The organism is Stenotrophomonas maltophilia group sp. vghtpe118, from assembly GCF_052605195.1.
The window spans coordinates 3112501-3569822 of the sequence record NZ_CP199672.1 but is presented as its reverse complement, the minus strand read 5'-3'; the positions used below and the strand labels follow the sequence as shown (position 1 = coordinate 3569822).

Sequence of the window (457322 nt, the reverse complement as noted above, 5' to 3'; positions counted from 1 at the left end):
AGGGTCGAGCTTGGCGGCTTCGTCGAAGAAGTGGCGGGCCTCGTCATGCTTGCCCAGCACCCACAGCACCTCGCCGACATGGGCGGCAATCTCCGGGTCCTTGGCCAGGGTCCAGGCCCGGCGCAGCTGCACCAGCGCTTCGTCCTTGCGGCCCAGGCGATACAGCACCCAGCCATAGCTGTCGACGATAGCGGCGTTGTCCGGCTCGGCGACGCGGGCGCGGTCGATCAGCTCCAGCGCCTCCTGCAGGCGCCCGGTACGGTCAGCCAGGGTGTAGCCCAAGGCGTTCAGGGCCGGCACGTTTTCCGGGTCGGTCACCAGGATCTTGCGCAGGTCGGCCTCGGCGCGCGGAATATCGTCCCGACGCTCCCAGGTGAGCGCGCGGGCGTACAGCAGGCCATTGTCATCCGGGTAGGCGGCCAGGCCGCGGGCAAGCGCATCCAGTTCGCCAGCACTGTCATCGCCGCGCTGGCGCAGCTCGGCCTCCAGTAGATACGCGTCACGGCGCACATCATCGTCGACCACCGCGTCGGACTGGATCGCGTGCACCTCATCCAGTGCCTGCGGCAGCCGTCCGGCCAGCGCCTGGGCGTTTGCCGCACGCAGGCGCGCCTCGCTCAGCTCATCACCGCCGGGCACACTGTGGTACCACTGCACCGCCTCGGGATAGCGCTTCAGGTATTCGGCGATCTTGCCCAGCAACAGGCGCTGCGCGGGGTCCGGCTTGGCCGCCTGCCGCGACAGTTCGTTGTAGAGGTTGGACAGCGCCGCCTTGTCGCCCTGCTTGGCCAACAGTGAAGCGCGCATGCCCCAGGTCTGCACATCCTGCGGGCCGAATGCCAGTACGCGCTCGGCCGCAGCCGGTTGCCCCAGGCTGTCGTAGGCGATGGCCACCGCATTGCGCAGCTCGGGGTCCTGCCGGGTCTTCGGCTCGACGTCGTGCAGCAGCGACAAGGCCTTGTCGGTCTCGCCGGCCTGCTGCAGCTGGCTGGCACGCAGCAACGCTACGCGCGGTTCTTCGGGGAAGCGCCTGACCACTTCATCGATCATGCGACGCGCCAGGTCGGGCTTGTCCATGCGCAGGGCGAGGCGGCCGAACTCCTGCCAGGCCTCGATCTTCGGCGGAATCGCATTGGCATCGACCAGCTCGCCGAGCACCTGCGCCGGCACCGCCGGGTCGCGGCCACCGCCGATCAGCGCGGCCAGGGCGAACTTCCAGCCGCGCTCGTCGGGGTCGGCCAGCAGCGCCTGCAATTCAGTGCGGGCGGCCTTCACATCACCCTGGCGCATGGCCAGCGCACCGGCGGCGCTGCGCATGGTCAACGAACGCGGGGCGCGCTGCTGCCACAGGGCCAGGCCCTTGGCGGCGCTGGCGTCATCGTTGGCAAGCATGGAGATACGGGTCGCGCGCTCGGCCAGGCCAGCATCGCCGTCAGTCTGCTGCGCGGCCTGCAGGTACCAGCGCGCGGCCTCGGCCAGCTTGCCGGCCTGCAGGGCGAACTCACCGGCCATCACCGGCTCCAGCGCCAGTTCCCCGGTGGCCGCGGCCCGCACGGGGGCCTTGGGCGGCACCGCCGCCAGGGCCTGCGCGCAGGCCAGGGACAGCAGCAGAACACTGGGGATGCGAATCAATGCGGGCATCGTCGGCATCGGGGCCTTAAAATGTCGTCCAATGGCCAGCAGCTTATCGCAAGCAACTGAACAATGACCCTGTGGGTGCTCGGACTGAATCACCAGACCGCACCGGTGGAGCTGCGCGAGCGCGCGGCCTTCGCCGGTGAGGCGTTGCCGCGTGCGCTGGGCTCGCTGCGCGATACCCCGCAGATCGCCGAGGCGGTCCTGCTGTCCACCTGCAACCGCACCGAGCTGTACGCCGTGGCCGAGTCGGCACAGGCGCTGGACCAGTGGCTGCGCAGCCAGGCCGGTGACCTGCAGGGTTATCTGTACCAGCATGCCGATGCCGAGGCTGTGCGCCACCTGTTCCGGGTCGCCACCGGGCTGGACTCGATGGTGCTGGGCGAACCGCAGATCCTCGGCCAGGTGAAGGACGCCTGGTCGACCGCGCGCGACCATGGCCTGCTCGGCCAGCGCCTGGACCGCCTGTTCCAGCAGACCTTCTCGGTGGCCAAGCGGGCGCGCACCGATACCCAGGTCGGTGCCAACCCGGTATCGGTGGCGTCGGCGGCGGTGCGCCTGGCGCAGAACGCGTTCGCCCGGCTGGACGACTCCACTGTGCTGCTGGTTGGTGCCGGCGAGACCATCGAGCTGGCTGCACGGCACCTGAGCGAAGGCAAGGTGCGGCGGCTGCTGATCGCCAACCGCACCCTGGCCCACGCGCAGGAACTGGCCAGCCGCCATGGCGGCGTGGCCCTGCCGCTGACCGAACTGGACCGTCACCTGGGCGAGGCCGACGTGGTGTTCTCGGCCACCGCCGCGCGCGAGCCGGTGATCCATCGCGAGATGGTGGCCAAGGCCCTGCGTGCACGCCGGCACAAGCCGATGCTGCTGTTCGACCTGGCCGTTCCGCGCGACATCGAAGCCGAGGTCGGCACGCTCAACGATGCCTTCCTCTACACCGTCGATGACCTGGAGCGCGCGGTGGAAGACAACCGCCGTGGCCGCCGCGAGGCCGCCGCCGAAGCCGAGGCGATCATCGACCTGCAGGTATCGCGTTACGTCGAGACCCAGCAGGCCAGTGCCCATCAGGCGCCTTTGCGGCAGCTGCGTGCGTTCGGCGAGGCCACCCGCGCCGAGTTGCTGGAGCGCGCACGCCAGCAGCTGGCCAACGGCAAGCCCGCCGACGAAGTGCTGGAACTGCTGGCCCACGGCCTGACCAACCGCCTGCTGCATCCGCCGACCGCCGCACTGCGCGCCGCCGCGCTGAGTGGCGATGCCGACCTGACCCGCGCCGCCGAGCGCCTGTTCCCGGCCACGCCGGGCTACCACCACCCACCCGTGAGACCCGATGACGCCGACCCTGCGCCGTAAGCTGGAAGCGCTGGCCGAGCGCCGCGAAGAACTGGAACGCCTGCTCGCCGAACCCGACGTGGTCGCCGACAACACCCGTTTCCGCGACCTTTCGCGCGAATTCGCCCAACTTGAACCGGTCGCCACTGCACTGGCCGATGAAGCCCGTGCCAAGGCCGACCTGGCCGCCGCCGAAGGCATGCGCGCCGACCCCGACCTGCGCGAGCTGGCCGACGAGGAAATCGCCGCCGCGCAGGCGCGCCTGCAGGAACTGGAGCAGGAGCTTGCGCTGCTGCTGGTGCCGCGTGACCCGCGCGACGAAGGCAACCTGTTCCTGGAAGTGCGCGCCGGCACCGGCGGCGACGAAGCCGCGATCTTCGCCGGCGACCTGTTCCGCATGTACGCCCGCTATGCCGAGCGCCAGGGCTGGAAGGTCGAGATCGAATCGGACAACCCCGGCGAGCATGGCGGCTACAAGGAAGTGGTGGCGCGTGTGGTCGGCCGTGGTGCGTTCTCGCGCCTGAAGTTCGAATCGGGCACGCATCGCGTGCAGCGCGTGCCGGCCACCGAATCGCAGGGCCGTATCCATACCTCGGCCGCGACCGTGGCGATCATTCCCGAGGCCGACGAAGTCGATGACATCGTCATCAACCCGGCCGACCTGAAGGTGGATACGTTCCGCTCGTCCGGCGCCGGTGGCCAGCACGTCAACAAGACCGAGTCCGCGATCCGCATCACCCACGTGCCGACCGGCGTGGTGGTGGAGTGCCAGACCGAGCGCAGCCAGCACGCCAACCGCGACAAGGCGATGAAGCGCCTGAAGGCGCAGCTGCTCGATGCCGAGCGCCAGCGCCAGGACGCGGCACAGGCCGAGTCGCGGCGCCTGCAGGTCGGCAGCGGCGATCGCAGCCAGCGCATCCGCACCTACAACTTCCCGCAGGGCCGGATCACCGACCACCGCGTGGAAGGCCTGACGTTGTACGACCTGCCCAACATCCTGGCCGGTGACCTCGACCCGCTGCTGCAGCGGCTCAGCCACGAACACCAGGTCGACGCCCTGGCCCAGCTGTCGGCGGGCTGAGCACGATGACGGCCTGGCAGCAGCGGCAGCACCTGCAGCAGGCGATCGCACGCCAGCCCGGCGACTTCGTCGCCTGGGTGATGCTGGCCGATCTGGAACTGGAAGCCGGCGACATCGCTGCCGGCGAGCAGGCCGCACGACGTGCCCTGCAGCTGCGCCCCAACCACCCCGAAGCGCTGGCGCGGCTGGGGCGCGTGGCGTGGATGGCCGGCGCGCACGCCGACGCGGCGAAGCTGCTCGGCCAGGCCTCGGCATTGGCCCCGCAGCACCCGGGCATCGCGTTGTGGCTGGGCCACGCGCTGGAAGATGCCGATGATGCCGAAGGCGCAGCAGCGGCCTATCGCCGCGCGCACGCGCTGATGCCGGGCGAACCCTACATCGCCGCCCAGCGCCTGGCCTGGCAGCGCCGCCTGTGCGACTGGCAGGACGTGGACACGCTGGCTGCGCAGGTGCGCAACGCGCTCGCCGCGGGTCAGGGTGCAGTGGAACCCTTCGCCTTCCTCAGTGAAGACGTAAGCGCTGCGGAGCAGTTGGCCTGTGCGCGCGCACGCGCCGCGGTCGTTGCGTCGGCGGTGCGCCCCCTTCCTGCAGTGAAGGTTCGCGAGCACGGCGCGTTGCGCGTCGGCTTCCTCTCCAATGGCTTCGGCGCCCATCCCACCGGGCTGCTGACCGTGGCCCTGCTCGAACACCTGCGCCATGACCCGGCGTTGCAACTGCACCTGTTCGCGCTGAACCGCGCCGATGGCAGCCGCATCCGCGAACGCCTGCAGGCCGCCACCCGCCTGCATGACGTGGCCGCACTGCGGCATGCCGACATCGCGGCCCGCATCCGTGCACAGGGCATCGACCTGCTGTTCGACCTGCGCGGCTGGGGGGGCGGCGGCACGCCCGAAGTGCTGGCCATGCGCCCGGCCCCGTTGCAGCTGAACTGGCTGGCCTACCCCGGCACATCAGGTGCGCGCTGGCTGGATGCCGTGGTCGCCGACGAATTCGTGCTGCCGGCATCGCTGGAACCTCACTTCAGCGAACGCGTCCTGCGCCTGCCACGTGCCTTCCAGCCCTCGGACAACACCCGCGTACTGGAACCGGCACCGTCCCGCGCCGAGTGCGGGCTGCCCGAACACGGCGTGGTGTTCTGCTGCTTCAACAACAGCTACAAGCTCAACCCGCGCAGCATGGGCCGCGCCTTCGCGGTGCTGCAGGCCGTGCCCGGCAGCGTGCTGTGGCTGCTGTCCGGGCCCGGCAAGGCCGACGCCCGCCTGCGTGCGGCCGCGCAGGCCGCAGCCCTGGACCCGGCGCGCCTGGTGTTCATGGCCAAGCTGCCGCATCCGCAGTACCTGGCCCGCTATCAGCTGGCCGACCTGTTCCTCGACACGCATCCGTACAACGCGCACACCACCGCCTCCGATGCGCTATGGGCCGGCTGCCCGGTGCTGACCTGCCCGGGTGATACCTTCGCCGCGCGCGTGGCCGGCAGCCTCAACCATCATCTGGGTCTTTCGCGGATGAACGTTGCCGACGATGCGGCGTTCATCGCCACTGCCAGCGCGCTGGGCAACAAGCCGGCGGCGCTGGCAGCGTTGCGTGCCGAACTGGCGCAGGCACGCGAAGACAGTGGTGTATTCGACATGGCAGGTTTTGCCCAGGACCTTTCCGCCCTGCTGCAGACGCTGGCGGGCGAGCAGGGCTGGCGCGGCGTCGACACCCCCTGAGCAACCGCTGCGTTACGCTCCGGCTTCCTCCCCGCGTGGCGTGACGATGGCCAAGCTCAAGCGCAAGGACTACGACAAACTGCTGCTGCCGCTGCAGCTGGAACTGACTGCAATGGCGCGCTGGGTTCAGTACAGCGGGCAACGCCTGCTGGTGCTGTTCGAAGGCCGCGATACAGCCGGCAAGGGCGGTGCGATCCAGGCCATCAGCCAGCATCTCAACCCGCGCCAATGCCGGGTGGTGGCGCTGCCCAAGCCCACCGACCGTGAAGCCACGCAGTGGTACTTCCAGCGTTACGCCGCGCATCTTCCCGCCGCCGGCGAGATCGTGCTGATGGACCGCAGCTGGTACAACCGTGCCGGTGTTGAACGGGTGATGGGTTATTGCAGCGAAACCGAGTACCAGCAGTTCCTGCGCCAGGCGCCGGTGTTCGAACAGCTGCTGGTGGACGACGGCATCCTGCTGTTCAAGTACTGGTTGTGCGTGGACCAGGAGCAGCAGGAAAAGCGCTTCGCCGAACGCCATCTCGATCCGCTGAAGGGCTGGAAACTCTCACCGGTCGACCTGAAATCGCGCAGCAAGTACAGCGCGTACACCGAGGCCCGCGAGGCGATGCTGCGCGCGACGCATCGCGAGGCGGCGCCGTGGACGCTGGTGGATTTCAACGACCAGCGGCTGGGCCGGCTGACCCTGGTGCGAAACCTGCTGGACCGGTTGCCGGACACGCGGGTGGACGCACCGTTGCCGGAGCTGCCGAAGCTGAAGGGCAAGCTGCATCGCGAGCACTTCGATGTGCTGAAGCCGATCGAGGATTTCCCGGTGGAGGATTAGGGTGGGTCGGCAGGGCCTGCGGCCCTGCACCCGCGGTAGTGCCGGCCGCAGGCCGGCAACAGCAACAGCAACACCCCGCACTCCGGCATCGCCCCACCTCTGACAGATTCCGGCGATCTGGTAGATCCACGCCATGCGTGGATGAATCTCCATTGAAATCGAACATTTCGACAATGGAACGAAGAGCATCCACGCATGGCGTGGATCTACGTGTCGACCAAGGTCGACACCCACCAAGAGCAGGCCATCCCATTCCGACAGATCGCGGAGAACTGTCAAAGGCGGGGTGGGTCCGGTTGCGGGGGCGTGAGCCGCATGGATGCGGCGACCGAGCCTACAGGGACGTATTTACGGCGTCCCCCGCAACCGGACCCACCCCGCCTCCCCACAGGAAACCCTCTTGGGCTGTTGCTGTTGCTGTTGCTTCTGCTGGGGTTGCCGGCCAGCGGCCGGCACTACCGCGGGTGCAGGGCGCAGCCCTGCCGATACCCAACCTACTTGGCAGCAGCGATCTGCTTTTCGATGTCGGCGGCGGTCACCGGGCCAAGGAACGTGTGCGCCAGCTTGCCTTGCGGATCGATGAGATGCGTCAGCGGCAGACCACGTGGCGTGGCGAAGTCGGCCGGCGGATCGAACGGGTCCACGATCACGATCGGATAGGTCACCGGATGCTTGGCCAGGAACGACTGCATCTCCGGCACTTCGATGTCCTCGTAGGCCAAGCCGACCACTTCGATGTTGCTGCGCATCGCATGCAGGGCCGACAGCTCGGGCATCTCCTTGCGGCACGGCGCGCACCAGGTGGCCCAGAAGTTCACCACCACCCACTTGCCGCGATGCGCGGCCAGGTCGTAGTCGCTGCCATCCACCGCCTTCATCTTCAGCGTCGGGAACTCGGCGGTGGTGCGCTCGGCCGGGGTTTCCTCGACCGGTGCCGGCGTGCTCGGCGTCGGTGCCTGCGCCGGTGGCTGGCTGCTGGCCGGTGCCGGCTCCTGGGCCGGTTTGCAGGCCGCCAGGGCCAGCAGCAGGGTCAACGGGAGCAGCAGCGGCAACGACGTCTTGCGGGTCATGGGGTGTCTCCAGAGTCGGTATAGATATCACTGACCTTGCGCTTCAGGCGTTCGCGCAGGGGCAGTCGCAGGTCATCCAGCGCTGCCAAGGCGGCACGGCCCAGGCTGTCGTCGCGATACGGCAGGTGCTGCTCGGCTACCGGGATGCGCAGCTGGGTGCATTCGTACAGATCGGCCAGGCTGACCTGGTCCAGGTCGCGCGACAGCAGCCACTCGCCGCGCTCATCGCGGCGCAGCAGGTCGATCTCCTGCAGGTTGCAGATCAGGTCCTGCAGCAGTGAATCGGTCAGCATCGGCTCCAGCCGCAGGATCTCGTCATCGGCCAGGCCTTTGCCCTTGGCCCGCGCATGCTGGAAGCGGCCAAGCAGGCGCAGCAGCCCATAGAACTCGTACCCCTGCGGCAGGCGCAGCTCGACCGGCTGGTAGCGGAAGGCGGCCATCGAGGAGGCCAGCGACGCACCCAGCAGCACCGCCACCCAGCACAGGTAGATCCACAGCAGCAGGATCGGCACGAAGGCGACCGTGCCATACAGCTTCTGGTAGGACTGGAAGCTGCCCAGATACGCGCCGATGCCCCACTTCACCAGCTCCAGGATGACCGCCGCCAGGATCGCGCCGGGCACGGCATGCCGCCATTTCACGGTGTGGTGCGGTACCACACGGAACATCAGCGTGATGCAAACGAACTCGATCAGGATCGGTGCCAGCCGCAGCGCCAGTTCGGCCAACCAACGGCCCTCCTGGGTACCGAACAACGGCATCGCGAACACCCTCGCCGATACTGCCAGCGACGCGGCGGCAAGCATCGCGCCCAGGGTCAGCACGGTCCAGTAGACCAGGAAGCGGGTCAGCTTGGGCCGGCTCGAGCCGACCCGCCAGATCTGGTTGAAGGTCTCTTCCACGCTGTTGAGCGTGATCAGCAGTGAGGCGACCAGTGCGATGAAGCCGGCGGCGGTCAGCTGGCCGGCACTGGCCGAAAACTGCCGCAGGTAACCCTCGGCCGCGCGCGCAGCGGAGGGCACGAAGTTGGAGAAGACGTAGTCGCTGAGCTGGTCGCTCCAGCGGTCGAAAACGGGGAAGGCCGAGAGCACGCCGAACACCACGATGGCCAGCGGTACCAGCGCGAACACCGTGGTGTACGCCAGTGCCGCCGCTGCCTGGAACAGGCGGTCGTCGAGGAAGCGATGCCACAGGAAGCGGCCGAAACTGATGGCCCGTGCGCGATCCCGCGCGCGCTCCATCCACAGGTTGAGCGTATCCAAAGGTTCCATCGGTGGAAGGGTACCCGATGCGGAATGCTCGCAGGATAGCCATACTGGTGGCCACACGACGAGGAGAAGCGGGCACGATGGGCGAGATTCTGGTGCTGTATTACAGCCGGGGCGGTTCGGTGGCACGGCTGGCGCGCCAGATCGCGCGGGGCATCGGCGAAGTGCCGGGCATGACCGCGCGCCTGCGCACGGTGCCGCCGGTGGCCGCAGTGACCCAGACCGCGCAGCCGCCGGTACCCGACGATGGCGCCCCCTATGTAAGCGTGCAGGACCTGGTCGAATGCCAGGGCCTGCTGCTCGGCAGCCCGACCCGCTTCGGCAACATGGCCGCGCCGGTGAAGCATTTCCTGGATGGGCTGGGCGCCGAATGGGTCAATGGCACCCTCTCCGGCAAGCCGGCCGGCGTGTTCACGTCCACCGCATCCATGCATGGCGGGCAGGAATCGACCCTGCTGTCGATGCAGGTGCCGCTGCTGCACCATGGCTGCGTGATCGTCGGCATCCCGTTCACCGAACCGGCGCTGAGCCATACCACCAGTGGCGGCACACCCTATGGCGCCAGCCACGTAGCCGGTGCCGCCGACGACCCGCAGCCGACCGACGACGAAGCCGTGCTGGCGCGCGCGCTGGGGCGCCGGGTGGCCGGCATCGCGCAGCGGTTGGCCCGATGAGCGCCGCGCCGCGCACGGTCCTGCTGCTGGCCCTGATGGGGCTGGCCGCGCTGTTCGCGGGCTGGTTCATCAATGACAAGCACTGGCTGGCGACCCAGCTGGTGTTCACCGCGCCGCCGCTGGCGCTGGCCATCGCCGTGCGCCTGGGCTGGCGCAAGGCCGGATTCTGGGCCTCGGTACTGGCGCTGGGCTGGTTCAGCCACGGCGTGATGAGCGCCTGGAGCCACCCGGAAACGCGCTGGCTGGCGCTGATCGAGATCGCGCTGGCCCTCCTGGTGATCTTCAGCGCCAGCCTGCCCGGCCTGCGCGCCCGCTTCGGCAAGCAACGCTGACGCTGCGCCCGCTGGGTCGTATCATCTGCATTCCTGGCCCCGCGCCGCAGTACCTGTCCTGGTTTCGCGCATGCACATGATGGAAGAGCTCCTGGTCGTCACCACCGGTGGCACGATCGACAAGATCTACTTCGACGACAAGTCGGACTACCAGATCGGCGATCCGCAGATCGGCATGATCCTGCGCGAGCTGGGCGTGACGTTCCGCTTCAACGTGATTCCGATCCTGCGCAAGGATTCGCTGCACATCAACGATGAGGACCGCGAACTGATCCGCGCCACCATCGCCGCGCAGCCGACCCGGCACGTCCTGGTGACCCACGGCACCGACTCGATGGTGCAGACCGGCAAGGTGCTGGCGACAATCCCCGACAAGACCATCGTGATGACCGGCGCACTGAGCCCGGCACGCTTCCGCGGCTCGGATGCCGAGTTCAACATCGGCTGTGCGATCGGTGCGGTGCAGTCGCTGCCGAGCGGCGTGTACATCGCGATGAACGGGCGGATCTTCGACCCGCAGCACGTGCGCAAGAACGTGGCCGCGAACCGCTTCGAGTCGGTCTGAGGAACCGCGCGCCGACCAAGCTCGGCACCTGCCAGAGCGCTGCGCTTGTAGTGCCGAGCCATGCTCGGCAACCGCGTGCCAGCGCGGCACAACGGTCCGCAGCCAGAGCAGCCGAGCATGGGCTCGGCCCCACAGAAGCAAGAACGCCCCGGCCGAAGCCAGGGCGTGCCCTTGGAGAGGGACTTGGGCTCAGTACTGGGCGTTGAGGGTCACGCCCGAGAAGGTGCTGTAGGCCTTCACCCGCACATACCACGTGCCAGCGGCAGGGCTGTTGATGGTGCAGGTCTCGCTGTTGCCACTCAGGTACGGACGGCAGGTGTAGCTGGTATCGGTCGGGGCACTGCCCTGGCGCACGTACAGGTCGGCATCGCCGCTGCCGCCACTGATCGTCACGCGCAGCTGGATGCTACCGGCCGGAACGGCGACGGTGTAGTTCAGCTCGGCACCGGTCGCAGCGCCCAGGCCGGTCACCGGCACGTTGTTCTGCAGCACGTTGCCACCCGGGTTCGGGTTGCCACCGCCGTTGATCGCCGCATCCACGGCCGCGTTGGCGTCGACGATGCCGGCGCCGCAGCCACCGGAGCAGGCGCCCGGCAGCGGGCGTGCAGTGCTCTTGATGATGCTTTCGACCTGCGCCGGACTCAGTGCGCTCGGCGCCACCGACTGCATCAGCGCAACCACGCCGGCCACATGCGGCGCCGCCATCGAGGTGCCGTTGTACGACGCGTAGCTGGCGCTGCCCGGCGTGGTGGTACCGGTGTTGAGGGTGGACAGGATGCTCTGGCCCGGGCCGGAAATGTCGATGCCGGCACCGTAGTTGGAGAAGCTGGCACGCGCACCGGCCGAGGTCGTGGCCGCCACCGCGATCACGTTCGCGCAGTTGGCCGGCACCGACGAGGACACGTTGGTGTTGCTGTTGCCGGCGGCGACCACCACGGTGGTACCACGGCTGACCGCGCCGTTGATGGCGTTCTGGTAGGTGGCCGAGCAGGTGCCGCCACCACCCAGCGACATGTTGATGACCTCGGCCGGGTTGGCGTTGGCCGGCACGCCACTGACGGTGCCGCCAGAGGCCCACACGATCGCGTCGGCGATGTCGGAGGTGTAACCGCCGCACTTGCCCAGCACGCGCACCGGGACGACCTTGGCATTGAACGCAGTACCGGCCACGCCGGTGCTGTTGTTGGTCACCGCCGCCACGGTGCCGGCGACGTGGGTACCGTGCCAGCTGGAGTTGGAGGCCGGGATGCCCGAGCCGCACTCGTTGGCGCCGTACCAGTCGCCCTCGTCATTCGGGTTGTTGTCGCGGCCACCGCCATCGCGCGCCATCGCGGCATCGCTGATGAAGTCATAGCCAGGCAGGATGTTGGCGTTGAGATCGGGATGGTTGGTGATGCCGGTATCGATCACGGCCACCACCACGCCGGTGCCGGTGGCCTTGTCCCAGGCCGGCCGCACGTTGATCGACGCGTTGGAGGTACCGAAGCCCCACTGTTCGCTGAAGCGGGTGTCATTCGGGGTCAGCGTCGCACGCATGATCTGGTCGACTTCGACGTATTCCACGTTCGGGTCGGCGGCGAGCTTGCGCATCAGCAGCTCGGATTCGGCCTGGTCAAGCGGGCGATCGGTCTTGACCAGGGTCGGGCCAACGGCCAGCTTGCGGACCTCCTGCAGGCCCAGCGCGCGGCCCTGGCTGCTGGCCAGGCCGGCGGCGGCAGTCTTCAGAGAAGAGGCCAGTGCCGTGGTGTTGGCCACCGGCGCACTGCCGTCGCGGTACTTCACGATGAAGCGCTGGTGCGTCGGCGCGGACTGCAGGCCGCTGAGCTGGACGTCACCGGCCAGCGCAGGCGTGGCCAGCAGCAGCGATGACAGAACGGACGCACCAAGGACCACCCACACTCGACGCACACGCGGTTGCGTTACCTGGGACATCGTATTTCCCTTTCTTGTGGTGTGAATGCCGGAATCGGCAGAAGCACCGGCCCGAACCCTGGGCTGGCTTGCGTTGGCGAGGTTCGAAGTCCGATGAGTCAGCGGATCCCCCTAACGATCCGCCGTACATATGACGCTAATGGCCGAAACCGGACACCACAAGATTTTCAGCGTCTTTTCAGCAAGATGAAATGTTAGTTCTGAGACTTTTTGGGTCGAGGGTTTGTGAAGGTGAAGGAACTTTCTCGTGTCCTGCACAGACCTGACTGGGTCGTCACGTGTCCTGGAATGACTTTGCCGACATCGGCGTCCACCGATCCGGGGCAGATCCCTTTCTCACGCGGAAAGGGATCTGACCCCTTGGCTCGAAACGCAGAAAGCCCGTCGCGGGGACGGGCTTTCCAGAAGCGCAGCCGGGCGCGGGCCCGGCTCTACGATTCGATGTGGGCGATCAGCCCAGCTTGACCAGCCAGTTGTGGCGGTCCGGCAGGCGGCCGTACTGGATATCGGTCAGTTCCTTGCGCAGCGACATGGTCACTTCGCCGGCCGGCGCGTTGATGTCGCCCACCGAGAAGCCCTCGCCCTTCAGCTGGCCGATCGGGGTGACCACCGCGGCGGTGCCACAGGCAAACACTTCGCTGATCGCACCGGAGGCGACGCCGTCCTTCCACTCGTCGATGCTGACCTTGCGCTCTTCGACCTTCATGCCACGGTCGCGGGCCAGCTGCAGGATGCTCTCGCGGGTGATGCCCTCGAGGATGCTGCCCGACAGTTCCGGGGTGACCAGCGTGCCGTCCTTGTAGACCAGGAACACGTTCATGCCGCCCAGTTCTTCCAGGTACTTGCCTTCGACCGGGTCGAGGAACAGTACCTGCGAGCAGCCCTGCGCCTGCGCCTTCTGCTGCGGGAGCAGCGAGGCAGCGTAGTTGCCACCGCACTTGGCGGCACCGGTGCCGCCCTTGGCCGCACGCGCGTACTCGGTGGACAGCCAGATCGACACCGGGGCAACACCCTTGGCGAAGTACGGGCCGGCCGGGCTGGCGATGACGTAGTAGCCGGCCTTGTGCGCGCCGCGCACGCCGAGGAAGGCCTCGTCGCCGATCATGAACGGGCGGAAATACAGGCTCGACTCATCGGCCGAAGGCACCCAGTCACTGTCGACGGCGATCAGCTGCTTCAGCGATTCGACGAAGATCTCCACCGGCAGTTCCGGCAACGCCAGGCGCTGCGCCGAACGCTGCAGGCGACGGCCGTTGGCATCCGGGCGGAAGGTCCAGATCGAACCGTCGGCGTGGCGGTAGGCCTTGATGCCTTCGAAGATTTCCTGGCCGTAATGCAGCACGGCGGCGGCCGGGTCCAGCTGCAGCGGGCCGTAGGCGCGCACGTTGGCATTGTGCCAGCCGGCATCCTTGTCCCAGCGCACTTCCACCATGTGATCGGTGAAGTGCAGGCCGAAGCCCGGCTTCTCCAGGATCTTGGCGCGCTCTTCAGCGCTGCGCGGGTGGTCCGAACGGGTGACGGCGAAGCTGGGGATGGACTGGGACACCGGAGGATTCCTGTTCTGGTTGCGGGTAGTGCCAGGCCCGCGTCACTGCGGGCCCTGGGTCAAAGCATGCCGGTCTCTAGCCGGGCCGCCTCGGACATCATGTGCTGGTTCCACGGCGGGTCGAACACCAGGTCGACGTCGGCCTCGGCCACCGTCGGGATCATTTCAAGCTTGCTGCGCACGTCGTCGACCAGGATCTCGCCCATGCCGCAGCCCGGGGCGGTCAGGGTCATCTTCACGTCGATCTCGCGCTTGCCCTCATCCAGGTGCTTGATCTCGACTTCATAGACCAGGCCCAGTTCCACGATGTTGACCGGAATTTCCGGATCGAAGCAGGTGCGCAGCTGCTGCCACACCAGCTGCTCCACCTGTTCATCGGTGGCGTCGGCCGGCAACTCGAGCGGCGCCGGTGCCTCCTTGCCGATGGCATCGCCGTCCTTGCCGGCGATGCGGAACAGGTTGCCCTCGACGAACACCGAATAACTGCCGCCCAGCGCCTGGGTGATGTACCCATAGCTGCCGGCAGGCAGGGTCACGGTGTCGCCCTGCGGGACCATCACGGCCTCGCAATCGCGTTCGAAGTGGACAGGTTCGCTGCTACGGGAATACATGGGGACCGATATGGGGCCGTGGCCGAGGCCACGCAAGACGGCATTCTAGCCCAGCCGCCCCCGCACCGCCGGTGCACTGCGGCAAACCACAGTATCCTGTGGGTGATCTTCTGGGAGCTTCGATGTCCTCCAATGCCGCGCGTGCCAGGACCGTGACCTGGCTCTGGCCCCTCATGCTGCTGCTGGGCCTGTTTGTCGCTCCCCTCGCCTGGATGGTCCTGGCGCTGATGACCGGCCGGCAGGTCGGCTGGATGGCGGTGCTGGCCGCCCTGGAACTGGTGTTCATGCTGCGCCTGGGCACGCTGGGCCCAGGCCGGCTGCGCGTCGCCCTGGTCGTGCTCGGCACCCTGCTGGTGGCCGCCGTGGCCAACTGGGCCATCGCCAGCGCCTGGATGGGCGGCTCGATCGGACTGGACCTGTGGGATGCCACCACGCGGATGGGCCCGCACCTGGCCTGGACCCTGATCAGCCTGGCCAACGGCGCGGTGGAATGGCTGTGGCTGGCCGTGGCCGTGGCCGTAGGTGCCTGGCTGGCGCGCTGAGCGCGTAGAGATTCTTGGATTCGGTAGTGCCGGCCGCTGGCCGGCAAAGGCGTGCGGACCAGGGACCGCACCTACCCGCTGCAGCCACCACGCGCGGATGGGGTAGTGCCGGCCGCTGGCCGGCAAGGGGGGCAGAGCCCTTTCCTGCGGAAAGGGATCCGACCCCGGTCCTCAACTCAATGCCCGCCGTCGAGCGCCTTCAGTTCACTCACCAGCGAGGCCGCCGCTTCGGCGCCGTCGCCATAGAGCATGCGGGTGTTGTCGGCGTAGAACAGCGCATTCTCGATGCCGGCAAAACCGGTGCCCTTGCCACGCTTGATCACCACCACGTTGCGCGCGTTGACCACGTCCAGCACCGGCATGCCGTAGATCGGGCTGGCCGGGTCGGTCCGCGCCACCGGATTGACCACGTCGTTGGCACCGATCACCAGCACCACGTCGGTATTGGCGAACTCGGGGTTGATGTCGTCCATGTCGGCGATCAGATCGTAGGGCACGCCGGCCTCGGCCAGCAGCACGTTCATGTGCCCGGGCATGCGCCCGGCCACCGGGTGGATCGCGAACTTCACTTTCACGCCACGCTGGCCCAGCCGCTGCGCCAGTTCCCAGATCTTGTGCTGGGCCTGCGCCACCGCCATGCCGTAGCCGGGCACGATCACCACGCGCTCGGCAAAGGCCATCATCGCCGCGACGTCCGACGCTTCGATGGGCTTCTGCGCGCCGGTGATCGCCTGTGCCTCGCCTCCGGCACCGCCGCCGAAGTTGGAGAACAGCACGTTGCGGATCGGCCGGTTCATCGCCTTGGCCATCAACCGGGTCAGCAGAATGCCGGCCGCGCCGACCATCATGCCGGCGATGATCAGCGCCTCATTGCCCAGCACATAACCTTCGAAGGACACCGCCAGGCCGGTGAATGCGTTGTACAGCGAGATCACCACCGGCATGTCGGCGCCACCGATCGGCAACGTCATCAGCACGCCCAGTGCCAGCGCCAGCACGAAGAAGGCGACGATTGCCGAGGTGTTTAGCGTGCTGGCCGCGATGATCGCCAGCACCGCCACCGCCAGTGCCACCATCAGGTTCATCAGCTGCTGGCCGGGCCAGGTCACGCGCTTGTCCAGGCGTCCGTCCAGTTTGGCCCAGGCGATCACCGAACCGGACAGCGAGACCGCACCGATCGCCGCGCCGACCACCGCCAGCAGCAGCACCATGCCCGAGGGCTGGCGCGCGGCCAGGTCGGCCAGCGCCTGCTCGCTCCAATGGCGGGTATCGCGGTTGGCAAGGAAGGCATAGCGCAGCAGTTCCACCGCACCGATCGCCGCCGCCGAGCCACCGCCCATGCCGTTGTACAACGCCACCATCTGCGGCATGTCGGTGATGGCCACCTTGCCGGCCGACCACCAGGCCAGGCCCGCGCCCAGCAGCAGTGCGACCAGGATCAGCGGCACGTTGTGCAGTTCAGGCAGGAAGAAGGTCGCCACCGTGGCCAGCAGCATGCCCAGCCCGGCCCAGCGGATGCCGCTGCGCGCGGTCAGCGGCGAAGCCATGCGCTGCAGACCCAGCAGGAACAGCGTGGCGGCGACGAGGTAGCTGGCCTTGACCAGCCAGTCGAGCAGTTCGACGGTGCTGATGTTCAAGCCTGTGGCTCCTTCGGTTCGTCCCTGCCGCCCTTGGGCGCGCTCGGCTTGAACATCTCCAGCATGCGCGCAGTGACCACGTAGCCACCGGCGGCATTGCCGGCACCGAGCACCACGGCAAGGAAGCCCAGCGCCTTTTCCAGCGGCGTCTGCGCGTGCCCCAGCACCACCATCGCGCCGATCAGCACGATGCCGTGGATGAAGTTGGAACCCGACATCAGCGGGGTATGCAGGATCACCGGCACCCGCGAAATGATCACGTGGCCGGCGATGGCCGCCAGCATGAAGATGTACAGCGCTACGAACCCGTCACTCACTGGCAACGCTCCCGCTCTGTCTTCGTCGGCCCATCATAACCACGGGCTGAACCCGGCGCGCACCCGGCGTCAACCGCGGCGACGCTCACGCGTTGTCGATGGTGAGCCCGAGCGAGGAACCGTACCCTGTGCTGGTGAGCAGCCCCGTCCCCCCGAGCGCCGACACCGATGCCCTGCCGGCATCGCTGGAGGCGTTCCTGGCCAGCGTCGGCCCGCGCGCGTTCCGTTTCGCCGAGGCCGGCCTGCGCCAGCGCGAAGACGCCATGGACGCGGTGCAGGACGCGCTGATGCGCATGCTGGACTACGCAGACAAGCCAGCGGCCGAATGGGCGCCCCTGTTCTGGAGCATCCTGCGCCGCCGTGTGATCGACCTGCAGCGCCGGCGCCGTTTCCGCCTGCCGTTCTGGCGCGACAACCAGGACGCCGACGGAGTCGGGATCGACTGGGCCGACCCCGGCCCGGACCCGGCGCAGGCGCACGAACAGCGCCAGCAGTACCAGCAACTGGTGCAGGCGCTGCGTACCCTGCCCGCACGCCAGCGCGAGGCCTTCACCCTGCGCGTGCTGCAGGACCTGGACGGGGCCACCACCGCCCGCGCCATGGGCTGCAGCGAAGGCGCGGTAAAAACCCATCTGGCACGCGCCCGGCAGGCGCTGCAGGACTACCTGGAGACCCACCCGTGAACCGCTCCCTGCCTTCCGATGACACCCTGCGCGACCTGCACGCGCAGTCGCTGCAGGCGCTGTCGCCGGCCACGCTGGCACGGCTGCGCCTGGCGCGCCACGGCGCCAGCGCGGCCCGTCACGGGCGCTGGCGCTGGTGGCTGGCCAGCGCCTGTTCTCTGGTGGTGGCGCTGGGGGTCGGCCTGCAGTTCAGCGGCCACAGCCCCCTGTCGCCCGCCGTGCCGGCACCGGTGCTGGCCTCGATGGAAGACAACAGCGTGCTGTACGACGAAAATCCCGATCTGTACCTGTGGCTGGGCGATACCGACCTGGCGATGGAGTGAATCATGTCCCGACTGCACACCCTGCCCCTGCTGATGACCCTGTTGCTGCTGCCGGCCCTCCCGGCGCTGGCGCAGAGCGCCGCGCCCGCCCCTGCGGCGCGCCCTGCGCCGGCCACGCCGCTGCCGGCCTGGGAACAGTTGAGCGAAGCGCAGCGGGAATCGCTGCTGGCGCCACTGCGCGACCGCTGGAACAGCGCCGATGCCGGCCAGCGCCAGCGGATGCTCTCGCATGGCCAGCGCTGGCAGACGATGAGCCCGGAGGAGCGCGACAAGGCCCGCCGTGGCCTGCGCCGCTTCGAGCACATGAGCCCGGAACAGCGTGAGCAGGCCCGGGCCCTGTTCGGTCAGATGCGGGATCTGCCGCCCGCGCAGCGCGACGCACTGCGCGAGCGCTGGTCGCAGATGACGCCGGAGCAACGCAAGGACTGGGTGCGGGAGAACCCGCCGCCGGCGAAGCCGCGGTAAAGGCAACGTTCAACCCTTTGTGGAGCCGAGCCCACGCTCTGCTGCTCTATCGCGCCTGCGCAAGCCGAGCATGGGCTCGGCTCTACAGGAGGCAATGAGGTTCACCCCTGCCAGCGTGTCTTCGCCAGCAGCTCGTCGTCCCAGTCGAACCCGAGCTGGCCTTCGCGCACAAACAGCGCAACGAAGTTGAGCAGGTTGCGCGCATACATCTCGCTGGCCTGGGTCGCGCCGCGGCTGGCCAGGCCCAGCGGACCGTCGATGGTCACGCCCTGGTGTTCGATGCACTGCCCCGGCAGGGTCAGTGCGCAGTTGCCGCCACTTTCCGCCGCCAGATCAACAATGACGCTGCCGGTGGCCATGCCTTCCACCATCGCGGCGGTCACGATGGTCGGTGCCGGGCGGCCCGGTACCGCAGCCGTGCAGATCACCACGTCCACACTGCGCAGGTGGTCGGCCAGCCGACGCTGCTGCTCGGCGCGCTCGTCATCGGTCAGCGCCCGCGCATAGCCTCCCTCGCCCGCCGCGCTGACCCCGAGGTCGAGGAAGCGTGCACCCAGTGACTGGATCTGCTCGCGGGTTTCCGGGCGCACGTCGAAGCCTTCCACCTGTGCACCGAGGCGGCGCGCGGTGGCGATGGCCTGCAGGCCCGCCACGCCGGCACCGATCACCAGCACCTTGGCCGGCCGCACGGTGCCGGCAGCAGTGGTCAGCATCGGGAAGAAGCGCGGCGCGCGTTCGGCGGCGATCAGCGCCGCCTTGTAGCCGGCCATGCCGGCCTGCGAACTGAGTACATCCATCGCCTGCGCACGGGTGGTGCGCGGCAGCTGCTGCAGCGGGAACAGCTGCAGGCGGTCGCCAGCGGCCAATGCCGCAAGCGCCGGATCACTGGCCGGGGCCAGCAGGCCGACCACGCTGGCGCCGGGCTTGAGCTGTTCCAGCACCGCCGCAGGGGGGGCCTGCACGCACAGCAGGATATCGATCTCGGCCCAGCGGCCCGCGTCGAAGACGCGTGCACCGGCATCGTCATAGGCGGCGTCGGTGAAACCAGCGGCCAAACCCGCGCCCGCCTCATACCAGACGGCAATGCCCAAGGCCCCGAGCCTGCGCGCGGTCTCCGGCGTCAGTGCCACGCGCCGTTCGCCCGGCGCGGTCTCCTTGATCCCCAGCAACGCCACGGCCATGCAGATCCCCGCTGATCGGTGAGTTTCCCGATCCTAGCAGGCGGCACCCGCTCAGTGCAGCGTGGCGCTGCCCGGGTCGAGGCGATCGATCACGCCCTGCATGGCGCTGTCGAAGGCGCCATCATCAACGTGGGCACGCAGGCGACCCAGCCGCATCATCACCGCCAGCTCTTCAGGCGAGGCCACGCAGAAGCGCACGCCGCGACGGTTGACGAACAGCAGGCGCGAGGAAATCGGGCTGACCCAGGACAGCTTGCCCGCCTGCACCTTGCCATCCTTGTCGATGAAGTCCAGCCAGTTGCCGATTTCCATGCGGCGGAAGCGGTCGGCATCGGCGTTGTCGAAATCGTCGGCGTCAATCTGCCCGCCAAGCTCAACCGCCGGCGATTCAGCCACTGGCGGCGCCGGCAAGGCAACCTGCGGCAGCTCCGGCAGCGCACGCTGCAGTTCCGGCCGCGATTCGGCGATGCCCTGCAGGGTGTCATGCAGGGCATCAATGGCGGCGGTGGCCGCATCGCCGTGCACGCCGACGCTGGCAAACACCTTGGCCAGCACCGGCTGCCAGGCCTGCAGCCACGGCTTGCCGACGATCTGGCGGCGGGCCTCGGCCACTTCCTCAAGCAGGCCATCGCCAAGGCTCAATGCCTCGGCCACCGACGCGCCTTCTTCTCCCTCGCGCAGCAGCGCCAGGGTCAGATGATGCTGCCACGGCTGGCGCAGGAACTCGGCAATGGCCGGCGGCAGCGTGGCGTCACCGATGCGGCGGTCCAGTTCCGCACCGGCCCGGCTGCGGGCCATCTCCAGCTTTTCCTGGCCGCGCTGCGTTTCTGCGGCACGGCGCTCGGCGATTTCCACCCGGCGACGATGCTGCACCAGGAACTCGCGGAATTCCTCTTCCAGGGTCAGGAAGATCGCCAGGTTCTCGTTGAACTCGGCCACCAGGCGCTCGATGATCTCTTCGACCTTGGCCATCAGCATGCGCTCGGCCTGGCTCTCGCCGGTGTTGCCCTCGCAGGCCTCGGCCAGCGAGTTGAGCAGCTTGCGCGCCGGGTGGGTCTTCTGCACGAACATGCGGCGGTCGAGCATGGCGACCTTGACGAAAGGCACCACCAGGCGGCCGATCAGTTCGCGCGAGCGGCCTTCCAGTTCGCGCTCGTCCAGCATCACGTCGAACAGCATGCCGACCAGGTCGATGGCGTCCTCATCCTGCGGGTCCAGCCGGGTCTGGCCCGGATCGACGCCAAGCTGGGTAGCGCTGGACAGCACTTCGCTCTTCAGGCGCTGCGCCAGCGATTCGCCGTCCTCGCCGATGGCCGCGCGCAGGGTGGCGCTGGGCGTGGCCTGCAGCAGCGACAGCACCGACATCATTTCGCGCTGGCTGAGCGGGCGCTGCTGGCCAACCGCCACCTGCGCCGCAGACGTGGCATCCTCACGCACGTGGCGGGTCTGCTGCAGCAGTTCGTGCAGCGCTTCCAGCAGCATGCCCTGCTGGCCAGCGTAGGCCTCGCCGGTGGCGCCGTCATCGCCGCCCAGGTGCTGCTGCATATGCCCGCGGCGCTCGGACCAGCGGGCGGCGAAGCGCTGCGCCCAGGCCGGTGCGGCCTGCTCGTCATCGCTGAACCCCGGATCGACGCCCACGCCGTGGCGATGCTCGACCAGGTCATCCAGCATCCCGGCCATGCGCGGATCCGGTGCCGGCGGTTGTGGGCGCTGCGGAGCCCCCATCTGCGACATCACGCCGGCTGCGGCCAGCTGCTCGTCCAGCTTCTCGTAGATGCGACCGACTGGTGCACGCAGGTCGCGCTCGCACAGCTTGATCAGCACCAGATGCACTTCCGGGGCCAGTTCACAGCCGGCAAAGGCCTCGTGGATGGCCACGCCCAGGTGTTCGGGGCTGATCGGATTGTGGTCGGCGTCCAGTTCCGCGCCGCCGATCAACCGGCCCAGGCGGCGATCCAGCCGCGCCAGCACCGGCTTGAAGTCACGCAGCAACACAGTGGCGAAATTGCGCACCGCCAACCGGGATTCCAGCACATGCTCGGCCAGCAGGCTGAGCCCATCCTCGGCCGGCCCGGACAGGGTCGCCTCGGCTGACAGCGGCTCACCAGCCTCCAATGCGGCCCAGGCCTGCTGCAGGTGGCCTGCGAAAGCGGCCGCGATGTCCTCACGGCGCCGGCGCAGTTCGCGCATCGCGTCCAGGAACAGCAACTGCGACGAGCCGGCATTGCCGGCGCGGTCGAACAGGGCATCGTCGAAACGCGCCAGTGCCGCCCCGAAGGCCTGGCACAGCGCGGGCAGGACCATGTCCCGGGCACGCTGGAGCTGGGCCGGGTCACGGCCCGGCGATCCCATCGGTGTGGGCACGCTCATCATTCGGGAAGGCTCCCCACCTTCTCTGGTACGACAGACAGCATGGACATCGCGGCTTCCGGCACACCCCATGTACCGGAACGTCGATGGTAGGCCGGCCAGCCCGTCACGGACAGTGAAACAGTCCTCACTTCAAACCTCATGACCGGCGGCCCGGCAAGACAGATATCGTAAGCCGTGCAAGGCCCACGAGGCGAGGGGAAGCGGCTGTCCGTTTCCCGCCAGTGGCATGATGTTCATCACAGTTTGGTATTCAAGGGCCGGACGCGACACAAACGGCGTCATTGACCACCCCGACTATAATCAAACGCCCGTGATGACCGGTTCAGACTCCATGCCCGATCCTGCTGCCCTGCTCGCCCTGGATGCCCGCCGCTCGGTGCCCTCGCGGCAACTGGGCGAGCCCGGGCCGGACCCGGCCACCCTGCAGCGGATGCTGGCCTCGGCGGTGCGCGTGCCCGACCACGGCAAGCGCGTGCCGTTCCGCTTCCTGAAAATCGCAGGCGATGCACGTCACACTCTGGGCGAGTTCCTGGCTGAACGCAGCCGCCAGCGCGACCCACATGCGGGCGAGGCCGTGTTCGAGAAGGACCGCCAGCGTTTCAGCCACGCACCGCTGGTGATCGTGGTGGTGGCCAGCCCGCGGCCGGACCCGAAGGTGCCCGAACAGGAACAGCTGATGACCGCCGGCTGCGTCTGTTTCGCCCTGCTGCAGGCCGCGCAGGCGCTGGGTTTCGGCGCACAGTGGCTGACCGCCTGGATGGCCTTCGATCCAGCCGTGCAGGCCCACCTGGGCCTGGTCGACGGCGAACGCATCGCCGGCTTCATCCACATCGGTACGCCCAAGGCCGACGTACCCGAGCGCGAGCGCCCCGACCCGGCGGCCCTGCTGCGCGACTGGACGCCCCCGGCATGACCCTGCCGGCCGCCCCGCCGTCGCTGTACCTGGTTGATGCCAGCATCTACGTGTTCCGTGCCTGGCATTCACTGCCAGACCAGTTCCAGGACGCACAGGGCTGGCCCACCAATGCGGTGCACGGCTTCGCCCGCTTCCTGCTGGACCTGCTCGAGCGCGAGCGCCCGCGGCACATCGCCATCGCCTTCGACGAAGCGCTCGACAGCGGTTTCCGCCACCGGCTGTATCCGGCCTACAAGGCCAACCGCGAGCCGGCACCGGAGGCGCTCAAGCGCCAGTTCGTGCACTGCAAGGCGCTGTGCGCGGCGCTGGGCCTTGCGGTCCTGGCCCACCACGACTACGAGGCCGACGACCTGATCGGCAGCGCCCTGCACGTACACCGGGGCAGCCATCGCGGGGTGATCATCTCCGCCGACAAGGACCTGTCGCAGCTGCTGGTCGACCATGACGAGCAGTGGGACTACGCCCGCAACCAGCGCTGGAACGTGGCCGGGGTGAAGGCGCGGCACGGCGTGCACGCGCACCAGATCGCCGACTACCTGGCGCTGTGTGGCGATGCGGTGGACAACATTCCCGGTGTCAGTGGCGTCGGCAGCAAATCGGCCGCCGTGCTGCTGGCCCATTTCGGCAGCATGGATGCGCTGTTCGAACGACTGGACGAAGTGCCGTTCCTGCGCCTGCGTGGCGCTGCACAGATGGCAGTGCGGCTGCGCGAGCAGCGCGAGCACGCCCAGCTCTGGCGCCAGCTGACCACCATCGCGCTGGACGCGCCGTTGGAGGGCAGCCAGCCCGGACTGCTGCGCCAATCGGCCGATCCAGAGCTGCTCGGTGGCCTGTGCCAGACCCTGCGCTTCGGCCCGATGACCCGCCGCCGGCTGTTCGACGCCGCCGGCGTGGCCGATCCTCTTCCCTCCCACAGCGAGCCCGCATGAGCCAGCGCAATACCGAAGCCCCGCGCGTCGTCTACGAAGGCAAGTACCAGCGCATGCTGGTGCGCGGTACCTGGGAGTACAGCGAACGCACCCATGCCGGTGGCCTGGCCGCGATCATCATCGCCGTCACCCCGGAGGACAAGGTGCTGTTCGTCGAACAGTTCCGTGTACCGCTGCAGGCGCCCACCATCGAAATGCCGGCCGGCCTGGTCGGCGACATCCACGCCGGCGAATCGATCGAAGTCTCGGCGGTGCGTGAACTGGAAGAAGAAACAGGTTGGACCGCCGATCACGCCGAAGTGCTGATGATCGGCCCGACGTCTTCCGGCGCCAGCAGCGAGAAGATCGCCTTCGTGCGCGCCACCGGCCTGCGCCGCATCGGCGAAGGGGGCGGTGATGACAGCGAGGACATCACCGTGCACGAGATTCCACGCAATGAGGCTGCAGCGTGGCTGGTGCAGAAGATGGGCGAAGGCTACGAGCTGGACGCCAAGCTCTGGGCCGGGCTGTGGATGATCGAGCACCACCTGGACGGGCGCCCGCGTGGCTGACGCTGACCTGCACAGGCTGCCTGCGTTGCTCGGCGCCGACGACCCGGCGATCTACACGATCCACCGGGCGCAGGGCGTCTCGCCCTACCTCCTGCTGGCCGACCACGCCGGCCAGCAGGTGCCGCGTGCGCTGACCGGGCTCGGCCTGCCCCAGGCCGAGCTGGACCGCCATATCGGCTGGGACATCGGCATCGCCGGCACCACCCGTGCACTGGCCGAACGGCTCGATGCCTGGGCGATCGAACAGACGTACTCGCGGCTGCTGATCGACTGCAACCGCCCACTGGCCTCACCGACGCTGATTCCGGAGGTGAGCGACCACACCGTGGTGCCGGGCAATGCCGGGCTGTCGGCGGCGCAGCGCCAGCAGCGCATCGATGCGATCCACGCGCCGTACCATGCACGCATCGAGACCGAGCTTGATGCGCGCCGTGATGCCGGCCAGCCCACCCTGCTGGTGATGATGCACAGCTTCACCCCCGTGATGAACGGCACGCAGCGGCCCTGGCACGCCGGCGTGCTGTACCACCAGGACATGCGTTTTGCCCATGCCCTGCTGCAGGCATTGCGCGAAGAAGGCGACCTGGTGGTGGGGGACAACGAACCGTATTCGGTCAGCAGTACCAGCGACTACGCGGTGCCGGTGCATGGCGAAGGCCGCGGGCTGGTGCACGTGGAACTGGAGATCCGCCAGGACCTCATTGCCGATATGGCAGGGCAGCAGGCGTGGGCCGAGCGGTTGGCGCGGATCTTCAGCGCGCTGCAACCGGAGTTGCTGGCGCTGGGTTGAACGCGCGTGGTTCCATCCCGTATCGGTAGTGCCGGCCGCTGGCCGGCAACCTCAGTGATCCAACCACCCCGAGGTTGCCGGCCAGCGGCCGGCACTACCACAGGCGCGGCACATCCGCCCACGGCAGCGCCTTCAATCATGCCTCGTTGGCCGGGCAGACGGTGGCGGCCGATTCGGCCGGTGCCGGGCGCAGGCCCAGCGCGATCACCACGCCGAACAGTGAAAACAAGGCGGCACCGTATTCGGCGCGCACCAGCCCGGCCAGTGCACTCGGCGAACCGGCTGTACCGGCATCGGCATTGGCCACCATCACCAGCACGGCCAGGCCCAGCGCACCACCGATCTGCTGCGCGGTCGCCGCCATGCCAGATGCAACACCCTGCTGTGCGGACGGCACGCCCTGCCCGGCCACGATCCACATCGAGGTCCAGGTCATGCCCTGGCCGATGCTCAGCACTACCACGCCCGGCAGCAGCGGCCAGAAGTTCGCGCCGTGCGGCAGCGTCGCGGCCACCCAGGCGATACCGATGGCGCCGGCCAGCTGCCCGATCACCAGCACCTTGCGCGCGCTCCAGCGCTGCAGCGTCCACTCGGCCAGCTGGATGCCGACCGTGCACACCGCAGTGGCGGGCAGGAACGCCAGGCCGGCCTGCAGCGGGCTCCAGCCGTAGCCGTCCTGGAAGTACAGCGCCATGAAGTAGTACTGCACCCCATAGCTGCTCATGAAGGCGAAGGTCAGGCCCAGTGCCGCGCGCAGTCCGGGCAGCCGCAGCAACGCGAACTGCATCAGCGGATCGCGGCTGCGCTGTTCGATCTGCACGAACGCCACCAGCAGCAGCACCGACAGCAGCAGGCAGCCCAGCGTGGCCGGCGCAGTCCAGCCCCACTCCGGCCCTTGCACGAGGGTAGTGACCAGCAGGCTGCCGCCGGCAGTGACGGTGATGCAGCCGGCCAGATCGAACGAGCGGCCCTGCGCACGCGGGCCATCGGCCGGCAACCACGCACCCGCAGTCACCGCGCAGGTGGTGGCCAGCGGCACGATCACCGCCAGCACCGCCGGCCAGCCGAACGCCTGGGTCAGCACGCCACCGAGCAGCGTGCCCAGCGCCAGGCCCACCGCGCTGGCCATGCTCCAGATCGCAAGTGCACGGTTGCGCACCGGACCTTCCGCATACAACGTGTTGATCAGCGCCAGCGTGGCAGGGAACAGCAATGCCGCGCCGATGCCCTGCGCCGCACGCGCGATGATCAGCAGGGTGGCGTTCGGCGCCAGCGCGCCGAGCAGCGATGCCAGTGCGAACAGCAGCATGCCCAGCCGGTAGAAGCGGCGGCGGCCGATCAGGTCGGCGGCACGCCCGCCCAGCAGCAGGCTGCCGCCAAAGGCCACGGTGTAGGCACTGACCACCCATTGCAGCTGCTGTGCGTTGATCTCCAGCGCGCGCCCCATGTCATGCAGGGCGACGAAGATGATGGTGGCGTCCAGGGCGATGATCAGCTGGGCGGTGGCCAGCAGGGCCAGCGCCCAGCGCGGGTACTTGAGGGGAGGCATCGACGCTCCGGTGCTGTGGGGGAGCGCAGTCTCATTGATGCAGAGCCATCAATAAACCCCTTTCCGGCCATATCTGTCATGATTTTCAGCATGAATGGAACCTCGATGGACCTCAATGCCGTGCGCATGCTGGTGCAGGTGGCCGAAGCACGCAGTTTCACCGTCGCCGCCGGGCAGCTGGGCCTGAGCCAGTCAGGCCTGTCGCGCGCGATCAGTCGGCTGGAGGCCACGCTGGGGGTGAAGCTGCTGCAGCGAAACACCCGCAACGTGGCACTGACCCCGGATGGTCGCCAGTTCGTCGATCAGGTCGCGCCCCTGCTGTGCGGTCTCGAAGACGCCGAACGCCAGTTGGCCGACCGTCCGTGCACGCCCTCGGGCACCCTGAAGATCAGTGCGCCCTCGATGTTCGGGCGCAAGGTGCTGGTACCGCTGCTGGGGCCGATGCTGCAGCAGCACCCACAACTGCAGGTGGAAGCCGTGCTCAACGACCGCCTGGTCGATCTGGTCGAGGAAGGCTTCGATGCCGCGCTGCGCACCGGCGTCATTGCCGACCAGCGCATCGTCGCGCGGCCACTGCGGCCGCTGCGCTGGGTGACGGTGGCCAGCCCGGACTACCTCGACCGCTGTGGCGCGCCCGACGATGTGGCCGCCTTGCGGGATCATGCCTGCCTGGCGGTGCGCAACCTGCGCAGTGGCCGGCTGGTGGACTGGCAGTTCCTGCAGGACGGCCAGCTTCACGACTTCACGCCACCGGCGCGGATGGTGTTCGACAGCGGCGATCCGCTGGTGGAAGCGGCCATCGCCGGTATCGGCATCGTGCAGGTGATGGATTTCGCGGTGGCCGATGCGTTGGCCGACGGCCGCCTGCAGCGCGTACTGCAGCCGTTTGAGGGCCGCAGCCGCGCGCTGTCACTGATCTACCCGCCGTCGCGCCAGCATTCGCCGAAACTGCAGGTACTGGCCGACGCGTTGCTGGCTGGGGACTGGTAGCGCCGACCGCTGGCCGGCGCCTGCAAATCCAGACGTTTCACGTGTGGACTGCGGTAGATCCACGCCATGCGTGGATGGGGTTGGCAGCGTCGGGCCATGCCCGGCGCTACCGGTGCGGCGTTGCCGGCCAGCGGCCGGCACTACCGGTCAGGCGAAGCTATCGGTGGCGCGCACCAGCGCGTCCACGTTCTCGGCCTCGAACGCCGAGTGGCCCGAGGCCGGGGTGATTTCCAGCTTCGCCTTCGGCCACACCTTGGTCAGATCCCAGGCATTGGCCAGCGGGCAGACGACGTCGTAGCGGCCGTGCACGATCACGCCCGGGATGTCGGCGATGCGGTGCGCGTCGCGCAGCAGCTGGTCTTCCACTTCGAAGAAGCCGCCGTTGACGAAGTAGTGGTTCTCGATGCGGGCAAACGCCAGCGCGAAATGCGGGTCTTCGTGGCTGTTGATGAAGTCATCATCCACATGCAGGAAGCTGGTCGCGCCTTCCCACACCGCCCACGCCTTGGCCGCTTCCAGGCGGGTGGTTTCGTCGTCGCTGGTCAGGCGGCGGTGGAAGGCCGAGATCAGGTCATGACGCTCCACCGACGGGATCGGCTTGAGGTAGTGCTCCCACGCATCCGGGAACAGGCGGTTGGCGCCTTCCTGGTAGAACCATTCCAGCTCCCAGCGACGCAGCATGAAGATGCCGCGCAGGACCAGTTCGGTCACGCGCTGCGGGTGGGTTTCGGCATAGGCCAGGGCCAGGGTCGAGCCCCAGCTGCCACCGAACACCTGCCAGCGATCGACCTTCAGGTGCTCGCGCAGCTTCTCGATATCGGCGACGAGGTCCCAGGTGGTGTTGTCCACCAGATCCGCGTGCGGGGTGGAACGGCCAGCACCGCGCTGGTCGAACAGGATGATGCGGTACTTGGATGGGTCGTGGAACTGGCGCATCTTGTCGCTGCAGCCGCCACCCGGGCCACCATGCAGCATCACCACCGGCTTGCCTTCCGGGTTGCCGCACTGTTCGAAGTACAGCGTGTGGCGGTCGTCGACCTTCAGGGTGCCGACGTCGTAGGGGGTGATGGCGGGGTACAGCGTACGCATGCTTGCAGCTCCAGGGTGATGCCCTGCCGGGGCAGGAGAACCTCCATTCTAGGCCGGACGCCGGCCCAGGGTGATGCGGTCGCGCTGCTCCAGGTCCTGCACGGTCTGCACCTCGGCAAATCCCGCCGCCTCGAACAGTGCCCGGATCGCGGCGCCCTGGTCCCAACCGTGCTCGATCAGCAACCAACCGCCGGGCCGCAGGTGGGCCTGGCCACCCTCGACGATGCGGCGGATGTCATCCAGGCCGTCCATGCCCGAGGCCAGCGCGGTAGACGGTTCGAAGCGCAGGTCGCCCTGTTCCAGGTGCGGGTCGTTGCTGGCGATGTACGGCGGATTGCTGGCGATCAGGTCGAAGCGCACGCCCTGCAGCGGCCCATACCAGTCGTGCCCGCCCTCGGCGAAACGGACGTTGTCCAGTTCATGGCGGGCGGCATTGCGCGCGGCCACGGCCAGCGCGCCCGGGCTGGCATCGGTGGCCAGCACCTGTGCCCGGGGCCGTTCGCTGGCCAGTGCCAGTGCGATCGCACCGCTGCCGGTACCGAGGTCGGCCAGCTGCAACGCCTGGTCCGGCGGCAGTCGCTCCAGCGCCAACTCGACCAGCAGCTCGGTTTCCGGGCGCGGGATCAGCGTGGCCGGGTCGACCTCCAGGTCCAGCGTCCAGAAACCGCGGCGCCCGGTCAGGTAGGCAACCGGCTCACCGGCCACACGGCGGGCCAGCAAGGCTTCGAAGGCGGCCTGGTCATTGGCGGCCAGCGGATCGGTGGCATGGGCGAACAGCCAGCTGCGCGGGCGCTGCAGTACATGCAGCAGCAGCAGTTCGGCTTCGTGGCGGGCGTCGACACCGCCCAAGCGGGCACTGGCGTCGGCTACGACCTGACGCAGAGTGGGTTCGGGTTGGAAAGACATGTCTCAATTGTAGAGCCGAGCCGATGCTCGGCTGCTGCTGGAACAGCCGAGCATCGGCTCGGCTCTACAGATCCACCTTCGAGCATGGCTCGACGCTACAAAAAAGCTGGAATCCGTTCAGGTTTCGCCAGAGGGTATAAGGAGGGGCTATCAGCCCTCTTCTCACATCCCGGGCGATTTTCCTTGCCACACAAGCAGTTACAGGATAGGAGCGGCACGGTTCAGTGCCTACTCATGGCAATTTGATAGACTCCATCTATCAAATAGATGCAATCAATGGATTGTTCTTATCGCGAGCGAATGGGTAACCTAGCTCCTGTCGATTCACCCACTCCCCTTCACCAGAGGAAAAATGATGTCCCTCATCAATACCCAGATCCAGCCGTTCGAAGCCAACGCCTACCACAACGGCGAGTTCATCAAGGTTTCCGACGCCAGCCTGAAGGGCCAGTGGTCCGTCCTGATCTTCATGCCGGCCGCCTTCACCTTCAACTGCCCGACCGAGATCGAAGACGCGGCCGACCACTACGCCGAGTTCAAGAAGGCCGGCGCCGAGGTCTACATCGTCACCACCGACACCCACTTCTCGCACAAGGTGTGGCACGAAACCTCGCCGGCCGTCGGCAAGGCCCAGTTCCCGCTGGTCGGCGACCCGACCCACCAGCTGACCAACGCCTTCGGCGTGCACATTCCGGAAGAAGGCCTGGCCCTGCGCGGCACCTTCATCATCAACCCGGAAGGCGTGATCAAGACCCTGGAGATCCACTCCAACGAGATCGCCCGTGACGTGTCCGAGACCCTGCGCAAGCTGAAGGCTGCCCAGTTCACCGCCGCCAACCCGAACCAGGTCTGCCCGGCCAAGTGGAAGGAAGGCGAGAAGACCCTGACCCCGTCGCTGGACCTGGTCGGCAAGATCTAAGGCAGTACCGGCCTGCCGTGGCCCCACGCCACGGCGCGCCCTTCATCCCCGTGCCGGTCCCCCCGCCGGCGTGGGGGTGAACCCAAGACAGCCAACGCGCGCCAGCTTTGGCCAGCCAGCCCCTTCCACGGTCGCTGTCTTGGGTTCACCCCTACCCCCTGCTGGTCCGCTACCTTCTACAGCGGTGCCACGCCCCCTGTTTGCCTGAAGCCAGGAGATGACCCGATGTTGGACGCCAACCTGCAGTCGCAGCTGAAGACCTATCTGGAGCGCGTGACCCGCCCGATCCAGATCACCGCGCACGCCGACGACGGCGCCAAGTCGCAGGAAATGCTGGAACTGCTGCAGACCCTGGAAAGCCTGTCGGACAAGATCACGCTGCAGGTCCTGCGCGATGGCCAGGGCCGCGTGCCGTCCTTCGACCTGGGCACGCCGGGCCAGGACATCCACCTGACCTTCGCCGGCCTGCCGATGGGCCACGAGTTCACCTCGCTGGTGCTCGCCCTGCTGCAGGTCGGCGGCCACCCGTCCAAGGCCACCGCCGAGCTGATCGAGCAGGTGCAGAACCTGGAAGGCGAGTACAGGTTCGAAACCTACTTCTCGCTGTCCTGCCAGAACTGCCCGGACGTGGTGCAGGCGCTGAACCTGGCCGCGGTGCTCAACCCGCGCATCCAGCACGTGGCCATCGATGGCGCCCTGTTCCAGGACGAAGTCGAGAAGCGCGAGATCATGTCGGTGCCGACCGTGTACCTCAACGGTGAAGTGTTCGACCAGGGCCGCATGACCCTGGAGCAGATCGTGGCCAAGCTGGACACCAATGCCAGCAAGCGCGATGCCGAGAAGATCGCCGCCAAGGACGCCTTCGACGTGCTGGTGGTGGGCGGTGGCCCGGCCGGTGCTGCAGCGGCGATCTACGCCGCGCGCAAGGGCATCCGTACCGGCATCGCCGCCGAGCGTTTCGGTGGCCAGGTGCTGGACACGATGGCCATCGAGAACTTCATCTCGGTGAAGGAGACCGAAGGCCCGAAGCTGGCCACGGCGCTGGAGCAGCACGTGCGCGAGTACGAGGTGGACATCATGAACCTGCAGCGCGCCAGTGCGCTGGTGCCGGCCGGCGAAGACGGCCTGGTGCAGGTGCAGCTGGAGAACGGCGCGGTGCTGAAGTCGCGTTCGGTGATCCTGTCCACCGGCGCGCGCTGGCGGCAGATGAACGTGCCGGGCGAGGACCAGTACCGCAACAAGGGCGTGGCCTACTGCCCGCACTGCGATGGTCCACTGTTCAAGGGCAAGCGCGTGGCGGTGATCGGCGGCGGCAACTCCGGTGTGGAAGCGGCCATCGACCTGGCCGGCATCGTGTCGCATGTAACCCTGCTGGAGTTCGATTCCAGCCTGCGTGCCGACGAAGTGCTGCAGAAGAAGCTGCGCAGCCTGGGCAACGTCACCGTGCTGACCAGCGCACAGACCACCGAAGTGCTCGGCGACGGCAGCAAGGTCACCGGCCTGGTCTACAAGGACCGCATCGGCGGCGATGCCCACCGCGTCGAGCTGGAAGGCATCTTCGTGCAGATCGGCCTGCTGCCCAACACCGAGTGGCTGAAGGATGTGGTGGCGCTGTCGCCGCGCGGCGAGATCGTCATCGACGACCGCGGCCAGACCAACCTGCCGGGTGTGTTTGCTGCTGGCGATTGCACGACGGTGCCCTACAAGCAGATCATCATCGCCATGGGCGCCGGCTCGACCGCCGCACTGAGTGCGTTCGACCACCTGATCCGCTCGTCGGTGAGCAACAGCAGCGGTGCCGTTGCTGAAGCGGCCTGATCCACCGTTCCCAGATCACCGGGAACATTGTCTGCCTGTCGGGTAACCACGCCGTCAGCCGGTCCGTTACCCCTGGGGTGTAAGGATGAACCTACGTGATCTGAAGTACCTGGTAGCCCTGGCCGACCACAAGCATTTCGGCCGGGCTGCCGCGTCCTGCTTTGTCAGCCAGCCGACGTTGTCCACGCAGATCCGCAAGCTGGAGGAAGAGCTCGGCCTGCCGCTGGTGGAACGCGCACCGCGCAAGGTGATGCTGACCCCGGCCGGCCAGGAAGCAGCCGCACGGGCGCGGGTGATCGTGTCCGAAGTGGAACAGCTGAAGGAAGCGGCGCGACGCAGCCGCGATCCGGAAGCCGGTACGGTGCGCCTGGGGATCTTCCCGACCCTCGGCCCGTACCTGCTGCCGCATGTGATCCCGCGCATCCGCGAGCGCTTCCCGGAGCTGGAACTGCTGCTGGTCGAGGAAAAGAGCGATGTGCTGCTGGACCGCCTGCGCGAAGGCAAGCTCGACGCTGCATTGCTGGCGCTGCCGGTGATCGACGAACAGCTGCATGCCGAGTTCCTGTTCGAGGAACCGTTCCTGCTGGCCGTCTCCGGTCGCCACCCGCTGGCACGTCGCGAGCACCTGGACGTGCAGGAACTGGCCACGCAGAAGCTGCTGCTGCTGGAGGACGGCCATTGCCTGCGCGACCAGGCGCTGGAAGTCTGCCGCCTGTTCGGCGCCAACGAGAAGTCCGAGTTCCGCGCCACCAGCCTGGAAACGCTGCGGCAGATGGTCGCCGCCGACGTCGGCATCACCCTGCTGCCGAGTCTGTCGGTGCAGCCGCCAGTGCCGCGCTCGAACAACATCCGCCTGCTCGACTTCACCGGCGAAGGCCGTCCCAGCCGCCGCATCGCCATGATCTGGCGCCGCAGCTCGGCCATGAACGACTTCCTGATGGACCTGGCCGACCAGTTCAAGCGCCTGCCGCAGGCGCTGTTCACGCTGGAGGCGCTCGATGCCGGCAGCGATGCACCGGCCCTGCCCGGCCCGGCGCTGAACGGCTGAACCCCTGCAGCACCGGCCCGGAATCGGCAGGAGTCGATTCCGGCCGCATTTGTCCCCACAATACAGACAGGCGGCGCCAGCAGGTGCCGCCTTTTGCATGGCTTTCAACCAAGGAGCGTCACCATGAACACCGCCAGCGGCCTGCCGCCGTCGATCACCGTTTCTACCTTCGACATGGACCGCCTGGACGCCATGCTCGAATCTCCCGCGCTGAGCCAGACGCCTGCCGCGCTCGCGCTTGCTGAAGAACTCAACCGGGCCACCGTGCTGGCACCGGACCAGATTCCCGAAGGCATCGTCATGATGCATTCGCGCGTGGAGTGCGAAGATGAAGTGTCGGGCGAAAAGCACGTCCTGACCCTGGTCTTCCCCCGCGAAGCCAACGTCGATGAAGGCAAGGTTTCCGTGCTGGCCCCGGTCGGCAGTGCCCTGCTCGGCCTTTCGATCGGCCAGAGCATCGACTGGACCGCGCCCGGCGGCCGCAAGCTGCGCCTGCGCGTGACCGCGGTCCACAACGACCGCCCCTGATTACCGCTGCGCACCGCGCGCGATTCGATCCCCCTGTCCCAGGAGCCGTAATGAGTACCCCGTCCAAACTGTCCCAGCTGCGCGAACTGTCCGTGGTTGTTGCCGATACCGGTGACTACGAGGCGATCAAGCGCCTGCAGCCGGTGGACTGCACCACCAACCCGACCCTGGTGAAGAAGGCGCTGGACCTGCCGGTCTACGCCGAGCTGATCGAACGCGAACTGGCCTGGGGCCGCCAGCAGACGGGCGACCGCGAAGCCGTGGTGCACGCCGTGGCCGACCGCCTGACCATCGGCGTCGGCGCGCTGCTGAGCACGCTGGTGCCGGGCCGGGTGTCCACCGAGGTGGATGCCGACCTGGCTCACGACACCGCTGCCACCGTGGCCAAGGCCCGCCAGTTCATCCAGATGTACGCCGACGCCGGCGTGCCGCGCGAGAAGATCCTGATCAAGATCGCCGCGACCTGGGAAGGCGTGGAAGCCGCGCGCATCCTGCAGGCCGAGGGCATCGACTGCAACCTGACGCTGATCTTCAACCCGACCCAGGCGCTGGCCTGCAGCGAAGCCGGGGCGTTCCTGATCTCGCCGTTCGTCGGCCGCATCCTGGACTGGTACGTGGCCAACGGCCAGGCCCCGGCCACCATCGATGAAGACCCGGGCGTGAAGTTCGTGCGCGGCGTGTATGCCGAATTCAAGCGTCGCGGTTCGCCGACGGTGGTGATGGGCGCCTCGTTCCGTTCGACCGCGCAGATCGAAGCGCTGGCCGGCTGCGACCGCCTGACGATTTCGCCGGACCTGCTGGAAAAGCTGGACGCCGACCACGGCGAGCTGCCGCGCAAGCTGGTGGCCGGCGCCGCCGATGGCACGGCGGTGACACCGATCGATGCGGCGAAGTTCGCGGCGGATCTGGCGGCCGATCCGATGGCGACCGAGAAGCTGGCGACCGGCATCGATGCGTTTGCCAAGGATCTGGAAGCGCTGCGCGAGCGGATCCGCGCGGCACTGTGAGGATTCCGGCCAACGGCTGAGCCCCTCGTGGCGGGGGGCTCAGAGCAAAAGCCGTGCTGGGTCGGGCGGGTTGGGTTCGCGGGAGACGCCGTGAATCCATCCCTGGAGGCTTGGCCGCCGCTTGCTCGTGTGCGCTGTCCTGCGCACACGGCAAGACCGGGGTTGGGCGTCCTGCCCAACCCGCCCGAGGCATGCCTCGGGCCCATGCGGCTCACGCCCCTGCACGGCCTACCCACCACGCCTTCGACAGTTTCCTGCGGCCGCCCGCCACGGAAGAAGGAAAGAAGAGCAACAGCGGGTCGCGCGCTTCGCTTGCTTGGAGCGGAGCATGGCTCCGCTCTACAGAAAGCACTGCAGGATCAAACAAAAAGGACGCGGCAAACGCCGCGTCCTTTTTGTTTTTCTTCAGTTCGTCAGTAACCCATGCTCTTGCCCACCGTCACCGGGAAACTGTCGAAGGTGGGACGGGGGCGGCTGGCAGGACCGTTGGCGCCATGGATGGCGCCATCGAGCCCCCATGGACGGGTTTACGGCGTGTCCTGCCAGCCGCCCCCGTCCCGCCCAACCATCAGCAACCCAGAGCCGCTTTGGCTGTTGATGTTGATGTTGACGTTGCCCGCCGCAGGCGGACCACCGCGCGTCAGCGCGGCGCCTCCACATCCACCCCGATCGGGCAGCTCACGCCGGTGCCGCCGATGCCGCAGTAGCCGTTCGGATTCTTCGCCAGGTACTGCTGGTGGTAGTCCTCGGCGTAGTAGTACGCCGGTGCCGGGTACACGATCTCGGTGGTGATCGGGCCGTAGCCGGCCGCAGCCAGCTGCGCCTGGTAGGCCTCGCGGCTGGCCAGCGCGGCCTTGTACTGGGCCTCGTCGGTGGCATGGATCGCCGAGCGGTACTGGGTGCCGGTGTCGTTGCCCTGACGCATGCCCTGGGTTGGATCGTGGCTTTCCCAGAACAGCTGCAGCAGCCGCTCCAGGCTCACCACCGCCGGGTCGAACACCACCTGTACCACTTCGGTGTGGCCGGTCAGGCCCGAGCAGACCTCTTCATAGGTCGGGTTCGGCGTGATGCCGCCTGCATAGCCGACCGACGTGCTGTACACGCCCGGCTCGGTCCAGAACTTGCGCTCGGCGCCCCAGAAACAGCCCAGCGCAAAGCGGATCTGCTGCAGGCCGGCGAAACGGTCCTTCAGCGGATGGCTGTTCACGAAGTGCTGGTTGCTGTGCAGCGGCAGTGGTTGGTCACGCCCCGGTAGCGCCTCTTCCGGGCGCGGCAGGCGCTGCTTGAAGGCGCCGATGCCGAGGATGCCCTGGCCAATTCCCAACATGATGCGCTCCTACGCCGGAAGGCCGGCAATGTCGTCTGCATCGGAAATGGGGTCGGACGGGGCCTGGCCCAAGTCCAGCGCCGCTACGATGTCCTCGGCCTGCGGCCGCGCCGCATCGGGGATGCCGACCCGCAACACGCCAAACAGCGGCAGCTCGCCCATCCCGCCCAGCAACTGCTCTCCGAACACGAACGCGGGGATACCGGCGTCTTCCAGGGCGTGCTTGACCAGATGGGCGTCGAACAGGTTGTCGGCCTTGTACACGATGTGCATGTGGCGGCTCCTCGGGGCAAGGGTCCAGCATACGCCTGGGGGCTGAATGGTGGAGAGGGCGGGACCCGAGAGTTGCCGGCCAGCGGCCGGCACTACCGGAAGACGCCGGGTATTGCCGGCCGCTGGCCGGCAACCCCGGCAGTTCTGCCCGGTACGCGCTAGACTGTTGGTCTTTCTGCCTTTCTTTTCGCCGACTCATGTCCGAGCACACCCCTGCCAGCCCCGAGACCCCCGCCGACAGCCACGAGAAGCGCGATTTCATCCGCCAGATCGTGCGCGAGGACCTGGCCAGCGGAAAGCACCAGGCGATCAAGACCCGCTTCCCGCCGGAGCCGAACGGCTACCTGCACATCGGTCATGCCAAGTCGATCTGCCTGAACTTCGGCATCGCCGGCGAGTTCAGCGGCGTCTGCAACCTGCGCTTCGACGACACCAACCCGGCCAAGGAAGATCCGGAATACGTGGCCGCGATCCAGGACGACGTGCGCTGGCTGGGCTTTGAGTGGAACGAGCTGCGCCATGCTTCGGACTACTTCCAGGCCTATTACCTGGCCGCCGAGAAGCTGATCGAACAGGGCAAGGCCTATGTCTGCGACCTGTCGGCCGAAGAAGTGCGCGCCTACCGCGGCACCCTGACCGAGCCGGGCCGTCCGTCGCCATGGCGCGACCGCAGCGTCGAGGAAAACCTCGACCTGTTCCGCCGCATGCGCGCCGGTGAATTCCCGGATGGCGCGCGCACCCTGCGCGCGAAGATCGACATGGCCAGCGGCAACATCAACCTGCGCGATCCTGCGCTGTACCGCATCAAGCACGTCGAGCACCAGAACACCGGCAACGCGTGGCCAATCTACCCGATGTACGACTTCGCCCATGCGCTGGGTGATTCGATCGAGGGCATCACCCACTCGCTGTGCACGCTGGAATTCGAAGACCACCGCCCGCTGTACGACTGGTGCGTGGACAACGTCGATTTCGCCCATGACGACGCGCTGACCCAGCCGCTGGTCGATGCCGGGCTGCCACGCGAAGCGGCCAAGCCGCGCCAGATCGAGTTCTCGCGCCTGAACATCAACTACACGGTGATGAGCAAGCGCAAGCTGATGGCGCTGGTCACCGAACAGCTGGTGGACGGCTGGGAAGACCCGCGCATGCCGACCCTGCAGGGCCTGCGCCGCCGTGGCTACACCCCGGCCGCGATGCGCCTGTTCGCCGAGCGCGTGGGCATCAGCAAGCAGAATTCGCTGATCGACTTCAGCGTGCTGGAAGGCGCACTGCGCGAGGACCTCGACAGCGCCGCACCACGCCGCATGGCGGTGGTCGATCCGGTCAAGCTGGTGCTGACCAACCTTCCGGAAGGCCACGAAGAACTGCTGACCTTCAGCAACCACCCGAAGGACGAGAGCTTCGGCAGCCGCGAAGTTCCGTTCGCCCGCGAAGTGTGGATCGATCGCGAGGACTTCGCCGAAGTGCCGCCGAAGGGCTGGAAGCGCCTGGTGCCGGGCGGCGAAGTGCGCCTGCGTGGCGCCGGCATCATCCGCTGCGACGAAGTGATCAAGGATGCCGACGGCACCATCATCGAACTGCGCGGCTGGCTCGATCCGGAATCGCGTCCGGGCATGGAAGGCGCCAACCGCAAGGTCAAGGGCACCATCCACTGGGTCAGCGCCGTGCACGGCGTGCCGGCCGAGATCCGCCTGTACGACCGCCTGTTCTCGGTGCCGAACCCGGATGACGAATCGGAAGGCAAGACCTACCGCGACTACCTGAACCCGGAGTCGCGCCGTACCGTCACCGGCTATGTCGAGCCGGCCGCAGCCAGCGCCGCACCGGAGCAGTCGTTCCAGTTCGAGCGCACCGGCTATTTCGTCGCCGACCGCCGCGATCACACCGAAGCCAAGCCGGTGTTCAACCGCAGCGTGACCCTGCGCGACACCTGGTCGGCCTGAGGACCTGCGCGGGCGCCGGGATGGCGCCCGCACACTTCCGACGATGATCACCGCCCTGTCCGCCCTGCTCTGGTTCATCTCGCAGCATCCGCTGCTGACGTTCTTTGCAGCAATGGTGTTGGCCGGGCTGGTCTCGTGGTGGCGGCGTTCGCCGGTCTACGCCATCGTGGTGTTTCCGCTGGCGATGCTCAACATCTTCCTCGGCAGCTTCCTCAACGCCACTTTCCTCAATGCGGTCGGCGAGCGCGGTGAAGCCGTGATCGTGAAGGCCGAGGAAACCAATTCCACGCTCAACGAACAGTACATCTGGCGTTACGAAGCGGTGTTGCGCACCGCCAAGGGCCGCGACGTGGAGGTGGTGTTCCATACCAACACCGCCTCGCTGTGGCCGCTGGAGAACGCCATCCGTATCCCTGCGCAGGACCAGCCGTTCGTCGTGAAGTACACGCCGGGCTTCCCACGCAACTTCGTCATCCTCACCAACGAATCGCCGCACGGCATCGCGCAAGCCCGTGCCAGCGCGCGCGAGCGGGTGGAGGTGGCGGCGCGCAAGCTGCACTTCAGCCCGGGCAATGCCGGTTTCCGCGCGGACTATCGCCGCGAGCTGGAAAGCTGGCTGCGCGACCACGGCAACGACCCGCAGCAGCAGTCCGACGCGCAGCGCTATCGCGCCGAACTTGACGCGCTCGACCGCTAGCACCAGGCCCGGCCTGGATGCTCCACCCGATCCATCCACAGGCCCGACATGACCACGACGTCCACCGCCCTCCTCCCACTGCTGCAGCAGGCGCTGCAGGACGCCAGCGTCGCCAGCCGCATCGACGGCAACGCGCTGCTGCTGGACAGCGGACTGCGCCTGACCCCGCATGCGATGGCCGCACACGCGCGCGACAACGGCGGCTGGCAGACCTCCACCGTCATCGAAAGCCAGCATCCGCTGCTGTTCGCTGACGGCCTGTTCGAGTACCAGCACGCCAACGGTACCGATGAACAGGCATCGCTGCTGGCCGGCTTCCAGGCCTGGGCACGGGTGGACCTGGTGACCCTGCAGACCGCGATCGGCGCCGAAGACGCACAGGGCCTGCCGATGATGGGCCTGACCTATCCGGCCGGCGATGACGGCCAGGAACACGAACGCACCGTGGTGCTGGGTCCGCTGGCGCATTACCGCGAGCACGAGGTGGACGCCAGCACCTGCAGCGAGGACGACCATGGGTCCTGTCCGTGCTGCCTGTTCACCAGGAGCATGGACGCCTTCGACGAACTGCTGAAAGCGCGCCCGTTCCTGGCCATCCGCCTGTTCGCCTCGCGCGATGCCGATGGCCTGTGCGAGGCCGATTGCCGGGTCAATGGCCACGACTTCGCCGCTGCCCTGCCATTGCTGCGCGCGTATGCCGCCAGCTGGCCGCAGGCCGGGCTGGAGTTCCGCAAGCAGTACGTGGTGATCCGCACCGGCTCGCCCGGCTGACCCACCGCCACACCCGATACAGGCCGGTGCGGCTACACTGCGCGCCGGTTTCCCAAGCAACCGCATTTTCTTCCATCCCTACGAGGCACCCCCGCGATGCTGTACGCGCAAGTCCACCTGACCCTTCCCGCCTGGATCCACGACCAGATCGACCTGGATCGTCGATATCCGGGCGATGAGGCCAAGGTCGCGCTGGCGATCGAGCTGTCGCGGTTGAACGTCGAGCACGCCAGTGGCGGCCCGTTCGGCGCCGTGGTGTTCGGCCCGGATGACAAGGTGATCGCCGCCGGCGTGAACCGGGTGATGCCGCACGCCACTTCGCTGGCGCATGCCGAGAACATGGCCTACATGCTGGCCCAGCAGCGCCTGCAGACCCCGCGCCTGAACGCGGTGCTGTCGCCGGTCACCCTGGCCACCAGTTCGCAGCCATGCTGCCAGTGCTACGGCGCCACCGTATGGGCGGGCATCGACCGCCTGCTGATCGGTGCCAGTGCAGCCGACGTCGAAGAACTGACCCCGTTCGACGAAGGCCCGCTGCCGGCCGACTGGGTCGGCGAGCTCAACAAGCGTGGCATCGAAGTGGTGCAGGGCCTGAACCGCGACGCCGCGCGCAGCGTGCTGCGTGCCTATGGGGAAAGCGATGGCGCCCGTTACTGAAACCGGCATCGGCCTGCTGTGCCTGTGCCGGCAGGGTTTCGAGCCCGAGCTGGCAGGCGAACTGCAGTTCCGTGCCGGCGAAGCCGGTTTCGCCGGTTATGCGCGCACCCAGCGCAATGACGGCTACGTGCTGTTCATGTGCGACGAGGCCGCGGCGCTGGCACCGCGCCTGCGCTGGCGCGAACTGATCTTCGCGCGGCAGAAGCTGGTTGTGCTCGCTGAGCTGCCACAGCTGGATCCGGCCGACCGCATCACGCCGATGCTGGAGGTGCTGGCCGATGCGCCGCGCTTCGGCGACCTGTGGGTGGAGCATCCCGATTCCGACGCTGGCAAGCCGTTGTCCGGGCTGGCGCGTGCCTTCTGCAACGCGCTGCGCCCGGCGCTGCGCAAGGCCGGCAAGCTCAGCGACAAGCCGAACACCCGCCTGCCGCGCCTGCATGTGGTGTTCGTCGATGGTACCCACGCCTTCGTCTGCGTGGCCGACCCGGCCGACAGCGCGCCGTGGGCACTGGGCATTCCGCGCCTGAAGCTGCTGCCCGAAGCGCCTTCGCGTTCGGCGCTGAAGCTGGACGAAGCGCTGCTGACCCTGCTGACGCCGGAAGAACGCGAGACGCTGGCCAAGCCCGGCATGCGCGCGGCCGACCTTGGCGCCGCCCCAGGTGGCTGGACCTGGGTGCTCACCCGGCAGCACATGCACGTGCTGAGCATCGACAATGGCCCGCTGCGCCAGTACGTGCTGGACACCGGCCTGGTCGAGCACCTGCGCGCCGATGGCTTCCACTGGCATCCGGAACAACCGTTGGACTGGATGGTCTGCGACATGGTCGAGCAGCCGCGCCGCGTCGCCGAACGCATGGCCACCTGGTTCCGCGAGGGCTGGTGCAGGCATGCGATCTTCAATCTGAAGCTGCCGATGAAGAAGCGCTGGGACGAGACCCGGCTGTGCCTGGACCTGTTCCAGGACCAGGCCGGCAAGCCGCTGGTGGTGCGCGCCAAGCAGCTCTATCACGATCGTGAAGAGATCACCGTGCTGGCCTCGCCGCTGCGCTGATCCGTCATCGGCGGCACAGGTTGCCGGGAGTACGCTCCCGGTACCCTCTGGCAAGGAGCCTGTCATGAACCTTCCCCGTTCCGCCGTGCTGGTGGCCACCCTGCTGGCTTCGGTACCGGCGATGGCCCAGCATGGTCCGTCCACCCCTGCGCAGAGCCAGCCGCTGGGCCCGACCGGCGGCGCCATCCGTCAGCAGCCCCTGGATGCCGGCCGCGTCACCGGCAGCGTCGATATTCCGCAGCCGGCCGGCGAGGCACAGGTGACCGTGCGCTCGCTGGAACCCAGCAGCGTGGTTGGCCAGTACCGCATCCGCTTCAGCGACCTTGACGTGAATGGCGACGGTTTCATCAGCCGCGAGGAAGCACAGGCCAACCCGGCGCTGGCCGATGAGTTCAATGCGTTGGACGTGAAGCGTCGCGGCAAGCTGGATCGTGCAGACCTGGCCGGTTGGCTGGTGGATTGAAAAAGGGGACGGAGGGGATTAAGTCGTATGTGCACATACGACTTAATCCCCTCCGTCCCCTTTTTTGATCACCGACGGCGCGCGCACGATCCGCTATCGGTAGGTGCCAAAGCGGCGTCCCGTGGTTGGTAACACGCCAGCGACGCCCGTCGCGTCGTGCGGTCTGAATTCCGGTCAGACGCCGGCGGCGCGCTTCCAGAACGCCTGCACCAGCGGCGGCCATCGGCCGACGCAGCCCAGCGCACGGCCCCGGGCCAGGGTCAGGTGCATTTCGTCGTTGGAGAACAGGCGGTTGATCGCATCGAAGCTGTAGGCGGCGATGTGGTTGTCGCTCCGCCGTTCACGTGCCCAGCGCTGCAGGCGCTGCGGCGACAGCCGCGGTTGGCCGCGGCGCTCTGCCGAGGGTGCCAGCCACTGCTGCAGGGCGGCGACATCACGCAGCCCCAGGTTCACGCCCTGCCCGGCCAGCGGATGCACCACATGCGCCGCGTCACCCAACGCCAGCACACGACCGGCCACGTAGTGACGGGCCAGCTGGCGGCGCAGCGGGAATGCCGCACGCGATGAGGCCAACCGCAGCTCACCCAGGCGTGCCGCGAAGGCGCGGGTCAGTTCGCGGTTGAAGCTGTCCTCGTCCAGCGCCAGAACACGCGCCGCCTCGTCCTCGGGCAGGGTCCAGACGATCGAGCTGCGGCGTTCGGCCACCGGCAACAACGCCAGCGGCCCGCTTGGCAGAAAGCGCTGCCAGGCCGTGGCCTGGTTGGGAAGATCGCTGTCCACGTAGGCCACCACGCCACGCTGGTGGTAGTCATGGCGTTCCACCTCGATCCCGGCCAGCTGGCGGAGGGTCGATTCGGCGCCGTCGGCGGCCACCGCCAACGCCGCTTCCAGGCGACGCCCGTCATCCAGGCGCAGGCGCACGCCGTCCTCGTCCTGCTCCAGCGCGTCCACCCGTGCCGGGCAGTGCAGCTGCACACCCGCCGCCGGCAGCGCCGACCACAGGCGGTCCTGCAGCAGCCCGTTCTCGACGATGTAGCCCAGTTCGCGACGGCCGAAGCGATCGGCGTCGAACAGCAGATCCTCGCCACCGGCAGCGTCCCACACCTGCATGCGCCGGTAGGGCCATGCACGGGCCTGCGCGATCGCCGGCCACACACCAAGACGATTCAGCAGCTGTACGTTGTCGGCAGCGAAGGCGAACACGCGCAGGTCCGGCTGTGCGGCCTGCCACGGCGCCGGTTCGCGACCTTCCACCAGCGCCACCGACAGGCCAGCATCAGCCAGCGCCAGCGCACACGCGGCACCGACCACGCCACCGCCGATGATGGCCACATCAAGACGCGCGCGCCGGCTCATGCCGCTTCTCCACGGCACAGCCGCGGCACCTCGCCGCGGAAGCCCATCGCACCACCGACCAGCATCGATTGCACCGAGGCGCGCTGCGCGGCCACCAGGCCGAGGCTGCGCAGCGGCCGCATCAACGGCGCCGGATTGCTGGTCAGGCGCGCAAGCCCGCCGGAGAACGCCACCGTCTGCCGGCGGTCCTCTTCGCGGCGCGCGACATAGGCCTGCAGCAGTGCATCGCTGCCGGCATCCTCATGCGCATCCTCCAGCAGTTCAGCCAGGGTCAGCGCATCGCGCAGGCCCAGGTTGAAGCCCTGCGCCCCCAGCGGATGGATGGTCTGCGCGGCATTGCCGAGCAGCACCGCGCGCTCTCCGGCCAACGCGCGCGCCAGCACCTGGATGAGCGGATAAGCACTGCGCGGGCCGGATTCGAGCAGCCGGCCGGCGCGCCAGCCGATCGCGTTCTGCAGGCGTTGCAGCCAAGCCGCATCGTCCAGCGCCATCACCGCATCGGCCTGGTCGCGCGCAACACCGTGCACGGTGCCGAAGTGGCGATCACCACGCGGCAGCAGGGCGGTCGGGCCGGTATCGGTGAAGCGCTCCCAGGCGGTGCCGTCCGGCGCGCGCTGGCTGCGCACGCGGGCCACGAACAGGGTCTGCTGGAAATCATGGCGGTCGACCTCGATGCCGAGCGCGCCGCGCACGCCACTGGTCGTGCCATCGGCCCCCACCACCAGCCGGGCCTGCAGCACGCGTTCGCCGGTCTCGTCGGCCACCCGCACCTGGCGGTAGCCATCGACCACCTCGCCCAGGCCCAGGAAGCGCATGGGCCGGTAGCGCCGCAGCCGCGGCAGCTCCTGCAGGCGCGCTTCCAGCGCCTGGCCGAAGTCCCGCGCCACCACCACCTGGCCGAACCACGGCCGGTCGTAGTCGGAAGCCTCCAGCTGCACGCGGCCGAAATCGCCGGCGCGGCTGACGTGGATGCGGCGGATCGGGCCCGGCGCCATCGCCAGCTTCTGCATGACACCCAGCGCGGTCAGCGCATTGACCGTGGCAGCGGCAAAACTGAGGTTGCGCTGGTCGAATACCGCCGGCAGCTCGCCGGCCGGGCTGGCCTCGAGCAGGCCCACATCGCGGCCCAGGCGGTCCAGGGCGATGGCCAGGCTGGCACCGACCAGGCCACCACCGACGATCAGCACGTCATGTCGTTCACTCATGATGTTCATGATACGCGCTCGCCCTGCCCGAACACCCAACATCACCCGACCTGCGCCAACCGGCGCGGCGGGCTAGAATGAAACCTGAATCCGCTCCGGGCCCGCTGCCATGTCCGCCACCGCCAACCGCGCCTTCGTCCTGTCCGTCCTTGTGCTGTTGCTGGCGGCGACCCGGGTCAACCACTTCGCGGCGATCCCCGATGCCTCCTGGGCGGTGTTCTTCATCGGTGGCTTCTACCTGGCCACGTGGACACGCTGGGCGTTTCCGCTGTTGATGGTGTTCGCCGTGCTGGTGGACTGGATCGTGATCCGCAGCAGCGGCCTGGATTTCTGGCAGCACTACTGCGTGTCGCCGGGTTACTGGCTGCTGCTGCCGGCATACTTCTCGCTGTGGGCCGGCGGCATGCTGCTGGGCCGCAACTACCAGGGCGCACGCTGGCCGGTGCTGGCCAAGGGTACGCTGCTGCTGGTGGCCTCGGTGGCGGTCTGCCACCTGCTGGCGCAGGGCGGTTTCTACTGGACCACCCGCAACGTGGCCGAGCCGACGCTGGCCGGCTGGGCGCAGAACTACGCACAATGGTTCGGCCCCTACCTGCGCACCACCGCGATCTACGTGGCGCTGGCGGCGGCATTGCAGCTGGCCGTGGAGCAGGTACTGAAGCTCCAGCAGGCCCGCCGCGACATCCGGCACTGAGCCGCGCCATGGGTCATCGCCTCTCGCGCATCTATACCCGCACCGGCGACGACGGCAGTACCGGCCTCGGCGACGGCCAGCGCGTCGGCAAGGACGACGCCCGGGTGGCGTCCTACGGCACCGTCGATGAAGCCAACGCTGCGCTTGGCCTGCTGCTTGCCACCGCGCTGCCCGAGGATGTCCGCGCGCTGGTGGTGCATCTGCAGCACCAACTGTTCGACCTGGGTGCCGAGCTGTGCATCCCCGGCCACGCCGCCATCCACGCCGCCGATGTCTCGGCACTGGAACAGCAGCTGGACCACTACAACGCCAACCTGCCGATGTTGAAGGAGTTCATCCTGCCGGCCGGTGGCGAGGCCGCCGCACGCTGCCACCTGGCCCGCACCATCGTCCGCCGCGCCGAGCGCGAGACGGTCACCCTGGCCCGCCACGAAGCCGTGCGCAGCGAGGCGTTGCAGTACCTCAACCGGCTGTCGGACCTGTTGTTCGTGCTGGCCCGCGTACTGGCCCGCGCCGACGGCCATGGCGAAGCGCTGTGGCAGCCACAGCAGCGCCAGCGCTGAGTCGGCACGATGCTGGTCTTCACCCATCCGTCCTGCCTGCTGCATGACCCCGGCCCTGGCCATCCGGAGTGCCCGCAACGCCTGCAGCATGTGCTCGATGCCCTGCACACCGCGTTCCCCGGCCAGCTGGACTGGCGCGAGGCGCCGCCGGCCAAGTTCGGCGAACTGACCCGGGTCCACGACAGCGTCCTGCTCGACTTCGTGCTGCAGCCGCAGACCGCGCCGCTGCGCCAGCTGGACATGGACACCTGGACCTCGCCGGGCTCGGCCAGTGCCGCCGTGCACGCCGCCGGCGCCGGGGTGGCGGCGGTCGATGCAGTGATGCTGGGCGAGGACCCGCTGGCGTTCTGCGCGGTGCGGCCCCCGGGCCACCACGCTACCAGCAGCACGGCGATGGGCTTCTGCCTGCTCAACAACATCGCCATCGCCGCCGCCTATGCCCGTGACCGCCATGGGCTGGAGCGGATCGCGGTGGTCGATTTCGATGTCCACCATGGCAACGGCACCCAGGACATCTTCCAGCACGACGCCCGGGTCTCCTACTACAGCACCCACCAGGCCGGGCTGTTCCCCAATTCGGGCCTGCGCCGCGACCGCGGTGCCGGCAACCTGATGAACATCCTGCTGCCCCCCGGCAGTGGCGGTTTCCGCTTCCGCAACGTGTGGGCCGACGAGATGCTGCCGGCCATCGACGACTTCCGCCCGCAGCTGCTGCTGATCTCGGCCGGCTTCGATGCCCACCTGCGCGACCCGCAGGCCGACCTGATGCTGGAAACCGACGATTTCGCCTGGATCACCCGGGAACTGCATGCGCTGGCGCGCCGCCATGCGGCCGGCCGGGTGGTCTCGATGCTGGAAGGCGGCTATGACCTGCAGGCCCTTGCCGAGTGCAGCGTGGCCCATGTCCGGGCCCTGCTGCTGCCCCCTCCCGGCAGCGTCTCCGGATGAACCCGAGCCGGCAGGCTCCCGCGTCCTTCATTGCCCCTATGCAAGGGATGGGGCAAGCTACCGTCCGTTTTCGCCCGAATCCGAACCGCGTGCGCCGAGCCCTCCGCCTGCTTCCCCTGCCTCTGAGCATCGCCATCTGCCTGCCGGCAATGGCCGATGAAAAGCCGCTCAACTGGGGCCTGTGCCCGGCTACCGACGTGATTCCCGCGTTCACCGATGCCCCCACCCCGGTCCCGGGGCAGGACAAGGCCGCCGCCAGCGCTGCGCGCGAGCAGCAGCCGACCGACATCGAGGGTGACCAGCTGCTGGGCACGACCACCGTGCCGCAGTACGAAGGCAACGTGGCCCTGCGCCGCGGCGACCAGTTCGTCGGCACCGACAAGCTCAGCTTCGATACCGAGAGCGGCAACTACATCGCCGACGGCAATGTCCGCTACCAGGACTCCTCGATCCGCATGGTCGCCAAGCGCGCCGAGGGCAACCAGGAAAGCGACACCCACAAGATCACCGACATCAAGTACCAGCTGGTGTCGCGCCGCGGCAACGGCGATGCCGAGTCGGTCGACCTGCAGGGCGCGGTCGGCCAGATGCACCGCTCCACCTACACCACCTGCGACCCGTCACAGCCGGTGTGGAAACTGTCGGCGCCGCAGATCGAAGTGGACAACGACGAGGGCTTCGGCACCGCCCGCAACGCCGTGCTGCGGATCGGCAAGGTACCGGTGCTGTGGGCGCCGTACTTCAAGTTCCCGATCGACGACCGCCGCAAGACCGGCCTGCTGTTCCCGCAGCTGGGCATGTCCGGGCGCAACGGATTCGACTACGCACAGCCGATCTACTTCAACCTGGCGCCGAACTACGACGATACGTTGACCCCGCGCTACATGAGCCGGCGCGGCCTGATGCTCGACAACGAGTTCCGCTATCTCTACAACGGCGGCCGCGGTGAACTGCTGACCGCGTTCATGCCCAACGACAAGCTGCGCGACCGCGACCGCGGCCGGGTGATGTTCAGCGGTTACCACAACGTGGATAGCCACTGGCAAGCCCGTGCGAACCTGGCCTGGGTCAGCGACGAGCGCTATGTCGAGGACTTCGCCAACCGCCTGGTCGGGGTGACTGCCTCGAACCTGCAGAGCACCGTGGGCCTGTACGGCACCGGCCGGAACTGGACGGCCGGCATCATGGCCGACCGCTGGCAGCTGACCGACTACACGCTCAATGAAAGCGCGCTGCCGTACAACCGCCAGCCGCGCCTGTACCTCAACTGGGACAAGCCGGTCCTGCCGTGGCTGGAAACCGGCATCTATGCCGAAGCCGTGCGCTTCACCCACGACGACATCAACTTCAAGTACGGCGCCGATGCCGGTGAGGACCTGCAGTACACGCGCAACGGCCAGACCCAACGCATGTACGGCGGCTCGCGCCTGGACGTGAAGCCGTACGTGTCGTTCCCGATCAGTGGCGCGGCCTGGTACGTCACCCCGACCCTGGCCTACCGCTACACCGGCTACGACTTGGACCAGGGCCTGGCTGACAGCGTCCGCCGCAACGTGCTGGCCTCGCAGGGGATCGACCCGAACACCGCCACGCCGGAACAGCTGCGAGGCAACACCTCGCCCAGCCGCAGCCTGCCGATCGGCAGCATCGACGCCGGCCTGTTCTTCGATCGCGAGACCACGATCGGCGGCAAGTCATTCCTGCATACGCTGGAACCGCGTCTGTTCTACCTGCGCACGCCGTACCGCAACCAGGACGAGCTGCCGATCTTCGACACCCGTGACTTCACCTTCAGCTGGGGCCAACTGTTCCGCGACTCGCGCTACACCGGCGCCGACCGCCAGAACGATGCCAACCAGCTGACCCTGGCACTGGGCACCCGCTTCATCGACCAGACCACCGGCAAGGAACGCTTCTCGGCTGCCATCGGCCAGATCCAGTATTTCGACGAGTCGCGGGTGACCGTCACTCCGGGCGGCGCGCCGGTGGAAAAGGGCAAGTCGGCGTGGATCGCCGACGGCAACTACATGATCAACGACCGCTGGACCCTGGGTGCCACCTACCAGTGGGACCCGAAGTACAAGCGCGAGGATCTGGCCAGCGTCCGTGCCCGCTACCTGATGCCCAACGATGGCGTGATCAATCTCAGCTACCGCTACCGCATCAACTCGGGCGCCCCGGCCACCGCCAACAAGCACGACCGTACCCTGCTGGAACAGGCCGACCTGTCGTTCCTGTACCCGCTGAATGCGCGCTGGAGCCTGGTCGGTCGCTACTACTACTCGCTGCAGGACAAGGAACCGCTGGAAATCATCGCCGGCGTCCAGTGGGACAGCTGCTGCCTGGCCGTGCGTGCGGTCGCCCGCCGTTACGTCCGCAACCGCGAAGGCGAGATGAACAACGCCATCCAGCTGGAGTTCGTGCTCAAGGGCCTGAGCTCCCTGGGGCAGGACACGGACCGTACCCTGCGCCGTGCTATCCTCGGCTACAACCGCGACGACCTCTATCTCGTGCCGCCGAGCAACACCGGGGCGACCCGGGATGACTACGATCCGAACCTGATCCCATGACCAAGCGCTTCCCCGTTCTTCTCGCCTCGCTGCTGGCGGTGTCCAGCGTGTCCGCCCCCCTGCAGGTGCTTGCCCAGGAGGCGCAGCCGCTTGACCGCATCGCTGCCGTCGTCGATGAGGACGTGATCCTGCAGAGCGAGCTCCAGCGTGCGATCGCCAACATCAAGGCGCAGTACGCTGGCCGCGAAAACCAGCTTCCGCCGGAAGACGTGCTCAGCCGCCAGGTGCTCGAACGCCTGGTGCTGGTCAAGCTGCAGGTGGCCCGCGCCCAGGGCAGCGGGATCCGTGTCAGCGACCAGGAGCTGAACCAGGCGATGAACGCCATTGCCCAGCAGAACGGTTCGAACCTGGACGCGCTGCGCCAGCGCCTGGCCCATGACGGTATCGATTTCAACGATTTCCGTGCGTCGGTGCGTGACGAGATCACCGTGCAGCGCCTGCGCCAGAGCTTCGCGCAGAGCCGCATCAGCGTCAGCGAGGGTGAAGTCGACGCCGCGCTGAAGCAGCAGGCCGCGGTAGGCAACCAGTACCACCTGGCGCACATCCTGATCGCCCTGCCCGACGGTGCCAACGCCGACCAGATCGCCACCGGCCAGAAGAAGGCCGATGGCGTGAAGGCCCTGCTGGACAAGGGCGAGCTGGACTTCAACGCGGCGGCCGTGCGCTATTCGGACAGCCCGAACGCACTGGAAGGCGGCGATCTGGGCTGGCGCAGCCTGGATGAAATCCCGCAGGCCTTTGCCCAGTTGATGGAAAAGATGAAGCCGGGCGAGGTGGTCGGCCCGATCCGCGGCCCGAGCGGCTTCCAGCTGCTGAAGCTGGTGGAAGTGCGTGACAGCAGTTCCGCCGCCGGTGAGCAGACGGTCACCGAGTACCACGGCCGCCACATCCTGGTCCGCGTGGACGACAACCAGACCGATGCCGCTGCCAAGGCCAAGATCGATACCCTGCGCGCCCGCATTGCTGGCGGCGCCGACTTCCAGACCGTTGCCAGGGAGTCTTCCGAGGACAACAACAGCAAGGGCCAGGGCGGTGATCTCGGCTGGTTCCCGGCTGACGCGTTCGGTCCGGCCTTCGGCCAGCAGGTGAGTGGCCTGCAGGATGGTGGGGTCAGCCAGCCGTTCCGCACCGACGCCGGTTGGCACATCGTGCAGCGCGTGGCGACCCGCCAGACCGACGTGACCACCGACAACCAGCGTGCCCAGGTCCGCGAGACCATCGGCCGTCGGAAGCTGGAAGACGAGTACAACCGCTTCCTGCAGGAACTGCGTGGCGAAGCCTACGTCAGTTTCCGCAGCGGCGACCGCGCGGAAAACACCGCCACTCCGCCGCAGTCCTGACCGATGCGCCCCGAGCTCGCTCTGGTACCGGGCGAGCCCGCCGGGATCGGCCCGGAGCTGTGTGTCCGCCTCGTCCAGCAGCCGCGTGAAGATTGCCGGCTGCTGGCCTTCGCCGACCCGGACACCCTGCGCGCGGCCGCGGCCGCGCTGAACCTGCCCCTGCAACTGCTGCCCGAGGACGCCGAAGCACGCGTCCCGGGCGATCTGCGCCTGCGCGCCGTCCGCAACGCGGCGCCCAGCCACTTCGGCCAGGCCGATCCGGCCAATGCGAGCGCGGTCATCGGTGCCCTGCTCGGCGCCGGCCAGGCCTGCCTGTCCGGTGAGCTGCACGGTGTGGTGACCGGCCCGGTACACAAGGCGGTCATCAACGAAGGCGGCATTGCCTACAGTGGTACCACTGAACTGCTGGCCGACCAGGCCGGAGTGAAGGTGGTGATGATGCTGGCCAATCACATTGTCCGCGTGGCCCTGGCCACCACCCACCTGCCGCTGCGCGAGGTGGCCGATGCGATCACCGCGCCCGGCCTGGAACACACCCTGCGTACGGTGCATGCCGCGCTGCGCCGCGAGTTCGGCCTGCCTGCGCCGCGCATCGCGGTGCTCGGGCTGAACCCGCATGCCGGCGAAGACGGCCATCTGGGACGCGAGGAACTGGACCTGGTCATCCCCCTGCTGCAGCGCCTGCGCGCGGAGGGCATGGACCTGGTCGGCCCGCTGCCGGCCGACACCGCCTTCCTGCCGGCCAAGCTGGCCGGCTTCGACACCGTGCTGGCGATGTACCACGACCAGGGCCTGCCGGTGCTGAAGTATTCCGGCTTCGAGCAGGCGGTGAACCTGACTCTGGGCCTGCCCTACCCCCGCGTGGCGGTCGACCATGGCACCGCGCTGGACCTGGCCGGCCGCGGCATCGCCGATCCTTCCAGCCTGCAGGCGGCAACGACGCTGTGTGCGCAGCTGGCGCGGCAACGTACACTGAGCGCATGAATTCCCCGCATTCCCCCTCCGGCCCGGTGTTCACCGCACCGGCCAAGAAGCAGCTTGGCCAGCATTTCCTGGCCGATCGCCACTACATCGACAAGATCGTGATGGCGGTCAATCCGAAAGATGGTGACCGCCTGGTTGAAATTGGTCCAGGCCAGGGCGCCATCACCCTGCCGCTGCTGCGCGTGCACCCGAAGCTGACGGTGATCGAGTTCGACCGCGACCTGATCGCGCCGCTGACCGCCGCCGCCGAGCCGCTGGGCGAGCTGACCATCGTCCACCGCGACGTGCTGCGCGTGGACTTCACCGAACTGGCCGATGGCCAGCCGATCCGCCTGGTCGGCAACCTGCCCTACAACATCTCCTCGCCGATCCTGTTCCATGCGCTGGAGCATGCCGCGGTGATCCGCGATATGCACTTCATGCTGCAGAAGGAAGTGGTCGACCGCATGGCGGCTGGCCCCGGAAGCAAGGTGTATGGCCGCCTCAGCGTGATGCTGCAGGCCTACTGCCAGGTGACCTCGCTGTTCGTGGTGCCGCCGGGCGCGTTCCGGCCGCCGCCGAAGGTCGATTCCGCCGTGGTGCGGCTGGTGCCGCGTGACCCGGCCTCGATCAGCATCAACGACCACACGCGCTTCGCCGAGGTGGTCAAGGCCGCCTTCGGGCAGCGCCGCAAGACGCTGCGCAATGCCCTGAACAATGTAGTGTCCGCCGAGCAGTTCATCGCTGCCGGCGTGCGTCCCGATGCCCGCGCCGAACAGCTGGACGTGGCCGAATTCATCGCTTTGGCCAATGCCTCCTGATTACACTGCCGGTATGGAAGACGCTGACGTATATGCCATCTCCGTCGAAGTTGCGCCGCGCTTCCTCGACGATCAATCCGCACCGGAAGACGGTCGCTTTGCGTTCGCCTACACGATCCGCATCCACAACCAGGGGCGGGTCGCCGCACGCCTGGTCGCACGCCACTGGCGCATCACCGATGCCAATGGCCGTGTCGAGCATGTCGATGGGGACGGGGTGATCGGCGAGCAGCCGCGGCTGCGCCCCGGTGAAGACTTCCGTTACACGTCCGGTGTCATGCTGGGAACCGATCACGGGACCATGCAGGGGCACTACGACATGGTCGCCGACGATGGCACCGAATTTGCCGCGCCGGTCGCACCGTTCGTGCTGGCCGTGCCGCGTACCCTGCACTGACACGGAGGCCGAACGATGAGTGTGTGGGCGATCGGCGACCTGCAGGGCTGCTACGACGTTACCCAGCGGTTGCTGGAGAAGATCCGCTTCGACCCGGCGCAGGACACCCTGTGGTTCTGCGGCGACCTGGTCAACCGTGGTGGCCAGTCGCTGGAGACGCTGCGGCTGGTGCATTCGCTGCGCTATCACAGCGTGGTGGTGCTGGGCAACCATGATCTTTCGCTGCTGGCCGTCGGTGCACGCACCGAAGAGGAGCAGCGCAAGGTCAACCCGGACCTGCTGCGCATCGTGCAGGCCGAGGACCGCGACGAACTGCTGGACTGGCTGCGCCTGCAGAAGCTGGTGCATGTGGATCGCGAGCTGGGCTGGCTGATGGTGCACGCCGGCCTGGCGCCGAAGTGGACCACGCAGATGGCAGAGAAGCACGCTGCCGAAGTCGAGGTGCAGCTGCACGGCGCCGGCTACCGCAAGCTGTTCCGCAACATGTACGGCGACAAGCCAAGTTGGGCGCCGAACCTGTCCGGCTACGACCGTTCGCGCGCGATCATCAACGTGCTCACCCGCATGCGCTACTGCACCCCGCGCGGGCGCATCGGCATCGAGGACAAGGGCACCCCCGGCACGCAGGAACAGGGACTCTACCCCTGGTTCGAAGTACCGGGCCGGGTCGAGCGCGACCTCAAGATCGTCTGCGGCCACTGGTCGGCGCTGGGCCTGACCATCACCCAGGGCGTGCACGCCATCGACACCGGCGCAGTCTGGGGCGGCAAGCTGACCGCGATCCAGCTCGATACTGACGAGCTGCGCGTGGTGCAGGTGCCGGGCCGCGATGTACCGGCACCCGTACCCCACGCCCGCCCACCGGCGCGACCGGCGCACGAGCGCCCCTCCACTGCGGTGCAGGGCAAGGAACCGGGCGGCGGCAACGCCGCTGCTGCCAACCCGGGCAACCGTGGTCCGCGCCGTCGTCGCCGTCGAGGTGGTGGCGGTGGGGGCTCCGGTGGACCTCACAACAACGGCGCCGCGCCGCAGGCATGACGCGACGCGGCTGGGCACCATGGAGGGTGCTGCTGCTGACGCTAGCCCTGGCCAGCGGCTGCCAGCCTGCTTCGGCCCCGGCTCCCACCGGCGGCGGAAACGCCGTCCCCGCGCGTTCGCAGGCACAGGCGCCTTCGCCGCCACTGGTGGCTGCAGCGCGCGCGCAGATCGGCGTCACCACCCGTTACGATCCCGCCTACCAGGTCCTGTCCTATCCTGGCGGCGACGTCCCGCTTGATCGCGGCGTGTGCACCGACGTGGTGGTGCGCGCCCTGCGCAGCCAGGGCCTGGACCTGCAGGCGCGCGTGCATGAAGACATGCGCGGCAACTTCAGCGCGTATCCCGCGATCTGGGGCCTGTCACGGCCGGACCGCAACATTGATCATCGACGTGTGCCGAACCTGATGCGCTGGTTCGAACGGCAGGGCTGGCAGCAACCGATCACCGCCCTCGCCACCGACTATGCGGCCGGTGACATCGTGGCCTGGAAGCTCAACGGCAACGGTCTGCTGCATGTCGGCATCGTCTCCGACCGGAGGCTGGCCAATGGCACACCGCTGGTGCTGCACAACATCGCACGCGGCACGCGTGAAGAGAACCTGCTGTTCCAGCACGCGATCATCGGGCACTACCGGATGCCGTAGGCCCCTGTAGTGCTGGGCCATGCTCGGCTACGGGAGGGGTCAGGCAACAGCAGCCGAGCATGGCTCGGCTCTACAGGAAACCATCCTCAGCGGCGCACGTAATGCACGAAGCGGAACGCATAGGCGTGGCGGTCATCGGCCGGGTGCGGCTCGCTGCTCACTTCCCGCCAGTCCTGCACGTCCACCTCGGGGAAATGGGTATCCGCGGGGACTTCGGCATCCACCCAGGTCAGGTACAGGTCGCTGGCCTGGTCAAGCAGCTGACGGAAGATCTCGCCGCCGCCGATGATGCACAGCTCGCTGGCGCCCTCGCCTTCGGCAATCGCCTTCGCCTCGTCCAGCGACGCCACCGCGCGCATGCCCGCGAACGGCACCTGGCCGCTGCGGGTCAGCACCAGGTTGGTCCGCCCCGGCAGTACGCGGCCGATCGACTCGGCCGTCTTGCGCCCCATCAGGATCGGCTTGCCCAGGGTGAGCGCCTTGAAGTGCTTGAAATCATCCGGCAGATGCCAGGGCATCGCATTGCCCTGGCCGATGCCACGGTTGCGGTCCAGCGCCACGATCATCGAGAGCTTCATGGCACTCACACCGCCACCGGCGCCTTGATCGCCGGGTGCGGGTCATAGCCATCGATGCGGATGTCGTCGAACCGGAAGCCGAACAGGTCGGTCACCTCCGGGTTCAACCACAGCTTCGGCAGCGCGCGCGGTTCACGCGAAAGCTGCTCGCGCGCCTGCTCGAAGTGGTTCGAATACAGGTGCGCGTCGCCCAGCGTATGCACGAAGTCGCCCACCCCCAGGCCGGTGGCCTGCGCCACCATGTGGGTCAGCAGCGCATAGCTGGCGATGTTGAACGGCACGCCGAGGAAGATGTCGCCGCTGCGCTGGTACAGCTGGCAGCTGAGCTTGCCGTCCACCACGTAGAACTGGAACAGGTTGTGGCACGGCATCAGCGCCATCTGCGAAAGCTCGCCCACGTTCCAGGCGCTGACCACCAGCCGGCGCGAATCGGGGTTGCGCTTGATCTCGTCCACCAGCCACTGCATCTGGTCGATCTCGCGGCCATCGGCGGTGGCCCAGCTGCGCCACTGCCTGCCGTAGACCGGGCCGAGGTCGCCGTTCTCGTCGGCCCACTCGTCCCAGATGCGTACCTGGTTGTCTTTCAGGTAGCCGATGTTGGTATCGCCCTTCAGGAACCACAGCAGCTCGTGGATGATCGAGCGCAGGTGCAGTTTCTTGGTGGTGACCAGTGGGAAGCCGTCGGCCAGATTGAAACGCATCTGCCAGCCGAACACGCTGCGGGTACCGGTGCCGGTACGGTCGCTCTTCTCGGCGCCGTGCTCGAGCACGTGCGAGAGCAGGTCCAGGTAAGCCTTCATGCCTTGCCCTCGGCAGCCACCGGCAGCTGCGGCTGCAGTACCGGCGCGCGGCGCGACATTACCAGTAGCACCAGGCCGAAAGCGATCAGCGGTAGGCTGAGGATCTGGCCACGGGTCAGCCAGTCGAAGGCCACATAGACGCCGTTGTCGGGCATGCGTACGAATTCGACGGCGAAGCGGAACAGGCCGTACATCAGCGCGAACAGGCCGCCGACCAGGTAACGGTGGCGCGGCTTGGCCGACACCGTCCACAGCACCACGAACATCACCAGGCCTTCCAGGAACGCTTCATACAGCTGCGAGGGATGGCGGGCGAACTGGTTCAGCGCGCCGGTGGCGAACTGCGCCTGCAGGGTCGCGTGGTCCAACTGGTTCAGCGGCGCCGGCAGGCCCGACGGGAACACCACGCCCCACGTGCCGTCGGTGTACTTGCCCCACAGCTCGGCGCCGATGAAGTTGCCGATGCGACCAAAACCCAGGCCCAGCGGTACCAGCGGCGCCATGAAATCCATGGTGTCGAAGAAGTGCAGCGCGTGCTTGCGCGACCACCACCAGCAGGCACCCAGCACGCCCAGCAGGCCGCCATGGAAGCTCATGCCGCCGTCCCACACCTTGAACAGCAGCAGCGGGTTGTGCAGGAAATCCCCCAGCGCGTAGAACAGCATGTAGCCGATGCGGCCGCCCAGCACCACGCCGAGCATGGCGTAGAACAACAGGTCGGAGAAGCCGTTGGCATCGACGCCCGGCAGGCGCCCGGCGGCGATGCGCGTGCGGCCCAGCAGCCAGGCCGCAGTGAAGCCGAGCAGGTACATGATGCCGTACCAGTGCACCTTGATCGGCCCCAGCGAGAGGGCGATGGGGTCGATGTCGTGGAAATAGATCATGGAAGGTGCCTTGCGGTTGAACGCCTATTCTCGGGCCAGTGCCGCCCCGGCTCAACCAAGGAGCTGGGGCGAGTTCGGCAACGCGTCATCGTTCGACCGGGTCGAGGCCGGGAAGTGCCCTTCGATCAGGCTGGAGACCTCGTCGATGGCATCCTGCAGCGCTTCCACCGGATTGGAACCACGCAGGCCCTCGCGCAGATGGGTGCAGACCCGCTGCCACTGCGCCGGGCTGACCCGGCCATGCAGGCCGCGGTCGGCGACGATCTCGATGGCATGGTCGGCCAGCAGCAGGTAGATCAGCACGCCGTTGTTGTGGGCGGTGTCCCAGGTGCGCAGGCGTGCGAAGGCATGCTCGGCGGCCTGCCTCGGGGTGACCTTGTGCCACAACGCGGCCAGCGGCAGATCAGCCTCCACCGCAAACATCACCTGACCGCCGTGGCGCTGCTCACCGGCCGCGATGGCCTCGGTGATCGCCTGCAGCGTGGCTGGCGGGAACGCGCGACGTACCGACGGCGAACATACATGACGGAACAGACGTTGGATCATCACCAGCCTCCCGAAGCGCCACCGCCACCGGAACGGCCACCGCCGCCGCCCCAGCCGCCACCACCGCCGAATCCACCACCACCGCCGAAGCCGCCTCCCCCGCCCCAGCTGCCACCGCCCCAGCCACCACCGCCGGCAAAGCGCCCCGGATGACCGGACAGCATCGCCACGATCAGGCCGACCACGCCGGCCAGGCCACTGGCCAGCAGGGTGGAGGTGAACAGGAACGCCGCCAGCGCCGCACCGGCACCGCCGAGCAGGCCGCGCAGCGGTCGCGGCACGCGCGCGAACACGCCGCGCAGGATGCTGCCGGCGAACACACCGATGAACAGCGCCAGGAACCAGGTATCGCCGCCGCCACCCGGCTCGCGCCCACGATGACCACTGACCGGTGCCGGCAGCGTTTCGCCATCGATCAGCTTGACCAGCACGGCGGTGGCATCGGTGATGCCCCCGGCGTAGTCGCCGGCGCGGAAACGCGGCACCAGGTATTCCTGGATGACCCGGTTGGCGATGGCATCGGGAATCGCGCCTTCAAGACCGTAACCCGGCTCGATCCGCACGCGCCGGTCGTCCTTGGCCACCACCAGCAGCACGCCGTCATCCACGCCCTTGCGGCCGATCTGCCACTGGTCGAAGACCCGCGTGGTGTACTGCGCGATGTCCTCCGGCTGGGTGGTGGGTACCACCAGCACCTGCAGCTGGCTGCCCTTGCGCTGTTGCAGGTCCAGCGCCTGCTGCACCAGTGCCTGCTTCTGCGCAGCCTCCAGCGTGCCGGTGGTGTCGACCACGGGCGAATCCAGCGCCGGAATCGGCGCCAGCTGCTGAGCCTGTGCCGCCAGCGGGAGCCACAGCAGCAGGGCCAGCAGCGCAGTGGCCAGGCGCATCGGTCAGTGGCCCGGCTGCGTTGCCGGCTGCTGCTGCGGCGCGTTGCCGAAATCGACCGCCGGCGCGTTGGAGATCTGCGCTTCGTTGTCCACCGTGAAGTTCGGCTTGGTCTTGTAGCCGAAGATCTTGGCGGTGATCACCTGCGGGAACGAGCGGATGTAGGTATTGTAGTCCTGCACCTGCTGGATGTAGCGGCCGCGGGCAACGGTGATGCGGTTCTCGGTGCCTTCCAGCTGGGCCTGCAGGTCGCGGAAGTTCTGGTCGGACTTCAGCACCGGATAGTTCTCGGTCACCACCAGCAGCCGCGACAGCGCGCTGCCGAGTTCACCCTGGGCCTGCTGGAACTGCTTGAGCGAGGCTTCGTCATCGGCGTTGACGTTGATCTGGCCGACACGCGAGCGGGCGTTGGTGACTTCGGTCAGCACGCGCTCTTCCTGGCTGGCGAAACCTTTGACGGTCTGCACCAGGTTGGGCACCAGGTCGGCGCGGCGCTTGTACTGGTTGAGCACTTCGGACCAGCTGGCCTTGACCGCCTCGTCCTTCTGCTGGATGGCGTTGTAGCCGCAGCCGGACAACAGGGAGGCCAGCAGCATCAGGGGCAGGACACGGGTGAACAGGCGCATGGCGGAGGTTCCGGGTGGGCTTGGCGCCGAGCATGCCATGGTTTGGGTGAAAGACCGGCCATCGGGCGCCGCCCCCTCCGCGGTGTGGTCCAGCCAGCTCGGGGTGGGCCGGGTGGGTGGATCGGCTGGGGGCCGCTGCAAGTACGTCCATGTAAGCTGTCGCCGCATCCATGCGGCTCACGCCCCCAGCCGACCCACCCTCCCGGCCACGGACAATTTCCTGCGCACCGCGGGAAGATCAAAAGAAAAATCAAAAGCAAAAGCCGGTTCTTCAGGCATTCGGGTCGACCAAGGTCGACACCTACCAGAGCGGAACGCCGTTACGACAGATCGCGGGAATCTGTCGAAGGCGGGGTGGGTCCGGTTGAGGGGGCGTGAGCCGCATGGATGCGGCGACCGAGCTTACATGGACATACTTGCAGCGTCCCCCTCAACCGGACCCACCCCGCCAACCCACGGAATGCAGGCTTTTGCCGTTGACGTTGACGTTGATTCGGCGGGTGCAGGGCTGCAAGCCCTGCCGGAAACCCTCCGCCCTCAGCAGGCCTCAGCCACCGCAGTGCGGCTACGCCCCAGCCATGCCAGCAGCAGGCCCGACGCGGCCAGCAGGCCACCGGCCACCGGAATGGCGGCGTAGCCCAGGCCCAAGCTGATCACCGCACCACCCAGCGCCGCACCCACCGCATTGCCCAGGTTGAATGCACCCACGTTGATCGACGACGCCAGGCCCGGCGCCTCGCTGGCCACCTGCATCACCCGGATCTGCAGCGGCGGCACGAGGGCGAAGGTCGCCGCACCGAACAGCAGTACACCCAGCGCCGCGGTGGCGTGGCTCATGAAGGCCAGCGGCAGCACGAACATCAGCACCGCCAGGGCAGCCAGCAGGATACGGGTGGCGCCATCGAGCGACCAGTCAGCCATGCGTCCACCGATGCCGTTGCCGAGGGTGAAGCCGATGCCGATCAGGGCCAGCGACACCGCGATGAAGGCATTGGAGGCGCCGGTCAACTCGGTCAGCACCGGTGCGACGTAGGTGTACAGCGTGAACATCGCACCCGCACCAAGCACGGTGGTGGCCATGGCCAGCAGCACCTGCGGCTGCAGGATCGCCTTCAGTTCGCGGCGCACGTCCGGGCGCGGTCCCGGCGCGGACGCCGGCAGCGCAAAACCCAACGCAGTGATCGCGATCAGGCCCAACGCCGCAGTACCGGCGAAGGACAGGCGCCAGCCCAGCTGCTGGCCGACCCAGGTCGCCAGCGGCACGCCACCGATGTTGGCAATGGTCAGGCCCATGAACATGGTGGCCACGGCAGCAGCCTGCTTTTCCTTCGGCACCAGGCTGGCGGCGACCACCGCACCGATGCCGAAGAAGGCACCGTGGTTGAGGCTGGTGACCAGGCGCGACAGCAGCAGCAGCCCGTAGTTCGGCGCCAGCGCGGACAGCAGGTTGCCGACCACGAAGATCGACATCAGCAGCATCAGCGCGGTGCGCTTGCCGAAACGCCCCATCAGCAGGGTCATCACCGGCGCGCCCAGCATCACGCCGACGGCATAGGCGGTGATCAGCATGCCCGCAGTGGGGATGCCAACGCCGACGCCGTCGGCGATGACCGGCAAAAGGCCCATCGGGGCAAACTCGGTGGTTCCGATGGCGAAGGCGCCAACGGCAAGCGCCAGCAAGGCGGCTCTGGAATTCATGGGGGGGTCCTGGGGGCGGGAATCGGGAGTGCGTAGCCTGCGCGCTTTGCTGCGCCGGATTAAGCCTCGCCCCGGGAAAACACTGTTGATCCTCGTTCACAAGTGGAGGCCGGAACGCAGCCACAAGTGCAAAAACCGCGGTTCCGGTGTTGAGCCGAGCCCATGCTCGGCTGCTTCCTGCCGGTCAGCCGAGCACGGGCTCGGCTCTACAAGGCAGAACGAAGAACCCCCGGCGTTGGCCGGGGGTTCGGGGTCATGCGCTTACCAGTCGCCGGCACCCGGCACGTGGTGCTCGCGGGCGCGGCGGCGCATCAGCAGGTTCAGCCACTCCACCAGCACCGAGAAGCCCATCGCGGCGTAGATGTAGGGCTTGGGAATGTGCACGTCCAGGCCATCCAGGATCAGCACCGCACCGATCAGCAGGATGAAGGCCAGCGCCAGCATCTTCACGGTCGGGTTGGCGTCGATGAAGCGGCCCAGCGGGTTGGCGGCCAGCAGCATCACCGCCACCGACAGCAGGATCGCGGCGACCATCACCGGCACGTGGTCAGCGATGCCGACCGCGGTGATCACCGAGTCCAGCGAGAACACGATGTCGATGACCGCGATCTGCGCGATCACGTAGCCGAACACGGCCGAGGTCTTGGTCGTGCTCGGATCTTCATCCTCGCCACCGGTGATCATTTCCTTGATCTCCATCCAACCCTTGATGATCAGGAACAGGCCACCAACGATCAGCACCAGATCGCGGATGGAAATGCCCATGCCGGCCACGGTGAACAGGTTCGCCTGCATGTGCGCCAGGTACGCCAGCGATACCAGCAGGCCGATACGGGTGATACAGGCCACCGCGATGCCGAGCCGACGCGCGAACGGGCGGCGGTGCTCTGGCAGCTTGCTGACGGCGATGGAGATGAACACCAGGTTGTCGATGCCGAGCACGATTTCCAGCGCGCTCAGCGTGAACAGGGTCAACCAGACATTCGGATCGGCAAGAAACTCAAGGGACATGGGAAGTCTTCAACAAGGGGGAATGAGGGATCAGCCGTATTTGCCGGCCATTGCATGCGGGACCACGACCAGCGCCCAGCACAGCAACACGTTCATCATCAGCACGAACACCGCCGCCGAGCCCATGTCCTTGGCGCGGCCGGCCAGCTCATGGATCTCGCTGCCGTAACGTTCGATCACCGCTTCGATGGCCGAGTTGGCCAGCTCCATCGCCAGCACCAGCAGCATCGAGCCGATCAGCAGCGCGCGTTCGACCGGCGTCTGGCCCAGCCAGATCGCGATCGGCGTCAGCAGGATCAGCAGGTAGACCTCAAGCCGGAACGAGGACTCGTACAGCCAGGCAGCGCGCAGGCCCTGCCAGGACCAGCGGGCGGCCTGGAAGATACGGCGCGGGCCGCGCGGCAGGTGGCCGAACTGATCAGCCACGGGTGGAATATCCAGCAACGGGGACGCGGCGCAGCGACCGCTCAGACGCACGGCAGGGAATCATGGGTGCACAGGAATAGGCAGATGGCGGCCATTTTGCCACAAGGCCGCCAACCGCAGCCCGCGCCGGCCCGCTGAACGGCCTGCCAGGGGCAAGCAACGGCCCGGGCATGCTCCTATGATGGATGCCCCCTTGCCTGCTGGAGCGCCTGATGTCCCGTCGCCGTACCTGCCTGCTGATGCTGGGCCTGCTGACTGCCGCACCGCTGGCCCAGGCGCTGAGCCCGGCCAAGTCGCCGCGGGTGCCCGAACAGGTCTCCAACGTGGCCTGGGCCGGCGACATGGCCCGCTTCGCCGGCGCCGACCAGTCCAACCCGCCGCCGCGCGGTGGCATCGAGTTCATCGGCAGCTCCTCGATCCGCTTCTGGGAGAGCCTGGCCACCGACTTCCCTGGCCAGCCAGTGTTCAACCGCGGCTTCGGCGGCTCTGAAGTGCGCGACAGCACCTGGTACGCCGACCGCATCGTGGTGCCCTACGCGCCCTGCAAGGTGTTCTTCTATGCGGGCGACAACGACCTCAACAGTGGCCGCAGCCCAGTGCAGGTGCGCGACGACGTGGTTGCCTTCGTGCAGCGCGTGCATCGCGACCTGCCGAAGACCAGGGTGGAGTACCTGTCGATCAAGCCGAGCCCGTCGCGCGCGCACCTGCTGCCGGCGATCAACGAGGCCAACACGCTGATCAAGGCCGCGCTGGCCAAGCTGCCCAATACCGGCTTCACCGACATCTACACGCCGATGCTCGGCGCCGATGGTCAGCCGGACGCGACGCTGTTCCGCGAGGACATGCTGCACATGACCCCGGCCGGCTATGCGATCTGGACCAGGGCGCTGGCGCCGAAGGTCAACTGCAACTGAGCAACCCCATCCACGCATGGCGTGGATCTACTGCGGATCGCGGGAAACTGTCGAAGGCGGGGCGGTGTGGGTTTGCAGGACCGTTGGCGCCATGGATGGCGCCATCGAGCCCCCATGGACGGGTTTACGGCGTGTCCTGCAAACCCATACCGCCCCGCCATTCCACGGAATGCCCGCTTTTGATGTTGATGTTGCCTCGGCGGGTGCCGGGCGCAGCCCGGCAAAATCCCTCTACCGGAAGATCACCGTGGCCTCGGTGCCCTTGCCCGGCTCGCTGGCCAAGCTGACCTTCCAGCCGAAGCGGTCGCACAGCCGGCGCACGATCGACAGGCCCAGGCCGGTGCCCTGCGGGCGGCTCGGCTCGGCGCGGTAGAACGGTTCAAACGCGCGCGACAGCGCCTCGGCGGACATGCCGATGCCGGTATCGCGCACCACCACCCGGTCATTGAGCACGTGCACGTCGATACGCCCTTCGTCGGTGTAGCTGCAGGCATTGCGCACCAGGTTGCTGACCACCACCTGCAGCACCCGCGGCGGTGCGTGCAGCTGTACCGGGCCTTCGCCGTGCAGGTGCACCGATACGGGCCGGTTGCCCAGCAGCTCGTTGGCGTTGTCCACCTCGTAGCGAACGATGTCGTTGACGTCGAACAGCTCGATCTGCGGTTCGACATCGGCCTCGCGGGCCAGGATCAGGAACGCGTCGATCACCGCTTCCATGTCACGGCCTGCACGCTGGATGCGCTGCAGGCTGCGGCGCAGGCGCGGCTGCAGGGTTTCATCGCCCAGGGCCATGTCGCTGGCCACGCGGATGACGGTCAACGGCGTGCGCAGCTCATGGCTGGCATCACGGGTGAAGTTGCGCTCGCGCGCCACGTGCGCGCTGACCCGGTTGGCCAGTGAATGCAGTGCGGCCGCCAGCTGGCGGGTCTCGCCCTGCATGTCCGCCGGCAGCTTGTTCGGCTCCAGATCGGCCGCTTCGGGGTGGCCCGGGTCCCAGCGCGAGACGCGCCGCGCCAGCCAGTTCACCGGCGACACCAGTCGTTTGGAGGCACGGTAGGTGACCCAGCTGGCGCCATACACCGCCAACAGGGTCAGCAGCACCGGCACGATGCCGAACCAGAACGCCAGCATCTCCGCGCGCGAGCGCAGGAACACCAGGTACAGGCGACCGGCAGGGCGCACGTCGACCAGCACCAGCTGGTCGTCCTGGGGCAGCTCGTGGAAGCCAGGCTCCAGGGTGCGCAGGTTGGCCGGCAATGACAGTGCCGACTGCCCGCTTTCCAGCAGGTAGCCGCGGATGTTGTGGGTGTTGGGCGGCGGCTGCACCGGCGACGCCTCGTGCAGCGTCCAGTAATAGGCCGCTTCCTCGCGCAGGGCGGCGCCGACCAGGCTGTGCTTGATCACCAGCGAGACCAGCCAGGCACCGAGCAGGATGCCCAGGCTGGCCAGGACTGCCTGCAGGATGAAGGCGATACGGATCTTGCGCGGCAGGCCGTGCGGCATTGCGGGGTCCCGGTCAGAGCGCTGCGATTATAGGCAGCGCACTGCGCCGTAGTCGTGCACGGACGCTGACCGGCGGCAACGCCGGCCGGTCATCCGTGCCCGGTGCGGGGTCGTTGCCCGGCCGGGCCTGATGCTGCACAGGCCGGGCCCCGATCAGGCCATCGGCTGGGCAATATCGGCAATGCGGTAGCCGGCGCTCTGCACGGTGTGCAGCAGCGGACGGTCGAACGGCTTGTCGATGATCTTGCGCAGGTTGTACAGATGGCTGCGCAGGGTGTCCGAATCCGGCAGGCCATTGCCCCAGATCTCGCGTTCGATCTCCTGGCGGGTGACCACGCGCGGCGATTCGCGCATCAGGATGGTCAGCAGGCGCAGGCCGATCGGCGACAGCTGCAGCTCGGTGCCGGCACGGGTAGCCCGCATGCTGACCGGATCGAGGACCAGGTCGGCGACCTTCAGCACCTCCGAACCGACCTGGCGGCGTTCGCGACGGATCAGCGCGCGCAGGCGGGCTTCCAGCTCCTGGATCGCGAACGGCTTGGTCAGGTAGTCATCGGCGCCGAAGCCGAGGCCGGTGAGCTTGTCGTCCAGCGTGTCGCGTGCCGTGAGCATCAGCACCGGGGTGGACTTGCGCGCATCGTTGCGCAGGCGACGGCACACTTCGATGCCGTCCAGGCGCGGCAACATGAGATCGAGCACCACGACGTCATAGCTGTTCTCCGCCGCGAGGCGGTAGCCATCCAGGCCGTCCTGTGCATAGTCGACTTCGAAGCCGCGACCTTCCAGGTATTCCCCGATCATCTCGGAGATGTTGCGGTTGTCTTCGACCACCAGCACCAAGCCGGAGGTCTCCTTCGTCTGACGCATGTGATTCCCTCTAACTTCAGCTTTGTGAAACATGCCGGATCGACGGTGGACGCGATGTGAAGTTCCGTCAAGAGGTACACAAACGGTTCAGAGCAGCGGCCTGAGCAGCGGCCAGACGTTGTCCAGCACCTTCGGCTGCGCCTGCGCCGTGGGGTGCAGGCCGTCGGCCTGCATCATGCCCGGCTGCAGGGCGACGCCCTCCAGCAGGAACGGCAGCAGCGGCACCTTGTACTGCGTGGCCAGCGCCTTGTAGGCCGCGGCCAGGCGCTGGCGGTAGGCCGGTCCGTAGTTGGGGGGCACGTCGATGCCCAGCAGCAGCACCTTGGCGCCGGCCTTCTGGCTGGCCTGCACCATTTTTCCCAGGTTGCCCTGCACCTGCGCCGGAGTCAGCCCGCGCAGCGCGTCATTGCCGCCCAGCGCGATCACCACCACGGTCGGCTTCTCCCTGGCCAGCAGGCCCGGCAGGCGGGTCAGCGCGCCGGCGGTGGTTTCCCCGCTCATGCTGGCGTTGACGATGCGCGCCGGGGTTTTCGACTGCTGCCTGACCCGCTGTTGCAGCAAGCTGACCCAGCCGGCGTCGGCAGGGATATTGTGGGCGGCACTGAGGCTGTCGCCGAGCACCAGCACGGTGCCGGCCGGACCTTTGGCACAGGCCAGCCCCGGCAACAGCAGGAACCCTAGCAGCAGCACCATCATCGCGCCGGCTCGCCGGCTCCATCCCGTCTTGCGCATTGGAGTCTCCTCATCGACAGCCTGTCCCCCCGCAGCGCGCCCGTCGCCATCGCCGTCGACCAGGTCGGCAAATCCGTGCAGGGCCCGGAGGGTGAAGTCCACATACTGGACAACATCACCCTGACCGTCCATGAAGGCACCAGCGCGGCCATCGTCGGCGCCTCCGGTTCGGGCAAGACCACCCTGCTCGGCCTGCTGGCCGGGCTGGACCTGCCCAGCCGCGGCCGCATTGCGCTGTCGGGCCAGGACCTGGGCGGCCTCGATGAAGAGGCGCGGGCCCAGCTGCGCGCGCGCGAGGTCGGCTTCGTGTTCCAGAGCTTCCATCTGCTGCCGGCGCTGACCGCCGCCGAGAACGTCGCGTTGCCACTGGAGCTGGCCGGGCGCGAGGATCGCGCGCGGATCGACGAAGTGTTGGCCCAGGTCGGCCTCTCCCATCGTGCCCGCCACTACCCGCGCCAGCTGTCCGGTGGCGAGCAGCAGCGCGTGGCACTGGCGCGAGCCTTCGTCACCCGCCCGCGCATCCTGTTCGCCGACGAACCGACGGGATCGCTGGACCATGCCACCGGCCAGCACGTCAGCGACCTGCTGTTCGAACTCAACGCCGGCAGCGGCACCACCCTGGTACTGGTCACCCACGACCTGCGCCTGGCGCAGCGTTGCCAGTACATCCACCGCATCGATGACGGCCGCCTGCTGCCGGTCGAGCGTGGGGCACAGGCATGAACGTGCTGCGCCACGCGTGGCGCGCATTGCGCCGCGAGGCGCTGGCCGGCGACCTGCTGACGGTGTTCGCCGCACTGGTGCTGGGCGTGGCGGTGATGACCGCGGTGGGCACGCTGGTGAACCGGGTCAACCTGGCGCTGACCGGCAGCGCGGCGGAAATGCTCGGTGGCGATCTCGGCATCGCTGGGCGTGATGACCCGCCGCAGGCATTCGCCGACGAGGCACAACGGCGTGGACTGGCCTACACCCGCATCGCCAGCTTCGGCAGCGTGCTGTTCCATGGCGAGGCCAGCCAGATGGCGAGCATCAAGGCGGTTCAGGCGGGCTATCCACTGCGCGGCACGCTGCGGGTACGGGCCACGCCCGGCGGGGCGCTGATCGCAGACGCCGGCATGCCGCCCAAGGGCCAGGCCTATGCCGACCCACGCCTGCTGCAGGGGCTCGGGCTGAAGGCCGGCGATGATCTCGAGTTCGGCGCCGGCACGCTGCGCATCGCCGGCATCATCGAGGCCGAGCCCGACACCGGTGGCGACCTGCTGACGCTCTCCCCCACCCTGCTGGTCAACCGCGCCGACGTGGACGGCACGGGACTGCTCGGCCCGGGCAGCCGCATCAACTACCGGCTGATGTTCGCCGGACCAGCCGATCAGGTTGCCGCGCTGCGCCAGTGGTTGCTGCCGCAGGTGAAAGGCCTGCGCCTGCTGAGCGTGGATGACACCCAGCGCGGCGTGCGCCAGGCCTTCGACCTGGCCGGCCGCTTCCTCGGCCTGAGCGCGCTGCTGGCGGTACTGCTGGCCGGCGTGGCCACGGCGCTGGCGGCCAACCGCTTCGCCCTGCGCCGCATCGACCAGGTGGCGATCCTGCGCTGCCTGGGTGCGCGCCAGCGCGACATCCTGCTGGGCCTGGCACTGCAGCTGCTGATGCTGGCGGTGCCGGCCTGTGCGCTCGGCATCGGCCTGGGCATGGCCGCGCAGGAAGGCCTGGTGCAGGTACTGGGCAGCCTGGTGCCGCAGCGCCTGCCGTTGCCCGAGGCGATGCCTGCGCTGACCGGCGCCGGCATCGGCCTGCTGCTGCTGTTCGGCTTCGGCCTGCCGCCGCTGCTGCGCCTGCGTGGGGTGCCGCCGATGCGCGTGCTCAACCGTTCCTTCGCCGCCCTGCCGCCGGCGTCACTGCTGGCCTATGTGGCAGCGCTGGCGGCCAGCCTGCTGCTGGCGGTACAAGTCACCGGCGACCTGAAGCTGGCGCTGTGGGTGCTGGGCGGCCTGGCCGCGCTGGCGCTGGCGGCCGGTGCGGTCGGCTTCGTGCTGCTGCAGCTGCTGCGCGGCCTGCAGCACCGCCTGCATGGCAACTGGCGGCTGGGCCTGGCCGCGCTGACCCGGCGCCGCCTGCTCGCGGTGATGCAGCTGGTCGGGCTGTCGCTGTCGCTGTGCGCGTTGCTGCTGCTGGCAGTGACCGGCCCCGGCCTGCTGCAGCAATGGCGCGAGCGACTGCCTGCGGATACGCCGAATTACTTCCTGATCAACATCCAGCCCGAGCAGCGCGACAGTGTGCTGGCCGCATTGCGTGGACTGGGCGCCGGCGACGCCAGCATCGAACCGATGGCGACCGGCCGCCTGATCGCGATCAACGGCAAGCCGCCGCTGCGCGTAGACCGCGAGCCAGGACAGGACGGGCAACCGGCCCAAGGCGGCCAGCGCGATGACGATGACGAGAACCGGCCACTGAATTTCAGCTGGCGCAGCACCTTCCCGCCGGCCAATACGCTGGTCAATGGCACGTTCTGGAAAGCCGACAGCACCGCGCCGGAAGCTTCGGTGGAAATCGGCTGGGCCAAGCGTTACGGCGTGTACCCGGGCGATCGCATCACCATTGCAGTGGGCGAGCAGGAACGCGAGTTCGCCGTCACCAGCGTGCGCAAGGCGGACTGGAACACCTTCCGGCCGAACTTCTTCGTGTTGCTGAACCCGAATGCGGTGGGCGACACCCCGCACAACCTGCTGTCGGCCTTCCATCTGCCGGCCGGCAAGGCGGCGGGCCTGGGCGAACTGGTACGCGCGCAGCCGAACCTGTCGCTACTGGACGTGGATGCGGTGATCTCGCAGGTGCGCGATGTGATGGAGCGGGTGGCGCAGGCGGTGCAGCTGGTGATGGTGTTCAGCCTGCTGGCTGGTGTGCTGGTGCTGCTGGCCGCGCTGCAGGCCACCGCCGGCGAGCGTCGCTACGACAGCGCGGTGCTGCGCACGCTGGGCGCGACCCGGCGCCAGCTGCGCGGCGCGGTACTGGTGGAGTTCGGCGCGCTGGGCACGCTGGCGGCGATGCTGGCAGTGGGCGCGGCCGCTGCGATCGGCGTGGCGGTCTCGCAGAAGGTGTTCGAGCTTCCATTGCTGCCGCCGTGGCCGGGGCTGCTGATCGGCGGCGTAGTCGGCATCGGCTTGAGCCTGTTGGCGGGTTGGTGGGGTACGCGGGCGATCCTGCATACGCCGCCGGCACTGGCGTTGCGTGAGGCCTGAGGCGGTTGCGCCTCCGGATGGCGTGCCGAGCAAGCCCGGCCCCACCGGCAGCCGGTGGATGCGGTGCCGGGTACGCCCGGCACCCATCTCCATCGCGGCGATCAGCCTTCCTTGGGCGCCTTTTCCACGTACTTGGCGAAGACCTCGTCGATCTGCGTGTCCTTCACCTGCTTGCCGGACTGGATCGCTTCGGCTTGGGTGAACAGCGGAATGATCATCGCCATGCCATCGAGCTTGGTCTTCAGGTGCACGCCCGGGGCCTGACCGAGGAAGCCGTCCCAGCGCTGGCGCACCTTGGCCCAGTAGCCTGCAGTGGCTTTCCAATAGGCGCGGGCAGGGGTGAAGTCGACCTCGGTTGTCTTGACGTAGTCGTTGAAGCCGAACTCGCGGGCGATCTCCACCTGGCTGCCGTCGGCGTTGCGCTGCACCTTGGTGTTGAACTGCTCGTGGGTCCAGCCATTGGGCGTGAGCGTGTGGCGGTTGACCACGGCCAGCGCGTTGTAGTCGCTGCGCTTGGTGTACTCACGACGCGGCAACGGGCGCCAGCTCAGGTCGCTGGTCCAGCTCGGCACGTTGTTGGTGTACGTCCATTTGCCGGTGCCACAGTAGCGCGGTGCATCGCTCACTTCATACACGCACTGGGTCCAGGCGCCCTGGTTCACCGCTGCGGGAATGCGGCGTACCTGCCAGGTCTGATCGGCGCTGAACTCGAAACGGCTGGGCGCTTCGTAGACCCAGTCCTGGCGCCAGTGCTTGGTGATGTGGCCGCTCTTCTCATCGAGCAACAGGTGCTGCAGCACGATGCGCTGCGGGGTGTCCTCGACCACGATGACCACTTCGCTGCCGCCGCTGCGCATCGCCGGCGCACGCTCGTAGCCGGGCTTGAGCAGCACGGTCTCGTCGAACGCGAAGTCGACGGTGTACTCGCCCTGCATGGCCAGGATGCTGTCGTGGTCGCGGGCGATGTCGGAGGGCTGCGCGCTGGCCACGCCGCTGGCAGCGAGCAGCAGCATGACGCTGGCTGTCTGGAACTTCATCGGGTCTTCCTTCGGGGTTGCAGGTTCGTTGAGAGGCCGTCCAGGGCCGTCGGGCGTTCCATCAGGAAAGGATCACAGGCGGATCAGCGGCAGGTCGCCGGGGATACGCGGTGCCGGCCGGCGCGCGGCGTCGGCGCAGCAGCAATCGTCGATCGCCAGCTCGCCTTCGGCTCCTTCCAATCGCGCGATGCGACGCGCGGTGGCCGCGCCCAGCGAGGACAGGGTCGACAGGCTGGCCGCCAGGGTGCGGCCCTCGTCCGCGGCATGCAGGCGCAGCGTGCACAGGCGCCAGCGCTGGCCACCGAGGTGCCCGGCCAGGCGACGCCACAGGCGTTCGCTCACACTGCCATCGCGGTCGTGCTGCGGGCCCGGCGGCAACGCCGCGACCAACCGGTCCCAGGCCAGGAAATCGCTGTCGGGCAGCAGGTACAGGCGCCACACGCAGCGGCCGCGGGCATCAAGGAAACACAGGCTTTCGCGTATGCCCTCGCTGTCCACGCTCTGGCAGGCGTGCACGCGCACCGCCTGGCGCCAGCCCCCCAGCTCGTTGCCGTCGGCGTGGTACAGGCACAACACAGTGCCGAGCGTGGCCAGCTGTGCCGGGGTCGGCCAGGCCGCGCTGCCCTGCACGGCGATGGCGTCATTCCTGCGTGCGGACAAGGCTCGGCTCATGGGGTCACCAGGAAACGGCAAGGCTGGCGGAAAGAGTGCGGCCCGGGCTGGTGTAGCGATCCAGCACGCGGCTGGTCGGCGACAGCGTCGAACCCACATTGGACCAATCGATGTAGCGCTTGTCGCCCAGGTTGAACACGCCGACGTTGAAGGTCGCGCCCGGGGCGAAGTTCCAGTGCGCCATCAGGTCGGCCACGCCGTAGCCGGCCGGGCGATACACCGTCGCTGCAGTGACGCGGTCCTTGCGCTTGACGAAGGTACCGGCCAGTTCGACGCCCCAGGCGTCGGTGTCGTACATCAGGCCGACGGTGCTGCGCAGCGGGTCGACCGAATCCAGCGGCGTGTCCTCGGTCTTGTTGTCACCGCGCGACCAGGCCACCGAGCTGCGCAGCGCCCAACCCTGGAGCGCCGGGTTGATCTGGCCGAAGTCAACGCCAGCCTTCAGTTCAGCACCGTAGATGCGCGCATCGGCGATGTTGCGCGACTGGAACACCATCAGGCCCTGCGCGTTGGTACCGACCAGCGACTGCGACTCGATGAAGTCCTTGTACTCGTTGTAGTAGCCGCTGACACTGACGTAGGCGGCCGGTGACAGGAAGCGCAGGCCCAGCTCCAGGCCGTCGCTGGTTTCCGGCTTCAGGTCCGGATTGGGGATGGCGGTGTAACCGAAGGCGAAGTTGGTGAAGCCCAGGTTGACGTCGTTGTACGGCGGCGAACGGAAACCATGCGAGTAGCCGGCGAACAGCGACCATTCGTCGGTGAAGCGATAGACCATGCCCAGCTTCGGCGAGACGCTGGTCTTGGTCAGCCTGGCCACCGCAACGCCGGGATTGTCGTCGGCGAAGATGCTGTCCACTTCCGGCTTCAGCTCGTAGCGATCCACGCGCACGCCCGGCACCAGCGACAGCTTGCCGCCCGCCATGCGCATTTCATCCTGCGCATACAGGCCCAGCTCGGTGGTCTTGCTGATCGGGAAATCGCGTACCGGGAAGGCGTCAGGCAGGATGGTAGTGCTGGTCTGGCCATTGGCCAGAACCTGATAGCCATCGCGCTTCTGGCGGATCTCGGTACGCGCGCCTTCGAAGCCGTAGGTGAGCGCATGTTCGACACTGCCGGTGCTGAACGCCTTGTTGAACTGCGCCTGCAAGCCGTAAACGCGCTGGTCGAAATTGAACTCGCGGTGGCGGCGGCTGCGGTTGGCGCGGTCTTCGTCGGTGACCTGGTTGGTCTCGCTGTGCTGGGTATACAGCTGCCAATGCAGGCTGTCGGCGAAGCCCTTGTCCAGCGCATCCATTTCATGGGCGAACGACACGCGGGTGCGGTTCTGCGTGTCGCGCGCTTTCATGCCGGTGGTGGTGGTACGGTCGATCGAGGACAGCACGTTGGTATCGGTGGTGTCTTCGTTGCCTTCCACGGTCAGGCGGAAGCGCTGGTCCTCGCTCGGTGCATAGACCAGCTTGGCCAGGCCACTGCGACCGTCGCGGTCCTGCGGGTTGGGCGCGGTCCGGGTGTTGTCGAGGCTGCGCACATCGCCCTTGTTGCCGGTTTCCTGGCCCTGGCGATGGTTGATGTTGATCATGCCGCTCCAGTGTTCGCCGCCGAACGCGCCGGTCACGCCGCCGAGCAGGCCCTTCCACTCACCGTCGTAGCCGAACTTCAGGCCGACGTAGCTGTCCTTGCCATCCTTCAGGTAGTCGGCCGGATCCTTGGTGACGAAGGCCACTACACCCCCGAGCGCGTCGGAACCGTACAGCGAACTGGCCGGGCCACGCACGATCTCCACGCGCTTGAGCGTGTCCAGATCGGTGAAGTTGCGGTTGGCGTTGGAGAACGAGCCGATGTTGAAGCTGGTGGGCATGGCGATGCCATCGGTCTGCACGCGCACGCGGTTGCCGTCCAGGCCACGGATGCGGATGCTGCCAAGGCCGAAGCGCGCGGCGCTGCGGCTGACCGACAGGCCCGGCTCGTAGCGCAGCAGATCCTTGATGTCCTGCACCAGGTGCCGGTCCATCTGCTCGCGGTCGATGACATCGACGGTGGCCGCCACGTCACTCACTGCCCGCTCGGTGCGGGTGGCGGTGACCTGCACGCGGTCGAAGTCGCGCGCATCGGGCGCGGCGGTGGCCGCGGCGGCAGCATGGGCGGACAGGGGGAGGGCCATCCAGACGGCGAGGCAAAGGGCGGTAGGGCGGGTCATCGGGTTCGTTCGGTCAGGCAGGGGAACCCCCGGTTACCGGCACACCCGGGAGGTGCACGCGGTAGACCGAGGGGGAGAGAGCGGGCGCGGACGGGTCGCCCACCCTGCCGGCGCTGCCGGCAGGAGGGAGGGAGGCGGGCGACCAGGCCGCGGTTACTTGGTCAGGATCAGCTTGTCGTTGCTGGTGTGCCGCAGGCGGTAGAAGCGGTCGCCGTGCTGGATCAGGATTTCACGACGGCCCTTGAGCAGGGCTTCGCTGTCGATGACCTCTTCCGGCGGAACGACACGGACCGGACGATCGCGGAGGGTCAGCGTTTCGGGGCGCAGCAGTACAGGTTGAGCATTCATGAGCATCTGGACTCGTGCGAGGGACGAGTCAAATGATAATGATTCTCAGTTGACAATCAACAACCATTCTCAATTTGATTGATGGGATTAATGATCGAATTCTGGGATTCGATAGATCATGTCAATCAAATCGCGACTCTACCGAGGCACGAGCCCGAGCCGGCCCGACCGAGGCCCAGGCCCGGTCGGCCCCGGGGTTCAGGCGAAGGCGGCTTCGACCTGCGCCCAGCCAGCCGCATCGACCTGCTCCAGCACCTCCAGCGCCTGCAGGTTCTGCAGCAGCTGGCTGACCCGGCTGGCGCCGAGGATCACGCTGGAGACGTTCGGATTGCGCAGGCACCAGGCAATCGCCAGCGTGGCCGGGGCGTGGCCCAGCTCACGCGCTGCTTCGCTGAAGCGGCGCACCTGGGCCAGGCGGGCCTCGGAGTCGTCACCCAGCACCAGCGCCTGCAGCCATTCCATGCCCTCGCGGCCCAGCCGCGCATCGGCCGGAATGCCCTGGTCGTACTTGCCGGTCAGCAGGCCCGAGGCCAGCGGCGAGAAGATGGTGGTGCCCAGGCCGGCACTGGCATACAGCGGCGCATACTCGACCTCGACGCGTTCGCGGTGCAGCAGGTTGTACTGCGGCTGCTCCATCGACGGGCCCTGCAGGTTGCGTGCTTCGGCGATGTCCAGCGCCTGCTGGATCTGCACCGCCGACCACTCCGAGGTCCCCCAGTAGAGGATCTTGCCCTGCCGCACCAGCGTATCCATGGCATGCACGGTCTCGGCGATCGGCGCGTCCGGATCCGGGCGATGGCAGTAATAAAGGTCCAGGTAGTCCACCCGCAGGCGCTTGAGCGCGGCATGGCAGGCGTCGGTCACATGCTTGCGCGACAGGCCGCGCTGGGTTGGCCGTGGGTCCCTGGCGCTGCCGAAGAACACCTTGCTGGAGACACAGATGCCGTCGCGCGGCAGGCGCAGGTCGGCGATCACATCGCCCATCACCTGTTCGGCGCGGCCGTTGGCATAGCCCTCGGCGTTGTCGAAGAAGTTGACGCCGTGGTCCCAGGCGGCAGCCACCAGGTTGCGGGCCTCGTCGCGTGGGATCTGGTCACCGAAGGTCACCCAGGCGCCGAAGGACAGGGCGGAAATCGGCAGGCCGGTGGAGCCCAGGCGGCGGTATTGCATGCGAATCTCCTGCTGCGGGCCCGCATCCGGGCCGGGATCGAGCCCCATTCTACCTGCCGCCGCCGGCCGCAAGCCCTTGCCGTTGCTGGCCTGATCGGTACCGATGGGCGCGCGCACGCTGCTTTTTCTTGCCCCGGCCCCTGCCCTGCACTAGGCTTCCCGTTTTTCGCGACGCCCCAGGGGAGTCACTCACATGGTCGAAGGTTTGGGCAGGATCGGCTTCGGCCTGTTCGGGTTGGCGGTGCTGATCGGCATCACCTGGTTGTTCTCCAACAACAAGCGTGCGGTTGACTGGAAGCTGGTTGCCACCGGTATCACCCTGCAGATCGCCTTCGCGGCGCTGGTGATCCTGGTGCCGGGCGGGCGCGACGTGTTCGATGCGCTGGGCAAGGGCTTCGTCAAGGTCCTGAGCTTCGTCAACGAGGGTTCGGGCTTCATCTTCGGCTCGTTGATGGACACCAAGAACTACGGCTTCATCTTCGCCTTCCAAGTGCTGCCGACCATCATCTTCTTCTCGGCGCTGATGGGGGTCATGTACCACCTCAACGTCATGCAGGCGATCGTGCGCGTGATGGCCTGGTCGATCACCAAGGTGATGCGCGTGTCCGGCGCGGAAACCACCAGCGTCTGCGCCAGCGTCTTCATCGGCCAGACCGAGGCGCCGCTGACCGTGCGCCCGTACATCGCCAGGATGACCCAGTCCGAGCTGCTGACCATGATGATCGGCGGCATGGCCCACATCGCCGGCGGCGTGCTGGCGGCCTACGTGGGCATGCTCGGCGGCGGCGACCCGGTGCAGCAGGCCTTCTACGCCAAGCACCTGCTGGCGGCGAGCATCATGGCCGCACCGGCCACCCTGGTCGTGGCCAAGCTGCTGATTCCGGAAACGGGCACCCCGCTGACCCGCGGCACGGTGAAGATGGAAGTCGAGAAGACCTCCAGCAACATCATCGACGCGGCCGCTGCCGGTGCCGGTGACGGCCTGAAGCTGGCGCTGAACATCGGCGCGATGCTGCTGGCCTTCATCGCCCTGATCGCGCTGCTGAACGCCCCGCTGACCTGGATCGGCGATGTGACCGGCCTGGCCGCTGCCATCGGCAAGCCGACCAACCTGTCGACCATCTTCGGTTACGTGCTGGCCCCGATTGCCTGGGTGATCGGTACCCCGTGGGCTGATGCCACCACCGTCGGTTCGCTGATCGGCCAGAAGGTCGTGATCAACGAGTTCGTGGCCTACACCGAGCTGTCGCAGATCGTGAACGGCCAGGTGGCGGGCGTGAGCCTGTCCGACGAAGGTCGCCTGATCGCCACCTACGCGCTGTGCGGCTTTGCCAACTTCAGCTCGATCGCGATCCAGATCGGCGGCATCGGCGGCCTGGCGCCGGAACGTCGCCACGATCTGGCCAAGTTCGGCCTGCGCGCGGTGTTGGGCGGTACCATTGCCACCTTCATGACGGCGACCATCGCCGGCGTGCTGACGCACTTCAGTTGAACCCCTGGTTGAGAAAAGATTTCCTATGAGCAGCAGTGTCGTTGTCGTCGGTTCCTTCAATGTCGATCACGTGTGGCGGTGCGAGTCGCTGCCGGCACCGGGTGCGACCATTGCCGGCCGCTACAGCACCGGCCCCGGTGGCAAGGGCTTCAACCAGGCGGTCGCGGCCTGCCGCGCCGGCGCCGACACGCACTTCGTGTGCGCGCTGGGCGATGACGCCGGCGGCGCCACCGCACGCGAACTGGCCGCGCAGGATGGCTTCGGCCTGATTGCCGAAGCCAGCAGCGAGCCGACCGGCACTGCGGGCATCTACGTGGACGCGCGTGGCCGCAACACCATCGTGATCGGCCCGGGCGCCAACGCCGCGCTGAGCACCGACTTCCTGCAACAGCAGCAGGCATTGCTCACCAGCGCCAAGGTGGTGCTGGTGCAGCTGGAATCGCCGGTGCAGACCATTGAAGCGGCGCTGGCCACGGCCCGCGAGGCCGGTGTCACCACCGTGCTCAACACCGCACCGGCCGACGCGCCCTCGACCATCGGCCTGCTCAAGCTGGCCGATGTGATCACCCCGAACGAGACCGAGTTCGCCGCGCTGCTCGGCCGCCATGTCGGTGAGCGCGTGGATGCCAACGATGTCGCCGCGCTGGATGGCGCCAGCCTGCATGCGCTGTGCCGCAAGCTGGTCGGCAACGGTACCGTGGTGGTGACCCTGGGTTCGGTGGGCGTGTTCGTCTCGCATGCCGACGAGAACCTGCGCGGCGATAGCCAGCCGTACTACCGCGTCGGCGCCGAGCAGGTGCAGGCCATCGACACCACCGGTGCCGGTGATGCCTTCAACGGTGCGCTGGCCGCGTCGCTGGCGCAGGTGGCCGACGCCCCGTTCGCCCGCCACGTGCGCTTTGCCAACCAGTTCGCCGGTCGCTCGACCGAGAAGGAAGGCGCTGCAGCGGCAATGCCGCGCTTCACCCCGGCCGACGCCGAAGCCAAGTAATTCCACGCCACGCGTGGATGACAAGGCCCGGGTGTACAGGCACCTGGGCCTTTCTTTTGCCCATTGCCCAGCCCCTGCGACCGCCTGTCGCATTGCCCACATCCTGCCCCTCGCTCACGATCCGCGCAGCTTCCTTGCACGGGCAGGACATGGACGGATTCCCCTGGTTGCTGGTCGCGGCCGCAGGCAGTGCCGCTGCGGCGCTGCTGCATATCGGCTGCATCGCCTTCGGCGCCGCGTGGTACAGATACTTCGGTGCCGGCCAGCGCGTGGTCCGGCTCGCGCATGCGGGGCACTGGTGGCCACCGCTGATGACCGCCGGCATCACTGCCTTGCTGGTGGCCTGGACCCTGTACGCACTGGCCGCCGCGGGCTGGCATTCGCCACTGCCGGCCAGTCGCCTGGTCCTGCCCGCCATCGCTGCCTTGCTGCTGCTGCGCGCCGCGATGGGCTTCGGCCTGGCGCTGTTCCGGCCGGGGTACAACGGCCGGCGCTTCTGGGTGGTCAGTTCGCTGGCCTGCCTGGGCCTGGGGCTGGCCTTCGCCCTGGGTACCCGCCAGGCCTGGCAGAGCCTGGGTTAGCCACCTACCATCGCCCGCCCTTGGGGGCGGCGGAAGCAACCGTCAAGCATCTGCTGATGCCGGTACGGCATGAGGTCGGTGCCGATCGGCCTGAACCCGGGGCCCGCCGACACCGCCCAGGCCGCGCCCGCGCTCTACAATGGGCGCATGCAGATCGGCCCGTACACCATTGCCCCCAACGTCGTGCTGGCGCCCATGGCCGGCGTCACCGACAAGCCCTTCCGCCTGCTGTGCAAACGGCTGGGCGCGGGACTGGCCGCCTCGGAAATGACCATCAGCGACCCGCGCTTCTGGAACACGCGCAAGTCGATCCACCGCATGGACCATGACGGCGAACCGGCACCGATCAGCGTACAGATCGCCGGCACCGAGCCGCAGCAGCTGGCCGAAGCCGCGCGCTACAACGTCGACCACGGCGCGCAGATCATCGACATCAACATGGGCTGCCCGGCCAAGAAGGTGTGCAACGCCTGGGCCGGCTCGGCGCTGATGCGCGACGAGCAGCTGGTGGCGCGCATCCTCGAAGCCGTGGTCAACGCGGTGGACGTGCCGGTCACCCTGAAGATCCGCACCGGTTGGGACTGTGACCACCGCAATGGGCCGGTGATCGCGCGCATCGCCGAGGACAGCGGCATCGCCGCGCTGGCCGTGCACGGCCGCACCCGCGACCAGCATTACACCGGCCAGGCCGAATACAGCACCATTGCCGAGATCAAGGCCGCGCTGCGCATTCCGGTGATCGCCAATGGCGATATCGATTCGCCGCAGAAGGCCGCCTACGTGCTGCAGCAGACCGGCGTGGATGCGGTGATGATCGGCCGCTCGGCGCAGGGCCGGCCGTGGATCTTCCGCGAAGTGGCGCATTACCTGGCCACCGGGCAGGAACTGCCGCCGCCATCGCTGGCCGAAGTGCGCGACATCCTGCTCGGCCACCTGCATGCGCTGCACGCGTTCTACGGTGAACCGCAGGGCGTGCGCATCGCGCGCAAGCACCTGGGCTGGTATGCCAGGGACCGGCCGGAGAACGCCGCCTTCCGTGCGGTGGTCAACCGTGCCGAAGACCCGCAGAGCCAGATCGCGCTGACCACCGAGTACTTCGACCGCCTGATTGCCGGGGAACCGGCGCTGCCTTCGGCGGCCTGACCGCACTGCCGCGTCACAACGTCGAGCCTGCTCGACCGAATTGAACTCCCAGAGCCCGCCTCCATGACCCCGCCGATCTCCTCTCCGACCTACCTGCACGGGTTTTCCGGCACCGAACAGCAGCGCCTGATGACCCAGGCGCGCCTGCTGGAATCGAGCATCTTCGGCCAGATCGACTACAGCGGTGCACGGCGCCTGCTGGAAGTCGGCAGCGGCGTCGGTGCGCAGACCGAGATCCTGCTGCGCCGCTTCCCCGAGCTGCACGTGACCGGCGTGGACCTGAGCGAAACGCAGCTGGCCACGGCGCGCGAGAACCTGGCGCGCACGCCGTGGTGCAGCGACCGCTACACCCTGCAGCAGGCCGATGCCGGCGAACTGCCGTTCGAGGCCCGCAGCTTCGATGCGGCGTTCCTGTGCTGGGTGCTGGAACACGTCCCCTCCCCTGCCCGCGTGCTGAGCGAAGTGCGCCGCGTGCTGGCACCGGGTTCGCCGGTCTACATCACCGAAGTGATGAATGCCTCGTTCCTGCTCGACCCGTACTCGCCGCACATCTGGCGCTACTGGATGGCCTTCAACGACTTCCAGTACGACCACGGCGGCGACCCGTTCGTCGGCGCCAAGCTGGGCAACCTGCTGCTAGCGGGCGGCTTCCGCGACGTGCATACCGAGATCAAGACCATCCACCTGGACAACCGCGAACCGGCGCGTCGCAAGACCATGATCGCGTTCTGGGAGCAGCTGCTGCTGTCGGCGGCCGACCAGCTGCTGCAGGCCGGCTCGGTGGACGAGGACACCGTGGAAGGCATGCGCCGCGAGTTCCGCCTGGTGCAGAACGACCCGAATGCGGTGTTCTTCTACTCGTTCGTGCAGGGCCGCGCGACGGTGTATTGAGCCGACGCGGCACTAATGCTCCCGCATCCACGCATGGCGTGGATCTACTCAACGGCGCCGGCTGCGGGCGCTGATCGACGCAGTGGAGCCACGCCATGCGTGGCTGCCACCGCCGATGTCCCGCCATCCACGCAGGGCGTGGATCTACTCAACGGCACCGGCTGCGGGCGCTGATCGACGCAGTAGAGCCACGCCATGCGTGGCTGCCACCGCCGATGTCCCGCCATCCACGCAGGGCGTGGATCTACTCAACGGCACCGGCTGCGGGCGCTGATCGACGCAGTAGAGCCACGCCATGCGTGGCTGCCACCGCCGATGTCCCTTCATCCGCGCATGGCGTGGATCTACTCAACGGCACCGGCTGCGGGCGCTGATCGACGCAGTAGAGCCACGCCATGCGTGGCTGCCACCGCCGATGTCCCTTCATCCGCGCATGGCGTGGATCTACTCAACGGCACCGGCTGCGGGCGCTGATCGACGCAGTAGAGCCACGCCATGCGTGGCTGCCACCGCCGATGTCCCTTCATCCACGCATGGCGTGGATCTACTCAACGGCGCCGGCTGCGGGTGCTGATCGACGCAGTAGAGCCACGCCATGCGTGGCTGCCAACGCCGATGTCCCTTCATCCACGCATGGCGTGGATCTACTCAACGGCACCGGCTGCGGGCGCTGATCGACGCAGTGGAGCCACGCCATGCGTGGCTGCCACCGCCGATGTCCCGCCATCCACGCAGGGCGTGGATCTACTCGGGCGCATGCCAGATCCGCTGCCACATCGCGGCCAGCCGGCGACCTGCGTCGGCGCGCGCGGCCGGGCTGCTGTAATCCACTCGCACCTGCTCGGGCGTTATCGGCCGCCACTGCCCGTCGGCCTGCTCAGCCACCACGAAGTTGAAGGTGTAGTCCGGCTCCAGCCCCATGCGCAGGTCACTCAGCACCAGCCGGCCGTCCGCGACCTGTGCACGCATGAAACCGCGGTTGAACCATTGCAGCTGCTGCACCGCCGGGATGGCCCGCGCTTCGCGCAAGGCCTGCACGTTGGACGGATGGCCTTCGAACCGCATCGGCCCATGGTCGGCCACCAGTGAGCGATCACCCACCACGTAGCCATTGGGCGTCATCGCCACCACCCGCCACAGCAGGGTGTTGAACGGCATCGGCACCGAGAAGCGCGGCGCATCGCCCAGGCCCATCGCGGCCAGGCTCCGCTGCGCGGCCCGATCGACCTGCGCCTTGGCGATCAGCCCCCAGCCCAGGTAGCCACTGCTGAGCAGCAACGCCGCGCCCAGCACCTTGCCCGCCCAGGGCCGCGCACGACCGAACCAGGCCAGCACGCAGCCCAGCAGCAGCCACACCGTGTAGCCGGGGTCGATGATGAAGACGCTGGAGCCCATGGTTGGGTGTGGCCGCAGCGGCCACCACAACTGGGTACCGTAGACGGTGAACGCATCCAGCACGGGATGGGTAACCAGCGCCAGCTGGATCGCCCAGAACCAGCGCAGCGGTGACTGCGCGACGCGGCCGTTGCCGAAGCGCTTGAACAACCACCAGATCAGTGCGGCCACCCAGGGCAGCACCAGCAGCGAATGGCTGAAGCTGCGGTGTTCGGTCATGTTCGCCACCGGGTCGGCCGCAGTGAAGCCAAGCCACAGGGCGTCGAGGTCCGGCAAGGTGCCGAGCGCGGCACCGGCCAGCAGGGCCGCGCGGCGATGGCCGGGCGGAGCGATGGCAGCGGCGACGGCGCCGCCGAGTACGATCTGGGTCAATGAATCCATGGGCCGATGCTAGCGGCTTGCGCGCGGTGTATGTAGAGCCGAGCCCATGCTCGGCTGCTCTTCGTTGCGCGTAACGGCAGCCGAGCATGGACTCGGCTCTACAGCGGGACAGACGCGGGCTATGCCGCCTGCGACAACCGCGCGCCGGGCAGTTCCAGCAGAGTCTGGCCGCTATGGTCGAGCAGGCGCAGCGCGCCGTCGTGGTCTTCGGCCAGTGCGGTCAGGCTCTCCACCCAGTCGCCATCGTTGGCATAGACCAGGCCATCGCGTTCGACCAGCGCGGCGCGGTGGATATGCCCGCAGACGATGCCGTCCAGGTCCCGTCGGCGCACGTCGTCCAGCCCGGCCTGCACGAAACGCTCGATGTAGCGTTCAGCGGCGCCACTGCGCTTCTTCAGGAACTCCGACAGCGACCAGTAGCGCATGCCCAGCCGCCGCCGCACTGCATTCAAGGCCTGGTTGCCGGTGAGGATGCGGTAATACAGCCAGTCGCCGAATTTTTCCTGCAGGCCACCGAAGTGGGTCACGCCGTCATACTCGTCGCCGTGCGCGACCAGCAGCCGGCGGCCATCGGCGGTCACGTGGATGGCGCGGCGGCGCACCTGCATCGCCGGCAGCATCAGACCGCAGACCTGGCGCAGCGAAGCGTCGTGGTTGCCCGGAATGTAGATGATCTCGGTGCCGGCACGGCGCAGCGCGTGCAGCGCCTGGATGACCTCGCTGTGCGACTGCCGCCAGGTGGCACGGCGGTGCGCCATCCACCACAGGTCGATGATGTCGCCCACCAGGTACAGCCGTTCGCAGCGCAGCTGCGAGAGGAATCGCGCCAGCTCGGTGGCATGGCAATGGCGCGAGCCCAGGTGCACATCGGAGACGAACACCGCGCGCCGGTTCGGCGACAGGTTCGCCAGCGTGCTCATGCCGGCGTCCCCGCGTCGCGCAGGTAACGTTTGCGCTTGTTCGGCCGGACCGCGCACAGGTCCACCTCGATCAAGCCGTCGATCGAATCGCTGAAGTCCGGGTCCACCCCGAAGGCGAGGAAGCGCGCGCCGCCCGGTTCGCACAGATCGGTGTACTGGCGATACAGCGTGGGTACGCCGGTACCGAGTGCAGCCAGGTTGGCCTTCAGCACGTCGAACGCGGCGCCTGCATCCAGCTCACCGAAACTGGGCGGTGCGGCGAAGTACTGGAACGGCCGGTTCGATTCGGCCATGCCGGCGGTGCCGCTGTAATAACGCTGGTAGTACGCCACCAGCTGCTCGCGCGCATCGCGCGGCAAGGCCGCACTGATCGACACCGCGCCGAACAGGTAGCGGATCCCCGGCCGGCACTGCAGGTAGGCACCGATGCCCTGCCACAGGTAGTCCAGGCTGCGGCTGCCCCAGTAATCGGGCACCACGAAGCTGCGGCCCAGTTCCAGGCCCTCGGCGATGTGGGTGATGGCATCGTCGGAATAGCGGAACAGCGACGCGCTGTAGAGCCCGGACAGGCCGTGCCGGGCCAACGCGTGGGCACCACGCATGATCCGGTACGCGCCAGCAATGCGCTGCGCGGCGGCGTCCCAGATCACGATGTGCTCGTACTGCGGGTCGTAGTTGTCGAGGTCACGGCTGCGGCCGGTGCCCTCACCCACCTGGCGGAAGGTCAGTTCGCGCAGGCGGCCCAGTTCCAGCAGCAGTGGCGAATCGGCAGTGCAGGTGGCCAGCAGGATCTGCTTGCCGTCGGCGGTCTGGCCCAGCTGGGTGGCAGCAGCGATGCCAGCGGCGACCTGCGAAGGTGGCACCGGGGCGGCCAGCGGCTCAGGGCCCGCGCAGGCAGCGGCATTGCCGGCCGCGCCATTGCGGCCCAGCGCATAGAGTGCGCGACGTACCGCCAGCAGTTGGGCACCCGGGTCGCCGCCGTCGCCCAGCCGCATCGGCTCGCCGATGCTCAGCCGCAGCGGGCGGCCACGACGGGTGAACATCTCGCGTGCCAGCAACGCGGTACCGGCCGGCTTGAACAGGGTCGAGGCGCCATAGAACAGCGCCGAGTTGCGCGCTTCCACCCGCACTGGCAGCACCGGTGCACCGGCCGCGCGGGCAAAACGGACGAATCCGCGCTGCCAGCGGCCATCGCGGATGCCGCGCAGCGAGAGGCGCGATACCTCGCCGGCCGGGAACACGATCACGCACTGCTCGGCGGCCAGCGCCTGCTCCACCGCATGCAGGCTGCCGCGCTGCGCCTTGCCGCCCAGGATGCGCACCGGCAACAGCAGATCCTGCAGCGGCGCGATCGCCCCCAGCAGGTCGTTGGCCACGATCCGCACATCGCGGCGGATACGGCCGACTGCGTCCAGCAAGGCCAGTGCGTCCAGCGCCCCGGAAGGGTGGTTGGCGACAATCAGCAGGCGGCCGGTGGCCGGAATCTTCGCCAGCGCGGCCGGATCCACCTGGTACTGGCCGCCGATGAACTCCAGGCCGGCGGCGACGAAACCGAAGCCGCGCAGGCCTGAGCTGCGCTGCAGGAAGGCTTCGATCTGGTCCAGGCGCGACCAGCGGCCGACGCTGCGCAGCAGCGGCCGTGCCAGCTGGCCACGGCGGCCATGGAACCAATCGGGGAAACGTTGCTGGAGACGCTGTTCGAGTTCCTGCATGGCGGATCCACTGATGCCCGGCGGCCGGATTGGCCGACAGCCTGCGCCCGGCAGGCGGCAGCCAGATGGCGGTTTCGGGGCAGAACGATGACGGCCGGCCCCCTTGACGGCCGAGTCGCGCCCTGCGCGGTCGGGGGTTGGGCAGCCCCGTCTGTTGTTGTCGCGCGGGTGGAACACTGGGCCTCGAGGCTGGCCCCCAATCCCGTCATGACGGCCCCTGCCGGGCCTACGCGGGCTTAACCACCGGCAACCGGTACCGGTTCACAATGCACAGGCGGCGCACCCCGTGTATCATGCGCGCCCATCTTTCCATCCGAATCAAGGGATATTACGCCTGATGTCCAGCTATCTCTTCACCTCCGAGTCGGTCTCCGAAGGCCATCCGGACAAGGTTGCCGACCAGATCTCCGATGCGGTGCTGGACGCGATCCTGACCCAGGACCAGCGCGCCCGCGTGGCCTGCGAGACCATGGTCAAGACCGGCGTTGCCATCGTGGCCGGTGAAATCACCACCAGCGCCTGGATCGACCTGGAAGCGCTGACCCGCAAGGTCATCACGGACATCGGTTACGACAGCTCCGACGTCGGCTTCGACGGCGCCACCTGCGGCGTGCTGAACCTGATCGGCAAGCAGTCGCCGCACATCGCCCAGGGCGTGGACCGCAAGAAGCCGGAAGAAATGGGCGCTGGCGACCAGGGCCTGATGTTCGGCTATGCCACCAACGAGACCGACAGCTACATGCCGGCCGCGATCCACCTGTCGCACCGCCTGGTCGAGCAGCAGGCCAAGATCCGCAAGAAGAAGAACTCGCCGCTGTCGTGGCTGCGCCCGGACGCCAAGAGCCAGGTCACCCTGCGCTATGAAAACGGCGTGGTCTCGGCCATCGACGCCGTGGTCCTGTCGACCCAGCACGCCCCGGGCATCAAGCAGAAGGACCTCATCGAGGCCGTCCGCGAAGAGATCATCAAGCCGGTGCTGCCGGCCAAGTGGCTGCACAAGGGCACCAAGTTCCACATCAACCCGACCGGCAAGTTCGAGATCGGCGGCCCGGTGGGCGACTGCGGCCTGACCGGCCGCAAGATCATCGTCGACACCTACGGCGGCTGGGCCCGTCACGGTGGTGGCGCGTTCTCCGGCAAGGACCCGTCCAAGGTCGACCGTTCGGCCGCCTACGCGGCCCGCTACGTCGCCAAGAACGTGGTTGCTGCCGGCCTGGCCGACCGTTGCGAAGTGCAGGTCTCCTACGCCATCGGCGTGGCTGAGCCGACCTCGATCTCGGTCACCACCTTCGGCACCGGCAAGATCAGCGACGACAAGATCGAGAAGCTGATCCGCAAGCACTTCGACCTGCGCCCGTACGGCATCATCAAGATGCTGGACCTGATCCACCCGATGTACCAGCAGACCGCGGCCTATGGCCACTTCGGCCGCAAGCCGAAGGAGTTCAGCTACCTCAACGGCGAAGGCGAGACCGTCAACGCCACGGCCTTCTCCTGGGAGAAGACCGACCGCGCCGCCGCCCTGCGCGCCGATGCGAAGCTGAAGTAAGCAACACGAAGGGCCGCTCACGCGGCCCTTCTGCTTCTGGTAGAGCCGGCCGCTGGCCGGCTTTTTCATGGCCTCCGGAAACAACCGCGTGGTTGCCGGCCAGCGGCCGGCACGACCGGTTGCCGATACAATCGCCGCATGTCGACCGAACTGAAAACCCACCAGCTGTCCATGACGGTGCTGATGTCGCCGGAGATGGCCAATTTCTCCGGCAAGGTCCATGGTGGCGCCATCCTGCGCCTGCTTGACCAGGTGGCCTACGCCTGCGCCAGCCGCTATGCCGGCAGCTACGTGGTCACCCTGTCGGTGGACCAGGTGATGTTCCGCCAGCCCATCGCGGTCGGCGAGCTGGTCACCTTCCTGGCCTCGGTGAACTACACCGGCACCTCATCGATGGAGATCGGCATCAAGGTGGTGGCCGAGGACATCCTCAAGCGCAGCGTGCGCCACGCCAACAGCTGCTTCTTCACGATGGTCGCAGTGGATGAAGAAGGCCGGCCGACGCCTGTCCCGCCCTTGCAGCCGGCAACGTCCGACGAAAAGCGCCGCCAGGCCGCAGCACAGATCCGCCGCCAGCTGCGCCAGGAAATGGAACAGCGCCACCTGGAACTGCTGGCGTCGAACCCGCCGTCGCCGGAGGAATGAGGTAGTGCCGGCCGCTGGCCGGCAACCTCGCGCGTGCTGCCAAACATCATGAGGTTGCCGGCCAGCGGCCGGCACTACCAACGCCAGGTCACCCTGTGTTCTGCACGCCCTGCGAAACGCCGTTCACGCACGCCACCAGCGCGCGCAGCAGATCGTCATCCTCGCGCCCGCTGGCCCGCCAGCGCTGCAGCAGATCCACCTGCAGCACGCTGATCGGATCGACGTAGGGATTGCGCAGGCGGATCGACAGCGCCAGCCGCGCGTCGTGGTCCAGCAGCGTCTTCTGGTCCATCAACGCCAGCAGCCAGCGTCGGGTGAGCTCCAGTTCGCGCTGCACCTGCGGGAAGAAGCGCCCGTGCAGTTCACCCGACAACAGCGAGAACTGCTGGGCGATGGTGATATCGCCCTTGGACAGCACCATCGCGATGTCGTCCAGGAAGGTACGGAAGAACGGCCAGTCCCGCGCCATATCGCGCAGGGTCTGTTCGTGGCCGGCATCGACCGCGGCCTGCAGGCCACTGCCCACGCCGTACCAGCCGGGAATCACCGCACGCGCCTGGCTCCAGGCGAACACCCAGGGAATCGCACGCAGGTTGCCCAGCGCTGCGTCCTGGCCGAGCCGGCGCGACGGCCGCGAACCCAGCGTCATCCGCTCGATCACGTCGATCGGCGTGGCGGTACGGAAGTAATCCATGAAACCGGGCTGGCCGACGAACGCGCGATACACCTCGCTGCTGGCCGCAGCCACCGCATCCATCACCGGCCGCCACGCGTCCTCGCGCGGCTCGGCGGCACGCGGACGCAGGCTGGCGCGCAGCACTGCACCGGTGGCCTGCTCCAGCGAGCGCAGGGCCAGCGCGCGGATGCCGTACTTGCGATGGATCACCTCGCCCTGCTCGGTCACCCGCAGGCGGCCATCGATGCTGCCGCGTGGCGACGCATCCACGGCGTGGGTGGTCTTGCCACCACCACGGCTGATCGAGCCGCCCCGGCCATGGAAGAAGGTCAGGCGGATGCCGGCCTCGGCCGCCACCTCCAGCAGTTCCACCTGCGCGCGCTGCAGGCCCCAACGCGAAGCAGCAATGCCACCATCCTTGCTGCTGTCCGAATAGCCCAGCATCACCATCTGCACGTCGTCGCGTGCCTGCAGGTGCGCGCGGTACACCGGATCCTCCAGCAGGTCGCGCAGCGTGGCGGTACCGCGCTTGAGGTCATCCACCGTCTCGAACAGCGGCGCGATATCCAGCGGTACTGACCCGTTCTCTTCCACCAGGCCGCCACGCCGCGCCAGCGCCAGCACCGCCAGCACGTCGCTGCGGTCGTGCGCCATCGAGATGATGTAACTGCCCAGTGCATCGCCGCCATGCCGCGCACGGGCATCGGCCAATGCAGCGAACACGGCGTCGAGCCTCCGGTTGCCGTCGTCGTCGCCTTCCGGCAACGGCACCTCACCGCTGGCATGCGGTGCCAGCAGGCGCGCACGGCCCGATGCATCCAGGCCCTCCCACGCCGGGTCGCCGCCCAGCACCGCCGCCAGCGCGCGCGCATGCACGCTCGATTCCTGGCGCACGTCCAACCGCGCCAGATGGAAGCCGAACGTCTTCACCCGCCACAGCAGGCGTTGTACGGCGAAGCCACCGGCATGCTCGCCGCGGTTCGCGCGCAGGCTGTCGAGGATCAGCTGCAGGTCGTCGATCAGTTCATCCGGGCCGGCGTAAGCGCCCTCGCCGTCTTCCAGCGTGGCCTGCAGGCGCGCGCGCATGCGATCGTTGAGCAGGCGGTAGGGCATGTCGGCATGGCGCGGGCGCGACTGTACCTGCGGCAGCAGCTGCTGGTAGTGCGCCACGCGCGCCTGCAGCGCATCGCTCACGCCCACCCGCTCGGTGGACTGGCTGAGCAGGCTGGCCAGCTGCAGCAGTTCCTTCTGGTAGCGCGCCAGTACCGCCTGCCGCTGCGCATCCAGCGTACTGCGGATGGTGTGGGCATCCACGTTCGGGTTGCCGTCCATGTCCCCGCCCACCCACGTACCGAAGCGCAGCAGGCGCGGCAGTGGCAGTTCTTCACCATAGGTATCGCGCAGCGCCTGCTGCAGCGATTCGTACAGCACCGGAATCACGCGGTACAGCACCTGCACCAGATAGAAGCCGACGTGCTCGCGCTCGTCATCGACGGTGGGCCGCACCGGCGAGGAATCAGTGGTCTGCCACGACGCGGTCAGCGCCATGCGGAAGCGCGCAGCATCGGCGGCCGCTTCCCCCGGCGTGCGCTGGCCGTCGAGGTTGTCGACCAGGCTGGCCACCATCAGCTGCTCTTTCTCCAGCAGCGCACGGCGCACCGCTTCGGTCGGGTGCGCGGTAAACACCGGTTCGATGTCGATGCGCGGCAGCCACTGCGCCAGCTCGTCCAGGCCCACGCCCTGCGCCTTCAGGTGCTGCAGCGCATCCTGCAGGCCGTCAGGCTGCGCCCCTGCGGTACCGGCACGCTGGTAGTCACGGCGGCGGCGGATGCGATGCACGCGCTCGGCAATGTTGACCACTTGGAAGTAGGTGCTGAAGGCCCGCACCATGGTCTCGGCCTGCTGCGGCGTGCGCCCGGCCAGCCCTTCGGCCAGCTCCGACAGCGGTGCCTGGTTCTCGCGGCGGGCGATGGCGCGGGTGCGCACGTCCTCGACCTCGTCGAGGAAGGCCGCCGATACCTGCTCGACCAGAAGGTCACCGACCAGTGCGCCGAGCCGGCGCACGTCATCGCGAAGCGGAAGATCGGGAGAAGCAAACTCGATGCTGCTGCGGTACTCGTTCATCGGCGACGCACAGGCCTCGGTCAACGGATCCAGACCCCAAGCCTAAACCAGAACGGGCAGCGTGCTGCGACGCAAAAATGGTTTCATCTGCACGTATCCATGACGCACGCAGCCGAGCATGAGCTCGGCTCTACAAGCGTCGTGGCGCGTGACACCGTGTAGCGCCCGAGCCCATGCTCGGGCGGCGCCGCAGCCGCACAGGCGGCCCCTGTTACAGGGGCCGCCCTCATGCAGGTATCAGCGCTTCTTCTTCGCCTTGCCCTGCTCGGCCGGGCCGATGGTCTGCTCCAGCCAGCGCTCGCTCTCGGCCAGCATGGTCATGATCGATTCGCGTGCGCGGTAGGCATGCGATTCGTTGGGCAGCATCACCAGCCGCGCGGTGCCACCCAGGCCCTTCACCGCGGCGAACATGCGCTCGCTCTGGATCGGGAACGTGCCGGAGTTGTTGTCGTCCACGCCGTGGATGAACAGGATCGGATCCTTGATCCTGTCGGCGTAATTGAACGGCGCCATCTTCTGGTAGACGTCCTGCGCCTGCCAGTAGTTGCGTTCCTCGGCCTGGAAACCGAACGGGGTGAGCGTGCGGTTGTAGGCACCGCTGCGCGCGATGCCGGCCTTGAACAGGCGGGTGTGCGCCAGCAGGTTGGCGGTCATGAACGCACCGTAGGAATGGCCGCCGATGGCGATGTGCTCGCGATCGGTCACACCACGCCGCACCACTTCATCCACCGCCGCCTGCGCATTGGCCACCAGCTGTTCGATGTAGGTGTCGTTGGGTTCCTTGTCGCCCTCGCCAATGATCGGCATCGACGGGCTGGCCAGCACCACATAGCCCTTGGCCAGGAACGCCTGCGGGCCCCAGTAGCTGACCGCATTGAAGCGATACGGCGAATCGGTCACCTGGCTGGCCGCCGCCGCGCTCTTGAACTCGCCCGGGTAGGCCCACATCAGCAGCGGGCGCGGGCCGTCGCGCTTGGGGTCGTAGCCCGGCGGCAGCAGCAGTGTCGCGGTCAGGTCGACCCCATCCTTGCGCTTGTAGCGGATCTGCTCCTTCTGCACGCCCTTCAGCTGCGGCAGCGGATGGGCGAAACGGGTCAGCGCGCGCGGTGCGGCACGGGCATCGGCCAGCGACTGCACGTAGAAGTTGGCCGGTTCGTCCGGGCTCTCGCGGCTCAGCAGCAGCGAATTGCCCTGGTTGTCCAGCAATGCCACCGGCAGCGAATAGCTCGGCGCCTGCGAATGGAACAGGCGCGTCGCCTTGCCCGTGGCGATGTCGAAGCGGTCCACAAACGGGCGGTCGCCCTCCGGCGAAGCACCGACGCCGGCCAGGTACAGGCTGCTGCCATCCGGGCTGGTCTGCAGCAGCGAGCGACCACGTTCATCGCTGGCCAGCAGCGGCCGCCCCGGATCGGCGTAACGGTCCTGCGCGTCACGATCCCACAGCAGGCGCGGCTCGACACCGGCGTTGTCCGGGGCGATCAGCCAAGTCTTGGTCCTGCGGGTCTTCCACCACGACTCGGTCAGCAGGGCCAGGTCGCCACGGCCCCAGTTGATGCCGCTCAGGCGGCTGCCAAGCTGGGCCAGGGTGACCGGCGGCTTGTCGAACGGCGCGGCCTGCATCAGCACCGCATCGCGCACCTTGGCCTCCCGGTTCGGATCACCACCGTCCTGCGCTTCGGCCCAGACCAGGGTGGCATCGGCATCACCGCGCCAGCTGATGTCGCGCACGCCGGTCACTTCGGCATCGTTGCCGGTCGGCAGGCCTTCCACCAGCGGGCGCACCGCCACGGTATGCACCAGCTTGCCGGTGGCCCGGTCGATTACTTCAATGCGGCGCGGAAAACTGCTTACCGGCACCACGTAGGAGTACGGACGCTGCACCGGCTGGCGCAGCACGAAGCGGCCGTCAGGCGACACCGAGAAGCCCATGAAGATGCCGGCCGCACCGATCGCGCGGGTACTGCCATCCAGGCCGACTTCCATCGGCTGGGTAGTAGCGTAGTAATCGAACTGGCGAGCGTCGGCTTCGTTCTTCAGCAGGTCCTGGTAGGTGCGGATCGACACCACGCCGCCGCCCTGGCTGGTCTGCTGCACGGCAGGGCCGGTCGGGACGCCGTCGGCGGCCGGGGCTGGCCCCAGGTTGGCCGGGCGGGTGAACACCACCAGCCCGCGGCTGTCCGGCAGCCATTGGTAGCCGCTGCCGATCACCGTGTTCAGGCCGGCAACCAGGCGACGGGCACTGCCACCGGCCACATCCACCAGCCACAGTTCATTGGCGCCACTGGCGGCATCGACCTGGTTGAACGCCAGCCACTTCTGGTCCGGCGACCACATCACACTGGCGATCGACAGCGTGGCCGGCAGGCCACTGATCTGCCGCTCCTTGCCGTCGGCAACGTTCATCAGCCACAGCTTCTCGCCGAAGCTGAAGCGGCTGTCGGAGAACGTGCGCGGGTTGATGCGCAGGCCGGCCAGCTTCAATTCCGGCTGCGCCACCACCTGGATCGACGGCAGCGACGGCATCTGCATCATCGCGGCCACGTCGCGGCGCGGCGACAGGAACAGCGACGGCGCGCGCGGGGCATCGACCACTGCCTGCAGTGCGGCCGATGGCAGTTCGTAGCCGTTGACACCCTGCGCCTGCGCGGCAACGGGCTGCGAAGCGGCCGCCCAGGCCAGCGGGGCCACCGCCAGCAGCCCCATCGACAGGACCAGGCCGGTCCAGCGCCGTGTGCGGCGCGCGTGCATGCTCATCGTTCCACCTGTGTGATGCGTGAAAACACCGACCTTAACAGGCCGTGCACGTGGCCCCATCTGCCGATGGTTGGGTCATGCCGATGTCACGCTGGGGCCGCGATATAATGGGGGTTCTCCCCTGCCGAGGGGCGCTGCGACCGGATCCCACGAGGCCCGGCCAGGCTCGGTAAGGTGGCTTTGTAACAACGGCGCCCGGCTAGATGCGAGCATCCGCTCGCCCACAACCGGAGCACACGAATGAACGCTGTTGCCAAGACCTTCTCCACCGAAGGTGATTACAAGATCCGCGATATCACGCTGGCCGACTGGGGCCGCAAGGAACTGGACATCGCCGAGCACGAAATGCCGGGCCTGATGTCGATCCGCCGCAAGTACCAGGCCGAACTGCCGCTGAAGGGCGTGCGCGTGACCGGCTCGCTGCACATGACCATCCAGACCGCGGTGCTGATCGAGACCCTGAAGGACATCGGCGCCGATGTGCGCTGGGCCTCGTGCAACATCTTCTCGACCCAGGACCACGCGGCTGCCGCCATCGCCGCCACCGGCACCCCGGTGTTCGCCTGGAAGGGCGAGACCCTGGAAGAGTACTGGGACTGCACCCTGGACGCGCTGACCTTCACCCTGGCCGACGGCACCCTGACCGGCCCGGAACTGGTGGTCGACGACGGCGGTGACGTGACCCTGCTGATCCACAAGGGCTACGAACTGGAAAACGGCAGCGACTGGGTCAACACCCCCTCTGCCTCGCACGAAGAACAGGTCATCAAGAACCTGCTCAAGCGCGTGGCCAAGGAGCGCCCGGGTTACTGGGGCCGCGTGGTGAAGGACTGGAAGGGCGTCTCCGAAGAGACCACCACCGGTGTGCACCGCCTGTACCAGCTGGCGCAGGCCGGCACCCTGCTGATCCCGGCGATCAACGTCAACGACTCGGTCACCAAGAGCAAGTTCGACAACCTGTACGGCTGCCGCGAGTCGCTGGCCGACGGCCTGAAGCGCGCGATGGACGTGATGCTGGCCGGCAAGGTGGCCGTGGTCTGCGGCTACGGCGACGTCGGCAAGGGCTGCGCGGCCTCGCTGCGTGCCTACGGCGCGCGCGTGATCGTCACCGAGATCGACCCGATCTGCGCGCTGCAGGCGGCGATGGAAGGCTATGAAGTCAACACCATCGAGTCGACCCTGGGCCGTGCCGACCTGTATGTCACCACCACCGGCAACCGCGACATCATCCGCATCGAGCACCTGAGCGCGATGAAGGACCAGGCCATCGTCTGCAACATCGGCCACTTCGACAACGAGATCCAGGTCGATGCACTGGTGTCCTACCCGGGCATCAAGCATGTCAACATCAAGCCGCAGGTGGACAAGTACATCTTCCCGAACGGCAACGCGATCTTCCTGCTGGCCGAAGGCCGCCTGGTGAACCTGGGCTGCGCCACCGGCCACCCGAGCTTCGTGATGTCCAACAGCTTCGCCAACCAGACCCTGGCACAGATCGACCTGTGGGCGAACAAGGACAGCTACGAGAAGAAGGTCTACCTGCTGCCGAAGAAGCTGGACGAAGAAGTGGCCCGCCTGCACCTGGAAAAGATCGGCGTGAAGCTGACCACCCTGAGCCAGGAACAGGCCGACTACATCGGCGTGCCGGTGGAAGGCCCGTTCAAGCCGGACCACTACCGCTACTGATGCCTGCGGGGTACCGGCCAGCGGCCGGCACTACCGGCGTACGCGGGGTCGGATCCCTTTCCGCATGAAAGGGCTCTGACCCCGGCAACGGATGCAGACAGGACGGGCGCCTTCGGGCGCCCGTTCTGCGTTGCGGCACCCGGCAACCGATCCGCGCACCCTGTCACGGAGCACTAAGAAGCCGCTTGCTAGGCTTTACGCCCGCGTGGGCTGCCAACGGCAGGCCATGCGCCGGGACGCAGACACCAAAGGACAGGACATGCCGCGCAACCGTGAACGACTGAACCGGGCCATGAAGCCCCTGATGCCCCTGTGCTGGGTGGCCCTGCTGGCCGCCTGCACCCCACCTGCCGGCGAAGCCGGCGCTACGGCTCCGGCTGCGGCCAGCGGACAGGCCAGCCCCGCAGGCAAGGCCGCCGACGCGCCCGCCACGGTCGCCGACACGAGCGCTGGCTGCGCCGATGCAGCGTCGCCGGCACAGACCCTGGTCTGCAAGGACCCGACCCTGACCGGCCTGGATGCGGACGTGGGCAAGGCGGTCACTGCCGCACAGGCCACGCTCGATGCAGCAGGGCAGAGCAAGCTGCACGCCGAACAGCAGCGCTGGCAGGAGCACACCCGCGACCTGTGCACCGATGCGCAGTGCCTGCAGCAGGTGTACGCCGATCGCCTCAAGGTGCTGTCCGCCACGCGTGACGGCCTGGTCGACCAGGATGCATGCGAAGCCCCTGACGGCCAGCAGCAATGCGTGGACCTGCTGGTGCTGCGCGATCCCAACAGCCAGCTGGCGAACTTCAACACGCTGCTGGGTGAGAACGGCCAGGAAGGCCGCCTGCTGGGCTGCACGGCCGCCACGAACATGGGCGGCGGCCCCAACGCCCTGCTCGCAGCCAACTGCACCCAGGAAACCTCCGCCGGCAGGCGCAACGTGCAGCTGTGCAGCAACCAGATGGTTGGCCAGTTCGCCCTCGAACCGGCGCCGGCTGCTTACGGCACCCAGGCCATCCGCCAGCTGCTCGGCTTCACCCAGCAGCACTGCGCCGGCTGACAATCGCCGGGCACGCCCGGCGCTTTACCCTCATTGAAGGACGATGACCATGGCAACGGATTCCACCCTTACGCGCGAACAGCTGTCCACGCTGTTCCTCAACACCGAGCTGGGCGGCAACACCCGCCACCTGGACCACTTCTCATACGCACAGAAAGGCGCAAGCACCTATTCGTTCGGGCTGGTGCAGTTCGATGTCGGCGGCAATCCGCAGGCCAGGCGCTTCCTGCGCGACAACGGCTTCACCGATGGCGACATCGCACTGTTGTCCCAGCAGGGCGGATTGAGCACCCAGCAGCTGGCGGCGCTCGACGCCAAGTTGCAGGCCATTCCGCAGGCCAGGATGGACGAGCTCACCAACGCCAAGCTGGACAGCGCCATCGAGCGTGTCGATCAGGCCATCGCCAAGGTACGTGCAACCAATCCGGCCGCGGCCGATGCCATCGCCGCCAACCCGGAGTTGCAGCTGGCCATGGCGGACTATGACAACCAGTTCGGCAGCATGGGCCCGCAGTTCATCAGCTATCTGGCCGGCAATGCGGAAACGCTGCAGGGCGGCACCGTCCAGGCCGGCAATCCGCCGACGCGCGGCGACGTGCAGAACTTCGTCGATGCCACCAAGTACGGCATCCAGTCGCAGGCCGCCGTAGCCAGCCGCGATGAGCGCTTCGACCGGGCCATGGTCCAGATCGGCATCACCCCCACCCATGCTCCCTCGCACGGGTCACCGGGCACGCCTGCGGGCAACGGCGTGCTGGTCAACGGCAGCAAGGGCGATGAGGTGCAGGCCATGCAGCAGAAGCTGTCCGACCTGGGCTACCTGGGCAAGGACGGCAAGCCGCTGGTGGCCGATGGCGATTTCGGCCCCGGCACCGTGGAAGCGGTCAAGCAGTTCCAGCGGGATCACCACCTCACCGTAGACGGCAAGGCTGGCGGCGCGACCCTGGGGGCGCTGGAGGTGGCCACGCAGCAGCGTGCACAGGCGGCCGAGCCGACCATGGCCACCCCGGGCCACGCCGACAACCCGCGTTACCAGCAGGTCGTGGAAAAGCTGGAAGCACTGGAAGAACAGCGGCGCCAGGGCGGCCTGTCGCCGCTGTTCAATGACCGCAGCCAGCTCGAGAACGCCGCAGGCCAGGTGGCTTACGAGTCAAAGTTGGCCGGCATGAGCCAGGTCGATACCGTGCTGGCGCGGCCGGACAACCAGGGCGTGTTCGCGGTGCAGGGCCAGCTCGGCGATCCCGCCATGCACCGCACCTACGTCGACCTGTCGCGGGCGGTGAACCAGAACCTGCAGGACAGCACGCGGCAGAGCCAGGCGCTGGACAACGAGCTGTCACAGCGGCAGACCCAGGAACAGATACAGACGCAGCAATCGATGTCGCGCTGATCCCGCGTCGCCGGGCTGGATCTACATGCGCTGCCGGTCGTCGTGCAGCGCACGCTGGCACCGTGCGGCGAAGTCGCGCCGCCAGGCCTCCAGATCGAAGCCTTCGCGCTGCTGGAAGGAAACCGTCTCGCTGCTCAACACGTAGCAGCGGTTCTGGCTCATGCGCAGTGCCGCCAGCGTATCTCCCGCATCCCAGCACTGATCGATGCACGCCTGCATCCGCGCATAGTCCGCGTTGGTCTTGGCGCCGCCGAAGGCGAACCCCATCTGCTGCGCCATTGCCAGCACAGGATCGCCGGCGGCATCGGTGGCCCGCAGCATGCGCAGCACGCCAGGCTCGGGAATGCCGAAAGCCCAGTTGGCCAGGATCGCCGCACGTGCCGCCGCCACGGCCGCCGCGTGCTGGCCCCGGCGCATCTGCTGCCCTGCCAGCATGGCCCACGCGCGCGGCAGTTCCGGAAAGCGCCTGCAGGCATCCTCCAGCAACGCGATTGCCTGGGCCGGTTCGGCAGCCTGTACATGCCGCTGCGCACGCTCGATCAAGGGCAACGGCGATCCCGCATCCGGTACCGCGTGCTCACGCGGCTCGCAGCCGTCATCGTCGTCCTGTTCCGCGCCACCGGCATCCAGCCATTGCGCGAAGACATCCAGCGAGGAATGGCGGAAGACCATCCGCCCCTCGTCATGGAACATTTCGCAGACCACGGGCGGCTCAGCCTCCCGACCCAGCGGCCAGTACAGACCGAACTGATCACCGTTGCCCAGTGCACCTTCGGCGATCGGCCAGAAGCCCTGCGGTGGGTACGGGCCCGCGCACGGTTCGCTATCCAGAGTCAGGTCATGAAGCAGGGGCGGTGCGCGCATGATGAGAGTCCAGACGGTGTACAGCGCGCATTATCGCAGGGGCCCACCAGTAGCCTCGGTCAAGGCAGGTTATTCCCTGCGCGCTACGATGCGCGCATGACCCCCGCCATCAATCTGCTCAAGCGCGAGAACATCGCCCACAGCGTGCGCAGCTACGTGCACGATGCCCATGCCGCCTCCTATGGTGGCGAAGCCGTGGAAAAGCTCGGCCTGGACCCGGCACAGGTGTTCAAGACCCTGCTGGCCAGTACCGACACCCACGAACTGCTGGTGGCCATCGTGCCGGTCGCCGGCCAGCTGGACCTGAAGGCGCTGGCCGAAGCTGCCCGCTGCAGGAAATGCGAGATGGCCGCCGCTGACGCCGCACAGCGTGCGACCGGCTATCTGGTCGGTGGCATCAGCCCGCTGGGCCAGAAAAAGCGCCTTCGCACCTTTCTTGATTCCAGTGCGGAATCCCTGCACACGCTGCATGTCAGCGCCGGCCGTCGTGGCCTGGAAGTGGAACTGGCACCGGGCGATCTGCTGCAGCTCACCGGCGGACACTTCGCCGCCATCGGCAAGGCGCGCTGATGCGCTGGCCCTGGTCTGCGGCGCCAGCCCCCATGCTCAACAATGCCCACGCCCAGGCGCTGCTGCAGGACCTGCTGTCAGGCGACGGCGGGCGCATCACCGACGCCGCGCGTACGCTCGCCCGGCTGTTCGATGCGGCGCCGCTGGACGCGCTGGCACCGCACGTGACGTTGATCGAGCAGCGCAGCGCAGGCATAGCGCTGGGCGGCATGCTGGTCAGCAACCAGGCGCACCTGAAGGCGGCGCTGCAGCGGCTGCGTTTCTGGCGCGCGGGCACCGGCTGCCTGTGTGCGCTCAACCCCGGCTACCCGTTCTTCGATCCCCGTCGGCTGATCGAACACGGGCAGATGCAGCTGCTGTCGCTCGACGCAGCGGAGGATGGCTGGGGCAACTGCCATAGCGTCGCCTGCACCCGCTGCGGCCAACACTGGCAGGCGATCGACCGCGAGTATCACTACCCCTGGTGGGAGTGGAAAACCGTCGAACGATGAAGCAGCCACGCATGGCGTGGCTCTACTGGCCTGTCCTTCCCCTACGGCCGCCAATTGGCGTTGTTCTCCCAGAATTCCACCGCACGCCGGTACGCCTCGCGGTCCAGCGGCACGCCGGAGCCGCCCTCTTCCACGCCCAGCGCATTGCGCATCATCGTGATCGGGGCCATCGGCACCTCGTCCGGCTCAGCGGTGTAGATGCAGCCGACGATGCCCCAATCAGCCTCGATCGGCGAGCCTTCCTTCGCAAGCTGCTCCGCGCTGTACAGGATGACGACCAGATAGTTGGCGCGCGGCGATTCCACGCCTTCGAACCAGCGCACCAGTACCGGCAGTTCCTCCCGGTTGCGCGCCTCGTAACCACTGCGCAGCAGATGGCGGTTGGCCTCGGTGATCGGCACCGTCAGGCACCGGGTGCTGGTCCAGTTCTCATAGACGAACAGTTTGCAGAAGGGGGCATAACCTTGCAGGACCTTCATCGGTTCATGGGCATTGAGGTACGCCTCGAACTGTTCGGCAGTGCAGTCCTGGATGGTGTTGCCGCGCGGCATGCGCGGGAACAGGCGGGGACGGGCGAAATCGGTAAGAACGATGGACATGGTGTGGCGCGATCTAGGAATCCGCCGCACAGGGTAACCGCTGGCAGCACCTGCACGGCCTTACGCTCGCGGCGCCTGCACACAGAATCACTGAACATCCATCTTGATGAAGCGATATACTGATCCCCACCCGCCGCCGCCGCCCGTGCCATGACTGCCATCAGCTTCGAGTTCTATCCGCCCAAGACCGACGAACAGCGCAGCCAGCTGGATCGTGCCGCAGCCAAGCTGAAGGACTACGGTCCCGAGTACGTGTCCTGTACCTTCGGCGCTGGTGGCTCGACCCTGAGCTATACCTCCGAGACCGTGCGCCACCTCAACCAGCACCATGGCTTCGAGGCCGCACCGCACCTGTCCTGTGTCGGCGGCACCCGCCAGGAAATCCGCGAACTGCTCAAGCTGTACCGCGCCATCGGCTGCCATCGCCTGGTGGCGCTGCGCGGCGACCTGCCCTCCGGCATGGGGTTTCCCGGCGACATGCGCTACGCCGCCGAGCTGATCGAGTTCATCCGCGCCGAACATGGCGATGCGTTCCGCATCGAAGTGGGCGCCTACCCTGAGACCCATCCACAGGCCTCCGATGCACTGGCCGACCTCAAGCACTTCAAGGCCAAGATCGATGCCGGCGCGGACGCGGCGATCACCCAGTATTTCTACAACCCGGATGCGTACTTCCACTTCGTCGATGCCGTGCGCCGGCTCGGCGTGCAGGTACCCATCACGCCAGGCATCATGCCGATCGCCAACTTCAGCCAGCTGCGCCGTTTCTCCGAGCAGTGCGGTGCGGAAATCCCGCGCTGGATCAGCCGCAAGATGCAGGCCTATGGCGATGACGCCGAATCGGTGCGGGCGTTCGGTACCGAAGTGGTGGCCAGGCTGTGCCAGCGCCTGGTCGAGGGCGGCGCGCCGGGCCTGCACTTCTACACCCTGAACCTGGCCAGGCCGACCACGTCGGTGCTGAAGCTGCTGCAGGGCTGAAAGCACGCCATGCCACCACGATCGGCGCTACCCTGCGTCGATGAACCGGCTTTCCTTCCTGCTGTTGCTGCTGTCATTGTGCTCGGCGTCGAGCGTGGTCCATGCGCAGTCCCCACGCTTGAACCGCTGCACTGATGCACGGGGGCAGAGCGTGTACACCGACCGCCCCTGCGACAGTGTCGGCGCCCGATCGCGATTGCCACCGCCCGCGCCCACCGGCAGCACCCTGTCGCGCGACACCCTGGGGGCGCGCTGCCCACGTCGCCTGAGCGAGCTGGTGGACGCACTGCGCGTCGGCATCCTCAGCAACGATGTGAACCGGTTGTCGTCGCTGTACCTGTGGGGCGCAGTCTCCGATGCCGGTGCGCAGCGCATCCTCGGTCAACTGGAATCGCTGGCGCGGCGGCCCCTGGTAGACGTGGTACCGGTGTATCCCTCGCAGGCGCTGCCGCAATCGCAGGATGAGGATCAGGCCCCTGCGGCGCAGGGATCCGACCCGGAGCCGCCGACCGTGCGGCATCCGGTCGGCCTGCGCCTGGAACAGACGCTGCCCGGCAGCGTGTCGCGCGCTTCGACGGTGCTGGGGTTGCGGCGGCAATACGGGTGTTTCTGGATCACGTTGTGACCGGACGGGTCGGATCCCTTTCCAGCGGAAAGGGCTCCGACCCCGGATTGCCGCGATGGGGTCAGAGCCCCGCTGCGCAGGGATCGAACCGCGCATGCCGGCTCACGCCGGCCACAGCCCACCAATCGCAGCGATACCCTGCCCACCATGGCGACGGGCTTCGGCGATATGGCCGGCGGCCATCCCACCCAACGCGTAGATCGGCAGTGACACCTGCGCGCGCAGCGCGGCGAAGGCTTCCCAGCCCAGCGGCACCGCATCGGGATGGCTGGCCGTGGCCTGCACCGGGCCGAGCACCGCGAAGTCGCAGCCCAGCCGCTGCGCCGCCTGCAGCTGCTCCAGGTCGTGGCAGGACGCGGCGACAAGCTGCCCTTCCGGCAAGGGCCGTTCCTGCAGGTCCTGCAGCTGCTCGCTGCCCAGGTGCACCCCCACGCCCAGTGCACGTGCCAGCGCCACATCGCGATTGAGCAGCCACTGCACGCCGCGACGATGCGCGCGCACGGCCTGTTCGATCATCGCCTGCCGTTGCGGGTGTTCCGGTGGCAGGCGCAGCTGGATGCGCTGCTGGCCCGCCGCGACCGCGCGCTGCAGGCAGTCATGCCAGTGCTGTACGCCGCTGGCATCGTCAGCCGGCGCCGGCGTGATCAGGTAGCGGTCCGGTTGGCGCAGTGCGGCCACCACCGGCAGGTCGGCCGGCGGCATCGAATAGCGTCCCAGCTTGTCCTGCGCCACCCAGGTTATGGCCTGGCCCTCCCGCCCACGCGGTGTCCCCTTCCAGCTGCGCACGTGGCGCACCTCCAGGGTCAGATACTTGTCCGGATAGCGCTGCGGCACGTCCATCAGCCACTCGCCGACATCGGCCTCGATGCCCAGTTCCTCGCGCAGCTCGCGCACCAGCGCCTGTTCAGAGGTCTCGCCGGATTCGCGCTTGCCGCCGGGGAACTCCCACAGGCCGGCCATGTCGCGGTTCTCGGTACGGCGGTTGAGCAGCACGCGGCCACGGGCGTCGGTGATGACGGCGGCCACGACGTGGATCGATCGGGTGGGGGAAGGCATGGAGGAAGCATGCCCAGAACAGGGCGGCCGGCGCAATCACGGATCCGGTGCAGCTCCCCCGCAACAAACGAAAAGCCCCGCTTTCGCGGGGCTCTTCGGGATCAGCTCAGCTGGCCGTGGCAGTGCTTGTACTTCTTGCCACTGCCGCACGGGCACGGATCATTGCGGCCGATCTTCGGCTCGTCGCGCTGCAGCGTGGCCACACCCTGCTGGGCGGCCTGCACCTGCGCGGCTTCCTCGTCGGCACTGTAGCCGCCCGCATCCTGGTGCTGGAACTGCGACTGGCTCAGGCGAGCCTGCGCCTGCTGGCGCTCGGCGGCCTCCAGGGCCTGCACTTCCTCGTCGCTGCGGATACGCACGCGGGCCAACAGGGTCACCACCTCGCGCTTGACGTTCTCCAGCATGTCCGAGAACAGCTCGAAGGCTTCCTTCTTGTATTCCTGCTTGGGCTGCTTCTGCGCGTAACCACGCAGGTAGATGCCCTGGCGCAGGTAATCCATGCGCGCCAGGTGCTCCTTCCAGCTCTGGTCCAGCACGGTCAGCATCACGTGCTTCTCCAGCGCGCGCATGGTCTCTTCGCCCAGGCTGGCTTCCTTCTCGGCGAAGTGCTGGTTGACGCGCTCCTGGACCTTGCTGGCGATGGCCTCGGCATCCAGTTCCTCATGCTGCTTGACCAGGTCGGTCAGCGACATCTGCAGGCCGAAGTCCGACTCCAGGGTCGCTTCCAGGCCACGCAGGTCCCACTGCTCGTCGATCGAGTTCGGCGGCACGAAGCGCGCAACGATGTCGAAGATCACGTCGTCACGGATGCCGTCGACGTTGTCCTTCACCGATTCGGCGTCCAGCAGCTCATCGCGCTGGGCGTAGATCACCTTGCGCTGATCATTGTTGACGTCGTCGAAGTCCAGCAGGTTCTTGCGGATGTCGAAATTGTGGGCTTCGACCTTGCGCTGCGCCTTTTCGATCTGGCGGCTGACCAGGCGGTCCTCGATGACGTCGTCTTCCTTCATGCCCATCATGCGCATGGCCTTCTGCACCCAGTCGGAGGCGAAGATGCGCATCAGGTTGTCTTCCAGCGACAGGTAGAAGCGGGACGAACCCGGGTCACCCTGGCGGCCCGAACGGCCACGCAGCTGGTTGTCGATACGACGCGATTCGTGGCGCTCGGTGCCGACGATGTGCAGGCCGCCGGCCGCCTTTACTGCCTCGTGGCGCTTCTGCCATTCGGCCTTGACCGCCGCCTTCTGCTCGTCGGTCGCGTCCTCGCCCAGGGCGTGGATCTCGGCTTCCAGCGAACCGCCCAGCACGATGTCGGTACCACGGCCGGCCATGTTGGTGGCGATGGTCACCGCGCCCGGACGGCCGGCGTTGGCGACGATGGTGGCTTCGCGGTCATGCTGCTTGGCGTTGAGCACTTCGTGCTTCACGCCGGCCTTGCTCAGGTGCTCGGACAGCATTTCCGAGGTTTCGATCGAGGTGGTACCCACCAGCACCGGCTGGCCGCGCTTGGCGCACTCTTCGATGTCGGCCAGCACCGCATTGAACTTGCCCTTGCGGTTGAGGAACACCTGGTCCGGACTGTCCTTGCGGATGGTCGGGCGGTTGGTCGGGATCACCACCACTTCCAGGCCATAGATGCTCTGGAACTCGAACGCTTCGGTATCGGCCGTACCGGTCATGCCGGACAGCTTCTTGTACATGCGGAACAGGTTCTGGAAGGTGATGCTCGCCAGCGTCTGGTTCTCGCGCTGCACCGGCACGCCTTCCTTCGCTTCCACCGCCTGGTGCAGGCCATCGGACCAGCGGCGGCCGGCCAGGGTACGGCCGGTGAACTCGTCGACGATGACCACTTCGCCATCGCGCACGATGTAGTCCACGTCGCGCTGATAGATCGCGTGCGCGCGCAGGGCGGCGTTGAGGTGGTGCACCACGGTCAGGTTCTGCGCCGCGTACAGGCCTTCGGTTTCGCCATCGAGGATGCCGGCCTCGACCAGCAGCTGCTCGGCGTGCTCCATGCCCGCTTCGGACAGGTGCACCTGCTTGCCCTTCTCGTCGACCCAGAAATCGCCTTCGCCGTCTTCCGCTTCCTGCTTGACCAGGTGCGGCACGACACGGTTGACGCGGATGTACAGCTCCGGGGAATCATCGGCCGGACCGGAGATGATCAGCGGGGTGCGCGCTTCGTCGATCAGGATGGAGTCGACTTCGTCGACGATGGCGTAGTGCAGGCCGCGCTGGTAGCGGTCGGCCTTGGACAGCGCCATGTTGTCGCGCAGGTAGTCGAAGCCGAATTCGTTGTTGGTGCCGTAGGTGATGTCCGCGGCGTAGGCTTCGCGCTTGTCGCTGTGCGGCATGCCCGGGTACACCACGCCCACGCTCAGGCCCAGCCAGTTGTACAGCTTGCCCATCTGCGCGGCGTCGCGGCGGGCCAGGTAGTCGTTCACGGTGACCACGTGCACGCCCTTGCCTTCCAGCGCGTTGAGGTACACCGGCAGGGTCGCCACCAGGGTCTTGCCTTCACCGGTGCGCATTTCTGCGATCTTGCCCAGGTGAAGCACCATGCCGCCGATCAGCTGCACGTCGTAGTGGCGCATGCCCAGCACGCGGCGACCGGCTTCGCGGCAGACCGCGAACGCTTCCGGCAGCACCTTGTCCAGGGCTTCACCGCCAGCGATGCGCTGCTTGAACTCCGGCGTCTTGGCCTGAAGCTGCTCGTCGGACAGCTTCTCGATCTCCGGCTCCAGCGCATTGATCTTGGCGACGATGCGGTTGAGCTGGCGCAGCTGTCGTTCGTTACGACTGCCAAATACGCGGGTAAGCAGGCTGTTGATCATTGAAGGAACCGGGTTGGATGGACACGACGCCCGGCCTCCCCCTGGGGATCCGTCCGCCGCAAACGAAACAGGGCGCCTGGCGCCCTGTCGATGGCAACACCCATTGTAGCTTGGGACGGGCGCGAGGGGTTTCAACCCCGAGGGGTAGTGCCGGCCGCTGGCCGGGTACGCGTCAGCGCATACGCGCTGGCGCTCCCACGCTTCGCTGCGCGAACCGCGGGCCCCGCTCACCTCGCCTCCACACCCCCGCGCCTACGGCGCTGCCCCCGTACTCCGGGGGCGGTAGTGCCGACGGCAGCCGGCACCCCAATGTGGCGTCAGCCGCGGCTGACGCGGCCGACCGGCGTGTTGCCGCCGTCGCCGAGGAACTTGCGCGGGTTGACCACGTTGCCGTTCTCCCACACCTCGAAGTGCACGTGGGCACCGGTCGAACGGCCGGTGGAACCGGCCTTGGCCACTTCCTGGCCGGCACGGACCAGGTCGCCGGCCTTCACCACCAGGCGCGAATTGTGCGCGTAGCGGGTGACATAGCCATTGCCATGGTCGACATCGACGACATTGCCGTAGCCGCCCTTCACGCCGGCGAAGCTGACCACGCCCTCGGCCACGGCCATCACCGGGTCACCGACCTTTGCGTGGAAGTCCATGCCCTTGTGGGTGGCGGCGCCGCGGCCGAACGGGTCGGCACGGGTGCCGAAGCCGGACGTCACATAGCTGTTGCGGATCGGCATGCGCGACGGCACCGCGTTCTGCTGCAGCTGGTGGTCGAACATCAGCGATTCCATCACCGACAACTGGCGGCCTGAAGCAGCGAAGCGCTGCTCCAGCACCTGTAAGTCGGCGTTGACGTCCTTGACCGGGATGTCGCTGGTCGGGCCGCCTGCGTCACCGTCACCGAGGCCGGGGGTCTCGTTGAAGTCGAACTCGCCGTCCTCCAGCTTGCCCATCTGGGTCAGCCGTTCGCCGAGGGCGTTGAGGCGGGTCGCCTGGGCCTGCAGCTCGCCGAGGCGGGCCGCCAGCGCATTGACCTGGGTCTGCGCATCGCGCTTGACCTTGGCCAGTTCCGCATCCTGGCGCTCGACCTTGGCCTGCAGCCGGGAATCATTCAGCGCGCTGGCGCCAATGCCGCCAGCAAGGCCGATAATGCAGCCTACCCCGAGCACGCTGCCCAGCAGGGCACGGGGGCGGTCCTCGAAATAGAACCGCAAACGCGCGATCGGCGACGACTTGGCCTGTCCTTCACGCGTTTTGATTACGATCTTCTTGAATGCCATCAGTGAGTTTTCATGTCTGAGCCGAAATCCAGCGTTCGCCCCGCGTCGGCACCGAAACCGGCGCTGGATGCGGTAATGGCGGACAAAAGCGCGAACCCGCTGCGGCGTGCCTTGTGGCTCGACGCGCTGGACCGTCAGTTGCGCCCCCAGTTGCCGCCACCTCTGCGCAGCCGTTGCCGGCTGGCCAATGTGGACGGGGAACACCTCGTTTTTCTCGTCGAGTCCCCGGTCTGGCATGCCAAGTTGCGGCTTGCCGAAGCCCAGCTGCTCGACGCGGCCCGTTCCATCGGGCTGAAGGCCACCAGGGTGACCATCAAGACTGCGTCTCCCACTCCCACGCGCTCCCCAGCGCTCGAGAACCGGAATGGACCCCACGCAGTTTCAGCCGCCACGCACAAAGGGCTACGCGACGCCTTGGCTTGCCTGCAGGACGTTCCCTCGAAGCCGAAGAAACGGTCCTGATGGCAACGGAGCATCCGGCTCCGCTCCCCGTCGCGCGTGTCACCACGGCGTGAAACATTTCGGGGGCCGGGTCGCATCCTAGCGGCCATCCGGGGGCCTGTCGTTAGATTGTTGTTAAAACTGCGTTAAATTCAGGCTTCTGATTCAACAGGTTCACAAAACCGTGACCTTGAACCAGCCTTGACGTCTTTCAAGCACGCTGAATGCGTCGCCGACGCCGGAAACAAGAACGCCGCCCAGGAAGGCGGCGTTTTTATCTTTAAATTCAACAACCTATGGAATCAGGCGTACGCCGGGGTGGCGTATTCCACCGGATCCGGGGTGGCCGGCGAGTCGAAGCTGACCCATTCCCAGGCGCTGGCGTCGGCCATCAGGGCCCGCACCAGCTTGTTGTTGAGCGCGTGGCCGGACTTGAAGCCTTCGTACGCACCCAGCACCTGGCCACCGGCCAGATAGAGGTCGCCGATGGCGTCCAGGATCTTGTGGCGCACGAATTCGTCGGCGTAGCGCAAGCCGTCTTCGTTGAGCACGCGGAACTCGTCCAGCACGATGGCGTTGTCCATCGAACCGCCCAGGCCCAGGTTGCGCTCGCGCATGTACTCCAGGTCGCGCATGAAACCAAAGGTGCGCGCGCGGGAGATTTCCTTGGTGTAGGCCAGCGTCGAGAACTCGATTTCCTGGCGCGACTGCTTGGCCGGAATCATCGGGTGGTCGAACTGGATGGTGAAGCCCAGCTTGTAACCCTCGTACGGGGTGAAGCGGGCCACCTTGTCGCCCTCGGTCACTTCCACGGTCTTCAGCACGCGGATGAAGCGCTTGGGCGCATCCTGTTCCACGATGCCTGCCGACTGCAGCAGGAACACGAACGGGCCGGCCGAACCGTCCATGATCGGCAGCTCGGCCGAGGACAGTTCGACGATGATGTTGTCCACACCCAGGCCGGCCAGCGCCGACATCAGGTGTTCGACGGTCTGGATCTTGGCGTCGTTGCAGGTCAGGCCGGTGCACAGGGTCACTTCGGTGACCAGTTCGGCCTTGGCCGGCACTTCCACCACCGGGTCCAGGTCCACGCGGCGGAACACGATGCCATGGTTGACCGGTGCCGGGCGCAGGGTCATGTAGACCTTGTCACCACTATGCAGGCCAACGCCGGTGGCGCGGATCGTGTTCTTGAGGGTGCGTTGCTGGATCATGGGGATGGACCGGAAGTGACACATTAGATTAACACGCGCACTCCCCTACCCTGGCTGAAACGCCAGTGACAGCCACCGGCAGGACACACCGGCACGCCGCTGGGAAAGCGCGTGAAGCAGGGCGGCCGGGCCCATCCTGGCCCGGCGCCCGCGTTTTCAGGACATGGTGGCGCAACCCGGGGAGGACAACCCCGGGCCGGCCCGCTTAGTCCGCCTGGCGGCGCAGGAACGCCGGGATGTCCAGGTAATCGTTCGGCAGTTCTGCCGCGGCCGGGGCCGAAGAGGACGGCGCCGACGGGGCCGAAGCCGCTGCGGTATCGCTGCTGGCGCGACGCAGGCCCAGGCCCATGCCGCCGACGGCCTTGGACACGGCGTCGCCGCCGTTGTCGAACTCGCCGAACTCCGGCTGGCCGGTGGTGGCGTTGCGGACCAGCTTGATCGGTGCACGCTCGCCCGGACGCTGGGTCTTGCTGGCCGCGACGCGGTTCAGGCCAGTGGCCACCACGGTCACGCGCACTTCGTCCTGCATGTCCGGGTCCAGCACGGTGCCGACCACGACGGTGGCGTCTTCCGAAGCGAAGCCGTCGATGGTACGGCCGATCTCGTCGAACTCGGCCATGGTGAAGTCCGCGCCGGCGGTGATGTTGACCAGGATGCCGTTGGCACCGGCCAGGTTCACATCGTCCAGCAGCGGGTTCTGGATCGCCGATTCGGCAGCGGCCTGGGCGCGGTCATCGCCCCGTGCAGTGCCGGTACCCATCATCGCCAGGCCCATTTCGGACATGACGGTGCGCACGTCGGCGAAGTCGACGTTGATCAGGCCCGGACGCACGATGAGGTCGGCGATGCCCTGCACGGCGCCCTGCAGCACGTCATTGGCGGCGCGGAAGGCCTGGATCATGGTCGCGTTGCGCCCCAGCACGGTGATCAGCTTCTCGTTCGGGATCGTGATCAGCGAGTCGCAGTGCTGGCTCAGTTCCTCGATGCCCTTCAGCGCCACCTGCATGCGGCGACGGCCTTCGAACGGGAACGGCTTGGTGACCACGGCCACGGTCAGGATGCCCATTTCCTTGGCCAGCTGCGCCACCACCGGCGCGGCGCCGGTGCCGGTGCCGCCGCCCATGCCGGCGGTGATGAACACCATGTCCGCGCCCTGCAGCGCGTCCATGATGCGCTCACGGTCTTCCAGCGCGGCCTGGCGGCCGACCTCCGGGTTCGCGCCTGCGCCCAGGCCCTTGGTCACGTTGGTACCCAGCTGCAGCTGCAGCTTGGCACCACAATTCTTGATGGCCTGCGAGTCGGTGTTGGCGGTGATGAACTCCACGCCGTCCACCGCCGAGTTGACCATGTGCGCCACGGCATTGCCGCCGCCGCCGCCCACGCCAACCACCTTGATCACCGCATTGGGTGCCATCTTTTCGATCAGTTCAAAATGCGCCATGTCCGTGTCCTCGTTGTATCCGCTTGTCGGTGGCATGGACGGTCGGGCCTCCTGCCTTCGCGTGTCATGTTGCCGTTGCGGCTGTGTGGGTTGTGTAGTGCGTTGTTGCGTTGTGATGCGGGTACTGCGGGTGTTGCGCCGGGCCGGGCCCGGAGTTACGGGTTCCGCGTCAGAACTCGCCGCGGAACCAGGTCTTGAGCTTCTTGAACATGCTTCCAGCGCGCCCGGTCGGCAGCGACGGCCGCCGCGGGTGCTCGATCTGGCTGCCCATCAGCAGCAGGCCCACGCCGGTGGCGTGCACCGGGTTGCCGACCACTTCGCCCAGGCCGGTGACGTGCTGCGGGATGCCCACGCGCACCGGCATCTGCAGCATTTCCTCGGCCAGCTCGACCACGCCTTCCATCTTCGATGCGCCCCCGGTCAGCACCATGCCGGCGCGCACCAGTTCCTCGAAGCCGGAGCGGCGCAGTTCGGCCTGCACCATCTCGAAGATCTCCTCGTAGCGACCCTGCACGGCCTGCGCCAGCGAATGGCGCGGCATGCGGCGCGGCGGGCGGTCGCCGACCGACGGCACCTGGATGCTCTCCTCGGCCGTGGCCAGCTGGGCCAGGGCGCAGGCATAGCGCACCTTGATCTGCTCGGCTTCCGGGGTCGGCGTGCGCAGCATGTGCGCGATATCGTTGGTCACGTGGTCGCCGGCGATCGGCAGCGAGGCGGTGTGGCAGATCGCGCCCTGCACGAACACCGCGATGTCGGTAGTACCGGCGCCCATGTCGACCAGCACCACGCCCAGCTCGCGCTCGTCGGCGGTCAGCACCGCCACGCTGGAGGCCAGCGAGGACAGCACCAGGTCGTCCACCTGCAGGCCGCAGCGCTGCACGCACTTGCTGATGTTGGCCGCCGCCGACTGCGCGCACACCACCAGGTGCGCATGCACTTCCAGGCGCACGCCGGTCATGCCGACCGGGTTGCGGATGCCTTCCTGCGAATCGTCCAGCACGTACTCGCGCGGAATCGCGTGCAGGATCTTCTGGTCGGCCGGGATCGCCACCGCCTTGGCCGCGTCGAGCACGCGATCCAGGTCGCCCCAGGTCACTTCACCGTCGCGGATCGGCACGATGCCCGGCGAGTTCTTGCACTGCACGTGGTTGCCGGAGATCGAGGCGTACACCGAACGGATCTCGCAGCCGGCCATCAGCTCGGCTTCTTCCACCGCACGCTGGATCGACTGCACGGTCGATTCGATGTCCACCACCACGCCACGCTTCAACCCGCGCGATTCGTGCGAGCCGATGCCGATCACTTCGATCGGGTTGCCCGGCGAATACTCGCCCACCAGCGCCACCACCTTGGAGGTGCCGATGTCCAGGCCAACGATCAGCGATTTGTCACCCTTGCGATTCATGTCCTTTCCTGCGTGCTTCTGGCCGGGGTCGCCGGCGTTTTCGCCGGCGTGGCCGGGGTACCCCAGCTCAGCGTGAAACCATTGGTGTAACGGAGATCTGCGCGCTCGATCGGCGCGTCCTGTCTGTTGAGCTGCGGCAGCACCTTGACGAAGCGCTGCATGCGCGAGCGCGCGTCGTCACGGCCGACCACCACTTCGGTGCCGTTGCTCAGCACCAGCGACCAGCTGCCGCGCGCATCCATCGTCACCCGGCGCACGTCGACGCCGGCCGGTGCGAACAAGGCACGCGAGTCGCTGTACAGCTTCATCACTTCCTGGGTCTGGCTGTCCGGGCCATCCAGCTCCGGCAGTTCCAGGTCTGACAGTTTCTTCGGCGTGGGGAACAGCTTGCCCTGCTCGGAGACCAGGCGGTCGTTGCCCCAGCGTGCGAACGGCTTGTGCTCGACCAGGGTCACTTCCAGCACGTCCGGCCACTGCTTGCGTACCTGCGCGCTTTCCACCCACGGCAGCTTTTCCAGCGCGTCCTGCGCATCCTGCAGCTTGACCGCGAAGAACCCGGCGCGCGCGTACGGCAGCAGCACCTGCTGCAGCTGCTCGGCCGGTACCCGCTTGAACTCGCCATGCACGCGCAGCTTCGCCAGCGGCCAGCGCTCGGCGCCGACCCAGCCATTGACCACGGCCACCACCGGCAGTGCAACCACCGACAGTGCCAACAGCCAGACGAAGATGCGCAGCAGCGCGTTCATGCGTGCGTGGCCTCCAGGGTCTGTTCCAGCACGCGCCACACCAGTTCCTCGAAACCGATGCCGGCCTGGCGGGCCGCCTTGGGTACCAGCGAGTGGCTGGTCATGCCCGGCGCGGTGTTCACTTCCAGCAGGAAGAAACGGCCGCTGGCGCGGTCACGCATCACGTCCACGCGGCCCCAGCCACGGCAGCCGGCGGCGCGGAATGCGGCCAGCGCGATGCGGCGGATCTCGTCTTCGTCGCCACCGTCCAGGCCCGGGCACAGGTACTGGGTGTCCTCGGCGATGTACTTGGCGTTGTAGTCGTACCACTGGCCCTTGGGCACGATGCGGATCGACGGCAGGGCAACGTCGCCAAGGATGGCCACGGTCAGCTCATCGCCCACCACCATCTGCTCCATCAGCAACTGGCCGTCGTAGCGCGCGGCCAGGGCCACGGCCTCGTCCAGGCCGGTCTCGTCGGTGACCCGGCTGATGCCCACGCTGGAGCCTTCGTTGGCCGGCTTCACCACCACCGGCAGGCCCAGCTCGGCGGCCAGCGCATGCACGTTCGACGCGTCGACCTTGCGGTACTGCGGGGTCGGCAGGCCCAGCGACAGCCACACCTGCTTGGTGCGGATCTTGTCCATGCTCAGCGCCGAACCCAGCACGTCCGAGCCGGTGTACGGCACGCCGAAGGCGTCCATCAGGCCCTGCACGATGCCGTCCTCACCGCCACCGTTGTGGCCATGCAGGATGTTGAACACGCGGTCGATGCCACCGGCGGCGAGCGCGCTGGCCAGCGCCGGAATGCCATCGACGGCGAACGCATCGACGCCGCGCGACTGCAGGGCTTCGAGCACGTTGCGGCCTGAATCCAGCGACACCTCGCGTTCGCTGGAACTGCCGCCGAGCAGCACGGCGACGCGGCCGAACACGGCCGGGTCGGTCATGCGCAGCGGCGGGAAAGTCAGCGCGCTCACGCCTGGCCCTCCGCCTGGAAGCCTTCCACCGCGATATGGGTGGCCACGGCACCGATGTCGCCGGCACCCATCATCAGCAGCAGGTCACCGTCCTGCAGCACGTCCGGCAGCACGCTGGCCAGCTCGGCGGCCTTGCCCACCACCACCGGCTCGCTGCGGCCGCGCGCGCGGATGGCGCGGGCCAGCGCATGCGAGTCGGCACCGGCAATGGGTTCCTCACCGGCCGGATAGACCTCGCTCAGCACCAGCGCGTCGACGCTGGACAGCACCGCGGCGAACTTGTCGAACTGGTCACGGGTGCGGCTGTAGCGGTGCGGCTGGAAGGCCACCACCAGGCGCTTGTCAGCCCAGCCGCCGCGGGCGGCGGCGAATACCGCCTCCAGCTCGCTCGGGTGATGGCCGTAGTCGTCGATGATGCGCACCTTGGCACCGCTGGCGGTGGTCACTTCGCCCAGATCATTGAAGCGGCGACCGACACCGGCGAAGCCTTCCAGCGCGCGCGCGATGGCGTCCGGTGCCACGCCCAGCTGCCAGCCCACCGCGGCGGCGGCCAGCGCGTTGAGTACGTTGTGCCTGCCCGGCAGCGCCAGCACCACTTCCTGGCTGGTGCCCTGCGGCAGGCGCAGGGTGAAGCGCATGCGCGATCCTTCCTGCACCACGTTCTCGGCGCGCACGTCGGCCTGCGGGCTCATGCCGTAGCTCATCACGTGGCGCGGGGTCCTGGCGGCCAGCGCGGCCACTTCCGGATCGTCGATGCACAGCACCGCCAGGCCGTAGAACGGCAGGCGCTGCAGGAATTCGGCGAACGCCGCCTGCACGCGGGCAAAGTCGTTGCCGTAGTTTTCCAGGTGGTCGGCGTCAATGTTCGTGATGATCGACATCAGCGGATTCAGGCGCAGGAAGCTGCCATCGCTTTCGTCGGCCTCGGCCACCAGCCACTGCCCACCGCCCAGCTTGGCGTTGGCACCCGCAGCCAGCAGCTGGCCACCGATCACGAATGTCGGGTCCAGGCCACCTTCGCTCAGCACCGCCGCGGTCAGGCTGGTGGTGGTGGTCTTGCCATGGGTACCGGCCACGGCGATGCCGCGACGGAAGCGCATCAGCTCGGCCAGCATCGCCGCGCGCGGCATGATCGGAATGCGCTGGCTGCGCGCTTCCATCAGTTCCGGGTTGTCTTCGCGGATGGCACTGGAGACCACCACGCAGTCGGTGCCCAGCACGTTGGCTGCCGAGTGGCCGCGCATGATGCGCGCTCCCAGGCTGGCCAGGCGGCGGGTTGCCACGTTGTCGGCGTTGTCCGAGCCGGACACTTCGTAGCCCAGCGTCAGCATCACTTCGGCGATGCCACTCATGCCGGTGCCACCGATGCCGACGAAATGCACGCGCGGGAACGCGCGCACCAGGTCGTTGGTGTCGTGCAGGCGACGGATCATGCGCGGCCTCGCGCAGGGCAGGCGCGGTGGCATGCCTTCTTCATACAGCTTCCTCGAGAATGATATCGGCGATGCGCTCGGCGGCATCGACCTTGGCCAGGGCACGCGCGGCTTGCGCCATCTGCATGCGGCGGGCGGGATTTTCGGACAGATCGCGCAGCAGTGCGGCAATGCCGTCGGCCAGCGTTCCGTCCTGCTTCAGCAACACCGCCGCGCCGCGCTCGACCAGGTACTCCGCATTGCGGGTCTGGTGATCGTCGACGGCAGCGGGGAATGGCACCAGCACGCTGCCGACGCCGGCTGCGCAAAGCTCGGCCAGGGTCGACGCACCGGAGCGGCACACGACCAGATCGGCCCAGGCGAAGGCCTCGGCCATGTCGGCGATGAACGGGGTGATTTCCGCCTGCACGCCGGCCTTGGCATACGCCTCGACCGCCTCGGCATGCATCTTCTCGCCACTCTGGTGGCGCACCTGCACCGGCACGCCGGCACCCAGCGCGGCGATCGCCTGCGGCACGCCGGCATTGAGTGCGCGCGCACCCTGGCTGCCACCCACCACCAGCACGCGCAGCGGGCCGTTGCGGTCGGCGAAGCGCTGTTCCGGCGGAGCGATGGCGGCGATCTCCGCACGCACCGGGTTGCCGACGAATTCCTCGCGCTGGGCGAAGGTGCCCGGGAAACCGGTCAGCAGCCGGCGCGCATAACGCGACAGGATGCGGTTGGTCAGGCCGGGCGCACGGTTCTGCTCATGCACGATCAGCGGCAGGCCATGCAGGCGCGTGGCCATGCCACCCGGGCCGGAGGCGAAGCCACCGAAGGCCACCACCGCACGCGGCTGGCGTTTGCGGATGATCATGCCGGCCGCGCGCAGCGCACGCATCAGCCGCCATGGCGCCGCCAGCAGCGCCAGCTTGCCCTTGCCGCGCAGGCCGGTGATCGCCAGCGTGTCGATGGCAATGTCGTGCTGCGGCACCAGGCGGGTTTCCATCGCGCCTTCGGCGCCCATCCAGGTGACCGGCACGCCACGCTCGCGCAGCACGCGGGCCACGGCCAGGCCGGGGAAGATGTGACCGCCGGTACCACCGGCCAGGATCATCACCGGGCGCACCTTCTCGTTGGCTGCACTCATGACAGCCTCCCGAAGGTCGGTTCGATGCGCGACTGCAGGCGGCTGGTGCCGCGCGCGGCGTTCGCCGCAGCGGCAGCCGTCGGCTCGGCGCTCACCGGCACGCTGGCGGCCGCCGGCGTGGCGGCGGGTTCCATCGACTCGGCAGCGGTTTCTTCGGCGCCACCGATGCGCACGGCCTGGCGACGCTCGGCGCGCTTGAGCTCGTAGGACACGCGCAGCAGCAGGCCCATCGCCACGCAGGTCATCAGCACCGACGAGCCGCCGGAGGAGATCAGCGGCAGAGTCAGGCCCTTGGTCGGCAGGATGCCCAGGTTCACGCCGATCGAAACGAAGGTCTGCATGCTGATCCACAGGCCGATGCCGAAGGCGATGTAGCCGGAGAAGTGGCGCTTCATTTCCACGCAGCGCATGCCCAGCCAGAAGGTACGGCCGACCAGCAGCGCGTACAGCGCCACGATCACGCAGGTACCGAGGAAACCGAATTCCTCGGCGGTGACCGAGAAGATGAAGTCGGTATGCGCTTCCGGCAGGTAGTACAGCTTCTGCACCGAATTGCCCAGGCCGACGCCGGTCCACTCGCCACGGCCCACTGCCATCAGCGCGTTGGACAGCTGGTAGCCGTCGCCCTGCTGGTCGGCCCACGGGTCCAGGAACGATGTGATGCGGCGCATGCGGTACGGCTCGATGATCGCCAGTGCGCTCATGCCGACCAGGCCGATGACCACCGGCATCGACATGCGCGGCATGTTCACCCCGCCCAGCACCAGCATGCCGGCGGTGATCGCCAGCAGCAGGGTCGAAGAACCAAAGTCCGGCTGCAGCAGCAGCAGCACCACCAGCGCACCGGCCACGCCCAGCGGCTTGAGCATCGCCGGCCAGGTCGCATTGACCTCGTCGCGGAAGCGCACCAGGTAGCTGGACAGCCAGACGATGTACAGCACCTTCACCGCCTCGACCGTCTGGAACTTGGAGATGCCCAGGTTGATCCAGCGGCGTGCGCCGTTGACCGTGCTGCCCAGGCCCGGCGCGAACACCGCCAGCAGCAGCACGAAGCAGCCCAGCAGCAGCATCTGGTTGTACTGCTCGATGGATTTCAGCTCGGTGCGGGCGGCGATGACCGCCAGCACGATACCCACCGCCAGGAAGATCAGGTGGCGGTTGAGGTAGTAGAACGGGCTGCTCATCAAGGCGATCGAGCTGGACGCCACCATCACCACGCCCACGCCGGTGAGCGCGATGATCGCGCCCAGCAGCCACTTGTCGTAGCTGCCTTCGATGGCTTCAAGGCGTGTTGCCTGGCGGGACAGGTCGTTCATCTCAGCGCACCTTCAACGTGGCCAGGCCGATCAGCACGAGCACGACGGAGATGATCCAGAAGCGCACGATCACGCGCGGCTCCGGCCAGCCCTTCAGTTCGAAATGGTGGTGGATCGGCGCCATGCGGAACACGCGCTTGCCGGTCAGCTTGAACGAGGCGACCTGGATCATCACCGACAGGGTTTCGATGACGAACACGCCACCCATGATCACCAGCACCAGTTCCTGGCGGGTGATCACCGCGATGGTGCCCAGCACCGCACCCAGCGCCAGCGCGCCGATGTCGCCCATGAACACCATGGCCGGATAGGTGTTGAACCACAGGAAGCCCAGGCCGGCTCCGGCGATGGCCGCACAGATGATGACCAGTTCGCCGGCGCCCGGGATCTGCGGGATCTGCAGGTAGTTGGCGAACACCACGTTGCCCGAGGCATAGGCGAACACGCCCAGCGCGCAGGCCACCAGCACGGTCGGCATGATTGCCAGGCCGTCCAGGCCGTCGGTCAGGTTCACCGCGTTGGAGAAGCCGACGATCCAGAAGTAGGCGATGGCCACGAAGCCGATGCCGGCCAGCGGCAGCGCGACCGACTTGAACATCGGGATGTAGAAGGTCAGCGCTGCCGGCACGTCGGCCGTGTAGAACAGGAACAGGCCGGCGGCCAGGCCGAAGATCGACTGCAGCAGGTACTTCCAGCGCGACTTCAGGCCGTTCGGGTCACGGCGGACGATCTTGATCCAGTCGTCATACCAGCCGATGGCGCCGAAGCACAGCATCACCGCCAGCACCAGCCACACGTAGCGGTTGCGCAGGTCGGCCCACATCAGCACCGACAGGGTGATGGTGAGCAGGATCAGCGAACCGCCCATGGTCGGCGTGCCGGCCTTGGAGAAATGGGTCTGCGGACCGTCCTGGCGGATCGGCTGGCCGCCCTTGAACTGGGCGAGCTTGCGGATCATCGCCGGTCCAAGCCACAGCGACAGGAACAGGGCCGTCAGCGCGGCAAGGATGGCGCGGAACGTCTGGTAGTTGAACAGCCCGAACAGGCTCTCCAACTGCTGCAACCATCGAGCCAGTTCATACAACATGCGGGGATTCCTCTCCTTGCGCCAGCAGCGCTTTGACGATCAGGTCCATGGCACTGCCACGGGAACCCTTGACCAGGCAGCGCACACCAGCGTGCAACTCATCCTGCAGCGCCTGTGACAGCGCACCATGGGTAGCGAAATGGCGACCGCCTTCACCGAAGGCGGCCGCAGCGGCGGCACTGAGCGGACCCAGCGCATACAGCCGCTTCAGGCCGGCAGCGCGTGCGCGGATGCCGGCCTGCGCATGCAGCGCCTCGGCGTCCGGGCCCAGTTCGCGCATGTCACCCAGCACCAGCCAGCCCTCTTCCGGGGCGGCGGCCAGGGCATCGATGGCCGCAGCCAGCGAGCCGGGATTGGCGTTGTAGCTGTCATCCACCAGCACCGCGCCGTTGCGCAGCTGATGGGCAATCTGGCGGCCCGGCACCGGCTGCGCTTCGGCCAGGCCGGCGGCAATCAGCGCCAGATCGACACCCGCGGCCAGCGCCAGGCTGGCGGCGGCCAGCGCATTGCTGACGTTGTGGCGACCCGGCAGGCCCAGCACCACGCGGGCTTCGCCGGTCGGTGCGACCAGGGTGAACTGGCTGCCCTGTGCACCGGCGCGGATGTCGCGCGCGGTCACGTCCGCCGAGTGTTCGAGGCCGTAGCGCAGCACGCGGCAACGCGCCGGGGTGCTGATGAAGTGCTGCTCGAACCAGCGGCCATAGGCATCGTCGGCGTTGATCACTGCCACGCCATCGGCCGGCAGCGCGGCATAGATCGCGCCCTTGGTCACCGCCACGCCGAGCAGGCTGCCCATGCGTTCCAGGTGTGCCGGGGCAATGTTGTTGACCAGCGCATAGCGCGGGCGGGCGATGTCGGTCAGGTAGGCGATATCGCCAGGCTTGCCAGCGCCCATCTCGTAGACGGCGTAGTCGGCATCTTCCGGCGCATCGATCACCGCCAGCGGCAGGCCGATCTCGTTGTTGCGGTTACCCGGGTTGGCGTAGACCACCTTGTGCGCGTGCTGGGCCACCTGCTGCAGGATCGACAGCAGCAGGCTCTTCACGCTGGTCTTGCCATTGCTGCCGGTGATCGCGAACACCTCGGTGCCACGGTCACGCTGCATGCCGGTAGCGATCTTCGCCAGTGCCAGCTCGCTGTCGGCCACCAGTACCTGCGGCAGCTCGATCGGCAGCAGCCGCTCGACCAGCAGCGCACTGGCACCGCGCGCCTGCGCGTCGGCAGCGAAGTCATGCCCGTCGAAACGCTCGCCGCGCAGCGCCACATACAGGCTGCCCGGGCCCAGGTTGCGGGTGTCATTGCTGACTGCATCGATGGCCACGTCATCGCCGTGGATCTCGCCACCGGCCCAGTGTGCGATCAGCGAAAGCAGGGTGCGCTTCATGCGGCGCCCTCCCCGGCCTGTGCCTGCAGAACACCGGCCTTGGCCGCCAGTGCCGCCGCAGCCACTTCGGTGTCGTCGAAGTCATGACGCACGCCATTCACTTCCTGGTACGGCTCATGGCCCTTGCCGGCAATCAGGATGATGTCGCCGGCACCGGCACGCTTCACCGCCAGGCCGATCGCACGCGCGCGGTTGCGCTGCACGGTCACGGCATCGGCGTGCTGGAAGCCGGCCAGGATGTCGGCCACGATCACGTCGCCATTCTCGCCACGCGGGTTGTCGTCGGTGACGATGACCTGGTTGGCCAGGCGCTCGGCAATCGCCGCCATCTGCGGACGCTTGCCTGAATCGCGCTCGCCACCGCAGCCGAACACGCAGAACAGCGTGCCCTGCAGATGGCCGTGCAGGCTGTCCAGCGCCTGCTCCAGCGCGTCCGGGGTATGTGCGTAGTCGACCACCACGGTCGGCAGGCCGTCTTCGCCGCCGAGGCGGTTCATGCGGCCACGGATCGGCTGCAGCGCCGACAGCACTTCGGCGATGCGCGGCAGCGGCTGGCCCTGCGCGTGCAGGGTGCCGGCCACGGCCAGCAGGTTGTCCACGTTGAAGCGGCCCAGCAGCGGCGACTGCACCGCGGCGCGCTGGCCGTCGATGACCAGCTCGAAGGCAATACCGCGCCCATCCAGCTGCAGCGCTTCAGCGCGCACGCTGGCGTCAGCGGCACCGCGCGAGCTCAGGCCGATCGGTTGCACGCCGGCAGGCAGGCCAGCGAACAGCTGGCGACCAAAGGCGTCGTCCAGGTTGACCACCGCCGCCTTCAGGCCCGGGCGATGGAACAGCCGCGCCTTGGCCGCGCCGTAGCTGGCCATGTCACCGTGGTAGTCCAGATGGTCGCGGGTGAGGTTGGTGAACACCGCCACGTCGTAATGCACGGCATCCACGCGGCCCTGGTCCAGGGCGTGCGAGCTGACTTCCATCGCCACCGCACGCGCACCGGCGTCGCGCAGCTGTGCCAGCAGCGCATGCATCTGCAGTACCAGCGGCGTGGTGAATCCGGTCGGCTCGACCGCACCATAAAGTCCGGCGCCCAACGTGCCGATACTGCCACTGGGCGTTCCGAGCAGGTGCCAGGCCTGGGCCAGCAGTTGCACGGTGGAGGTCTTGCCGTTGGTACCGGTCACGCCGACCATCGCCATCGCCCGTGACGGCGCGCCGTGGAACTGGTCGGCCATCGCCCCCATGCGCGCCCGCAGGCCCGGCACGGCGATCGCATCGGCCGGCGCCGGCAGCTCAGTCGGTGCCGGTGGCTCGAACAGGATGGCGCTGGCACCGGCCGCACGGGCCTGCTCGACAAAGCCCAGGCCATGCGCGCCGAAACCGGCGATGGCGACGAAGGCATTGCCGGGGCGCACGGCGCGGCTGTCCAGCACCAGGCCGGTCAGAACGGGATCATGGCCCGCCAGGGCCACGTCCGGAAGCAACTGCGAAAGCAACATCGAAGGACTCATTGCGTGCCTCCCGTAGCGGGCGGCGTCTGGGCTTGCGCGCTCGGCAGCGCAGCATCGAATTCAGCGGCGGCATCGACCGGCAGCGCGGTCTCGGCCGGCGGTGCTGGCAGGATCGAGGCCGAATGGCCGACCTTGCCCGACTGCTGTGCGGCCAGCCACGACTGCAGGTCGTCCAGCGGCACGTCCATCAGGCGCAGGGTGCCTTCCATCACGTTGTGATAGACCGGCGCCGACACCAGGCCGCCGTAGAACTTGCCGGCCTGCGGATCGTTGATGACGATGACGGTGGCGAAGCGCGGGTTGGTGGCCGGCACCACGCCGGCAAACAGCGCGTTGTAATGCCCGCGCTCGTAACCACCCGGACCGGCCTTGCGCGCGGTGCCGGTCTTGCCGGCCACGCGGTAGCCCAGCACCGCCGCCTGCTTGGCGCCGCCCTGGGTGACCACCGTCTCCATCATCGCCACCACCTGCCTGGCGACGTTTTCATCGATGATCTGCTGGCCTTCGTTGCGCTGGCCCTTGACGAAAGTCGGCGCGATAAGGCGCCCGCCGTTGGCCAGCGCCGAGTACGCGGTGGCAATCTGCAGCGGCGTGACCGACAGGCCATAGCCGTAGGACATGGTGGTCTTGGTGGTCCCGGACCAGCGCGCCGGACGCATCACCACACCGGCCGATTCACCCGGGAACCCGCTGTGCGGCGCCGAGCCATAGCCGAAGCGGCGCACGCCGTCGTAGAAGGTCTGGTCCGGCATCTTCGCCGCAACCTTGGCTGCACCCACGTTCGAACTGCGGGTGATCACGCCGGTCACGTTCAGCACGCCGTTGTTGCGTGGCACGTCGCGGATGGTGAAGCGACCCAGCGTCATGTAGCCCGGGTTGGTGTCGATGATGGTGTCCTTGGTCACCACACCGGCCTGCAGCGCGGTGGCGATGGTCAGCGGCTTCATCGTCGAACCCGGCTCGACCAGGTCGGTCACCGCGCGGTTGCGGCGCGTATCAGGGATCGCGCCGGTCAACGAATTCGGGTTGTAGGTCGGCAGGTTGACCATGGCCAGGATCTCGCCGGTGGTCACGTCCATGATCACCATCGAGCCGCCGGCCGCCTTGTTGGCCACCAGCGCGTTGCGCAGTTCCTTGAAGGCCAGGTACTGGATGCGGCGGTCGATGCTGAGGGTCAGGTCCTTGCCCGGCTCAGCGGCACGCAGCAGATCGCTTTCGACGGTCTCGCCCTTGCGGTTGCGGATCACCCGCTTCGCACCGGGCTTGCCGCGCAGCCATTCGTCGAAGGCCAGTTCCAGGCCTTCCTGGCCGCGATCATCGATGTTGGTGAAGCCCAGCACGTGCGCCATCGCCTCACCCTGCGGGTAGAAGCGGCGGAACTCGCGCTGCGCGGCCACGCCCGGAATCTTCAGCGCGACCACCTTCTCCGCCTCGTCCGGATTGATCCGGCGACGCAGGTACATGAATTCCTTGTCCGACTTCTGCGACAGGCGGCTGCTCAGCTCATCCACCGACATGCCGACCGCCTGGGCCAGCTCGGGGATGCGTTCGGGCGAACGCAGCAGGTCCTGCGGGTTGACCCAGATCGAGGCAACCGGCGTGGACACCGCCAGCGGCTCGCCGTTGCGGTCGGTGATCATGCCGCGCGAAGTCTTGATCGGCAGCTCGCGCAGGTAGCGGGCCTCACCCTGGCGCTGGTAGAAGTCGCTGTTGATGATCTGTACGTAGGCCGCGCGGCCGACCAGCGACACCGAGCACAGGCCAAGCGCCAACGCCACCCAGCGCAGGCGCTGGCGCAGGTTGAAGGCATTGCGTGGACGGTTGCGACCGGCCTTGCTCATGGGCGCACCACCACGATGTCGGCGGCCTCGGGGAACTTCATGCCGAGCTTTTCGCGGGCGATGCGATCGACACGGTTGGCTTCGGCCAGCGTGGCCTGCTCCAGCTGCAGACGGCCGAATTCCAGGTTGATGTCATCGCGCTTGCGCTCGGCGCGCGACAGCTCGATGAACGTCTGCCGATGACGGTGACGCACGAACACGACGCCGATCGCCGAGGCCACGGTGCAGGCCAACAGGATGATCAGCAGCAGCCGGCTCATGCGTCGGCCTCCCGCTTCTGGGCCACGCGCAGCACCGCGCTGCGGGCGCGCGGGTTGGCGGCCAGCTCTTCGTCGGTGGCCTTGATGGCCCCACCGATCAGGTCCAGCGTCGGCACGAACGCAACGGCCTCGGGCAGGCGGCGGTTGGCCGGCGGCGCCTTGGCCAGGCGGTTCATGTACTGCTTGACGATGCGGTCTTCCAGCGAGTGGAAGCTGATCACCGCCAGACGGCCACCGGGCTTGAGCCGTTCCACCGCCGCATCCAGCCCTGCTTCCAGATCGGCCAGCTCGCGGTTGATGTGGATGCGGATGGCCTGGAAGCTGCGCGTGGCGGGATGGATCTTGTCCTTTCCACGCGGCATCACCGAGGCGATCAGCTCGGCCAGTTCGGCGGTGCGGGAGAACGGCTGCTTCTCGCGGCGGGCCACGATGGCGCGGGCGATGCGCCGGCTCTGGCGCTCTTCGCCGTAGGTCCACAGCACATCGGCGATCTCGCGCTCTTCCACGCGGTTGATCCACTGCGCGGCGCTTTCACCGCTGTCCGGGTCCATGCGCATGTCCAGCGGGCCGTCCTTGCCGAAGCTGAAGCCTCGTTCGGCCACATCCAGCTGCGGCGACGACACGCCCAGGTCGAACAGCACGCCGTCCAGGCCTTCGGCCGTCGCATCCCACTGCAGCAGCTGGGCGAAGCTGCCACGGAAGATGGACACGCGCGGATCCGGCGCGAAATCGCGCTCGGCAACGGCGATGGCTTCCGGATCCTTGTCCATGACCAGCAGGCGCCCCTCGGGACCGAGCTGGGTGAGCACGCCACGTGCATGACCGCCACGACCGAACGTGCCATCCAGATAACGTCCGTTTTCGATCACCCTCAGGCCTTCAAGGACCTGGGTGTACAGGACCGGCAGGTGCACCGCCGGCGACTGCGACACCGGAAGGTGACCGGCCTGCGCTTCTGGGCGCATCCGGGCACCCCGGCTCACAACTTCAGGTCGAGCAACCCATCACCCAGATCCTCGTCAGACAATGTCTGCTGGATCAGGGCCCGATGCGCCTGCTCGCTCCACAATTCGAACTTGTCGCCCATACCGAGCAATACCGCCTTCTTCTCAATGCCCACCGCACCGCGGTGGCTGGCGGGGATGCTGATGCGACCGTTGCCGTCCAGCTCCAGATGGGCGGCCGAGCCGACCAGCTTCTGCTGCAACAGGCGCACGACGCGCTGGGTGTTGGGCTTGGACATCACATCGTCGCGGACCCGTTCCCATTCCGACTCTGCGTACAGCCACAGGCAGCCGGCTTCGAACGGGTTGTAGGTCAGCACGAGACGGTTGTTGCTGGCGCGCGCGACGAGGTCGCGGTAAGCGGTGGGAACCGCCATGCGCCCCTTGTCGTCAACTGTGATGGCCGTCTCGCCCTGGAACACGACGCCTGCACCTTGTCCTTCGCCCGGTGAAACATTGAACCACGAAAACCCACAAAACACCCGGATTTCCCTCTGATGCCCACCTTAGCAGCGGGCCGAGGGTTGTCAACAACTTTTCAGCAGGGAAATCGCCAGCCGCATCAATGGCTTGCAACAACCTTTAGAGACTTGTTCAAGGCTTATCCACAAGTTGCTGATCCGTCTCAATTTTTGAGATTGAACGGAAGTTCAGGGGCGTGGACGGGGTGTGAAACATCGGCCGCGCATTCATCCGAGCCGGGCCGGAAACGGCGCCGGACTGCGCAAACGGTGCACAATGAGGCCATGTGCCTGCTTGCTCTTGGCTGGATGCACCACCCGCGCTGGCGGCTGGTGATGACCGGCAACCGTGATGAGTTCCACGCCCGCCCCACCGCGGCGCTGGCCACCTGGCAGGATGAGACCTCCGTCATCGGAGGACGCGACCTGCGCTCCGGCGGTGGCTGGGCCGGAGTCGGCGCCTCGGGCCGGATGGCGGTGGTCACCAACGTCCGCGACCCGCTGGCGGCCCAGACCGGACCGTCGCGGGGCGCGCTGGTGGCCGACTTCCTGCGCGGCCGCGACCCGGCCGCCGTGCATATCGACCGCTTGGCGACCGTGGCTGGCGCCTACGCCCCGTTCAATCTCCTGCTGGCCGATAGCGACAGCCTGGAGTACCTGGGCAACCATCCCGCCGAACGGCAGACGCTTGGCCCGGGCGTACACGGCATGTCCAACGGCGCGCTGGACGCGCCCTGGCCGAAGACCCGCAGGTTGATGGCGGCCCTTGAAGCCTGGCTGCAGGAAGACGGGGTCAGATCCCTTTCGCAACGCGAAAGGGATCTGACCCCAAACCTGACCCCGCTCTGGAATGCCTTGGCCGATGAACACCGCCCCGCCGACAGCGACCTGCCCGACACCGGCATCGGCCTGGAACGCGAGCGCTGGTTGAGCCCGGCCTTCATCCGCGGCGACGACTACGGCACCCGCGCCAGCACCGTGCTGCTGATCGACGCCGACGGCCACGGCGAGATCCACGAACGCCGCTTCGGCCCGCAGGGTGCACCGAGCGGACAAAGCCACGTCATTTTCTGACCCGGTCGTGACGGCCCCTGGCCGGATGCTCTTGGCGGGGGTAGTGCCGGCCGCTGGCCGGCAGCCTTTGGATGCTCGGATTCGCCATGACGCTGCCGGCCAGCGGCCGGCCCTACCCGCAGCTTGCTGTCGCGATCCACGTGACGGCGGTCGCCATCGCAGCGGGCTTGAAACGTCATTCAGCTTCCAGCCGCGACCGCAATGTGCCTGTGCCACAGGGGTTCCGGCATTCCAGCCCGCCCACTGTGTCCTTTTCGCATTTGGCACTGTGTCTATAAATGTCGGCCCTGACCTCCCAGGGTGGTCGCGCCCGGCATCACGCCGCGCGATCGACCGCAACCACAAGGAGGCCCCATGCGCCGCATCCTCATCCTGCTCGCCACCCATCTGCTCACCCTCGGCCTGGGCTTCGGCCTGGGCGTCTATCTGCTGCCGATCCTGATCGCCCCCGATGACCCGCCGGTCGCCCAGGTACAGGCCGCAATGAAAGACGCCACCTACCGCACCACCTTCCGCCGCGACCTCAAAGGCAGCGATGCGGTGCACTGGGCCGAAGGCAAGGTCAGCGTCAGCGCCACCCAGGTCGCCTTCGACGGGAAGATGGGACCGGGCCCGGATTACAAGGTCTATCTGGTTCGCGATTTCGTCGACAACAAGGCCGACTTCCTGAAGATCAAGGCGCAGGCCCAGCGCATCGGCGAGGTAAAGACCTTCAACCGCTTCCTGGTCGAGGTGCCCGCGAACGTGGACGTGGACGACTACACCACGGTGGTGGTGTGGTGCGAGCGCTTCTCGCAGTTCATTTCCGCCGGGCAGTACCGCACGCCGGGCTGAGGACCGCGCGACGTCGAGGTAGTGCCGGCCGCTGGCCGGCAGCACTCTGTCCGCCACTGCTGGCATCGTGAAGCTGCCGGCCAGCGGCCGGCACTACAGATGCGCGGTTCATGCATATCGAAGAAAGAGGCGGAGCCGGCCGATAAGCCGGGTTCTGTCGTGGACAGTCATTCCTCTAGGCGTTACGTCACCGCAACGCTCAAGCAACCTACCCGGATCCAACGCGGGCCGCGCCAAAGGATCCCTATTTGGTCTTGCTCCAGGTGGGGTTTGCCGTGCCGGTCTGTTGCCAGACTCGCGGTGCGCTCTTACCGCACCATTTCACCCTTACCGGCCTTCCGAAGAAGACGTAGGCGGTATCTTTCTGTTGCACTTTCCGTCGGCTTGCGCCGCCCAGGCGTTACCTGGCACCTTGCCCTATGGAGCCCGGACTTTCCTCGGCACCCCCGAAGGGATGACGCGACTGTCTGGCCGACTCCGCCAGCGCGCATTCTAGCGTACGCACGCCTTTCCTGCCGTGCCGATCGCGGCGTCCGGTTCATCCATCCACGCGTGGCGTGGCTCTAGCGATGCCGCTGCCTTGGTGGGTGCGGATTCCGATCTGGTGGGTGCGGACCTTGGTCCGCACGATCCATCAACTACCGTACAGCGCCTTGCGCGGCGCACCGGTCAGTTCCGCAGCCAGCTTGGCGGCGGTCGACGGCGGCAGGTGCTCGCTCAGCTTCGCGTAGACGCGGCGGCCGTGTGCCAGCTGCGCTTCCTCATCGTCACCCGCCCCCTGCACCATCACCACGAACTCGCCCTTGCGCTGGTTCTCGTCGGCCTCGACCCTGGCCAGCAGGCCGGCCAGGTCACCATCAAGGACGGTCTCGAACAGCTTGGTCAGCTCGCGGGCCAGCACCGCCGGGCGCTCGCCGCCGAAGATCGCCGCCATGTCGGCCAGCGACTCGGCGATGCGGTGCGAGGATTCGTAGAACACCATCGTGCGCACTTCGCCGGCCAGCGCCTGCAGGCGGTCGCGGCGACCGCTGGCCTTGGCCGGCAGGAAACCCTCGAAGCTGAAACGGTCGCTGGGCAGGCCGGCCACGCTCAGCGCGGCAATGGCGGCGCAGGCGCCGGGCACCGGGCTGACCTTGATGCCCGCCGCGCGCGCGGCACGCACCAGGCGGAAACCGGGGTCACTGACCAGCGGGGTACCGGCATCGCTGACCAGCGCCAGCGACTCGCCGGCCTGCAATCGCGAAACCAGGCGCTGCGCCAAGGCCTCTTCATTGTGTTCGTGCAGGGCCACCAGCGGTTGCTGGATGCCGAAATGGGACAGCAGCTGGCCGCTGCGGCGGGTGTCCTCGGCACAGATGGCCGCCACCGAACGCAGCACCTCCTGCGCGCGCGGGCTCAGATCGGCCAGGTTGCCGATCGGGGTGGCGACGACGTACAGGGTTGGCACACTCATTTCAGCGGTACTCACGGGGCAAGGGTAGAATCGTAGCGTGTACCCGGCCAAGGCCGCTGCCCTCATCGCATGGACCCGATCATGAACAAGCCCGCCGCACGGATCTCCGCCCTGTCGTTGTCGCTGATGCTGCTGGCCGGTTGTGCCACCACCAGCCTGACCAGCACCCCCGATTCGCCGGCCCAGAGCCAGGCGCTGGCGCTGATCGAACAGGGCAAGCCGCGCGACGCCGCACTGCAGCTGGAAGGCCTGGCCGCCACGCTGCGCGGCGGCGCCCGCAGCAACGCCCTGGCCGATGCCGCTTGGGCCTGGCACCTGGCCGGCGACAGTGCCCGCGCGCGCAGCCTGCTCGGCCAGCTCACCGCACGCCAGCTGTCCGGCGCCAGCCTGCAGCGCTACCAGCTGACCGGTGCCGAGCTCGCCTTGGCCGACAAGCAGCCGGCGCAGGCACTGGCCCTGCTGAAGGACCACGGCGACAACGTGCTGCCGGCCCTGCGCACGCGCTGGTACCTGGCCCGCGCCAGTGCCCTGCAGGGCACCGGCGATGCCTTCGGCGCCGCCACCGAGCGCGCCCGCGCCCATTCCAGCCTGACCGGCAGCGCGCGCAGCGAGAACCAGGCCGCCATTGCCGGCCTGCTCGGCACCCTCGACGACGCCACCCTGCGCAGCCGTGCCGCCGCCCTGCCGGCCAACGACCCGCTCTACAACTTCGCCGGCCGTGCACTGATCGCGCGCGGCCTGCCGCTGCCGCGCCCGTTCGACCGCGATGGCGCGGCCCAGTTCGACACCAGCAAGCGCCCGCCGGCGATGAGCGACGGTTACCGCCCGCCGGCCAAGCTGGCCGTGCTGCTGCCGCTCAGCGGCCGCCTGGCCACCGCCGCACAGCCGGTGCGCGATGGCCTGTTGAGCGCTTATTACGGTGAAAGCCGCCGCCGCCCGGACATCAACTTCTTCGACACCGCCGGCACCCCGGCCGGTGCCCTGGCCGCCTATGACAAGGCCGTCGCCTCCGGTGCCGACTTCGTGGTCGGTCCGCTGGGCCGCGACGAAGTGGACGCCGTGTACGGCCGGCAGCAGCTGCAGGTGCCGGTGCTGGCCCTGAACCGCGGCAAGGACGCACCGCCGACCGGCAGTGCCGGCTTCTCGCTGGCACCGGAAGACGACGGCATCGTCGCCGCCGAGTACCTGCGTGGCCGCGAGCGCGGCAAGGCGCTGGTGATCAACAGCGCCGATGACACCGGCCGCCGTGCCGCCGCCGCCTTCGCCCAGCGCTTTGCGCAGCGCGGTGGCCAGGTGGTGGCCACGATCGGCGTCACCGATGCCGTCGGCGATGTCGGCGCGCAGGTGCGCAACGCCGGCCAGGTCGATGCCGTATTCCTCGCCGTGCGTGCGCCGCAGGCGCGCCTGCTGGCGCCGCAGCTGGCGCTGGCCGGTGCAGGCGGCGCGACCCGCGTTGGCACCTCGCAGCTGACCGTTGGCAGCGGCAAGGTGGAAGAAGACGTGGCGCTGGACGGCATCGTCTATCCGAACGAAGCCTGGAACGTGCGCAGTGTGTCCGGCCTGCCGTCGGCCAGCCAGGTGGCCAGCACCCTGCCGAGCGCACGCGGTGCGGCCGGCCGCCTGTTCGCCTTCGGTGCCGACGCCTGGAAGATCACCGCCTACCTGGACAAGCTGTCCAACGAAGGCGGCCTGGACGGTGCCACCGGCACCCTGTTCCTGGACAGCAACGGCAACATCCTGCGCCAGCCGGCCTGGTCGACCTTCAATGGCGGCCGGCCGATGCCGATCGTCGGTGGTCGCTGAGCGCAGCCAACGTGGCTCGGCGGTGGAAGCCGCCGCCGAGCAGCATCTGCAACAGGCGGGACTGCAGCCGCGTGCGCGCAACGTGCGCTATCGCGGCGGTGAACTGGACCTGGTGATGGACGATGCCGGCACCGTGGTGTTCGTGGAAGTGCGCTACCGCGCGCGATCGGATTTCGGCGGTGGCGCCGCTTCGGTCGATGCGCGCAAATGCCGGCGCCTGGCCCACGCCGCGCAGCTGTACCTGCAGGACCACCCGGCGCTGGCCAATGCGCCCTGCCGTTTCGATGTGGTCGAAGCCACCGGCGAACCGCCGCAGTTGCATTGGCTGCGGGATGCATTCCGATTGGATGACTGCTGATGGCTACTCTTTGCCGGCCAGCGGCCGGCACTACCCGTCGGACCTGCAGCCGGCCCGCGGCCGGTACGACCATGGTGCGTGACTGATGCCGTCGATCATCACCCATGCCGCTGTGCCGCTGGCGCTGTGGTGCGCCGCTGATCGTGGCCGCATCCCGCCGCGCCTGCTGGCCGCCGGCGTGATCGCCGCCATGCTGCCCGATGCCGATGTACTGGCCTTTGCCCTGCACATTCCCTATGCCGATGCCTTCGGCCATCGCGGCGCCAGCCACTCACTGCTGTTCGCCGGCGTGCTGGCAGCATTGGCCGCGGCGTTGGCGCTCTTGGGTAGTCGCCGACCTTGGTCGGCGGATGTGTGCCAACCAAGGTTGGCATCTACCGTACAAGCCGCTGTATTCGTCTTCGCCTGCGCCGCCAGCCATCCGCTGCTCGATGCGATGACCTCCGGTGGTCTGGGCGTCGCGCTGGCCTGGCCGTGGAGCGAACAGCGCTTCTTCGCGCCGTGGCGCCCCATCCGCGTGTCACCCTTCGCGCCACAGTTCTTCAGCGCACGCGGCGTGGCTACCCTGCTCTCCGAACTGCGCTGGGTGTGGCTGCCACTGGCCGGCGCCGTTGTCGCCTGGAAACTGATCCAACCCGCTCCTGCTGCCTCACGAGATCCGTCATGAGTCCTGCCCTGCCTGCTGCCCTGGTTGCCGAACTGTCCACCCTGCTGGGCACGGAGGGCTGGCGCATGGATGACGGCGCGCTGGAGGCGAATGCGCAGGACAACTCATGGCGCCATCAGCGGCCGGCCGCAGTGGCGTTTCCGGCGGACATCGAGCAGGTGCAGGCGCTGGTGCGTGCCTGCCGCGCGCATGGCGTGGCGCTGGTCGCGCGCGGTGCCGGCACCGGTACCACCGGTGCCGCGGTCCCGCAGCCGGGCAGCATCGTACTCTCGTTCACCCGCATGGACCGCATCGTCGAGATCCGCGCCGGTGATCGCTGCGCGGTCGTGCAGCCGGGCGTGTTGAACGGCACGCTGCAGCAGGCGCTGGCGTCGCACGGCCTGTTCTGGGCGCCGGACCCGTCCAGCGCCGAGATCTGCAGCGTCGGTGGCAACCTGGCCTGCAATGCGGGTGGCCCGCGCGCGGTGAAGTACGGCACCAGCCGCGACAACGTGCTGGGCCTGGTGGCGGTGACCGGCACCGGCGAGGTGATCCGCTGCGGTGGCGCCTACACCAAAGACGCCACTGGCTACGATCTGACCCATCTGCTGGTGGGCAGCGAAGGTACGCTGGCATTGATCGTGGAAGCCACGCTGAAACTGACCCCGCTGCCGGTCAGCCAGGCCGGGCTGCGCGTGTTGTACCGCGATGCCGATGCTGCTGCGGCCGGCGTGTCGCGGTTGATGTCGCAGCCGGTGGTACCCACCCGCCTGGAATTCATGGACGCGCGCAGCCTGGAGCTGCTGCGGCTGAATGGTGCCGATGTGCCGGAGGCAGGCGCGATGCTGCTGGTCGAGGCCGATGGTGACCACGACACCCTGCCTTATCTGCTGCAGGCACTGGCCAGTGCCGCCGAAGGCGACGGCATGATCGAGCTGGACGTGGCGATGGAGGGCCGCGCGCGCGACCAGCTGTGGGCCGCACGCAAGGCGCTGTCGCCCGCGCTGCGCAGCGTTGCGCCGGGCAAGATCAATGAAGACGTTGTGGTCCCGGTGTCGCGCATTCCGGAGCTGGTAGCCGGCGTGCAGGCACTGGCGCGTGACTACAGACTCACCATCGTCACCTTCGGCCATGCCGGCAACGGCAACCTGCACGTCAACATCCTCTACCACCCGGAGGATGCCGACGAAAACACGCGCGCGCATGCCGCGTTGCCAAAGATCTTCGAGCTGACCCTGGCATTGGGTGGCACATTGTCCGGCGAACATGGCATTGGCCTGGCCAAGCGCGATTTCATGGCACAGGCTTTCACCCCGGAAACGCTGACGGCGATGCGCGCGATCAAGGCCGCACTGGACCCGGACGGCATCCTCAACCCGGGCAAGGTGCTGCCGCCGGCATAGACCGCGCACATTCCTTCGCACTCCTGTAGAGCCGAGCCCATGCTCGGCGGCTCTTCGACCAGATCGCGATGAAGCCCGCGCTGCGCGCGCGAGCCGAGCGTGGGCTCGGCTCTACAACCACGTGTCGTTCACCCTCACACTCCTGTGGAGCCGAGCCATGCTCGGCCCCGCTTCGGCCACATCGCGATGAAGCCCGCACCGCGCGCAAGCCGAGCGTGGGCTCGGCTCTACACCGGCGTGTCGCCTGCAATATCGATCAGGGTCTGCCGGAAGCTGGGCAACAGCACGCGGTTGCCATGCCCGCTCAGGTGATCGTTGTCGAAGAACAGCGGCTCCCCGTCTTTCACCGCCGAACAGGTCGTTGGCCCGCACAGCAGCGGCAGCGGATCCCACACCGTCAGCGATGGATAGCGCACCGCCAGTTCGGACAGCAACGCCATCTGCGGCGCGCGCAGCCTTTCCAGGTCGGCGCGCGGCATGCTCAGGCCACCGGCACAGGCCGGGTTGCGGCGGTTGAACCAGTCCGAACAGCGGTACGCACCGGCCTTGAACAACGGCAGCGGCGCATCCACAACCACGTGCACACCCAGCTTCTGCAAACGCCCCAGCACTCGATCGGCTTCATCGCGTGCAGCTTGTGCATGCGCGGGCGTGCGCTCGGCCAGCAGTTGACGATAGATTTCCTGTGCATCCTGCCGCCGCCAGTCGAATCCGCGCAGCTCCGGCATGCGCAAGGCCGCCAGCAGCACGATGTCACCCGGGCGTGCCTCGCGCTCGATGGTCGACAGCGTGTGCTCAATGAACTCCTGGCAATCGGCTGGACTGGCCCGCAGCAGATTGACGAAGCTGCAGCCGCCGCGATCCTGCTGGCGCACCTCCATGCCGGTCTGGCGCGCGACCATGCTGGTCATGGTGCGATACGCCGCCGCGTGCGAATCGCCGGACACGAACAGGCGCCGTCCTTCAAGCGCCGGCGCACTCACCGGCTCTAATGGGCGCCACGCGGGGTAGCGACGCGCCTGCCATGCATAGCCGTCACGGGTAACGCTCAGCGAGACCTGCTCGTGGTACTCCACGGTGGCCCAGGCACCCGCACCACACAGCGCCACCACCGGCAACGCCATCGCCAGCACCTTGGCCGGTGCCAGGCGCAGCAGCGGCGCCGCACTGCGCAGCGGACGCTCGATGAAGTGATACGACGCAGCTGATACCGCCAGCAGCAACACCGGGTACAGCCACAGCGCGGCACCGTGCAGGCCGTAGGTCCAGCGCAGCAGCACCAGCAGCGGCCAATGCCACAGGTACAGCGAATAGGACAACCGGCCCAGGTAGGCCAGCGGTGCGCAGCCCAGCGCGCGGGCGAGGCGCGATGTCCCCGGCGCCGACACGCTTGCCAACAGCAGCAGGGTACCGGCCACGGTGGCCAGCACACCCGGCACCGGCATCGCCAGCTGCGGGGCGATCACCACGCCTGCGGCCAGCAGCGTCAGGCCGGCCGCTGCAACCGCACCACCGTTCTGGCCCGGCGTACGAGTACGCATCCACTGGTACAGCAGCGCGCCCGCAGCCAGCTCCCAGAACCGCGCCGGCAGCAGATAGAACGCTGCCGCTGGTGCCGTCTGCGCCTGCCAGCCCGCCCACGCCAGCGACAGCACGGTGAGCCCCGGCAACAGCCAACGCGACCACGGCCAGCGCTCACGCCCGCGCAGCCAGACGAAGAACAGCAGCGGGAAGACCAGGTAGAACTGCTCCTCCACGCCCAGCGTCCACGTGTGCAGGAACGGGTTGAGTTCGGCGCCGGGTGAGAAGTAATCGTCCTGCTGGCCAGCCAGCACGATGTTGCTGAAGCCGACCAGCGCGGCCCAGCCGGTCTGGTCGAACTGTTCATTGCGCCACGCACGGGGAATGAACAGCGCAGACAGTATGAAGGTGGCCACCAGCATGACCAGCAGCGCCGGCAACAGGCGAAGCACGCGGCGCCGGTAGAAGTCGAGCAGCATCGCGCTCAGTGACGCAGGCGTGCGCGAGGCCAGCGACTGGCTGATCACGAAGCCGGACACCACGAAGAACAGGTCCACCCCGGTGAAGCCGCCGGGCAGCCACGTCGCATTGGTGTGGAAGAGGACGACGGCCAGCACCGCCAATGCGCGCAGGCCATCGATGGCAGCGTTGTGGGAACGTTCGGGAGCAGACATGCGGGTGACCGGCAGCGAGCGATCCGGCAGCATCGCCACCGTTTGCGCAGTCATTCAATGGACGATCGCGACAGGGCGGGACATGGTTCAGCTCCGGTCCCAGTTCGCCCCTGCGGGAATGTCGTAATCACCACACTGACGGCGCGCCGCACGTCTGCAACGTTTTCGAATTTCCAATCTTTCTCATTGGCATACGTGGCACTGCATGCAAATCATCTAGCGCCACCGACAACGGGTGGCACGGGCTTCCAATCCCGTTAGGTTGATGTGTTGGTTACGCTTGCCTGCCGGCGCCGCTCTTTCCTTGTTGGGTGGCGTCGGCAGGCATTCTGTCCGCGCTTACATGGCGGGCGGTGCGTGGGGGCCTCGTGCCCGCCGGCGCTTCTACATCGACCTCCGGTATTGGAACCACGCACCGTCCGCCACCCTCGCTGTTAAGCAGGGTGGCCCCTTACTGCTTGCACAAGGACGCCGCCATGACCGATTCCCCCTACCCGCACCTGTTCGCCACCCTGGGCGAGGCCGCCACGCGCCTGCCCGATGACCTGGCCCGCACGCTGGAAGACACCTTCGTCGCGCTGCAGAGCGGTAACAGTGCCGGGGCCATTACCCTGCAGGCCTGCCTGCAGCACATCCGCCAGGGCGACGCCGCCGATGGCCAACCATGGCCCGGCAACAACCGCACGCCCGGGCAACGCCTGGCCCTGACGCGTATTGATCGTGCCAATGCGGGGCTGAGTTTCCTGCTGGAACTGCTGCACGCCACCGAACGCGTACGCGTGGATGGGGATATCGACCAGCAGATGGGCGATGGCGCGCGCGAAGGGCTGCTGCTGGCCTGCCGTGGGCTGGCCGAGTACGTGGATGTGCAGCTGCGGGCGGCGTGAGCATCCGACGAAGAGAAGTGCGGGTGAGCGCTCAGTTCAGTTGCACGCTGCGCGCAATTGCAACGATTCCGATGGCTCGTCATCACAGGAGCACCAATGGTGCGCACTTCTTTTCAGGGAGTGTTTCGATGCACAAGATGATGGTTCCGCTCACCCGCTATGCGCAGTTCACTGGCCGCGCAAGCCGCAGCGAATTCTGGTGGTTCCAGTTGTTCATCATGATCATTTCGATCCCGCTGTATCTGCTGAGCTTCTATGCCGGCTACAGCGGTTCGCAGGGCCCGGCGCTGGTCGTCACCGGCCTGGGCGTAGTGATGTGGCTGGCATTCGTGTTGCCGTCCATCGCGGCCACCATCCGCCGCCTGCACGATACCGATCGTTCGGGCTGGTGGTTGTTGCTGGGGTTCGTGCCGTTCGTCAGCCTGGTGCTGCTGGTGTTTCTGCTGCTGCCCGGCACGCCGGGTGGCAACCGCTTCGGTGCGCCGGTTCCACACGTGTAACCAGCCCGCGTTGGTAGGTGTCGACCTTGGTCGGCTCGGCGTTGCCACCGGCGGCTGACACCTCTGTGCCAACCAAGGTTGGCACCTACCAGAGCAACATCGATGTGCTTCACTTGGGGTCAGATCCCTTTGCGGCGCAAAGGGATCTGAGCCCACCCCGAACGTTGACCCAGCAGGGCAGTACCGCTGCTGCTACGCGAAGTGCTGGTAGCCGCCGTCGGCGGCTTCGCCGTCCACGTGTACGCCCTGCCCTTCGGCAATACGGCCGATGCGGGTGAGCGGCACGTCCAGCGATTCGGCCAGGTAGTGCAGCGCGTCGCGCTGGTCGGCGGCGGCGGTGAAGCACAGCTCGTAGTCGTCGCCCCCGCGCAGTGCGCAGTCGCGTGCGGCCTCACGACCGAGCAGTTCACGCAGTGCGTGCGAGATCGGCAGCGAATCGGCATCCACATGCGCGGCCACGTTGCTGCGCGTGGCGATATGACCGAGGTCGGCCAGCAGGCCGTCGGATACATCCACCGCCGCGTGCGCGAAGGCCCGCAGGCGCAGGCCGAGGGTGACGCGCGGCGTCGGCCGCAGCAGGCGCAGGCGCAGGCTTTCGTAGTCGGCCAGCAACGTGGCGGTGGCGATGCTCAGTGCACCCTGCTGCCACAGGCGCAGCGCGCCGGCGGCGTCGCCCAGCGTGCCGCTCACCCAGATGTCATCACCCAGCTGCGCGCGGTCGCGCCGCAGGGCCTGGCCGCGCCCGACTTGGCCCATCGCGGTGACCGACAGCGAGAGCGGGCCGCGCGTGGTGTCACCACCGATCAGCGCGATGTCGTGCTGGTCGGCCAGAGCGAAGAAGCCATCGGCAAAAGCCTCGATCCAGTCTTCAGACGCTTCCGGCAGCGACAGCGCCAGCGTGCACCACGTCGGGCGCGCGCCCATCGCGGCGAGGTCTGACAGGTTGACGGCCAGGGTCTTCCAGCCGATGTCGAAGGCCGGGGTTTCCACCGGGAAGTGCACGCCGCTGTTGAGCGTATCGGCGGTGACCACCAGTTGCTCGTTGGCACGCGGCTGCAGCAGCGCGGCGTCGTCACCGATGCCGAGCAGGATGTCGTCGCGCTCGAGGGTGCGGGCGCGGATGCGGTCGATGAGGGCGAATTCGGCGAGGGACATGGAGCGTTCCCGCTGTTGTACGTGCCGCGCAGGGCGCGGTGGGCGGTAGTGCCGGCCGCTGGCCGGCAACCTCAGGATCCCTGCAGCTGCCGGCCAGCGGCCGGCACTACCACAGGTGGGTCAGTGACCCGATTCGACCTTGCGCCATTCCACGGCGGCACGATCCAGCACGCCGTTGACGTAGGTGTGGCCATGTTCGGAACCGAAGCGCTTGGCCGATTCGATCGCTTCGTTGATCACCACGCGGTACGGCACGTCCAAGCGGTAGCGCAGTTCGTAGGCGGCCAGGCGCAGCACGGCGCGTTCGATCGCGTCCACTTCCTCGATGCCACGGTCCAGGTACGGGCCGAGCGCTTCGTCGATGTCGCGACGGTTGTCGAGCACGCCGTGCACCAGCGCCTCGAAGTAGGCCAGGTCGGCGATTTCGCGGGCCTGCTCGTGGGCGAACTGGGCGATCAGCGACTGCGCGTTGCCGCCGGAAATCTGCCAGGCGTAGATGGCCTGCACAGCACGACGGCGCGCACGCGAGCGCAGCACGGGATCCACGCCATCGCGGCGGACGGGTTTACCGGAGGGCTTGCCCTGGGTGTTCTTGTTCATGGCAGCTGCTCCAGAAGATTGACCATTTCCAATGCGGCGAGTGCGACTTCCTCGCCCTTGTTGCCGTGGCTGCCGCCTGCGCGGGCCTCGGCGTCTTCAACGCGTTCCACCGCCAGCACGCCGTTCAGCACCGGCACGCCGAAATCCAGCTGCACGCGCATCAGGCCTTCGGCACAGCGGTCGGCCACGTGTTCGTAGTGGCGGGTGTCGCCACGGATCACGCAGCCCAGGGTGAGGATGGCGGCGTGTTCATGCGCGGCGGCCAGGCGTGCAGCCACCAGCGGCAGTTCCCAGGCACCCGGCACGCGGATCACGTCGATGTTGGCTTCGGTGATGCCGTTGCCGGCCAGACTCAGGCGGGCGCCTGCGACCAGCGCGTCGGTGATGCGGGCGTTCCAGCGGCTGGCCAGGATGGCGAAGCGCGCCGACTCGGGAGTGCGAAGATCGCCTTCGTAGTGGCTCATATGCGGCTTGGGGGACTCGATAAGGGGGTAATTCTAGCGTGGATGGGCCCCGGCCGTGGCTGGCGGGGGCCTGCAGGGTGTGCCGACCAAGGGTCGGCCCCCACCGGTAGTGCCGGCCGCTGGCCGGCAATCCCGGGGATGCGGTTGCCGACCAGCGGCCGGCACTACTCATTACAGGGTCACCGTCTCCACCACTTCCAGGCCGTACCCGGCCAAGCCGATCTGGCGGCGCGGGGTGCCCAGTACGCGCAGCTTGCCCAGGCCCAGGTCGGACAGGATCTGTGCGCCGGCACCGTTGCGGCGCCACTGGCCCACGTCCTTATCCTTGCCCGGCACCACCGGCACCGGCTGCTGGCGCAGGCGGGCCAGCAGGGCTTCGCCATCGCGCGGGGCCGACAGCACCACCATCACGCCAGCGCCCTCGGCATCGATCGCCCGCAGGGCGTCGGTGGCGGCCACGCCGAAGTCGTCACGGCGCCAATGCAGCAGGTCGGCCAGCGGGTTTTCCACCTGCACGCGCACCAAAGTCGGGGTCTCCGCATCCGGGGCACCCCGGACCAGCGCGAAATGCAGGTCGTGGGCGATGCGGTCGCGGTAGGTCACCAGCTTGAACGGGCCGAATTCGGTGTCGATGTCGCGCTCGTCCACGCGTTCAACAGTCTTTTCGGTGGCCAGGCGGTAGGCGATCAGGTCGGCGATGGAGCCCATCTTCAGGCCGTGCTCGCGCGCGAACACTTCCAGCTCCGGGCGGCGCGCCATGCTGCCATCCGGGTTCAGGATTTCCACCAGCACGCCGGCCGGTTCCAGCCCAGCCAGCATGGCCAGGTCGACGCCGGCTTCGGTGTGGCCGGCGCGGGTCAGCACGCCGCCCGGCTGGGCGATCAGCGGGAAGATGTGGCCCGGCTGGTGCAGGTCCGACGGCTTGGCGTTGGGCTTCACCGCGGTGCGGATGGTGTGGGCGCGGTCGTGGGCCGAGATGCCGGTGGTAACGCCCTCGGCGGCCTCGATGCTGACCGTGAAGTTGGTCTGGAACTGCGCGGTATTGGCCTGCACCATCGGCGCCAGGCCGAGGTCGGCGGCGCGGGTGCGGGTCAATGGCAGGCACACCAGGCCACGGCCATGGGTGACCATGAAGTTGATGTCCGACGGCTTGACCAGCTCGGCGGCCATGATCAGGTCGCCTTCGTTCTCGCGGTCTTCGTCATCGACGATGACCACCATGCGGCCCTGGCGGATGTCTTCCAGGATCTCCGGAATCGGGGCGAAATTCATGCGGCATCTCCGTGTGGGTGCTGACCGTTGGTCGGCACACTGATCAGGCGCTCCACATAACGGGCGACCAGATCGATTTCCAGATTGACCGCACTGCCCACGCCGGTGGCGGAGAAGGCGGTGTTGGCCACGGTGTGCGGAATGAGGGCGACTTCAAAGCCTTCATCGTCCACTTCGTTGACGGTGAGGCTGACGCCGTCCACGCAGATCGAGCCCTTCCTGGCGATGTAGCGGCGCAGCGAGGCCGGCGCGGCGAAGCGCCAGCGCTGGGCACGGGCATCTTCGTGGATGGACAGCACCTGGCCGAGGCCGTCGACGTGGCCGCTGACCAGATGGCCGCCGAGGCGGTCGGTCGGGCGCATGGCGCGCTCCAGGTTGATGACCGCACCTTCGCCCAACTGGCCCAGCGTGGTCAGGCCCAGGGTCTCGGTGGACGCATCGGCCTGGAAGCTGCGGGCGTCGAATGCGATGACGGTGAGGCAGACGCCGTTGATGGCAATGCTCTCGCCCATCTGCACGTTGTCGAACGGCAGATTCCCGACATTGAAGGTGAAGCGGACATCGCCGCCGATGGACTCGCGTGCGGCCAGACGGCCGACGCCTTCGATGATTCCAGTAAACAAGTAACGTTCTCCGCGAAAAGTGAGCGAAAAACGCCGCAAGGCAAACAGGTGCACGCAGGGCAAGAGCCCTGTGGCACCGTCTTCTTTCATCCGGACTATGACCGTCGGCTCCGGCATTGGACCGGATCTGCTGACCCCCGGCCGTGAGCCGGGGCGCTCGCGGGCTCGTGCTTGCGCACCTACCGCCGGTGGGGAATTGCACCCCGCCCTGAAGACGTTTGTGTACCGGCGAACCGGTCTGGTCAGTGTACCAGCCCGGCCTGAACGGGGTGGGATGCCCGGGGTCGGATCCCTTTCCGCAGGAAAGGGCTCTGACCCCGACCACGTCTGGCCAGCCTGTGACGGCCGTCTCTCGCATTTTGTAAAACTTTCATTAAAATCCGCAGCGGACGACATGAGGTCGCCACGGGCAGCCGCGAGGGCAGGCCCGCCAATGGACTGAAACTCACAGGAATTTCCATGCGCAAGATCCTGATCGTGGCCGCCCTGCTGGCCGCCGCCCCGTTCTCGGCTTCGGCCGAGGCCCTGAGCTACACCTACGTTGAAGGCGGCTGGACCCAGGTCCAGGTTGACGACAACCTGCTGGACGACCCGAAGGTCGACGGTGGCTACCTGCGCGGTTCGGTCGCGCTGGCCGAGCAGGTCTACGTGTTCGGTGGCTGGTCGCGCACCAGCAAGACCCGCCACTACGGCGAAGACTCGCTGAAGCTGGAACTGAACCAGCCGGAGCTGGGTATCGGCTACCACATGCCGTGGACCGACCGCCTGGACTTCACCGCCGATGCCGCCTGGGTGCGCCAGAACGCCGAATCGACCCTGCGTTATGACGGTGTGCGTTACCACGGCAAGGACCACACCAATCTGGGCCGCGTCACCATGGGCATCCGCGGCAAGCCGTCGCGCATGACCGAAGCCTGGGTCAAGGCCGGCTACATGGATGGCGGCAACAACTACAAGGGCACCTGGGTCGGCACTGTTGGCGGCCAGATCAACTTCACCAAGACCTGGGGCCTGGTGGGCGAGATCTCCGGCTACCGCGACGTCACCCAGTACTCGGCCGGCGTCCGCGCCAGCTTCTGATCCAACGGTCGCTCCTCGTCGTGCGATCGAACGGGCCCCGCAAGGGGCCCGTTTTTTTTGCCCCGCGCGTCGGCACGTGATCACAGGGCACCGTCGGGCCTGCGCAAAGATGCGCTAGGCTTGCGCGCCTCTGGAACAGGAAACACCGTCATGAAGACTCCCCTGCGTACCCTGCTGGCCAGCGCCCTGCTGGCTGCCCCGCTGCTGGCCAGCGCCGCCCCGGCCACGCTGACGCCCGAACAGGCCTTCGATCTGTATGCCCGCGTCCTGCTGGAAGACGACGCCGCCGCGACCCGCACCCTCAACGATGCGCTGAAGCCGGCCTTCGACGGCCAGGACGCGGTAACCCCGAACCCGGGCGCATTGGCCAAGGCGCTGGCCGAACCGTGGCAGGTCGTGCTTGCCAGCACCGGCGCCAAGGCCGACGCGGCCGCCAGCGAGGCGATGTATGCCAAGGCCCTGCGTGATTCGAAGTGCCGCGCCAGCAAGAGCGTGATTGAAGACAACGAGTACGTGGACGACCAGAAGCTGGCGCGCATCACCTTCAGCTGCCAAATGCCCGACCTGGGCAAGGTACGTCCGCTGTTCGCCGCCAGCCTTGCCTCCGACGCCAGCCCGGCTTCGCGCAAGCAGTTCACCGACGCTTACAGCCAGGCGCTGCAGAGTGGCGCGCGCGTGCCGGTCAGCGGCACCTTCACCCTGTACCCGGCCAAGGACAACGGCTACTGGTACAGCGGCAACTTCGATGATCTGGTGGGCACCGTGACCGGGGCGCTGGCACCGTTCGAGGAATGGATGCAGGACGTGCAGGCGGCCAGCGCACCGAAGGTGACCGGCGTACCCGGCTGCGACCTGCTGCTGCAGCAGCACCGCAGCTGCGTGGCGAAGGTCGCACCCGACCAGATCAGCGGCGTGGATGCGATGGCCGAGGAACTGAAGGCCAAGGCACAGCTCAAGTCAGCCGATGAGATGACGCAGGAGTGCAAGGCACTGCGCCCGATCGCCGAGATGATGTGGACCGACGAGTGCCCATAAGCACGACGTAGCGCCGTTGCCTGCAGCAGGATCGACGGCACTTTCAGAACCGTTGCATGGTCTTGCGCACACTGCGTGATCAATGCTGTTGCCCTCTTCCACGAGGGCAACAGCATGAAGCACCGCATAACCTCGACCACGGTCCTGCTTGTCGCGCTAATGGCGTGCTGGCAGGCCGAAGCGTCCAGACCCAGGACCTTCTACGTGCAACCTTCGGTTGCCTTCGAGTCGACCCAGCTGCGCGACCGCGACATCGATGCGCAACTGAGCGAGAACGACGATTGCCGCGCGTTCCTGCAGTACCACGATCAGTGCGCACCGTCGGTACTGCCGGACGAGTACGACCAGGGCATCAGCCGGCGCAGGCTGCGGTGGAAGTCAACGCAGCTGACGGGAGAAGCACTCGGTGCCTACTGCCGTGACCTGCATGTGCTGTGGAAGCAGCAATGGAAAGAGCAGTGCCCCGCCCACGAGGACGAGGGCACCTGACAGCGCCGGAACGGGGCCAGTGCCCCGCCATTGCCTCACGGGCGCAACAGCAGCCGGATGTCCTCGCCGATCTGGCGCTGGTCGACCACGTGCAGGCGACGCTGCTGGTCCATGGCATCGATGCCCAGGCCGGCCAGCAGCGGACGACCGTTGTCGCCCAGCAGCGTGGGCGCCTGATACAGCAGCAGTTCGTCCACCCAGCCAGCGCGCAGCAGCGCACCGGCCAGTGTCGCGCCGGCTTCGGTATGCACCTCGTTGATGCCGCGCTCGGCCAGCAGCGCCAGCACCGCGCCCAGGTCCAGCCGCCCTTCAACGCAGGGCACGCTGGCAAATTCGGCGTCGGCCGCATCCGGCGCACTGACCGCCGCATCGTGCAGGTACAGCGTCGGCGCACCGCCCTCGCGCACACGGCTGCATTCGAGCGAGCGCAGGCGCGAATCGAGCACCACGCGCAGTGGTGGCATCACTTCGGTACCGGCCAGGCGCACGGTCAACATCGGGTCGTCGGCCAGCACGGTATCGGCGCCAGTCAGGATCGCACCGGCGCGAGCGCGCCAGTGCTGCACGTCCTCGCGCGCGGCCGGCCCGGTGATCCACTTGGAGCTGCCGTCGGCCATCGCGGTGCGGCCATCGAGGCTGGCGGCCAGCTTCACCCGCAGCCACGGGCGGTTGCGCTCCACGCGCGACAGGAAGCCCTTGTTGAGCTCGCGCGCCGGCGCCGCCATCAGTCCTTCGGCAACCTCGATACCCGCATTGCGCAGCAGATCGAAGCCACCGCCATCAACCTTCGGGAACGGATCGCGCATCGCCGCCACCACGCGCGTCACGCCCGCTTCAATCAGCGCCAGTGCGCACGGCGGCGTGCGCCCGTAGTGGGCACAGGGCTCCAGGGTGACGTAAGCGGTCGCACCGCGGGCCTCGCTGCCGGCTTCGCGCAGCGCGAACACCTCGGCATGCGGGCCGCCTGCGCGCTGGTGCCAGCCCTGCCCTACCACGCGTTCGCCGTGGGCGATCACGCAGCCGACCATCGGATTGGGGCGGGTGGTGTAAGCGGCACGTTCGGCCAGACGCAGCGCGTTGGCCATGTGCAGGTGGTCGAGGACGGAGAACGAAGGTGTCATGCGGCCATGGTAACGCCGCCGGTGTGGATGCACGCCATCGGCAGATCCACGCCATGCGTGGATGGACACCTCCGTGCCAACCAAGGTTGGCACCCACCAGATCATGGGCGCCTCCGTGCCACCACAGCGGTGTCGGTCAGCCCTTCTTCTTCTTGGTCAGGGCGATCACATCGCCCAGCAGCTGGAGCTGTTCGGTGCTGGACGGCAGGTCGCGCTCGAGCTTCTCGATCTCCTCGCGGAAATCGGCCACGTCCTCGAAGCTGCGGTAGACCGAAGCGAAGCGCACATAGCCCACGTGGTCGAGCTTGCGCAGTTCGTTCATGACGAACTCGCCTACCTTGATCGAGGGCACTTCGCGCTCGCCGCTGATGCGCAGCTGGTGCACCACCGCACGTACCGCCGCTTCGATCTTGTCTTCGGGAACCGCACGCTTCTGCAGCGCGCGGTCGAACCCCGCGCGGACCTTGCGCTGGTCGAACGCTTCACGGGTGCCATCGCTCTTGACGATGGCCGGCAGCTTCAGCTCGACCGTTTCCAGGGTACTGAAGCGCTCGCCGCAGGCTTCGCATTCCCGCCGACGGCGAATCGTCGCGCCGTCTTCAGAGACGCGCGAGTCGATGACCCGGGTATCGGCATGTTGGCAGAAGGGGCAATGCATGGAACGCCTGGCTCAGGGAGCAATTGCCACCATCATGGCAGCGTCGCAAAGGTACCTGAGAAAGGGCGCCGCAGCAAATGCTGCCTGCGCGGAAGCGCCTGCATTCTGGCCACCCAGCGTGTCCGACGAGTTGGGGAGCCCGGCTCAACCCGGTGCGGGCGGCGGCGATGCCACGCGTGCCCAGCGCAGCCAGGCCAGGTGCCCGGCCATCACCAGCAGCGGCGGGCCAAACCCGAGAAAGCCCAATGTCGAGATCTCGCCATTGCTGATCGTGGAGTACAGCGTGGCGACGACCACGCCCGACGCGGCCAAGCCACCCAACGCCAAGCCGACCCAGGCCACAACCGGTGATTGGCGCAGGCCGGCAACACCGCGCCACAGGAACAGCCCGCTCAGCCACAACCACGACAGCAGGCCGATGATGCCGGCCGACGACCACAGCAGCAACAGCGTGTACTCGTCGCCCGTCAGGTACTTGCCGTCCCATACGGCCATCAGCCCCAGCATGGCACCCGTGCCGCCTGCCGCCACGGTGGGCAGGCCTACCAGCAGGCCGGCAATCGCCATCGCGCGTTTGTGCAGGCGCTCATCCATGCGTTCGATGTCCTTCCATGGGCCACGTCATGCGCGGCGCTTGATCCACACCAGCATCGCCGCCGGCACCAGCATCGATGGGCCCAACAGCAACAGGGCGATGCCTTCGGCGTGGACGGTGATGCTCCACCACAGCGCCAGCCCCAGCGGGGGTACGGCGGCAAGACCGCCGGCCAGCAGCAGCCACCACCAGAGGCGATGCACCTGCAGCCCGGCACGCCCCTGCAGCAGATACCCGGCGCTGAGCCACAACCAGGCCAGGCAGCCGGCAATGCCGGCGAGGCCCCACAGCGGCATCACCGTCACCGCGGCCAGCGTGCCATGGCCGAACTGGCCCAGCCCCGTCAGCAGCAGCATCGTCGCCGCGGCACCGCCCACCACCAGGCTGGGCAGGCCGAATGCCACCGCCAGGGTGGCGTACAGATACTTGAGGCGGCGCTCATCCATGCGCGGGATTCCTGGTGACGGGGTCAGAGCCCTTCCCTGCGGGAAGGGATCCGACCCCCTGCGCCGATCAGCCGTAGACCGGGTACTTGCGGCACTGCGCGCTGACCGCGTCGCGCACGCGGGCGATGACGGCATCATCGTTCGGCGCGTCCAGCACGTCGGCGATCCAGTTGGCCAGGTCCACGCAGTCCTGCTCGACGTAGCCACGGGTGGTCACGGCCGGGGTGCCCAGGCGCAGGCCCGAGGTCACGAACGGAGAACGCGGGTCGTTCGGCACCGAGTTCTTGTTGACGGTGATGTGAGCCTTGCCCAGCGCCGCTTCCGCATCCTTGCCGGACACGTCCTTGCCGATCATGTCGACCAGCATCAGGTGGTTCTGGGTGCCGCCGGAAACGATCTTGTAGCCGCGCGCGATCAGCGTGTTGGCCATCGCCTGGGCGTTCTTCACCACCTGCTGCTGGTACGCCTTGAAGCCCGGTTCCAGCGCTTCCTTGAAGGCCACGGCCTTGCCGGCGATGACGTGCATCAGCGGACCGCCCTGGATGCCCGGGAACACGATCGACTGCAGCTTCTTGACCAGGTCTTCGTCGGCGCCCTTGGCGATGATGATGCCGCCACGCGGGCCGCGCAGGGTCTTGTGGGTGGTCGAGGTGACGACGTGGGCGTGGTCCAGCGGGCTCGGGTAGACGCCGGCGGCGACCAGGCCCGCGACATGGGCCATGTCCACGAACAGGTAGGCACCGACCTTGTCGGCGATGGCGCGGAAGCGCGCCCAGTCGATCACCTGCGAGTAGGCGGAGAAGCCGGCCACGACCATCTTCGGCTTGTGCTCCAGGGCCAGGCGCTCGACCTCGTCGTAATCGATCAGGCCCTGGTCGTTGACGCCGTACTGCACGGCGTTGAACAGCTTGCCCGAGGCATTGACCTTGGCACCGTGGGTGAGGTGGCCGCCGTGGGCCAGGCTCATGCCGAGGATGGTGTCACCCGGCTGCAGCAGGGCGAAGTACACGGCCTGGTTGGCCTGCGAGCCGCTGTGCGGCTGCACGTTGGCGTAGTCGGCGCCGAACAGCTGCTTGAGGCGGTCGATCGCCAGCTGCTCGGCGATGTCCACGTATTCGCAGCCACCGTAGTAGCGCTTGCCCGGATAGCCTTCGGCGTACTTGTTGGTCAGCTGGCTGCCCTGGGCTTCCATTACGGCCGGGCTGGTGTAGTTCTCGCTGGCGATCAGCTCGACGTGGTCTTCCTGGCGCTGGGTTTCAGCGGCGATGGCCTTGGCCAGTTCGGGATCGTAGGTTTCGATGCGGACGTCACGCGGGAACATCGGGTACTCCAGCAGGCAGGGAAAGGGGTACGGCTCAGCCCCTGATTGTAGCCCCGCACCGGCCTGCCGGGGCCGGAAAGGCCGGGGCCGGCACTCCCGAAGGAATCCGGCCCCGTATGGTTTCGAGGGACGTTGTGGGATCACAGCCCTTTCCGTGGAAAGGGATCCGACCCCAGCCGCGATCCTCAGCGACTGTTGATGATGTAGTCGGCGATGATGCCGGTCGCCACCGCCACCAGCAGCATGTTGCCGCGGTCGTCGCGGATCCAGTGGTGCCCATACGGCGGGCGGCGCAGGTGGTAGCGCGGGTAGTCGTTCACCACATAGATCGGGCCGCGGTAGTAATCGCGGTAGCGGTGGCCGACCTTCCAGCCGTAGCCCGGGCCGTAGGCCGGGCGGTAGACCACGCGCGGCGGCGGCGGGGCCGGACGGTAGTAGCGGTCGTGGTCGCGGTGCCAGTCTCGGCGGTCGCGCTCCCAGTCGCGGCGTGCCTCGCGGCGGTCGCGTTCCCAGTCACGGCGGTCCTGTCGCCATTCGCGGCGGTCCTCGCGCCACTCGCGGCGGTCATGGCCGCGACGGTGGTCGTTGTCGGCAAAGGCCGGGGCCACGGCGCCGAGCGCCAGCACAGAGGCCACGACGCTGGCCATTACTCGATTGATGCGCATGTCAGACCTCTGCTTGGGTGGTGGTGAGCCCATATTGCGCACCCGATCTGAACCGTTTCCGGCTGGAAACGCTTCCCGCTGCAGGACTGTGACGAAGTATTCAGGCCGCGGCCAGCCAGCGCCCCTGCCACGGGCGCGGCCCGGAACCGGTTCCGGCTATAATTGGCGGTATTCCTTTCCAGTCTGTGCCCGCTGCCACAACGGGATGTTCCCGTGATGGGCCGGGCGCAGGGCCGCGCCTACGGAGACCTCATGTCCTCGCAATACATCTACACCATGAACCGCGTGTCCAAGGTGGTCCCGCCCAAGCGGCAGATCATCAAGGACATCTCGCTGTCCTTCTTCCCGGGCGCGAAGATCGGCCTGCTGGGCCTGAACGGCGCCGGCAAGTCCACCGTGCTGAAGATCATGGCCGGCGTGGACACCGATTTCGAGGGCGAGGCCCGCCCGCAGCCGGGCATCAAGGTCGGCTACCTGGCACAGGAACCGGAACTGGACCCGAACAAGACCGTGCGCGAGTCGGTCGAGGAAGGCGTGGGCGAAGTGCTGCAGGCCCAGGCCGCACTGGAAGCGGTGTACGCCGCCTACGCCGAAGAAGGTGCCGACTTCGACGCGCTGGCCAAGGAGCAGGAGCGCCTGGAGGCGATCCTGGCCGCCGGTGATGCCCACACCCTGGAAAACCAGCTGGACGTGGCTGCCGATGCGCTGCGCCTGCCGCCGTGGGACGCCAAGATCGCCAACCTGTCCGGTGGTGAAAAGCGCCGCGTGGCACTGTGCCGCCTGCTGCTGCAGAAGCCGGACATGCTGCTGCTGGACGAACCGACCAACCACCTCGACGCCGAGTCGGTTGAATGGCTGGAGCAGTTCCTGGCGCGTTACACCGGCACCGTGGTGGCCGTCACCCACGATCGCTACTTCCTGGACAACGCCGCCGAGTGGATCCTGGAACTGGACCGCGGCCGCGGCATTCCGTGGAAGGGCAACTACACCGAATGGCTGGTGCAGAAGGATGAACGCCTGAAGCAGGAAGAAAACCAGGAAAAGGCCCGCCAGAAGGCGATCCAGAAGGAACTGGAGTGGTCGCGCCAGAACGCCAAGGGCGGCCGTTCCAAGGGCAAGGCCCGCTTGGCCCGCCTGGAAGAGCTGCAGTCGCAGGACTACCAGAAGCGCAACGAGACCAACGAAATCTTCATCCCGCCGGGCGAGCGCCTGGGCAACATGGTGATGGAGTTCAAGAACGTCTCCAAGAAGTTCGGCGACCGCCTGCTGATCGACAACCTGTCGATGCTGATTCCGCCGGGCGCGATCGTCGGCATCATCGGCCCGAACGGCGCCGGCAAGTCGACCCTGTTCAAGATGATCACCGGCCAGGAAAAGCCGGATTCGGGCGAGATCGTGATCGGCCCGACCGTGCAGCTGTCCTACGTGGACCAGAGCCGCGACAAGCTGGAAGGCAACCACAACGTCTTCCAGGAAATCGCCGGCGGCCTGGACATCCTCAACATCAACGGCATCGAGATCCAGTCGCGCGCCTACATCGGCCGCTTCAACTTCAAGGGCCAGGACCAGCAGAAGATGGTCGGTTCGCTGTCCGGTGGTGAGCGTGGCCGCCTGCACATGGCCAAGACCCTGCTGCAGGGTGGCAACGTGCTGCTGCTCGACGAGCCGTCCAACGACCTGGACATCGAAACCCTGCGTGCACTGGAAGACGCGCTGCTGGAGTTCCCGGGCAACACCTTCGTGATCTCGCACGACCGCTGGTTCCTGGACCGCATCGCCACGCACATCATCGCTTTCGAAGGCGACTCGCACGTGGAGTTCTTCCAGGGCAACTACCGCGAGTACGAGGAAGACAAGAAGCGCCGGATGGGCGATGACGCTGCGCCGAAGCGCCTGCGCTTCAAGGCGCTGAAGTAAGGCAACCGGAAAGGCCGCGCTCGCGCGGCCTTTCTCCTTTCGGTAGGTCACCACCGTTGGTGGTGACGCTTTGAAGCGTACCGACCAACGGTCGGTACCCACCACCAACGGTCGGTACCCACGTTCTGCATTCGGGTAGGTCACGACCGTTGGTCGTGACACCTTATCGTCGCGAGAATCTCCATGTCCCTGTTCGAGCGCATGTTCCAGCTGCAGCAGCACGGCACCACCGTGCGTACCGAGCTGCTGGCCGGCATCACCACCTTCCTGACGATGTCCTACATCGTCTTCGTCAACCCGGAGATCCTCGGCACCACCGGCATGGATGCGGGTGCGGTGTTCGTGGCCACCTGCCTGGCCGCCGCGCTGGGTTCGGCGGTAATGGCGCTGGCGGCCAATTTCCCGGTCGGCATGGCACCGGGCATGGGCCTGAACGCGTTCTTCGCGTTCACCGTGGTCGGCGCTGCCGGCCTGCCGTGGCAGCAGGCGCTAGGGGCGGTGTTCATCTCCGGACTGGTGTTCCTGGTGTTGTCGCTGACCGGTGTGCGGGCATGGCTGGTGTCGGGCATCCCTTCGTCGCTGCGCTCGGCGATCGTGGCCGGCATCGGCCTGTTCCTGGCGATCATCGCACTGCAGAAATCCGGCGTGATCGTCGGCAACGAAGACACGCTGGTGGCGCTGGGCCCGTTGAACACGGCGCCGCCACTGCTGGCGCTGGCCGGTTTCCTGTTGATCGCAGTGCTGGAAGCACGCCGGATCCGCGGCGCGATCCTGATCGGCATCCTGGCGGTGACCGGTGCGGGCTGGGCATTGGGCGACGTGCAGTACCAGGGCCTGGTCTCGCTGCCGCCGAGCCTGGCCCCCACCTTCCTGCAGCTGGACCTGCCGGGCCTGCTGCACCATGACGGCGGCGCACCAATCGCGGTGCTGCTGCAGGTGGTGCTGGTGTTCGTGCTGGTGGAAGTGTTCGATGCCACCGGCACCCTGTACGGCGTGGTCGGCCGCGCCGGTCTGCTGAAGCTGCCGGGCGCACAGAAGCGCTTCGGTCGCGCGTTGCTGGCCGACAGCACCGCCATCGTGGCCGGTTCGGTGCTCGGCACCAGCAGCACCACCGCTTTCGCTGAAAGCGCCTCGGGCGTGCAGGTGGGTGGCCGTACCGGCCTGACTGCGCTGGTCGTATCGGCGCTGTTCCTGGCCGCGCTGCTGTTCTCGCCGCTGGCGGCGATGGTGCCCAGCTATGCCACCGCACCGGCGCTGCTGTTCGTGGCCGGCCTGATGCTGCGCGAACTGGTGGAAGTGGACTGGAGCGACCTGACCGAATCGGTGCCGGCCGCACTGTGTGCGCTGGCGATGCCGTTCACCTATTCGATCGCCAACGGCCTGGCATTCGGCTTCATCGCGTATGCGGCGCTGAAGGCAGGCACCGGGCGCTGGCGCGAGGTGCATCCGGCGGTGTGGCTGGTGGCGGTGTTGTTCGCGCTGCGCTACGCGTTGGAATAATCGGGGGGCGATGCCGGCCAGCGGCCGGCACCACCCGTTGCTGGGTTCACCTGCTGCGCACGGTGCTCTGGGATGATGCGGGCATGGTTGCGCCCGTCCTTCCCGCAGATCCGTCTTCGCCATTGCGCCGCCGCCTGCTGCGCGCGGCCGTGCTGGCGCCGTTGGCCGGTACGCTCGCTACCCTGCCCGGCTGCTCGCTGCCGGTGCAGGTCGACGGCACCTTCCTGCAGCCCTGGCGCAGCCACCTGCAGTGGGGACCGGCCGACTGGCAGCGCTCGTTGAAGCTTGCACATACGCTGGGCTGCCGTCAGCTGGTGCTGCAATGGACCGGCATCGTCGGCGGCAGTGACGGCGACTGGTCACTGCCCGACGGCAGCCTGCAGCAGCTGTTCACCGCCGCCAGCCAGAACAACCTGCGCATCCGTGTCGGCCTACCCTTCCAGCAGCGCTGGTGGCAGGCGATCGGCGCCGACGACGCCGCGCTGCAGGCGTTCCTGGCCGACAGCCTGGCGCACGCACGCAGCTGGTTGGCACAGGCGCCGTGGGCCGAGCAGCCGGCCTTCGGGGGCTGGTACCTGCCCTACGAACTGGAGCAGTACCACTGGGCCGATCCGGCCCGCCAGCAATGGCTGGCGCAATGGCTGCACGGGCTGGCAGACGCCACCGGCGCGCGCGGCGGTGACTGCGCGATCTCCTGCTACTTCAGCCGCCTGCAGTCCGATGGCGACCTGGTCACGCTATGGCAGGCGGTACTGGCCCAGGCCACGCTGCGACCGATGGTGCAGGACGGCGTGGGCGTTGCCGGCGCCGGCAACGTGCAGCAGCTTCAGCCGTTGCTCGATCATTTCCACGCGCACGACATCGGCTTCGATGTGATCGTCGAGCTGTTCCGCGAACTGCCCGGCAGCGCCGCTGATGGCAGCGGGTTCAAGGGCGAGACTGCCGATGCCGCACGAATCCAACGGCAGCTGGCGTGGGCACGCGACAGCGGCGCACAGCACGTGCTGGTCTATGCGCTGGAGCCGTGGCTGACCCAGGACACGCCGCAGGCGGCGGCGCTGCGGCGCCGGTGGGGGCTGCCTCAGTAATAGAGGATGGCGGTGGCGAACAGGCCCTTGGCGCGCTGCGTATCACCGCCACCGATCGCAAAGCGGTACTGCACGGTCAGGTCGAGGTAGGAACGCGGCGTGTTGTAGTGGTCCTCGCGGAACCAGTAGCGCACGCCGAGGCCCGGCCCTGCGCCCATTGACCAGCTGCGCTGCGTATCGTTGAGCGCGAACGACTGTCCCGGAAACAGCGGGTAGCGGATGTCGCGCACGCGCGAGCGCTGGTCCAGCCAGTCCGCCCCCACCACAACATACGGCGTGACCACCCAGTGGGTCTGCCCGGCACCGAAACGGAAGCTGCGTCCGGCGCGCAGTTCAGCGGCAGCGAACCACTGTTCGCGATGCAGGCGCCCATTGGCATCACCGATCCGCCGCACTGGCATGCCGTTGGCATCGAGTGCATCCAGGGTGAAATGCGCGCTGTTGTCATCCCATGTGTAACCGCCCTGCGCGTAGCCGCTGACCATCCACCACTGGTTCACGTCGGTGCGCAGGTCGGTACCGTGGTAATAGCCGTAGGTCAGGTAGGACATCCAGCCACCGGAACCGCTGGCCAGGCGGTAGCGGGCCAGGGTGCTGGATTCCAGTGGCGGGTTCAGGGCCAGCTGCATGCGGCACTGCACGGCCGCGGAGGCGGGATAGACATCGCCCGTGCGCGTGGCACTACCGAGGAACTGGCGGCGCTCGATGCCGGCGCTCAGGCCGGTCTGGCCGAAGGCGTAGCGCATGCCGAACGAGGCGATGGTGGACGGCCAGCCGGTGGTGGAACGCGAACGGCTGAGACGGGCGGCGCGTGCACGTGCGTCGGGTGTCGATTCGCCGGTGCACGGGTCCACTGCGCGGATCGATTCGTAGGTGCCGCCCTCGTCGTACAGCGTGTTGAGCAGCCGCGTGTAGAGCTCCAGCGTGCCATGCTGGTCGTTGAACGCCGGGGGCCGCCAGAACGCTTCCAGCGTGCTGAACACCGAATCGCCCGGCGTACTGATCGCCGCGCCGCCGACATTGGTCGCGGCCTGGCGCGCGCCGCGGAAGCCGGCCGAGGCGATCACGCCCCACTCGCGCGAATAGTTGGCGATGGCATTGCGCACGTTGTAGCGCTGATGCGCATCCAGAGGCAGCTCACCGGCGTCGGCGCGATCAATGGCGCTACGCAGCAGCGACACCGCCTGAGGATGATCGCCGTTGGCCGCACTCGCATACGCCTGGTCGATTACCACGCTTTTGGGTGCCTTGCCGGTGGCCTCGGCGGCACGGAAGTCGGCCAGTGCGCGCGCCGGTTCGTGGGCCTTCTGGTTGAGATAGCCGCGCTGCATCAGCAGCCCGGCGTCATCAGGGCGTTGCGCCAGTGCCGCGTCCAGGCGCAGCCGTGCTTCGTCCTGCTGGCTGCGGTTGCCTGCCGCCAGCGTGGTGGTCAGCAGGCCTTGCAGGTCTGCATCGTCCGGTGCGAGTTGCACGGCCTGCCGTGCTTCACCGATGGCCTCGGCAAAGTCCTGCCGCGCGTAGGCTGCATATGCGCGCTGTGCAGCGCCACCGTCGCCCTGCAGGTCAGCCGGCATCAGCTCGCAGATATTGGCGGCGTCATCCGATTGGCAATGCTGGAACGGCGCTGGATAGGCCTGCGCACTCATGCGGGGAAGCTCGCGACTGGATCCGGTCGCCCTGGCGCGCTGCTCGATGCCCTGCTGCAGCAACTGCTGCGCGCGTGCATCGCCTGCATCGGCTGGCAATACCGGCCGCAGCGGCGCCAGCAGTGCAGCCGCACGTGCGCGATCCCCAGCGGCCAGGGCCGCATCCACGGCCAGCAGGCGCACGTTGCGCTGTTGCGTTGTGGACCCCGGCATGGCGAGCGCGGTGTCGAAGTCCTCATTGGCAAGCACGGTCTTGCCCTGGCGCTGCCGCAGATAGCCGCGCATCACCCGGGCATTGAGATCCCCGCCGTCGGCCTGCAGTGCCTGGTCGGCGCTGCGCTCGGCGTCGGCCAGCTGCCCCTGCTGCAGCTGCGCGGTGATCAACAGCAACCGGTACGAAGCAACATCCGGCGCAAGCTCGACGGCGGCGCGCGCCTGCGCGACGGCCGCCGCATCGTTCTGCGTGGACAGCGACTGGTATGCCTGCTGGGCCTGCAGCAGCGCGCGCTGGCGGGCCAGCGCCACGCGCCGCGCGCGCAGTTCCTCGACGTTCGGTGCGCCCAGCTGCAGCGCCGTGCCGATGGCCGCGTCGGCCAGTTCGGCCTGTTGCTGTTCTTCCAGCGCCGCCACCCACAGCATCGCCCAGGCACCCTGCTTCGGCTGCTGGCGGAAGGCCTGCTCGGCCTTGCTGGCCGCTTCCCACATGCGCCCGGCGTCATAGGCAGCATAGGCCTCGGTGGCCAGCGTGTAGGCCTGCTGCCTGGCGCGGTCTGCGCCGCTGCCGGCCGCGCGCGGTGGAGAGGGTGCGCGCCCGCCCCGGGCATCCGGGGGCGTGCTGCGCGCAGCGGTGGCAGCGGCCAATGCCGGCAAGGCCGGCTCCTTCAACCCGGCATCCAGTGCACGGCGCGCCTGCTGCTGCGCCTCCGCCGGCCGGCCCAGTTTCTGCAACGCATAGATCTGCAGCAGGCGCAGCCGCACCACGTCCGGGCGCAACCGGATCGCTTCGCTGGACTGCTGGTAGGCCGTAGCGTAATCACCGCGCTCGTAGGCGGCGAAGGCCTGCTCGGCGACGCGGTAGGCCGCACCGGACAACGGCAGCGGCGCATCGGCCTGCGCCTGTGCCGGCGCGGTAGCCGTTGCCAGGGCGACAGCGATGACGGTGGACAGCAGCGTGGTCTTCATGCCGGCAAGGCTCCGGGAGGCGGCGACTGCAGCGCGGCCGCACGCCGGCGCTGCTCCTGCATGGCCTGGGCGACGGCGTCCTCGGTGGTGATGCCCTGCTTGACCAGGTAATCGCCAATGCGGCCATCGCGCTGCGGCTTGTACGCATCCAGTGCAATCTCGAAGCGCGCGTGGTCGATCAGGCGCATCTCCACCAGCAGGTCGCCCAGCAAGGGCACGTTGTCCAGCTGCCAGTGCTGGTCGCCGCCGATCAGGCGCAGGCCTGCGTTGATTTCGCTTTCGCGGGCGATGCTCTGTTCGATGTGTGCGCTGCGGGTTTCCTGCTTCAGTAGCGCCAGCGCGTCTTCGGGCAATGGGCTGGCCACGGCCAGCCGCAGTGTCTGCTGCTGCCGCGGCGGTAGCGGCAGCATGCGCCACTGCACGCAGGCATCGCCGCTGACCGGGAATGAGCCTGCGCGCAGGTAGTCGATGTCGATGACCGCACGCGGCAGGTCGCCCTGGAAGGCGATGGCTTCGGCCAGGGTTTCATCATCCAGCCAGCCCTGGGTGAGCAGGATGCGGCCCAGCGGCTGCCGCCGGCCGGCATGCTGCTGCGCCAGCGCCTGCTGCAGCCGCTCCGGTTCCACCGCCTGCCAGGTGGTCAACAGCTCACCGAGCTGCTTGCGGGTCTGCACCAGCTGTGCCGCATCGGGAAAGTCGTGCATGGTCTTGTCCCAGACCATGCGCTTGCCGAACAGCAGGTAGGCCAGGAACACCTTCCATGCGCGGGCGGTGGCCATGAAGTTGATCATGTTGCCGACCACCATGCGCGGGATCGACATCAGCGCATGCTCCCAGCCGTACAGGCGGTTGACGAAGTAGAAGCGCTGCACGACGCGGGTCGCCAGTGCCGCCGTGGTCAGCAGCGCGACATTCATCTGCCAGGTACCGGCCTGGAACACGCTGGGGAACTGCATCGTCCACACCCCTGTCGCCTTCAACAGCCAGAACAGCAGCAACTGCAGGAAAATGAGGTAGGCGATGATGCTGACGAACGAGGTGATGATGCCCTTGCGATCGCGCGCCAACAGGTACTTGGTAGCCAGCGAACCGCGCCAGCCCAGCGACTCCCAGCTCTGCAGGCCGATGCCCAGCACCCAGCGCGCCTTCTGCCGGTACGAGGCGCGGAAGTTGTCGGGGAAGTACTCACGCACGCACAGCGCCATCTGCTGGGTGCGCTCGCGCACCGGCCCCCAGCCGAACCATGACGGCCGACGCACGCGGAACTGCACCGGGAAGCGGGCGAAGATCGACTGCATGCCCATGGCCGCCAGCCGCGCACCGACGTCGTAATCTTCGGTGAGGCTGTCGGTGTTGAAGGGCTGGTTGTCGGTCTGCGCGCTCAGCGCCAGCAGCGCACGCCGCGAAAAGCAGGTGCCGACGCCGGCCGACGGCACCATGCCGGACACGCTCTCGCGCACCACCAGGTCCTTGGCGTGCCATTCGGCGAACTCGTCCATGTAGACACCGGCCACCAGTTCGTACCATTCGCGGTCCAGTGAGGTGACCGGCAGCTGGATCATGTCCTTGCGCGGCAGCAGGTAGTTGTAGAAGCGCAGTTCCATCGGGTGCAGCACGTCTTCGCTGTCGTGCAGGATCACCCCGGCGAACTCGATGTCGTGGCGCTTCTCGTAGTCGAAGATCGCCAGGATCAGCCAGTTCAGGCAGTCGGCCTTGCTGGTCGGTCCGTCATGCGGCACCTCCACGCGGCGCAGGCGCTTGTAGCGACGGCGCATGCGCTCGACTTCGTCGATGGTCTGCTGGTCGTTGGGATAGGTGCCGACGAACACGACGTACTCGCGGTAGTCGAGCACGTTGATCATGTTCTCGACCATCTGCGCGATGACGTCGTACTCCATCCACGCCGGCACCATGATCGCCAGCGGCTGTTCCGGCCGCTGCAGCAGGTCTTCCTGGGTCAGCGGCCGGTACGCGTCGCGGCGCTTGACGGTCAGCGCGCGCCAGCTCTCGCGCACCCAGTACCAGACATCGATGAACAGGTCATCGAGGCTGGAGATCAGGATCAGCACGGCCACCGCCGCCGCCGTGGTTTCCAGGGCAGCGTAGTAGTTGGCCAGCTGGATGTTCCAGAACAGACCGTCCACGGTGGATCAATGTCCTGCGTTGGCGGACTTGCGGCGGCGCACCTGGGTGACGCGGGCGGCCAGCAGCGCGAATACGATCACGCCAACCAGCAGCAGCAACCAGACCATGTGCCGTTCCCACTTCGATTGCGGATTGCCGTCGTGCGCGAGGCGAGTGCCATAAGGATCCTGGCGGTCGAATTCGCGCACGACATCAGTGCCGTCAAGCACGGCCAGATCGCCGCGCAGCAACCGGAACGGTGCGCTGAACGACGGTGCCTGTGCGCCGAGGTCGCTGTAGAGAACGCCCAGCTGGCCGCCGGACGAACCCACCTGCACCACCGCGGCGTGATCCAGGCCGCTGACATCCAGCAGCGGTTGCGACGTGCCACCGACGCGCAGGTGGCCATCCTTCAGGCCGGCCACATCGACACCGGCCGGTGCAACGCCGAAGGCCAGCCATGGCGCGCCCGGGCTGACCGCGGCACCGGCGTCGACCACCTTCAGTTCCGACACCTCCGGCGAAGCGCCCACTGCACTGGCCACCGCGATGACCTTGCCCAGCGAGGCCGGTGCATCCTGCAGCCAGGCGCCGGGCACGAACACCTGGTTGCCGCGTGACAGCTGGCTGCTGGCACCGACGAAATCACTGCCCAGCGAGCGCTTGGCCAGGGTCAGGTGGCTGCTGGGCAGGATCGAGACTGGATAGCCGGTCGCCGGATCGTGGCAGTAGGGGCGTGCCGGTTGGCGCAGGAAGCTGACACGGATCTCGTTGCGCGCCGACAGCGCGTAGGCCGGTACCTTGGCCACCAGCCGTTGCGGTTGGCCGTTGGCCGACAGCACCTTGCCGCCCAGCAGGTAGTCGTTGAGGTAGATCGTGGCCACCGCGCCCTGACCCGCCGCATTGGGGGCCGCCGAGACATCGATCACCACTTGCTCGGGCAGGCGGCCATCGGCCGACAGCGTGCCCAGATCGAAGCTGGCGCTGCGGTCGGCACGGGTCACCACATCCATGGTTCCGGCGATGTTTCCGAGCCGGCTCAGCAGTACCTGGTCACCGTCCAGTTTGGGCGTTCCTGCTGCGCTGACCTGCAGGCTGCGGCCCAGCGCATAGCTGCGCCACTGTTCGGCGAACAGTCCGGCCACCTTGCCCGCTGCCGCCGGGTCGACCACCAGCGTCGGACGGCCCGCAACGGCCACCACGCTGACCGAAGCGTTGGCGGCGGGCTTCTCCAGGCCGCTCATGTCAGTACCGCGCCACGCAGCAAACGCTGCGCCCGCATCGGTGCCCGCCGCGCCGACCTGTGCGGCCAGCGCGTCCAGCGCTGCGCGTACGCCGGCGCGCAATGCCTCGCTGCCGATCATCACATCGGCGGCAAGCGGCCCGCTGTCACGCAACGACAGCAGCGCCCCCACTTCGGCCAGATCCTTGATCGCGTGCACGCGTTCGCCCGTAGCCAGCGCTGCATAGGCCGGCACGCCCTGCAGGCTGGCCGGGACGCTGATGCCGGCCAGGTCGACGCTGTCGCCGACCTTGGGCAGCGCCACCACCTGCACCTGCTTGCCGCCGGCCTGCAACGCGGTACCAATGCGCCAGGCGGCATCATAGGTTGGCGCCTGCAGCGCCTTGCCCTCCACCAGCAGGCGCACCCGCGGTGGCAGCGCGCCCCAGGCCTTGGCGACGGTATCCACGGCACGCCCATCGAAGCGGTAGCTGAAGCGCGAATCCGGCGACAACCGCAGCACATTGGCCGGCGCGCTCTGGTCGGCACATTGATAGTCGGACACGATCGACCACCAGCCGACACCGACCCGCACGAAGCCGTTCTGGCGGGGTTCGCCATCGATGGCCAGCAGCTGGCTGGCATCGCCCTGGGCATCGGTGATCGAACGCGCGGCGACCGGATCGCCATCCACCGACCACAGGCCTGAAGTGCGCCCGGCGTGGCCACGCACATAGCGCCCATCGAGCTGCAGCTGCGCATCGCGGGTGGCAACGCCGGCCGGCACCGGCAGGTAGACCTCGCGCTGGCTCTCCTGCCCACTGAGTACCAGCGGTTGGCGGAAGCCGAGTTCGCGCAGGGTCATCTGCCGGCTCACCGTGCTGTCGCCGCTCCATTCTGCGAACTGGCCGGCGACGCTGTCGGCGGCGTGGGCACTGCCAACCGCGCACGACAGGACGAACGCGGCGGCGGAAACAAACAGGGGACAGCGGCCGGTCTGGCTCATGGCGTCACTTCATGGAGAGGGTGGTGGGCGGCACCGCCGCTGCGGAGACCGGGCGAGAACTCGGGAAGAGGAGCGCCACGCAGGGCGGCGACGATGCGGGCGCTGGCGCGGCCGTCGCCATAGGGACTGCCATCGGGGTCGAAACGGGTCGGCTGCGGTGGCTGCGCCAAGGCCGCATTGACCCCCTCGACGATGCGCGAGGGCGTGGTCCCGACCAGCGTCACCACACCGGCCTCGACCGCCTCCGGGCGCTCGGTGACGTCGCGCATCACCAGCACCGGCTTGGCCAATGCCGGCGCTTCTTCCTGCACGCCACCGGAGTCGGTGAGGATGACGTCGGCGCGCTGCATCAGGCGCACGAAGCGCAGGTAGTCCTGCGGCGGCACCAGGTGCACGTTGTCGAGGTTGCCCAGGTGTGCGTTGACCGGTGCCTGGACGTTCGGATTGAGGTGCACCGGGTACAGTACCTGCAGGTCCGGCCGCTGGGCCAGTTCGGCCAGCGCACGGCAGATGTCCTCGAAGCCCTGGCCGAAGCTCTCGCGGCGATGGCCGGTGACCAGCAGCAGGCGGCGCCCGGGGTCGAGCATGTGGAAGGGTTCGTCGGCCTGGGCACGCAGTGCCGGATCGGCATCCAGGCGCTGCACGGTCTGCTGCAGGGCATCGATGACGGTGTTGCCGGTGACCAGGATCTGCCCGCCCAGATGCTCACGGGCCAGATTGGCGCGCGAGCCGGGAGTAGGTGCATACAGCTGATGACCGACCACGTCGATCACCCGCCGGTTCATCTCCTCCGGCCATGGCCGGTTGATATCGCCGGTGCGCAGGCCGGCCTCGACATGGCCGATCGGAATGCGGTGGTGGAACGCGGCCAGGGCGGCGGTCATCGCCGTGGTGGTATCGCCGTGCACCAGCACGCGATCCGGGCGGACCTGCGTGTAGAGCGCGTCAAGCCGCTCGAACAGCCTGGAACACAGGCCATTGAGGGTCTGGTTGGGCACCATGACATCCAAGTCATGGTCGGCGGTGATCTCGAACAGCGACATCACCTGGTCGAGCATCGCCCGGTGCTGGCCGGTGATGCAGACCACCGATTCGACATCCGCAGCCTGGGCCAGGGCGCGCACCAGCGGCCCCATCTTGATCGCTTCCGGCCGGGTGCCGAACACCGACAGGACCTTCACCGGGGTGCTCCGGAAGGCCGGTGCTGGAAAATGCCAGGAGCTGTAGCCACGTCTGGATCCTTTCGGCGTTACCGTCCAATGCCCGCAGGCAGGAGACGGTCACCTCATGAGGAAACTCCAAATTCGCGACGTCCATCACAATCGATTGATGGCACGTGCGTCGTGGCAGTGATCTTCATCGTTGGAAGATCAAGACGCAGTCAACGCCGCCCGTGGGACGGGCGACGTTGCGGCGGAACGCAGCAGGGGCAGCCGCCCGGGCGGGCTTACTCGTACTGGATGGTGAAGGTGGCCTGGCCGTTCGCGACACCTGCGCCGACTGTGCCAGCCTGGGTCTGCACATAGCGCGCACGCAGCGGCAGCGCCATGACGCTGGTCCCCGGCGCGGTGGTGCCGACGTTGATGGTCTGGCCGAAGCGCACTTCGCGCTCGGTGGTGCCAACGCGCTGGACCATCTGGATGCCGATGCGGGTGGCGCTGTTGGTGGCCGCGCTGAGCTTCAGCACGCCCGGCATGTTCGAGCTGTCCTGGTCGGCATCGAGACGGATGCCGATCTTGCTCTGGTAGGCGGCAACATTGCTGCCCTGGCAGTTCAGGCGGATCTCGAAATCACGATCGACCGCGCGCGAACCGACACCGGTGAAGGTGGTGTTGGGCACGCTGCCGAAGTCGACGGCGATGTTGCGGCTGCCGGCCTGCACTTCGCAGGTCGGGCTGACCACGGTGGTGCCCGAGCCCTTGAAGGTCGAGGTCAGCACCGGGCGACCGGGGCCATCACCGTCGAAGTAGTAGGTGGTGAAGCGGCCGTTCGGCGCGATCACGCCCGAGCCGGTCTGGGCAGCGGTCTTGATCAGCTGGATGCGGAACGTGCCTCCCACCAGCGAGATGGTGCTGCTGCTGCCGAAATTGATGGTGTGCGGATAGTAGGTCTGGATCGCACCGGAGTCCCGGTACAGGCGGATACCTACGCCCGCCACATCGGTTTCATAGACGTTCGAGAAGCCGGCCACCGGACGCTTCTGCGCGGCGTTGACGTACTCGCCAGTGGAACGGCCACCGGACCAGTCGCAACGTGCCACGCTGTTCTGCTGGTTGATCGGCTCGCTGATCTCCTTGATCACGCCACCGACCGGCGTGCTGGGCAGGATCACGATCTGGCCCATGTCCATGGTCACGTCCTGCGCGGTGAACCAGCTGGACTGGATGCGGCACGACGCGCTGGCCTGCTGTGCCAGCAGTGCGCCACCCAGCAGTACAACGCCCGTCAGCGCCTTGCGGCCACGGGAAGAAATCATCGGCATGCTGCCTCCAGCGGGATGAAGCCGGTCTTGGACGCATCGGCGCCCGCCGGAACCTGGTAATCGATGGTGCAGCGCTGGTCGGCACCGGCGCCCCACTCCACCAGCAGGCGACCCTGGTTCTTTTCACTGCGCACGTACAGGCGGCCGCCCTGGCTGACCATGCCGACCGGCTGGCCCTGCTCATCCTTGACCTGCGCACCGAACGGCATGCTGCGGCCATCCGGGTTGCGTACCTGGATCAGCAACGCGTTGCCCTTGCGGGTATCGAAGCGCAGGTAGCTGATGGCACCGGCGAACGGTGCGATCGACTGGCTGGTGCTTTCCAGCTCGACGTCGTGGGCCATGCCCTGCGGATCGAGGGTGACGGTGTTGAGGCGGTACGGCGACACGTACGGCACCACGGCGTAGCCGCGGCCATCGACGCGCAGGCCCGGGGCGTTGCTGACGATCGCATCGCGCGCGCCCGGGGCCTCGACCAGCACCATGGTGTCGCCACGCTGCGGGGTGAACGTGAAGCCCCCCGGATGCACCACCACGCTGCCGTTGGCACCGACCGAGGCCTGGCGGAAATCACGCGAGTGGCTGTAGGTGGCATTCAACGCGGAGTAGCGGCTGCGGTATTCGGCATTGCCGACCGCCGTGGTGCCACCCTCGCGGGAATCGGACAGGGCCACGCCGTAGCTGAAGTTGTTGTCGACGCCGGCCGAACCGGTGATGCCGACGCGGCTGTTGTCGTAGCCACCGCGGTCGCGCACGCCGAGATCGGCACTGAACGACACCGGGTGGGTACCACGGCCCAGCGGCACGCTCATCGACAGCAGGTACTGGGTGTCGGAACGGCCGAGCACGCCTTCTTCGGTGCGCAGCGCCGAGAATCCGTAGTTCACCGAACGCCAGGCGTTGTTGTAGCCCACCTGGTACTGCTTGGAGGTGCCGGAGCGGTCATAGAAGTCACGCACCGAACCGGTCACGTACAGCGCACCGCCACGACGGCCCAGTGGCTGGTTCAAGGTCACCTGGAACTGGCTGCGCTGGCGACCACGGGTGGTCGGATCGATGCCGCGCTTGTCCGAGTCACGGCCATACAGCGCGTCCTGCAGGCTGTAGAAACCTTCGGTCGAGTAGCGGTAGGCGGCCAGGGTCAGGTTGGTGCCGGTCTCACCGATCATGTTGCTGTAGCTCAAGCGCACGCTGGCGCCGGTGTGGCTGCCGTAGTGGTCGAACGAGGTGCGTGCATGGGTGACGTCTGCCGCGAAGGCACCGACCCGCGTGGACAGGCCGACACCGTACAGCAGCGACAGGTAGCCATCGCTCAGCGCGCTGCCGCCGTACAGGGTCAGCTGGTTGCCGATGCCGCGCTGGTAGGTGCCCTGCACCAGCCAGGGTTCGTCGGCCAGCAGCTTGTTGCGCACCTGGCCGGCGGTCAGCGAGTAACGCGACACGCCTTCGCGCAGCATCTGCGGCACCGAGCCGAACGGCACCTTGAATTCGCGGCGGCGGCCGTCGGCCTCGATCACGCTCACTTCCAGGTCGCCGCCGTAGCCGGTCGGGTACAGGTCATCGATGACGAAGTTGCCCGGCGAAACGGTGGAGGAGTAGATCAGCTGCTGGTTCTGGCGCACTTCGATGCGCGCATTGGTCTCGGCGATGCCGCGCACCACCGGCGCGTAGCCGCGCAGCGAATCGGGCAGCATGCGGTCGTCGCTGGCCAGGCTGGCACCGCGGTAGCCGATCGAGTCGAACAGCTCGCCTGTGGTATAGGCCTCACCGATGGTGAGCATGCCGCGCACCTGCGGGATACCGCGCTGTGCGTAGGTGGCAATGCTCTGCCAATGGCGGCCGTCACCCTCGGACCAGGTCAGGTTGGAGTCGTGGCGGAACTGCCAGCCGCCCAGGTTCAGGCCGGCATTGAGGCCGAGATAGGCACTGCGGTTGCGCTGGCCACCTTCGACACGGCTGTTGCTGTCGATGGCATTGAAGCTGTAGCCGACGAAACCGGCATTGATGCCGCGGTCCCACAGCGCCGGGTTGACGTAGCCGCGCGCCTCGCGGCGCAGGAACACCTGCGGGATGCTGAGGTCGTAGCGCAGGTTGCCGCTGTCGTAGACACCATAGGCATTGGCCATGCGCTGCTGCACCGGCACGCAGCTGGTCGTGTCGGTCGGCAGCGTCGGGTCCTGCTGCAGCAGCACGGCCTCGCTGTCCACGCCCATTTCTTCCAGCATCGGCAGCGGCAGGCAGGCGTCGACACGGCCCTGTGCATCGGCCTTGAACTGCAGGTCACGACGGCCCTGCCAGGCGCCGTTGACGTAGACGTCGACGCGGTAATTGCCGGCCACCATCGGGTTGCCGTTGCTGAAGGCCGCCAGGTCGACCTGCTTGGCCTGGCCGGACAGGAAGCTGGAATTGAACTGGGCCGATTCCGGTGCACGCGCATTGGCCGCACCACTCTGCGCCATCAGCGCCTGTTCGCCGAGATTGGCCGGTGCAGCCAGCGCCCATCCTGGGCAGGCCGCGCCAACAACCAGCAGGCAAAGCGCCTGATGGATCGACAATGTCAATCTGTTTCCGATCACACTGACATTCCTTCAATTCGCCGCACGGCGGCGGTGGCGGGATGCGCAGGCCCTTGGCCGGCGCGGCGCGTTCAGCTCCCGGTGCTGTCGAGGCGGACGGAGTGCTCGACCCGGCCGCCGTAATCATTGATGGTGACGAAGCGCACCTGCTGCGTGCCCGCCGGTGCGGCGAACTCCAGGCTCTGCTTCGGCGCGACCATCGCGCCCTTGTCCTCGACGGCCTTTTCGCTGCTGCCGGTCACGGCATGCACTTCGGCCAGAGTGACGTGGAAGGGGCTCGGGTTTTCCACCCGCAGGTGGTCGCCATTGCGGGTCCAGCGCAGCGCTGCCGGTGCGTCGTTGGCGACGCCCTTCAGGCCCTGCGGCCGGTAGAAAAGCTTCAGGCGCGAACGGAACGCCACCTGCAGGTAATTCTGGTCACCACTGTCGGCGTTGTCCGGCGACGGCGGTACGTCCAGCACATTGAGCCAGAACACCGTCTCGCGATCGGTCGGCAGCTGTGCGCCGGAGAAGATCAGGCGCAGCGCCTGGCTGCGGCCCGGCTCGACGCGCGCGATCGGCGGCGTCAGCACGAACGGAGCATCACTGGTATCGGCGGTCTGGTTGGCGTCGCCACTGTCGATCCAGGCCTGGACCAGTGCGGGCGAGTCGCCCACGTTGTCGACCTGCACGGTGACTTCGCGCGCCTGTGCCGGGTAGATCACCCGCGTGCCATTGACCACCACGCCGGCCAGTGCGTTCTGGCAGAGGGGCAGCGTGAACGCTGCCAGCAGCAGCGCCCGGGGAAAGAGTGCTTTCATCGGAAGTACTACGCTCGAGGGGTGTGGCCAGGGGCCGCGGAGCACTGGCCGGCGCGTACGCCGGCCAATGCGGGTACAGCTACGATCAGTTGTAGATGATCGTGTACTTGACGCTGCTGGTGACGTCGCCCGGGGTGGCGGCGGCAGTGGCGTAGTACTCAGCGTAGTAGTTCAGGTCGGCCGAGCCGTCGGTGCCGACGGTGACCCACTGCGAGTTGGTCTGGGCCAGGCCAGCGCCGGCAGCCTTGATCGGCAGGAACTGGTTGTTCGAGCCCAGCAGCTGCAGCTGCACGTTGGTGGCAGCGTTGGCCGAGGCCTGGTTGACCAGGCGGCCGCTGTTGAAGTCGACGGTCGAACCCGGCTCGAAGTAGGTGGCGACGTTGCCGGCGCTGCACTTGGTCAGGTTGATGGCGAACGGGGTACGGCCCGCAACGGCACCGGCGGTAGCCAGGGTGTTCTTCGACACGGTCGGCAGGGTCACGGCGAAGTCCTTGCCGCCCGGGGTCGAGATGGTGCAGGTCTTGTCGGTCACCTTGCCATTGAAGGTGATGGTGCCGTCGGCGGCGTTGGCGGCCAGCGGAGCGGCGGCCAGCATCAGAGCGGCAATGAGGTTGATCTTGTGCATTCGCTTTTACCTAACCCTACTGAAGAGATGAGAAGTAGAGGAGGAAGCAAGGAGCACTGCCGGGCTAACAAGACCCATCCTTGCGTCTCACCTGTGGCCGGACTCGGACATACCTTCCCCTGAATCCGTGACGCAAGTATATGCACAACTGTGATGAAAGTCTCATTATTTTTCTGAACGCCAATTCATTGACGCCCTAAATGTGACGTGATAGGCGGAATCAGCACCTGGGACGCGTGGAAGCTTTGACGACGGGGCCGCCAGGTCGCGGACAACCGTGGATGACGCGTTGAGAGGCGCGTTCGGCAGGCGCGGAAACAGGCATTTTTCAGGCGGAAATCACCTTATTTGATGCGCATCACTCTTTCTTGGTGATGGCCCTAGCAGATTCGGATTTGTCCTATTAAAGGCGGATCGATCCTGTCGCTAACTAGGACACACCGAACCAGAGAACGTGTCATGAGGAATTCCATTCTGCTATGTGTGGCCCTGATGTCCGTCAGTGCGCTGGCCCAGGCCAGCAGCGGCAGCATCCGTTTCAGCGGCCGCATCGCCGAGCCGGGCTGCACGACGAACCTGTCCCAGGGTGAGCTGAGCCTGGCGGCCTGCCCGCCGTCGGCCAAGGGCTCGACGGTGGAAGTGACGGCACTGGCCGATGGCCAGGCCGCGATGCTGCGCGATGGCAAGCGCCAGGGCCAGAAGCTGTCGGTGTCGGCCAGCGCGATGCGCGCCGGCGATATCGCCTTCTCCGAGCGTTACAGCGTGCAGGCTTCGAAGCAGCAGCCGCTGCAGGGCGCCTACCTGGTGGTGGTCGACTACCTGTAAGCCGACGTATTTACGCCGGCGGCAGCTCGAAGACCTGGCGCAGGTAGGCCAGGTAACCCGGGTCGTCGCACATGCTCTTGCCGGGCGAATCGCTGAGCTTGGCCACCGGCTGGCCGTTGCAGCGGACCATCTTGATGACGATGTTGAGCGGCGTCGGGCCCAGGTCATTGGTCAGGTGGGTGCCGACGCCGAACGCGACCTGGCAGCGACCGCGGAAGTAGTCGTACAGGCGCATGACCTTGGCGATGTCGAGCCCATCGCTGAACACCAGCACCTTGCTGCGTGGATCGACGCGACGCTGCTGGAAGTGCGCCAGCATGCGGTCGCCCCAGTCGAACGGATCGCCGGAGTCATGGCGCACACCGTCGAACAGCTTGCAGAAATACATGTCGAAGTCGCGCAGGAACGCGTCCAGGCCGACCACGTCGGACAGCGCGATGCCCAGATCGCCACGGTACTCGCGCGCCCACGATTCCAGTGCCGCCACCTGCGAATCACGCAGGCGCGGGCCGAGCGCCTGGAACGCCTGCAGGTACTCGTGGGCCATGGTGCCGTGCGGGGTCATGCCGTACAGGCGCGCGAAGTGGACGTTGCTGGTGCCGACCAGCTGCGGGCCGAGTGCATCGCGCAGCAGCGGCAGCAGCCGCGCGTGCCAGTCACGCGAGTAGCGGCGACGGCTGCCATAGTCGGCAATGCGGCATTGTTCGAAGCCGGGGGTATCGCGCAGCAGCGCGGCCTTGGCCTGCAGGCGGCGCTCGCCTTCGGCGAAGTCGGCCGTGGTGGTGTTGCGGAACCAGACTTCGTTGATGATCGCCAGCAGCGGCACTTCGAACAGGATGGTGTGCAGCCACGGGCCGGTGATGTCCAGTTCGATCTCGCCGGGCACGGCCGTCGACGCGCGCAGCTGGATGTACTTGCGGTCGAGGTGGAACAGGCCGAGGAAATCGGCGAAATCCGGCTTCACGAAGCGCAGGCCACGCATGTAGTCCAGCTCCGCGTCGCTGAAGCGCAGGCTGCACAGGTGGTCGATTTCTTCGTCGATCTGGTCGATGTAGCGGGCCAGGTCGATGCCGGGCGTACGGCACTTGAACCGGTACTGCACCTGGGCGCCGGGGTGCTGGTGCAGCACCGCCTGCATCATGGTGAACTTGTACAGGTCGGTGTCGAGCAGGGACTGGATGATAGGCATGGAGCGGATTATGCGCCCGGCGGCGTGAACCGGGGTGCCTGCGGCCACGCTCGGCTCACGGGGAACAGCATTGGTAGATCCACGCCATGCGTGGATGCTCCTGCGGCGCTACAGCGACCTGCGCAGCAGCCTCGGCACCAGCATCGCCGCATGCGCCCAGATCGCGGCCCACACCGCAACGCGTACCGGCAGCGACCGCTGCTTCGCTTCGAACTTCTGGAAGTAGCGCCACAGCCCCCTGTGCTTGTGCCATTCCACGAAGAATGGCCGCGAGCGGCTGGAGACGCCGCGCACATGGGTAACCTGCAGGTCGTTGGCGATCGCCACCACCGCGCCGGCCTCGCGTGCGCGGCGGCACAGATCCAGGTCCTCGGCATGCAGGCGGTAACCCGCATCCCAACCACCGATGCGCTCGAACAGGGTACGCGGCATCATCAGCAGCGCACCGGACAACGCCGGCACGGGCTGCACGGCCTGGTGTGGATCGCGCGGAACCGCCAGCTTCGAGCCCTTGCCCGGCGAGCGCAGCATCAGCAGGAAATCCGGATCGCGACGGCGCACCGCTTCATCGGCGTGGCCGTGCTCGTCCACCTGCTCCACGCCCAGCAGGCAATCGCCCAGCACCTCGCCACGGCTGCGCAATTCGGTCAGGGTGTCCGGCTCAATCATCAGGTCCGGGTTGATGAAGGCCAGCCACGGGCTGTGCAAGTCGGCCACGCCCTGGTTGTTGGCGGCGGCAAAGCCGGGATTGTCCGGATTGCCGACGAAGCGCACGCGCGGGTCATGGCTGGCATGCCGCTGCACGATGTCCAGCGTGCCATCCAGCGAACCATTGTCGATCACCCGGATCTCGGCGATGTCCTGCGCCTGGCGCAGGCGCGACAGGCAGGCATCGATGGTGCTGCCACTCTGGTAGGTGACGACGATGGCGGCAATGGTTGCATTCAAACGTGAGGCTCCGGCGCGGGCGGGACAAACAGGTCGCCCTGTTCCTTCGGCATTATCGCCTGCCGCATGCGCTGCTGCAGGTCGTCACGCAGACCGTGCAGTGGATCGTGCATCAGGAAATCGGCCAGCCGCGGCACCCAGGCCGGCCAGCGTGCCGCCAGGGCCTCCAGGTCGCCATCGCGGCTGACCGCCTCCCCTGCCCGGCTGACGAACGCGGTCTCGCACAACACATTGCGCCACCCCAGGCCCGCCACGCGCAGGCTGAGATCGATCAGCGCGGCATTCCAGCCGGCATAGCTGTCCACGTCCAGGCCACCGGCACGGCGGCGCGCGTTGCCACGTACCAGCACCGCGTGGGTGACCGCCGATGGCAACTCCGGGTGCAGCGTCGGCAATGTAGCGCAGGTATGCGCCAGCAAGGCCGGGTCATGGGGTTCGGGATTGATCTCGCCCAGCCGTGGCCACGCCGCGGTCTCGCCGGCATTGCACCAGGGGGTCGCGGTGGCGATGGCGGCATCGCGGGCGAAGGCATCCTGCAACTGCTGCAACCAGCCGGGCGACGGCACGCTGTCCGGCGCCAGCACGGCCACGTCCAGGCCATCGCAGGCGCGCAGCATCTCATCCAGATGGGCAACCTCGCCCAGTGGCCGCGCGCGCCGGGTGTACTCGGCCTGCAGCGGCGTATGCGCCAACCAGTGCTCGACCACGGCCTGCGCACGCGGCCCTGCCTGCGCGTCATCGGCCAGCCAGACCGCGGTGCCCGGCGCGGTGCCGGCATCCAGTGCGGCCAGGCAGCGGTCGAGCGCGGCATCGTCCACACACAGCGGCAACAACACGATCGCCCCCATCCCGCCTCCGTGGTTGTCGGTGGCCACAGCGTAGCACCGGGAGGGTATCGGCCGGGTTGCACCCGGCGCCTGCAGAGGCCGGAGCCGAAGCAACAGCAGAAGCCGGCTATCCTTGGAATGGCGGGGTGGGTCCGGTTGCGGGGGACGCCGTAAACCCATCCTTGGGGCTTGGCCGCGGCATCCATGCCGCGGACGCCCCCGCAACCGGACCCACCCCGCCTTCGACAGATTTCTTCGCTCTGCCAGCAAAAGCTGGGGTCAGATCCGTTTTCCTCTGGAAAACGGATCTGACCCCTTTTTCTGATTTCGAAATCTGACAGACAGTCATCCACGCATGGCGTGGATCTACCGTGTCGACCAAGGTCGACACCTACCAACAGCAGCACACTGTCGAAGGCGGGCACTGTGGGTTTGCGGGGTGTGAGCCGCATGGATGCGGCGACCAAGCCCCCATGGTGAAGTGACCCCCGGGAGTTGGACATCAGATCCAACCCCGAGGGATACATGAACAGATACGACGCGCGTTTCAAACTGCAGGTCGCCAAAGAGGCCTGCAAGACCTCCACATCGGTCAAAGCCGTTGCTCGTCGCTACGGCCTGGAGTTCTCCACGGTCAGGCGCTGGGTGGCGACCTATCGGCTGCATGGTTGGCGCGGGTTTCGCCGCCAGGCCCAGTCCTATGACCTCGCATTCAAGCTGGCTGTCCTGAAGAAGATGGGCCAGGACGGCATGTCCGGGCGGGAGGCCGCCACTTACTTTCAAATTGGCGATGCCGGCGCGGTGGGTCGGTGGCGTCGCCTGTATGCTCAAGGCGGTGCCCAAGCGCTGGCACCACCTCCGCCGCCGCCCCGAAAGCCGATGAAAAAGACCCGCTCGTCCAAGCCACCTGAGGAAATGAGCCGCGATGAGCTGCTCAAGGAAGTCGCCTATCTGCGTGCGGAGACCGACTACCTAAAAAAACTCGATGCCTTGATCCGGGAAGAGCAGGCGGCGCAGGACGCAAAGCGCAAGCCATCCAAGGATTGAGGCAGGTTCATACGCTGTCGCTTCTGCTCGAAGCGGCAGAGCTGTCACGCAGTACGTTCTATTACCAGAACCATGTCCTGGCCCATCCGGATCAGGATGAGGCAGCCCTGTGCGAGCGCATCCGGGCAATCTACGATCAAAGCCAAGGGCGCTATGGGTATCGCACGGTGACGCTGGAACTGGCCAATCAGGGCCATCGGACCAATCACAAGCGGGTACAGCGCCTGATGGGGGAGATGGGCCTGAAATCACGGGTACGCGTGAAGCGCTACCGGTCCTTCAAAGGGGCCGCCAATGTTGTGGTTGGCAATGACCTCAATCGCCAGTTCCATGCCGAGCGGCCCAACCAGAAGTGGGTGACCGACGTCACCGAGTTCAAGGTGCAAGGCATGAAGCTGTACCTGTCGCCGATCATGGACCTCTACAACGGTGAAATCGTGGCTTATCAGATCAAGCGCCAGCCTGTGTTCGATCTGGTAGGTCAGATGCTGGAGGAGGCCATCAAGAAGCTTTCGCCGGATGAGCGGCCAATGATCCACTCCGACCAGGGCTGGCAGTACCAGCATGAGAACTACCGGCACATGCTGGAAAAGCACTCGTTGAAGCAAAGCATGTCCCGACGTGGCAACTGCTTGGACAATGCGGCAATGGAAAGCTTCTTCGGGACGCTGAAGTCGGAGTTCTTCTACCTGAACAGATTTGACAGCATCGAAAGCCTGGAGGCCGGGCTGGTGGAGTACATCAAGTACTACAACCAAGAGCGAATCAGATTGAAATTGAAGGGGCTAAGCCCGGTAAAGTACCGGGAACAGGCCCAAGCAGCCGCCTGACCCCACCGTCCAAGTCTCGGGGGTCACTTCATGGATGGGTTTACGGCGTCCCCGCAAACCCACAGTGCCCCGCCATCCCTCAGTAAACCCGCTGTTGCTTTGGCTGTTGCCGTTGCTCTGGCCTCTGCGGGTGCCGGGCGCCGCCCGGCCGTAACCCCTTACTTCTTCGCGCGCGGCTGGTTCAGCGGCTCCATCGCGCGGAAGCGCTTGCTGTACTCATCGGTCAGGTTGCGCGATTCCTGGTTGTTGCGGACGATGGTCGGGGTCAGCAGCACGATCACCTCCGAACGACGGCTGGTGCGGGTCTTCTGCCCGAACAACGCACCGACCACCGGGATCCTGCTCAGGCCCGGAATGCCGCTGCTGCCATCGGTGGCCGAGTCGGTGATCAGGCCCGCCAGCATGATGGTGTCGCCGCTCTGTACCGCCGCTTCGGTGGACAGCTTCTTGGTCGAGATGCGCGGATTGCAGTTGCGCTCGTTCGGGTTGCAGGCGTCCGGCACGTCGGAGGCGCTGCTGACCTCCTGCACGATATCCAGGAACACCGTGCCATCGCGGGTCACGCGCGGGCGCACCTTGAGGATCACGCCCGTGTCGATGTACTGCACCGAGCTGTAGGTGCTGGTGCCCACGCCGGTATTCACCGTGGTGGTGTTGATCGGCACCTTGTCGCCAACGTTGAGCGTGGCCTCGGCGTTGTTGCGCACGAACACCGACGGTGTCTGCAGCAGGCGCAGGTCGGTGACCTTGTCCAGCGCGCTGACCACGGCGGCCGCGTTGTGACCGGTGAACGCCCAGCCTACGCCATCGTTGCCGGTGACACCGCCGGCGAAGGTATTCCACGAACCGCCCGCTGCCGGCGGCAGGGTCAGGCCCGCCAGTGCGCCGGTCAGCGCACGACCGGCCACGGCGTTGTCGAAGAACCAGTTCACGCCGTATTTCAGGTCACCGGTCAGCGCGACTTCGGCCACCTGTGCCTCGATGTGCACCTGCAGCGGCATCACGTCCAGCTTCTCGATCACCTCGCGGATCGAGCGCCAGGCCTGCGGGGTCGAGCGCACCAGCAGGGTGTTGGTCTCCTCCACCGCCGACACGCCGACGCGGTCGCCCTCCACTTCCAGGCTGACACTGACGTTGCCGGGCTGGCGCTGCGGCAGGTTCAGGCTGCCGTTGCTGCTGCCACTGCCACTGCTCCCGCCCAGCGTCGAGCCGAGGGTGCTGCTGTTGTTGTCCATGCCACGATCGCCGTCACCGCCCAGCTGCGACGGGATGGCGCCTGGCGCCAGCGAGGCCGGGCTGGAGGCGCCGCGGTTGCCACTGCTGGCGAAGGCCTCGCTGAGGCGCTCGGCCAGATCGCGTGCCTTGATGTAGCGCAGCTCATAGGAGAACAGGCGGGCGCTGCCACCTGCGGTGTCGATGCGATCCAGCCACTGCTGGATCTGGTCCAGGTAGCGTACCTGCGGCGTGATCACCAGCACGGCGTTGGCGTTCTCCAGCGGCAGGAAACGGAACATGCCAGCACTGGGCGTCTTGCTCTCTTCGCCGAACACCTTTTCCAGGTCGGCCGCGACCTGCTCAGCCTTGCCCGACTGGATCGGGAACACGCCCACCGACATGCCCGACAACCAGTCGACGTCGAAGATCTCGACGGTGCGCAGGTAGTTTTCCAGTTCTGCGCGCGTACCACCGAGGGTGATCACGTTGCGGCCGCTGTCCACATTGACGATGGCGTTGGGACGCGCATACGGCTCCAGCACCTTCTTCATCTCGGTGGCGGAGATGAACTGCAGCGGGACCACGCGGACCTCGAAGCCGCGTGCGCTGGCCGCCGGCGCGGTGCTCGGCGCGACCGTGCCGGCCAGCGCCTGGTCGGCGGCGACGATGTTGTAGCGGCCGCCGCTGTAGACCATGCGCGCGTTGTTCCAGCCCAGCACCATCTCCAGCAGGTTCAGCGCCTGCGCCGGCGAGACCGGCTTGGGCGTGGCCAGGGTCACCGTGCCCTGCACGCCCGGTGCAATCACGTAGTTCTGGCCAAGCATGTCGCCAAGGATGGCCTTGACCACCGCATGCAGCGATTCGCCTTCGAAGTTGAAGGTGGCCTCGCCGGTGCTGGCGCCATGCAGCGCCGGGGCCGGTGCGCGCGCGGCCTCACGGTTGATCATGGTGCCGGTGCCGCGACGGATCACCGCCTGCGGTGCGCCCTGGCTTTCGCGGGCGGCATCAGCAGCGACGTCGGCCGCTTGGCCGGCAGCGGCGCTGGGCGACAGGTTGCCGTTGCGCTGCACGTGCGGCGCGGACACCGTACTGCAGCCGACCAGCAGCGTGAGGGCAAAGGACCAGGGAAGAAAACGCAGGTTCATGCATTCACTCTATCGGTTGGTGCCATCGCCCGGGGGCGGCGACGGTTGTTGCTGCTGTTGCTGCAGCTGGCGGCGGCGGGCCTGGATGCGTTCGCGGATGGCCTGCATCTGCGCTTCGCTGGGACCGTTGTTGTTGGCCGGTGGTGTTTTTGCAGCTGACGCCGCAGGTGTGGGGGCATTGCCGGCGGGCGGCGTCGGAGGGGTGGCCGCGACCGGGGACGGCGCCGGCGGAGCACCCGCCGAAGGCGGCACAACGATCGCACCTGCAGGCGGTACACCGTTGGCACCGCGCAGCACCGTCGGCGGCTCACCGCCCTGGCCGTTGAACACGGCCAGTTCCAGGACCTGGTTGCCACCGGGGCCGATCACCGTCGCCTGGCGCGGCTGCAGCGCGACCAGCTGCCAGCCATCCACGGCTTCGCCGTTGAGACGCAGGCGCAGCGAGCGGTTCTGTTCGGTGGTGAAGGTGGCCATGCCGAAATCGCCGGTCAGCAGCACGCCGGTCAGGCGCAACGCGGCACTGGCCGCCGGTTCGCTGCCCCCCAGCAGATAGGGCCGCGGCCTGCGGTCTTCGGCGAACAGCGGGCGCTCTCCGATCGCGCTGTAGCTGTCGGCGCTGGCCATGCGCTCTGCAGCCAGCGGCGGCAGCGATGGCAGCGATGGCGCGGCGTCGGCATCACCGTCGGCGCCCGGCAGCTGGCTGCCCAGCCCGAAGACGGTTGCCAGCCAGACCGCCGCCGCCCAGCCGGCCAGTGCCAGCAGGAAGCCGGTACGCAGGCTGATCTGCTCAAGCTTCATCGGCCACCTCCTGCCCTTCGGACGGGGGCGCCGGCTGGGGCGCCGGCGTGGCCTCGGCCGGCGAAGCAGCCGGCGTCGGCGCTGCAGCGGGCGCCGGAACCGTGCCATCGGCGGCGGCGCCTGGCAGCAGATAGCCGGCCAGCTCGAAGGACACATCCAGGCCCAGCCCCGATTCGTTCGGCGATTGCTGGAAGCGCTGCGCGATCAGGTTGAGGTTGTCGACGAACAGGCGGGGGCTGCCGGTTTCGAGGCTGTGCAGCACGGTGGCCAGTTCGGCCACGCCGCAGCGCAGGCGCACCTGCATGGCGACGCGCACGAACTCGGCATCGCGCCGGTTGTCGGTCAGCGGCGTGCGGTTGCTGATGGTGCAGCTGCGGTTGCCCGGGCTGGCCATCGCTACCGCATCCTGCAGCCGGGCGCCCAATGCAGCGGCGGCAGCTTCGGCGGTGGCTTCGCGCAGGAAGCCTGGCCGCTGCTGCAGTGCCTCGCGGGTAGCGCGAAGGCGCTGTTCGATCTGCGGCTGCTGCTGCAGCTGCGCCTGCACGCGCGACTCGCGTTCGCGCAGGGCGGCGACATCGGCGTCGATCGCACGCAGCGGCTGGGTGAACCAGGGGTGCACCAGCAGCAGATAGGCCAGGCCCAGCACTGCCAGCAGCAGTGCCAGCGCCAACCAGCGATCACGGCGTGCGCTTGGCATCGGCATCGGCCGCCTCCGGGGTCTGTGCTGCGGCCGGCAACGGCTGCAGTTCGGCGGTCATGGTGAAGCGGTCGCGGCCACTGGCCGCGCCATCGGCCTGCAGCACCCCGGTCAGGTTGACCTTGCGCCACTGCGGTGCGTCCTGCAGCAGCTGCACCAGCTGCGATGCCTCGCGGCTCAGGCCGATCAGCTGCAGGTTGTTGTTCTCGATCGCCAGCTTTTCCAGGTAGGTGCCTTCCGGCAGGCGCCGGGTCAGTTCGTTCCAGATCTCCACCGTACCGGCGCGCTGGCTGCGCTGCTTCTCAAGGAATGCAGCACCATCGATCAGCGCCTGCAGCTGCGCGCGTTCGCTGGCCACGCCACGCGCGCTGCGCGCGCTGCGCTCGACCTGCGCACGCAGTTCGTCGGCGGCGGCCTGGCGGTTGTCCAGCAACTGCACCGCGGCCAGTACCAGCATCACGACGGATGCCGCTGCCAGCAGCAGGTTCCAGCGCCGCATCGGGTCTGGCCGCAATTGGCGCTGCGCGGGCGGCAGCAGGTTCACCTGCAACACGTTGCCCTGCGCATCGATGGCATCGACGCCGGCCAGCGCATCGGCCCATTGGCCCACCCGCATGCGCCATGCTTCCAGCTGCCGCAGTGGCCACGCCACCAGTTCGACCTGCAACTGCCCTTCACCGCCCGCGCCGAGTTCACGCACGTCATAGCTGACCTGGGACGCTTCGAACGGGGTCTGCCGGTCGATCTCGAAACCGACCACGGCACGCAGGCGGTCGGCCGCCGCGGCGGGCAGGCGCAGCGTGCGCCGCAGCACATCCGCCGCGGGCAGCAGCCACACCCGGGGCAGGCTGCGCAGGCGCGGCTCGAGTACCCGGTCCAGTTCCACCGGCGACAGCGGCCACGGCAGGCGCGCCACCACTTCGCGGCGTTCACCGGCCTCACGCCAGACCTGCAGCTGGTCGCTCTCAGGCTGCAGCAACAGGCGGGCCTGGCCCCAGCCCAACGCCCATTGCCAGCGCACCGGTACCCAGGCCAGCAGCGACTGCCGCCACCAGCGCAGGAAACGGCCAGCGCCCGGGCCGATCCGGCCCTGCACCTGCCGCAGACTGTCCTGCCACGCCGTCATCTTGCTGTCATTCCCTGCTCCCAGCGAAGCACTGTGTAGGTCCGCCCGGGAACCCCGCCCGAGCCACTGCGTATCACTGCCTGCAACACCGACCTGCGTCCACTGCTGTCGATGGCAGCGGACTCGATACTATAGGTGCCGCTGCTGCTGGCAAGCGTTGTCGTACCACCAGCGGAATCTGCATCACGCTCCTGCTGGGCGCGCTGCGCCAGCACGGCATCCGCATCCAGGCCCAGTGCGGTCAGCACCGGTGCGCCGGCGAACTGGGGATCCGGCCGCGCCTGGCGGCTGTACAGGGTCAGGTGCGGCAACATCGCCCGGTACAGCGTGCCGCGCATGCCCAGCACGCGCTGCAGCTCGCCCAGGGTCTCGAACCGCTTGTTGCGTGGGCCATAGGGCAACCCGGCTGCGGCGTAGTCCTGCGCTTCGGCACCACCGCCCGGCTGCAGCAGGCTGTCCTCGTCACGCCAGTCGATGATGGCCCCGGCCAGCTGCCGGGCCTGTGCATCGTCTTCACCCAGTGCCTTGAGGAAGGCGGCCAGCAGCGCGGCATCGGCCAGGTTCAGGTTGATCTTGCCGTTCTCGTCCAGCACCTTGATCTCGATGCTGGCGTCGTCGAACTGCCAGCGATAGGTCCGGCCATCGGCACGCCAGGGCGCGCGCTGCGGATCGGCCGACAGGCGCAGCAGTGCATATTCGAGGCCGGCGCGCGCACGTTCCTGCCCGCGTGCATCGTCATCCAGCACGCGCTGCTGCAGGTGTTCGACCCGTGCGCTCAGCGCGAATGCGCCGACCAGCGCGGTCATCAACGCGATCAGCCACAGCACCAGCACCAGTGCCGCCCCACCCTGATGCCTCATCGCGCGCCTCCGCTGCCACCGGCGCGCAGCGCCACCACCAGCGGCGGCCACGGCGCACCCCGGGCCGGCGCGATCTGGATCTCCACCAGCATCGGCAGGCGGCGGGTGTCGTCCCAGCGAGGCATCCAGTCAGTCACCTGCCCGGTGCTGGCATCGATACCCCGATAGCGCAGCTGCACCGACTTCAGGTTTTCCACCAGCACCTCGGGCGGGCGCGGCGGGTTCTCGGCGATGCGCTCGCCTTCCTGCAGCAGCACCAGCTCCAGCAGCAGGCGCTGGTGGCCATCGTGTCCGTCGACCTGCAGCGCATGCAGGTAGGGTCCGCCACGGCCGAGGTAGCCGGGCAGGTCGGCGGCGAACAGCATGCGCTGCTCTTCGCCCTGGAAGAAGACCGGCTCGCGGGTGGGATCCGGAACTTCCAGCGGCGTGCGCAGCGCAGCCGCCAGCTGCCTGCGCAGCAACGATTCCACCGCGCGCATGCGTTCGCTTTCGGCGGCGATCTGCTCGCCGCGCTGGCTGACCGCCATCGCCGAGCGCACGCTGGCAAAGGCCAACGCCAGGCCGCCGGCCAGCAGCACGGTGGCCAGCATCACTTCGACCAGGGTGAACCCTGCGGCGCGGCGCCTCACCGGGCATTCTCCAGGTCGGGCGGCAACAGGCGCAGGCTGCGCCAGCGCAGCTGCTCGCGTTCGCTGTCGCCCCAGCGCACCTGCAACTGCAGCTCCGCCAGCCATGCAGTACCCGGTGAGGTCGCCTGCCCGACAGTGCCGGCGCGGGGCTCCACCCACGGCTGAACCTGCAGTTCCCAGTGATAGCGCCCCTGTTCCCAGTCACCCTGTTGGCTGCCCACCTGCAGCGGCGTGTCGACACCGGCTTCGGCCAGCAACGACTGGGCGTGCAGCACCGCGCGCGTGCGCAACTCGGCATCGCGCACCTGTTTTGCGCCGCCGGACAGGCTGCCCAGCAGCAGGGTCAACGCCAGGCCCAGCAGGGCGAAGGCGATGATCACTTCCAGCAGGGTGAAGCCACGCGCGCGCCGCTTCATTGCGCCCGCCAGGGGCCGGAGCGGACCTCGCCAGTGAGCCAGCCGACGTCGACGCGCCATTCGGCGCCGTCGCGCTGCAACCGGATGCGGCCACCGCTGGAGCCACCATCGGGATGGAATTCGATCACGCCCTGCCCCGGCGCGGTGGCCAGCTGTGCGGCACCTTCGAACTGCACCTGCAGCTGTGCGGGCACCTCACCGTGGCGCTGGTTGGCGCCTTCCCAGCGCCGCCGCGCCGGCTCGATGACGAAGCGCTGCGGTTCACCGCGGGCGATCGCCTGCGCGCGCACCATGCGCAGCTGGCTGGCGATGTCCTTGCCTGCGCTGCGCAGCTGCATGCCGGCGAAGCCGCGCGACAGGCCGGCGGCAGTGATCAGGCCGATCGCCGCGATCAGTGCGATCACCAGCAGCATTTCCAGCAGCGACAGTCCCGCCGCGCGCCTGCCGTGCAGGCGCGGGTGGGGCAACCGGCGCGGCAGGAAATACGTCATGCGCGGTTACGGCTGGTAGCGGATGTCAGCGTCGACGCTGCTACCGCCGGCCTTGCCATCCTTGCCCAGGCTGACCAGCTCATAGGGCTGGCCTTCGCCCGGTGCGCGGTATTCCAAGGCGTGGCCCCACGGGTCGTTCAGGTCGGCCGGCTTGGCGTACGGGCCGAGCCAGCCGCCAACACCGGCCGGTGCGGTCACCAGGTCATTGAGCGAGCCGGGCAGCTTGCCGGTGTCGATCTGGTAGTTGTCGATCTTGGACGCCACGGTCTGCACCTGCGCCTTGGCGATGTTGGCCTTGCCACGGTCGGCACCGCCCAGCACGCGGCTGGCGACCAGGGTCAGCACCGCGCCGATCAGCACGATGACGATGATGATTTCCAGCAGGCTCATGCCCGACTGGTTGCGCGCGGCAGTGAAGGAAAGGCGGATCGGTCGGCGACGGGCAATCATGGACGGTCCTTTCAGTTGCGGAGTGTCGGGGTTGCAGGGAGTGCCATCGTCAACCGATGGCATTGGTCAGGTCGTACAGCGGCACCAGCACGGCCACGATCACCGCGCCCACCACCGAGGCCAGCACCAGGGTGATCGCCGGCACCATCGCCGCCAGCAGGCGGTCGATGCGCCGGGCACTATCCTGTTCGAAGGTGTCGGCGGCCTTCAGCAGCATGGTATCGAGGGCGCCGGATTCCTCGCCGACCTGGATCATCTGCAGGGCCAGGCGCGGGAAGCGCTTGCCGCGCGACAGTGCCAGCGACAGGCCGGCACCATTTTTCACTTCATCGGCGGCCACTTCCACATCGGCGGCCAGCGCGCGGTTGCCCAGTACGTTGCGGGCGATGCCCAGTGCGCCCAGCAGGGGCACGCCGTTGCGCAGCAGGGTGCCCAGCGTGCGCGCCAGGCGCGCGGTTTCCAGTTCACCGACGAGACGGCCGATGCCACGGCGCTGCAGCAGCCAGCCATCCAGCGCCAGCCGGAACGCGGGTTGCCGCGCCTTGCGCTCGAAGAACAGCACCACCAGCGCCGGCACCACCAGCAGCAGCACCCACCAGTCGCGCACGAACAGGCCCAGCTGCAGCACCGCATTGGTGAACCACGGCAGCGCCACGTCCAGGCTCTCGTACATCTGCGCGAACTGTGGCACCACATAGCCAAGCAGGAACAGCAGCGCGCCGCCCACCACCACCAACAGGATGGCCGGGTAGACCAGTGCGTTGATGACCTTGCCCTGCAGCGCGCGGCTGCGCTCGAGGTAGTCGGCCAGGCGTTGCAGGGTTTCATGCAGGCTGCCACCGGCTTCGCCGGCGCGCACCATGTTCACGTACAGCCGCGAGAACAGCCCATGCTGGCGTTCCAGCGCGGTGGACAGCGGTGCACCGCCGCGCACCACGTCGCGGATGTCGGTGATCGCGCGGCGCGATCGTTCGTCCTCGGGCAACCCCAGCAGGATCGACAGCGCGCGGTCCAGCGGCTGGCCGGCACCGAGCAGGGTCGCCAGCTGCTGGGTGAACTGCAGCAATGCAGCGCCCTGCAACGGGCGCTGCTGCAGCAGGTTGCGCCAGCTGCTGCCGCCGATCGCGCCGGCGTCGGCCAGCTGCGTCTCCATCGGCAGGTGGCCCTGGTCCTGCAGGCGCGCGATCAGCTCGGCCTCGCTGGCCGCCTCCATCTGCCCGTCGAAGACCTCACCGTGCGGATTGAGCGCCTTGTAGCGGTAGTTCGGCATGTCAGCCCCGGCGTCCTGCACGCATCAGCTTTCCTCGGTCACGCGCAGCACTTCCTCGATGGTGGTCTGTCCGCTCAGCGCCTTGGACAGACCATCCTCGTACATGGTGCGCATGCCGGCTTCGCGGGCGATGCGCTCGATCTCGCCCATGCCATCGCGACGCATCACCGCACGCCGCAGCGCATCGTTCATCACCAGGAATTCCATGATGGTGGTACGCCCCAGGTAGCCGGTCGGCGCCAGCGCCGAGGGCTTCGGGCGGTAAAGGTGGATCGGTCCCTCCGGCTGCAGGCGGCGCAGCTCGAAGCGTTCGATCTCCTCTGGCGAGGCTGCGTAGCGTTCGGTATGGGTCGGCTCCAGCCGGCGCACCAGGCGCTGGGCGAGGATGCCGTTGATGGTCGAGGTGAGCAGGTAATCCTCCACGCCCATGTCGAGCAGGCGGGTGATGCCACCGGCCGCATTGTTGGTGTGCAGGGTGGACAGCACCAGGTGGCCGGTCAATGCCGACTGGATGGCGATGCGCGCGGTTTCCAGGTCGCGCATTTCACCGATCATGATGATGTCCGGATCCTGGCGGACGATGCTGCGCAGCGCGTTGGCGAAATCCAGGCCGATCTGCGGCTTGGCCTGGATCTGGTTGATGCCCTCGATCTGGTATTCGACCGGATCTTCCACCGTGATGATCTTGACGTCGGCGGTGTTGAGCTGGCTCAGCGCGGTGTACAGCGTGGTGGTCTTGCCCGAGCCGGTCGGGCCGGTCACCAGCAGGATGCCGTGCGGCTGTTCCAGTACCTTGCGGAACTGCGGCAGGAAGGCGTCGGTGAAGCCGAGCCGGTGGAAATCGAAGACCACCGTTTCACGGTCCAGCAAGCGCATCACCACGCTTTCGCCATGCGCGGTGGGCACGGTACTCACGCGAAGGTCCAGCTCCTTGCCCTGCACGCGCAGCATGATGCGGCCGTCCTGCGGCAGGCGGCGCTCGGCGATGTTGAGCCGGGCCATGATCTTGATGCGGCTGATCACCGCGGCGGTGAGGTTGGCCGGCGGGCTTTCGCCCTCCACCAGCACGCCATCGACCCGGTAGCGGACCTTCAACCGGCTCTCGAACGGTTCGACATGGATATCCGAAGCGCGCAGTTCCACCGCACGCTGGATCACCAGGTTGACCAGACGGATCACCGGCGCTTCCGAAGCGAGGTCGCGCAGGTGCTCGATATCGTCGACCGCGCCGCCTTCGCCATCGGCGGTTTCCACGATCGCGCCCATCGCGCTGCGGCCCTGGCCGAACCAGCGCTCGACCAGGTCATCGATCTCCGCACGCATGCCCAGCACTGGTGTCACCGGAACCCCCAGCGCCAACTGCACGGCCTGCTGCGGATAGGCATCGTGGGCATCGGCCAGCCACAGACGCACCCCGTGTTCATTCAGCTCCAGCGGGCACACATGGAACTGCTTCAGGAAACGCAGCGACAGCGGCAGTCCCTCGGCCAGCGCCTGCGGCGGGGCCTCCGGCACCTGTTTGCCCTCCAGCAGCGGCAGGCCCAGCACCTCGGCGCTGGCCTGTGCCTGGTCGCGTTCAGACACCAGGCCCAGGCGCACCAGCAGGCCCAGCAGGCTGCCGCCGGCCTCGGCGTGCAGCGGCCGCGCGCGCGCCAGGTCTCCTTCCTTGAGCCGGCCGCGTGCCAGCAGCGCATCCAGGATGCGGCCTTCGGCATCGTCGGTAACGGTTGCAGCGAGCGCGTTCACGTGACTCTCCTGTCAATCGGACCGACTTTAGCAGTTAAGCCATGATTTCCGCCGCCCTGCGGCCAGCTTTCGTAAAAAGACGAAGCCCGTCACACAGGATGACGGGCCTCGGCCGTTCAACTACGACACGTCAGGCTTACTGCGTGGCGAGGATGCTCACGCCGTTGTAGGCCGCTTCGCCCACCACCTTGATGTAGTAGGTGCCTGCCACCGGCTTGTTCACCCGTACCGTTTCGGACGTGCCGGGACGGGTCGACTTGCCATCGTTGTCGCTGGCGCTCGGCTCGCGTCCCTGGGCGATGTAGACCGACACGTTGCCGGTGCCACCGTAGGTGATCACGCTGAGCTGCTTGCCAGCGGCTGCCTCGAAGCTGTACAGGCGGCTGCTGCCGGCCGTACCGTTCAGGCCCCCCACGGCGGCCTTGTTGGTCAGCGGCGTCGCCACCGGCCCGCAGTTCTCGGTGCACGGCTCTTCCAGTGCCTTGGCCAGCGCCGCCTTGGCATCGACGATGCCGGTGCCGATCGGGGTGGCGGTCGGGATGCTGACCGGGAACGGGCGCGCGGTTTCCTTCAGCAGCGCGCGCATCGCGGCGGGGGCCAGCGGATCCTTGCCCTTGGCGATCAGCGCGCTCTGCACCAGTGCAGCGACGGCAGCCACGTGCGGCGAGGCCATCGACGTGCCACCCATGCCCATGTAGCTGTAGCTGCCTGACTCCGGCGTGGTGGCCGCATCGGAACCGGACTGCCAGACGTAGCCGCCCGGATTGCCATCGACGCTGCCGCCACCACCCGGACCGGACAGGTCCACGCGGGTGCCGTAGTTGGAGTAGTAGGTGATGCCGCCGGTGATGCGGGTGGCGCCGACGGTCACTACGCCGTCGCAACTGGCCGGACGGTACTTGGATGCGTTGTCGGTCTCGTTGCCGGCCGCCACGACCACGGTGGTGCCACGCGAGATCGCGCCATTGATCGCATCCTGGTAGGTTCCGTCACAGCTGCCGCTTCCACCCAGGCTCATGTTGATGATCTCGGCCGGGTTGGCATTGGCGGGCACGCCCGCCACGGTGCCGCCGGAGGCCCAGGTGATGGCGTCGGCGATATCGGAAAGGTAGCCACCGCACTTGCCGAGCACGCGGACCGGCAGCACCTTGGCCTTGTGCGCGACACCGGCCATGCCGACGCCGTTGTTGGTCTGCTCGGCCACGGTGCCGGCCACATGGGTACCGTGCCAGGAGCTGTCCTCCGCGACGGAGCCGGTGTAGCACTCATTGTCGTTCTCGACCCAGTCGCCATAGTCCAGCGCGCCCGGCACGCGATCGTTGGTGGCACGGCGCGACGTCTCGGCATCGCTGATGAAGTCGTAGCCTTCCAGCAGGTTGCCGACCAGGTCCGGGTGCTGCGGCAGGATGCCGGTGTCGAGCACGGCCACCACCACGCCCTCGCCCTGCGATACATCCCACGCCGACGGTGCGTTGATGCCACCGGTGGCGTTGTGCAGGTGCCACTGGTACTGCTGGTAGTACGGATCGTTCGGCGCCAGCGCCGGCTGCACGTCACCGGCGCGCAGCTCGGTGCGGCGCAGCTTCACGTCGGCTTCGGCGTACTGCACGGCCGGGTCGGCCTTCAGTTCCTTCAGCACGCGCTGCAGTTCCGCAGGCGCCAGGCGCCCCTGCAGGCGGATCAGGTCGGCACCGACGCCGAGCCTGCGCACGACCTGCGGGCCCAGCGTGCTGGCGCGGGCGGTGCCACCGGACAGGCTGGCGCGGGTCAGCGCGGACTGCACGGTGGACAGCTTGGCCGAACGGTCGCCCGCCGCAGCGGTGCCGGCACGATACTTGACGATGATGCGCTCGGCGCCCGGCTCGGCGGTGCTGGCCTGGCGCACCGGTTCACGGGTCGGCAACCCGGCGGCGTGGACGGCACCCACCGCGGTCATCGACAGCACGGCGGCGGCAAGCACATTGATGCGAAGGTTCTGCTTCTTGATCACGTCGAAATTCCTCTTCTGGGTCATGGATCGAACCAACACTGCGGCCATCATTCCTTGACGACTCCCGGCCGGCCCAGCCGGGATTGCCGTGACCTCCCCCCAGGCCCTCGTTGCAGGTGATGCGCCGGCGTGGGTGGCCGCCGGCGCAGTGGTTTGGCTTACCAGCCGAAACCAGCACCGACGCCAACCGAGCTGTCGTCGCTGCTGAAGGCACCGCCGAAGGTGACCGTGGCGCGATCGCTGATCGCACGCTGGTAGCCCAGCGACAACGCCGACTCGCCGCCCTGGAAACCGATGCCGACGCCGACCCGGTTCTGGGTGCGGATACCGGCGGCACTGGTGGCCATGTTGAGCATCGCCGCGCTCATGGCGCCCTGGCGGTCGATGCGGCGATCCATGTGGCGCAGGCGCCCGTCGATCTCGCCCTTGAACACATCGAAGCTGTCGGCGACGGCCTGCACGCGGCTGTCGGTGTAGCTGTTGGCAGTGGCCATGCCACGGTCCAGCTGGCCCTTGTTGACGGCGTCGGTGGCGGTGGTGCCGGCGGCGACGTTGGTGACCTGGCGTTCGTTGCCTTCGCTACCGACCGACACGGTGTTGGCACGATCGGCAACCGAGCCCTGGCCCAAAGCCACCGCGTTGGCAGCCGTGGCACTGGCGCCCTGGCCGATGGCGGTGGACGAGGCGCCACTGGCCACTGCGCCCTCACCCATGGCGACGGCATTGAAGCCCGTGGCCGGGGTGCCAACCGGAATCCCGGCACCGGCGGCGGCGGCCGTCGGCGTGCCCTGCACGCGTGCGGTGCTGGCCGGTGCCGCGTCGGCGGTGGCCGGTGCGTCGGCGACGCTGGCCAGTGCGCTTTCATCCAGCGAGGCACTCATCGAACGCAGGCTTGCCGTTCCCGAACGCGTGCCTCCGGCGGTGCGGCGATCGATCTCGCTGACCTTGCGGTCCAGCGCACCGAGCGCATCGCCGACGTTGCTGTAGGTGGCGCCCTGGATCACGTAGTTCGGCGCCACGAACACGCCCTGCATGCCGACGCTGGCGCCACCGCCGAGGAAGCTGGCGGCATCACTGAGCGACTGGAACAACTGCCCGCCATTGATCGCCTGGCGGCTGCCGGCGGCGATGCTGCCGGCACCGACGTTGTCGATGGTGGTGCCCTGGAAGCCGGACAGGGTCAGGCGGTCACGGCTGGCGTCGTCATAGCCGACTGCACTGGCCGCCGTGGTCTCGACCGTCGCGATGCGCGAATCGAAATCGCCCACGCGGGTTTCCACTGCGCCCACGCGCTGGTTGGTGACGTTGAGCTGCGAACCGGTGACCGCATCGCTGCTGCCGGCAGCGATGCGGCCGTCGGCCACATTGACGATCCGCCGCGTGGCCGGGCCATCGGTGCCATTGCCACCGCCGACCGACACCACGTTGGCATCGAGCGCACGCGAGCCCGCCCCCAGCGCCACCGAGTTCGCACCGGACGCGCCGGCGCTGTTGCCCAGTGCAAGCGCACCATTGCCAATGGCCATCGCGTTGGCACCCAGCGCATTGCTGCGTGCACCACTGGCACTGGCGGCCGAACCGACCGCAGCGGCATCGCTGCCGCTGGCACTGGCGGTACCCGCACCAGTGGCCTTGACGTAGCGTGCGGTGCCATCGGCGGTCGCCGCGACCGCATCGAGCTGGCCACGATTGACTGCATCGGTGCGCTCGGTACCGGCGGCGACACGGGTGATCTGACGATCACTGGTGCTGCTGCCCACTGACACGGTATTGGCACGATCAGCCACCGAGCCGGCACCCAGTGCGATGCTGCCGGCTGCCGACGCATTGGCGCTGACACCCACTGCGGTGGCATTCGCGCCGGTGGCCTTGCTGCCGTAGCCGACCGCCGTACCAAGCCGGCCACTGGCTTCGGCATAGCTGCCCAGCGCGGAGGCACCGTCAGCCGAGGCGTTGGCGCGGAAGCCGCTGGCCTGCGACTGCGTGCCGCTGGCCGTGGCCTGCGCACCACTGGCGGTGCTGTAGGCACCCTTGGCCTGGGCACCGGTGCCGCTGGCGCTGGCACCGAGTTCGCTGGCGCTGGCGCCGCTGCCCACCGCCACGCTGTCGACACCACTGGCCTGTGCGTTGTTGCCCAGAGCCGCGGCGTTGTTGCCGGTGGCCAGGGCATCGACGCCGATGGCGGTGGCGTTGACGGCCATGGCGTTGGCTCCGCTGCCCAGCGCGGTGGCGCCGTTGCCGACGGCGTTGGCCGCGTTGCCGGCGGCCAGTGCGTTGTCGCCGTCGACCAGGGCACCGGCTTCGCCATCGGCGTTGCCGCTGGCCTGGAACTGCCGGGCAGTCCTGTCGGCAACGCTGGCAACCGCGTCCAGCTGGCCCTTGTTCACCGCGTCGGTGGCCTCGGTGCCGGCTGCGACATGGGTCACCTGGCGTTCGCCGCCCGCGGTGCCCACGGCCACGGTATTGTCGCGCTCGGCCTTGGAGCCGGCGCCCAGCGCCACGCTGTTCAACCCACTGGCGGTGGCACTGGCGCCCAGTGCCGTGGCATCTGCCGCATCCGCCCACGAATTCCAGCCGATCGCGGTGGCGTAATCTTCGGTCGCCCACGCACCCGCACCGAATGCCGCTGCACCGGTGCCGCTGGCACGCGACGGGATCAGGCCGAAGAAGGTGCTGCCACCGATGGCCACGCTCTCAGCGCCACTGGCTTCGCTGGACTGGCCGACCGCAACGGCACCGCTACCGGCCGCGGCGGCGCCGAAGCCCACTGCCGTGGTGTTGGCACCGCTGGCCGCCGAGCCATAGCCCAACGCGGTCCCGAGGCGACCGCTGGCTTCAGCATAGCCACCGACCGCGGTGGTGCCATCGGCGGAGGCGGCACTGCGGAAGCCACTGGCCAGTGCCTGCGTGCCGCTGGCGTTGGATTCGGTGCCGGTCGCGGTGCTGTACGCACCACTGGCCTGTGCACGCGCACCCGCGGCGCTGGCACCCAGCTCGCTGGCGCTGGCGCCGGTACCGAGCGCAAGGCTGTCTTCGCCGGTGGCCTGTGCGGTACTGCCGAGTGCTGCGGCGTTGTTGCCGGTGGCCAGCGCATCGATGCCGACCGCCGTGGCGTTGGCCGCCAGTGCATTGGCGCCGCTGCCGAGTGCGGTGGCACCGTTGCCGATGGCGTTGGCCGCATCACCGGCCGCCAGCGCGTTATCGCCCTCGACCAGGGCGCCGGTTTCACCATCGGCGTTGCCACTGGCCTGGAACTGCCTGCTGGTCTTTTCCGCTGCAGCCGCTACGGCGTCGAGCTGGTTCTTGTTGACCGCATCAGTGCCCTGCGTGCCATCGGCCACGTTGGTGATCTGGCGGGTATTGCCACCACCGCCCACCGACACGGTGTTGTCGCGGTCCGCGATCGAATCGGCGCCCAGCGCCACGCTGTTGGCCGCGCGCGATTCGGCGGCGTTGCCCAGTGCGGTGCTGTTGATGCCACCGGACCAGGCGCCACCACCGACGGCGGTGGAGTAATTGCCCGATGCTTCGGTGGCCAGCACGCCGAACAGCGAACCGCCGACGGCGACGCTGTTGGTGCCGGTGGCCAGGCTGCCCTGGCCGGTGGCGGTGCTGTAGGCACCCGACGCCTCGGAGTCGCCGCCCAGCGCCACGCTGTTGGAACCGGAGGCATTGGCGAAGTTGCCGAAGGCGGTGGCATTGAACGCCGAGGCCTGCGCATAGCCACCGATGGCGGTGCTGTAGCCACCGGTCGCTTCTGCGCCGATGCCGAACGCTGCCGACGCGGTGCCGCTGGCGACGCTCTCGCTGCCGACCGCGGTGGCGCCGCTGCCGCTGGCGTTGCTGAAGTAGCCCACCGCCACGGCTTCCTCGCCGGAGGCTTCGGACAACACACCGTTGGCGGTACTACCGGCACCACTGGCGATGCTGGCGGCACCGAACGCTGCGCTCTGCTCGCCGCTGGCTTCGCTTTCCGCACCCTGCGCGGTGGCGTACTCACCGGTCGCCTGGGCGTTGGCACCGACGGCGCTGGCGTTGGCGGCGCTGGCCAGCGCGTTGAAACCGATCGCCTGCGCGTTGTTGGCCAGCGCGTTGGCACCACTGCCGAGCGCGGTGGCGCCGTTGCCGATGGCGTTGGCCGCATCACCGGCAGCCAGCGCGTTGTCACCCTCCACCAGCGCACCGGCTACGTCGTCGCCGCTGCCACTGGCCTGGAAGAAGCGGCTGGTGGTGGTGGCGGTACTCGCGACCGCATCCAGCTGTGCCTTGTTCACCGCGTCCGTGGCTTGGGTACCGGCAGCGACGTTGGTGATCTGCCGCTCGTTGCCACTGCTGCCCACCGACACCGTGCGTGCACGGCTGGCAACCGAACCGGCACCGAGCGCGACAGCATTGCTGGCGCTGGCGTTGCTGCCGGCGCCCAACGCAATCGCACTTTCACCGCCGGCCACCGTATTGGTGCCGATGGCAATGCTGTTGAGGCTGTTGCCCAACGCCTGGAAGCCCAGTGCCACGCTGTTGTCGCCATAACCGAATGCGCCGCGACCGACGGCGGTGGAGCTGGTGCCGTTGGCCCAGCTGTTGTAACCGATGGAGGTCGCACCACTGCCACTGGCCCAGGCCGCGTTGCCGAATGCCGAGGCATTGGTGGCGGTGGCCCACGCACCCGAACCGAACGCTGCTGCGCCACTGGCCGTCGCCCAGCTGTAACCACCGACAGCGGTGCTGTCATCGCTGCTGGCGAAGGCGCTGTCACCGACCGCAACGGCATAGCTGCCGGTGGCGCGCGACTTGCCGCCGGCCGCGAAGCTGTTGTCGCCACTGGCCTTGGCGGCATTGCCGAACGCGCCGCTGGCAGCCCCGGTGGCCTGTGCACCGCTGCCGACCGCCGTGGCATCGGCGGCCGCCGTGGTGCCCACCTGCTGCGCCTTGCCGTCGGCGCCGATGATCGGCTGGTTGTACTCATCGTAGGCCTGCCCGAGGCCACCGATGGCAACACCGCCGTTACCGGTGGCGCTGCTGTTGCGACCCACCGCCACGCTGTCATCACCGATCGCCGACGCGGCAGCGCCATGTGCAACCGCGCCGGCGCCAATCGCATTGCTCGACGAACCGGCCGCGACCGCGCCTTCGCCCTCGGCGAACGCACCGGCATCACTGCCCGCTTCGGGCTGTGCCTGGAAGAAGCGCGCGGTGCCGTCGGCGGTGCTTGCCACAGCGTCCAGCTGCGCCTTGTTCACCGCATCCGTCGCCTGCGTACCCGCGGCCACGCTGACGATCTGGCGTTCATTGCCATTGGTGCCCACGGCCACCGTATTGGCCCGATTGGAGCCCGAATAGGCGCCCAGCGCGACACTGTTTTCGGCGCCAGCGGTGGCGTAGTAACCGATGGCCGTGCTGTCCTTGCCGATGGCCCAGGTCTGCGCGCCCAGTGCACTGGCGTTGTCGCCTGCGGCATAAGCGAAGTAACCCAGCGCGGTGGATTCCGCGCCCACTGCTTCCGTGAAGCTGCCGTTGGCCAACGAGCGGTCACCACTGGCGACCGCACCGCCGCCTACCGCGGTGGAGGACACACCGCTGGCCCGCGTCTGCACATACAGGCCCATGCCCGGCACGATGTCGGCCGGGCCACCGATGGCGACGCTGCCGGCGCCGGTGGCGCTGCTCTGCGTTCCCAGGGCGGTAGCGTTGCTGCCACTGGCGGTGGCCGCCGCGCCGAACGCCGCGCTGCCCTGCCCCGAAGCCAGCGCACTGCTGCCGACGGCGGTGGCGCTCTGCGCGATGGCAACGGCGCCCGCTCCCAGTGCACTGCTGCCATTGCCGATCGCGTTGGCCGCCTCGCCGGCGGCCAGCGCATCTTCGCCTTCGGCCAGCGCACCGGCCTCACTGTTGCTGCTGCCGGTGGCCTGGAAGTGCTTGGCGGTGGCATCGGCCACGGCAGAGACGCCCTTCAACTGGGCCAGATTGACCGCATCGGTGGCTTCACTGCCCGCGGCAACGCTGGTGATCTGCCGCTCGTTGCCTGCGCTGCCGACCGCCACACTGTTGGCGCGGACCGCTTCGGAGTTCGCGCCCAGTGCAACGCTGTTGGCACCGCGTGCGGTAGCGTAATACCCGACAGAGGTACTCTGCGCGCCGCTGGCCCAGGTCTGCGCACCGAGCGCGCTGGCATTCTCACCCGGGGCGTAAGCGAAGTAGCCGACGGCGGTGGATTCCGCACCGGACGCTTCGGTCAGGCTGCCGTTGGCCACCGCACGATCACCGCTGGCGATGGCACCGGCGCCGACGGCCGTCGCCGCTTCGCCGCTGGCCTGGGTCTGCACGAAGAAGCCAAGGCCCGGAATCAGGTCGGCCGGGCCACCGATGGCGACGCTGCTGGTACCGGTGGCGGTGCTCTGCGTACCCAGTGCGGTGGAGTAGTCACCGATGGCATTGGCGACCGCACCGAATGCGGACGACTGCGCACCGGCGGCATACGCGCCAACGCCGTAGGACGACGCCGCAAATCCACTGGCTTCGGCACTGGCACCGACTGCAGTGCCACCGACGCCTGCGCTGGTGGCGCCGGTTTCGACCGGCACGCCACCACTGGTGATCAGCGGATTGCCATCGGCATCCACTGCAGCACCACCGACGGCGACGCTGCCCGGGCCGTTCGCCTGTGCGTTGTTGCCGAACGCGGCGCTGTTCTGACCTGACGCCAGTGCGTTGTTGCCGACGGCGGTGGCGTTCTGCGCAACGGCCGTGGCACCGGCACCCACGGCGGTGGTGCCATTGCCGATGGCGTTGGCCGCCTCGCCGGCCGCCAGTGCCTCGTCACCTTCGGCCAGCGCGCCCGCATCGCTGTTGCGGCTGCCGGTGGCCTGGAAGTGCTTGGCGGTGGCATCGGCCACGGCGGCCACGTCCTTCAACTGGCCGACATTGACCGCGTCGGTATCTTCAGTGCCCGCAGCGACGCTGGTGATCTGCCGGGTCAGGCCATATTCGGCGGCGCCGACAGAGACAGTATCGACGCGGTCGGCCAGCGAGCCGGCGCCGAGCGCCACGCTGCCCGTGGCAACCGCCGCCGAGTTTGACCCCAGCGCGGCGCTGTACTCACCCACGGCGGTGCTGAACGCACCCACCGCGATCGATGCTTCATTGGCGGCGGTGGCGCCGCGGCCCAGTGCGGTACTGCCCGGGCCCATCGCCACGGCACCGCCACCCACGGCAGTGGCGCCATCGGCAGTGGCTTCGGACAACGCGCCCAAGGCGGTGGCCGCGCCATTCTCGCTTGCGGCATAGGCACTGGCGCCGACGGCGGTGTCACCAAGACCGAACGCGGCAGCACTCTGCCCGACCACCACGCTGGCGTCACCGATTGCCAATGCGCCCTGGCCGAACGCGCTGGCGCCCAGGCCGGCAGCAATCGCCTGGGTACCGATGGCGGTGGTGGCATTGGCCAACGACTGCGCACCGGCGCCCGCTGCAACCGCGCCCTGCCCGTCGATCTTCGCCGCGTCGCTGTCATCACCTGCGCCATCGGCCTTGAAATAGCGGTTTCCATCTGCGGCGACGTCCGCCAGCGCGGCCTGCGTGGCGCGTGCCTGCGCATCCAGCTGTGACTTGTTCACCGCATCGGTGGCCTGGGTGCCTGCAGCCACGTTGGTGATCTGCCGTTCCTTGCCGGCATCGCCAACGGACACCGTGTTGGCGCGGTTGGCCCTGGAGCCTGCGCCCAGCGCCACGCTGTTGGCGGCAGTGGCGCTGCTGTTGCTGCCGATCGCCACCGCGTTGCTGCCCTTGGCACTGGCGGAGCCTTCCACCAGGCATTTTTCCAGCAGCTTGCCGCTGAATGCCACGCAGGTGGCGCTGCCGCCGATCTGCACCGACTGCGCAGCGGCGTAACCGCTCATGCCCAATCCCAATACCAGGCCCAGTGCCACCGCCAACAGCGCGGGCGTGGCTGGTGTCGTATCGCGGCGCTGGTCGACAACACCACCGCTGCTGTCGGAGGAGGCCAGTTCCGAGGCCACCACCAACTGACCCAATGCTTTGTTCCAGACCTTGCGATAAATCCGATTCATCGGTACGGCTCCTGATTGGACTGGTTTTGGGCAAAGCAACGCCACCGCCGGGCCTTGTGGCCCAACGTCCCCTGGGGGCGTTTATTCGCGTGATTTACTGCGGGGTATTGCCGAACGGCGCGCAGCGACAGAAAACCGAGCGCGTGCGCCGAGCGGTTACTGCGGAATGAATGGTTCTGAAACGGGGTTCAAGTGTTAACGGCAACTTTGCAGATCGTCAAGACTTTGACACGACAAATGCTATTGCCGTGAAGCAGTTCACCATTTCACGTGTTTATAAAAGTATTTTGTTAGGTACACGTGACGGACCGCTGGCGCATGAAAACCGATGTAACTAGCGGGCGCGACAAGGGTTTCACGCGTGCAAAGAAAAACCCGCCGACGAAGCGGCGGGTTTTTCCATACGCGGTGGCATTGCGGCCTGCGCGGAACGATGCGATCAGCCGCACCACACCCGCGCGTTGCGGAACATGCGCATCCACGGCGAATCACCCTGCCATTCCGCCGGTGCCCAGCTCAGGTTGAGCGCGCGCGGGGTACGTTCCGGGTGCGGCATCATGATGGTGACGCGGCCGTCGCTGCTGGTCAGGCCGGTGATGCCGTCCGGCGAACCGTTCGGGTTCAGCGGGTACTGGCTGGCCACCTTGCCATTGCCATCGATGTAGCGCAGCGAGACACGTGCAGCAGCCTGGTCGACGGCATTGTCGAACACGGCCTGGCCTTCACCATGCGCCACCGCCACCTGCAGGCGCGAGCCGGCCATGCCACGCAGCAGGATCGACGGCGATTCCACCACTTCCAGCAGCGCGGTGCGGGCTTCGAACTGCTCGCTGGCGTTGCGACGGAACTGCGGCCAGTGCTCGGCACCCGGAATGATGTTCTTCAGCTGGCTCATCATCTGGCAGCCGTTGCATACGCCCAGCGCGAAGCTGTCTTCGCGCGCGAAGAACGCGGCGAAGGCATCACGCAGTGCGCTGCGCTCCAGGATCGAGGTGGCCCAGCCACGGCCGGCACCGAGCACGTCGCCATAGCTGAAGCCACCACAGGCCACCAGGCCGGTGAAATCCTGCAGGGCCACGCGGCCTTCAATCAGGTCGCTCATGTGCACGTCGAAGGCGCGGAAGCCGGCGCGTTCGAAGGCGTTGGCCATTTCGATCTGGCCGTTGACGCCCTGCTCGCGCAGCACCGCCACGCGCGGACGCGCTCCGGTGCTGATGAACGGTGCGGCCACGTCTTCGTTGAGGTCGAAGCTGAGCTTCGGCTTCAGGCCCGGTGCGTTGAAGGCACGCGCGACCTCGCGCTCGGCATCGGCGTTGGCCGGGTTGTCGCGGCGCTTCTGCATCGCGTGGGTGACCGACCACCAGGCGTCGAACAAGGCCTCCCAGCGCCACTCGGCCAGGTTCTCGCCGCCCAGCGACACGCGCACCACCGGTGCCGTGGTCGGCTTGGCGATGCGCTGCGCGCATTCGGTCAATGCATGGCGTTCGACCAGGTCGGCAAACGCGGCGCGGTCTTCGCGTGCGATCTGAACCACCGCACCCAGTTCTTCGTTGAACAGGCTGCGGAACGGATCATCGCCCCAGGCATCGAGGGTGATGTCCAGGCCCAGGCGCGAGGTAAACGCCATTTCGCACAGCGCGGCGAAGGCACCACCGTCGCTGCGGTCGTGGTAGGCCAGCAGCAGGCCGGACTGGCGTGCATCGCGGATCAGTTCGAAGAAACCCCGCAGGCGCTGCGGATCATCCAGGTCCGGGGCGGCGCCGGCGAAGGCCGGCAGGTCGCCGTGGTCGGCATGCACCTGGGCCAGGATCGACCCCCCCAGGCGCTGCTTGCCGGCACCGAGGCCGATCAGCCACAGCTCGCTGTCCACCTCCCGGTCGAGCAGCGGGGTCAACTGCTGGCGCACGTCGGCGACCGGCGCGAACGCCGAGATCACCAGCGACACCGGCGACACGCTCTTGTGCGCTTCGCCCTGGTCGTGCCACTGCGCCTGCATCGACAGCGAGTCCTTGCCCACCGGGATGCTGATGTCCAGCTGCGGGCAGAGTTCCATGCCCACCGCCTTCACCGCGTCGTACAGCAGCGCGTCTTCGCCGGGGTGACCGGCTGCAGCCATCCAGTTCGCCGACAGTTTGATCTCATCCAGCGCATCGACCGGGGCCGCGCACAGGTTGGTCAGCGCTTCGCCCACCGCCATGCGTGCCGAAGCAGCGGCATCGAGCAGGGCCAGCGGGGTGCGCTCGCCGATCGACATCGCTTCGCCAGCCACGCCATCGAAGTCGGCCAGGGTGATCGCCACGTCGGCCACCGGCAGCTGCCACGGGCCGACCATCTGTTCGCGCGCGGTCAGGCCGCCGACGCTGCGGTCACCAATGGTGACCAGGAAGTTCTTCGAAGCGACCGTCGGGTGCGCGAGCACGCGCAGGCCGGCTTCCTGCAGGTCCAGGCCACCGGTCTTCAGCGCCGGCCAGCGCGGTGCCGGCGGATGCGCGGTGTCGCGATGCATCTTCGGCGGCTTGCCGAACAGCACGTCCATCGGCAGGTCGATCGGTGCATCGGCCGGGGTGTGGCCCGGCACGGCGCCGTAAGCCACCACCAGGTGTTCCTCGGCGGTGGCCACGCCGACGGCCGCGAAGGGGCAGCGTTCGCGGGCGCACAGCGCGGCGAACTCGGCCAGGCGCTCCTGGGCCACGCCCAGCACGTAGCGTTCCTGCGACTCGTTGCACCACAGCTGCATCGGTGACAGCGACGGATCATCGGTGGGCACCTTGCCCAGGTCGATGACACCACCGACGTTCGAGTCGTGCAGCAGTTCGGGGATGGCGTTGGACAGGCCACCGGCGCCGACGTCGTGGAAGAACTTGATCGGGTTGTTGGCGCCCATCGCCACGCAGCGGTCGATGACCTCCTGGCAGCGGCGCTCCATTTCCGGGTTGTCGCGCTGCACGCTGGCGAAGTCCAGGTCCTCGGCGCTTTCACCGGAGGCCACCGAACTGGCCGCACCGCCGCCCAGGCCGATCAGCATCGCCGGGCCACCCAGCACGATCACCGCATCACCGGCCTGCAGCGGGATCTTGTCGACCTGCACGCGATCGATCGCACCGAGGCCACCGGCCAGCATGATCGGCTTGTCGTAGGCGCGCACCAGGTCGGCGCCTTCCGGCAGCTCGAAGCTGCGGAAGTAGCCGAGCAGGTTCGGGCGGCCGAACTCGTTGTTGAACGCGGCGCCGCCGAGCGGGCCGTCGGTCATGATTTCCAGCGCCGGTGCCATGCGCGGGTTCAGCGCGCGCGGCGCCTCCCACGGCTGCGGCAATTCCGGAATGCGCAGGTGCGAGACCGAGAAGCCGGTCAGGCCTGCCTTGGGCTTGCCGCCACGGCCGGTCGCGCCTTCGTCGCGGATCTCGCCACCCGCGCCGGTCGAAGCGCCCGGGAACGGTGCGATCGCGGTCGGGTGGTTGTGGGTTTCCACCTTGATCTGGAAGGCACTGGGCACCTGCGCTTCGCGGCGGTATTCGCCACTGGCCGGATCGGGACGGTAGCGCGACGCCGGATGGCCTTCGATCACTGCAGCGTTGTCGCTGTACGCGCTGAGCGTGTGCTGCGGGGTCTGCTGGTGGGTGTTCTTGATCATCCGGAACAGCGAGCGGTCCTGTTCCTGGCCATCGATGGTCCAGCTGGCGTTGAAGATCTTGTGGCGGCAGTGCTCGGAATTGGCCTGCGCGAACATCATCAGTTCCACGTCCGACGGCGAGCGGCCCAGCGCGGTGAAGCGTTCACGCAGGTAGTCGATCTCGTCCTGGGCCATGGCCAGGCCGAGGCGCTGGTTGGCGGCCTCCAGCTGGTCCACCGGCACGCGTTCCAGCTCGCCACGGGCCGGCGCCGAGAACAGCGCCTGGCCCTGCTCCACGGTCTCCAGCACCGACTGCGTCATCGGGTCGTGCAGCGCCTTGACCAGCGCCTGCTGCACGGCGGCATCAGCCGGCCAGCCCTGCACGTCGATACGCAGGCCACGCTCGACCCGGCTGACCGGCTGGCCGGCACCGCGGACCAGTTCGGTGGCCTTGCTCGACCAGGGCGACAGCGTGCCCAGGCGCGGCACCACGATGCGGCTGACCGCGCCGTCGGCCACGGCCTCGGCCTGCGGCGCCGCTTCGAGGATGCGGCACAGCGTGATCAGGTCGGGAGCGGCGCTGCCTTCGGGCTGCACGAAGTAGACGTGCCAGGCACCGCTGATGCGCAGGGAGGGAGCGATGGACTGCAGGCGGGATTCAAGACGTTCGCGGCGGAACGGCGACAGGGCGGGCGCGCCCTCGAGGACCATCATGTCCGGGGAACCGTAGTTGGGAAACGGGCCCGACATTGTACCGGAAGCAGGGGGATGGCTTTGGCCGGGCGGCGCCCGGCACCTGCCGAGGCCACGGCAACGACAACGGCAACGGCAACGGCCCAAGCAAAAGCTGGGTTCCCGTGGGATGGCGGGGTGGTGGGGGCCAGCAGGACACGCCGTAAACCCGTCCATGGGGGCTCGATGGCGCCATCCATGGCGCCAACGGTCCTGCTGGCCCCCACCACCCCGCCTTCGACAGATTTCCGCGATCTGCGGTAAATCCACGCCATGGGTGGATGCTCTGCGGTAGTGCCGGCCGCTGGCCGGCATCCAGGGAACATCAGAAGTCAGGCATTGAAGAGCGCAGCGACCGGCTTTTGCCTTTGTTTTTTTCTTCCGTCTTTCGTGGCTGGCCGCGCAGGAACCTGTCCGTGGCCGGGCGGGTGGGCTCAGGCGGGGTGTCCGCGGCATGGATGCCGCGGCCAAGCCCCCATGGACGGGTTTACGGCGTCCCCGCCTGAGCCCACCCGCCCGGCCAACCCCCAGAAATCCGCTATTAGCAGCAAGCCCCAGCCACGAGGGGGCTCCGCCGATGGCCGCCGACCGCGCGCAGCGCCGTTTCCCGCCCAAATCCTCGAACCATGCGCTTGCTCACGGATTGACCACGCAATTGATGACAACGTTGTCCCCACCTGGTGCCGGACTCTCTCCCCGGCCTCCCAGGTGCCTCCGTCCGGCCCCTCCGTCGCCTTCCCGGGCGATGCCCGGACCTGCGTCACGCGCGGCGCCATCGGGGCCCGCGCGCCCTTTGATCGGAGACTCACCCATGTACGACCCGATTGTGCGCAGTGCCGAACGTTCGACCCGAAGCTGTCGTCCCCGCCACCTGGCCTGGGTGCTTGCCCTGGCCGCCGGCAGCGCCGCCCTGCCCGGCCTGGCGCAGGCTGCCAGCTGTGCCGGCGTGGCCCAGTGGGACCAGGCCAAGATCTACCGGGCCGGCGATACCCTGCAGAAAGGAGGCGTCCTCTATCGGGCGAACCAGGACATCTGGAACGCGCCGCCGGACCATCCGGCCGGTGCGCCCTACTACACCAACCTCGGTGCCTGCGATGGCACCGGCACCAACCAGCCGCCGGTGGTCAGCCTGACCTCGCCGGCCAACGGCGCCACCTTCAGCGCCGGCAGCACGGTCAACGTGACCGCCACCGCCAGCGATCCGGACGGCAGCGTCGCCAAGGTCGAATTCTTCCGCGACGGCAGCACGCTCGGCGTGGCCACCAGTGCGCCGTATGCAGCCAGCTGGACCAATGCCAGCGCCGGCAGCCACACCCTGCGCGCGGTCGCCACCGACAACAACAACGCCACCGCCAGCACGGCGACGATCACCATCACCGTCAACGCCGCCAGCGGCGACACCACCGCACCGAGCGTGCCGGGCGGGCTGGCGGTCGGTGCCCGTACCGCCAACAGCATCGCGCTCAGCTGGAGTCCTTCCACCGACAACACCGGTGGCAGTGGCCTGGCCGGCTATGACGTGTACCGCAACGGCAGCCTGGTCGGTTCGCCGTCCAGTGCCAGCTATGTCGACGGCGGGCTGACCGCGTCGACCACCTACCGTTACCGCGTGCGGGCGCGCGACAACGCCGGCAACGCATCGGCGCAGGGCACCGAGATCAGCGCCACCACGCTGGCCGGCGACGGCGGCACCACCGGCAAGCGGGTCATCGGTTACTTCACCCAGTGGGGCATCTACGGCCGCAACTACCGGGTCAAGAACATCGACAGCAGCGGTTCGGCGGCGCGCCTGACCCACATCAACTACGCGTTCGGCAACGTGCGCAACAACCGCTGCGAAGTCGGCATCACCCAGCCGTCGGATCCGAACAGCGGTGCCGGTGGCGATGCCTTCGCCGACTACACCAAGGCCTTCAGTGCCGCCGAGAGTGTCAGCGGCAGCGCCGATACCTGGGACCAGCCGCTGCGCGGCAACTGGAACCAGCTCAAGCAGCTCAAGGCCAAGTACCCGAACCTGAAGGTACTGATCTCGCTGGGTGGCTGGACCTGGTCGCGCGGCTTCTCCAGCGCGGCGCGCCCGGAAAACCGGCAGGCCTTCGTTGCCTCGTGCATCGACGCGTACATCAAGGGCAACCTGCCGGTGACCGACGGTGCCGGCGGCGCCGGTGCGGCGCTGGGCGTGTTCGACGGCATCGACATCGACTGGGAATACCCGGTGGCCTGCGGCATCGAATGCGGCAAGCCGGAAGACAACGCCAACTTCACCGCGCTGATGGCCGAGTTCCGCCGCCAGCTCGATGCGGTGCGTCCGGGCCTGTTGCTGACGGTGGCGGTGGGTGCCGGCATCGACAAGATCCGCGTCACCGATCCGGCGGCGTACCACCCGTACCTGGACTACATCAACGTGATGACCTACGACTTCCACGGCGCGTGGGATGCGAGGACCAATCACCAGTCGGCGCTGTTCGATTCGCCGAATGATCCGTCCACCGGCGACCAGAAGCTGTACAACAGCAACGACGCCATCGAGGCCTTCATCAGCCGTGGCGTGCCCGCCGCCAAGCTCAACCTGGGCATTGGCTACTACGGGCGTGGCTGGACCGGCGTGGCCAATGCCAACAACGGCCTGTACCAGACCGCCAGCGGTGCTGCCCCGGGCACGTATGAAGCCGGCATCGAGGACTGGAAGGTGCTGAAGAACCTGGCGTGGCCGGGCTACACCGACAACACCGCCGGTGCCACCTGGATCTACAACGGCAGCACGCTGTGGAGCTTCGACACCCCGGCCAACATCACCCGCAAGATGGGTTACGTGAAGACCCAGGGCCTGGGCGGCGCGTTCGTCTGGGAGTTCAGCGGTGACGATGCGCAGGGCACGCTGACCAAGGCAGTCAGTGATGGCCTGAAATAAGGCAAAAGCCGGGGGCGCATTTTGCGCCCCCGGCCTCTGATCTGTGGCGCCGAGCCCATGCTCGGCTGATGGTTGCGCAGCCGAGCATGGGCTCGGCGCTACAGGAAAAGGTCAACGGCGATCAGCGCTTGGCCGACAGCTTTTCCAACGCCGCACGCAGCTGTGCCGGCGGCAGGTACCCCCCCAGCTGGGTGCCGTCCGGCGCGAAGATCGCCGGCGTACCATTCACGCCCAGCTGCTGGCCCAGCGCGTACTGCATCGCCACCGGATTGGTGCAGTTCTTGGCGGGAACGTTGCCGCCGCGCTTGGCGTTGGTCAGCGCCTGGCGACGATCCGCTGCACACCAGACCGAAATCATGTCGGTGTAGTCCTTGCTGCCCAGGCCCATGCGCGGGAACGCCAGGTACTCGACGGTGATGCCGTTGCGGTTGAGCTCGGCGATGTCCTGGTGCAGCTTGCGGCAGTAACCGCACTCGATGTCGGTGAACACGCTGATGGTGTACTTGGCGTTCGGCGCGGCGAACACGATGCGATCGCCGTGGTTGGCCTTGGCCAGCAGGCCGCGGCGATAGCCGAGCAGGCCTTCGCTGTTGGCCGGGCCCTTGGCGCGGGTGTCGTAGGGCTGAGACTGGAACAGATAGCGGCCGTCATCGGACACATACAGAAGCTGGCCTGAAACGACGACCTCGCGGAAGCCGGGGAAAGGCGCGGCGCCAATGTAGTCCACCTGGAAACCGGGGTTCAACGCGGTCAGTGCGGCGCGTACCGCCTGGTCGGCGGGCGCATTCGCGGCCGGACTGGCCTTGGCCGCAGCGGCGGCGGGTGCCTTGGCGGCCGGTGGAGCCGGCTGGGCGCAGGCGGTCAGGCTGAGCGCACCGAACACGGCGGCGATGGCAAATCGGAGCATGGAGCGGTCCGCGACAGAAGAAGACCCCGGATTCTGACACAGCCACCGCGACCGGGCGGCGACGGCCGGCAGCGCCCCGGGCAGCGATTCAGCCCGGCGCTCAGCCACGCGGATGGTGGCGGGCGTGCAGCTTCTGCAGGTGCTCGCGCGCGACCAGGGTATAGATCTGGGTAGTCGACAATGAACTGTGGCCGAGCAGCATCTGCAGCGCGCGCAGGTCGGCACCGCGGTTGAGCAGATGGGTGGCGAAGCTGTGCCGCAGGCCATGCGGGCTGATCCGCGCCGGGTCGATGCCGGCCACCTGTGCGTGGCGCTTGACCAGATGCCAGAACGCCTGCCGGGTCAGCGCATGCAGCGTCGGTTCGACGAACAACGGGGTCTGCCCATCCGCCAGGGCATGCACCTTGCCCTTGCCGACCAGCTGCGGGCGCGACTGCTGCAGGTAACGCTCCAGCCAGTGCTGGGATTCCTCGCCCAGCGGCACCAGCCGTTCCTTGCTGCCCTTGCCGGTGACCCGCAGCACGCCCTGGCGAAGGTTGACCGCCGTGGCCGGCAGCAACACCAGCTCGCTCACGCGCAGGCCGGCGGCATACATCAGTTCCAGCATGGCGCGATCGCGCAGGCCAAGTGGGCTGTCGACATCCGGTGCTGCCAACAGCGCGTCGATCTGGCTCTCGGCCAGCGCCTTGGGCAGCAATCGTGGCAGCTTCGGCGGATCCAGCAGCGCACTCGGGTCCTCGCTGCGTTCGCCGCGCCGCACGCCATCGGCGAAGAACGCCCGCAACGCCGACAGCAGGCGCGCATTGCTGCGCGGCGACCAGCCATGCCGGGTGCGCCAGGCCAGATACTCGAACAATCCGGGACGCTCGATGCCGGCCAGGCCACCGTCGCGTCCATCCATCCAGCGCGCCAACCCTTCGAGGTCACGCCGGTAGCTGTCGAGGGTGGCACGGGCCAGGCCGTTCTCGGCCCAGATCGCATCGAGGAAGCGCTGGATGCGCACGCTGTCGTCGGCGCGAAGCTCGGGTAGTTGCTGGACCAGCTGGCGGCGTTCGGCGGGGGTGGAGACAAGGGCCATGCGTGCAGGATACGAGGGCCACTGCGGGCACGGCCAGCTTTGCGTATGCTCGGCGCATGTCCCGCCCTGCTACCGACACGGCCCCTGCGGCCGCTACCGAAATGCTCCATCCGCGCGCATTGCTGCTGTGGCGCGCGCTGGCGATGGTCTACGACGCACTGCCGGTGCTGGCGCTCTGGATGCTGGCCGGCACGCTGTTCACCCTCGCCTACACCTTCAGCGGCCACGCGCAGCGCGAGAACATCGCGCCATTCAGTGCCTGGCAATGGCTGCTGTGGGCGGTGTGCTGGGCGATCACGGGCTGGTACGCCACGGCCAGCTGGCGCCGCGGCGGACAGACCCTGGGGATGCGCCCGTGGCGGCTGAAAGTGCAATCAATCGATGGCACGCCGTTGCGGCGCGGGCAGTTGTGGCTGCGCTTTGCGGTAGGCACGCTTTCCCTGCTGCTGGGCGGTCTGGGATTCTGGTGGGCGTGGGTCGACCGCCAACGCCTGACCTGGCACGACCGCGCCAGCGGTACCCGCCTGGTGCGGATGCCGAAACGGTAAGGCGCTGTCTGTAGCGCCGAGCCCGTGCTCGGCTGCTTTCCGCACTGTACGTGACAGCCGAGCACAGGCTCGGCTCTACAACAATCAGAATCAGCCCGACTTGCGCCGGAACAGCAGTCCGGATACCGCCAGCATCACGATCGGCGGCAACGCGTAGGCAATGCGGTAATCGAACTTCAGCGCGCCGGCCATGCGGCCGAAGAACAGCTGCAGCAGCCAGAAGCCCAATGCGAACAGGATGCCCAGGAACAAGCGCTTGCCCATGCCGCCGCTGCGCAGCGATCCGAACGCGAACGGCACCGCCGCCAGGCACAGGGCCAGCACGTTCACCGGATAGAACCAGCGGCTCCAGTACACATCCTCGAAATCGCGCGCGTCCAGCCCGTTGCGTTCGCGGTAGGCAATGCTGGTGCTCAGCTCGGACACGCTGAGGTTGCGCGGCTTGGCGATACCGGTCGCTAGCGCGGCCGGGTCCAACTTCGAGTTCCAGGGCTCACGTGCCACTTCCTGACGGGTTGCCGAGCGCTCGCCAAAGGTGTCGCGGCGCACGCCGGTCAACACCCAGCCGTCCTTGTCGTGCTCGGCGGTGGCGGCATGGGTCAACGAGGCGATCTTGCCGTCTTCGGCGACCCGGTACAGGCGCACATCACGCAGGATCAGCCGCGTGCCCTTGTCGCCCACCAGCTGCTCCTCGCCGCTCTGCGCATTGAGGAAGGTGTCGCCTTCGCGTGCCCACAGCCCCGAGTAACGGGTAGTGGCAATATCCCGCCCCCATTTGGCGCTGGATTTCAGCGCATCGGCACGGTCCTGGCCCCACGGGCCCAGCGTCTCGGCGCTGAGCACCATCACCGCGGTCAGCAGCGACAGCGCAATCGCCACCGACACGCTCAGGCGCTTGCGCGACAGGCCCAGTGCACGCAGTGCGGTCAGCTCCGAGGTCGCGGCCAGCTGGCCCAGGCCCATCAGTGCGCCGATCACCGCGGCCGTCGGGAACATCGTGTAGGCGCGGCGCGGCACGGTGTACAGCACCCACGCGGCGGCATGGCCCAGGGTGTAGCCGTTCTTGCCGATGTCCTTGAACTCGCCGGAGAAGGCCATCACCACGTCCAGGCCCACCAGCACCGCCCAGGTCAGCAGCACGGTGGTGAACACCGACCGGCCCAGGTACAGGTCGAAACGCATCGGGCGCAGCCTCATGCGCGGGCTCCCTTCGGACGGCCCAGGCGGCCATCACGTACATACATCCAGATCGCCAGCGCCAGCAGCGGCAGGGTCAACCACCACAGGCCGAGCGCGGGCGGAATCTTGCCGTTGGCAATCCAGCCGCTGCCGATGAACATCAGGTTGGTGCCCACCATGTAGGCCAGCAGGGCCAGCATCATGCGGCCGTAGCGCTGCTGGCGCGGCGAGCTGCGGCCCAACGGCACGGTCAGCAGGGCGAATGCCAGCGCGATCAGCGGCGGTGCCAGCCGGCGATGCAACTGCGCCTGCGCCTGCGGCCGTGCATCACCGATCAGCTGCAGGGTTGGCATCAGTTCCGGGTCATCCTCGGTGCGGGTCTGTGCGCCATCGGGCAGGGCCACGTCGTTGCGGGCGAAGGTCGCCAGCCGGTAATCCAGCCCAGCGGCCACCGGGCCTTCCACCTGGTGGCCATCATCCAGCTCCAGGAAACGCTGGCGGCTGCCCTCGAAGTACATGCGGCCACTGTTGGCCGACACCACCTCCAGGCGATCGTCCTTCTGCCGCTGCAGGAACACCTTGCCCAGCTCGGTGCCATCAGGCGAGATCGAGGACAGGTAGACCACGCCGCCATTGGGCAGCGGCGTGAACCGGCCCGGCTCCAGGCCGGCCATCAGCACGCTGCGGTTGGCCTCGATGATCATCTGCTCGGCCACCCGGCCTGCCCACGGGCCCAGCCACAGCGAGCAGGCGCCGACCAGCAGCACCACCGGCACCACCAGCATCAGCAGCGGTCGCAGCAGTCGCTTGGGGCCAACACCAATGGCGGTGATGACCGCCATTTCCGAGTCTCGGTACAGCCGCGCCACGGCCAGCAGCAGGCCCAGCATCAGTGCCAGCGGCAGGATCAGCGGCAGGTAGGCGATGAACTGCAGGCCCAGCTGGGAGAACAGCAGCTTGGCCGGCAGGCGTCCGTCGGCGATGTTGCCGAGGATGTCCACCAGCACGCCGCCCACGCTGACCACCAGCAGGACGATCAGGGTAGCCAGGAAACTCTGGACGAAATCGCCCAGCAGGTATCGGTCGAGCTTCAGCATGGGGCGGTGGTTTAAACTCTGGGGTTCGTTCGCGGTGCCGCCCAGTCTACTGTCTGGGCGTAAACGGCCTGCGATTGTACGGACTCGCCAATGGAATCTGCTCAATGGCCCTCGAATTCACCCTGAACCACGTTGCTCCGGCCGCCGCCACCGTTGATTGCCTGGTGGTCGGCGCGTATGCCGACCATACCCTGACCCCGGCCGCGCAGGCCCTGGATGCCGCCAGCGGTGGCCGCCTGGCCGCCCTGGCCCAGCGTGGCGATCTGTCCGGCAAGACCGGCGCAACCACCCTGCTGCACGACCTGCCGGGCGTGACCGCCCCGCGCGTGCTGGTGGTCGGCCTGGGTGAAGCCGCCCGTTTCGGCGTGCCGCAGTACCTGAAGGCCGTGGGCGACGCCGTGCGCGCGCTGAAGGCCGGTGCTGCCCGCAGCGCACTGTTCACCCTGTCCGAAGTGGCGGTGAAGGACCGCGACGCGGCCTGGGCGATCCGTCAGGCGGTGATCGCCGCCGATCACGCCGCCTACCGCTATACCGCCACCCTGGGCAAGAAGAAGGCCGACGACGCCGGCCTGACCCAGCTGGCCATCGCCGGTGACGACGCGCAGGCGCTGGCTCAGGGCCAGGCCATCGCCGCCGGTGTCGAGTTCGCCCGCGAGCTGGGCAACCTGCCGCCCAACTACTGCACCCCGGCCTATCTGGCCGACGTGGGCGTGAAGTTCGCCGGCGAGCACGACGGTGCCGAAGCCGAGATCCTCGACGAGCACCAGATGGAAGCGCTGGGCATGGGCTCGCTGCTGGCCGTGGCCCGTGGCTCGGCCAACCGCCCGCGCCTGGTCGTGCTGAAGTGGAACAATGGCGGTGACGCCAAGCCGTACGTGCTGGTCGGCAAGGGCATCACCTTCGATACCGGTGGCGTCAACCTGAAGACCCAGGGCGGCATCGAGGAAATGAAGTACGACATGTGCGGTGGCGCCAACGTCATCGGCACCTTCGTCGCTGCGGTCAAGGCCAAGCTGCCGCTGAACCTGGTGGTGGTGGTGCCGGCGGTGGAGAACGCCATCGATGGCAATGCCTACCGTCCGTCCGACGTGATCACCTCGATGTCGGGCAAGACCATCGAAGTCGGCAACACCGACGCCGAAGGCCGCCTGATCCTGTGTGACGCGCTGACCTACGCGCAGCGCTTCGAGCCGGCCGCGCTGGTCGACGTCGCCACCCTGACCGGTGCCTGCATGGTCGCCCTCGGCCACCAGACCGCCGGCCTGATGAGCAAGCACGACGACCTGGCCAACGAGCTGCTGGCCGCCGGCGAGCACGTGTTCGACCGCGCCTGGCGCCTGCCGCTGTGGGACGAGTACCAGCCGATGCTGGATTCGAGCTTCGCCGACGTCTACAACATCGGTGGCCGCTGGGCTGGCGCGATCACCGCCGGCTGCTTCCTGTCGCGCTTCGCCGAAGGCCAGCGCTGGGCCCATCTGGACATCGCCGGCGTGGCCAGCGATGAAGGCAAGCGTGGCATGGCCACCGGCCGCCCGGTCGGCCTGCTGAGCCAGTGGCTGCTGGACCAGGCCGCCCGCGCCTGATGCCGTACCCGACCCTGGCCGGCAGACGCCGGCCGGGGCCTCGCCCGGCACTGCCGGGCCCCTGCCTGACCCGGACCCTGCCATGCCCCGCGCCGACTTCTACCTGATCGCCAAGCCCCGCTTCCTGACCGAGCCGCTGCGCCTGGTCTGTGAGCTGGCGCGCAAGGCCAACGACGCCGGGTTGTTCACCCTGGTGCTGGCCCGTGACCAGGCCCAGGCCGAGGAGCTGGACGAGCTGTTGTGGGCGTTCGACAACGACGCCTACATCCCGCACCAGATCGCCGGCGAAGACATGGACGAGGAAGAGGCCCTGGTACTGATCGCGGTACCCGGCACCGAGGCACCAGCGCGTCCGCTGGTGATCAACCTGCGCGACGAGCCCTGGCTGGGCCAGTGCGAGCGCGTGCTGGAAGTGGTGCCGGCCGATCCGGAAGCGCGCGAACCGCTGCGCGAGCGCTGGCGCCAGTACAAGGCCGCCGGTTACGACCTGAACAAGCATGACATGTGAGCGCGCCCCGGCCCCCTTGATGGGCCGCCGCCGCGCCCTGATCCTTCAACGATTACCTCCTGGTTCCCCCGCATGACCCAACTCGCCTCCAGCTACGACCCGACGTCCTTCGAGACCGACCTCTACGAGGCCTGGGAGAAGGCCGGCCACTTCAAACCGTCCGGCACGGGCGAGCCGTACACCATCCTGCTGCCGCCGCCGAACGTGACCGGCACCCTGCACATGGGCCACGCCTTCCAGCAGACCCTGATGGACGCGCTGGTGCGCTACCACCGCATGCGCGGCTACGACACGCTGTGGCAGGTCGGTACCGACCACGCCGGCATCGCCACCGAAATGGTGGTCAGCCGCAACCTGGCGCTGGAAGGCAAGGGCGAGACCCGCGATTCGCTGGGCCGCGAGGGCTTCATCGGCAAGGTCTGGGAGTGGAAGCAGCAGTCCGGCGACACCATCGAACGCCAGATGCGTCGCCTTGGCACCTCCGCCGACTGGTCGCGCAGCACCTTCACCATGGACCCGCAGCCGTCGGCGGCGGTCAATGAAGCCTTCGTGCGCTGGTACGAGCAGGGCCTGATCTACCGCGGCCAGCGCCTGGTGAACTGGGACCCGGTGCTGAAGACCGCCATTTCCGACCTGGAAGTGGAGAGCGCCGAGGAAGACGGCTTCCTGTGGTCGATCGCCTACACGCTGGACGAAGGCCTGAGCTACGAGCACGTCGAGCGCGATGCCGACGGCGTGGAAACCCTGCGCGAAACCCGCGACTACCTGGTCGTCGCCACCACCCGCCCGGAAACCCTGCTGGGCGATACCGCGGTGATGGTGCACCCGGAAGACGAGCGTTACGCGCACCTGATCGGCAAGAGCGTGGTGCTGCCGCTGACCGGCCGCCGCGTGCCGGTGATCGCCGACGACTACGTGGACCGCGCGTTCGGCACCGGCGTGGTCAAGGTCACTCCGGCGCATGATTTCAATGACTATGAAGTGGGCGTGCGCCACAGCCTGCCGATGATCAACCTGTTCACCCCGGTGGCGGCGCTGAACGAGAATGCGCCGGAACGCTTCCAGGGCCTGGACCGCTATGAAGCGCGCAAGGCGGTGCTGGCCGAACTGGAAGACCTGGGCATCCTGGTCGAGACCAAGGCGCACAAGCTGCAGGTGCCGCGCGGCGACCGTACCGGCCAGGTGATCGAGCCGTACCTGACCGACCAGTGGTTCGTGAAGATGGACGACCTGGCCAAGCGTGGCCTGGAACTGGTCGAGGACGGAAGCATTTCCTTCGTGCCGCCGAACTGGATCAACACCTACCGCCACTGGATGAACAACATCCAGGACTGGTGCATCAGCCGCCAGCTGTGGTGGGGCCACCGCATCCCGGCGTGGTTCGATGCCGCCACCGGCAACTGCTACGTCGGTCGCAGCGAAGAGGAAGTGCGCGCCAAGCACAACCTGGGCAGCGACGTGGTGCTGAACCAGGAAAGCGACGTGCTGGAGACCTGGTTCTCCTCGCAGCTGTGGCCGTTCTCCACCCTGGGCTGGCCGAACGAGCAGGCCATGGCCGAGCGTGGCTTCGACCGCTACCTGCCGTCGTCGGTGCTGATCACCGGCTTCGACATCATCTTCTTCTGGGTGGCGCGCATGATCATGGCCACCGACAACCTGGTCGGGAAGATCCCGTTCAAGGATGTCTACTTCACCGGCCTGATCCGCGACGGCCAGGGCCAGAAGATGTCCAAGAGCAAGGGCAACGTGCTCGACCCGCTGGACATCATCGACGGCATCACCATCGACGATCTGGTTGCCAAGCGCACCGGCGGCCTGATGCAGCCGAAGATGGTCGAGAAGATCGAGAAGGCCACCCGCAAGGAATTCCCGGACGGCATCGCCGCCCACGGTGCCGACGCGCTGCGCTTCACCATCGCCGCGCTGGCCACCCACGGCCGCGACATCAAGTTCGACATGAACCGCGCCGAGGGCTACAAGAACTTCTGCAACAAGCTGTGGAACGCCAGCCGCTTCGCCCTGATGAACACCGAAGGCGCTGCGTTCACCGGCGTGCCCAAGCCGCGCACCGATGCCGAGCGCTGGATCCTCGCGCGCCTGGCCGCCACCACCGCCGAGGCACAGGGGCATTTCGCCGCGTATCGCTTCGACCTGCTGGCGCAGTGCCTGTACGAGTTCGCCTGGAACGCGTTCTGCGACTGGTTCCTGGAGCTGAGCAAGCCGGCCTTGAACGGTGCCGACGCGGCTGATGCCGAAAGCACCCGCCACACCCTGCTGTACGTGCTGGAAGCGCTGCTGCGCCTGCTGCACCCGCTCACGCCGTTCATCACCGAACAGCTGTGGCAGCAGCTGGCCCCGCGCCTGGGCCTGGCCGAAACCACGCTGTCGCTGCGCCCGTACCCGACCGCCGCCGAATTCGCCGGTGATTTCGCCCAGGCCGAGGCCGACGTGGAATGGCTGAAGGCGGTGATCAGCGCGGTGCGTCGCGTGCGCAGCGAACTGAACGTCGCACCGTCCAAGCAGGTGCCGCTGCGCCTGCAGGCCGGCCTGGCGCAGGACCGCGTGCGCATCGAACGCTTCAGCACCTCGCTGTCGTTCCTGCTGAAGCTGGACAGCATCCAGTGGCTGGCCGAAGGCGAAAGCGCACCGCCGGCGGCCGCCGCGATCGTGGGCGAGCTGAAGCTGCTGGTGCCGCTGGAAGGCCTGGTCGATCTCGATGCCGAGCGCGTGCGCCTGGACAAGGAAATCGCTCGCGTCGAAGCCGAAAAGGAGAAGAGCGAGACCAAGCTGGCCAGGTTCACCGACAAGGTGCCGCCGGCCGTGGTCGAGCAGGAGCGCGTGCGCCTGGCCGACTGGAACACCCAGCTGGCCGGCCTGCGCGAACAGCGCGCGAAGCTGTAACGCCGCGCTCTGGTGCGTGCCAACCAAGGTTGGCACCTACCACGCCGGGAGAGGTTGGCACCCACCCAAGCGAAATGGGAAACGCCGGGCGATGCCCGGCGTTTCCATTTCCCCCGCATGGCATCATCGCCGGATGCCTCTTTCGATCTTCCTGCTGGTTCTCGCCGCTGCGGCACTGCATGCCAGCTGGAATGCGATCGTCAAGCGCGGGCCGGACAAGTTCCTCGGCACCGTGCTGGTCACCGGCAGCGCCGCGCTGCTGTCGGCCGCCGCCCTGCCCTTCCTGCCTTTTCCCGCCGCGCACAGCTGGCCCTGGCTGGGCGCATCGGTGCTGTTGCAGGTGACCTATTACGGGCTGGTCGCACGCTGTTACCAGCAGGTCGACATGAGCCTGGCCTACCCGCTGATGCGTGGCAGCGCGCCGATCCTGGTCGCACTGGCGGGCACCCTGCTCGGTGAGCCATTGCCCGCTGCAGCGTGGCTGGGCGTGGTGCTGGTGAGCACCGGTATCCTGTGCATGGCAGTGGGTGCGCGCGGCGGCCAACTGCGCCTGCCGCTGCTGACCGCAGCGATGATCGCCACCTACACGCTGGTCGACGCGCACGGCGCACGCCAGTCCGGCAACGCGCTCAGCTACACGTTGTGGTTGTTCCTGCTGTCGGGCATCCCGCTGCCGCTGTGGGCGGTGTACACGCGCGGCAGCGCGGTGCTGGACTATGCACGGCAGCATTGGCCGCTGGGGCTGGCCGGCGGCGTCGGCACCACCGCCTCCTATGCGATGGCGCTGTGGGCCATGACGCAGGTGCCGGTGGCGATGGTCTCGGCGCTGCGCGAATCCTCGATCCTGTTCGCGCTGCTGATCTCGGTGTTCCTGCTGCGCGAACGGATACCCCGCGCGCGCTGGCTGGCGGCGTCGCTCATCATCGGTGGCGTGCTGGCGTTGCGGCTGGCGTGATGGGCGCGTTGGTAGTGCCGGCCGCTGGCCGGCAACCCGTCTGCGTCACAGCGGCGGCATCGCCTGCAGGTCGCCGTCGACCAGCTCGATGGCCATCACCACTGCATCCTCGCGGCCCTGTGCAGCCGGGTAGTAGCGCGGGCGGCGGCCGATCTCGTTGAAGCCTTCGCTGTGGTACAGCGCCAGCGCCGGCGTATTGGACGGACGCACTTCCAGGAAGACGCGCTGTGCGCCACGGTCGGCTGCCAGCTGCACCAGTGCGCGCAGCAGCTGGCGGCCCAGCCCGCGCGACTGTGCCAGTGGATCGATGCAGATGTTGAGCACGTGCGCTTCATCCGCGGCGATGCTGAGCACGCCATAGCCGACCAGCAGGCCATCACGCTCCATCGCCAGGCCGGGATAACCGGCGCGCAGGCAGTCGATGAAGATGCCGCGGGTCCAGGGAAACGGATAGCCCCGCAGCTCGATCGCCATCACGGCATTGAGGTCGCTCTCGCGCAGCGCACGCAGGCTGACCGGGCCGGGCCGGGTTACCGCGCTCACGGCGTGCCCCGCTTGCGCAGGGCACGCAGCTGCGGCCACAGCGCACGCTTGGCGGCCGGGTCGCGGCGCAGCTGGTCCAGCGGCCAGCTGTCCATCAGCATCTGGGTGGCCGGGTCGTTCGGGTTGCAGCCGGAGGCGCGCAGCAATGCGATCTGCAGGCGATCGGGCAGGCGTACCACCGGCTGGCGTGCGTTGCCGCTGGGCAGCGGGCGCTCAGCCGCCGGCGCGGTATCCGGGGCACTGACCGGCGTGTCGCGGCGCGGCGGTGCCGGGCGTTCCGCGCGTACTGCGGTCGCGGGCGCGGTATGGGCGTCGCGCGGCGGCACAGCAGCCAGCACCGGCTCCGGCTCCGGCGGAGCAACACTGGCTTCGGCCACGCTCAACTGCAATGCGGCATCCAGCTCGGCGGCCAGCTGGCCGTCGTGATAGACGGTATAGCCCATGGCCTGCAGCCAGGCCTGCTGGGCCGGTGACCACAGCACGGGCAGGTCCTGGCTCACGCGGCCTCGGGCTTCTTGCGCAGGCGCTGCACGGCCCACATCACCGGGCCGGACAATGCGTACAGGATGCCGACCGCGAACAGCACGCGCGGCAGGTCGATGACCGCAATCGCGATCGCCACCGGCACCAGTGCCAGCACCAGGAACGGCACGCGATCCGAACGGGTGCCCTTGGCATCGCCGCCCTTGAAGCTCCAGAAACGGATACGGCTGACCATCAGCAGCGCAGCGATGATCGTCACCGCCAGCGCCACATAGCGCAGCTGGTTGCCGTCCCAGCCCAGGTTGCCGTCGGCAAACGCCCAGACGAAGGACATCATCAGGCCCGCTGCGGCCGGGCTGGCCAGGCCGACGAACCAGCGCTTGTCGACCACCGCCACCTGCGTGTTGAAGCGGGCCAGGCGCAGCGCCGCGCAGGCCGCATACAGGAAGGCCACGGCCCAGCCGACGCGGCCGAGCAGCGGATCGTCGAACTTCAGCCACGACAGCGACCAGTGGTACATCACCAGCGCCGGGGCCATGCCGAAGCTGACCAGGTCGGCCAGCGAGTCGTACTGCACGCCGAATTCGCTGCTGGTACCGGTCAGGCGCGCCACGCGCCCGTCCAGGCCATCCATCACCGCCGCCACGAACACGGCGATGCTGGCGTTGACGAAATCCCCGTTGGCCGCGGCGATGATCGCGTAGAAACCGGAGAACAGGCCGGCGGTGGTGAACAGGTTGGGCAACAGGTAAATCGTGCGCGAGCGCGGCGGCGGTGTGATCGGGTCCATGGAATCCAGTTTAATCGACTTGCCAGTGCTCGGCGCCAATGCTGCAATCGGCGTTCTACGCCCATTCCGTGGAGTTTGCCATGCGTGCCCTGTCCTGCCTTGGATGCCTGCTGCTGTTGGCCAGTGCCAACGCCGTGGCCGGTCCCGTGTACAAATGGAAGGACGCCCATGGCGTGACGCAGTACTCGGAGACCCCACCGGCGGGCAAGAAGTACGAGACCCGCGAGCAGGCCCGCACCCCGCAGGCCGCGGCCAGCATCGAGACCCCGGCCGCGCCGGTTCCCGAGCAGTGCAGCACGGCCCGGGCCAACCTGGCCCTGCTGGACGGCGGTGGTCAGGTGATGCAGGACACCGATGGTGATGGCAAGGCCGATACCCCGTTGACCCCGGAGCAGCACACCGCACAGAAGGGGTTGGCTGAAGCGGCGATCAAGGCCTACTGCCCAGCACAATGAGGGTATCGGCAGGGCTTGCAGTCCTGCACCCGCAGAGGCAACAGCAAGGGCAACAGCCGGCTCTGGGCTTTCTGTGGGTTGGCGGGGCGGTGTGGCATGAGCCGCATGGATACGGCGACCGAGCCTGCATGGACGTATTCACGGCGTCCCCCGCAACCGGACCCACCCCGCCATCCCACGGGAAACCCGCTGTTGCCACGGCTGTTGCTTCTGAGGTTGCCGGCCAGCGGCCGGCACTACGGCGGGCGCAGGGCGCAGCCCTGCCGATACCCCTCCCCCCGGCCGGGCTGGCAGAATAGACGTCTCTGCCGTTATCCGAAGCCGACGATGCGCCTCTCCCAGTTCCACCTGCACACCACCAAGGAAACCCCCAGCGACGCCGAGCTGACCAGCCATCGGCTGATGCTGCGCGCGGGCATGATCCGCAAGCTGGCATCGGGCCTGTACACCTGGTCGCCGCTGGGCCTGCGCGTGCTGCGCAAGGTCGAGCGCATTGTTCGCGAGGAAATGGACCGGGCCGGCGCGGTGGAATTCCAGATCCCGACCATCCAGCCGAAGGAACTGTGGGAGCAGACCGGCCGCTGGCAGAAGTTCGGCCCGCAGCTGCTGAAGATCAAGGACCGCAAGGACCAGGTGTTCTGCTACAGCCCGACCGCCGAAGAAGCCGCCTGCGACTTCGCGCGCAGCGAGCTGTCCAGCTACAAGCAGCTGCCGGTGAACTTCTACCAGATTCAGACCAAGTTCCGCGACGAGATCCGCCCGCGCTTCGGCGTGATGCGCGCGCGCGAGTTCCTGATGAAGGACGCCTATTCGTTCCACCTGCACGATGAGTGCCTGGTGCGCGAGTACGAGAACATGAAGTCGGCCTACAGCCGCATCTTCACCCGCCTCGGCCTGGACTTCCGCATGGTGCAGGCGGACTCCGGCGCGATCGGTGGCGATGCTTCGCAGGAGTTCCACGTGATCGCCGATTCCGGCGAAGACGCCCTGGTGTTCTCCACCGGTTCGGACTACGCGGCCAACATGGAGGCGGCGATCGCCGCCGATCCGGCACCGCGTGCGGCCGCCTCCGAAACAATGCGCAAGGTGGATACCCCCACCCAAAAGACCTGCGAGGACGTCGCGGCCCTGCTCGGCATCGACCTGCAGCGCACGGTGAAGTCGGTGGCACTGATCGCCGGCGAAGGCGAGGCACAGCAGTTCGTGCTGGTGCTGGTGCGTGGCGACCATGAGGTCAACGAGATCAAGCTGGCCAAGGTGGCCGGGCTGGACGAGCAGCGCTTCGCCAGCGAGGCGGAAATCGCCGAGTACCTGGGCAGCGTGCCAGGCTTCCTCGGCCCGGTCGCACCGGCCAAGGCCATCCGCGTGGTCGCCGATCGCGAAGTGGCGGCAATGGCCGACTTCGTCGTCGGCGCCAACGAGGCCGGTTTCCACCTGGCCGGCGTCAACTGGGGCCGCGACCTGCCGGAACCGGAAGTGGCCGACATCCGCAACGTGCGTGCCGGTGATCGTGCTGTGGACGGCGGTGAACTGAAGATCGCCCGTGGCATCGAAGTCGGCCACGTGTTCCAGCTCGGCCGCAAGTACGCCGAAGCGCTGGATGCCACCGTGCTGGATGAAAACGGCAAGGCGGCGGTGATGGCGATGGGTTGCTACGGTATCGGCATCTCGCGCGTGGTGGCTGCCGCGATCGAACAGAACCATGACGATGCCGGCATCATCTGGCCGGACGCGATGGCGCCGTGGCAGGTCGTGGTATGCGTGATCAACCCGAAGGGCGATGCCGCTGTGGCTGACGCTGCAGCCAATCTGCTGCAGGAGCTGCGCGACGCCGGCCTGGACGCCGCGCTCGACGATCGCGGCCTGCGCCCGGGCGCGATGTTCACCGACATGGAACTGATCGGCATCCCGCACCGCGTGGTGGTCAGCGAACGCGGCCTGGCCGCCGGCACCTACGAGTACCGCGCGCGCCGCGCCAGCGAGGCGGAGAGCCTGGACAAGGCCACCCTGCTGCAGCGACTGCAGGGCTGACGTGGAAAGACCGGGGCCTGCCCCGGTCTTTTTTTTTTGGCGCGCGGCCTTTCCCTATATTGCAGCGGACATAATCCGGTCAAAATCACCGCGATAGCGTCTGCATGCCGCCACGCCATGACCCGCCTGCATTTGTGCTGTGATTAATTCATCTCTATTCTGTCCGCCGACGCCATGGACTGGCTTGTCCCGTCCACACATTAGTTTCCGGAGTAACCGTAAATGAGCATTGACCTGACCGGCCTGTCAGCACGCGAGCTGGGCGCCCTGATCCGTACCGCCAAGAAGCAGCAGACCATCGTCGCCAAGCGCCGGCCGATCACCAAGGTGCGCGCCCAGCTGACCAAGCTGGCCAAGACCGAGGGCTACACCATCGAGGAACTGTTCGGCGACGCCCCGGCACCGCGCGCGCGCAAGGTGGCCAAGGTCGCCAAGGCACCGTCGAAGACCGCCGGCCGCAAGCTGGGCAAGGTTGCCCCGAAGTACCGCAACCCGGCCAACCCCAAGGAAACCTGGACCGGCCGTGGCAAGCAGCCGCGCTGGATGGCTGAACTGACCGCCAAGGGCAACAAGAAGCCGGAAGATTTCCTGATCAAGAAGGCCTGAGGCCGAATCGGGATGCAATGAAAAACGCCGGCGAAAGCCGGCGTTTCCTGTTTGTAGAGCCGCGCCCACGCTCGGCTATCCATACATATACAAAGCCGAGCATGGGCTCGGCTCTACAGGGTCTTGCGCGCCGGCATCAGCAGGTTGCCGAACAGCAGGCCCGCCACCAGCGCCATCACCACGTTCAGAACGGTGAGGAACACGCTCTGGCCGGCGCCCACGTCCTGCTGCTGGACCAGGGTCAGCACGCCACGCAGGCTGGTGCTGCCGGGCACCATCATGATGATGCCCGGCAGGCGGATGATCGCGCCCGGACGCCCGACCAGGCGTCCGAACAGGTTGCCACCGGCGGTCAGCAGCATTGCCGACAGGAAGATGCCGGCCGGCGCGCCCCAGGCGTGGCCGCCGAACTTGGAGATCGCGTAACCGGCCACCGAGGCGGCGATCACCCACGGGTAATCGCGGCGGTTGGCCTTGAACAGCATCGCGAAGGCGAACGCGGCGGTCAGCAGCGAGCCCCATTCCACCCACGGCCCCTGCGGCCGCGCGGCCCGGATCACCGGATCCAGGCCGAGCACATCGGCCAGGGTCACCGCGATCATCGCGCCGACGCTGAGCTTCATGATGGTGGTCAGCGCGCCGGCAAAGCGCGCGGTACCCGATACCCAGTGCTGGCTGGCCAGCTCATTGACCGCATTGGTCAGCGACATGCCGGGCAGCAGCACCACCAGCGAGGCGATGATCACCGTATTGAGGTTGAGCGCACCAATGAACGACGCGACCAGGGTGGCGACCATGCCGGCCAGCAGCGCCGCCAGTGCCTCGGCGGCTTCGCGGGTGGCCGGGCGGCGATCGGTGACCATGCCGAGCAGGCCGATCATCAGGCCGATGACACCGGCGGTGGCGATGTCCAGCCACGGCAGCTTCCACATGCCGGCCACGCCCGCCGCGCCGAGGGTGAACGACAGGATGGTGCGCAGCTTGCCGCGCCGGCCCGGATCCTTGTCCAGCTGGCGCAGCGCCGTGTGGCCCTGGGCGATGCTCATCCGCCCGTTGGATACTTCCTCGGCGATATGGTCGGCGACGCTGAGCTTGTGCAGGTCGTTCTCACCGGGTGCCAGGCGGATCACACGGGTGATGTCGCTGGAGCCGATCGCCTGCGCCGGATCGCTGAAGCTGAGAATGATACCGGTGGGATTCGACCACGGTTCACAATCCAGATCGAGCTGGCGGGCCAGGGCAACCACCGCCGTTTCCAGGCGCTGGGCCGTGGTGCCATAGCTGTGCAGGCGTCCGGCGATCTCGGAAACGAAGGCCACGCGCTGTGCGTAGGTGGCCTGGGGCGTGGGGATCGTGTGAGCATCTGCGGACATGCGCCGTAGTATTACCTACGCTGGGGCCCACCGGAGAAATTCATCCAAGTTCGACGCGAAGCCCGATACAGAACGGTTATGCTGCGACCCGAATGGCCCACGTCACCCCGAACCTCGCCCCCCAGCTCGAACAGGATGCCCACGACCCGGGCCTGATCCGCCTGTCCGGCACCTGGACCTTGAAGACCGCGCTGGCCGCGGCCGAGGTCCTGCACGGCGTTCCCGAAAAGCTGACCGGCATCGATGCCACCGGCATCGAGCAGCTCGATTCCGCCGGCGTGCTGCAGGTACTGCGCGTGGCGCATCGCGCCGACCTCCACGAAGACGCACTGCAGTTCCGCCCGGACCACCAGGCGCTGGTGTGCACCATCGAGGAAGTGGCCGATGACCGGCCCAAACCCAAGCGCGACTTCGGTGTGCTGGCCGCGCTGGAGCGGCTGGGCGTCAGCGTCCACGCCACCGGCCACAACATCAAGGCCCTGTGCAGTTTCCTCGGCGAGAACCTGGTCAAGGCGGCGCGGCTGGTCAAGGAACCCCGGCGCTTCCGGCTGACCGCCACCGTGCATCAGATGGAGCAGGTCGGGCTGGATGCGGTGCCGCTGGTGGCGCTGTTGTCCTACCTGGTGGGTGCGGTGATCGCGTTCCTCGGCTCGACCATCCTGCGCGACTTCGGCGCCGAGATCTACGTGGTCGAGCTGGTCAACATCGCCTTCCTGCGCGAGTTCGCCGTGCTGCTGACCGCGATCGTGCTGGCCGGCCGTACCGCCAGCGCGTTCACCGCGCAGATCGGTGCGATGAAGGCACGCGAGGAGATCGATGCGATGCGTACGCTGGGCCTGGACCCGGTCGACCTGCTGGTGCTGCCACGCTTGCTGGCGCTGCTGGTCACCCTGCCCTTGCTGACCTTCATCGCGATGATCGCCGGCCTGGCCGGCGGCATCACCGTCGGTGCGTTCGACCTCGACATCCCGCCGCAGATGTACATCGCGCGCATGCACGAGACGATGGAAGTGCGGCACCTGCTGGTGGGCCTGTCGAAGGCGCCGGTGTTCGCCCTGGTGATCGGCCTGATCGGCTGCCTGGAAGGGCTGAAGGTGGAAGGCACCGCGCAGTCGGTCGGCGAGCGCACCACTTCCAGCGTGGTGCAGACGATCTCGCTGGTGATCATCATCGACGCCTTCGCAGCGTTGTGGTTCATGCACATGGACTGGTGACATGAGCACATCCGCCCCCCTTGAAACCCTCGACATGCGCGACGACGACGGCCACGAACTGGCCATCCGCGTGCGTGGCCTGATCAACCGGTTCGGCAGCCAGACCGTGCACGAAGACCTGGATCTGGACGTACGCCGCGGCGAGATCCTGGGCGTGGTCGGCGGCTCCGGCACCGGCAAGTCGGTGCTGATGCGCTCGATCCTCGGCCTGCGTGTGCCGGATGCTGGGCAGATCGAAGTCCTCGGCCGCGATGCGCGTGCCGACGACGCCGAGAGCCGCCTGCACATCGAACGCAATACCGGTGTGCTGTTCCAGGACGGTGCCCTGTTCTCGTCGCTGACCGTGGGTGAGAACGTCCAGGTGCCGTTGAAGGAACACCACCGCGAACTGCCCGAGCGCTGGCACTACGAACTGGCGCTGCTGAAAGTGAAACTGGCCGGCCTGCCCGCCGACGCGATCAACAAGCTGCCCTCGCAGCTCTCCGGCGGCATGCGCAAGCGCGCCGGCCTGGCCCGGGCGCTGGCGCTGGATCCGCCGCTGCTGTTCCTGGACGAACCCACCGCCGGCCTCGACCCGATCGGCGCGGCCGCGTTCGACCGCCTGATCAAGACGCTGCAGGAAGCGCTGGGGCTGACCGTGTTCCTGATCACCCACGACCTGGACACGCTGTACGCCATCTGCGATCGCGTCGCCGTGCTGGCCGACCGCAGGGTGGTGGCCAATGCGCCGCTGCCGGACATCGAGAAACTGGATCATCCGTGGATCCAGGAATACTTCCACGGACCCCGCGCGCGCGCCGCGCGTGGCGAACAGATCGAGAGTGCCTGAGCCATGGAAACCAAAGCCAACTACGTGCTGATCGGCGCGTTCACCCTGATCACCGGCCTGGCCCTGCTGGCCTTCGGCCTGTGGGCGGCCAAGTACTCCTCCGACCGCACCTGGCAGGAGTACCGCGTGGTCTTCCGCGAAGCGGTGACCGGCCTGTCGGTGGGCAGCCCGGTGCAGTACAACGGCATCGCGGTGGGCTCGATCACCGAACTGAACCTGGTGCCCGACGACCCGCGCCAGGTGGTCGCGCGCATCCGCCTGAACTCCAACACGCCGGTCAAGACCGATACCCGCGCCAAGCTGGCGATCACCAGCCTGACCGGCCCGTCGATCATCCAGCTCAGCGGCGGCACGCCGCAGTCGCCGGCGCTGACCACGGTCAACAAGGATCCGGCACCGATCATCCCGACCACGCCCTCGGCGCTGCAGAACATCACCGATGTGGCCAACCGCATCGTCGAGCGCATGGACCAGATCCTCAGCGACCGCAACGTGGCCTCGATCAACGCCACGCTGGCCAACCTGGAGACGATCAGCGGCGGCCTGGCCGACCGCGACCAGGGCACGCAGGCGCTGCTGCTCAGCGCGCGCGATGCCGCCCGCAGCCTGGACACCACGCTGAAGACCACCAACGGCACCATCGAGCGCCTGGACAGGAACCTGGTGCAGCAGCTGCCCGGCATCATCGACAAGCTCGACGCGACCCTGGCCAAGCTCGACTCGGCCGCCGGCAATGCCGATTCGATCCTTGGCGAGAACCGCGCCGCGATCAACAGCTTCGCCAACGATGGCCTCGGCCAGCTGGGCCCGACGCTGACCGAACTGCGCGGCCTGATCCGCGACCTGCGCCGGGTCAGCGACCGTCTCGAGAACAACCCCGCGCGCTACCTGCTGGGCCGCGACGCACCCAAGGAGTTCGAACCCCAATGAGCACGCCCCCCCTTCCGCGCCTGCTGCTGGCCGCTTCGATGGTCGGCCTGCTGGGCGGCTGCTCCATCCTCGGCAGCAGCGAGAAAACTGCGGTGACGCTGTACTCACCGTCCGTGCAGGTCAAGGCGGACCCCGCGTGGCCGCAGGCCAGCTGGCAGCTGGTGCTGGCCAAGCCCAGCGCCGCGCGCATGGTCGACAGCCCGCGCATCAACGTGCGGCCGACGCCCTCGCAGCTGGAGATCTACAAGGGCGCCAGCTGGGCGCAGCCGGCCACCGACATGATCGAGGACACCCTGCTGCGCGGCTTCGAGGATTCCGGCCGCATCCGCGGCGTGGCCCGCAGCACCGCCGGCATCCGCGCCGACTACAAGCTGTCCACCGACGTGCGCCGCTTCGAATCGGATTACCAGGGCCAGGCCACGCCGACCGTGGTGATCGAGGTCAACGCCAAGCTGATCCACGTCGCCGACCAGCGCGTGGTGGCTGACCGCACCTTCCGCCAGGCGCAGCCGGTCGGCAGCACCGACATACCGGCGGTGACCGCGGCCTTCGAGCGCGGCCTGCAGCAGCTGGCGCAGGATGTGGTGGGATGGACGCTGGTGAGCGGGCAGGCCGACCAACCTAACGTCGCGCGCTGATCGATCAGCGCGGCGCAATCCAGCGGAACGTCAGGTTGATCCGTTCACCCTGCACCCGTGCCATCTTCGGAAGCGCGTGCTGGTAGAACCTCTGCGTCTGCCCCGCCATTACCAGCAGATCGCCATGGCCGAGCAGGAATTCAGCCTTGCGCGCCGGATCGTCGCGTCGGCGCAGCAGGAAACGGCGCGCCACACCCAGGCTCAGCGACGCGATCACCGGGGCCGGCCCCAGCTCCGGCTCGTCATCGCTGTGCCAGCCCATGTAGTCGCCGCCGCCGCGATAGCGGTTCAGCAGCACGCTGTTGAAGCGGCCGTAGCCTTCGGCCCGCAGGCGCTCGCGCACGGCCTGCAACACAGGCGGCCACGGATGCGGCACGAACTCGGCACCGGAGTAGCGGTAGCGCGCCTGCGGGTCGCCGATCCAGCAGCTCAGCCGCGGCGAATCCACCCAGTTGCCGAACATCCGGATGCGGTGGATTTCCCAGGGTACTTCGGCCTGCAGCGCAGACAGGAGCCGGTCGGCATCGGCCACAGCCAACCAGCTCGGCAGGTGCTGGACGTCGGCGTCGGGCAGGTCATGTGGGAACAGCATGGACACACGCTAGCACGGCTGCGTTTGCCGTCATGGCCGCCAGCACTGAAAATGGCTCCATGACCGTTGCCCATATGCCGATATCCTCCGATTGCCTGACTTATCGGGGCCACGCCCGATGAGCCTGCGCCAGTCGTTGTTCCCGTTGCTGCGCACCGTGTTCCGGGCCTTGCCGCTGTCACAAGCACAGCGCGACCGCGTGCGCACCCGCTGGCTGGCCCGGCACGGCGACTGGGTGCCCCCGCCACCGAAGGGACAGCAGGACACGGGCGGGTCACGGGCCAGCGCGCAACTGCGCTGGCGCGCCGACGAGGCCGCGATCGGCTACCGCCCGCACCGGAAGGCCGCGCTGCCCGACCCCATGCCCGCTACGCTGGTCGCTTTCTACCTGCCACAGTTCCACACCTTTGCAGAAAACGACGCATGGTGGGGCAAGGGCTTCACCGAATGGCGCAACGTCACCCGTGCGCTGCCGCAGTTCGAAGGCCACATCCAGCCGCGGCTTCCGGCCGATCTGGGTTTCTATGACCTGCGCAACCCGCAGGTGATGCGTGACCAGGCGCAGCTTGCCGCCGAGCACGGCATCGGCGCGTTCTGCTTCTACTTCTACTGGTTCAGCGGCCGCACGCTGATGGAAGACCCGCTGCGCCAGTGGCTGGCCGACGACAGCATCGAGCTGCCGTTCTGCCTGTGCTGGGCGAATGAGAACTGGGCACGGCGCTGGGACGGCCGCGACGACGACATCCTGATCGGCCAGCAACACAGCGCGGAAGATGATCTGGCATTCATCGCTCACGTGGCGCCATACCTGCGTGACCGCCGCGCGCTCAAGGTCGATGGCCGGCCCATGCTGCTGGTCTACCGCCCGAACCTGCTGCCCGATGCACGCGCCACCGCCGAGCGCTGGCGCCGCTGGTGCCGCGACAACGGAGTGGGCGAAATCCACTTGGCCTACGTACAGGGCTTCGAGCGGCCGGATCCCCGCGATATCGGCTTCGATGCCGCCGTCGAATTCCCGCCGAACATGAGCAATCCACGCTCGTTGTCGGCGCAGCAGTGGCTGCTCAATCCCGCCTTCAGCGGGGATGTGCGCGACTGGCGCGAACTGGCAGCCGAGATCGCCACCCGGTCGCTGCCGGCCTATCCCCTTTACCCGGGCGTGAACCCGGGATGGGACAACGAAGCACGTCGTTCCGGCTGCGGTCGCGTTTACCTGCACGCCTCCCCACGCGGCTACCGCGACTGGCTGCGTGCCACGATCCATGAGCGCCTCGCCGCCGTGCCGACGGGCCAGCGGATGGTGTTCATCAACGCCTGGAACGAATGGGCCGAAGGCGCGGTCCTGGAACCGGATGCGCGACTCGGCCACGCCTGGCTGCAGGCCACGCGGGACGCGTTGGTACCGGCTCCGGCGCGGCAGCGCCCAGCCCGGCCCTGCGTGGTTATCCATGCCTGGTACCCGGACGTATTCGCTGAGTTGCTCCGCAAGGTGCAGGCCACCGGCCTGCAGTGGCGGGTCGTGGTCACCACCCCCCACGAGCGGCATGCGGAAATCCAGCAGGTGCTGGCAGCCAGCGGGGTCGAGGCCGAAATCCATTCCTTCGCCAACCATGGCCGCGACATCCTTCCGTTCCTGCAGCTCGCCGAAGCGCTGCTGGAAGACGGCGAGGACATCGTGCTGAAGCTGCATACCAAGCGCTCCACGCATCGCAACGACGGCGACCAATGGCGCAACGAACTGGTTGATCGCCTGCTGGCGCCCGAACGCGCGGCACTCATCGTCGAAGCGTTCGATGCAGATCCTGGCCTGGGCCTTGTCCCCCCCGAAGGGCATGTGCAGCGGCTGGACTACTTCTGGGGTGCCAACGAACGCAACGTGCAAGGCCTGCTCAGCCGTTTCGGGCTTCCGCAGGCCGATACTGACAACGACACCTTCATCGCCGGCAGCATGTTCTGGGTTCGCCTTGAAGCGTTGCGACCAATGCTCGACGCGCACCTGCAGCCTTCGCTGTTCGATGAAGAAGCCGGTCAGGTTGATGGCACGCTTGCCCATGCCATCGAACGAACCTTTACCTTGGTCGCGCGCTACGCAGGGTATCGCCAGCAAGATGCGGCGGACCTGCTGGGCATCCCCCATCAAGAGGACACGCCTTACGCCTACGCCCGGCGCAGCTGAGCGCAAAGGGGGCGGTACGCCCCCACCCGCACGTTGATCAGTCGCGCCGGAACGCGACGCCGGTCTTTTCCTTCAACTCGTCATCGCTGACACCCGGCGCGGCCTCCACCAGCCGCAGGCCCTTGTCAGTCACGTCGAACACGGCCAGATCGGTGATGATGCGGTCGACCACGCCAACACCCGTCAACGGCAGCGTGCATTCGCCCAGGATCTTGTGCTCGCCGTTCTTGGCGGTGTGCTCCATCAGCACCACCACGCGCTGCACGCCAGCGACCAGGTCCATCGCACCGCCCATGCCCTTGACCATCTTGCCGGGCACCATCCAGTTGGCCAGATCGCCCTTGTCGGTCACCTGCATCGCACCGAGGATGGCCAGGTTGACGTGGCCACCGCGGATCATCGCGAAGCTGTCGTGGCTGCCGAAGTAGCTGGCGCCCGCACGTGCGGTGACGGTCTGCTTGCCGGCATTGATCAGGTCAGCGTCGACTTCAGCGTCGGTCGGGAACGGGCCGATGCCGAGCAGGCCGTTTTCCGACTGCAACCATACATCCACGCCTTCGGGAATGTGGTTGGCGACCAGGGTCGGCAGGCCGATGCCCAGGTTCACGTAGGCGCCATCGGTCAGTTCCTGGGCGGCACGGGCCGCCATTTCATCGCGGGTCCACGCCATGTCAGTTGCCCTCCGCGCGGATGGTGCGCTGTTCGATTCGCTTCTCAGGATGCGGGTTGTGCACGATGCGGTGCACGTAGATGCCTGGCAGGTGCACCTGGTCCGGGTCGATGGCGCCGACCGGCACCACCTCTTCCACTTCCACGATGCAGACCTTGCCGGCCATCGCGCAGGCCGGGTTGAAGTTGCGCGCGGTTTTGCGGAACACCAGGTTGCCAGCCTCGTCGGCCTTCCAGGCCTTGACCAGCGCCACGTCGGCGCGCAACGCGGTCTCCATCACGTAGTGCTTGCCATCGAACGCGCGGGTTTCCTTGCCCTCGGCCACCACCGTGCCGTAGCCGGTGGCAGTGAAGAACGCCGGAATACCTGCGCCACCCGCACGCAGCCGCTCGGCCAGGGTGCCCTGCGGGTTGAACTCCAGTTCCAGCTCGCCAGCCAGGAACTGCCGTTCGAACTCCTTGTTCTCGCCCACGTAGGACGAAATCATCTTCTTGATCTGCCGCGTTTCCAGCAGCTGGCCCAGGCCGAAGCCATCGACCCCGGCATTGTTGGAGATCACGGTCAGGCCTTTGGCGCCGCTGTCGCGCAGCGCAGCGATCAGCGCCTCGGGAATGCCACACAAGCCAAAGCCACCCACGGCCAGGGTCTGGCCATCGGCGACCACCCCCTGCAGGGCCTCCGCCGCACTGGCGTAGCGCTTGCCGCGCTTTCCGCCGGAAGTCGATTGCTGCATTGCTGTACTACCCTGCACGTTGAGGATGACGGCATTCTAGCTGGAGGGCGGCGAAGGGCCTGGATGCGCCGCAGCATTGACGGAGCACCGGGCGGGCATTGGGTAGAATGGCTGATTCCACCCAGAAGGGTGCCTCAGCGCCTGCGCCCCTCCATCTACGATGACGCTGACCTTCACTGACGAAGACCTGTTCCGCTGGATCGACGAATGGACACTGCAGAAAAGCGAGCAGTGCCTGGGTGGCGTGCGCAACCGGCAACTTCGCGAGGGCCTGCTGACGGCCGAGGTGCAGGGTTCGGCCAGGCATCCCTACCACGTGGAGATCGATCTGGCCGCCAGTATGCGCACCGCGCGCAGCCGCCTGCAGAGTGCCTGCTCCTGCCCCGTCGGCCGCGCCTGCAAGCATGTGGCGGCGGTGCTGGTCTCCCACATGCTGGAACCGCTGGCCATGGATGAGAGCCCCCTGACCGAACAGGACCTGGCGCAACCGCCGCGTGCTGAACTGCTGGCGGATCTCTCGCGTTGGCAGAGCACCCGGATCCGGCCGGCCCAGCCACGCCGGAACGGTGTCATCTTCGAACTGTCCACCTACAACCATCGCCCCGCCGTGCTGGTCCGGCGCGTCAAGTACGGTGCCGATGGTGCGATCAGCCCGGGCAAGTGGATGGATATCACCGCAGACCTGCTGCTGGAGCCTCCCGCATACCTCACCCCGACTGATCTGGCGGTGATGATCCAGCTACGCACCCAGCGGCAGCCCGCGACGAAAGACGAATGGATCGACTTCGCGGCCACCCTGCAGCTGATCGTCTCCAGCGGCCATGGCTGGGTCTCATGTGGTACGCAGGACGTGCTGGCCCGGTCGGGCGCTCCACGCCGCGGCGAACTGGGCTGGGTCGTTGACATGGCGCAGGGCGCGACGCTGCTGGAACCCACGTTGAGCGTGGAGGGCGGCGCCAGAGGCGTGGTCCTGGGCCGGAGTGCGTGTTATCTGGACCCGGTCACCGGCGAGGTCGGTCCACTGCAGCTGGATGTCAGGCCCGAAGACGCCGACGCGTTCCTGAGCCTGCCCAGTTTGTTACCCAATGAAGCGTCGGTGGTCGCACAGATGCTGCAGCAAATCGACCCTGCGCTGCCGCGCCCCGGTGCAAGCGACACGCTGCCCACCCTGCAGATCACTTCGATGATTCCTGTGCTGCGCCTGCATACGATCGAGTTCCGGCCGGCATGGCTTGGCCGTGGCGACGCTTCGCAATGGGCCGATATCGCGACCGTGGCCTTCGAATACGACGAGCACATCCGGTTCCTGGACGATCCGAGCCTGTTCGCACACGATCCGGAGGGCCAGCTTGCCCTGCTGCCCCGCGACCTGGCTGAGGAATCACGGCGTGAGGCCGAGCTGCGCACGGTGGGACTGCATCGCGACACGGCTCCGCGGGCGCCATTGGAGGGCGCAGGACCTCAGTTCCAGCTGCGCACCCATGACTGGACACGGTTTCTGCTGGACGACGTGCCGCGCCTGGAAGCCTTGGGCTGGAAGGTGGAGACGGACGACGATTTCCGCCATCGCATCACCCGGGTGGATGTGATCGACCTGGACATCCAAGCGGACCCGGCGGATGCGGGCTGGTTCAACCTGGGCCTGGATATTCAGGTGGAAGGCCGCAACGTGTCGATGGTTCCGCTGCTGCAGCAGGTGCTGCAGTCCGATCCCCGCTGGATGCGTGGCCAGCTGGACGCCATCGGCGACGATGAGAACATCCTGTTGACGACGGGCGACAACACGTGTCTGGCACTGCGGGCCGCACGACTGAAGCCGATCATGGCCCTGTTGGCGGACCTGTTCGCCCAGCGCGGCGCGCCGCTGCGCCTGTCTGCGCTTGACCGTGGCCGCCTGCAGGCGCTGCAGGACACGGCGCACCTCCAGTTCCGGGGGCGCGACACCCAGGCGATGGTGCAGCGGCTGATGCAGGCACCCGCATTGGGTGAAGTGCCGCCGCCGGCAGGGCTGGTGGCAACGCTGCGTCCCTATCAGCGCGAAGGCCTGTCGTGGCTGCAGTACCTGCGCCAGCAGGGCCTGGGGGGCGTGCTGGCCGATGACATGGGGCTGGGCAAGACCGTACAGACGCTGGCGCATGTGCTGGTCGAGAAGGAAGCCGGCCGCCTGGACCGTCCAGCGCTGCTGGTGGTGCCCACTTCGCTGCTGCACAACTGGCAGAGCGAAGCGGCACGCTTCACCCCGGGCCTGCGCGTGCTGACCCTGCATGGACCGGCACGTGAAACGCTGTTCGAGGCGATTCCCGGGCACGACCTTGTACTCACCACCTACCCTCTGCTGTGGCGCGACGAGCAGGCGCTGCAGGCACATGCCTACCATCTGCTGATTCTGGATGAAGCCCAGCAGGTGAAGAATCCGAAGTCACGCGCGGCCATCACCCTGCGCATGCTGCAGGCGCGCCACCGGCTGTGCCTGACCGGCACGCCGCTGGAAAACCACCTGGGCGAACTGTGGACGCAGTTCGACTTCCTGCTGCCCGGCCTGCTAGGCAGCGAGAAACAGTTCAACCAGCATTGGCGCCATCCGATCGAACGTGGCAGCGACCACCGCCGCGCCACCTTGCTGGCGCAGCGGCTGCGTCCGTTCATCCTGCGCCGGCGCAAGGACCAGGTGGCGTCAGAGCTTCCGCCCAAGACCCTCATTACGCGTGCAGTGGAAATGGAAGGCGGCCAGCGTGATCTCTATGAAACCGTGCGCGCAGCGATGGAAAAGCAGGTGCGCGAGGCCATCAGCGGCAGCGGGCTGGCACGCAGCCATATCGTGGTGCTGGATGCGTTGCTGAAGCTGCGCCAGGTCTGCTGCGATCCGCGCCTTCTGCCAGGCGACGCTCCGGCCCGCAATGCCGGTTCGGCCAAGCTGGAGCTGCTGCGCGACATGTTGCCGTCGATGGTCGAGGAAGGCCGGCGCATCCTGCTGTTCTCGCAGTTCACCGGCATGCTCACGCTGATCGCGCAGGCGTTGGATGATCTGGGCCTGGCCTATGTGACCCTGACCGGAGACACCCAGGACAGAGCCACGCCGGTGCAGCGCTTCATGCAAGGCGAGGTGCCGGTATTCCTGATCAGCCTGAAAGCAGGTGGCGTCGGGTTGAATCTGACCGCCGCCGATACCGTCATCCACTTCGATCCGTGGTGGAACCCGGCGGCCGAAAACCAGGCCAGCGATCGCGCCCATCGCATCGGCCAGCAGCAGCCGGTATTCGTTTACCGGCTGATCGCCGCAGGCAGCATCGAAGAACGGATTGCCGAGCTGCAGGAGCGCAAGGCCACGCTGGCCGACTCCATTCTCGAAGGCGGCGGCGCTACGGGGCCGCGCTTCAGCGAAGAAGACGTGCAGGCGCTGCTGGCGCCGTTGCCGGGGCTGCCCGGCAAGCGTTTGCGTAAAGCGGGCAAGCGGTCGACGCTAACCTGACCCTTGGACGCCAGTCACGTGGCGTTGCGCCATGGAAACGATTCCCATACAGGACTGGGACTACAATCGTGGGCTGAGCTCCCCAAGGATCCCGATCAATGCCCCTGCCCGCCTTCAAGGCCTATGACATCCGCGGCCGTGTGCCGGAAGAACTGAACGAAGACCTGGCCCGCCGCATCGGCGTCGCCCTGGCCGCGCAGCTCGCTCCCGGTCCAGTGGTCCTCGGCCACGACGTGCGCCTGACCAGCCCCGCGCTGCAGGATGCATTGGCCGCAGGCCTGCGCGGTACCGGGCGCGAGGTGATCGACATCGGCCTGTGCGGCACGGAAGAAGTCTATTTCCAGACCGACCATCTGGGCGCGGCCGGCGGCGTGATGGTCACCGCCAGCCACAACCCGATGGACTACAACGGCATGAAGCTGGTCAAGGAGAACGCACGGCCGATCAGCTCCGATACTGGCCTGTTCGCGATCTCCGATGCGGTTGCCGCCGATACGTCCGCGGCGCAACCGCCGCGCGCCGCGCAGAGCGCCCGGCACGACAAGAGCGCGTACATCCAGCACCTGCTGAGCTATGTCGACGCCGGCAAGCTGCGGCCGCTGAAGCTGGTGGTCAACGCCGGCAACGGCGGCGCCGGTGCCATCGTCGACCTGCTGGCACCGCACCTGCCGTTCGAGTTCATCCGCATCTGCCACGAACCGGACGGCAGCTTCCCCAATGGCATTCCCAACCCACTGCTGCCGGAGAACCGCGCCGCCACCGCCGACGCGGTGCGCGAGCACGGCGCCGATTTCGGCATTGCCTGGGACGGTGACTTCGACCGTTGCTTCTTCTTCGACCATACCGGCCGCTTCATCGAGGGCTACTACCTGGTCGGCCTGCTGGCCAAGGCGATCCTGGCGCGCAAGCCGGGCGGCAAGGTCGTGCATGACCCGCGCCTGGTCTGGAACACCGTGGACATGGTCGAGCAGGCCGGCGGTGTACCGGTGCAGTGCAAGAGCGGCCACGCTTTCATCAAGGAAAAGATGCGCGCCGAAGACGCGGTGTACGGCGGCGAGATGAGCGCCCACCACTACTTCCGCGAGTTCGCCTATGCAGACTCCGGCATGATCCCGTGGTTGCTGATCGCCCAGCTGGTTTCCGAAAGCGGGCGCTCGCTGGCCGACTGGGTCGAAGACCGCATGTCCGCCTATCCGTGCAGTGGCGAGATCAACTTCAAGGTGGCCGATGCCAAGGCCGCCGTCGCGCGCGTGATGGAGCATTTCGCGGCGCAGTCGCCCACCCTGGACCACACCGATGGCATCAGTGCCGACTTCGGCGACTGGCGCTTCAACCTGCGCAGCTCCAACACCGAGCCGCTGCTGCGCCTGAATGTTGAAGCCCGTGGCGATGCCGCGCTGATGCAGGCGCGCACCGACGACATCTCCCGCCTCATCCAGCAGTAACCGAGGAACGCATGAGCAGCATCCAGCCCGTCATCCTGTCCGGTGGATCCGGTACCCGCCTGTGGCCGCTTTCGCGCGAGGCGTATCCGAAGCAGTTCCTGCCCTTGGCGGGTGAACTGACGATGCTGCAGGCCACCTGGAAGCGCGTCGCCCCGATTGCCGCACGTGGACCGCTGGTGATCGCCAACGAAGAGCACCGTTTCGTCGCCGCCGAGCAGCTGCAGCAGGTTGGCGCCGAGCCGGCCGCGATCATCCTTGAACCGGTCGGCCGCAACACCGCCCCGGCCATCGCCGTTGCCGCGCTGGAAGCCACCCGCGACGGCGCCGACGCCCTGCTGCTGGTGCTGCCCTCCGATCATGTGATCACCAACGAGACCGCATTTCGCAGCGCCGTGCAGGCGGCGGCCGGTGCTGCCGAGGCCGGCAAGCTGGTCACCTTCGGCATCGTGCCGACCGGACCGGAAACCGGCTACGGCTACATCAAGGCCGCCGATGGCCAGGGCCTGCGTGCGGTCGAGCGCTTCGTCGAGAAGCCGGACCTGGGCACCGCGACCGGCTATGTCAGCAGCGGCCAGTATTACTGGAACAGTGGCATGTTCCTGTTCAAGGCCTCGCGCTATCTGCAGGAACTGGAGCGCTTCCAGCCCGCGATGCTGGCTGGCAGCCGCCAGGCCTGGCAGCAGGCGCGCCGCGATGCCGACTTCACCCGCCTGGACAAGGACGCCTTCACTGCCGTTCCGTCCGATTCGATCGACTACGCGGTGATGGAGAAGACCGCCGACGCGGTGGTGATTCCGCTGGATGCGGGCTGGAACGATGTCGGTTCGTGGACTGCGCTGCGCGATGTCTCCCAGCAGGACGGCGATGGCAATGCCCACCAAGGCGACGTGATCGCCATCGACTGCCGCAATACCTATGCCTACGGCCAGCGCCTGGTGGCCATGGTCGGCCTCGATGACGTGATCGTGGTCGAGACAGACGATGCGGTGCTGGTGGGCAAGGCCGACCGCATGCAGGAGGTCAAGACCGTGGTGGCACAGCTCAAGGCCGAAGGCCGCAGCGAGGCCACCTGGCATCGCAAGGTCTATCGCCCATGGGGCGCCTACGATTCGATCGACAACGGCGAGCGCTTCCAGGTCAAGCGGATCACGGTCAAGCCCGGTGGCACGCTCAGCCTGCAGATGCACCACCATCGCGCCGAGCACTGGATCGTGGTCAGCGGCACCGCCGAGGTGACCCGTGGCGATGAAGTGATCCTGCTCAGCGAGAACCAGAGCACCTACATTCCGTTGGGCGTGACCCACCGCCTGCGCAACCCGGGCAAGCTGCCGCTGGAACTGATCGAAGTGCAGTCCGGCAGCTACCTCGGCGAGGATGACATCGTGCGCTTCGAGGATACCTACGGGCGCAGCTGACCCAGCGCCCGCCGACCGCTGGTCGGGGTGGGTGCCGACCGTTGGTCGGCACGCCGCCTACAGGGTCAGGCAATCTCCACCATCACCCGCTTCAGGCCGTCCTGCCAGGTTGGCAGCACGATGCCGAAATCCTGCTGCAGCTTGCGGTTGTCCAGCACCGACCAGGCCGGACGCTTGGCCGGGGTCGGGTACTCGGAGCTGGGAATCGCCTCGACCGTCGGCACCTTGGCCAACACGCCGGTGACCAACGCCTCGGCGAAGATCGCTTCGGCGAACCCATGCCAGCTGGTCTGGCCGCTGGCGGTCAGGTGCCAGGTACCCGACAACTGCCCCGGATGCTGCAGCGCCTGCAAGGTGACATCAGCGATCAGCGCGGCCGGCGTCGGCGTGCCGACCTGGTCGGCCACCACCCGCAACGCATCGCGCTCGGCCCCGACGCGCAGCATGGTGCGCAGGAAGTTCGCGCCGTGCGAGGCATACACCCACGCCGTGCGGAAAATCAGATGGCGGCCACCGGCCGCACGCACCGCGTCCTCACCATCGCGCTTGCTGGTGCCATACACGCCCAGCGGTGCGGTCGGCTCGTCCTCGCGGTAGGGCGCGCTGCCCTGGCCGTCGAACACGTAGTCGGTGGAGTAATGCACGAACGGCACGCCATGCGCCGCACACCAGCGCGCGATCACGCCTGGCGCCTGAGCATTGGCGGCGAAGGCCGCATCGACGTCCTGTTCGGCGCGATCAACAGCGGTGTAAGCCGCCGCATTGACCACTACCGATGGCTGCACGCGGTCCAGCAACGCCGGCAGGCTGTCGGGCCGGGCAAAGTCGGCCGTTTCGCAGGCACTTCCGTCGGGCAGTTGGCCGCTGCGCGTGGTTGCAATCACCTTCCCCAGCGGCACCAGCGCGCGCAGCAGCTCCTGGCCGACCTGGCCGTTGCCGCCGAACACCAGCACCGTCATGGCACGTAGACCGGCAGGCGGTCTTCGGCGATGTCCTTCAGGAACGGCGCGTTCTCGTCCTTGGCCGACAACGTCGGTGCACTGACTGGCCAGTCCACGGCGATATCCGCATCGTTCCAGCGCACGCCGGCGTCGAAGTCCTTCAGGTAGACCTCGGTGCACAGGTAGCTGAACACCGCGCGCTCGGACAGCACTGCAAAGCCGTGGGCGAAGCCTTCCGGAATCCAGAACTGCTTCTTGTTCTCCGCACTCAGCACCACCGCTTCCCACTGGCCGAAGGTCGGCGAGCCGCGACGGATGTCCACGGCCACGTCATAGACCTCGCCTTCCAGCACGCTGACCAGCTTGCCCTGCGGGCGCGGCCACTGGTAATGCAGGCCACGCAGCACACCCTGCGCTGACGTCGACACGTTGCTCTGCACGAAGCGATCCGGCAGGCCCAGCGCGGCGAAGCGCTCGGCATTCCAGGTTTCGAAGAAATAGCCGCGGGCATCGCCAAACACCGCCGGCTCGATCACCACGCAACCGGGCAACTTGGTTTCAATCACTTTCACGGAACGACTCCACGCAGGGCAAGCTTGTGCAGGTATTGGCCGTAGCCATTCTTGATCAGCGGTGCAGCCAGTGCTTCCAGCTGCTCGGCGTTGATCCAGCCCTTGCCGAACGCGATTTCTTCCGGGCAGCAGACCTGCAGGCCCTGGCGGGTCTGGATGGTCTCGATGAAGTTGGACGCCTCCAGCAGCGATTGATGGGTACCGGTGTCGAGCCAGGCGTAGCCACGGCCCAGAGCTTCCAGATGCAGGTTGCCTTCGGCCAGGTAGCGCTTGTTGAGATCGGTGATTTCCAGCTCACCACGCGGCGACGGCTTGAGTTCGGCCGCATGCGCGCTGGCATTGCCATCGTAGAAGTACAGGCCGGTCACTGCGTAGTTCGAGCGCGGTTTCTCCGGCTTCTCGACCAGGTCGATGACCTTGCCACTCTTGTCGAACTCGGCCACGCCATAGCGCTCCGGGTCATTGACCCAGTAACCGAACACCGTGGAGCCTTCCACGCGCTCATCGGCGCGCTTGAGCACGTCGCGCAGGCCGTGGCCGTGGAAGATGTTGTCGCCCAGCACCAGGCAGCTCGGCTTGCCAGCGACGAAGTCGCGGCCGATCAGGTAGGCCTGGGCCAGGCCGTCCGGACTCGGCTGCACCGCGTACTGGATGTCCATGCCCCACTGCGAACCGTCGCCCAGCAGCTGCTGGAACAAGGCCTGCTCGTGCGGAGTGTTGATGATCAGAACCTCACGGATGCCCGCCAGCATCAGCACGCTGAGCGGGTAATAGATCATCGGCTTGTCATACACCGGCAGCAGCTGCTTGCTGACGCCCTTGGTGATCGGGTACAGGCGGGTGCCGGAGCCACCAGCCAGAATGATGCCTTTACGCTGCGTCATGTCGTCTCCAGGATTCAGGCCGCAGTGCCGATGCGCTGCAGACGGTAGCTGCCGTCCAGCACGCCGTTGACCCAGTCCTGGTTGTCCAGATACCAGTCGACGGTAAAGGCGATGCCCTGCTCGAAGGTGTAGGCCGGTTCCCAGCCCAGATCGTTCTTCAGCTTGGACGCATCGATCGCATAGCGACGGTCATGGCCGGGGCGGTCGGTGACATAGGTGATCTGGCTGCTGCGCGGCTGGCCATCCGCGCGCGGGCGGCGCTGGTCCAGCAGGGCGCAGATCGCCTGCACCACTTCGATGTTCTGCTTTTCCGAATTGCCACCGACGTTGTAGGTTTCGCCGACCCGGCCCTTGGCCAACACCGTGCGGATCGCCTCGCAGTGGTCGGATACGAACAGCCAATCGCGCACCTGCTTGCCATCGCCGTACACCGGCAGCGGCTCGCCGGCCAGCGCCTTGGCGATCACCAGCGGGATCAGCTTCTCCGGGAAGTGGTACGGACCGTAGTTGTTCGAGCAGTTGGTGGTGAGCACCGGCAGCCCGTAGGTGTGGTGGAAGGCGCGGACCAGGTGGTCGGAGGCAGCCTTGGACGCCGAGTACGGCGAATTCGGGGCATATGGGGTGGTCTCGCTGAACTTGCCTGTCTCACCCAGCGTGCCGTACACCTCGTCGGTGGATACGTGCAGGAAGCGGAAGGCCGCGCCCTGCCCGGCCGGCAGCGCCTTCCAGTAGTCACGCACGGCCTCCAGCAGGCCCAGGGTACCCACCACATTGGTCTGGATGAAGGCGCCCGGGCCGTCGATGGAGCGGTCGACGTGGCTTTCGGCGGCAAAGTTCAGCACCGCGTCCGGCTGGTGTTCGGCGAGCAGGCGAGCGACCAGGGCACTGTCGCCAATGTCGCCCTCCACGAACACGTGGTTGGGATTGCCTTCCAGGCTGGACAGGGTCTTCAGGTTGCCGGCGTAAGTGAGCGCATCAAGATTGACGACCTTGATGCCGCGTGCGACGGCTTCGAGAACAAAGTTACCGCCAATGAATCCGGCGCCGCCGGTGACAAGCCAAGTGGGCACTACCTGTTCTCCTGATCGAAATTCATCCAAGGGGCACCTGGGGCGCCCGTACAGCGGCACAGGATACATGCCGATGACCTTCACTACTGCCTGCACGACGTGAACGGCGCCTCCCGGCTCAGCATCCGTTTGCGGCATCGCAGCATCACCATACGCATTCGCATGGTTCCCTCAAGCCAGCTAGAATCGGGGTCCCACCCCCGAACCGGTTGCTGTTGCAGGACCGGACGTTCTCCCTGTTACTGAAGGACCCCGTACCAGATGAAAATCCTCGTCGCGTACAAGCGCGTGGTGGACTACAACGTCCGCATTCAGGTCAAGCCGGACGGTTCCGGCGTGGTCACCGACGGCGTCAAGCTGTCCCCCAACCCCTTCGATGAAATCGCCCTGGAAGAAGCCCTGCGCCTGCGCGACAAGGGCATCGCCAGCGAGGTCGTGGTCGCCACCATCGCCCCGGCCGACGCCCAGGCGCACCTGCGCAATGGCCTGGCCATGGGCGCCAACCGTGCCGTCCATGTGGTCACCGATCAGGCCATCCAGCCGCTGACCGCCGCACGCACCCTGCTCAAGCTGATCGAGAAGGAACAGCCGGACCTGGTGATCCTCGGCAAGCAGGCCATCGACGACGACGCCAACCAGACCGGCCAGATGCTGGCCACGCTGTGGGGCCGCCCGCAGGCGACCTTCGCCAGCAAGCTGGACATTGCCGACGGCAAGGCCACGGTGACCCGCGAAGTCGACGCCGGCCTGGAAACGCTGGAAGTGGACCTGCCGGCGGTGGTCACTACCGACCTGCGCCTGAACGAGCCGCGCTTCATCAAGCTGCCGGACATCATGAAGGCCAAGGCCAAGCCGCTCGAGACCCTGCAGTTGGCCGACCTCGGCGTTGAAGCCGCCGACACCTTCAAGACCACCCAGTACGCCGCACCGTCCAAGCGCAGCAAGGGTGTGATGGTCAAGGACGCGGCCGAACTGGTGGCCGCACTCAAGCAGAAGGGGCTGCTGTAATGAGCAAGATTCTCGTTATCGCCGAACACCACGACGGCAAGCTCAACGCCGCCACCGCCAAAACCGTCAGCGCTGCTGCCGCTATCAGCGGTGCCAGCATCGACGTGCTGGTGCTGGCCGCCGACCCGGCCGCCGTTGCCGCCGAGGCCGCGAAGATCAGTGGCGTCGCCAAGGTCCTGACCGTGACCAACGCCGCCAACGCGCAGGCCATCGCCCAGGTGCTGGCGCCGCAGATCGCGCAGCTGGCCAAGGGTTACACCCACGTGTTCGGCCCGTCGACCACCTTCGGCAAGGACCTGATGCCGTGCGTGGCCGCGCTGCTGGGCGTCAACCAGGTCTCCGACCTGATGACCGTTGAAGGCAGCCATACCTTCAAGCGCCCGATCTACGCCGGCAACGCGATCATCACCGTGGAAGCCCCGGCCGACCAGATCGTGGTCGCCACCGTGCGTGCCGCCTCGTGGCCGGAAGCCGCCCAGGGCGGTAGCGCCACCATCGAAGCAGCCAACGTCGATGCTGCCCTGCCGACCCACACCCGCTTCGTCGGCCTCGCCGCGGGTGCCAGCGACCGCCCGGACCTGCAGAGCGCCAAGCGCGTGGTCTCCGGTGGCCGCGGCGTCGGTTCGGAAGAGAACTTCAAGGTGATCTTCCAGCTGGCCGACAAGCTCGGTGCCGCCGTCGGTGCCTCGCGCGCCGCGGTCGATGCCGGCTACGTCCCCAGCGACCTGCAGGTCGGCCAGACCGGCAAGATCATCGCGCCGGAACTGTACGTGGCCGTGGGTATCAGCGGTGCGATCCAGCACCTGACCGGCATCAAGGATGCCGGCACGATCGTGGCGATCAACAAGGATCCGGATTCGCCGATCTTTGAGATTGCCGATATTGGTCTGGTGGGGGATCTGTTTGCGATCCTGCCTGAGCTGGAAAAGGCGCTTTGACGCCGTTGTCGATCGCCGTAACGGGGGCGCCGTCCGCGGCGCTCCCCGTCGCCCGGATGATCGCGACTGCATGATTCCGCGCCTCGTTCGCTTCCTGCTGTCCGGCGGTTCGGCCGCTGCGGCCGAATACCTCGTGTTCATCGCGCTGCAGGGCGCGCTGGGCAGCGGCTGGCTTGTACTGAGCCAGTCAACCAGCTTCGCCTGCGGCTTCGTCGTCAGCTTTATGATGAACCGGCATTGGGTGTTCCGCAGCCAGGGCAGCTGGCGCAGCGAGCTGGCGCGCTACGGTGCGCTGGCCGCCATCAACCTGCTGCTTGGCAACCTGGCCTTGCTGTTGCTGGTGGACCACCTGCACCTGCATGTGCTGCTGGCAAAGTTCGTGGTCATGGGCATGATCGCGGCTTGGAACTACCTGATCTTCTCGCGCCTGGTGTTCAAGCCCACGACGGGCGCGTGACGTAGCAACCGAGGGGCCGGCAGCACCGGCCCCCATCGGCACTCAGTCCCGCCGGCGCGGCCGGAACGGGGCGAACAGGGGATGCAGCACCTGGCGCGGGACGCTGGCAATGTCATACCCGATGAAGGCCAGCAGGAACTGCAGCCCGCTCACGACCGCAATCGACGGCAGGACCACCGTACCGACGGCAGAGGCCTGCTGAGCCTCCAGCGCCTGCAACCAGTGCCAGCCACCGTAGAGCACGCCGCTGGCCAGCAGGAACGTGCCAGCCAGCAGCTCGAACGATGCAATGGACAGGTCGCGCAGGAAATAGCGGTAGCCGATGCGCTTGAACAGGTTGCGTGCGTGCTTGTAGGAGAACTCAGTCAGCACCTGGCCGATCTTGAGATTGCTCTCCTCGTCGCCGTAGGTCGCGTCCATCGGCACGTCGCACACCACCGCCCGCATGATGTTCAGTCGGAAGAGGATATCGGTCTCGAAGAAGTAACGCCGGCTGATCGATGCGTACGGCAGCCGCGCCGCGACATTGGCATGGATGGCGGTGTAGCCGTTGGTGGGGTCGAACACATCCCAGTAACCGGTCGATGCCTTGGTCATGAAGGACAGGCCGAGGTTGCCGATGCGCCTGACCAGCGGCATGCGGCGGATGTTGGACAGATCCCAGAAACGGTTGCCCTTGGTGTAGTCGGCCTGGCCTTTCAGGATCGGGCCGATGAAGAGCGGCACCAGCGTGGGATCCATCTGCCCATCGCCATCGACCTTGACCAGGATGGACATGCCATCGGCAATCGCGCGCTGGTAGCCCGTCATCACGGCTCCACCCACGCCCTGGTTCTGTTCGTGGCGCAGCACCACCACGCGCGGGTCCCGCGCCTGCTGCTCGATGAAGTCCCCGCTCGCATCCGGGCAGCGGTCGTCAACGCAATAGATCGCATCGACCTCCGGACCAATGGCATCGATGACGCCCAGAATGTGGCGGCGGACCTTGTAACAGGGAATCACCACGGCCACCTGCTGGCGCGGCGCTTCCATCGTGGCGTCAGACATGGCTTGCCTCATTGGATTGCGTTGGGCGATCGCGCCAGAAGCTGCGACCGTGCACTGCTCGACCCAGCACGAATACCGCCAGCAGCGTGCTCAGAGGTGCCAGGAAGTAGTAATAGCGGAAATCGTTGGCCATCGACGTTGCCATCGGCAGCACCATCTGCATCAGGATGAACAGCGAAAGGATCCACAGCGGACGGCCGGGTGCGGTGAACACCAGCAGCGCCAGCAGCAGCACGAAGGCCGGCAGCAGGTTCCACACGAATACGTTCTGTACAGTGCCGCGGGTATCCACGAAACGGGAAACGAACTTGCGCTGGAACTCAACCAGCACGCCGGGGCGTTCGCCACGCTCGAAGCGTTCTAGTACATCGCACTTGTCCGGGTCCATGCCGAACACCGTCGGGCAGTTCTCCATGATCGCCAGGTCGTAGAACTTCATGCCACCGAAGGCGGTGCTCGGTTGCAGCGTCGCCAGCATCATCTGCAGGCGGTCCGAGCCGCACTGGGAGACATTGAGCAGGCAGAGCCGTGCGGTGCGGCGCAGGATCAGGCCGTACGCCTCATCAAGCTCCTGCGGATCCGTCAGCACCACCTCGTTCATCAGGTAGTCCGGACGGTACTTCTCCGCGTAGTCCGGCCCGAACACACGGGCGGCCAGCGCCTGGTCCTGGCCGGGGTCGTTGCTGGTGTATCCACTGCGGTTGGCCACCATGCCCAGGAACGGCCCGGACACCGCCGAGATCTTCAGCTTGGACAGGTGCGCGACATCATTCTTCACCAGAGGTGAAGCCGCGACCAACGACATCAGCAGCCAGCCGACGACCGACGCCACGAAGGCCGCTCGATACGGGCGTGCCGCCCACAGCTGGCGCACACCGATGGCCAGCGGCAGCAGCAGGAAATTGATCGCCATGCCATGGCGAGTGGCAACGATGAGGAACAGGGACAGGCCTAGCAGCACTGCATCGGCACGGCCCGCAAGCACGCCGGTCTGCCGCGACTGCAGCACCAGCGTTGCCAGGAACAGCAGGCAATACGCGCAGAGCACGTCTTTCCAGATCATGCCCAGGTACAGGTAGGTACTGGGCATTGCCGCCCACAGCGCCACGCCAAGTACGATCCACGCGGGCCGGCTGACCATCCGCGCGAACAGCGTGGCACTGCGCAGGTACAGCGTCGCGCAGAACAGGATCTGCAGCGAGGTGTAGATGCTGAAGGATTCGAAGGGCACGGCCAGCCAGCGGATCAGCAGTGCGTTGAGGACCGGGTGGTAGGAGGTGTACTCGCCACGCAGCGCTTCTTGGGTGATGAACACCGTATCGTGCGTCGCGAAGCCCGGCCAGGAGAACAGCCGCGCAACTATCATCACCAGCACGCCGAGTGCCAGAAGCAGCAGTGCGATGCGTGGCCGCTCGATCGGCAACAGCCAGCGCGCCGTGCGCTTCATTGGACCTTCTTTCATCATTTCCCCATCACCTGCATGCAACTCTCCCAGCGACGGGCCACCGCCTCGTCGAACATGTCCGGCCCCACGCGCGATACGGCGCGTGCAGCGATCTCATCCACCGCCAGCTGCCGATCGACCAGCGAAACGATCCGATCAGTCCAGGCATCGGCGGTATTGTCGATCAAGATGCGGTCGTCGTGCGCGTCATCCGCATAGGAAGGCACGTTCGAAGCCAGCGTGGCCAAGCCCATGGCGGCGTAGTCCAGCACCTTGATGGAGCTCTTGCAACGATTGAAATCCGAGCCGAGCAGAGGCGCCATGCCTGCATGGAAGCCGCGCAGGCGGGAGAACCAGTGCACGAAAGCGGGATAGGACGCGCCGACATGGGCCGGGGGGCTCTGGCCTTGCATCCAGGGCCGACTGCCGGTGTCCGCAGCGTTGACGCCCACCAGGGTCAGCGAGAACGCGCCTGGACGCTTTTCCCAGACCTGCTGCAGTGCCGCGTCGAGCAGTCGGAAATCGTCGTCGTGGGTCCGCGTTCCCATGTACAGCAGGCGTACCGTGCCGGTTGCCGGAAGCGACAGCGCCTCACCTGGCGCTGCCTGCCACAGATCGGCATCCAGCGCGTTGGGCATCCACTCGGCGGTACCGCCGGCAGCGTTGATCACCTCGGCCAGCGGGCGCGTCGAGCACCAGGTGACATCGGCAAGGGTGATCGAGCTGCGGACCGCTTCAATGACTGCGGCATAGGCGTCCCGTTCGGGATGCTCGTCCATGGCCAGCAGGTTGTCGTCCAGGTCGTAGACCAGCGCTGCCCCCTGCCGTCCCGCCTCGGCGATCATCGCCAGGCCCGATCCAGCAATGACGGCGCCGCGGTTCCAGAGCACAAGATCGGGTGCAAAGGCGGACAGCTCTTCCGGCATCAGGTAGCGGACATCGGCAGCGAAGCGCTCGGTGAACGCGTGCAGGCGGATGCTCGCGCACGGCGACATCACCGTGCCGTAGCGCTCGGGGATCACCGCAATCCGCAGGGGGTACTGCGAGCGCAGCGCAGGACGAAGCTCCGTGCCGAATCGCTGTTTCATGCAGTTTCCTTCTCGTACAGACCTTCCAGCCACGTCACCAGCGCCCGCACCGCATCGGCCGCAGTCGCGTCATGGGCCAGCATCAATGCATTGGGGACGCCTTCCAGCCGCTCGATGAACGCACCGAGGCGGTTGGCGGCAATCGGCCGGCCATCCCGCAGGGCGTGCGACAGGGTGTAGGAATAGGTTTCCGGGGCCTGGGAAAGGAACAGGAACGCATCGGGGTCATGCGCCTCGATCAGCTCGTCCAGGTCCTGCTCCGCATAGGGACCGCTCCAGCTGAATCCCGGGTTCCTGAGCATGTCCGTCTGAGGATAGCCGATCACGTGGAACGCGAGCGGTGCACGCACACGTCGCGCTTCCTCGGCAATGGCCATCAGGTGATTCAGCCCCTTGTGCGCGGCCATCACACCCAGCAGCAGCACCCGGTACGGCCGCGCGCCTCGCCCAAGCCGGCCCGGATTCGTGTCGATGCGGGACTCGTGGTACACGGCCTGCACGGGAATGCCGGTGTAGCGCTGCATGCGCTGCGCCGCATCCCGGCTCGGTGCGAACACGGCCTGCGCACCCAGCAGCGGCCACTGGTTGCTGGCGCGCCAGTTGCGGATGTCTGCCGCGCCGTTGGACGGGCGCTCGGCGATGCAACTGTCACAGCCGTTCTCACCAGGCTCGCCGCAGTAGTTGCCGGTAGCGTCGGTCAGGGTGATCTGCGGGCAGATCGCATAGTTGTCATGCACGTGGAAGCTGTAGGGCAGCCCGGTCAGCGCCACCGCGCGACGCACCGACGGGCCAAACCCGACCAGATGGTGGATCTGCAGCGCTCCGGTGCCCAGTGCCTGCAGCATCGCGGCCAGTTCTTCGGGCGTGCGGTAGTGGAACAGGAAATCGAAGCCATCGAAGTCCGATGCATGGCTGACGTTGACCAGCCCCGACCCGTTGTTGTCCTCCATCGGCCGTACGATCACCACTTCGCCGGTTTCGGCCAGCGAGGCACGAATGGCCTGCACAGCACGCTCGGTGCCTCCGCCCCAGGTGTGGGTCAACAGCACCGAGACCGGACGCGCCCTCGCCTTCCAAACCTCCAGGGTCAGCCGCACGCGCGCCGAGAAGCCCGGATCCATCGAACAGAACCGGGCAACCTGCGAACCGTAATCGGGGTAGCGCTCGTCGATGATCTTCTGCGCGATGATCTTGCCGGGCTTGCTGTCGTCGGCGAAGCTCACTTCACCCACGTGTTCGACAAACACGTCCATGGCCAAGCGATGGCGGAAACCGAGACGACCCGAGCGCATGCAGAAGTCGTTCTCCTCGCCGTAGCCCTTGCCGAAAGCCTCGGCATCGAACAGGCCGGCCTTTTCCAACGCGGCGCGGGAGATCAGCATGCAGAAGCCGACGCCGGTGGGAACATCCACGGCCACACCGGTATTGATGCGGCGAGTCAGGTGGTCCAGCGCTGACGCATCCATCCCCTCCGGCAGCGCGTTGGCGCCCAGTTGGGGATAACTGCAAATCGTGGCGTTGTTGGAAAGCGCCGTGACCGAGCCGACATTGGCCCCCAGGTGGGCAACCATGCGGTCGACCCAGTCACCGGTCACGATTGTGTCACTGTTGAGCAGGAGAGCACCGATGCTGTCGGCCTGCTGCAGGGCGTGCGCCATGCCGGCATTGACGGTCAGCACGAAGCCGAGGTTCTGCGGGTTCTCGGTCAGGCGTACCGACGGCTCGCGGCTGGCCAGCTCACGCAGGTAGGCGGTCACTTCCGGCTCGGGCGAGCAGTCGTTGTAGATGTGCAGCCGGGTACGGCTGCGGTTATGCGAGCGCAGCACAGAATCGATGCAGTTGCGCGTCTCTTCCAGGCCGCGGTAGACCGGCAGGACGATGTCGACCACGCCGTCTTGGAGCGGCGCGTCGGCAGGCGCCACGGGCGCGGCAAGATCGGTCAGCGAGAAGGGGCGCTTGCCCAGCTCGCGACCACCGCGACGCCCCACCGCCAAGTAATGCGCCAGCGCGTTCATGCCGGTCAGCGCCACATCCGGATTCTGGTCCAGATACTGTCGCGCGTTGAATTCGGGCCCCGGGCTCCGTCCTTCCGCCGCGCCATGCGCGAAGAAATGTGCGAACGGGTCGATGCCTGCCACATCCGGATAGGCTTCCAGATACCACGCCGGCGCGAAGTACGGATTGGGCAGACGCCCTTCGGGAATGCCGTCGTAGAGGAAATGCAGCAACGGATTGGCGCCGCTGTCGCGCACGTCCGGGTATTGGTTAAGGTACCACTCTTGGTCGAACAACGGGTGTGGCGTTCCCGAGTTGTGGTAATCCACCAGGTACTGGCCGAGCACCGGCCGCAGGCCGCTGGACGACGGTGCGGTGCGCCGGCAGTAGTGCGGATCGAACCACGGGCTTGGCGCCAGGCCGACGCGCTCGCCGATGAACAGGTACTGCATCAGGGCATCAAGCGGGGACGCCTTGAGGCCGAAACGCGCGCAGTACCACGCCGGGTCGAACAGCGGGCTCGGTGACTTCCCTTCGGCATTGCCAAAGGACAGGAAGTGGCTGGGGCCTTCGGCGGCCGCCCCGGACGAACGCAGGATGAAGCGCGCATACCAGTGCCAGTCACAGCACCCCGCCCGACGGGCAACCAGTAGCTTCAGGCGATCGGGAACAGGTGCGAACCAGTTGATGGACAGCACCTTGGCCGCCACTCGCTTGAGGCCACGCTTGAGTAGGGTCTTGTCGATGGACATGTAGGTGCCTTGCGGAATCCTGTTTGCTCAGCGGCCAAGGGCTCGGCGCCACCACGGGCGCACGAGGAGATTGAGTTTCCGGTCCTGCTCGTCCAGGCGCGGGATCACCGACGCCACCACATTGGCGACCGCGGCTTCACGGGAATGGTCCAGTGCCTGGCGCGTCTCGCTCATCCCTTCGATGACGCGACGCTCCAGCAGTGACAGGCCCTGGGCCAGGCTCGGCAACTGCGACTCCACTATCGCGTAATGCTCCTCGGTGGCGTCGCTGTTCTTCTCCAGCAGTGCGCGCAGACGTGCTTCCTCGGCGTTGAGCCGGCCGATCTCGCCATGGGCGGCGGTCAGGCCCTGGTTCACCCGCTCGATCTCTTCCACGTTCTTGATGTTGCGACCCAGTGCATCGAAGAACTGGTTGATGGTGGCGAACTGGCCGTCACGCGCAGCCTGGGCAAGCTGCAGCAATGCCTGCGGCTGCTCCTCGCCCACCAGCAGCACGCCCAGCCCATGGGTGTGGGTGAATTCGAACGACGGGAACTTCGAGGAAATCTCGCTCCAGTACTCCCACACGCCAAACCCGCGCTCGCGCACGCAGCTGTCGTGGAACAACACGACCGCGCGCGGCGACAGCTTGCTGCGCCACGTCTCGAAGTCTTCGCGGACGGCTTCGTAGGTGTGCAGGCCGTCAATGTGCAGGACGTCGACCGATCCATCTGCGAAGTATTCCAGCGCCTGGTCGAAGCGCATCCGCATCATCTCGGAAATGCCGGCGTAATGGCGCTGCTGGTAATCGCGAAGCTCGGCGTAGATTTCATTACCGTAGAAACCAGCATGCTCGTCGCCTTCCCAAGTATCCACCGCGAACACGCGCGCACTGACCTGCTGGCTTTCCACCGCCTGACAGAACGCCAGGAACGAGGCACCGTTGTGCGTACCCAGCTCCACGATGCTCGTTGGCCGCACAACTTCCACCAGCCAACTGGCGAAGGGAATGTGCCCAAGCCACGCGCTGTGCGGGAGCTTGCGCGGCATCATCAGCATGTTCGGCGACAACGGGAAATCGATCATCTCAGTCTCTATCACGTGAACGACGCCGCAGCGTCCGGGTCGGCCAGCGCGGCCGTAATGAATGCATCGATGCTGGGGCTGCACAGCAGGGATTCAAACTGCTTGATCCGCTCCACCGGCCAGTTCCACCAGGCGATGTGCAGCAAGTGCTCGATCTGCGCTTCGCTGAAGCGCATGCGGACGACACGGCCAGGGTTGCCCGCGACGATGGCGTAGGGTGGGACGTCCCTGCTGACCACAGCACCGGCGCCGATGCAGGCGCCGTGGCCCACGGTCACTCCGGAGAGAACCAGCGCGCCATGGCCGATCCACACATCGTTGCCGATGCGGGTCACGCCTTTGCTGTGCGGATGCCCATCCTGGCCCGCACCCGGCGAATTGAACGCAATGCGCAACGGATGGGTAGTGACCCAATCCATGCGATGCTCGCCGCCACCGAAGATCAGCACGTCTTCGGCGAAGGAACAGAATGCGCCCACTTCGATGCGCTCCCCGGCGCTCCACAGCTTGAAGGTGGCACCACCGTACGTGAAGCGACCAATGCTGACGCGGGGGTCGTCGGTGGTCAGCGGCGGAATGAAGCCATGGTTCATTCCGCTCCCCCTACCCGCGTCATGGTGACCTCATCGAAGGGGATGCCCACCAGACCATAGCGCAACTTGGGCGAGGCGACTTTGATCAGCACCGCGTCATGCAGCCACGCATGCTGGGTGTTGGCGAACGGATCACCGTCAGCAATGGAAACGGTCATCGAGTAATCGCCGTTGGGCAGCATCGGCAACGTGAAGCGAAAACTGGCCTCAAGCGTCGTCCCGGCCTCAACCTGCATCGGCGGCTGGATGTAGGTGAAGGTGTGCTCGCCGAACAGCGACTGACCCAGCCGGTCCTTGACGAAGAAACCGATCAACGGGCTGGACAGCGCTTGGTGTGCAGTGGCCCGCACACGCAGCAGCACATCCTCGCCACCGGCGAACGAGGTGAGGGTTTCGCCCTGGGGATCGCTGAGCAGCACCGAATCAATGCTGGCGACACCGGACTGCCAGCCAGCCGAATTGGCGACGTTGTCGAACATTTCCAGACGCGTGTCCCGCTCCACTTGGGCCTTGGACCGCGGCTTTGTCGGCGCCGCATCACGTGAGGCTTGGCGCGAGGTCAGCTTCACCGTATCGCCGTACACCTCCTGCGAGCAGTACTCGATGTAGGCGTTGCAGGTGTCTTCGGCAGTACCGTGCATGACCATGTCGCCACGGTTGAGCCACACCGCGCTTTGGCAGAAATTGAGCACCGAGGAGGTGTCATGGCTCACGAACAGCAGTGTGCCGGTTTCGCGGAACTTGCGCAGGAAGCGCATGCACTTCTGCACGAAGATCGCATCGCCGACGGCCAACGCTTCGTCGATCACCAAGATGTCCGCATCGACGTGCGCGATGACCGCAAACGCCAGTCGCACGTACATCCCGCTGGAGTAGGTCTTCACCGGCCGGTCGACGAAGTTGCCGATATCGGCAAAGGCGATGATGTCGTCGAACCGGGTGTCGATCTGCTCGCGGGTCAGGCCGAGGATCGAGGCGCTCAGGTAGACGTTCTCGCGCCCGCTGAATTCCGGGTTGAACCCCGCGCCGAGTTCCAGCAGGGCCGCCACGCGCCCCTTGACCTCGACCGTTCCGGAGGTGGCCTGCAGGGTGCCGCAGATGATCTGCAGCAGCGTCGACTTGCCCGACCCGTTGCGGCCGATGATGCCGACCGTGTCGCCGCGCCTCACTTCGAAATCGACGCCCTTCAGCGCCCAGAACTCGTCGTAGTAGCGGCGCGGCGCCAAGCCTGCGGCACGGCGCAGGCGCGGCAGCACGGCCTGCTTCAGCCGCTGGTGCGGCTGGTCATAAATCTGGAAGCACTTGGTGACGCCGCTTACCCGGATGGCGACATCGCTGGAGGGATCAAAGGACATCGGCAAACCCCCGGCGCATTTTCTGGAACGTCGCGAAACCGAACCACGCGACAAGCGCGGCCCCCACTACGTACTTGCCCAGCCCGATGAAGTCCGGGGCATGGCCCCACAGCAGGACCTCACGCGCCTGTTCGATGATGAACGTGAGCGGGTTGAGATAGATGTACGGCCGCAGGTTCTCCGGCAGGGCCTGCACCGGATACAGCACCGGTGCCATGAACAGCATCACCGTGGTGACGATGCCGGTGACCTGGCCGATGTCACGCAGGTAGACACCCAGTGCCGCCAGCAGCCAGGACACGCCCATGGTGCCGACCACCAGCGGGAAGATTACCACCGGCAACCACAGTGCGGTCAGCGGGATCGAGCCACGCAGGAGCAACTGGGCGATAAGCAGGACCAGCACCGAAACCATCGAATGGAACAGGGTGGCGCCCATCGCGACCCACGGCAGTGTCTCCAGCGGGAACACGACGCGCTTCACGTAACTGGCGCTGTTGAGTATCAGCCCCGGTGCACGGTTGATGCACTCGGCGAACACACCGTGGACGATGATGCCGACGAACAGGATGACGGCGAAATCACCATGACTGCTGGTTTCAAGGCCCCAGCGCGCCTTGAACACCACCGAGAAAACGAAGGTGTAGACCGCCAGCATCAACAGTGGATTGAAAAAGGACCACGCCAGCCCGAAGACCGAACCTCGATACCGGCTGATGACCTCACGCTGGGTCAGCTGCCAGATCAGCATGCGATTGGAGACCAGGCTGCGGACAAGCGCACCCGGCGAACTGCCGAACTCAGCGTGGATGCTACTCATTCAGAAGCCCTGCCCAGCGCCCTTTCCAGATCCACCTGCAGATCCCCCAACTCTTCCACACCCACGCTGAGCCTTACCAGCGCATCACTGATCCCCAGCTGCTCCCGACGCGCCACGGGAATCGAAGCATGCGTCATCACCGCCGGATGGTTCACCAGGCTCTCCACGCCGCCCAGCGACTCGGCCAGGGTGAACAGTTCGGTCTTCTCGCAGAAGCGCTTGGCGGCCTCGAAACCGCCCTTCAGCACGATCGAGACGATGCCGCCGTAACCGGCCATCTGCTTGCCGGCCAGCTCATGCTGCGGGTGCGAGGGCAGGCCCGGGTAGATCACCTTCTCCACCGCCGGGTGCTTTTCCAGCCACTGCGCCAGCGCCAGCGCGTTGGCGCAGTGCGCCTTCATGCGCAGCGGCAGGGTCTTCAGGCCGCGCAGGGCCAGGAAGCTGTCGAACGGGCCCTGCACACCGCCGATGGAGTTCTGCAGGAACGCCATCTGCTCGGCCAGCGGCGCGTCGTCACCCACCACCACCATGCCGCCGACCATGTCCGAATGGCCATTGAGGTACTTGGTGGCCGAATGCAGCACCAGGTCGGCGCCCAGCAGCAGCGGACGCTGCAACATCGGCGAGGCGAAGGTGTTGTCGACCACTACGATCAGGCCATGGCGCTTGGCGATGGCGGCGACCGCGGCGATGTCGACGATCTTCAGCATCGGGTTGGTCGGGGTCTCGATCCAGACCATCTTCGTCTTCGACGTGATGGAGGCTTCGAATGCCGCCAGATCGGTCAGGTCGACGAAGCTGAAATCCAGCCCGGCGGTGCGGCGGCGCACGCGCTCGAACAGGCGGAAGCTACCGCCGTAGATATCGTCCATCGCCACCACGTGGCTGCCGGCGTCCAGCAGCTCGATCACGGTCGAGCTGGCCGCCATGCCCGAGGCGAAGGCGAAACCGCGGGTGCCGCCTTCCAGCGAGGCCACGCAGCGCTCATAGGCAAAGCGCGTCGGGTTGTGGGTACGCGAGTACTCGAAGCCCTGATGCTCGCCCGGGCTGGACTGCGCATAGGTCGAGGTGGCGTAGATCGGCGGCATCACCGCGCCGGTGCTGGGATCGGGCGACTGGCCGCCGTGGATGGCCAGCGTGGCCAGGGCCAGCGCGCGGTCGGGCGAAGAGGAGTTGGACATATCGTTTCCTGAATGGCGCCGACGTGCGGCGCCGTCAAAGGATCGGGAGTCTATCAGCGCAGCCTTAACGAGCTTTGACGCGAATAAACCGGAATTCAGCGGTGAACGGCAGCGATCAGCGGCTTACTGCACGCGACGGCGCAGATAGTTCAGCAGGTCGATGCGGGTGATCAGGCCGAGGAAGGCGTCACCGTCCATCACGATCGCCACTTGCCCGCGGTCGAACACCGGCAGCAGGGCCTCGATCGGCGACTTCACGTCCAGCCGGTCCAGCTTGCTGACCATCGCGGTGGCCACGGTGTCGCGGAAGCGCGCTTCGTCGCCGTAGACATGCAGCAGCACGTCGCTTTCATCGACGATGCCGACCAGCTGGTCACCGTCCATCACCGGCAGCTGCGACACGTCATACAGCTTCATGCGCTGGTAGGCGGTGGTCAACAGGTCGTTCGGGCCGATCACCACCGTGTCGCGCTGGCCGTACGGGCGCAGGATCAGGTCGCGCAGGTCGCCGTGCTGCGGGCGCTCCAGGAAGCCGTTGTCCAGCATCCAGTAGTCGTTGTACATCTTAGACAGGTACTTGTTGCCGGTGTCGCAGACCAGCACCAGCACCTTCTTCGGCGTGGTCTGCTCCTTGCAGTACTTCAGCGCCGCGGCCAGCAGGGTGCCGGTGGACGAACCGCCGAGGATGCCTTCCTTGCCCAGCAGCTCGCGCGCGGTGTGGAAACTCTCGGCATCGCTGATGGCATAAGCCTTCTTGACACGGCTGAAGTCGGAGATCGAGGGCAGGAAGTCCTCGCCGATGCCTTCCACCAGCCAGCTGCCCGACTTGTCGTTGAGCACGCCGTCGTTGATGTACTCGGCAAGGATCGAGCCGACCGGATCGGCCAGCACCAGCTCGGTCTTCGGCGAGAGCCTGGCGAACGCACGCGACAGGCCGGTCATGGTACCGGAGCTGCCGCAGCCGAACACGATGGCATCGAGGTCACCGCCCATCTGTTCGAGGATCTCCGGGCCGGTGCCGAACTCATGCGCGGCCGGGTTGTCCGGGTTGCCGAACTGGTTGATGAAGTAGGCGCCCGGGGTCTGCTCGGCGATGGTCTTGGCCAGGTCCTGGTAGTACTCCGGGTGGCCCTTGGCGACGTCCGAACGGGTCAGGCGAACCTCGGCGCCCATCGCCTTCAGGTTGAAGATCTTTTCGCGGCTCATCTTGTCGGGAACGACGAGGATCAGCTTGTAGCCCTTCTGCTGGGCCACCAGTGCCAGGCCCAGGCCGGTATTGCCAGCGGTACCCTCGACCAGGGTCGCCCCCGGCTTCAGGTCACCCCGCTGCTCCGCTGCCTCGATCATCGACAGGCCGATGCGATCCTTGATCGAACCGCCCGGGTTGGCGCTCTCGAGCTTCAGGTAAAGCTCGCAGACACCAGTGTCCAGGCGCTGGGCCTTGACGATCGGGGTCTGGCCGATGAGTTCGAGGACGGAGGAATGGATGGGCATTCGGAGGACTTTCGATTCGCGCCACGCAGGGCCGGACCGATGATTATCCGACGGATGGCGCTGAATGTCAGGTCGGCGCGGAGATGCCGCCCGCCGGCCCCGTAAAGGGATGCGGGCGGGCCCGGATCGACGAGGAGACCGGTACCGCCCGCATCGGTGAGTGGTGCCTGCAGGCCAAGGCACCACCGCTTGTGGTGCCTTGGCGCGGCCGCCTCATCGGCGGTGCCGCGATGCCGGGGCAGGAGCGCCCGGCGGGGCCATCGATGGCCGGGTCACGCCGTTCCGGGCGCGACGGAGTGCGTCAAAGCGTGGGGGACGTCGTTGGGAGCGGTGTTTCGTACATTCGCAGAAGACGTTGCTTGGCCAGCAGCTTCTCACGCTTCATGCGACCCAGGGTGACATCATCGATCGGGAGTACACCCAACTCCGCGTCCATGCACTTCTTGTTCAACTTGCGGTGCTGGTCATGGAGTGCCCTGAACTCCGGATCACGCGCGCGACGGGCGTCGATCTCGCTCTGGGGCTGATCTTCAAACATGATGGACCTCCTTCGACAGATACACGAACGCCCCGGCCGCAAGGCACGGGGCGTTGTTTATGGAGGAGTGCCGGCCGATGGCCACCTGGACGCCTGCAACGACCTGCGGCACTGGCCTGCGCACGTCGATCTGCTGCGGTTCGCGCCCTGCTTGCATCGGCCCGGCCCTCCCATCGTCCGGTCCGCGGCATTGCGTCCCGGACGATTGACCCTACGCCTGCTCAGGGCGGGGTACAAGACCCCTGCGACAAAAAGACCGAACCCCGCCGGGGCGGGGTTCAGGCTGAATGCTCATCACAACGAAAAACAAACAATATCAAGCAATTACGGGGCGATGATGACCTCGGCCGAGCGCGCCCGGGTGGACGCAGCCTTCTTGCCGCTGACCTGGATCCGGTTGCTGGCGACACCACCCGCGACCAGGGCGTCGCGCAGCGCTTCGGCGCGCTTCTGGCCCACGCCGTTGGCACTGTCGTAGGCCTCGATGCGCAGGCGGCCCTTCTTGCCGATGTTCAGGTACTCGGCCAGGGCCTTGGCCTGGTTGCGCGCGCCGCCGGACAGGCTGGAGGCGCCTGCGGCGAACGCGTCACCCCCGAAGGTGAAGACCTCACCGCGAGCGTCGAACTTCGAACCGGGCAGCTTCTGCCCGGACACCAGCTCGGCTTCCTCGCGGGCCAGCCTGGCAGCGTTCTGCTGGGCAGCGCTCAGCCGCTGCTGCTGCTTGCCGGCCACGCTGGTCAGGGCATTCTCGGCGTCCTGGCGGGCCAGGGTCTCGGCCTCGGCCGCCTGGCGCAGGCGTTCGGCCTCCTCGGCCTGCATCTGCGCCTGCATGCGCAGCTGCTCGGCTTCCTGGCGGGCACGGGCGGCATCGCGGCGGCTGGCCTCGATCAGCAGGTCGCTGCGGGTACGCTCCAGGCGGTCGACCTCGCGCGCGGCCAGCGCAGTGCGCACTGCGGTCTCGGCAATCTCCACCCGGCGCTCGGCCAGGTAGGTGGCCAGCTCCTGGTCACGGCGCTTGGCCTTGTCCAGGGTCGCGATGGCCTGCTGCGCCTGCATGCGCTCGAAGGCGCCCAGCTCAGCGGTATCGGGGTTGGCCTGGATGGCCATCAGGCGCTGGCTCAGCTGCGCCACCATCGGGTTGTCGGCGGCCACGGCCAGGGTCGGCAGCGCCAGCAGCGCGGCCAGGGTTGCGGCGGTCATCGGCTTCACCGGCGGTCCTCCCCGGTCGACAGCTGGCGCTGCAGCTGGTTGACCTCGTTGCGGCGCAACTGCAGCTGCGCGGTGACGGTGGCTTCCTCACTGCGGGCGCGGGCCAGGTCGGCATCGGCGGCAGCGCGCAGGGCCATCGCCGGGGCGTTCTTGCGCTCGCGGCGGTCGCCGGCGGCGCGCTGGGCCTGCTCCAGCCCCTGCCGGGCCAGCCCGATCAGGTCCGGGGCGTACTGGTCGGCATCGGCCTGGGTGGCCTTGTCGACCGCCTGCCGGGCCTGCGCCAGTTCCAGGGCAGCGTCCTGCGCCCAGGCGGGGGCAGACAGTGCGAATGCAAACGCCATCACATACAGGCCATGGCGCATTCGTGCGAAGCTAAGTCGTTTCATTGGGGAGGCCGTACCGGTTGTCGGTTCACGGCCATTGTCGTCAAGCCGACACCGTGCTGGCAACGGGCGTCGGCCGTTTCGTTGGGGAAAATTCGCAATGGATATCGGCTACTTCCTGAAGCTGATGACCGAAAAGAACGCTTCGGACATGTTTCTGACCACCGGGGCACCGGTCTACATCAAGATCGAGGGGAAGCTCTATCCGCTGGGCAACACCGGCCTGCCGCCGGGCATGGTCAAGAAGATCGCCTACTCGCTGATGGACGAGGGCCAGGTGCCGCAGTTCGAGCGCGAGCTGGAGCTCAACATGGCCATCGCCCTGCCCGATGCCGGGCGCTTCCGCGTCAACGTGTTCAAGCAGCGGGGCGAGGTCGGCATGGTCATCCGCGCCATCCGCAGCCGGATCCCGAGCATCGAGGAGCTGAACCTGCCGCAGGTGCTGAAGGACGTCATCATGACCCCGCGCGGGCTGGTGCTGGTGGTGGGGTCCACCGGCTCCGGCAAGTCGACTTCGCTGGCGTCGATGATCGACCACCGCAACAGCACCACCACCGGTCACATCCTCACCATCGAGGATCCGATCGAGTACCTGCACAAGCACAAGATGTCGATCGTCAACCAGCGCGAGGTCGGCCTGGACACCCATGCCTTCCACAACGCGCTGAAGAACGCGATGCGTGAAGCACCGGACGTGATCCTGATCGGCGAGATCCTGGATGCGGAGACGATGGAGGCGGCGATCGCCTTCGCCGAGACCGGCCACCTGTGCCTGGCCACCCTGCACTCCAACAACGCCGACCAGACCATCGAGCGCATCCTCAACTTCTTCCCGGAAAGCGCGCACAAGAACGTGCTGATGAACCTGGCACTGAACCTGCGTGCCGTGATCAGCCAGCGCCTGGTGAAGAACAAGGAGGGCCGACGCCTGCCGGCCACCGAGGTGCTGATCAACACGCCGATGATCCGCGACCTGCTGCGCCGCGGCCAGGTGCACGAGATCAAGGCCGCGATGGAAGCCTCGCTGGAAGAAGGCATGGAGAGCTTCGACCAGTGCCTGTTCCGGCTGGCCAAGGCCGGCACCATCGAGCAGGAGGAAGCGCTGCGCGCGGCCGACTCGCGCGATGGCCTGGCCCTGAAGTTCCGCCTGTCCGAAGGCAGCAGCGGCGAGCACGACCCGTACGCCGATTTCTCGGCGGGCGCGCCCAGCATCACCCACGGCTTCTGATCCCACGAAAAACGGGACGGAGGAGATCAAGTCGTTTGTGCACTGGCGACTTGATCCCCTCGATCCCCTTTTTCTGAAGAGTTCAGGGGCGGTCTCATCCAATGAGACCGCTCATCCGTAGGTTTCCTCAATGGAAACCATCCGCAAGCTGGCCATTCTGGCTGATGCCGCCAAGTACGATGCCTCCTGCGCCTCCAGCGGTTCGGGCAAGCGCGATTCGCGCGCCAGTGGCGGTATCGGCAGCACCGAGGGCATGGGCATCTGCCACAGCTACACGCCCGATGGCCGCTGCGTGTCGTTGCTGAAGATCCTGCTGACCAACTTCTGCATTTACGACTGCGCCTATTGCGTGAACCGGGTTTCCAGCAACGTGCCCCGTGCACGTTTCAGCGTGGATGAGGTGGTCACGCTCACCCTGGACTTCTACAAGCGCAACTACATCGAGGGCCTGTTCCTGTCCAGCGGCATCATCCGCAATGCGGACTACACCATGGAACAGATGGTGGAAGTGGCCCGGCAGCTGCGCGAAGAACACCGCTACGCCGGCTACATCCACCTCAAGACCATTCCCGAGGCCTCGCCGGAACTGCTGGCCAGTGCCGGGCGCTATGCCGACCGCCTGTCCATCAACGTGGAACTGCCGACCGAAGCCGGCCTGAGCGCCTTGGCGCCGGAGAAGACGGTTCATTCCATCCGTGGCGCGATGGGCGAACTGCGCTGGCGCATCGAGGAAGCCAAGGAAGCTCGCAGGGCCCCCGCAGCGGTGGCACCGACGGCCAGCCGCAGCACTCGCCCGCGCCCTCCCCGTTTCGCACCGGCCGGGCAGAGCACCCAGATGATCGTCGGCGCGGACGGGGCAAACGACCGGCAGATCCTGGCCAGCGCCGACAGCCTGTACGGCAACTACCGCATGCGCCGGGTCTACTACTCCGCGTTCAGCCCGATTCCGGACGCCAGCCGGCAGCTGCCACTGCAGCCGCCACCGCTGCAGCGCGAACATCGCCTTTACCAGGCTGACTGGCTGCTGCGCTTCTATGGGTACGGCGTGGATGAGATTACCGATACCACCCAGGACGGCATGCTCGACCTGGATATCGACCCGAAGATGGCCTGGGCGATCCGCCATCCCGAGCGCTTTCCGGTCGATCTGAACCGGGCACCGAAGGAGATGTTGCTGCGCGTGCCCGGCCTTGGCGTGCGCAACGTCAAGCGCGTGCTGATGGCACGCCGTCACGGGCGGCTGCGCGTGGCCGACCTCGCGCGCCTGAAGGCACCGATGAGCAAGCTGCTGCCGTTCGTGCTGCTGGCCGACCATCACCCGCGCAAAGCACTGGACGATCCGGCGGCGCTGCGCGCGCAGCTGGCCCCGCCGCCGCGCCAGGGTTTGCTGTTCGATGCCCCGTCCGCGGCCTGACGCGCAGCGCTGGTCGCTGCGGGTGGATCCGCCATGGTCGCTGGAGGCCTGGCGCAGCGGCGCGCGCGAAGCCCTGCTGCGCGGCGTCGCGCCGGAGCAGCTGGACTGGCTCGAGGGCAGCGACGCATCGCTGCTGGACGCGCCAGCGGTCACCTCGGCGCCCGCACAGGCCGATGCTGGCGCACTGACGGTACCGCGCGACTTCCTGGAACTGGCGGCCACCTGCCTGTGCCATCGCGACGGACAACGCATGGCCCTCCTGTACCGGTTGCTGTGGCGCATCGCCCATGGCGAACGCTCGGTGCTGTCAAACCCCGCCGATGCCGACGTACTGCGGGCGATGGCCATGGCACAGGCGGTCCGCCGCGACACGCACAAGATGAAGGCATTCGTGCGCTTCCGCGAAGTGCCTGGCCAGCCTGATGCGTTCATCGCCTGGTTCGAGCCACAGCACCACATCGTCGACCGGGTCGCGCCGTTCTTCGCGCGCCGTTTCACCGGCATGCGCTGGGCCATCCTCACGCCTTCGCGCAGCGTCGCCTGGGATGGGCAGGCGCTTGCCTTCGGCCCCGGTGCACGGCGCGAGGATGCCCCGGCCGAGGATGCACGCGAGTCGCTGTGGCAGACCTACTACGCCAGCATTTTCAATCCGGCCCGGCTCAACACGCGGATGATGATGCAGGAGATGCCGGCCAAGTACTGGCGCCACCTGCCTGAAGCCCGATTGCTGCCTCGCCTGGTACGCGACGCCGCCGACCGCGTGCAGGAAATGCATGACCGTCCCGCGCAGGCACCGCAACGCAGGATTCCGCTGCGAGCGAACCCTCCGGCATCGGCAGCCGAAGCCAGCAGCCTGGACAATCTGCGCGGGCAGGCCAGCGCCTGCCGCCAGTGTCCGTTGTGGGAGCAGGCCACGCAGACCGTATTCGGACAGGGGCCGGCAGGGGCCGGGGTGATGCTGGTCGGAGAGCAACCGGGTGACACCGAAGATCTGCGTGGGCAGCCATTTGCAGGACCTGCCGGCCAGGTGCTGGACCGCGCATTGGCGGAACTGGGGATCGATCGCGCCACGCTGTACCTCACCAACGCGGTGAAGCACTTCCACCATGAACGGCGCGGCAAGGTGCGGCTGCACAAGCGGCCGGAGAGCCGTCACATCCAGGCCTGCCGGCCCTGGCTGATGGGTGAGATCGCGCGCGTGCGGCCCCAGGTGATCGTGTGCCTCGGCGCGACAGCGGCAGCCTCGGTGTTCGGCCATGATTTCGACCTCTCGCGTGACCGCGGGCGCTGGCACACCCTCGAGGACGGCACGCGCGGCTACGCCACGGTGCACCCGGCATGGGTGCTGCGACAGACCGACGATGCCCGCCGCGAGGAGGCCTACCGGTTGTTCCGCGATGACCTGGCCCGATTGCAACAGAAAGGGGACGGAGGGGATTAAGTCGTAAGTGCATATACGACTTAATCCCCTCCGTCCCCTTTTTTTCAGGCGGCGTCGGGCTGGTGTTCCGGGCGCGCGCGGTCGAATGCCTCCAGCGCTTGGCACGCCGCTTCGATGCGGCGCAGGGTCGGGTACGGTGCCAGGTCCAGGCCGAAACGGTGGGCGTTGTACAGCTGCGGCAACAGGCAGATGTCGGCCAGGCCGGGGCGGTCGCCATGACAGAAGGCGCCGGTGTCACGGCTGTTGGCCAACAGCGCTTCCATCGCCGCAAAGCCCTCGGCGATCCAGTGCAGGGTCCACTGCGTGCGGGCGTCGGCAGGCAGCTGCAGGTCGCGTTCCAGGTACTGCATCACCCGCAGGTTGTTGATCGGATGGATATCGCAGGCCACAAGCTGCGCCAGCGCCCGCACCCGCGCGCGGCCCGCAGCATCGGCCGGCAGCAGCGGCACCTGTGGGAAGCGCTCTTCCAGGTACTCGATGATCGCCAGCGACTGGGTCAGCGTGTGCCCATCATGCAGCAGGGTCGGCACCAGCTGCTGCGGATTGAGCGCGCGGTAAGCCTCATGGTGCTGCTCGCCACCGTCGCGCACCAGATGCACCGGCCGCGCCTTCCAGGCCAGGCCCTTCAGCTCCAGGCCGATGCGCACGCGGTAGGCGGCGCTGGATCGCCAGTAGGTGTACAGCACGATGCCGTCGTCGACCGGAATCTCCATCGCCGCCTCCATGCTCAGGGCTTGGCCGCCTGTTCGATGCGCTGCTCGATCGCACCGAAGATGCTGTTGCCGGCAGCGTCGAGCATCTCGATGCGGACCACGTCGCCGAAGGACATGAACGGCGTGCTCGGCTTGCCGTCACGCAGGGTCTCGACCACGCGCTGCTCGGCGAAGCACGAGGCACCCTTGCTGGTGTCTTCATTGGCGATGGTGCCCGAGCCGACGATGGTGCCGGCACCCAGCGGGCGGGTCTTGGCCGCATGCGCGACCAGCTGGGCGAAGTTGAACTGCATGTCCACGCCCGCCTCCGGCGCACCGAACCACTGGCCGTTGATGTGGGTCAGCAGCGGCAGGTGCACCTTGCTGTCCTGCCACGCAGCACCCAGCTCATCGGGGGTGACGAACACCGGCGACAGCGCCGAACGCGGCTTGGACTGCAGGAAGCCGAAGCCCTTGGCCAGCTCGCCCGGGATCAGGTTGCGCAGCGAGACATCGTTGACCAGGCCGACCAGCTGGATGTGGCCGGCGGCCTGTTCGGGGGTGGCCGCCATCGGCACGTCGTCGGTGATCACCACGATCTCCGCTTCCAGGTCGATGCCGTAGTCCTCGCTGACCACCTTGACCGCATCGCGCGGGCCGTAGAACCCCGCACTGGTGGCCTGGTACATCAGCGGGTCGGTGTAGAAGCTCTCCGGCACCTCGGCACCGCGGGCGCGGCGCACGCGCTCGACGTGCGGCAGGTAGGCGCTGCCGTCGACGAATTCATAGGCACGCGGCATCGGTGCGGCCAGCGCCTGCGGATCGAGGTCGAACACGCCATCGGCGTCGCCAGCGTTGAGCGATTCGTACAGGGCGTTCAGGCGCGGTGCGATGTGGCTCCAGTCCTCCAGGGCCTGCTGCAGGGTGGCGGCAATGCCGGTGGCGCGCACGCCGTGGCGCAGGTCACGCGAGACGACGATCAGGGTGCCGTCGCGGCCGCCTTCCTTCAAAGAACCAAGCTTCATGGGTGGGTGTCCGGAGTCGTGGGCAAACAAGTTTCAAGTGTAATCAAATCTGCGGCGACGCCAAGCTGCAGCGCGGCATCGGCCCACCCTACCGTAGTGGGGGCTTCGGCAGGGCTTGCAGCCCTGCACCTGCTTCAAGCCAGGGCAACAGCCGAAGCAACAGCAACAGCGGGCATTCCGTGGGATGGCGAGGCACTGTGGGTTTGCGGGGACGCGGTAAACCCATCCATGGGGGCTTGGTCGCGGCATCCATGCCGCTCACACCCCGCAAACCCACAGTACCCCGCCTTCGACAGTAGGCCGGCGGCCAGTAGATCCACGCTATGCGTGGATGAAATCTGTCAGATATCGAATGAAGTTCCGGGGTCAGATCCGTTTTCCTGCGGAAAACGGATCTGACCCCATGCCATTCCGACAGATCGCAGGAAACTGTCGAAGGCGGGGTGGGTCCGGTGGCGGGAGTGTCCGCGGCATGGATGCCGCGGCCAAGCCCCCATGGACGGGTTTACGGCGTCTCCCGCCACCGGACCCACCCCGCCATCCCTCAGGAAACCCGCTTTTGACGTTGACGTCGCTTTGGCCTCTGCGGGTGCAGGGCGCAGCCCTGCAGAGAGCCCCCCCTTACCTGAACGGGGCTTTTTGCGCGAGGTCTCAGCCATCGGTTAGACTAGGCAGGTCTGCAGCGGCCGTCCGTTTCCCTTCGGGATCGCCGGCGACCAGGGTCCGCCCTCTTCGCCCGCCCCCACTCCGACGCCGTTCGTCACGCATTCCAGCCTGCGCTTCGTGCCGGCTGCACCCAACTTCTCGCAGCGCGGTTCACGGGAACGCTCCGAGTCAGCCGATCACTTTGATCTGCCCCCGTCTGTCCGCTCGGACAGGCGTTTCTTGTACCTGGAGCAATCTCAATGTCTTTTGAATCGCTGGGCCTGGCGCCCTTCCTGCTGCGTGCGCTTGCCGAGCAGGGCTACGAAAACCCGACCCCGATCCAGCAGCAGGCGATCCCGCTGGCGCTGGCCGGTCGCGACCTGCTGGCCGGCGCACAGACCGGTACCGGCAAGACCGCCGCGTTCGGCCTGCCGCTGCTGCAGCACCTGGGCACCGCCTCGCAGGAAGTGCGTGCCGGCCCGCGCAAGCCGCGTGCGCTGATCCTGGCCCCGACCCGCGAACTGGCCACCCAGGTGCATGACAGCCTGCGCGGCTACAGCAAGTACCTGCGCATTCCCAGCGCCTGCATCTACGGCGGCGTCGGCATGGGCAACCAGCTGGACATCCTGCGCCGTGGCGTGGACCTGCTGGTGGCCTGCCCGGGCCGCCTGATCGACCACCTGGAGCGTCGCAGTGTCGACCTGTCCGGCATTGAACTGCTGGTGCTGGATGAAGCCGACCGCATGCTCGACATGGGCTTCCTGCCGTCGATCAAGCGCATCCTGGCCAAGCTGCCGAAGCAGAACCGCCAGACCCTGCTGTTCTCGGCCACCTTCGAGGACAACATCCGCCAGCTGGCGCTGGAGTTCATGCGCAACCCGGAACAGATCCAGGTGACGCCGAAGAACACCGTGGCCGAAACCATCACCCATCGCGTGCATCCAGTCGATGCCGGCCGCAAGCGCGACCTGCTGCTGCACCTGCTGGCGCAGGACAGTCGCGAGCAGACCCTGGTGTTCGCCCGTACCAAGCACGGCAGCGACAAGCTGGCCACGTTCCTGGAAAAGTCGGGCATCAAGACCGCGGCGATCCATGGCAACAAGAGCCAGGGCCAGCGCCTGCGTGCGCTGGGCGACTTCAAGGCCGGCCGCGTGACCGTGCTGGTGGCCACCGACATCGCTGCGCGCGGCATCGACATCAACGAGCTGCCGAAGGTGATCAACTTCGACCTGCCGATGGTGGCCGAGGACTACGTGCACCGCATCGGCCGTACCGGCCGCAACGGCGCCACCGGCCAGGCGATCTCCCTGGTGGCGCAGGATGAAGTGAAGCTGCTGCGCGCGATCGTGCGCCTGCTGGGCCGCGACATGGACATCCGCGACGTGCCGGGCTTCGAGCTGCAGACGCCGATCCGCTGGGGCAACAGTGCGCCGGGCAAGGCCGAGCACGATACCGGCGAGCGCGCACCGCGCAAGAGCCACGCACGCCGTCCGCACGGTGATGCGCCGCGCCATGCGCATGCCGGCCCGAAGAAGGCCGGCGGTGGCCGTCGCGAGGGCGGTGGCAACGGCCAGCAGCGCGCGGGTGCAGGCGCCGGTCAGGGCCAGCGTCGTGGCGGTGGCGGTAATGGTGGCGGCCGTGGCCGCGGCCAGGGAGGCAATGGCGGCGGCCGCGCCGGCTGATCACAGCTGACAGCTGTTGTGCTTCCCGTTGCGCGGGAGGCTATCGAGGGACGGCGCTGACGCGCCGTCCTTTTTTGTTGCTGGCTACCGGGTGATGAAGCACGCGGTGGCGGTACCGAGGGCGGATGGGCATGGGGGCAGCGCAGAACACGCTGTAAATACGTCCATGTAAGCTCGATGGCGCCATCCATGGCGCCAACGGTTCTGCGCTGCCCCCATGCCCATCCGCATCAAGCATTGCCTGCGCCTTCTTCTCCCGCCGGGTAGCCGGGAGAAGAAAGATCAAATTCAAATTCAAATTCAAGTTCAAAGGCAAAAGCCGAAGTCGCGATTCCTGGCTGTGCTTTTGCTTTTGCCCTTGCTCCCGCCTTGGGGTTCGACGCGTCCGCGCCCGCAGGAAACTGTCGAGGGGAGGCCGGGCGAGCTGCGCAGGACCGTGAGGCGCATGGATGCGCCGATCGAGCTTACATGGACGCATTTACAGCGTGTCCTGCGCAGCCCGCCCGGCCGCCCCCACACGCATCAGTCAAGGCGCCAAACGCCTCAACCCCGCGCCTTGCTCGGATTCACCAGATTCCCGAAGAAGATCGCGTTGATCAGCAACCGGTCCGTCCCGTGCCAGTACTTCCGGTGCGCCGGATCGTCGGCGAACAGCACCACGTTGCCCTGCCCCTGCGCCGACACCAGCAGCCACGCGCTGCCCGCCACCCGCGCACGGTTGCGCTCGGAAAGATAGCCATTCACCCGCGGCGGCGTGTCGATGCGTACCACCGTCGAGAATGGGTTCGCACTCGGCTGCAGGGCAACTGTGTTTTCCTTGTTGACCGCCAGTTGCCGGCGCGGCACGCCGAACGCCAGCGGATGACTGATGTCCACATCGGCGCTGAGGATGTTGCCGCTGACCCGCTCGATCGCGGCGATGTCGCGCTGGTCGCCGAATGCGCGGCGGCTCTCGTCGGCAGTCTCTTCGTCCTTGCCGAGCTTCTCGCCGTCGGCGAGCTTCTGTTCGATCGCCCACTTCGAAGCACTGCCGTAGGTCACCAGTGAACCACCGGCCTGCACCCAGCGCTTCAGTGCAGCCACCGCCGTGGTATCGACGCCGGTGTAGGTCCCCCCGGACAGCACGATCGTGGTGTAGCGGTCCAGCGGCACTTTGCCCAGCTGCTGCGGGTCCAGCTTGCTGGCGGGCAAGTGCAACTGCTGGTCGAGCAGGAACCAGGCCGAGCCGATCTCGGTGGCGGCCACGCCCTCCCCCATCACCAGCGCAACCGCGGGTTTGCGCAGCGCCTTGACGCCGTCACTGCCCAGATCGATGCCTTCGCGGCTGCGGCCACTGGACAGCGCGTGCACCTGCACACCTGCCTCGCGCGCGGCCGATGTCACTGCCTCAAGCAGCGCCGCACCCTGCAGCGCTTGCCCGGCAACCGGAATCACCAGGCTGCCGGCAGCGAAGCTGACCTCGCCCTGCACGGTCGCGGTGGTGAACGGCTGGAACGCGGCACGTGCGCTCACGCCCTTGCCCTGCAGCACAGCCAGCGCGCGCCCGGCGTTGTAGTCGCGCCAGTCGATCGCGTACGCGAATCCGGCCTGGCCACCCAGCACCGCACCCTGCTCCGCCGGCAGCGCGGTCACGCGTGCGCCACCCTCGATACGGCTACGGCTGCCGGCGAACGCCACGCCGTAGGCCGGTGCGATCGCATAGCTGGTGCTGCCGTAGAACACATCCCCCTTGATTGGCGGCGTCTCGGCAAAGATCGAATGCACCAGGCGGAACTGCGCCTGCTGCACCGGCACCACGTAGGCGCTGCCGGCATCGAAGCGCTGGCCATCGACAGTGACTGCATGCTCCAGCGCGCGCACCTCGATGCGATGCAGCAGCAACAGTTCCAGCAGGCGACGGGTCAGTGCCGGATCGTGCGCGTCGCCGAACACGAAGCTCTTCACCGGCTGCTGTGCGGCCTGCTTCAACGCGCTCTGGAAGAAATGCTTCTGCAGGTCGAACAGGCCGCTGCGCTCAGCTACCGCACCACGCACCGTGCCCAGCCCGGTGGCGACCTGGTTGCGGATGGTGAACGGGAAGGTCAGCAGGCCGTTCACCGATTCCTGCACGCGGCCACGCGAACTGGCCTGCTCGACGGTGACGCCGACCGCGCCGTGGAAGTCCGGATAGGTCGAGCCATACACCGGCGAGAAGTTGTCGAAATTCTCGCCGGTGTAGTACAGCGAACCCAAGGCATCCAGCGCCTGCGCGTGGTACCTGGCCAGGGTCTTGTTGAACTCGTACGACGGCGCCGGAATCAACGGGCTGTGCATGCTCTTCGGCGAAGGCTCGAAGTAGTACGTGCTGTCCTTGCCCATTTCGTGGAAATCGATCTGCACGTTCGGGTACCACTGGTGGAACACCTCTACCTTCGGCCGTGAGTCCTGCTGGGTCAGGGCAAGCCAGTCGCGGTTGAGATCGGTGAAATAGTGGTTGGTGCGACCCTGCGGGAACGGCTCGACATGTTCCTTGTCGGCGGGGTCGGCCGACGCCGGATCGGAGGCCCAGGCATTGTGCCAGTTGGCGGCACGGTCGCGGCCGTCCGGATTCTGTGCCGGGTCGAACAGCACCACCGCGTGCTGCAGCCACTGCTGGGTTTCGGCACTGCGGTTGGCCACCAGGTAGTAAGCGGTCAGCATCGCCGCCTCGGCACTGGAGGTCTCGTTGCCATGCACGCTGTAGCCCAGCCACACCACCACCGGGCTGTCACCGGCCGCGCTGCGCGGTTGCGCCGGATCGGCCAGGGTCGCGTGCTGCTGGCGGATCTGCTCCAGCCGCGCATGATTGCCTGCAGCAGTGACGGTGGCGATCAGCAGCGGGCGGCCCTCATAGCTGCGACCGATCTCGCGCACGCTGATTTTGTCGGAACGCTTCGCCAGCTCCTGGAAGTACGCCACCAGTTGGTCGTGCCGAGTGTAGCGGCTACCGATCGGGTAGCCGAGGAACTGCTCCGGCGTCGGCACCGCTGCATCGAAGGCTGCCGCATCCGTGGCCTGCGGGAAGAAATAGGCACTCTGTGCCTGCGCCGGCTGCGGGCAGGACAGTACAGTGGCGGCGGCAAGCAGCAACGGAAGAACGGCACGGCGATGCAAGGACACGGTGACTCCCCTGGAACACAACGGCAGACAGTTGCGCGGCCGGTCCCTTCAGGTGGCCGGCTGCGGCGGATGGATCAGAAGCGGTAATCGAAGCCCAGCGTGAAGTAGCGGCCGCGCAGGTCGTACTGGCTGAAGTCGTACGGCGCGCGGATGCCCGGGAACGAGGCGTCGTACGGCGGCGTCTTGTCGGCCAGGTTCTGCACCTTGGCATACAGCGTCAGCTTGTCGATGCCGGTGTAGGCCAGGTACAGGTCGTACTGGCTGTAGCTGCCAACGCGCTGCTGCACGGCCTTGGCGGCGGTGCTGGCTTCCTGGCGGTAGCTGCTGGTGTAGTACCAGGTCACGGCTGCGTTGAAATCACCGTACTTCCAATCCAGCGTGGTGGTGGCCTTGTCCTTGGGCAGGGTCGCGCCCAGGTTGCTGCCGGCGTAGTCGACCAGCGGGCCACCGACCACGGTCGGGCGACGGTAGTCGCGCACGTGGGTGTAGGCCGAGGACACGGTGAAGTCACCCAGCACCGCGGTCGGGATGCGCTGGCGCAGTTCGACGTCGATGCCCGAGGTCTTCAGCTTGCTCAGGTTCTGGTAGCGGTTGTAGACCGCCTGCAGCTTGCCGCGCTCGTCGCGCTGCACGGCACCGGCCACGTTGTCGTTGACCAGGGTCTGGGTGTTGTTGGTGCCGACCAGATTGTCCAGCTGGATGCGGTAGTAGTCCACGCTCAGATTGGTGTTGGCCCACGGCGACAGCACCACGCCGAAGTTCACGCTCCTGGTGCGCTCGGGCTTCAATGCGTTGTTGCCGACGGTGAAGAAGGTCGGGTTCTGCCGCGAGCCCGGCACGTCCGGATCACGCGGATCGACCACGCTGCCATAGGCGATGCTGGTGCTGTTGGAGTTTTCCGACAGCGACGGCGCACGGAAGCCCTTCGAGGCCGATGCACGTACCAGCAGGAAGTCCAGCGGCTGCCAGCGCAGGCCGATCTTCGGCGAGAACGCATCGCCGAAATCATCATAGTGATCGGCGCGTGCAGCGGCGGACAGCTCCAGCGTCGATGCCAGCGGTACGTTCACTTCGGCGTAGGCGGCACTGACCTGGCGCTGGCCATGTACTTCTGCGATGGCCGGGCGCACCTGCAGGCCGGCATCGATCTGCCACGGGTTGTTGGAATCGAGCTTCTCGCGGCGCCACTCGGCACCAGCGGCGAAGCCGATCTCGCCGGCCCAGGTGCGGCCCAGGCTGCCGGAAATCTTCGCATCGACGCCCTGCAGCTTGGACTCGGCCGGACGCAGCGTGGCGATGTTGATCGAATCACGCACCGACTGCGGCGTGGCTGCCGGGTCAAGCAGGTTGTAGCTGCCCGTGGACAGTGCGTTGGCCAGCGCCCAGCGGTTGGCGAACCCGCCGGACACAGTCTCCCGCTCACTGCTGCGCGCACCGAATGCAGCCACTTCCCAGTCCCAGTTGGCGGTGGTGCCGCGCAGACCGAACACGCCGCGATAGGCGGTTGAGCGGTTGGTCTTGATCGTGCCGCCGAGGTCGAAGAAGGTGTACTCGATCGGGATCGCACGGCCGTACGGGTTATACGGATTGCTGGCCGGCAGCAGCGACGACACCGGCTCGGCCAGGCCGCTGTCCGCGTTCAGTGCGAAGCGGCCGCTCTCCAGGGTGAAGAACGGGCTACTGCCGAACCACGCGGCGCTCTTGATCTGGCTGTACAGCACCTCGCCGAAGGCTTCGACGTTGTCGTTCAGGCGGAACGTACCGTTGGCGTAGGCCTGATAGCGCTTGGTAGAGGGGATCAGCGTGGTGAACGGTGCCTGGTTGAAGCCGCAGGTATCACCGGACAGGCCATCGATCGGCGCGCTGGCAACGCGGGTGGTGCCGGCCGGGCAGTTGCCGTTGGCATCGAGCATCGGCACCGACACGCCGTTGACCAGGTAGCGTGCGCCCTTGGCCGACCAGCCGTTCCAGCGGCCACCGGGCTTGTCGGTGTAGATGCCACTGCGGGTCAGATTGCGCTCGTCCTGGTCCAGACGCTCGCGGTTGTAACCCTGCAGGCTGAAGAGGATGTTGTAGCCGTCGGTGTCCAGATCACCGAGGCCGCCGACGAACTTCAGGTTCTGCTCGTGCAGGCCGCCCTGGTCGGCACCGCCGAAGCTGCCGCCGATCTCGGCGCCTTCGAAGTTCTGCCGGGTGATGATGTTGACCACGCCGGCCACGGCGTCGGAACCGTATACCGCCGAGGCGCCGTCCTTGAGCACTTCAATGCGCTCGACCGCGACCAGCGGCAGCGCATTGAGATCGACGAAGGTGTCGGACAGGCCACCGGCCGGGAAACCGTAGTTGGCCAGGCGGCGGCCGTTGAGCAGGACCAGCGTGTTCTTCTGCGAGAGACCGCGCAGGCCGATGCCGGCCGAGCCGGACGCCCAGCCGTTGTTGGTGGTTTCGTTGGCGGCGTTGCCGGTGTTGGCCGAGATCGAACGCAGCACGTCGGCCACGGTGGCCTTGCCGGTCTGTTCCAGCTGCTGGCGACCGATCACCTGCACCGGGTTGGAGGCCTCGGTATCGGTGCGCTTGATGTTGGAACCGGTGACACGCACGGCGGCCAGGGTATTGGCGTCACCAACGGCGTCGGCGGAGGTTTCGGCGGCGGCGGACAAAGGCGCGGCCAGAGCGACGGCCAGGGCCGCCACGAGCAGGGTGTGCTTGGGCATGACGATGTGGGGAGATGGTAAGGACGACGAAGTTCCGCAGTAGTCCATGCCTGGCCCGGGTCCGGCCAATAACATCTCTTCATACGGATATAAGAGAAGCTATCATCTCTTCATCCGGATGGAAAGAGTTACTTCACGAAAGCCCGACATCCACTCAGGATGGCCGGCCACCTGCGGCGTACAATTGCGCCATGGAAATCTTCAAAGTCTTCATGCTCGAGGCGGCGCACCGCCTTCCCAACGTGCCGCCGGGGCACAAGTGCTCGCGCCTGCACGGCCACTCGTTCCGGGTGGAACTGAAGGTCGAGGGCGAGCCCGGCGCGCAGACCGGCTGGATCATGGACTTCGGCGACGTCAAGGCGGCCTTCCAGCCCATCTATGACCGCCTGGACCATCACTACCTCAACGACATCCCGGGCCTGGAGAACCCGACCAGCGAGAACCTGGCGGTGTGGATCTGGAACGAACTCAAGCCCAGCCTGCCGGCGCTGAGCGAGATCACCGTGCACGAAACCTGCACCTCCGGCTGCCGCTACCGCGGTCCGACGGTCTGATCAACTCATTGATCTGAAAGGTTTTTCAAAGGCGCCCTGAGCGCCTTTGTTATTTTTGTTGCATTGCCGCATCAAGGGCGTATGCTGCAATGCATCAAGCCACTCCCTGACGCCCCATGGCCGCCGCCTTCAGCGATCGCTTCAGTGATGCCACCCGCCAGCTCGCCGCCGCGGCAACCCGTGCGAACCGGTTGGCGTTGGAGAACGCGGAAAGCATGTTCGGCGTGCAGTTGAAGGCGATGGAGCGCAACCTGACCGCGACCGGCGGCTGGCTGGGTGAACTGGCCCGCAGCGACGACGCGGCCGGGATGCTCAACAGGGGCGCACAGCTGTGGCAGGACAACCTGCAGCGGCTGGGCCAGGCCCAGCAGGATGTGGTCGGTCTCGGCCTGCAGGCCAGCAAGGCCTGGTCCGAACTGGTGCAGGGTTACAACGAATCAACGGCGGACGCGAACAGTCACTGACGCGACGCAACGCTCATTGCATGGGTCCCTCCCCCCATGCAATCCGGACCCGGCAGATCCCTCCCTCTGCCGGGTCTTTTTTTGCCCGTTGTCTGGATTCAAGAGCGCTTCCTCGTCTGGATTTCCTGCGAGCTGATGGGCCCCGCCGGGGCGGGCAGGGGCCTGGGCAAATGTCCCCCGGCGCCGGCCGTTGGCCGTCACCTCCTCCTTTACTTTGCCCAGGCCCCTGCCCGCCCCGACGAGGTTCGGCTTGCGGCGGCCAAGGCATCGAGCAGGCTGTCTCCAATAAAGCGCCGATAGATTTCGAACGCAGGGCGGAGACCCTTGCGTACGAAGTAAAGGGGGAGGTGACGGCCAACGGCCGGCGCCGGAGGACATTCGTACGCAAGGGCCTCCGCCCTGCGCCACGCAGAATGAACCCACCGCACGCGTGCCTTCGTTTCGATTCGCCGCGAATTGAAGGGCCCCGCCGGGGCAGGCAGGGGTCTGGGCAAATGTCCCCCGGCGCCGGCCGTTGGCCGTCACCTCCTCCTTTACTTTGCCCAGACCCCTGCCTGCCCCGACGAGGCTCGGCGTGCGGTGGGTAGAGCGCAGTGCTCGCGGCAACCTTTCAATGACGCGCCGACGAACTCCGAACGCGGTGCGGAGGCCCTTGCGTACGAAGTAAAGGAGGAGGTGACGGCCAACGGCCGGCGCCGGAGGACATTCGCACGCAAGGGCCTCCGCCCTGCGCCACGCAGAACGAATCCGCCACACGCCACGCAGAACACACCGCAAAGGAACCTCAGCGCCCGCGACCACCGTGCCAGTGCTGGTGCCACGCCTGGAACATCAGCACGTTCCACAGGTGCGTGTGCCACTTGCGCTCGCCGCGCAGAAACGCTTCCCAGATGCCGCGCACGCGCGCCGCATCGAAACAGCCCTGGTTGCGCAGCAGCTGCGGGTCCAGCAGCGCCTCCGCCCAATCGCGCAATGGACCGGCCAGCCAGCGCGCCATCGGCGGGCCAAAGCCGCGCTTGGGACGGTACACCAGCGGCTCGGGCAGGTAGCGTGCCAACAGGTGCTTCAGAATCAGTTTGTGTTCGCCATCGTGGTACTTCAGGTGCTGCGGCAGGCGCCAGGCCAGTCGCACCACCTCCATGTCCAGCAGCGGCGCACGGGTTTCAACGCCCGCCGCCATGCCCGCGCGGTCAACCTTGGCGAGAATGCCCTCGGCCAGGTCCATGCGGAAATCCAGCAGCTGGATGCGCGCTTCGGCCGGCAGCGCCGTGTCCTGCTGCTGGAAGATCGTCACCGGTTCACGCGCGCCCAGCACCACCTGCGCCGGCTGCCGCCAGCGGGTCACCCGCTGCAGGTAGTGGCCTTCCACATCGTTGGCAGCAACCTCGGCCACCAATGCACGCCAGCCACCCAAGCGACCACGCTCGGCGTTCATGCGGTTGCCGCTGCGCCGCGCCAGGTCGCGTACCCAGTCCGGCAAGCCACCGCACAGGCGCGCATTGCGCAGCGCGCGGCCATAGCTGGGGTGGCCGAAGAACAGTTCATCGCCACCGTCACCGGTCAGCGCCACCGGCTTGCGTGCCCCCAGCAGTTCACTGGCCAGCAGCGTCGGCAGCTGCGACGCGTCGGCGAACGGTTCGCACCAGACCTGCGGCAGGCGCTGCAGCAGATCCAGGCCCTGGCGCGCGTCCATGCGGTGCAGGTGATGCTGCACACCCAGATGGCGCGCGACCTGCGACGCCCAGTCGCTCTCGTCATGTCCCGGATCGTCGAAGCCGACCGTCCATGCTTCGATCGGCAGGTTGGATTGGGCCTGCATCATCGCCGTCACCAGCGAGGAGTCGGTGCCACCGGACAGGAACGCGCCACAGGCCAGCGGCGAGTGCATGCGTGAAGCGATGGCTTTCTGAAGTACCGCCTCAAGCTGATCGGTGGCCTGTTCCAGGCTCGGCGCCGGTTGCACCGGCTCCTGCAGTGCACGCTGCATTGCTTCGCGTGCGCACCAGTAACGCGCGCCCCCCTGCGCGGCCTGGCTGGAGCAACCCGCGGCATGGTCGCTGAGATCGATGCGCAGCATCGCGCCCGCCACCAGCTTGTGGATGCCGCGGTAGATGGTGTGCGGCGCCGGCACATAGTCGTGGCGCAGCAGCAGGCTCAGCGCATCCTGGTCGATGCTCGGGGCGAAGCCGGCGAAAGCCTGCAGCGCCTTCAACTCCGAGGCGAACAGAAACCGGCCCTGGCACCAGCCGTAATACAGCGGCCGCTCGCCCACCGGATCACGGGCCAGCCACAGCACGCGCGACTCGCGGTCCCAGACACTGAAACCGAAGGCGCCCTCGATACGCGCCAGCGCCCGCTGCACGCCCCATTCGACGATCGCCTGCAGCAGCAGCCGTGCATCGCTGCAGCTGCGTGGCAGATCGCGCAACTGCGCCTGCAGGTCAGCGCGGTTGTACAGGCGGCCGTCCAGGCACAGCACGTAGCGACCGCAGTCCGAGCTCAGCGGCTGCAACGGCGTGTCGGCCGGCGCCCGGCAGTGGCCCAGCGCGAGGCCGGCCTCGGCGTCGGTCCAGTAACCGATGCGGCCACGCCCACGCTGCTGCAGCGCCCGCAGCATTGGCGCCAGCTGCTGCAGCAGCTGCTCGTCCTCGGCGGGCGGCAGCCAGGCCCCGACCACGCCGCTCATCGGGAGCCTCCGCACTGGCGGCGGCGGGACGGGTTCAGCAGGCAGGGGGCGGCGGGCGACATGGGGACGGCACGCGGAGCGGAGAAGACTCCATGCTCGGCCGCAGGCCCCGTCGCGTCAGTCGCTTTGCTGTCAGCGATCGTCACCCGCCGTATCACGAAGGTAACGTTTTGTAACAGCGGCAGGCTATGCTGGGCGGCAAGTCGTTGCCGGGACTGAGACCCGGCCCGTGCGCCAGCAACCCCGGCTGAATGGCGCCCGCCCCCGGCACCCGGGCGGCCCGATGGCTGGGATAGCATCGCCGCGCTCGTGCCGTGGCGGTACGTTTGCGCCTACGGAGGCCTTGGAAATGCTGGATATCGTACTGGTCGAAGACGATGCCCGCCTGGGAACGATGGTCAGCGACTACCTGCAACGGCATGGCTACCAGGTGGCCCACGAGCGCAGCGGCGAGCGCGCAGTGGCCCGCATCCTGGCCGAGAAACCAGCCCTGGTGCTGCTCGATGTCGGCCTGCCCGACCAGGATGGTTTCGAAGTGTGTCGGCAGATCCGGCCCCTCTATGACGGCATCATCTGCGTGCTGACCGCCCGCACCGACAACATCGACCAGGTGCTGGGGCTGGAGCTGGGGGCCGACGACTACATCGGCAAACCGATCGAACCGCGGGTGCTGCTGGCGCGGCTGCGCGCCCACCTGCGCCGCCACCGCCGGGTCGAACCGCGTGACGGCAGCCTGCGCTTCGGCGAGCTGAACATCGACCCGTCCACCCGCAACGTGCACCTGCAGGGCAGCCTGCTGGAGTTGACCACGGCCGAGTTCGACCTGCTGTTCCTGCTGGCCAGCAACGCCGGCCAGATCCTGGACCGCGACGCGCTGCTGCGCGGCCTGCGTGGCATCGCCTTCGACGGCCTGGACCGTTCGATCGATGCCCGCATCTCGCGCCTGCGCCGCAAACTGGGCGACAACCCCGAGCAGCCGGAACGGATCAAGACCGTCCGTGGCCGCGGCTACCTGTTCAGCCGCTCGGCATGGGGATGAAGCGCACGCCCTCGGCGATGCGCGGCCACGCCTTCCACTTCCTGCGCTACGGCGTCGGCTTCCTGGTCGCCCACCTGTTGTTGATCGTGCTGGGCCTGTGGGCCTGGGATGCCCTGCTCGAAGACCGCACGGAAGCTGGTCTGCAGGCCGAGATGCGTGGCACCCATGCGCTGCTGCAGCACCGCTTCGCCGAAACCCCGCGCGACCAGTGGCCGGTGCTGGCACGCGAACTCGACGCCGATTTCGCCTACGCGCTGCGCATGGTGCCGCTGGCTGAGGCAGTGAGGGCGTTGCCGGCCAGCCAACGTCCGCCGTTCAAAAACGGCCGCGTGCAGATCGACCTGGAGCACATGCGCAGCCTGCAGCGCATCGGTGACAGCGACTACGCGGTGATCCTGGGGCCGCTGGACGAAGCGCTGCCGGACGAGGGCTGGCAGGACAGCGAAGTGTCCGGCGTGGCGATCCTGCTGCTGATCCTGATGGTGGCGGTGGCACTGCCGATGTACGTGATGGTCTATCGGTTGTGGCGCGACGTCTCGCAGCTGGCACAGGCGGCCAGGCAGATGCGCGATGGCCAGTTGGACACGCGAGCGCCGCGTGCGGGCACCGCGCTGGTGCGGCCACTGGCCAATGCCTTCAACCACATGGCCGAGCAGCTGCAGCAGCTGCTGGAAAGCCAGCGTGTGCTGGCGCAGGCGGTGGCGCACGAAGTGCGCACGCCATTGGCGCGGATGCGTTTCGGCCTGGCCGACCTGGAGGACACCGCGCTGGATGATGGGCAGCGCGATGCACTGGGCGGATTGCGCACCGATGTGGATCGGCTGCAGCACCTGACCGATGCCGGCGTCGAGTACGCCGCACTGGGCCGCTGCCATCAGCCGACCCGCCAGCGCCTGCAGCTGGCGGCGCTGGTGCGTGGCGTGGTCGCCCAGTTCGCGCCGCTGCCGATGCCGGTGCAGCAGGCGCTGTCGCCGGTGGGCCTGGTCAACGTCAACCGGCACATGCTGGAGCTGGCACTGCGCAACCTGCTCGGCAATGCACTGCGTTACGCGCGCCGGCAGATCCGTATTGCCAGCACCGTCAATGACGGCTGGCTATGCCTGCAGGTGGAGGACGACGGCCCCGGCATCGCACCCGAACTACGCGGCCAGGTGCTGCAGCCCTATGTCCGGCTGGACCCGGGCAGTCCCGGCTTCGGCCTCGGCCTGGCGCTGGTGCAGGTGGTGGCCGACAAGCATGGCGGCCACGTCGAAGTGACCGATTCGGCGCTGGGCGGTGCCTGCATCCGCCTGCGCCTGCCGCTGGAAAACGGCGGCATCGTCGAATGCGAAGCGGCCTGCTAGGCCGCCGGTTCCGCACGCGGCAAGGCGAATACGAACAGCGCGCCACGCTCGCTGTCGCGCAGTTCGATGCGGCGGCCGTGCAGCTGCACGATGCGCTGCACGATCAACAGCCCCAATCCGCCGTTCTCGCCGCGCCGCGCGCCCAGCGCGGCCGGTGCCTGGAACAGCTGGGTGCGCAACGCCGGCGCGACCCCTGGGCCGTCATCGGCCACGCTGACCTCCACGCTGTCGGGAGTCGCACGCAGGCGCACTTCGATCTGTCCACCGTCGGGTGCATGGCGCAGCGCGTTGTCGAGCAGGTTGGTCAACACCCGTTCGACCAGGCCCAGGTCGGCGCGCACCAGCGGCAGGCCGGGGGGGAACGCTGCGTGCAGCTGCTGGCCGCGCGCCTGTGCCGCCAGTTCGAACTTCTGCAGCACGTCCTGCAGCAGCTCCGGCAGCGCGAACACCTCCCACTCCAACCGCACTTCGCCATGCTCCAGCCGCGCCAGCTCGAACAGCGCGCGCGCCAGCCGGCCGACCTTGGCGCTCTGCGCCAGCGCGATACCGAGATAGCGGCGGCGCTCGTCCGCTGTCAGCGTGGCGTCCTTCAACGCCAGCGTTTCCAGGTAGCCATGCAGCGACGACAGCGGCGTGCGCAGGTCGTGTGAGATGTTGGCGACCAGTTCGCGGCGCTGCAGGTCCTGCTGGCGCAGCTGCTGCCACTGCTCGCCCAGCCGCTGCGCCATCTGCGCGTGCGCGTGTTCGAGGATCACCAGCTCGTCGCGCTCACCAGGGCGCAGCGGCTCCGGCGGTGGCAACGGCGTGGGTGCGTCGATGTCGAAGGCCTGGATGCGTCGGGTCAGCCGCCGCAGCGGACGGGTCACCCAGTAGAACGCCACCAGCCCGGCCAGCAGGCCGAGGCCACCGACCAGCACCACCGACCACAGCGTGGTGTTCCACTGGCTGCCGGCGGCAAGATCGTCGGCCAGCATCTGCCGGTGCTCGCCGACCAGCACCACGTACACGTAGCCCGCCGGCCGGCCCTGCACGATCAGAGGTGCCGCGCTGAACACCTTGCGGCCATTCGCGCTGCGCGGGTCATCGCCGAGGATCGGCAACGGCGCACCGGCCAGCAGGCGGCGCAGCGGCGCCACGTCCACCCGGTTTCGCACCAGGTGCCCACTGGGTGCATCGTGGCCGAGGATGCGACCCTGGTCATCCAGCAGGTAGACCTCGACGCTGGGGTTGACCGCCATCAACTGGCCGAACAACGCCCGCACCGCCGCATCACGCATGCCGCTGGTATCCATCAGCTCGCTGCGCTGGGCGATGTGCTCGGCCAGGCCCAACGACAACCGCTGTACCACCTCCTGCTCGTGGCGGGTATTGGCACGCATCTGCAGTGCAAGCAGCGCCATGCAGCACGTCAGCATCAGCGCAGCGGTCACCACTGCCAGCTTCTGCCACAGGTTCGGCTTGATCATGCCGCCGCTCCGGCCGGGTCGACCAGCTTGTAGCCACGGCCCCACACCGTCAGCAGCCGCCGCGGATTGGCCGGATCGGGCTCGATCTTGCTGCGCAGGCGGTTGATATGGGTGTTGACCGTATGCTCGTAGCCGTCGTGCTGGTAGCCCCAGACCTGGTTGAGCAGTTCCATGCGCGCGAACACCTGGTCCGGGTGACGGGCAAAGAACAACAGCAGGTCGAACTCGCGCGGGGTCAGCTCCAATGGATTGCCATCCACCGAGGCGGTGCGCGCGACCGGGTCCAGCTGCAGTCCCCCCAGCTCGATCGCGCCGGCATCGATGCGTGCGCTCTGCGCCATCGCCTCGGCGCGGCGCAGCAGCGCGCGCACGCGTGCCACCAGTTCCGGCATCGAGAAGGGTTTTGCCAGGTAATCGTCCGCGCCCAGTTCCAGGCCGACGATGCGCTGGGTTTCGCTGCCGCGCGCACTGATGATGATGATCGGCACATACCGCGCCATCGCGCGTGCGCGCTGGCACACCTGCAGCCCGTCCACGCCGGGCAGCATCACGTCCAGCACCAGCGCGTCCCAGGGACCTTCCTGCTCGAGCAGGCGCAGGCCGGCATCGCCGCTGGCAGCATGGGCGACGTCGTAGCCCTCATCGCCCAGGTGCATGCGCAGCAGGTCGGCGATGTGGGCATCGTCTTCAACAATCAGCACGCGTTTGGTCGACATCGTCAGCTCAAGGCCAGTGGGGAGGCGGGTTGCATTGTGGCGCGGGACGGCCGCCGATACCTCACGAAAAATTGAATCCTGCGTGAGGATTCGTTGACCCGGGCGGGCGCAGCATGGCCCCGTCACCCCCTTCCCGGAGTCCGCCATGTCCTTGTCCCGCCGCCATCTGCTGGGCCTGGGCGGTGTTGCCACCGCCGCCGGCCTGCTCGGCCTGGGGGCCTGCAGCCGCGCCGCCCCCGCCGCCGCCGAAGCGCGCCCGTCGCGACAGTTCGAGGTCATGCACAGCGATGCCGACTGGCGCCAGCGCCTGACCCCGGCGCAGTACGCGGTGCTGCGCCAGCAGGCCACCGAACGGCCGTGGAGCAGCCCGCTCAACAAGGAACACCGCCAGGGCACCTTCGCGTGTGCCGGCTGTGCGCTGCCGCTGTTTTCCTCGTCCACCAAGTTCGAGAGCGGCACCGGCTGGCCCAGCTTCTGGGCGCCGCTGCACAACGCCATCGGCGAAGACCGCGACGTCACCTTCGGGATGCTGCGGGTGGAGGTGCACTGCCGCCGCTGCGGTGGCCACCTCGGCCATATGTTCAACGATGGCCCACGCCCGACCGGGCTGCGCTACTGCATGAACGGTGCAGCGATGGTGTTCGTTCCCGGCGCCACGGATGGCACTGCCGACGGCTGGCGGGTGCCGGTCGGTTCTTCCCCTGTTTCCGGAGCCTGACGATGCTGCTGTTGCTGCTTGCCTACCTGGGAGGCGCGCTGACCCTGCTCAGCCCCTGCATCCTGCCGGTGCTGCCGTTCGTGTTCGCGCGTGCCGACCGTCCGTTCCTGCGCAGCACGCTGCCATTGCTGCTGGGCATGGCACTCACCTTCACCGTGGTCGCCAGCCTGGCCGCGGTGGGCAGCCAATGGGTGGCACAGGCCAACCAGGTCGGGCGCTGGATCGCCCTGCTGCTGATGGCGCTGTTCGCGGTCGCCCTGCTGTGGCCACGAGTGGCCGACCATCTGCTGGCGCCGTTCCAGCGCGTGGGTGCCCGTCTGAGCGCGCGCGCCGATGCCGCGGATGCCGCTGGGCGCGGCGGCGCGTGGACCTCGCTGCTGATCGGCATCGCCACCGGCCTGCTGTGGGCGCCATGCGCCGGTCCGATCCTCGGCCTGGTGCTGACCGGTGCCGCCCTGCATGGTGCCAGCGTGGGTACCAGTGCCCTGCTGCTGGCGTATGCGCTGGGCGCGATCACCGCGCTGGCACTGGCGGTGTGGGTGGGCGGCCGGGTGTTCCGTGCGCTGCAGGCGCGGCTTGGCCTCGGCGATGTGCTGCGCAAGGTGCTGGGCGTGGCCGCCTTGCTGGCAGTGGTGGCGATCGGCCTGGGCTGGGATACCGGCCTGCTGACCCGCCTTTCCACGGTCAGCACCGCGCGTATCGAGCAGGGCCTGCTGGACGCGGTACCCGGCGCGCAGCCGGCGGCACCACCGATGATGATGATGGCCGGTGCCAACGCCGCTGGCGATGCACCGCTGCCGGTCGAGGGCACCCTCCCCGCGCTGGACGGGGCCACCGGCTGGCTCAACAGCCCACCGCTGACGGCCCAGCAGCTGCGCGGCAAGGTGGTACTGGTCGACTTCTGGACCTACTCCTGTATCAACTGCCTGCGCGCGATGCCGTTCGTGCACGAATGGGAGCGCCGCTACCGCGACCACGGCCTGGTGGTGATCGGCGTGCACACGCCGGAATTCGCCTTCGAGCGTGACCCGCGCAACGTCATGAAGGCGGTGCAGCAGCTGAAGGTCGAGTACCCGGTGGCGCTGGACAACCAGTACACGATCTGGCGCGCGTTCAACAACCGCTACTGGCCGGCGCAGTACTTCGTCGATGCGCAGGGCAACATCCGCGGCCACCAGTTCGGCGAAGGCAACTACGCGCGTTCGGAACAGATGATCCGTCGCCTGCTGACCGAAGCCGGGCAGGCCAACCTGCCGCCGCCTGCCGATCCTGCTGCCGCCGACCTGAAAGGCGTGGCCGTGCAGGCCGACATGGGCAACCTGCGCTCGCCGGAAACCTATCTGGGCCACGCCCGCGCCGAGCAGTTCGCCTCGCCCGGCGGACAGCGCAGCAACAGCGCGTTCGACTACACGCTGCCGACCACCCTGGCGTTGAACCAGTGGGGACTGTCGGGGCGCTGGACCGTCACCGATGAAGCCGCACAGCTGCAGCAGGCCGGTGGCCGCATTGCCTTCCAGTTCCATGCGCGTGACCTGCACCTGGTGCTGGCGCCCAGCCGCGACGGCACGCCGGTGCGCTTCCGCGTCTGGCTGGATGGCAAGGCGCTGCCCGCTGCCGATGCCGGTAGTGATGTCGGCGCCGATGGCAGTGGCGTGGTCGACGAGCATCGCCTGTACCAGCTGGTACGCCAGCGCGGCACGGTCGGTCCGCATCGCTTCGAGATCGAATTCCTCGATGCGGGCGTGCAGGCCTATGCCTTCACCTTCGGTTGAACCGGGAGCACATGATGAAACTCTCCTTTGAACAGGGCATCGCCGCCGGTGTTGCCGGCCTGGTGGCCATGGCATTGATTGCCGGGGTGCTGCTGGTCGATCACGGCGCGGCTGCGGCGCCGGTCGAAGCCAGCGCGCAGATCCAGGCACTGCCGGCCCCCACCGGCGATGCGGCGTTCCGCGATGACGCCACCCACGCCAGCGTGGTGTTTGCCGGCGGTTGCTTCTGGGGCGTGCAGGGCGTGTTCCAGCACGTCAAGGGCGTGAGCAATGCGGTGTCCGGCTATATCGGTGGCAGTGCAGCCAATGCGCGCTATGAGCGCGTCAGCGGTGGCCAGACCGGCCATGCCGAAGCCGTAAAGATTGACTACGACCCGCGCCAGGTCAGCTATGGACAGCTGATGCAGGTGTTCTTCTCAGTCGCGCACGACCCGACCCAGCTCAACCGCCAGGGTCCGGACCACGGCAGCCAGTACCGTTCGGCGATCTTCACTGACGACGCCCGCCAGCAGGCGGCCAGCCGTGCCTACATCGCCCAGCTCGGCCAGGCCGGCAGCTACCGCGCGCCGATCGTCACCCAGCTGGTCAGCGGCCAGCGCTTCTACCCGGCCGAGAGCTACCACCAGAACTACATGACCAACTACCCGCAGGCCGCCTACATCCGCTACTACGACGCACCGAAGCTGGCGGCCCTGGCCAAGCAGTTTCCGGCGCTGTACCGGCGCGACGCGGTGCTGGTGCCGATGCGCTGACGGCATTTCCCCTGGGGCTGATCGGTGCTCGGCGCTGCGCTTCTGTAGAGCCGAGCCCACGCTCGGCTGCTGTTGGCGGAAAAGCAGCCGAGCGTGGGCTCGGCTCTACACACCAAAAAAAGACGCACGGCGGTCCCGCCGTGCGCTTGGAATGCGCCGGCCACGCCCCGATCAGGCCCGGCCGACGACGACATGCTAGGCTCGCCATCATCATGGGTACAGAACCAGATGGCGGCATGTTCGATGGATACAGATGACCAGGCCACGATGATCCCTCCACGCTACCAGCGGCTCTCCGACGAACTGGCCGAGGCCATCCACGGCGGCCGCCTTCCGGTCGGCAGCCGCCTGCCTTCGCTGCGGCAGATGGCGTCGCAGCGCAGGCTCAGCCTCAACACGGTGATCGCGGCATATCGCCAGCTGGAAGATGCCGGGCTGGTGATTCCGCGGCCGAAGGCGGGCTTCGAAGTCGCGCCGCGGCTGTCGGTGCCGGAGCGTTCGCTGCGCGACACCCCGTCCGCGCCCACCGCGCCGCTGCAGCAGGTGCTGATGGCCCGGGTACTGGAAGCGCAGCGCCGCCCGGGTGTGGTCGACCTGGCCTTCGCCGGCCCACGTGGTCGCCAGTTCTATCCCGGCGCGCAGCTGGCCCGGCATACCGCGCAGGTGCTGCGCCACGGCCAGCAGACGGTGGAGACCTATGCGAGACCCAACGGCTCCCCCCGGCTGCTGGCGCAGATCGTGCGCCGCAGTCCGCGCATGGGCCTGCACACCCACGCCGAGCGACTCCTGCTGACCCATGGTGCGATGGAGGCCCTGCAGCTGGCGTTGCGCGCGGTCACCCAGCCCGGTGACGCAGTGGGCATCGAGGCGCCGTCCTACTTCAACCTGTATCCGTTGCTGGCCAACCTCGGCCTGCAGGCAATCGAGTTGCCCACCCACCCGCAGCACGGGCTGGATGTGGATGCACTGGATGCGCTGCTGGAGCACACGCCGCTGGCCGCACTGGTGGTGATGCCGACCGTGCACAACCCGCTCGGCTGCACCATGCCGACCGCCGCCAAACAACGCCTGGCCGAGCTGGTCAACGCACGGCAGCTGCCCCTGATCGAGGATGCGGTGTACGCCGAGCTGCAGTTCTGCGAACCGCCGGCACCCTTGCTGAAAGCCTTCGATCGCGATGGCTGGGTGATGGTGGTCGGTGGCTTCTCAAAGACACTGGCGCCGGATTACCGCATCGGCTGGCTGGATGGCGGCCGCTTCGCAGAGCGCATCGCGCTGCTGAAGTTCCAGTCCACCGGCGGCGAGCCGCAGCTGCTCGGCGATGCGGTGGCCGCGTATCTGGAAGCAGGCAGCTACGAGCACCATCTGCATCGCATGCGCCGCCTGTACCGCGAACAGGTGGGACGGCTGCGCCAGCTGGTAGCCGAGCATTTCCCGGCAGGCACCCGCGCCACCGAACCACAGGGCGGATTCCTGCTGTGGCTGGAACTGCCGGGCGTGGACACGCGCGAGCTGTTCGAGCGAGCGCTGCAGGAGGACATCGTGTTCATGCCCGGCCAGGTCTATTCGCGTGGTGCGCGCTATCGCCACTGCCTGCGGCTGTCGTGCTGCCAGAGCCTGGATGCGCGCTTCATCGGTGCGGTGGAACGGCTGGGTGCGATCGCGCGGGAGCTGGCAGTGCGCCAGCTCCTGTAGAGCCGAGCCTACGCTCGGCTGCCCTTCGCTGACGGTCCCCGCTGAGCCGAGCATGGGCTCGGCTCTACAGGAAGCAGGTCAGTCGAGCAGGTGCGTACTCAGGATCTGACCATCCGCCCCCGGCAGATGCGGCAGCCGTCCCCAGCACGGCATCGGCAGGCGCTGCTGCAGCGTGGCGATGTTCTCGTCCTGGCGCTGCATTGCCGGGTCGATGTGGTTGCCGATCCAGCCCAGGCAGTCCACGCCGCTGGCCTGCAGCGATTGCGCGGTCAACCGCGCGTGGTTGACGCAGCCCAGCCGCATGCCCACCACCAGCAGCACCGGCAGCTGCAGCGCACGCACCAGGTCGAGCTGGTCCAGCGTGGCCGAGACCGGCGCCAGCCAACCGCCCACGCCCTCCACCACGACGATATCGGCCTTCGCGCGCAGGCGTTCGAACGCGGCCACGATCGGCGCCAGCTCCACCTGCACGCCGTCCTCGGCAGCGGCCAGCTCCGGTGCCAGTGGCTGCCGCAGCGCATAGGGATTCAGATCGGCATAGTCCGGCACCGGCCAGCTGGCCGCCTGCAGCGCCAGCGCGTCCTCGTTGCGCAGGCCCTGCCCCAGATCCTCGCTGCCGCTGGCCACCGGCTTCATGCCCACTGCACGCAGGCCACGCTGGCGCAGTGCATGCAGCAGCGCGGTGCTGGCCGCGGTCTTGCCGATTTCGGTATCGGTGCCGGTAACGAACAGGGCGGGCGGCAGCGTAGCGGGCAACGGCATCGATGGGCTCCAACAGGGCAACAGTGTGTGCATTATCGCCGGCCCGGTGCACTTGCTAGACTGCGGGCATGTTCGCCAATGCCTCGCTCACCGGCAGCAAGCCGGAACAATACGCCCAGCTGCTGGAACAGGCCCGTGGCCTGGTCTACGCCGAGTCCGACCGCATCGCCAACGCGGCCAACCTCTCCGCACTGGTCTATCACGCCCTGCCCGACCTGAACTGGGTGGGCTTCTACCTGTATGACGGCAAGGAACTGGTGGTCGGCCCGTTCCAGGGCCTGCCGGCCTGCGTGCGCATCCCGCTGGACAAGGGTGTGTGCGGTGCCGCCGCCAGCCAGCGCGTAACCCAGCGCGTGGACGACGTCGATGCCTTCCCCGGCCACATCGCCTGCGATTCGGCCTCGCGTTCGGAGCTGGTGGTGCCGCTGCTGCGCGGCGATGAACTGATCGGCGTATTCGATATCGACAGCCCGAAGGTCGGCCGCTTCGACGCCGACGATCAGGCCGGCCTGGAAGCCATCGCCCGCGTGTTCGTCGAGGCACTGGGATGAGCGCACCGAAGCTGCGCAACATCGGCCCGAAGAGTGCAGCCTGGCTGCGCCAGGTCGGGCTGCGCAGCCGCGAGGACCTGGTGGCGATCGGCGCAGTCGGCGCCTTCGTCAAGGTCAAGCGGGCCGGCTTCAAGCCCAGCCTGAACCTGCTGTACTCGCTGGAAGGCGCATTGCTGGACTGCCACTGGCAGGAGCTGAGCGAGCCGCAGCGTGAGGCGCTGGTGCAGGACTATGAGGCGCGCATCGCCGCGCATCCGCTGAAGGCGGCCGGCCCGGCGTCGGGCCCGGTGCACGAGCAGCGCTTCGATGCCGACGATGACGCCGAGGACAACGTGGCCGAGCGCGCGGACGAGGATTGAGCCGCGCCCTCCTGTAGAGCCGAGCCCACGCTCGGCTGGCCTTTCTGATCGAAGTGCAGCCGAGCATGGCTCGGCTCTACAAGAGCAGATCAGGGCTGCTGCAGTTCCAGCAGCTCGCCCACCAGCCCGACCTCGCCCCGCTCCAGCCACACCCGCAGGCGCGTGCCGTGGTCGATGCGCAGGGCCCAGCACAGCGACATCGGCAGGCCGCAAACCTGCGACAACACCATGCGCAGCGGGCCACCATGGCTGACCACCAGCGTCGGCACCGGATGATCATCATCATCGAGCAGGCGATCCAGCGCGCGCGCGATACGCCGCTCGAAATGCCCCCAGCTCTCGCCGTTCGGCGGCGGGAACGCATGCGGATCGGCGTGGAAGGCGGCCAGCGCATCTTCCGGCAGGTCGAACAGCGACTGCCCGTCCCAATCGCCGAAATCCAGTTCTTCCCATTCCTCGTCCGCTTCGACGTCCAGCCCGCGTGGGGTGGCCAGCGCCATCGCCGTGTGCAGCGCGCGCAACCGCGGTGAACTGATCACCCGCTCCCAGCGTTGCTCGGCATAGGCCTCGACCAGCTCCTGCGGCAGGCCGGCCAGCTGCGGTGGATCGCTGCGGCCATCAAGGAACTCATCGCGACCGTTGCCGGCATGGCGGACCAGGTCGAGGATCATGCGTGCGTCCCGGACGGGCGACGCAGGTACAACGGAGAACGGGCAGACATCGGTAACGGCACCACGGGATCGAGCAACCATTCTAAAGGCACAGCAAAGGCAGCCGCGCAGGCGCGACGCAACGGGACGGCCTGCGATGCCGTAGACTGCGCGCACTTCCAGGTGACCTGCGGCCGTGGCCGGCAGGTTGAAACGGGAAGCCGGTGACGCGTGATTCCACGCCAGGCCGGCGCTGCCCCCGCAACGGTAAGCACGTCAGTTCCAGGCAACACCGCCACTGTGCCGCAGGCATGGGAAGGCGCCTGGACGGTGGCCTCGCGCCACCCGGCGGCAAGCCCGGAGACCGGCCCGGAAGCCTCAGGTCGCGATGCGGTGGGCATGGCGCTGGATGACCGTGGCGTGCGCTGCGGCATCGGCGCGTGCCTGCCTTCGCGGCTCCGCCCCTTCGCCACGCGGGCGTGCGTGGCACCTGGAGTCCCCCATGAAGCTGCAGTCCCGAATGCTGTCCCTGGCCGTACTGGCCGCCCTGCCCGCGCTGGCACAGGCCGCCGATGACACCACCGCGCTCGACCAGATCCTGGTCACCGCCACGCGCACCCCGATCGCCCTGCAGGACAGCATCGCGCCGGCCCAGGTGATCGACCGCGCGCAGATCGAATCCAGCCAGGCCACCTCGCTGCAGGAACTGCTGCGCGGCCGCGCCGGCATCAACCTGACCAATGCCGGTGGGCTCGGCAAGCAGAGCTCGCTGTTCCTGCGCGGCACCAACTCGGGCCACACCGTGGTGCTGGTCGACGGCGTGCGCATCAACAGTGCCGACCTCGGCCTGGCGATGTACCAGGACCTGCCGCTGGCGCAGATCGAGCGCGTGGAAATCGTGCGTGGCCCGCAGTCGAGCCTGTACGGCGCCGATGCCATTGGCGGCGTGATCCAGATCTTCACCCGCCGCAACCAGGGTGATTTCGCCCCGCACTTCCAGCTCGGTGGCGGCAGCAACGGCCTGCGCGAAGCCAGCGGCGGGATCGGTGGCGGGACCGAACGCGGCTGGTTCGGCGCCGACATCGCCTACCAGCATTCCGATGGCATCGATGCCTGCCGCGGCTCGGCAACGCTGTTCACCGGCTGCTTTGCCGACGAACATGACCGCGATGGCTACCGCAACCTGTCCAAGAGCCTGCGCGGTGGCTACACCTTCAACGACCAATGGAACGTGGAAGGCAGTGCATTGCGTGCCGACGGAAAGAACCATTACGACGGCTACTACAACTATTCGGAAACCCGCCAGCAGGTGCTGGCCGGCAAGGTGCGCTACACCCCGTCCGAACGCCTGGCGTTCACCGCCAATGTCGGGCGCAGTGACAACGAGTCGGACAACTTCGGTGACTTCGGTGCCCGTGGCAGCGCTCAGACCCACCGCGACAGTGCCTCGCTGCAGGGTGACTTCACCTTGGCCGAAGGCCAGCTGCTGAGCACCGGCGTGGACTGGAGCGAAGACAACCTGGATGGCAGCAGTGCCGGATATCGGGTCGACAGCCGCCGCAACACCGGCGTGTTCGTGCAGTACCAGGGGCGCTTCGGCCGCCACCAGCTGCAGGCCAGCGCGCGCAACGACGACAACCAGCAGTTCGGCAACCACGCCACGGGCAGCCTCGGCTGGGCGATGGAGCTCGGCCACGGCCTGCGTGTCAATGCCAGTTACGGCACCGCGTTCAAGGCGCCGACCTTCAGCGACCTGTATGACCCGTGGAGCGGTGTGCCGACGTTGAACCCGGAGAAGTCCAAGAGCGCCAACCTGGGCGTTTCGCAGCAGGGACAGGGCTGGCACTGGGGCCTGGACGTCTATGAAACCCGCATCGATGATCTGATCACCTACGATGCGGCGACCTTCAGGATGCAGCAGGTGGAGAAGGCGCGCATCCGCGGTGCCGAACTGACCGGTGGCGTGCTGCTGGCCGGCTTCGACATCAACGCCCAGCTGAGCTACACCGACCCACGCAACCGCACCGGCGGCAGCACGCAGTTCGACAACTGGCTGCCGCGTCGTGCACAGCAGACCGCGCGCTTGGACATCGACCGGCGTTTCGGGGACTTCCGCGCAGGCCTGACGGTTCAGGGTGCGGGCAAGCGCTATGACGATGCCGCCAACGCGGTGAAGGTGGGGGGGTACGGCACGCTGGATCTGCGCGCCGAGTACGCGCTGACGCCGTCGTGGTCGCTGCTGGCGCGTGCCACAAACGTGTTCGACCGCAGGTATGAGACGGTGGCGTGGTTCAACCAGCCGGGCCGTGAGTACCAGTTGAGTGTGCGTTACCAGCCGAAATGAAAGAAGGCGCCGGGCATTGCCCGGCGCTTTCTCTGTAGAGCCGAGCCCATGCTCGGCTCAGGCAGCAAAGCAGCCGAGCATGGGCTCGGCTCTACACCGGGACGCCGGCGGTCAACCCCGGCAGTTCACGCAGGTCGTCGATCACCGCCACCGCATGCGCGCTGGCCAGGTCCAGGCCGCGCGGATAGCCGTAGCGCACCAGCGCGATCGGCATGCCCGCATCTTCGGCGGCGCGGTAGTCGGTCAACGAATCTCCCACCATCAGGCACGCCTGCACCGGCAGCCCGAAGTGCGTGGCGATGTGCCGCAGCGGTTCGCCGCTGGGCTTGCGCTGTGGCAGTGAATCGCCGCCCAGTACCAGCGCGAACGCATCACCGATGCCCAGGTGCTGCAGCAGCGGCGGCACCAGTGCTTCGGGCTTGTTGGTGCAGATCGCCAGTGGCACGTCGCGCGCGCGCAGCTGCGCCAGTGCCTCGGCCACGCCATCGAACAGGCGCGGGCTGCGCAGCAGGCATTCACGGTAGTGCACCATGAACACCGGCATGACCTCGGCCAGGTCGACCTCACGACCGGCGGCGTGCACGGCCTGTTCGACCAGGCGGCGCACTCCGTCGCCGATCCAGCCGAGCACGGTGGCTTCCGGCACGCGTGCCATGCCGATGGCTTCCAGCGTGCGGTTCAGCGCTTCGGCGATGTCAGATGCGCTGTCGACCAGCGTGCCATCGAGATCGAATACGACCAGCGGATAGGGATACGACAAGGGACGACGCCTGTACAACGTGGGGCCGCCCATTGTACGCCGCGTTCTTTTCCAGGATCCGCCTCATCCGATCCTGCGTGCGCGGGTGGCCAGAAAGGTGGGCAGGTAACGGTCGATCAGGAAGCGCGGCTTCGGCTGCCAGTCTTCCATGAACCGATCAATCACGAAGCCTGCATCCAGCTGCCCGCCGATCAGTTCGGTCAGGCTGTGGCCAAAGGTCAGCGCATCACCGCGGGCGAGTTTCGCCTCACGCTCTGCGGCGGGCAGGTCTTCCAGGTCCGAATAGGGAATGGCGTACTGCGGCCGGATCAAACCCTGTGCGTCCAGCTGCGGATCACGTGCACCGACGAACAGCACCGGGTTGTAGAAACTGGCCATCAACATGCCATCGCGCGCCAGCACGCGGCGGCATTCGGTCCACACCGGGCGCACGTCGGGCACGTACAGGTTGGAGATCGGATGGAACACCACGTCGAAACTGTCGTTGGCGAATACGTGCAGGTCGCGCATGTCGCCCTGCACCGTGCGCAGCTGCAGTCCATCACGCGCAGCGACCCGGCGGTCCTGTTCCAGCTGCCCGTCGGACAGGTCGAACACGGTGACGTCGGCGCCCGCAGCGGCCAGCACGGGGGCCTGCTGGCCACCACCCGAGGCCAGGCACAGGATGCGGCGGCCGCGCACGTCGCCCAGCCAGTCCAGTGGCAGCGCGCGTGGGGTCAGGTGCACCTGCCAGCGGCCTTCGCGCGCGGCGGCAATGGTTGAACTCTCCACCGGGCGCGACCATTCGCGCACTTCGCTGGCCTGGCGGTCCCAGGCAGCACGGTTGTGGTCGATCAAGGCCTGTCCATGGTTCATGTGTTCTCCTTGCCCGGTGGGCGCCAATCCAGATCCTGGAAGGCCGGGCTGGCGAAACACTCGGCCAGGTAATCCAGGAATCGCCGCATGATAGCGGGCTGCTGGCGCCGTGATGCGTACACGGCATGAATGCCGAGCTCGTCCAGACTGAATCCGGGCAGCAGTTCGATCAGCTCGCCGCTGCGCAGCAGTGGCGCCACCTGGTAGGTCGGCAGCATGGCGATCCCGGCACCGGCGCGTACCGCCTCCAGCAGCAGCGAGGCATCGTTGGCGCTGATGTTGCCGCCCACCGCCACCGACAGCGAACGGCCATCGCGGTGCAGCTGCCACAGGCTCTTGCCGACGTAGTGGTGGGTCAGGCAGTTGTGCGCGGCCAGGTGCTCCGGCGCGGTCGGCGTGCCACGCGCCTGCAGGTACGACGGCGTCGCGCACAGCACCGAGCGGCAGGTGGCCAGCCGCCGCGCGATCAGGCTGGGGTCGATCTGGCGCGCGATGCGCACGGCCAGGTCCACGCGCTCCTCGACCAGGTTCACCGTGCGGTCGACCAGCAGCAGCTCGATGCGCGCCGCCGGATGGCGTGCGACGAAACCGGCCACCGCCCGCGCCAGGTGGCTCTGCCCGAACGACACGCTGGCGGTCACCCGCAGCGTGCCGTGCGGCTCGGGATCATCACTGGCCAGCTCGCCCTGCAGTTCTTCGCCGATTGCCAGCATCTGCCGGAAGCGCGCCAGCGCCGCCTCGCCCGGGCCGGTCAGGCTGACCCGGCGTGTGGTCCGGTGCAGCAGGCGTGCGCCCAGCCAGCCCTCGACCTCGGCCAGGTAGCGGCTGACCATCGCCCGCGACATGTCCAGCACTTCTGCGGCGGCGGTGAGGCTGCCGCGCTCGGCCACCTCGACAAACACGGCCATGGCGGTCAATCGGTCCATATGCTCGATTCGTGCAACAAACAAGCGCGTTATACGCTGTTTTTCGAGCGACTGCAGCGGCCTAGAGTGGCCCCATTCCCAGCCCACATCGCCCCACGGAGTCCTGCCATGAAGATCGCCCTCGTTGGTTCCACCGGCAACATCGGCCGCCAGATCGCCCGCCACGCGCTGGCCCACGGCCACGAACTCACCGTCATCGTGCGCAGCGCGCAGGACCTTCCGGCCGAACTGGCCGGTGCCCATCCGGTGATCGCCTCGTTGGATGACCAGGACGCGCTGGTCGCCGCCATCGCTGGCCACGACGTGCTGGCCAGCGCCTACGGCCCGCGTCCGGGCGATGACATCGGCCGCGTGGGCGAGATCGCCGCGCAGCTGGCGGCCGCCGCGCGCAAGGCCGGCGTACCGCGCCTGATGGTGGTGGGTGGCGCCGGCAGCCTGGAAGTCGCGCCGGGCGTGCAGCTGGTCGATACCCCCAACTTCCCGGAAGCCTACAAGCCGTACGCGCTGGCCCATCGTGAAGCCTTCAATCGCCTGCAGGCAGTGGACGACCTGGACTGGACCTTCTTCTCGCCGGCCGCCGAAATCGGCCCGGGCGAAGAGCGCGGCCAGTACCGTGTGCAGCCCAAGGCCTTCCTGGCCGACGCCAGCGGCCACAGCCGCATCAGTTATGCCGACTACGGCGCCGCGTTCGTCGCCGAGCTGGAAGCGCACCAGTACCCGAAGCAGATCATCACGGCCGCGTACTGATCGACGCGCGAGCCCTGTAGGGCCAAGCCCACGCTCGGCTCCCTATCCGACACAAGGAATTCCCCATGCGTACCGCTGCCCTGCTGCTTCCCCTCGCCCTGGCCGCCACGTTCACCAGTGCGCCGCTGCTGGCCGCACCGGCCACCGCGGCGCCGACCATCGCGACGAAATCACAACTGCACCTGCAGACCTTCCATCCCGGCCCGCAGGCGATGTTCTCGGTATCCTCGGTGCTGATCGAAGGCCGCCACGACGCGATCCTGGTCGATGCACAGTTTGGTGCCAGCGACGCGCGCAAGCTGGTCGAACGGATCCGCGCCAGTGGCAAGCAGCTGACCACGATCTACATCAGCCACGGCGATCCGGACTACTACTTCGGCCTGGCCACCCTGCAGGATGCCTTCCCGCAGGCACGCATCGTCGCCACTGCGCAGACCGTCGCCCACATCCAGCAGACCCAGGCCGGCAAGCTGGCCTACTGGGGACCGAAGATGGGCGCCGACGTGCCGGCACGCATCGTGGTGCCGCAGGTACTGGACGGCGATGCCCTGCAGCTGGAAGGCCAGCGCCTGCCGTTGATCGGCCTGGATGGCCCGACCCCGGATCGCACGGTGCTGTGGGTACCGTCGCTGCGTGCGATCGTCGGCGGCATTCCGGTGGTGGCCGGTGAGCACGTGTGGATGGCCGACACGCAGACGCCGAAGTCGCACACTGACTGGCTGCAGACCCTGCAGCGGTTGCAGGCACTGAAGCCGAAGGTGGTGGTGCCGGGGCATTACGCGCCGGGTGCGGCGCTGGGTGCCAGTGCGCTGCGCTTCACTGCGGACTACATCCGCGCGTTCGACGCCGAGGCGGCAAAGGCCAAGGACAGCGCGGCACTGGTGAAGGCGATGCAGGCGCGCTATCCGAAGCTGGACGGCGTGGCGTCGCTGGAGCTGAGTGCGAAGGTGGCCAAGGGCGAGATGCAGTGGCCATGAGGTGGGGAGTTTTCTTTTGCAGGGCTGCGCCCTGCACCTGCAGAGGCAACAGCAACAGCTGGCTATCGGTGGGAAGGCGAGGTGGGTCCGGTTGCGGGGGGCGCTGCAAGTACGTCCATGTAAGCTCGGTCGCCGCATCCATGCGGCTCACGCCCCCGCAACCGGACCCACCCCGCCTTCGACAGTTTCCCGCTATCTGTCGGAACCTGCTGCTGATGGTGGGTGCCGACCGTTGGTCGGCACGGGGTCAGAGCCCGTTGCTGCGCAACGGGCTCTGACCCCACTATTTGATGATTAGGTATCTGTGGGATTGTTCATGTCGTGCTCGAACAATTCCCCCTGCACCACCGGTTCCTTTTCGCGGAAGCCGCCCAGCCCGACACCCACCAGCCGATAGCGCGTCTCCGCCGGCAGGTCGACGCGGGCGCGCAGGGCCAGTGCGATGTCGCGCAGTTCTTCCATCGACTCCGGCGGACGTTCCGGGGTGAAGCTGCGGGTGAGAATGCGGAACTGCGCGGTTTTCAACTTCAGCACCACGGTATGGCCGACACGCTCGGTCTTGCGGGTCGCCTTCCAGGTCTTCTCTGCCAGCTGCACGATGGCCTCGGTCAGGTCTTCCAGCAGCAGGTCTTCGGCGAAGGTGTCCTCCGAGGAAATCGACTGCACCTGCTGGTCCGGTTCCACCGGCCGCTCGTCGATGCCGCGTGCGCGGTTGTACAGGCTGCGGCCGAAACTGCCGAACGCTTCTTCCAGATCGATCAGTGCCCACTGCCGCAGGTCGCCGCAGGTGGCGATGCCGCGCGCGGCCAGCTTGCCTTCCATCACCTTGCCGACGCCAGGCACCCGGCTCACCGGTAACGGCAGCAGGAAGGCGTCCACCCGCTGCGGCGGAATCACGAACTGGCCATCGGGCTTGCGCCAGTCCGAGGCGATCTTGGCCAGGAACTTGTTCGGCGCGATCCCGGCTGAAGCAGTCAGGTTCGTCTCCTCACGGATCTGCATGCGGATGGTACGGGCGATGTCGGTCGCCAGTTCGATGCCGCTCTTCGGCTCGGTCACGTCCAGGTAGGCTTCGTCCAGCGACAACGGCTCAACCAGGTCGGTGTGGCGCAGGAAGATCTCGCGCACCTGGCGTGACACCGCCTTGTAACGTGCGAAGTCGGGCGGCACGAAGATCGCATCCGGGCACAGGCGTTCGGCCCGCACTGCCGGCATGGCCGAACGCACGCCGAACACGCGTGCCTCGTACGATGCCGCGCACACCACCGAGCGTGCGCCGCGCCATGCCACAACCACCGGCTTGCCGCGCAGTGACGGATCGTCGCGCTGCTCCACCGACGCGTAGAACGCGTCCATGTCAACGTGGATGATCTTGCGCAGTCGGGTCATGTCAGGTGGAAAAGGCGGGGCCGGGCCGGGTGGGCCACACGCCGAAGTATGGTCGTTGCACATCAACAGGATGCGCGTATTCCCTTGAAAACACTACGGTTGCGTACGGTTGAAATGTTTGATCGGCGCAGTTTCCACGGGCATTCTCGGGCGCTTGTTTCCCTGTTCTCCGCTTCCAGGATTGTGCTTCATGACCCGTCTCCACGCGTTCAACCGCGAACAGCTGCTGGCCAGCGCACGCGGTGAACTGTTCGGCACCGCCGCCGGCCGTTTGCCCAACGACCCGATGCTGATGTTCGACCGCATCACCGACATCCGAGAGGACGGCGGACCGCATGGCAAGGGCATGGTACGCGCCGAACTGGATATCCGCCCGGACCTGTGGTTCTTCGGCTGCCACTTCATCGGCGACCCGGTGATGCCAGGCTGCCTGGGCCTGGATGCCATGTGGCAGCTGACCGGCTTCTTCCTGACCTGGCTGGGTGCACCCGGCAAGGGCCGCGCGCTGGGCTGTGGCGAGGTGAAGTTCACCGGCCAGGTATTGCCGGACGCCAAGCTCGTACGCTACGAGATCGACATCAGCCGGGTCATCAACCGCAAGCTGGTGATGGCCCAGTCGGACGCCCGCATGTACGTGGACGACCGCGAAATCTACAGCGCGCGCGACCTGCGCGTCGGCCTGTTCACCGAAACCGGGAGCTTCTGATGCGTCGCGTCGTCATCACCGGCATGGGCATCACGTCCTGCCTCGGCAATGATCTGGATACCGTTTCGGCCGCGCTGCGTGAGGGACGCTCGGGCATCACCGCCCTGGCCGACCACGCCGAAGCAGGCCTGCGCAGCCAGGTCGGTGGCCGCGTCGACCTCGACCTGGACGCCTTGATCGACCGCAAGCAGAAGCGCTTCATGAGCGACGCGGCGGCCTTCGCCTACCTGGCCATGCGCGATGCCATCGCCAATGCCGGGCTCAGCCCCGAGCAGGTCAGCAGCCTGCGCACCGGCCTGATCGCCGGTTCCGGTGGCGGCTCCAGCGAATGGCAGATCGGTGCCGTCGACCTGCTGCGCGAACGTGGCGTGCGCAAGGTCGGCCCGTACATGGTGCCGCGCACGATGTGTTCGACGGTCTCGGCCTGCCTGGCCACGGCCTACCAGATCAAGGGCGTCAGCTACTCGCTGTCGGCTGCCTGCGCGACCTCGGCGCATTGCATCGGCGCCGCTGCGGACATGATCCGGCACGGTGCGCAGGACATCATGTTCGCCGGCGGTGGCGAAGACCTGCACTGGTCGATGAGCGTGATGTTCGATGCGATGGGCGCGCTGTCGACCAGCTTCAACGAAACCCCGGCCAGCGCCTCGCGCCCGTACGACAAGGACCGCGACGGCTTCGTCATCGCCGGTGGTGGCGGCATGCTGGTGCTGGAGGATTACGACCACGCCGTCGCACGCGGTGCGCACATCCATGCCGAACTGATCGGCTATGGCGTAACCTCCGACGGCGCCGACATGGTCGCGCCCTCCGGTGAAGGTGCGGTGCGCTGCATGAAGATGGCGCTGCAGGGTGTCGATCGCCCGCTGGACTACCTGAACACCCACGGCACCTCGACCCCGCTGGGCGATGTCACCGAGCTCAACGCGATCCGCGAAGTGTTCGGCGATGCGGTGCCGCCGCTGTCTTCGACCAAGGCGTTGTCCGGGCACTCGCTCGGTGCAGCCAGCGTGCACGAGGCGATCTACTGCCTGCTGATGATGCGCGATGGCTTCGTTGCCGGTTCGGCCAACATCGGCGAGCTGGACCCGAAGGTGGAGAGCTTCCCGATCCTGCGCGAGAGCCGCGAGCAGAAACTGGATACGGTGATGTCCAACAGCTTCGGCTTCGGTGGCACCAACGCCGCGCTGGTGTTCGGGCGGGTGTGATGGGGACGGGCGTGCCGACCAACGGTCGGCACCCACCCAAGGATGTAGAGCCGAGCCATGCTCGGCTCTGTGCCAACCAAGGTTGGCACCTACCGGGGCACTGGGCCGACCAACGGTCGGCACCCACCTTACTTCGGCAGCAACGGCAGCAGCAGCGCGTGCGCGTCCACCAGGGATCCAACGATGCGGTGGCCCAGGGCACGCAGCTCTTCATCCGGATGCACCAGGTCCGGCACCTGGATCACGGTCATGCCAGCCGCCAGCGCCGCGCGCGTACCGGCCGGTGAATCCTCCAGCGCCAGGCAACGCCCGGGCACCTGCCCCAATCGCTGCGCGGCCAGCAGGTAGATATCCGGCGCCGGCTTCGGCCGCGCCACGTCGCCACTGGTGATCACCGCATCGAAATACGGCAGCAGGCCAGCAGCGGCCAGCTTGCGGTTGGCCCTCGGCTGCCGCGTGGTGGTGGCCACCGCCCGCGGTACCGCGTGCGCTTTCAGCAGCTCCAGCAGTTCCAGGATGCCTGGACGCAACGGCAACCCGGTCTGTGTGCGTGCCTCATACAGGTCGTGGCAACGTGCGGCCACCGCATCGATCACGCTGTCCTCGATGCCCTGCGCGCGCAGCAGCGCGTGCGAATCGCGGTCGCCGAGGCCGACCATGCGCAGGAACACCGCCTCGTCCAGGCCCAGCCCGAATTCATCGGCGGCCTGGCCCCAGCAGTCCAACGAGACACGCTCGCTGTCGATCATCAGGCCGTCCATGTCAAAGATGACGGCGTCGGGAAGAAACGGCAGCGCAGCGATGGGGGTCATGGAGCGAACAGCGTATCCAGGTCGGTAGGGGTGAGCTGCCGCCATTGCCCTTCGTCCAGCCCCTGCAGGTCCAGCCCGCCGACGCGGCTGCGGTGCAGGGCCTGCACGTGGTTGCCGGTGGCGGCGAACATGCGGCGTACCTGATGGTAGCGGCCTTCGTGCAGCACCAGCCGCGCACGGCGCGCATCCAGCACTTCCAGTTCAGCCGGCAGCAGGGGCGTCTTCTCCGATTCCAGCATCAGCGTGCCGCTGGCGAACAGCGCCACCTCGTCGCCGCGCAGGTCCTCGCTCAACTCGACCTCATAGACTTTCGGCAGCTTCGACTTCGGCGAGATGATCCGGTGCAGCAGGCCACCATCGTCGGTCAGCAACAGCAGGCCACTGGTCTCGCGGTCGAGGCGGCCGACCGTGGACAGCACCGGATCGCGGTCACGGAAGCGCGGCGGCAGCAGGTCGTAGATCAGGCGCCCGGTGTCCTTGGTCGAACAGGTGTAGCCGGCCGGCTTGTGCAGCGCGATCGACAGCCCCGGCGGTGGGTCCAGCGGCTCGCCATCGACCCGGATGGCGTCATGCGGCACCTGGTCGTCGGCATACAGCACCTCGCCGTCGGCGTCGGTGACGCGGCCTTCGCGGAACATCCATTGCACCTGCTTGCGGCTGCCATAGCCCAGGTTGGCGATGTGCTTGACCAGCTTCACTTGCCCTTCCCCTTCACGGCTTCCACCAGCTTGAAACCGTCGCGCTCGGCGACCACGCGCACCGCGCCGAAGCTGTCGTTGAGGGTGTGCTCGTAAGGCAGGTGGCGGTTGGCCACCACATACAGGCGCCCGCCCGGGCGCAACGCCTGCGCAGCCACGGCGATGAAGCGCTGGCCGATGTCCGGGCGGTCAGCGCGCGAAGGCGTGTGGAACGGCGGGTTGCTGATGATGACGTCGTAGCCCGGCTCGATGCCGGCGGTGACGTCCTGCCACAGGAAACGCAGCGGCAGCGGTCGCGGCGGCGGCGCCAGATTGAGCTCGGCCAGTGCCAGCGCGCGCTGCTCGGCCTCGTACAGGTCCAGCGCGGTGATCTTCGGGCAGCGTTCCAGAAGTTCGCGCGACAGATAGCCGTAGCCCGCGCCGAGGTCGGCGGCGCGTCCGGCCAGGTCGGCCGGCAGGTGCTCGGCCAGCAGCGCCGACGCCGGATCGATGCGATCCCAGGCGAACACGCCCGGGCGGCTGAGGAAGCGACCGCCCACGATCGGGCGCACCGCATCCAGCGCCGACCAGCGCTTGGCCAGGTCAACGTCGTGCCGGCCCTGCAGCGGGGCGGTCCAGTACACGCGGCAGTGGTTCTTGGTCAGGCAGCCACCGAGGCCGGCCAACTGCTTGAGGTCGCCCTCGCCCGAACGCGCACCTTCGTTGTTGGACTGGCAGGCAACGATGCGGCCGCCATCGGCGACCAGCGCCAGCGCACGGGCGAACAGCGCACGGGCTTCTTCGCGCTGGCGCGGCGGCAGCACCAGCACCAACGGGTAGCGGCCCTTGCCGGCCGCGTCATCCAGCTGGCCGCTGACGGTCCAGCCGGCAGCCTGCTGCAGCGGTTGCGCGAACGGGGCGAAGCTCTGTTCGCAGTGCACCTCGCGGTTGCCGGCCACTTCGCGCAATGGCCAGCCATCGCGGGCACGCAGGAAAGCCACCGGGCCCTCCGGCCAGCGCAGGGCGCCTTGGGAGAACGGCAGGAGCAGGGTCTGCAGGGGGGCGTCGTCGCTGGAGGCCATCGGCGCGGGTACTTCAAGCGTGAGGGCCGTCCATTGTACCGGCTTGGCCGGGCCGGCCCCGGCGGCCCGCTTTGCGAAACCCGAACGGGGCCTTGATCCGCCAGAAACATTGAAACGTTCAGGGTAGAGGCTCCCCCGGAAACCCAGGAGAACCTGCATGCGAGCCTTGTTCGTCGGTGGCGTGGTCGACAACAGTGAAATGGACCTGGAAGGCAGCCATCCGCCCGTGCACTACCCCGAGGACACCGGCGGCGGCCACTCGCGCTACCGGCTGCATCAGATCGGTCATGGTGCCGACGGCAGCGTTGCCTACGCCGTCTATGGGGCACCGGACCTGGCCGATGACGAGGTGGCGAGGGTTGCAGAGGAGCGTGCGTACGCACGCCGATTCGAGGCGACGCCGACGTTGTTCGAGCACTGACACATCCGTAGCGCCCGAGCCCACGCTCGGGCGGCGGCAGAGCCGAGCGTGGGCTCGGCTCTACACCGGATCAAGGCGCCTTGGGTGGCAGGCGGTTGATACTGGCGATTTCATCCAGCCACACATGGTGCTGCTGCACCGGCGTGTCGTAGTCATCCAGGCGCAACTGGCCGTTGCTGCCTTCATCACCAGCGGCGTTGCGGTATTGCTGCACAGTTGGCCTCACCGCCACCGTGCCGAGCAGGCGGCGGCCATCGTGCAGAATCAGTTCCACCTGCGTTTCGCCATCCAGCTGCGGCAGCAGGGCTTCCAGGCGCGCGATCTGCGCCGGATCGGTGTGGATACGTGGAGCTATACGGGACATCGGCGACCTCCTGATTGCAGGGTCGCCGATCGGCCGTGAATGTTCAGTGCAGCGCGCTGTCCGCGCGCGGCACCTGCACCTTGCGCACGGCAGCCACCAGCTGCGCTACCGAGTACGGCTTGGCCACATGCTCCTGGAAGCCCGAGGCCAGCGCGCGGCGACGGTCGTCGGCACGCGCCAGTGCAGTCACCGCCACCGCAGGCAAGGTCGCCGCATCCACGCCCATGTCCTCGCGCAAGGTGCGCACCAGCCCATAGCCATCCATGCCCGGCATGCCGATGTCGGTCAGCAGCACGTGGTATTGCAGGTGGCCGGTGTCGGCCAGCAGTGCCAGCGCTTCGCCGGCCGAACTGGCCGCAGACACGCTGGCGCCCTGCTCTTCCAGCATGCGCCGCAAGTACTCCAGCACTTCCGGCTGGTCTTCCACCGCCAGCACATGCATGCCGCGCAGCGGATACGGCTCGACGATCACCGGCTCCAGGATCGGCCCGCTGATCACTTCGCGCAGCGGCCGCCGTTCGGCATCGGGAACATGCTGGGGCAGGCGCACGGTGAAGGTCGCGCCGTGGCCGTGGCCCTCGCTGGCCGCAGTGACCGTGCCACCATGCAGTTCGACCAGCTGCTGCACGATCGCAAGGCCCAGGCCCAGGCCGCCATGGCGGCGGGTGGTGGTGCCGTCGGCCTGGCGGAAGCGGCTGAACAGATGATTGAGGAATTCGGGTGCGATGCCATCACCGCTGTCACGCACGGTGATCTCCCAGTAGTTGCCGTCAGCCCGCAGCTGCAGGTCGATGCGGCCTTCAGCCGGGGTGAACTTGATCGCGTTCGAGAGCAGGTTCCAGAACACCTGCTGCAGGCGCGTGGCGTCGCCCAGCACCAGGCTGGGTTGCGTGGGCAGCTGCAGGTGCACGTCCAGCGCCTTGCCTTCGGCCACCAGTTCCTGCGCGCCGATCGCCTCACCCAGCACCGCGCACAGGTCCAGCACTTCCACCTCCAGCTGCACCTTGCCCAGCAGCATGCTGCTGAGGTCGAGCATGTCCGAGATCAGCCGCTTCTGCGCACCGGCGCTGTTGGCGATCACGTTCAGGCCCTTGTACAGCGGACTGGTGTTGTCCACTCGCTGCAGAAGCAATTCGCTCCAGCCGAGGATGGTAGTCAACGGCGTACGCAGCTCATGCGACAGCGTGGCCAGGAATTCATCCTTCAGCCGCGCCATGTTTTCCGCAGCACTGCGCGCGGCACGCTCGGACTGCAGCAGTTCCTCGCGGGCCAGCTCGATCTCGCGGCGTTCGGTCACGTCCGGGCTGCTGCCGGCCAGGCCGATGAAGCGGCCCATGCGCGAGAAGCGCGGGCGGGCGTTCATCTCCAGCCAGCGCCACTGGCCATCGGCACGGCGTGCGCGCACCAGCGCATGCATCGAGCGCTGCGCCTTCAATGCTTCCTGCAGTTCGTACTCGAAGACCGATGCGTCGTCCGGATGCACCAGGCCGCGCCAGACGTCCTCCGGCACGCGCGTCTCGTCACCGCCGAAGAACTCGCTGAAGGCACTGTTGACGAAACGGGCATGGCCGCGCTCGTCCAAGACCCACACCGGCATCGGCAGGCCGTCGGCCAGCGCACTGAAGCGGGCTTCGCTTTCGCCCAGCTCCACTTCCATCTGCTTGCGTGCGGTGATGTCGAAGAACAGGATGCCGACCTTGTCCTCGCCCGGCCGGCCCACGCGCACCGCATCCACCGCGAACGAGCGGCCCAGCGCACGCGCCTCCATCTCGAACTGGGCCGGGCGGCCGCTGCGTGCGACCTCGCCATAGATGCGGAACCAGTCCTGCTCATGGCCGGGCTCCAGCGCCGTCATGCGCTTTCCACGCGCATCCTTCAGCCCGGTGTGGCGCTCGAAGGCATCGTTGACCTCGATGAAGCGGTAGTCGACCGCACGATCACCCTCGAACAGCACCTGGATCACGCAGAAACCGGCGTTGATGCGCTCAAGCACGCCATGATGCAGGTCGGGTTCGGGCGCCGGCACCGTCATCGGTGGGCGCTCCACAAGGGGCGGCAGTGTGGACAAGGGTGTCTGTGCAGGCCAGGTTGGAGGCACAGCATCTTCCAAAGGGCGTATTCACAGCGTCAAGCGCCGTCAGTCATGGTTGACGTCGATGAATTGGCGGCAACCGCTCTTGCAGACGACGCATGCGGCCATTGCCGACACCGGGAAGCAGGATCACACTCGATCTGTGATCAACATCGCCCCCATCGAGGGGACGCAGGAGACCGTGATGAAACGCTCACTCGCGATTGCCCTGTTGGCGGGCGCCCTGGCGGCGGGCGGCGCCAGCGCGGCCCCGCGCACCGTGACCGACCCGGAAGCTCCCCGCGCATTGCAGGCCGATGGCCCGGTCAGCGTGAAGTGGGACGATCCGGCCAAGTTCACCGAAATCCGCCAGAGTACCAACCGCTTCGAAGCCGAGCGTGGCGACTGGGTGCAGCAGCTGGCACGCTACCTGCAGACCGCTGCCGCCAAACCGCTGCAACCGGGACAGACGCTTGATGTGACCCTGGTCGACATCAAGCGCGCCGGTGACTACGAGCCGTGGCACGGCCCGCGCGGCCGCGACATCCGGATCATGCGCGACATCTACCCACCGCGGATCAGCCTGCAGTACACGCTGAAGGACGCCAGCGGCCGCATCATCAGCGAGGGCGACGCGCGCCTGAGCGATACCGGCTACCTGCACAACATCGGCCTGAAGAGCGACAGCGATCCACTGCGCTACGAAAAGCACCTGATCGACGACTGGGTGAAGCGGCAGCTGACAGCGCAGGCCACCGCAGCACGGTAGGCCGTAGGCCCATCGGCAGGTATCGACCTTGGCCGACACGCATTCACAGCGCCGACCAGGGTCGGCCGCTACGGAAGCCGAGCGTGCGCTCGGCTCTACACGTACACCTTCGCCACGCGCTTGACCGCGCACGGCAGCTGGTAGGCACTGACGCCACAGCGCGGCGCCAGCTCCGACAGCTTCGGCGCGGAACCCCACAGCTCCACCACGCTGCCGATGCCGGCCTGCGGATGCGCGGTCAGGTCCACCGTCAACATGTCCATCGACACGCGCCCGATCAGCCCGCCGGGCTGGCCGTCGATCAGCACCGGGGTGCCGTTCGGGGCGAACTGCGGGTAACCGTCGGCATAGCCAAGCGCGACCACGCCCACGCGGGTGCGCGCCTTGGCCACGAAGCGCGCGCCATATCCCACCGGTTCACCGGCTTCAATCCAGCGATCGGCGATCACCTTGGACTGCATCGTCATCACCGGGCGCAGTCGCGCGGTCAACGCGGTGTCATCCGGCAGCGGGTTGGCGCCGTACAGCATCAGGCCCGGGCGCACCCAATCGCTGCGCACCTCCGGCCAGCCCAGCAGCGCCGGCGAGTTGCACACGCTGGTCTCGCCCTCCAATCCATCAATGGCGCGCGCGAAGGTTGCGGCCTGCTCGCGGGTGCGCTCGCTGTCCAGTTCGTCGGCACGTGCCAGGTGGGTCATCAGCACGATGCGCTCGACCTGCGGCAGCGCCGACAGGCGTGCATGCGCCGCGCGGAAGCTGTCCACGTCCAGGCCGAGGCGGTGCATGCCGCTGTCCAGCTTCAGCCACACCGTCAACGGGCGCGGGCTGTCGAACGCCGCCAGTGCCTCCACTTGCCACGGCGAACCGACGGCGAACCAGAAGTCATGCTCGGCCACCAGCGCCATGTCGCTGGGCTCGAAGATGCCTTCCAGCAGCAGGATCGGCGCACGGATGCCGGCCTTGCGCAGCTCCAGTGCCTCTTCGATGGTGGCCACGCCGAATCCATCGGCCTCGCCCTCCAGCGCCTGCGCACAGCGCACCGCGCCATGCCCATAGGCATCGGCCTTGATGATCGCCAGGGCCTTGCCACCGCCCAGTTCACGGGCGAGCCGGTAGTTGCTGCGCAGGGCGTCCAGATCGATCAGCGCGCGGGCAGGACGCATGTGCGGTTCTCGAGTTGCGGCGCGTGACCGTACTGGCCGTAGCGGAAAATATCCAGGCCTTCGGTGCTGATCTGCGGCTGTCGCGCGCTCATCAGGTCGGCCAGGTAGCGGCCTGAGCCGCAGGCCATGGTCCAGCCCAGCGTGCCGTGTCCGGTGTTGAGGTACAGGTTGCGGAACGGCGTGGCGCCGATCACCGGCGTACCGTCCGGCGTAGCCGGGCGCAGGCCGGTCCAGAACTGCGCGCGCGACAGGTCGCCGCCCTTCGGATAGAGATCCCTGACCACCAGTTCCAGGGTCTCGCGGCGGCGCTGCGACAGCGACAGGTCGAAGCCGGCCACTTCGGCCATGCCACCGACACGGATGCGGTCGTCGAAGCGGGTCACCGCCACCTTGTAGCTCTCATCGAGGATGGTCGAGGTCGGCGCCATCGCCGGGTCGGTGATCGGCAGGGTCAGCGAATAGCCCTTCAGCGGGTACACCGGCAGGCGCATGCCCAGCGGTGCAACCAGCGCTGGCGAGTAGCTGCCAAGCGCAACCACGAAGCGGTCGGCGGTTTCCAGCTTGCCGTCGATGCGCACGCCGGTGATGCGGTCGCCATCGAATTCCAGGCCGGTGATGTCCTGGTCGAAGCGGAATTCGACGCCGGCATCCACGCACATCTGCGCCAGGCGGCGGGTGAACAGCTGGCAGTCGCCGGTCTGGTCACGCGGCAGGCGCAGCGCGCCGACCAGGCCATCGACGTGGGCCAGGGCCGGTTCGGCCTGGATGATGCCGGCCCGGTCCAGCACCTCGTACGGCACGCCGTACTGGGCCAGGATCTCGATGTCCTGCGCCGAGGCATCCAGCTGCTGCTGGGTGCGGAACAACTGGGTGGTGCCCAGGTCGCGGCCTTCGAATTCGATGCCGATCTGCGCGCGCAGCTCGTTCAGGCAGTCGCGGCTGTACTCGGACATGCGCACCATGCGCGCCTTGTTGATCGCATAACGCTCGTGGGTACAGTTGCGCAGCATCTGCCACAGCCAGCGGTACTGGGCCAGGTCCATGCCCGGCTTGATCGCCAGCGGCGCGTGTTTCTCGAACAGCCAGCCGATCGCCTTCTTCGGCACGCCCGGCGCCGCCCACGGCGAGGTGTAGCCGAACGACAGCTGGCCGGCATTGGCGAAGCTGGTCTCCAGCGCTGGGCCGGGCTGGCGGTCGATGACCGTGACTTCAAACCCGGCCTGTCGCAGGTACCAGGCACTGGTAGTGCCGATCACGCCGCTGCCGAGAACTAGGACTCGCATGGGACTTCTCCAACCCGATCATTCCCTGCACTGGAGCGTGCCGGGGCCATAATTGGGGAAGTATAGACAGCCAATACCAGTTGATTTGCCTGAATTGAAATCAACCGGCAGGATGTTCTCCTGCAATTCATTCCCCAAGGTTGACGGCCATGGCCACCCGTACCCGCGAACTGGACAAGATCGACCGCAAGATCCTGCGCATCCTGCAGGCCGAAGGCCGCATCTCCTTCACCGAGCTGGGCGAGCGGGTCGGCCTGTCGACCACCCCGTGCACCGAGCGGGTACGCCGCCTGGAACGCGAAGGGGTAATCACCGGCTATCACGCCCACCTCGACCCGGCCGCGGTGAAGGCCAGCCTGCTGGTGTTCGTGGAGATCAGCCTGGCCTACAAGTCCGGCGACATCTTCGAGGAATTCCGCCGCGCCGCGCTGAAGCTGCCCAACGTGCTGGAATGCCACCTGGTGTCGGGCGACTTCGATTACCTGCTGAAAGCACGGATCAGTGAAATGGCCTCCTACCGAAAGCTGCTCGGCAGCACGTTGCTGACACTGCCGCATGTACGTGAGTCGAAGAGCTACATCGTGATGGAAGAGGTGAAGGAGACGCTGAGCCTGCCGATTCCGGATTGAAGCTGGGAACCGGTTGGGGTCAGAGCCCGCTGCGCGGGATCCGACCCCGGTCGGCATCTGGCAAGGGGTCGGATCCCGCGCAGCGGGCTCTGACCCCGGTCATGGCGACAGTCAGCGCTGCTGCGGATGCTTCTGCGAGCGCTGTTCCTGCTGCTTGCCGCCCTTGTGCGGCGGCTGCGGCTCCATCTGCTGTTGTTGCTGTTGCTGCTGCGGGTTACGGCCCTGCGGTTCCTTGCCGGGATGACGGTTCTGCTGGTTTTTCATGGTCGCGATCCAGTGGACGAAGGACATGCGGCGGCGGAATGCCGGCGCAGGGCCACGGTGGTCCCGCAACGGTTAATCGCAGGCGAAAAAGCAGTGATCGGCTGGATGCTGTTTTCGTGCGTTCAGCCCGCTCAGCGTCAGCCAGCAGCCAACCCTGGTGGCACCAGGACTCAGCGCTTGATCTGCTGCCCATCGCCGGCCGGCACGCTGTCGTAATAGCGGCCGGTGCGCGAATCGAACACGCGGTTCGGGCCGGCCGGGCGCACGCCCGGAACGATGCGGCCATTGCGGTCATAGACCTTGTCGGCCGGCTTCGGCACCGGCGTCGGCGCGACCCGGGCCGGACCGGTGGATCTGATCGGCTGCGCCGGCTGCGGCGACGGCAGCACCTGCGGTTGCGGGCGAGCAGCCTGTGGCGGTGGTGCCACGGGCTGCGGCGCCACGGTGGTCGCGCTGCGGGTCGCAGTCGGGTCGGCGGTCGGCACCTGCGCCAGCGCGACGATGGGCAACAGGGCCAGCAGCAGGGGAAGGATTGGTTTCATGGCACGCTCCGGCGTGGATCGCGTTCACCTTGCGCCCGCCCCTGTGTGCCGCCCATGAACGGCCATCACACTTGCAAGGTCGCGTCTTCACCCCCACGTTTTCCGCCATCCCCAGGCCATCGACCCCACGGAGCGCCGCCATGACCGCCTTCGACCTGACGCCCCCCACTGCCACCCAGACCGAGGCGCTGATCGCTGGCCTCAGCAGCGAGGAGCGCCGCGTGCTGCTGCAGCACGGCACCGAGGCGCCGTTCTGCGGCGTGTTCCTCGACAACAAGCGCGAGGGGGTCTACTGCTGCAGGCTGTGCGCGCTGCCACTGTTCCGCTCCAGCACCAAGTTCGATTCCGGCACCGGCTGGCCCAGCTTCTTTGCCCCGTTCGACCCGGCGCACGTGCGCGAGATCCGTGATACCAGCCACGGCATGGTGCGCACCGAGATCACCTGCGCGCGCTGCGGCAGCCACCTGGGCCACGTGTTCCCGGATGGTCCGCCGCCCACCTACGAGCGCCACTGCCTGAACTCCGTCTCACTTTCGTTCACCGGCAATGGCGAGCCCTGGCCCGATCCGTTGCAGCGTGGCGGCGCAGAAAGCGGCGTGGCGGGCTGAAACACCCCGCTGACCGATTTCACAGAATTCCCTCTTCAGAAAACCGGGCGACGGGCCGACAAGGAGATATCCCCTCTCCTTGCGTCGCCCCATGCTCATCATCGTTGGATTCCTGGTCGTCATCATCAGCGTGATCGGGGGCTACCTCGGTGCCCACGGCCGCCTGGGTGCCCTCTGGCAGCCCTATGAGCTGGTCATCATCGGCGGCGCCGCGCTCGGCGCCTTCCTGGTCGGTACCCCGGCCAAGACGGTCAAGCAGACCCTGCAGGCCATGGTGGGTGTGTTCAAGGGCCCGCGCTACAAGCAGCAGGACTACATCGATGTGCTCAGCCTGCTCTATGAACTGCTCAACAAGGCCCGCCGCGAAGGCTTCATGGCGTTGGAAGACCATGTCGAGCGCCCGGCCGAAAGCGCGCTGTTCGGCAACTACCCCAAGGTGCAGGCCGACCACCACCTGATCGACTTCATCACCGACTGCCTGCGACTGATGATCGGCAGCAACATCGAGCCGCATGAGCTGGAGCCGCTGCTGGAACTGGAGCTGGAAAAGCACCACGCCGAGGCCATGGCGCCCTCACAGGTGCTGACCAAGGTCGCCGACGGGCTGCCCGGTTTCGGCATCGTCGCCGCGGTGCTGGGCATCGTCATCACCATGGGCTCGATCGGTGGCGACATCGTCGAGGTCGGTGGCCACGTGGCCGGCGCGCTGGTCGGTACGTTCCTGGGCATCCTGCTGGGCTACGGCTTCGTCGGCCCGATGGCCGCCGCGATGGAGGCCCGCGCCGAGCAGGACAGCCGCATCTACGAATCGGTCAAGACCGCCCTGCTGGCCTGCCTGCGCGGTTACAACCCGAAGATCGCGCTGGAGTTCGCCCGCAAGACCCTGCCGTCGAACGTGCGCCCGGCCTTCTCCGATTTCGAGCAGCACCTGAAGACGGTCAAGTAAGCCATGGCCGAGAACAAGCCCACCGTCATCGTCCGCCGGGTCAGGAAGGCCGGCCACGCCGCCCATCATGGTGGTTCGTGGAAGGTGGCCTATGCCGACTTCGTGACCGCGATGATGGCGTTCTTCCTGGTGCTGTGGCTGATGGCCACCACCAACAAGAACGACCGTGCGGCCATTTCCGAGTACTTCCGCAACCCCAGCCCGTTGAGCGGTCAGAGCGCCACGCCGGCGCCCGGCATGGCCGGCCCGGGCGGCGCCAGCACCTCGATGATCAAGCTGGGCGGTGCCACCGACATTTCGCGTGGCAACAGCAACGACCCCTTCCAGAACCAGAAGGAAGCGGTACCGCAGCCGGTGGACCAGCAGCAGCGCGACAAGCAGCAGCTGGAAGCACTGATGAAGGAGCTGCAGGAAGCGATCAGCAGGAGCCAGGCCCTGGAGCCGTTCAAGGACCAGCTGCTGCTGGACCTGACCCCGGAGGGCCTGCGCGTCCAGATCGTGGACAAGCAGAACCGGCCGATGTTCGACCTCGGCAGCGCCACGCTGAAACCGTACACGCAGCAGATCCTGCACGAGCTGGCCAACTACCTGAACCACGTGCCGAACCGGATCAGCCTGACCGGCCACACCGACATCACCGCCTATTCGGCTGCACGTGGCTACGGCAACTGGGAACTGAGCGCCGATCGTGCCAATGCCGCCCGCCGCGCGCTGGTGGACGGCGGCCTGGAGGACAACAAGATCACCCGCGTGGTCGGCCTGTCTTCATCGGTGCTGTTCGACAAGGCCGACCCGCAGAACCCGATCAACCGCCGCATCAGCATCGTGGTGATGACCCGGGCCGCCGAAGCGGCCGCCTTGGCCGGTGCCGGTCCGCAGGTGGGGCTGTCGGCGCCGACCGCCGACCCGGACGTGCAGGCCGCGCAGGGTAAGGCGCACTGAACCGGGGTCAGATCCCTTTCCCCTGGAAAGGGATCTGACCCCACCTGCGTGCGGCCGCTACAATGGCGGTCTTTCCGTTTCCAGGTGACCCCACCCCATGTCCCAGAACTCCAAGGCCAAGCGCGACAAGCGCAAGAAGCAGCAGGCCAAGCGCCCGTTCCTGCGCCTGAATGCCCAGCAGCAGGTGCAGAACCATGCCGTGCTGACCAACGAAGACGGCCAGGTGGTGGCGGCCATCGGCCTGCAGGGCCGTGAATGGCTGCTGGCCATCGGCGGCCAGACCATGGGCAACGCCGAGAACCCGGTGCCGATGCTGGCCATGCTCAAGCACCTGGCCAACGTGCAGGAGAAGGAAGGCCGTAAGGTCAACCTGGAGTACTCCGAACTGCTGCAGAAGCTGCTGGACACCCTGGCCGCCGAATCCGGCCAGACCGCTGACGAGTACTTGGACAAGCTGGTGTCCGAGTTCGAGACCGTGGAAGCCGAAGAAGGCGAAGAAGCCGCTGAGGCCGCCGAAGGCGATGTGGTTGAAGCTGCTGCCGACGCCGAGGCCACCCCGGTCGCTGACAGCGACAGCAAGCCGCAGGCCTGAACCGGCCGCGGCGGTGACGGTCTACGTCGATGACGCGGTGCATCCCTGGCGCGGACAGCGCTGGGCGCACCTGATGGCCGACACCCTGGCCGAGCTGCACGCGATGGCGGCGCAGCTCGGCATCCCACCGCGGGCCTTCCAGAACAAGGCCAGCGGTGCCCATTACGATGTCACGGTCGAGCTGCGCGCGCAGGCGATCGCGCTTGGCGCACGAGCGATTTCCCGGCACACCGAGCGCGAACTGGTCAAGGCGGTGATCGCCAACGCCCGGGCGCAATACCGGCCATAGGCTCGGCTGCCGTTTACCTCCTGTAGAGCCGGGCCGATGCTCGGCTGCTCTACGCGAAATGCAGCCGAGCGTGGGCTCGGCTCTACATGCGCAGCGCTGCCTGCCCGCTCAGAACGGGTCGCTGCCCAGCCGGATTTCCACGTTCAGCAGCGAGCACAGCGCCAGCATCGCGTCGTCGTCACGGGTCAGCGCCATCACGCCGGTGAAGCCGTCGCTGCCGGCATCCACGCTCCACAGCGTGTAGTTGTGCTCGCGCAGGCGGTCGAAGGCGGTGGCCATCAGCTGCACGCCGTCCAGGCCTTCGGCAAAGTCCTCGTCGTCCAGGTCGCCACCCCAGTCCAGCTGCAGGTTGAAGCGCGCCGACAGCTCGTTGACCGCCGACTGCAGCGATTCCAGGTCGTCGCGCTCCACATCGAAACCGGACTGCCAGGCGATGGCGGTGAACAGCGCCGGCAGCCAGTCGCTGTCCGCTTCCAGCGGCTGCCCGTCCTCGGACAGGTGCTCGCGCCAGCGGTTGAACTGCTGCAGGGCCAACTCTTCGTCGCCCGGGTTGATCAGCACCAGCAGGTTCCAGACCCGCGCCTCGAATCCATCCTCGTCGAAGTCGTGGATGTCTTCCTCGAAGTCGAAATAGTCGCTGTTGTCGGGCATGGCGGAACGTCCTCTGGGGCAGGCCGGCATTCTACGGTTTATCCTGTGCCGCTGAAGCCGGCCTTGGTGGCCGTCACTGTGAATGAAGCGATGAGCGATACCCCTCCCGACCACCTGGCGATCAACCCGGCCAGCCCCTTCCATGATGCGCAGGCGCTGGAGCGCGGCGTCGGCGTGCGTTTCAACGACGTCGAGCGCGACAACGTCGAGGAATACTCGGTCAGCGAAGGCTGGATCCGCGTGCAGGCCGGCAAGGCCCGCGACCGCCGCGGCAACCCGATGACGATCAAGGTCAAGGGCAAGGTCGAGGTGTATTTCCTGGACCAGAAGCCGGAATAACCGGCACCGGCATGTAGAGCCGAGCCTGTGCTCGGCTGCTTTTCGTTCCGGGTTCATGACGCCTGAAGCAAGCGCAGCCGAGCATGGGCTCGGCTCTACATGCCAGGGCGGAATCCGCGTCAGCGTCTGCAACGCCCGGTCCCAGGCGTCATTCGCGCTTGCGCGATTCCAGCAGGTCCAGGTTGCGGATCAGGCGCCGCGAGATCTCATCGGAGATCACCCCGCGCCGGGTCAACCGGAACAGTTCCTCGCGCTCGGCATTGAGGCCGGCGCTGCGCAGCTGGCGGTACCCCAGCTCCATGCGCCGCACCTTCTCCGGGTCCACGTCGGGCCCATCGTTGTCCTTCTCCAGGTGCCGCTGGTACAGCAGGCTCACCCGCGAGGCAGCGTCGTTGTACAGCTGCACGTTCTCGGTGTTCTGGTTCATCACCAGCTGCTGGCGCATGCGCTCGACCCCGGCCAGCGCGGCCTTTGACGACAGCCGGCGTGCCAGGTCCTCTTCCTTGCGCTCGCCCGAATCGGCCGGCAGCTGCAGGCCCTTCAGCAGCTGCGGCAGCGCCACGCTGGCGCCGACCAGCGAGAACAGGATCACCGCCGCGGCCAGGAAGATCACCAGGTCGCGCGCCGGGAACGCGCTGCCATCAGGCAGGAACAACGGCAGGGTCAGCACGCCGGCCAGGGTGATCGCACCGCGCACGCCGGCCACCGAGGTCGCCACCACGATGCGCCAGTTCGGTGCCTCGCCGCGTTCCAGGCCTCGGCGGCGTGCACGCAGCAGGTTCCAGCGCAGCGACAGCCATACCCACAGCAGGCGCAACAGGATCAGTGCCAGGTTGATCACCACTACGTACACCAGCAGCCACCACGCGCTCTGGTGGCCGGTCTCGTTCATGGTGGTGGTGGCACGTTCGACAATACCGGGCAGCTGCTCGCCCAGCAGCACGAACATGATGCCGTTGAAGCTGAACTGCAGCATGTTCCAGACGCCCGCGCGCTGTACGCGCATGCTGCCGGAGACACGGCCGGTCAGCTCGACGTAGCTCATCGCGATACCGGCGGCGACTGCGGCGAGGATGCCCGAGGCATGGATTTCTTCGGCCAGCAGGTAGGCCGCGAACGGGATCAGCAGGTTGACCAGCATCGCCGCCCCCGGTTCCTCGCCGAAGCGGCGCCACAGCCAGCGCTGGAACGTGGACACGCCGAGGGTAACCGCCACGCCCACGGCCAGGCCGGCCACCGCCACCCACACGAAGGTCAGCGAGGCCGTGGCCAGCGAGAAGGAACCGGTCATCACCGCCGCCACCGCGAAGCGGAAGCAGACCAGGCCGGACGCATCGTTGAGCAGCGACTCGCCTTCCAGGATGTGCATCAGTCGCTTGGGAATCGGTGCCTTGGAAGCGATCGCGCCGACCGCCACCGGATCGGTCGGCGAGACGATGGCCGCCAGCGCAAAGCACACCGCCAGCGGCATCACCGGAATCATCCAGTGGATCAGCAGGCCGGCACCGATGACGGTGAACACCACCAGGCCGAACGCCAGCTCGAGGATCGCGCCCTTGTCGCGGAACAGGCCCTGCTTGGGGATGCGCCAGCCATCCAGGAACAGCAGCGGCGGCAGGAACAGCAGGAAGAACACTTCCGGCTCCAGCGCGTGGCCGCGGTTGAACACCCCGGCGATGACCGCGCCCAGGCCGATCTGCACCAGCGGCAGCGGCAACGAGAACGGGAGGACGCGAACCAGGTAGCCGCTGGCGACAACGGCCACCAGCATCGCCAGGACGACTTCAATGGTATGCATGCTTCTTCCAGGAAGCGGCGCGCGGGGAGGCTCGAAGGCCAGCGCCGGAAACCCGGAAAAAACTACCACATGCGGCCATGAGCGCGACGGCCGGGGCGGTCGCGCGTCAGCCCCGGCTCATGCCCCGTCGAAGCTGTACAGGTCCATGGCGAGGAAGCCGGCATCGATGCCGGCATCGATGCGGCGCGCACCGAAGCTGTCCTCGCCGGCTGCGCCCATCGCGAAGAACAGCGGCAGCAGGTGCTCGTCGGTCGGGTGCGCGCGTTCGGCGAACGGCGCCTGCCGGCGGTAATCGAACAGGGCCTGGCGATCATCGGCGGCCAGGCGCTGTTCCACCCATTCGATGAAGGGCCGCACGTACGGCGCTTCCTTGCCGTCCTGGTAGTCGCCCCAGTCGTGCAGGTTGTGGGTGATGCTGCCCGAGCCGACCAGCAGCACGCCCCGCTCTCGCAGTGGCGCCAGCGCGCGGCCCAGCGCGAACTGGTGCCCGGGGCCGAGCAGCGGCTGGATCGACAGCGGCACCACCGGGATGTCGGCTTGCGGGCGCAGCAGCCGCAGCGGCACCCACGCGCCATGGTCGAGGCCACGCTCAGGGTCGAGCGCCACCGGCAGGCCGGCAGCGGCGATGCGGCCGGCCACTTCTTCGGCCAGCGCCGGATCGCCCGGCGCCGGGTACTGCAGTTCGAACAGTGCGCGCGGGAAGCCGCCGAAGTCATGGATCGTCGGCGGCTGCGGATGCGCGCCGACCTGCGGCTGCCGCCCCAGCCAGTGCGCCGAGGCCATCACGATGGCGCGCGGCGTCGGCAGGTCGCGCGCCAGCTCGGCCAGGCGCACGCCGACCTGGCCCGGATGCAGGGCGGTCATCGGCGAACCATGGGAGATGTACAGCGAAGGCAGGCGGGACATGGAATCCTCCGGTTGCAGGGTCAGGCGGCGATCAGCGCGAACGCAGGGTCCACTTGCCGTCGCCGACCAGGAACAGCACCACCAGCGCCAATGCCCAGAACGCCGGGTATTCCCAGCCGCCGCCGGCATTGGCGAAACCGAAGCCGTTGGCGCCGTGCACGGTGACGATGGTGCCCAGCAGCAACGGGACGCCGGCCAGGCCCACCCAGCGCGCGTAGATGCCCAGCAGCAGCGCAGTGGTGATCACCAGCTCGGCGCCGATGGTGAGGTAAGCCAGCACGCCGGGCAGGCCCAGCGATTCGAAAAATGCCGCCGTACCGGCCGGGGTGAATACCAGCAGCTTGATCAGCGCATGGACCAGGAACAGCACGCCCAGGGCCAGGCGCAGCAGGGTGGCACCGTACGGGGCCAGCGGCGAGACAGGAGCGGTCGTGGTGTGCATGGCAAAGCACCTTGACGGGAGTGGAGACAGGTTATTGCGCCTTCATGAGACGATAAATACGATCGTTTGACCTTATTTATTTCAGAAGGCGCAACAATGGACACCCTCGAGGCGATGCGCGTGTTCGTAGCGGTGGTCGAGCGCAACGGCTTCAGTGCCGCCGCGCAGGCCCTGGACATGTCGACCGCCGGCGTCACCCGCCAGGTCGCGGCACTGGAAAAGCGCCTGTCCACCCGCCTGCTCCACCGCACCACCCGGCGGGTCAGCCCCACCAGCACCGGCGCCGCCTATTACGCCCAGTGCGTGCGCCTGCTGGCCGAGTTCGACGCGCTGGAGGCCAGCATCGGCGCGCAGGCGCTGGAACCCTCCGGCACGCTGCGCATCAACGCACCGGTCAGCTGGGGCATCGCCCGCCTTGGCCCGTTGCTGTCCAGCTACCGCGAGCGCTTCCCGCAGGTGGAACTGGACCTGGCCCTGTCCGACCGCCTGGTGGACATGGTCGAGGAAGGCTACGACGTGGCCATCCGCATCACCCGCGAGCCGAGCCCGGCGCTGATCGCGCGCCGGCTGGGCGAATCGCGGGTGAGCCTGTGCGCGGCGCCGTCCTACCTGGCTGCACGCGGCACCCCACAGACGCCGCAGGACCTGCAGGATCACGCGTGCCTGAGCTACACCTACTGGGCCGCTGGCGACCACTGGCCGCTGCAGGGACCCGGCGGTGAAGTGAAGGTGGCGGTGAACAGCCTGCTGCACGCCAACAACGGCGACGTGCTGCGCGAAGCGGCGATCGCCGGCATGGGTGTGATCCTGCAACCCGACTTCCTGCTGGAAGACGCGCTGGCCGATGGCCGCCTGGTGCGCGTGCTACCGGAATGGGAGGCCTCGCCGATCGGCATCTTCGCGGTGTATGCCAGCCGTAGCCACCTGGCGCCGAAGGTGCGCAGTTTCATCGACCACCTGGTGGAGGCCGGGGTGTAGCCGAGTCTCGCGCTTGCCGGCCAGCGTCCGGCACTACCGTCATGCTTCGGTCGGATGCCTGCCGGCCAGCGGCCGGCACTACCATCATGCTTCGGCCGGGCGCCTGCCGGCCAGCGGCCGGCACTACCGTCATGCTTCGGTCGGATGCCTGCCGGCCAGCGGCCGGCACTACCGTCATGCTTCGGTCGGGCGCCTGCCGGCCAGCGACCGGCACTACCGTCATGCTTCAGTCGGGTGTGCTGGCCGCTGGCCGGCAAATACGAAAATCCGTAATGTTTCGGTCGGGTAGTGCCGGCCGCTGGCCGGCAAATACGAAGCCCCGATCAGGCAGGGACTTCATCCAGCGCGTCGATGATCCGCTCCAGCGGCGCCGGCCGCCCCAGCAGGTAGCCCTGCACCTGGTCGCAGCCGTGCGCGGCCAGCCAGTCCAGCTGCCCCGGCGTTTCAACGCCCTCGGCGATGATGGTCAGGCCCATGCTGTGGCCGAGCGACAGCAATGCGCGGCAGATCGAGGCGTTGCGCGGATTGGTTTCCACGTCGGCGACGAAACTGCGATCGATCTTCAGGATGTCCAGCGGCAGGTGCTGCAGGTAGGACATGCTGGAATAGCCGGTGCCGAAATCGTCCAGCGACACGCGGATGCCCTGCTCGTGCAGGCGTTGCATGGTCTGCATCGCCTGCGCCGGCTTGCGCATCAGGCTGCTCTCGGTCAGCTCCACGTGCAGTGCGCCGCGGGCCAGTCCGAACTCCTGCTGGACGCGGGTGAATTCGGCCACCAGGTCGCTGTTGAAGAACTGCACTGCCGACACGTTGACCGCGATCGGCAGCTCGCCCCAACCGGCCTCGACCAACCGGCGCTGTGCCTTCGCCGCGGCGCGGATCACCCAGCGGCCCAGTGCCAGGATCAACCCGGTGTCCTCGCACAGCTGGATGAACTCGTTGGGCGGGATGAAGCTGCCATCGGCCTGCGGCCAGCGCAGCAGTGCCTCCAGCGCGGCCGGGCTGCCATCGCTGGCATGCCGGATGGGCTGGAAATACAGCTGGAACTCGTTGTCGATGGCGGCGTGGATGCGCCCGGCCAGGCGCAGGCGGTCGGCCAGCCGCGTGGTCACTGCCGCATCGAACCAGACCACCACGTTGCCCTCGGCACGCGCCGCGTGCGCGGCCTGTGCGGCCATGCCGATCACCTGCTCGGCGCTGTGGCCGTCACCGGCAGTGTGTACGGCCACACCGATGCGCGGTTCGAACTGGTGCAGCGAATCCTTGCCACGCATCGGCGCTGACACGATCTGCAGCAGGTCATCCAGCACGCGCTGGGTATCGTGCTCGGCCCCGATCGCGAACACGAAGTCTTCCGCCGGCTGGAATGCCAGCGTGCCGCAACGCGCCCCCAGTCCACCGAGCCGGGTCGCCATCGACTGCAGGACCGCATCGCCGATCTCGCGGCCCAGCGTATCGGCCACAAGCTGCAGGCCACGCAACTGCACGAAGGCGATGGTGTAGCCCTGCTGCTGCTCGTCCAGCTGTTCGGTCAGGGCGCGCACGTTGAGCAGGCCAGTGGCCGGGTTGTGCCGTGCCCGATAGGCCAGGTCGCGCTCGTAGGCCAGCCTTTCGCTGACATCCTCGGCCAGCACGAGGCACGCCGGCTGTCCATCGAAATCGAGTTTGGACAGGTGTGCGCGCACCTCGAACACACTACCGTCCTTGCGCCGGTGCAGGCGCACGGTCGCGTCCGGAGGATCGCCCACCTGTGCGCGCTGGATGGCACCCCGCACCTCGTCCCAGCCTTCGCGCGGGCGGATGTCGAGGATGCTCATCGCCAGGAACTCGTCGCGGCTGTAGCCGTACTGGCGCACCGCAGCGTCGTTGACCTCGATGAAGCGCAGCGTATCCGGGTCGAATACCCAGAACGGCGCCGGATTGCGGTCGAACAGCAGCCGGAAGCGCCGTTCCACTTCGCTCATCTGCTCGCGCGCCTGATAGCGTTCGCTCAGGTCGGTCAGCGCGCCGATCATGCGCCGCTCGCTGTCGGCCACTTCCACCCGCTGCCCACGTGCGCCCACCCAGCGCACCTCGCCCCCGGGCAATACCAGGCGGAACACCTGGTCGAGCACGGCGCTGCCGGCGAATGCCTGGTCAAAGGCATGCTGCAGGCGCGCGGCATCGTCGCGATGCACGCGTGCGAAGAAATCGGCCACCGACAGCGCATCGGTCTGTACGCCAAAGATCTCGCGCGCCAGCGGCGACCAGCGCAGCAATGCGGCGTCCTCATCCACGTACCAGGTACAGACACGACCGACCTGATGCGCAAGACGCAGCTCGGCGTGGCCTGTTTTCAGCTCCTCGGCCATCGCCTGCTGGCTGCGGGTGCTGCGCCGCACGGCGTACAGCAGCACCAGCAACACCGCGATGTAAGCCAGTACGATCGCCACCGACGCCTGCAGGTACGGCCACCACGGCGCCAGTACGTCTTCGTCGGCCAGGCCGACCTGCACCGCCAGCGGGCTGTGTTCCAGCGTGCTGATGGTCATGATGCGCGGTACGCCGTCGACCACACCCGGCACGCTGCCCAGCTCGACCACCGCCTGCGTGCCGAGCAGGTCACGGCGCGGCAGGCCGTAGCGGCGGCCCACCGTGCCGTGCGGATCAGGCACGCGGGCCAGCATGTAACCCTCGGCATCGCTGATCGAGACCAGTCCGTTGGGGCCGACATCGAGGCCGCCGACGATGCGTTGCAGTTCGCCACAGCGCAGCCGTGCCAGCAGCCAGCGTTCGCCGGCCATCGGCAGCGCCAACGGCACCACCCAACCGCCATCGCTGGCCCGCTGCGGCGGGCCGATGTACAGGGCGCTGCCCTGGCCACGACGCTGCGGGTCGGTCCACAGCGGCAGCTGCAGGTCGCCCTCGCCGGCCGTCAACGGTCGGCCATGGCGGTCGAGCACGGCGATGCTGTGCAGTTCGGCATGCCGGCCCAGCACCCCGCCGATGGAGGCATCCATCAAGGCCGGCGCCTGCGCCGGCACGCTGCGGAACAGCTCGGCGGCGTCGGCGGCGATGCCGGACATGGCGCGCTCCAGGTTGCGCAGTTCCAGCGCCAGCAGGCGCTCGCTGCCCACCGCCAGCGCCCGGCTCTGCCGCTGTGCCGCTTCCAGGCGGCGGTGGTAGTCATTGACCAGCATGAGGGTCAGGCCGGTTACCAGCAGCACGCCCAGCAGCACTCCGCCCCAGGTAATGGCGCGCAGCGGGCGGGCCAACGCGCGTTTCAGCGCGGGCATCGGCGGGTGTTCCTTGTGCAGTCGGCTGGCTTCATGCGCGAACGAATCCTCCACGTCCCCGACCTCAACGGCCGGTGGACGCCATTCTTGACGCCTGACCCGCCCCCGCATGGCCACCTCCCCGTGTCCGCGCAGGGCTCCAGGGTCCAGCATGCACCACCCCGGTGACGGCGTGAAGATCGCGTCTGCGCGTTCAGCCAGATCCTGCACAGGACGGGCGGCGCAAGGACGCGGCCAGTGGCGCCGGAGCGGATTAGACTTGGGGTTTTCCGCTGCAAGAGAAGTCCATGTCCAAGCTGCGCCGTCCCACCCTGGCGCTGGCCATCGTTGCCAGCCTGTCCCTGGCCGCCTGTGACCGCCCGGCCGAACCGGCCGCCGGTGCCACCGCGCCGGCCGATGCCGCCCCCGCTGCGGCCAAGCCGATGCTGGGCAGTTTCGGCTTCGATGCCAGCGGCATGGATCGCAGCATCGCCGCCGGCGACGACTTCTTCGGCTTCGCCAATGGCACCTGGGTGAAGAACACCGAGATTCCGGCCGACCGCTCGCGCTTCGGCAGCTTCAACGTCATTGCCGAGAAGACCCTGGCCGATACCCGCGCCATCCTTGAAGGGGCGGCCGGCAACACCAAGGCCAGCGGTGACGACAAGCTGATCGGCGACTACTACGCTGCCTACATGGACGAAGCCGGCATCGAGCAGCGCGGCGTTGCACCCGTGGAGCCGCAGCTGAAGGCGATCGATGCGATCGCCGACAAGGCCGGGCTGGCCCGCGCCCTGGGCGGCGACCTGCGCGCCGACGTCGACCTGCTCAATGCCACCAACTTCTACACCGACCGCCTGTTCGGCCTGTGGGTGTCGGTGGACCTGCTGCAGCCGGACCGCACCGCGCCGTACCTGGTGCAGGGCGGGCTGGGCATGCCCGACCGCGATTTCTACCTGGGCGGCGGCCGCATGGCCGAGCTGCGCAAGCAGTACCAGGCCTACATCGCGCAGATGCTGCAGCTGGCCGGTGTGGCCGACCCGGCCGGCAAGGCGCAGCGCATCCTGGCACTGGAAACGAAGATCGCGCAGGCGCATGCCACCCAGGAAGAAACCAATGATGTGACCAAGGGTGCCAATCCGTGGACCCAGGCCGACTTCAATGCCAAGGCGCCCGGCATGGACTGGAACGCCTTCCTCGACGCGGCCGCGCTGGGCAAGCAGCAGGACTTCATCGTGTGGCAGCCCAAGGCCGTGGCCGGCCTGTCCAGGCTGGTCGCCACCGAGCCACTGGAGGTGTGGAAGGACTACCTGGCCTTCCACGCGCTGGACCGTGCCGCCGCCTACCTGCCGAAGAAGTTCGCCGATGCCCGCTTCGCCTTCCATGGCACCGCGCTGAGCGGCACGCCGCAGCAGAGCGACCGCTGGAAGCGCGCCGTGGATGATGCCAACCATGCCGTCGGCGAAGCGATCGGCAAGCGCTATGTCGAGAAGCACTTCGACGCGAAGACCAAGGAACGCGCGGACGAGATGGCCAAGAACATCATCGCCGCCTTCGCCAAGCGCATCGACGCGTTGGCGTGGATGTCCCCGCAGACCAAGGCGAGCGCCAAGGCGAAGGTGGCCGGCCTGACCGTGGGCATGGGCTATCCGGAAAAGTGGCGCGACTACACCGGCCTTGAGATCCGCCGTGATGACCCGCTGGGCAATGCGCAGCGCGCCGAGCTGTTCGAGTACCAGCGCAACATCGCCAAGCTGGGCAAGCCGGTCGACCACAGCGAGTGGGCGATGCTGCCGCAGACCATCAACGCGATGAACGTACCGCTGGAGAATCGCCTGGTGTTCCCGGCCGCGATCCTGCAGCCGCCGTTCTTCGACGGCGCCGCCGACGACGCGGTGAACTACGGTGCGATCGGCGCGGTGATCGGCCACGAGATCAGCCATGGCTTCGACAACGCCGGCGCGCTGTTCGATGAAACCGGCAAGCTGCACAACTGGTGGACCGCCGAGGACCTGAAGCAGTTCAACGCCGCCGGTGATGCGCTGGCCGCGCAGTTCAGCAGCTACGAGCCGTTCCCCGGCGTGCATGTGAACGGCAAGCTGACCCTGGGCGAGAACATTGCCGACGTGGCCGGCCTGGGCACCGCCTACGATGCCTACCAGCTGTCGCTGCAGGGCAAGCCGGGCCAGACCCTGGAAGGCTTTACCCCGGACCAGCGCTTCTTCCTCGGCTTCACCCAGGCGTGGCGCAGCAAGAGCCGCGAGCAGGCGCTGCGCAACTCGCTGCTGACCGATGTGCATGCACCGGGCCAGTTCCGCGCACTGACCGTGCGCAACATCGACGCCTGGTACCCGGCGTTCGAGGTGAAGGAAGGCCAGAAGCTGTACCTGGCCCCGGACAAGCGGGTCAAGGTGTGGTGATGTAACCGGAACGGGCGCCGCAAGGCGCCCGTTTCACTTGCGGGTAGCTGCCAACCTTGGTTGGCGCTTCCGCGGCACCGCGAAAAGCGTGCCAACCAAGGTTGGCACCTACCAGGCAACCGCGGGCCACTCGCGCAGGATCTCCACCGGCGCGCCCATGCGTGCACAGGCGCGGCTGGCGAGGCCGTCGGGCAGCGCACGGCGGAACAGCGGCGCCATGCCCTGCATCAGCTTCGCAGACGCCGCAGCCTGGGCGCGCTGACGGCCACTGCGTGCAAGCATGCCTTCGGCCCAGTCCGGCAGCAGCGCCGCACCCGCACCGAGGAACACCTCGCGCGACAGCCCCGGCACCGGTACCGGCAGGCGCACCCCGGACAGCACCTCCAGCACCTCGCGCGAGCGCTCATCCACACGCAGCTCCGGCTGACGTGCACAGAAGTACGCCGCCACTTCCGCTTCGCTGCGCGGCACATCCACCGCGCCCAGTGCCTCGGCCACGCAACGGTACTCGTCGTAATAGCGATCGGCGATGTGCGCCGGCACCTCGCGCCCGTAGCGTCGGAACCCCTGCAGGAAACCGAAGGCTTCGGTCACGTGCACCCAGGTCAGCAACTGCGGATCGTCGGCGGCGTAGGGCTCGCCCTGCGCGGTCTGGCCGCGGATCTGCGCATGGATGCGGCGCACCCTGGCCACCAGCGCCTCCACCTCGCCGCTGGGCGCATAGCTGGTGCCGGCAACGACGGCGGTGGTGCGGCGCAGCCGACCCACCAGGTCCTGGCGGAAATTGGAGTGGTCATAGACCCCGGCCAGCGCGCGTGGGTGCAGGGTCTGCAGCATCAGCGCGCACAGGCCACCGGCGAGCATCGAGGGAAATTCGGCGTGCAGCCGCCAGGTGACGCTGTCCGGGCCGAACCAGCCCGGGTCGCCCTGCGGATGGTCGTAGTCGATACCACTCTGGCCGCGCGGGAAGGCGTCCAGTACCCAGCGTCGGATCGGCGCCGTGACGGGGCGGGAGAGTCGCTGCAGCAAAGCCGGCATCACAGGTCCAGGAGAGGCGGAAGAACAGTCGCGTCTTGCGCGGTTGGCTCCGATTCTCGGCGATCACGCCTCCGGCGGCGAGCCTCCCCGCTCAGCGACGGTTTCATGTGCGGCCGCAGCACGTTTCACCCTGCGACATCCTGTCGCAGGCCGTGACTGCGCTGCTGCATTGCATCAATTTTCACTCCCGCCGGTCAAACCCTTGCGCCGCTTGGCATTGCCCCCATTGCACGGCTCGCTGGAAGTGCTAGAACTGGATCCGCCACACCGTCCAATGCTGATCGACGCACGTTCCACAAGGAGCCAGCCATGATTGCCTTGTTCAAGGGTTTGGGAATTCTGCTTCGCGACAACGAGCTCTACAGCAGCCCGTTCGACAAACAGGTGGCGCACTGGCGCAACCTCAGCGAGCAGCAGATCCGCGATGAAGTGGCTGTGCTGGCCCAGGCCAAGTGCCAGTGGCTGATCGCCTCGATCGTCGGCTGGCAGGCGGCCTCGCTGCTGATCCTGGGCCTGATCGCCAACTACCTGTGGCGCGACGACTTCCATATCACCTTCACCCGCGTGGTGATCGTGTTCGGCTCGTGGGTCTCGATCCTGTTCGTGATCTGGTTCATGGCCAACATGTTCGATCAGCAGGCCGGCTTCGAGCGCTGGATGAAGGCGTTCAACAGCCGCGCCCGCATCAGTTCCAAGGCCGACAGCGTGGAGCACGTGGCCGAGGCGCTGGACCTGGCCGAGCACTACCCGGAAGTGCTGGACTATAAGCAGGCGGTCACCGCCAGGCGCGAACTGCGCCACGAGGACATCCGCATCATGACCGAGATCGGCCGGATGAAGCAGCACTCCGAACTGGTCGGCCGCCTCAACCATGTGGGCGAGACCGAGCACCATCACGACCTGACACTGCAACCTGCCTACTGAGCCTTCAGGGAAGCGGGGGGACCCACACTGCCACCGTGATCACTCACGGTGGCAGTGTTCTATCGGGTCCTGGCTGACGCACTGGCGGAAGCCGTCGGGTAGCCCAGGCATGGCCTCGGTCTTGCCTGCTGCAACGGCAAACCGGCGCAGCGGCGGTGTGGTGCACGCGGCATCGGTGCTGCACGCTGGGTCCAGCACCAGGTAATGGCAGTGGCCACTGCTGCTGGCAATGCACTGAAAGCGCGCCTCGCCATCGACCACCGTACTCTTGCTGTACAGCGTGTCCACGCCGTTGGCATGGGTGCGGGTGATCGAGGTGTTGCGGGATTTTTCGCAGCCGGCCAGTGCCAGCACGGCAACGCACGCAATCAGCAGACGGGACATGTTCATTCCTCGGTGCAGGGGGATGCGGCTGCGGCTACATGCCGCGGAACAGGCTCATGAACGGCTGGCTGACCACCAGCGTCTCCGTCCGCCCGCGCAGGCGCAGCACGCCGCGCCCGGTATCGTCGCGGCTGACCGCCGCCACTGCCTTCATGTTGACGATGGTCGAACGATGGATCTGGCGGAAGTGCTGCGCATCGAGCACTTCCAGCAGCTCGCGCAATGGCGTGCGCAGCAGGCTTTCGCCGCTGGCGGTGACCACGGTCGTGTACTTGTTGTCCGCGCGGAAGTACGCCACGTCTTCCAGCATGATCAGCTGCGTCTCGCGCCCATTGCTGGCGGTGATCCAGGCCAGTGGCGGGCGCTCGGCCGCGCCCTGCGATGGGCCCAGCCGCTGCAGCAGGCGCTCGAGCACGGCATCGTCCTGGCGCGTCGATGGCAGCCGCGACAGGATGCGTTCGCGGGTGGCCAGCAGGCGCTCGTCGCTGACCGGCTTCAACAGGTAATCCATCGCGCCCTGTTCGAACGCATCGATGGCGTACTGGTCGTAGGCGGTGACGAACACTACCTGGGTGCGCGGGCTCAGCTCGGACAGCGAGCGTGCCACCTCGATGCCGCTGATGCCAGGCATGCGGATATCGAGAAAGGCGATGTCCGGCTGCTTCTCGGCCAGCTGCTCCAGCGCGCTGGCGCCGTCTTCGCACTCGGCCACCAGCTTCAGGTCCGGCCACAGCCGGCGAAGTTGCTCCACCAGCGACTGCCGCAGCAGTTCTTCGTCTTCAGCGATCAGTGCCTCAAGCGGCATGGCTGCGCTCCTTGTGCGACTGCGGCAGGGTCATGGTCGCTGCCACGCCGCTGGGGAAGTTGGCGACGATCGCCACGCCGGCCTGCTCACCACAGGTCAGGCGCAGGCGCTCGCGCAGGTTCTTCAGGCCGATGCCGGTACCACTGGTGCCCTGGCCGAAGCCGAGCCCATCGTCGGCCACGGTCACCGTCACGTGGTCGTCGAAGCCGCGCGCCAGGATCCAGATCGTGCCTCCGCCGGGCTTGGGTTCAAGGCCATGCTTGATCGCGTTTTCCACCAGCGTCTGCAGCGCCATCGCCGGCAGGTGCACGCCATGCAGTTCGCTGGGCACCTGCACTTCCACCGCCAGCCGTGCGCCCATGCGGATGCGCAGGATCTCCAGGTAGGCGCGGGTGCGTTCCAGCTCCACGCCCAGCGTGGACACCGATTCGTCCACCTGTGGCAACGAGCTGCGCAGGTACTGGATCAGGTGGCCGAGCATCTGCTCGGCCCGTGCCGGGTCGGTGCGGGTCAATACCTGCGCGTTGGCCAGCGTGTTGTAGAGGAAGTGCGGTTCCACCTGCGCATGCAGCAGGTTCAGCCGCGCCACCGACAGTTCCTTTTCCACCTGGGTCTGTTCGGCCGCAGCCTGTTCGTCGCGGCGCTGGTCGGCGACGCGGCGACTGATCGCACGGGTGACTGCTTCAGCGTTCTCGAAGTTGCTGCCCTCGTCCAGCGCCAGCAGGTCGGCCCACCAGCCGGCATCGGGTTCGAACAGCAGGGTAACGGTGCTGGTGCCCTGCCCCGGCGTGACCGTTGCCAGCACGCTGTTGCGCTTGATCGCCAGCCGCGCAGGCAGGTTCCAGCGCGACGGCTGGCGGCCATTCCAGAGATCGACCCGGCGCACATAGGCGCGCACCTGCAGGCTGCCGGCCGAGCTTTCCACGTCTTCCACGCGGGGTAGTTCGGAGATTGCCGCCTCCACCACCGAGAAGGCGTGGCCGGCGTCCATCGGCAGTTCGATCTGGCGGCGCTGGCGACCGGACAGGGTGGTGGCGTCCAGGCGACCGGCCACCAGCCAGACCCGGCGGATGTGGGTGATGGCACTGCCCAGCGCGGAAATGATCAGGAACATCGCCAGCAGGCCGAAAATCCAGCCCGGGCCATCGTTCATGCCACTGAAGATGCCGCTCCAGACCATGCCAGCGACGAACAGCGCCGCAGCCCAGGCCAGCAGGTGACGGAACAGGAGTGAGAGGCTGGCGAACACGGCGGCGCCTTGGAGGAAGGGGGTGAGCCGAGCATAGGGCGGCCGGCCGGGCAAGCAAGCGGCCTGCGACGAAGGGCCGGAAAGTGCGGATGGAAGCCGTTCTGGTAGTGCCGGCCGCTGGCCGGCATCCCGTTATGTCCGCAAACCTGGCAGCAGTGCCGGCCAGCGGCCGGCACTACCGGTGCTTCTTACTTGCGCTGGCCGGCGCTGGCGTCACGCACGGCGCGGAACGACTCGTCCTTGCTCCAGTTCGGCCAGGCACGGGAGTTGGCCAGCTGGTTGCCCAGCGTGTACAGCACTTCCAGGTCGCGGGCGGCACCGGCGAACACCCAGTCCGGCTGCCATTCGTCGCCCTGCTGGTGGTAACGCTTGGCGGTGTAGTCCTCGGAGGCTTTCTTGCCTGCGGCGACGCCACCGTCCACCCAGTCCTGGCCGGCCGACCAGGACAGCGCCGGCACGCCACGCTTGGCGAACGGGAAGTGATCGGAGCGGAAGAACAGGCCCGCTTCCGGCTTCGGGTCCGGCGTGTAGCGGATATCCCAGCCCTTGGCCACGTCCTTCAGCTGGTCCAGCAGCTCGAAACGCGCGGCGCCGTAGATGCCGAAGTCACGCGACGGGCCGAACGGCGCCATGCCGTCCATGTTGATCACCGCCACGGTCTTTTCCAGCGGGTACAGCGGATGGGTGGCGTAGTACTCCGACCCCAGCAGGCCCTTTTCCTCGGCGGTGACCGCCAGGAACAGCAGCGAGCGCTCCGGGCGCTTTTCCTTGGCGAAGCCACGGGCAAGCTCGATCAGCGAGGCGGTACCGCTGGCGTTGTCCAGTGCGCCGTTGAAGATGCGGTCGCCACGCGCGTCCGGCTCGCCCACGCCGATGTGGTCCCAGTGCGCGCTGTAGATGATCGTCTCGTCCGGGTGGCGGCTGCCTTCCAGGCGTGCGGCCACGTTGTGCGAGGTGATCACTTCGGTCTTCACCGCGTACTTCGCGTCCAGGCTGGCGCCGGTCAGCGGCACCGGGGTGAAGTCGCGCTGCTGCGCCTTCTTCTTCAGCGCCTCGAAGTCCTGCCCGGCGGAGCGGAACAGCTCCACCGCCAGGTCGCGCTGGATCCAGCCTTCCAGCAGCGGGTGGCTTTCGGCCGGGTTGTCGCGCACCACGTCGAACATGGTGTTGGTGTTGGAACCGGCCACGGTGGCCCAGCCATAGGAGGCCGGTGCGGTCTCGTGCACGATCAGCACGCCCAGTGCACCCTGGCGCGCGCCTTCCTCGTACTTGTAGGTCCAGCGGCCGTAGTAGGTCATGCCCTTGCCGTCGAAATCACCCTGGCCGGTCTCGAAGTCCGGATCGTTGATCAGTACGACGGCGATCTTGCCCTTCAGGTCCACGCCCTTGAAGTCGTCCCAGTTGCGCTCCGGCGCTTTCACGCCATAGCCGAGGAACACCAGCGGGGCCTTGCTGATGTCGACGTTGCTGGCGCCGTTCATGGCGGCGCGCACGGCAATCTGCTTGCCCTGCTCCAGCGCAACGGTCTTGCCGCCCTGGTGCAGCGCCAGCTGCGGTGTGCCGACGATGTCGCCCTTGCGCAGCGGCACGGCCTGGGTCCACAGGCGCTTGCCGTCCTTCAGGTCGCCGCCCGGCTGCAGCCCGGCATCGGCGAACTGCTTGCTGAGATAGGCGATGGTCTTCTCTTCGCCGGCGGTGGCCGGCGAGCGGCCTTCGTAGGCGTCGGAGGCCAGTTCCTTGACGTCGGCGGAGATCCGCGCGCCATCGAATTTCGGGGTGGCCGCCATCAGTGCGCTCGACACCGACAGGGCCAGCACGCCCAGTACCACTCGTTTCATTGCTCTCTCCAGCAGGGAAATCCTTCTGGAGTGTAATGGGATTCGGCAGGGCTGCGCCCTGCGCCTGCCGAAACAACGGCAACAGCCGAAGCAACAGCAAAAGCTGGTTTCCTGAGGGTAGGCGGGGTGGGTCCGGCTGCTGTTGGTGGGGTCTCGACCTTGGTCGACACGAACGGAAACACGAAGGGGTCAGATCCCTTTCCCGGCAGGAAAGGGCTCTGACCCCATCTGTGTGTCGCTTGGGCGTGTTACCAGTTCGGGTCTTCGGCCGGGGCGGCAGCAGGTTTGGGCTTCGGCTTGGCCACCGGGCGCGCGGCGGTAGCCGGTGCTGCCGAGGCCGTTGCGCCAGCAGCGGCGGCAGCCGGCTTGCTGCCCAGCTTCTGGCGCAGTTCGATCTGGCCCGGACGGAAGCCGCCGCGCATCGCGTCAACGCCATCTTCGATGGTGCCGTACGAGGTCTGCGCAGCCACGCGGTCGATGCGGATGGTGCAGCACGGGTGTTCGCTGCGGCCCAGCGAACGGCCGGTCTGCGGGTCCTTCAGTTCCTCGCCCAGGCGCACGGCCTGCCAGCGCTGGCCGGCCTGCACGGTGTCACCGCCCTGGCTCAGCACCACCTGGTCACCGTCCACCGACACCACCGATACCGGGAACAGCGTGGTGACGATGCTGGTGCCGATCTGGCCGGACAGCGATTCCATCATCGCCGCAGCCATGTTGCGGCCGTTGACCACACGCGGCAGGGTGCTCGGGCCGGTCGAGGCCAACTGGTGGTCGAAGCTGTCGGACATCACCACCTGGCCGGTGGTGGCGTTGATCAGGCGCAGGGTGATGCGGCCGCCACCGGAATACGAGGTCACCTGGCGGTCGGACATGCGCAGGTTGCGCACGCTGCGCGGGTACTCGAAGCGTTCGATGGTCGGGATCAGGATCAGGTCGGTCGCCAGCTGCTGGCCGACGCGGGCAGTGTCCTGCAAACGCACGTTGCCGCTGTTGATGTGGTCGATCTCGGCCTGCAGTTCGTCGCCGAACTCGCGATCCAGCACGATGAAGCGCTGGGTATGGGTCAACGTGTCGGACAGGCGTGCGCGGATCGCGTCGGCCACTTCATCGGCGCTCACGCGGCCATCGCCCACGGCATAGCTGCCGGCCTTCGTACGCGGCAGCGCGACCACGATCTTCGGCTTGCCCTGCTCGTCCGGTGCGCGGTACTGGGCGATCTGGGCACGCACGCGTACCTTCCAGTAGCTGCGCATGCTGCGGTGGGTCACGTCGGAATCGAACGAGCTTGCGCCACGCTTGGCATCGACGCTGACCTTCTCGTCGTAGCTTTCCCTGACGCTGGCCGAGGCACCGCCGCCCTTGGCCGTGGCTTCGCCAGAGGCGCTGGCAGAGGCCGAGCCCTTGAAGCTCCAGCCTTCATCGCTGGCGCGCACGCGGGCGATGGTTTCCTCGTCCAGCTGCCGCACTTCGTCCTGCGACAGGATTTCATAGCCCAGCACCGCGCCCTGCGAGCCGGCGATCATCTGCTGGGTGAACGCGTCGGCGCGGATATCGCCGACGTGTTCATCATCCACGTCCACATGCAGGCCTGCGCGCAGGCTCTGCATCTGGCTGGCCACGCGTACGCCGTTGACCTGCGCCACCGCCGACTGCAGCGCCGCCAGCACCGCCAGTTCCGGGGTGCTGCCGATGCCGTCGGCCTCGCGCGCGACCTGGGTGGTGCCGCCGAAATCCGGCGTGCCACGCAGGGGCGCGGCTTCCACTGGCGCATTGCTGGCCAGTGCACTGGTTGCCTTGTCCTTGGCGGGTGTGGGCGCATCGGCGGCCGGGGTGTCCTGCTTGCCGCAGGCTGCAAGCAGCACGGCAGCCAGGCCCAGGCCGATCAAACGGGGGGTCGTACGCATGGGGTTGATCCTCGGATCAGATCGAGTCGAGCATCGAATCGGCGTTCGACGGCACCTTCACCTTGCTCTTCTTGGCGAAGGTCACGGCCGACTTGGTCGAGCCGTACAGGCCCTGGATGAAGCCCGGCGATTCCTTGGCCACCCATGCACCGGCAGCCAGCTTGCGGCCGACGGTGGCCATCTGGGTGGCGCCCAGGTTCTTCATGCCGGCGGTGAAGTTGCTGGCTTCGCCGCCCAGCTTCTGCGCTTCGGCAGCCGACGCCAGCAGCGAGACCAGGCCTTCGGCATAGTGCTGCTTGGATTCAGCGTTCAGCTCCGGCTGCGCGGCCTGGCGCTCGTCGATCGCGGCCTGGGCGGCTTCGCTGACCGACACCGACTTCTTCATCGCATCGACGCTGACCGAACCCGACGACAGCGCCTGGCGCTCGGCTTCCAGCAGCTGCACCTGCTCGGCCAGGCCGAAGGCGCGGGCGAACGAGGTCTGGGCCTGCAGCGAGTGCGACTGCGAGCTGACGAAACGACGCACCAGTGCTTCCTGCGCGGCTTCATCCGGTGCGGCGGCGCTGGAGGCGCTGCTGCTGGAGGTACCGGTGGCGGCGCCGGCCAGGTCCTTCAGCTTGCCCAGGCCCGCGTGGGCCGGCATCGACAGGGTGGCGGCCGCGATGGCCACGACAAGAGCAGTATTGCGGATCATGTGAGAGTCCTTTGGGAGAGACGGCCGCGGTGCGGCACGTGGGGAATCGGTGAGCCCCGGTGGATGCCGAGCGCGCTCGGCACCCACGGGGGCGGCGGATCAGCGGACCGCCTTGACGTTCAGTTCGTTGATCATCTGCTGGGCGGCCTTTTCGGCAGCCAGCTGCAGGGCATTGGTACGGGCCACGGTTTCATTCGGGCCGGTGCCGGAGAACTGCACCGGGCCGACCGACGACACGGTGCGCGGGAAACGACCGGTCACATCCAGCACCTTGCCGGTGACGGTGACGAACACGCGGGTGTTGCCACTGGCCGGATCACGGTCGCGCATGCCGATGTCGAGGGTGCCGACGGCGATGTACGGAATGTTGGCCGCACGGATGCCGTTGGCGGTGTCACGCAGGGTGGCCGGGGCCAGGTCGTTGCCGGTGCTGAAGTCCTTGCGGATGCGCTCGATGCTGAGCAGGCCACGCGATTCGCCTTCCACGTATTCGGCTTCAACCACTTCGTAGCCCGCGGCGCTGAAGGCCCCGGTCATCGCGGTGTTGACCTCGGCGGCGTTGGCCACCTTCCAGGTGATGTTGTCGGCGCGCGCGGTGGTGCTGCCGCCGCTGGTGACCGACACCGAACCATTCTGGTTGATGCTGCCGTTGGTGCTGACCGAGTTGCCGCGGAAGCTGTCACCCTCACGGGTGTTCTCGCTGTAGCTGCTGCTGGCGTCGACGCGGCGGTATTCCTTGTCCTGGAACGACTGCACGGTGTCCTGCGAGCGCGCCATGAACAGGAAGGTCAGCAGCGAGCGCTGCGCGGCGGTGGCACCGGCCACGGCCGAACCCGCATCCAGCTTGGTCTGCAGCAGGGTGGTGTTGATCTCGGCACGGACGGTGACGGTGTAGGTCTTGGCTTTCTTGTCTTCGGTGTCCGACAGCGGCACAGCGCTGAGCACGTAGCGGTCGATCTCACCGATGAACTCGGCGCGGCGCGCTTCGAACAGGCGCAGCTTGGCCGCACCGGTTTCGGCGATGTACGCCTCCAGGGCATTGACCTTGGCCTTGTTCAGGGCCTGGGCACGGGTATCGGCACTCAGGCGCAGGCCGTAGCTGGCCGAGCCGGTGCCGCGCGAACTCGCGGTCTGCGCAGCGACCGGCGAGGCCACCACCAGCGCGATGAGGATGAGCAGGATGGTACGCATCAACGACATGACTTGATCAACTCCTGGAGGGCTTGGGTCTGCTGTTGCAACGGGCGGCCGCCCGGCTTCTGTTCGTCCAGCCAGGCGCGCGAATCGGCACGCTTGGCGGCGGCGCCGGCGAAGGCGTCGAGCCCGGCCAGCAGGGTTTCGTAGCTGGCCGACCACTGGTCGACCTGCCACTGCGTGGCCGGCACCACCTTGGTGGCGCCCTTGCGCAGTGGCTGTTCGAAATAGACCTTCCCCGAGAACGGCTCGGTCACCTTGGCGGTGAAGAAGGCGCCGAACAGCATCGTCTTCATCGCCGGGGTTTCCTCGATCACACCGCTCTTCAGTGCATCGACCTGCAGGTTGATGACGTAGTCGGGCTCGGGAATCTTCAGCTGGTAGACCTTGCCGTCGGCAAAGCGGGCAGCCATCGCGCCACCGATCGCCTGGCCCGAGGCCGGCGGCAGCAGCCCGACGCCGGTGTTGGACGACAGCGTCTTGGACAGTTCATGGGCGAGGGTGGCGCGCAGCGGCGCTTCCCACTTCGGGTCGGGCAGCTTGGCGCGGACCGCGTCGGACAGGGTTACACCACCGACCTGCAGACGGCGCACCGCCGCGTCGGGCAACCTGGCCTGGGCGAGGCTGGCCGCCAGCACCTGCGACAGGCTGGTATCGGCGCCGCCATACAGCAGATCGGCGACGATCGCGTCGATATCGTCGTTGTCCGGTCGGTAATCCTGCACGTCGATGCGCTGCAGGGTCAGCGGATAGGACGCGATCACCTGGCGCTCGCGGAAGTCGAAGAACAACGCCTGCAGCGCCACTTCCACCAGCACCTTGTACTGGTCGCCGATCGGCTCGACCGAGACCAGTTCGCGGTCCAGCGCGGCGGCCAGCACGGTGGCGCTGGTGGTGCCGTCGAGCATCGCCACCGGCTGGTCGATCAGCTCCAGGTGGGCCGGTGCGCGGCGCTTGAGCGACTGCGCCAGCGTCTGGTTCAGCGGGATCAGGCCACGCCGTTCCAGCACCGCATGCGCATGTGGGGTGGTCGCCTGCACGGCGGCGGCGTCAGCGGTATAGGCAAAACCGGCCCAATAGGCCTGCTGCGATTTGTCCGCGGCCTGCACGGCCATCGGCCATACGGCCAGGCACAGGGCACAGGCAAGCAGGCGCGCAAAAGCGCGCGATGCGCTCTTCGTCCTTGAATACATCCAACCGCTCCTCGGTCAATACGCACGGAATGCGGGCGCTGATGCGTCCGCTGGGCGCGAAACATAGCCGCTAAGGCGCGCGGCGACAAGTGCTGTCCTTGTCGGCTCAGTCCGTGGGGGGCAGGCCCGCCCGCTGCCGCAACAGTCCACGCTCGGCCTGGTTCTGGCTGAGCCGAGCCGCCTCGCCAAAAGCGTCACGCGCATCCTGCTCGCGCCCCAGTGCCTGCAACAGCTCGCCACGCACCACCTGCAGCGGCGCGTAGTCACGCAGGCGCGCGTCGACCAGCAAGGGCTGCAGCTGCGCCCAGGCGGCAAAGGGACCGTCGCTGCGCAGGATCGCCACCACCCGGTTCAATGCCACCACTGGCGAAGGCTGCACCTGCAGAAGCTGTGCATAGAGCGCAGCAATGCGCGGCCAATCGGTATCCTCGGGGCGGCGCGCCGCTGCATGGCAGGCCGCAATGCGCGCCTGCAGCACGTAGGGATCGTCGCCACCACCCGCGGCCAGCGCACGCGCCAGCACCTGCTGCCCACGTTCGATCTGCAGCCAATCCCAGCGTGCGCGGTTCTGCTGGTCCAGCAGCACCGGCACGCCCTGCGCGTCCACCCGCGCCGCTGCGCGCGAGGCCTGCAGCTCCATCAGGGCCAGCAGGCCCAGTACCGGCGGCACCGGCAACCGATGGGCCAGGATGCGGGCCAGCCGCAGCGCTTCCTCGCACAGCGCCGGGCGCATCCAGTCGTCGCCGGCGCTGGCCGCATAGCCTTCGTTGAACACCAGGTAGATCGCCTCCAGCACCGAGGCCAGGCGCTCCGGCATCGCCTCCGCGCGCGGCACTTCATAGGGCACCTGCTTCTGCGCCAGGGTGCGCTTGGCGCGCACGATGCGCTGGGCGATGGTCGGTTCCGGCTGCAGGAACGCGCGCGCGATCTCCACGGTGGTCAGGCCACCGAGCAGGCGCAGGGTGAGCGCCACGCGCGCATCGGCCGGCAGCACGGGATGGCAGGCCACGAACATCAGCCGCAGCAGGTCATCGCCCAGGTCGTCCTCCAGCGCCTGGCTGTCATCGGGTGCCGGCAGCGCCGCCGGATGCAGTTCCTCGCCCCATTGCGCGTGCTGCTGCGCCACGCGCTGGTGCTGGCGCAGCACATCGATGGCACGGTTGCGCGCGGTGGTCATCAGCCAGGCTCCGGGGTTGTCCGGGATGCCCTGCTCCGGCCAACGCTCCAGCGCGGCCAGCCAGGTGTCCTGGGCCAGTTCCTCGGCACGGCCGACATCGCCACCGAGCAGCCGCGCCAGGCGCGCGATCAGCACTGGCGACTCCATCCGCCAGAGGGTTTCCAGACGCTGCGTCAGTGCGGGCTCGAGCATGCGCCGATCACAGCACGCAGGCCCGGCCCGCACAAGCGCCGCAGCTCACGCTTCAACAATCGGCTTGAAGCCGCCCCAGAACATGCGCTTCGTATCGAACGGCATGTCCTTCGGGCCCAGCGACGCCAGTCGCGGGTCGGCCATCACCTTTGCGTTGATGCGGTCGCGTGCCGCGCGCGAGCGGAACACCACGAAGGCGACGATCACCGTCTCGCCCGGTTTCGCCTTGACCGCGCGCGGGAACGAGGTGCTCTTGCCCGGCTCCACATCGTCGGCCACGCATTCCATGTACTGCAGCGCGCCATGGTCCTTCCACACCGCGCCGGCCTTGCGGGCAAGGCGGCGGTAGGCCGCCACCTTGTCCTGCGGGCACGGCAGCACGTAAGCGTCCACGTAAGCCATGCGGGTTCTCCTGCGGCGGCCGTCAGCCCGGCTCGCCGTCCATGTGTGCGATCTCCCAGAGATGGCCGTCCAGGTCCTGGAAGCCACGCTGGTACATGAAGCCGTAGTCGCGCGCCGGCTGCGGTTCGCTGGCGCCGGCGGCCAGGGCCTTGTCCACCAACTCGTCAACGGCCTTGCGACTGGGTGCCGAGAGTGCGTTGATCACTTCGGTGTGGGTGTGCGCGTCGGCAATCGGCTTGTTGGTGAACTGCTGGAAGAAGGGCTGGGTCAGCAGCATCACGTAGATGCTTTCGCTGATGACCATGCCGGCCGCGTCGTCGTTGGTGTAGGTCGGATTGAAGCTGTAGCCCAGCGCGGTGAAGAACGCCTTGGACTTCTCCAGGTCCTGCACGGGCAGGTTGACGAAGATCATCTGCGGTTGTGGTGCACTCATCGTTGAAGCTCCTTGTGGATGACAGAGGCGGGATCAGGACTGCTTCATGCAGTTGACCATCCACGGCTTGCCGTAACGGTCGATCAGCATGCCCCAGCGATGTGCCCAGAACGTTTCGCCGATCGGCATCTGCACCTGGCCACCTTCGGCCAGCGCGGCGAACACGCGTTCGGCTTCTTCGATGCTGTCGACATCGACATTGATGGTGGTCGAGCCGCCCTCGCCGCCGCCGGGGCCGTCGGCTGCCATCAGGATTGCGTTGCCGATCTCGAGCTGGCTGTGCGCGACGTGGTCGAGGGTTTCCGGCGGCATTTCGTTGCAGCCCGGCGAGCCATCGGAGGGCGGCATGTCGCGGTACTTCATTTCCGAGGTGACCTGGCCACCGAGTGCCTTGGCATAGAACGCCATTGCCTCGTGGGCCTGGCCGCTGAAGCCGAGGAAGGGAATCAGTCTCATGGCAATACTCCGTTGTGCGGTTCAGGGTGGTAGTGCCGGGGCGTGCCCGGTTGGGAGAGGAATCGGGTCAGCCTTCCAGCTGTGCACGCAGACGCTGTTCCTGCTGCTGTAATTCGGGGGTGAAGGCTTCACCAAAGTCTTCTGCGGAGATCAGGGGACGCAGTTCCAGCGTGCCGCCCTCGCCGAACGGCGCACGGCTGGCCCATTCAACGGCCTCGTCCAGCGACCGCACCTCCCACAGCCAGAAGCCGGCGATCTGTTCGCTGGCAGGACCGAACGGACCGGCCTCGACCTTGGGTGCCCCGGCGCCGAAATGAATGCGACGGCCGCGCTGGGTGGCGTGCAGGCCTTCACCGGCCAGCATGATGCCGGCGGCCACCAGTTGTTCGTTGAAGGCGCCCATTTCGGACAGTTCCTGTTCGCTGGGCATGCGGCCGGCTTCGGAGTCGGCGTTGGCCTTCACGATCACCATCACTTTCATTTTGGTCTCCCGTGGGACGCGTGGTGCGTGCCCTTCACTGGGTACAACGAACCAGGGGACTGGGAATCGACACGTCTGTTGGAAATTTTTTTTCTTCCGCGGAAAGCGCGCCTTCGGCGAGGGTCGGCGAACGGCGGAGCCCCTCCGTGGTGGGGTGGGTTGGTCGCTGACGCTCGGTTTGGGTTTGGCCGGGTGGGTAGGCGGGTCGGGGGAGGCCGTAAACCCATCCATGGGGGCTTAGCCGCGGCTTGCTCGTGTGCGCTGTTCTGCGCACACGGCAAGACCGGGGTTGGGCATCGTGCCCAACCCGCCCGAGGCATGCCTCGGGCCCATGCCGCGGACACCCCCGCCCCGCCTACCCACCCGGCCCTGGACAGTTTCCTGCCTCCGGTACCCACCACGGGAAGATCAAGAGAAAAGGCAACAGCAACAGCAACAGCAACAGCAACAGCAAAAGCAAAGGCGGTTGGCTGGCGGGCTCGGCTTTGCGAGCGAAGCGACCCGCTTTTGCTCTTGCTTGTTGATTTCCCGTGGTGGATCGGCCGCCGGAATCTGTCTGGGGCCGGGCGGGTGGGGTTGGCGGGGTATCCGCGCCATGGATGGCGCGGCTAAGCCTCCAGGGACGGATTCACGGCGTCCCCGCCAATCCCACCCGCCCGGCCCACCCTCAGGAAACCCGCTTTCAGCGACCAACCCCACCCCCACCACGGAGGGGCTCCGCCGTTCGCCGATCCCCGCCGAAGGCGCGCTTCTGCGCTGCAACATGCCCGTGCGCAATCCTGCGCGATCATGGACCCCCGCCCCCGCCAGGACCATGCCATGCAGCAGTACCTGCTTCTGATCTACATCGAGCCTGCCCTGCTGCAGGCCCTGCCCACCGAAGAATTCAACGCGCTGATGCGCGACTGCCTGGCCCACGCCGACAAACTGCAGGCCGAAGGCACGCTGCTGGCCGCACAGAAGCTGCAGCCGGTCGACACCGCGCAGACCCTGCGCGTGCGTGATGGCCACAGCCGCGTACTGGATGGCCCCTTCGCCGAGACCCGCGAACTGCTGGCCGGCTTCAACCTGATCGTAGCGCGCGACCGCGACGACGCCATGCGCATCGCCCGCGACTTCCCGTGGGCACGCTTCGGCAGCATCGAAGTGCGGCCGCTGGAAGACATGGACGCCGAGCGCGAACGCTGCGGCGCCCCGGCTGCGGCTATGGCAGCAGCCGTACCCTGATCTCGCGCGAACCGACGCCTTCGTTGCCGCTGTAGTCGCGCACGCTGGCGCGCACGACGTACTCGCCCGGCGGCAACGCCGCCGGCTGCCAGCGTCCGGTTTCCATCAGGCCATCACGCACGGTGTTGGTGGCCAGGTAGCGGAACCGGGTCACCGCGCTGCCATGCACGGTGATGCCGCTGTCCGGTGCGTAGGCCACGCGCACTGCTTCCCGCTGCGGCGGCATGCGGTTGAACACGATGTTCCAGCGCGGCTGCTCGTAGCCCTGCAGCGGTTGTCCCGTAGCATCGAGGATCTGGTAACCCACCTGGTACATGCCCAGGCGGCGTCGTGGCAGATTGTTGTCGACCTGGTCCCAGGCCTCCACCACGATCTGCACGCCACGCCCCTGCCGCGCAACCATCACCACGCCATCGCTGCCTGCGGCCATCGGCTGGTCGTTGTCGTCCAGCAGTGCTACATCAGTGATGCGCGGTGCGAAGTGATCGGCGTAGTTATGGAAGCCAAGCGCCACCGCATTGGTCTCGAAACCACCGGTGCCCACCGCCAGGTGCACGTGCGCCTGGTTGTTGATGCTGCCCAGGCGGTCACCCACGTGGATGCGCATGCCACGGCGCACGCGCATCCGCTGCAGCTTGCCCTGCTCGTCGTACAGCGCCTGCCAGCGCGCGTCGAACGGCACATCGCGCGGGGTGCGGCCGACGCGCATGTGGATGTACTTGAGGCGGTCCACCGCAAGGCCCTCGGCCTGCTCGCCCAGGTTCCAGGCCGCCACCGGGCTGCTGATCTTGCCATCGGCAATCGCCAGCACGGTCTGGCCCACATCACCGCGCACGTCGAAGCCGCCATGCAGGTGGTGGCGGCTCTCACCGCTGAAGTTGCCGCGCACTTCGCCCAGGGTGCCGACCACTTCGTGCCAGCCGTCCTGCGGTGCGAGCGGCCAACGGCCCCCCGTCTTCGGCAGCGCGGCATCAGCGGCCGGGCCGACCAGTGCCGGTGCCGGCAGTTCGCCCACCGGCAGCGGGCGCAGGCGATGCAGGCGGTAGCCTGCGGCGTCGGCCACCAGCACGCTGCCATCGGCATCCATCGCCAATCCACTGGGGCGGGCCAGGCGCGGCAGGCGACCATTGCCGACCAGCGCGATCTGGTGGCCCTGCGGCGTCACCTGCACGATGCGGCCATCCAGATCACCCACGTACAGCACGCCGTCGTGGGTGGTGGCCAGCGACAGCGGCCCATTGATCACGCCACCGGCGGCGACCACGGTGCTGACCGTGCCATCGGCCCCCACCCGGCGCACGGCGTTGTTGAACAGATCGGCCACCAGCAACGCACCCTGCGCGTCGAAGGCCAGCGCCACTGGCGTATCGAAACGCGCAGCGGCGCCCACGCCATCGGCAAAGCCTGGCCGATCACCACCAGCCAGGGTGCGCACACTGCCATCGGTACCGATCACCCGGATGCGGTCATTGAACGTGTCCGCCACGTAGACCTGGCCCTGCGCGTCCACCGCAACGCCCATCGGTGCATCGAAGCGCGCCTGCGTGGCCGGGCCGTCGGCGTGGCCCTGTTCGCCACCGGCCAACGTGGTCACCTGGCCATCGGTGCCGATGCGGCGGATCGCATGGTTGCCGGTGTCGGCCACGTACAGGTTGCCCTGCGCATCGCCGGCAATGCCCGAGGGCGTATTGAAGCTGGCCTGCAGCGCAGGGCCATCGACACGGCCCTCACCCTGCCCGGCCACGGTTTCAACGCGGCCATCGGGCAGGCGGCGGCGGATCCGGTTGTTGTCACCGGCATCGGTGAAATAGACACTGCCATCGGTGCCGCGCAGCAGTGCATACGGGTCGGCGAAGCGCGCCTGCGCGGACGCACCGTCGCGGTCACCGGGGTGGCCATCACCCGCCAGCGGCTCGATCTGCGCGGTCCAGGCCAAGGGCGTGGGCACCGGGCCGGCCAGCGTTTTCAGCGGGGTGTCCCACCAGGTTGCAGCCAAGCCCACCGCCGTTGCCAACGCCGCCCCTGCCGCCATCCATTGCCACCGTGCCATCGTGTTGCGCTGCCTCTGCCTGCTGCTTGAAGAGGCACCGACAATAGACGCTGCGCGTGCGATCCGCCACGGCCGATCATGCGGCTGAAGGCCAGGATTCGCTTCGTCGTGCTTGTCCTCGCTGGCCGTAGCAGGTTCAATGCGGTTCCCACGGATGGAGATTCTCCATGCCCCGCGCTCTCCCCCTCACCGCACTGCTGCTGGCCGCATTGGCCAGTGCGCCCGCCTCCGCTTCGATCACGGTGGCCCCGCAGAAGCCATCGGCCACCGCCGATGCAGTACACGCGGCGTACGCCACGCGCTGGGATGAAGCCATCCAGCAGGCACGCGGCGGCAACACGCTGGGTGCACTGATCAGCATGGAGCGGCTGATGGAGGATCCTTTGCTGGACGACTTCGATGCCGAGCGTCGCGGCCGCGCCTCGCAGGTCGCCGGCTGGACCGCTCTGATGCAGAAGAAGCCGGATCAGGCCCGCCGCTACCTGCAGCGGGCGCAGGAGGCCCTGCCGGAGGATGCACAGATCCTGCTCACCCTGGTGTCGGTGGAACTGTCGGACAACCAGCCGGCCGCAGCCACCACCTTGCTGGTGAAGGCACTGCGGCACGCCGACGCGCCGCTGCCGATCGATCACCACGCGGTCAACTACCTGCAGTACCGCCTGCGTGACCAGCCGCAGAAGCGCATGGACCTGCTGCAGGCGCTGTTTGACAACGGCTGGAAGAGTGGCGGCCTGGAACCCACCGGGCTGTGGCTGGCGCTGGCCACGCTGCAGGCCGACAACGGCCGTGGCGACAGCATTCCGGCCACGCTGGCGCGCATCGACAGCCCGGCCGAGATCATCCGCCTGCGCGGCGACAAGCGCTTCGATCGCTATGTCGATCGCGGTGACGCGCGTTTCGATCCAGTGCAGGCGGCACAGCGCCACCTCGATGAACTACGTGTTTCCGGCCTGCTCGACCGCGCACTGGACGCGCGCATGGCCGAGTTCAGCACCACCTTGCTGATGCTGGACCGCAACGAGGAAGTGCTGTCGTTGACCGAGGGCATGGCCGCTGCCGCCAGCAACGGCGAATCGCCTGCCGCCACAGAAGCGGAATGGGTGGCCTGGCTGCTCAACAGCCGGCTCACCGCACTGCGCCGGCTGGGCCGCACCGATGAGGCACTGGCCACGGCGAAGCAGGCCGCCCGCATCGGCGCGCTCGGCCCGGATGGTGTCGAGCACCAGATGAATGTCGGCTTCGTGTTCAGTTCGCTGGGACGCATGCAGGACGCTGCGCAGGCCGTGAATGACATGCCGGGCCTCGCCGGTTACGGCAAGGCCGCACAGGCGCTGCTGCAGTTTGCCGCCGCCCGCGAGCGCGGTGATGCCAAGGCGCGCGATGCAGCACGCGCGGTGATCCTGGCCCAGCGCGACGATGCCCGCCTGTTCCACCGCGAAATGCTGCTGGAAGAAGGCGACCTGGACGGTGCCGCCGCCGTGCTGATCGAACAGCTGCGCTCGCCGGTTGAACGCGGTGAAACCCTGGCCAGCCTGCAGGACATGCGCACCTATCCGTCATTGCCGGGCGATGTGCGCATCGATGCCGCGTGGCGTGCACTCAAGCAGCGTGCCGACGTGCAGGCCGAAGTGGTACGCGTCGGCCGCATCGAGCGCTACGACCTGGTCAGCACTTCCACCTCGCGCTGAGCGGCTTTTGTGTAGAGCCGAGCCGATGCTCGGCTGCAATTGGCGCAGCCGAGCGTCGGCTCGGCTCTACAACGCCACGTGCAGGCAGCACCGTCCGCTAGCGGGCTGGCACTTCGGTGCGGATGCCCATCGCTTCGCGGTAGCGCGCATACAGCGCCATCACCTTGTCCACATAGGCCAGGGTTTCGGCGTAGGGCGGCACGCCCTTGTAGCGGGTGACCGCACCGATGCCCGCGTTGTAGGCAGCCGCCGCCAACGGGCGGTCGCCGTTGTAACGGCGTAGCAGTGCGCGCATGTAGCGCGCGCCGCCCTCGATCGACTGCTGCGGCGAGAACGGATCGCGCACGCCATATTCCTGTGCGGTCTCCGGCATCAACTGCATCACGCCCTGTGCGCCCTTGGTCGAGACCGCCAGCGGATCGAAATTGCTTTCGGCATGGGCGATCGCACGCAGCCAGGCATCGTCGACGCCGGTAGCTTTGGCCGCGGCCTTGAACTGCCTGGCGTGCTGCGCGAGCTGCGGCGTGCCGACCTTGCCCAGGCCCTCGTGCGCCGGCTCGCCCGGCGGCGTGGCCACGGTGAACTTCAGGAATACCCGCGAGCCGGGCAGGTTGCGGGTGGAATAGACCAGCACGCCGTCCTGCTCGCGCTCGTACAGCACACCACTGAACACGCCCATGTTGCCCCACAGGTTCGGGGCCTGGATGGCGTTGTCGTCGATCTCCTTCGGCGTGCACCGCGATCCCGGCTCCGGTGCGGTGGCCAGGCTGACGGTGTTGCCCTGCACGCAGCGATAGACCGTGCGCGCGGCAGCCATCCCGGGCCACAGGATGGGCAGCAGCACCAGTGCAAGCAGGAGAGGTCGATGGGACATGGCGGCCGGATGATCCGGCCGCGCCCGCGAATGTCGGGTGAACGGGGGTCGGCAGGGCTGCGCCCTGCACCCGCGGTAGTGCCGGCCGCTGGCCGGCAACCTCAACGGCAACGGCAGCGGCCGATTTCCTGCGGCTGACAGTAGATCCACGCCATGCGTGGATGAAACTCTGTAGAGACGATGGATCAATCGATGGAACGGAGACGTTGGATCACTTCGCGGCCCTCCGGCGCACCCAATACCCCGCGCCCAGCAGCACGAACCACACCGGGCTGGCGATCAGCGCCTGGCGCGTGTCGCCCTGCAGGCTCAGCAGCACCAGCACGGCGGCGAAGAACACCAGGCAGGCCCAGCACATGGCGACGCCCCCAGGCATCTTGAAGATCGATGCAGCGTGGCGCTCCGGGTAGCGACGGCGATAAGCCATGTAGGCCACCAGGATCAGCGACCAGACGAAGATGAACAGCACCGTCGCCAGCGTCGTCACCAGGGTGAAGGCGGTTACCAGGTTGGGAATCAGGTAGATCAGCAGCGTGCCGCCCAGCAGGCACAGGCACGAGAACAGCAGGCCACGGGCCGGCACCGCAGCGCGCGACAGTTTCGACAGCCCGCGCGGTGCGTGGCCCTCTTCGGCCAGGCCGTACAGCATGCGGCTGGTGGAGAAGATGCCACTGTTGGCCGAGGACGTGGCCGAGGTCAGCACCACGAAATTGATCAGGCTGGCGGCGGCGGGAATGCCGGCCAGCACGAACAGCTGCACGAACGGGCTCTTGTCCGGCACCACCTGCCGCCACGGGGTGACCGCCATGATCGCGATCAGCGCCAGCACATAGAAGATGATGATGCGCACCGGGATCGAGTTGATTGCCTTGGGCAGGTTGCGCTCGGGGTCGGCGGTTTCGGCGGCGGTGGTGCCGACCAGCTCGATGCCGACGAAGGCGAACACCGCAATCTGGAATCCAGCGAAAAAACCGACCAGGCCCATCGGGAACATGCCGCCGTCATTCCACAGGTTCGACAGCGACGCGGTGTGGCCGCTCGGCGAGGTGAAGCCCCACGCCACCAGACCGGCGCCGGTGATGATCAGCGCACAGATCGCCACGATCTTGATCAGCGCGAACCAGAATTCCATTTCACCGAACAGCTTCACCGTCACCAGGTTCAACGCCAGCAGCAGCATCACGCAGGCCAGCGCCGGTTTCCAGGCTTCAAGCCCCGGGAACCAGAACTGTGCGTAGGCGGCAATCGCGATCACGTCGGCAATGGCGGTGACGATCCAGCAGAACCAGTAGGTCCATCCGCAGAAGAACCCGGCCCACGGGCCGAGCAGGTCGGTGGAGAAATCGATGAAGGATTTGTACTGCAGGTTGGACAGCAGCAGCTCGCCCATCGCACGCATCACGAAGAACAGCATCGCGCCGATGATCAGGTAGACGAAGATGATGGACGGGCCGGCCAGGCTGATGGTCTTGCCCGAGCCCATGAACAGGCCGGTGCCGATGGCACCGCCGATGGCGATCAGTTGCAGGTGGCGGTTGGACAGGCTGCGGCGCAGGTGCTCGGGGGGCGTGGCGGGCTCGGTCATGGGCGCGGGAAGGGGCGGGCGAAGCGTTCGACGGTAGTCCTCCGCGACGCCGAGCGCCAGCGCCAGACGGCCCCATTGCGTCAAAGCAGGCCGCTTTCACCACAATGTGACCGAATACCGTATTGATCCCATTCCGCCCGGCCCGGTGCCATGCTGAGATAGCCGCATCTGCCCAAGGACCGGCCCGACCATGCGCCCTGCCCCGCCCGCCCCGCTGGAGCCCCGGCCATGAGCCGCCTGCGCGTCATCATCGGCGGTACCGCACTGGCCCTGCTGGCCGCTGCGGTGCCGATCGCGGTCATGGCCTACGCCACCTGGGACCGCGCGGTCAGCGTCGAACAGCAGCGCCTGCGCGACATCGCCGATCGCACCCTGCGCCGCTCCGACCTGTCCTACCAGGAGGCGCTGGCGGCGCTGAAATCCGCCGAAGCCGGTGCCTACGTGTCCTGCAGCCCCGAGCACATCCGGCGCATGCAGACCCTGGTGATGACCACCCCATCGATTGACCAGATGGGCTACTTCGAAGGAGGCAAGCTGCGCTGCACCTCCTGGGGGCCGTTCCTGTCGGATGTGGATCAGCCCAGGCCGGACCACGTCACCAGCGACGGCGCCGGCATCGCAGTGGACGTGCGCCCGGAAATCAGCGGGCGACGCCAGGTGCTGGCGATCCTGTATGGGTCCTACGACGCTCTGGTGGACCCACGCCGCTTCGTCGATGTCATCGCCGACCCGAATGTGCGGCTGGCACTGGCCAGCCCCGACGGACGCCTGCTGGCCAAACAGCCCGGCCTGGATCCGGACCTGCTGCAGGCACTGCTGCGCGACCCGGGCGAAGGCCTGGACCACACCACGCTGTTCGCTACCGCGCGCAACGAGGAATGGCTGGCCGTCGCCACTACACCGCGCACCGCGCTCGCTGCGGCCTTCCGCCAACAGGCCTGGCTGTACGTGCCGGTGGGCCTGCTGCTGGCCGCCGCCGGCGCCGGGCTGGTGATCTGGCTGTCGCGGCGCCGCCTTTCCCTGCGCGGCGAACTGGCTACCGCCATCCGCCGCCGCGAGCTGTACCTGCATTATCAGCCGATCATCGAACTGGACACCGGCATCTGCGTCGGCGCCGAGGCGCTGGTGCGCTGGCAACGCCCGGATGGCACCCAGGTGCGCCCTGACCTGTTCATTCCACTGGCCGAAGAGGCCGGCATGATCGCCGACGTCACCGACCTGGTGATCGAGAACGTGGTGCGCGACATGCGCGAGCTGCTGGTCGCCGACCGCAGCGCGCACATCGCGATCAACCTCGCCGCCGAAGACATCAGCAGCGGTCGCGCCCTGAAGATGATCTCCCGGCACATGGCCGGCAGCGGCATCCTGCCGCAGCAGATCTGGATGGAGGCCACCGAACGTGGCTTCCTCGATCTGGACCGCGCGCGCACCATGCTCGCCGCCGCCCGCCGCGCCGGCCACAGCGTGGCCATCGATGATTTCGGCGTCGGCTTCTCCAGCCTGCAATACCTGCAGCAGCTGCCACTGGATGCACTGAAGATCGACAAATCATTCATCGATGCGATCGGCACCGAAAGCGCCACCAGCCCGGTCACGCCGCACATCATCGACATGGCCAAGGAGCTGGGCCTGTGGGTGGTGGCCGAGGGCGTGGAAACCGAAGCGCAGCTGGCCTACCTGCACAGCCGGCATGTGGAATTCGGACAGGGCTGGCTGTTCTCGCGGCCGCTGCCGCGCGATGAGTTCGTCGCCTTCCATCAGAAGCGGCAGCAGCAGTACGGCGCTGCACGCGAACACATGCAGAACCCGCGCAGCGTGCCGATCGAGCGTGAGGGAGTGGAGTAGGACGGCGAACGGCGGAGCCCCTCGTGGCGGATCGCGCCCGGTGGATCCATCAGGTGGGGCGGGTGGGCAAGACCGGGGTTGGGCCTCCTGCCCAACCCACCCACCCGGCCACGGGCACATTGCGGCGGCGTCCCGCCACGGAATCAACGGAAGAAAGCGAAAGCAAAGGCAAACGCGGGTCGCTGCGCTCGGTAGATCCATGCCATGCGTGGATGGCGTGGACCACGGCAGTGCCGGCCGCTGGCCGGCACCTCCGTAACGTTTGGCCTGCGCCTACGCCCAGGCCTTCGGCCGTGCCAGCAGCCACGCGGCGGTCACCGCCAGCAGCAGCAACGGCAGCCATCCCAGCTGGCGTGGGCCGCTGGCCTGCAGCAGCACGCCGCCTGCCACGCCGCCGGCCGCAATGGCCAGGTTCCAGCCGGTCACCAGCATCGACTGCGCCAGGTCCGCAGCGGCCCCGGCGCGCCGTGCCAAGGCGGTCTGGAACAGGGTCGGCACGGCGCCGAACGCCACGCCCCACAGGATCGTCGCCAGCAGCAGTGCGCTCGCCACGCCAGGCCACACCAGCAAGGCCAGCACCGGCACGATGAAGCCGATCACCGCCGCCCACACCAGCGCATGCAGGTGGCGATCCACGCCCCAGCCGGCAATCGCGATGCCGGCAATCGCCGCCATGCCGAAGGCCAGCAGCAGCCGGTCCAGCCATGCACCGGCACCCGCGTCGACCGCCAGCGGCTCGATGTAGGTGTAGAGCACGTTGTGCGCCAGCACGTACAGCGCCATCACCAGCAGCGCACTGCGTACACCGGGCAGGCGCCACACGGTCGCCAGCGAAGTGCGTTGCCCGGCCCCAGCGGCCGGCAGCGCAGGCAACGCCCAGCGCGCGTAGGCCAGCAGCAGCAGACCCAGCACGCTCATCAGCGCGAACGCCCAGCGCCAGCCGACCTGCTGGCCCAGCAGCGTTCCTGCCGGCACCCCCAGCGACAGCGCCAGCGGCGAACCGACCATCGCGACCGCGATGGCCCGTCCCTGCAGCGACGGCACCACCATGCGCGCGGCATAACCGGCCACCAGCGACCACAGCAGGCCACCGCTCACGCCGGCCAGGAAGCGCGCAGCCAGGATCAGCGCGTAACTGCTGCTCAACGCCGTCAGCGTATTGACCACCACGAAGCCAGCGATGGCCGCCAGCAGCAGCGGACGCCGTGGCAGGCGCTGGGTCAGCGCGGTCATCGGCAGTGCGGCCATCACCGAACCCAGCGCATACACGCTCACCAGCTGGCCGACCGCCGCATCACTCACGCCCAGGCTTTCGCCCATCGGCCGCAGCACACCCGCCGGCAGGGTCTCGGTCAACAGGGTGATGAAGCCGCCGCCGGCCAAGGCAAGCAGGCCCGCCCACGGCAGGCGCGTGGCCTCGCCGGCCGGACTGGCGGCATCGATGGCATGGCCGCTCATCGCGTGGTCTCCAGGTCGGCATAGACCGCGTCGCGCAGTTCATCGACAAAGGCGCCATCCATGCCTTCGTACAGCGTGTTGGTCAGCGCCACCACGCTCAGCCCACGCGACGGGTCGACGAACCAGCTGTGCCCGTAGGCACCGCCCCAGCGCCAGGTGCCTTCGCGCTGTGGTGTGCCACTGGCGGCGGCGTCGCGCAGTACCGCAAAGCCCAGCCCGAAGCCCCAGCCGGCCGGTTCCGGCGGCCCCTGTTCGCCCACCTGCGGGCTGGCCATCTCCTCCGCCAGCGCGGGTGGCAACAGGCCAGAGCGCTGCACGTCACGCAGCGCCTCCAACACCGCCATCACTTCATCGGCAGTACCCACCAGGCCGGCGCCGGCCGAAGCGAAACGGCTTGCATCGAGGGCACGCGCAAGGCTGTACTCGATGCCCACCGTGCCCTCGAACGGCGCGACCACCTCCCCTTCCTGCAGGCGATGCGGCCGCGGCGTGTCGCTCACATACGGCGTGGCCAGTCGTGCGGCATCGCGCGTGGCGAACGCGGTATCGCGCAGGCGCAACGGGGCAGCCAGCAGACGCTGGAACAGCGCCTGCAGCGTTTCACCGGTCGCGGCTTCGGCCACCGCACCGGCCACGTCCACGCCCGACGAGTACAGCCACTGGCTGCCCGGCTCGAACAGCAGTGCCGCCTGCGCGATCCGGCGTACGTTCTCGGCCAGGGAAAGCGGGTTGGCGTCCATGCCATCGCTGACGCCAGCGCGCGCGTAGGGCCCCACCGCATCCGCCTCCAGGAAGCGATAGCCCAGCCCGCTGCTGTGGCTGAGCAGCTGGCGCAGGCTGATCGGCGGCGTGCGGCCATCGGCCAGCGCCGGGCGGAAGTCCGGCAGCCAGCGCTGCACCGGTGTGTCGAGGTCGAGCACGCCTTCGGCCACCAGGCGCAGGATCACCGTGGCCAGCAACGGCTTGCTGACCGATGCCAGCCGGAACAGCTGATCGCGCTGCATCGGCCTGGCCGACTCGCGATCGGCCAGCCCGGTCGCGCTGGCATGGCGCAGCACGCCGTGCTCGCGCACCAGCACCACCGCACCGACCAGGCGCAGCGGGTGGACCTGCTGCAGCAGCCGCTGCACCGAAGGCAGCGTCGGTGCAGGTTCAAGGGAAAGAGCGGCATTCATCGCGGTATCCGTGGGGAGAGGCCCGCCACGTTAGGCAGCACGACGCGGCGCAAAAAGCCGGTTGCCGCTCCGGGCATCATGGACCGTGCAGTCCGCAATCGGCATGATGCCCGGAACTGGAACGCCGCAAGGGCTGCCCGAGGCCCCGCACCACAGTGTTGCGACGGCCGCGCCGCGTGTCGCGATCACCCGCCCCTACCCTGCCGTTTTCATTGCCGGTACGCCCATGTCAGTCCTGGACAACCTCGCCAACCTGCAGACCTTCGTCCACGCCGCCGACACCCGCAGCTTCGTCGAGACCGGGCGCCTGCAGGGCATCTCGGCCTCGGCCGCCGGCAAGTGCGTTGCGCGGCTGGAGCACGCACTGGGCGTGCGCCTGTTCCACCGCAGCACGCGCAGCATCACCCTCACCGCCGAGGGCCAGCTGTTCCTGGTGCGCTGCCGGCGCATCCTCGACGAACGCGATGCCGCGCGCACCGAACTGGCGCAACCGCACGCTGCACCGAGCGGCACGCTGCGGATCAGCCTGCCGCTGGTAGGTGACCTCACCCTGCCGTTGATGGCCGAATTCATGGCCGCGTATCCGGACATCCGCCTCGACCTGGATTTCAGCGACCGGCTGGTCGATGTCATCGAGGAAGGTTTCGATGCGGTGCTGCGCGTTGGCGAACCCAGCGACTCGCGGATGAACGCGCGCCGGCTGGGGGTGTTCCCGCGGCGTGTCGTCGCCTCGCCGGGCTACCTGCAGCGTCGCGGCGTTCCACGCACGCCGGCCGACCTGTTGCAGCACACGTTGCTGCACTACCGCTTCCCCAGCACCGGCAAGCTGGAGCCGTGGCCGATCCACTGGCCCGACCACGAAACACCGCAGGAGCTGCCGGTGCACATGGTGGCCAACACCATCGAGGCGCGGGTGGCGCTGGCGCTGCGCGGTACCGGCTTGGCCTTCGTGCCGGTGCACTCGGTGCGCGAAGCGCTGGCCGACGGCCGCCTGGTCACCGTGCTGGAGGATCATGTGCACTCCTGCGGCACCTTCCACCTGCTGTGGCCGTCGGGCCGACACGTACTGCCGAAGCTGCGGGTGTTCATCGACTTCGTCGGCGCCCGCCTGGACACCGTGCCGTAGATCCACGCCAGGCATGGATGGTTCCTGTAGCGTCGAGCCATGCTCGACTCACCGGAACCCAAGCGAAGATCAGCCGAGCATGGTGCCGCTCTACAGCTGCACGCAGCCATTCAGCCAACCCCGCTATACTGGCCGCTCATTCCTCCCAGAGGCTCGCGACCAATGCGCCATTGATGCCGCCGTCTTCCCAACAGACGGCCTGACTCTTCCCGCCCCTGCGCGCAGGGGAGAACCCGGCATCCATGGAGGTCGCATGACCACACATTCCCTCACGCTCGATCGCGTGTCGTATCGGCTGGCCGACGGCCGCCCGCTGTTTTCCGATCTTTCGTTTTCCTTCGATCCGGTCGCCACCGGCCTGGTCGGTGCCAATGGCACCGGCAAGAGCGTGCTCGCACGCCTGCTGGCCGGTCGGGTGCGGCCAGAGAACGGGCAGGTGCGCAGCAGCGGCCGCGTATTCCTGTTGCCGACGCCCGGCTATCCACCCGCCGGCACGGTCGGTGAACTGGCCGGCGTCGGCGCGGCACTGGCCGCGCTGCAACGCATCGAAGCCGGCAGCGTGGATGAGGCCGACTTCGCCTGCGTCGGCGACCATTGGGATCTGCGCGAGCGCCTGCAGCAGCAATGGCAGGCGCTCCGCCTGCCCGACGATCTCGATCCCGCCCAACCCGCCGCGCGGCTCAGTGGCGGCCAGGCCATGCAGGTGGCGCTGTCCGGCGCCTGGGCCAGCGGCGCCGATTGGCTGATCCTGGACGAACCCAGCAACCACCTCGATGGCCGCCATCGCCAACAGTTGTACGAACGGTTGCAGCAGTGGCGCGGCGGCCTGCTGGTGATCAGCCATGATCGCGAGCTGCTGGCGCAGATGCAGCAGATCGTCGAGCTCGACGCGCGCGGGCTGCATCGCTATGGCGGGCCATGGCAGCACTATGCCGACGCGCGGGCCGCCGAACGCGAAGCGGCCGCCGCACAGCTCGACCACGCCCGCGCCCAGCACCGGCAGCAACAGCGCAGCGCGCGCGAGCAGCACGAACGCCAGCAGCAGCGCCAGGCACGTGGCAATCGCGATGCGAAGCAGGCCAACCAGGCACCGATCCTGCTTGGCCGGCAGAAACAGCGTGCAGAGGCCAGCCACGGGCGCGCGCAACAGGCACAGGCCGATCGTCTTCAGGCCAGCGCCGACCAGGTGCGCGCAGCGGCTTCGGCAGTTCACGCCACACCGGAGCTGGCGCTGTTCGCCGGTGACGGTGAACGCGGCAACGCACGTCTGCTGCAGGCGGAGTCGCTGGTGCTGCCGCAGGGTTGCAGTGCACCGTTGCAATTGGAGATCCGCCGCGGCCAGCGCATCGCCGTGGTCGGTGACAACGGCAGTGGCAAGTCCACGCTCCTGCGCGTGCTGGCCGGCCAGCTGCCTGCACGCAGCGGCATCGTGCAGCGTCATGCACCACTGGCGCTGCTCGACCAGCAGCTGCTGGGATTGTCCGGCGAACGCAGCATTCTCGACACCGTGCAGGCCGCCAACCCGGTGGCGGATGCGGGTGAACTGCGCACACGGCTGGCCCTGCTCGGGCTGGACGCACAGCGCATCCAGCGTGCAGCCCACAGCCTCAGCGATGGTGAACGGGTGAAAGGCGCGCTGGCCAGCGTGCTGTATGCCGATCCCGCACCGCAGCTGTTGCTGCTGGACGAGCCGGGCAACGCGCTGGATCTGAGCGCGTTGCAGGCACTGGAAGAACTGCTGGCGGCATGGCCGGGCGCGCTGCTGATGGTCAGCCACGACCGGCACCTGCTGCAGGCGTTGCGGCCGACCCACGTGCTGCAGGTGGGCACCGGGGGGTGGCAGTGGCGTGACGCCTTGTAGATCCACGCCATGCGTGGACCTACTGCAGCAGCCGAGCGTCGGCTCGGCTCTACAGGATAGGCCATGCGTGGAGGCATGCATGGCCTACCGACCAGGGGTAGTGCCGGCCGCTGGCCGGCAATCCGTAGATCCTCAGTGCACCGTCACCGCTTCCACACCGGGAATGCCTGCGGCAACTGTTGCCACAGCAGCGGCCCCGCACGCAGTTCCTGGTCGTTGAGCAGGCACGCGTCCAGCTCCGCACGCACCGCGCGCTCATCCATGTGCACGCCAATCACCACCAGCTCCTGGCGGCGGTCGCCCCACAGCGGGTGCCACACGCGCTGCATCGCCGAATGCGCGGCCGCATCCGGGAAGTCTTCCAGACCCGGCAACGGTGCGCTCCAGCAGTCGGCCTGCTGCCGCGCCCAGCCCAGGTCGCTGTACGGCAGCGGCGTGGGCGGCAGCAATGGCGCGGTGTCCTCCAGCCCAGCCCGCACGCGATCACGCGCGGCGTACCAGAACCCCGCCGCCTGCGTCCGCGTCGCGGCACCCACGGTGTTCAGCTCACCCACCCAGTCCATGCGATTGGCCAGCCAGAACCAGCCCTTGCTGCGGATCACGCCGGGCATCCCCGACTGCAGCGCGCGGGCGAAGCGCGCGGGATGGAACGGTCGCCGCGAGCGGTAGACGAAACTGGCGATGCCGTACTCCTCGGTTTCGGGCGTGTGTTCGCCACGCAGTTCCTTCACCCAACCCGGCGCACGTTGCGCACGCTCGTAGTCGAAGCGGCCGGTGTCCAGCAGCTCGGCCAGTGGCACGGCACCGAAGCGGGACAGCAGCAGCTTCGCGTCGCGGTTCAGGCCGCGCAGCACGGCCAGCGTGTCCTGCAGCACGTCGTCATCCACCTGGTCGACCTTGCTGACCACGATCACGTCGGCGAACTCGACCTGCTCGCACAGCAGGTCGACCACGCCGCGATCATCATCCGGCCCGGCCTGTTGCCCGCGCTCGGCCAGGCGCAGCGTCGAGCCGAAGTCGGCAAGGAATGCGCTGCCATCCACCACCGTCACCATCGTGTCCAGGCGCGCGATGTCACTCAGGCTGAAGCCCTGCTCGTCGCGTACCGCGAACGTGGCCGCCACCGGCATCGGTTCACCGATGCCGGTCGACTCGATCAACAGGTAGTCATAGCGGCCGGCGTCGGCCAGGCGCCGCACTTCCTGCAGCAGGTCATCGCGCAGCGTGCAGCAGATGCAGCCATTGCTGAATTCCACCAGCGTCTCTTCGGTTCGGCGCAGTTCGGCGCCGCCCTCGCGCACCAGCTGCGCATCGATGTTGACCTCGCTCATGTCGTTGACGATGACGGCCACTCGCAGGCCCGCGCGGTTGCGCAGGATCTGGTTGAGCAGGGTGGTCTTGCCGGCCCCGAGGAAGCCGGACAGCACGGTGACCGGAAGGCGACGGTCGGCGCGGGAAACAGTGTTCATGTCGGAGCAGATTGGCTGCGGAACGGAAATGTTACTGTATAACATTCTCTTCGCAAGGAACGTCCCCGATGAAGTCGCCGTCTGCCGCCCTGCTCGATGCCGGCGCGGTCGCGCTGTCCAGCCTGTGCCTGCTGCACTGCCTGGCGCTGCCCCTGCTTGCCGCCGCACTGCCGCTGTTCGGCAGCTGGGCCGAAGCGGAATGGGTCCACCTGCTGTTCGTGGCCATCGCCCTGCCGCTGACCGGGTATGCACTATGGCGGGCGGAGCGCCGCCATCCGTTGCCGGTGCTGGCCTGGGCCACCGCCGGCTCCGGGCTTGGCCTGCTGCTGGCCGGCGCGCTGGCGTTGCCCTCGCACGACTGGGAAACACCGATGACCGTCACCGGCAGCCTGCTGCTGGCCGCCACGCATATCTGGAACGCGCGGCACCGGCACGGGTAGTGCCGGCCGCTGGCCGGCATCCCCAGGAACACCGCGCGCAGCCCGCAGGTGCCGGCCAGCGGCCGGCACTACCCTTGCTATTTGCCGTAGCGGCGCAGCAGTTCGACCAGCACCTCGGCCTCGGCCGCCCGCTGCTGCGGGTCTTCGGCGCCGACCACATGTTCCTGCAGATGCTCGTGCAGCAGCTCCATCAGCAGGCTGTGGGCGGCACCGCGCACGGCGGCAACCTGCACCAGCACGTCCGCACAGTCGCCGGCCTCACCCTCCGGCCTGTCCAGCGCCTGCTCCAACGCCGCCACCTGGCCGCCGATGCGGCGTACCCGGGTCAGCAGCTGCTTTCGATTCCTGTGTACATGGGCCATGGGCGCATCGTATACCCTATGGGGGTATCCTTCCACCCTCTGGTCTTTCCATGCACCTGGATGCCCTCGCCGCCGCCCGTCGCCACGAACACCGCTTCGACGACGGCAACCCGCTGGCCGAACGCAATACCCGCCGCGCCCTGTGGCTCACCGTCAGCATGATGCTGGTGGAAATTGTCGGCGGCTGGTGGTTCAACTCCATGGCCGTGCTCGCCGACGGCTGGCACATGAGTTCGCACGCACTCGCGCTGGGCCTGGCAGTGTTCGCCTACCGCTGCGCGCGCCGCTACGCGCACGACCCGCGCTTCGCCTTCGGCACCTGGAAGATCGAGATCCTGGCCGGCTATACCAGTGCCATCGCCCTGCTTGGCGTCGCCGCGCTGATGGCGGTGCAATCGCTGGAGCGGCTGTGGGTACCGGCACCGATCCACTACAACGAAGCCATCGCCATCGCTGCGGTCGGGCTGGGCGTGAACCTGCTGTGCGCCTGGTGGCTGCACGACAGCCCGGGCCACGCGCATCACCACCACGGGCATGACCATGGCCATCACCACGGCCACAACCACGATCACACCCATGCGCACGGTCACGACCTCAACCTGCGCTCGGCCTACGTCCACGTGCTGGCCGACGCCGCCACCTCGGTGCTGGCCATCATCGCCCTGCTCGGCGGCAAGCTGCTGGGCCTGACCTGGCTGGACCCGGTGATGGGCCTGGTCGGCGCCGTGCTGGTCACGGTGTGGGCGATCGGCCTGCTGCGCGACAGCGGCCGCATCCTGCTCGACGCGCAGATGGACGCGCCGGTGGTGGCCGAAGTACGCGAAGTGATCGAACAGGGCCCGTGGCCGGCGCGCCTGGCCGACCTGCACGTCTGGCAGGTGGGTCGCGGCAAGTACGCGGTCAGCGCCAGCGTGGTCACCAGTGACGCCACGCTGGATGCCGATACCGTGCGCAACGCGCTGGCCATCCATGAAGAGCTGGTGCACGTAACGGTGGAGATCCACCGCAGCTGATCCTGCGCGACTGCGGTCGAATCTGTAGAGCCGAGCCATGCTCGGCTGTCGCAGGCCATCAGCCGAGCACGGGCTCGGCTCTACAGTCAGAGCTTCAACATCATCCGCAGCAGGTACATCAGCAGCGGCAGCGCACTCAGCACTGCACCGCCGATGCCGATCCACGGCCAGCGCTCACCGCGCACGCGCGAGGCTACGGCCAGGCCGCCGCCCACCAGCGCCGCACCCAGCACGCCCACGCCCAGCCCTGCGGCCATGCCATTGCCGCCCGCAGCGACCGCTGCCTGTGCCGCCACGGTGCCTGCCCCCCACCCCACTGCAATACCCAGCCAACTGGCCACGCCGCACCACGGTGCCTTGCCCTGCGCCATCCGAAAACCCCTGTGTCCTTGCCGAATTTCTGTACGGGCCACGCCCGCATGCCGCCTACACTAGCCGCACCTGCCCTGTAGGGACATCCCATGCGCACGCTCCGCCTGCTGCTGCCCGGTGCCCTCCTCCTGCTCACCGCCTGCAGTAGTGACGCCGGGCTTCCTTTCAGCGCCGACCCGTTGCAGGGCTGCTTCGCCACCGGCGCGCGCAAGCCGGCCGACTTCCGCATCGACAAGGAAGGCGGCCAGTACTTCGTCTCCTTCAGCCGCGGCGACCAGTGGCAGCGCGAGCCCAATGCGCTGCACAAGGCCACCCGCAGCGAGATCAGCCGCTACTTCCGCGATGACGCCGAGCAGATCGACAGCGCGTTGATCCGCATGGCCGGTGGCTTCGGCATCTTCCACTTCAACAAGGACGCGACGTTGAAGGGCAAGGCCAGCGATAGTGACTACATGGCGTTGATGCTGATCGGCGCAGGGCCGGTGTATGCGGTGAAGTGCATTTGAGCAGACGTTTGCGACAGCTTCTTTCGTGGTTAACAGTCTGAAAAATAAGAAGAGTTTCAAAACAACGATAACTGGGTAGGTATCTCGTCGGGCGACCAGAACTCAGTTCAGCATCAGCTCTCCATCCCAAAAGAGGAGCTGAGACATGAAGTTGAAGCAATTCGCCTTTTTGATAGCGGCCTTTCTGCCCGCGACCGCCATTGGCGCTAGCGAGCGCCTAAGCATAGATGTCGTAGTCGCGAATCCAGACGGAAGTGTCAGCGTAGATAGGACAAGCAGCTGGCCAGACTTCAATGGCGGCATCGTGGACGTGACACAGCGCCTGAAACAAGATGATTTTGGGAGACTCAGCTATCGCTATGAAGACCAGAGTAGAGCCACGCAGCTCTATCACCAAGCCTATTGCGAGTCGGTGGAAATGACACCCTCAAGCGGGACCATGACGTTGTCGGGTCCCTCCACCGGCTGGTCTTGCTACAGCGATGATCCCGCGCCCCCTGCCGACCCTGTGAAAAGTATTGATTGGGCAACGGCGACTGCACCAAGTGGTCGGGTACCCGTTGGTCAGAATATCTTTCCCATTGGGAGCGGGAGTTGGGAGAGCTCTATTGGCGGCATGAGACGTTCAACCCTCAGCGTGGACAATGGACGCTGTATTGCACAGGAAATCGACCACTACGCTGGGCCGTTCAGAGGCAGAACCCAGTTTGGCGTCAATTGCTATTTTTCGCAGTCCAAGTTTGCAAACACCATGATGGAGACCTGCATCCCCAAGCAATGTGCCACCAATAGAGGGACTTCGCTCAATAGCTCCTAGAGGGAGAGGCCCATGCCCAAAGGCAGGGCATCTCTCGTCCATGCATCAACGCCATCTACTCACTGGCAAAGGACTGACGAAATGACATTCAGTCTTGGATATTGGAACATGCTGCCCCTCCTGCTGATGGCCGGTGCAATACAGTCTCAGGGGGCCTATGACGAAGTCCGGCAGCTGCCCGATGGCCAGACCCTGATCATGCGCACCCTGGACTGGGATCTCGGTGATGGTCGCCATGAGCGCGTTACCGTGCATTGGCTGCTGCAGGAGGACGGCCGCATGCGCTACGACTTCGATCGGCAGCCACCGCAAACCCAGGAGGTCCATCGCCGATCGTGCGCGCGGCAGGGCATGCAGCCGTCGCGTGGCGTCGGCATGATCGCGGGGGAAGGGACCGCGCACGGCTATAGCTGTACCAGCGGTAGCGTCGGGCGCACGCTCGACGCCTCGCCACCTGCATCCACGCATGGCGTGGATCTACTTTGACATCGGCTTGGCTCTACAACAGCTGCGGTACCATGCCCTCCCCCGAACCGCCCCGGTACCCGCCGTGCCCCATTACACCGGCCCCCTGCTGACCCGCGACAGCGCCGACACCCTGCGCCGTGCCCATGACAAGGGCGCCGCCGACTGGCAGGGCTCGCTCGACCTCGGCCGCAGCCAGGACAGCGTGGCGCTGGATGCGGACAGCTTCCACTTCCGGGGCCAGCCCTACCCGTGGCCGGGCAAGCTGAAGGACCGCACGCTGTACTACTGGGATGGCGAGGACTTCGCGCCGATCTCGCGCTACAGCGGCTCGCTGATCAAGCTGGTGCCCACCGAATGGGGCGCACCGACGTTCGAGATCGACGGCATCAAGATGCTGCCCACCTCGAAGCTGTCGCCGTTCGAGGATGCGCGCCGCAAGGTGGAGCTGGTCGCCCCGGCCGGCAAGGTCATCCTCGATACCTGCGGTGGCCTCGGTTACTTCGCCGCCTGCGCGCTGGAAGCCGGTGTCGGCCAGATCCGTTCGTTCGAGAAGAACGCCGATGTGATGTGGCTGCGCACGCTCAACCCGTGGTCGCCGGATCCAGACTCTGCTGCCGCCGGTGGCCGCCTGCAGTTCAGCCACGGTGACGTCTCGCAGCAGATCGAACAGGTGGCCAGCAGCAGCGTCGATGCGATCCTGCACGACCCGCCGCGCTTCGGCATCGCCGGCGAGCTGTACTCGCAGGTGTTCTACGACCACCTCGCCCGCGTCATCCGCAAGGGCGGTCGCCTGTTCCATTACACGGGCGCGCCGAACAAGCTGACCAGCGGCCGCGACGTGCCGCGTGAAGTGGCCAAACGCCTGGAAAAGGCCGGTTTCAAGGCCGAACTGGCGTTGGACGGCGTGCTGGCCGTCAAGCGCTGAGCCTCACTCCGAGTCGACCTTGGCCAGCTTCATCACCCACGCCGGCACCTCCGGTTCGCCGGCGTAGAAGTCCTTCGGCTTGTTCTCCGCCATCGCCCAGCGATGCAGCCAGCTCGGGCCATAGCGGCCGTTGTAGCCTTCGGCACCCCGCGCATACGCCGGGTCACGCATCGCTTCGTCCAGTGAAATGAAGCGATAGCCGCGGCGCTTCGTGGCCGCTACCAGTTCGGCAAAGGTCGCCGCGTTGAGCTCATTGGCGTGCATCAGCCACACCTGCGGCAGCGCGTACCCCAGCAGCGCCTGCGACTGCTTCTCGTAGTAATCCAGCTTGTTCAGCATGTACGGCACGTAGCCCTTGCGCAGCTGCGCCAGCGTCGCTTCGCGTGCAGGCGAATCCGCCTGCTCGTTCATCACGTTGGCATAGGCGAACGCCCACACCCATTCCCCGTTGTCCACCGTCACCGGTGCCACGCGATAGCCATGCTGCTTGAAGAACGCCTCCATCTGCATGCGCTCATCCGTAGTGCGCCCGGCGCGCAGGTAGGGGTGGCGCATCCACTGTGGCGCCTGCCCCTTCTCGGCCAGCAGCGGCCGCAGCGCCGTCTCGCCGCGCAGGAAATCCTGTTGGAACGCCGCCACGCCCTTCGCATTCAGATCCATGTGCGAGTACGTGTGGTTGCCCAGCACATAGCCCGCATCGCGCCAGTCGCGCAGCATCTGCACCCGCGCCGGCTGCACCTGTCCATTCACCTCAAGCTTGTTCTCATTGACGAAGCCCACCACCGGCACGCCGGCCTCGCGCAGCTGGGCCATCAACGCTTCGTGCCGGGCCTGCAGATCCGGCGGCACGATCTGGTCCAGCCGTGCCCATGGCAGATCATCGATGGTCACCGCGATACGACGGTCCACCTCGGCGGCGTGTACCGCCAGCGAACACAGCAACAACGGCAACGCACGCAGCAACAAGCGCATCGGGTCTTCCCTGGAGTGGCGAGGCGTCGACTGTAGCGCGATTGCCGCGCGCCGCCGAGCGTGCTCAGCCCGCCCGGGCCCACGCGATCGCGCGCCACAGGGCAACGCCGCCGGCCATCGCGGCCAACAACAGCACCGTCAACACCAGCGCCAGATCATCCGGATTGCGCAGCAGTGGCGCGTTCACCCGCGTCAGGATGTGGAACACCACGCGCTGCGCCTGCTCCAGCGGTACATCACCCTCCGGCACCAGCTCCACCAGGCACGCCGTGGGTGACAGCCGCGCCACATTGCTCCACGCATTCTCGTACAGGTGCAGGACCCATCCGGCCAAAGCCAGTGCACCACCGTGCAGCACCATAAGCGCCACGTTCGCCGTGCGCAGCCGATCGCGCAGCCACAGCGCACGGCTCGCGCACACCGCCATGGCCCCCAGCAACGCCAGCACCACGCCTACCCATGGAATCCAGCCCAGGGGTTGCCAGTCATCCAGTGCGCCCACACGCGCCATCACCTGTTCGGCAACCTTCAATCGCGCCTGCGCGTCCGGGCCGCCACAGGCCACCGTCACCGGCTCCAGCAACAGCTCCACACGGTAATGGAAGAAGCCGGCAGCCAGCACCACAGACAGCAGCGCCACCCACTGCAGCATCAACAGGATCGGCCCCTGCCCACAGATGCGGCGGATTCGGGAAATGGCGGCGCTCATCGGTTCATCCATGACAGCAACGAGCCATCCTATCCAAGCGCTTCGCACGTGTCGGCTGGCGGATGCGACATCGATGCCCGCTCCTCTGCCTCATCCCGCCGGCGTAGATCAGCAAGCGCTCTTCGCGCACCGATCAACGTCAGGAACGTCCAGAAGCTCATTGCGCCCAGTGCGATCAAGGGACATGCAGCCACAATCCCCTTCTCACCGCCCTTTCCGATCACCAACAGACCAAGCACGACGAAGACAAAGTAGGCCAATGGAAGCATCGCGAGCTCGATCGCAAGGAGAACAGGGCGATTTCTGCGAGCGACACGCCAGCGCAATGCTTGCAGGGAACTCCCCTGGAAGAAGCGCCAGTTCATGACGAGGTCCCTCACCATGGCGGTCGAATTCGCTGCCTTCAGGCAGGCCCGAACCAGGTCCGCTGGCGGAGAACGCACGTTGTACCGATGGTTGATGTACGACTCCAGCCAGAACGCGTCATCAACCTTCGAGCGGTCCCACAACTCGAGGCATTCCTTTCGCCCCTGTCGGATGTATGCGTGCAGCGCCTGCACCACTTTTGCCGCAAGTACTACGCCACTGATCACAGAAGCAACAGCGACGGGAAGACCTGCATCCAACAACATCGAAGCGTCACTCACACGATCTCCCAATACGGCTCACCGTTCACGTGCAACGTTCCATCGCCCGATCCGGGCCATGCTCGAATCAGGTGCAGGGCATCCTTCATGATTGATGCCACTCATTCCTGTAGCCGCCGGATCCTGTCGAAGATGTCGGTACCTTGCACATCCACCAGATCCAGATTTTTCACGTCGAAGTTCAGGTAGGTGCGCGATTGCTTCTCCTGCAGCACGGGGGCTCCGTAGAGGAACACCACGCAGGGCGCTTCACTTGCCGCGAAGCGCTGAAGCCGTCTGGCGTGCAGTGATTTCATTTCCGACGCTGCCAGTACGCTGTTCCAGATCATCGCCGTGGCACGTAGCGGTTCGGTCAGCGTCTCGCCAGCAAGGGTCGTGACCGGCTCGCAGAAGGTGATCTGGAAACCATTGGCCGTCTTGCGGATCCATGCCTTGCTCCAGTACACCCGTGTGTTCCCGGAAAGGTGTGGGCGCTTCTCGAAGAAGTTCTCGAACAGCTCCCGATAGCTCATCGCTTCCTGCGTGCCGGCACTGACGATCATCGTGTCATCCACGTTGTCCTGCCGTGCCTTGAGCCAGCGCGACACCAGCGCGGCGAGCGAGTAGAACTGGGTGCGGCGGCTGCGCGTGCCACCGGTCTCACCGCCACCGCTGCGGCTACCCGCACCCGGGCCAATTCCGGCTGTTGTTCCCTGGCGAACGTCGAAATGACCCGCAGGACGTGCCAGCAGGAACCGGTCCGGCGCCGGTTGCCCAGCCTCGCTGGTCCGGCTTTCCCCACTTCCGTTGCTACGAGCATCCAGCTCCGCAATGCCGGGGCATCCCTCCATGTGCGGCTCGCTGTCATGCTGATTGCGGAAATGCGGAACCTGCTTCAACTGAAGCTGTTCGGTATCCATGTTCGCGCAGGTGTACTTCGCCGGGCAACCGTTCTCATGCTCGGGACACAGAAACGCACGCTTGTCGGTGATCACGTCGGCCCAGTACAGCTCGTACGCGCGTTCGGCGTTGATGGTGTCGTTGAATTCTGTACTGAAAGCCAGTTCCGTTGCCATTTCGATCTCGCTGGAATACCACCCGCGGTATCGACCGTGCTGCGCGCAACTTCATTAACTCCAGCAAAACAGAATTGAATACAAACACTTAATCACATAAATAATGAGAATTCCGTCACTTAACGCAGGAAGTTCAGCAGCGCCAGATTGAAGCGGTCGGCATGGCTGGTATTGCAGCCGTGCGGCGCCCCCTCCAGGATCACCACTTCGCTGCCCTTGATGGCCTTGTGGGTACGCTGGCCGGAGCCCTCGAACGGCACGATGGCGTCACTGTCGCCGTGCAGGATCAAGGTCGGCACCGTGATCTTCTTCAGGTCATCCCGGAAATCGGTCGTGGCGAACGCCTTCATGCAGCCCAGCGCCGCCGCCTGGTCGGATTGATGGCACAGCGCGATCGCCACCTGGCGCGTCTCCTCGGTGACCATCAACTGGCAGTTGGCGCTGAAGAAGTCGCGGGTGAAGCCGTCGAAGAACGCTTCGCGGTCCTTCTCCAACCCGCTGCGCATTTCATCGGCCTTGGCCTGCGTCAGTGGACCTTCCGGATTGTCGTCGCTGCGCAGCAGGAACGGTGGCACAGCGGCCGCGAATACCACACTGTGCAGGCGATCCTGGCCATGGTTGGCCACGTAGCGCGCCACCTCGCCGCCACCCATCGAGAAACCGACCAGGGTGGCGTCGCGCAGGTCACGTTCCTCGATCAACCCCGCCAGGTCCGCCGCCAGCGTGTCGTAGTCATAACCTTCGGCCGGCTTGTCAGAGCGGCCAAAGCCACGCCGGTCGTAGCTGATCACCCGATACTGGGCGTCGCGCAGGATCGCCACCTGCGTCTTCCAGGCATCGGCGGACAGCGGCCAGCCGTGGATCAGGATAACCGGGCGGCCATCGCCACCGGTGTCTTCAACGTGCAGGCGGATGCGGGAAGCAGGCATGGGCGCTCCTGTGGAAGGGAAGGATTTCAGGCTAGTGGCCGTCACCTGTGGCGGCCGTGAGGGAATCCCGGCCGCTCATGACATCCCCTGCACAGGCAACGGCCTCAAGGCTGGAACCGGGCCGCCAATATGGGCATTCATTCCGTGGCAGGGCCGTTTCGTCGGAAGCCGGCTGCAGTGGCCCAAACGCCATGCGAGCCTGCGTGAACCCTCCCTGGAGCCTCACCATGCTGCTGCTCACCCTGCCCTTGCTGGCCGCCGGCCTCGTTGCCACGCCAGCGCCCGCCGCCACCCTGCGCGTGCAGATCCGCCAGGCCGATACCCAGCTCTTCGCTGCGGCCTTCGAGGCCTGCGATGCCAACAGGGCTGCGGCGATGACGACCGACGACATGGAGTTCTTCCATGACAAGGACGGCAAGTCGGCCAGCAGCCGCGAAGACTTCCGCCACAGCGTGGCCAACCGGTGCAGCAGCGCGCGCGAGGGTGGCTGGCAGCTGCGCCGCGAGCTGGTGGAATCTTCGCTGCAGGTGTTTCCGCTGCACGATGAGCGCGCGCTCGAAATCGGCGACCACCGCTTTTACGAGCGCGGCAACGACGGCGTGGAACGCTGGACCGGCCAGGCCCGCTTCATCCAGGTCTGGCGCCGCGTGGACGGGAACTGGCTGGCCGAACGGGTGATCAGCTATGACCATCGGCCGGCGGACTGACCTTTCCGGCGCCCTTCACCGGCCGGATCTATACTGGCAGAGTTCACCCCGACCCACCGCTACCGTTCGATCGCCATGGCAGAGATCACCCCCAACCACCCCGACTACGGCCTCAACCAGCAGATCCGTCAGGGCGTGGCCGCACTGGACGCCCAGCATGGCCGTGCGTTCGACCAGACCAGCGAGCGCCTGACCGCCAGCCTGACCGTGCTCGCCCGCGAGCAGGGCCTGCAACAGGTCGACCACGTGCTGGTCAGCAACGCCACGGCCCAGCACCCGGCCGGACACAACATCTTCGTGGTGCAGGGCGACCCGGCCAATCCAGCGCACCTGCGCGCGATGATGCCGACCGCGGTGGCGGCGCAGACGCCGGTGGAGCAGTCGATGCAGAAGTTGGGGTTGGGTGTGCAGCAGCAGGTTGAGGCGCAGGCGCAGGAAATGCAGAACCCCGCGCCGCGGCTGGGGTAAACGCTGCGGCATGAAATAGGGGCAGCGCGTTGCGCCCTGCCCCTGCGTTTACAGCCTGTGCACCGCTGTTACAGCTGGATCCGCGCCACGCTCTCGTCAGCGCCCTTGTCATCCTTCTCGCCGTTCTTGATGCTCACGAACAGCACGTTGTTCTTCGCATCCAGCGCCAGGCTGTTCGGGTGGGTCGGCACCGTGTAGGTGGCCACCTTCTGGTAGCTGTCACTGTTGTACGCCGTCACCGTGCCCGCTTCGCGGTTGGTCACGTACAGGCGCTTGCGCGGTGCATCCAGCAGGATGCCCAGCGGGCCGGCATCGGTCGGGATGCTGGCCAGTTCCTTGCCGGTGCTGCGGTCGAGCACCAGTACGCGCTGGCCCGGATGCTTGCTGACCAGGCCGCTGCTCTTGGCCTGGTAGCCACGCAGGAATTCCGAGCCCTGGTCGGTCACGAACAGGCGCTTGCCCGCCGGGTCCAGCGCGATGTTCATCGGCTGCTCGGCGGCGATCCTGTGCTGCGCCACCACCTTGTTCGAATCGGTGCCCACCACCACCAGGTCGGCCAGCAGGTTGCTGGTGTAGACGCGCTTGTTGGCCGCATCCAGCGCCAGGCCCGGTGCCTTGGCATTGCCCAGGCCATCAATGGTGTTGATCACCTTCAGCGTGGTGGTATCGATCACGAACAGCACGCTGCTCACATCCGGCTGGCTGCTGTGGCCGGTCACGTACAGGCGGTTGGCCGCGCTGTCGACCACCAGCTCGCGCAGGTCGTGGGTGTAGGCGGCCTTGCCGTCCTTGCCGGCTTTCTTCTCCATCAGCTGGATGGTGCCCACGGCCTTGTTCTGCGCGGTGTCGACCACGGTCACCGACAGGTCCACGGTGTTGCCCACGTACAGGCGGTCGTGGGCGTCATCCAGCACCACGCCGAACGCCTTGCGCTCCAGCGGAATGCGGGTTTCCACGGCCAGCGTGGCCGGGTTCAGGCGCAGCACCTGGGCCGGGCCGGCGTCATCGCCGAAACCGCCAGAGGAGGCCACGAACACGGCGTTCTGCTTCGGGCTGTAGGCCAGCTCGTACAGGCCCTTGGCCACGGCCTGGCGCTGCACGGCGGTGGTGGCGCTGGCGGCGGGCGCGTTGTCGGCGAACGCGGAGGGCACGCCGAGGCTGAGCGAAACGGCAACGGCCAAGGCGGCCGAGCGGAAGAGGGGAGTACGGAACATGCGAGCGTCCTTGAATGGGCACGGGAAGGTGTCCTGGCTCGCTGGGCCGTACTTCGACGGCCCGCCCCGCATCTGTCTGCGCGGGGTGGGCTGGCTGGGGTTGCGGGGGAATGGTAGCAGGTGGGGGGCGTGGCGTGCGCCGGCGCGGGCATGGCCGACGCTCGACCTCGATGCTGCGCCCGCCGCTATGCCATCCGTGGGCCGTGGCTCTGCTGAAGCTGCTGCTCCTCCTGCAGGCGCTGCGCGTCTCCCTGCCGCTGATTCTGCTGCAGCTGCGCGACCCGATCGAACGAGGCCTCCACCGGTGCCTGCGCAGCCACCTCCGCCGGCATGCTGGCGCGCTGGTGTGCCGGGTCACTGCGGTCGCCCTGCACGATGAACAGCTTCGGTGCGGTATCACCGCGCTGCTCGCCCAGCACCACCTCGTCCACGCGCGAGAACTGCTGCTCCTTCGACAGCGCGAGCAGGCTGGCGCTGACATTGCCGTTGCGCGCCCCGAAAGCGCCGAGGTCGGCCACCTGCTGGTGGATCTGGTTGAGGCGGGCATGATCGTCGTGCGCCGGATCTGCGGGCGTGCCGCTTGCCGCGAGCGTACTGTTGCCGCGCCACTGCTCGCCGTTCTCGGTGAACATCCACTCGCGGAAGGTCTGCTTCGGCATCGGGTTCCACTGCACCTTGTCCAGCTCGCTGCCCTTCACCTGCTGCGGAATGGCGTGGACCGCGCGGATGTTGTCCAGGACCCTGGTAGCGCCCTCGTAGTTGGTGATCTCCCCGGCCAGCCCGACCGGGCGCAGCCCAGCGTGGTTCAGGGCACCCCAAGCGAAATCGGTGCACGCGTTGGAGAAGAAGTCGTAATCCATGTCGAAGCCGTGCTTCTTCGGGTCTGCCGAGAACTCGAGAATGCGGTCGTACTGCTCCTTGCTGATCTCGATCGTGCGCTCGAAGCGGGGTTTGTCGTAGACCCGCAGATCCGTGTCATCGACTTTGCCCAGCGAGGGATTCACACGGTCGTTCCCCATCGTGAATCCCCTGCTCACGGGTACCGGGTCATTTGATCGCGCCAGCGAAAGAAACATGTGCCCGGCAAATGACGGATCCAACAATCTCTTCTGGCCCGCGTCGCCCACATCGACTCTCGGCGTGCCCGGTGCGGCGAGATGAATCGTGACCGTATAGCGCTCTGCTTCCTTGCTCATGTCTTACTTCCCCAGCGATTGATATCCAACAATAAGTTCGGCTTGGAGCCCTTCCAGCTGCGGGCGGTCCTCCATCAGGTCGACTGTCAACCGATACCGGCCCGGCTCCAGCCAACCGACCTGCGCGAACTGAAGCACCTGATACAGCATCTCATCCGAGTGCAAACCGGCCTCGATCAGTGCGTTGTCATCCAAGCTTGTATCAGCCAGATATCGCACAACCTCATCTTCTGGAATTCTCTGTGAGTCGCGCCCATCAGGAGTGCTCTGCCAGAGCTGTACAGGACCAGGTGCGCCGCCATCGATCCGCTCCAGGCGCAATCGCGTGGGTGGCCTTCCCAGCCTGATCTTCTCCCACACGTCCAGCAACGAGCGCCCGTCGGTATCCTGCAGCCGCAACCCGATGTTCAGGATCGGAATGGCCGGCTTCTGGGGCGCCGGCAAATCAAACGTGACCTCGGCAATCCGTCCGGCCTTCTGCAACTGCACGGCCCGCGTGAGCGGCACAACCGTGCGGGCCTCGGCCTGTGCGCGCGTCAGCAGGGACGGCGCAACCTCAGGCGCTGGTGACGCACGGCATGCCGCCAGCGCGCCCAGCACCGCCAGTACCACCAGCCCCCGCCGCAGTGACCGCGTCATTGCTCCTTCAACCGCAGCGAATCGGCCACATCGGTCTTGGCCGCCACCTCGGTGGCGATGCTGGCGCGGCGGTGCCCCGGGTCGTTGCGGTCGCCCTGCACGATGAAGATGCTCTCCGCCGCATGGCTGCTCTTCGTCGGCCGGCTGAGCAGCACGTGGTCCACGCGCGAGAGGTTGTTCTGCTTGGCCAGCACCAGCAGGCTGGCGCTGATGCGCTGGCTGGCCGCATCGAACGGGCGCCCATGCGCGGCATCCAGCTCGGCCACTTTCTGGATCAGCTGCGAGAACAGGCGATGGTCCGGATGCGAAGGGTCCAGCAGCGTGCCGGCCACTTCAATCGGCGTCGGCGGCGGCTCATCGCTGGCGCGGTCGCCCTGGCGATGATGCTCGGCCTCGCGCTCGGGCATCGCATGATGGGTTTCGGCATTCAGGTCGCTGCCCGGGAACGGCGCGGCGATGCACTGGATCTCCGGCAGGTTGAACAGCACCGCGAACTCGCCCAGGTTGCTGCTGCCATCCAACGGCGCCGGCAGCGGATGCAGGCCGGCGTAGTGCAGGGCCGCCCAGACGAAATCGCTGCAGCGATTGATGGTGGCCGGGCGATCAACGTCGAATTCGAACTCGGCCGGTTCCTCGGCGAAATCACGCAGGCAGCCGTAGTGCTCCTCGGTGATTTCCAGGGTGCGGCTGTAGTACGGATCCAGGTGCTCGTCGGCATCATCGTGGCGCACCTGCGCGTACTGCACGCCGGTGCGGGTTTCGCCCGGCGCCTGGCGCGGCGGCGCGAAGCCGTAGCTGTGCGCCTCGTCGCCCGCAGCGACCTGCAGGTACATGTGGCCGCGCGGCGAGGTGCCCCCACTTTTCAGCGGGGTGCCGGGCGCGGCCAGATAAAGGGTTACGGTGTAGCGTGTTGCCTGCTCCATGCCTGTTCAGCCTTGATGGGTACTGCGGTCCTGGGCGGATGATGGCATAGGTGGGATCGGGGGTAGGTGGAGGGATAGAAGGCGTCGATCGCGACTTGCTGAATATGTGAGCCAGCATGCAGTAATGGACCCGGGCGCGAGCAAGGTCCCGGCAGCGACTGGAGCTTGCCATTCCACCGTTCTATAGTCGTTTCGATCATGCAAGGGAATCGCCCATGAGCAGAGCACCGGCTTGCCGGCTTGCCTCCTTCGCCCTGGTGGCCGTGTTGAGCACCACCGCCTGCGCGAAGGCCCCATCCACGGAAAAGGACCCGAACGCCCCCCCCATGTCCGAAGCCGCAACCAGCCCACGTACGGTGGGCGGACAGACCTACACGACGCAGCCGGTAGAGGCTCGGCTTGGCCCGCACCGCTTCATGTTCCCGGCCAACCTCTACTACAACCAGACGGGCCCCCTGGCCGATGGGGGCGTCATGCTCACGGTGTTCTGGCCGGATTTCGATGCAGCGCCGCCCGGTGATCGCCCGGTGCGCAGCACGCAGGACAGCCGGCGGCAGGTGCTGGTCGAGCTTAGATACATCGATCGCGTTCCCATCCAGAACTATCTGGCACGTCGGTCCAGCAGTGAGGCCACCAGCGCACCGGGATCACTGGAGCGAAGGGATCCGGTGGAGAACCTTGCGCTGCGCGTTGCACAACCCGAGCGCTGGGGTCTGACGCCGTATGCGATTGACCCATCTTTGATGTCAGCTTATGCAAAGGAGTCAGAGGCTGCGCTGGGCAGGCCTTACGTGCACAACCCAGGAATGGAACCAGACTGGTATGTGGCCCGCTCGACGGCGGGCCAACTGACAACGTTCATCAGCTGCGACCCGGCAGACCGCATTCCTGACGGATTTGTAGTTCAGGGAAAGACACTTGAACGCGCCGGCGAAGGCCAGATCGCAATGTGCCGCCATTCCATCGTGGACGCGGGCGACAGCATCGCCATCGAGATGAACTATGCACGCGTCATGCTGAGCGACTGGCAGCGCCTGGAAACCAGCGTTCGTGATCTTCTGGAACGATATCGCGTTCAGCCGTGAACGATGGAGGTCCGGGCGCTCTTCATCCGGGTCGTACAGTGGCTTCAACCCGGACTGGGACCCACCGATGGTCATCACAGCCAAAGACGCTTCGGCGCAGATCTCCTCCATCATGAGCCTGCGTCTACGCCAGTCCAGTTCGGAGGGGGAGGCCGATGAATACGATCCCCCTCTTTCGGCAGAATGCCGAGCTGACTTACCCGTGACACTCAGCGTACCGGCGGTGGCGAGGCTGCCTTATTTAGGCCTGCGCAAGTACGCAACCAGCAGTTCCGGCTGGTACGGCTCAAGCTGTGGCAGAGGGGAGTGCAGTTGCACTTCAACCCGGTATCGGCCCGGCGACGGATTGCGTGCCCATGCGAAGGCCAGCTGTGCATAGTTATCATCGGGTCGTTCCAGCCCAGCATTCTGCAGCGCCAGCACGTCAACATCGTCCAGCCACGCGTTTGTCACTCGACCATCAGCGGGGATGGGAATTGTTCTGGCACGTTCCCCAATGACCCATTCCAGCCGGTGCAAGGGCACGTCCTTCCATCCACTCGATTCCAGGCGCTGCATGGAAACCTTCGCCTGGAACCCGGACGCCCGAACATCGGCCAGTGCCCAAAACGCCGCGGTGTTATCCGTGCGGTCAACGCGAATGCCGATCATGAGCGTTGGAGAGGAATTTTTGCTGGGAGCAGCCACATCGAACTCGACCGTCAATGGTGCATCCATTGACGAGGTGGGCATGGCTCGCACAAGCGGCACCAGATCCGGACGATGGGCCTCTGCTATCGAGCCTTCGTCGCGAGCCGCATCGGGCCGGCACGCGGTAGCCAGAAGAACGAGTAGTGCTGCGAGCATGCATATCCGGCGCATTCCATGTGGCGTCATCTTCAGTCCTCCGTCCAGGTCGCCAGTGCAGTGCATGCCCTACTCATCCCCCGCTCGCCGCACGAATCTGTATGTCGTGCTGCACCCGCTGGTCTTCCAGCTGCTGGTCCATCTGATTCGCCAGCGCACGCTGATGCGCTTCACGGCTGACCGCATCGAACTGCTGCAGTGATTCCTCCACCGATGTCTGCGCCGCCAGCTCGGTCGGCATCGCAGCGCGCTGGTGTGCCGGATTGCTGGGCTCGCCCTGCACCACGAACAGCGTGTGCCCAGCCGGGTGTTAGTGCGTGGCGTTGCTCACCAGCACATGGTCCACCCGTTCCAGGTCGTTGTCCTTGGCCAGTACCAGAAGGCTGGCCGTCATGCGTTCGCTGACTTCATCGAAGCTGCGGCCGTGCTTGGCGTCCAGCGCTTCCACGCCCTCGCGGATCTGCTGATATAGCGCGTGATCGGGGTGGCCGGGCTGCGTAGGATCCTGCAGCGCCAGGTTCGGGGCCGATGCCTCATCCGGTGCGGGCGCGGCTGGCTCAGGGCTTGGCGCTATCGTGGGCTCGGCAGGAACAGGGACAGCCGCAGCGGTTGGCTGGAGGTCGTCCAACGGAGCCGGTTCGGGCTCTGGCACGTGTTGTGCCGCTTCCTGCTCCAAAGGCCATGGATCGCGCGCAGGCTCAGCAGGCAGCGGCTCCTTGAACGGCACCGGCTCGACCTCCTGCACTGCCATGTACTGCTTTGGAGTGGGAGCAACCGCAGGCATCGGGGCCATCTTCTCCGGTTCCGATGCCTGCTCTGTGCGCTGCGTGGGCATCATCTGCGTTGCCGCATCCAGAGGCGCGGCGACATGCGGCATCGCGCGCTCAGGTGCGGCCGGTTGTGCCTGCATCGGCCCAGCGGGCTCCGGCGTCTGTGAGGCGATACGGTTTTCGGTAGGCGCCTCGCTGTTTGGATGGGGCTGAGGTTGCGGCTCCGCCTCACGCCGCGGCGGATCGCGCTGCTCGGAGTGCCATTGAGGCGCGGGCTTGTCCTGTGGCGCGGGCGTAGGTGGTGGTGCGACCGCTACCGCTGGCGTGACCGCTACCGCCGCAGGCGCAATGGGCTGCGCAGTCGCAGGCTCTTCAGGCCGCACTTCCACATTCCCATCCTGCTCGGATGGCTTGTCGCCATGTGCCACCTGCGCGGCTGCTCGTGCAGCCCGTCCTGCATCCACCTGCGCAGCACCGAGCCGATTTGCCTCCTGCAGTGCCTGCCGGTACACCTCCTGCTCACCCGCCGACAGCGCTGCAATGCGTAGCTCGGGCGAGTCGGGCAACGGTGCCTGCTCATTGGCACGCGCGCGCACCTCATTCCATGCGGCCTGCAGCTCCTGCGTACTGGTGGTCGCGACGGCGCGCGCCACGCCATCCTGGCCTACCTGGTAATGGGTGATGGGTCGGGAGGCGCCCGCGTTGCCCTCGGCTGTAGGCCCCAGTTCCTGCAGCGTGGGACCCGTAATGCCGTGCTGCTCGCGCGTGCGCGTCGTGGCCAGCGCAATCGCTTGCTCCCATGCCGGTGACAGCGCAACGCCCGCAGCGTAGTAGCTGTGGCGCAGCTCGTTCTGGTTCACTTCCGCCGCAGACGGCAATGGCCGCGATTCCAATGCGGCAATGGTCTGGTTGAACTGATCGAGCGATGGCTGCTGGATGGTGCGGGTCAGTTCCAGCTCCAGCGCCATGTTGCCCTGCGCGATCTGGCCAGCGTGGTGCCATTGCCCTGCTTCATCGCGCTGGTAAAGCTGGTTGTCCGAGCCCTGGATGGCGTCAGGCCTGGCACGGGCCTGCTCCACCGCCTCCGGCACCAGCGGCACGAAGTCGCTGGCACGGGTAGCGGCGTAGGTCTCCAGATAGCTGGCGGCAATGGCGGCCTTGCCGTTGGCGATGTTGTTCTCGATGCGCTGCACCGCCTCACGATTCAACTCGTTGGCGCGTTCGGGGCTGGCGGTCTGCGTCTCATACACACCCCGGTCGTTGGCGCCGGACACGCCAATCTTGACCTGTCGCGTCCACTGTTCGGTCTGCGCATCGCGGTGCCAGTTGGGATTGTCCAGACGGCCCTCGCCGTCCTTCGCCGGGATGCTGAAAGGATCCTGCGGCGGCGGCGCCTTGCCCAGCGCCAGCTCTACCGCTTCTACATGGGCGTATGCGCCCAGCTCGCGGGCCTTCTCGTAACTGGCACCCACGCTGCGCTCAGCCGGAGTACCCATGCCGTCGCCTGTGCTGTCCATAACCGCCTGGCGCTGCCAGTTGCGGCCATTGAACTGCCACGTGACGCCGGCCTTGCCGGTCTGCTGGTAGATGGCGCGGTTGTCGAGCAGATCGGCGCCCTTGTCGAACGCCTTGCTCATCAGCAGCGCATCGCCTGCGACGATGGCGGCTGGGACGAAACTGGAGGTGCCAATCACCGATGCCGTGGCCATGCCACCGATCCAGCCACCGCCGTTGCGCGCCAAGGCATGAGTGAGCTCGAACTGGGCGGCGGTGCCGTTGCCCTCTTCCAGCAACTGCGAGGTGCGGCGGGCGGTGATGACAGCGTCGGCGCCAGAGGCGAGCAGGCCGCCGGAGCGGATCAGTTGGCTCGTGGAGGCTTCGCCGAGGAGGAGGTCCAATGTAACTCCGCCGCGTTGCCCGACCGGAGCACGAAGGCGTGACGCGGCCTCTTCACCAAGAACAGACTCAACTACAAGAACGCCGCCCGGAGACATCTGGAGACGCCCGGCTTGATGGGCATCAGCGATAGCATTCGACAATCCGTTACGCTGCAGCTCGATGTTGCCGCCACGTATCAGCGGCTGTCCGGATCCTTGAAAGTGCTGGAGCGTGTATACAACGCGGCTCTCGTTGGGTGTGACGGCGCTCCATTGCCTGGAAAGAACGGAAGACTGCTGGTGGTGCTCCAGCTGTCCAGAGTACTGCTGGGCGTACTCCTCGGGCCTCCTGTAGAACTCCCTCGTCTGGGCACGTGCCTGATCGGTGCTTTGTCCTAAAGCAGTGTTCGTCCGCAGATCTCCGTTGGCCAAGCCGACCTGTGAAATGTCGCTCAACCGATGAACTTTGGCAGCGATGCGATCCATTGCCTCCAGGTCGCCAGCCAGCGCTGCTTGGCCATCCCGGCTTCTCTCGAGGCGGGCGAGATTGGCCTCCAATCCGATTCGATACTCACGAATCGGTCCGCCGTTGTGAGGTGACACCCCCAAGGCCTGCGCGAGCGCCTTGTCGTGGGGCATATTGATCAGGTTCTGATCGGCATCGATGTTGAAGCGACCCGCATCAGCCAGAGCCTTGAGCAAGCGACTATTGCCAAGCGTCTGTTGCTCGATGGCGTGATGCTGCTGAAAAATGGGAACGACTCGAGGCATCTGGAGGCTCCTTCCGTGCAGCCGCACTTAATCAGATATCTGATGCATCAATAAAAGATATTCCACTCAACTCCGGATCATCCGGCACTCCAGCAGCATGCACAGCATCCACAAACCTCCGATCAGCGATCACGAACGTGCTGAACGGTGTGAGGAAGACATGCGCTCCTGCCAGTGCATCGTGCTTGAAGGCCAAGCTGGCCCCGCCTGCAATCGAGTAGAACTTGCCATTGACGAAGTCATCGTCAATCTCGATATCCAGCCGTGAACGATCCTCGTCCACTGCGTCCAGCTCTCTCACTACGTCACACAGAAAGTGGCGTGGCCCCTGCGCGCCATCTGCAAAGCGAACATCACATTCGGCGAATGCAAAGGCGCCTGGATCCAGCGCGTTCATTACGCTCTGGAGTCGCTCCGAGACCAGCCAGTACCCACTGAAGCCACCCTCCAGATCCCGCGGCGCAGGCCCCTGAGAAGCATCGAACACAATTCGGGGCTTCTCCCGGAGCTCGGGAAATCCACCGTTCTCTGGCCTGAGGATTATCCGCGGTGGCGACAGCAGCGCCTGAACGTTCTCGAAGATCGCTCCTCTGAAAGGACGATTGCTTTCCAAGTCCGGCGCAAACAGGAAGAATCTTCCCGATTCAGGCCCATTGATTGCCATCGGTTCCATCGTCGTTTTCCTTTGGGCTTCTTGCAAATACGATCTGTGAGAGAGCTTACATCGATCACACTTGGACCTGACAGCGAGGATGTGGAGAGGTGTCGAGGTCCTCCGCGAGCCCACCTCCAGACGGAAGGTAGAGATGATTGAGCGATTCATCCTTAGCCAGGTATCCCGCCTCGACAAGCCTCTTGACGAGAGGATGATCCCTGAACACCACCTGCTCAAAGACATGATGACTTTGTAGAATTACGCTTTCTGCGGGCATAGGATTCCGTTCCCAAGAGGGCGAAAAGTGCTGTTTAACTAGTAGCCTGCAGCGTCTTCAATCCACACGCCGCGCGGATTGATCACCATTCCAAATCCATGCTCGATGAGCGCGTCGCGAAGCACTCTGTCACAGTAGACACGGCTGCCCGAATGGATATCCATGAATACATGCGCATCAGCCACTTCCGCTTCCTTGAAGGACAAGTTGCCGCCACCTGAGAGGCTGTAGTACTTGCCGTTCCGGTAGCCATCCAGAATTTTCACACTCGATGCATTCTCGTCAATCGCGTCCAGAATTCTTATCACCTCACACAAGTAGTGAGGCTCACCTTCTGAACTGTCCTCGAGCTGAAAGGCACACTTCGCAAAGGCAAAGCCTTCGGCATCGATGTTCTCCATTACATCCTTCAGGGGTTGAGAAATCAGCCAATAGCCGTTGAATCCGCCTTGCAGATCCAAAGGCATATCACCCACTTGGCTATCGAAGCGAAGCTTGGGAACAACCCTGAGTGATGCAAGCCCGCCCACCTCAGAAGGCTCGCTCATGTAGGTCGGCCAAGGGATTTCCTCTTCATTGTCCAATTCGACCCCATGACCACGACCAGGCGCACCCATATCGGGGCTAAGCACGTAGAAGCGACCTTTAGGGGGCGCAACTCTATTCATGCCGTCCTCATTCATTCTCGTTATCCACTGGCGTCAGCGAGCTCAGGCAAACATTGTTCGGAACGCACAGATCGAGATCGCATTGTCATTAAAGATTGGGCTCCAAACCGCAGTGCTACTCAATCTTCGGAGGACCGTCTGGCCCAACAGTTCACAACGTCTTCGAACCAGAGCCCGTTGCATGTTCTGGCGGTCACGATGCCGGCACCTTCTACTGCGTTCTTGAAGATGTGGTCGCAGAAGACTCCCTCGTAGTAGGGGAGCCGGAACACGTGAGCGTCAACGATGGCCTCCCGCTTGAATGCCAGACGCGCGTCGCCGGTCAGGTCGTAGTACTTCCCCTCTTCATAGTCGTCACTAACGATGATCTTCAGCTGGGATGCTGCCTCATCCAAGGCATCAATGGTTCTGATGACATCGCAAAGGAAATAAGGGCCACCCATTGCTCCATCAGCGAGTCGATAGTCAGTCTCCCTGAAGGCAAAAGCACCTGGGTCCACGGCCGCCATCACCTCGCGGAGACGCCCGGAAACGAGCCAATAGCCGCTCATTCCAGCTTCAAGATCCTCCGGTGGCCACCCCTCACTTGGGTAATACACTAGACGCGGTGTCTCGCGCAGAGGCGGGAAGCCCCCCTGATCGGGACGCAAGAGGAAATTTGGAGGGGTCTTCAGGGAAGACTCGTTCTCAAAAACGACGCCATGCCCTTTGCCGCGCCGTCGGGCATCTGGGCGCAACTCGAAGAACTCGCCCTTCTTTGGCAGATTCGAAGTCATTGTTTGCCTCACCTCAGAATCAATCTAAATAAGCGTGCCAAGAGCTTATCAGAGGGTGCCAACCTTCCATGCCCTCCTCGAGTCATGCCCGAGCGCTCACAGCCTGAAGTCCTCTCCGCCGACATAGCGCACTACTGCTGCTCTCCAATTCCTCTGGGCGCTCTGAAGTCCCGATGCGGCCTGCCTCTTACCGCCCTGCCTTCAACTCAAGTACTGAATAGGCATGGCTGTTTTTTAGCCCGTTCTGCACCGGCAAGAAATCGCACAAAAAGTGAAATCCATCTTAAGTTCGACTACCGATCCCGTTCCATGAGACGCGCCGCAGCCATCTTCAATTTTGACATGCGGATTATGCTTGGACTGACGCGCGCCATGTCAGACATTGGCCGCGTCCTTGAACCTCAGGCCACGCGTTTCACACTCGCTTCCAATTCCCGCAGCGCGTATGGCATCCCGGAACACGCGATCGCAGTAGACAAGATCGCCGGAGTACGGGCTCCTGAAGACATGACTGTCCCCGATTACGTCCCTCTTGAATGCCAAGCTTGCTCCGCCACGAAGGTCGTAGAACTTCCCGCCCGGATAGCCCTCATCGACGATGACCCGGAACTTCGATGCTTCCTCATCGACCGCATCCAGCTCGCGAGCAACCTCGCACAGGTGGTACGTTGGGCCCTCTGTGCCGTCCGGAAGCACGTAATCACACTCCACGAGCTCAAAGGCGACGGGATCTATTTCGGTGAAGGCCATCTTGAGGCGCTCTGATACCAACCAGTAGCCACTCATTCCTCCTTCGAGGTCCTGCGGTGGATCCCCCAGCTCTGGATCGAGCACCAGACGCGGTCTCTGCGACAGATGAGGAAAGCCGCCTTCTTCGGGGCGGATGATCAGCCTGGGAGGCGTCAGCAGTGCGTCCTCATTCTCGATCTCAACGCCATGCCCTCTTCCCCTTCGAGTCGTGTCGGGCATCAGCAGATAGAATTCACCAGGCACAGGCTGATTACGTTTTGACGAGGGCATGTGCTTGTTTCTCTCCCAATTTTAGGCATGTACCGCACTCCGCACACTTGCAGCATAGGTCGCGAGGTTAGCGCCGGTGGGACCGACTCAGCAGTTCACCACATCTTCAAACCAGAGCCCGTTGGATCTCTTGGCCGTGACGACGCCGGCAGCTTCCACCGCATCTTTGAACGTTCGGTCGCAGAATACCCCGCCATGGAAGGGCAATCTGAACACGTGAGCCGAACCCAGCACTTCGCGTTTGAACGCCAACCGGATATCACCGGTCAGGCGGTAATATTTCCCTGCCTCGTACTCATCGCTGATCACGATGTTGAGCTGGGACGCTTCTTCATCCAAGGCGTCCAGCGTACGGACCACGTCGCAAAGGAAGTAGGTTGGTCCCTTTGAACCGTCTTCCAAGCGATAGTCGGTATCAGCGAAAACGAACGCGTCAGGGTCTATCTCTTCCATGACCTGGCGCAATCGCTCGGAGACCAGCCAATAGCCGCTCAACCCGCCTTCCAGATCCTGTGGAGGGACGCCCTGCCGCTCCTGATAGACCAAGCGCGCGACTTCACGCAGTGGGGGGACGCCACGGGCTTCGGGCAACAGGATCAGTCTGGGAGTCGCAAGCAACGCGTCCTCGTTTTCAAAGACCACCCCGTGACCCTTTCCTCTACGGGTAGCATCCGGTCGTAGCTTGAAGAACTCGCCCTTGCGCGGCCGATGGGTGGAGGTTGATCCCATGCTTGTCATCTCACCATGTGAATGTGAATCGAATTCGCTCGTAAGCAGTTGAAGCGAATCCAGAAGGCGCCCAAGGGTCCGATCCTCAGAGCTCTGACTCAGATGCTGGCCGCGTCGGTGAACCAGAGGCCCCGGGATACGCGCGGCCCACCGATTCCAGCGTTCCACACAGCGTCGCGGAGCTCTCTGTCGCAGAAGACGAGGTTTCCCGAGTAAGGCGTCCGGAATATTCTGGCGTGGCCGATGACCTGCTTGCGGAACGCCAGACTGGCTCCGCCCCTTAGGTCGTAGAACTTCCCACCTCGATAGCCTGCGTCAGCGATGATCCGAAGTTCCGAGGTTTCTTCGTCCACCGCATCGAGCTCACGGGTTACATCGCATAGGAAGTACCGCGGGCCCTTGGATCCATCGGCAAGGCGGTAGTCACACTCTACAAACTCGAAGCCAACTGGATCTACAGAGACAAGAGCGTCGCGTAATCGTTCGGATACCATCCAGTAGCCGCTCATGCCCCCCTCCAGATCCTCTGGGAGGCTCCCCTTCTTTGCCGAGTAGACCAGCAGCGGCTTCTCCGCCATGGGGGGAAATCCCCCTTCTTCTGGTCGCAGGATCAGGCGCGGCGGGATGCGCAGCCGCTTCGCGTTCTCGAACACAACGCCGTGCCCCTTTCCCCCACGCGTGGTATCAGGCATCAGGAGGAAGTACTTGCCAGGAGCAGGCTGGTTCGACTTCGATGCTTCCATGCTCTTTCGCCTTCTTTAGCTATGATGCGCCGTAGCGAGTCTGCCCCGTTCTACCCCGACCTTCCACCTCGTGCAATCAGATCACTGCGAGATTCGGAACCTGGTCAAGCTCGCGTCCCGTGTCTTGAGACGCGCTCCAGCCATCCTCCCTTTCCCCTCTGGAGGATGACATGACCAAGATCGACCCCGCATGGCTGGAAGCCTTCGACAAGGAGCTCCTTCACCTGTTCGCCATCGACCACCGCGATGTTGGCATGGATGAGTACCTGCTGGGCTGCTACGCAGACCTTCCGCCTCGCGAAGCAGCACTGGCGTTCGGCAGCGACTACGACCTGGAGCGCGACGATGCGCTGTGGCCTCGGCCGGGCGTGGCGCTGCAAAGTTAAGTTGTGTCGCAATCGGCACGCTGCGCGAATGGGCGCCGTGGGCTACGTGTCGCTTTTGGGATCCCGAACAGCTGCAAACCGTGCTTTTCAATGCGCATTCGGGCGGTAACTTAACACCGGCCGAAACCACTGCACCGCAAGGGTTCTGCCACGCGCGCGCCATGCAACAATGCCGTAAGCGTCAGCATTTGCGGCCTCTGCGGCCTACGGGTTCTTGGCATCTCGCAACCATGCGAGTACACCTTGGCGTGCCACCGGAAAAGGGTGGCGCGGGACTCGAAAACCCGTGTTTATGCCAGCTGTATGCGCTTGCCAGCCGACGTCGCCTTTTATGTGGCGTCGGCTGGCAATCCGTTCGCGTTCCATGGCGGGCGGTGCGTGGGGGTCTTCGGACCCGCCGGTCTGGCATTTACCGGTTTTCGAGCCCGCACCGTCCGCCACCTTTATTGGTGGCGCTGCTATCTGTCCTGTACGGAGCATTGCCATGAACACATCGGACTTCCGTTCCCTGCACGCGCAGTACGATCCGGACAACGCCGAACCCGAGCGCGAGCCGTCCGTCGATCCCAACGCCTTCGTCGCCACGCTGCACCGCATCGGCACTGGTGCGGCGGCGGACGGCCAGCCTTGGCCGGAGCGGCATCAACTGCCTGGGCGGTGTCTTCAGCTGGCGGATGCGGATTGCGCGCTGGCGGGTCTGCGTGTGGTAGCGGAGCTGATGCTGGCCGCAGAGCGGACCCGGCAGAACGGTGCGCCCGAGGAGTACCTAGGGGACCGGGTGATGGAGGGGTTGAAGATGGCGTGCGTGGCGTTGACTGCGCAGGTGACTGAGCGATTGCACGTGCGGGGGTAGCCCAGTTGGATCTGGCCATCTGCCGCGTGGCTGCTGGTCAGCCACGCGCTATTGGCGGACCGTTCGCCTTCTTGTCCATCCCCTATCTGCAAAGCGTCCAATGAAGCCTGTGATCTATGGCGCTGTGCTGCTGGCGGCGGTGCCTGCGGCGACCGCCAGCCGGTATGTACCCAGGGCTGGCTTGGATCTACGGACGTTTCGGAAGGTCTCCGACGCTGAATTTGCTGTCATGCACGAGGAAGCCGTTCGGCCAGTGCGCGGGGGCTTGGTGCTGCGCGCGCGGTACGCGGGAGGGAGGTACTTCGAGATCAGCTGTCACGGCATACCCGTGATGTTGGTGGATAACTCGCTGTAGCAGCTTGTAATCGTGCTGTATGCGAATAGGCAGATTGATGTTCCGTGCGTTGTGCCGCTGCTATCGCATTGCAGTGGGCGGATTGTGGCGCAGTAGTGGCCACTAGTCCTGAGTGCGTAAGCATGCTGGATGAGCTCCCGTCCGGCCTCACCTCCATGAACACCCACGACGCCAGTCTGGCCTTCCGCGCGAGTGAGATGCCCCCAACCCCGCCCATCTTCACGCCCATCTTCCTGCTCACGGGTCGATGAAGTCTGGGTCGACCAAGCTCTATCAAGGCTCTGGCGGCCGCCTGCCCGGCTTGCCTTCTGGGGCACGAAACAATCGGGCATGATGCCCCAGAGGCTGCCCCATGCGACTCAGGCATTCGGCGATCGCCCCTATCGCCATCCGGCGCCACTAAAGAATCAGCGATAGGGCTTCCACCCTGGTATGATTCCGTCAGGCGTCGGGGGGCGCGGCTCAGACATTCAGAGCGGAGCACTGAACCCTGCCGCAGACAGATTGGGGCCGACATCCTGGATCAAAAGCGACCACCCTTTCTGAACGCGAAAATGAACAAGGGAGTGGTCGAAGGCAGATGGATTTTTCACGGTTAATCGCTATCCAAGTTTCCACAGATTACTGTGCCATCGCTGGCCAGGATCTCTATTCCCTTGCGATCACTGGATATCCACTCCGAAAGGCAATCATTCGCGACACTCGAGTCGAGTCGGATAGCGCACTCCCATACAACTGCCACGCGCCAGCTCATGTCCAGAAGCGACCTGACTACTGCCAGGTCGCGCTGTCGATTGGCGGAGAGTTTTGCATCCCAGAAGGCTGCTCGTGTCTTCGGCAGTCTGAAAAGAGGGCAACCCTCATGGCGATGCCAGAAGCACCCGTGTACGAACACCGCCGCCTTCCATTTCGGAAGCACAAGGTCAGGCTTTCCTGCGAGGCCCTTCGTATGAAGTCGAAAGCGGAAGCCGCGCGCCCAGAGATGCCTTCGGACAGTGACTTCCGGCTTAGTGTTCCTGGCCCTGATTCTTGACATCAGTGCTGATCGAACAGCCTGGCTCATCACATCAACCATCTAGCAGAGACTCCGTCTTGACAGCAGTACGCAAGCCCATCGGTGTAATTGATATCTTTGCCGGCCCCGGTGGCCTGGGCGAAGGGTTCAGCAGCTTCAAGCCCGATGAAGGTGCCAAGTATCCCTTCGAACTCGCGGTATCCGCTGAAATGGAGAAGTCTGCGCACTCGACTCTCCGTCTAAGGGCCTTCTATCGCCTTCTCATCCGGCAGGAAGGCCAGGTCCCGCAAGAGTACTACGACTATCTGGATGAAATTGCGAAGGGCGACGCCCTTCCTCCGGCAGCACACTTCGGAAACGGTCGATGGAGCGACCTGTGGGCTGAAGCCGAGCGAGAGGCACTCAACCTCACCTTGGGAGAAGAGCGGGACAATCAGGCTCTCTATTCACGGATCAACGAGGTCAAGGATAGGTACGAGAAGATGATCCTCATCGGAGGCCCCCCGTGCCAGGCTTACTCCGTCGTAGGCCGGGCTCGCCAGCGGAATGTGGAGGGGTTCTCCTCAAAGGGCGACAAGAAGCATTTCCTCTACAAGCAATACCTGGGTCTTCTTGACGAGTTCTCACCCGCTGTCTTCATCATGGAGAACGTCAAGGGAATCCTGACTTCCAAGGTTGGCAACAAGGAGATGTTCGCTGCAATCATGCGCGATCTATCCGACCCTGCTGCAGCCCTGAAAAGGGAAAAGAAGGGGGGGAAGAACGGGCATCGCTATGTGCTTCTTCCTATCCACGTTGAGGCGAATCAGAAGCGGACCAGCGAACTTGTCGCGGAGGATCCGTCTGCATTCATTATCAAGTGTGAGAACCACGGAATTCCACAGGCGAGACACCGCGTCATCATCATGGGTGTCCGGGAAGATCTTCTTCCCGATGGAATCGAGGACTTGCCCGGCCTCAATGCTGCAGAGCCGGTCAGTGTAAAGAAGGCCCTCGAGGGACTTCCCAGGCTGAGAAGCGGACTGAGCCGCAAACAGGACGATCCCGAAGAATGGCGGAAAGCCATGGAATCGGAGAGGGATCGCCTGGTGCGGATTCTGGACAAATCCCATCCAGAGCTGATCGAGAAGCTCAGCTCGATTGTTCCATCCGGCGGGCTTCCGCGCGGCTCGATTAAGTACACTCAGGAAAGCAATCCTTACGTCAAGCAGCTCAAGAGCGACTCGCAGCACTCCGTGCTCAACCATGAGACTCGGGGACACATGAAATCCGACCTCGGGCGCTACCTCTTCTGCGCGGCATTCGCGCGCGAGCACGACAGATCACCGACCAGCCGTGACTTCCCAAAGAAGCTCGCGCCTGATCACTTGAACTGGGAAAGTGGTTCGTTCTCGGATCGCTTCCGCGTTCAGCTCAAGGGCAAGCCTTCAAATACGGTGACCAGCCACCTTTCGAGAGATGGTCATGCGTTCATCCATTGGGATCCTCGCCAGTGCCGAAGTCTCACTGTCAGAGAGGCCGCTCGGTTGCAGTCGTTCCCGGACGACTATGTTTTCCTCGGCAATAGGACTCAACAGTTTGTACAGGTCGGAAATGCAGTTCCGCCTTTGATTGCCAGACAGATCGCCCGAGTCGTGTGGTCGATACTCAGCTAGGCAAAGGGTTCAACAGGGGGGAACCAATGAATCAAGGGGAAATGGAGCCCCTGGGCTCTGCAGGTACCCGGGCTGGCAGTGAAGCCAGCGCCGGGGACAAGCGTCAATCATCGCTGAAGCCGCTCCTTCGACTCGCCGCGCTTCGCGGCGATGCGGAGTATGTTCTGCGCTACCTTCAACTCGGGGGTGACGTAGAGGCACGCGACCAGCAGGGGCGGACACTACATATGCTTGCCGCTTCCAAAGGGCATCTGGATCTCTGCCGCCTGATTTCGGAGCATGCTTTCGAAGTTCAGCGGCTTGCAGTCGAGAAGGCTGACGATTCAACAGTCGCGCTGGACAACCTCTGGAGCAATGAACGTAATGGTGAGGCCGAGGAATCTGCTCGAACGCGAGCCACTGATTCCATACGGAACTCCTCTCACGACGGTGCTGAATTCGAATCCGAGTTCTTTGCCACTTGGGAGGAAGAAGTTGCGACCGAAGCGCCGCTGGAGGATCCTTCGCTTCGATCGACAATACAGATTGTGCAGGACGTGATTTCCAAGCACGTAATTGTCGATAACGATGAGGATTGGAATGACCTGGCGAAGCTGCTCCCAAGTCACGCCGAAATTTCACTGGTCCGGGAGCTGAATCACAGCTCGACCCATGGACTCTTCGAAGCGCTAGTTCATCGCGCCCAGATGGAGGGCAACTTCAATCCTCTTGACCTTGAGGTCATCTCCCGTGAGATTGAAGGCGATGAGAGGGGCGATGTATTTCGCCAGCTCACTGTCCTTATGGGCCAGATTGATGCCGTACCGGAAGACGATGATGAATGGCTACCTCCTCTGTATCTAGAAAAGGATAGCGAACCAGCATCGGACAGCGATATCGGTGAACTGGAGCAGTTCATGCAGGATCTCGCGTCGATGACGAACGATCCCTACTTCCACTTCGCAAAGGTTGCCCAGTCGTCTGTTCTGCTTGACCGTACGGGCGAAGAGCGAATTGGGATTCTGCTGGATTTGTCCCTGAAGGATGCGTATCGCGCCATCGCAGAGAGCCCGCATGCTGTCGCGTCGATAGCACGCCTAGCCACAGACTTTGAGCGGGGTCGCCTCTCAGTCGGCCAAATCAGCCACATCAGCAGCGAAGACGATGAGCGCGCCAGCGATCTTCTCGACGCCTCGGATGACGCCGATGATGATCCAGCCCCGGCCCGACCCGTCAGCGGACCCAACCTGAGCGACATGCTGGAAAGCGCACGCTGCAGATGTTTCGCCTCCCAGGAAAATCCAGACAACCAAGGTCTTGCTAGGGATGCATTGGCCGCTGTATGTGCGCTGGAGCTGACCTCATCGACCGTTAAACGGTTTGACAAGGAGTTCAGGGCAGCTGGGTGCACAAGCGTACTACTGCGTAGAGCGGTGCAGCGTCTGTCGCGCCTTGAGCTCGAGATGTTCCATGCAAACGTTCGACTCGCAGTGCACGTGGCAGATAGCCACGCGTGGAGCACGCTGCCACGCATGGATCGCATTCAGGAGTGCCTGATAGGCCTGCTCAAGGCTATCGACAGATTCGATTACGCAAGGGGCAACAAATTCTCCACTTATGCGATGTGGTGGCTGAAACAGTCCGTTGGGCGGGCCATCGGAGACACAGCGCGTGTCATAAGGTTACCCATACACGTCATGGAAAGGGTCAACAAGGTTTCAAAGGCAGTCAGAGTCCTCCGTGAAGACTCATTAGATGACGTGCGCGCCGAGGACATCGCAAAGGCCTGCGATCTATCAGTCGGGGATGTAGCAAAGTTGCTGAATGTGGCGCACGACGCGGTCTCTTGGGACCAGCAGGATGAGACAGCGGATCTGGTCCTCGCCACTCCAGATACGTTTCAGCCGCCTGAGGAGTTCACTGATGGATATCTGCGTAGGCGAGCGATCGATGACTGCCTAGGTGCGCTTGGTTCAAGAGAAGCTGAAGTCATTCGACATCGGTTTGGATTGATCGACGGCAGCGACAAGACATTGGAGGAAGTTGGCCAGATCTTTGGCGTGACACGGGAACGCATACGTCAGATTGAATCCAAGGCACTAAGACTGATGCGCCACCCTTCGCGACGTCTCAGGGAGTTGGTCAATGGAAAGCCAGAGGCTGACGATGCAGCAGAACAGTAAAGGTAGGCCGCAAGGCCGAAATGCTCCCCCCAGGGCTGACGCCATGGTTGAGGCACTGCGAGGCCTGGGCTACACGACGGCCACGGCGCTGGCAGACCTGGTGGACAATAGCATTTCCGCTGGCGCCGGCCATGTGGAGATCGGGTTCAATTGGAATGGCGTAGACAGCTGGATATCCATTGCAGATGACGGCAGAGGTATGAACGATGCTGAGCTGTTCAGCGCAATGCGCCTCGGTGACCGCAACCCCTTGGACGTACGGGGGGCTTCGGACTTGGGTCGCTTTGGCTTGGGACTCAAGACAGCATCGTTCTCACAAGCCAGAAGGCTGACCGTACTGAGCGTCAAGGATGGTCAGTCGAGCTGCCTGCGCTGGGATCTGGATGTCTTGGCTTCAGATCCTGACGGCGAGTGGCACCTTCTTGATGGACCCGAGTCGTCCTCCGAGCCACGCCTCGGCCAGCACGCTGCGCAGTCATCAGGGACGGTAGTTCTGTGGGAACAACTCGATCGGATTGTCACTGAAGGCTTCACAAGCAGGCATTTCCTTGATCTCATTGACGACGTGGAGCGCCACCTCGCGATGATCTTCCACCGCTATCTTGATGGCAGCGGTCCCGGCATTGAGCTGCGGCTCAACGGGAAAGCAGTGAGACCATGGGACCCATTCCTGTCATCGAATCCGGCAACTTGGAGATCACCCGAGTCGAGCGTTGGCGAAGGTGGTTTGAGAATCACCAGCCAAGCCTTCGTGCTGCCCCACAAGGACCGTCTCAACGACAAGGCCTACGCTGAAGCGGGCGGAATCGAGGGATGGTCGAGTCAGCAAGGCTTCTACATCTATCGTGGACGGAGACTGTTGGTTGCAGGCAGTTGGCTCGGCTTGGGACGCGGACGCTCTTGGTCCAAGGACGAGGCTCACAGGCTCGCACGCATCCGGCTGGACCTGCCCAACGATCTTGATGCGCAATGGAAGATCGACATCCGCAAGTCATCCGCTCATCCCCCCGCTGCACTGCGGGATCAGCTCTACCGCTTGGCCGAAGACGCGCGCGACCGGGCGCGCAAGGTATTCCTGCATCGGGCGCACTCAAATTCATCGCTGGGCCGCCGCGACGAGGTTGTACCCGTATGGCAGTCCAGAGAGACGGCGACAGGGCGACGTTACCGCGTCGACCGTACACATGCAGCGGTGAAAGAACTGCTGGATGACGCAGCGTACGGCACCAAGGTTGAAGCGATGCTGCGTGTCCTCGAGGAAACTATCCCCGTACAGAGGATCTGGCTTGAAGCTGCAGAAAGCGGAGAGCATGCAAAGGGCGGATTCACAGGGGAGACTGACGACTCAGTTCGAGAGGTTCTCAACGTGATCTACCGGAGCCTGGTTGAGAAGAAGGGCATGTCGCCGAGCATGGCCAAGCGGCAACTTCTAAGAACCGAACCCTTCGATCTGCACCCAGAGCTGGTCAAGAATTTGCCGGACAATATCTCCAAGGACTGAAGAGAGAACTATGAGTGACTCAAGCGAAAGCAGCGTTATAAAGATTGTCCAGGAGCTTCTGGCTGGCGAGAAAGATTCAGGACCGATCACTCCAACGCTGATTGACGAGAAGATCAGCCTGGTGCTGATGATGAATCGAAAGTGGGCAGCCGATCTTGATCGTGACGCTGTTACGGACGAGCTTATCCGGCGATTCAGTGTATGGATCGGTGATGACATCAGTCTCTCCGACGATCGTGGCCATGAACCCTGGCTCGACTCCTCTAGGAAAGAGGACTGGCGTTACTGGCAGCGCTATCGGGAGATGATCGAGAAGGACTTGTCTTGGGACATCGCTGACAAGCTGGACAAATCAACCGACAAGATTCTGGGGATGCTTGAGGATCCTCTGCGCTCTGGCCAGTGGAGTCGCCGGGGGCTTGTCGTCGGGCACGTGCAGTCAGGCAAGACGGCGAGCTATACCGGTCTCGTATGCAAGGCGGCGGATGCGCAGTACAAGATAATCATCGTCCTCGCCGGCCTGCACAACAACCTGCGATCCCAGACCCAGATACGGCTTGAGGAAGGCTTCCTGGGGTATGAGACAAACTCTATGCATGATGCACTCAAACGCGTGGGCGTCGGCTTGATCGACACCGACCTGTCCATCAAGCCCAATTGCGCTACAACGCGAGCCGACAACGGTGATTTTGGTGGGCTTGCCGGAAAACAGTTTTCGATCAGCCCCGAACAGCGGCCTTGGCTGTTTGTCGTCAAGAAGAACAAATCGATACTTGTCAGGCTTCTCAGGTGGATTCAGACGCACGTCGCGGACGCTCCTGTTCCAAGCGCGGAGCCCGCCTCTGCGAACACGAAAGGGCTTCCCATCGTGGCAAAAAGGGCGACCAAGTTCCCGTTGCTCATCATTGATGACGAGGCTGACAATGCCTCGGTTGACACAGGTGAAGAGGTAGTCGACGAGGATGGAAAGCCCGACGAGGAACATGACCCAACAGCGATCAACAAACTTATCCGGCGCATACTGAATTCGTTCTCGCGCTCAGCGTACGTGGGCTATACCGCTACGCCTTTCGCAAACATCTTCATTCATGAGCGCGGTGAGACACGAAACGAAGGGCCGGACCTGTTCCCCTCTGCCTTCATCCAGAACCTGGCAGCGCCCGACAACTACGTTGGCCCTACGACGATGTTTGGGCAGGCATCCCCGGAGGGTCGCAAGGGACAGCTTCCCCTGACCCGACCTGTGGGTGACTACCAGTCAGACGACAAGACAACGGGATGGATGCCTACGGGCCACAAGATCGATCATGTCCCGCAGTGGAGCAAGGCACACGCGCTACCACCAAGCCTGAGAGAGGCAGTCGACTCCTTTATCTTGGCATGCACTGTCAGGAAGCTCCGTGGCCAAGGAAAGAAGCATAGTTCGATGCTCGTTCACGTCACGCGATTCAACAACGTTCAGAAGGTGGTAAAGGCTGACATTGACGATTACATCAAGCATGCCCGACAAGCGATTGGGCGCGGGATCGACCACGCCGACGCCCTATCCAGCCTGCAGGAGCTGTGGAACCGTGACTTCCTTCCTGCTTCTGCCGCGATTCGTGAGCTTGGGTTGGGTGACCTTCCCAGTGCAGATGCTACTTGGCAAGACGTCGCGTCTGCGCTGCCGGGAGTACTCGATGATATCGAAGTGCGAATGATCAACGGAACTGCCAAGGATGCCTTGGATTACGAGCAGAACAAGGATCGAGGCCTCAAAGTCATCGCTATCGGAGGCGACAAACTTGCACGCGGTCTTACGTTGGAGGGCCTCTGCACCAGCTACTTCCTGCGCGCATCAAAGATGTACGACACGCTGATGCAGATGGGTCGGTGGTTCGGATACCGTCCGGGCTACCTTGATCTCTGCCGTCTCTATACATCCCCGGACCTTATTCGCTGGTTCAAGCATATCTCTGATGCATCAGCAGAGCTGAGAGAAGAGTTCGATCTCATGGCCAACTCTGGGGCGACGCCGAGGGAGTTTGGGCTGAAGGTCCAGTCGCATCCCGAGATGATGGTTACGTCGCAGATCAAGATGCGGAGCGCGAAGACACTGCATCTTTCGTACAGTGGAGAGCTTGTTCAGACAGTCAGTTTCCCGACTGATCAACCGACTCTGAATCGAAACCTGGATGCAGGTATTCGGCTTGCCGTTCAAATGGGAAAGCCTGACGAGAGCAACCCCATAAAGGCGGCATTCCAAGGTGGCTCCAAGGAATGGCAGGGGCATCTCTGGCGAGGTGTCGACTTCACAACCGTAGCCGACTTCCTTGACAGCTACAGCACACTGGCAGCCGCCCACCGGGTAAACAGCAACGTGATTGCTCAGTTCATCCGCAAGATGGCGGAAGCAAGCGAGCTCACGGAGTGGACAGTGGCAGTTTTGGGGACTCAATCGGGTGAGCCCTACGAGCTTGCTCCAGGGATTAGTGTTGGCATGGCGCGCAGAAAGGCGGATTCGATGGAGGGGAGCCGGTACTCGATTGGTGTCCTCCTTGATCCGACCGACGAGTCAATTGACGTGAGCCAGGATCAATGGGACGCCGCGCTCGCGCTCACCGTGTCCACTTGGGAGAAGAGGGAGGAGAAGAAAAGTGCTTCGGCTCCGGACACCCCCAGCGGCGTAGCGCTGCGCCGAGTTCGAGGCAAGGGAACTTCGACCGTAAGGGCGGAACCAGAGAAGGGCCTCCTGATTCTGTACGTTCTTGATCCAGCTCGTGCGGGCGCCAAGACAGGGGCGGATTGGGAACGCCCGAAGAACCTTGCAGGCGCCCCACCCGTGTTGGCATTTGCCGTGAGCTTCCCAGGAAGCAGCTCCGATATCAAGGTTCCCTACAAGGTGAACAACGTCGGTTGGGAGAGCGAGTATTCCGACATCCCCGAGTACGTCATCAACAACATCGGCTGGGAGGATATGAATGCTCAGCTCCAGCAGTGACACAGAGCTGGTCGCCGCGTGGCGCGCCCTGAGCGGCCTTGCCACAGGGGATGGCTGGAAGGTTATCGAGCTTTTCAGCATTGGAAACTGCTGCGTCATGGCAGGCCGTCGTGGCGCGCGGAATGAAGAGAGCGTCCTGGTCGGCGTCAAGGGAAACGTGCCATCCCAACCATTTCAGCTGCCACGCGGCCAGGGTTTCAGCCTCATAAGCACGGAGCTTCAGGGCCACCATGCAGGCCACTCGTGGTTTGCGTTGGTTCGACAGGAGTCAGGATCGCTTGAGCTCTTTACCAAAGTGGCGGTAGATCTGGTGAACCTGATGGAGAGCACGTCCGCTCAGGACGGCCTACGGATTCATAGTGCAATGATTTCCAGGATCCGTGCTTGGCAAGCCTTCATGAAGCGCGACAGCGATGGCGTTCTTTCCACAGAGGAAGAGATTGGGCTCTTCGGAGAACTCTTGGTTCTTCAAAACCTTCTGGACGATGGAGTTTCAGAGTTCGACGCTCTCGACAGCTGGGCCGGGCCTGACGATGGACTACACGACTTCCTGCTTGGTAATGGTGCAATCGAAGTGAAGACAACCTTGGCACCGGCAGGATTTATCGCAACGGTTTCCAACCTTGATCAGTTGGATGACAGCCTTCACCGGCCCCTCTTTGTTGCGGCGGTTCGTCTTGCTCAACTGAGGGGGGGATCAACCCTTCCCGACTTGATTGACCAAGTGGCTGGACGAATCCACGATCCCGGCGCATCTGCCTTGCTGAACAGTCGGCTCGTTTCAGCTGGCTACATGGACATGACTCGAGCCGAGTACACAAGGCGCTTTGGGTCCAGTGAGCTCACATATCGAATCGTATGCGCTGACTCGCCTCGCCTCACTCGTTCCAGCGTGCCCGCAGCGATCCATGAGGCACGTTACTCGCTCGATCTGGATGCATTTCCGGTTGCGGCGTCCACTTACGCTGATATTTCGACCAGTCTTGGAGTAAAGAATCAATGGAATTGACCGATTTCCTTTCACAGATTCGCGCGGAAGTACAGGATGAAATAGAGGATCGAATGTCCGTTTCTGGGACCGCGTATCCCTATCCCGAGCTGGTTTTCGCCGAGATTACGATGCGCCACATGGAAGAAGTGGGCATGACCTACGAGCCACAGGTCTGCCACGTTGATACGCGCGTCCATGTCGGAAACATCAGGCTAAGCGGATACTCCATCTCTGAGGACGGTGAACGCCTTGACCTGTTCGTGACGTCCTACAAGAATTCGGACAAGGTCCAGGCCGTTCCTGACTCTGAAGCAAAGCAAGCCGCAGAGTACTGCTTCCGATTTCTTTCCCAATCTGCCCAAGGAAAGATGACGAAGACGCTCGATCCATCGAACGATGCTTACGAACTCGCGGTGCATATTGAACGTGGCTATCGGGACTTCGAGGAGATCCGGATCTACGTGCTAACGGATGGTCAGGTAAAGACCAAGAACTTCAAGTCGCAGGAGGTTGGAGGCCGGACCGTACGACTTGAGGTGATGGACATCGAGAGGCTCAACCGCCACCTGTCAGAGGGAAAGCCGAGGGACGAGCTGGTGGTCAATTTTGCGGAAGTTGCAGGCACTCCGCTCCCATGCGTGTATATCCGGGGCGAGGAGGACAGCTATGACTACGCGATGACCGTATTCCCGGCCGATGTGCTACGCCATCTGTATGACAAATACGGCGCCCGACTCCTTGAGGCGAATGTGCGGTCATTCTTGAGTGCAACCGGAAAGGTCAACAAAGGCATCCAAGCCACGCTGCGCTCAGAGCCAGAGAAATTTGTCGCCTACAACAATGGCATTGTGGTGGTCGCCGACGAGGTCAGCCTTGGGAAGACCAACGATGGGGGACCAGGCATTGCATGGCTCAAGGGAATGCAAATCGTCAACGGTGGTCAAACGACCGCATCCATCTACTTCACCAAGAAGAAGTTTGCAGACACCGACCTGTCCAAGGTACAGGTTCCGGCGAAGGTCGTAATCCTCAAGACAGAGAACTCTGCCGCGGAAGAGGCGCTTATCAGCGACATCTCGCGGTTCGCGAACAGCCAGAACACGGTCAAGCAGTCCGATCTGTCTGCCAACTCACCGTTCCATGTTGAACTCGAGAAGCTTTCCGATACCGTCTATCTACCAGACGGTGTCGGCCGGTGGTTCTATGAACGTGCCTCAGGTAGTTACAACACCAAGCTGGCGCGCGAAGGCAGTACGCCTGCCAAGTACCGGGCCCTCAAGACCACAGTTATTCCGCCGGCCCGGCGCCTGGTCAAGACAGACCTCGCCAAATTCCTGAACTCTTGGGATGGGCGGCCAGACCAAGCCAGCCTCGGCGGTCAGAAGAACTTCGCTCGATTCATGGATGACGTGAAAGAACGGGAAGAGCATGGAGAATCTGTGGTCCCGGATGCAACTGGGTTCAAGCAGATGATTGCCAAAGTCATTATCTTCAAGCAAGTTCAGTCCCTCGTCCGTCCGCTACTGCCTGCGTTCCAAGGCAATGTCTCCATCTACCTAGTCGCGTTATTGGCCCAGCAACACGGATCAAGGATCGATCTGATGCGCGTGTGGGAGCAACAAGGCCTCTCTGATGGCTTCAAGGATCAGATCCGGGTATGGGCCAAGGAAGTCAGTTTGGCCCTGCACGCTTCAGCCAAGGGCAAAATGATCAGCGAGTGGGCAAAGAAGGAGGAGTGCTGGCACGTGTTACGTACGCTCAAACTCAGCCCCCTAATCTCCGCCGTGTCTGAACTTAGATAGCACACGGATCAAGGATGCAGGGGCGCCGCAATCAAACTTGCCAGCGCCCCTTGCTGCATTCAAACTGCAGCAGCCAGCTTGACGATTTCCACTAAATATTTATTCCTGAGCTTCCGCTCCCGAGAATCATTAACACCCTCCGCCGCAGCGAGCCTGTAGTCATCCGGCAGCGTGTTCTCGAATTTGCCAAGCTCAATCTTTAGCTTCCCAGGGTCAATCACGGACCCGCCAGCTATGGAGCCAGCCACGGCGACAATTAGCGAAAACAGGTTGGCCTTATTTAACCAGTATGACCCTTGCTGGAACTGAGCGCTAACTATCAATTTCGCCGAGGCTTCAAGAAGCCCCACGACAAGCTCCTTGTCCTCAAAATCCTGAGCGTATTGATCCAAGTATTCCTTGGCTCTAACGTTTCGATTGAAAAAACCAGACAACACTGTCGTCATGAGATTCAATATGTGCATCAAATGCACTTTCCTTGAAACCTCGTGCGCTTTAAAAACGCCGTACTCGTCGTACAATCGATTGAAGTACGGCGTCGGATGTGCCGCCGCCCAGTCAAAGAACGACTTATCCACCGACGGATCGATTCGGAACTTGTCTTCCTCCTCGTCGTCATTGATGGAACCAAGTTCTCCCGCCAGGTGGCTTGCTACGAGCATGTATTGAGAGGGCGCGTACTGGGAAGCAAGTTTCTCGATGGCGGTCAACGAATTCGAAGTCCTATTAAGGCGCTGGAATATTTCCTTGACCCTTCCATCATTGTTATCCAAATCCAATTCTATGACAGCTAACTCATACTTCAGGAATTCTGATTTGGCATCGCTACTAAGCTCTTGATATGTACTTCCATCAACGAGGAACACTCCCGCGATATACTCACTTATTGCATTGAGCCGCTGCTGACCATCGACCACGCAAGAAGTGGTGGCCATATTTTCGACATCAATCACACCCTTTGATATAAATATTTGCGGACACGGAAATCCCAGCAAGATGGTCTTAATGAAGTCCTGTTTATGCACCTCTCGCCAAACCAGATTTCGTTGAAAGTACGCATCAAGGATCAAGCGCCCCATATTGATGTCGTTAACAACTGTTATCAGATCCCTTGATCGGACATGATACTTAATCATAAAAATCCCTTCCTCCCCATGTCTGCGAATACGTTTGACTGCTTTAACTTAAACGCAACATCGGACAGATATATGCCTGCAGATATTTTCGAGAAAACGCTAGAGTGGTCTAGTGACAGCTTTCGAAAGAACTCCATCCACGATTTTCTCGCGTCGCAATACGGCATCATATCCGGCCTAAATATCCCCTTGGCAAGACACTCGACAAAAGAGTCATAAGTACTACCCACGGCGCCATGCTTCCGGGCAAAGCCTCTTCTATCTCGATATTGGTTGGTTGCGACGATCACTTCGCCGACGTATCGATTGAAGCAATCGTGGTCTATGATCGCTACATCAAGGTCAGATTCGCCTCTAGAGAAAGGCGTCTTTTTTACAGGACTAAATCCCAGCTTAGCCGATCCACAAACATGTACAGATCGAACGGAAACCGAAAAGAATTCGGCAATAGATTCTGTTATCGAGAAGCCGATGTCTTCACAGCCTTCGAATGCCACTGTCGGGGAAAGAACAAGCATCCGCATTGCGACATCACTACTCGATGTGCCCTTCCCGATTGATTCAACAATCACCCTCTTTCTGTCCATAGCCCCCCTCTATCCTTTACTGACAGGCGTAAAAAGAAGGGGCAGCCTCAGCTGCCCCTTTTTACTTCTCAATCAAACCCCAACAGGATTAGCCTTCTCCGGATCAATCTTGTACTGCTTGATCGCCCGGGCCACATCCTTCGCGGTCATCTTCCCTTCCTTCGCCAGCGCCGCAATCGCGGCATGCGCGATGTAGTACCGATCCACCTCAAAGAACCGGCGCAGGTTCGCACGCGTATCCGACCGGCCGAAGCCATCCGTACCCAGCACCGTGTAAGACATCGGCACGAACGCGCGGATCTGGTCCGCATACGCACGCACGTAGTCGGTAGCGGCAATCGCCGGGCCCTGGCGGCCTTCCAGCAGCTCGGTCACGTAGGCCTTGCGCTGCTCACCTTCCGGATGCAGGCGGTTGGCACGTTCCACGTCGAAACCATCGCGACGCAGTTCGTTGAAGCTCGGGCAGCTCCAGATGTCGGCGGTCACGCCGAAGTCCTTGTCCAGCAGCTCGGCGGCGGCAATGGCTTCGCGCAGGATGGTGCCCGAACCCAGCAGCTGCACGCGCAGCTCGCCCTTCTTCGGCTTGCCGGCGTCGGTCAGCAGGTACATGCCCTTGACGATGCCTTCGGCCGCGCCTTCCGGCATTTCCGGGTGGGTGTAGTTCTCGTTCATCAGGGTGACGTAGTAATACTCGTCCACCTGGTCTTCCATCATGCGCTTGGTGCCGTGCTGCAGGATCACCGTCACTTCGAAGCCGAAGGTCGGGTCGTAGCTGCGCACGTTCGGGATGCCACCGGCCACCAGATGGCTGAAGCCATCTTCGTGCTGCAGGCCTTCACCGTTCAGCGTGGTGCGGCCGGCGGTGCCGCCCAGCAGGAAGCCGCGGGTACGCATATCGGCGGCCTGCCAGGCGATGTCGCCCACGCGCTGGAAGCCGAACATCGAGTAGTAGATGTAGAACGGCAGCATCGGCACGTTGCTGACCGAGTAGCTGGTACCGGCGGCCATCCACGAGCTGATTGCACCCGGCTCGCTGATGCCCTGCTGCAGCACCTGGCCGCTCTGGTCTTCGCGGTAGAACATCAGCTGGTCGGCGTCGACCGGCTTGTACTTCTGGCCGAACGGCGCGTAGATGCCGATCTGGCGGAACAGGCCTTCCATGCCGAAGGTACGGGCTTCGTCGGCCACGATCGGCACGATGTGCGGCCCCAGTTCCTTGTCGCGCAGGGTGATGTTCAGGCTCTGCACGAAGGCCATGGTGGTGGAGTAGCTGCGCTCGCCACTGCTCTTCAGCAGGCGCTCGTAGGCTTCCAGCTTCGGCGCCACGAAGGTCTTGTCGGCCTTGCGGCGGCGCTGCGGCAGGTAACCGCCCAGTGCGGCACGGCGTTCCTGCAGGTACTGCACTTCCGGCGAATCCGGGCCCGGGTGGTAGAACGGCACCTGGCCGTCGGCCAGCTGCGCGTCGGTCACCGGAATGTTGAAGCGGTCGCGGAAGTGGCGCACCGCTTCGTCGTCCAGCTTCTTGGTCTGGTGGGTCGGGTTCAGTGCTTCACCGGCGCTGCCCATGCCGTAACCCTTCACGGTCTTGGCCAGGATGACGGTCGGCATGCCCTTGGTGTTCACGGCCTGGTGGTAGGCGGCATACACCTTGTGCGGGTCGTGGCCACCACGGTTCAGGCGCCAGATGTCGTCGTCGCTCAGGCCGGCCACCATCGCAGCGGTTTCCGGGTACTTGCCGAAGAAATGCTCGCGGGTATACGCGCCGCCGAAGGCCTTGCAGTTCTGGTATTCGCCGTCGACGGTTTCCATCATCAGCTTCTTCAGGACGCCGTTGGTGTCCTTGGCCAGCAGGGCATCCCAGTAACCGCCCCACAGCAGCTTGATCACGTTCCAGCCGCCGCCACGGAACACGCCTTCCAGTTCCTGGATGATCTTGCCGTTGCCGCGCACCGGGCCGTCCAGGCGCTGCAGGTTGCAGTTCACCACGAAGATCAGGTTGTCCAGGCCTTCACGGCCGGCCAGGGCGATGGCACCCAGGGTTTCCGGCTCGTCGCTCTCGCCGTCGCCGATGAAGCACCACACCTTGCGGTCGGACTTCTCGATCAGGCCACGGTTTTCCAGGTAGCGCATGAACTGCGCCTGGTAGATGGCGGCCAGCGGGCCCAGGCCCATCGACACGGTCGGGGTCTGCCAGTAGTCCGGCATCAGCCACGGGTGCGGGTACGAGGACAGGCCACCGCCGTCCACTTCCATGCGGAACTTGTCCAGCTGCTCTTCGCTGATGCGGCCTTCCAGGAAGGAACGTGCGTAGATGCCCGGGGCGCTGTGGCCCTGGATGAACAGCAGGTCGCCCGGGTGGTTTTCGCTCGGGGCGCGCCAGAAGTGGTTGAAGCCCACGTCGTACAGGGTGGCGCCGGAGGCGAACGAGGCGATGTGGCCGCCCAGGTCACCCGGCTTGCGGTTGGCGCGCACCACGGTGGCCATCGCGTTCCAGCGGATGATCGAACGGATGCGCCATTCCAGCTCGGCGTTGCCCGGGCTCTTGGCCTCGAACTGCGGTTCGATGGTATTGACGTATTCGGTGGTGGGAGAGAACGGCAGGTAGGCGCCCGAACGACGGGTCAGTTCCACCATGCCTTCCAGCAGCTGATGCGCGCGCTCGGAGCCCTCGACATCAATAACGGCCTTCAACGACTCGATCCACTCCTGGGTTTCCACAGGATTCGGGTCGTTGTTCAGCACCTCGTTCAACCAGTTCATTAGCGCTCCCATAACCGCACGCACGCGCGCGACTGTTGTATAGATTTCTAGACCGCAAAGTGTAGCGCACCAAGGGCTTTCGTCACTTGGCTACGCAGGCGTATGGATGCAACCGGCCAGTGTCCGCAAGGGGCTTGCCAGGCCCGCTGATGGCCCTGCGGCGGGCCTTGGCGGCGGCGCGGGCTGTCGCTTGCGGGCCGCTGCGCCCATGCGCAGGACGCAGTGTTACTGCTGCCGATGACGGTTGTAGGGCAACTCCAGAACCGCCGTAGGTGGGCGCCGGGCAGCGGTTCTGAACCGGCGACAACATGTCGCACCTGCCTCTGGATCGCTGCCAGTCGCGGGCCCAGGGTAGGTCGCGAGTGATGGGCCCGATGGCCCTGCTCCCTTCCACAGCATCGCCGGGGCGCCTCGCAGGGGGCGCCCCTTTTGCTGTGCGCACGAAGGTCCGTGGCCCAAATTGCACCTGCTTGTGGCCGGATCGGATGTTGTCGCTTTCGACATATCGATATATCGTTTGCATACTCGTTTACCGATATATCGAAATGAGCCGTACCGCTTCTGCCAGAGCCCGTTCCACCGATCCGGATGTGCCGCGCCGCAACGGCCAGCCGCGCGTCCTCAGCCGCGGCGACCTGCGCCTGCTGGTGCTGGCCCTGATCGGCGAGCAGCCGCGCCATGGCTACGAGCTGATGCAGCTGATCAGCAACCAGTTCATGCAGGCCTACACGCCCAGCGCCGGCACCATGTACCCGCTGCTGGCCAGCTTCGAGCAGGCCGGCTGGATCGAGGCCGAGGAAGTGGATGGCAAGCGGATCTTCCGCATCACCGCCGCCGGCGAGTTCGAGCTGAAGGTGCAGCGCACCCAGGTGCGCCTGGCGCAGCGACGTGCCTTCGACCGTGCCCGCGAGATCACCAAGGCCTCGCTGCCGCCGCCGCTGGCCGCGGCCCTGCGCGAGTTCAAGCGGGCGCTGGTGCACCACCACGGCCGCTGGGCCGAGGGTGAGGCGGACGAAGTGGCGGCGCTGCTGACGCGGGCCTCAGCCCTGCTCAACGGTACGGTCGGTAGCGGGCAACCACCGATTTCAACGACCCAGCCAGACTGACGCCAGCCAGGTCTCCCCTACGCCGCGCGCCCCGCGCGACACCTTTACAGGTAACCCCCATGACCGAACACAACAACACGCGCCTGCGCCTGGATGTGCGCTTCCGTGAACTGACCGTGCTGCGCACTGAAGAGGTCACCCCGCACATGCGCCGCATCGTGCTGGGTGGCGACGACCTGGCCGGCTTCGATTCGCCCGGCGCCGACGACCACATCAAGCTGTTCTTCCCCAACGCTGCGGGCGAGATGGTGCTGCCGGTGCTGACCGCCGAAGGCCGCAGCTACCCGGCCGGCAAGGCGCCTTCGCCGGCCCGTGACTACACCCCGCGCTGGTGGGACCACGAGCGCGGCGAGCTGGCCATCGACTTCGTGCTGCACGACCAGGGCGTGGCCGGGCCGTGGGCCGAACGCGCACAGCCGGGCGACATGCTGGTGATCGGCGGCCCGCGCGGCTCGTTCGTGGTGGCCGACACCTACGACGCCTACGTGCTGATCGGCGATGAAACCGCACTGCCGGCCATCGCCCGTTGGCTGGACATGCTGCCGGACAGTGCCGAGGTGCAGGCCTTCATCGAAGTGCGCGACGAGGCCGAGCGCCAGGACCTGCCGCAGTACGAGAACGTGCGCATCCACTGGCTGGAGCGCAACGGCTTCCCGGCGGCCAGCAGTACGCTGCTGGAAGACATGCTGACCGACTTCGAGGCCCCGGACGGCGATGTCTTCTACTGGATCGCCACCGAATCTCGCCGCGCACGGATGATGCGCAAGTTCATCGAAGGCCACCTGGGTGTGCCACGCGACTGGATTCGTTCCACCGGCTACTGGAAGGCCCACCCGGACGAAACCGACGGCGATTGATCAAAAGGCGGTGGGTGCGGACCCTGCTTGGTGGGTGCGGACCGTTGGTCCGCACGCCTTTGATGCACCTTCCTGGGTGGGTGCGGACCGTTGGTCCGCACGCCCTTGACCATGTAGAGCCGAGCCCACGCTCGGCTGCTTTTCGCTCCACCCTCGCGTTACGCGCGATGAGCCGAGCGTGGGCTCGGCTCTACAGGAGCACTGGGCGCCGCCTGCCGCATCCACCCGAACCGCTTCGCGGCCCAGATCTCCAGCGCCACCAGCAGCGCGATGATCAACAACGGCAACAGCAGCCCGAAATACACACCGGGCATCATGCCGTTGATCTGCGCCTTCACCAGCCGCAGCACGCCACGGGTGTGCAGCAGCTCATCCACGTGCATGGTCAGCGCCTCGCGCACCACTTTCGGTTCCAGGCCGAGGGTACCGGCCCGTTCCACCAGCGTGTCTTCCACCATGCCGCACAGCAGACCTTCGCGCACTTCCGTGGGTGATACAGCGGGCCATTGTGGAGCCGAGCCCATGCTCGGCTGCTCGTCGTTCCGCCATCGGAAAACCCTCGCGCTGCGCGCGATGAGCCGAGCGTGGGCTCGGCTCTACAGGTATTCCATCGCCCGGTTCAACGCATCCGCCGGCAAGCAATGCGACAATCGCGCTCCTTTCCTGCAGCAACGAGGCCCACATGGCCAAACTGACCCTGGCCAGCGTGGATGCGCTGCGCGCCCGTTTCGCTGATGACGCTGCCTGCGACGCGGCCCTGGCCGCCTTCGCCGACACCGCTGCACTGCGCGCGCCGCTGCGCGAGCTGGTGGAAGCACAGCACCGCTACCTGCAGGCCGAATTCGAAGTGGCGCAGGTGGCCGACGTGCTGCGCCGCGACCAGAAGTACGCGCCGGTGGGTCGGCCTTCGATCAACATCGTGCAGCTGCGCAAGCAGCAGGCTGCCACCAAGCAGGCGGCGCTGATCGCCCGCCAGAGCGTGGCGCAGGCGGCGCAGACGTTCGTGCGGGTGAGCGGGATGACGGTGAAGGCCAAGCAGAGCCCGAGCGAAGCGTGCGTGGCATGGTTGGGCGCGTTGCGCTGAGGGATCGTGCGGACCAACGGTCCGCACCCACCAGATGCAGGTTGGCACCTGCCGGGTAGTGCCGGCCGCTGGCCGGCAACCCCATCGGCATCGGGTGCCTCGCATGCAGAACCCAAAAAGAAGGCCCGCTTTTCAGCGGGCCTTCTGCCTTCTCACGACGAGTGAGTGGGGTGCATCAGGCCGCCGGCTTTTCGCCGGTGGCTTCGGTGGTGATGCGGATCTTCACTTCATCGCTGACGTTCGGGGCATAGGCGCCGACGCCGAAATCGCTGCGCTTCAGGGTGGTGGTGGCATCGAAGCCGGCGGCCGGAACCTTGGCCATCGGGTGCTCGCCGCCGCCGTTGACGGTGACGTCCAGGGTGACCGGCTTGGTGATGCCCTTGATGGTCAGGTCGCCGGTGACGGTCAGCTTGTTGGTGCCGGCCGCTTCCACCTTGGTGCTCTTGAAGGTGGCATCGGCGAACTTGGCGGCGTCGAAGAAGTCGGCGCTCTTCAGGTGCTCGTCGAACTTGGCGGTGAAGCTGTTCAGGCCGCTCAGCGGCAGCTTCACTTCCACGGTGGACTTGGTCACGTCTTCGGCGTTGTACACCAGGGTGCCTTCGACGTTGCCGAAGTGCGCGCTGGGGTTGGAGAAGCCGAAGTGGCTCCACTGCGCCAGTACGTCGGTGTGGCTCGGGTCCAGCTTGTAGGTGCCCGAGGCGATCTTGATCGCTTCGGCGGCCGGCGCGGCATCAGCGGCCGGGGTGGCAGCCTGCTCGGTGGTCGCCGGGGCGGCGGCATCGGCCGCCGGGGCAGCGGTATCGGCCGGCTTGGAGCAGGCGGCGATGGCCAGGGTCAGGGCCAGCGGCAGCAGCAGTTTACGGGTGGCGCTCATCTGAGGAACTCTCCGGATCGTAGGGTGGGTACACGGTGCAGCAAGAGCCCGCCGCGGGACGGCGGGCCCGAAACCGATACAGCGACTTACGCGATGCGCGCCGCTTCGTCGAACGACAGGCGCGGCAGGCGCGGGAACAGGCCCGCCGGATCACCGTAACCCAGGTTGACCAGGAAATTCGACTTGATGGAGGTGCCGGCGAAGAAGGCTTCGTCGACCTTGGCCGGGTCGAAGCCGGACATCGGGCCGGCATCCAGGCCCAGCGCGCGCGCAGCCAGGATCAGGTAGGCACCCTGCAGGCTGCCGTTGCGGATGGCGGCTTCGTGGCGGCCTTCCTGCGGGCCATCGAACCAGGCCTTGGCATCGGTGTGCGGGAACAGGTACGGCAGCTTCTCGTGGAAGTCCAGGTCGAAACCGATGATGACGGTGACCGGCGCAGCCATGGTCTTGGCCAGGTTGCCTTCGGACAGCGCCGGGGCCAGCTTGTCCTTGGCCTCCTTCGAGGTGACGAAGACGAAGCGGGCCGGCGTGGTGTTGGCCGCGGTGGGGCCCCACTTCACCAAGTCGTACAGTTCCTTCAGCAGGCTCTCGGGCACCGGCTTGTCGAGGAAGGCGTTCTGGGTGCGGGCCGTACGGAACAGCTGATCAAGGGCGGCGGCGTCGAGCGCGTGGGACATCGGTGGATCTCCAGGGCGGCGAAAGGAAGTCAGTGCCCGCGGGCGGCGCGGGGCGAAACGACGAGCCGCAGTGTAGAGTGTCGCGACTGTTGCAACACCCAGCAGGGCTGAAACGAATTAATGCCAATGGTGAAACGATCGAGCGCGCCATGGACGGTCACTGACGGCCGTGCGGGCAATGTCCGCCAGGCGGTCGCGCTGGCCTCGGCACTGCGCCAGGGCACCCACCGACCGCTGCTCCTGCAACCGCGCGCACCCTGGCGCTGGCTGTCGCCGCGGCGCCTGCCCGGCGATGTGAATGGCTACGGCGAGGCCTTGGCGACGCTGGCGGCTGAGGCGCCGGCACTGGCGATCGGCTGTGGTCGCCAGGCGGCCGGTGCCCTGCGCGTGCTGCGTGCACGCGGCAGCCAGGTAGTGCAGATCCTCGACCCGCGCATCAGCGCCCGCCATTGGGACGTGGTGGTGGTGCCGGAACACGACGCCCTGCGTGGCTGCAATGTGCTGACCCTGCTCGGCAGCCTCAACCCGGTGGACGACGACTGGCTGGCCTGGGGCCGCGCCGCGTTCGCCGGCTTCAGCACCTTGCCCGGCCCGCGCACCGCACTGCTGGTCGGCGGGCCGACGCCGCTGGCGCCGTGGGACGAGACGGCGATGGTCGGCGTATTCCAGGCGCTGGCCGAGCAGATCCGCAGCGAAGGCGGCAGCCTGCTGGCCACCACCTCGCGACGCACGCCGCCAGCCCTGGCCGAGATCCTGCGCGCGAAGTTCGCCGACCTGCCGCACGTGATCTGGGGCGATGGTGGCGACGGTACCAATCCCTATGGCGGCCTGCTCGGCTGGGCCAACCGCGTGGTGGTCTCGCCCGATTCGGTGAACCTGCTCTCTGAAGCCTGCGCCACGCGCATGCCGGTAATGGTGGCGCTGGCCGATACCGCGCAGGGCCGGCTGGCCCGGTTCCAGCAGCAGCTGCGCGAACGCGGGCGCTTGCAGCCGCACTGGCTGGACTGGCAGTACGACCGCATCGAGCCATTGCGCGAAACCGCGCGCGTGGCGGCGGAAGTAAAGCAGCGCCTGGCCTTGGGGTAGTGCCGGCCGCTGGCCGGCAACGCTGTGCGCATTACCGGACACCCTGCCGATGCCGGCCAGCGGCCGGCACTACCGGGGTGCGCAGCGATTTCTGAACATTTCAATCCGCCCATACCGTTAGAGTCCGGTGTCCCCCACCGGACCGAATGCCTTCATGCGTACCCTGCTCCTGCTGCCCCTGGCCCTGCTCGCCGCGTGTTCGACCGCGCCCACCGAGCTGGACCCGATCTCCTATCAATGCCAGCAGCAGCTGGATGCGTACCGCGAACAGCCGGCGCTGCGCGATCCGAAGACGGGCGAGCGCCCGCCGCTGCCGATCGCCCCGATCAGCGATGCCTGCGACAGGGAACTCCAGCGCAAGGGCGTGGATCGCCCGCTGCGCTGAGCAGCGTATGATCGGCGCGCGGGCCTGCCCGCCGTTGAAGGTACCGACATGGATCGTTTTTCCCGCCTGCGCCGCGCCGCGCTGCTGATCGCCAGCCTGCTGGCGACCGCACCGGCCTGGGCCGACAGCACCGCCTGCCGCGAGCGCTACCCGAGCGTGGCGTCGCAGGCGGCGATGCTGGATGTCGCCTGGACCACCGCCGAACGCCTGGACGCGCTGCCCGATGTGGACGTGGTGGTGGCCGCGCGCGGTGGCCAGGACCTGAGCCGCTATGGCCTGCGCCACAGCCACCTGGCCTTCCTGCTGCGCGAGGACGACGGCCGCTGGCGCGCGATGCACCTGCTCAACCGCTGCAAGACCGACCGCTCGCAGCTGTACCACGAGGGCCTCGGCAACTTCGTCGGCGAGAGCGGCGGCCATACCGACCTGCGCATCGGCGTGCCGTCGGCCCCCTTGCGTGCAGCGCTGCGCGCGATGCTGGTGCCGCCCTCGATCCAGCCCAAGGCGCTGCACGAAGCGAAGTACAACGTGGTCGCCTACCCGTTCGCCACCGACTACCAGAACTCCAACCAGTGGGTGCTGGAAGTGCTGGCGGCGGCGATGGCGCAGGCCGAAGGCGCGCCGGCCATCGTCAAGCGCGAACAGGCACAGCAGTGGCTGCACCAGCAGAAGTACCAGCCCAGCGTGCTGCATATCGGCCTCGGCAAGCGCGTGGGTGCGCGCCTGTTCGTGGCCAACGCCACCACCACCGACCATCCGGCCGGCGAACGCATCTCCGGCAACTATTCGGTGGTGACGGTGGAATCGGTGTTCGACTTCCTGCACCAGCGCAGCCAGCTGCAGCAGGAACTGGTGATCCCCCACGTGGCGGTGGCCGGTGCCACTGCCGCCACGCCCTGAATCCCGCTAGGAGAACGATATGCGTCCGCTGCTTGCCTCTGTGTTGTCGATGGTGATCGTCACCGGTCTGGCCTGGTCTACGGCCGCCCACGCCGAACGCCGCATCGTGATCATCCATGACCCGGGCCCGCAGGGACCGAGCCTGGAAATGTCCACGCAGATGGTGGCCTCGGCCCGCGCCGCAGCAGCGAAGGAAGCCCAGGATGCGGCCGATGCCGGCCAGCCGCTGGCCCGCCCGCAGCAGATCAAGCTGCCGCAGATGGAGGTGAGCGCAATCGCCACCACCGTCGATGGCCGCCGCGAAGTGCTGCTGCGTGATGCCAACGATCCGCAGAACACCGCGTCGATGCAGTATCCGCGCGGCGTCGGCGACCCGGCCGTGCAGTTCACCGTGGGCCAGACCGTGAACTTCGAGCCAACCGGCGCCGACCAGGGCTGGCAGCTGAAGGACAACCAGGGCCGCCCGCTGGAATACCTGCCCGAGGCCACCGGCCCGCGCGATATCTTCGATACCCGGCGCTGAGCCGCCGTCCCCACGCTGACCAGGAGGTCTCCATGTTCCGTTGCCTGCGCGTTCCCGCTTCTGCCCTGCTGCTCTCGGCGCTGCTGGTGCCCACCGTCCATGCCGGCGCCGCGCCGCAGTTGAACAGCAGCGAGGCCAGCGTGCTGATCACCTCGCTGATCGTGGTCTCGGTGCCGCTCGCTGCATCGGCGGGCCTGTCCGAACTGTCGAAAGCGCCGTTCAAGGCCAGTGAACGCAATGGCAGGGTTGCCCGCACCAAGGCGGTGCCACTGCCGCCGATGGAAGTGAAGAAGGTGGAGACCACGGCGGCCGGCGAGCGCCAGGTGCAGCTGCAGGTGCCCGACAAGGCCGATCAGACCGCCACCCTGCGCTGGCCGGCGCGCGTGCATGAAGACCAGACGGCGGCCTTCGTGGTCGGCCAGCAGGTGCATTTCGACCCCACCGAGGCCGGTGCCGGCTGGACCGTGAAGAGCGCACAGGGCCAAGCGCTGGCTTACGTCCCCACCGCCTACGCCGCGGGCGATGTGATGAGCGAAGCGTTGTAAAGCTGAACAAGCGGTTTTGGCTTTGCCGCGGGCCGGGCGGATAATGAGCGATCCCCCTTTGTCCCCCTGGCTCGCCATGTCCGTGCGTCCTGCCCCTGTGTTTGCCCCGCTGACCGCCCGCGCCCTGGTGCTGGCGGTATTGGCGATGGGCGCGGTGGTGCTGCTGTCCAACGTGCTGGTGCAGTACCCGATCAATGACTGGCTGACCTGGGGTGCCTTCAGCTATCCGGTCGCGTTCCTGGTCAGCAACCTGATCAACCGCCGCTTCGGCCCGGGCCCGGCGCGCCGCGTGGCGTGGATCGGCTTCGCGGTGGCGGTGCTGTTGTCGATCTGGGTGGCCACGCCGCGCATCGCCGTTGCCTCGTGCTCAGCCTTCATCGTGGCGCAGTTGCTGGACATCACCGTGTTCGACCGCCTGCGCCGTGGCAGCTGGTGGCGCGCACCGATGGTGGCCACGACCTGCAGTGCGACGGTGGATACCACCATTTTCTGGTCGATCGCGTTTGCCGGTTCCACCCTGCCGTGGGTGAGCTGGGCAGCCGGCGACCTGGCAGTGAAGCTGGCGATCGGCGTGTGCCTGCTGGCCCCGTTCCGCGCGCTGCTGTGGAAGATGGCGCCGCTGCGCGCGACCAGCTGACCGCACATGCTCTGGTAGGTGCCGACCTTGGATGGCACATGAGCACGGTAGGTGCCGACCCTTGGTCGGCACGCTCCATCAGAGTTCATCACCGCTGACAGATTGTGCCGACCAACGGTTGGCACCTACCAACAGCGGATCATCCCCGGGCAATTGTTCTAATGGGTGCACCCATCACCCGAACGGCAACGCTGCCGCTCTGCACGCTGCCGTAATCGCGGCACACGCCTCTTCAATCGCGGGCGTGGTCGGTGCCAATCGCGGGCGCCGGTCCAGCGTGCAGGCCAGGCCGACATCCAGCAGCGTGGCATGCGCGCCATGCAGTGCTTGCGCAGTGTCTTCCGGAAGGAAACCGGCAACCGCCAACGCATCGATCAGCGACGGCGTGTCGCGTGGCTGCAACAGCGCGGAATGCTGCGCACTACGCGCCAGCACGCCGGTCTGCAGCAGGAACTCCAGGTCCACCACGCCACCGGCACCCTGTTTCAGGTCCAGCCGCGCGGCATCGCTGCGGTCCAGTTCAGTGCGCATGCGGCCGCGCATCTTCAGCACATCGGCATACAGCGTGGCCGGATCGCGCTCACGACCCAGTGTCTGTGCGCGCACCTGTTCGAAATCGGCCAGCAGGCTGGCATCACCGGCCACACCGCGTGCGCGGACCAGGGCCTGGTGTTCCCAGGTCCACGCGCGTTCGCGCTGGTATTCAGTGTAGCTGGCCAACGAAGACACCAGCGAACCCTTGCCACCGTCCGGGCGCAGGCGCACGTCGATGTCGTACAGGCGCCCGGCGGCGGTGACCGCACCAAGCAGCGCCATCACCTTCTGTGCCAGTCGTGCATACCAGCGCCCCGGTTCCAGCGGACGTGCGCCATCGCTGGCCTCCACGCCGGCCGGATTGTCGTGCAGGAACACCAGGTCCAGGTCGGAACCGAAGCCCAGCTCAAGCCCGCCGAGGCTGCCGTAGCCGATGATCGCGAAACGTCCACCGGGAATCCCGCCGTGCGCGGCGCGCATGTCCGCCTCGGCCATCGCCAGCACGGTGGTGACCACCGCCTGCGCCAGCTCGGCCAGTTGCCGCGTGCTGTCCACCGCACCCTGGCGGCCATCCAGCGTGGCCAGTGCCATGCGGAAGCTGAGCGCCAGCCGCGTCTCGTTGAGCCAGCGCAGTGCGGATTCGGGATCTTCCACCGCCAGCACCTGCTGGCACTCGGCCAGCATACCGGCCGCATCGGGCATCGGCCCGGACACGCGCACGTCCAGCAGTTCGTCCAGCAGCAGCGGGTACGCGGCCAGCCGCTCGGCCAGCAGCGCGCTGCGCGCCAGCACGTCGACCAGCCGCGCCAGCGCGCTGGGCTGTTCGTCCAGCAGCGCGAGATAGCTGGTCCGGCGCAGCACCGCCTGCAGCAGGCCAAGCACGCGCCTGAGCGCGGCGTCGGGTTGCGGCGAACGCGTGGCCGCATGCAGCAACGCGGGCAGTACGCGATCCAGCCGCGCACGCGCGGCATCGGACAATGACTTCACGCCGGTGCCCTGCGCGAAATCACGCAATGACTGGTCCGCGCCGTTGGCATCGAGGAAACCGGCTTCAGCCAGCAACGGTGCGTTGCTGCCCTCGGGCAGGCTACGCCAGTAGTTGGCCAGCGCGTCGGGCGCGGCCTGGCCCTTGCGCGGTGCCAGCAGCGCGGCGAATTCGGTACTGACCCGCTGCTGCTGTTCGGCCAGCGCCGCGCGCAACACGTCCCAGTCCGCGTAGCCGAGGCCGACGGCGATGCGCTGCCGGTCCAGTGCATCGCTGGGCAGCACGTGGGTCTGCGCATCGCGCAGCATCTGCAGGCGATTCTCCAGGCGGCGCAGGAACAGGTAGGCCTCGCGCAGCGCACTGCCGTCCTCGGGCGCGATCTGCCCCGCAGCTACCAGCGCGTCCAGCGCCACCAGCAGGCGGCGCTCGCGCAGCGCAGGTTCGCGGCCACCGCGGATCAGCTGCAGCGCCTGGCACAGGAACTCGATCTCGCGGATGCCACCGGCGCCGCGCTTGATGTCTTCGTGCAGCTCGCGGCGCGCGACTTCGGCGGTGATCGCCGCCTTCATCTCGCGCAGGCCATCGAGCGCAGTGAAATCCAGGTAGCGGCGGTACACGAACGGGCGCAGGGTCTGCAGCCACGCTTCGCCGGCCTCGATATCACCGGCGACCGCGCGCGCCTTCAGCCACGCATAGCGCTCCCAGTCGCGGCCTTCGCGCTGGAAATACTGGTCCATCGCCGCGAACGACAGCGCGACGCGGCCGGCGCTGCCGAACGGGCGCAGGCGCAGGTCAACGCGGTGGCTGAAGCCATCGACGGTGGTTTCGTCCAGCAGCTTGGCCAGGCGCTGGCCGAGGCGGGCGAAATACTCTTCGGCGGCCAGCGCGCGCGGGCCGTCGGATTCGCCGCCGTGCGGATAGGCGTAGACCAGGTCGATATCGGAACTGAAGTTGAGCTCGCCGCCGCCGAGCTTGCCGAGGCCGAACACCACCAGCTGCTGCGCGGCGCCTTCGCCATCGCGGACCACACCGTGCCGCTGGGCGAATTCCTGCTGCAGCGCGTCCAGCGCCAGCCGCAGGCAGTCCTCGGCCAGGGTGGTGGCGCCAGCCAGGGTCTGTGCCACGTCGTCCAGACCGGTCAGGTCGCGCCAGATCAGCCGCGTCGACATGGCAGTACGCCAGCGCCGGATCTGCGCCGGCCAGTCGCTGGGCTGCAGCGGATCGAGCACCGGTGGCGGGATCGGCGGGCAACCGGGCGCGGCCAGCTGCGCCAGCAGCGCCGGTTGCCGCACCAGGGTGTCCAGCGCGAAGTCGCTGGTCACCGCCAACCGGCTCAGCAGCGGCAGCAGATCGGTCGGGATGGGTTCGGGCAGGACCTGGGCCAAGCGCGCCAGCGCGCGGTCGACAAGAGGCTGCAGGGCGGCGGGCAGGTCAGCGGGGGCGAGGGTCATGGGTCTGATTGTATCGACCCGGCTGGGGCGCAACGGACCCAGTAGTGCCGGCCGCTGGCCGGCAAATCCGATGATCCTGCCGAAGGTTACTGGGGTTGCCGGCCAGCGGCCGCCACTACCGATACTGGGAGCCGCGCATTCATACTGGGCGACAGGCAATAAAAAAGCCCGCTTGCAGCGAACTGCCAGCGGGCTCTGCTCCCTCCCCCACGTCGGGATGCAGGGCCATCGTGCGGGCTGCGAAAGCACTTTGCACGCTGCACTGCAAAACAGAACCGGTGGGTATGGGTGAGCCCCTGGGGGAAAAGCCATTCCACGAAGGTAGAACCCCCCGTACGGATGAGGATGGCCGATAATCGGGATTCCCCCCAGAAACACTGTCGTCATGTCTGTTGATCGCATCGCCAACGCGCGTCTCCGTGACCGCGTGGTCTCCGCCGAGGCCGCAGCCGCGCTGATCCAGCCCGGTGAAACCGTGGCCATGAGCGGCTTTACCGGCTCCGGCTATCCCAAGGCCGTTCCCGTCGAACTGGCCCGCCGCATCGAAGCGGTGCATGCCCAGGGCAATCCCTTCCAGATCAAGCTGATGACCGGCGCCTCGACCGCGCCGGAACTCGATGGCGCGCTGGCCAAGGCCGATGGCATCGCCATGCGCATGCCGTTCCAGAGCGACCCGGACGCGCGCAACCGCATCAACGAGGGCAAGCTGGATTACATCGACATCCACCTCAGCCACGTTGCCCAGCACGTGTGGTTCGGCTTCTATGGCGAGATCGATACCGCCGTCATCGAAGTCTCGGCCATCCGCGAAGATGGTTCGCTGGTGCCCTCCACCTCGGTCGGCAACAACAAGACCTGGCTGGACCTGGCCAGGAAGGTGATCGTCGAGGTCAACGAGTGGCAGCCGGCCGGTGTCGACGGCATGCATGACATCTACTACGGCACCGCGCTGCCGCCGCACCGCAAGCCGATTCCGCTGGTGAACGCCAACGACCGCATCGGCGATACCGCGCTGCGCTGCGACCCGGACAAGATCGTGGCCGTGGTGCGTACCAACGGCCCGGACCGCAACAGCCCGTTCAGCCCGATCGATGCAACCAGCGAGCAGATCGCTTCGCACCTGATCGAGTTCCTCAAGCACGAGGTGAAGAAGGGCCGCCTGCCGCCGAACCTGCTGCCGCTGCAGTCGGGCGTGGGCAACATCCCCAACGCCGTGCTGGCCGGCCTGGCCAAGAGTGGTTTCCGCGACCTGGCCGCGTTCACCGAAGTGATCCAGGACGGCATGCTCGACCTGCTGCGCGACGGCGTGCTGAGCTACGCCTCCTGCACCGGCTTCGCGCTGAGCCCGCAGGCGAATGAGACGTTCAAGGAGAACATCGATTTCTACCGCGAGCGCATCATCATGCGCACGCAGGAAATCTCCAACCACCCGGAACTGGTGCGCCGCCTGGGCTGCATCGGCATGAACGGCATGATCGAGGTGGACATCTACGGCAACGTCAATTCGACGCACGTGATGGGCACGCGGATCATGAACGGCATCGGCGGTTCCGGTGACTTTGCCCGCAACGGTTTCCTGTCGGCGTTCCTGAGCCCGTCCACCGCCAAGAACGGCACCATCTCGGCGATCGTGCCGATGGCCAGCCATGTCGACCACACCGAGCACGATGTGTCGGTGATCGTCACCGAACAGGGCCTGGCCGATCTGCGCGGCCTGACCCCGCGCAAGCGCGCGCAGGTGCTGATCGACAACTGCGCCCACCCGGACTTCCGCCCGCAGCTGCAGGATTACTTCGACCGTGCCAGCCGCGAGAGCTACGGCAAGCACACCCCGCACCTGCTGCCGGAAGCGTTGTCGTGGCACCAGCGCTGGCTGGATACCGGCACGATGAAGGGCTGAGGCCCGCTACGGACGTCGGGTAGAGCCGGCCGCTGGCCGGCTTCCCCAACAGCCGGCCAGCGGCCGGCTCTATAAAGGGGCCGCTCCGCAGAATCCCTGTAGAGCCGAGCCCACGCTCGGCTCCACGGCAAGCGGTTTACCCGCGCAGCGCCGCCAGCGACTCGGCCTGCAGCCGCTCGTAGATCTCGAACTCGTCGTTCACCGCCACGCCCAAGGCCTGCTCGAAGGCCTCACGGTTGGCATGCGCGGCATAGGCGCGCTGTTCTTCGCCGCCCAGGTTCGACTGGAAGATGCCCGCGGCACTGACCGGCAGGAAATCCTCGTAGACGATCGGGTCGGCCGTGGCCAGGCCGGCGGCCACCAGCACTTCAGCGGGCAGATCGGCCACGCGCTCCGGCGCGGCGCGGCCAGCGTCGGTCAGCTGGTAGCGGTAATACCCCAGGCCTTCCTGGCGCAGGGTGTCATGGTCATCCGGGAAGCTGGCGAACACCGCCTGCAGGCGCTGGCCGTAGTCGCCGCCGGTGCTGCCTTCACCACCGGCGTCGCGGGCCTGCGACAGCAGCTGGTCGTACAGCGCGCGGCCCTTCGGGGTCAGCGCCAGGCCGCGTTGTTCGATCTCGCCGAAGCGCGCGGTATGGGTGCCGGCATCACCCCCTTCGGCATCCGGGAAGTGCACGGCCTCTTCCAGCGCCTTGAAGCTGGTCTGGCGCAGCAGGATCGGGCAGGCACGACGCGGCGGGCCTTCAATCACCGCCTTGGCCGCCATGCCGTGCTCGATCATTGCCGCCTGTGCAGCGTCGATGTCCAGCGTGCGCGGGGTCAGGTGGTTGATGTGTGGGCCGCGGAAACTGACCACGTCAGCCACCAGGCGGTGCGCGTTGTGCAGGGCGTGGTAGGTCGGCAGGTCGACCGTGGCATCGCCGTGCCAGCGGAAGGTTTCCAGCGCCTCCTGGACGAAGCGCTCGGCATCGGCCTGCAACAGGCCACCGTCGCGCTCGGCCTGGTCGATCAGCGCCAGCGCGCCGTCGGTGAAGATGCGGCGGCGTGCGAGGATCTTCGCCGACTCGGCACGCAGGGCTTCGTCTTCGATCAGCTCCAGGCGCAGCAGCGAGGTGAACACGCGGAACGGATTCTGCGCCAGCGCCGCGCCGGTCAGCGGGCGGAACGCGGTGGAGTGCACCGGCACGCCGGCCACCGACAGGTCGTAGTAGCCGACCGGGTACATGCCCATCACCGCGAACAGGCGGCGCAGTGTCGCTAGTTCCTGCACGGTACCGACGCGGATCGCGCCATGACGCTCTTCATCCAGGCGCGCACGCTCGTCGTTGCGCTGCAGCTGCGCGGCCAGCGCCGGGTCCTGGGCAAGCACCTGCGCGTTGATCCGCTCCACCAGTTCCACCAGCGTGCCGTACAGCGGCACTTCGGTGCGGTACATGCGGGACATGGCCTGCGCGAACAGGCGGCGGATCACATCAGGCGAAACGAAAGAGGCGCTCATCAGTCACTCGATTACGGGAACGGGGAACAGCTCGGACCCGTATTGTCGCCGGAGCGCGTGGCGGCGGCGATACGCAGAGCAACATGACCGGGTAGTGCCGGCCGCTGGCCGGCAACCCCGGATGCCTGGAAAGGATGCTATTGCCGGCCAGCGGCCGGCACTACCGCTTCAACTGGCGCTTCAGCGTGGCATCCAGGGTGATCGGCCGGTCCCAGTGCTGGTAGCTGGCCACGATGGCATGGCGCACAGCCCGGTAGTGCAGATTGTCCGGCTTGGTGGGCATGCGCTTGACCACCGCCTCCCAGCCGCCCTCCGGGTCCTGGCTGAAGGCACGCACGCTGTCGCGGCAGGTCTGGCCACTGGCCTTGGCCCAGAAGCAGGCGAAATAAATGTCTCCTGCCTGCCAGCCGTGGGTGGTGAACAGCGCGCTGATGTAGCCGCGCGGCACGTCGGCATAGCGCGACACTTCGTCGAGGAAGGCGTCGGGGTAGCGTTCGGCGTAGTGGTTGATGTCCTGCAGCTGGGCGTCGACCCAGCTGTCGCCGGTGTCCACTTCATAGGTGGCCGAACGCTCGGCGGTCTGCTGGGCCAGCACGGTGGCCGGCGCCAGCAGCAGGAACAACATCAGCGCGCGCAGTCGGTGGTTCATGCCCCGATTCTGCCGCAGCCGACCGGCCCTGTCAGGCCGCAGCAGCCTTGGCCTCGATCGCCGCCAGTGCGGCCGGCCAGTCGTGGGCGGTATCGGCAGTGACCATGCGCGGTTCGTCGTCGGCCACGCCATGCTGGGTCTCGTGGGCCCAGGTCACTGCGTACGGGGTATGCACGCCCCAGCCACCCAGCGTCACCACCGGCTCGATGTCCGAGCGCAGCGAGTTGCCGACCATCACGAAGCGCTGCATCGGCAGGTCGAATTCGGCCAGCACGCGGGCGTAGGTTTCCGGATCCTTCTCCGAGACGATCTCGATGCGCGGGAACAGCTCGGCCAGGTTGGCGACCTTGATCTTGGCTTCCTGGTGGAACAGGTCGCCCTTGGTGATCAGCACCACCGGGTAGTGCTCGGCGATGGCCGCCACCGCTTCACGCACGCCGTCGATCAGCTCGACCGGGTGGCGCAGGGTGTCGTGGCCGATCTCCAGAATGCGCTGGATGTCCTTCGCGTCGATGCGCTGGCCGGTGATGTCGATGGCCGCTTCGATCATCGACAGGGTCATGCTCTTGACGCCGTAGCCGAAGGTGCCCAGGTGGCGCTGCTGCACTTCCAGCAGGTGGCGGGCGGTCTGGGTGTCATGCACGTCGACATAGCGCGACAGCAGGTCAAGGTAATCCTGCTCGGCCTTGCGGTAGTAGTCCTCGCTCTTCCACAGCGTATCGTCACCGTCAAAACCGACCAGGCCGATGGCGCGCGACGGCGCAAGCCTTTGGGTGTTCATCGCCCAAGGATACAGGGGCCATGGTGACGAAAAAAACCCGGGCGGCCGAAGCCGCCCGGGTTCCCATACGCCCCGATGCAGGACTTACCTGCCCTGCGCACCCTGCGCTGCGCCACCCGCACCAGCCTGCTGGGCGGCCACGTAGGCCTTGTACTCATCGGCGCTCAGTTCGCCGTCCTTGTTGGTATCAGCCTGGTCGAACACCTGGGCCAGGCCGGCGTTCACCTGCGCCTCGGTCTTGCTGATGGTGCCGTTGCCATCGGTATCGATGCTGGCCCAGGTCTGGCCACCGCCATTGGCCTGCGCCGATGCCGCTGCGGCCGCATTGGTCGCCTGGTCGGCGGCCTGGCCGGCCTGTGCAGCCGCCTGCTGGGCCTGAGCGGCTTCGTTCTGCGCCTGCGCGGCCTGCTGCTTGGCCGACTGGGCCATCGCCGGGATGGCCAGCACGCTGCCGGCGGCGACGAACAGGGCGATCAGGGGCTTGCGGTTGCGAATAGTCATCAGGGGTGTCTCCTACCGATTGGGTGGTGTTGCGCGGCGTGTTGATTCCGCACGGCACCTACCCTGCCACCGCGTTTCTGAATCGATTTTGCGTCGCGAGCGGCGCCCACACGCGCGATTAACCACTGGCCTACACGCATGCTTTAGCGCGGTGGTTAGGGTGAAGTGAGTGGCTCATAAGATGCGCATTCAGCGCCTCTGCATTTAACCGGCAGGCAACGAAAAACCTGCGTCAGTCGACGGTTTTTTCCGATGACCGCGAACTGAACAACACCCATGCAAGAGCAACACCGGCGAGCGCACCGGCGATTTCCAGCACCACACGGCTGCCAAGTTCGTTCGGATCGTGGATGGTGGCCAGGAAGATGCGCGCGTACAGCGGCGATTCCAGCCGCACGATGCCCATGTAGAACAGCTTCCACGCATCGATGCCGGCGGCGATGATCACGGCGATGACGCAGGACCAGCCGATCGCGTGCCCCATCGACCACCGCAGCAGGCGGCACAGCTGCGACCACAGGAGGTACACGAGCAGGCCGACCAGCAGGGCAATGGCGCCCGCTTCCAGGGTGCCGAGCAGGCCGAAGTGCAGGGGAAGGTTCATCGGGTGGGCAGGGATGAAGAGGCGGCCAGTGTAAGGGATCTGCTTCGGACCCAACCGGCAGCCACAGTAGATCCACGCCATGCGTGGATGAGTCTCCATCGAGATCGAATAATTCGACGATTGAACAAAGAGCAGCCGAGCATGGGCTCGGCCCTACAACGGACCGCGCGGGAAACTGTCAGAGGCTGGGCGGTGCCCTGCCGTTACCCCTACCGTACCGGGACGTCGTACGCGGTACCGGGATCCGGTTCCGGCTGGAACGTGTAGTGCCACCACTCCTGCGGATAGTTCACGAAACCACGCCGTGCCATTGCCTGCACCAGTTGCCGCCGGTTCGCCTGCTGCGTCTCACTCAGCCCGCTCGTCTGCGTATGCGCACGCGGCCCGAAGAAGTCGAAGTCAGTGCCCATGTCCAACGGCGTGCATGCACCGCTGCGGCAATCCAGCAGGCCCAGATCCACCGTGGCACCGCGGCTGTGGCCGGAGCGCTCGGCGATGTAGCCGTCGGCCAGCAGGCGCGGCTTGTCCAGGCCCGGATACTGCTGTGCCTTGCGCGAGAGCTCGCGCGGATCGTTCACCCAGGCCATGAAGGCCTGCACCGAACGCACCGGCCGGTAGCAGTCGTAGAGGCGCAGGCCGAAGCCATCGGCGCGCAGGTCCTGCTCCACCTGGGCCAGCGCCTTCGCCACCGGCGCCAGCAGGTAGCACGAAGGCGCCTCGTAGCCGGGCACGCGCGCGCCGGTGAAGTTGTTGGCACCCGCATAGCGGATGTCCAGGTCGATGCGCGGCGACAACGTACGGATCTCCACCAGCCCGGCGCTGGCCGCGTCGGTGGCCGGTGAAACGCGCGGTGGCTCAGCGGCGCTGGTGGTCGCTGCCAGGGCAATCGCCAGTACGAGTGAAATGCAGGTCCTGGAAGTCATAGCTGAAGTCGATGTCCGGATCGATGGCGCGCAGGTCCAGTGTCGGTGCCAGGCCCTCACCCGGCTGCAGCCACGCCTGCGCGTCTTCGCCCAGCGTATCCCAGCGCAGCAGCCAGCGCCCCTGCAGCTGCAGCACAGCCCCCTGCAGCCGGGGCGACTTGTCCACGCTGAAGCGCAGGCCGTCCTTGCCCGGGCACAGCGAGGCCGGCCCCAGCCACGGATCGGTGTAGCGGCCGTGCCAGCGCGGCAGATCGGCGTCCGATGCCGGCCGTGCCTCCGACGTCGCCGGCCGCTGATGGCCGCTTGCCCTAGCCTGGTCTGCCTTCAGTTCGGCCAGGTACGCCAGTGCCGGACGCGCCTCATCGGGGGCGGTGAAGCGCTTCAGCGCGGCCTGCATCAATGCGGTGCGCGCATCCTCGCCTTCACCGTTGATCAGCATCACCACGCCCACCTTGCGGTCAGGCAGCAGCGCCAGCGACGAGTACATGCCCGACAGGGTGCCGGTGTGCGCCACCTTCCACTGCCCGTCCATGTCCGACACCCGCCAGCCATAGCCGTAGCCATAGAAATGCGCGTTGTCCCAGCGCCGCTGGCGTTCACCCAGCGCCATCGGCATGTGCAGGGTCCACAGCGTACGGCGCTGCTCAGCATCCAACCAGCCAGGTGCCAGGGCAGGATCGAGCAGCACCTGCATCCAGCGCGTCATGTCGCGCAGCGAACAGCGGATGCCGCCGGCGGCCATCGACGGTAGATCCGGGCTGATCGCACCATCGGCGTTCACCACCGCATTGTGGTCGCCATGCCAAGCGTGTGGCTGCGCCACGTTGCCCACCCGCTTCACCGACCACGCCCCCACCTGGCAGCGGGTCATGCCCAGCGGCTCGAACACCTGCTCGCGCATCAGCTGGTCATACGGCTTGCCACCCGCCGCAGCGGCCAGTTCGCCGGCCACCACGTACATCAGGTTGTCGTACGCATAGCGGCTGCGGAAACTGCTGACCGGCTTCAGGTGCGCCAGCCCGGCGATGATGTCGGCGCGGGTGAACGCGTTCGGCTCCGGCCACAGCATCAGGTCACCGGCGCCCAGGCCCAGGCCGCTGTTGTGGATCAGCAGGTCGCGCACCTGCATCTGCTCGCCCACCCACGCATCGTGCATGCGGAAGCCCGGCAGATGTTGCTGCACCGGATCCTCCCAGCGCAGCTTGCCCTGCTGCACCAGCCGCGCCAGCAGCGCGGCGGTCATCGCCTTGCTGTTGGAGGCGATCTTGAACAGCGTGTCCTGGTCGATGCGGCCGCCGTCGCCACGCGCGCCTTCGGCGTGGCGATAGACCACCTGCCCGTTGTCGACCACCGCGATGGCCAGCCCGGGCAGGTGCTCGTGCTGGACCGCGGCGGCGACGTCGGCCTCGATCGATGCGGTCGCGCTGGTCTGCGCCGCCGCAACCGGAAACACCGCCAACACGGCCACGCAGATGCAGCGTCGAGCGTGCTGGGCGGGTCTCAGTACGCCCATGTGACGGTCAGCTGCGCATAACGCGGCGACTGGAACCCGGTACCGTAGCGGTACAGCGGATTCGGCGTACCGATGCTGTCCTGCGGTTCGTAGTCCTGATCCACGGTCACCACGCGCTGCTGGTTGAGCACGTTGTACACCGCCAGCTTGAGGCGCAGGTCGGTGGGGATCGGCACCTTGTACGACACGCTCACGTCCAGGTCGTAGGTCCACGGCGTGCGGCCATCGCCACCGCGCGGGGAATGCACGAACACGCGTTCGGAGGGCACCGTGGCCTGGCAGTTGGACACGCACACGTAGTAGCTGTGGAAATCAGTGGCGTCGAATGGATTACCGGCGCCGAAACGCGTGATCGGGCTGCCCGACTGCACGCCCAGCGTAGCGGCTACGCTCAGGTTCTCGGTCAACGCATAACTACCACGGAACTTGAACTGGTGTCGGCGGTCGTTGGCCAGATAGCCGTAGCCGCGGTAGTTCACCCACGGATTGTCAAAGTTCTCGGTACGCCCGGCATCGGCGAAGTCGGTATCGGAGTTGACCGGGCCTTCTGCATTGCCGCGGCCGTATGCGAGGGTGTAGGACGCGTTGAAGCCCCACTTGCCGTCCCAGGCCCGGTCGACTTGCAGCTCCAGTGCCTTGTAGTCACGCTTGGGCTTCACCCAGCCGCGCTGGCCGACGTAGTTGCCGTTGTCGTCGTACAGCGCCCAGCCTTCCTTCGACGTATCGATGCTGATCCAGCCATCGTTGCTGCCGTCACAGTTGGTGTCTCCCCACACGGTGTTGGTGCGGCCCGGATTGCCCATGATCCATACGCCGTCGATGGCACCGCATTGCCCGGTGGCGGTAATGTTCATGTCATCGATGGCGTTGTGCAGCCGGCGATAGGTCACGCTGGCACCGACCGACCAGGCTTCGTTGATCATCTGCTGGAAGCCGAGGATCGCCTCGTCCTGGTACACCGGGTCCATGTCCCGGTTAACTTCGGCACGCAGGTCCGGCACGCTGCCGTCGCCCTGCGAGTTGTCCACCGGGCCGATCTGCGCGCCCAGGTTCGGGATGTTGTTGGCTGCGCCGCTGTAGCCGAGGAACTCATACCAGGTCCGCTCGTCGAGGAAGCCACCGGCCTGCTTGATGTTGATGACGTTGGCCACCGGCAGGAAGTAGCGGCCCAGGTTGCCGAAGACCTTGGTCGTGCCATCGCCGCGCACGTCCCAGGAGAAGCCCAGGCGCGGGGCCAGCATGTCGTCGATCTTGATGTAGCTGCTGCCGTCGCCACCCTTGTTGTCGAAGGCTTCCAGGCGCAGACCCATGTTCAGCAGGAGGTTCGGCGTCACCTGCCAGTTGTCTTCCAGGTAGTAGGCCGAGTTGATCGTCTCGAAGGCGCCTTCCACTTCATAGCGACGGGTGCGCGCCACCAGGCCACTGGCCGGCACGACGCCGCCGTTGAGCGAACTGCCGGGCGTGCGAGCGTAGATGTCGTAGCGCAGGCCGCCCGGACCGGGATAGGCGCGACTGTAGTCGGACGTGTTCTCCTCCCGATCCAGGCCGAACCGCAGCAGGTGGTTGCCCAGCGTCCATTCGAAATCGGCGCGCGCGGCCTTGCGGGTGTCCAATGCGGATTCGAGCTGCGAACTGCTGGTGCAGCTGCGGTCACCCTGCAGCGAGGGCGGCACGCCCTGGCTGGCGGTTCGGTTGTCGAACACGCGGTTGCAGTTCTGGTCCATCAACGAGCTCTGCACACGGTTGCGCTTGTTCTCGCCATACATCAGTTTCATGGTCAGGTCGTTGTTCACCTGCCAGCTGTAGGTGCCGGACCAGTTCTTGCCGCCCACCGTGTTGTAGATCTGGTTGCTGCGGTCGCCCACGGTCTGCCCCGTGGCGTAGTCGTAGGCGTAGACATCGGTGAGCGTCTTGCTCTTGTCCGAGAAACCGAACAGCGACAGCATCTGGTTGTCGGTGATCTGCCAGTCGATCTTGCCGCCCCAGAACGGATCATCGGCCTTGCCCTGGCTCAGGCGCGTACCGGCGTCGTTGGTCGAGGTCGGGCGGTAGTCGCGCGCCTCGTACATTCCGAAGAAGAACAGTCGATCCTGCACCAGCGCACCGGAAGCGAACACATTCAGCGCGCTGCGGCTGTAGTCGTCGCGGCTGGCGGTGATGTAGCGGCTGCCGTTGCCGTCGTAGCGGTCGCGGGCCTGCGACTGCCACGCGCGCGGCTCGAACACCAGCTCGGCGCCGGCCTTGAAATCATTGCTGCCCGAGCGGGTCACCGCGTTGATGACACCGCCGGTGCTGCGCCCGAACTCCACCGAGTAGCCGCCAGTCTTGACCTGGAATTCCTGGTAGAACGAAAACGGTACCGACGAGAAGCCGACCCGGTTGTAGAAGTCGGTGACGTTCAGGCCATTGATGTAGACGGTGTTCTCGGCCACCGACGAACCCCCGAAGGAAATGCCTTGGCCACCCAGCGAGCCCTTGCCCTTCACCGCACCCGGCGCCAGCAGCGCCACCGCGGTGATGTCACGGTCCACCGGCAGCCGCGAAAGCTCTTCGCGGGTGATGTTGGTGGCCGACTCGGTGGACTTCACATCCACCATCGACACTACCTGCGGTGCCCGTACTTCAACCGTGCCCAGCGTGCTGACCGCGCCGAGCGGCACGTTCACCGTGGTCGCGCTGCCCAGACTGACCGTCACCTGGCCGACGCGGCTGGCCCCTCCGCCGGGCAGGCTCACCTCCATCTCATAGGTGCCGACCGGCAGCAACGGAATGCGGTAGCTGCCGTTGGCTTCGGCCTGCACGGAGCGCACGAAGCCCGTTGCCGGATTGCGTACGGTCACCGTGGCACCGGCCGGTACCTGGCCAGCATCGCTGACCAGCCGGCCGACCACCGAACCATCCTGTGCGAATGCGCTGGGCGCGATCACGCCCAGACACGCCCCAAGGGCGACGCACAACGCCGCCCGCTTGATGCTGTAAGCCTTCATCCCCTGCTCTCTCCTGCAAGAATTGAATGGTGTGGAATGCGATGTGTCGCGCTAGCGTTGCCTGGCTGGCAGTACCCGCCACTGGAAGTCGTAGCTCCATTGGTCGAAGTACAGGTTGCCGCCTGCCCACTCGGCCTCGCCGCGCTGCGAGTCGACCGTTTCCGAGCGGAAGTGCTGCTTGGCCGGCACGAAGGGCTGGCCGAAATCGTCGTTGAATGCGATGCGGTAGCCGTCGAGGCCACCCAGGTAGAAGTCACGGAGGGCCGGCACATCACTGGCCAGTGCGCCGGTGGTCACGTCCATCGGTAGCCAGCCATACGGCGCCAGGTAGACCTGCCCCCAGTCATGCAGGTTGTTGTAGCCGCTGCCGTCGCCGGAGAACACCATGCCCGACTGCCAGCGCGCGGGAATGCCGTTCAGGCGCAGCAGCGCGATCAGCAACAGGGTCTGCTGCCCGCAGTCGGCATGGCCGGCACGCAGTGCGTAGTCGCTGATGTTGCTGAGCGTGGAATATTCGCGCGCACCGGCCCATGGAATGCGGTCGACCGCGGCAAACAGCTTGCGCAACACTTCATACGGGCGCGTCTCGCCCTGCAGCACCTGGTCGGAGAACAGCTTCAATGCCGGGGTGAAACGCACATGCGGCAGCTGTTCGGCCAGGTAGGGCTTCAATGCGGGATCGTTCGGTGTCGCCTGCACCTTGGCCGGATCGATCGCGGTATGCCGGGCGAAGATCGTGACCGCGTAACGGATCTCGAAACGGGTCGGCTGCCCGGCAACCGCTTTGGCTTCGAGGTAGGCGGTGCGTTGCTGGGTATGGGCCGGAGCCACGCGCGCCTTGCCCGGGGTGCTGCCCAGCCACTGCACCTGCTCCTGCTGGCCGGGGATCTCGCGCGGGTATGGAATCCAGGCACGCACGGTCTCGCCGGCCGGCACCGCATCGGCCTTCACCGTCAGCGACTGGGTGAATTCGATGCGCTGCGGCAGCACCGACGCCTGGCCACGCTGCTCGGACGCGGCCACCACGCGCGCGTGGTGTGCGTTGAGCACTTCGCTCGGGCCCGGAGCGGGCATCGGTGCATCCGCGCGGCGACGCGCGCGTGCTTCGTCGCTGAGCAGGAACAGGTTCGAGGGTGCGCGCTTGAAGTACCAACGCTCGCCATCGATATCGAGATGCTCGATCAGGCCGAGTTGGTCCCAGCGCGCAAATTCCTCGTCGGTCAGATCGGGAATGCCGCGCCGTACGGCGTCCTTGGCGGCGCTTTCGTCGAGGGCGAAATCCAGGCGGATGCGGCGCATGCGCTCGCGCTGGAACGCTTCGTCAGTGGCGGCGGGTGCAGTGGCCAGCAGCGCGTCGGCGTCGCGGAAACGGCCGCTGTCGATCAGGTCGATCACCTGCACTCCTCGCGCGCGCTGCTGGCTGCTGCGCTCGTCTGCTGCGTGCGTGGCCGACACCCACAGCAGCAGCACGGCACACAGGCCGGCGGCAGGCAGACGCGGTTTGCGAACGGCAGGATCCACAGCGACACTTCCCCAGCGCGGGTGGTAACGGCTGTGTAACACGGGCCGGGATGTCGGTCAATAATTTATTCTTGCTTTCGTAGCCAAAAGGAATAAATATTCCAACAGGCATTCGAGGAGGGTGTGCACCGCATGAGCCTGGCTTTCCGCGAACGGCACCGGCATTGGCCGCGCCGCTTGACCCTGGCCCTGTGCCTGCTGGCCGCTCCGGCCTTTGCACAGGCAGCCCCACCGCCCGACCCGGGTGCGCCGCTGCCCTATGTGATCGGCCTGCACGAGGCCTATCTGACCCCGCAGTACTGGGCCGCGCGCCTGGACAACGCCGATGCGCCGATTCTGGATCGCGCGCAGATCGAAGCACAGAACGCGCGCATGCGGGCGCAGGACAGCCACATCCAGGACATCGCCGCACTGCCCGCCCAGCTTGATGCGGCGGCGGTGCGTGCCAGCATCACCGCGCTGTCGAGCTGGCCCACCCGCGCTCTCTACAACGACAAGGGCCAGTCGATCCCACCCGCGCTGCGCAGCGCGATCGAAGCCAACCTCGGCCTCGATGCGATTCCCACACAGGTGGCAGCGCAGTATGGGCTGGTGGTGAAGCGTGCCGCGCTGCGCACCTTCCCCACCCGCGAGCGCGTCTTCAGCAGCGTCGGTGACACCGACATCGACCGCTTCCAGGAATCGGCACTGTTCCCCGGTGACAAGGTCGCCGTGGTCCATCGCAGTGCCGACGGCCGCTGGCTGTTCGTGCACAGCGAGCGCTACAGCGCGTGGATCGAAGCCGACGCCATTGCCCGCGGCGACAAGGCCACGGTGCTCGGCTACGGCGCGAGGGGACCGTACCGGATCGTCACCGGTGCCACCGCGCAGACCGCCTATACCCCGGAGGAGCCGCGCGTCTCGCGCCTGCAGCTGGACATGGGCGTGCGCCTGCCGGTGCTGGCCGACTGGCCCGCCGCCGAACCGGTGAACGGCCAGCAGGCCCACGCCTCGTGGGTGGTGCAGTTGCCGGTACGCGAAGCCGATGGTCGATTGAAGCTGGTGCCGGCGCTGCTGCCGCGCTCGCAGGACACCGCCGCCGATTACCTGCCGCTGACCCCGCGCCTGCTGCTGCAGCAGGCCTTCAAGTTCCTGGGCGAGCGCTACGGCTGGGGTCACGACTACGACACCCGCGACTGCAGCGGTTTCGTCTCCGAGATCTACCGCAGCTTCGGCGTGCTGCTGCCACGCAATACCAGCGCGCAGGCGGTCAGTCCGGCGCTGGATCGCCTGCCGTTCACCGGCAAGGACGGCAAGGCGGTGCGCGACCGTGCCGTCACCCGCCTGCAGGTGGGCGACCTGGTCTACATTCCCGGTCATGTGATGATGGCCATCGGCCACGTCGACGGCCGCACCTGGGTCATCCACGATACGGCAGGTGGCAGCTGGTTCGGTACCGACGGCAAACGCGTGCAGGCCCATCTCAATGGTGTTTCGGTCACGCCGCTGGAGCCGATGATGGCCAGCGACACCGTCCGCTACATCGACCGCATCACCAACATCCAGCGCCTGCGGGCCAAGACTCCTGAATGAAGATCACCGCCATCGAACTGGGCATGCTGCGCGTGCCGTTGAAGACACCGTTCAAGACCGCGCTGCGCACGGTGGAGACCGTGGAGGACGTGGTGGTGCTGATCCGCACCGACACCGGTCACACCGGTTACGGCGAGGCACCGGCTACAGCGGTGATCACCGGTGATACCCACGGCTCGATCATCGAAGCGATCCGCCACTTCATCGCACCGCGCCTGATCGGCCAGGACGTGGTCAACCTCAACCACCTGTGCACGCTGGTGCAGACCGCGATGGAGCGCAACACCAGCGCCAAGGCCGCGGTGGAGATCGCGCTGTACGACCTGTGGGCGCAGCTGCACGGTGCCCCGCTGTACCAGATGCTCGGTGGCGGCGACCCGGTGATCACCACTGACATCACCATCAGCGTGGACTACATCGACAAGATGGTGGCCGATTCGCTGTCGGCGATCGAGCGCGGCTTCGAGTCGCTGAAGATCAAGGTCGGCAAGGACATCGGACTGGACATCGAACGGGTCAAGGCCATCCACGCCGCCGTGGAAGGCCGTGCCCTGCTGCGCCTGGATGCCAACCAGGGCTGGACTGCCAAGCAGGCGGTGCATGCGATGCGTACGCTGGAGGAAGCCGGCGTGGTACTGGAGCTGCTGGAGCAGCCGGTGAAGGCCGCGGACATCAGTGGCCTGAAGTACGTCACCGACCGCGTCAACACGCCGGTGATGGCCGACGAAAGCGTGTTCAGCCCCAGCCAGGTGATGGACCTGATCCAGCAGCGCGCGGCCGACATCATCAACATCAAGCTGATGAAGACCGGTGGCCTGTCCAACGCGATCCGCATCGCCGACATCGCCGGCATCTACGGCGTGCCGTGCATGATCGGCTGCATGATCGAATCGAGCATCAGCGTGGCTGCGGCCGTGCACCTGGCCGTGGCCAAGAGCGATGTGATCACCAAGGTTGATCTGGACGGCCCCTCGCTGGGCCAGTTCGACCCGGTCAGCGGTGGTGTGCATTTCAACGAATCGGAGATCAGCATCAGCGACGTGCCGGGGCTGGGTATTACTGAAGTGCGTGGGCTGGAGATGCTGGGTTGATTTCTGCCTTGCGGCTGACGTTGCGTGCCACTGACGTTGGGTCGCGCGTTACTTTTCTTTTCGCGAAAAGAAAAGTAACCCAAAGAAACGCTCCGCCGGCCGCGAGCCGGTGCTACGCACCGGTTCCCTGCGCTCCTCGGCCCGTCGAGGGACGGCGCGGGAACTCGCTACGCTCAGACACCCGCGCCTCTTCGCCCTCGCCGGACCTGCGGTGCTCGGCTCGCTTGAAGGCGGACTCAACGTCAAAAGCAACAACTGCGCTCCGTAACCTCTTCGAGCCTGGAACCCGCTCGACCCATTCCATGACACGCTCTACGCTGCCAGCCGCAACACGCCCACACATGCCCGGACCCCCCTCATGCCGCCCCTGCTGAAGATCCGCACCGAGCGCGGGCAGATGTCGGCCATCGAGCGCCGCATCGCCGACTTCATCCTCGACAACGCCCACCTGCTGCGCGACTACTCGTCGCAGCAGCTGGCCAGTGCGCTGGGCATCAGCCAGTCCAGCGTGGTGAAGTTCAGCCAGAAACTCGGCTTCAAGGGCTACCCGGACCTGAAGTACTCGATCGGCCAGGACGTGGCCCGCGCCGGTGCCGATCCACAACAGCTGCCCAGCGAACCCGACAGCGGCGATGACTACCTGCGCCTGGGCGAGGCCCTGCGCCGCAGCAAGGCGCAGGCCGAGGAGGAAACACGCCAGGCCAATCCGCGCGAGGAGATCGAGCGCATCGTACAGCTGCTCGACGGCGCACCGAAGCTGTTCGTCCATGGCCTGGGTGACGATGGCCTGTATGCCCGCGAGTTCGCCATGCGGCTGTCGCTGCTCGGGCTGCTGGTGGTGCCGCACACCGACCCGATCCTGATGCTGGCCAACCTGTCGGCCGCACGCCCCGGCGATGCGCTGCTGGTGTTCTCCGAATTCGGCAACCTGCCACAGCTTTCGCAGCTGTCGCGGCAGTTCCAGGACATGGGTGGCAAGGTGATTTCCATTACCCGCCACACTGCCAATCCGCTGCGCGCGCATGCTGATGCGGCACTGGTGGTCTGCGCGCACGACCGCACGCCGCAGGTCGCGCAGCTGCTGTACCGTAGCGCCATGCACGCCCTGCTCGATTTCCTGTTCGTGCTGCTCTGCCACACCAATCCGGACCGCCAGCAGCAGCTGGCGGTGAACCTGGAGCGGATCGACCACCTGCTGGATTCCTGACCGGAGCACCTGTTGATGAAATCGCTGGTTCGCCTCGCTACCGCTGCGCTGCTGCTTGCTGCGACGGTGTCCGTTCACGCGGCGCCGCTGGATGGCGCGCGCCAGCTGATCGTGGTCACCAGCGAAGGCTGGGACAGCACCCAGGGGCAGCTGCAGGCCTATGTGCGCGATGGCAAGGGCTGGCACGCACATGGACAGGCGTTCCCTGTGGCGCTCGGCCGTACCGGCAGCGCCTGGGGCCTGGGCCTGCATCCGGCGCAGGCCGACGGCCCGCAGAAGCAGGAAGGCGATGGCCGCAGCCCGGCGGGCGTGTTCGCGCTCGGCAGCGCGTTCGGCTATGCCGTCACACGCCCCGGCACCGCGATGCCTTACCAGCCGATGCTGAACAGCAGCTACTGCATGGACGTGCCCAGCTCGCCGTTCTACAACCGCATCGTCGATGAGAAGAAAGTCGGCAGCGCAGCGGTCAAGGGCTCCACCGAGCCGATGCGGCTGGATCTGCACAACAAGGGCGACGTGCGTTACCAGGAAGGCTTCGTCATCGCCCACAACCCGGACAACCAGCCCGGCAAGGGCAGCTGCATCTTCGCCCATCTGTGGCGCCAACTCGGTGAGGCCACGGCCGGCTGCACCGCCATGCCGCAGGCCCGCATGCAGGCGCTGCTGGACTGGTTGCGGCCGCAGGATGCGCCGCGCTTCGTGCTGCTGCCGCGCGCCGAGTACACGCGCCTGCAGGCCCAGTGGCAACTGCCCGCACTGCGCGGAGACGCCCGTTGAGCGCGCAGGACGAACCGCAGCTGCAGCGCGCGGTCAGCCGCTGGCAGATCGTCGGCCTGTCGATCAACGATGTGATCGGCAGCGGCATCTACCTGCTGCCGGCCGCCACCGTCGCCCTGCTCGGCCCCTTCAGCCTGTGGGGCGTGGTCGCCGCCGGTATCGTCGTGGCGCTGCTGGTGCTGTGCTACGCGCAGGCCGCCAGCTATTTCGACGAGCCCGGTGGCAGCTACCTGTATGCACGCGAGGCGTTCGGGCGCTTCGCCGGGTTCGAGATCGGCTGGATGATCTGGCTGACCCGCATCAGCTCGGCGGCCGCACTCAGCAACGCGCTGGCCGATGCGGTCGCGCGCTTCTGGCCATGGGCCGGCGCCGGCATGGGCCGCATCGCGGTGATCGTGGTGTCGCTGGGCTTCCTGACCGGCGTCAACATCATCGGCGTGCGCTCGGCCGCGCGCACCGGCGTGGTACTGGTGATCGGCAAGATGCTGCCGCTGCTGCTGTTCGTGGCTGTCGGTGCGTTCTATATCGATCCACAGCTGGCCTTCTCCGGCCAGCGCCCGGACCCGCATGACCTGCAACGGATGGGCGAGGCCGCCTTGCTGCTGCTGTACGCCTACGCCGGCTTCGAGAACATCCCGGCCGCCGCCGGCGAGTACCGCAATCCACGCCGCGATATTCCGTTCGCGCTGATCACCATGATCATCACCGTCACCGTCATCTATGGCGCGGTGCAGGTGGTGGCGCAGGGTACGCTGGCCGGCCTGGCCAGCTCGGCCACGCCGCTGGCCGACGCCGCAGCCGGTTTCGGCGGCGAGGCCCTGGCACTGATCCTCACCATCGGCGCGACCATCTCCATCCTGGGTACCAACAGCAACACGATGATGATGGGCCCGCGTTTCCTGTTCGCACTTGCCCGCGATGGCTATGGGCCGAAGATCCTGGCGCAGGTGCATCCGCGCTTCCACACGCCGGCCGCGTCGATCCTGTGCCAAGGCCTGATCGCGCTGGGCCTGGCCCTGTCCGGTTCGTTCGTGCAGCTGGCCCTGCTGTCGATGACCACGCGCCTGTTCGCCTACATCGGAACGGCCGCTGCGGTACTGGTGCTGGCCAAGCGCTATGCGGACCGGCCGGGCGCACTGAAACTGCCGGGTGGCCCGCTGATTCCGGTGCTCGCGCTGCTGCTGTGCCTGGCCCTGTTCGCCAGTGCCAGCTGGCACAACATCGCCGCGGCACTGGTGGCGTTTGCCATCGGCGCGGTGATCTACAAGCTGCCGCGCAAGGACGCCGACGCCGGATGACCGGTAGCGCCGGGCCATGCCCGGCGGATTGATCTGGCGATCACGCTGCCGGACCGGGCCGTTAACCGCCACGCAGGCACGATCAGGCTTCGTCCACAACGGAGCCTTCCATGACCGAGTATCAGATTCCCGGCCGCGTACCGGACGACAGCACGCCGCGCGACGCGGTCAGCAACTACTGGCGCGAACGCTACACCGCCGAACCGTACTACGACGACCAGCTGTTCTTCGAGGACTATGAACCGGCCTACCGCATCGGCCATGCCGCGCGTGCGCAGGACATGATCCGCGCCTACGAACAGGTCGAAGCTGAACTGGAGTCGCGCTGGGCCAGCGAGCGTGGCCGCAGCCGGCTGGAATGGGCGCAGGCACGTAACGCCGTGCGCCGCGGCTGGGACGAAGCGCAGCTGGCAGATCCGCGCTTGAAGCGATAGCGCCAGGCTGCTGTAGAGCCGAGCCTACGCTCGGCTCCCGCACCACGTCTGTAACGTCGAGCCATGCTCGACTGAGCCGAGCATGGCTCGGCTCTACACCGGCTCGATCATTCCTGTTCCGGCAGCGGCGGCACGATCGCGCTGAGCTTGCGCTCGCCACCACCGGCGGCGATCAGGTCGCGGGTGTTCTTCTGCACAGCCACTGCACCGAACAGCGACAGCGCATATGCCATGCCGTAGAAGCCCTTCTCGCTCGGTGCCAGCGTGGCATTCCACAGGCCAATCAGCAGCAGCATCAGCGCCGACAGCAACGCGAACCAGCACAGCGCGTAGTACAGGCCACTCACCGGAATGCCTTCGACGCGGTCGCGCACGCTCTTCTGCAGCGACACCGCCGCGAACAGGCCGAACAGCAGCAGGGTCAGGTAGTAGCCCTTCTCGTTGAGCGCCATCGTGGCATTGAACAGGCCGATCAGGTACGCCGCCGCACCCAGCAGCAGGGCCACCCACGAGGCAGCGATGAAGGCGGTGGAGGGCTTGTGGGGCATGGCAGTATTCATTGCAGGTCCTTGGCAGGCAGACGGGCATGCTTTGCCCGGGCGTGCCCACCCTAGACGATCCCGCCGCTGTCGCACAGGGGGGCGCAGGACCTTCGGGCCACGACGGTCACGGCTGCGGTGGTATACAAGGGGCAGCCCGGCCATCCGCATCCCCGCCCTGGAGATACCCATGACCCGTACGCCCCTGCTGCTCGCCCTCGGCCTCGTGCCGATCCTCGCCACCTCCGCCTGCAACGCCGCCGATCCTGGCGCCAACGGCGCCCAGACCGCAGCGCCCGCAGCCTCCTCCGCCGCCGACCAGCGTCCGTTCACCGCCACCGAAGTCAGCCGTTTTGACCAGCCTTGGGCGATGACCTTCCTGCCGGACGGCAGCCTGCTGGTCACCGAGAAGCGCGGCAAGCTGCAGCACCTGGATCTGGCCAGCGGCCAGAAGCATGAGATCACCGGCGTTCCGAAGGTCGCCTACGGTGGCCAGGGTGGCTTCGGCGACATCATCCTGCACCCCGACTTTGCCCGGAATCACGTCGTTTACCTCAGCTATGCCGAGGAAGGCACGCTGGATACCCGCGGTGCGGCCGTGGCCCGGGCCACGCTGGCGCTGGATGCGAACGGGGGTGGCCAGCTGAAGAACCTGAAAGTGATCTGGCGGCAGAGCCCCAAGGTCAGCGGCGAGGGCCACTACGGGCATCGCCTCGCGTTCGGCCCGGACGGCAAGCTGTGGATCAGTTCCAGCGAGCGCCAGAAGTTCGATCCGGCCCAGGACATGGGCGGCAACCTCGGCAAGATCATCCGCCTCAACGACGATGGCAGCCTGCCCGCCGACAACCCGTTCGCCTCGCAGGGCGGGGTTGCCGCACAGGTGTGGTCGCTGGGCCACCGCAACATCCTGGGCATGGCCTTCGATGCCAACGGCAAGCTGTGGGCGCACGAGATGGGCCCGGCCGGCGGCGACGAACTGAACCTGATCGTGCGCGGCGCCAACTACGGCTACCCGATCGTTTCCAACGGTGACCACTACGACGGCCGCCCGATTCCCGACCACGATACCCGGCCGGAATTCGCCGCCCCGAAGGTGAGCTGGACGCCGGTGATCTCGCCGGCCGGCTTCGTGATCTACAGCGGCAGCCTGTTCCCGCAGTGGAAGGGCAGCGGCTTCATCGGCGGCCTGTCGTCGACCTCGCTGTTGCGCGTGGCCTTTGATGGCGACAGCGCGCGCGAAGCCGAACGCTTCAACATGGGCGAGCGCATCCGCGAAGTGGAACAGGGCCCGGATGGCGCCCTGTGGCTGCTGGAAGACGGCAGCAAGGCGCGCCTGCTGAAGCTGACGCCGAAGGCATGAGGTGCCGCCGGCCGCTGGCCGGCACGTTTCTCCGCAACGGCCCCGCGTGCGGGGCCGTCTGCGTTCACTGGATGGTGATGACCTTCACCTCGGTCTGCGTGCAGGCCTTGTCCAGGCACGTTCCGTTCAACCACACCTGTCCATCGCCAATCATCACGCCCTGCTGGTTGACGAACACCTTGCCGAAGTCCTGCCCGGACACCGCCTTGACCACTTCCGGGGTGATGATCTTCTCGTAGTTGCGCTGGAACTCTCCGGGGCCGGAGATCTTCTTTCCGCCGCTGATGTTCAACGGGAAGCGCACTTGCTCGACCACCGCAGCACGATCACCGCCGACCACGGCGGTCTTGAACGCGTTGAAGACCTTCTCGAACTGCGCGGCATCGCCGAGCAGCGATTCGATGCGCGCACGCGCGTCCTCGGCGGGCGCCTCCGCGGCCGGTGCCGCCGGTGCGGCGGCGGCAGGTTCGGCGGCCGGCGCCGCCGGCTCAGCGGCAGGCGTCGCTGCCGCGTTCGCTTCCATCGGCGGCGGCGCATCCGCCGCAGGCTGCGCCGGGGGCTCAGGCTGCGAACAGGCCGCCAGCAGCAGAGCGGGAATCAGGTAGGCCATCCGGCGCATACGCGCACTCCATCGAAACAGGAAGCCCGATGGTAGCGCCGCCGCAGTGACGGCAACAAAAAGGGGACGGAGGGGATCAAGTCGTTAGTGGCACAAACGACTTGATCCCCTCCGTCCCCTTTTTCTGATCAGGCCTTCAGCAGTTCGAACTGCACGGCTTCGCCGGCGGCCGACGAGGCGCAGACCCACAGGTCGAACTGGCCCGGTTCGGCACGCAGCACGCCATCGCGGCCGGTGAACGCCAACTGCTCGCGGGTCAGGGTGAACACCACGTCGGTCGACTCGCCCGGCTGCAGTGCCACCTTGCGGAAGTCCTTCAGTTCGCGCACCGGACGCACGCGGCTGGCCACGCGGTCGTGGATGTACAGCTGCACCACTTCCTCCCCGGCCACATCACCGCTGTTGGTCAGCGTGGTGGTGATGGTCAGGGTGTCGTCCCAGCCGAGCTGCACAGCACTCAGCTGCGGCACGCCGTAGGCGAAGGTGGTGTAGCCGATGCCGTGGCCGAACGGGTACAGCGGCTCGTTCGGAATCTCGCGCCAGCGGGCCTTGAACTCCGACATGGTCGGCAGCTCCGGACGGCCGGTGCGCGGGTGGTTGTAGAAGTACGGCTGCTGGCCGGACACCTGCGGGAAGCTGACCGGCAGGCGGCCGGACGGGCTGTAGTCACCGAACAGCACATCGGCCACGGCATGGCCGGTCTGCGTACCCAGGTACCAGGTCACCGCCACGGCCTGCGCATTGCGCACCGCGCCCTGCAGCGCCAGCGCGCGGCCATTGCGCAGCAGCACCACCAGCGGCTTGCCGGTCATCGCCACGGCCTCGGCCAGTGCCTGCTGTGCCGGCGGCAGGGTGATCTCCACGCGCGATTGCGCTTCACCGCTGTAACGCTGCGGTTCGCCCAGCGCCAGCACCACCACATCGGCGCGCAGCGCGGCAGCCACCGCCGCTTCGGTACCGCCCGGAATGGCCGCTTCCAGTTCGCAGCCCGGCACGATTTCCAGCAGCGCTTCGTCGCCGATGGCGGCACGCACGCCGGTTTCCAGGTCGACGTAACGCTGCTTGTCGCCGAACAGCGTCCAGCAGCCTTCGATGTTCTCGCGGTCCTGCACGAACGGGCCGATCAGCGCGATCTTCTGCCCGGTCTTCTGCAGCGGCAGCACGTTGTCGCGGTTGTTCAGCAGCACGATCGAACGGCGCGCGGCATCGCGCGACAGTTCATCATGCGCAGCGATATGCGAGGTATCCGCTTCGCGCGCCGGGTCCAGCGAACGGTACGGGTCGTCGAACAGGCCGATGGTTTCCTTCAGCCACAGGATGCGGCGCACGCCTTCATCCAGCACCGCCATCGGCACTTCGCCGCTCTCGACCAGGCCCGGCAGGTGCTCGGCGTAGAAGCCGCTCTGCATGCTCAGGTCCAGGCCGGCGGTGAACGCCTTGGCGGTGGCATCGCGGTCGTCGGCGGCATAGCCGTGCGCGACCAGCTCCATGTCGGCGGTGTAGTCGGAGATCACCACGCCCGGGAACTTCCATTCGCCGCGCAGGATGTCGGTCAGCAGTTCGGCATTGGCGCTGGCCGGCACGCCGTTGATGTCGTTGAACGAGGACATCACGGTGATCGCGCCGGCCTCGAAGGCGGCCTTGAACGGCGGCAGGTGCACATCGCGCAGGGTCTGCGGCGAGATGTCCACCATGTTGTATTCCATGCCGGCCATCACCGCGCCGTAGGCGGCGAAGTGCTTCGGCGTGGCCAGCAGCGAATCGGCGGCGCGCAGGTCGCTGCCCTGGAAGCCACGCACGCGGGCGGCAGCGAACGCACAACCCAGCACCACGTCCTCACCGGCACCTTCGGCGCCACGGCCCCAGCGCTGGTCGCGGGCGATGTCCACGGCCGGGGCATAGGTCCAGTGCAGGCCGGCAGCGGTGGCTTCGATGGCGGTGGCGCGCGCGGTGCGCTCGGCCAGGTCCGGCTCGAAGCTGGCGGCCTCGCCCAGCGGGATCGGGAACACGGTACGCATGCCGTGGATGACGTCGGCGGCCAGGATCACCGGGATGCCCAGGCGGCTCTCCTCGGTGGCGACCTGCTGGATGCGGCGGCCCAACTCGGCGCCCACGCCATTGAACAGCGAGCCGACCTTGCCCTCGCGCACCTGCTGCAGCACCTGGTCGGCATTGCGCACGTTGGCTTCCGGGTTCACGTCCGGGGCGAACGGGCGGACCATGTCCGCGAAGACACCCAGCTGGCCGACTTTTTCCTCGACGGTCATCTGGGCAATGAGGGATTCGATGCGATCGGAGGCCACCGGCAGTCCTTGATGAAAACGTTTACAAGCCCGGCATTCTAGCGATCCCGAGCCATTTGGCGAGAGGTTTCTTCGTTCAGTTTCAGCCAACAGCGGGGCCCGTATGGTCCCGCCAGGGGCACCGCAGCTTACTCCGAGCCGGCCAACTGGCGCTGCCCGGCCATCAACATGGCGTCGCTGGAGGCCTGGAACACCCGCAAGCCAAACGCCGGCAGAATCGCCAGCAGGTGGTCGAAGATGTCCGACTGCACGGCCTCGTACTCGCTCCAGGCGGTGCTGCGGGTGAAGCAGTACAGCTCCAGCGGCAGGCCTTCGGTGGTGGGCTGCAGCTGCCGCACCAGCAGGGTCATGTCGGTGTGGATGCCCGGATGGCTGCGCAGGTAACGCTCCACATAGGCACGGAAGGTACCCAGGTTGGTCACCCGGCGGCTGTTGACCTCGGCCACGCCCTGCTCGCGCAGGCGCCCGTTCCACTGCCCCAGTTCCTGCTCCTTTTCACGCAGGTAGTCACGCAGCAGCGCGAATTCGCCGAGGAAGGCCAGGTCGCCGTCGTCGAGGAAACCGACGCTGTGCTGGTCCAGGTACAGCGCGCGCTTGATCCGGCGGCCACCGGCCTCCTGCATGCCGCGCCAGTTCTTGAACGACTCGGTCACCAGCTTCTTGGTCGGGATGGTGGTGATGGTCTTGTCGAAGTTCTGCACGGTGATGGTGTGCAGGGCGATGTCGATGACGTCACCGTCGGCGTTCTGGCTGGGCATCTCGATCCAGTCGCCGATGCGCACGCGGCCATCGCCACTGATCTGCACGCTGGCCACCAGTGACAGGATGGTGTCCTGGAAGATCAGCATCAGCACCGCCGTGGCCGCGCCCAGGCCAGTCACCAGCGGGCCCAGCTTCACCCCAAGCAGGGTGGCGACGATGGACAGGCCGGCGGCCACGAACACCACGATCTTGACCACCTGCAGGTAGCCCTTGATCGGCTTGTTGCGCGCATCGGGCTTGCGCTCGTACAGGCTGTTGGCCGCGTCCAGCGCATGCGAGAACGCCATCGACACCGTCAGTACGGCCCACACGATGCACAGCTTGATGATGACGTTGACCAGGCTGGGCGGCAGGTCGGGGATGAGGGTGATGCCCGAGGCGATCACCTGGCTGGGTACCACGTTGGACAGGCGCGAAATCACCCGCATCAAATGGCTGCCACGGCCGGACTCGGCCCCTGGCAGGCGCTGCAACAGGCGCCGCAGGCCACGCAGCAGGATGCGCTTGGTCACCCAGTTGGCCAGGCCGGCGGCGATCAGCAGCGCCGAGATCATCAACGCCAGGTAGGCGCCGGGATAGGGTTCCAGTGTGTTCTGCAGCCGTTCCAGCCACTGTACCGCCACCACCGCATCCACCATCAGTTGTCTCCTGTCTGTTTCGTTGTTGCCAAGGTTGCCGGCCAGCGGCCGGCACTACCGGGGTTTCCGGCCGGCGGCCGGATTTACCGGGTCAGTCCCGCGAGCGTTCGATGATCACGCCCACCGCGCGCGCGCCGCGCACTGCGCCGGGCTTGCTCAGCTTCAGCCGCAGCCACTTCACGTCGAATTCGTCCAGCACGATCTGCGCGCAGCGCTCGGCCAGCGTCTCGACCAGGCCGAACTCCGACTCGCGCACGAACTGCTCCAGGCGCTTGCTCACCGCCTTGTAGTTCAGGGTGTGGGCGATGTCATCGGTGGCCGCGGGGCGACGGTTGTCGAAGCCCATTTCCAGGTCGAACACCAGGTCCTGGCGGATCCGTCGTTCCCAATCGTAGATACCGATCAGGGCGTCGATCGTCAGCCCTTCGATGAAAACCTTGTCCATTGCGCTTACCGGCACGAATACAGGAAGCCATGGTAACGGCACGGCGGTGAGCCTGCCCGGAACGGGCGGTGGGCGGCCGGCAGGGACGCGGCTCCAGAAAAGACAAAGGGCCCTGCTAGCGGGGCCCTTTGGTACTACCGTTTGTCCCCGGGGGGAGCTGAAATCCAGCCGCGAGTCCCGGTGGCGCAGGCACGCAGATTAGGCAAGGACCAGATCGCCGGTCAAGGCCAATTCCGACAGGGCAGGTCAGGTATTCGTCCGAGGCAAAACGCAGAAGTTCAGCCGCGCGGACAACGACGTTCCCTGATGGTCGCCGCGGCCCACTCTCGCAGACATCGATCCCTCCTTCACCACCGCACATGACGATGGCTCCATACGATGTACTGCGGCGCGCGTTGTCAGCGGAGCGTCTGTCTACTTACGAGAGAATCGCATCGACCTGCAGCCGCGACGTCACAGCCGAATCCCTGTACCTGTGGAACATGCGGATGTGCAGTGCTCTGATGATGCCGGTCCATCTGTGCGAAGTGGTCACCCGCAACGCCGCTGCAGCGGTGCTCGCCAGGCAGCATGGCCCGCGTTGGCCCTGGAATGGTGCCTTCCGACGGAGGCTGCCAACCTCATCCAGTACTTCTCCGCGCACGGCACTGGAACAACTTGCCAGCCGCGTAACCGATACACCTGGGATCGTCGCCAACCTGCCGATGGTGTTCTGGCAGCAGCTCTTCACCTGTCGCTTCGACTCCACGCTTTGGATACCCGCACTCAGCAGGGTTCTGCAGCATGCTCCCTCTGCTCATCCCAGTGCCGTCAGGAAAGCCATCCATGCGGATATCGGACGCATCCGCCACCTGCGCAACCGCATCGCCCACCACGAACCGATCCTCGAGCGCGACATCGGCGCCGACCTGGCCGCGATCGGGCGGCTGATCCATGCCCGCTGCCCACACACGCTGGGCTGGCTGCAGCGCCATGAGCGGGCGACAACCGTGCTGGCGACCTCGCCGTTGGCTGGTCGTCCGTAAAGCGTCCGCCGGGCGTGGCCCGGCGCCACCGGCTCAGACCGCCGGCAGGGTCGCCATGTCCCAGCGCGGGGTCACATCCACCTTCGGCGGGCTGTGCTGGCCAGCCTGCAGCCGCAGCGCCCCAGCGAAGGCGATCATCGCGCCGTTGTCGGTGCACAGTGCAGGCCGCGGGAAGCAGGCGCGGCCGCCGAGACGCTCGGCCATCTGCTGCAGGCGGGCGCGCAGGCGCTTGTTCGCGCCGACACCGCCGGCCACCACGATCACATTGGTCCCGGCCGCTTCCAGCGCGCGCTCGCACTTGATCGACAGGGTCTCGACCACCGCGTCCTCAAAGCCCCGGGCAATGTCGGCGCGGGTCTGCTCGCTCTGGTCGCTGTCGCGCCAGGCCATCAGGACCTGGGTCTTCAGGCCGGAGAAGCTGAAATCCAGCCCCGGGCGGTCGGTCATCGGCCGCGCGAAGCGGTACACGCCCGGCGTGCCCTGCTCGGCCAGCCTGGCCAGCTGCGGGCCGCCGGGGTACGGCAGGCCCATCAGCTTGGCAGTCTTGTCGAAGGCCTCGCCGGCCGCATCGTCCAGGGTTTCGCCCAGCAGGCGGTACTGGCCGATCGCATCCACCGCCACCAGCTGGGTATGGCCACCGGACACCAGCAGCGCCACGAACGGTGCTTCCGGCGGGTCGTCTTCCATCAGCGGAGCCAGCAGGTGGCCTTCCATATGGTGTACGCCGACGGCCGGTACCTCCAGCGCCCAGGCCAGCGATCGGGCCACGCCGGCGCCGACCAGCAGCGCGCCAACCAGGCCAGGACCGGCCGTGTAGGCCACCCCATCGATGTCGCCTACACCCAGACCGGCTTCGGCCAGGGTCTGGCGCACCAGCGGCAGCAGCTTGCGGACGTGGTCGCGGCTGGCCAGCTCGGGCACCACGCCACCGTATTCGGCGTGCAGGGCGATCTGGCTGTAGACCGCATGGGCGCGCAGGGCCGCGCTGCCGGCCAGGTCGGTGTCATACACCGCCACGCCGGTCTCATCACAGGAAGATTCGATGCCAAGGACTCGCATGCCTGCTATTATGACGCCCCTGCCGTCCCCTCGGGGGACGTGCAGGTCTCACTGCTTTCGAACCGCCGGCCCGTATTCAGGGTTGGCCGCTTGCAGTTTGTCGATTCGCCGCTATAATGTGCGGCTCGCCGGGCGTGACCCGGTTCTACTGTGTCCCGGAGATTCCATGCCCAGCGTCAAAGTCCGCGAGAACGAGCCCTTCGAGTTTGCTCTTCGCCGCTTCAAGCGCACTTGCGAAAAGGCCGGTGTGCTGGCCGAAACCCGCAAGCGCGAGTTCTACGAAAAGCCGACCCAGGAGCGCAAGCGCAAGGCCGCCGCTGCTGTGAAGCGTCAGCTGCGCCGCTCGTCGCGCGACGTCACCAAGCGTCAGCGCCTGTACTGATCGGACGCATCTTCATTGCGGCGGGCCTGCCCGTCGCGATGGAGCCGAAGCCGGCACGCGCGAGCGTCGCCGGCTTTTTGCGTTTCCGGGTTCGGGCATCCGCCCCGCCCCACCTACCACCACGAGGTTCCTCATGAGCATGAAGCAGCAGCTCACCGAAGACATGAAGGCCGCCATGAAGGCGGGCGAGAAGCACAAGCTGGGCGTGATCCGCCTGATCAATGCCGCCATCAAGCAGCGCGAAGTGGACGAGCGCATCGAGCTGGATGACACCGCTGTGATCGCCGTGCTCGACAAGATGGTCAAGCAGCGCAAGGACTCGGTCAGCCAGTACGAAGCGGCCAACCGCGAAGACCTGGCCGAGATCGAGCGCGCCGAGATCGTGGTCATCGAAGCCTACCTGCCGGCCAAGATGGGCGAAGCCGAGATCGTGGCCGCCATCCAGGCCGCCATCGCCGAGACCGGCGCCTCCGGCCCGGCCGACATGGGCAAGCTGATGGGCGCACTGAAGCCCAAGCTCGCTGGCCAGGCCGACATGGGCCTGGTGTCCAAGCTGGTCAAGCAGCAGCTGGCGTAATCCGGTACACGGAGTCGGATCCCTTTCGCAACGCGAAAGGGCTCTGACCCCATTGATGCACCCGCTTCACCGCACCTTCGTCGGTCGCCTGCTACAACCACACCCATGGTTGAACCCGAGCCCAACGTTCCCGTGTCCCTGCACAAGTACCTCAAGCGCCTGCAGGACAGCTTTCCGATGGCGGTGGCCAAGCGCTTCATCGACGTCGACGTGCTGACCCAGGCCGCCTCCGTTTCCTTCTACGCCCTGCTGTCGATGGCCCCGCTGCTGGTGCTGCTGCTGTGGTTGACCGCTTCGCTGTACCCGCCGGCACAGCAGGCGCTCATCGACCAGATCAGCTCGGTGGCTGGCAGCAGCGCGGCTACGGTGGCCGAAACCGTCCTGAAGAACGCCGACAACCAGCCCGACGTCGGCTCGTTGGCGGGGCTGTGGAGCACGCTGCTGCTGTTCGTCGGCGCCACCGCCGTGTTCGCGCAGCTGCAGAACGCGCTCAACCTGATCTTCCGCACCAGTGGCGAGCGCCTGGAGGGCATCAAGGCCTGGCTGCGCAAGCGTGTGTTCTCGTTTGGCGTGGTGCTGGCCCTGGGCTTCCTGCTGATCCTGTCGATGACGGCCACCACGGTACTGCAGGTGGCCTTCGCGCAACTGCCCTCGATCCTCCCCGCGCTGGGGTACGTCACCAGCCTGCTGCTGTACGCGGTGGGGTTCGCCTTCATGTACCACTATCTGCCCGACCGCCGCGTGGCGTGGCGCCAGGCCTTCATCGGCGGCGTCATCACCTCGGCACTGTTCGCACTGGGCCGCTACGGCATCGGCGTCTACATCGCCACCGTGGCCCCCGGCAGTGCCTACGGCTCGATGGGCGCCCTGGTGATCTCGCTGGTCTGGATCTATTACGCGACCGTGGTCTTCTTCGTTGGCGCGCTGATGACCGCGGTGATCGATGAGCGCCTGCGCGCGCGCCATCACCTGGCCGCCGCCGGCATCGATCCGGCCACCGCCAGCCAGGTGCCCGACAGGGGGTAAACTAGGCCGACCGCCCCCGGTTCCGTCGCGTGGTCCTGTACCGCGCCCTGCCCTGCTGCCCATGGCCCGTATCCCCGACGCTTTCATCGACGACCTGCTGGCCCGCACCGACATCGTCGAGGTGGTGGGCAGCCGCGTGCCGTTGAAGCGCCAGGGCAAGGAATACGCCGCACGCTGCCCTTTCCATGACGAGCGCTCGGCCTCGTTCACGGTCTCGCCCACCAAGCAGTTCTATCACTGCTTCGGCTGCGGCGCGCACGGCACCGCGATCAGCTTCCTGATGAACTACGACCGCCTCGAGTTCCTCGACGCGGTGGATGAGCTGGCCAAGCGTGCCGGCATGGACGTGCCGCGCAACGAAAACCCGCGCAGCCCCCAGCAGCAGGACGACAGCCGCGAGCTGTATTCGGCACTGGATGCCGCCGCCCGGTTCTTCCAGAAGAACCTGGAAAGCAGCGACAAGGCACGCAGTTACCTCGATGGCCGTGGCGTGGACGAAGAGAACCGCGCGCGCTTCCAGATCGGCTACGCGCCGGACGGCTACAGCGGCCTGCGCGACGCGCTCGGCAAGGACGAGCGGCGCATGAAGCTGCTCGACCGCGCCGGCCTTTTCTCGAAGAACGACCGCGGCCACGTCTACGACAAGTTCCGCGACCGGGTGATGTTCCCGATCTTCGACCGCCGTGGCCGGGTGATCGCCTTCGGTGGCCGCGTGTTCGAGAAGGACGACGGCCCCAAGTACCTCAACTCGCCCGAAACCGCGCTGTTCCACAAGGGCCGCGAACTGTACGGCCTGTGGCAGGTGCGCCAGGCCAACCAGAAGATCGAGCGGTTGATCGTGGTCGAGGGCTACATGGACGTGGTTTCGCTGTTCCAGTTCGGCGTCACCCAGGCGGTGGCCACGCTGGGTACGGCGACCACGCCGGACCACGCCGAGCTGTTGTTCCGCAACGCACCGGACGTGTTCTTCTGCTTCGACGGCGACGCCGCAGGCCGCCGCGCCGGCTGGAAGGCGCTGGAGTCGGTGCTGCCGCGCATGAAGGATGGCCGCCAGGCCTTCTTCCTGTTCCTGCCCGATGGCGAGGACCCGGACACCATCGTGCGCAAGGAAGGCGCCGAGGCCTTCAACGAGCGCCTGAAGCAGGCCACGCCGCTGTCGCAGTTCTTCTTCGATGAACTGACCCGTGAGATCAACCTGGGCACGCTGGACGGCAAGGCGCGCCTGGCCGAACGCGCAAAGCCGATGCTGGCGCAGATTCCCGACGGTGCCTTCGGCGACCTGATGAAGCAGCAGCTGGCGCAGCTGACCGGCCTCGGTGGCACTGCCCAGGCCACGCGCGCGCCGATGCCGCAACGCCAGCCACATCGGACGATCCAGCCGGTGGCCAAGCGCAGCCTGGTGCGCGGCGCGATCGCCGTGCTGCTGCAGCAGCCGTCGCTGGCGCTGACCCTGGGCGGAAAGCATCACTTCCAGGGCCTGCGACTGCCGGGCGTGGAGCTGCTGCTGGAACTGCTGGGGCTGGTCGAACAGCGCCCGGACATCAGCACCGGCGCCCTGCTGGAACACTTCGACGGCCGCGAGGAACAGGCGTCGCTGCATACGCTGGCCGCTCAGACGCTGCCCGGCACCGAGGCCAGCTGGACCCAGGAACTGCACGACGCGGTGGCACAGCTGGAGAAACAGCTGCTGGTGCAACGTCTGGAGGAGTTGTTGGCAAAGCAGCGCCAGCAGGGCCTGGACGATACTGACAAATACGAACTGCGCGAGCTGCTGAAGGCCCGCGCCGGGCTGCGCCTGTAGCGGCAGAACGTTTTCACGGAGAGGACCATGCTGCTGCGCCTGACCTGCCTGCTGTTGTTGTCGCTCTGCCTGCCACTGGCGGCCCTGGCCACAGATGGCCCGCTCAATGAAGTCCGCCCGGGCCTGTATGCCGGCGGCCAGCCCTCCGCCGCACAACTGCGCGAACTTGCCGCGCAGGGCGTGCGCACCGTGATCGACCTGCGCCAGCCCGGCGAGGACCGGGGTTTCGACGAAACGCGCGTTGCCGAATCATTGGGCCTGCGCTACGTGCGCATTCCGGTGGCCGGTGCCGAGGGGCTCGATGCCGCCAACGTGCGCGCCGTGCACCAGGCCCTGCGGCAGAGCCAGGGGCCGGTGCTGCTGCACTGTGCGTCCGGCAACCGCGCTGGCGCCGTGCTCGGCCTGGTCAACGCACGCTACGAACATGCCAGCCCCGAACAGGCCCTTCAGCTGGGCCAGCGTGCTGGCCTGACCTCGCTGGAAGCCGCCACCCGCCAACGCCTGGCCACGCCGGTCATCTCGCCCTGAACTCTCCGCACCAAGGACTCTGCCCACCATGACCCGCTGGTGGTCGCGCCTGCGACCGGACAACTTCACCCTCGCCCTGCTGTGCACGGTTGGCCTGGCCTCGCTGCTGCCGATGAAGGGCGCCGCCGCCATCGTCCTTGATGACGTCACCACCGTCGCCATCGCCGCGCTGTTCTTCCTGCACGGCGCGCGCCTGCCGCGCGAGTCGATCATTGGCGGCATGCTGCACTGGCGGCTGCACCTGACCATCCTGGCCTGCACCTTCCTCCTGTTCCCGCTGCTGGGGCTGATGTTCAAGCCGCTATCGGGCTGGCTGCTGACCCCGGAGCTGTACCTGGGCGTGCTGTTCCTGTGCACCCTGCCCTCCACCGTGCAGTCGTCCATCGCGTTCACCTCGATGGCGCATGGCAACGTGCCCGCAGCGGTGTGCAGTGCTTCGTTGTCGAGCATCCTCGGCGTATTCCTGACGCCACTGCTGCTGACCGCGCTGGCGGGCACCTCCGGTGGCGTGCACGACCCGCTGCATGCGATCGGCGGCATCATGCTGCAGCTGCTGGTGCCGTTCGTGGCCGGCCACCTGCTGCGGCCGTGGATTGCCGGTTGGGTGGAAAAGCAGCGCGCGCTGCTGCGTTACACCGACCAGGGCACGATCCTGCTGGTGGTGTATTCAGCGTTCGGTGAAGCGGTGACTGAAGGCCTGTGGAGCAAAACGCCGCTGCTGTCGCTGCTGGCCGTGGCGGTCGTGGCCGCCGTGCTGCTGGGCATCGCCATGCCGCTGATCACCTTCATCGCCCGCCGCCTGCGTTTCAACCGCGAGGACGAGATCGCCATCGTGTTCTGCGGCTCGAAGAAGAGCCTGGCCACGGGCGTGCCGATCGCCAAGGTGCTGTTCGCCGGCGGCAGCCTGGGCGCCATCGTGCTGCCGGTGATGATCTACCACCAGATCCAGCTGATCGTCTGCGGCGTGATCGCGCAGCGGTACGCGAAGCGCGCGCCCTGACCCGACCGGGAGACATCCACGCATGGCGTGGATCTGTTGTAGAGCCGAGCCCACGCTCGGCTGACATCTGTGATCCGGAGTAGATCCACGCCATGCGTGGATGGATTGCCTGACGCTACGGATCCACCAGCGTCCCGACGCTCAGTTCCGGCATCCATACCCACAGGTCGTACGGCCGTTCCGCACCGGCAGCGACCCACGGCCCCGTGGCAACCTGCTCTCGAAGTGGCCGCGCCATGCAACCGCCCGCGCATCCCCACGTCTGACCACGTTGCGCACCCAACCGTACGCTGTAGATATCCAGGTCCCGCAGCTGCGACGCCATCGGATGCATCTGCATTTCCGGCGGCATACCTTGCGGCCTTTGCAGCATGGCGTGCACGTTACCAGTCAGCACCAGCATGCGCGCATTGGCCGGTAAGCCTCGATAGAGCCGCCGCAACTCGGCTGCCATGAGGTCATCGCGTACCTGGTTTCCGCCCTTGCTGGCGTTGACGTCATAGCCAACGACGTCGATCACACGCCCCTGCGACTTCAGCACGCGCAGGCTTTCGATCATTGCCAGCATGTCGCGGCTGCGACGACCGTCATGCTGGTCATCGCGCAGGGTCCAGAACGCACGCCCGCGCAGATGCTGGCGTGCCTTCTCCCCGCCATCGGAAGCCAGGTAATCGCGCAGCGTGGGGGTTTCCCCGCGTGGCAGTTCCAGCGCCAGCAGGACCGGCCCGGTGCGGCTGTAGCCGTCCACCAGCTGCCGCACCAGCAGCGGCGTCTCGCGGGTTCCATGGAATTCGCCCAGCACCAGCAGGCGATGGTCAGCGGCGTATTGGCGGATCTGCGCGGTAGTGTCGTCGGCATGCGCGGTCACGGCCATGCCCAGCGCCAGCATCAGCGCGGTGGTCCAACGGAAGAACGAGTGCATCCCTGCTGCTTCCTTTCCCTGGGGTCAGGAACAGCAATGGCGACGCCACTGGAAGAGATCAAGTGTAGAGCCGAGCCCACGCTCGGCTGCTCTTCCAATCCCCCCTCAGCCGAGCATGGGCTCGGCTCTGCAGGTGGCGCTTCACAACCAGGGCAGGATCCAGTGGTCAACCAGCAGGAACGCGAACAGCGCCATCAGGTACACGATGGAGTAATAGAACATCTTCATCGAGAACAGCTCATCCGGCGGGTTGAGCATGCGCCAGGCATACCAGAGGAACACCGCGTTGAGCACGATCGCGCCGCCCAGGTAGAACGCACCGCTCATGCCCACCAGGTACGGCAGCAGGCAGACCAGCGCCAGCACCACCGAATACACCATGATCTGCTTGCGGGTATGCACCACGCCGTGGGTCACCGGCAGCATCGGGATCTCCGCCTTGGCGTAATCCTCGCGGCGGAAGATCGCCAGCGCCCAGAAGTGCGGCGGCGTCCAGATGAAGATGATCAGCACCAGCAGCGACGAGTACGCCCAGTCCGACGAGCCCTGCATGCCGGTCACCGCAGCCCAGCCCAGCATCGGCGGCATCGCGCCGGCCAGGCCACCGATGACGATGTTCTGCGAGGTCGCGCGCTTCAGGTACACGGTGTAGATCACCGCGTAGCCGATCAGCGAGGCGAAGGTCAGCACTGCAGTGATCAGGTTCACCCACAGCACCAGGATGGTCATCGACAGCACGATCAGCACGCCGGCGAACACCAGCACCTGCCATGGCTTGACCTTGCCAACCACCAGCGGGCGCCACGACGTGCGTGCCATCTGCGCATCGATGTGCGCATCCAGCAACTGGTTGATCGCGGCGGCCGCCGAAGCGGCCAGCCAGATGCCGAGGAAGCCGAGCAGGCCGGCGCGCACCTGCTCCCAGCTGGGCACGCCCGGAATAGCCAGGACCATGCCGACCAGGGCAGTGAAGACAATGAGGGCGACGACCTTGGGCTTGGTCAGGTCCCAGTACTGGCGGTAGTTGGAAAACATGGAATCAGTCCGGGGCGCGCAGGCGGGCCAGCAGGCTGACCAGCACGAACAACAGGGCAACGGCCACGCCGTTGTGGGCCACGGCCACTTCCAGTGGCAGCGCCAGCTTCACATTGAGGATGCCGAGGGTGACCTGCAGCACCAGCAGCGCGATCAGCGCGCTGGCCCAGCCGCGCATGCTCGGCAACCGGAACAGGCGCACGCCCAGCCACAGCAGGTAGATGACCACCACCACCGCGAACAGGCGGTGCGCCATCTGGATGGCGATACGGGAAGCACCATCCAGCACGCCACCTTCGTAGTCCACGCCGATGCCACGCCACAGGGTGAAGCCTTCAACGAAGTTGTGCTGCGGCCACCACTGGTTGGCACAGCGCGGGAAGTTGTCCAGCGATGCACTGCCGCCGCCGCAGGCCAGCGCCGCGTAGTTGGCACTGACCCAGCCGCCCAGTGCGATCTGGGTGACCAGCACCGCCAGGCCGATGCGCAGCAGCCACTTCAGCTTCGGTGCCTCGGCCAGGGTGATCGGCATGTGCGTCGCACGCCAGGCCATCCAGGCCAGCAGCGCGAACATCAGCATGCCGCCCAGCAGATGGCCCATCACCACGATGGGTTTGAGCAGCAGGGTCACCGTCCACATGCCCAGCAGGGCCTGGAAGATCACCACCGCCAGGGTCAGCAGTGCAGCGCGTGCCAGGTCGATGTTGCTCCAGCGCAGCGCGGCGATCAGCAGGATCGCCTCGCCGACCAGAGCCAATGCGCTGGCGGTGCCATGCCAGCCCATCATGTACAGCGGTATGCCAGCGGCCACCAGTACGCAGGCGGTCACCACTGCCGTGGTCCCAAAGCGGCGCTTGCGCGTGGCCAGCAGGGCCAGGGTCAGGATCTCGATGCCCAGCGCGCCGGCCAGGAAGCGGTGCACCTGCTCACGCCAGGCCTTGTGGGTCTCCAGCGGGCGGATCTCCGCCGCCGGGTGGCCGATGGTCTCTTCCACGTGCTGCGGCCAGGTGGCCTGGCCATAGCAGGTCGGCCAGTCCGGGCAGCTCAGGCCGGCATCGGACAGGCGTACGAACGCGCCGAACATGATCGTGCTCGCGGTCATGATCATGGCGAACCACGCCAGGCGGTGGAAATTGCGGTGCAGCGCCGGACGCGCGGAAAGGCTCATCAAACGGGACTCACTTCAGTTTCAGCAACGTGGCCATGTCCTTGCGCAGGCCACCCAGGTCACTGCCGGGGGCATGGCGCATGATCACGAAGCCGTTCGGATCGATCACGTAGACCGGCAGTCCCGCCGGATCATCGACGCCCGGCAACGCCGCGCGCAGGGCTGGCGACGGAGCCAGCGGCCGCAGCGCGGGCAGCGAGGCGATCGACGCCGGTGGCGTACCCAGCCACAGGATCTCGACATTATCGGCGTTATGGCCGAACAGCTGCCACACCTTGCCCAGCCCCTGCGACAAAGTGACGCACTGCGCGTCGCAGGCACCGGCCGGTGCCACCAGCAGGCGCCAGGTGCGGGCCTCGGGGTTCCAAGGATAGGGCTGGCCACTGGCCAGGGTCGGCGCCTGCTGGCGCAGATCGACCGGCGGCTTCAGCAGCTGTCCCGCATTGCGGTGGCCGGTGGGCTGCCAGCCGGAGAAGCGCAATACCGCGGCCAGCGCCATCGCCCCGAAGAACACGGCAAACAGCAGCACCAAGGTCCGGCGGCCGGAGCCGCGCGCCTGCGGGGACGTAGCAGTGTTCATGCGGGGCATTTTCTCATGGTTGGGTAAACGATGCCGGTAGTGCCGGCCGCTGCCCGGCATCCAGGAATCCGGGAATCCGGGGATTGCCGGCCAGCGGCCGGCACTACCGGGCGATGGGCCGTCTCCTGCGCCGCTCCAGCACCAGCGCCACCACCAGCACGGTCAGGGCCAGGCCGAACCACTGCACGGCGTAGCCCAGGTGTCGCTGAGGCGGCAGCGTGTTCGGCAGCAGGTCCAGATCGCGCTCGTCGCCGAAGGGCAGCGCCGGGTCCAGTCGCAGGACCCGCTCGGGCAGCGTTGGCAGGCCCAGCGCTGCGGCGAGGCCCTCGGCCGGCAAGCGGCTGGCCAGCCAGCGCCCGGCCTCACCGGTGGCGGAGAACGCCGGGCCCAGTACCAGCCCCGCCGAAGGCGGTGGCGCCAGCAACCCGCGCACCGCCACCGGCGAAGGCGGCGCCGGTATGTCCGGCAGCGTGCGATCCGGCGGCAGCGCGCGCCAGCCAAGATCGACCAGCAGCACGCTGCCTTCGTCACTGCGGAACGGGCGATAGATCTTTACGCCGGCACGGCCATGCCGGGTCTGGTTGTCCAGCAGCACCACGCCAGGCAGGAAGCGGCCGTGGTCGGCCACACCGTGCAACGCACCGGGGGCTGCCAGGGCCTGCGCCAGCGGCAGCGCCTGAGCCACCGCTGGCCCCTGCGCATCCAACATTGACTGTTTGGCATGCATGCGCTGCAGCTGCCACAGCCCCAATGCAGTGAAACCGGCCATCGCCAGCACGGCCAGCAACCATCCGATCACGCGTGTGTGCTGGCGCATCATGACAAGTCCGCGCAAACGCGGTCAGATAGGCGCACCCACCCTGCCCTCGAGCCGCGCATGAGTGATTCGCTGAAGACCCTGCTGGTAATCGCGTTTCTGATCGTCATCGTCTGGAACCTGGGCGCCGGCCTGTATTACCTGCTGGTCGACCGCGGCCAGACCAAGCGCACGGTCAACGCACTGACACGTCGCATCGCGGTGTCGGTGGCGTTGATCGTACTGGTGATCGTGAGCATCTACATGGGCTGGATCAAGCCGCACGGCGTCGGCGGCTGAGGCCACCGATGCGTGCGTGGTCAAAGCACGTAGACGAACAGGAACAGCATCAGCCACACCACGTCGACGAAGTGCCAGTACCACGCGGCCGCTTCGAAACCGAAATGGTTGTCGCGGGTGAAGTGTCCCTTGGCCGAACGCAGCCACATCACGATCAGCATGATCGTGCCCAGCAGCACGTGCGCGCCGTGGAAGCCGGTCAGCATGAAGAATGTCGAACCGTAGATACCCGAACCGAGCGTCAGGTTCAGTTCCTTGTAGGCGTGGATGTACTCCTCCGCCTGCAGGGTCAGGAAACCGAGGCCGAGCACCACAGTCAGGCCCAGCCAGATCAGCAGCTGGCGGCGGTTGCCGGCCTTCAACGCGTGGTGGGCGATGGTCAGGGTCACGCCGGAGGTGAGCAGGATCAGCGTATTGATCAGCGGCAGGCCCCACGCCGGGATGGTCTGGAAGGCACCACCGATCGCCGCCGGGCCATTGGTCGGCCATCCGGCGGAGTAGCCCTGCCAGAGCAGCTCGTTGGTCATCACCCCGCGGCCTTCGCCGCTCAGCCACGACAGGCCCAGGTTGCGGGTGTAGAACAGCGCGCCGAAGAACGCGCCGAAAAACATCACCTCGGAGAAGATGAACCAGATCATCCCCATCCGGAACGAGCCATCGACCTGGTGGTTGTAGTTGCCGGCCTGCGATTCGCGCACCACGTCGCTGAACCACCAGAACAGGGTCAACACCAGCATCGCGATGCCGATGTAGAACGTCCAGCGCCCCCAGCTGGCGTCGTTGAGCCAGCTGGCCACACCCACCATGGTCACCATCATCGCGATGGAGCCCACGAAGGGCCATTTGCTCTGGGCCGGGACGAAGTACACGTTGGCGTCGGTCGGTGTCTGGGCCATGTCGGTATCCGGGTCAGGGTGCGGCGTGCGCGCCGTCCGAGGTGGCGGCCGGGGCCAGCCGATCGGACAACGCGTCGTTGCGGTAGAAGGTGTAGGACAAGGTGATCGTCTTGATTTCCGGCGGCAGGTCCGGATCGACGATGAAGCGCACCGGCATGTCGCGCTTCTCGCCGGCCTGCAGCGTCTGCGCGGTGAAACAGAAGCACTCGGTCTTGCTGAAGAAGCCCGACGCGCGTGCCGGCGCCACCGAAGGCACCGCGCTGCCAACGACTGCCTGCTGGCTGTCGTTGCGGGCGAAGTAAAGCGCCTCGTTGAGTTCGCCGGGCACCACGTCCATGGTCAGCTGCTCGGGATGGAACGACCACGGCAGGCGCGAATTGACGCCGCCATCGAACTCCACCCGCACGGTGCGCTTGCCAGCTGCGGCACCCGTACTGGCTTCACCACCCGGGCCGCGTTCCAGGCGCACGCCGAATACCTTCTCGCAGGCAATGCGGTACAGCGGCACCAGCGAGAAGGTCAGCAGGAACACCGCCACTGCCACGCCGATCAGGCGCGGCAGCCCGGCACTGGGTGACCGCGTGCTGGCCGGTGCCTCGCTCATCGGCCGATCACCCCGCTGAGGATGAAGCCGACGTAGACCAGCACCGCGATGGCGCCGACCCACATCGCCGTGCGCCGGGCACGCTGGCGCTGCTGTTCGATGCTTCCGCCCTGGTAGGGCCGACCGCTGGTCGGCTGCTCTTCGTAGTTGTAGAGCCGAGCCATGCTCGGCTGCTTTTCGTCAGCCGGGCATGGCTCGGCTCTGCAGGTCTGTAGTGGGCTCTCGTTATGCATGCCCCACCTCAATGCGTGATGTCGTCATGCGCCAGATCCCCCGGACGGATGGTCGGCGGCGTGGTGAAGGTGTGCGCCGGTGCCGGCGATGGCAGCGTCCACTCCAGCCCGCGTGCACCTTCCCAGCTGCGTGCTTCGGCCTTCTCGCCGTTGCGCAGCGAGGACAGCAGGATCGCGGCCATCATGAACGGCGTGACGAACATGCCGAACGCACCGATCGAGCTGATCAGGTTCCAGTCGGCAAACGCTACGCTGTAGTCCGGAATGCGGCGCGGCATGCCGGCCAGGCCGAGGAAGTGCTGCGGGAAGAACAGCAGGTTGACGAACACGATCGACCACCAGAAGTGCACCTTGGCCCACTTCTCGCTGTACATGCGCCCGGTCCACTTCGGCCACCAGTAATACACCGCCGCGATCAGCGCGAACACCGCGCCGGTCACCAGCACGTAGTGGAAATGCGCAACCACGAAGTAGGTGTCGTGGTACTGGAAGTCGGCCGCCACGATCGCCAGCATCAGGCCGGAGAAGCCACCGATGGTGAACAGGATGACGAAGGCCACCGACCACAGCATCGGCGCCTCGAACGTCAGCGAGCCCCGCCACATGGTGCTGACCCAGTTGAACACCTTCACGCCGGTCGGGATCGAGATCAGCATGGTGGCGAACATGAAGTAGATCTCGCCGCCCAGCGGCATGCCCACGGTGAACATGTGGTGGGCCCAGACGATGAACGACAGGAACGCGATCGCGGCGGTGGCGTACACCATCGCCTGGTAGCCGAACAGCGGCTTGCGGCTGAAGGTCGGGATGATCTCGCTGACCACGCCGAAGGCGGGCAGGATCATGATGTAGACCTCGGGATGGCCGAAGAACCAGAAGATGTGCTGGTACATCACCGGGTCACCGCCACCGGCGGCGTTGAAGAAACTGGTGCCGAAGAACTTGTCGGTCAGCAGCATGGTCACCGCACCGGCCAGCACCGGCATCACCGCGATCAGCAGGAAGGCGGTGATCAGCCAGGCCCAGCAGAAGATCGGCATCTTCAGCAGGTCGATGCCCGGCGCGCGCATGTTCAGTACGGTGGCGATGATGTTGATCGCACCCATGATCGAGCTGATGCCGGCCACGTGGATTGCGAACACGCTGAAGGCCACGTTGTAGCCGCCCTGCAGCGACAGCGGCGGATACAGCGTCCAGCCACCGGCCGGTGCACCACCCGGCAGGAACAGCGTCAGCAGCAGCAGGCTGAAGGCCACCGGCAGCAGCCAGAACGACCAGTTGTTCATGCGCGGCAGCGCCATGTCCGGCGCACCGATCTGCAGCGGGATCATCCAGTTGGCCAGGCCGACGAACGCCGGCATCACGCCGCCGAAGATCATCACCAGCGCATGCACGGTGGTCATCTGGTTGAAGAACTCGGGCTTGACGAACTGCAGGCCCGGCTGCGCCAGCTCGGCGCGGATCACCACGCTCATCGCCGCACCGATGATGAACATGATGAAGCTGAAACCCAGGTACAGCGTGCCGATGTCCTTGTGGTTGGTCGAGAAGAACCAACGCTCGAAGAAGCTCTGGTGGTGATGGTGATCGTCGTGCCCAACTGCCGAGTGCGCCATTGCAAAACACCTCTCAGAATCGGTTGTCACCGCGGCCGCGAGCGGCCGCGGGCTTTACATCACGCGCCGCTGGCCGCAACCGCAGGTGCGCGGCCGGCTTCGGCAGCAGCAGGTGCCGCCGGTGCTTCGCCCGCAGGGGCAGCCGGTTCTGCAGGTGCCGCAGGGGGGGCGGGTTCGGCAGCCGGCGCCGGCTTGCGCTGCGCCAGCCACTGTTTGAAGTCCTCCTTGGACACCGCCTCGACCACGATCGGCATGAAGCCGTGGTCCTTGCCGCACAGCTCGGCGCACTGCCCGCGATACACCCCGGGCTGCTCGATGCTGGTCCAGGCTTCGTTGATGAAGCCGGGGATGGCGTCCTGCTTCCAGCCCAGCGCCGGTACCCACCAGGCGTGGATCACGTCGTCGGAGGTGATGACGAAACGCACCTTGGTATCGACCGGCAACACCAGCCGGTTGTCGACGTCCAGCAGGTAGTGCGGATGGCTTTCGCGGGTCGGCACGATGCCACTTTGCCGCACGCGGTCGGACTCGCGGTCCAGGCGGCTGGTGAAGGTGACGTTCTCGCCGAGGTATTCGTACTTCCACATCCACTGGTAGCCGGTGACCTTGACCGTCATCTCGGCATCGCGGGTGTCGTACATCTTGATCAGGTTGGCCGTGGCCGGCCACGCCATCACGATCAGGATGATCACCGGGATCACCGTCCAGATGATCTCGGCCTTGGTGTTGTGGCTGAAGGTGGCCGCGACCGCGCCCTTGGATTTGCGGAACTTGAAGATGGCGTAGGCCATCGCCCCGAACACGATGACGCCGATCACCGTGCAGATGATCAACGACAGGTTGTTCGATTCCCAGGCCAGGCGCGAGGTCTGGGTCACCCCCTTGCCCATGTTCAGCTGCCACGGCTTGGGATCGGCCGCCTGGGCCCAGGCCGACGCCGGAATCAGTCCCCCGGTCGCCAGCATCGCGGCGACCGCGTTCACGCACTTCGTGCCCCACCTGCTGCTTTGCTTCATTGCCTAGACCCTTAGCGTCGTCGGTTGCCGCCATCGCTGGCGGCGAGCAAGCTTTCAAGTGTCTCTGCGAGCGTCTGGCGTTCGGCCGGCGCGAGGAAACTCCCCACCTCCACCTGCCGGCCGCTGGATGCCAGCCGGACCCTCTCATCGTCGGTGAGCAGGCGCACCCAGTGCGGGTGGGCCCGGAACACCGGCGATCCACCGGGTACGGGGATGACCTCCACGTACGCCGGCACTACCCGGATCTCCTCCTGCCGTTCACCGCTGCGCCACAAGGCACGCAGCGCCGCTGCCAGCACCAGGCTGTACAGCAGCGCGAACAGGGGGGCGAATGCATTGCCGGCCCACCACCCGAGGGCGGACACCAGCCACATCGCACCCGACAACACGGTGAACAACAGGACGAACTGCCGGGCATCGAGCGCCCGTGGGGGACGCAGCCGCAGCTGCGTACCTGACCCATCCGGAGCTGGAAGCACCTCGATCATGTCGCAACCGCGTTCCTGCCGCGGGAAACGTCTCGATGGTAGCCCCGCCCTCTCGCAGGTAGCAAGGGTGCATTCACACATTTTCCGATGCTGCAACACAGCATGAGGTCGGCGGCACGAATGACGAATTCAGCACAAATTTTTCCGGGTTTGCTGAACACGCCGAATCCACCACGGTTAATAGCTATCAGCCCTTCATGAAGGTGTCTGCGGGGCACTTCCGGAACCCGCAAAAATGATTAAAATCGCCAAGTTTTCCACTGGCCGGACCGGCATGAACGCACCTTCCTCCTCCCCTGCCGCCCACGACGCCCCGCGTCCGGGCGCGCTGCTGTCGCCGGAACTGCCGGCGCCCCCCAACCCGTTCCGCCAGGCCATCACCGATGCCTGGTTGAAGGACGAGGCCAACCACGTCCGCGAGCTGCTGGCGCAGGCGCGCCTGCCCGCCGAGGAACAGGCCAGGGTGCAGGCGCTGGCCGCCGACCTGGTCGGCCGCGTGCGCGTGCGTGCCAAGGACCAGGGCGCGATCGAAGCCTTCATGCGCCAGTACGACCTGGGCAGCGAAGAAGGCGTGCTGCTGATGTGCGTGGCAGAGGCCCTGCTGCGCATTCCGGACCAGGACACTGCCGACAAGCTGATCCGCGACAAGCTGGCCGATGCCGACTGGGAAAAGCACCTGGGTGGCAGCGACTCGGTGCTGGTCAATGCCTCCACCTGGGGCCTGATGCTGACCGGCAAGCTGGTGCAGATGAACGACGCCACGCGCGCCGATGCGCCCAGCGCATTCAAGCGCCTGGTCGGCCGCGTCGGTGAGCCGGTGGTGCGCCTGGCCGTACGCCAGGCGATGAAGATCATGGGCCACCAGTTCGTGATGGGCCGCACCATCAGCGAAGCGCTGTCGCGCTCGCACAAGGGCGACAACGCCAGCTACCGCTACTCGTTCGACATGCTCGGCGAAGGCGCGCTGACCATGAAGGATGCACTGCGCTACCTGGAAGACTACCGTCGCGCGATCCACGCCATCGGCAGTGATCACAAGGCCCGCGGCGGCCGCCCGGACGGCGACGTCAACAACGCTCCGGGCATCTCGATCAAGCTGTCGGCGCTGTACCCCCGCTACGAGCACGCCAAGCGCGAGCGCGTGCTGAAGGACCTGGTGCCGGGCGTGCTGGAACTGGCACAGCTGGCCAAGAGCTACGGCATCGGCTGCACCGTCGACGCCGAAGAGTCCGACCGCCTGGAACTGTCGCTGGACATCATCGAGCAGGTGTTCTCCGACGCCTCTCTGGCTGGCTGGGATGGCTTCGGTGTGGTCGTACAGGCCTACCAGAAGCGCACGCCGTACACGATCGACCACCTGGCCGACATGGCACGCCGTGCCGGTCGCCGCCTGCAGGTGCGCCTGGTCAAGGGCGCCTACTGGGATGCCGAGATCAAGCGTGCGCAGATCGAAGGCTACCCGGGCTACCCGGTGTTCACCCGCAAGCAGAACACCGACGTGTCCTACCTGGCCTGCGCCAAGCGGCTGTTCACCCATGCGGACGCGATCTACCCGATGTTCGCCACGCACAACGCGCACACGATCGCGGCCGTGCGCAGCATCGCCAACGGCGGCGTGTACGAGCACCAGAAGCTGCACGGCATGGGCGACGACCTGTACGCCGAAGTGGTGCCGGCCGACCGCTTGAACCTGCCCTGCCGCGTGTACGCCCCGGTCGGTTCGCACGAAGACCTGCTGCCGTACCTGGTGCGCCGCCTGCTGGAAAACGGCGCCAACTCCAGCTTCGTCAACCGCATCACCGACGAGCGCGTGCCGATCGCCGACCTGATCCGCGATCCGGTCGAGATGGTCGCCTCGTTCGAATCGATTCCGCATCCCAAGATCCCGCTGCCGGTTGACCTGCTGCGCAGCCAGAACCACGACAGGAAGAACTCCATGGGCGCCAACCTCGCCAACGACAACGAACTGCGCGCCCTGGCCGAGCAGCTCAACGCCGCCGTGAAGCCATGGCAGGCCTCGCCGCTGGTACCGGGTGCCAACCCGGCCGGCGCCGCGCTGCCGGTGACCAACCCGGCCGACACCCGCGAGGTGGTCGGCCAGTGGCTGGCCGCCGATGCCGCCACCGTGCAGAAGGCCCTGGCCAACGCCGTGGCCGCACAACCGGCCTGGAACCGCACCCCGGCCGCCAGCCGCGCCGCCATCCTCGAACACGCCGCTGACCAGCTGGAAGCGCGCATGCCGGAGTTCATGGCGCTGTGCGTGAAGGAAGCCGGCAAGAGCCTGCCCGACAGCATCGCCGAAGTGCGCGAAGCCGTGGATTTCCTGCGCTACTACGCCAAGCAGGCGCGCGAGCAGTTCAGCCACGCCGAGAAGCTGCCCAGCCCGACCGGTGAATCCAACGAGCTGCAGCTGCACGGCCGCGGCGTGTTCGTCTGCATCAGCCCGTGGAACTTCCCGCTGGCGATCTTCCTGGGCCAGGTCGCCGCTGCTCTGGCCGCCGGCAACAGCGTCATCGCCAAGCCGGCCGAGCAGACAAACCTGATCGGCTACTACGCGGTGAAGCTGTTGCACGATGCCGGCGTACCGGCCGAGGTGGTGCAGTTCCTGCCGGGCGACGGCGCCACCGTGGGTGCGGCGCTGACCGCCGACCCGCGCGTGGCCGGCGTGGCCTTCACCGGCTCCACCGAGACCGCCCGTGCGATCAACCGTGCGATGGCCGCGCGTGACGCCGCCATCGGCGTGCTGATCGCCGAGACCGGTGGCCAGAACGCCTTCATCGCCGACTCCTCGGCGCTGCCGGAACAGCTGGTCAAGGACGCGATCGGTTCGGCCTTCACCTCCGCCGGCCAGCGTTGCTCGGCCGCGCGCGTGCTGTTCGTGCAGGACGACATCGCCGACAAGGTGATGACCATGCTGGCCGGCGCGATGAAGGAGCTGAAGGTTGGCAACCCGGGCCTGCTGTCTACCGACGTCGGCCCGGTGATCGATGCCGACGCGCTGAAGATCCTGCAGGACCACGCCGAGCGCATGGACCGCGAAGCGCGCCTGATCGCCGCCGCCGAGCTGTCCGCCGAAGCCGCCAATGGCACCTTCTTCGCACCGCGCGCGTATGAACTGAAGGACCTGGGCCAGCTGCAGAAGGAAGTCTTCGGTCCGGTTCTGCACGTGATCCGCTGGAAGGGCGACCAGCTCGACGCGGTGATCGACCAGATCAACGCCACCGGCTACGGCCTGACCCTGGGCGTGCATTCGCGCATCGACGAGACCGTTGACCGCATCAGCAACGGCGTCCATGTCGGCAACGTGTACGTCAACCGCAACCAGATCGGCGCGGTGGTCGGCGTGCAGCCGTTCGGCGGCCAGGGCCTGTCCGGCACCGGTCCGAAGGCCGGCGGCCCGCACTACCTGCTGCGCTTTGCCACCGAAAAGACGGTGACGGTGAACACCACCGCCGCCGGCGGCAACGCCTCGCTGCTGACCCTGGGCGACTGATCGCCTGCTTGGTGCGGCAAACAAGAAACCCCGCGAATGCGGGGTTTTTTGTGCTTTGCTTCCTGTAGAGCCGAGCCCACGCTCGGCTTTTCCGGCACAGCCGAGCGTGGGCTCGGCGCTACAGAGGCAGGGTCACACTGAACCGGTTGTCCGCCCGCTTCGCCAGCTCACGCTGTACGCGCGCGATGCGCGTCTCCAGATCGCCTTCCAGCAGCACGTATTCGACGCCCCGCGCCTGCAGCTCGCGCACGTACCACGCATGCTGCTGCGCCCGGAATGCTTCGCCCACCCGTGTGCCGTCCTGATCGAACGGAATATCCGGCGCGCACACGAACAGCAGGTCATATGGCCGCAATGCAGCCTGCCGCAGTGCCTCCGGCGCCGTACCAGACATCCAGCCGCTGTAGCCCAGCGTCACCAGCGGCGTGGTATCGCAGAACAGCCAGCGATGCGCCCGCCGCGCGCCCTCGTCTTCATGCTGCGGCTGGGTCATTGCGATGCGAAGCAGATCATCCGGCATCAGGTCGCCGCCCTGCTGCTCCCAGAGCGTGCGGCCATACTCCGGCACCCAGGCGGTCTGCAGGCGCTCGGCCATCACCCGCGCCAGCGTGGTCTTGCCACTGGACTCGCCACCAATGAAGGCCACGCGCTGCACGTATCCGGCGTACACCTCCGGTGCGAGACCATGGCGGTGCGCATGCGGATCGGCGCGCAGCTGGGTGCCACACGCCTGCCCGACGTCCAATGCGCGTTCGAGCCGCTCATGGCGTACCGGCGCACCGAAGTGCGTGGCCAGCGCCTGCGCGAAGCCGTCACCGTAGTCCTCGCCGGTGAATACCGCCTGCACCGGGCCACCAAACAGGTGCTGGCACAGCCAGGCGGTGAACTCGCGCTGCACGTGCTCGCTGTCGCTGTCGTGCGGCAACACGCGTGGCGGCACGCCATGTTCGGCACACAGCGCTGCCAACCGCGCATCATCCAGCACCGCCACCGTTGCCCGGGGGAAGCGCGCACGCAACCAGCGTTCGCGGCGAGCAGCGCTGTAACCGGCAAAACCCGGCTGCGACCAGCCGATCACCAGCAACTGCCGGCAGCGCGTGGCGGCGAAGTCGATCAGGCGTTCGTGGCCGAGGTGCAGCGGGCAGAACTTGCCCACCACCAACCCCCGCGCGACGCGCTCAGGCGGCGGCATCGGCTGCCTTGGCCTCGGTCCGCATCAGATGGCGCCAATGGCGCAGGGCGACCAGCGCGTTTATCCAGAAACCGATGTAGAGGATCGAGGTCAGATGCAGGCCACGGCTGTAGTACAGCGGCACTGCCACGGTGTTCACCAGCAGCCACACCCACCACGATTCCAGCTTGCGCCGCATCATCAGGATCTGCGCGATCACGCTCAGCACCAGCACCGCCGAATCGATGTAAGGCGCATAGGCGTTGGTCAGTCGGGTCAGCATCCAGCCGTAGCCGAACGTGGCCACCATCGCCAGCGGCGCCAGCCAGGCCCACGCACGCGGCCGCAGCGCAGTGATCGGCAGCGGCGCGCCATGGTCGCCGCGCAGCCACTGCCACCAGCCCAGCACGCTGATGGCGATGAAGAAGAACTGCAGCACCATGTCCGCATACAGGTGCGAGCGCTCGAACACGGCCGCAAACAATGCGCAGCCGACGATGCCCAGCCACCAGGTGTGCACGTTGTTGCGACCAGCCAGCAGGATCGAGCCGGCGACGGCGATATTGGCGGCCAGCTCCAGCTGGAAGTTCGGGTCGGACAGGTTCATCGCACCATTGTCGCGTAGATCCACGTCCTGCGTCGTCGGACCCGTAGATCCATGCCATGCGTGGATACCCTCCGCAAAAAGAAAGCCCCGCTTGCGCGGGGCTCTCCTCGTACTGCTTCAGGCAATCGCCCGAATCAGAACTTGTACTGCATCGACGCCGCCAGCACGTCGCCGCTCACCTTGTACTTGCCGGTCACGGTGTTGGCAGTGGCCGAGGTCGAGGTGATGTTCGGATCCTTGGTGAACAGGTGGGTGTAACCCACGCTGTATTCCATCTTGTCCGAAGCGGCGTAGGTCAGGCCCAGCGACAGCCACTTGCGGGTGGTGTCCGGCACGCGCACGTCACGGTGGGCGTCGGTGGTCGGGGTCTGGTCGTACGCCAGGCCGCCACGCAGGGTCAGCTTGTCGTTCACGCGGAAATCGGTACCGATCGACGCGAAGGTGGTGTCGCGGTAGTGGAACGGCAGCACGCTGTCCGGCTGGTTGGAGTCATAGTCGACGGTGACCTGGTCGAACTTGCTCCACGCCGTGCGCGTGACCTCGGCCATGATCTGCCACTGGTCGTTCACGCGGTGGGTGAAGCCCACGGTGGCGCTGGCCGGCAGGGTGATGGTGGCGCGGCCGTTGCTGTCGATGAAGGTACCCGGGGCGGCAGTGGCCAGGAAGGCGGCAGCGTTCTGCGGGATGGTGAAGTCGGCCTTGCCGTCGGTGATCTTGTGCTCGACCTTCGAGCGGTAGCTGAAGGCGATGTTGGTGCCTTCCACCGGGGTGACCGTCATGCCCAGGGTGTAGCCGACCGACACTTCGTCGCCCTTGATGCGCAGGTAGCCATCGGCGGTGCCCGGCGAGAAGCCGAGCTGGGCGGCCTGGCGTGCAGCGGCCTGCGACGCCGCCGCAGCCTGGGCTGCGGTGCCGCCTGCAGCCAGCACACGCGCCGCAGCGGTGCGCTGGGCCGTGGCGTTGATCGCGGTGCCGGTATCGACAGCGCTGGTCAGGTCGACGTTCAGGCGCTCGGCGAACACCGAAGCACCGAACGACAGGTACGGGTTGACGTCATAGGAGAACGCCACGCCCAGGTCGATGGCCTGCAGCTCGGTCTTGACGCCGTTGTAGCGGCCGACCCAGTCGCGGTCGTATTCGGTCTTGAAACCGAACGGCACGGTCAGCGAAGCACCGAAGTGCATGTTGTCGTTCTCGCCGAACGGCACGTGGAAGTACGCGGCCGGAACCGGGGCGATCATGCCGGCGTCGCCGCCGTTGCCACCGGAAATCGGCGCGCCGTTGCCGTACTGGCCCTGGCCGCGGAACTTGGCGCCGAAGCTGATGGCGCTGACGTCGCCCTGGACCAGGGTGCCGTCGAGCAGGCGCATGGAGGCCGGGTTGGTGGCGATGACCGAGGCGTCACCTTCGGTCGAGGTGGAGCCGGCGAACGCGCGGCCCAGGCCCTTGGCGCTGTTTTCCTTCAGCTGGAAGGCGGCAGCATTGGCATCGGCGGCGGCCAGCGCACCGGCAACGCCGACGGCCAGCAGGGTCAGTCGGGCAATGGTGGAAGCGGTTTGCATCGTAGTTCTCTCTCTCCGGTAAGCGGTGATGGTGCTCTGAGTGCGCCTGCGCCCGCCGGGTCCTGGGACCCATCGGAGCGCGCCGGATTCCCCTCCCGACATACGACGCCGTATGCGAGTATTACCCAGACCTGTTAATGAAACAATAACAGCGCAGGCGGTTTTTTCGTCTCAAAAGCTGAACAGGACCATCCCCACCGAAAGTGGCCGCACGCTAGGCTATTGGCATGTTCGTCTCGCTCCCGTCCCGCAAGAAGGCGGCCCTGCGCTGGGCCACGCCCGTGCTGTTCGCGTCATTGTGGCTGGCATTCCTGTGGTCGATCTCGCGTCCGGACGATGCCCGCGGCAGCCTCTGGCTGGACTGGGGCGCCCTGTCCACCGGTCTGACCCACCCGCTGGACTGGTGGGCGACCCTGCAGGACGGCAGCGTGCTGCGCCTGTTCACCGCTCTGTTCCTGCACGCCGACTGGTCACATCTGCTGGGCAACCTGGTGTTCCTGCTGATCTTCGGCCTGCCCGCCGAGCGGGTGCTGGGGCCGTGGCGGCTGCTGCTGCTGTTCCTGGTCGGCGGCGCAGTGTCGAACCTGGTCGCGATCTACACCATGGGCAGCCCGGACCAGATCATCATCGGCGCCAGCGGCGCGGTGTCGGCCCTGATCGGCGCCTATCTGGCCCTGTTCCCGGGCGCGCGGCTGGGCGTGGTGATCCCGCTCGGCCTGTTCCTAGAGTTCGTGCGCGCCCCGGCGTACCTGCTGATCGGCGTCTGGGCGGCGCTGCAAGTGGTGTTCGCCCACATCGGCCCAAGCTTCGGCATGGTGGCCTGGTGGGCGCACATCGGCGGCTTCGTGTTCGGCGTCGTGTACGGGGTCTATGTACGCGCCGCGATCGCGCGCCGCCTGCGCAAGCGGCACGGCTTCTGATCCAGGTAGAGCCGGCCGCTGGCCGGCTCCACGCTCACCCGCTCGTTCGTAGACCAGGAATCAAGGCTTGGCCGGCACAGGAGCGGGCTTGGCTTCCGGCGTGCTGTCTGCCTTCGGTTCGACCTTCGCCTCCGGCTTGGCTTCGGGCTTCACCGCAGCGGCCTTCGCGGCCTTGGCGGCATCCGCCTTCGCGGCCTCGGCCTTCAACCGTGCGGCCACCGAACCGGGGTTCTTCAGCTCGGCCAGCGCGTCGTTGATCGGGCCGTCGCCCGGCAGCACCGCACCGGCGTGGTAGCCCTCGGTGCCTTCGTCATCGCCGCGCAGATGGCCCGGCAGTGTCGCTTCGCTGTAATCGCTCAGGCTGGCCGGCAGGGCATCCTCCGCCGGAGTGGCGGCGGGCTTCAACTCAACATCCGGCACGATGCCGGTGGCCTGGATCGACTTGCCGCTGGGCGTGTAGTAGCGCGCGGTGGTCAGCTTCACCGAATCGCCGTTGTCCAGCGGCAGCACAGTCTGCACCGAGCCCTTGCCGAAGGTGCGGCTGCCCACCACGCGGGCGCGCCTGTTGTCGCGCAGCGCGCCGGCCAGCACTTCCGAGGCGCTGGCCGAACCGGCATCGGCCAGTACCACCACCGGTGCGCCCTTCAGCAGGTCGCCCGGGGTCGCGTCGAACCGGGCATCGCTGATGCTGATGCGGCCACGGGTGCTGACGATGTTGCCCTTGTCGAGCAGATCGTCGGCGACCTGCACGGCGGCCGTCAGCAGGCCACCCGGGTTGCTGCGCAGATCCAGCACCAGGCCCTTGAGCTGGCCACCGGACTGCTTCTGCAGCTGCTGCACGTGCTTCTGGAAGTCCGAGCCGGTATCGGCCTGGAAGGTGCTCAGGCGGATATAGCCATAGCCCGGCTCGAGCAGGCGGCTGCGCACGCTGGTCACGCGGATGGTCTGGCGGGTCAGGCTGACATCGAACGGCTTCGGCTTGCCGTCACGCACGATGGTCAGCACCACCTTGCTGCCGGCCGGGCCGCGCAGCGGTTCACTCGCATCGATCGCGCTGATCGGCTTGCCGTCGATGGCGATGATCAAATCGCCGGCAAGGATGCCGGCCTTGGCTGCCGGCGTGTCGTCGATCGGCGCGATCACCTTCATGCTGGCGTTGTCCGGCTGCTGCTGCAGCTCCACGCCGATGCCCTCGTAGGCACCGTTGGCCTGCTCGTCGAAGGCCTGCGCGTCTTCCTTGTTGAAGTAGGTGCTGTGCGGATCAAGGTCGAGCAGCAGGCCACGCACGGCTGACTGCATCAGCTTCTTGTCATCGACCGGGTCGACATAGGCGGCGCGCACCGCGTTGTACACGGCCACGAAACGGCGGATTTCCTCCAGCGGCACCTTCGAGGTCACCGCCTCCTCGCTGTTCGCTGCCTGCCCGCTGGTTTCCTGGCTTGGGGCGGGCGCGGTCTGCTGCGCCCAGGACAGCGCTGGCAACAGGGCCAGCAAGAGGGTGGCGGTACGGGCTGCGCGCATGGATCACTCCTGTCGACGGTGGCATGGTGCCCAAGGCACATGCACCGATTATGCGCGAAGCACAGCTAAATTCCCGTTGAATCCGGCCCGCATCCGGCGGGCCAGGATTCAGCGCCGCTGCAGCCAGCTGTCCGGGTTGACCGGCTGCCCGCCACGGCGCAGCTCGAAGTACAGCGCGGTGACGCCCTGGCCGCCGGAATTGCCGACCTTGGCCACGGCATCGCCGCGGCTGACCCGCGCGCCAGCATCCTTCAGCAGGGTGTCGTTATGCGCGTAAAGGCTCATGTAGCCGTTGCCGTGGTCGACGATCAGGATCATGCCGTAGCCGGTCATCCAGTCGGAGAACACCACGGTGCCATCGGCCACGGCCGTGACCGTGCTGCCGGCTGGCGCGCCGATCAGCACACCGCTGCTGGTGCGCCCATCGGGCAGCTTGCCGCCATAGCGGGCCAGCAGGTTGCCGGACAACGGCCACCCCAGGCCGCCGACCTTCGGCGCCGGTGCCGACGCCACCGCAGGTGGAACCTTGGTGGGCGGCGGTGGACGGCCCTGCGCGGCGGCCTGGCGTGCGGCGCGCTCGGCAGCGGCTTTCTCGGCGGCGGCCCGGCGTGCAGCGGCGCGCCGCTCGGCTTCGGCCCGCGCGGCAGCGGCACGCAGGTTGGCCAGCAGCGTTTCCAGTGCTTTGGCGTCCTGGCCCAATGCCTGTTCCTTCTCGCGCTGGTCCTTGAAGCGCTCTTCCAGCGAGGCAACGGTCTTTGCGCGATCGCGGCGGTCCGCTTCCAGGGCGGCTGCCTGCTGTTTCTGGTCCTGCTGCGTCCCCTGCAGCTTCTGCTTGCGCTCGGCGATCTGCGCCTGCAGCGCTTCCAGTTCCTTCAGGTCGGCGGTCAGCGTGGTGATCCGCTGCGCACGCTCGCGCTGCAGGTAGCGATGGTAGGCCAGGGCGCGGTTGGCATCGGCCACCGTGTCCTGCGACAGCAGCAGCTTCAGCGGTGCGTGGTTGCCCAGCTGATACGCCGCGCGCAACAGCCCGGCCAGTTCGCGGTGCTGCTGGGCCAGGTTGCCCTGCAGCGTGCTGCGGCGCTGCTCGGCTTCGGCGAGGGCGCGGCCCTGCTCGCGCAGCGCGGCTTCCGTCTGCGCAAGTGCACGACCGGTGCGGGCTACCTTCTCGTCGGCCTCGCGCAGCTGCCGCGACGCCTGCCCGCGCTGGCCCTCGATCTGCCGTCGCTCCTGCGCCACGCCCTTCAGTTCGGTACGCAGTTTCTGCAGCTTGCGCTCGGTCTCGCGGGTGGTCTGCGCACCGCTGGGCAGCGGCAGGGCCAGCGCAAACGCCAGCCCCAGCAGCAGGCAGCGACCGCCGCGGGCAGCGGCAATGTGATGTCGGCGTGATGGGAAGGCGTTGTCGCGCAAGGGCTTTCCAGTGACTTCAGGCAGTTGCGGGGGCTACCGGGGAATGGTGACATCTCCGCACGCGGCCTGCCAGCCGCACATCCATCGAGGTCGCCATGAAAACTCTTTCCATTCCGCTGCTGTTGGGCGTACTGCTGGCCACCGGGCCGGTCTGTGCGCAGGAGAACATCAGCAAGGTCAACGGCAGCATCAGCGCCGAACCCGGGCAACGCTACGGCAAGCTGGACACCGTCAACGGCGGCATCCGCGTCGGCGAGGGCGTCGAGACCGGCAGCATCGACACCGTCAACGGCGGGGTGAAGGTCGCCGACCGCGCGCGCACCGGCAAGATCGAAACGGTCAACGGTGGTGTGCGCCTGGGTCGTGAAGTGATCGCCAGTGGCGGCGTCAGCACCGTCAACGGCAGCATCTTCACCGATCGCGGCAGCCAGATCGAAGGCGGCGTCGAGACCGTCAACGGCGGCATCGGCCTGGTCGAGAGCCGCGTCGGCAAGGACGTGGAGACCGTCAATGGTGACATCACCGTCGGTATCGGTTCGCAGGTCAACGGCGGTGTGCATGTGCGCAAGCCGAACTTCAGTGTCTCGCTGACCGCCAGCCGCAAGCCGCGCGTGATCATCGGCCCGAATGCGGTGGTCACCGGCCCCCTGCAGTTCGAACGCGAAGTGGTGCTGTACGTGCATCGCTCCGCTCGCATCGGCCCGGTGACCGGCGCCGAGCCAATCCCGTTCGACACCGATACCGCCCCGGCGGACTGAACCCGCCGGACCTGCCGGTTCGGTAATACTCACTGTTACCGGTCGCGCATCAGGTGCGGCCGCCCTTTGTTCTCCAGGAATCGACGATGCCCCGCAAACTCCTCCTGTGCCTGGCCGCCGCGGCCGCGCTCAGTGCCTGCAAAGGCGAAAACACGCCCGCCGCCGCGCCGGCCACCGACACCGCTGCGGCGAAGCCGGCCGCCCATTCGTTCTCCCCGGAGATCAATGCCGGCGACTTCGCCGAGATGGTCAAGACGCTGGCCTCGGATGAGTTCGAAGGCCGCGCGCCGGGCAGCAAGGGCGAAGAGCTGACGGTCAACTACATCCGCGACCAGATGCAGCGCATCGGCCTGCAGCCCGGCAACGGCGACAGCTGGTTCCAGGATGTGCCGATGACCGAGACCACGGCCGACGAATCGACCGTGCTGAAGATCACCCAGGGCGGCAAGACCACCGAGCTGAAGTTCGGCACCGACATGGTGGTGGGTACCCGCACCGGCCAGGCCGAGGTAAAGGTCGATGCCAGCGACCTGGTGTTCGTCGGCTATGGCGTCGATGCGCCGGAGCAGAAGTGGAACGATTACGCCGGCCAGGACTGGAAAGGCAAGACGGTCGTCATGTTCGTCAACGACCCGGGCTTCCACGTCGAGGACGAGAAGCTGTTCGACGGCAAGCGCATGACCTACTACGGCCGCTGGACCTACAAGTTCGAGGAAGCCGCGCGCAAGGGCGCCGCTGCTGCACTGATCGTGCACGACACCGCCGGCGCCTCCTACGGCTGGGACGTGGTGAAGAACTCCTGGGCGGGCCCGCAGTACGACCTGCCGGCCAAGGATGACCCGGAAGCGCGCATTCCGGTGCAGGGCTGGCTGAGCGCCGACGCGGCCAAGGCACTGTTCGCCGGTGCCGGCCTGGACCTGGCGCAGGCCTACAAGGACGCCAGCAAGCGCGGTTTCAAGCCGGTGCCGCTGAAGGCCACCGCTGCGGTCGACCTGAAGAGCCAGATCGCACAGAAGCAGTCGCGCAACGTGGTGGGTGTGCTGCCGGGTAGCAAGCGCGCTGACGAGGCGGTGCTGTACATGGCGCACTGGGATCACCTGGGCAAGCATGAGGACGAGACCGGCGACAACATCTACAACGGCGCCGTCGATAATGCGACCGGCGTCGCCGGTATTCTCGAAGTGGCCGAAGCCATGGCCCACCAGGACCCGAAGCCGGAGCGTTCGGTGGTGTTCCTGGCCGTGACCCTGGAAGAATCCGGCCTGCTGGGTTCGAAGTACTACGTCGCCCACCCGACCTTCCCGCTGGACAAGATCGCCGGCGTGATCAACATCGATGCCATGTCGGTGGCTGGCCGTGCCAAGGACGTGACCGTCACCGGGTTCGGCAGCTCGGAGCTGGAGGACATCCTTAAGCCGTTGGCCGCCGCCCAGGACCGTACGCTGCACGGTGAGACCTCGGTGCAAAGCGGCTTCTACTTCCGCTCGGATCACTTCAACTTCGCCAAGGCCGGTGTGCCGGCCCTGTACGCCGATGGCGGCGAGGACCTGCGCGAGGGTGGCGTGGAAGCGGGCCGCAAGGCCGCGGCGGACTACGGCGCCAACCGCTACCATGGCCCGAAGGACGAGTTCGACGCCGCCACCTGGAAGCTGGATGGCGCCGTCGAAGACCTGCAGCTGATGTACGGCGTCGGCAAGGAGCTGGCAGGTGGTGATCGTTGGCCGAACTGGTATGCAGGCAACCCGTTCAAGGCGGCCCGCGACGCGATGATGAAGGACAAGGCTTCGGCCAAGTAAAGTCGGGCCATGCTCGACTGAGCACTCTTGAGAGCAGAGCGGCGCCCCACGGGGCGCCGCTTTTCTTTTGCGTACCGTCGGCGGCAGATCCACGGCTGGTGTGGATCTGCCGGTAGTGCCGGCCGCTGGCCGGCAATCGATTCGTAGCGGCCAACCTTGGTTGGCGCCATGCTTCCTCGCAGAGGGCATCCACGCAGGGCGTGGATCTAGCGAGCGATGTAACGCCATCGGGTTGCCGGCCAGCGGCCGGCACTACCCACGTTTCCTGCGCCCAAAGAAAAACCCCGCTGCGTCAGCAGCGGGGTTTTGGGTGTAAACCCTGGCGATGACCTACTCTCGCATGGCTTGAGCCACACTACCATCGGCGCAGCTGCGTTTCACTTCCGAGTTCGGGATGGGATCGGGTGGTTCCACAGCGCTAATTTCACCAGGGAGACGGTTGCAGCAGCGCTTGCAGCGCCAGCCTCGCGATCTTGCCCATGGGCGGAAGGTATCCAGAAAAGCAATGCCTTCACTTAATAAGAAAAACCCCGCTGCGTCAGCAGCGGGGTTTTGGGTATAAACCCTGGCGATGACCTACTCTCGCATGGCTTGAGCCACACTACCATCGGCGCAGCTGCGTTTCACTTCCGAGTTCGGGATGGGATCGGGTGGTTCCACAGCGCTAATTTCACCAGGGAGGCTTTTGGAGTGTCGCACTCGTCCCTGTGGGACAAGGCGCCAGCCTCGCATAGTTCTTGTGACGTAGCGTGCACTTGGATGCTCTTACGACGCTGTCGTAAAGCCAAGGCAACTTGAGGTTATATGGTCAAGCCGCACGGATCATTAGTATCAGTTAGCTCAATACATTGCTGTACTTACACACCTGACCTATCAACCACGTAGTCTACATGGTTCCTTCAGGGGGCTTGTGCCCCGGGAGATCTCATCTTGAGGCGCGCTTCCCGCTTAGATGCTTTCAGCGGTTATCGCTTCCGAACATAGCTACCCGGCAATGCCACTGGCGTGACAACCGGAACACCAGAGGTTCGTCCACTCCGGTCCTCTCGTACTAGGAGCAGCCCCTCTCAAATCTCCAACGCCCATGGCAGATAGGGACCGAACTGTCTCACGACGTTCTGAACCCAGCTCGCGTACCACTTTAAATGGCGAACAGCCATACCCTTGGGACCGACTACAGCCCCAGGATGTGATGAGCCGACATCGAGGTGCCAAACACCGCCGTCGATATGAACTCTTGGGCGGTATCAGCCTGTTATCCCCGGAGTACCTTTTATCCGTTGAGCGATGGCCCTTCCATACAGAACCACCGGATCACTAAGTCCTAGTTTCCTACCTGCTTGATCCGTCGATCTTGCAGTCAAGCACGCTTATGCCTTTGCACACAGTGCGCGATGTCCGACCGCGCTGAGCGTACCTTCGAGCTCCTCCGTTACTCTTTAGGAGGAGACCGCCCCAGTCAAACTACCCACCATACACGGTCCCCGACCCAGATAATGGGCCCAGGTTAGAACGTCAAGCACGACAGGGTGGTATTTCAAGGATGGCTCCACCACAGCTAGCGCCATGGTTTCATAGCCTCCCACCTATCCTACACAGACGAACTCAACGTTCAGTGTAAAGCTATAGTAAAGGTTCACGGGGTCTTTCCGTCTTGCCACGGGAACGCTGCATCTTCACAGCGATTTCAATTTCACTGAGTCTCGGGTGGAGACAGCGCCGCTGTCGTTACGCCATTCGTGCAGGTCGGAACTTACCCGACAAGGAATTTCGCTACCTTAGGACCGTTATAGTTACGGCCGCCGTTTACTGGGGCTTCGATCAAGAGCTTCGCCTTGCGGCTGACCCCATCAATTAACCTTCCAGCACCGGGCAGGCGTCACACCCTATACGTCCACTTTCGTGTTTGCAGAGTGCTGTGTTTTTGATAAACAGTCGCAGCGGCCTGGTTACTGCGACCCTCTTCAGCTATAGCTCGCACGAGCCACCAAAAAGGGTGCACCTTCTCCCGAAGTTACGGTGCCATGTTGCCTAGTTCCTTCACCCGAGTTCTCTCAAGCGCCTGAGAATTCTCATCCTACCCACCTGTGTCGGTTTACGGTACGGTCTGCGTAAGCTGAAGCTTAGGAGCTTTTCCTGGAAGCGTGGTATCAGTGACTTTGCCATAAAGGCTCGTCTCGGTGCTCGGTCTTAGAGGATCCCGGATTTGCCAAAGATCCAAACCTACCGCCTTTCCCCAGGACAACCAACGCCTGGTACACCTAACCTTCTCCGTCCCTCCATCGCACTTACGCGAGGTGCAGGAATATTAACCTGCTTCCCATCGACTACGACTTTCGTCCTCGCCTTAGGGGCCGACTCACCCTGCGCCGATTAACGTTGCGCA

General features: G+C 66.8%; 401 protein-coding genes, 3 rRNA genes, 1 other RNA gene, 3 pseudogenes and 3 riboswitches (2 of these 411 only partly in view). Of the genes and pseudogenes, 173 read left to right on the top strand and 235 right to left on the bottom strand.

Translation table 11 applies throughout. The features are described from left to right. Positions 1-1641 carry the 5' portion of a tetratricopeptide repeat protein gene (locus ACUDTM_RS16225; protein ID WP_172412111.1) on the bottom strand. It extends 45 nt beyond the left edge of the window, so 1641 of the gene's 1686 nt are visible here — the first part of the coding sequence; it begins with the start codon at positions 1639-1641; the stop codon falls past the left edge of the window. A 63-nt stretch (positions 1642-1704) separates the two neighbouring features. Between ACUDTM_RS16225 and hemA the strand changes: the two genes are divergently transcribed. Genes hemA through ppk2 form a run of 4 tightly spaced genes read left to right on the top strand, consistent with a single transcriptional unit; the run spans position 1705 to position 6589 of the window. Further along, positions 1705-2988, top strand: coding sequence for a glutamyl-tRNA reductase (hemA, locus tag ACUDTM_RS16220; RefSeq protein WP_065178970.1), 1284 nt, complete (start codon positions 1705-1707; stop codon positions 2986-2988). Further along, a complete protein-coding gene (prfA, locus tag ACUDTM_RS16215; protein ID WP_014036080.1) occupies positions 2966-4048 on the top strand; it encodes a peptide chain release factor 1 in 1083 nt (360 codons plus the stop codon). Before hemA ends, prfA begins: the two co-directional genes overlap by 23 nt. 5 nt (positions 4049-4053) lie before the next feature. Continuing rightward, positions 4054-5760 carry an O-linked N-acetylglucosamine transferase, SPINDLY family protein gene (locus ACUDTM_RS16210; RefSeq protein WP_072167913.1) on the top strand — a complete coding sequence of 569 codons (1707 nt, stop codon included), beginning with the start codon at positions 4054-4056 and terminating at the stop codon, positions 5758-5760. Between the two features lie 46 nt (positions 5761-5806). Beyond that, positions 5807-6589, top strand: coding sequence for a polyphosphate kinase 2 (gene ppk2 / locus ACUDTM_RS16205; protein WP_088496485.1), 783 nt, complete (start codon positions 5807-5809; stop codon positions 6587-6589). A 494-nt stretch (positions 6590-7083) separates the two neighbouring features. Here the strand turns inward: ppk2 and ACUDTM_RS16200 are convergent, their stop codons facing one another. Then, positions 7084-7659, bottom strand: a complete 576-nt coding sequence (locus tag ACUDTM_RS16200) for a TlpA family protein disulfide reductase (RefSeq protein WP_072167911.1) — start codon at positions 7657-7659, stop codon at positions 7084-7086. Beyond that, complete coding sequence (locus ACUDTM_RS16195) at positions 7656-8930, bottom strand: YihY family inner membrane protein (RefSeq protein ID WP_005415390.1); 1275 nt, start codon at positions 8928-8930, stop codon at positions 7656-7658. The genes ACUDTM_RS16200 and ACUDTM_RS16195 overlap by 4 nt, the downstream gene beginning before the upstream one ends. A gap of 77 nt (positions 8931-9007) precedes the next feature. Here ACUDTM_RS16195 and wrbA point away from each other — a divergent pair, with 77 nt between their 5' ends. The 3 genes from wrbA to ACUDTM_RS16180 all read left to right on the top strand — a co-directional run bounded on the left by wrbA (position 9008) and on the right by ACUDTM_RS16180 (position 10498). Beyond that, positions 9008-9601: an NAD(P)H:quinone oxidoreductase gene (wrbA, locus tag ACUDTM_RS16190; RefSeq protein ID WP_049438254.1), complete on the top strand. Its 594-nt coding sequence runs from the start codon at positions 9008-9010 to the stop codon at positions 9599-9601. Continuing rightward, a complete protein-coding gene (locus ACUDTM_RS16185) occupies positions 9598-9933 on the top strand; it encodes a DUF2069 domain-containing protein (RefSeq protein ID WP_005415388.1) in 336 nt (111 codons plus the stop codon). The genes wrbA and ACUDTM_RS16185 overlap by 4 nt, the downstream gene beginning before the upstream one ends. A gap of 79 nt (positions 9934-10012) precedes the next feature. Next, positions 10013-10498, top strand: coding sequence for an asparaginase domain-containing protein (locus tag ACUDTM_RS16180; RefSeq protein WP_010481766.1), 486 nt, complete (start codon positions 10013-10015; stop codon positions 10496-10498). Between the two features lie 189 nt (positions 10499-10687). On the opposite strand, the gene ACUDTM_RS16175 is transcribed toward ACUDTM_RS16180, so the two are convergent. The 3 genes from ACUDTM_RS16175 to sufT form a co-directional block, all read right to left on the bottom strand. Continuing rightward, entirely contained in the window at positions 10688-12430 is a 1743-nt protein-coding gene (locus tag ACUDTM_RS16175; protein WP_445391412.1) for a S8 family peptidase, read from the bottom strand. Between the two features lie 451 nt (positions 12431-12881). Next, the gene (locus ACUDTM_RS16170) at positions 12882-13976 is read right to left on the bottom strand and encodes a branched-chain amino acid aminotransferase (protein ID WP_005412326.1); all 1095 of its coding nucleotides are present in this window, start codon (positions 13974-13976) and stop codon (positions 12882-12884) included. Between the two features lie 59 nt (positions 13977-14035). Further along, positions 14036-14587 carry a putative Fe-S cluster assembly protein SufT gene (sufT, locus tag ACUDTM_RS16165; RefSeq protein WP_005415385.1) on the bottom strand — a complete coding sequence of 184 codons (552 nt, stop codon included), beginning with the start codon at positions 14585-14587 and terminating at the stop codon, positions 14036-14038. 122 nt (positions 14588-14709) lie between these two features. On the opposite strand from sufT, the gene ACUDTM_RS16160 reads away from it, so the two are divergent. Beyond that, positions 14710-15129, top strand: coding sequence for a membrane protein (locus tag ACUDTM_RS16160; protein WP_032953950.1), 420 nt, complete (start codon positions 14710-14712; stop codon positions 15127-15129). A 176-nt stretch (positions 15130-15305) separates the two neighbouring features. Here the strand turns inward: ACUDTM_RS16160 and ACUDTM_RS16155 are convergent, their stop codons facing one another. Both ACUDTM_RS16155 and ACUDTM_RS16150 read right to left on the bottom strand, forming a co-directional pair. After that, positions 15306-16766, bottom strand: a complete 1461-nt coding sequence (locus tag ACUDTM_RS16155) for an NAD(P)(+) transhydrogenase (Re/Si-specific) subunit beta (protein ID WP_072167909.1) — start codon at positions 16764-16766, stop codon at positions 15306-15308. Then, positions 16763-17083: an NAD(P) transhydrogenase subunit alpha gene (locus ACUDTM_RS16150; RefSeq protein ID WP_005415382.1), complete on the bottom strand. Its 321-nt coding sequence runs from the start codon at positions 17081-17083 to the stop codon at positions 16763-16765. Before ACUDTM_RS16150 ends, ACUDTM_RS16155 begins: the two co-directional genes overlap by 4 nt. 98 nt (positions 17084-17181) lie before the next feature. Between ACUDTM_RS16150 and ACUDTM_RS16145 the strand changes: the two genes are divergently transcribed. The 3 genes from ACUDTM_RS16145 to ACUDTM_RS16135 are packed head-to-tail and all read left to right on the top strand — an operon-like array spanning position 17182 to position 18554. After that, on the top strand, positions 17182-17766 hold the full coding sequence (locus tag ACUDTM_RS16145; RefSeq protein ID WP_082783364.1) for an RNA polymerase sigma factor: 585 nt from the start codon (positions 17182-17184) through the stop codon (positions 17764-17766). Then, positions 17763-18089 carry a hypothetical protein gene (locus ACUDTM_RS16140; RefSeq protein WP_072167907.1) on the top strand — a complete coding sequence of 109 codons (327 nt, stop codon included), beginning with the start codon at positions 17763-17765 and terminating at the stop codon, positions 18087-18089. The genes ACUDTM_RS16145 and ACUDTM_RS16140 overlap by 4 nt, the downstream gene beginning before the upstream one ends. Before the next feature lie 3 nt (positions 18090-18092). After that, complete coding sequence (locus ACUDTM_RS16135) at positions 18093-18554, top strand: DUF3106 domain-containing protein (RefSeq protein ID WP_049414516.1); 462 nt, start codon at positions 18093-18095, stop codon at positions 18552-18554. Positions 18555-18655: 101 nt separating this feature from the next. Here the strand turns inward: ACUDTM_RS16135 and ACUDTM_RS16130 are convergent, their stop codons facing one another. Together ACUDTM_RS16130 and ACUDTM_RS16125 are read right to left on the bottom strand one after the other, a co-directional pair. Further along, entirely contained in the window at positions 18656-19735 is a 1080-nt protein-coding gene (locus ACUDTM_RS16130; RefSeq protein WP_445391411.1) for an NAD(P) transhydrogenase subunit alpha, read from the bottom strand. A gap of 51 nt (positions 19736-19786) precedes the next feature. Further along, entirely contained in the window at positions 19787-22108 is a 2322-nt protein-coding gene (locus tag ACUDTM_RS16125; protein WP_088496470.1) for a DUF1631 domain-containing protein, read from the bottom strand. A 331-nt stretch (positions 22109-22439) separates the two neighbouring features. Between ACUDTM_RS16125 and ACUDTM_RS16120 the strand changes: the two genes are divergently transcribed. The 4 genes from ACUDTM_RS16120 to ACUDTM_RS16105 are packed head-to-tail and all read left to right on the top strand — an operon-like array spanning position 22440 to position 25294. Then, the gene (locus ACUDTM_RS16120) at positions 22440-23021 is read left to right on the top strand and encodes a nitroreductase family protein (RefSeq protein ID WP_061480136.1); all 582 of its coding nucleotides are present in this window, start codon (positions 22440-22442) and stop codon (positions 23019-23021) included. Further along, positions 23018-23953, top strand: coding sequence for a 5'-3' exonuclease (locus ACUDTM_RS16115; RefSeq protein WP_088496471.1), 936 nt, complete (start codon positions 23018-23020; stop codon positions 23951-23953). Before ACUDTM_RS16120 ends, ACUDTM_RS16115 begins: the two co-directional genes overlap by 4 nt. Further along, positions 23950-24504 (top strand): NUDIX hydrolase, encoded by a 555-nt coding sequence (locus ACUDTM_RS16110; RefSeq protein WP_061480126.1) that lies wholly within the window; start codon positions 23950-23952, stop codon positions 24502-24504. The genes ACUDTM_RS16115 and ACUDTM_RS16110 overlap by 4 nt, the downstream gene beginning before the upstream one ends. Further along, on the top strand, positions 24497-25294 hold the full coding sequence (locus tag ACUDTM_RS16105) for an N-formylglutamate amidohydrolase (RefSeq protein ID WP_151355227.1): 798 nt from the start codon (positions 24497-24499) through the stop codon (positions 25292-25294). Before ACUDTM_RS16110 ends, ACUDTM_RS16105 begins: the two co-directional genes overlap by 8 nt. Positions 25295-25430: 136 nt before the next feature. Here the strand turns inward: ACUDTM_RS16105 and ACUDTM_RS16100 are convergent, their stop codons facing one another. Further along, positions 25431-26843, bottom strand: coding sequence for an MFS transporter (locus tag ACUDTM_RS16100; RefSeq protein ID WP_111201065.1), 1413 nt, complete (start codon positions 26841-26843; stop codon positions 25431-25433). Between the two features lie 105 nt (positions 26844-26948). Here ACUDTM_RS16100 and ACUDTM_RS16095 point away from each other — a divergent pair, with 105 nt between their 5' ends. After that, complete coding sequence (locus ACUDTM_RS16095; protein WP_088497420.1) at positions 26949-27833, top strand: LysR family transcriptional regulator; 885 nt, start codon at positions 26949-26951, stop codon at positions 27831-27833. A 147-nt stretch (positions 27834-27980) separates the two neighbouring features. Here ACUDTM_RS16095 and pip read toward each other — a convergent pair whose 3' ends face one another. After that, the gene (gene pip / locus ACUDTM_RS16090) at positions 27981-28922 is read right to left on the bottom strand and encodes a prolyl aminopeptidase (RefSeq protein WP_088497418.1); all 942 of its coding nucleotides are present in this window, start codon (positions 28920-28922) and stop codon (positions 27981-27983) included. A 48-nt stretch (positions 28923-28970) separates the two neighbouring features. Beyond that, positions 28971-29828, bottom strand: a complete 858-nt coding sequence (gene prmC, locus ACUDTM_RS16085) for a peptide chain release factor N(5)-glutamine methyltransferase (protein ID WP_334271843.1) — start codon at positions 29826-29828, stop codon at positions 28971-28973. Positions 29829-30183: 355 nt separating this feature from the next. On the opposite strand from prmC, the gene ahpC reads away from it, so the two are divergent. From ahpC to ACUDTM_RS16060, 5 genes are all read left to right on the top strand, one after another. Beyond that, positions 30184-30747 (top strand): alkyl hydroperoxide reductase subunit C, encoded by a 564-nt coding sequence (ahpC, locus tag ACUDTM_RS16080; protein ID WP_005408159.1) that lies wholly within the window; start codon positions 30184-30186, stop codon positions 30745-30747. Positions 30748-30972: 225 nt separating this feature from the next. Next, positions 30973-32565 carry an alkyl hydroperoxide reductase subunit F gene (gene ahpF, locus ACUDTM_RS16075; protein ID WP_088497416.1) on the top strand — a complete coding sequence of 531 codons (1593 nt, stop codon included), beginning with the start codon at positions 30973-30975 and terminating at the stop codon, positions 32563-32565. 85 nt (positions 32566-32650) lie between these two features. Then, a complete protein-coding gene (locus tag ACUDTM_RS16070; RefSeq protein WP_111008012.1) occupies positions 32651-33613 on the top strand; it encodes a LysR substrate-binding domain-containing protein in 963 nt (320 codons plus the stop codon). 123 nt (positions 33614-33736) lie between these two features. Continuing rightward, positions 33737-34141: a nucleoside diphosphate kinase regulator gene (gene rnk / locus ACUDTM_RS16065; RefSeq protein WP_049414505.1), complete on the top strand. Its 405-nt coding sequence runs from the start codon at positions 33737-33739 to the stop codon at positions 34139-34141. 50 nt (positions 34142-34191) lie between these two features. Continuing rightward, on the top strand, positions 34192-35148 hold the full coding sequence (locus tag ACUDTM_RS16060; RefSeq protein WP_061480133.1) for a transaldolase: 957 nt from the start codon (positions 34192-34194) through the stop codon (positions 35146-35148). Positions 35149-35788: 640 nt separating this feature from the next. Here ACUDTM_RS16060 and msrA (ACUDTM_RS16055) read toward each other — a convergent pair. Together msrA (ACUDTM_RS16055) and ACUDTM_RS16050 are read right to left on the bottom strand one after the other, a co-directional pair. Then, positions 35789-36454 carry a peptide-methionine (S)-S-oxide reductase MsrA gene (gene msrA / locus ACUDTM_RS16055; RefSeq protein ID WP_181503452.1) on the bottom strand — a complete coding sequence of 222 codons (666 nt, stop codon included), beginning with the start codon at positions 36452-36454 and terminating at the stop codon, positions 35789-35791. A 30-nt stretch (positions 36455-36484) separates the two neighbouring features. After that, positions 36485-36748, bottom strand: a complete 264-nt coding sequence (locus ACUDTM_RS16050; RefSeq protein ID WP_005415362.1) for a putative signal transducing protein — start codon at positions 36746-36748, stop codon at positions 36485-36487. Positions 36749-36945: 197 nt separating this feature from the next. On the opposite strand from ACUDTM_RS16050, the gene ACUDTM_RS16045 reads away from it, so the two are divergent. The 6 genes from ACUDTM_RS16045 to ACUDTM_RS16020 all read left to right on the top strand — a co-directional run bounded on the left by ACUDTM_RS16045 (position 36946) and on the right by ACUDTM_RS16020 (position 42333). Next, on the top strand, positions 36946-38694 hold the full coding sequence (locus ACUDTM_RS16045; protein ID WP_111008393.1) for a glutamine--tRNA ligase/YqeY domain fusion protein: 1749 nt from the start codon (positions 36946-36948) through the stop codon (positions 38692-38694). Positions 38695-38737: 43 nt separating this feature from the next. Continuing rightward, positions 38738-39391, top strand: coding sequence for a hypothetical protein (locus ACUDTM_RS16040; RefSeq protein WP_111201120.1), 654 nt, complete (start codon positions 38738-38740; stop codon positions 39389-39391). A gap of 48 nt (positions 39392-39439) precedes the next feature. Further along, complete coding sequence (locus tag ACUDTM_RS16035) at positions 39440-40162, top strand: DUF6348 family protein (RefSeq protein ID WP_445391410.1); 723 nt, start codon at positions 39440-39442, stop codon at positions 40160-40162. 96 nt (positions 40163-40258) lie between these two features. Further along, positions 40259-40819, top strand: coding sequence for a nucleoside deaminase (locus ACUDTM_RS16030; RefSeq protein ID WP_005415358.1), 561 nt, complete (start codon positions 40259-40261; stop codon positions 40817-40819). Continuing rightward, the gene (gene rlmM, locus ACUDTM_RS16025) at positions 40803-41870 is read left to right on the top strand and encodes a 23S rRNA (cytidine(2498)-2'-O)-methyltransferase RlmM (RefSeq protein ID WP_445391409.1); all 1068 of its coding nucleotides are present in this window, start codon (positions 40803-40805) and stop codon (positions 41868-41870) included. Before ACUDTM_RS16030 ends, rlmM begins: the two co-directional genes overlap by 17 nt. Before the next feature lie 64 nt (positions 41871-41934). Beyond that, positions 41935-42333, top strand: a complete 399-nt coding sequence (locus tag ACUDTM_RS16020; RefSeq protein ID WP_072167892.1) for a hypothetical protein — start codon at positions 41935-41937, stop codon at positions 42331-42333. A 174-nt stretch (positions 42334-42507) separates the two neighbouring features. Here the strand turns inward: ACUDTM_RS16020 and ACUDTM_RS16015 are convergent, their stop codons facing one another. Beyond that, positions 42508-43689 (bottom strand): UbiH/UbiF family hydroxylase, encoded by a 1182-nt coding sequence (locus ACUDTM_RS16015; RefSeq protein ID WP_088496055.1) that lies wholly within the window; start codon positions 43687-43689, stop codon positions 42508-42510. After that, positions 43686-44894 carry a 2-octaprenyl-6-methoxyphenyl hydroxylase gene (gene ubiH / locus ACUDTM_RS16010; RefSeq protein ID WP_053500463.1) on the bottom strand — a complete coding sequence of 403 codons (1209 nt, stop codon included), beginning with the start codon at positions 44892-44894 and terminating at the stop codon, positions 43686-43688. Before ubiH ends, ACUDTM_RS16015 begins: the two co-directional genes overlap by 4 nt. A 109-nt stretch (positions 44895-45003) precedes the next feature. Between ubiH and ACUDTM_RS16005 the strand changes: the two genes are divergently transcribed. From ACUDTM_RS16005 to ACUDTM_RS15960, 10 genes are all read left to right on the top strand, one after another. Beyond that, on the top strand, positions 45004-45588 hold the full coding sequence (locus ACUDTM_RS16005) for a hypothetical protein (RefSeq protein ID WP_069139530.1): 585 nt from the start codon (positions 45004-45006) through the stop codon (positions 45586-45588). A gap of 8 nt (positions 45589-45596) precedes the next feature. Then, entirely contained in the window at positions 45597-46151 is a 555-nt protein-coding gene (locus ACUDTM_RS16000) for a cob(I)yrinic acid a,c-diamide adenosyltransferase (protein WP_072167889.1), read from the top strand. A gap of 9 nt (positions 46152-46160) precedes the next feature. Beyond that, positions 46161-47099 (top strand): histone deacetylase family protein, encoded by a 939-nt coding sequence (locus tag ACUDTM_RS15995; protein WP_353080558.1) that lies wholly within the window; start codon positions 46161-46163, stop codon positions 47097-47099. Between the two features lie 89 nt (positions 47100-47188). Next, positions 47189-49669, top strand: coding sequence for an LPS-assembly protein LptD (lptD, locus tag ACUDTM_RS15990; RefSeq protein ID WP_353080557.1), 2481 nt, complete (start codon positions 47189-47191; stop codon positions 49667-49669). Beyond that, the gene (locus ACUDTM_RS15985; protein ID WP_151355186.1) at positions 49666-51009 is read left to right on the top strand and encodes a peptidylprolyl isomerase; all 1344 of its coding nucleotides are present in this window, start codon (positions 49666-49668) and stop codon (positions 51007-51009) included. The genes lptD and ACUDTM_RS15985 overlap by 4 nt, the downstream gene beginning before the upstream one ends. Positions 51010-51012: 3 nt before the next feature. After that, on the top strand, positions 51013-51993 hold the full coding sequence (pdxA, locus tag ACUDTM_RS15980) for a 4-hydroxythreonine-4-phosphate dehydrogenase PdxA (protein ID WP_445391408.1): 981 nt from the start codon (positions 51013-51015) through the stop codon (positions 51991-51993). Further along, positions 51990-52793: a 16S rRNA (adenine(1518)-N(6)/adenine(1519)-N(6))-dimethyltransferase RsmA gene (gene rsmA, locus ACUDTM_RS15975; protein WP_061478350.1), complete on the top strand. Its 804-nt coding sequence runs from the start codon at positions 51990-51992 to the stop codon at positions 52791-52793. The genes pdxA and rsmA overlap by 4 nt, the downstream gene beginning before the upstream one ends. A gap of 13 nt (positions 52794-52806) precedes the next feature. Further along, on the top strand, positions 52807-53190 hold the full coding sequence (apaG, locus tag ACUDTM_RS15970) for a Co2+/Mg2+ efflux protein ApaG (RefSeq protein WP_008268668.1): 384 nt from the start codon (positions 52807-52809) through the stop codon (positions 53188-53190). A gap of 15 nt (positions 53191-53205) precedes the next feature. Further along, a complete protein-coding gene (locus ACUDTM_RS15965; protein WP_353080556.1) occupies positions 53206-54228 on the top strand; it encodes a symmetrical bis(5'-nucleosyl)-tetraphosphatase in 1023 nt (340 codons plus the stop codon). After that, complete coding sequence (locus ACUDTM_RS15960) at positions 54225-54872, top strand: DUF1287 domain-containing protein (protein ID WP_088496060.1); 648 nt, start codon at positions 54225-54227, stop codon at positions 54870-54872. The genes ACUDTM_RS15965 and ACUDTM_RS15960 overlap by 4 nt, the downstream gene beginning before the upstream one ends. 86 nt (positions 54873-54958) lie before the next feature. Here ACUDTM_RS15960 and ACUDTM_RS15955 read toward each other — a convergent pair whose 3' ends face one another. From ACUDTM_RS15955 to ACUDTM_RS15915, 9 genes are all read right to left on the bottom strand, one after another. Beyond that, positions 54959-55450, bottom strand: a complete 492-nt coding sequence (locus tag ACUDTM_RS15955) for a dihydrofolate reductase (protein WP_072167883.1) — start codon at positions 55448-55450, stop codon at positions 54959-54961. A gap of 5 nt (positions 55451-55455) precedes the next feature. After that, positions 55456-56250: a thymidylate synthase gene (locus ACUDTM_RS15950; protein WP_061478354.1), complete on the bottom strand. Its 795-nt coding sequence runs from the start codon at positions 56248-56250 to the stop codon at positions 55456-55458. Further along, a complete protein-coding gene (lgt, locus tag ACUDTM_RS15945) occupies positions 56247-57134 on the bottom strand; it encodes a prolipoprotein diacylglyceryl transferase (RefSeq protein WP_334272103.1) in 888 nt (295 codons plus the stop codon). Before lgt ends, ACUDTM_RS15950 begins: the two co-directional genes overlap by 4 nt. A 51-nt stretch (positions 57135-57185) precedes the next feature. Next, on the bottom strand, positions 57186-57680 hold the full coding sequence (locus ACUDTM_RS15940) for a TPM domain-containing protein (RefSeq protein ID WP_005415340.1): 495 nt from the start codon (positions 57678-57680) through the stop codon (positions 57186-57188). Then, complete coding sequence (locus ACUDTM_RS15935) at positions 57680-58567, bottom strand: TPM domain-containing protein (RefSeq protein ID WP_334272105.1); 888 nt, start codon at positions 58565-58567, stop codon at positions 57680-57682. Before ACUDTM_RS15935 ends, ACUDTM_RS15940 begins: the two co-directional genes overlap by 1 nt. 3 nt (positions 58568-58570) lie before the next feature. Beyond that, a complete protein-coding gene (locus tag ACUDTM_RS15930; protein WP_151355479.1) occupies positions 58571-59191 on the bottom strand; it encodes a LemA family protein in 621 nt (206 codons plus the stop codon). Between the two features lie 537 nt (positions 59192-59728). Continuing rightward, on the bottom strand, positions 59729-60889 hold the full coding sequence (locus ACUDTM_RS15925; protein ID WP_072167879.1) for an MFS transporter: 1161 nt from the start codon (positions 60887-60889) through the stop codon (positions 59729-59731). Between the two features lie 261 nt (positions 60890-61150). Beyond that, positions 61151-61900, bottom strand: a complete 750-nt coding sequence (locus ACUDTM_RS15920) for a TerC family protein (protein WP_072167878.1) — start codon at positions 61898-61900, stop codon at positions 61151-61153. A gap of 30 nt (positions 61901-61930) precedes the next feature. Beyond that, positions 61931-62326 (bottom strand): diacylglycerol kinase, encoded by a 396-nt coding sequence (locus tag ACUDTM_RS15915; protein ID WP_072167877.1) that lies wholly within the window; start codon positions 62324-62326, stop codon positions 61931-61933. 212 nt (positions 62327-62538) lie between these two features. On the opposite strand from ACUDTM_RS15915, the gene ACUDTM_RS15910 reads away from it, so the two are divergent. Next, positions 62539-63240: an SGNH/GDSL hydrolase family protein gene (locus ACUDTM_RS15910; RefSeq protein ID WP_252745287.1), complete on the top strand. Its 702-nt coding sequence runs from the start codon at positions 62539-62541 to the stop codon at positions 63238-63240. Between the two features lie 231 nt (positions 63241-63471). Here the strand turns inward: ACUDTM_RS15910 and ACUDTM_RS15905 are convergent, their stop codons facing one another. The 3 genes from ACUDTM_RS15905 to ACUDTM_RS15895 all read right to left on the bottom strand — a co-directional run bounded on the left by ACUDTM_RS15905 (position 63472) and on the right by ACUDTM_RS15895 (position 66342). Then, positions 63472-64743, bottom strand: coding sequence for a sensor histidine kinase (locus tag ACUDTM_RS15905; RefSeq protein ID WP_005415333.1), 1272 nt, complete (start codon positions 64741-64743; stop codon positions 63472-63474). 153 nt (positions 64744-64896) lie between these two features. After that, on the bottom strand, positions 64897-65610 hold the full coding sequence (locus tag ACUDTM_RS15900; protein ID WP_002811889.1) for a response regulator transcription factor: 714 nt from the start codon (positions 65608-65610) through the stop codon (positions 64897-64899). An 87-nt stretch (positions 65611-65697) separates the two neighbouring features. Further along, positions 65698-66342 (bottom strand): arylesterase, encoded by a 645-nt coding sequence (locus tag ACUDTM_RS15895; protein WP_061478363.1) that lies wholly within the window; start codon positions 66340-66342, stop codon positions 65698-65700. Positions 66343-66417: 75 nt separating this feature from the next. Here ACUDTM_RS15895 and ACUDTM_RS15890 point away from each other — a divergent pair, with 75 nt between their 5' ends. Together ACUDTM_RS15890 and ACUDTM_RS15885 are read left to right on the top strand one after the other, a co-directional pair. Then, entirely contained in the window at positions 66418-67065 is a 648-nt protein-coding gene (locus ACUDTM_RS15890) for an ABC transporter ATP-binding protein (protein ID WP_353080555.1), read from the top strand. Further along, the gene (locus ACUDTM_RS15885; protein ID WP_111007866.1) at positions 67062-69575 is read left to right on the top strand and encodes an ABC transporter permease; all 2514 of its coding nucleotides are present in this window, start codon (positions 67062-67064) and stop codon (positions 69573-69575) included. Before ACUDTM_RS15890 ends, ACUDTM_RS15885 begins: the two co-directional genes overlap by 4 nt. Positions 69576-69676: 101 nt before the next feature. Here ACUDTM_RS15885 and ACUDTM_RS15880 read toward each other — a convergent pair whose 3' ends face one another. From ACUDTM_RS15880 to ACUDTM_RS15860, 5 genes are all read right to left on the bottom strand, one after another. Beyond that, the gene (locus ACUDTM_RS15880) at positions 69677-70612 is read right to left on the bottom strand and encodes a DUF6607 family protein (RefSeq protein ID WP_072167873.1); all 936 of its coding nucleotides are present in this window, start codon (positions 70610-70612) and stop codon (positions 69677-69679) included. Positions 70613-70684: 72 nt separating this feature from the next. Further along, positions 70685-71284 (bottom strand): Hemin transport protein, encoded by a 600-nt coding sequence (locus ACUDTM_RS15875; RefSeq protein WP_088497861.1) that lies wholly within the window; start codon positions 71282-71284, stop codon positions 70685-70687. A 4-nt stretch (positions 71285-71288) separates the two neighbouring features. Continuing rightward, on the bottom strand, positions 71289-73481 hold the full coding sequence (locus ACUDTM_RS15870; RefSeq protein WP_353080554.1) for a TonB-dependent hemoglobin/transferrin/lactoferrin family receptor: 2193 nt from the start codon (positions 73479-73481) through the stop codon (positions 71289-71291). Positions 73482-73634: 153 nt separating this feature from the next. Further along, a complete protein-coding gene (gene hemP / locus ACUDTM_RS15865; protein WP_005412278.1) occupies positions 73635-73829 on the bottom strand; it encodes a hemin uptake protein HemP in 195 nt (64 codons plus the stop codon). 198 nt (positions 73830-74027) lie between these two features. After that, a complete protein-coding gene (locus tag ACUDTM_RS15860; protein WP_353761692.1) occupies positions 74028-74999 on the bottom strand; it encodes an aldo/keto reductase in 972 nt (323 codons plus the stop codon). A gap of 193 nt (positions 75000-75192) precedes the next feature. On the opposite strand from ACUDTM_RS15860, the gene ACUDTM_RS15855 reads away from it, so the two are divergent. The 5 genes from ACUDTM_RS15855 (at position 75193) to ACUDTM_RS15835 (ending at position 80097) form a co-directional block, all read left to right on the top strand. Then, positions 75193-76491, top strand: coding sequence for a NupC/NupG family nucleoside CNT transporter (locus tag ACUDTM_RS15855; protein WP_072167869.1), 1299 nt, complete (start codon positions 75193-75195; stop codon positions 76489-76491). 25 nt (positions 76492-76516) lie between these two features. Further along, complete coding sequence (locus ACUDTM_RS15850; protein ID WP_353080553.1) at positions 76517-77482, top strand: ribokinase; 966 nt, start codon at positions 76517-76519, stop codon at positions 77480-77482. Between the two features lie 149 nt (positions 77483-77631). Then, complete coding sequence (locus tag ACUDTM_RS15845; protein ID WP_065178745.1) at positions 77632-78063, top strand: hypothetical protein; 432 nt, start codon at positions 77632-77634, stop codon at positions 78061-78063. A 147-nt stretch (positions 78064-78210) separates the two neighbouring features. Continuing rightward, positions 78211-79206 carry a tRNA dihydrouridine synthase DusB gene (gene dusB, locus ACUDTM_RS15840; protein WP_353080568.1) on the top strand — a complete coding sequence of 332 codons (996 nt, stop codon included), beginning with the start codon at positions 78211-78213 and terminating at the stop codon, positions 79204-79206. Between the two features lie 63 nt (positions 79207-79269). After that, positions 79270-80097 carry a methyltransferase domain-containing protein gene (locus ACUDTM_RS15835; protein ID WP_061478371.1) on the top strand — a complete coding sequence of 276 codons (828 nt, stop codon included), beginning with the start codon at positions 79270-79272 and terminating at the stop codon, positions 80095-80097. Between the two features lie 744 nt (positions 80098-80841). Here ACUDTM_RS15835 and ACUDTM_RS15830 read toward each other — a convergent pair. The 3 genes from ACUDTM_RS15830 to ACUDTM_RS15820 form a co-directional block, all read right to left on the bottom strand. After that, positions 80842-81873 (bottom strand): metal-dependent hydrolase, encoded by a 1032-nt coding sequence (locus tag ACUDTM_RS15830; RefSeq protein ID WP_151355081.1) that lies wholly within the window; start codon positions 81871-81873, stop codon positions 80842-80844. Positions 81874-81992: 119 nt separating this feature from the next. Continuing rightward, positions 81993-82793 (bottom strand): UDP-2,3-diacylglucosamine diphosphatase, encoded by an 801-nt coding sequence (locus ACUDTM_RS15825; RefSeq protein WP_151355080.1) that lies wholly within the window; start codon positions 82791-82793, stop codon positions 81993-81995. Beyond that, positions 82790-84505 carry a lysophospholipid acyltransferase family protein gene (locus tag ACUDTM_RS15820; RefSeq protein ID WP_111007862.1) on the bottom strand — a complete coding sequence of 572 codons (1716 nt, stop codon included), beginning with the start codon at positions 84503-84505 and terminating at the stop codon, positions 82790-82792. The genes ACUDTM_RS15825 and ACUDTM_RS15820 overlap by 4 nt, the downstream gene beginning before the upstream one ends. A 337-nt stretch (positions 84506-84842) precedes the next feature. Between ACUDTM_RS15820 and metK the strand changes: the two genes are divergently transcribed. Both metK and ACUDTM_RS15810 read left to right on the top strand, forming a co-directional pair. Next, a complete protein-coding gene (metK, locus tag ACUDTM_RS15815) occupies positions 84843-86054 on the top strand; it encodes a methionine adenosyltransferase (protein ID WP_005408103.1) in 1212 nt (403 codons plus the stop codon). A gap of 138 nt (positions 86055-86192) precedes the next feature. Further along, positions 86193-86699, top strand: coding sequence for an acyl-CoA thioesterase (locus ACUDTM_RS15810; RefSeq protein ID WP_005415314.1), 507 nt, complete (start codon positions 86193-86195; stop codon positions 86697-86699). Positions 86700-86787: 88 nt separating this feature from the next. Here ACUDTM_RS15810 and ppc read toward each other — a convergent pair whose 3' ends face one another. Next, positions 86788-89499 (bottom strand): phosphoenolpyruvate carboxylase, encoded by a 2712-nt coding sequence (gene ppc / locus ACUDTM_RS15805; RefSeq protein WP_445391407.1) that lies wholly within the window; start codon positions 89497-89499, stop codon positions 86788-86790. 237 nt (positions 89500-89736) lie between these two features. Continuing rightward, entirely contained in the window at positions 89737-92253 is a 2517-nt protein-coding gene (locus ACUDTM_RS15800; RefSeq protein ID WP_329953139.1) for a S9 family peptidase, read from the bottom strand. A 120-nt stretch (positions 92254-92373) separates the two neighbouring features. Next, positions 92374-92457, top strand: a riboswitch (S-adenosyl-L-homocysteine riboswitch). 36 nt (positions 92458-92493) lie between these two features. On the opposite strand from ACUDTM_RS15800, the gene ahcY reads away from it, so the two are divergent. The 3 genes from ahcY to ACUDTM_RS15785 all read left to right on the top strand — a co-directional run bounded on the left by ahcY (position 92494) and on the right by ACUDTM_RS15785 (position 96377). Then, on the top strand, positions 92494-93939 hold the full coding sequence (gene ahcY, locus ACUDTM_RS15795) for an adenosylhomocysteinase (protein ID WP_072167863.1): 1446 nt from the start codon (positions 92494-92496) through the stop codon (positions 93937-93939). 292 nt (positions 93940-94231) lie between these two features. Next, positions 94232-94987, top strand: coding sequence for a lysozyme inhibitor LprI family protein (locus ACUDTM_RS15790; RefSeq protein ID WP_229298511.1), 756 nt, complete (start codon positions 94232-94234; stop codon positions 94985-94987). Positions 94988-95036: 49 nt separating this feature from the next. Next, positions 95037-96377 (top strand): peptidoglycan-binding domain-containing protein, encoded by a 1341-nt coding sequence (locus ACUDTM_RS15785; RefSeq protein WP_227838008.1) that lies wholly within the window; start codon positions 95037-95039, stop codon positions 96375-96377. A 21-nt stretch (positions 96378-96398) separates the two neighbouring features. On the opposite strand, the gene ACUDTM_RS15780 is transcribed toward ACUDTM_RS15785, so the two are convergent. Then, positions 96399-97241 carry a tetratricopeptide repeat protein gene (locus ACUDTM_RS15780; RefSeq protein WP_088497854.1) on the bottom strand — a complete coding sequence of 281 codons (843 nt, stop codon included), beginning with the start codon at positions 97239-97241 and terminating at the stop codon, positions 96399-96401. A 96-nt stretch (positions 97242-97337) separates the two neighbouring features. Between ACUDTM_RS15780 and ybaK the strand changes: the two genes are divergently transcribed. Continuing rightward, complete coding sequence (gene ybaK, locus ACUDTM_RS15775; RefSeq protein WP_072167860.1) at positions 97338-97811, top strand: Cys-tRNA(Pro) deacylase; 474 nt, start codon at positions 97338-97340, stop codon at positions 97809-97811. Then, a complete protein-coding gene (locus tag ACUDTM_RS15770) occupies positions 97811-98302 on the top strand; it encodes a hypothetical protein (protein ID WP_072167859.1) in 492 nt (163 codons plus the stop codon). Before ybaK ends, ACUDTM_RS15770 begins: the two co-directional genes overlap by 1 nt. Positions 98303-98343: 41 nt before the next feature. On the opposite strand, the gene ACUDTM_RS15765 is transcribed toward ACUDTM_RS15770, so the two are convergent. After that, the gene (locus ACUDTM_RS15765; RefSeq protein ID WP_072167858.1) at positions 98344-98901 is read right to left on the bottom strand and encodes a DUF3228 family protein; all 558 of its coding nucleotides are present in this window, start codon (positions 98899-98901) and stop codon (positions 98344-98346) included. Between the two features lie 150 nt (positions 98902-99051). Here ACUDTM_RS15765 and metF point away from each other — a divergent pair, with 150 nt between their 5' ends. After that, complete coding sequence (gene metF / locus ACUDTM_RS15760) at positions 99052-99879, top strand: methylenetetrahydrofolate reductase [NAD(P)H] (RefSeq protein ID WP_072167857.1); 828 nt, start codon at positions 99052-99054, stop codon at positions 99877-99879. Between the two features lie 40 nt (positions 99880-99919). Further along, the gene (locus ACUDTM_RS15755; RefSeq protein WP_072167856.1) at positions 99920-100504 is read left to right on the top strand and encodes a DUF4124 domain-containing protein; all 585 of its coding nucleotides are present in this window, start codon (positions 99920-99922) and stop codon (positions 100502-100504) included. A 102-nt stretch (positions 100505-100606) separates the two neighbouring features. On the opposite strand, the gene ACUDTM_RS15750 is transcribed toward ACUDTM_RS15755, so the two are convergent. The 3 genes from ACUDTM_RS15750 to ACUDTM_RS15740 all read right to left on the bottom strand — a co-directional run bounded on the left by ACUDTM_RS15750 (position 100607) and on the right by ACUDTM_RS15740 (position 105668). Next, positions 100607-101560 carry a Nudix family hydrolase gene (locus ACUDTM_RS15750; protein WP_072167855.1) on the bottom strand — a complete coding sequence of 318 codons (954 nt, stop codon included), beginning with the start codon at positions 101558-101560 and terminating at the stop codon, positions 100607-100609. A gap of 101 nt (positions 101561-101661) precedes the next feature. Further along, entirely contained in the window at positions 101662-104394 is a 2733-nt protein-coding gene (secA, locus tag ACUDTM_RS15745) for a preprotein translocase subunit SecA (RefSeq protein ID WP_072167854.1), read from the bottom strand. 317 nt (positions 104395-104711) lie between these two features. After that, complete coding sequence (locus ACUDTM_RS15740; protein WP_033834438.1) at positions 104712-105668, bottom strand: M23 family metallopeptidase; 957 nt, start codon at positions 105666-105668, stop codon at positions 104712-104714. A gap of 12 nt (positions 105669-105680) precedes the next feature. Between ACUDTM_RS15740 and ACUDTM_RS15735 the strand changes: the two genes are divergently transcribed. Continuing rightward, positions 105681-106130 (top strand): DciA family protein, encoded by a 450-nt coding sequence (locus ACUDTM_RS15735; protein ID WP_445391406.1) that lies wholly within the window; start codon positions 105681-105683, stop codon positions 106128-106130. Between the two features lie 281 nt (positions 106131-106411). On the opposite strand, the gene lpxC is transcribed toward ACUDTM_RS15735, so the two are convergent. The 15 genes and pseudogenes from lpxC to mraZ form a co-directional block, all read right to left on the bottom strand. Continuing rightward, the gene (lpxC, locus tag ACUDTM_RS15730) at positions 106412-107323 is read right to left on the bottom strand and encodes a UDP-3-O-acyl-N-acetylglucosamine deacetylase (RefSeq protein ID WP_008267619.1); all 912 of its coding nucleotides are present in this window, start codon (positions 107321-107323) and stop codon (positions 106412-106414) included. Positions 107324-107528: 205 nt separating this feature from the next. Continuing rightward, a complete protein-coding gene (gene ftsZ, locus ACUDTM_RS15725; RefSeq protein ID WP_188241506.1) occupies positions 107529-108764 on the bottom strand; it encodes a cell division protein FtsZ in 1236 nt (411 codons plus the stop codon). A gap of 169 nt (positions 108765-108933) precedes the next feature. After that, entirely contained in the window at positions 108934-110169 is a 1236-nt protein-coding gene (gene ftsA, locus ACUDTM_RS15720; protein ID WP_005408083.1) for a cell division protein FtsA, read from the bottom strand. A gap of 68 nt (positions 110170-110237) precedes the next feature. Continuing rightward, positions 110238-110915 (bottom strand): annotated as a pseudogene (locus ACUDTM_RS15715) (cell division protein FtsQ/DivIB); the annotation flags it as partial. Beyond that, positions 110912-111844 (bottom strand): D-alanine--D-alanine ligase, encoded by a 933-nt coding sequence (locus ACUDTM_RS15710; protein WP_445391474.1) that lies wholly within the window; start codon positions 111842-111844, stop codon positions 110912-110914. The pseudogene ACUDTM_RS15715 and the gene ACUDTM_RS15710, both read right to left, overlap by 4 nt. 26 nt (positions 111845-111870) lie before the next feature. Next, the gene (murC, locus tag ACUDTM_RS15705; RefSeq protein ID WP_061478391.1) at positions 111871-113307 is read right to left on the bottom strand and encodes a UDP-N-acetylmuramate--L-alanine ligase; all 1437 of its coding nucleotides are present in this window, start codon (positions 113305-113307) and stop codon (positions 111871-111873) included. A 40-nt stretch (positions 113308-113347) separates the two neighbouring features. Further along, positions 113348-114436 carry an undecaprenyldiphospho-muramoylpentapeptide beta-N-acetylglucosaminyltransferase gene (murG, locus tag ACUDTM_RS15700; RefSeq protein WP_005415293.1) on the bottom strand — a complete coding sequence of 363 codons (1089 nt, stop codon included), beginning with the start codon at positions 114434-114436 and terminating at the stop codon, positions 113348-113350. Beyond that, on the bottom strand, positions 114433-115752 hold the full coding sequence (gene ftsW, locus ACUDTM_RS15695; protein ID WP_188218676.1) for a putative lipid II flippase FtsW: 1320 nt from the start codon (positions 115750-115752) through the stop codon (positions 114433-114435). The genes murG and ftsW overlap by 4 nt, the downstream gene beginning before the upstream one ends. 1 nt (position 115753) lies before the next feature. Next, a complete protein-coding gene (mraY, locus tag ACUDTM_RS15690; protein WP_005415291.1) occupies positions 115754-116839 on the bottom strand; it encodes a phospho-N-acetylmuramoyl-pentapeptide-transferase in 1086 nt (361 codons plus the stop codon). Further along, a complete protein-coding gene (locus tag ACUDTM_RS15685) occupies positions 116829-118223 on the bottom strand; it encodes a UDP-N-acetylmuramoyl-tripeptide--D-alanyl-D-alanine ligase (RefSeq protein WP_072167849.1) in 1395 nt (464 codons plus the stop codon). Before ACUDTM_RS15685 ends, mraY begins: the two co-directional genes overlap by 11 nt. Beyond that, a complete protein-coding gene (locus ACUDTM_RS15680) occupies positions 118220-119728 on the bottom strand; it encodes a UDP-N-acetylmuramoyl-L-alanyl-D-glutamate--2,6-diaminopimelate ligase (protein ID WP_188241508.1) in 1509 nt (502 codons plus the stop codon). The genes ACUDTM_RS15685 and ACUDTM_RS15680 overlap by 4 nt, the downstream gene beginning before the upstream one ends. Continuing rightward, the gene (locus ACUDTM_RS15675; RefSeq protein WP_069139504.1) at positions 119725-121569 is read right to left on the bottom strand and encodes a peptidoglycan D,D-transpeptidase FtsI family protein; all 1845 of its coding nucleotides are present in this window, start codon (positions 121567-121569) and stop codon (positions 119725-119727) included. Before ACUDTM_RS15675 ends, ACUDTM_RS15680 begins: the two co-directional genes overlap by 4 nt. Then, a complete protein-coding gene (ftsL, locus tag ACUDTM_RS15670; protein WP_005415286.1) occupies positions 121566-121829 on the bottom strand; it encodes a cell division protein FtsL in 264 nt (87 codons plus the stop codon). Before ftsL ends, ACUDTM_RS15675 begins: the two co-directional genes overlap by 4 nt. Continuing rightward, the gene (rsmH, locus tag ACUDTM_RS15665; RefSeq protein WP_049468237.1) at positions 121826-122794 is read right to left on the bottom strand and encodes a 16S rRNA (cytosine(1402)-N(4))-methyltransferase RsmH; all 969 of its coding nucleotides are present in this window, start codon (positions 122792-122794) and stop codon (positions 121826-121828) included. The genes ftsL and rsmH overlap by 4 nt, the downstream gene beginning before the upstream one ends. Positions 122795-122808: 14 nt before the next feature. Continuing rightward, the gene (gene mraZ, locus ACUDTM_RS15660) at positions 122809-123255 is read right to left on the bottom strand and encodes a division/cell wall cluster transcriptional repressor MraZ (RefSeq protein ID WP_004143635.1); all 447 of its coding nucleotides are present in this window, start codon (positions 123253-123255) and stop codon (positions 122809-122811) included. Between the two features lie 324 nt (positions 123256-123579). Here mraZ and ACUDTM_RS15655 point away from each other — a divergent pair, with 324 nt between their 5' ends. Together ACUDTM_RS15655 and ACUDTM_RS15650 are read left to right on the top strand one after the other, a co-directional pair. After that, complete coding sequence (locus tag ACUDTM_RS15655) at positions 123580-124368, top strand: NRDE family protein (RefSeq protein ID WP_111200834.1); 789 nt, start codon at positions 123580-123582, stop codon at positions 124366-124368. Positions 124369-124722: 354 nt separating this feature from the next. Continuing rightward, positions 124723-125202, top strand: coding sequence for a DM13 domain-containing protein (locus tag ACUDTM_RS15650; RefSeq protein WP_005415283.1), 480 nt, complete (start codon positions 124723-124725; stop codon positions 125200-125202). A 127-nt stretch (positions 125203-125329) separates the two neighbouring features. Here the strand turns inward: ACUDTM_RS15650 and rnpB are convergent. Both rnpB and rsmI read right to left on the bottom strand, forming a co-directional pair. Beyond that, positions 125330-125681, bottom strand: an RNA gene (gene rnpB, locus ACUDTM_RS15645) — RNase P RNA component class A. Between the two features lie 155 nt (positions 125682-125836). Then, on the bottom strand, positions 125837-126655 hold the full coding sequence (gene rsmI / locus ACUDTM_RS15640) for a 16S rRNA (cytidine(1402)-2'-O)-methyltransferase (protein WP_061478399.1): 819 nt from the start codon (positions 126653-126655) through the stop codon (positions 125837-125839). Between the two features lie 81 nt (positions 126656-126736). On the opposite strand from rsmI, the gene ACUDTM_RS15635 reads away from it, so the two are divergent. The 4 genes from ACUDTM_RS15635 to ACUDTM_RS15620 all read left to right on the top strand — a co-directional run bounded on the left by ACUDTM_RS15635 (position 126737) and on the right by ACUDTM_RS15620 (position 130865). Then, the gene (locus ACUDTM_RS15635) at positions 126737-128458 is read left to right on the top strand and encodes a penicillin-binding protein activator (RefSeq protein WP_072167845.1); all 1722 of its coding nucleotides are present in this window, start codon (positions 126737-126739) and stop codon (positions 128456-128458) included. Beyond that, positions 128448-128816 carry a YraN family protein gene (locus ACUDTM_RS15630; RefSeq protein WP_049439300.1) on the top strand — a complete coding sequence of 123 codons (369 nt, stop codon included), beginning with the start codon at positions 128448-128450 and terminating at the stop codon, positions 128814-128816. The genes ACUDTM_RS15635 and ACUDTM_RS15630 overlap by 11 nt, the downstream gene beginning before the upstream one ends. 85 nt (positions 128817-128901) lie before the next feature. After that, the gene (locus ACUDTM_RS15625) at positions 128902-129483 is read left to right on the top strand and encodes a metal-dependent hydrolase (RefSeq protein WP_353080398.1); all 582 of its coding nucleotides are present in this window, start codon (positions 128902-128904) and stop codon (positions 129481-129483) included. After that, positions 129480-130865, top strand: a complete 1386-nt coding sequence (locus ACUDTM_RS15620; RefSeq protein ID WP_353080397.1) for an FAD-binding oxidoreductase — start codon at positions 129480-129482, stop codon at positions 130863-130865. The genes ACUDTM_RS15625 and ACUDTM_RS15620 overlap by 4 nt, the downstream gene beginning before the upstream one ends. Before the next feature lie 227 nt (positions 130866-131092). Here the strand turns inward: ACUDTM_RS15620 and ACUDTM_RS15615 are convergent, their stop codons facing one another. After that, positions 131093-133114, bottom strand: a complete 2022-nt coding sequence (locus ACUDTM_RS15615; RefSeq protein ID WP_353080396.1) for an acyltransferase family protein — start codon at positions 133112-133114, stop codon at positions 131093-131095. A gap of 422 nt (positions 133115-133536) precedes the next feature. On the opposite strand from ACUDTM_RS15615, the gene ACUDTM_RS15610 reads away from it, so the two are divergent. Together ACUDTM_RS15610 and ACUDTM_RS15605 are read left to right on the top strand one after the other, a co-directional pair. After that, positions 133537-133947: a hypothetical protein gene (locus tag ACUDTM_RS15610; RefSeq protein WP_088497845.1), complete on the top strand. Its 411-nt coding sequence runs from the start codon at positions 133537-133539 to the stop codon at positions 133945-133947. 128 nt (positions 133948-134075) lie between these two features. After that, the gene (locus tag ACUDTM_RS15605; RefSeq protein WP_088497844.1) at positions 134076-134447 is read left to right on the top strand and encodes a DUF805 domain-containing protein; all 372 of its coding nucleotides are present in this window, start codon (positions 134076-134078) and stop codon (positions 134445-134447) included. A 192-nt stretch (positions 134448-134639) separates the two neighbouring features. Here the strand turns inward: ACUDTM_RS15605 and thiL are convergent, their stop codons facing one another. The 5 genes from thiL to ACUDTM_RS15580 all read right to left on the bottom strand — a co-directional run bounded on the left by thiL (position 134640) and on the right by ACUDTM_RS15580 (position 138561). Continuing rightward, entirely contained in the window at positions 134640-135602 is a 963-nt protein-coding gene (gene thiL, locus ACUDTM_RS15600; protein ID WP_445391405.1) for a thiamine-phosphate kinase, read from the bottom strand. A gap of 120 nt (positions 135603-135722) precedes the next feature. Continuing rightward, positions 135723-136202, bottom strand: coding sequence for a transcription antitermination factor NusB (gene nusB / locus ACUDTM_RS15595; RefSeq protein WP_005415268.1), 480 nt, complete (start codon positions 136200-136202; stop codon positions 135723-135725). Further along, positions 136199-136666, bottom strand: a complete 468-nt coding sequence (ribH, locus tag ACUDTM_RS15590) for a 6,7-dimethyl-8-ribityllumazine synthase (protein ID WP_005415267.1) — start codon at positions 136664-136666, stop codon at positions 136199-136201. The genes nusB and ribH overlap by 4 nt, the downstream gene beginning before the upstream one ends. A 171-nt stretch (positions 136667-136837) precedes the next feature. Beyond that, positions 136838-137938 (bottom strand): 3,4-dihydroxy-2-butanone-4-phosphate synthase, encoded by a 1101-nt coding sequence (gene ribB, locus ACUDTM_RS15585; RefSeq protein ID WP_088496293.1) that lies wholly within the window; start codon positions 137936-137938, stop codon positions 136838-136840. Next, a complete protein-coding gene (locus ACUDTM_RS15580) occupies positions 137935-138561 on the bottom strand; it encodes a riboflavin synthase (protein WP_065178777.1) in 627 nt (208 codons plus the stop codon). Before ACUDTM_RS15580 ends, ribB begins: the two co-directional genes overlap by 4 nt. A 74-nt stretch (positions 138562-138635) precedes the next feature. Next, positions 138636-138781, bottom strand: a riboswitch (FMN riboswitch). Positions 138782-139020: 239 nt separating this feature from the next. Here ACUDTM_RS15580 and ACUDTM_RS15575 point away from each other — a divergent pair. The 3 genes from ACUDTM_RS15575 to ACUDTM_RS15565 all read left to right on the top strand — a co-directional run bounded on the left by ACUDTM_RS15575 (position 139021) and on the right by ACUDTM_RS15565 (position 141165). Beyond that, positions 139021-139641: a hypothetical protein gene (locus tag ACUDTM_RS15575; RefSeq protein WP_072167834.1), complete on the top strand. Its 621-nt coding sequence runs from the start codon at positions 139021-139023 to the stop codon at positions 139639-139641. 150 nt (positions 139642-139791) lie between these two features. Next, the gene (locus ACUDTM_RS15570) at positions 139792-140676 is read left to right on the top strand and encodes a hypothetical protein (RefSeq protein WP_445391404.1); all 885 of its coding nucleotides are present in this window, start codon (positions 139792-139794) and stop codon (positions 140674-140676) included. Positions 140677-140880: 204 nt separating this feature from the next. Further along, positions 140881-141165, top strand: a complete 285-nt coding sequence (locus ACUDTM_RS15565) for a hypothetical protein (protein WP_242015904.1) — start codon at positions 140881-140883, stop codon at positions 141163-141165. A 35-nt stretch (positions 141166-141200) separates the two neighbouring features. Here ACUDTM_RS15565 and ribD read toward each other — a convergent pair whose 3' ends face one another. The 6 genes from ribD to ACUDTM_RS15535 form a co-directional block, all read right to left on the bottom strand. Beyond that, complete coding sequence (gene ribD / locus ACUDTM_RS15560; protein WP_072167921.1) at positions 141201-142286, bottom strand: bifunctional diaminohydroxyphosphoribosylaminopyrimidine deaminase/5-amino-6-(5-phosphoribosylamino)uracil reductase RibD; 1086 nt, start codon at positions 142284-142286, stop codon at positions 141201-141203. A gap of 136 nt (positions 142287-142422) precedes the next feature. Next, a complete protein-coding gene (nrdR, locus tag ACUDTM_RS15555; RefSeq protein ID WP_005415256.1) occupies positions 142423-142944 on the bottom strand; it encodes a transcriptional regulator NrdR in 522 nt (173 codons plus the stop codon). 144 nt (positions 142945-143088) lie between these two features. Further along, a complete protein-coding gene (locus tag ACUDTM_RS15550; protein ID WP_088496290.1) occupies positions 143089-143538 on the bottom strand; it encodes a hypothetical protein in 450 nt (149 codons plus the stop codon). A 27-nt stretch (positions 143539-143565) separates the two neighbouring features. Then, positions 143566-143985, bottom strand: a complete 420-nt coding sequence (locus tag ACUDTM_RS15545) for a hypothetical protein (protein ID WP_072167831.1) — start codon at positions 143983-143985, stop codon at positions 143566-143568. Between the two features lie 67 nt (positions 143986-144052). After that, positions 144053-145306 carry a serine hydroxymethyltransferase gene (glyA, locus tag ACUDTM_RS15540; protein WP_057494411.1) on the bottom strand — a complete coding sequence of 418 codons (1254 nt, stop codon included), beginning with the start codon at positions 145304-145306 and terminating at the stop codon, positions 144053-144055. A gap of 185 nt (positions 145307-145491) precedes the next feature. Next, positions 145492-145971 (bottom strand): RcnB family protein, encoded by a 480-nt coding sequence (locus ACUDTM_RS15535; RefSeq protein WP_445391403.1) that lies wholly within the window; start codon positions 145969-145971, stop codon positions 145492-145494. 252 nt (positions 145972-146223) lie between these two features. On the opposite strand from ACUDTM_RS15535, the gene ettA reads away from it, so the two are divergent. The 3 genes from ettA to ACUDTM_RS15520 all read left to right on the top strand — a co-directional run bounded on the left by ettA (position 146224) and on the right by ACUDTM_RS15520 (position 150476). Next, the gene (gene ettA, locus ACUDTM_RS15530) at positions 146224-147888 is read left to right on the top strand and encodes an energy-dependent translational throttle protein EttA (RefSeq protein WP_005415249.1); all 1665 of its coding nucleotides are present in this window, start codon (positions 146224-146226) and stop codon (positions 147886-147888) included. Positions 147889-148071: 183 nt separating this feature from the next. Further along, positions 148072-149388, top strand: coding sequence for an NCS2 family permease (locus ACUDTM_RS15525; protein WP_072167830.1), 1317 nt, complete (start codon positions 148072-148074; stop codon positions 149386-149388). Between the two features lie 83 nt (positions 149389-149471). Next, entirely contained in the window at positions 149472-150476 is a 1005-nt protein-coding gene (locus tag ACUDTM_RS15520) for a DUF4434 domain-containing protein (RefSeq protein WP_072167829.1), read from the top strand. Here the strand turns inward: ACUDTM_RS15520 and ACUDTM_RS15515 are convergent. The 8 genes from ACUDTM_RS15515 to ACUDTM_RS15480 all read right to left on the bottom strand — a co-directional run bounded on the left by ACUDTM_RS15515 (position 150470) and on the right by ACUDTM_RS15480 (position 164139). Next, a complete protein-coding gene (locus tag ACUDTM_RS15515) occupies positions 150470-153304 on the bottom strand; it encodes an NfrA family protein (protein ID WP_353080395.1) in 2835 nt (944 codons plus the stop codon). The genes ACUDTM_RS15520 and ACUDTM_RS15515 overlap by 7 nt on opposite strands. Further along, on the bottom strand, positions 153301-155448 hold the full coding sequence (locus ACUDTM_RS15510; RefSeq protein WP_353080394.1) for a glycosyl transferase family protein: 2148 nt from the start codon (positions 155446-155448) through the stop codon (positions 153301-153303). Before ACUDTM_RS15510 ends, ACUDTM_RS15515 begins: the two co-directional genes overlap by 4 nt. A 6-nt stretch (positions 155449-155454) precedes the next feature. Further along, positions 155455-157656 carry a hypothetical protein gene (locus tag ACUDTM_RS15505; RefSeq protein ID WP_445391402.1) on the bottom strand — a complete coding sequence of 734 codons (2202 nt, stop codon included), beginning with the start codon at positions 157654-157656 and terminating at the stop codon, positions 155455-155457. Continuing rightward, positions 157653-158837, bottom strand: a complete 1185-nt coding sequence (wecB, locus tag ACUDTM_RS15500) for a non-hydrolyzing UDP-N-acetylglucosamine 2-epimerase (RefSeq protein WP_088496286.1) — start codon at positions 158835-158837, stop codon at positions 157653-157655. Before wecB ends, ACUDTM_RS15505 begins: the two co-directional genes overlap by 4 nt. A gap of 266 nt (positions 158838-159103) precedes the next feature. Further along, the gene (locus ACUDTM_RS15495) at positions 159104-160138 is read right to left on the bottom strand and encodes a fimbrial protein (protein ID WP_227838176.1); all 1035 of its coding nucleotides are present in this window, start codon (positions 160136-160138) and stop codon (positions 159104-159106) included. Next, the gene (locus ACUDTM_RS15490) at positions 160129-162693 is read right to left on the bottom strand and encodes a fimbria/pilus outer membrane usher protein (RefSeq protein WP_100477550.1); all 2565 of its coding nucleotides are present in this window, start codon (positions 162691-162693) and stop codon (positions 160129-160131) included. The genes ACUDTM_RS15495 and ACUDTM_RS15490 overlap by 10 nt, the downstream gene beginning before the upstream one ends. Positions 162694-162785: 92 nt before the next feature. Continuing rightward, complete coding sequence (locus tag ACUDTM_RS15485) at positions 162786-163514, bottom strand: fimbrial biogenesis chaperone (protein WP_353080392.1); 729 nt, start codon at positions 163512-163514, stop codon at positions 162786-162788. Between the two features lie 85 nt (positions 163515-163599). Then, on the bottom strand, positions 163600-164139 hold the full coding sequence (locus tag ACUDTM_RS15480; RefSeq protein WP_005415238.1) for a fimbrial protein: 540 nt from the start codon (positions 164137-164139) through the stop codon (positions 163600-163602). Positions 164140-164598: 459 nt separating this feature from the next. Here ACUDTM_RS15480 and ACUDTM_RS15475 point away from each other — a divergent pair, with 459 nt between their 5' ends. Then, positions 164599-164964 carry a hypothetical protein gene (locus ACUDTM_RS15475; protein ID WP_072167823.1) on the top strand — a complete coding sequence of 122 codons (366 nt, stop codon included), beginning with the start codon at positions 164599-164601 and terminating at the stop codon, positions 164962-164964. Between the two features lie 10 nt (positions 164965-164974). Here ACUDTM_RS15475 and pncB read toward each other — a convergent pair whose 3' ends face one another. The 3 genes from pncB to ACUDTM_RS15460 form a co-directional block, all read right to left on the bottom strand. Next, entirely contained in the window at positions 164975-166153 is a 1179-nt protein-coding gene (gene pncB, locus ACUDTM_RS15470) for a nicotinate phosphoribosyltransferase (RefSeq protein ID WP_005415236.1), read from the bottom strand. A 108-nt stretch (positions 166154-166261) separates the two neighbouring features. After that, on the bottom strand, positions 166262-167101 hold the full coding sequence (locus ACUDTM_RS15465) for a glycosyltransferase family 2 protein (RefSeq protein ID WP_353080390.1): 840 nt from the start codon (positions 167099-167101) through the stop codon (positions 166262-166264). Continuing rightward, complete coding sequence (locus ACUDTM_RS15460) at positions 167098-167949, bottom strand: glycosyltransferase family 2 protein (RefSeq protein ID WP_445391401.1); 852 nt, start codon at positions 167947-167949, stop codon at positions 167098-167100. Before ACUDTM_RS15460 ends, ACUDTM_RS15465 begins: the two co-directional genes overlap by 4 nt. A 504-nt stretch (positions 167950-168453) precedes the next feature. On the opposite strand from ACUDTM_RS15460, the gene ACUDTM_RS15455 reads away from it, so the two are divergent. Further along, positions 168454-169805 (top strand): IS3 family transposase gene (locus ACUDTM_RS15455; protein WP_445391216.1). Its coding sequence is split into 2 segments (ribosomal slippage): positions 168454-168901 and positions 168901-169805, totalling 1353 coding nucleotides; the frame shifts between segments, so codons are not numbered across the junction. A 158-nt stretch (positions 169806-169963) separates the two neighbouring features. On the opposite strand, the gene gspD is transcribed toward ACUDTM_RS15455, so the two are convergent. The 14 genes from gspD to purL form a co-directional block, all read right to left on the bottom strand. Beyond that, positions 169964-172165 carry a type II secretion system secretin GspD gene (gene gspD / locus ACUDTM_RS15450; RefSeq protein ID WP_072168889.1) on the bottom strand — a complete coding sequence of 734 codons (2202 nt, stop codon included), beginning with the start codon at positions 172163-172165 and terminating at the stop codon, positions 169964-169966. 9 nt (positions 172166-172174) lie between these two features. Continuing rightward, complete coding sequence (locus ACUDTM_RS15445; protein WP_072168888.1) at positions 172175-172963, bottom strand: general secretion pathway protein GspN; 789 nt, start codon at positions 172961-172963, stop codon at positions 172175-172177. Further along, positions 172953-173666 carry a type II secretion system protein GspM gene (gene gspM, locus ACUDTM_RS15440; protein ID WP_061478433.1) on the bottom strand — a complete coding sequence of 238 codons (714 nt, stop codon included), beginning with the start codon at positions 173664-173666 and terminating at the stop codon, positions 172953-172955. Before gspM ends, ACUDTM_RS15445 begins: the two co-directional genes overlap by 11 nt. Continuing rightward, complete coding sequence (locus ACUDTM_RS15435) at positions 173641-174786, bottom strand: PilN domain-containing protein (protein ID WP_188241608.1); 1146 nt, start codon at positions 174784-174786, stop codon at positions 173641-173643. Before ACUDTM_RS15435 ends, gspM begins: the two co-directional genes overlap by 26 nt. Then, positions 174783-175646 carry a type II secretion system minor pseudopilin gene (locus ACUDTM_RS15430; protein WP_353080389.1) on the bottom strand — a complete coding sequence of 288 codons (864 nt, stop codon included), beginning with the start codon at positions 175644-175646 and terminating at the stop codon, positions 174783-174785. Before ACUDTM_RS15430 ends, ACUDTM_RS15435 begins: the two co-directional genes overlap by 4 nt. Beyond that, positions 175643-176275 (bottom strand): type II secretion system protein J, encoded by a 633-nt coding sequence (locus tag ACUDTM_RS15425; protein WP_072168885.1) that lies wholly within the window; start codon positions 176273-176275, stop codon positions 175643-175645. The genes ACUDTM_RS15430 and ACUDTM_RS15425 overlap by 4 nt, the downstream gene beginning before the upstream one ends. Next, entirely contained in the window at positions 176272-176691 is a 420-nt protein-coding gene (gene xpsI, locus ACUDTM_RS15420) for a type II secretion system protein XpsI (protein ID WP_061478437.1), read from the bottom strand. Before xpsI ends, ACUDTM_RS15425 begins: the two co-directional genes overlap by 4 nt. Further along, positions 176688-177182, bottom strand: a complete 495-nt coding sequence (gene xpsH, locus ACUDTM_RS15415) for a type II secretion system protein XpsH (RefSeq protein WP_049417201.1) — start codon at positions 177180-177182, stop codon at positions 176688-176690. Before xpsH ends, xpsI begins: the two co-directional genes overlap by 4 nt. 6 nt (positions 177183-177188) lie before the next feature. Then, the gene (gene gspG, locus ACUDTM_RS15410; protein ID WP_005415225.1) at positions 177189-177632 is read right to left on the bottom strand and encodes a type II secretion system major pseudopilin GspG; all 444 of its coding nucleotides are present in this window, start codon (positions 177630-177632) and stop codon (positions 177189-177191) included. A gap of 49 nt (positions 177633-177681) precedes the next feature. Beyond that, a complete protein-coding gene (xpsF, locus tag ACUDTM_RS15405; RefSeq protein WP_072168883.1) occupies positions 177682-178902 on the bottom strand; it encodes a type II secretion system protein XpsF in 1221 nt (406 codons plus the stop codon). 24 nt (positions 178903-178926) lie between these two features. Beyond that, positions 178927-180648, bottom strand: a complete 1722-nt coding sequence (gene gspE, locus ACUDTM_RS15400) for a type II secretion system ATPase GspE (protein WP_445391400.1) — start codon at positions 180646-180648, stop codon at positions 178927-178929. A gap of 136 nt (positions 180649-180784) precedes the next feature. After that, positions 180785-182638, bottom strand: a complete 1854-nt coding sequence (locus ACUDTM_RS15395) for a S8 family peptidase (protein WP_227838246.1) — start codon at positions 182636-182638, stop codon at positions 180785-180787. A gap of 158 nt (positions 182639-182796) precedes the next feature. Next, entirely contained in the window at positions 182797-190704 is a 7908-nt protein-coding gene (locus ACUDTM_RS15390) for an ESPR-type extended signal peptide-containing protein (protein ID WP_445391399.1), read from the bottom strand. Positions 190705-191143: 439 nt separating this feature from the next. Further along, positions 191144-195028 carry a phosphoribosylformylglycinamidine synthase gene (gene purL, locus ACUDTM_RS15385; protein ID WP_227838239.1) on the bottom strand — a complete coding sequence of 1295 codons (3885 nt, stop codon included), beginning with the start codon at positions 195026-195028 and terminating at the stop codon, positions 191144-191146. Positions 195029-195857: 829 nt separating this feature from the next. Between purL and ACUDTM_RS15380 the strand changes: the two genes are divergently transcribed. Next, positions 195858-197957 carry a glycosyl hydrolase family 18 protein gene (locus ACUDTM_RS15380; protein WP_188241518.1) on the top strand — a complete coding sequence of 700 codons (2100 nt, stop codon included), beginning with the start codon at positions 195858-195860 and terminating at the stop codon, positions 197955-197957. A 121-nt stretch (positions 197958-198078) separates the two neighbouring features. Here the strand turns inward: ACUDTM_RS15380 and ACUDTM_RS15375 are convergent, their stop codons facing one another. Beyond that, on the bottom strand, positions 198079-198864 hold the full coding sequence (locus ACUDTM_RS15375) for a thioredoxin fold domain-containing protein (RefSeq protein WP_088496901.1): 786 nt from the start codon (positions 198862-198864) through the stop codon (positions 198079-198081). Between the two features lie 100 nt (positions 198865-198964). After that, positions 198965-199942: a site-specific tyrosine recombinase XerD gene (gene xerD, locus ACUDTM_RS15370; protein ID WP_072168877.1), complete on the bottom strand. Its 978-nt coding sequence runs from the start codon at positions 199940-199942 to the stop codon at positions 198965-198967. Positions 199943-199998: 56 nt separating this feature from the next. Between xerD and ACUDTM_RS15365 the strand changes: the two genes are divergently transcribed. Beyond that, on the top strand, positions 199999-200490 hold the full coding sequence (locus ACUDTM_RS15365; RefSeq protein WP_088496900.1) for an RDD family protein: 492 nt from the start codon (positions 199999-200001) through the stop codon (positions 200488-200490). Between the two features lie 90 nt (positions 200491-200580). Here the strand turns inward: ACUDTM_RS15365 and lptG are convergent, their stop codons facing one another. Beyond that, on the bottom strand, positions 200581-201687 hold the full coding sequence (lptG, locus tag ACUDTM_RS15360; RefSeq protein WP_049414332.1) for an LPS export ABC transporter permease LptG: 1107 nt from the start codon (positions 201685-201687) through the stop codon (positions 200581-200583). Then, positions 201684-202766, bottom strand: a complete 1083-nt coding sequence (gene lptF, locus ACUDTM_RS15355; RefSeq protein ID WP_072168875.1) for an LPS export ABC transporter permease LptF — start codon at positions 202764-202766, stop codon at positions 201684-201686. Before lptF ends, lptG begins: the two co-directional genes overlap by 4 nt. Before the next feature lie 104 nt (positions 202767-202870). Between lptF and ACUDTM_RS15350 the strand changes: the two genes are divergently transcribed. From ACUDTM_RS15350 to ACUDTM_RS15335, 4 genes are all read left to right on the top strand, one after another. Further along, the gene (locus ACUDTM_RS15350) at positions 202871-204349 is read left to right on the top strand and encodes a leucyl aminopeptidase (protein WP_088496899.1); all 1479 of its coding nucleotides are present in this window, start codon (positions 202871-202873) and stop codon (positions 204347-204349) included. Positions 204350-204431: 82 nt separating this feature from the next. Beyond that, positions 204432-204857 carry a DNA polymerase III subunit chi gene (locus tag ACUDTM_RS15345; protein ID WP_005415211.1) on the top strand — a complete coding sequence of 142 codons (426 nt, stop codon included), beginning with the start codon at positions 204432-204434 and terminating at the stop codon, positions 204855-204857. Between the two features lie 72 nt (positions 204858-204929). Then, entirely contained in the window at positions 204930-207758 is a 2829-nt protein-coding gene (locus ACUDTM_RS15340; protein WP_180890787.1) for a valine--tRNA ligase, read from the top strand. 133 nt (positions 207759-207891) lie between these two features. After that, a complete protein-coding gene (locus tag ACUDTM_RS15335) occupies positions 207892-208713 on the top strand; it encodes an EamA family transporter (RefSeq protein WP_072168872.1) in 822 nt (273 codons plus the stop codon). Positions 208714-208758: 45 nt separating this feature from the next. On the opposite strand, the gene rimI is transcribed toward ACUDTM_RS15335, so the two are convergent. The 3 genes from rimI to pssA are packed head-to-tail and all read right to left on the bottom strand — an operon-like array spanning position 208759 to position 210529. After that, on the bottom strand, positions 208759-209256 hold the full coding sequence (rimI, locus tag ACUDTM_RS15330; RefSeq protein ID WP_049465109.1) for a ribosomal protein S18-alanine N-acetyltransferase: 498 nt from the start codon (positions 209254-209256) through the stop codon (positions 208759-208761). Then, positions 209253-209756 (bottom strand): hypothetical protein, encoded by a 504-nt coding sequence (locus ACUDTM_RS15325; RefSeq protein WP_445391398.1) that lies wholly within the window; start codon positions 209754-209756, stop codon positions 209253-209255. The genes rimI and ACUDTM_RS15325 overlap by 4 nt, the downstream gene beginning before the upstream one ends. Next, entirely contained in the window at positions 209753-210529 is a 777-nt protein-coding gene (pssA, locus tag ACUDTM_RS15320; RefSeq protein WP_134972900.1) for a CDP-diacylglycerol--serine O-phosphatidyltransferase, read from the bottom strand. Before pssA ends, ACUDTM_RS15325 begins: the two co-directional genes overlap by 4 nt. Positions 210530-210609: 80 nt before the next feature. Between pssA and ACUDTM_RS15315 the strand changes: the two genes are divergently transcribed. The 3 genes from ACUDTM_RS15315 to ACUDTM_RS15305 all read left to right on the top strand — a co-directional run bounded on the left by ACUDTM_RS15315 (position 210610) and on the right by ACUDTM_RS15305 (position 213621). After that, positions 210610-210984, top strand: coding sequence for a DUF4124 domain-containing protein (locus ACUDTM_RS15315; protein ID WP_088496906.1), 375 nt, complete (start codon positions 210610-210612; stop codon positions 210982-210984). A 327-nt stretch (positions 210985-211311) separates the two neighbouring features. Then, positions 211312-213015 carry a proline--tRNA ligase gene (locus ACUDTM_RS15310; RefSeq protein WP_445391397.1) on the top strand — a complete coding sequence of 568 codons (1704 nt, stop codon included), beginning with the start codon at positions 211312-211314 and terminating at the stop codon, positions 213013-213015. A 222-nt stretch (positions 213016-213237) separates the two neighbouring features. Then, positions 213238-213621, top strand: a complete 384-nt coding sequence (locus ACUDTM_RS15305) for an H-NS histone family protein (protein ID WP_005415203.1) — start codon at positions 213238-213240, stop codon at positions 213619-213621. Positions 213622-213734: 113 nt separating this feature from the next. On the opposite strand, the gene ACUDTM_RS15300 is transcribed toward ACUDTM_RS15305, so the two are convergent. Then, positions 213735-214994 (bottom strand): threonine/serine exporter family protein, encoded by a 1260-nt coding sequence (locus ACUDTM_RS15300; protein WP_046428410.1) that lies wholly within the window; start codon positions 214992-214994, stop codon positions 213735-213737. A 92-nt stretch (positions 214995-215086) separates the two neighbouring features. Between ACUDTM_RS15300 and ACUDTM_RS15295 the strand changes: the two genes are divergently transcribed. Genes ACUDTM_RS15295 through ACUDTM_RS15280 form a run of 4 tightly spaced genes read left to right on the top strand, consistent with a single transcriptional unit; the run spans position 215087 to position 218605 of the window. Further along, positions 215087-216208: an MlaE family ABC transporter permease gene (locus tag ACUDTM_RS15295; protein ID WP_445391396.1), complete on the top strand. Its 1122-nt coding sequence runs from the start codon at positions 215087-215089 to the stop codon at positions 216206-216208. 1 nt (position 216209) lies between these two features. Next, a complete protein-coding gene (locus tag ACUDTM_RS15290) occupies positions 216210-217037 on the top strand; it encodes an ABC transporter ATP-binding protein (protein WP_445391395.1) in 828 nt (275 codons plus the stop codon). 3 nt (positions 217038-217040) lie between these two features. After that, entirely contained in the window at positions 217041-217967 is a 927-nt protein-coding gene (locus tag ACUDTM_RS15285; protein WP_088496891.1) for an MlaD family protein, read from the top strand. Beyond that, on the top strand, positions 217964-218605 hold the full coding sequence (locus tag ACUDTM_RS15280; protein ID WP_438915135.1) for an ABC-type transport auxiliary lipoprotein family protein: 642 nt from the start codon (positions 217964-217966) through the stop codon (positions 218603-218605). Before ACUDTM_RS15285 ends, ACUDTM_RS15280 begins: the two co-directional genes overlap by 4 nt. 4 nt (positions 218606-218609) lie before the next feature. On the opposite strand, the gene ACUDTM_RS15275 is transcribed toward ACUDTM_RS15280, so the two are convergent. After that, positions 218610-219197, bottom strand: a complete 588-nt coding sequence (locus tag ACUDTM_RS15275) for an alpha-ketoglutarate-dependent dioxygenase AlkB family protein (protein ID WP_439426578.1) — start codon at positions 219195-219197, stop codon at positions 218610-218612. A 118-nt stretch (positions 219198-219315) separates the two neighbouring features. Between ACUDTM_RS15275 and ACUDTM_RS15270 the strand changes: the two genes are divergently transcribed. Then, complete coding sequence (locus ACUDTM_RS15270; RefSeq protein WP_438915133.1) at positions 219316-221373, top strand: glycoside hydrolase family 99-like domain-containing protein; 2058 nt, start codon at positions 219316-219318, stop codon at positions 221371-221373. A 37-nt stretch (positions 221374-221410) separates the two neighbouring features. Here ACUDTM_RS15270 and ACUDTM_RS15265 read toward each other — a convergent pair whose 3' ends face one another. Together ACUDTM_RS15265 and ACUDTM_RS15260 are read right to left on the bottom strand one after the other, a co-directional pair. Then, positions 221411-222043, bottom strand: a complete 633-nt coding sequence (locus ACUDTM_RS15265; RefSeq protein ID WP_438915132.1) for a CoA transferase subunit B — start codon at positions 222041-222043, stop codon at positions 221411-221413. Between the two features lies 1 nt (position 222044). Then, entirely contained in the window at positions 222045-222776 is a 732-nt protein-coding gene (locus ACUDTM_RS15260) for a CoA transferase subunit A (RefSeq protein WP_069139451.1), read from the bottom strand. A 160-nt stretch (positions 222777-222936) separates the two neighbouring features. Between ACUDTM_RS15260 and ACUDTM_RS15255 the strand changes: the two genes are divergently transcribed. The 3 genes from ACUDTM_RS15255 to ACUDTM_RS15245 all read left to right on the top strand — a co-directional run bounded on the left by ACUDTM_RS15255 (position 222937) and on the right by ACUDTM_RS15245 (position 229105). After that, positions 222937-226245, top strand: coding sequence for a DEAD/DEAH box helicase (locus ACUDTM_RS15255; protein ID WP_111008214.1), 3309 nt, complete (start codon positions 222937-222939; stop codon positions 226243-226245). A 98-nt stretch (positions 226246-226343) separates the two neighbouring features. Then, on the top strand, positions 226344-227690 hold the full coding sequence (locus ACUDTM_RS15250; RefSeq protein WP_445391394.1) for a phosphomannomutase: 1347 nt from the start codon (positions 226344-226346) through the stop codon (positions 227688-227690). An 11-nt stretch (positions 227691-227701) separates the two neighbouring features. After that, positions 227702-229105, top strand: a complete 1404-nt coding sequence (locus ACUDTM_RS15245; RefSeq protein ID WP_445391393.1) for a mannose-1-phosphate guanylyltransferase/mannose-6-phosphate isomerase — start codon at positions 227702-227704, stop codon at positions 229103-229105. Between the two features lie 65 nt (positions 229106-229170). Here the strand turns inward: ACUDTM_RS15245 and rfbD are convergent, their stop codons facing one another. The 4 genes from rfbD to rfbB are packed head-to-tail and all read right to left on the bottom strand — an operon-like array spanning position 229171 to position 232572. Next, complete coding sequence (gene rfbD / locus ACUDTM_RS15240; RefSeq protein ID WP_439426577.1) at positions 229171-230064, bottom strand: dTDP-4-dehydrorhamnose reductase; 894 nt, start codon at positions 230062-230064, stop codon at positions 229171-229173. Beyond that, on the bottom strand, positions 230061-230618 hold the full coding sequence (gene rfbC, locus ACUDTM_RS15235) for a dTDP-4-dehydrorhamnose 3,5-epimerase (protein ID WP_004141806.1): 558 nt from the start codon (positions 230616-230618) through the stop codon (positions 230061-230063). Before rfbC ends, rfbD begins: the two co-directional genes overlap by 4 nt. Then, a complete protein-coding gene (rfbA, locus tag ACUDTM_RS15230) occupies positions 230615-231502 on the bottom strand; it encodes a glucose-1-phosphate thymidylyltransferase RfbA (RefSeq protein ID WP_227837888.1) in 888 nt (295 codons plus the stop codon). The genes rfbC and rfbA overlap by 4 nt, the downstream gene beginning before the upstream one ends. 14 nt (positions 231503-231516) lie before the next feature. Further along, positions 231517-232572 carry a dTDP-glucose 4,6-dehydratase gene (gene rfbB / locus ACUDTM_RS15225; RefSeq protein ID WP_445391392.1) on the bottom strand — a complete coding sequence of 352 codons (1056 nt, stop codon included), beginning with the start codon at positions 232570-232572 and terminating at the stop codon, positions 231517-231519. 261 nt (positions 232573-232833) lie between these two features. On the opposite strand from rfbB, the gene ACUDTM_RS15220 reads away from it, so the two are divergent. From ACUDTM_RS15220 to ACUDTM_RS15210, 3 genes are all read left to right on the top strand, one after another. Next, positions 232834-233580 (top strand): electron transfer flavoprotein subunit beta/FixA family protein, encoded by a 747-nt coding sequence (locus tag ACUDTM_RS15220; protein ID WP_014035896.1) that lies wholly within the window; start codon positions 232834-232836, stop codon positions 233578-233580. Continuing rightward, positions 233580-234518: an electron transfer flavoprotein subunit alpha/FixB family protein gene (locus ACUDTM_RS15215; protein ID WP_445391391.1), complete on the top strand. Its 939-nt coding sequence runs from the start codon at positions 233580-233582 to the stop codon at positions 234516-234518. Before ACUDTM_RS15220 ends, ACUDTM_RS15215 begins: the two co-directional genes overlap by 1 nt. Positions 234519-234588: 70 nt before the next feature. Continuing rightward, positions 234589-234975, top strand: a complete 387-nt coding sequence (locus ACUDTM_RS15210; protein ID WP_227837885.1) for a GtrA family protein — start codon at positions 234589-234591, stop codon at positions 234973-234975. Between the two features lie 42 nt (positions 234976-235017). On the opposite strand, the gene ACUDTM_RS15205 is transcribed toward ACUDTM_RS15210, so the two are convergent. The 13 genes from ACUDTM_RS15205 to ACUDTM_RS15145 form a co-directional block, all read right to left on the bottom strand. Beyond that, a complete protein-coding gene (locus ACUDTM_RS15205) occupies positions 235018-236022 on the bottom strand; it encodes a glycosyltransferase family 2 protein (protein ID WP_227837882.1) in 1005 nt (334 codons plus the stop codon). Beyond that, positions 236015-237484, bottom strand: coding sequence for a hypothetical protein (locus ACUDTM_RS15200; protein WP_227837880.1), 1470 nt, complete (start codon positions 237482-237484; stop codon positions 236015-236017). The genes ACUDTM_RS15205 and ACUDTM_RS15200 overlap by 8 nt, the downstream gene beginning before the upstream one ends. Continuing rightward, the gene (locus tag ACUDTM_RS15195) at positions 237484-238554 is read right to left on the bottom strand and encodes a glycosyltransferase (RefSeq protein ID WP_227837878.1); all 1071 of its coding nucleotides are present in this window, start codon (positions 238552-238554) and stop codon (positions 237484-237486) included. Before ACUDTM_RS15195 ends, ACUDTM_RS15200 begins: the two co-directional genes overlap by 1 nt. Beyond that, positions 238551-241301, bottom strand: coding sequence for a glycosyltransferase (locus tag ACUDTM_RS15190; protein WP_439426576.1), 2751 nt, complete (start codon positions 241299-241301; stop codon positions 238551-238553). Before ACUDTM_RS15190 ends, ACUDTM_RS15195 begins: the two co-directional genes overlap by 4 nt. 27 nt (positions 241302-241328) lie before the next feature. Then, a complete protein-coding gene (locus ACUDTM_RS15185) occupies positions 241329-242366 on the bottom strand; it encodes a class I SAM-dependent methyltransferase (protein WP_227837874.1) in 1038 nt (345 codons plus the stop codon). 11 nt (positions 242367-242377) lie between these two features. Further along, positions 242378-242959 carry a CatB-related O-acetyltransferase gene (locus tag ACUDTM_RS15180; protein ID WP_276577096.1) on the bottom strand — a complete coding sequence of 194 codons (582 nt, stop codon included), beginning with the start codon at positions 242957-242959 and terminating at the stop codon, positions 242378-242380. After that, the gene (locus ACUDTM_RS15175; RefSeq protein ID WP_227837872.1) at positions 242956-244314 is read right to left on the bottom strand and encodes an ABC transporter ATP-binding protein; all 1359 of its coding nucleotides are present in this window, start codon (positions 244312-244314) and stop codon (positions 242956-242958) included. Before ACUDTM_RS15175 ends, ACUDTM_RS15180 begins: the two co-directional genes overlap by 4 nt. Next, complete coding sequence (locus ACUDTM_RS15170) at positions 244304-245134, bottom strand: ABC transporter permease (protein WP_227837870.1); 831 nt, start codon at positions 245132-245134, stop codon at positions 244304-244306. Before ACUDTM_RS15170 ends, ACUDTM_RS15175 begins: the two co-directional genes overlap by 11 nt. Beyond that, entirely contained in the window at positions 245131-246315 is a 1185-nt protein-coding gene (locus tag ACUDTM_RS15165; protein ID WP_439426574.1) for a cystathionine gamma-synthase, read from the bottom strand. Before ACUDTM_RS15165 ends, ACUDTM_RS15170 begins: the two co-directional genes overlap by 4 nt. Positions 246316-246438: 123 nt before the next feature. Beyond that, positions 246439-247809 carry a pyridoxal-phosphate dependent enzyme gene (locus ACUDTM_RS15160; protein WP_164093329.1) on the bottom strand — a complete coding sequence of 457 codons (1371 nt, stop codon included), beginning with the start codon at positions 247807-247809 and terminating at the stop codon, positions 246439-246441. A 301-nt stretch (positions 247810-248110) separates the two neighbouring features. Continuing rightward, positions 248111-248347 carry a YdcH family protein gene (locus ACUDTM_RS15155; protein WP_005407964.1) on the bottom strand — a complete coding sequence of 79 codons (237 nt, stop codon included), beginning with the start codon at positions 248345-248347 and terminating at the stop codon, positions 248111-248113. Positions 248348-248671: 324 nt separating this feature from the next. Next, complete coding sequence (locus ACUDTM_RS15150) at positions 248672-249556, bottom strand: OmpA family protein (protein ID WP_154329989.1); 885 nt, start codon at positions 249554-249556, stop codon at positions 248672-248674. After that, positions 249553-249918 (bottom strand): DUF4398 domain-containing protein, encoded by a 366-nt coding sequence (locus tag ACUDTM_RS15145; RefSeq protein ID WP_008264627.1) that lies wholly within the window; start codon positions 249916-249918, stop codon positions 249553-249555. Before ACUDTM_RS15145 ends, ACUDTM_RS15150 begins: the two co-directional genes overlap by 4 nt. A 121-nt stretch (positions 249919-250039) precedes the next feature. Here ACUDTM_RS15145 and ACUDTM_RS15140 point away from each other — a divergent pair, with 121 nt between their 5' ends. The 3 genes from ACUDTM_RS15140 (at position 250040) to ACUDTM_RS15130 (ending at position 254022) form a co-directional block, all read left to right on the top strand. Further along, positions 250040-251167, top strand: a complete 1128-nt coding sequence (locus ACUDTM_RS15140) for a PilT/PilU family type 4a pilus ATPase (RefSeq protein WP_049416904.1) — start codon at positions 250040-250042, stop codon at positions 251165-251167. 130 nt (positions 251168-251297) lie between these two features. Beyond that, positions 251298-252581: a putative DNA modification/repair radical SAM protein gene (locus tag ACUDTM_RS15135; protein ID WP_111008192.1), complete on the top strand. Its 1284-nt coding sequence runs from the start codon at positions 251298-251300 to the stop codon at positions 252579-252581. Further along, a complete protein-coding gene (locus ACUDTM_RS15130) occupies positions 252562-254022 on the top strand; it encodes a UdgX family uracil-DNA binding protein (protein WP_227837866.1) in 1461 nt (486 codons plus the stop codon). The genes ACUDTM_RS15135 and ACUDTM_RS15130 overlap by 20 nt, the downstream gene beginning before the upstream one ends. A gap of 44 nt (positions 254023-254066) precedes the next feature. On the opposite strand, the gene maiA is transcribed toward ACUDTM_RS15130, so the two are convergent. Then, a complete protein-coding gene (maiA, locus tag ACUDTM_RS15125; RefSeq protein ID WP_227837865.1) occupies positions 254067-254735 on the bottom strand; it encodes a maleylacetoacetate isomerase in 669 nt (222 codons plus the stop codon). Positions 254736-254749: 14 nt separating this feature from the next. Then, positions 254750-255739, bottom strand: a complete 990-nt coding sequence (locus tag ACUDTM_RS15120; protein WP_065179110.1) for a fumarylacetoacetate hydrolase family protein — start codon at positions 255737-255739, stop codon at positions 254750-254752. A 905-nt stretch (positions 255740-256644) separates the two neighbouring features. On the opposite strand from ACUDTM_RS15120, the gene ACUDTM_RS15115 reads away from it, so the two are divergent. Then, positions 256645-258066, top strand: coding sequence for a DEAD/DEAH box helicase (locus ACUDTM_RS15115; RefSeq protein WP_049414254.1), 1422 nt, complete (start codon positions 256645-256647; stop codon positions 258064-258066). Positions 258067-258609: 543 nt separating this feature from the next. On the opposite strand, the gene ACUDTM_RS15110 is transcribed toward ACUDTM_RS15115, so the two are convergent. Together ACUDTM_RS15110 and ACUDTM_RS15105 are read right to left on the bottom strand one after the other, a co-directional pair. Further along, positions 258610-261204, bottom strand: a complete 2595-nt coding sequence (locus ACUDTM_RS15110; RefSeq protein ID WP_072167758.1) for a M14 family zinc carboxypeptidase — start codon at positions 261202-261204, stop codon at positions 258610-258612. Between the two features lie 74 nt (positions 261205-261278). Beyond that, the gene (locus ACUDTM_RS15105) at positions 261279-263918 is read right to left on the bottom strand and encodes a TonB-dependent receptor (protein ID WP_227837977.1); all 2640 of its coding nucleotides are present in this window, start codon (positions 263916-263918) and stop codon (positions 261279-261281) included. Between the two features lie 191 nt (positions 263919-264109). Here ACUDTM_RS15105 and queD point away from each other — a divergent pair, with 191 nt between their 5' ends. Together queD and ACUDTM_RS15095 are read left to right on the top strand one after the other, a co-directional pair. Next, on the top strand, positions 264110-264472 hold the full coding sequence (gene queD, locus ACUDTM_RS15100; RefSeq protein WP_353080369.1) for a 6-carboxytetrahydropterin synthase QueD: 363 nt from the start codon (positions 264110-264112) through the stop codon (positions 264470-264472). A 116-nt stretch (positions 264473-264588) separates the two neighbouring features. Further along, positions 264589-264936, top strand: a complete 348-nt coding sequence (locus tag ACUDTM_RS15095; RefSeq protein WP_061480483.1) for a phasin family protein — start codon at positions 264589-264591, stop codon at positions 264934-264936. A 784-nt stretch (positions 264937-265720) separates the two neighbouring features. Here the strand turns inward: ACUDTM_RS15095 and asnB are convergent. Next, entirely contained in the window at positions 265721-267622 is a 1902-nt protein-coding gene (gene asnB / locus ACUDTM_RS15090) for an asparagine synthase (glutamine-hydrolyzing) (protein WP_111008274.1), read from the bottom strand. Positions 267623-267971: 349 nt separating this feature from the next. On the opposite strand from asnB, the gene ACUDTM_RS15085 reads away from it, so the two are divergent. Continuing rightward, complete coding sequence (locus ACUDTM_RS15085) at positions 267972-268661, top strand: winged helix-turn-helix domain-containing protein (RefSeq protein ID WP_069139418.1); 690 nt, start codon at positions 267972-267974, stop codon at positions 268659-268661. Continuing rightward, entirely contained in the window at positions 268658-270004 is a 1347-nt protein-coding gene (locus ACUDTM_RS15080; protein WP_445391390.1) for an ATP-binding protein, read from the top strand. The genes ACUDTM_RS15085 and ACUDTM_RS15080 overlap by 4 nt, the downstream gene beginning before the upstream one ends. Here ACUDTM_RS15080 and ACUDTM_RS15075 read toward each other — a convergent pair. Both ACUDTM_RS15075 and ACUDTM_RS15070 read right to left on the bottom strand, forming a co-directional pair. Beyond that, positions 270001-271470 carry a sensor histidine kinase gene (locus ACUDTM_RS15075; protein WP_111008272.1) on the bottom strand — a complete coding sequence of 490 codons (1470 nt, stop codon included), beginning with the start codon at positions 271468-271470 and terminating at the stop codon, positions 270001-270003. The two genes, ACUDTM_RS15080 and ACUDTM_RS15075, sit on opposite strands and share 4 nt — an antisense overlap. Then, a complete protein-coding gene (locus ACUDTM_RS15070; RefSeq protein ID WP_005415146.1) occupies positions 271467-272186 on the bottom strand; it encodes a response regulator transcription factor in 720 nt (239 codons plus the stop codon). Before ACUDTM_RS15070 ends, ACUDTM_RS15075 begins: the two co-directional genes overlap by 4 nt. Before the next feature lie 145 nt (positions 272187-272331). On the opposite strand from ACUDTM_RS15070, the gene msrB (ACUDTM_RS15065) reads away from it, so the two are divergent. From msrB (ACUDTM_RS15065) to ACUDTM_RS15050, 4 genes are all read left to right on the top strand, one after another. Beyond that, the gene (gene msrB, locus ACUDTM_RS15065; protein ID WP_353080368.1) at positions 272332-272904 is read left to right on the top strand and encodes a peptide-methionine (R)-S-oxide reductase MsrB; all 573 of its coding nucleotides are present in this window, start codon (positions 272332-272334) and stop codon (positions 272902-272904) included. A 2-nt stretch (positions 272905-272906) separates the two neighbouring features. Further along, the gene (locus ACUDTM_RS15060) at positions 272907-274676 is read left to right on the top strand and encodes a cytochrome c biogenesis protein DipZ (protein WP_072167752.1); all 1770 of its coding nucleotides are present in this window, start codon (positions 272907-272909) and stop codon (positions 274674-274676) included. 14 nt (positions 274677-274690) lie between these two features. Continuing rightward, a complete protein-coding gene (gene msrA / locus ACUDTM_RS15055) occupies positions 274691-275428 on the top strand; it encodes a peptide-methionine (S)-S-oxide reductase MsrA (RefSeq protein WP_088496585.1) in 738 nt (245 codons plus the stop codon). Between the two features lie 243 nt (positions 275429-275671). Next, a complete protein-coding gene (locus ACUDTM_RS15050) occupies positions 275672-277123 on the top strand; it encodes an aminotransferase-like domain-containing protein (protein WP_072167751.1) in 1452 nt (483 codons plus the stop codon). Between the two features lie 78 nt (positions 277124-277201). Here ACUDTM_RS15050 and bioD read toward each other — a convergent pair whose 3' ends face one another. Next, positions 277202-277885, bottom strand: a complete 684-nt coding sequence (gene bioD / locus ACUDTM_RS15045; RefSeq protein ID WP_061478648.1) for a dethiobiotin synthase — start codon at positions 277883-277885, stop codon at positions 277202-277204. Between the two features lie 68 nt (positions 277886-277953). On the opposite strand from bioD, the gene ACUDTM_RS15040 reads away from it, so the two are divergent. Together ACUDTM_RS15040 and ACUDTM_RS15035 are read left to right on the top strand one after the other, a co-directional pair. Next, entirely contained in the window at positions 277954-278436 is a 483-nt protein-coding gene (locus ACUDTM_RS15040; RefSeq protein ID WP_004140850.1) for a GAF domain-containing protein, read from the top strand. After that, positions 278433-278795: a TfoX/Sxy family protein gene (locus tag ACUDTM_RS15035; protein ID WP_053498035.1), complete on the top strand. Its 363-nt coding sequence runs from the start codon at positions 278433-278435 to the stop codon at positions 278793-278795. The genes ACUDTM_RS15040 and ACUDTM_RS15035 overlap by 4 nt, the downstream gene beginning before the upstream one ends. Positions 278796-278884: 89 nt before the next feature. Here ACUDTM_RS15035 and ACUDTM_RS15030 read toward each other — a convergent pair whose 3' ends face one another. Next, positions 278885-279466 carry a histidine phosphatase family protein gene (locus tag ACUDTM_RS15030; RefSeq protein ID WP_088496578.1) on the bottom strand — a complete coding sequence of 194 codons (582 nt, stop codon included), beginning with the start codon at positions 279464-279466 and terminating at the stop codon, positions 278885-278887. A 143-nt stretch (positions 279467-279609) separates the two neighbouring features. After that, positions 279610-279832, top strand: a riboswitch (cobalamin riboswitch). Between the two features lie 115 nt (positions 279833-279947). Between ACUDTM_RS15030 and btuB the strand changes: the two genes are divergently transcribed. After that, positions 279948-281789 carry a TonB-dependent vitamin B12 receptor gene (btuB, locus tag ACUDTM_RS15025; protein WP_445391389.1) on the top strand — a complete coding sequence of 614 codons (1842 nt, stop codon included), beginning with the start codon at positions 279948-279950 and terminating at the stop codon, positions 281787-281789. 91 nt (positions 281790-281880) lie between these two features. Here btuB and gph read toward each other — a convergent pair whose 3' ends face one another. The 3 genes from gph to ACUDTM_RS15010 all read right to left on the bottom strand — a co-directional run bounded on the left by gph (position 281881) and on the right by ACUDTM_RS15010 (position 284330). Next, positions 281881-282549 (bottom strand): phosphoglycolate phosphatase, encoded by a 669-nt coding sequence (gene gph / locus ACUDTM_RS15020; protein ID WP_072167746.1) that lies wholly within the window; start codon positions 282547-282549, stop codon positions 281881-281883. A 63-nt stretch (positions 282550-282612) separates the two neighbouring features. Then, positions 282613-283404 carry a class I SAM-dependent methyltransferase gene (locus ACUDTM_RS15015; RefSeq protein WP_005415136.1) on the bottom strand — a complete coding sequence of 264 codons (792 nt, stop codon included), beginning with the start codon at positions 283402-283404 and terminating at the stop codon, positions 282613-282615. After that, positions 283401-284330 (bottom strand): LysR family transcriptional regulator, encoded by a 930-nt coding sequence (locus ACUDTM_RS15010; protein WP_072167744.1) that lies wholly within the window; start codon positions 284328-284330, stop codon positions 283401-283403. Before ACUDTM_RS15010 ends, ACUDTM_RS15015 begins: the two co-directional genes overlap by 4 nt. A gap of 108 nt (positions 284331-284438) precedes the next feature. Here ACUDTM_RS15010 and ACUDTM_RS15005 point away from each other — a divergent pair, with 108 nt between their 5' ends. Beyond that, positions 284439-285077, top strand: a complete 639-nt coding sequence (locus ACUDTM_RS15005) for an NAD(P)-dependent oxidoreductase (RefSeq protein WP_072167743.1) — start codon at positions 284439-284441, stop codon at positions 285075-285077. A 65-nt stretch (positions 285078-285142) separates the two neighbouring features. Further along, positions 285143-286054, top strand: a complete 912-nt coding sequence (locus tag ACUDTM_RS15000; protein WP_151355056.1) for an MBL fold metallo-hydrolase — start codon at positions 285143-285145, stop codon at positions 286052-286054. A 294-nt stretch (positions 286055-286348) separates the two neighbouring features. Here the strand turns inward: ACUDTM_RS15000 and dinB are convergent, their stop codons facing one another. Further along, entirely contained in the window at positions 286349-287443 is a 1095-nt protein-coding gene (dinB, locus tag ACUDTM_RS14995) for a DNA polymerase IV (protein ID WP_088496438.1), read from the bottom strand. 190 nt (positions 287444-287633) lie between these two features. Between dinB and fabA the strand changes: the two genes are divergently transcribed. Then, positions 287634-288149: a 3-hydroxyacyl-[acyl-carrier-protein] dehydratase FabA gene (gene fabA / locus ACUDTM_RS14990; RefSeq protein WP_005415130.1), complete on the top strand. Its 516-nt coding sequence runs from the start codon at positions 287634-287636 to the stop codon at positions 288147-288149. Next, on the top strand, positions 288149-289357 hold the full coding sequence (fabB, locus tag ACUDTM_RS14985; protein ID WP_151355057.1) for a beta-ketoacyl-ACP synthase I: 1209 nt from the start codon (positions 288149-288151) through the stop codon (positions 289355-289357). Before fabA ends, fabB begins: the two co-directional genes overlap by 1 nt. Positions 289358-289485: 128 nt before the next feature. Here the strand turns inward: fabB and ACUDTM_RS14980 are convergent, their stop codons facing one another. The 3 genes from ACUDTM_RS14980 to ACUDTM_RS14970 are packed head-to-tail and all read right to left on the bottom strand — an operon-like array spanning position 289486 to position 291928. After that, a complete protein-coding gene (locus ACUDTM_RS14980) occupies positions 289486-290169 on the bottom strand; it encodes an HAD family hydrolase (protein WP_111008073.1) in 684 nt (227 codons plus the stop codon). Then, positions 290166-290867, bottom strand: a complete 702-nt coding sequence (locus tag ACUDTM_RS14975) for a pseudouridine synthase (RefSeq protein WP_072167738.1) — start codon at positions 290865-290867, stop codon at positions 290166-290168. The genes ACUDTM_RS14980 and ACUDTM_RS14975 overlap by 4 nt, the downstream gene beginning before the upstream one ends. Next, complete coding sequence (locus ACUDTM_RS14970) at positions 290864-291928, bottom strand: class I SAM-dependent methyltransferase (protein WP_072167737.1); 1065 nt, start codon at positions 291926-291928, stop codon at positions 290864-290866. The genes ACUDTM_RS14975 and ACUDTM_RS14970 overlap by 4 nt, the downstream gene beginning before the upstream one ends. Before the next feature lie 157 nt (positions 291929-292085). Here ACUDTM_RS14970 and ACUDTM_RS14965 point away from each other — a divergent pair, with 157 nt between their 5' ends. Further along, complete coding sequence (locus tag ACUDTM_RS14965; protein WP_005415125.1) at positions 292086-292349, top strand: hypothetical protein; 264 nt, start codon at positions 292086-292088, stop codon at positions 292347-292349. A 70-nt stretch (positions 292350-292419) separates the two neighbouring features. Here ACUDTM_RS14965 and ACUDTM_RS14960 read toward each other — a convergent pair whose 3' ends face one another. Beyond that, complete coding sequence (locus ACUDTM_RS14960) at positions 292420-292713, bottom strand: DUF3247 family protein (RefSeq protein WP_019660923.1); 294 nt, start codon at positions 292711-292713, stop codon at positions 292420-292422. A 43-nt stretch (positions 292714-292756) separates the two neighbouring features. Next, a complete protein-coding gene (locus ACUDTM_RS14955) occupies positions 292757-294745 on the bottom strand; it encodes a hybrid sensor histidine kinase/response regulator (protein ID WP_005415123.1) in 1989 nt (662 codons plus the stop codon). A 244-nt stretch (positions 294746-294989) separates the two neighbouring features. Between ACUDTM_RS14955 and ACUDTM_RS14950 the strand changes: the two genes are divergently transcribed. After that, a complete protein-coding gene (locus ACUDTM_RS14950; protein ID WP_072167817.1) occupies positions 294990-295553 on the top strand; it encodes a DUF3016 domain-containing protein in 564 nt (187 codons plus the stop codon). 95 nt (positions 295554-295648) lie between these two features. On the opposite strand, the gene alr is transcribed toward ACUDTM_RS14950, so the two are convergent. Together alr and ACUDTM_RS14940 are read right to left on the bottom strand one after the other, a co-directional pair. Continuing rightward, positions 295649-296716 carry an alanine racemase gene (gene alr / locus ACUDTM_RS14945; RefSeq protein WP_188241539.1) on the bottom strand — a complete coding sequence of 356 codons (1068 nt, stop codon included), beginning with the start codon at positions 296714-296716 and terminating at the stop codon, positions 295649-295651. Continuing rightward, the gene (locus ACUDTM_RS14940; protein ID WP_111008072.1) at positions 296695-297999 is read right to left on the bottom strand and encodes a D-amino acid dehydrogenase; all 1305 of its coding nucleotides are present in this window, start codon (positions 297997-297999) and stop codon (positions 296695-296697) included. Before ACUDTM_RS14940 ends, alr begins: the two co-directional genes overlap by 22 nt. Positions 298000-298148: 149 nt before the next feature. On the opposite strand from ACUDTM_RS14940, the gene ACUDTM_RS14935 reads away from it, so the two are divergent. After that, positions 298149-298628, top strand: coding sequence for a winged helix-turn-helix transcriptional regulator (locus ACUDTM_RS14935; protein WP_005407919.1), 480 nt, complete (start codon positions 298149-298151; stop codon positions 298626-298628). Positions 298629-298739: 111 nt separating this feature from the next. Here the strand turns inward: ACUDTM_RS14935 and ACUDTM_RS14930 are convergent, their stop codons facing one another. Both ACUDTM_RS14930 and ACUDTM_RS14925 read right to left on the bottom strand, forming a co-directional pair. Next, positions 298740-298919, bottom strand: coding sequence for a lana protein (locus ACUDTM_RS14930; protein ID WP_072167733.1), 180 nt, complete (start codon positions 298917-298919; stop codon positions 298740-298742). Between the two features lie 143 nt (positions 298920-299062). After that, positions 299063-299434, bottom strand: a complete 372-nt coding sequence (locus ACUDTM_RS14925; RefSeq protein ID WP_053498066.1) for a hypothetical protein — start codon at positions 299432-299434, stop codon at positions 299063-299065. Positions 299435-299574: 140 nt separating this feature from the next. On the opposite strand from ACUDTM_RS14925, the gene msrB (ACUDTM_RS14920) reads away from it, so the two are divergent. From msrB (ACUDTM_RS14920) to ACUDTM_RS14900, 5 genes are all read left to right on the top strand, one after another. After that, positions 299575-300042 carry a peptide-methionine (R)-S-oxide reductase MsrB gene (msrB, locus tag ACUDTM_RS14920; protein WP_005415117.1) on the top strand — a complete coding sequence of 156 codons (468 nt, stop codon included), beginning with the start codon at positions 299575-299577 and terminating at the stop codon, positions 300040-300042. A gap of 91 nt (positions 300043-300133) precedes the next feature. Next, a complete protein-coding gene (motA, locus tag ACUDTM_RS14915; protein WP_005407915.1) occupies positions 300134-300988 on the top strand; it encodes a flagellar motor stator protein MotA in 855 nt (284 codons plus the stop codon). 3 nt (positions 300989-300991) lie between these two features. After that, positions 300992-301930: a flagellar motor protein MotB gene (motB, locus tag ACUDTM_RS14910; protein WP_334271497.1), complete on the top strand. Its 939-nt coding sequence runs from the start codon at positions 300992-300994 to the stop codon at positions 301928-301930. A gap of 97 nt (positions 301931-302027) precedes the next feature. Then, positions 302028-302522 carry a hypothetical protein gene (locus ACUDTM_RS14905; protein WP_088496431.1) on the top strand — a complete coding sequence of 165 codons (495 nt, stop codon included), beginning with the start codon at positions 302028-302030 and terminating at the stop codon, positions 302520-302522. A 13-nt stretch (positions 302523-302535) separates the two neighbouring features. After that, positions 302536-302811, top strand: a complete 276-nt coding sequence (locus tag ACUDTM_RS14900; protein ID WP_061478631.1) for a DUF4031 domain-containing protein — start codon at positions 302536-302538, stop codon at positions 302809-302811. A gap of 108 nt (positions 302812-302919) precedes the next feature. Here ACUDTM_RS14900 and ACUDTM_RS14895 read toward each other — a convergent pair whose 3' ends face one another. Next, on the bottom strand, positions 302920-303462 hold the full coding sequence (locus ACUDTM_RS14895; protein ID WP_061478630.1) for a DUF6630 family protein: 543 nt from the start codon (positions 303460-303462) through the stop codon (positions 302920-302922). A 90-nt stretch (positions 303463-303552) separates the two neighbouring features. On the opposite strand from ACUDTM_RS14895, the gene ACUDTM_RS14890 reads away from it, so the two are divergent. Continuing rightward, entirely contained in the window at positions 303553-303801 is a 249-nt protein-coding gene (locus ACUDTM_RS14890) for a DUF3297 family protein (protein WP_005415112.1), read from the top strand. 148 nt (positions 303802-303949) lie between these two features. Here ACUDTM_RS14890 and ACUDTM_RS14885 read toward each other — a convergent pair whose 3' ends face one another. The 3 genes from ACUDTM_RS14885 to ACUDTM_RS14875 form a co-directional block, all read right to left on the bottom strand. Next, on the bottom strand, positions 303950-305599 hold the full coding sequence (locus tag ACUDTM_RS14885; RefSeq protein ID WP_088496430.1) for a Na+/H+ antiporter: 1650 nt from the start codon (positions 305597-305599) through the stop codon (positions 303950-303952). A 117-nt stretch (positions 305600-305716) separates the two neighbouring features. Then, the gene (locus tag ACUDTM_RS14880; protein WP_445391388.1) at positions 305717-306505 is read right to left on the bottom strand and encodes a dioxygenase family protein; all 789 of its coding nucleotides are present in this window, start codon (positions 306503-306505) and stop codon (positions 305717-305719) included. Between the two features lie 31 nt (positions 306506-306536). Beyond that, positions 306537-306947, bottom strand: a complete 411-nt coding sequence (locus ACUDTM_RS14875; RefSeq protein WP_061478627.1) for a DoxX family protein — start codon at positions 306945-306947, stop codon at positions 306537-306539. 96 nt (positions 306948-307043) lie between these two features. Between ACUDTM_RS14875 and ACUDTM_RS14870 the strand changes: the two genes are divergently transcribed. Further along, positions 307044-307925, top strand: coding sequence for a LysR family transcriptional regulator (locus ACUDTM_RS14870; RefSeq protein ID WP_227837991.1), 882 nt, complete (start codon positions 307044-307046; stop codon positions 307923-307925). A 323-nt stretch (positions 307926-308248) separates the two neighbouring features. Here the strand turns inward: ACUDTM_RS14870 and ACUDTM_RS14865 are convergent, their stop codons facing one another. Beyond that, positions 308249-311311, bottom strand: a complete 3063-nt coding sequence (locus tag ACUDTM_RS14865; RefSeq protein WP_072167726.1) for a bifunctional diguanylate cyclase/phosphodiesterase — start codon at positions 311309-311311, stop codon at positions 308249-308251. A 176-nt stretch (positions 311312-311487) separates the two neighbouring features. Here ACUDTM_RS14865 and ACUDTM_RS14860 point away from each other — a divergent pair, with 176 nt between their 5' ends. After that, a complete protein-coding gene (locus ACUDTM_RS14860; RefSeq protein ID WP_445391387.1) occupies positions 311488-313599 on the top strand; it encodes a M13 family metallopeptidase in 2112 nt (703 codons plus the stop codon). A 108-nt stretch (positions 313600-313707) separates the two neighbouring features. Here the strand turns inward: ACUDTM_RS14860 and ACUDTM_RS14855 are convergent, their stop codons facing one another. After that, entirely contained in the window at positions 313708-314637 is a 930-nt protein-coding gene (locus ACUDTM_RS14855; protein WP_445391386.1) for an oxygenase MpaB family protein, read from the bottom strand. Positions 314638-314946: 309 nt separating this feature from the next. Between ACUDTM_RS14855 and ACUDTM_RS14850 the strand changes: the two genes are divergently transcribed. After that, positions 314947-315561 carry a hypothetical protein gene (locus ACUDTM_RS14850; RefSeq protein ID WP_049411437.1) on the top strand — a complete coding sequence of 205 codons (615 nt, stop codon included), beginning with the start codon at positions 314947-314949 and terminating at the stop codon, positions 315559-315561. A gap of 39 nt (positions 315562-315600) precedes the next feature. Here the strand turns inward: ACUDTM_RS14850 and ACUDTM_RS14845 are convergent, their stop codons facing one another. From ACUDTM_RS14845 to ACUDTM_RS14785, 13 genes are all read right to left on the bottom strand, one after another. Then, positions 315601-315945: a hypothetical protein gene (locus ACUDTM_RS14845; RefSeq protein WP_334271500.1), complete on the bottom strand. Its 345-nt coding sequence runs from the start codon at positions 315943-315945 to the stop codon at positions 315601-315603. A gap of 34 nt (positions 315946-315979) precedes the next feature. After that, complete coding sequence (locus tag ACUDTM_RS14840; RefSeq protein ID WP_134968927.1) at positions 315980-316750, bottom strand: LytR/AlgR family response regulator transcription factor; 771 nt, start codon at positions 316748-316750, stop codon at positions 315980-315982. Beyond that, the gene (locus tag ACUDTM_RS14835; protein WP_069140068.1) at positions 316740-317999 is read right to left on the bottom strand and encodes a sensor histidine kinase; all 1260 of its coding nucleotides are present in this window, start codon (positions 317997-317999) and stop codon (positions 316740-316742) included. Before ACUDTM_RS14835 ends, ACUDTM_RS14840 begins: the two co-directional genes overlap by 11 nt. A 188-nt stretch (positions 318000-318187) precedes the next feature. Continuing rightward, positions 318188-319837, bottom strand: coding sequence for a M28 family metallopeptidase (locus tag ACUDTM_RS14830; protein WP_072167722.1), 1650 nt, complete (start codon positions 319835-319837; stop codon positions 318188-318190). Positions 319838-320085: 248 nt separating this feature from the next. Then, positions 320086-321741 (bottom strand): CsgG/HfaB family protein, encoded by a 1656-nt coding sequence (locus ACUDTM_RS14825; RefSeq protein WP_445391385.1) that lies wholly within the window; start codon positions 321739-321741, stop codon positions 320086-320088. 16 nt (positions 321742-321757) lie between these two features. Further along, the gene (locus tag ACUDTM_RS14820) at positions 321758-322435 is read right to left on the bottom strand and encodes a hypothetical protein (protein ID WP_151355430.1); all 678 of its coding nucleotides are present in this window, start codon (positions 322433-322435) and stop codon (positions 321758-321760) included. Between the two features lie 99 nt (positions 322436-322534). Continuing rightward, entirely contained in the window at positions 322535-323635 is a 1101-nt protein-coding gene (locus ACUDTM_RS14815; RefSeq protein WP_061478618.1) for a hypothetical protein, read from the bottom strand. Beyond that, complete coding sequence (locus tag ACUDTM_RS14810) at positions 323626-324822, bottom strand: hypothetical protein (RefSeq protein ID WP_088496425.1); 1197 nt, start codon at positions 324820-324822, stop codon at positions 323626-323628. The genes ACUDTM_RS14815 and ACUDTM_RS14810 overlap by 10 nt, the downstream gene beginning before the upstream one ends. Before the next feature lie 106 nt (positions 324823-324928). Continuing rightward, complete coding sequence (locus ACUDTM_RS14805) at positions 324929-326191, bottom strand: RNA polymerase sigma factor (protein ID WP_088496424.1); 1263 nt, start codon at positions 326189-326191, stop codon at positions 324929-324931. Between the two features lie 45 nt (positions 326192-326236). Then, complete coding sequence (locus tag ACUDTM_RS14800; protein ID WP_032128771.1) at positions 326237-326593, bottom strand: DUF1428 domain-containing protein; 357 nt, start codon at positions 326591-326593, stop codon at positions 326237-326239. A 22-nt stretch (positions 326594-326615) separates the two neighbouring features. Next, complete coding sequence (locus ACUDTM_RS14795; RefSeq protein ID WP_005415091.1) at positions 326616-327026, bottom strand: VOC family protein; 411 nt, start codon at positions 327024-327026, stop codon at positions 326616-326618. A 33-nt stretch (positions 327027-327059) separates the two neighbouring features. After that, entirely contained in the window at positions 327060-327482 is a 423-nt protein-coding gene (locus ACUDTM_RS14790; protein ID WP_065179260.1) for a VOC family protein, read from the bottom strand. Between the two features lie 67 nt (positions 327483-327549). Next, a complete protein-coding gene (locus tag ACUDTM_RS14785) occupies positions 327550-327963 on the bottom strand; it encodes a YciI family protein (protein WP_032953878.1) in 414 nt (137 codons plus the stop codon). 819 nt (positions 327964-328782) lie between these two features. On the opposite strand from ACUDTM_RS14785, the gene ACUDTM_RS14780 reads away from it, so the two are divergent. Beyond that, positions 328783-329190: a YciI family protein gene (locus ACUDTM_RS14780; RefSeq protein WP_049413606.1), complete on the top strand. Its 408-nt coding sequence runs from the start codon at positions 328783-328785 to the stop codon at positions 329188-329190. Here the strand turns inward: ACUDTM_RS14780 and ACUDTM_RS14775 are convergent. Further along, positions 329168-331240, bottom strand: coding sequence for a gluconolaconase (locus ACUDTM_RS14775; protein ID WP_445391384.1), 2073 nt, complete (start codon positions 331238-331240; stop codon positions 329168-329170). The genes ACUDTM_RS14780 and ACUDTM_RS14775 overlap by 23 nt on opposite strands. 167 nt (positions 331241-331407) lie before the next feature. Here ACUDTM_RS14775 and ACUDTM_RS14770 point away from each other — a divergent pair, with 167 nt between their 5' ends. After that, complete coding sequence (locus tag ACUDTM_RS14770; RefSeq protein ID WP_353080498.1) at positions 331408-332928, top strand: tetratricopeptide repeat protein; 1521 nt, start codon at positions 331408-331410, stop codon at positions 332926-332928. A gap of 97 nt (positions 332929-333025) precedes the next feature. On the opposite strand, the gene ACUDTM_RS14765 is transcribed toward ACUDTM_RS14770, so the two are convergent. Beyond that, positions 333026-333802 (bottom strand): lytic transglycosylase domain-containing protein, encoded by a 777-nt coding sequence (locus tag ACUDTM_RS14765; RefSeq protein WP_088496303.1) that lies wholly within the window; start codon positions 333800-333802, stop codon positions 333026-333028. A gap of 211 nt (positions 333803-334013) precedes the next feature. Then, positions 334014-335387, bottom strand: coding sequence for a D-serine/D-alanine/glycine transporter (gene cycA / locus ACUDTM_RS14760; protein ID WP_069140079.1), 1374 nt, complete (start codon positions 335385-335387; stop codon positions 334014-334016). 228 nt (positions 335388-335615) lie between these two features. On the opposite strand from cycA, the gene ACUDTM_RS14755 reads away from it, so the two are divergent. Beyond that, complete coding sequence (locus ACUDTM_RS14755) at positions 335616-337232, top strand: EAL domain-containing protein (protein ID WP_072167714.1); 1617 nt, start codon at positions 335616-335618, stop codon at positions 337230-337232. Between the two features lie 273 nt (positions 337233-337505). On the opposite strand, the gene ACUDTM_RS14750 is transcribed toward ACUDTM_RS14755, so the two are convergent. Continuing rightward, the gene (locus ACUDTM_RS14750) at positions 337506-338690 is read right to left on the bottom strand and encodes an MFS transporter (RefSeq protein WP_353080499.1); all 1185 of its coding nucleotides are present in this window, start codon (positions 338688-338690) and stop codon (positions 337506-337508) included. Further along, positions 338687-339865, bottom strand: coding sequence for a serine hydrolase domain-containing protein (locus ACUDTM_RS14745; protein WP_088496185.1), 1179 nt, complete (start codon positions 339863-339865; stop codon positions 338687-338689). The genes ACUDTM_RS14750 and ACUDTM_RS14745 overlap by 4 nt, the downstream gene beginning before the upstream one ends. Before the next feature lie 226 nt (positions 339866-340091). Between ACUDTM_RS14745 and ACUDTM_RS14740 the strand changes: the two genes are divergently transcribed. Together ACUDTM_RS14740 and ACUDTM_RS14735 are read left to right on the top strand one after the other, a co-directional pair. Next, positions 340092-340991, top strand: a complete 900-nt coding sequence (locus ACUDTM_RS14740; RefSeq protein WP_088496186.1) for a LysR family transcriptional regulator — start codon at positions 340092-340094, stop codon at positions 340989-340991. A 253-nt stretch (positions 340992-341244) separates the two neighbouring features. Next, the gene (locus tag ACUDTM_RS14735) at positions 341245-342852 is read left to right on the top strand and encodes an ATP-binding cassette domain-containing protein (RefSeq protein WP_445391383.1); all 1608 of its coding nucleotides are present in this window, start codon (positions 341245-341247) and stop codon (positions 342850-342852) included. A gap of 143 nt (positions 342853-342995) precedes the next feature. Here ACUDTM_RS14735 and ACUDTM_RS14730 read toward each other — a convergent pair whose 3' ends face one another. Further along, on the bottom strand, positions 342996-344321 hold the full coding sequence (locus tag ACUDTM_RS14730; protein ID WP_439426560.1) for a GTP-binding protein: 1326 nt from the start codon (positions 344319-344321) through the stop codon (positions 342996-342998). Between the two features lie 68 nt (positions 344322-344389). Between ACUDTM_RS14730 and ACUDTM_RS14725 the strand changes: the two genes are divergently transcribed. Further along, positions 344390-344761, top strand: coding sequence for a MerC domain-containing protein (locus ACUDTM_RS14725; protein WP_188241585.1), 372 nt, complete (start codon positions 344390-344392; stop codon positions 344759-344761). Positions 344762-344838: 77 nt separating this feature from the next. Here ACUDTM_RS14725 and ACUDTM_RS14720 read toward each other — a convergent pair whose 3' ends face one another. Then, on the bottom strand, positions 344839-345123 hold the full coding sequence (locus ACUDTM_RS14720) for a metal-sensing transcriptional repressor (protein WP_049417302.1): 285 nt from the start codon (positions 345121-345123) through the stop codon (positions 344839-344841). 50 nt (positions 345124-345173) lie between these two features. Between ACUDTM_RS14720 and dmeF the strand changes: the two genes are divergently transcribed. Continuing rightward, positions 345174-346136 carry a CDF family Co(II)/Ni(II) efflux transporter DmeF gene (dmeF, locus tag ACUDTM_RS14715; protein ID WP_111201455.1) on the top strand — a complete coding sequence of 321 codons (963 nt, stop codon included), beginning with the start codon at positions 345174-345176 and terminating at the stop codon, positions 346134-346136. Between the two features lie 86 nt (positions 346137-346222). On the opposite strand, the gene ACUDTM_RS14710 is transcribed toward dmeF, so the two are convergent. Then, positions 346223-346507, bottom strand: a complete 285-nt coding sequence (locus ACUDTM_RS14710) for a hypothetical protein (RefSeq protein WP_005415073.1) — start codon at positions 346505-346507, stop codon at positions 346223-346225. A 90-nt stretch (positions 346508-346597) separates the two neighbouring features. Between ACUDTM_RS14710 and ACUDTM_RS14705 the strand changes: the two genes are divergently transcribed. From ACUDTM_RS14705 to ACUDTM_RS14690, 4 genes are all read left to right on the top strand, one after another. Next, positions 346598-347014, top strand: coding sequence for a hypothetical protein (locus ACUDTM_RS14705; protein ID WP_072167708.1), 417 nt, complete (start codon positions 346598-346600; stop codon positions 347012-347014). Between the two features lie 145 nt (positions 347015-347159). Further along, positions 347160-347831, top strand: coding sequence for a hypothetical protein (locus ACUDTM_RS14700; protein ID WP_353080501.1), 672 nt, complete (start codon positions 347160-347162; stop codon positions 347829-347831). 108 nt (positions 347832-347939) lie between these two features. Next, the gene (locus tag ACUDTM_RS14695; RefSeq protein ID WP_334271505.1) at positions 347940-348317 is read left to right on the top strand and encodes a hypothetical protein; all 378 of its coding nucleotides are present in this window, start codon (positions 347940-347942) and stop codon (positions 348315-348317) included. Then, positions 348298-349224 carry a class I SAM-dependent methyltransferase gene (locus tag ACUDTM_RS14690; protein WP_425520584.1) on the top strand — a complete coding sequence of 309 codons (927 nt, stop codon included), beginning with the start codon at positions 348298-348300 and terminating at the stop codon, positions 349222-349224. The genes ACUDTM_RS14695 and ACUDTM_RS14690 overlap by 20 nt, the downstream gene beginning before the upstream one ends. A 3-nt stretch (positions 349225-349227) precedes the next feature. On the opposite strand, the gene ACUDTM_RS14685 is transcribed toward ACUDTM_RS14690, so the two are convergent. The 5 genes from ACUDTM_RS14685 to ACUDTM_RS14665 all read right to left on the bottom strand — a co-directional run bounded on the left by ACUDTM_RS14685 (position 349228) and on the right by ACUDTM_RS14665 (position 353536). Then, positions 349228-350196, bottom strand: a complete 969-nt coding sequence (locus tag ACUDTM_RS14685; RefSeq protein WP_353080502.1) for a polysaccharide deacetylase family protein — start codon at positions 350194-350196, stop codon at positions 349228-349230. Between the two features lie 64 nt (positions 350197-350260). Continuing rightward, positions 350261-350905 carry a hypothetical protein gene (locus ACUDTM_RS14680; RefSeq protein WP_353080503.1) on the bottom strand — a complete coding sequence of 215 codons (645 nt, stop codon included), beginning with the start codon at positions 350903-350905 and terminating at the stop codon, positions 350261-350263. Between the two features lie 29 nt (positions 350906-350934). Continuing rightward, a complete protein-coding gene (locus ACUDTM_RS14675) occupies positions 350935-351552 on the bottom strand; it encodes a hypothetical protein (protein ID WP_146257828.1) in 618 nt (205 codons plus the stop codon). Positions 351553-351653: 101 nt separating this feature from the next. Next, a complete protein-coding gene (locus tag ACUDTM_RS14670; RefSeq protein WP_111201461.1) occupies positions 351654-352607 on the bottom strand; it encodes a hypothetical protein in 954 nt (317 codons plus the stop codon). Between the two features lie 119 nt (positions 352608-352726). Then, positions 352727-353536, bottom strand: coding sequence for an alpha/beta fold hydrolase (locus ACUDTM_RS14665; protein ID WP_445391382.1), 810 nt, complete (start codon positions 353534-353536; stop codon positions 352727-352729). Between the two features lie 227 nt (positions 353537-353763). Between ACUDTM_RS14665 and ACUDTM_RS14660 the strand changes: the two genes are divergently transcribed. Then, positions 353764-354243, top strand: a complete 480-nt coding sequence (locus ACUDTM_RS14660) for a nuclear transport factor 2 family protein (protein ID WP_151355154.1) — start codon at positions 353764-353766, stop codon at positions 354241-354243. Between the two features lie 75 nt (positions 354244-354318). Next, positions 354319-354711 carry an XVIPCD domain-containing protein gene (locus ACUDTM_RS14655; protein WP_072167701.1) on the top strand — a complete coding sequence of 131 codons (393 nt, stop codon included), beginning with the start codon at positions 354319-354321 and terminating at the stop codon, positions 354709-354711. 68 nt (positions 354712-354779) lie between these two features. Here ACUDTM_RS14655 and ACUDTM_RS14650 read toward each other — a convergent pair whose 3' ends face one another. The 4 genes from ACUDTM_RS14650 to ACUDTM_RS14635 all read right to left on the bottom strand — a co-directional run bounded on the left by ACUDTM_RS14650 (position 354780) and on the right by ACUDTM_RS14635 (position 358683). Next, positions 354780-355925 (bottom strand): YncE family protein, encoded by a 1146-nt coding sequence (locus tag ACUDTM_RS14650; protein WP_188241579.1) that lies wholly within the window; start codon positions 355923-355925, stop codon positions 354780-354782. A gap of 185 nt (positions 355926-356110) precedes the next feature. After that, the gene (locus ACUDTM_RS14645; RefSeq protein WP_445391381.1) at positions 356111-357121 is read right to left on the bottom strand and encodes an XVIPCD domain-containing protein; all 1011 of its coding nucleotides are present in this window, start codon (positions 357119-357121) and stop codon (positions 356111-356113) included. Between the two features lie 3 nt (positions 357122-357124). Next, positions 357125-357760, bottom strand: coding sequence for a hypothetical protein (locus ACUDTM_RS14640; protein WP_334271509.1), 636 nt, complete (start codon positions 357758-357760; stop codon positions 357125-357127). Next, positions 357757-358683, bottom strand: coding sequence for an XVIPCD domain-containing protein (locus ACUDTM_RS14635; protein ID WP_353080506.1), 927 nt, complete (start codon positions 358681-358683; stop codon positions 357757-357759). Before ACUDTM_RS14635 ends, ACUDTM_RS14640 begins: the two co-directional genes overlap by 4 nt. Before the next feature lie 215 nt (positions 358684-358898). On the opposite strand from ACUDTM_RS14635, the gene ACUDTM_RS14630 reads away from it, so the two are divergent. Beyond that, positions 358899-359768, top strand: coding sequence for a hypothetical protein (locus tag ACUDTM_RS14630; RefSeq protein ID WP_353080507.1), 870 nt, complete (start codon positions 358899-358901; stop codon positions 359766-359768). Positions 359769-360005: 237 nt separating this feature from the next. Here the strand turns inward: ACUDTM_RS14630 and ACUDTM_RS14625 are convergent, their stop codons facing one another. The 9 genes and pseudogenes from ACUDTM_RS14625 to ACUDTM_RS14585 form a co-directional block, all read right to left on the bottom strand. Further along, positions 360006-360614, bottom strand: coding sequence for a hypothetical protein (locus tag ACUDTM_RS14625; protein ID WP_353080508.1), 609 nt, complete (start codon positions 360612-360614; stop codon positions 360006-360008). Between the two features lie 73 nt (positions 360615-360687). After that, positions 360688-360855 (bottom strand): hypothetical protein, encoded by a 168-nt coding sequence (locus ACUDTM_RS14620; protein ID WP_434556935.1) that lies wholly within the window; start codon positions 360853-360855, stop codon positions 360688-360690. A gap of 3 nt (positions 360856-360858) precedes the next feature. Then, positions 360859-363021, bottom strand: a pseudogene (locus tag ACUDTM_RS14615) (XVIPCD domain-containing protein); the annotation flags it as partial. A 1042-nt stretch (positions 363022-364063) separates the two neighbouring features. Beyond that, on the bottom strand, positions 364064-364705 hold the full coding sequence (locus tag ACUDTM_RS14610; RefSeq protein ID WP_445391380.1) for a DUF1629 domain-containing protein: 642 nt from the start codon (positions 364703-364705) through the stop codon (positions 364064-364066). Between the two features lie 297 nt (positions 364706-365002). Further along, the gene (locus ACUDTM_RS14605) at positions 365003-365647 is read right to left on the bottom strand and encodes an imm11 family protein (RefSeq protein ID WP_353080509.1); all 645 of its coding nucleotides are present in this window, start codon (positions 365645-365647) and stop codon (positions 365003-365005) included. A 104-nt stretch (positions 365648-365751) separates the two neighbouring features. Continuing rightward, positions 365752-366408, bottom strand: a complete 657-nt coding sequence (locus ACUDTM_RS14600; RefSeq protein ID WP_088496207.1) for a DUF1629 domain-containing protein — start codon at positions 366406-366408, stop codon at positions 365752-365754. A 375-nt stretch (positions 366409-366783) separates the two neighbouring features. Further along, a complete protein-coding gene (locus tag ACUDTM_RS14595) occupies positions 366784-367428 on the bottom strand; it encodes an imm11 family protein (RefSeq protein WP_353080510.1) in 645 nt (214 codons plus the stop codon). An 87-nt stretch (positions 367429-367515) separates the two neighbouring features. After that, complete coding sequence (locus tag ACUDTM_RS14590) at positions 367516-368157, bottom strand: DUF1629 domain-containing protein (protein ID WP_353080511.1); 642 nt, start codon at positions 368155-368157, stop codon at positions 367516-367518. A gap of 98 nt (positions 368158-368255) precedes the next feature. Beyond that, entirely contained in the window at positions 368256-368900 is a 645-nt protein-coding gene (locus tag ACUDTM_RS14585; protein ID WP_353080512.1) for a DUF1629 domain-containing protein, read from the bottom strand. A gap of 170 nt (positions 368901-369070) precedes the next feature. Here ACUDTM_RS14585 and ACUDTM_RS14580 point away from each other — a divergent pair, with 170 nt between their 5' ends. Both ACUDTM_RS14580 and ACUDTM_RS14575 read left to right on the top strand, forming a co-directional pair. Then, positions 369071-369286, top strand: coding sequence for a hypothetical protein (locus ACUDTM_RS14580; protein ID WP_088496210.1), 216 nt, complete (start codon positions 369071-369073; stop codon positions 369284-369286). Between the two features lie 484 nt (positions 369287-369770). After that, the gene (locus tag ACUDTM_RS14575; protein WP_353080513.1) at positions 369771-370139 is read left to right on the top strand and encodes a hypothetical protein; all 369 of its coding nucleotides are present in this window, start codon (positions 369771-369773) and stop codon (positions 370137-370139) included. A 950-nt stretch (positions 370140-371089) separates the two neighbouring features. Here the strand turns inward: ACUDTM_RS14575 and ACUDTM_RS14570 are convergent. After that, a complete protein-coding gene (locus ACUDTM_RS14570) occupies positions 371090-371557 on the bottom strand; it encodes a very short patch repair endonuclease (protein ID WP_254919415.1) in 468 nt (155 codons plus the stop codon). Positions 371558-371586: 29 nt separating this feature from the next. On the opposite strand from ACUDTM_RS14570, the gene ACUDTM_RS14565 reads away from it, so the two are divergent. From ACUDTM_RS14565 to ACUDTM_RS14540, 6 genes are read left to right on the top strand one after another with little or no spacing between them, the layout of a single operon-like run. Continuing rightward, entirely contained in the window at positions 371587-373164 is a 1578-nt protein-coding gene (locus ACUDTM_RS14565) for a DNA cytosine methyltransferase (RefSeq protein ID WP_106466889.1), read from the top strand. Between the two features lie 26 nt (positions 373165-373190). Continuing rightward, the gene (locus ACUDTM_RS14560) at positions 373191-375326 is read left to right on the top strand and encodes a sigma-70 family RNA polymerase sigma factor (protein WP_106466888.1); all 2136 of its coding nucleotides are present in this window, start codon (positions 373191-373193) and stop codon (positions 375324-375326) included. Between the two features lie 43 nt (positions 375327-375369). Next, positions 375370-376827 (top strand): ATP-binding protein, encoded by a 1458-nt coding sequence (locus ACUDTM_RS14555; protein WP_353080514.1) that lies wholly within the window; start codon positions 375370-375372, stop codon positions 376825-376827. 10 nt (positions 376828-376837) lie between these two features. Beyond that, positions 376838-379807: a Z1 domain-containing protein gene (locus ACUDTM_RS14550; protein ID WP_353080515.1), complete on the top strand. Its 2970-nt coding sequence runs from the start codon at positions 376838-376840 to the stop codon at positions 379805-379807. Further along, entirely contained in the window at positions 379788-380816 is a 1029-nt protein-coding gene (locus ACUDTM_RS14545; RefSeq protein WP_206632669.1) for a PD-(D/E)XK motif protein, read from the top strand. The genes ACUDTM_RS14550 and ACUDTM_RS14545 overlap by 20 nt, the downstream gene beginning before the upstream one ends. Next, positions 380807-382600 (top strand): AIPR family protein, encoded by a 1794-nt coding sequence (locus ACUDTM_RS14540; protein ID WP_088435694.1) that lies wholly within the window; start codon positions 380807-380809, stop codon positions 382598-382600. Before ACUDTM_RS14545 ends, ACUDTM_RS14540 begins: the two co-directional genes overlap by 10 nt. Positions 382601-382659: 59 nt before the next feature. Here ACUDTM_RS14540 and ACUDTM_RS14535 read toward each other — a convergent pair whose 3' ends face one another. The 3 genes from ACUDTM_RS14535 to aceE form a co-directional block, all read right to left on the bottom strand. Continuing rightward, positions 382660-383736 carry a DUF262 domain-containing protein gene (locus ACUDTM_RS14535; RefSeq protein ID WP_353080516.1) on the bottom strand — a complete coding sequence of 359 codons (1077 nt, stop codon included), beginning with the start codon at positions 383734-383736 and terminating at the stop codon, positions 382660-382662. Then, the gene (locus ACUDTM_RS14530; protein ID WP_353080517.1) at positions 383733-384323 is read right to left on the bottom strand and encodes a hypothetical protein; all 591 of its coding nucleotides are present in this window, start codon (positions 384321-384323) and stop codon (positions 383733-383735) included. The genes ACUDTM_RS14535 and ACUDTM_RS14530 overlap by 4 nt, the downstream gene beginning before the upstream one ends. Positions 384324-384395: 72 nt before the next feature. Further along, positions 384396-387083, bottom strand: coding sequence for a pyruvate dehydrogenase (acetyl-transferring), homodimeric type (gene aceE, locus ACUDTM_RS14525; RefSeq protein WP_012478970.1), 2688 nt, complete (start codon positions 387081-387083; stop codon positions 384396-384398). 545 nt (positions 387084-387628) lie between these two features. Here aceE and ACUDTM_RS14520 point away from each other — a divergent pair. Next, entirely contained in the window at positions 387629-388189 is a 561-nt protein-coding gene (locus ACUDTM_RS14520) for a PadR family transcriptional regulator (RefSeq protein WP_088496217.1), read from the top strand. A 59-nt stretch (positions 388190-388248) separates the two neighbouring features. Then, a complete protein-coding gene (locus ACUDTM_RS14515) occupies positions 388249-389046 on the top strand; it encodes a siderophore-interacting protein (RefSeq protein ID WP_072167691.1) in 798 nt (265 codons plus the stop codon). A gap of 158 nt (positions 389047-389204) precedes the next feature. Here the strand turns inward: ACUDTM_RS14515 and ACUDTM_RS14510 are convergent. Beyond that, positions 389205-389531: pseudogene (locus ACUDTM_RS14510) on the bottom strand (hypothetical protein); the annotation flags it as partial. Between the two features lie 197 nt (positions 389532-389728). Between ACUDTM_RS14510 and ACUDTM_RS14505 the strand changes: the two are divergent. Then, positions 389729-390130 (top strand): hypothetical protein, encoded by a 402-nt coding sequence (locus ACUDTM_RS14505; protein ID WP_227838107.1) that lies wholly within the window; start codon positions 389729-389731, stop codon positions 390128-390130. A gap of 175 nt (positions 390131-390305) precedes the next feature. Here ACUDTM_RS14505 and ACUDTM_RS14500 read toward each other — a convergent pair whose 3' ends face one another. Next, on the bottom strand, positions 390306-391004 hold the full coding sequence (locus tag ACUDTM_RS14500) for a YceI family protein (RefSeq protein ID WP_072169052.1): 699 nt from the start codon (positions 391002-391004) through the stop codon (positions 390306-390308). Positions 391005-391090: 86 nt separating this feature from the next. Continuing rightward, positions 391091-391681, bottom strand: a complete 591-nt coding sequence (locus ACUDTM_RS14495) for a malonic semialdehyde reductase (protein WP_005415046.1) — start codon at positions 391679-391681, stop codon at positions 391091-391093. A gap of 126 nt (positions 391682-391807) precedes the next feature. On the opposite strand from ACUDTM_RS14495, the gene ACUDTM_RS14490 reads away from it, so the two are divergent. The 6 genes from ACUDTM_RS14490 (at position 391808) to ACUDTM_RS14465 (ending at position 395757) form a co-directional block, all read left to right on the top strand. Further along, complete coding sequence (locus tag ACUDTM_RS14490) at positions 391808-392767, top strand: mitochondrial fission ELM1 family protein (RefSeq protein WP_111008377.1); 960 nt, start codon at positions 391808-391810, stop codon at positions 392765-392767. A 154-nt stretch (positions 392768-392921) separates the two neighbouring features. Continuing rightward, complete coding sequence (locus ACUDTM_RS14485; RefSeq protein ID WP_005415044.1) at positions 392922-393152, top strand: hypothetical protein; 231 nt, start codon at positions 392922-392924, stop codon at positions 393150-393152. Between the two features lie 48 nt (positions 393153-393200). Beyond that, entirely contained in the window at positions 393201-394052 is an 852-nt protein-coding gene (locus tag ACUDTM_RS14480) for a DUF2145 domain-containing protein (protein ID WP_438915087.1), read from the top strand. Between the two features lie 19 nt (positions 394053-394071). Continuing rightward, the gene (locus ACUDTM_RS14475; RefSeq protein WP_445391379.1) at positions 394072-394575 is read left to right on the top strand and encodes a hypothetical protein; all 504 of its coding nucleotides are present in this window, start codon (positions 394072-394074) and stop codon (positions 394573-394575) included. 32 nt (positions 394576-394607) lie between these two features. Next, positions 394608-395120 (top strand): hypothetical protein, encoded by a 513-nt coding sequence (locus tag ACUDTM_RS14470; protein ID WP_065186629.1) that lies wholly within the window; start codon positions 394608-394610, stop codon positions 395118-395120. Positions 395121-395196: 76 nt separating this feature from the next. Beyond that, a complete protein-coding gene (locus ACUDTM_RS14465; protein ID WP_005415040.1) occupies positions 395197-395757 on the top strand; it encodes a queuosine precursor transporter in 561 nt (186 codons plus the stop codon). A gap of 174 nt (positions 395758-395931) precedes the next feature. On the opposite strand, the gene glnE is transcribed toward ACUDTM_RS14465, so the two are convergent. After that, a complete protein-coding gene (gene glnE / locus ACUDTM_RS14460; protein ID WP_445391378.1) occupies positions 395932-398727 on the bottom strand; it encodes a bifunctional [glutamate--ammonia ligase]-adenylyl-L-tyrosine phosphorylase/[glutamate--ammonia-ligase] adenylyltransferase in 2796 nt (931 codons plus the stop codon). A 385-nt stretch (positions 398728-399112) separates the two neighbouring features. Here glnE and ACUDTM_RS14455 point away from each other — a divergent pair, with 385 nt between their 5' ends. Next, positions 399113-400627, top strand: coding sequence for an acetyl-CoA hydrolase/transferase family protein (locus ACUDTM_RS14455; protein WP_021202957.1), 1515 nt, complete (start codon positions 399113-399115; stop codon positions 400625-400627). Between the two features lie 136 nt (positions 400628-400763). Here ACUDTM_RS14455 and hglS read toward each other — a convergent pair whose 3' ends face one another. The 9 genes from hglS to ACUDTM_RS14410 form a co-directional block, all read right to left on the bottom strand. Next, a complete protein-coding gene (hglS, locus tag ACUDTM_RS14450; RefSeq protein WP_072169046.1) occupies positions 400764-402125 on the bottom strand; it encodes a 2-oxoadipate dioxygenase/decarboxylase HglS in 1362 nt (453 codons plus the stop codon). A gap of 160 nt (positions 402126-402285) precedes the next feature. Further along, positions 402286-402774: a hypothetical protein gene (locus ACUDTM_RS14445; RefSeq protein ID WP_072169045.1), complete on the bottom strand. Its 489-nt coding sequence runs from the start codon at positions 402772-402774 to the stop codon at positions 402286-402288. A 31-nt stretch (positions 402775-402805) separates the two neighbouring features. Continuing rightward, positions 402806-403555, bottom strand: coding sequence for an HAD family hydrolase (locus ACUDTM_RS14440; RefSeq protein WP_445391377.1), 750 nt, complete (start codon positions 403553-403555; stop codon positions 402806-402808). Positions 403556-403639: 84 nt separating this feature from the next. Further along, positions 403640-404056, bottom strand: coding sequence for an EF-hand domain-containing protein (locus ACUDTM_RS14435; protein ID WP_072169043.1), 417 nt, complete (start codon positions 404054-404056; stop codon positions 403640-403642). A 232-nt stretch (positions 404057-404288) separates the two neighbouring features. Continuing rightward, entirely contained in the window at positions 404289-404660 is a 372-nt protein-coding gene (locus tag ACUDTM_RS14430) for a hypothetical protein (RefSeq protein WP_049413267.1), read from the bottom strand. A 209-nt stretch (positions 404661-404869) separates the two neighbouring features. Then, the gene (locus ACUDTM_RS14425) at positions 404870-405583 is read right to left on the bottom strand and encodes a M15 family metallopeptidase (protein WP_219629286.1); all 714 of its coding nucleotides are present in this window, start codon (positions 405581-405583) and stop codon (positions 404870-404872) included. Further along, the gene (locus tag ACUDTM_RS14420; protein WP_445391376.1) at positions 405516-407096 is read right to left on the bottom strand and encodes a serine hydrolase domain-containing protein; all 1581 of its coding nucleotides are present in this window, start codon (positions 407094-407096) and stop codon (positions 405516-405518) included. The genes ACUDTM_RS14425 and ACUDTM_RS14420 overlap by 68 nt, the downstream gene beginning before the upstream one ends. Continuing rightward, on the bottom strand, positions 407084-410083 hold the full coding sequence (locus ACUDTM_RS14415; protein ID WP_445391375.1) for a TonB-dependent receptor: 3000 nt from the start codon (positions 410081-410083) through the stop codon (positions 407084-407086). The genes ACUDTM_RS14420 and ACUDTM_RS14415 overlap by 13 nt, the downstream gene beginning before the upstream one ends. Before the next feature lie 51 nt (positions 410084-410134). Continuing rightward, positions 410135-411604 (bottom strand): transglutaminase-like domain-containing protein, encoded by a 1470-nt coding sequence (locus ACUDTM_RS14410; protein WP_088497047.1) that lies wholly within the window; start codon positions 411602-411604, stop codon positions 410135-410137. A 132-nt stretch (positions 411605-411736) separates the two neighbouring features. Between ACUDTM_RS14410 and ACUDTM_RS14405 the strand changes: the two genes are divergently transcribed. From ACUDTM_RS14405 to ACUDTM_RS14380, 6 genes are all read left to right on the top strand, one after another. Further along, a complete protein-coding gene (locus tag ACUDTM_RS14405) occupies positions 411737-413176 on the top strand; it encodes a C40 family peptidase (RefSeq protein ID WP_445391374.1) in 1440 nt (479 codons plus the stop codon). Then, positions 413173-414267, top strand: coding sequence for a dipeptide epimerase (locus ACUDTM_RS14400; protein ID WP_012478950.1), 1095 nt, complete (start codon positions 413173-413175; stop codon positions 414265-414267). Before ACUDTM_RS14405 ends, ACUDTM_RS14400 begins: the two co-directional genes overlap by 4 nt. Positions 414268-414625: 358 nt before the next feature. Further along, positions 414626-415474: a MurR/RpiR family transcriptional regulator gene (locus ACUDTM_RS14395; RefSeq protein ID WP_188241559.1), complete on the top strand. Its 849-nt coding sequence runs from the start codon at positions 414626-414628 to the stop codon at positions 415472-415474. A gap of 15 nt (positions 415475-415489) precedes the next feature. Continuing rightward, on the top strand, positions 415490-416251 hold the full coding sequence (locus tag ACUDTM_RS14390; RefSeq protein ID WP_088496621.1) for a L,D-transpeptidase family protein: 762 nt from the start codon (positions 415490-415492) through the stop codon (positions 416249-416251). After that, entirely contained in the window at positions 416248-417549 is a 1302-nt protein-coding gene (locus ACUDTM_RS14385; RefSeq protein WP_439426537.1) for an APC family permease, read from the top strand. Before ACUDTM_RS14390 ends, ACUDTM_RS14385 begins: the two co-directional genes overlap by 4 nt. A 110-nt stretch (positions 417550-417659) precedes the next feature. After that, the gene (locus ACUDTM_RS14380) at positions 417660-417983 is read left to right on the top strand and encodes a hypothetical protein (RefSeq protein ID WP_057498696.1); all 324 of its coding nucleotides are present in this window, start codon (positions 417660-417662) and stop codon (positions 417981-417983) included. Positions 417984-418090: 107 nt separating this feature from the next. Here ACUDTM_RS14380 and yiaA read toward each other — a convergent pair whose 3' ends face one another. Next, positions 418091-418543, bottom strand: coding sequence for an inner membrane protein YiaA (gene yiaA / locus ACUDTM_RS14375; RefSeq protein ID WP_111201288.1), 453 nt, complete (start codon positions 418541-418543; stop codon positions 418091-418093). Positions 418544-418712: 169 nt separating this feature from the next. Between yiaA and ACUDTM_RS14370 the strand changes: the two genes are divergently transcribed. Then, the gene (locus ACUDTM_RS14370; RefSeq protein ID WP_445391373.1) at positions 418713-419882 is read left to right on the top strand and encodes a PQQ-dependent sugar dehydrogenase; all 1170 of its coding nucleotides are present in this window, start codon (positions 418713-418715) and stop codon (positions 419880-419882) included. A gap of 64 nt (positions 419883-419946) precedes the next feature. On the opposite strand, the gene ACUDTM_RS14365 is transcribed toward ACUDTM_RS14370, so the two are convergent. The 4 genes from ACUDTM_RS14365 to folB all read right to left on the bottom strand — a co-directional run bounded on the left by ACUDTM_RS14365 (position 419947) and on the right by folB (position 424649). Beyond that, a complete protein-coding gene (locus ACUDTM_RS14365) occupies positions 419947-420501 on the bottom strand; it encodes a hypothetical protein (protein WP_445391372.1) in 555 nt (184 codons plus the stop codon). Between the two features lie 128 nt (positions 420502-420629). After that, positions 420630-422804, bottom strand: a complete 2175-nt coding sequence (locus tag ACUDTM_RS14360; RefSeq protein WP_053498698.1) for a glycoside hydrolase family 3 N-terminal domain-containing protein — start codon at positions 422802-422804, stop codon at positions 420630-420632. Between the two features lie 128 nt (positions 422805-422932). Further along, the gene (locus tag ACUDTM_RS14355; RefSeq protein ID WP_072169029.1) at positions 422933-424204 is read right to left on the bottom strand and encodes a mechanosensitive ion channel family protein; all 1272 of its coding nucleotides are present in this window, start codon (positions 424202-424204) and stop codon (positions 422933-422935) included. Between the two features lie 91 nt (positions 424205-424295). After that, positions 424296-424649 (bottom strand): dihydroneopterin aldolase, encoded by a 354-nt coding sequence (folB, locus tag ACUDTM_RS14350; RefSeq protein WP_005415016.1) that lies wholly within the window; start codon positions 424647-424649, stop codon positions 424296-424298. A gap of 359 nt (positions 424650-425008) precedes the next feature. Between folB and ACUDTM_RS14345 the strand changes: the two genes are divergently transcribed. Beyond that, positions 425009-425674, top strand: a complete 666-nt coding sequence (locus tag ACUDTM_RS14345; protein WP_445391371.1) for a hypothetical protein — start codon at positions 425009-425011, stop codon at positions 425672-425674. 33 nt (positions 425675-425707) lie between these two features. Here the strand turns inward: ACUDTM_RS14345 and tsaD are convergent, their stop codons facing one another. Continuing rightward, on the bottom strand, positions 425708-426733 hold the full coding sequence (gene tsaD / locus ACUDTM_RS14340) for a tRNA (adenosine(37)-N6)-threonylcarbamoyltransferase complex transferase subunit TsaD (protein WP_088496628.1): 1026 nt from the start codon (positions 426731-426733) through the stop codon (positions 425708-425710). A gap of 166 nt (positions 426734-426899) precedes the next feature. Here tsaD and rpsU point away from each other — a divergent pair, with 166 nt between their 5' ends. The 6 genes from rpsU to ACUDTM_RS14310 all read left to right on the top strand — a co-directional run bounded on the left by rpsU (position 426900) and on the right by ACUDTM_RS14310 (position 432047). Then, positions 426900-427115 carry a 30S ribosomal protein S21 gene (gene rpsU / locus ACUDTM_RS14335; protein ID WP_002808376.1) on the top strand — a complete coding sequence of 72 codons (216 nt, stop codon included), beginning with the start codon at positions 426900-426902 and terminating at the stop codon, positions 427113-427115. Between the two features lie 133 nt (positions 427116-427248). Then, positions 427249-427692 (top strand): GatB/YqeY domain-containing protein, encoded by a 444-nt coding sequence (locus tag ACUDTM_RS14330; RefSeq protein ID WP_005415013.1) that lies wholly within the window; start codon positions 427249-427251, stop codon positions 427690-427692. A gap of 105 nt (positions 427693-427797) precedes the next feature. After that, positions 427798-428718: a YihY/virulence factor BrkB family protein gene (locus ACUDTM_RS14325; RefSeq protein WP_005415012.1), complete on the top strand. Its 921-nt coding sequence runs from the start codon at positions 427798-427800 to the stop codon at positions 428716-428718. A 61-nt stretch (positions 428719-428779) separates the two neighbouring features. Then, on the top strand, positions 428780-430519 hold the full coding sequence (dnaG, locus tag ACUDTM_RS14320) for a DNA primase (RefSeq protein WP_353761269.1): 1740 nt from the start codon (positions 428780-428782) through the stop codon (positions 430517-430519). Positions 430520-430546: 27 nt separating this feature from the next. After that, positions 430547-431047 carry a fused DSP-PTPase phosphatase/NAD kinase-like protein gene (locus ACUDTM_RS14315; RefSeq protein WP_088496631.1) on the top strand — a complete coding sequence of 167 codons (501 nt, stop codon included), beginning with the start codon at positions 430547-430549 and terminating at the stop codon, positions 431045-431047. Positions 431048-431075: 28 nt separating this feature from the next. Continuing rightward, a complete protein-coding gene (locus ACUDTM_RS14310; protein WP_065179432.1) occupies positions 431076-432047 on the top strand; it encodes a bile acid:sodium symporter family protein in 972 nt (323 codons plus the stop codon). A 115-nt stretch (positions 432048-432162) separates the two neighbouring features. Here ACUDTM_RS14310 and ACUDTM_RS14305 read toward each other — a convergent pair whose 3' ends face one another. The 5 genes from ACUDTM_RS14305 to ACUDTM_RS14285 form a co-directional block, all read right to left on the bottom strand. Continuing rightward, on the bottom strand, positions 432163-432969 hold the full coding sequence (locus tag ACUDTM_RS14305) for a calcium-binding protein (RefSeq protein WP_334272241.1): 807 nt from the start codon (positions 432967-432969) through the stop codon (positions 432163-432165). Between the two features lie 141 nt (positions 432970-433110). Continuing rightward, a complete protein-coding gene (gene cyoE, locus ACUDTM_RS14300; RefSeq protein ID WP_061480359.1) occupies positions 433111-434004 on the bottom strand; it encodes a heme o synthase in 894 nt (297 codons plus the stop codon). A 4-nt stretch (positions 434005-434008) separates the two neighbouring features. After that, the gene (locus tag ACUDTM_RS14295) at positions 434009-435172 is read right to left on the bottom strand and encodes a COX15/CtaA family protein (protein ID WP_353080527.1); all 1164 of its coding nucleotides are present in this window, start codon (positions 435170-435172) and stop codon (positions 434009-434011) included. Positions 435173-435182: 10 nt separating this feature from the next. Next, on the bottom strand, positions 435183-435752 hold the full coding sequence (locus tag ACUDTM_RS14290) for a hypothetical protein (protein WP_069140018.1): 570 nt from the start codon (positions 435750-435752) through the stop codon (positions 435183-435185). A 103-nt stretch (positions 435753-435855) separates the two neighbouring features. Then, positions 435856-436572 carry an SURF1 family protein gene (locus tag ACUDTM_RS14285; protein WP_072169022.1) on the bottom strand — a complete coding sequence of 239 codons (717 nt, stop codon included), beginning with the start codon at positions 436570-436572 and terminating at the stop codon, positions 435856-435858. 57 nt (positions 436573-436629) lie between these two features. Between ACUDTM_RS14285 and ACUDTM_RS14280 the strand changes: the two genes are divergently transcribed. After that, positions 436630-436848, top strand: a complete 219-nt coding sequence (locus tag ACUDTM_RS14280; protein ID WP_049416782.1) for a twin transmembrane helix small protein — start codon at positions 436630-436632, stop codon at positions 436846-436848. A gap of 20 nt (positions 436849-436868) precedes the next feature. Here the strand turns inward: ACUDTM_RS14280 and ACUDTM_RS14275 are convergent, their stop codons facing one another. From ACUDTM_RS14275 to ACUDTM_RS14250, 6 genes are read right to left on the bottom strand one after another with little or no spacing between them, the layout of a single operon-like run. Then, entirely contained in the window at positions 436869-437744 is an 876-nt protein-coding gene (locus ACUDTM_RS14275; protein WP_005407793.1) for a cytochrome c oxidase subunit 3, read from the bottom strand. A gap of 13 nt (positions 437745-437757) precedes the next feature. Next, positions 437758-438348: a cytochrome c oxidase assembly protein gene (locus ACUDTM_RS14270; protein ID WP_053498717.1), complete on the bottom strand. Its 591-nt coding sequence runs from the start codon at positions 438346-438348 to the stop codon at positions 437758-437760. Then, positions 438345-438581: a hypothetical protein gene (locus ACUDTM_RS14265; protein ID WP_445391370.1), complete on the bottom strand. Its 237-nt coding sequence runs from the start codon at positions 438579-438581 to the stop codon at positions 438345-438347. Before ACUDTM_RS14265 ends, ACUDTM_RS14270 begins: the two co-directional genes overlap by 4 nt. Positions 438582-438589: 8 nt before the next feature. Further along, positions 438590-440197 (bottom strand): cytochrome c oxidase subunit I, encoded by a 1608-nt coding sequence (gene ctaD / locus ACUDTM_RS14260; RefSeq protein ID WP_005407790.1) that lies wholly within the window; start codon positions 440195-440197, stop codon positions 438590-438592. Positions 440198-440256: 59 nt separating this feature from the next. Continuing rightward, a complete protein-coding gene (gene coxB, locus ACUDTM_RS14255; RefSeq protein WP_072169018.1) occupies positions 440257-441213 on the bottom strand; it encodes a cytochrome c oxidase subunit II in 957 nt (318 codons plus the stop codon). An 11-nt stretch (positions 441214-441224) separates the two neighbouring features. Next, complete coding sequence (locus tag ACUDTM_RS14250; protein WP_021202927.1) at positions 441225-441701, bottom strand: DUF2244 domain-containing protein; 477 nt, start codon at positions 441699-441701, stop codon at positions 441225-441227. A gap of 274 nt (positions 441702-441975) precedes the next feature. Here ACUDTM_RS14250 and putA point away from each other — a divergent pair, with 274 nt between their 5' ends. After that, a complete protein-coding gene (gene putA, locus ACUDTM_RS14245; protein WP_088496636.1) occupies positions 441976-445194 on the top strand; it encodes a bifunctional proline dehydrogenase/L-glutamate gamma-semialdehyde dehydrogenase PutA in 3219 nt (1072 codons plus the stop codon). Between the two features lie 118 nt (positions 445195-445312). Here putA and ACUDTM_RS14240 read toward each other — a convergent pair whose 3' ends face one another. The 3 genes from ACUDTM_RS14240 to ACUDTM_RS14230 form a co-directional block, all read right to left on the bottom strand. Further along, positions 445313-446386, bottom strand: coding sequence for an AAA family ATPase (locus ACUDTM_RS14240; protein WP_072169015.1), 1074 nt, complete (start codon positions 446384-446386; stop codon positions 445313-445315). Beyond that, on the bottom strand, positions 446373-446972 hold the full coding sequence (gene pnuC, locus ACUDTM_RS14235; RefSeq protein ID WP_072169014.1) for a nicotinamide riboside transporter PnuC: 600 nt from the start codon (positions 446970-446972) through the stop codon (positions 446373-446375). Before pnuC ends, ACUDTM_RS14240 begins: the two co-directional genes overlap by 14 nt. A gap of 134 nt (positions 446973-447106) precedes the next feature. After that, positions 447107-448534: an outer membrane protein transport protein gene (locus tag ACUDTM_RS14230; protein ID WP_005414995.1), complete on the bottom strand. Its 1428-nt coding sequence runs from the start codon at positions 448532-448534 to the stop codon at positions 447107-447109. A 227-nt stretch (positions 448535-448761) separates the two neighbouring features. Here ACUDTM_RS14230 and ACUDTM_RS14225 point away from each other — a divergent pair, with 227 nt between their 5' ends. Beyond that, entirely contained in the window at positions 448762-449454 is a 693-nt protein-coding gene (locus tag ACUDTM_RS14225) for a rhomboid family intramembrane serine protease (protein ID WP_053498727.1), read from the top strand. 60 nt (positions 449455-449514) lie between these two features. Here the strand turns inward: ACUDTM_RS14225 and ACUDTM_RS14220 are convergent, their stop codons facing one another. Both ACUDTM_RS14220 and ACUDTM_RS14215 read right to left on the bottom strand, forming a co-directional pair. After that, positions 449515-450975 (bottom strand): S41 family peptidase, encoded by a 1461-nt coding sequence (locus ACUDTM_RS14220; protein WP_188241547.1) that lies wholly within the window; start codon positions 450973-450975, stop codon positions 449515-449517. A gap of 108 nt (positions 450976-451083) precedes the next feature. Continuing rightward, positions 451084-452382 (bottom strand): murein hydrolase activator EnvC family protein, encoded by a 1299-nt coding sequence (locus ACUDTM_RS14215; RefSeq protein ID WP_188241546.1) that lies wholly within the window; start codon positions 452380-452382, stop codon positions 451084-451086. 95 nt (positions 452383-452477) lie between these two features. Between ACUDTM_RS14215 and ACUDTM_RS14210 the strand changes: the two genes are divergently transcribed. Beyond that, positions 452478-453140 (top strand): hypothetical protein, encoded by a 663-nt coding sequence (locus tag ACUDTM_RS14210; protein WP_088496639.1) that lies wholly within the window; start codon positions 452478-452480, stop codon positions 453138-453140. 86 nt (positions 453141-453226) lie between these two features. Beyond that, positions 453227-454936: a M28 family metallopeptidase gene (locus ACUDTM_RS14205; protein WP_445391369.1), complete on the top strand. Its 1710-nt coding sequence runs from the start codon at positions 453227-453229 to the stop codon at positions 454934-454936. 317 nt (positions 454937-455253) lie between these two features. Here the strand turns inward: ACUDTM_RS14205 and rrf (ACUDTM_RS14200) are convergent. The 3 genes from rrf (ACUDTM_RS14200) to ACUDTM_RS14190 form a co-directional block, all read right to left on the bottom strand. Further along, positions 455254-455368, bottom strand: a 5S ribosomal RNA gene (gene rrf / locus ACUDTM_RS14200). A 131-nt stretch (positions 455369-455499) separates the two neighbouring features. Next, a 5S ribosomal RNA gene (gene rrf / locus ACUDTM_RS14195) occupies positions 455500-455614 on the bottom strand. A gap of 126 nt (positions 455615-455740) precedes the next feature. Continuing rightward, positions 455741-457322 (bottom strand): 23S ribosomal RNA (locus tag ACUDTM_RS14190) (it continues 1298 nt past the right edge of the window).

Coding starts and splice junctions, on each gene's coding strand:
- maiA (WP_227837865.1), bottom strand. CDS start 254,735: ATGGAGATTCCGGTCGACGACGGCATCGTGCTGTACACCTACTGGCGA.
- xpsH (WP_049417201.1), bottom strand. CDS start 177,182: ATGACGTATTTCCTGCCGCGCCGGTTGCCCCACCCGCGCCTGCACGGC.
- ACUDTM_RS14605 (WP_353080509.1), bottom strand. CDS start 365,647: ATGAATGAGGACGGCATGAATAGAGTTGCGCCCCCTAAAGGTCGCTTC.
- ACUDTM_RS16210 (WP_072167913.1), top strand. CDS start 4,054: ATGACGGCCTGGCAGCAGCGGCAGCACCTGCAGCAGGCGATCGCACGC.
- lptF (WP_072168875.1), bottom strand. CDS start 202,766: ATGCTGAAGCTCGACCGATACCTGCTGGGCGATTTCGTCCAGAGTTTC.
- ACUDTM_RS15570 (WP_445391404.1), top strand. CDS start 139,792: ATGAAGACTCCCCTGCGTACCCTGCTGGCCAGCGCCCTGCTGGCTGCC.
- ACUDTM_RS15900 (WP_002811889.1), bottom strand. CDS start 65,610: ATGCGTCAGACGAAGGAGACCTCCGGCTTGGTGCTGGTGGTCGAAGAC.
- ACUDTM_RS14480 (WP_438915087.1), top strand. CDS start 393,201: ATGGATCGTTTTTCCCGCCTGCGCCGCGCCGCGCTGCTGATCGCCAGC.
- ACUDTM_RS15835 (WP_061478371.1), top strand. CDS start 79,270: ATGACCCCGCCGATCTCCTCTCCGACCTACCTGCACGGGTTTTCCGGC.
- ACUDTM_RS15675 (WP_069139504.1), bottom strand. CDS start 121,569: ATGAGCAAGGCCGGTCGCAACCGTCCACGCAATGCCTTCAACCTGCGC.
- ACUDTM_RS16005 (WP_069139530.1), top strand. CDS start 45,004: ATGTCCGCCACCGCCAACCGCGCCTTCGTCCTGTCCGTCCTTGTGCTG.
- ACUDTM_RS15005 (WP_072167743.1), top strand. CDS start 284,439: ATGAAGATCGCCCTCGTTGGTTCCACCGGCAACATCGGCCGCCAGATC.
- ACUDTM_RS15995 (WP_353080558.1), top strand. CDS start 46,161: ATGCTGGTCTTCACCCATCCGTCCTGCCTGCTGCATGACCCCGGCCCT.
- ACUDTM_RS14825 (WP_445391385.1), bottom strand. CDS start 321,741: ATGCGTACGACCCCCCGTTTGATCGGCCTGGGCCTGGCTGCCGTGCTG.
- ACUDTM_RS15305 (WP_005415203.1), top strand. CDS start 213,238: ATGAGCATTGACCTGACCGGCCTGTCAGCACGCGAGCTGGGCGCCCTG.
- msrB (WP_353080368.1), top strand. CDS start 272,332: ATGTCCTTGTCCCGCCGCCATCTGCTGGGCCTGGGCGGTGTTGCCACC.
- gspG (WP_005415225.1), bottom strand. CDS start 177,632: ATGATTGCCCGTCGCCGACCGATCCGCCTTTCCTTCACTGCCGCGCGC.
- asnB (WP_111008274.1), bottom strand. CDS start 267,622: ATGAGCGGCGTGGTCGGGGCCTGGCTGCCGCCCGCCGAGGACGAGCAG.
- bioD (WP_061478648.1), bottom strand. CDS start 277,885: ATGCCGTTGCCCGCTACGCTGCCGCCCGCCCTGTTCGTTACCGGCACC.
- ACUDTM_RS14930 (WP_072167733.1), bottom strand. CDS start 298,919: ATGTCCTTCGTCCACTGGATCGCGACCATGAAAAACCAGCAGAACCGT.
- ACUDTM_RS15750 (WP_072167855.1), bottom strand. CDS start 101,560: ATGCCTTCCCCCACCCGATCGATCCACGTCGTGGCCGCCGTCATCACC.
- ACUDTM_RS15315 (WP_088496906.1), top strand. CDS start 210,610: ATGCGTGCCCTGTCCTGCCTTGGATGCCTGCTGCTGTTGGCCAGTGCC.
- ACUDTM_RS14820 (WP_151355430.1), bottom strand. CDS start 322,435: ATGATCCGCAATACTGCTCTTGTCGTGGCCATCGCGGCCGCCACCCTG.
- ACUDTM_RS15050 (WP_072167751.1), top strand. CDS start 275,672: ATGGATACAGATGACCAGGCCACGATGATCCCTCCACGCTACCAGCGG.
- ACUDTM_RS15350 (WP_088496899.1), top strand. CDS start 202,871: ATGGCCCTCGAATTCACCCTGAACCACGTTGCTCCGGCCGCCGCCACC.
- cyoE (WP_061480359.1), bottom strand. CDS start 434,004: ATGTTTTCCAACTACCGCCAGTACTGGGACCTGACCAAGCCCAAGGTC.
- ACUDTM_RS15880 (WP_072167873.1), bottom strand. CDS start 70,612: ATGAAGTTCCAGACAGCCAGCGTCATGCTGCTGCTCGCTGCCAGCGGC.
- rfbA (WP_227837888.1), bottom strand. CDS start 231,502: ATGACGCAGCGTAAAGGCATCATTCTGGCTGGTGGCTCCGGCACCCGC.
- ACUDTM_RS14745 (WP_088496185.1), bottom strand. CDS start 339,865: ATGAATGCCGCTCTTTCCCTTGAACCTGCACCGACGCTGCCTTCGGTG.
- rsmA (WP_061478350.1), top strand. CDS start 51,990: ATGAATTCCCCGCATTCCCCCTCCGGCCCGGTGTTCACCGCACCGGCC.
- ACUDTM_RS14355 (WP_072169029.1), bottom strand. CDS start 424,204: ATGGTGGATGCGGTGGTGGCGGTACAGTGGCTGGAACGGCTGCAGAAC.
- ACUDTM_RS14390 (WP_088496621.1), top strand. CDS start 415,490: ATGAAATCGCTGGTTCGCCTCGCTACCGCTGCGCTGCTGCTTGCTGCG.
- ACUDTM_RS15860 (WP_353761692.1), bottom strand. CDS start 74,999: ATGCAATACCGCCGCCTGGGCTCCACCGGCCTGCCGATTTCCGCCCTG.
- ACUDTM_RS15535 (WP_445391403.1), bottom strand. CDS start 145,971: ATGCGCATCAATCGAGTAATGGCCAGCGTCGTGGCCTCTGTGCTGGCG.
- ACUDTM_RS16050 (WP_005415362.1), bottom strand. CDS start 36,748: ATGCACATCGTGTACAAGGCCGACAACCTGTTCGACGCCCATCTGGTC.
- ACUDTM_RS14285 (WP_072169022.1), bottom strand. CDS start 436,572: ATGATGCGCCAGCACACACGCGTGATCGGATGGTTGCTGGCCGTGCTG.
- ACUDTM_RS14720 (WP_049417302.1), bottom strand. CDS start 345,123: ATGGCCCATGTACACAGGAATCGAAAGCAGCTGCTGACCCGGGTACGC.
- ACUDTM_RS15615 (WP_353080396.1), bottom strand. CDS start 133,114: ATGACTGCGCAAACGGTGGCGATGCTGCCGGATCGCTCGCTGCCGGTC.
- ACUDTM_RS15300 (WP_046428410.1), bottom strand. CDS start 214,994: ATGTCCGCAGATGCTCACACGATCCCCACGCCCCAGGCCACCTACGCA.
- rnk (WP_049414505.1), top strand. CDS start 33,737: ATGAACACCGCCAGCGGCCTGCCGCCGTCGATCACCGTTTCTACCTTC.
- ACUDTM_RS14750 (WP_353080499.1), bottom strand. CDS start 338,690: ATGAGCGGCCATGCCATCGATGCCGCCAGTCCGGCCGGCGAGGCCACG.
- ACUDTM_RS16060 (WP_061480133.1), top strand. CDS start 34,192: ATGAGTACCCCGTCCAAACTGTCCCAGCTGCGCGAACTGTCCGTGGTT.
- ACUDTM_RS15140 (WP_049416904.1), top strand. CDS start 250,040: ATGGATATCGGCTACTTCCTGAAGCTGATGACCGAAAAGAACGCTTCG.
- ACUDTM_RS14555 (WP_353080514.1), top strand. CDS start 375,370: ATGGTTGAGGCACTGCGAGGCCTGGGCTACACGACGGCCACGGCGCTG.
- putA (WP_088496636.1), top strand. CDS start 441,976: ATGAACGCACCTTCCTCCTCCCCTGCCGCCCACGACGCCCCGCGTCCG.
- ACUDTM_RS16130 (WP_445391411.1), bottom strand. CDS start 19,735: ATGGCCGTGGCGTTGCTGGGGATCAAGGAGACCGCGCCGGGCGAACGG.
- rsmI (WP_061478399.1), bottom strand. CDS start 126,655: ATGAGTGTGCCAACCCTGTACGTCGTCGCCACCCCGATCGGCAACCTG.
- ACUDTM_RS15295 (WP_445391396.1), top strand. CDS start 215,087: ATGGCCCACGTCACCCCGAACCTCGCCCCCCAGCTCGAACAGGATGCC.
- ACUDTM_RS14800 (WP_032128771.1), bottom strand. CDS start 326,593: ATGGCTTACGTGGACGCTTACGTGCTGCCGTGCCCGCAGGACAAGGTG.
- ACUDTM_RS15270 (WP_438915133.1), top strand. CDS start 219,316: ATGAGCCTGCGCCAGTCGTTGTTCCCGTTGCTGCGCACCGTGTTCCGG.
- ACUDTM_RS15790 (WP_229298511.1), top strand. CDS start 94,232: ATGAAGCCCCTGATGCCCCTGTGCTGGGTGGCCCTGCTGGCCGCCTGC.
- ppc (WP_445391407.1), bottom strand. CDS start 89,499: ATGAACGAGTACCGCAGCAGCATCGAGTTTGCTTCTCCCGATCTTCCG.
- ctaD (WP_005407790.1), bottom strand. CDS start 440,197: ATGGCGCACTCGGCAGTTGGGCACGACGATCACCATCACCACCAGAGC.
- mraY (WP_005415291.1), bottom strand. CDS start 116,839: ATGTTGTATGAACTGGCTCGATGGTTGCAGCAGTTGGAGAGCCTGTTC.
- ACUDTM_RS14660 (WP_151355154.1), top strand. CDS start 353,764: ATGCTGCTGCTCACCCTGCCCTTGCTGGCCGCCGGCCTCGTTGCCACG.
- ACUDTM_RS14540 (WP_088435694.1), top strand. CDS start 380,807: ATGGAATTGACCGATTTCCTTTCACAGATTCGCGCGGAAGTACAGGAT.
- glyA (WP_057494411.1), bottom strand. CDS start 145,306: ATGTTCCCGCGTGACGTCCGCATCGAAACCTACGATCCCGAACTGGCC.
- ACUDTM_RS15905 (WP_005415333.1), bottom strand. CDS start 64,743: ATGCCGCACGGCCTGCCGCGCAAGATCCGTATCGCCTTCATCCTGCAG.
- ACUDTM_RS14805 (WP_088496424.1), bottom strand. CDS start 326,191: ATGCTCGAGCCCGCACTGACGCAGCGTCTGGAAACCCTCTGGCGGATG.
- ACUDTM_RS15850 (WP_353080553.1), top strand. CDS start 76,517: ATGAGCAGCAGTGTCGTTGTCGTCGGTTCCTTCAATGTCGATCACGTG.
- lptG (WP_049414332.1), bottom strand. CDS start 201,687: ATGAGGCTGCGCCCGATGCGTTTCGACCTGTACCTGGGCCGGTCGGTG.
- rlmM (WP_445391409.1), top strand. CDS start 40,803: ATGGCGCCCGTTACTGAAACCGGCATCGGCCTGCTGTGCCTGTGCCGG.
- ACUDTM_RS15250 (WP_445391394.1), top strand. CDS start 226,344: ATGCCCCTGCCCGCCTTCAAGGCCTATGACATCCGCGGCCGTGTGCCG.
- hglS (WP_072169046.1), bottom strand. CDS start 402,125: ATGAGCGCCTCTTTCGTTTCGCCTGATGTGATCCGCCGCCTGTTCGCG.
- ACUDTM_RS14210 (WP_088496639.1), top strand. CDS start 452,478: ATGAAAACTCTTTCCATTCCGCTGCTGTTGGGCGTACTGCTGGCCACC.
- ACUDTM_RS14310 (WP_065179432.1), top strand. CDS start 431,076: ATGACCCGCTGGTGGTCGCGCCTGCGACCGGACAACTTCACCCTCGCC.
- ettA (WP_005415249.1), top strand. CDS start 146,224: ATGTCCTCGCAATACATCTACACCATGAACCGCGTGTCCAAGGTGGTC.
- ACUDTM_RS15040 (WP_004140850.1), top strand. CDS start 277,954: ATGTTCGCCAATGCCTCGCTCACCGGCAGCAAGCCGGAACAATACGCC.
- ACUDTM_RS15930 (WP_151355479.1), bottom strand. CDS start 59,191: ATGCGCCTGTTCACCCGTGTCCTGCCCCTGATGCTGCTGGCCTCCCTG.
- ACUDTM_RS14370 (WP_445391373.1), top strand. CDS start 418,713: ATGACCCGTACGCCCCTGCTGCTCGCCCTCGGCCTCGTGCCGATCCTC.
- ACUDTM_RS16195 (WP_005415390.1), bottom strand. CDS start 8,930: ATGGAACCTTTGGATACGCTCAACCTGTGGATGGAGCGCGCGCGGGAT.
- ACUDTM_RS14700 (WP_353080501.1), top strand. CDS start 347,160: ATGAAGTTGAAGCAATTCGCCTTTTTGATAGCGGCCTTTCTGCCCGCG.
- ACUDTM_RS15135 (WP_111008192.1), top strand. CDS start 251,298: ATGGAAACCATCCGCAAGCTGGCCATTCTGGCTGATGCCGCCAAGTAC.
- ACUDTM_RS14685 (WP_353080502.1), bottom strand. CDS start 350,196: ATGCGCTTGTTGCTGCGTGCGTTGCCGTTGTTGCTGTGTTCGCTGGCG.
- ACUDTM_RS14590 (WP_353080511.1), bottom strand. CDS start 368,157: ATGGGATCAACCTCCACCCATCGGCCGCGCAAGGGCGAGTTCTTCAAG.
- dinB (WP_088496438.1), bottom strand. CDS start 287,443: ATGACCCGACTGCGCAAGATCATCCACGTTGACATGGACGCGTTCTAC.
- ACUDTM_RS14810 (WP_088496425.1), bottom strand. CDS start 324,822: ATGTATTCAAGGACGAAGAGCGCATCGCGCGCTTTTGCGCGCCTGCTT.
- ACUDTM_RS15845 (WP_065178745.1), top strand. CDS start 77,632: ATGGACGGATTCCCCTGGTTGCTGGTCGCGGCCGCAGGCAGTGCCGCT.
- ACUDTM_RS16030 (WP_005415358.1), top strand. CDS start 40,259: ATGCTGTACGCGCAAGTCCACCTGACCCTTCCCGCCTGGATCCACGAC.
- ACUDTM_RS14840 (WP_134968927.1), bottom strand. CDS start 316,750: ATGCCGCTTGAGGCACTGATCGCTGAAGACGAAGAACTGCTGCGGCAG.
- queD (WP_353080369.1), top strand. CDS start 264,110: ATGGAAATCTTCAAAGTCTTCATGCTCGAGGCGGCGCACCGCCTTCCC.
- gspM (WP_061478433.1), bottom strand. CDS start 173,666: ATGCCGATGCCAAGCGCACGCCGTGATCGCTGGTTGGCGCTGGCACTG.
- ACUDTM_RS15780 (WP_088497854.1), bottom strand. CDS start 97,241: ATGCGCGCACCGCCCCTGCTTCATGACCTGACTCTGGATAGCGAACCG.
- ACUDTM_RS15955 (WP_072167883.1), bottom strand. CDS start 55,450: ATGAAGCTCTCGATGATCGTGGCGCTGGACCGCAACCGTGGCATCGGC.
- ACUDTM_RS15770 (WP_072167859.1), top strand. CDS start 97,811: ATGCGCTGGCCCTGGTCTGCGGCGCCAGCCCCCATGCTCAACAATGCC.
- ACUDTM_RS15485 (WP_353080392.1), bottom strand. CDS start 163,514: ATGAAAGCACTCTTTCCCCGGGCGCTGCTGCTGGCAGCGTTCACGCTG.
- ACUDTM_RS16095 (WP_088497420.1), top strand. CDS start 26,949: ATGGACCTCAATGCCGTGCGCATGCTGGTGCAGGTGGCCGAAGCACGC.
- ACUDTM_RS14925 (WP_053498066.1), bottom strand. CDS start 299,434: ATGAAACCAATCCTTCCCCTGCTGCTGGCCCTGTTGCCCATCGTCGCG.
- ACUDTM_RS15010 (WP_072167744.1), bottom strand. CDS start 284,330: ATGGACCGATTGACCGCCATGGCCGTGTTTGTCGAGGTGGCCGAGCGC.
- ACUDTM_RS14505 (WP_227838107.1), top strand. CDS start 389,729: ATGGCCAAACTGACCCTGGCCAGCGTGGATGCGCTGCGCGCCCGTTTC.
- ACUDTM_RS15655 (WP_111200834.1), top strand. CDS start 123,580: ATGTGCCTGCTTGCTCTTGGCTGGATGCACCACCCGCGCTGGCGGCTG.
- ACUDTM_RS14730 (WP_439426560.1), bottom strand. CDS start 344,321: ATGAACACTGTTTCCCGCGCCGACCGTCGCCTTCCGGTCACCGTGCTG.
- ACUDTM_RS16180 (WP_010481766.1), top strand. CDS start 10,013: ATGGAAGAGCTCCTGGTCGTCACCACCGGTGGCACGATCGACAAGATC.
- ACUDTM_RS15635 (WP_072167845.1), top strand. CDS start 126,737: ATGAACAAGCCCGCCGCACGGATCTCCGCCCTGTCGTTGTCGCTGATG.
- ACUDTM_RS14220 (WP_188241547.1), bottom strand. CDS start 450,975: ATGCGCGCAGCCCGTACCGCCACCCTCTTGCTGGCCCTGTTGCCAGCG.
- ubiH (WP_053500463.1), bottom strand. CDS start 44,894: ATGAGTGAACGACATGACGTGCTGATCGTCGGTGGTGGCCTGGTCGGT.
- ACUDTM_RS14710 (WP_005415073.1), bottom strand. CDS start 346,507: ATGGCGCAGGGCAAGGCACCGTGGTGCGGCGTGGCCAGTTGGCTGGGT.
- cycA (WP_069140079.1), bottom strand. CDS start 335,387: ATGACCGAGCCCGCCACGCCCCCCGAGCACCTGCGCCGCAGCCTGTCC.
- ahpC (WP_005408159.1), top strand. CDS start 30,184: ATGTCCCTCATCAATACCCAGATCCAGCCGTTCGAAGCCAACGCCTAC.
- ACUDTM_RS14725 (WP_188241585.1), top strand. CDS start 344,390: ATGAAGTCGCCGTCTGCCGCCCTGCTCGATGCCGGCGCGGTCGCGCTG.
- ACUDTM_RS14595 (WP_353080510.1), bottom strand. CDS start 367,428: ATGCCCTCGTCAAAACGTAATCAGCCTGTGCCTGGTGAATTCTATCTG.
- ACUDTM_RS15920 (WP_072167878.1), bottom strand. CDS start 61,900: ATGTCCCTTGAGTTTCTTGCCGATCCGAATGTCTGGTTGACCCTGTTC.
- nusB (WP_005415268.1), bottom strand. CDS start 136,202: ATGAACAAGAACACCCAGGGCAAGCCCTCCGGTAAACCCGTCCGCCGC.
- ACUDTM_RS14395 (WP_188241559.1), top strand. CDS start 414,626: ATGCCGCCCCTGCTGAAGATCCGCACCGAGCGCGGGCAGATGTCGGCC.
- ACUDTM_RS14315 (WP_088496631.1), top strand. CDS start 430,547: ATGCTGCTGCGCCTGACCTGCCTGCTGTTGTTGTCGCTCTGCCTGCCA.
- ACUDTM_RS14630 (WP_353080507.1), top strand. CDS start 358,899: ATGAGCAGAGCACCGGCTTGCCGGCTTGCCTCCTTCGCCCTGGTGGCC.
- ACUDTM_RS14550 (WP_353080515.1), top strand. CDS start 376,838: ATGAGTGACTCAAGCGAAAGCAGCGTTATAAAGATTGTCCAGGAGCTT.
- ACUDTM_RS14280 (WP_049416782.1), top strand. CDS start 436,630: ATGAGTGATTCGCTGAAGACCCTGCTGGTAATCGCGTTTCTGATCGTC.
- ACUDTM_RS16070 (WP_111008012.1), top strand. CDS start 32,651: ATGAACCTACGTGATCTGAAGTACCTGGTAGCCCTGGCCGACCACAAG.
- ACUDTM_RS14885 (WP_088496430.1), bottom strand. CDS start 305,599: ATGCATACCATTGAAGTCGTCCTGGCGATGCTGGTGGCCGTTGTCGCC.
- coxB (WP_072169018.1), bottom strand. CDS start 441,213: ATGAAGCAAAGCAGCAGGTGGGGCACGAAGTGCGTGAACGCGGTCGCC.
- ACUDTM_RS14935 (WP_005407919.1), top strand. CDS start 298,149: ATGGCCACCCGTACCCGCGAACTGGACAAGATCGACCGCAAGATCCTG.
- ACUDTM_RS14860 (WP_445391387.1), top strand. CDS start 311,488: ATGTCCAAGCTGCGCCGTCCCACCCTGGCGCTGGCCATCGTTGCCAGC.
- ACUDTM_RS15200 (WP_227837880.1), bottom strand. CDS start 237,484: ATGAAAGAAGGTCCAATGAAGCGCACGGCGCGCTGGCTGTTGCCGATC.
- ACUDTM_RS15710 (WP_445391474.1), bottom strand. CDS start 111,844: ATGACCGACCCGGCCGTGTTCGGCCGCGTCGCCGTGCTGCTCGGCGGC.
- ACUDTM_RS14495 (WP_005415046.1), bottom strand. CDS start 391,681: ATGTCCCACGCGCTCGACGCCGCCGCCCTTGATCAGCTGTTCCGTACG.
- ACUDTM_RS15260 (WP_069139451.1), bottom strand. CDS start 222,776: ATGCAGCAATCGACTTCCGGCGGAAAGCGCGGCAAGCGCTACGCCAGT.
- ACUDTM_RS16115 (WP_088496471.1), top strand. CDS start 23,018: ATGACCCTGCCGGCCGCCCCGCCGTCGCTGTACCTGGTTGATGCCAGC.
- ACUDTM_RS14735 (WP_445391383.1), top strand. CDS start 341,245: ATGACCACACATTCCCTCACGCTCGATCGCGTGTCGTATCGGCTGGCC.
- ribB (WP_088496293.1), bottom strand. CDS start 137,938: ATGAATTTCGCCCCGATTCCGGAGATCCTGGAAGACATCCGCCAGGGC.
- ACUDTM_RS14695 (WP_334271505.1), top strand. CDS start 347,940: ATGCTGCCCCTCCTGCTGATGGCCGGTGCAATACAGTCTCAGGGGGCC.
- ACUDTM_RS14770 (WP_353080498.1), top strand. CDS start 331,408: ATGCCCCGCGCTCTCCCCCTCACCGCACTGCTGCTGGCCGCATTGGCC.
- ACUDTM_RS14890 (WP_005415112.1), top strand. CDS start 303,553: ATGAGCGATACCCCTCCCGACCACCTGGCGATCAACCCGGCCAGCCCC.
- fabA (WP_005415130.1), top strand. CDS start 287,634: ATGACCCGTCTCCACGCGTTCAACCGCGAACAGCTGCTGGCCAGCGCA.
- ACUDTM_RS14785 (WP_032953878.1), bottom strand. CDS start 327,963: ATGAAAGTGATGGTGATCGTGAAGGCCAACGCCGACTCCGAAGCCGGC.
- ACUDTM_RS14905 (WP_088496431.1), top strand. CDS start 302,028: ATGTCCCAGAACTCCAAGGCCAAGCGCGACAAGCGCAAGAAGCAGCAG.
- ACUDTM_RS15000 (WP_151355056.1), top strand. CDS start 285,143: ATGCGTACCGCTGCCCTGCTGCTTCCCCTCGCCCTGGCCGCCACGTTC.
- ACUDTM_RS15220 (WP_014035896.1), top strand. CDS start 232,834: ATGAAAATCCTCGTCGCGTACAAGCGCGTGGTGGACTACAACGTCCGC.
- ACUDTM_RS15855 (WP_072167869.1), top strand. CDS start 75,193: ATGGTCGAAGGTTTGGGCAGGATCGGCTTCGGCCTGTTCGGGTTGGCG.
- ACUDTM_RS14530 (WP_353080517.1), bottom strand. CDS start 384,323: ATGGACAGAAAGAGGGTGATTGTTGAATCAATCGGGAAGGGCACATCG.
- ACUDTM_RS15550 (WP_088496290.1), bottom strand. CDS start 143,538: ATGGATGAGCGCCTGCACAAACGCGCGATGGCGATTGCCGGCCTGCTG.
- nrdR (WP_005415256.1), bottom strand. CDS start 142,944: ATGCATTGCCCCTTCTGCCAACATGCCGATACCCGGGTCATCGACTCG.
- ACUDTM_RS14545 (WP_206632669.1), top strand. CDS start 379,788: ATGCTCAGCTCCAGCAGTGACACAGAGCTGGTCGCCGCGTGGCGCGCC.
- ACUDTM_RS14650 (WP_188241579.1), bottom strand. CDS start 355,925: ATGTTCCGTACTCCCCTCTTCCGCTCGGCCGCCTTGGCCGTTGCCGTT.
- xerD (WP_072168877.1), bottom strand. CDS start 199,942: ATGGCCCTTGTCTCCACCCCCGCCGAACGCCGCCAGCTGGTCCAGCAA.
- ACUDTM_RS14290 (WP_069140018.1), bottom strand. CDS start 435,752: ATGAACACTGCTACGTCCCCGCAGGCGCGCGGCTCCGGCCGCCGGACC.
- ACUDTM_RS14465 (WP_005415040.1), top strand. CDS start 395,197: ATGTCCGTGCGTCCTGCCCCTGTGTTTGCCCCGCTGACCGCCCGCGCC.
- rpsU (WP_002808376.1), top strand. CDS start 426,900: ATGCCCAGCGTCAAAGTCCGCGAGAACGAGCCCTTCGAGTTTGCTCTT.
- ACUDTM_RS15625 (WP_353080398.1), top strand. CDS start 128,902: ATGCCGTCGATCATCACCCATGCCGCTGTGCCGCTGGCGCTGTGGTGC.
- ACUDTM_RS14665 (WP_445391382.1), bottom strand. CDS start 353,536: ATGCCTGCTTCCCGCATCCGCCTGCACGTTGAAGACACCGGTGGCGAT.
- ACUDTM_RS16175 (WP_445391412.1), bottom strand. CDS start 12,430: ATGTCCCAGGTAACGCAACCGCGTGTGCGTCGAGTGTGGGTGGTCCTT.
- ACUDTM_RS14855 (WP_445391386.1), bottom strand. CDS start 314,637: ATGCCGGCTTTGCTGCAGCGACTCTCCCGCCCCGTCACGGCGCCGATC.
- ACUDTM_RS15545 (WP_072167831.1), bottom strand. CDS start 143,985: ATGGATGAGCGCCGCCTCAAGTATCTGTACGCCACCCTGGCGGTGGCA.
- glnE (WP_445391378.1), bottom strand. CDS start 398,727: ATGACCCTCGCCCCCGCTGACCTGCCCGCCGCCCTGCAGCCTCTTGTC.
- ACUDTM_RS14625 (WP_353080508.1), bottom strand. CDS start 360,614: ATGCTCGCAGCACTACTCGTTCTTCTGGCTACCGCGTGCCGGCCCGAT.
- ACUDTM_RS14865 (WP_072167726.1), bottom strand. CDS start 311,311: ATGCGGGGGCGGGTCAGGCGTCAAGAATGGCGTCCACCGGCCGTTGAG.
- secA (WP_072167854.1), bottom strand. CDS start 104,394: ATGATCAACAGCCTGCTTACCCGCGTATTTGGCAGTCGTAACGAACGA.
- ACUDTM_RS15130 (WP_227837866.1), top strand. CDS start 252,562: ATGCCCCGTCCGCGGCCTGACGCGCAGCGCTGGTCGCTGCGGGTGGAT.
- ACUDTM_RS15070 (WP_005415146.1), bottom strand. CDS start 272,186: ATGTCGACCAAACGCGTGCTGATTGTTGAAGACGATGCCCACATCGCC.
- folB (WP_005415016.1), bottom strand. CDS start 424,649: ATGGACAAGGTTTTCATCGAAGGGCTGACGATCGACGCCCTGATCGGT.
- ACUDTM_RS15650 (WP_005415283.1), top strand. CDS start 124,723: ATGCGCCGCATCCTCATCCTGCTCGCCACCCATCTGCTCACCCTCGGC.
- ACUDTM_RS15310 (WP_445391397.1), top strand. CDS start 211,312: ATGCGCCTCTCCCAGTTCCACCTGCACACCACCAAGGAAACCCCCAGC.
- ACUDTM_RS16160 (WP_032953950.1), top strand. CDS start 14,710: ATGTCCTCCAATGCCGCGCGTGCCAGGACCGTGACCTGGCTCTGGCCC.
- ACUDTM_RS14445 (WP_072169045.1), bottom strand. CDS start 402,774: ATGAACCACCGACTGCGCGCGCTGATGTTGTTCCTGCTGCTGGCGCCG.
- ACUDTM_RS14425 (WP_219629286.1), bottom strand. CDS start 405,583: ATGACTTCCAGGACCTGCATTTCACTCGTACTGGCGATTGCCCTGGCA.
- ACUDTM_RS14470 (WP_065186629.1), top strand. CDS start 394,608: ATGTTCCGTTGCCTGCGCGTTCCCGCTTCTGCCCTGCTGCTCTCGGCG.
- apaG (WP_008268668.1), top strand. CDS start 52,807: ATGGAAGACGCTGACGTATATGCCATCTCCGTCGAAGTTGCGCCGCGC.
- ACUDTM_RS14640 (WP_334271509.1), bottom strand. CDS start 357,760: ATGACGCGGTCACTGCGGCGGGGGCTGGTGGTACTGGCGGTGCTGGGC.
- ACUDTM_RS15800 (WP_329953139.1), bottom strand. CDS start 92,253: ATGAGCATGCACGCGCGCCGCACACGGCGCTGGACCGGCCTGGTCCTG.
- ACUDTM_RS14270 (WP_053498717.1), bottom strand. CDS start 438,348: ATGAGCGAGGCACCGGCCAGCACGCGGTCACCCAGTGCCGGGCTGCCG.
- ACUDTM_RS14950 (WP_072167817.1), top strand. CDS start 294,990: ATGAAACGCTCACTCGCGATTGCCCTGTTGGCGGGCGCCCTGGCGGCG.
- pssA (WP_134972900.1), bottom strand. CDS start 210,529: ATGGACCCGATCACACCGCCGCCGCGCTCGCGCACGATTTACCTGTTG.
- ACUDTM_RS15060 (WP_072167752.1), top strand. CDS start 272,907: ATGCTGCTGTTGCTGCTTGCCTACCTGGGAGGCGCGCTGACCCTGCTC.
- ahcY (WP_072167863.1), top strand. CDS start 92,494: ATGAACGCTGTTGCCAAGACCTTCTCCACCGAAGGTGATTACAAGATC.
- ACUDTM_RS15165 (WP_439426574.1), bottom strand. CDS start 246,315: ATGTCCAACTCCTCTTCGCCCGACCGCGCGCTGGCCCTGGCCACGCTG.
- ACUDTM_RS15015 (WP_005415136.1), bottom strand. CDS start 283,404: ATGAACCATGGACAGGCCTTGATCGACCACAACCGTGCTGCCTGGGAC.
- ACUDTM_RS15255 (WP_111008214.1), top strand. CDS start 222,937: ATGACGCTGACCTTCACTGACGAAGACCTGTTCCGCTGGATCGACGAA.
- prfA (WP_014036080.1), top strand. CDS start 2,966: ATGACGCCGACCCTGCGCCGTAAGCTGGAAGCGCTGGCCGAGCGCCGC.
- ACUDTM_RS14295 (WP_353080527.1), bottom strand. CDS start 435,172: ATGAGCCTTTCCGCGCGTCCGGCGCTGCACCGCAATTTCCACCGCCTG.
- ACUDTM_RS15910 (WP_252745287.1), top strand. CDS start 62,539: ATGTCCCGTCGCCGTACCTGCCTGCTGATGCTGGGCCTGCTGACTGCC.
- ACUDTM_RS15365 (WP_088496900.1), top strand. CDS start 199,999: ATGTCCCGCCCTGCTACCGACACGGCCCCTGCGGCCGCTACCGAAATG.
- ribD (WP_072167921.1), bottom strand. CDS start 142,286: ATGACACCTTCGTTCTCCGTCCTCGACCACCTGCACATGGCCAACGCG.
- dusB (WP_353080568.1), top strand. CDS start 78,211: ATGCAGATCGGCCCGTACACCATTGCCCCCAACGTCGTGCTGGCGCCC.
- ACUDTM_RS16045 (WP_111008393.1), top strand. CDS start 36,946: ATGTCCGAGCACACCCCTGCCAGCCCCGAGACCCCCGCCGACAGCCAC.
- lgt (WP_334272103.1), bottom strand. CDS start 57,134: ATGATCTATTTCCACGACATCGACCCCATCGCCCTCTCGCTGGGGCCG.
- ACUDTM_RS14515 (WP_072167691.1), top strand. CDS start 388,249: ATGACCGAACACAACAACACGCGCCTGCGCCTGGATGTGCGCTTCCGT.
- motA (WP_005407915.1), top strand. CDS start 300,134: ATGCTCATCATCGTTGGATTCCTGGTCGTCATCATCAGCGTGATCGGG.
- ACUDTM_RS14965 (WP_005415125.1), top strand. CDS start 292,086: ATGCGAGCCTTGTTCGTCGGTGGCGTGGTCGACAACAGTGAAATGGAC.
- ACUDTM_RS14240 (WP_072169015.1), bottom strand. CDS start 446,386: ATGCCGCCGCCTGAGCGCGTCGCGCGGGGGTTGGTGGTGGGCAAGTTC.
- xpsI (WP_061478437.1), bottom strand. CDS start 176,691: ATGAAGCGGCGCGCGCGTGGCTTCACCCTGCTGGAAGTGATCATCGCC.
- wrbA (WP_049438254.1), top strand. CDS start 9,008: ATGGGCGAGATTCTGGTGCTGTATTACAGCCGGGGCGGTTCGGTGGCA.
- rsmH (WP_049468237.1), bottom strand. CDS start 122,794: ATGCGCCCAGAAGCGCAGGCCGGTCACCTTCCGGTGTCGCAGTCGCCG.
- ACUDTM_RS14560 (WP_106466888.1), top strand. CDS start 373,191: ATGAATCAAGGGGAAATGGAGCCCCTGGGCTCTGCAGGTACCCGGGCT.
- aceE (WP_012478970.1), bottom strand. CDS start 387,083: ATGAACTGGTTGAACGAGGTGCTGAACAACGACCCGAATCCTGTGGAA.
- ACUDTM_RS14580 (WP_088496210.1), top strand. CDS start 369,071: ATGACCAAGATCGACCCCGCATGGCTGGAAGCCTTCGACAAGGAGCTC.
- ACUDTM_RS15195 (WP_227837878.1), bottom strand. CDS start 238,554: ATGAAACAGCGATTCGGCACGGAGCTTCGTCCTGCGCTGCGCTCGCAG.
- ACUDTM_RS15155 (WP_005407964.1), bottom strand. CDS start 248,347: ATGTTTGAAGATCAGCCCCAGAGCGAGATCGACGCCCGTCGCGCGCGT.
- ACUDTM_RS15740 (WP_033834438.1), bottom strand. CDS start 105,668: ATGGCATTCAAGAAGATCGTAATCAAAACGCGTGAAGGACAGGCCAAG.
- ACUDTM_RS14205 (WP_445391369.1), top strand. CDS start 453,227: ATGCCCCGCAAACTCCTCCTGTGCCTGGCCGCCGCGGCCGCGCTCAGT.
- ACUDTM_RS16200 (WP_072167911.1), bottom strand. CDS start 7,659: ATGACCCGCAAGACGTCGTTGCCGCTGCTGCTCCCGTTGACCCTGCTG.
- ACUDTM_RS15825 (WP_151355080.1), bottom strand. CDS start 82,793: ATGAGCACGCTGGCGAACCTGTCGCCGAACCGGCGCGCGGTGTTCGTC.
- ACUDTM_RS14535 (WP_353080516.1), bottom strand. CDS start 383,736: ATGATTAAGTATCATGTCCGATCAAGGGATCTGATAACAGTTGTTAAC.
- ACUDTM_RS15290 (WP_445391395.1), top strand. CDS start 216,210: ATGAGCACATCCGCCCCCCTTGAAACCCTCGACATGCGCGACGACGAC.
- ACUDTM_RS16015 (WP_088496055.1), bottom strand. CDS start 43,689: ATGAGCCGGCGCGCGCGTCTTGATGTGGCCATCATCGGCGGTGGCGTG.
- ACUDTM_RS14705 (WP_072167708.1), top strand. CDS start 346,598: ATGCGCACGCTCCGCCTGCTGCTGCCCGGTGCCCTCCTCCTGCTCACC.
- ACUDTM_RS14790 (WP_065179260.1), bottom strand. CDS start 327,482: ATGAGACTGATTCCCTTCCTCGGCTTCAGCGGCCAGGCCCACGAGGCA.
- ACUDTM_RS14500 (WP_072169052.1), bottom strand. CDS start 391,004: ATGAGCGCCACCCGTAAACTGCTGCTGCCGCTGGCCCTGACCCTGGCC.
- metF (WP_072167857.1), top strand. CDS start 99,052: ATGACTGCCATCAGCTTCGAGTTCTATCCGCCCAAGACCGACGAACAG.
- murG (WP_005415293.1), bottom strand. CDS start 114,436: ATGAGTGCAGCCAACGAGAAGGTGCGCCCGGTGATGATCCTGGCCGGT.
- ACUDTM_RS16040 (WP_111201120.1), top strand. CDS start 38,738: ATGATCACCGCCCTGTCCGCCCTGCTCTGGTTCATCTCGCAGCATCCG.
- ACUDTM_RS15335 (WP_072168872.1), top strand. CDS start 207,892: ATGCCTCTTTCGATCTTCCTGCTGGTTCTCGCCGCTGCGGCACTGCAT.
- ACUDTM_RS15030 (WP_088496578.1), bottom strand. CDS start 279,466: ATGATCCTCGACCTGGTCCGCCATGCCGGCAACGGTCGCGATGAGTTC.
- ACUDTM_RS14610 (WP_445391380.1), bottom strand. CDS start 364,705: ATGGAACCGATGGCAATCAATGGGCCTGAATCGGGAAGATTCTTCCTG.
- dnaG (WP_353761269.1), top strand. CDS start 428,780: ATGGCCCGTATCCCCGACGCTTTCATCGACGACCTGCTGGCCCGCACC.
- ACUDTM_RS15160 (WP_164093329.1), bottom strand. CDS start 247,809: ATGCCCATCCATTCCTCCGTCCTCGAACTCATCGGCCAGACCCCGATC.
- ACUDTM_RS15620 (WP_353080397.1), top strand. CDS start 129,480: ATGAGTCCTGCCCTGCCTGCTGCCCTGGTTGCCGAACTGTCCACCCTG.
- ACUDTM_RS15215 (WP_445391391.1), top strand. CDS start 233,580: ATGAGCAAGATTCTCGTTATCGCCGAACACCACGACGGCAAGCTCAAC.
- ACUDTM_RS14755 (WP_072167714.1), top strand. CDS start 335,616: ATGAGCCGCCTGCGCGTCATCATCGGCGGTACCGCACTGGCCCTGCTG.
- ACUDTM_RS15515 (WP_353080395.1), bottom strand. CDS start 153,304: ATGAAGACCACGCTGCTGTCCACCGTCATCGCTGTCGCCCTGGCAACG.
- ACUDTM_RS15210 (WP_227837885.1), top strand. CDS start 234,589: ATGATTCCGCGCCTCGTTCGCTTCCTGCTGTCCGGCGGTTCGGCCGCT.
- ACUDTM_RS15685 (WP_072167849.1), bottom strand. CDS start 118,223: ATGAAGCGCACCCTGCTTTCGCTGATCGCACACTGGGCCGGTGGCGAG.
- ACUDTM_RS15965 (WP_353080556.1), top strand. CDS start 53,206: ATGAGTGTGTGGGCGATCGGCGACCTGCAGGGCTGCTACGACGTTACC.
- ACUDTM_RS16145 (WP_082783364.1), top strand. CDS start 17,182: ATGGTGAGCCCGAGCGAGGAACCGTACCCTGTGCTGGTGAGCAGCCCC.
- ACUDTM_RS14765 (WP_088496303.1), bottom strand. CDS start 333,802: ATGTCCCATCGACCTCTCCTGCTTGCACTGGTGCTGCTGCCCATCCTG.
- ftsL (WP_005415286.1), bottom strand. CDS start 121,829: ATGAGCCGGCTGCTGCTGATCATCCTGTTGGCCTGCACCGTGGCCTCG.
- ACUDTM_RS15935 (WP_334272105.1), bottom strand. CDS start 58,567: ATGCGCCTGGCCACTGCGCTGCTGGCCCTGCTGCTGTGGCTCCCGCTG.
- ACUDTM_RS15170 (WP_227837870.1), bottom strand. CDS start 245,134: ATGAGTAGCATCCACGCTGAGTTCGGCAGTTCGCCGGGTGCGCTTGTC.
- msrA (WP_088496585.1), top strand. CDS start 274,691: ATGAAACTCTCCTTTGAACAGGGCATCGCCGCCGGTGTTGCCGGCCTG.
- hemA (WP_065178970.1), top strand. CDS start 1,705: ATGACCCTGTGGGTGCTCGGACTGAATCACCAGACCGCACCGGTGGAG.
- murC (WP_061478391.1), bottom strand. CDS start 113,307: ATGATCCGTCGCCTGCACGACACCAACGACCTGGTGCGCGCGTTCCCG.
- ACUDTM_RS14815 (WP_061478618.1), bottom strand. CDS start 323,635: ATGTCGTTGATGCGTACCATCCTGCTCATCCTCATCGCGCTGGTGGTG.
- ACUDTM_RS15820 (WP_111007862.1), bottom strand. CDS start 84,505: ATGCAGGAACTCGAACAGCGTCTCCAGCAACGTTTCCCCGATTGGTTC.
- ACUDTM_RS14405 (WP_445391374.1), top strand. CDS start 411,737: ATGAGCCTGGCTTTCCGCGAACGGCACCGGCATTGGCCGCGCCGCTTG.
- ACUDTM_RS15285 (WP_088496891.1), top strand. CDS start 217,041: ATGGAAACCAAAGCCAACTACGTGCTGATCGGCGCGTTCACCCTGATC.
- ACUDTM_RS15735 (WP_445391406.1), top strand. CDS start 105,681: ATGTCTGAGCCGAAATCCAGCGTTCGCCCCGCGTCGGCACCGAAACCG.
- ACUDTM_RS15495 (WP_227838176.1), bottom strand. CDS start 160,138: ATGCCGATGATTTCTTCCCGTGGCCGCAAGGCGCTGACGGGCGTTGTA.
- thiL (WP_445391405.1), bottom strand. CDS start 135,602: ATGTCCCTCGCCGAATTCGCCCTCATCGACCGCATCCGCGCCCGCACC.
- ACUDTM_RS14250 (WP_021202927.1), bottom strand. CDS start 441,701: ATGATCGAGGTGCTTCCAGCTCCGGATGGGTCAGGTACGCAGCTGCGG.
- ACUDTM_RS14575 (WP_353080513.1), top strand. CDS start 369,771: ATGAACACATCGGACTTCCGTTCCCTGCACGCGCAGTACGATCCGGAC.
- ACUDTM_RS14365 (WP_445391372.1), bottom strand. CDS start 420,501: ATGCGCCGGATGGCCTACCTGATTCCCGCTCTGCTGCTGGCGGCCTGT.
- ACUDTM_RS14380 (WP_057498696.1), top strand. CDS start 417,660: ATGACCGAGTATCAGATTCCCGGCCGCGTACCGGACGACAGCACGCCG.
- ACUDTM_RS15985 (WP_151355186.1), top strand. CDS start 49,666: ATGACCAAGCGCTTCCCCGTTCTTCTCGCCTCGCTGCTGGCGGTGTCC.
- ACUDTM_RS16100 (WP_111201065.1), bottom strand. CDS start 26,843: ATGCCTCCCCTCAAGTACCCGCGCTGGGCGCTGGCCCTGCTGGCCACC.
- ftsW (WP_188218676.1), bottom strand. CDS start 115,752: ATGAACGACCTGTCCCGCCAGGCAACACGCCTTGAAGCCATCGAAGGC.
- ACUDTM_RS15145 (WP_008264627.1), bottom strand. CDS start 249,918: ATGCGCCATGGCCTGTATGTGATGGCGTTTGCATTCGCACTGTCTGCC.
- ACUDTM_RS14330 (WP_005415013.1), top strand. CDS start 427,249: ATGAGCATGAAGCAGCAGCTCACCGAAGACATGAAGGCCGCCATGAAG.
- ACUDTM_RS15925 (WP_072167879.1), bottom strand. CDS start 60,889: ATGAATTCCAGAGCCGCCTTGCTGGCGCTTGCCGTTGGCGCCTTCGCC.
- rfbD (WP_439426577.1), bottom strand. CDS start 230,064: ATGACGGTGCTGGTGTTCGGCGGCAACGGCCAGGTCGGCCAGGAGCTG.
- ACUDTM_RS16020 (WP_072167892.1), top strand. CDS start 41,935: ATGAACCTTCCCCGTTCCGCCGTGCTGGTGGCCACCCTGCTGGCTTCG.
- ACUDTM_RS15765 (WP_072167858.1), bottom strand. CDS start 98,901: ATGTCCATCGTTCTTACCGATTTCGCCCGTCCCCGCCTGTTCCCGCGC.
- ACUDTM_RS14940 (WP_111008072.1), bottom strand. CDS start 297,999: ATGCGAGTCCTAGTTCTCGGCAGCGGCGTGATCGGCACTACCAGTGCC.
- ACUDTM_RS14955 (WP_005415123.1), bottom strand. CDS start 294,745: ATGACGGTGCCGGCGCCCGAACCCGACCTGCATCATGGCGTGCTTGAG.
- ACUDTM_RS15175 (WP_227837872.1), bottom strand. CDS start 244,314: ATGTCCTTTGATCCCTCCAGCGATGTCGCCATCCGGGTAAGCGGCGTC.
- ybaK (WP_072167860.1), top strand. CDS start 97,338: ATGACCCCCGCCATCAATCTGCTCAAGCGCGAGAACATCGCCCACAGC.
- ACUDTM_RS14275 (WP_005407793.1), bottom strand. CDS start 437,744: ATGGCCCAGACACCGACCGACGCCAACGTGTACTTCGTCCCGGCCCAG.
- ACUDTM_RS14225 (WP_053498727.1), top strand. CDS start 448,762: ATGTTCGTCTCGCTCCCGTCCCGCAAGAAGGCGGCCCTGCGCTGGGCC.
- ACUDTM_RS15340 (WP_180890787.1), top strand. CDS start 204,930: ATGACCCAACTCGCCTCCAGCTACGACCCGACGTCCTTCGAGACCGAC.
- fabB (WP_151355057.1), top strand. CDS start 288,149: ATGCGTCGCGTCGTCATCACCGGCATGGGCATCACGTCCTGCCTCGGC.
- msrB (WP_005415117.1), top strand. CDS start 299,575: ATGACCGCCTTCGACCTGACGCCCCCCACTGCCACCCAGACCGAGGCG.
- dmeF (WP_111201455.1), top strand. CDS start 345,174: ATGCACCTGGATGCCCTCGCCGCCGCCCGTCGCCACGAACACCGCTTC.
- ACUDTM_RS15885 (WP_111007866.1), top strand. CDS start 67,062: ATGAACGTGCTGCGCCACGCGTGGCGCGCATTGCGCCGCGAGGCGCTG.
- ACUDTM_RS15430 (WP_353080389.1), bottom strand. CDS start 175,646: ATGAGGCATCAGGGTGGGGCGGCACTGGTGCTGGTGCTGTGGCTGATC.
- ACUDTM_RS15575 (WP_072167834.1), top strand. CDS start 139,021: ATGCGCAAGATCCTGATCGTGGCCGCCCTGCTGGCCGCCGCCCCGTTC.
- ACUDTM_RS15275 (WP_439426578.1), bottom strand. CDS start 219,197: ATGCTGTTCCCACATGACCTGCCCGACGCCGACGTCCAGCACCTGCCG.
- ftsZ (WP_188241506.1), bottom strand. CDS start 108,764: ATGGCGCATTTTGAACTGATCGAAAAGATGGCACCCAATGCGGTGATC.
- ACUDTM_RS14520 (WP_088496217.1), top strand. CDS start 387,629: ATGAGCCGTACCGCTTCTGCCAGAGCCCGTTCCACCGATCCGGATGTG.
- ACUDTM_RS14880 (WP_445391388.1), bottom strand. CDS start 306,505: ATGTCCCGCCTGCCTTCGCTGTACATCTCCCATGGTTCGCCGATGACC.
- ACUDTM_RS14490 (WP_111008377.1), top strand. CDS start 391,808: ATGGTGAAACGATCGAGCGCGCCATGGACGGTCACTGACGGCCGTGCG.
- ACUDTM_RS14475 (WP_445391379.1), top strand. CDS start 394,072: ATGCGTCCGCTGCTTGCCTCTGTGTTGTCGATGGTGATCGTCACCGGT.
- purL (WP_227838239.1), bottom strand. CDS start 195,028: ATGATGGTCCTCGAGGGCGCGCCCGCCCTGTCGCCGTTCCGCCGCGAA.
- alr (WP_188241539.1), bottom strand. CDS start 296,716: ATGCGTCCTGCCCGCGCGCTGATCGATCTGGACGCCCTGCGCAGCAAC.
- ACUDTM_RS15265 (WP_438915132.1), bottom strand. CDS start 222,043: ATGGCGTGGACCCGCGATGAAATGGCGGCCCGTGCCGCCCAGGAACTG.
- ACUDTM_RS16185 (WP_005415388.1), top strand. CDS start 9,598: ATGAGCGCCGCGCCGCGCACGGTCCTGCTGCTGGCCCTGATGGGGCTG.
- metK (WP_005408103.1), top strand. CDS start 84,843: ATGTCCAGCTATCTCTTCACCTCCGAGTCGGTCTCCGAAGGCCATCCG.
- ACUDTM_RS14740 (WP_088496186.1), top strand. CDS start 340,092: ATGTCAGTCCTGGACAACCTCGCCAACCTGCAGACCTTCGTCCACGCC.
- ACUDTM_RS14645 (WP_445391381.1), bottom strand. CDS start 357,121: ATGAGCAAGGAAGCAGAGCGCTATACGGTCACGATTCATCTCGCCGCA.
- ACUDTM_RS14305 (WP_334272241.1), bottom strand. CDS start 432,969: ATGCACTCGTTCTTCCGTTGGACCACCGCGCTGATGCTGGCGCTGGGC.
- sufT (WP_005415385.1), bottom strand. CDS start 14,587: ATGTATTCCCGTAGCAGCGAACCTGTCCACTTCGAACGCGATTGCGAG.
- ACUDTM_RS14845 (WP_334271500.1), bottom strand. CDS start 315,945: ATGTCCCGTCTGCTGATTGCGTGCGTTGCCGTGCTGGCACTGGCCGGC.
- ACUDTM_RS15525 (WP_072167830.1), top strand. CDS start 148,072: ATGTCCCTGTTCGAGCGCATGTTCCAGCTGCAGCAGCACGGCACCACC.
- ACUDTM_RS14875 (WP_061478627.1), bottom strand. CDS start 306,947: ATGCACACCACGACCGCTCCTGTCTCGCCGCTGGCCCCGTACGGTGCC.
- ACUDTM_RS14485 (WP_005415044.1), top strand. CDS start 392,922: ATGCGTACCCTGCTCCTGCTGCCCCTGGCCCTGCTCGCCGCGTGTTCG.
- ACUDTM_RS15445 (WP_072168888.1), bottom strand. CDS start 172,963: ATGAAGCTTGAGCAGATCAGCCTGCGTACCGGCTTCCTGCTGGCACTG.
- ACUDTM_RS15830 (WP_151355081.1), bottom strand. CDS start 81,873: ATGGATTCATTGACCCAGATCGTACTCGGCGGCGCCGTCGCCGCTGCC.
- ACUDTM_RS14600 (WP_088496207.1), bottom strand. CDS start 366,408: ATGACTTCGAATCTGCCAAAGAAGGGCGAGTTCTTCGAGTTGCGCCCA.
- ACUDTM_RS14870 (WP_227837991.1), top strand. CDS start 307,044: ATGGACACCCTCGAGGCGATGCGCGTGTTCGTAGCGGTGGTCGAGCGC.
- ACUDTM_RS14620 (WP_434556935.1), bottom strand. CDS start 360,855: ATGCCGACCGAGCTGGCGGCGCAGACATCGGTGGAGGAATCACTGCAG.
- ACUDTM_RS16120 (WP_061480136.1), top strand. CDS start 22,440: ATGCCCGATCCTGCTGCCCTGCTCGCCCTGGATGCCCGCCGCTCGGTG.
- ACUDTM_RS14430 (WP_049413267.1), bottom strand. CDS start 404,660: ATGAACCTTCCCCTGCACTTCGGCCTGCTCGGCACCCTGGAAGCGGGC.
- ACUDTM_RS14635 (WP_353080506.1), bottom strand. CDS start 358,683: ATGGAGCAGGCAACACGCTACACCGTAACCCTTTATCTGGCCGCGCCC.
- ACUDTM_RS14420 (WP_445391376.1), bottom strand. CDS start 407,096: ATGGGCGTACTGAGACCCGCCCAGCACGCTCGACGCTGCATCTGCGTG.
- ACUDTM_RS14690 (WP_425520584.1), top strand. CDS start 348,298: ATGGCGTGGATCTACTTTGACATCGGCTTGGCTCTACAACAGCTGCGG.
- ACUDTM_RS14455 (WP_021202957.1), top strand. CDS start 399,113: ATGTCTGTTGATCGCATCGCCAACGCGCGTCTCCGTGACCGCGTGGTC.
- ACUDTM_RS15605 (WP_088497844.1), top strand. CDS start 134,076: ATGCACAAGATGATGGTTCCGCTCACCCGCTATGCGCAGTTCACTGGC.
- ACUDTM_RS15810 (WP_005415314.1), top strand. CDS start 86,193: ATGTCGACCGAACTGAAAACCCACCAGCTGTCCATGACGGTGCTGATG.
- ACUDTM_RS15280 (WP_438915135.1), top strand. CDS start 217,964: ATGAGCACGCCCCCCCTTCCGCGCCTGCTGCTGGCCGCTTCGATGGTC.
- ACUDTM_RS15520 (WP_072167829.1), top strand. CDS start 149,472: ATGGTTGCGCCCGTCCTTCCCGCAGATCCGTCTTCGCCATTGCGCCGC.
- ACUDTM_RS14850 (WP_049411437.1), top strand. CDS start 314,947: ATGATTGCCTTGTTCAAGGGTTTGGGAATTCTGCTTCGCGACAACGAG.
- ACUDTM_RS15460 (WP_445391401.1), bottom strand. CDS start 167,949: ATGGGGGCGATCGTGTTGTTGCCGCTGTGTGTGGACGATGCCGCGCTC.
- ACUDTM_RS15190 (WP_439426576.1), bottom strand. CDS start 241,301: ATGTCCATCGACAAGACCCTACTCAAGCGTGGCCTCAAGCGAGTGGCG.
- ACUDTM_RS15180 (WP_276577096.1), bottom strand. CDS start 242,959: ATGAACCATGGCTTCATTCCGCCGCTGACCACCGACGACCCCCGCGTC.
- ACUDTM_RS14795 (WP_005415091.1), bottom strand. CDS start 327,026: ATGAGTGCACCACAACCGCAGATGATCTTCGTCAACCTGCCCGTGCAG.
- ACUDTM_RS14570 (WP_254919415.1), bottom strand. CDS start 371,557: ATGAGCCAGGCTGTTCGATCAGCACTGATGTCAAGAATCAGGGCCAGG.
- gspD (WP_072168889.1), bottom strand. CDS start 172,165: ATGAACCTGCGTTTTCTTCCCTGGTCCTTTGCCCTCACGCTGCTGGTC.
- ACUDTM_RS15035 (WP_053498035.1), top strand. CDS start 278,433: ATGAGCGCACCGAAGCTGCGCAACATCGGCCCGAAGAGTGCAGCCTGG.
- ACUDTM_RS16125 (WP_088496470.1), bottom strand. CDS start 22,108: ATGATGAGCGTGCCCACACCGATGGGATCGCCGGGCCGTGACCCGGCC.
- ACUDTM_RS15940 (WP_005415340.1), bottom strand. CDS start 57,680: ATGATCCAACGTCTGTTCCGTCATGTATGTTCGCCGTCGGTACGTCGC.
- ACUDTM_RS14680 (WP_353080503.1), bottom strand. CDS start 350,905: ATGAGCGCCGCCATTTCCCGAATCCGCCGCATCTGTGGGCAGGGGCCG.
- ACUDTM_RS14830 (WP_072167722.1), bottom strand. CDS start 319,837: ATGAAACGAGTGGTACTGGGCGTGCTGGCCCTGTCGGTGTCGAGCGCA.
- ACUDTM_RS14400 (WP_012478950.1), top strand. CDS start 413,173: ATGAAGATCACCGCCATCGAACTGGGCATGCTGCGCGTGCCGTTGAAG.
- ACUDTM_RS15380 (WP_188241518.1), top strand. CDS start 195,858: ATGTACGACCCGATTGTGCGCAGTGCCGAACGTTCGACCCGAAGCTGT.
- xpsF (WP_072168883.1), bottom strand. CDS start 178,902: ATGCCGAACTACCGCTACAAGGCGCTCAATCCGCACGGTGAGGTCTTC.
- ACUDTM_RS15755 (WP_072167856.1), top strand. CDS start 99,920: ATGAACCGGCTTTCCTTCCTGCTGTTGCTGCTGTCATTGTGCTCGGCG.
- ppk2 (WP_088496485.1), top strand. CDS start 5,807: ATGGCCAAGCTCAAGCGCAAGGACTACGACAAACTGCTGCTGCCGCTG.
- ACUDTM_RS15875 (WP_088497861.1), bottom strand. CDS start 71,284: ATGAGCCGAGCCTTGTCCGCACGCAGGAATGACGCCATCGCCGTGCAG.
- ACUDTM_RS15375 (WP_088496901.1), bottom strand. CDS start 198,864: ATGCTCCGATTTGCCATCGCCGCCGTGTTCGGTGCGCTCAGCCTGACC.
- ACUDTM_RS16135 (WP_049414516.1), top strand. CDS start 18,093: ATGTCCCGACTGCACACCCTGCCCCTGCTGATGACCCTGTTGCTGCTG.
- ftsA (WP_005408083.1), bottom strand. CDS start 110,169: ATGAATCGCAAGGGTGACAAATCGCTGATCGTTGGCCTGGACATCGGC.
- ACUDTM_RS15950 (WP_061478354.1), bottom strand. CDS start 56,250: ATGAAGGCTTACCTGGACCTGCTCTCGCACGTGCTCGAGCACGGCGCC.
- ACUDTM_RS15960 (WP_088496060.1), top strand. CDS start 54,225: ATGACGCGACGCGGCTGGGCACCATGGAGGGTGCTGCTGCTGACGCTA.
- hemP (WP_005412278.1), bottom strand. CDS start 73,829: ATGAATGCTCAACCTGTACTGCTGCGCCCCGAAACGCTGACCCTCCGC.
- ACUDTM_RS14895 (WP_061478630.1), bottom strand. CDS start 303,462: ATGCCCGACAACAGCGACTATTTCGACTTCGAGGAAGACATCCACGAC.
- ACUDTM_RS15075 (WP_111008272.1), bottom strand. CDS start 271,470: ATGATCAAGCCGAACCTGTGGCAGAAGCTGGCAGTGGTGACCGCTGCG.
- ACUDTM_RS15185 (WP_227837874.1), bottom strand. CDS start 242,366: ATGATCGATTTCCCGTTGTCGCCGAACATGCTGATGATGCCGCGCAAG.
- ACUDTM_RS14970 (WP_072167737.1), bottom strand. CDS start 291,928: ATGGCCTCCAGCGACGACGCCCCCCTGCAGACCCTGCTCCTGCCGTTC.
- ACUDTM_RS14585 (WP_353080512.1), bottom strand. CDS start 368,900: ATGGAAGCATCGAAGTCGAACCAGCCTGCTCCTGGCAAGTACTTCCTC.
- ACUDTM_RS15105 (WP_227837977.1), bottom strand. CDS start 263,918: ATGCCCAAGCACACCCTGCTCGTGGCGGCCCTGGCCGTCGCTCTGGCC.
- yiaA (WP_111201288.1), bottom strand. CDS start 418,543: ATGAATACTGCCATGCCCCACAAGCCCTCCACCGCCTTCATCGCTGCC.
- ACUDTM_RS15390 (WP_445391399.1), bottom strand. CDS start 190,704: ATGAATCGGATTTATCGCAAGGTCTGGAACAAAGCATTGGGTCAGTTG.
- pncB (WP_005415236.1), bottom strand. CDS start 166,153: ATGCCTATCATCCAGTCCCTGCTCGACACCGACCTGTACAAGTTCACC.
- pip (WP_088497418.1), bottom strand. CDS start 28,922: ATGCGTACGCTGTACCCCGCCATCACCCCCTACGACGTCGGCACCCTG.
- ACUDTM_RS15505 (WP_445391402.1), bottom strand. CDS start 157,656: ATGAGCCAGACCGGCCGCTGTCCCCTGTTTGTTTCCGCCGCCGCGTTC.
- ACUDTM_RS15435 (WP_188241608.1), bottom strand. CDS start 174,786: ATGACGGCGTGGCAGGACAGTCTGCGGCAGGTGCAGGGCCGGATCGGC.
- ACUDTM_RS14345 (WP_445391371.1), top strand. CDS start 425,009: ATGACGATGGCTCCATACGATGTACTGCGGCGCGCGTTGTCAGCGGAG.
- ACUDTM_RS14655 (WP_072167701.1), top strand. CDS start 354,319: ATGGCAGAGATCACCCCCAACCACCCCGACTACGGCCTCAACCAGCAG.
- ACUDTM_RS15205 (WP_227837882.1), bottom strand. CDS start 236,022: ATGTCTGACGCCACGATGGAAGCGCCGCGCCAGCAGGTGGCCGTGGTG.
- ACUDTM_RS15085 (WP_069139418.1), top strand. CDS start 267,972: ATGCTGGATATCGTACTGGTCGAAGACGATGCCCGCCTGGGAACGATG.
- ACUDTM_RS16000 (WP_072167889.1), top strand. CDS start 45,597: ATGGGTCATCGCCTCTCGCGCATCTATACCCGCACCGGCGACGACGGC.
- ACUDTM_RS14960 (WP_019660923.1), bottom strand. CDS start 292,713: ATGTCCCGTATAGCTCCACGTATCCACACCGATCCGGCGCAGATCGCG.
- tsaD (WP_088496628.1), bottom strand. CDS start 426,733: ATGCGAGTCCTTGGCATCGAATCTTCCTGTGATGAGACCGGCGTGGCG.
- ACUDTM_RS14435 (WP_072169043.1), bottom strand. CDS start 404,056: ATGACTATTCGCAACCGCAAGCCCCTGATCGCCCTGTTCGTCGCCGCC.
- ahpF (WP_088497416.1), top strand. CDS start 30,973: ATGTTGGACGCCAACCTGCAGTCGCAGCTGAAGACCTATCTGGAGCGC.
- ACUDTM_RS15095 (WP_061480483.1), top strand. CDS start 264,589: ATGGCCGCCGCCTTCAGCGATCGCTTCAGTGATGCCACCCGCCAGCTC.
- ACUDTM_RS16110 (WP_061480126.1), top strand. CDS start 23,950: ATGAGCCAGCGCAATACCGAAGCCCCGCGCGTCGTCTACGAAGGCAAG.
- ACUDTM_RS15870 (WP_353080554.1), bottom strand. CDS start 73,481: ATGACCCGCCCTACCGCCCTTTGCCTCGCCGTCTGGATGGCCCTCCCC.
- btuB (WP_445391389.1), top strand. CDS start 279,948: ATGAAGCTGCAGTCCCGAATGCTGTCCCTGGCCGTACTGGCCGCCCTG.
- ACUDTM_RS15785 (WP_227838008.1), top strand. CDS start 95,037: ATGGCAACGGATTCCACCCTTACGCGCGAACAGCTGTCCACGCTGTTC.
- ACUDTM_RS14980 (WP_111008073.1), bottom strand. CDS start 290,169: ATGACCCCCATCGCTGCGCTGCCGTTTCTTCCCGACGCCGTCATCTTT.
- motB (WP_334271497.1), top strand. CDS start 300,992: ATGGCCGAGAACAAGCCCACCGTCATCGTCCGCCGGGTCAGGAAGGCC.
- pnuC (WP_072169014.1), bottom strand. CDS start 446,972: ATGAACCTGTCCGACCCGAACTTCCAGCTGGAGCTGGCCGCCAATATC.
- ACUDTM_RS15895 (WP_061478363.1), bottom strand. CDS start 66,342: ATGCGCAAGACGGGATGGAGCCGGCGAGCCGGCGCGATGATGGTGCTG.
- pdxA (WP_445391408.1), top strand. CDS start 51,013: ATGCGCCCCGAGCTCGCTCTGGTACCGGGCGAGCCCGCCGGGATCGGC.
- ACUDTM_RS15680 (WP_188241508.1), bottom strand. CDS start 119,728: ATGAGTCCTTCGATGTTGCTTTCGCAGTTGCTTCCGGACGTGGCCCTG.
- ACUDTM_RS15475 (WP_072167823.1), top strand. CDS start 164,599: ATGAGGAATTCCATTCTGCTATGTGTGGCCCTGATGTCCGTCAGTGCG.
- ACUDTM_RS14780 (WP_049413606.1), top strand. CDS start 328,783: ATGCAGCAGTACCTGCTTCTGATCTACATCGAGCCTGCCCTGCTGCAG.
- ACUDTM_RS15115 (WP_049414254.1), top strand. CDS start 256,645: ATGTCTTTTGAATCGCTGGGCCTGGCGCCCTTCCTGCTGCGTGCGCTT.
- ACUDTM_RS14265 (WP_445391370.1), bottom strand. CDS start 438,581: ATGCATAACGAGAGCCCACTACAGACCTGCAGAGCCGAGCCATGCCCG.
- lpxC (WP_008267619.1), bottom strand. CDS start 107,323: ATGATCCAGCAACGCACCCTCAAGAACACGATCCGCGCCACCGGCGTT.
- ribH (WP_005415267.1), bottom strand. CDS start 136,666: ATGAGCCACTACGAAGGCGATCTTCGCACTCCCGAGTCGGCGCGCTTC.
- ACUDTM_RS14230 (WP_005414995.1), bottom strand. CDS start 448,534: ATGCAAACCGCTTCCACCATTGCCCGACTGACCCTGCTGGCCGTCGGC.
- ACUDTM_RS15610 (WP_088497845.1), top strand. CDS start 133,537: ATGACCGATTCCCCCTACCCGCACCTGTTCGCCACCCTGGGCGAGGCC.
- ACUDTM_RS14415 (WP_445391375.1), bottom strand. CDS start 410,083: ATGAAGGCTTACAGCATCAAGCGGGCGGCGTTGTGCGTCGCCCTTGGG.
- ACUDTM_RS14775 (WP_445391384.1), bottom strand. CDS start 331,240: ATGGCACGGTGGCAATGGATGGCGGCAGGGGCGGCGTTGGCAACGGCG.
- ACUDTM_RS15245 (WP_445391393.1), top strand. CDS start 227,702: ATGAGCAGCATCCAGCCCGTCATCCTGTCCGGTGGATCCGGTACCCGC.
- ACUDTM_RS14325 (WP_005415012.1), top strand. CDS start 427,798: ATGGTTGAACCCGAGCCCAACGTTCCCGTGTCCCTGCACAAGTACCTC.
- ACUDTM_RS14440 (WP_445391377.1), bottom strand. CDS start 403,555: ATGAACACCCAAAGGCTTGCGCCGTCGCGCGCCATCGGCCTGGTCGGT.
- ACUDTM_RS16035 (WP_445391410.1), top strand. CDS start 39,440: ATGACCACGACGTCCACCGCCCTCCTCCCACTGCTGCAGCAGGCGCTG.
- ACUDTM_RS14670 (WP_111201461.1), bottom strand. CDS start 352,607: ATGGCAACGGAACTGGCTTTCAGTACAGAATTCAACGACACCATCAAC.
- prmC (WP_334271843.1), bottom strand. CDS start 29,828: ATGTCTTTCCAACCCGAACCCACTCTGCGTCAGGTCGTAGCCGACGCC.
- ACUDTM_RS15120 (WP_065179110.1), bottom strand. CDS start 255,739: ATGAAGCTTGGTTCTTTGAAGGAAGGCGGCCGCGACGGCACCCTGATC.
- ACUDTM_RS15080 (WP_445391390.1), top strand. CDS start 268,658: ATGAAGCGCACGCCCTCGGCGATGCGCGGCCACGCCTTCCACTTCCTG.
- ACUDTM_RS15480 (WP_005415238.1), bottom strand. CDS start 164,139: ATGCACAAGATCAACCTCATTGCCGCTCTGATGCTGGCCGCCGCTCCG.
- ACUDTM_RS15345 (WP_005415211.1), top strand. CDS start 204,432: ATGCCCCGCGCCGACTTCTACCTGATCGCCAAGCCCCGCTTCCTGACC.